The following is a 452,545-nucleotide window of genomic DNA, read 5'->3' as shown; positions in this document are numbered from 1 at the left end:
ATCGAGGCACCGGTGTCCATCACCAGGTACGGCGCGGGCCACAGATCGCGCGTGATCGGCTGCCAGCAGCCGGGCCTACCCTCCGGGCCACCCTTGGCGTTCACCCGCGGCAGATTGTCCGGATAGACGTAGGGGTTGCCCGGGCCGATCAGCTCACTGGTGGTCCGGAGCGAATATCCATTGCCACCCAATGACGCCGCGACCTTGGGCTCCACGTCGTGGAAGTTGCGGATAGTGCAGAACAGCGCAGGACTGTATGTGTCGAGCAGCTGTGAGGTGGGCACCAGGTCAGCAGTGCCACGGACCAGGTAGGGCCCGCTGCGTTCGAAGATGTCGCCGCCGGTGTTGCCGAACCCGACAGCCGCCATCAGCGCCTGGTCGATGTTGCCCTGCTGCTCATTGAGCGTGCGCGCGGTGGTGACGGCGTTCTCCAGGCCGTCGAACAGGTCGGGCGCCGCGTTGGCGTACACGTCACCCAGGTCGGCGAGCAACTTGTTGTCCCGGCGGATCTGGGGCATCAGCGGATTGACGTCGTCGAGGATCTCGTTGCCGTGCACGATCGACTGGCCGAACCGATCACCCAGCCCGTTGAGTGCTTCGGCTGTGGCGCTCAATGTCTGGTTCAACTTGATCGGGTCGACTTGCTGGGCCACGTCGACGACCGTCTCGAACAAGGTGTTGAACTCGGTCGTCACCGACGTCGCATCGATCACATCGGACGGCGAAATACGTTGCGGCGTAGGGTTTTTCGGCGACGTGAAGGATATGTACTTGTTGCCGAACACCGTGGTCGCAGTGATGTCGGCATTGACATTCTTCGGAATCAGGTGCAGATACTGGCGGTCTACCTTCAGCGTGATCTTCGCCTTGGGCTCGCCGCCGACGTCGACCTGGTCAACCTGGCCGACCCTGCCGATCTCCACACCGTTGTAGGTCACCTTGGCGCCGGGATCCATCGAAAGGCCGGCTCGCGCCGCCATCATCGTCAGATCCTCGCGGTCGAGGAAGGTGCCGCGGAACTGGAGGAAGACCAGGACCATCGCGATGACGACCAGCAGCGTCAAGATCGCGCCCGCCACTTTGTACGGCGGTGTGCGGGACTTGTTCACGGGTGCGGTCATCGGCTACACCGTCAAGTTGAAGTTGGGGTCGACGCCGTAGAGCGCCAACGCGACGAACAGCACCACCAACGCCACCGCCACCAGCGACGCCCGCATGGCCCGACCCACCGCCTCGCCGACGCCAACCGGGCCACCGCTGGCGAAATAGCCGTAGTAGCAGTGGTTGAGCATGACGATCACGGAGATGATGATCGCGTCCATGAAGGACCAGAACACGTCCTCGGGCCGCAGGAACGTGCGGAAGTAGTGGTCATAGGTGCCGGTCGACTGACCGTAGAACAACGTGGTGGTCACTTGACCGGAGAGGAACGACAGGATCATCGCCATCGCGTAGAGCGGGATGATCACCACGAAGCCGGCCATGATCCGGGTCGATACCAGGTAGGAGATCGACTTGATGCCCATCACCTCGAGGGCATCGATCTCCTCGCTGATCCGCATGGCGCCCAATTCGGCCGTCGCACCTGCGCCGACGACCGCGGCCAACGCGACGCCGGACACCAGCGGAGCCGCGGATCGCACGTTGATCATTGCGGCGAAGAATCCGGTGAACGCCTCGACACCGATATTGCCGAGCGACGCGAAGCCCTGGATGGCTACCAGTGACGATCCTGACAAGCTGACGAAGCCGACGATCGCCGCGGTACCGCCGATGACGGCCATTGCGCCAGTGCCCATGCCGATCTCGGCGATCAGCCGCAGCGTCTCCTTGCGGTAATAACGCAGGGCATGCCCGGTTGCGCCCAGCGCGGTGACGATGAACCACGCGACGTGGCCGACACTGTCGAGGAAGCGCACTGGCGCGCCTGCGACTTTTTCAGCGCGCGCGGTTCCCCGCGGAAATCGTGACCGAAGAACGGCGCCGGTACTCATGTCAACGCCCCGTTCCGAACCGGACGCCGATCGTGGTCAGCACCACGTTGACGGCGAACAGCGCGATGACGCACAGCACCAGCGTCTCGTTGACCGCGGTTCCGACGCCCTTGGCGCCACCGGAGACGGTGAGCCCGCGGTAGCAGCCGACCAGGCCGGCGATCAGTCCGAAGACCGTGGCCTTGACGACCGAGATCAGCACTTCGGGCAGGCCCGTGATCAGTGTCAGCGTCGAGACGTAGGCGCCCGCCGACACGTTCTGCAGATACACGCCGAAGACGAAGCCGCCGACGAGCCCGATGGTGATCACCGCGCCGTTGAGAAGCAGCGCGACGAACGTCGAAGCCACCACGCGGGGAACTACGAGGCGGTGGATCGGATCGATGCCGAGCACCTCGAGCGCGTCGATCTCTTCACGAATGGTGCGTGCGCCGAGGTCTGCGCAGATGGCTGTCGATCCGGCGCCGGCCACCACCAGCACGGTGACCAGTGGGCCCAACTGGGTGACGGCGCCGATTGCCGCACCCGCTCCGGACACGTCGGCGGCGCCGAACTCGGCGAGCAGGATGTTCAACAGGAAGATCAACAGCACGGTCAGCGGCGCGGACACCGCCAGGGTCGGCAGGAACGACACCCGAAACAAGAACCAGCTCTGAAGGATGAACTCGCGCCACTGGAATGGCCGGAACAGCGCCCTCCCGGTTAGCACGCACATACGCGTGAAACCGCCGACAGCCTGCAGGGCAGGTCTGGTCTGTTCGCGCACATAGCCGACCATGCCGGTCGACGCCGTCACCAGGTCGCTCCCACCACGAAACCGTGCCGGCCGTGGCGCAGCGGCAGCCCGTGTCGCACGCACCCTCCTTGCCCCAACCCCGTGTGTGTGACATCCGTCTCCCTACTCGCAAGTAGTAAGACGGACCACAGGACTGTACCCGATGCTGTACTGCGCGTGCACCGCATCGGCAGGATTGTGCCCGTAACCGTTAGCAAAGCCTCCCCCGTTCGTTAAATGTCTTGCGCCGCAGCAGAAACCGTTGGCGGAGTGGAACTTTCGCCAGCGTCAATGAAATTTGCCACGCCGAAACGCGCTCGCAGTTCCGTTTTCAGGACTTTGCCAGCGGGGTTGCGCGGGAGGGCGTCGACGATCTGCAGCGCCTTCGGATGCTTGTATCGCGCCAGCCTTTCGGTGAGGAATTCGTCGAGGTCAGCCAGTCCAAGATCGGAATGCGTGGCGGCAAGGGCGAGGACGGCGACGGGAACCTCGCCCCACTTCTCGTCGGGACGCCCGATCACAGCCACCTCCACGATGGCGGGGTGGGCCGCCAGTGCGTTTTCGACCTCGGCGCAGTAGATGTTCTCGCCGCCGGAGATGATCATGTCCTTCTTGCGGTCGACGACCCAGACATAACCCTCGTCGTCCTGGCGGACCAGGTCGCCGGAATGGAACCAGCCGCCTTCGAATGCCTCGGCGGTGGCTTTCGGGTTGTTCCAATAGCCGGCCATCAGCGTCGGTGCGCGATAGACGATTTCGCCGACCTGGCCGACGGGGACGTCGTTCATGTTCTCGTCGACGACGCGCGCGGCCACCGTCGGGATCACCTTGCCGACCGAGCCGAGTTTGCGAATTGCGTCCTGCGCCAACAACATACACGTCACCGGCGACATCTCGGTCTGCCCGAATGCGGCGTAGATCTGAGTACCTGGGAAGGTCTCGGCCATCTCGCGCAGCAGCGTGTCCGACGCCGGTGCGGCGCCCCACGACAGCACCCGGAGCGCCAGCTTTCGCGGGTTGGCCCGCTGCTCGGCAACCACCGCCTGCCACTGTGCGGGCACCAGGAACATCGTGGTCACCTGCTCGGACTCGAGGACGTCGAGCAGGTGGGCCGGATCGAATGCACCGAGCGGATAGATGACGGTCGGCAGCCCGAGCTGCAGCGGGGTGATCGTGTTGCCGATGCCCGCGATGTGGAACAGCGGCACCCCGATGAAGCCGACGTCGTTGTTGACGTCGGCGGCGATGGTGAACAGGTTGGTCATCGCCTGACCCGCGATGTTGGTGTGGGTGAGCACCGCGCCCTTGGGCCTGCCGGTGGTGCCCGACGTGTACATGATCAGCGCGGGCGAGTCGTTGGGGATGTCGACTACCAGGGCCGGGTCCCCTTGTTCTGCGATCACGTCGTCGTACCCGATCACCGAGTCGTCGGTGGCGCCACCGGCGACGATCACGGTCTGCAGCGTCGGGTCGAGGTCGCGAACGGCGGTGGCCACGTTGGCCAGCACCGTCTCGGTGATCACGACGCGGGCCTGGCAGTCGCTGACCAGGAACGCGATCTCCGGCGGCGTCATCCGGAAGTTCACGGGTACGGCGATGGCACCCAGCTTGTTGGCGGCCAGGAACGACTCGACGAACTCGGTGCGGTTGAGCATCAGGATCAGCACGCGGTCGCCGAAACCGACTCCACGCCTGCTCAGCGCACCTGCCAGCGCCGTCACCCTGCGGTCGAGCTCACCCCAGGTCGTCGTGTGACCGAGGAATCGCAGTGCCGTGGCGTCGGGCTGCATCAACGCGTGCCTGGCGAGCTGGTTCGTCCAGTTCTGCCGACGCGCCAGATACGGCTGGTCTGTCGGTGACGGCTCAGCGGTCAACAGCGAGTGCTCCCTCGGGCGGCGGGTTGCGCGGCGTTGATATTTGATCAAACATTGTGTTGCCGTGGTCACACTAAGACCTCGACGCCGCGGGGACAACCCCACCGCGAGACAACCGGAGACAGTCATGAACGCACCCGCCAGGCACCGTTCACAGCGGCGCCGGGCGGTGCGTCGCGAGCAGCTCTCCGACGAGGTCGCGGCCCGTCTGCGCACCGACATCATGACCGGCACGCTGCGGCCGGGGACCTTCATCCGGCTCGACGAAACCGCCGCTGCGCTCGGCGTCAGCATCACACCCGTGCGCGAGGCGCTGCGCACGCTGCGCGGCGAAGGCATGGTTCAGCTCGAACCGCACCGCGGACATGTGGTGGTTCCGCTGACCCGCAGTGATATCGAGGACATCTTCTGGTTGCAGGCCACCATTGCCAAGGAGTTGGCGGCGACGGCGGCCGAACGGATAACCGACGCGCAGATCGATGAGCTGGAAGGGCTCAACGAGGTGCTCGCCGCGGCCGTCGACCGCGGCGACCCCGAGGAGATTGTCGCGGCCGAGTTCACGTTCCACCGGGCGTTCAACCGGACGACGGACCGAATCAAGCTGGCCTGGTTCCTGTTGCACGTCGCGCGCTATATCCCTGGACAGATCTATGCGAGCGAGCCGGCGTGGGGAGCCGCGGCGGTGGCAGGCCACCGGGAACTGATCGCGGCGTTACGCAGGCGCGACGTCGACACCGTCGTGCGGCTCACCTCAGGTGAGTTCACCGACGCCGCCCAGCGTTTGGTGAACCGGCTCGACGAGATCGGGTTGTGGAGCTGATCGACGACCTATGACCACTGCGGCCGATCGACGTGTCCGCTCGTGCCAACGGGGCTGCCGTTAGTGGTCGTGCAGGCCACCGTGGCGATACGGCTGTTGGGGCCCTGCAGGGCCGCCGTCTCGGCGCTGACCACGGTCGGAGCGACCCCGGTGTGCCAGTGCGTCCAGTCGACAGCGTCGACGGCAAGGGCGACGCATTGGTTCTGGTTGTAGTTGTTGCCGACACGCTGGGTGATAAAGCAGTGCGTACCGTCGCGGTCCTGGCACAAGTTCAGTGCGGCGAAGTCGGCGTTCTGCGGTGACGGCGCATTGGTCCAAGCGGCCCAGACGCCCGTCTCCGGCGAATAGGCAATCGAGGCGACCAGCATGCCGCCGGCCGGACGTGGCTGCACAGGCACGGGCACCGGGTTGATGGGTGGCCGAGCGCCCGCGGTAGCCGCTGCACCCAGTCCCCCGGCGGCGATGGCGCCGGCAAGCAAGACGCCGGCAGTGATCTGACGCCGCATGGGCGTTTTCGTGCGGTTGGTGTTCATCGAAATCTCCTTCAGGTTGTCGCGGCCCGATTTGGGACGCGTTCACCTGTAGGAGCGGGGAGCCACCTCGGCTCCCACACTTTTCTGCGAACGAGTTTCGAACGCGGCTATTTGTCGGCGGCCAGCTGCTCAGCGCGGGTCTTGAGGTTCTCTGCCAGATAGTCGAGCGTGTCGCCGATCGCCTTCTTCACCATCGACTTCGGGATCGGCAGCTTGGTCTCGACGTCGAAGTCGACGGTCAGCAGTGAGGTGGGGCCCATCGGCACCACCGAGAACCGCTGCTCCTGCTTCTCGAAGAACTCGCCCTGCTGCAGCACGGTGTAGATCTGGTTCTCGGCCGGGTAGTAGACCGCGGTGATGAAGGTGCCGGACTGGCCCTGCACCACGACGTCGAGTCGCAGCTGGCTCGGCCTGCCGTCGTCATACTTGGCCAGCACCCAGCAGCCCTTTATCTCCTCGTTCCACTCCGGGTACGACTCGAAGTCGGCGACGATCGCCATGATCTTCTCCGCGGGCGCGGCAACCTCAACTGTCTTGCTTACGAGCGGCATCCGGCGAGCATATCGACTCGAGCAGCGACCGGATCGGCCCCGGGATCGGCACCGGACGTCGGCTCTCGCGGTCGACGTACACGTGCACCCAATGCCCTACCGCCGCCAGTGGCTGGTCGGCCTGGAAGAGCGCCAACCGATACGTGACGCTGCTGTTGCCGAGCCGCGCGACAGCCAAGCCGACCACCAGCGGGTCGGGAAACTTCAACTCTGCGAAGTATTTGCACCCCGACTCGGCCACCACCCCCAGCCACGGTGTCGTCAACGGATCAAGCCCGCACGTCGTGTTGATCCAGCCGTTGATCGCGGTGTCGAACAGTTCGTAATACACCGCGTTGTTGAGGTGACCGAACATGTCGTTGTCGGTCCATCTGGTCAGTACCGGCCAGTGCACGGGAAAATCCCGGCTGGTGAGCGATTGCTCGCTTGTCATGGCAGCAGTGTCGCAGCCTTGGCAGGCTGGACCTCATGAGGATCCGCGGCGCAGTGCTGGAAGAGATCGGTCGGGCGCGGCCCTACTCCGAATCCCGACCGCTGTCCGTCGGCGACCTCGACCTCGCGCCGCCGGGGGATTCCGAGCTTCTGGTCCGCATCGAAGCGGCCGGGCTCTGTCATTCCGACCTCTCGGTGGTCGACGGCAACCGGGTGCGGCCCGTCCCGATGCTGCTCGGGCACGAGGCGGCGGGAATCGTCGAGGAGGCCGGGTCGGCTGTCGGCGACATGCCGGTCGGGCAGCGCGTGGTGATGACGTTCCTGCCGCGGTGCGGCCAGTGTTCGGCCTGCGCCACCAACGGACTCACGCCGTGCGAACCAGGCAGCGTCGCGAACGGCGCAGGCACGCTGATGAGTGGAGCGCGCAGGCTCTCGCGCGACGGCCGGCCCGTCCACCACCACCTCGGGGTTTCCGGCTTCGCGACCCACGCCGTCGTCGACCGTCGCTCGGTGGTGCCGGTGCCGGCTGACGTGCCGCCCGAGGTCGCGTCGTTGCTCGGCTGCGCGGTCCTCACCGGCGGCGGCGCCGTGATCAACGCCGGGCAGCCGCAGCCCGGCCAGACGGTGATCGTCGTCGGCCTCGGCGGGGTGGGCATGGCCGCGGTGATCACCGGGCTGGCGCTCGAGGACGTCCGGGTGATCGGCGTCGACCAGTTGGCCGACAAGCTCGCCCTCGCCCGGACCATGGGCGCGCACGAGGCCTACACCCCGGACGAAGCGCGCGAGCGCGGGCTGAAGGCAGCGGTGGTCATCGAGGCAGCCGGTCATCCACTCGCGCTGCAGACAGCGATCGACCTGACGGCGCCTGGCGGTCGCACGGTCACTGTCGGCCTGCCCCCGCCGGATGCGCGAATCACGGTGTCGCCGTTGGGTTTTGTCGCCGAAGGTCGCTCGTTGATCGGCAGCTATCTCGGCTCGGCCGTGCCGGCGAACGACATTCCGCACTTCGTCGGGCTCTGGCGGGCAGGCCGGCTGCCTGTCGAGAAGCTCGTGTCGTCGACGATCGCCCTTCAGCAGATCAACGAGGGCATGGACCAGCTCGCCGACGGGCACGCCGTGCGCCAGCTGATCAGTTTTGACTAGTCACCGCACCCGACGTCGCGATGCCGTTGCGGCGGAAGGACGCGACGATGAGCGCACGCAACTTGCGGCCGACCTCGAACTGCTTACCCGGCAGCGTGCGCGCGACCATCCGCAGATTCACGGTGTCGACCTCGATGCTCTCGACGCCCATCAGCGACGGTTCGTCAAGCAGCAACTCGGGTAGGCCGTCGTTCTGCATCGCGGCCTTCGCGACGCCGCCGAGCACGTCGTTCACCTGGTTGAGGTCGGCCGACGTCGGCACCGGCACATCGACCACCGCGCGTGCCCAATCCTTCGACATGTTCAGCGATTTCACGATCTGGCCGTTGGGCACCGTGTACATCTCGCCGTCGCTGGTGCGCAGTTTGGTGACACGCAGTGTGACGTCTTCCACAGTGCCGACCGCCGATCCCCCCGCAGTGACGCTGAGCTCGACCAGGTCACCGAAGCCGTACTGCTTCTCGGTGATCAGGAAGAACCCGCTGAGCAGATCCTGGACGATGCGCTGCGCACCAAAACCCAGGGCGGCACCGAGCACGGCGGCAGGCGCCACCAGCGAACCAAGCGGCAGGCCAAGCTGATTGGCGATGTCGACGGCGACAACCGTGTAGAGCAGCGCGATCGCCACCGATGAGATCACCGAGGCGACGGCCTGACCGTGCTTGACGGTCTCCGACCGCACGGTGGCGTCGCGCTGGTCCCCCTTGGTGAGACGCCTGCTGATCCGTTCGGCGACCCATCGGATGACTCGCGTCACAATCATCGCGAACAGCACGACGAGGACGATGTGCAGGCCCTTGGTCAGGAGCCAATGGGTGAGGTCTTGAAGTGTCGTAGGCATACCCGCGGACGGCTTCCCACTGCGCCGGGGGGTTCAAACACCAGCGCCGAACTTGTATGATGAGTTGGTTACTTGTCATACATAGATGTCAGGAGTTCGATGTCCGACCGCATCAGCCACCTCAAGCTCTCCCACGTCGTGCTGCCGCTGGAAACACCGGTCAGCGACGCGAAGGTGCTGACCGGACGGCAGAAACCCCTGACCGAGACGGTGCTGTTGTTCGTCGAGATCGTCACCGAACAGGGCCACGAGGGCATGGGCTTCTCGTACTCCAAGCGCGCAGGCGGTCCGGCCCAGTACGCGCACCTGCATGAGATCGCCGATGTCGCGCTCGGGCAGGACCCGTCCGACATCGACCGGATCTACCAGTCACTGCTGTGGGCGGGCGCATCGGTCGGCCGGTCCGGAGTGGCCACCCAGGCGATCGCCGCGCTCGACGTCGCGCTGTGGGACCTCAAGGCGCGCCGCGCAGGCCTGCCGCTGACCAAACTGATTGGCGCGCAACGTGACTCGTGCCCTGTCTACAACACCTCCGGCGGCTTCTTGCAAGCCTCGATCGAGGAGATCAAGGACAAGGCCACCGCATCGCTGGCCTCCGGCATCGGCGGCATCAAAATCAAAGTGGGACAGCCGGATTGGAAGACGGATCTGCACCGCGTGGCCGCGCTGCGCGAGCATCTCGGAGCGACACCGTTCATGGTGGACGCCAATCAGCAGTGGGACAGGGCAAGGGCCAGGCGGATGTGCCGCGAGCTCGAGGCGTTCGACCTGGTGTGGATCGAGGAGCCGCTGGACGCATGGGACGCCGCGGGGCACGCCGACCTCAGCCACACATTCGACACCCCGATCGCGACGGGCGAGATGCTGACCTCGGTCGGCGAACACATGGCGCTGCTCGACGCGGGCTACCGCGGCATCGTTCAGCCGGATGCGCCGCGGATCGGCGGGATCACGCCGTTCCTGAAGTTCGCGACGCTGGCCGCGCATGCCGGCCTTGCGCTCGCACCGCACTATGCGATGGAAATTCATCTGCACCTCGCCGCGACGTATCCCACCGAGCCATGGGTCGAGCACTTCGAATGGCTCGATCCACTCTTCAACGAGCGCATGGAGATTCGCGACGGCCGGATCTGGGTGCCCGAGCGGCCGGGCCTCGGCGTCACGCTCAGCGACCAGATGCGAGCCCTTACCAAGGAGAGCGCGGAGTTCGGCACGAGATGATGTGCCGATGACAACGACTTTGGCGCAGCGGGTCGTCGCCGGGCTCAAGGACAAGATCCTGGCCGGCGACCTGCCCCCCGGGCACAAGCTGCCCTCGGAGGCCGAGCTCATCGACGAGTACGGCGTGTCCCGCACCGTCGTCCGCGAGGCGGTGACGCGGTTGCGCGCCGAGGGTCTCGTCGAAACCTTCCAGGGCCGAGGCTCTTTCGTGCTGGCGATGCCGGAGCCGACGTCGTTCTCCGTGGAGTCCGCGGCGATCCGGACGCACCACGACGTGCTCGACATGCTCGACTTCCGGCTCGGTATCGAAAGCGAGGCGGCCGCTTTGGCGGCAGCACGCGTCGACAAGGCAGGCGCCGAGGCGATCCGCACAGCGCTCGACGAGTTCGTCGCCGCAGCGCCGGAGGATCAGGTCGAGGCCGACTTCCGGTTTCACCGCGCGGTCGCGGCGGCCAGTGCCAACCGGTTCTACCTCGACCTGCTCGACTCACTCGGTCCGATGATGATCATGTTGGCCCGCACCCGACTTGGCGACGCGTACTCGCTCACCGACGCCGGCCACGTCGAGCGTGTCCGCAGGGAGCACGACGACGTCGCTGCCGCCGTCATCGCCCGCGACCCCGACACCGCCAGGGCCGCGATGCGGGTCCACCTCGGCAACACCCGGCGCCGTCTGGACGCGGGCTGACTTGCGGCGCCAGAAATGCCGGACCACCGGTAGCAGCGCCACCACGACGAAAATCGCCAGGATGCTTCCTGACAGCGGCCTGGTGAAGAAGCCAGTCGGGTCGCCGCCGAAGATCAGCATCGACCGCCGCGCGCTCGATTCGACCAGCGAGCCGAGGACGAAGGCCAGCACCATCGGGCCGGGGTCGAAGCCCGCCTTCTTCATCAGGTAGCCGACGATGCCGAAGCCGATCATCAGGAAGATGTCGAACACCGAGTTGTTGATCGTGTAGACGCCGAGGATCGTGATCAGCGCGGTGATGGGTGCCAGTATCGCGGGCCGCACGCGCAGGATGCGAACGAACAAGCCCACCAACGGAATCGACAGGATCAGCAGCAGGACGTTGCCGATGTACATCGAGTTGATGACGCCCCAGAACAGATCCGGATGCTCGTCGACCAACTGCGGCCCTGGCGCGATGCCGAGGATCAGCAGCGCGCCGAACAACATCGCCATCGACGCGTTGGCGGGGATGCCGATGGTCAGCAGCGGAATGAACGACGACGTGGCCGCCGCGTTGTTGGCGGTCTCCGGCGCCGCCACGCCCTCGACGGCACCGCGGCCGAACCGCTCCGGCGTCTTGGAGCGCCGCTTCTCCGCGGCGTAGGCGACCAGCGACGCGAGCACCGCGCCACCACCGGGCAGCACACCGAGCACGAAACCGATCAAGGAGCCACGGCCGATGGCGCCCGAGGACTGACGCAGGTCCTTGCGCGACGGCCACACATTGGCGACCTTGGCGGGCACGTGCGGCTTGCCGTGCCGCTGCTCGAGGTTGTACAGAATCTCGCCCACACCGAACAGGCCCATCGCCACGACAACGAAGTCGATGCCGTCGGCGAGTTGCAGGCTGTCGAACGTGAATCGGGATGCGCCGCTGAAGCTGTCGCGACCGACGGTGGCCAGCAGCAGCCCGATGGCCGCGGCGATCAACGACTTCAACATGTTGCCGTTGCCGATGGTCGCGATGAGCAGCACGCCCAACAGGGCAAGTGCGGCGTATTCGGGTGGCCCGAAGTCAAGGGCGATGTCGGCGACCACCGGCGCGAGCAGTGTCAGCCCGATGATCGAGATCGTCGCTCCCACAAAGGAACCGATGGCTGCGATGCCCAACGCGGTTCCGGCTTTGCCCTGTTTGGCCAGGGCGAAACCGTCGAAGACGGTGACCACCGACGACGCCTCACCGGGCAGTCGCAACAACACCGAGGTGATGGTGCCGCCGTATTGGGCGCCGTAGTAGATGCCGGCGAGCATGATGATCGCCGATACCGGGTTGATGCTGTAGGTGATCGGCAGCAGGATCGCGATCGTGGCCGCGGGTCCGAGCCCGGGCAGCACGCCGATCACCATGCCGATCAGCACACCGATCAGGCAGTACAGCAGGTTCTTCGGCTCGACGACGAGCGCGAATCCATCCAGAAATGCGTTGAGGTCCATGGCTTTCTACAGGGCGATCAGATGGGGCAGCGGGATCCGCAGGCCGTAGAGGAACAGGAAGTAGAACACCACGGTCGTCAGCACGCTGATCACCACGGTGTTGCGCCAGCTCTCGCCGCCGAGGAAGCGCAACCAGACGATGCACAGCAAGACGGCGGGAATCTCGAATCCGGTGAGCGGCATCAGCAGACCGAATGCGACAAAGGTGATGGCGCCGACCGCGGCGAGCGCACTACTGCGGGTGAACTTCTCGCTGTCGTCCAGGCCGCGGCCGACGACTAGTAGGAGGACCGACAACACGACGATCACCACGCTGACGACGAAGGGCCACAGGCCGGGTCCCGGCTGACGCAGAGTGCCCAGCCCGTAGCCGTAAGCCAGTATCGCGGCGCCGACGCCGATGACGAGACCCACGATTGCGCCGACCGTTTGGTAGGCGGGCCCACCGGCTGGCGGCCGTTCGTCCTCCAACTCGTGGGCGACCTCGGCTTCGATCTCGGCGAGGATGTCGTGTTGGCTCATGCCGTCATGCCTTGTCACGCAGATTGATCCCGTACTGCTTGACCAGGTCGGCATATCGCTTGGTGTCGGACTGCAACTGGGCGAGCACCTGATCGCCGGGCTCCTCCAGCGGCGTCAGGCTGTTCTGCTCGTTGAACGACTTGTAGGCGTCGGTCGTGAAGGTCGCCTTCAGGCCTTCGGTGAGTTTGTCCTTCACCTCTTGTGGGGTGCCCTTCGGCACGGTCATGAACCGGTACTGCGTCACCTCGACGTTCAGGCCCTGCTCCTTGGCGGTCGGCACGTCGGGCAGATAGGGGATCCGGGATGGCCCAAAGACGCTGAGCGGCACCAGCTTTCCGGACTTGATGTTCTCGATGGCCTCACCGACCTGCAGCGAGGCCACGTCGATCTGGTTACCCAACAGGGCGGTCAGCGCCGGCGCGCCGCCGTCGAACGGCACCGGCTGCGATGCCACGTCGGTGGACTTGAACAGCAGGGCCGCGGCCAACTGCGCGCCGGTGCCGACGCCGGTGGTGCCGTACCGGACGACGCGCTTGCTGTCCTCGAGATCCTTGAGCGTCTTGTAGCCGCTGGCGGGATTGGTGACGAGCACGTAGTCGTCGCGGGAGACCCCGTACACGACGTCGAAGTCGTCGATCTTGGTGACCTCGTCGGGGCTGACGGCCAGCGGGGTGATCGTGAACAGTGATGCGTTCTGGATCGCGATCGTCGAGCCGTCCGGCTTGGCCTTGGACACCTCGGCCGCGGCGAGCGCACCGTTGGCGCCCTCGCGGTTGATCACGGGGAAGGAGGCATGCAGGTTGTCGGACAGGCCCTTGGACACGGCGCGACTGATCAGGTCGCTCGACCCACCGGGCGAAGCCCCGACGTACATCTCGACCGTGCCGGACGGATAGTTGCCGTTGCCGCTGCCGGAACCGGTGCTGGTCTGTACTCCACCGCAGGCGGTCAGGACCAGTCCTGCGGCGGCGGCCGCCGCGAGTGCTGCGCCGAGGCGTTGGCGGCGGAAGGCGTTGGTGATCACCATGCGCGTTCACTCCTGTGTATCGGATGATGAGGGGGCGCCGATGTGGCGGCCGTCACTCATAAACTAAAGAGCGGCACCGATACCTGTCCAAGCCTGATATCGCATGGGTCGATACCTTTTGCGCATCAGAACCAGGCGTCGCGCATTTCCAATGTGGTGCGGTCCAGGCTTTCCAGCAGGTCCAGTTGCGGCGCCGTCTTCGGCAGCTCGTAGCGGAAGAAGTACTGCGCCGCCTGCCGCTTGCCGTCGTAGAAATCCCCGGCGCGGCCGTTGGCGGCCAGGAGCTGTTCCAGCCACATCCATGCGACGACGATGTGCCCGAAGGCCTCGAGGTAGACGGCGCTGTTGGCCAGTGCGGCATCAAGCTCGCCGGAGCCGAACATCCCGGTGGTCACGCTGACGAGACGCTGCCAGGTCGTATCCAGCTCGGCGGCGGCCGAGGCTGCGTCACCGCCCGCGGCGTTCGCGGTCGCGATCGTCGCGGCGATGGCCTCTCCGAGCGCGGCCAGGCTGGCGCCCCCACGCTGAGTTACCTTGCGGCCCAACAGATCCAGGCTCTGGATGCCGTGCGTGCCCTCATGGATGGGGTTGAGCCGGTTGTCGCGGTAGTGCTGCTCGACGTCGTACTCGCGGGTGTAGCCGTATCCGCCGTGGACCTGGATGGCCAGGCTGTTGGCCTCTAGGCACCACTGCGACGGCCAGCTCTTGCCGACCGGCGTCAGGATGTCGAGCAACAGCCCGAGCGAATCCCGTTCGTCGTCCGACTCGGCACTGTGAGCGAGGTCGACGAGCTTGGCGCAGTACAGCAGCAGCGCCATCCCGCCCTCGACATAAGCCTTCTGCGCCAACAGCATTCGCTTGACGTCGGCGTGTTCGATGATCGGCACCTGCGGCGTCGACGGATCCTTGGCCAGCACTGGGCGACCCTGCGGACGTTCGCGCGCATACTCCAGCGACTTGAGGTAGCCGGTATAGCCGAGCGAGACGGCGCCCATGCCGACGCCGAGGCGCGCCTCGTTCATCATCGTGAACATGTACGCCAGGCCGCGGTGCGGCTCACCGACCAGATAGCCGACCGCACCCTCGAAACTCAACACGGTATTGGTGATGCCGCGCTGGCCCATCTTGTGGTTCAGCCCGGCGAGCACCACCCCGTTGCGCTCACCGATGGATCCGTCGTCGTTGACCAGGAACTTCGGCACGATGAACAACGAGATGCCCTTGGTCCCCGGTGGCCCCCCGGGGATCTTGGCAAGCACCAGGTTGATGATGTTGTCGGTCAGCTCGTGCTCGGCGCCGGAGATCCACATCTTGGATCCGAACACTCGATACGTGCCGTCGTCCTGCGGTTCGGCGCGAGTCAGGATGTCGGCCAGCGACGAGCCGGCCTGTGTCTCGGACAGGGCCATCGTGCCGGAGAACCGTCCGGCGAGCATCGGTTTGAGGAACGCCTCGATCTGCTCGTCGGTACCGAACTTCGCCAGCAGGTTGGCGTTGGCCATGGTCAGCATCAGGTAGCCGGTGGTGCTGACGTTGGCCGCGGAGAACCAGGCGAAGCCCGCCTCGGCGACGGTCGCGGGCAGTTGCGCGCCACCGAGTTGTTGGTCCATCGACATCGCAATGAGGTCGGCTGCGGCGAACGCGTCCCACGCCTGCTTGACGTCATCGATGAGGGTGACCTTGTTGCCGTCGAACTGCGGCTCATTGGCGTCGCTCTTCTTGTTGTGCGGCGCGAAGTAGCGAGTGGCCAACTGCTCGCACAGATCGAGAACACCGTCGAAGGTCTCGCGGGAGTGCTCGGCAAAGCGCTCGCGTTTGGTCAGCTCGTCGATGCGCAGCCATTCGTAGAGCAGAAAGTCGAGATCGCGACGGGACAGCAGGGTGGACTTCACGTGTCCATCTTCCCTCTAGGTCGACCGCGCAGTGGTTTCGACGTCGATGCCCAGCGGCGAGGAGACCCGCGTCGTCTCGTCGCGAATCAGGCCGCGCAACAACGCGGTGCTGAATTCCTGCGCGATCTCCTGCGCAGTGCGCCTGCCCTGCGGCCGCAGCCAGCGGTAGGCGCCCAGCGTCATCCCGATGTAGCCGAGCGCCAGCACATGCGAGTCGCAGTCGTAGAACTCGCCGCTGGCGATGCCCCGGTCGATGACGTCGCGCACATGCTCGTAGACCTGGGTCTCCTTCTCGCGGATGTAGGCGACCTGTTCCTCGGTGAACCACTCGGTGATGTAGGGGCCCTCCTGGAAATACACGGCTGCGCGTTCGATGTTGCCCGCGATGCCGACGAGCAGCCTGCGCGTGAAGTGGTAGATGGTCTCGCGCGCCGATGCCGTCGGGTCGTCATGCAACGCATCGACCGTGAAGTCGGCCGCGCCCTTGTAGATGTCGTAGAGGATCAGCGACTTGCTCGCGTAGTAGTGGTACACGGTCGCCTTGTTCAGCCCGACCGCGTCGGCCACGTCGTCCATCCGGGTGCCGTGGTAGCCCCGCGCCGCGAACAGCTTTGTCGCGACGGTCAACAACTCCTCGCGGCGGGTCATCCCATTGGCAGACGGTTCGGACATGGCGACTCACTATAAGCGGGTATCAAACAACTGGTTGGCCAGTTTAGATCTTCGACCTGTCGTCCAAGGGGCGGTCGGTCTAGACTTCACCGAGAACCAGCCGATACGCGAGAGGGTGAGCCCATGGATCCGAATCCGGACTATGACGCGAGCGACGAGATCGAGTACGGCGCCAACTGGTTCGCATGGATCCTGCGCGGCGTATATCCACCCCCGGCGTATCCCCCGGTCTAAGCCTTAAGCAGCCGCTGCTTTCACCGCGCGCCCGACTTCGGCGCGCAACTCGGTGTATTCCGCCGAGCGACGTAATTCATCAGGGTCGACGCCTGTGCGCGGCAGGTCGACCGGCAGATCCAGCGCCACCTGCCCCGGGCGCCGGGTCAGCACCACGATCCGCGAACCCAGGAACGCCGCTTCATCGGCGCTATGCGTGACGAACACCGTCGTGCGACCCGACTCCGCGCTGACCTGCCGGACGTCTTCCTGCAGGCGCTCACGGGTCAGCGCGTCGAGCGCCGCGAACGGTTCGTCGAGCAGAAACAACGGCGTCTCGGCGGCCAGCGCCCGGGCGATCGCGACGCGCTGCTGCTGCCCGCCGCTGATCTCCCAGATCTTGCGATCGGCGGTGCCCTCCAGGCCCACGCGCGCCAGCAGTTGATCGCGACGCTCGGCGCGCCGCTCGCGCGGCACGTTGGCGTACTTGAGCGCGAGGTCGACGTTGCCGCCGACCGTGCGCCACGGGAAAAGCCGCGGCTGTTGGAACACGACGCCTGCGGTCACCCCTGGCGTCGGCGCGGAACCCGAGATCTGCACGGAGCCCTCGCTCGGCGACTCGAAGCCGGCCAGCAGCCGCAGCAGCGTGCTCTTGCCGCAACCCGACGCGCCGACCAGAACGAGAAACGATCCCGGGTCGACGGTCAGGTCGACAGGGCCCAGCGCAGTGACCCCGTCGCGACCGCGGCCGTAGCGATGCTTGACCGCCTCTATTCGGATCGCGCCGTCACTACGTGATGGCACCGGGCAACCCCTTGGTGTAGATCGCGTCCTGGAAGGTCTGCAGCGGAGCCGCCGACGGAATCTGCTTCTGGTCGGCCAGAAACTGCGACGCACTCTGCAGGTTGACCGCGATGTTGCCCGGCTTACCTTCTGCGCCAAGCCATTCCGGCGACGCGACCTGTTCTGGCGTCAGGTAGACCCCTTGCTTGAGCTGACCCGCCACCTCGTCGGGGCTCAGCCCGATCTCCGCGGCGATGGCCTTGGCCGCGGCGGCGGGGTCGTCGTGAATCAGCTTGAGTGCGCGGGCTTCCTGCTGCCGCCAGGTGTCGACGACGTCGGGATGTGCATCGGCGAACTCGTCGCGGACCGCGCCGAGATCCAGCGTCGGCTTGCCGTCCTTGGCGAGCTGACGGCTGGTGATCAGATCCTTGCCGCTCTTGCGCAGCTGATCCAGGGTGGGCAGCCAGGAGTAAGCGGCGTCGATGTCGCCGCGGTCCCACGCCGCAAGGATGGCCTGCGGCTGGAGGTCGACGAGCTGAACATCCTTGGCGGACAACCCATTCTGATTGAGCGCCGCCAGCAGGCTGTAGTGCGCGGTCGATGCGAACGGGGTGCCGATGCGCTTGCCCTTCAGGTCGGCGATCGTGTTGATGCCGCTGCCGTTGCGCGCCACGAGCGCCTCGTTGTCGCCCGCGACGTCGAGCACGAACGCGACCTTGTAGGGGATGTTCAGCGGTGCCGACAGCCCGCGCGCGACCGGGCTTGAGCCGAGCGCGCCGAAGTCCAGTTCCTTGGCGATGAACGCGGTGTTGACGTCGGCGCCGGAGTCGAACTTCGTCCACTTGATGTTGTAGTTCGGCAACGCCTCTTCAAGCCACTTGTTGTTCTTGACGATCAGGTCGCCGGACGGAAAGCTTTGGTAGCCAATGCGAATCGTCGGTTTGTCGGCTTGGTCCGCTGACCGATCCACCGAGCAGCCTGCCAACGCCAACGTGGCGGCGACAACCGCGAACAGTGCCTTGAGTTTCATATCTTGCCTCTCCAGGGGACGGCGCGCCGCTCCACGGCGCGAAGCAGACCGTCGATGACAAGGCCGGAGATCCCGATGGCGAAGATGCCGACCAGCACGACGGGGGTGTTGTTGTAATTGCTTGCGTCTTTGACAAGGCCGCCGATGCCGGGCAGCCCGTTGAACAGTTCGGCCGCGACCACCGAGGAGTACGCCATGCCGACCGCAAGCCGGACTCCGGTGAACGTCTCGGGCAGCGCTGACGGGACGACGACGTCGCGGATCACCTGACGCCGCGAGGCGCCCAAAGCGCGCGCCGCCTCCTGCAGACCGACGGGTGCGGCGACGACGGCCGCGGTGGTGGCGACGGCGGCGGGCGGCAGCGCAGCCAGCGCCAGCAGCGTGATCTTCGGGGCCTCGTCGATGCCCAGCCAGATGACGAGCAGGAAGAAGTAGGCCAGCGGCGGCAGCGCACGCAGGAACGTCAGCCAGGGTTCGAGCACGCTGCGCACCCAGCCGACCGACCCCATCACCAGGCCGAGCAGTACGCCGAGGACGACACCGATCACCACGCCGGCGAACACGCGCCGCAGCGTCATGTAGAGGTGCTCCCACAACAGGTATCCGGCGTAGCCGCGGACACCGTCGTGTGTGGTCGAGACGTCGAGGAACGCGTGCCACACCGCGCTGGGGTAGGGCACGAACGTCTGGTTCCAGATGCCGCTTGCCGCGATGAGCTGCCACACGACGAAGAACACGACGACCGAAAGCAGTGGCAACGCGGCCCGCGTCAGTCGCCCGCGCCACCTGCCTGACGGCACGACGGCCGGCGGCGAATCGGCGAGCGACTCGTCGGGGGCAGTATCAACGAAAACAGACACCGCGTATTGGTACCGGGACGAGACCGTTCGGTGAAGGTCTGCGCTCAGCGCGAGTTTTACTGCGCCAACCCCCGCGGCGCCCGCGAACGTGGGTTACCCGCACGCTCGAGGCGAAGAAAGCGTGCGGGTAACCCACGTTCGGCGGTGATCTGGGGCGACCGACCCACAGGACACATGGCCGATTTCTGTCAACTCTTAGACTGACGTATTCCACGCGTCCCAGACGCGGACCGTGTCAGAACCTAGATCGGATCGAAATCGATGATCATCGGGATCCCGAGAGAGTCGCTGCCTGGCGAAACGCGCGTGGCGGCCACGCCGCAGACGGTCGGCCAACTCATCAAGCTGGGCTACGAGGTAGTGGTCGAGACCGGCGCGGGTGCCGCCTCGAGCTTCTCCGACGAGGCGTTCACCGAAGCGGGTGCCGCGATCGGTGACGCCTGGACGGCCGACGTCGTGCTCAAGGTCAACGCGCCGGACAACGCTGAGATCGCCGCCCTGCGCGACGGCGCCACCCTGATCAGTCTGATCTCCCCCGCGCTCAAGCCGGAACTCGTCGAACAGCTGGCCACCCGGCCGATCACCGTGCTGGCCATGGACGCTGTTCCGCGTATCTCGCGGGCCCAGTCGCTGGACGTGCTGTCGTCGATGGCCAACATCGCCGGCTACCGGGCCGTGGTCGAGGCCGCGCACAGCTTCGGCCGCTTCTTCACCGGACAGGTGACCGCGGCGGGCAAGGTGCCGCCGGCCAAGGTACTGGTCGTCGGCGCGGGCGTCGCCGGCCTTGCCGCCATCGGGGCGGCGGGCAGCCTCGGCGCCATCGTGCAGGCCACCGACCCGCGGCCCGAGGTCGCCGATCAGGTCCGCTCGCTCGGCGGCGAGTACGTTTCTGTCGACCCGGAGGCAGCCGAGGTCTCGGCCACCGGCTACGCCAAAGAGATGGGCGACGACTACAAGGCCCGCGAGGCTCAGGTCTACGCCGACCTGGCCAAGGACGTCGACATCATCATCACCACCGCGCTGATCCCCGGTAAACCGGCGCCGCGCATCATCACCGCCGACATGGTCGCCTCGATGCGGCCCGGCAGCGTGATCGTCGACATGGCGGCGGCCAACGGCGGCAACGTCGAGGGCACCGTCAAGGACCAGGCGGTCGTCACCGACCACGGCGTGACGATCATCGGCTACACCGATCTGGCGGGCCGACTGCCCGCAACCGCGTCACAGCTCTACGGCACCAACCTGGTGAACCTGCTCAAGCTGCTCACCCCCGAGAAGGACGGCAAGCTCATCCTCGATTTCGAGGACGTGGTTCAGCGCTCGGTGACGGTGGTCCGCGACGGCGAGATCACCTGGCCGCCGCCGCCCGTGCAGGTGTCCGCCGCTCCGGTTGCCGCGGCCGCTCCGGTCGAGCAGAAACCGGCCAAACAACCCATGACCACCGCGCGCCGGCTGGGGTTGACCTTCACCGCCGCGGCGGTACTGTTCGCGCTGATCGCGCTGTCGCCTGCCGCGCTGCAGGTGCATCTGACCGTCTTCGCGTTGGCCATCGTGATCGGCTACTACGTGATCGGCAACGTGCACCACGCGCTGCACACCCCGCTGATGTCGGTGACCAATGCGATCTCCGGGATCATCGTCGTCGGTGCCCTGCTGCAGATCGGGCACGGCAATGTGGTCGTCACCGCGGTGGCGACCCTGGCGACCCTGCTCGCCAGCATCAACGTCTTCGGCGGCTTCGCGGTGACCCGCCGCATGCTGGCCATGTTCTCGAGGAGCTGACCATGTCGCTGGAAACCACCGCAACCGCGGCCTACGTCGTCGCGGCCATCCTGTTCATCTTGGCGTTGGCCGGCCTGTCCAAGCACGAAACATCAAGGGCGGGCAACACTTTCGGCATCACCGGCATGGCCGTCGCCCTGGTCGCGACGATCGCGCTGGCCTTCGCCCACGACATCGAACCCGTCGGCGTCGCACTGCTGTTCGGTGCCATGGCTATCGGCGCGGCCATCGGTCTGTGGCGCGCCAAGGTCGTCGAGATGACCGGAATGCCCGAGCTGATCGCGTTGCTGCACTCGTTCGTCGGCTTGGCGGCCGTACTGGTCGGGTGGAACGGTTATCTGCACGTCGAACGTGATCTCGCGGGATCCGAGGCCACGCTGCTGCATCACGAGGGCATGCTCGGCATCCACTCGGCCGAGGTCGTCATCGGCGTCTTCATCGGCGCGGTGACCTTCACCGGCTCCATCGTCGCCAACCTCAAGCTCTCGGCCCGCATCAAGTCCGCGCCGATGATGCTGCCCGGCAAGAACTTCCTCAACGTCGGCGCGCTCGTCGTGTTCGCCGCGCTGACCGTCTGGTTCGTGATCAGCCCGCAGCTGTGGCTGCTGGTGGTGGTCACCGCGCTGGCACTGCTGCTCGGCTGGCACCTGGTCGCCTCGATCGGCGGCGGCGACATGCCGGTCGTGGTGTCGATGCTCAACAGCTACTCCGGTTGGGCGGCAGCGGCTTCGGGCTTCCTGCTGTCCAACGACCTGCTGATCGTCACCGGCGCGCTCGTCGGCTCCTCGGGTGCGTACCTGTCCTACATCATGTGCAAGGCGATGAACCGGTCGTTCATCTCGGTGATCGCGGGCGGCTTCGGCATCGAGGCAGGCCCCGCCGACGACAAGGACTACGGCGAGCACCGCGAGATCAACGCCGAGGGCGCCGCCGAACTACTCGAATCGGCCAGTTCGGTGATCATCACGCCCGGCTACGGCATGGCTGTCGCCCAGGCCCAGTACGGCGTCGCCGACCTGACCCGCAAGCTGCGCGCCCGCGGCGTCAACGTCCGCTTCGGCATCCACCCCGTCGCGGGCCGCCTGCCCGGCCACATGAACGTGCTGCTGGCCGAGGCCAAGGTGCCTTACGACATCGTGCTGGAGATGGACGAGATCAATGACGACTTCGACGACACCGACGTCGTGCTCGTCATCGGCGCCAACGACACCGTCAACCCGGCGGCCGCGGAGGATCCGGGCAGCCCGATCGCCGGCATGCCGGTGCTCACGGTGTGGAACGCCAACCACGTCATCGTGTTCAAGCGGTCCATGGCATCGGGCTACGCGGGCGTACAGAATCCGCTGTTCTTCCGGCAGAACACCCAGATGCTGTTCGGTGACGCCAAGGACCGGGTCGACGCGATCAACGCGGCGCTCTCGGAAACCGCGAAGGTCTGACGCACGCACATGGCCGTCGACCGCCTGCTGCCAAGCGACGACGCCGTTGACCTGGTCGCGCTGACCCGCGACATCTGCGACAAGGTCCTCGACCCGATCGTCGACGCGCACGAGAAAGCAGAGACGTACCCGGAGGGCGTGTTCGCCCAACTCGGTGCCGCCGGGCTGCTCAGCCTGCCGCAGCCCGAACAGTGGGGTGGCGGTGGCCAGCCCTTCGAGGTCTATCTGCAGGTGCTCGAGGAGATCGCGGCGCGCTGGGCGGCGGTCGCGGTGGCGGTCAGCGTGCACAGTCTCTCGTCGCATCCGCTGCTGGCGTTCGGCACCGACGAGCAGAAGCAGCGCTGGCTGCCCGGCATGCTGAGCGGCGAGCAGATCGGCGCGTACAGCCTTTCCGAACCGCAGGCCGGTTCCGATGCCGCGGCACTGCAGTGCAAAGCGATCAAGTCGGATGACGGGTATCTGCTCAACGGCTCCAAGTCGTGGATCACCCACGGCGGGCGCGCCGATTTCTACACGTTGTTCGCACGCACTGGTGAAGGCTCTCGCGGCATTTCGTGTTTCCTGGTGCCCGGCGATCTGGACGGGCTGAGTTTCGGTAAGCCAGAAGAGAAGATGGGGTTGCACGCGGTGCCGACGACGTCGGCGTTCTATGACAACGCGGTTGTCGACGCCGACCGGCTGATCGGTGCGGAGGGCCAGGGGCTGCAGATCGCGTTCTCGGCATTGGATTCGGGCCGGCTGGGTATCGCGGCGGTCGCGGTCGGGTTGGCGCAGGCGGCGCTGGACGAGGCCGTCAAGTACGCCAACGCGCGAACGACGTTCGGCCGCAAGATCATTGACCATCAGGGCCTTGGCTTCGTATTGGCCGACATGGCCGCGGCAGTGGCGAGCGCGCGGGCCACGTACCTGGACGCCGCGCGTCGACGCGACCTGGGCAGGCCGTATTCACAGCAGGCCAGCGTGGCCAAGCTGGTGGCCACCGACGCGGCGATGAAGGTCACCACCGACGCGGTGCAGGTGTTGGGCGGCGTCGGCTACACCCGCGATTTCCGCGTCGAGCGCTATATGCGCGAAGCGAAGATCACTCAGATCTTCGAGGGCACCAACCAGATCCAGCGGCTCGTCATCGCGCGCGGGCTCACCACATAGCGCGCTGACGTTTAGCCTTGCCCCGCCTTCGGTGCACGAGGATCGCGCCGACAACCGCGCCAACCGCGACGGCCAGGGCCACGAGCGCCACGAGGACGTAGACCACGCCCATCGCGACGTCGGAGTCACTGCCTGCCTCGGTGGCATACGTGGGGTCGGCAGGGTCGTAGGTGATCTGGATTTCGTCGCCGACAGCGGGACGGGTGCCGGTGACCCAGACGAACTCGGCCGTGGCTGGTGCGCCTTCGGCGGTGGTGAACTCGACGGTGACGGAGTCGGTGAAGAGCTCCAAATCGGTGACGGTCGCGGTGGTCGTCACGCCGTAGGAGTCGAGGTAGCTGTTGGAATAGAAACCCACGAACGCAATGAAGCCGGCGATCACCACACCGATGAGGCTGACGACCGCCAGGCCCCACAACAGGACGGCCCACACCACATGCGGACCGGGCGGCGGACCCCACGGCGATTGCTGCGGCGGCGGTGACCACCCATAGCCGGGCGCCCCGTACGCGGAGGGTCCGTATGGGGGCGGTCCGTATGCGGGGGGTCCGTATGCAGGCGCGCCTGGCGGCTGCGGGGAGTCATGGGACGGCTGCCACTGCGGCTCCATGGGCTAATGGTGCCGTAGCCGCTGGTGATCGCGCGTGGTTTAACGACGCAATTCCTACTGCGGGCGGTAGACGGCAATTATTCGCCGGGCGTATAACCAGGCTCATGGTGATCGAGACCACGAGCGCCCGACTGTCGTCGTGGCAGCGCACCGCGAGCGCGGCGAGGGTGACTTCGGCGGCTGGTCTGCCCCCGGGCCCGCGATTGCCGAGCGCGCTGCAATCGCTGTTGATCTGGACGCAACGGCAGCGGTTCATCCCCGCGATGCACCGCCGCTTCGGCGACACCTTCACCGTCAACGCCGAACCGACCGGCTACGGCGTGGTGCTGCGCCATCCCGACGACCTGCGCACGATCTTCCGGGGCGATCCGGAGATCTACCGTGCAGGCGAAGCCAACTCGCTGCTGACCCCAGTGGTGGGCAGGCAGTCGGTGCTGACGATGGACGCGCCCGACCATGTCGTCGAGCGCAGGCGGATGCTGCCGCCGTTCCACGGCGAACGCATCGCCCGGGTGACCGCGCTGATGGAAGAGGAGACCGAGCGGGAGATCGCGGGGTGGCCCATCGGCCGGGATTTCGAATTGTTGCCGCGGATGCAGGAACTGACGTTGAGCATCATCGTGCGGGTGGTGCTCGGCGTCGACGAGGACGACAGGGCCAGGGCCGTCGGCGCGGCACTGCGGCGCGTGCTGGCGTTCCACCTGCGCGACATGCTGGTCTGGCTGTGGCCGGGGCTGCTGCGGGTGCCGCCGTGGAAGAGTGTCGTGCGCGACCTCGACCGAGCGGATCGGCTGATCTATGCCGAGATCGAGCGCAGGCGAGCCGATCCCGGCCGAGCCGAGCGGGCCGACGTGTTGTCGATGCTGCTGGACGGCGACCCGGATCCGGGGCTGGTGCGCGACGAACTGGTCACGCTGTTGGTGGCCGGGCACGAGACCACCGCTGTTGCGCTGTCCTGGACCTTCGAACGGCTGCTGCGCCATTCCGGCGCGCTGGACAAGGTGCGGTCTGGACTCGGCGACCCCCGTGACCCGTACCGCGCAGCCGTCGCCAAGGAAGTGCTGCGGCTGCGGCCGGTGATCATGAACATCGCGCGCCGCGTCACCCAGCCGGTCGAGTTGGCTGGCCACACGATGCCTGCGGGCACCCTGTTGCTGCCGTCGATCATCGGCATTCAAACCGACCCGAAGATCTGGGGCCACGACGCCGCGTACTTCCGGCCGGAACGCTGGTTGGCTGAAGACGTGCCGATGTACGCGTGGATTCCGTTCGGCGGCGGTGCGCGCCGCTGCCTCGGTGCGACGTTTGCCCTGACCGAAATGGACGCGGTACTGCGAACTGTGTTGCGGCGCATTGAGTTACGCGCTGACCGCCCCCAAGATGAGGCGATGCGCATGCATCACATCACGCTGGTGCCTGCGCGCGGCGCGCGGGTGCACGTCACCGCGAAGCGTCAGGCTCCGGCGGCGACGTCACCGTGATCTGAGTGCCGTGGCCGGTACGCGAGGTGATGTCCATCGACCCGCCCATCGCGTCGAACCGCGCCAGCAGCGAGCCCAGCCCGATGTGCCCGTCGGCGACGTACTGCGCGACGATCGCCGGGTCGAATCCGGTGCCGTCGTCGTCGACGGTCAGGATCACCCGGTTCCCCTTGCGGTGCAGGCCGACGCGGACCGTCGTCGCTTTCGCGTGCTTGCCGATGTTGGTCAGCAGTTCGCGGGCCGCCCGGTACATCAACGCCTGCGACTCCGGCTTACCCACGTCCTCGAGGTCGGTCTGCACGGTCACGTCGTTGCGGGACTCGAACTGGCGCAACAGTTCTCGCACCGCCGGGGTGAGGCCGAGCTGGGCCAGCACCTGTGGGTGCAGCTGCGTGACGGTCGAGCGCAGCCCGCTCGCGGTTTCCTGCAGCGCCGAGTACACCATGTCCAGTGCGGGGTCGGGATTGCGTTCCCGCGCCTCGTCGAGTTCGAGCCGTGCGGCCAGCAGCGTCTGCAGCGGTCCGTCGTGCAGATGCTCGGCGACGTCGCGGTTGTGCCGCTCGTCGGATTGCATTGCCTCCGAGACCAACTGGCGCCGCATCTCCTGCAGTGCCCGCACCCGAGCCGATCTGCGTGCAAGCACGTAACACAGGGCTGTCACCGCGACTGCCAGCCAGAGCAGGAAGCCGAAGTGCGTGTACACCATGTTCGGCAGTCCGACCTTGTCGTCGCGTTTGGAGTAGAAGATCCATACCGCGAGATAGCCTGCCGCCGTGACTGTTCCGATGATCGCCGTCAACCACGGCCGATCCTGAAACGCCACCGAGATCGGGAGCAGGAAGAAGACGGGCAGCAGCGCCGCGGTCGCACCGCCAGAAACCAAACACAGCGTGAGGATCACCAGCAGGTCGACGGACGTCGACGCCCAATCACCCCACCGTGGCACCGGCCCCCTCAGCACAGCCACGAGCCACAGCAGCGCGGCGACCGCGTAGATGCCGAGGATCACCGCGTACAACTCCGGCAGCCAGTGGTCCACCTCCCAGATCCACACCAACACCGCGATCAGACCGATCAGCGGCAGCCGCAGCAACGCCGAGACGCGTACCGGTTCCGCGGCGAAGTAGTCGATGACTCCATGGAGTGGACGCGCCACGCTACTCCAGCAGCTTGCGGCGCATGGCCTCCGCGACGGCGGCGCCGCGGTCGCTGACACCGAGCTTCTCGTAGAGGCGTTGCACGTGCGTTTTGACGGTCGACGGGGCCAGGAACAGCTCCTTGGCCATCGCGGGAATGCTGCTGCCCCCCGCGATCAGCTTCAACACCTCCCGTTCGCGCGGGCTGAGCACCGGGCCCTCGGGCTCGGCGCGCTTGCGGATCTCACCGGCCAGGCCAGCGGCCAGGCTCGGTGCGACGACGTCGCGGCCCTTCGCGCAGTCCAGCACCGCGTTGATCAGCTCGCTGCGGGTCGACTCCTTCGGCAGAAAGCCGGCCGCCCCTTCCTGCAGCGCGCGGAAGACGATCGCCGACTCGTCGTGTGCCGACACCAGCAGCACCCGGGTCGGCAGTTCGTCGCGGAGCACGGCGGCCGCGACCTCCGCGCCGTCCATCCCCGGCATCCGGTAGTCGAGCAGGGCGACCTGCGGCGAGTGCGCGCGAATCGCTTCGAGCGCCGAGAGGCCGTCGTCGGCTTCGGCCACCACCTCGATGGACCCGCTCGACGTCAGCGCACGGACCACCCCGTCGCGAAACAGCGGGTGGTCGTCACCAACCACCACGCGCACCTTTTCGCTGGTCACCACGCCAGCGTCGCACAGCATCCGCCCGTTCTTCCTCCGATTGGGGGACACGTGATTCATCCGTGTCCCCGGCCGATCGCCGGACATACAAACCCGTTGTGCTGCAGCACTCTTGAGTCATCGCCGGAACACACCGGCACAGGACATCAAAAGCCAACGCAGACAGGACAACTCACATGAACGCCACTCGAATCTTCGCCCTCCCGATCGTCGCGGCAGGCATCATCGGCGGCGCCGCGCTCGGCCTGGCAGGCACGGCCGGCGCAGCCACCACCGAGGCGCAGCAGCACAACATCGTCGCGGTACCGTCGGTCAAGGCGCACCCGGCGCCGGAGGCTCAGCCCGGCTGGCACTGGCACCACGGCGTGCACCACCTCGGCGACCTGCAGTCGAGCTACACCCGCTGACAACCGCCGCCGACCAGCACTGAGGCCCTCCCCGAGGAATTGGGGAGGGCCTCGCTGCGTTGCCGGCCAGTATGCGGATTGGCGTGACGTTTCCCCAGACAGAACTCGGCGGCGATGCGGGCGCGGTGCGCACCTACGGCCAATCGGTCGAGGAGTTGGGTTTCACCCATCTGCTGGCCTACGACCACGTCGTCGGCGCCGACCCCGAGGTGCACGAGGGCTGGGCAGGCCCCTATGACATCCGCACCACATTCCACGAGCCACTGGTCATGTTCGGCTACCTGGCGGCCATCACCACCACCCTGGAGCTGGTGACCGGCGTGATCATCCTGCCTCAGCGCCAAGCGGTGCTCACCGCCAAACAGGCCGCGGAGGTAGACCTGCTCAGCGAGGGCCGGCTGCGCTTGGGCGTCGGGATCGGCTGGAACGCCGTCGAGTACGAGGCGCTCGGCGAGGACTTCACCAACCGGGGCAGGCGCCTTGGCGAACAGGTCGAGGTGATGCGCCGGCTGTGGTCCGAACAGTCCGTGACGTTCGCGGGCAAGCACCATCGCGTGACCGGAGCCGGCCTGGCGCCGCTACCCGTGCAGCGGCCTATCCCGGTGTGGATCGGCGCGGCCTCGCGGCCCGCGCTGGAGCGCGCAGGCCGGCTTGCCGACGGATGGTTCCCGATGACCGGGCCTGGGCCGAAACTCGACGAAGCCCGCGACATCGTCGCGCGGGCGGCGACCGAGGCGGGCCGCGACCCGTCGACGCTGGGCATGGAGGGCCGGGTCACTTGGGCGGGCGACCCGCAGCGGGTCGCCGACGAACTCGCCGAGTGGAAAGCCGCGGGCGCCACGCACATGACGATCAACACGATGGGCGCGGGTCTGCGCACAGTCGACGAGCACCTCGCCGCGTTGGCCGCCGCCGCCGAAACGCTTCCGACGAACTCCTGACTTCCCCCGATTGGGGGACAAGCGGTTCATCCTGTCCTACCTCCGATCACCGGACATACAAAGCGTCCGCGGACCGGCACTCTTGAGTCATCACCGGAACACACCGGCACCAGAACTCAAAAGCCAACGGAGACAGGACAACTCACATGAACACCACTCGAATCTTCGCCCTCCCGATCGTCGCGGCCGGCATCATCGGCGGCGCCGCCCTCGGACTGGCGGGCACGGCCAGCGCAGCCACCGCGGACACACCGCAGCATTCCACCGTGGCAGCCCCGAGCGTCAAGGCCCACCCGGCCCCCGACGCCACGCCGGGCTGGCGCTGGCACCACGGTGTCCACCACCTCGCCGACCTGCAGCCCCACTACACCCGCTGATAACCCCCAGACCGAAACCCTCCCCGAAGTAGCCCCGGGGAGGGTTTCTCAAAACCCCACCCCCACAGGAGAATTCAAATGGCCATCAGTCGCAGCTTCGCCCGCTACATCGCCCTGCCCGCCATCTCGGCAGGCATCCTCGGCACTGCCGCCCTCGGACTGGCCGGTATGGCCAACGCGGGCACCTATTCGTACGACCCGACACCGAGGCCGGGCATCGTCGCCACCCCGAACACCATCGCCCGGCCGCCGATCGTGGTGATCCCCCGCCACCGCTGGCATCACGACGGCGGCCTGATCATCACCGCCCCGGGAGGCGAATAACCCTACAATCACCGCTATGGGCCAGCCGAACCCGCTGCATGCGATGTGGTCGACGGTGGCCCCCTCCTGGGACCGCTATGCCGATTTCATCGACGACCGCGGCGCCGGCGTCACCCAGGCGATGCTCTCGGCCGTCGACGTGCAGCCGGGCGATCGCGTGCTGGAATTGGGTTGCGGCCCAGGCGGACTCGGCATCGCCGCGGCCAAGCTGGTCGGCACCGAAGGCCGGGTTGTGCTTTCCGACGTCAGCCCCGAGATGGCGGCCATTGCCGCAGAGCGCGCTGAGCGGCTGGGACTGCGCAACGTCGACGCCCGGCAACTCGACATGGAACACATCGACGCGGCCGACTCGTCGTTCGACAAGGTCTTCAGCCGCGAGGCGTTGATGCTCGTGGCCGACCCCACTGCGGCGGCGCGGGAGGCACTGCGTGTGCTGCGTTCCGGTGGCGGCGCCGCGTTCTCGGTATGGGGACCGCCCACCGCCAACCCGTGGCTCAGCGCGCTACTCGACGCGGTCGGTTCGCAGCTCGGAGCACCAGTCCCACCACCCGGCGTGCCAGGCCCGTTCTCGTTGTCGGCGCCAGGCGCGCTGGCGACGGTCTTGACCGATGCCGGGTTCGATGGCGTCGACGTCCGCGAGGTGGACGCGACCATGCATGTCGCGTCCCTCGACGAGTGGTGGGAGATCGTGCCGTCGCTGGCAGGGCCGGTCGCGGCGCTGCTGGCCTCGCTGCCTGACGACGTGCGCTCCGCGATCCGCGATCAGGGCGAATCGGTGCTGACGGGTTATGCGGCCCAAACGGGGTACGCCATTCCCGGCAAGTGCCTGGTCGGCGTGGGCCGCGCCGCGGTTTGAACCCCCGTCCCTCGGGGAATCATTAGCCGACCTAGCTGCTCTTCTGGAGAGGTCGACTTGTAGTGGCACACCGCGTGGAGAACCCGGACGCTGCCGTCGAATCGGCGCAGCACCCCGACGAGTATCCGGACCGCATCGATGCAGGCCTGCTGAAGATCACCAGCGTCTGTGTGCTGGCCGCGATCATGACGATTCTCGACACCACCGTCGTCAACGTCGCCCAGCGCACCTTCATCAGCGACTTCGGTTCGACGCAGGCGGTCGTGGCCTGGACCGCAACCGGATACACGCTTGCGCTGGCGGCGGTCATCCCGCTGACCGGCTGGGCCGCCGACCGCTTCGGCACCAAGCGGTTGTTCATCGGCTCGGTCGTGTTGTTCACCGCGGGCTCACTGCTGTGTGCGATGGCGGGCGACGTCACGCAGCTGATCGCATTCCGGGTGCTGCAGGGGCTCGGCGGCGGCATGTTGATGCCTTTGGTCTTCACGATCCTGACGCGCGAGGCAGGCCCCCGGCGCATTGGACGGCTGATGGCGGTGTTGGGCATCCCGATGCTGCTCGGCCCGGTGGGCGGCCCCATCCTGGGTGGCTGGCTCATCGACGCGTACGGATGGCAGTGGATCTTCTTGATCAATGTGCCTATCGGCATCGTCTCCGTGGTGCTCGCGGTGCTGATCTTCGACAAGGACCGCCCGTCTGCGACGGAGTCGTTCGACCTGATCGGCATGCTGTTGCTGTCCCCCGGGCTGGCCACCTTCCTGTACGGGGTGTCGTCACTGCCCGAGCACGGCCGGGTGACGGACGGCCACGTGTGGATTCCCGCGGCCATCGGCCTGGTGCTCGTCGCCTGCTTCGTCGCGCATGCGCTGACGCGTGCCGCGCAGCCGCTGATCGACCTACGGCTGTTCACCAACCGCTTGATGGCCATCGCCAACGCGTCCATGTTGGTCTTCGCCGCAGCGTTCTTCGGCGCAATCCTGTTGCTGCCCAGCTACTTTCAGCAAGTGTTTCACCAGACGCCGTTCCAGTCCGCGATCCACATCATTCCGCAGGGTCTCGGTGCGATGCTCACCATGCCGATCGCCGGTCGGATCATGGACCGGCAGGGGCCTGGCAAGATCGTGCTCGTCGGCATCACGCTGATGTGCGCCGGGATGGGCGCTTTCGCCTACGGCAGCTGGCACCAGGACGCCTACTTCCCGGTACTCGTCACCGGCCTGACCGTGTTCGGGATGGGCATGGGCTGCACGATGATGCCGTTGTCGGGCTCGGCGGTGCAGACGCTGCGACCCGAGCAGGTGGCCCGCGGTTCGACGCTGATCAACGTCAACCAGCGCGTCGCCGGCTCCATCGGAACCGCGGTGATGTCGGTGATCCTGACCAATCAGATCAACGGAAGCGCAACCCTTGCCGCCGCGAACAAGGCCGCCGCGCTGCAGGAAGCCGCCGCGAAAAGCGGCGTGCCGGTCAACCCGGCCGCTCTGCCGCCCGAAGTGCGAGCACCCGGCTTCGCCGCGCAGGTCGCGCACGAGCTATCCCACGCGTACACGATGGTCTTCATCATCGCGGCGATACTGATCGCGCTGGCTTACCTGCCCGCCGCGTTCCTGCCCAATAAGCAGGTGCAGGTGGACAGCCAGGCAGACGATCACCAGAGCGGGATGTCCAGGCCGTATTCCGACTCCGGCCGCGGGCCGAAGTAGCGTCGCTCCGACTCGTCGATCTTCACGTCGTTGATGCTGGCCTCGCGGCGCGCCATCAGACCCTCCGGCGTGAACTCCCACAGCTCGTTGCCGTAGCTGCGATACCACTGGCCGCTGGCGTCGCGGCTTTCGTACTGGAAGCGCACCGCCATCCGGTTCTCCCGAAAACCCCACAGGCTCTTGCGTAGTACGTAATCGAGCTCGCGTTCCCACTTGCGGGTCAGAAACGCCACGATCTCCTCGCGTCCGACCACGTGCTGGTCGCGGTTTCGCCACTGTGAGTCGACGGTGTAGGCCAGGCTGACTTTCTCGGGGTCGCGGGTGTTCCATGCGTCTTCGGCGGCCTGCACCTTCTGCCGTGCGGTCTCGAGGGTGAACGGGGGGAACGGCGGTCGGCTCTCGGTCATGTCATGTTTCTACGCCCGACGCACTGCCAATGATTCCCCAATCGACAGGTGTCATATCGTGGCCGCATGGACTTCGCGATGTCGGCCAAGGGTCAGGACTACTACGACCGGCTGGCCGATTTCATGGTCGAGCACGTTTTCCCGGCCGAGGCCTCCTACGACGCGTACCGCGAGGAAAAGGGCCCGAAGGATCACACCGTGCCACCGGTGGTCGAGGAGCTCAAGAAGCTGGCCAAGGAAGCCGGCCTGTGGAACCTGTTCCTGCCGTCGGAGTCGGGGCTGACGAACCTCGAGTACGCGCCGCTGGCCGAGCTGACGGGCTGGAGCATGGAGCTCGCACCCGAGGCCACCAACTGCGCGGCACCCGATACCGGCAACATGGAGACGCTGCATCTGTTCGCCACCGACGAGCAGCGCGAGCAGTGGCTCGAGCCGCTGCTGAACGGCGAGATCCGCAGCGCGTTCGCGATGACCGAGCCCGCGGTGGCGTCCTCCGACGCCCGCAACATCCAGACCACGATGCTGCGCGACGGTGACGACTACGTCATCAACGGCCGCAAGTGGTGGATCTCGGGCGCCGCCGACCCGCGGTGTCGGATCCTGATCGTGATGGGCCGCACCAATCCGGATGCCGCCAGCCATCAGCAGCAGTCGATGATCCTGGTGCCGGTCGACACCCCGGGTGTCTCGATCGAGCGGTCGCTTCCGGTGTTCGGCTGGCAGGACCAGCACGGGCACTGCGAGATCAGCTTCGACAACGTGCGGGTGCCGGTCGCCAATCTGCTCGGTGAGGAGGGCGGCGGGTTCGCGATCGCCCAGGCCCGACTCGGACCGGGCCGCATCCACCACTGCATGCGCGCCATCGGCGTCGCCGAGCGGGCCATGGCGCTGATGATCGACCGGGTCAACACCCGCATCGCGTTCGGTAAGCCGTTGGCCGACCAAGGCGTGGTGCAGCAGCAGGTTGCGTTGTCGCGCAACGAGATCGACCAGGCCAGGTTGCTCTGTCACAAGGCGGCGTGGACCATCGATCAGCACGGTAACAGGAGCAAGGACGCCCAGCAGCACGTCGCGATGATCAAGGCGGTCGCGCCGCAGATGGCGTGCAACGTGATCGACCGGGCGATCCAGGTGCACGGCGCGGCAGGTATCAGCGACGACACCGTGCTGGCCCGGCTGTACGGGTGGCACCGCGCGATGCGGCTGTTCGACGGGCCCGACGAGGTGCACATGCGGACCATCGCCCGCAACGAACTCGGCCGCGAGAAGTCGGCGTTTGCGGCGGCGGTGACGGGCTAGTGGCGGTCGGCATCGGGGAACTGTCGGGAGCGTGGAACTTTCGTGATGTGGCGGAGGAAACGGGCGTGCAGCCGGGCCGGTTCTTCCGGTCCAGCGAGCTGAGCCACCTCGACGACTCGGGCCGTGAGGCGTTTCGCCAGTTGGGCATCACCGATGTCGCCGACCTGCGCTCGGCCCGCGAGATCGACCGCCACGGACCGGGACTGGTGCCGCCTGGCGTCGAGGTGCACTTGTTGCACTTCCACGAGGTGTCGGCCGTCGACGGCGAGGCACCACACGAGACCGCCTTCCAGAAGATGATGGGCGAGAAGCCAGACGACGAGGACATCGACGCCGCGGCCCGCCGATTCATGACCGAGGAATACCTGCGCTTCCCCACCCTGGGCGGCGCGCAACGCGCTGTGCGGCAAGTCATTTCGCTGCTAGCCAACGAGCGGCCGGTGATCGCGCACTGCTTCGCAGGCAAGGACAGAACCGGTTTCACCGTGGCGACGGTGCTCGGCGCCGTCGGCGTCGATCGCGACGTCATCGTGGCCGATTTTCTGCGCAGCAACGATGCGGTGCCGCGGCTGCGGGAGCAGATCCTGGCTTCGATCCGCGAGCGAACCGATACGGCGGAAGAGGTGACGTTCGCCGAGGCGCGGTTGACCGACGCGGTGCTCGGCGTGCAGGAGGAATACCTGGACGCCTCCCGCCGGTCGATCGAGGAGAACTACGGATCGCTGCGGGGTTACCTCGAAGCGGCGGGCGTTCCTGCCGCCGATCTCGCGCGGGTGCGCACGGCGCTGTTGGGATAGTTCCCGAATTGCCCGCGTAGGCAGCGACAGTGGCCGGTAGCGTCGGTGCCGACGATGATTCCGGAAACGCATTCGCTGGTATTGACCACCGACTACCGCGTGCCCGACCCCAGTCGGGTGTGGCCGCTGCTGCAGCGGCGCCGCGACGGCCTTGCCGCGCTCGGGGCGCACCACGTGTTCGTCTTCACCTCCACCACCGACCCCGAGCGGGTGCTGGTCACCATCGCGCTGCAGACCCGGGAACCCGTCGTCGAACTGTTGCGATCACGCGCCTTCTTCGAATGGTTCGACGCCGTCGGTGTCGAGGACCTGCCCGCGGTGTTCGCAGGCGAGCTGATCGAGCGGTTCGACTTCGTGGCCGAAGCCAATGCGCCGGGCGTCGTGGTCGCAGGGATCATCTGTGTGGACGATCCGGCTGTCTTTCGCGGTCAGGTCCGCCAGACCCGAGACATGTTCCTGGAGGCCGGGATTCGGCGCGTGCGGATCTTCGAGGCCTTCGACGATCCCAACGAGATCATGTTCCTACACGAGCTGTCCGATGCGGGCACGGCAGAGCGTTGGATGCGCCGTCCCGACGTAGCCGCCGAATGGTTTTCCGATGCCGGGGTTGGCGCCTATCCGCCGTTGTTCGTCGGCAGGTTGGCGCACATGATGCGTATCGAGCGCTGATGTACGTCTGCCTGTGCCTCGGTGTCACCAGCGACACCATCAGCCGGGCGGTGGCCTCGGGCGCGACAACGTCCAAAGAGGTCGCGCAGGCGTGTGGCGCAGGATCGGAATGCGGCCGCTGCCGGCGCACCGTTCGCGCGATCATCGCCGCTAGTGAGTCAGATAGACGCCCGCCGCCCAGACAGCAGTAGCGAGCAGCGCACCGCACAACTCGATGCCGACCGAAAGCGCGACGCCCTTCAGCGCGTGCTTCGTCGATGTCCATGCCACGCGTTGGTCGTGTCGCTTCGCCAGTTCGGCCAGATAGATTCCCAGCACAAAACCGATCAGCAAGCCCAGCACGGGAATCACGAAGAACCCGACGATGCCGAGCACAGCGCCTGCCACCAAGCTCCACGTGCTGACGTCGGCGGCCCGCATGCGTCGCGCCGGCCACAGGTACTTGATCAATGTCGAGACCGCCAGCAGAGCGGCTACCACCCCGAGCGTCGCCCATGAGGTCACGTTGTGCTCGGCGACCGCCCATACCGCGATCGCCGCGAACACCAGCAGTGTTCCCGGCAACAGCGGCACGACGATGCCGACCAACCCGACGAAGATGACGAGCGCGACGAGCAGGATGCCGCCGGTGCTCATGCGCCTAGCTGTGCGGCGAGGTTCAGGAAATCGTTTGCGACGTAATCGAACTCGTCGCCTTTGACACTGTGCGGCGCGCGCCCGGGGCCGTGTTCGAGGGGCCGGTCGACGTACGCGGTCTTGAGTCCACTGGCGTGGGCCGCTTTCAGGTCGCTGGGATGCGCGGCGACGAGCATCAGCTCATCCGGCTGCACGCCAAGGAGATCAGCGCAGCCGAGGTAGGCCTCCGGATCGGGCTTGTAGTGGTGGAACAGTTCGGCGGAGATCACGCAGTCCCATGGCAGGCCGGCGCGCTTGGCCATGTTGGTCAGCAGCGACATGTTGCCGTTGGAAAGCGTTGTGATGACGAACTTCTCCTTCAACCGCATCAGCCCTGCAACGCTGTCCGGCCACGGGTCCAGACGGTGCCAGGCGCGATTGAGGTCGTCGATGTCTTCCTCGCTCACCGACACCTCACCCAGCAGTTCGACGAGGATCATCCGGTGCAGGTCGTCGATACGCGTCCACGGCAGTTCGCCGCGGCGAACGCGATCCATCGCGGGCGCATATCCGGCGCGCCAGTTGTCGGCGAAGGTCGCCCAATCCTGCTGCAGCCCATGGCGTTGGCCGAACTGTTCGAGCTCACCGATGATGCTCGACCGCCAGTCGACGACTGTCCCGAAGACGTCGAAAGCCAACGCGCGCACACTCATCACGGCTCCAGCACGACCTTTCCGAGCACCCCGCCGTCGGCAAGGCTCTGCAACGCGGCGCTGCCTTCGGCCAGTGGATACCTGATCGGTGGTGGCGGCCGCAGCCCCGCCTTGACCAGTTCGTTGACGCCGTACTCGAACAACGACTGCGCGCCAGGCTTGCGGTTGACGAATTCGCCGTAGCCGACGCCGATCACGCTGATGTTGCGCAACAGCAGCCGGTTGACCTTGACCGTCGGAATGCCGCCTGCGGCAAAGCCGATTACCAGCAGCCGGCCCTCGGTGTCCAGCGCACGGATCGCGTCGTCGAACGCGTCGCCGCCGACGGGATCGACCACCAGGTCGACCCCGCGGCCGTCGGTTGCGTCCTTCACCGCAGCCAGCCAGCCGTCGGTCAGCGGCAGCACGACGTCGGCGCCGAGCGACTTCACGAAGTCCATCGCCTCGGGCCGGTGCACCATCGCGATGACCCGCGCGCCGAGTGCCTTGGCGATCTGTACGGACGCGGTGCCGATGCCGCCGCCCGAGCCGAGCACCAGCACCGTCTCGCCCTGGCGCAGCGCGCCGCGCTTGGCAAGCGCGAAATACATCGTCTGGTAGTTGCCAAGCAGCGCAACGGCTTCGGCGTCGTCGATGCCGTCCGGCGTCGGTTTCAGGTTGTCGGCTGCCACGGCCACCTGTTCGGCCCAGCCGCCCAGCATCGACAGCGCCGTGACGCGTTGGCCCGGTTTGAACTCGGACTCGTACGGCGCGGAGCGCACCACCCCGGCGACCTCCATGCCGGGGATGAACGGCGGCTCCAGACGAAGCTGATACTCGCCGCGCAGCAGCAGCAGGTCGGGGAAGCTCACGCCCGCCGCACCGACGTCGATGACAACGACATCGTCGCCCTTCACGTCATCGACGTCGGTGTACTTCAGTCCGGTTGGTCCGGAAAGTTCCTGCGCGACAAGCGCTTTCATCCGGAACCGGTCAGCGCAGGCTGAATGCGGCTGGTTGGGCCGCAGACAGGTCGGTGATCTCGCCCCACTTGCCGGAGACCTCGTCGACGCTTGGCACGTGGTCGAACGTGACACCATCGGTCTGGAACAGCGCCGCCCGCTGTACTTTCCCGCCGCCTACGATGAAGATCGACGCGGTCTCGGGCACCTCCTCGGTGCACAGATACGCGACCACGGGTGCCACGTATTCGGGCGTCAGCTTCTCCAGTACTTCCTTCGGAAGGATGTCTTCGGTCATGCGGGTGGCGGCGATCGGCGCGACCGCGTTGGTCTTGATGTTGTACTTCGCGCCCTCTTGAGCCAGCGTGTTGATCAGGCCGACGAGCCCCAGTTTGGCTGCGCTGTAGTTGGCCTGACCGAAGTTGCCGAACAAGCCGCTGGTCGAGGTGGCGACGACGACGCGGCCGTAGCTCTGCTCACGGAAGTGCGGCCACGCCGCCCGGATCACGTTGTAGCCGCCGTACAGGTGCACCTTGAGCACGGAGTCCCAGTTGGCGAACTCCATCTTGTGGAAGGTGCCGTCGCGCAGGATGCCCGCGTTGGAAACCACGCCGTCGACCTTGCCGAACTCGTCGATCGCGGTCTTGATGATGTTCTCGGCGCCCTCGGACTCGGCAACGGAGTCGTAGTTGGCGACGGCGCGACCGCCGGCGTCCTTGATCTCCTTGACCACCTGGTCGGCCATGTTGTGTCCGGCGCCGGTGCCGTCGCGCGCACCGCCGAGGTCATTGACGACGACGCTGGCGCCCTCCTTGGCGAGCGTCAACGCATACTCGCGCCCGAGTCCGCCTCCGGCCCCGGTGACGACGATGACGCGATCCTGCACTCCTGGCATGAGGTTCCTTTCTCAGAACAGCCGTCTTGCGAGCTTGAAAGCCTTCTCTGTATACGGGGGATAGATGAACGCGCCGACATCGGGTCGGGTTGGCTTGGTCATCACGGTCTTGCGGTGGCTGAACTGCTCGAAGCCGAACTTGCCGTGGTAGGCGCCCATGCCCGAAGGGCCGACGCCGCCGAACGGCAACTTGTTGGTCGAGAACTGGAAGAGCAGGTGGTTGATCACCATGCCGCCTGCCGGAACCTCTTTGATCACCCGCTCGCGGATGCTCTTGGTCTTGGTGAACAGGTAGGCGGCCAACGGCTTTGGCCGCGAGTTCACGAAACCGATTGCGTCGTCGAGTGATTGGACGGTCATGATCGGCAGGATCGGGCCGAAGATCTCGTCGGTCATCAACGGCTCGGCCGGGTCGGGGTCGACGACGACCGTGGGCTGGATGCTGATCTTCGAGGGATCCGAGCCGCCGCCGATGACGACGTCACCCTTGGTCGCGGCAAGCGACGCCGTGAGCCGGTCGAAATGGCGCTCGTTCACGATCCGCTTGCCGCCGGGGTTTTGTGACTCGAAGGTCGTGACCGCGGCCTTGATCTTGTCGACGAGTTCGTCGCGGATCTTCGCATCGGCGATCACGTAGTCCGGCGCGATGCAGATCTGCCCGGAGTTGATCAGCTTGGTCCAGGCGATCCGCTTGGCCGCGACGTCGATGTCGGCGTCCGCGGCCACGATCACCGGGCTCTTTCCGCCCAGCTCCAACGTGACCGGTGTCAGGTGCGGGGCGGCGCCTTCGTAGACCTTTCGGCCGATCTCGGTGCCACCCGTGAAGCAGATGTGATCGAAGCCCTGGGCGATGAGCTCCTGGCTGACCGCGCCGTCGCCCTCGATAACCGCGATCGCGTCGGGGTCCAGATACTTGGGCACCAGTTCGGCCATCATCGCCGACGAGGCCGGGCACACCTCCGACGGCTTGAGCAAGACGGTGTTCCCCGCGGCGATCGCGCCGACGGCAGGGCCGAGCGTCAACACGAACGGGAAGTTCCATGCGCCGATCACCAGCACCGTGCCGTATGGCTCGTATTCGACCCACCCGCGCCCGGGCAGCTGCGACATCTCCAGCAGCCGGTAGCGACGGCGCATCCACTTCTTGACGTTCTTGGCGGCGTCCTTCGCCTCCCCCGCGGTGCTGGCGATGTCGGCCAGCCATGCCTCGAACGGGCTGCGGCCGAGGTCCTTCTCGAGGGCCTCCATCAGCGCGCCCTCGTTTTCGACCATCATCTTCTCGAGCGCCAGCAGCTGCTGCTTGCGCCACTCGACGCTGCGAGTGCGTCCGGTCTTGAAGGTCTCCCTGAGCCGGCGGACGGTGCCTGGGATGTCTGGGGTATCGCTGGCGGGCGTTTGAATGGTTTCAGGCGCCACTGATTCGGTGGTCATGGTGGGTGTCCTTCCTGACCCGAGGAGGAATACCCGATCCTAACCAACCGGTTGGCTCGGCCAATAGGCCCAGTTTCCCGCCGCTGACCGACCGTGTTTGTACGTGAACACGCCGCGATAACGCGTGCAAACGCGGTCGCTCGCGGCAGTTGGGGGTTGGGGGCTCAGCCGGGGATGACCGGCAGCGTGATGGCCGAGGGATGCGCCGCGTCATGCAGGATCGTCTGGACCGCGGTCTGGAGGGCGGCGTTCTCACCGAACGGCGCACCGGTGTTGGGGTTCGGCGCGAACTGCGGATAGTCGCTGCTGGAGATCTCGAGGCGGATGCGATCGCCCTTCCGGAACTCGTAGCTCGTCGGCCAGATCTGGATCCGATATTCATACGGGCGGCCCGGCACCGTAGGCGTCGGGGTGGCCAGCGAATCGCGGAAAGCGGTGCGCAGGATGCCGTTGTTGAGGTTGATGACGCTGCCGTCCGGTTTGGCCACCGTCAGCTTGGCCGTGAAATCCGTATCGGGTGCGCTGGACTGCGCCCACAGTCGCACGGTCACCGGCCCGGTGACCTCGGTGTCGCTCGGTAGCGGACCACCGTCGTAGACGAGGACGTCGGAGCGTTGCTCGACGGGGACCTGGTCGAACGGCCCCTGCGGACCCGAGCTTGCGCCGCAGCACGAATGCCCACCCAGGCTGGGCGCCGGGAAGGCGGGGTCGTAGGTGTAGGTGTCTGGCGGCTGTGCACCCGGTGCGCTCGTGACGAGTTGCCCCTTGCGGTCGGCGATCCCGCCCGCGCCCGACAGGTAGAGGGTCGTCCATTTCGTCTGCGGCAGCGGCCATTTCGTCGCCGACTTCCACTTGTCGGCACCCATCACGAAATAGTCGACGCGCGGGCCAGTCGCGGCGCCGTTGTTCTGTCCCTTGAGGAAGTGGTCGAACCACTCCAGCATCACGTCGTTGATCGGGCTGTCTCCGACTGCGCCGATGTCATGCAGCAGCGGCGCGGGCTGCGAGCCAGGCCGTCCCCAGTTGACGTGGTCCCATGGCCCGATCACCAGCCGCTGATTGGCGCGAGCCGAGTCGGAGCCGCCGTTGGCAACCATGCCGGTGAAGTTCTCCACGCCGCCCGCGAGGAACGCGTCATACCAGCCCCCGAAATCGAGCACCGGCACCTTCACCGAGGCGTAGCGATCCCGGATGCTGACCTTCGTCCAGAAGTCGTCGCGAGTCGAGTGCCGGATCCAGTCGAAATACCACGGCGCGACCGCGGGGTTCTGCGGCTGCATCGGCGGCAGGTCCTTGAACGGCCGGAAGTTCATCCACCGCGTCGGATCGGCCTCCGCCGCTGTCAGCTCGTCGACCGTCGCCTGATCGCCGCGGTTTTTCGCGGCGCCCAATGCGAGTGAGCCGATCGCCCACGGCTGTACGAACGCAAGACGGAATTCGCCGCCCTCGTAGGTCCATCCGTCGTAGTAGTCCGAGGCCGTGTTGGCGGGTGCGATCGTCACCAAGTGCGGCGGCGCGGCCACGGCGGCCAACCATTGGGTGGCACCGACGTAGGACGAGCCGTACATGCCCACCTTGCCGTTGGAACCGGGCAGCGCGGCGGCCCACTCGACCGAGTCGTAACCGTCGGCCATGTCGTTGGTGAACTCGCTGAACGTTCCGCCCGAGGTGCCCTGGCCGCGGACGTCCTGAATCACCACGAGGTAGCAGTGCGACGCGAACCAGTCCGGCGGCTGATATCGCTCAGGCGTCACCTGTGCGCCGGACTTTCCGTACTGGGTGCGCATCAGGATGACCGGCACGGGATCGGCGGTGCGCGGCCGATAGACGTCGGCCCGCAACACGGTGCCGTCGCGCATCGTGGCGGGCACGTCTGCTTGTTTCGAGACCTCACACGGGCCGCGTCCGGCACTCGGCGGGAACGGTCGAGACGCACCGGCATGGTGGGCGGCGCATCCGCTGAAAACCAGGACTACGGCCGCCACAACGGCGCCGATGCGGACAGCGGCTACGCGCACACCATGAAGTTAACGCCTCGCGGGTATTACAGCTTGCGGCCGGTGACGAACGTCGAGAACGAGTCGTCGCCGGTGTCCACCAACTCGACGGCACGGCCCAACCGGCGCATCTCGTCCTGTGAGGTGACAGCCGTTGACTGCCACCCGTGCTCGTTCAGCCAGACAGCGACGTCGGCGCGGTCGGGATCTTCGTAGGTCAACTCCCCGATGTCGAGCGTGCTGTCCACGCCGAACTGTTCGGCGAGCTTGCCGAACCGCTCCCGCATCCGCTCGCGGCGATCCGCGGCGTGAATGCCGACGGTCTCGGCAGAAATGCGGCTGCCCGGGGCCGACAGCGCGGTGATGTTCTCGAAGAGCCGGTCCTGCGCGTCGGCCGGCAGGTACATCAGCAGGCCCTCGGCCAGCCATGCGGTCGGTGAACTCTGGTCAAAACCTTTGTCCTGCAACGCTTTCGGCCAGTCGTAGCGCAGATCCATCGCGACTGCGCGGCGCTCGGCCGTCGGCGCGACACCGTCCAGCGTCGCAGCTTTGTACTCCAGCACCTTCGGCTGGTCGATCTCGTAGACCGTGGTGCCCGCGGGCCACGGCAACCGGTAGGCGCGCGAGTCAAGGCCGGACGCCAGGATGACGATCTGGCGGATGCCCGCCGCGGCGGCGTCGGTGAAGAAGGCGTCGAAGAAGTGGGTGCGGACCGCTTGGTAGGCGCCCATGTGCTCGACGACCGCCGCGACCTCGGGGTCGGCGTCGCCGACCTTGGCGACGAACTGGTCGTCGAGCATGAACTCCCAGATGCCGGTGCCCGCGTTCGCGACAAGGTCCTTGGCGTAGGGGTCGCGAATCAGCGGGTCGTCCCGGTCGGTCTCGGCGGCCCTGGCCGCGGCGACCATGACCGCGGTTGCCCCGACGCTGGTGGCGATGTCCCAGGTGTCGTTCTCGGTGCGCTGCGAGCTCATCGGGCGTCTCCTTCAAGCCGGGCGTGCACGAACACGCTGTCCATCGCTTCTTCGACGAGGTCTTCGGTGGGCGGTCGGCCCAGCCGGGTCATCTCCTCGGCACTGGGCACGGCGTCGACGCGCCAGCCGTGGTCGGCCAGCCAGTCGGCAGCGTCGGCGCGGGCGTCGTCGGTGTACATCAGGGTGTCGACGTCGAGGTCCAGGCCCAGACGCTCACGCAGCTGGGCGGTCCGCTCGCGCCGCGCTGCTCGCTTTTCCGGTGAGTACTGCGCGGGGTGCAGGTTGAAGGCCTCGACGGCGATCTGACTGCCTGCGGCGCTGTGCTCGGTGACCAGCTCGAACAACCGATCCTGAGCGTCGCCGGGCAGATACGGCAGCAGGCCCTCGGCCAGCCACCCGGTCGGTCGGGTCGGGTCGAAACCGGCGGCGATCAGGGCGGCGGGCCAGTCGTCACGTAGGTCGACCGCGACGGGAACGCGTCGCGACTTGGCCACCGCGCCGTGAGCGTCCAGGGTCGAGGTCTTGTAGCCGAGCACCTTTGGCTGGTCGATCTCGTACACCGTTGTGCCTGCGGGCCAGTCAAGCCGATACGCCCGCGAGTCCAGCCCCGCGGCCAGGATCACGACCTGACGGATACCGGTGCGGACCGCGGCGGTGAAGTAGCCGTCGAAGTAGTGCGTCCGCACGGCCTGGTAGTTACGTGCCATCTCGTGCAACCGCAGTGCGTGCTCGTCGTCGCGCAGCCAGCTGTCGTCGGCGCTGGCCATCTGCGCCCAGGCGGGGCCGGCCGATGAGGTCAGCAGATAGGCGTAGTCGTCGCGGATCAGCGCGTCAGGGCGGGCGGTTTCCGCGGCCCGTGCCGCAGCAACGCCCAACGCGGTTGCCCCGACACTTTCGGTGATGTCCCAGCTGTCGCCGTCGGCGCGGACGCTGTATTCGCTCAAATCAGTCATATCGTAAGCAATGCTATCTAATAAGTTAGCAGAGCTATACGAAATGTGGGCTACATCACCGCAGGTAAATCGTTATTCGTTCAGATTCCAGAGCTTGTTGGCCATCAACAGCTCGAACTTGTGCACCACCGAGGACAGGTCCTCGTGGCTGCCGACGAAGCCGGCGTAGAAGCCCATCCCCCACATCACCGCCACCAGCATTTCGACCAGATGGTTGACGTCGGTGTCGGTAGTGAGCTCACCTCGCTTGATTGCGTCCTCGACGGCCCAGGTCATGAACTCGCGCGACGCCCGCATGGAGTCGTGCTCGTCGTTGCTCAGCTCCGGATGGCGTTGCGACTCCAGCACCGAGGTGACGAGAAATGCTGCCGCAGAACGCTCTTCGGACTCTGCCTGCATCACTGCCGAGAAGAACGCGGACAACCGCGCCAGCAGACTGGTCTCGGCCTGAGCCCGCGACATCCCCGCGCTAACTACCAAAGCGTTCGTTTGCTCGACGACTTCGCTCCACAGCACGCGTTTACTGGCGAAGTAATGGTTAATGGCGGGACGCGTGAGATCGGCGCGGATGGCGATCGCCTGGAAGGTGGCGGCGTCATAGCCAAGTTCGCTGAAGACCTCACGAGCCGCTTGTACGATGCGCTCTCGCGTTTCAGCAGCCTTCGCTGCGGGCGGGCGACCGGGTCCTCGACTCGCGGTATGTTGCGGCACGGTCAAATTGTGCCACAGCTCACTTGTCGATTTACCCTTGCGCTCAATTCCGGCCTGATTGGCATGTCGACCCAGCAAATTCGCGGCGCCCGGCAAGCCGACCCTTCGACCACGACCTTGGCGATAGCACTGAACCGGAGACAGCCCGTCGAACTATGGTGCTGGGGTGGCGAGCGTCGTATCGCGGGAGTCGTACTTCGATGTCGGCCTCGAAGTGCTGTCCGATCTGGGCTACGGCGGGCTGAAGCTCGCCGAGGTCTGCAACCGGCTCGGCGTCACGACCGGATCGTTTTATCACTACTTTCCAGGGTGGCCCGCCTACACCAAGGAACTCGTTGCGCACTGGATGCAGCGGCAGACCGTGCAGATCATCGAGAGGGTGCGCGCTGAGCAGGATCCGCGCCGCCGGATCGACACGCTCATCGCAGAGGGGTTGTCCCTTCCGCACGGCGCCGAAGCCGCCATCCGCGTGTGGAGTTCGGTCGATGCGGAGGTGTACTCCATCCAGGCCGCGGTGGACCAGCAGCGCTTCGACATCATGTACGAGTCGGCCTTCGAGATCCTGCACAACAAGCGACAGGCGCAGATCTTCGCGGCGTGGGGGGTGTACGTGCTCGTCGGTTACGAGCAGGCGGCCCTGCCGCGGGACGCCGCGGCGCTGGAGTGGATCGCGGGCCAGCTCACCGACGCACTCGACTCCGGCCGGTTCGCGTCTGTGCCAGACGGTGAGTAGCGCGATTGCCCTCTGAAACGGCCGCTGTGCTGCGACACGTGCTTGACCGTCTGCGCGCCCGCGACCCGGAGTTCGACGCACTGCGCCGTGCCTTGCGGGCCGCGGTCGTCGTGCCCAGCGCGGCGGCGGTGAGCTTCGCGGTCGGCGGCGGGTCGCAGACACCGCTGTTCACCATCTTCGGGTCGGTGGCGCTGCTGATACTCGTCGACTTCCCCGGCAACCGGCCCGCGCGAGCGCTGGCCTACTGCGGCTTGGGTTTCAACGGGGCGGTGCTGATCACGCTGGGCACGCTTGTCGCGCCGTACCCGTGGCTGAGCGTGGCGCTGATGTTCGTGCTCGGCGTTGCGGTCATCTTCGCCGGAGTGCTCAGCGAAATCGTCGCGGCTGGTCAACGTGCCACGTTGCTGATGTTCGTGCTGCCTGCCTGCACCCCGGTCGGCCCGCTGCCGGAGCGCCTGTTGGGCTGGCTGATCGCGCTTGCGCTGTGCGTCCCCGCGGCGCTGTTTCTGTTTCCCCCGCGACATCACGACGAGTTGCGTGCCTACGCGGCACGCGTCTGCAACCGGCTCGCCGATCGACTCGAGGGCACCGGGTCTGGCCGCGAAGTCACCAAGGCGATGAACGCGCTCGACGCCGCCTTCCTCGGCGCCGATTACCGGCCGGTCGCGTTGACCGCGGGCAGTCGCGCGCTCGTCCGGGTGGTCGACGACCTCGGTTGGCTGTCCGACCGGATCACCGACGACACCGGTCAGATGATGGGGGCGGTGAAGCCGCCCGCGGTGCGGGTGCTGCGGGACTCCGCTGCGGTGCTGCGGTTACGCAGCGTGTCCGCTCGGGTGGAGCGCAGCGCCGACCTTCGCGAGGCGCTGACCGAGCTGCGGTCGGTCGCCCAAGGCCACTGGCGCGAGGACCTCACCGAATTGCTCGGCGAATCCAGCGACACAGCCGCTGTCGAGGTCGGCCGTAATCTGTTGAACCGCCGCACAATCGCGGCGACGGTCGCGGTGACCGGGCGGATCATCCGCAATGCCGCGGCCGCGGATGCGCGACCGGTATGGGCGCGCGTGCTTGGCCGTCGTCTGCCGGAGACCGGCGCCGCCGATTGGGTGATGCCCGAAACCGTTGCGGTCACTGCGATCACCAAAGGCTTTCTCGCCACCAAGGCGGTGGTGCTGCGCAACAGCCTGCGCACCGGACTCGGGTTGGCGCTTGCCGTTGCGGTGACTCACATCTTCCCGGTGGAGCACGGGTTCTGGGTGGTGCTCGGCGCGATGTCCGTGTTGCGCAGCAGTGCGCTGACGACCGGAACGCGCGTGGTCAGAGCGGTGGCGGGCACGGCGGTCGGGTTCGTACTGGGCGCGGTGGTCATCGAGTTGCTCGGCATGGATCCCGTTGTGCTGTGGATGCTGCTGCCGATCGTCGCGTTCGGCTCGGCCTACGTGCCGGAGGTGTACTCCTTCGTCGCCGGGCAGGCCGCGTTCACGATGATGGTGCTGATCAACTTCAACCTGATCGTTCCGACGGGCTGGAAGGTGGGGCTGATCCGCGTCGAGGATGTCGTCGTCGGCGCATTGGTGGGCATCGTGGTTTCGGTGTTGCTGTGGCCGCGAGGCGCCTCGTCCGCGGTGTCGAAGGCCGTCGAGGATGCTCGCGCCGTCGGCGCAAAGTTTTTGAAGCAGGCCGTGTTACGGGTGACCCGCGGCGCCTCCGAAGACGCGACCGATCGGGTGATCGCGCTCAGCCATCAAGGGCTGCAGGCGTCTCGTACCGTGGATGATGCTGTGCGGCAATATCTTTCGGAGAACGGCGGGACGACGGAGCTGCGCGGGCCGGTGGTGCGCGCCGCCAACCGGGCGGTGCGCGTGCGCGCCGCGGCCGAGCTGATCGCCGACGTCGTGCCGCCGCCACTCGAGCCGTACCCGCGGACCCGCGAGGTACTCGAGGCCCACACCTCAGCGATCTGTGCGCGTCTGACCGGTGATCCGCGCCGCAAGCTCGAGTCGATCAGCGACGACTTCGTGCTCGCGTTGCGCGCCGACGCCACCGGAGACGAACTCGCGATCTCCGCGGCGCTGCCGTTGACCGCCGTGGCCGCGCACCTCGGTGAGCTCGAACTGCTGTACGCGCAGCCGGTAGCGTCAGCCCGATGAGCGACGTCGTCGTGCTCGGCTCGGGTTTCGCCGGTCTGTGGGCGGCGCTAGGTGCCGCGCGGCGAGTCGACGAACTCGGCGCCACCGACATTGCGATCACCGTGTTGAGTTCGCAGCCGTACCACGACATCCGGGTGCGCAACTACGAGGCCGATCTGACGCCGTGCCGCGTTCCGCTGGCCGAGGTGCTCGACCCCGTCGGCGTCGAACACCTCACGGCGGACGTGACGGCGATCCACCCGGCGTCGCACACCGTGACGAGTTCTGTCGGCACTCACACCTACGACCGCCTCGTGGTCGCGCTGGGCAGCCGGGTGGTGAAGCCCGATATCCCCGGTCTTCAGGAATTCGGCTTCGACGTCGACACCTACGACGGCGCGATGCGGCTGCAGCGGCATCTGGCCGGGCTCGCCAGTGCCGCAACGAAATCCGCGAGCACGGCAGTGGTCGTCGGCGCCGGATTGACGGGCATCGAGACCGCCTGCGAACTGCCGTCGCGGCTGGCTTCGCTGTTCCCCGACACCGCGCCGCGGGTCGTGCTCGTCGACCGCAACCCGCACGTCGGGTCGGACATGGGCGCATCGGCCCGACCGGTGATCGAGGCGGCGCTCGACACGCTCGGGGTGCAGACCCGGCTCGGAGTCGGCGTCACGGCGGTGGATGCGAATGGGGTGACGCTGTCGACCGGCGAGGTGCTGCCCACCTCGACCGTGGTGTGGTGTGCGGGCATGCGCGCCAACCCGTTGACCGCCGACCTCGGTGTGCCTCGTGATCGGCTTGGCCGCCTCCCAGTCGACGACTATCTGCGCGTCATCGGCGTTGCGGACATATTCGCCGCAGGCGACGTCGCCTCGGCGCGAATGGACGACGCGCACCTGTCGGTGATGTCCTGCCAGCACGGCAGGCCGATGGGTCGGTACGCCGGGTACAACGTTATCGGCGATCTGCTCGACGAGCCACTGCTTTCGCTTCGAATCCCTTGGTATGTAACGGTTTTGGATTTGGGGCCCGCCGGTGCCGTGTACACCGAGGGCTGGGATCGCCACGTCGTCGCCAGCGGGGCTGAAGCCAAGGCCACCAAGATGACCATCAACGGCCGGCGAATCTATCCGCCGCTCGACGGTGACCGCGACGCGATCCTGGCCGCCGCCGCGCCGACACTGCAGACGCGGCCAAGCGCCGAGGGCTAGCGGGCCTCACATCCGCGAATAGCGGCTCAGCGCGAAGCTGTAGCAGCCGTATGCGGCAAAACCCAACGCCGCGCACAGAACCAGCACAGTGCCGTTGGGTCCGTGCCCGAGCGTCTTCACCGCACCGTCGAGTCCGGTCGCTTTGGACGGGTCGGCTCGCACCGCCGCGACGACCACCAGGGCGCCTGCACCGGCGAGCACGAGACCTTCGGCGACATAGCCGAGCACGCCGAGCGTGGTGACGACGGTGCCCGGTGAGACCTTGAGGTCATTGCAGAATCGGCGTGATGCGCCCTTGAACGCGAAGTAGCACCCGATCACGAGAATCACCAAACCGACGACCACGAGAACGGCCTTGCCTTCTGGTGATCGCATCAGCCGTGCGCTCAGTCCCGCGTTCTCGGCGGCGCCGGACTTGCGCCTGCCCAGCGCGAATTGCACGGCGGTGACGCCCACTGCGGTGTACACGACGGCGAGGCCCAGCGCCTTGAGTCGATTCGGCCATCGGAAATCTTTCGGATCGGCCCGGCGCCCGCGGTGCTCGCCGGGGTGTAAGCCCAGGATCGTTTCGGCGATGCGCCACAACGTCAACGGAATCAAGGCGATCGCGGTAGCCCACAACGCGACGTTGCCTCCGGCGGTCATCGCGACCGCCCGCAGCGCGCCCGTCTGGTCGGCATCACCGCCCGAGCCCAACGCGATCCGCACGATGAGGTACGCGATCAACAGATGCAGCAGCCCGCTGATCACATAACCAATGCGTGCCGCGACATGCGCGTAGGGGTGATCGACGGCGGAACGGACGACGTCCGCCGGTCGGGCGCTGTGTGCCACGGACGGTCAGATCCCGGGCTACAGGCCGCGTCGGCGCGGTCGAAACGCGTCCTTGACCTTTTCGGCCGCACCCTTGAGGTGCGCCGCCCGTTCGTCGAACCTGCCCTGGGCTTCCAACTCGGGGTCGTTGGTCGCTCGCCCCACTGCGGCCTTGGCCTTGCCCCGCAGTTGATCCAACTTGTTCCTGGCTTTATTGGCACCACTCATGACACGGGGGTTACCCATTTCGGGCGACGGCTAGCGCAGCGGCCGATGCGGCATCAGCGCGTTGGGCGGGATTGCGCCGAACTTGCCTGCCTGAAAGTCGTCCATCGCCTGGATCAGTTCGGCCTTGGAGTTCATCACGAACGGGCCGTACTGGACGACGGGTTCGCGAATCGGCTTGCCGCCCAGGATCAGAACCTCGAGCGCGGGCCTGCGCGACTCCTGGGTGGGGTCAGCGGTGACACTGATCCGGTCGCCGGGGCCGAACACGGCCAGCTGACCTTGATGGATCGGATGGCCGACGGGTCCGACCGCGCCGCGGCCCGACAACACGTAGACCAACGCGTTGAAGTCCCGGTTCCACGGCAGACTCAGCCGCGCGCCAGGCTCAATCGTCGCGTGCGCCAACGTGATCGGCGTGTGAGTGGCACCCGGGCCCTGATGCCCGTCGACGTTACCGGCGATGATGCGGACCAGCGCGCCGCCGTCGTCCGACGACAGCAGCCTGACCTCGTTGCCCTCGATGGCCTGGTACTTCGGCGCGGCGAACTTGTCCTTGCGCGGCAGGTTCACCCACAGCTGGACGCCGTGGAACACGCCGCCGCTCTCGACCAGTTCGACGGGCGGGGTTTCGATGTGCAGGATGCCCGACCCGGCCGTCATCCACTGGGTGGCGCCGTCGGTGATCAGGCCACCGCCGCCATGCGAGTCCTGATGCGCAAAGCGGCCGTCGATCATGTACGTGACCGTCTCGAAGCCGCGGTGCGGGTGCCAGTCGGTGCCCCTGGGCTCGCCCGGCTGGTACTCGATCTCACCCATCTGGTCCATGTGCACGAAGGGGTCGAGGTCGGCCGCGCTCACTCCCGCGAACGCCCGAACGACGGGGAAGCCTTCGCCCTCGTAGCCGTGGGGGCCGGTGGTGATGGAGCGCACCGGACGCTCGGTATCGCTCGGAGCAGGCGCCGAGATGCGCGGAAGGGTGAGGGTGTCAGCTGTGATAGCAGGCATGACACAGTTAACCGGACCGCGGTCCGATTAATTCCCCAGCGCGGTCAGCGCCGCGGCCCTGGCGTCTGCTGCGCTTGCGGCGCCGAGCACCGCGTCGGCCGCATTCCGGCATTGCTGCAGGGTGACCTGGGCAAGCTTCGCGCCGACACCCTGGATCGCCGCGGCGGCAGCGGACAGCGAGGTCACGCCGAGGCCGGTCAGCACGCACGCCAACAGCGGGTCCGCCGCCGCCTCGCCGCACACGCCTACGGGCTTGCCCGCCTCGGCGCCTGCCCGCACCGCCATGGCCACCAGTGCCAGCACGGCCGGCTGCCACGGATCGGTCAGCGTGGCGAGGTCGGCCGACATCCGGTCGGCGGCCATCGTGTACTGGGCCAGGTCGTTGGTGCCGATCGACAGGAAGTCGACGTGGTCGAGGATCCGGTCGGCCAACAGTGCGGCGGCAGGCACCTCGATCATCACCCCGGCCGTCAGCCCGTGCGAACGTGCCTTGGCGGCAAAGCTTTCCGCTTCCTGCGCGGTCGCGATCATCGGGGCCATCACCCAGGGCTGGTTGCCGGTGCGCTGTGCCGCCGTCGCGATGGCCTGCAATTGGCGGTCGAGCAGTCCTGGGTTGCGTTCGGCGATTCGAATGCCGCGCACCCCGAGTGCGGGGTTGGCCTCGTCGGGATGGCCGACGAATTTCAACGGCTTGTCCGATCCGGCGTCCAGCGTGCGGATCACCACCTTGCGACCCGAAAACGCCTGTAGCACTTCGGCATAGATGTCGGCCTGCTCGTCGACGGTGGGCTCGGTGTCCCGGTTGAGAAAGCACAGTTCGGTGCGGAACAGCCCGACGCCCTCGGCAGGAGTCTGCGTCGCGGCGCGGGCCGCGGCACCGTCTTGCACATTGGCCAGCACCGTGACGGCATGCCCATCGGCGGTGGCGCCGGGACCGGACCAGTGCGCCGCACGTTCGGCCTCGCGCTGCGCCGCGGCGACGGCCTCGCTCGCGGCGGCGTGATCCGGCGACACCGTCACCGTGCCACGGGTGCCGTCGACCAGGACCATGGTTCCGGCCGTGACGTCGTCGAGGCCGTCGACGGCGACGACACACGGGATGCCAAGCTGCCGGGCGATGATCGCGGTGTGGCTGGTCGGGCCGCCCAGCGTCGTGGCAAGGGCGACAACCAGATTCGGATCGAGACCCGCGGTGTCGGCGGGCGCGAGGTCCTCCGCGCACAAGATCGAAGGAAGGTCGGGCAGCGGCACGCCGGGCTCGGGCAGGCCGGACAGTTCGGCGATGACCCGGTCGCGGATGTCGCGCAGATCGGTGACGCGCTCGGCCATCAGCCCGCCGAGTTGGGTGAACATATCGACGAACTGCTCGACCGCTGCGACGACCGCCGAGACGGCAGGCGTGCCCTCCTTGATCCGCTTCTCCGCGGCGCCCAACCATGCGCGGTCCTGTGCCAGGGCTGCGGTGGCGGCGAGCACCTCCGACGCGGCACCGGTCGCGTGGCCGGCGCGGTCGCGCAATCGGTTGGCCACCGCGGTGGCTGCCGCCGCGAACCGTGCGGCTTCAGCGGGGCGGTCGGCTACCGCTATCTGCGCCTGGCTCCCGACGTCGACCGCGGGCAACCGGCCAGGCCGGATCACCGGGGCGTACTGAACACCAGGAACCACCGGAACGCCATGCAGAACGGTGCCCACTGCCAGGAGTGAGGTAGGCGGGGAAGAAGCGGTCATGTGAACCAGATTACAAGAATATCTTGACAAGTCAACACGAACAGTAGTAAAACCAACTATATCCACATCAATACGGACTCAAAACCACACATCCGGCAATCACCGATACGGAGCCCCATGTACGCCGAAGAGCGTCAGCAAGCGATCGCCTCCCTGGTGATCTCGCGCGGCCGCGCCTCGGTGACCGAGCTGGCGCAGGCCTACGACGTCACCACCGAAACGGTGCGCCGCGATCTCGCCGTGCTGGACAAGGCGGGCGTGCTGCGGCGCGTGCACGGCGGCGCCGTGCCCGTGCGTGCACTGCACCTGGTCGAACCAGGCGTCGGTGAGCGCGAGACCACCCGCGCCGAACACAAGGACGCCATCGCCGCGGCCGCCACCGACTTCTTCCCGCTCGGCGGGGCCAGCGTGCTGCTGGATGCGGGGACCACGACCGCGCGCATCGCGGCGCTCGTGCCCGCCGACCGCGATCTGGTCGTCGTGACCAACTCCGTGCCCATCGCCGCCCGGCTCGCGGCCATGCCCTCGGTATCCCTGCAGCTGCTCGGCGGGCGCGTCCGCGGTCTGACGCAGGCGGCGGTCGGCGAGCAGACCCTGCGCGTCCTCGACACCCTGCGCGTCGACGTCGCGTTCATCGGCACCAATGCGCTCAGCGTGCGCCACGGGCTCTCCACGCCCGACAGCGACGAGGCCGCGGTCAAGCGCGCCATGGTCCGGGCAGCCAATTATGTAGTGGTAGCCGCTGATTCGTCGAAGGTCGGCCGCGAGGACTTCGTCAGCTTCGCCTCGATCTCCAGCGTCGACACTCTGATCACCGACTCTGAGATCAGCGCGACCGATCGCGACGAACTGACCAACAGCGGCGTGGAGGTGGTGGTCGCGTGATCGTCACCGTCACTCCCAACCCGAGCATCGACCGCACGGTCACCCTGACGGGCCCCCTCACTCGCGGTGCGGTACACCGAGTTTCGTCGGTGACCTCCGAGCCAGGCGGTAAGGGGGTCAACGTCGCACGGGCCCTGACGCTGGCCGGGCTCGACGCCGTCGCGGTGCTGCCCGCTCCCGCCAACGACCCACTGATCAGTGCGCTCACCGCCAGTGCGTTGCCGTTCAACTGTGTACCGACCGAGGGCGCGGTGCGCACCAATCTCGCCATCACCGAACATGACGGCACCACAACGAAACTCAACGAGCCGGGCGCCCCTCTCGACGCCGCTGCCCTCGATGCGTTGACCACTGCGGTGCTCGCCGCCGCGGAGTCCGCGTCATGGGTGGTGCTGTCGGGTTCGCTGCCACCCGGAGTCCCCGACCACTGGTATGCCGACATGACCGCGCTGCTCGCGCCGTACCCGTGCCGGGTCGCCGTCGACACCTCGGATGCTCCGCTCACCTCGCTCGTCGAGGCGCTGCACCGCGGCGCCCCCGACCTGGTCAAGCCGAATGCCGAGGAGCTCGCCGGGGTCCTCGGCTACTCGCCACGCGCGCTGGAAGCCGCAGTGGCCCAAGGTGATCCAGAGCCCGTCGTCAACGCGGCGCAACAGCTCGTCGACCGCGGGGTGGGTGCCGTGCTCGCCACTCTCGGGGCCGCAGGAGCAGTGCTGGTCGACGAGACGGGTAGCTGGATGGCTGCGCCACCCCCCGTCGTCGCGCGCAGCACCGTGGGTGCCGGTGACGCCTCACTCGCCGGCTACCTCCGCGCAGATGTGGGCGGCGCCGTCCCGCCCGAACGGCTGCAGATGGCAGTCGCATACGGCGGCGCTGCCGCTGCCCTGCCAGGATCCGCGCTCCCAAGGCCCGCGCAGATCGACCTCACCTCCGTCCGAGTGACACCGATTGCTCCCAACACGAAAGTATCGCCATGACAACCACATTGCCGATCATCAACACCGATCTGGTCCTGCTCGATATCGACGCGGGCGGAGACAAGCAGGCGGTCATCGGCCGACTGGTCAGCCGGCTCGCCGACGCGGGCCGGACGCACGACACCGACGGGCTGATCGCCGCGGCGATGGCGCGTGAGGAGCAGTCGGCAACCGGGCTGCCCGGCGGTATCGCGATCCCGCACTGCCGATCGCCGTACGTCGAGACCGCCTCGATCGGCTTCGCGCGGCTCAGGCCGGCCGTCGACTTCGGCGCGCCCGACGGACCTGCCGACCTGGCGTTCCTGATCGCCGCGCCGGAGGCAGGCGGGGCCGAGCACATGAAGCTGCTGTCCAGCCTGGCCCGCGCCCTGGTGCGCAAGGACTTCGTCGAGTCGCTGCGCAACGCGACGACACCCGGCGAGATCGTGGAACTGGTCGACGGCGTGGTCAACGCGACACCCGAAAAGCCCAAGCCCGCAGCCGAACCCGATAAGGCCGCGGCGAAGACGTTGGTCGCCGTGACCGCATGCCCGACCGGCATCGCGCACACCTACATGGCCGCCGACTCCCTGGTCGCCGCCGCGAAGAAGGCTGGCGCGACGCTGCATGTGGAGACGCAGGGGTCGTCTGGCAGCACACCGCTGTCGCCGTCGACCATCGCCGAGGCCGACGCGGTCATCTTCGCCACCGATGTCGGCGTCAAGGACAGGCAGCGATTCGCGGGCAAGCCGGTCGTCGCGTCCGGCGTCAAACGCGCCATCAACGAGCCCGACAAGATGGTGGCCGAAGCCCTTGCCGCTGCGGACAATCCGAATGCGGCGCGCGTGCAAGGCGACGCCGGCTCTCCCGCCGCCGCTGCCGCCCCTGCGGGCGGTGTCGGCTGGGGCACCCGGTTGCGCCAGATCCTGCTGACCGGCGTGAGCTACATGATCCCGTTCGTCGCTGCTGGCGGCCTGCTGATCGCGCTCGGTTTCCTGTTCGCCGGCTACGACATCGCCAACAAACCCGACGGTGCCACACAGTCGCTCGGCAACATCATCGCGACAAGCAACTCGCTGACCAACCTGCCGTCGGGCGGCTTCACGCAGTATCTCGGCGCCGTGCTGTTCTCCCTTGGCGGACTTGCATTTTCATTCCTGGTGCCGGCACTGGCTGGCTACATCTCGTTCGCGATCGCGGACCGTCCCGGCATTGCGCCGGGGTTCACCGCGGGCGCAGTCGCGGTGATGGTCGGGGGCGGCTTCATCGGCGGCATCGTCGGCGGCCTGATCGCCGGGTTCGCAGCGCTGTGGATCAGTCGCATCGCCGTGCCGCAATGGGCCAGAGGGCTGATGCCCGTGGTCGTGATTCCGCTGTTCGCGTCGCTGGTCGTCGGCCTGTTGATGTTCATGTTGCTCGGCCGTCCCCTGGCCGCCATCACTTCGGGTCTGACCCACTGGCTGGGCAGCATGACCGGCACGTCGGTGATCATTCTCGGCATCGTGCTCGGCCTGATGATGTGCTTCGACCTGGGTGGCCCCGTGAACAAGGCGGCCTACGCGTTTGCGACCGCGGGTCTCAACGTCGCCGATCCCTCGTCGTTGCGAATCATGGCCGCGGTGATGGCGGCCGGCATGGTCCCGCCGCTGGCGATGGCGCTGGCCTCAACGATCCGCCCCGGCCTGTTCACCGAGCCTGAGCGGGAAAATGGAAGGGCCGCTTGGCTTCTCGGAGCGTCGTTCATCTCCGAGGGCGCCATCCCGTTCGCGGCGGCCGACCCGCTGCGCGTCATCCCGTCGATGATGTTCGGTGGAGCCATCACGGGCGCGCTGATCATGGCGTTCGACGTCACGCTGAAGGCTCCGCACGGCGGCATCTTCGTGTTCTTCGCCATCGGCCATCTGCTGTGGTTCCTCGTCGCCCTGGCAGTCGGGACCGTGGCGGGTGCGCTGGCCGTCATCGCCGCCAAGGAATTCCTCAAGCCCGCCGCCAAGTCCGAGGCCGCCCCGGCCCTGGCCACCGCTTAACCCACACCACTACCAAGCAAGGAGAAGTCAATGCCCACCAAAACCGTGATCGTCGGCTCGGCCATCGGCCTGCACGCCCGCCCCGCCGCCATCATCGCCGAAGCCGTCGTCAACGCAGGCGTCCCTGTCACGCTGTCGATGGACGGCGGTGAACCGGTCGACGCGGGCTCGGCGCTGATGATCATGACGCTGGGCGCGGGCAACGGCGCAGAGGTGACCGTCGCCTCCGACGACGAGGCGGCGCTCAAGACCGTCGCCGACCTCGTCCAGCAAGACCTCGATGCCTAAGCCTTCCAAGAGTTAGCGAACAACACCCCGCTGGCGGCCGCTTAAGATTGCTTCGATGCATGGAGCCGACGGCCTTGACGTGACACTTTGTCCCGCCGCCGCTCCGCCACATTGTTTGCTGTGTATTCGTCAGCACACTGCTGCCGGGCGAAGGGCCGAAAGGGGTGACCGCGCGTGCGCCGCATCGGTGCGTTAGTGGCAGTGCTGATGCTGGCGGTGTTGAGCGCTCCCCCTGCCGTAGCGATCGAGCCCCCCACCATCGACCCGGCCGTCGTGCCACCGGACGAAACAGGTCCGGATCAGCCGACCGAACAGCGCCGCGTGTGTTCGGCGCCGACGGTGTTCCCCAATTCGAACTTCGCGGACAAGCCGTGGCCGAACGACTACCTGCGGCTGGCCGATGCGCAGAAGTTCGCAACCGGCGCCGGCGTAACTGTCGCGGTGATCGACACCGGCGTGAACGGCTCACCCCGGGTACCTGCCGAACCCGGCGGGGACTTCGTCGACAAGGCCGGCAACGGCATGAGCGACTGCGATTCCCACGGCACGCTGACCGCGTCGATCATCGCGGGCAGGCCCGCCCCCACCGACGGCTTCATCGGTGTCGCCCCCGACGCTCGCATTCTGTCGCTGCGGCAGACCTCGGAGGCCTTCCAGCCGGTCGGTTCCCACACCGACCCCAACGACCCGAACACCACACAGACCGCGGGCTCGCTCCGCAGCCTCGCCCGCGCCGTCGTGCATGCCGCCAACATCGGCGCGCAGGTGATCAACATCAGCGAGGCCGCCTGCTACAAGGTGACCAGGCCGATCAACGAGTCGGGCCTGGGTGCCGCCATCAACTACGCGGTCAACGTCAAGGGTGCGGTCATCATCGTCGCCGCGGGAAACACCGGACAGGATTGCGACAGACCACGAAGCGCACCATCTTGCCGCCGATGTCACGGCGCCACCACCGGCCCTCCAGAGTCCGGTCCGCCCGGCTGAGGGTGTCGACCATTGCGGCGACCTCGGGGTGGGGTTCACCGAACAGGTCGAGCACGCCTTGTGCGGTCAGGTCACGCCCGACCTGTTCCCACACGATGTTGCGCAGATCTTCCTGAGGGATGTTGGGCCGGATGCCCAGCGCGACGGGGAAGTCCATCAGATGGAGTTTGTCCGCGATGACGAGCATGCCGTCGATGGTGACCTCAACACCCACCACGTCGTCGAAATGTGTTGGCGGACTGGTCATATTTGCCCTGTCTGCGTCGACGCGCGCAAGACAACGGTCATCGCGCCACTGATGTGATGGGAATCTTTCGCTGATTCGGCGAGCTTGTCGCACAGGTCATCTGAGGATGCGGCGGCCGATTCGGCCGCGCTAGCGCGCACGTCGTCGCCGGACATGCATCTCCTCGTCCTTAGCTTCATCCGCAGTGGTGTCCCGGCCGGCGGCCCGGGGTGGATTGTCCGAATCCAACCTAGCTGCGGCGGGCATCCGACGGGGCGGGGGGCCGGACCGACCCAACCACGCAAACCTTCGCTGACGGACAGCTTACCAGCGGAAACACCTTGCAAATGCACTAATTTCCCGGCCGGCCGCGGCTGCCGACTCCGCCGACTGAGCAAACTATCAGCGCCTCAGGTCTTGGTTTTATGCCGTTGCCAGCAAATACAATGCGCTCTGGTGAGCGGACGCTCAATTGGAGCGACGGCCGCCCCTGATGCGTCCGTTTGTGTGCTCGCCGCCGCAATTGGTGTTTGCTGGACAGCCGCGGCGCACCCTGGTCGTCGGATTCCGTAGCGCAGCCCGGCTGTGGTTGATACTTGAGGGTGGCCGACATACGCGTCGTCTGGAAGCGAAGGAGATTGTGCAGTGACCGACCGCGACGACGCATTGCGGAGAGAACTCGGCTGGACGGGGCCGGAGGAAACCGACTACGAGCCGCCCAAACCGAAGCCGGATCCAACGCCCGCCCCCCAGCCACCGGTGCCCTCGCGACCGCCGGTCGACTATGTGCCGCCGGAACGTCCCGCGAGCCCGCCCGCGCCGCAGTCGCCGAGTCCTGAACCCGGCCCGCGCGGCGGCCAATCCGAACCCCCTCCGCCGCCGTTCCTGGATCCAGAGCGCCAAGGCGGCCACCGGCAACCGCCGCGATACGGGCCACCGCCGGGAGGGCCGCGCGACACCGGACCCTTGCCGACCCCCAACCGTCCCGACGAGGGCCCGCGGACTCCGCAACCCGACTGGCAGCCGCCACCGCGCCCGCAGCGTCCTGCTCCGCCACCCCCGCAGCCGGGACCGCCCACCCAACCGTGGAAGGCGCCGCTGTACCCACCCGAAGGGGCGTCGGCACCACCACCGCCGCCCGCGTCGTACGCCGACCGCATCAGAGCCGACGACCTGGTGCCCTCCCGCAAGGTCCCGCCGTCGCGCGGCTGGCGGCTAGCGGTGTACAAAGCGACCTTCGGAATGGTCAACCTCGGCCAGTCGCCTGACGAAATCCGGCAGGCCGAGCTGGAGGCCAGGATCAAGTCGGTGCTGCGCGGGCACTACAAGATCGGCGTGATGGGTAAAGGCGGCGTCGGCAAGACCACGGTCTCGGCCAGCGTCGGATCGATATTCGCCGAACTGCGCCAGGACGACCGCGTGGTGGCCATCGACGCCGACACCGCCTTCGGCAAGCTCGGCAGCCGGGTGGACCCCAAGGTGCAGGGATCCTATTGGGAGTTGGCTTCCGACCAACATCTCGAGACGTTCGCCGACGTGCGCAGCCGGGTCGGCAACAACGCGGCGGGCTTGTTCGTCCTCGCGGGCGAGGCGACTCCGGCGCGCCGCCGCGTGCTCGACCCCGCGATCTACCGCGAAGCGACGTCACGACTGGACCGCTACTTCACGATTTCGATCGTCGACTGCAGCTCGACCATGGACACCCCTGTCACACAGGAGGTGCTGCGCGACCTCGACGCGCTGATCGTGGTTTCATCGCCATGGGTCGACGGCGCGGCGGCGGCGGGGCAGACGATGGACTGGTTGGCCGCCCGCGGGCTCACCAACCTGCTGCAGCGCACGGTGATCGTGCTGAACGATTCGGATGGCCACGCGGACAAGCGAACTCGGTCGATCCTGGCCCAACAGTTTGCGAGCCAGGGGCAGAAGGTCGTCGAGGTGCCGTTCGACGGGCATCTGCGGCCTGGCGGGGTCATCGACCACAGCAGCCAGATGTCGCCGGCCGCCCGCCGCAAGTTCATCGAGATCGCCGCCGCGCTCGCCGAATACTTTCCCACCCGCGATGACCGCAGCAGGGAACGCCACTAGTCGAGCTGCTTGAGCAGCGCCTCGATCGCATCGATCGACGCAGCGGCCACTGGCTCCTCCGCCTCCGCGCGCAGCACGTCATCCTCGGAAACGCCTGCGGCTTGGGCGGTTTCGGCGATGGTCAGGTTGGCGCGGCGGCGGGTGGCGTACACCCGCTGGCCCAATGTCGCGCGCGGCGCTGTTGCGGCAAGCATCGTCAGCTCGTCGATCTGACGGCGGACGGTGCCAAGCGCCTTGATGAGCGCGGGCGTCACTCGGCTGATGCGGGTGGCGCTGGCGGCAACGCCCTCGAGCTGGCGAAGGTCGGCGAGAATGGCCGCGACCCGAGGGGTGAACTCGGCGTCGTCGACCTGGGGCAGCGCCTCGACCGCCGGGCCGAGGGTATGCACCGCGGTGATGATGGCCTGCGATATCAGGCTTCCCTCTTGCCCGACGCCTGCGGGTTCGGTCGGCCGCTCCCGCGCCGGAGGCTCGCCTTGACGGAGCCGGGCGATCGTGCCCGGCGGCCACTGCAGCACTTCCTCGAGCTTTGCTCGGGTGCGTTCGCGTGGCCAGCTGCGGCCCTTTTCGAACGCGATCAGGGCTCCGGCGTTGATGATTCCGTCGGCCGCGAGACTGCGTTGGCTGATGTCGAGTTCTCGCCTGCGCGCCGCGGCGGCCGCGCCGGCGCGGACCAATCCCGGGTCGACGACGTCCGACGCCTCAGCGGTCGACTCGGCGTCTGTCATTACGGCGATTCCTCGCTGAGTGGGTGCTGCGCAGGGTGTCGCAATAGTAGCCGCCCAACCGTCGAGTGCTACGACTTGACCCTCGATTCTGCGTGAATGAGATGCAGCGCAGCTACAGCTATCAGACCAGTAAACTGTATCAATGCTACGGAATTACACTTCTGACGTATGGCCTGGTTTCCGCAGCTTGGTCGGCTGTTTTGGTGTCGAAGCCTTCCGTTCTCGTTGTCCGCCGGGCGCGCTAGGTCTTCGCTAAACTGTTGCATTGCTACGGTTGCTGCGCTACGTTTGGCGGCATTGCGGCGTAGTGCCGCAGAGCGTGCAGAGGAGCAACAGCGATGAGCGCATCCGAATGGGAAGAGACGCCGATCGGCGCATGCACCCAAGACCCTGAACGGTGGACCACCAGAGCAGACGAAGTGGCCAAAGCCATCTGCCGGGAATGCCCGCGCCGGTGGCTGTGCGCCCGCGAGGCGTGCGAACTCCCGCGTGCCGAGGGGCTGTGGGCAGGCATCGTCATCCCCGAGGCCGGCCGCGGCAGAACGTTTGCCCTGCGACAACTGCGCTCGCTGGCCGAGCGCAATGGCTACCCGGTACGCGATCGCCGACTGTTCGCTGAATCCGCCTGACCCGCTCGCCGTTCGCCGATGTCGAGGGGTCTGCGGCGAACCAGTGGAATATGTTGTCCCGCCGGGCAGTTAGATCATGCGACGGTGTCGGTTATGCCCCGGGCCCCATCCAGAATCGTCGCCGAGAGCGACCCCTCGCCGAGAGGCGCCATGGCGGCACCGTCCCAAACTTCCCGCCTACCAGGTGTCCACGAACCTGCTCTCACCGCGCGGTTGGGGATGCGCGGCGGCCGCCGCGAGGGTCGCTGCGATCAGACCGCGGGTATCCGCGGGGTCGATGACGTCGTCGATCTCGAACAGGGCAGCGGCGTTGAGCGCCTTGGCATTTGCCTCGGCGGCGGCCGTTGCCTGCCTGACTCGTTCTTCCCGGTCGCCCTCGTCGGCGATCTGCTCGAGTTCCTTGCGCAGCCCAAGTCGGACGGCTCCCTCGAGGCCCATCGGGCCGAGGTGGGCGCCCGGCCAGGCAACGGTGAGCAGCGGTTCGTGCAGACTGCCGCCGGTCATCGCCTGCGCGCCGAGCCCGTAGCCGCGGCGCAGCACGACCGCGACGAGAGGCACACGCATCGCGGCGCCCGCTACGAGCATGCGGGACGCGCGTCGCACCAACGCCTCGGACTCAGCCGCCGGGCCGACCATGTAGCCCGGGCAGTCGATCAGTGACACGACCGGTAGTCCGAACGCGTCGCAGAGTTGAAGGAAACGCGCGGCCTTGTCGGCGGCGGCAGCGGTGATCGCGCCTGCCATCACCATCGTGTTGTTGGCGATGACGCCGACGGCGCGGCCCTCCATGCGCGCCAGTGCGGTGACCATTTCACGGGCGAACCCCTTGCGGAGGAAGGTCACCGATCCGTCGTCGGCCAACGTCTCGATGATCGGCTCGACCTTGTACGCCCGCCGCTGTGTTTCGGGAATCATTGTGCGCAAACGTGTTTGGTCGCTTTCCCGGCCTGGTGTCGTCGCACCCTGAAAATAGCCCAGCAACTGCTTGGTCACCGCCACGGCATGTGCCTCGTCCGGTACGACGACGTCGAGCACGCCGTTGGGCTGTTGCATGGAGACCGGGCCCACCGCGTCGGGGTGGACGTCACCGAGGCCGCCGCCTGCGATCATCGCGGGCCCGCCCATCCCGATCGACGCATCCTCGGTGGCGACGATCAGGTCGGAGCATCCCGCGATCACCGCGTTGCCCGCGAAGCAGCGGCCCTTGACGATCGCGATCCGCGGCACCAGTCCCGACAGCGCCGCCCACAGCTTGAACGCACGCGCATCGAGCGCCGAGACGACCGGGTAGTCGGTGTCGCCGGGACGTCCGCCGCCACCTTCGGCGAAGAACACCGTCGGCAACCGCATCCGCTCGATGAGCTCGAAAAGCCGGTCCTTCTTGCGATGACCGAGCGCGCCCTGGGTGCCCGCGAGCACCGTGTAGTCATACGACAGCACCGCGCATGCGTTGCCGTTGACGCGCGCCGTGCCTGCGACGAGCCCGTCGGCGGGGGTGCGCGCGATCAGGTCGTCGACGTCGCGGCGGAATCGCTGAGCGGCGATCGCGAAGCGTCCGTACTCGACGAACGACCCCGCATCGACGAGGTCCTCGATGTTCTCGCGCGCGGTGCGACCGTTGGCTGCGTGCCTGCGTTCTACGGCCTCTGGACGGGCCGCATCCTCGGTGAGCGCGCGGCGGCGCAGTAGTTCGGCGTGATCGTCGCTGCTCATCGTGTCAGATGCTAACAACGTGTGATTGTTAGCACGCTATTAGTTAGTGCCCTATCTAATTGGGTAGTGTGGGGTCATGACGCTCGTCGAGGACGACATCGATCCACTGGCGCTGGAACGGCAGGTGTGTTTCGCGCTGGCCGTCACCAACCGCGCGGTGTTGGCGGTGTATCGGCCGCTGCTCGAACCGCTGGGACTGACCCACCCGCAGTACCTGGTGATGCTCGCCCTCTGGGACCACCACAAGTCGGCCGCCGATCGACCGCTGACGGTCAAGGAGATCGCCGCCGCATTGCAGTTGGATTCGGCGACGTTGTCTCCGATGCTCAAGCGGCTGGAGTCGCTCGGCCTCATCAACCGCTCCCGCAGCACCGCCGACGAGCGTGCCACCGACGTGGAGCTGACCCGGGCAGGCATTCAGCTACGGCGGCGAGCCCTCAAGATTCCGCCCGCGGTGGTGGACCGGCTCGGCGTGGGTCTCGACGAACTCGAACGGCTCCACAGCGTCCTCACTCGCGTCAACGCCGCGGCCCTGGCCGCCGGCGCGCTCAACGACAGAAAGGATGTCCGATGAACCGGCCATCTCCGCTGCAGTACATCGGCTATGCGTACGGCCGCAGCCTTCCCGCCGAATTCCGCGATTGGGTGCGCAACGACCTCGCAGGCCCAGGAGCAGTGCGCCGCCACATGGTTCGCGCCGCGATACCGCCGTTCCTTGTGCTGGCGCCGTTCTGGTTGCTGCCTGCGTCGCTGTACGTGCATACGGAGATGACGGCGCCCATCTACATCTGGGCCTTGCTGATGTCGTTGGCGCTGAACAAAGTGTGGCGCCGGCACCGGTTGGCGCAACACGGTCTGGACCCCAATCTGGTAGACGAGATCAACCGGGAGAAGAACGCCCGTGTCCACGAGGAGTACATCCGGCGCTACGGGCCACGCCCGGAAGCGGCCCGCTGGCAATCCAACAGCAGTCCTTTCTAGCCGCCGGAAGTTATCCACAGGCCGCGACGGCACGGGCACCGATTTGTCGGCGATCCGGCTTAGCGTGCGGACATGACCAACTGGATCAACACCGTCAGCCGTGGCCACGTCGAACGTGGGGTGCGTGGCCGCTTCACCCAGGCCAACCACGGCAAGCCACACATGTTGAAGAAGATGGCCAGGGGTGACTGGATCGTCTTCTATTCGCCGAAGACCGACTATCCCGAAGGTGATCCGCTGCAGGCCTTCACCGCTATCGGCCAGGTCGTCGACGACGAACCGTACCAAGCGGAGCTGTCGCCGGACTTTCAGCCGTGGCGTCGCAACGTCGATTTTCTGGAGTGTGCGGAAACACCGATCCGCCCGCTGATCGAGCAACTGGAGTTCATCGAGGACCCCGCGCGCTGGGGCATCAAGTTCCGGTACGGGGTGTTCAAGATCAGCGATCACGACCTCGAGGTGATCCGCTCAGCGATGACGGGTTAGCCCGTCACACGGTCGATATCGGTGTCAACGTCGGGGCGATGCGCGTCAGCGTGCCGTCGTATGTCAGCTGATAAATGCTGCCGTCCGGTCCCTGCACCAACTTGTTGGTGCTGCCGGGCGCCGCCGCGCCGAACACCTTCTCGCCGATCAGCTCCGAGTAGTCGGAATTGAACGTCAGCTCCTTGACCCACTTCTGATTGAAATCCGCGATCAAGACTGTGTTTCGGTTCCCATCGGCGTAGGCCAAGACACCGGTGATCGAGTTTCCGCCGCTGGCGTGCCGGTACGCATAGATCGGATTGTCATACGAGGACGGTGTGGAGCAGTCGGCTGTGCCGATTCCGTTGCAGGGACCTTCGGCATAGGGCCAGCCGTAGTCGCCGCCTGCCGTGACGAGGTTGACTTCCTCCCACTCGGCCTGGCCGACATCGGCCACCAACAGCTGGCCGTCCGGCGCGAAGGCCAACCGGAACGGGTTGCGGAAACCGGTCGCGTAGATCAGCGGGCCGGCGCCGGACGCGTTAGGGAACGGGTTATCGCTGGGTGCGCTGCCGTCTGGATTGAGGCGCAGCACCTTGCCGTAGATGTTGGACAGGTCTTGGGAGTTGCTGCCGTCGATCACGCTGCAACAGACGTTGTCACCGACCGACCAATAGAGCTTGCCGTCGGGGCCGAAGGCAAGCCCTCCGCCGTGGTGGTCGTTGCCCGCTGGCTGCGTGCCTTGGACGAGGACAACCTCTGAATTCGGATCGACCGTGAGCACCTCAGCCGTCGGGTCGGTGACCGTCAGACGCGACAAGCGTTGGTAGTTGTCTGACCTGACATAAGACACGTAGATGTAGCCGTTGTTTTCGAAGTCGGGATCTACCTCGAGGCCCGCCAACCCCTTTGCCCAGAAAGTGTCGGTCGGCAACGTGATGAGTGGGGTGCTCTGTAGCTGGCCGCCGTTCGACACCCTGATGGCACCGCCCTTTTCGGCAAACAAGAGTCGACCGTCCGGCAGGAACCGGAAGTCTGTCGGCGAGTTGAGCCCAGACACGACGGTGGATGAGGTGTATCCGTCGTCGACGATGATGGTTACCGACGCGGAGCGACCGCCGCCGCCGAACAGTCCGAACGTCGCGAACCGCATCAGACCACCTAGCAGGCCGGTGCTGCCGCCGTTCATCTCGGTCGCGGTGATCTTGAATTTGTCCTCGCCGTTGTATGCCGGGTCGGGCGTGTAGGTGAAGGTGCCGTCAGGCGCCACTGTCACGTCGCCATGAGCGGGCTTGCTCGCGGTCAGTTTCAGCGTGCTGTCCGGGTCGGTGGCAATGACGCGGCCCACGAGATTTCCGTCGACCACTCGGCTGTCGGCCACGTCATAGGTGATCGTGGGTCGCTGATCGGCGCCGGAGCTGGATCCCAACAGGCCCCGGCTCAGCTCGCGCCACGCCAGTTGAAGAAAGCCGAACAGCGACGGCGCAGGCGCGGCCGGTGCGACCGGGTCGGTCGTGGCCGGCGAGCCGAGTGCAAGGGAGGTCAGCATGCTGGTAACGATCTGCCCCTCGGTTTCCGGTGTCACCTGTGCCTCTGGCGGATCTGCCACCACCTGACTTTGGACCACGGACCGCGCGGTCATGGTTGGAGTCGACCCTGCACTTCCGCGGCCCGAATTCGGTTCGTCCGCCTGGGTTTTGGTGTCTGGACTCGGCGTGGCGTCGTCCACCGGGCGTGCCTGGGCCGCCGCGTTGGTGGCGCTAGCCGATGGTCGAACCCGTTTCTCCAGTGCGGGCTTGTCATCCTGCGACGATGGCCGTGATGTCGACGCCGGGTGCCGTGCGCCCTTCCTTACTGGCTTGGCCGTTGAATCCGCTTCGAACGCCCCGTCTTTCGGCGTCTCGGTGGCATGACCAGAAGTGGCTTCGGTGTCGTCGGGACCAGTTGTGCTGCCGCCGGCGGCCTGTGTGGACGTTGTGGATTTATCCGTCGTCGTGGCGCCACCCGCGGCGCCTCCGTTTGCGGTCGCCGACTTCGTCTCTGAGGAGTCGTTTGCCGCCGAGCCTGATGCGCCTTCGGAAGAATCCGCCATCGCCAGTCCGTGGCCGGTGAATACGGCGGTGCCAATCCCCAGGGCAATCGCCAATCCGCCGACGCGTCCCACGTACGCCGCTGAATTCTTCATATCGTCACTCCTGCAAGCTATCCAGCAAAGGTCTGACTTCTCGCTGCGGGCCGTTAAGATATTTGCTCCAGCCGCCCGCCGTTTCGCCAAGATACGTCCGACGACCGTGCAGACATAAGCTTTACAAGCTGGCTAGCAAAGCTGGTCGCCGGTTACTGCAGCCGTTCGCCCGACCGGTCTCCTTTGCCATCGGGGCGGCCACCGCTCAGTCATTTCTGTTTCAGCAACGGTTCGCTAGGTGCAGTGTCGTGCCTGCCATACCGGGGCGTGCCGACGCGCGGGCTACCGTGAGTCCGTGAGCAACACCGATACCGCCCCTGCCGAAGTAGCCTGTGTCGCTTCGCCGTTCGCCGGAGTGCTGCATCCGCGTGAGGTGCCGCTCGGCGGACCGCGGGCGATCAAGGTGCGGCGCACGCTGCCGCAGCGTGAACGCTCGCTGATCGGGGCCTGGTGTTTCGCCGACCACTACGGGCCGCACGACGTCCGGGGCGGCACCGGGATGGACGTGCCGCCGCATCCGCACACCGGATTGCAAACCGTCAGTTGGCTGTTCAGCGGCGAGGTGGAGCACCGCGACAGCGCGGGCGTGCACGCGATGGTCCGTCCCGGCGAGCTGAACCTGATGACCGCCGGCGCGGGGATCTGCCACTCCGAGGTCTCGACCTCCGCGACGGCGGTGCTGCACGGCGTGCAGCTGTGGGTGGCGCTGCCCGACTCCGATCGTGACGCCGGCCGGGACTTCGCCCACTATGTGCCGCAACCACGCTCCGTGGGCGGTGCCACGCGGCGGGTGTTTCTCGGCGAGCTCGAGGGCGACCGCTCCCCCGTGCACACCTTCACGCCGCTGCTCGGTGCGCAGCTCGACCTCGATCCGGGCGCGGACGTCACCCTCGAGGTGGATAGCGACTTCGAGCATGGCGTGCTGCTCGACCAGGGCCGCGTCGAGGTGGCCGGTACCGCGCTCGACGTGGCCGATCTGGCGTTCCAGGCCGCAGGCAGCAGCCAACTGACGATCGCCAACCGCGGCGACAGCCCTGCGCGGGTGGTGCTGCTGGGTGGCCCGCCGTTTGCCGAGCAGCTGGTGATGTGGTGGAACTTCGTCGGCCGCAGCCACGACGACATCGCCGGCTACCGCCGGCAGTGGGAAGACCACGCCGACCGCTTCGGCGCAGTCGAGGGCTACCGCGGCGCCGTGTCGCGACTACCCGCTCCACCGCTGCCGAACGCCACGTTGCGCCCACGCCCCAATCCCGGGGTATAGAGGATTCATGACCACCGACAAGACCGGCGCGCCGACGACCGTCACCCAGGAATCCGACCGCTTCAGCATTTCCGTTGACGGACAACAGGTCGGCTTCACCGAGTACGTCGATCGCGACGGGCAACGGGTCTTCCCGCACACCGAGGTGCTCGACGAATTCGGCGGCCGCGGCCTGGCGACCATTCTCGTCGGCGAGGCGCTGCAGGCCACCCGCGACGCCGGGCTGCGGATCGTCGCCGTCTGCCCGATGGTGGCCGGCTACGTCGAGAAGCACCACGAACTCGCCGACGCGGTCGATCCGATCAATTCGGACATCAAACGCTGGCTCGCGACCAGGTAGCGCGAAATTCGAGTACCGACCTACTCGCTCGGATGCGGTGAATCTGCGCCAAGCTCAACTCACGACAACATCGACGTGCTGACCGGTTGGGGGTAACGGGGGCGGATACCCCCACAACACAGCACGGTCACGGGCCCGTCGCCACCCACTGTGGCGGCGGGCCCGTCACGTCGTAAGGCCTGCCGGATATGGTCGGTCGCAATGACCGGCCCTTCAGCATTCTTCGTCGCCGACGGCGACACCTTCGTGCCGCAGCCCATCGCCCGCGGGCCGTGGGGAGACACGATCAGCGGCAACTACGTCGGCGGCATCCTCGGCCACGTCCTCGAGCGCGACGCGGGCGATCCCGATTTTCAGCCAACCCGGTTGACCGTCGACCTGTTCCGGCCCGCCGCGCTGGCTCCGGTGCGCGTCGACACCACGGTGACGCGTCAGGGCCGCCGGCTGAAGTTGGTCGACGCGGTGATGACGCAGGGCGAGACCGTCGTCGCCCGCGCCAGCGGACTGTTTCTGCGTCGCGGCGAACAACCAACCGACCAGATCTGGTCATCACCGGTGACCATGCCGCCGATTCCGCCCAGCCCCGACCCGATTCCACGGGGCTTGGCGATGCTGGTGTGGACCTACGGCCGCAACGAGCACACACCCGGTCCTGGCTTCGGCCTCGATGCGTGGCAGCACGCGGGGCCGAAGTACATCTGGGTGCGCGATATCCGGCCATTGGTCGCCGGCGAAGAACTCACGCCGTTCACTCGGGCGGCGATGGCAGGCGACATGGTCAGCTCGTTGACTCATTTCGGCGCAGCGGGTTTGCAGTTCATCAACGCCGACTACACCCTGACCCTGTCCCGGCTACCCGAAGGCCCCTACCTTGGGTTAGCGGCCCTGACGCATTACAGCCACGACGGCGTCGCCACCGGCACGGCCACCATCGTCGATCAGCACGGCCCGATCGGCAGCGGCGTCGCCAACGCGTTGTCCAACCCTGGCTTCAACCCACCGCACCCCTAGCGCGGCTTGCACACCACCACGGGAATCTCGCGGTCGGTCCAGGCCTGGTAATTGTCGAAATCCGCGTAGAGGTCGACGAGCTTCGGCCACAACCGCGCCCGCTCTTCGGCGCTTGCCGTCACGGCACGCACCGCGCGACGGTCGGCACCGATCTCCACGTACGTGTCGGGGTTGGCCACCAGATTGCGATACCACTGCGGGTCCTCTGGCCGACCGCCCTGCGACGCGACGATCACCACGTCGGCGCCGTCGAACATGTACAGCAGCGGCGTGACGAACACCTTGCCGGACTTGCGACCGCGATGCTCGAGCAACAGCGTCGGCACCGGCTTGCGGAATCCCGCTCCGATGCGCCACTTCCCGCCGATCTTCCCCCCGGTCTTCCGGTAGACCCAGACGTGGGCCTTACCCGCGTACTTGAAGATCTTCGGCAGCAGCGGCGAATCCAGCTGCCTGGGTCGGTCCTGCGGCATCAGAGGTACTCGGCCGTGCTGCCGCCGATAGGCATCGCGGGCATGCCGAGCTTGCGGTGATCCCAACTGCGCATCCGGCTAGGGACCACCCGCACGCAGATGCGGTTGTTCATCATCTGGTCGATGAACGGACGCATCTCGTCGGTATACGGACCGGTGTACCGCTCCCACACGCTAATACCAACGCGCAGAATGGTTTCCGCGTCATCGACGATCTCGGCTTTGCCGTCGATCGACACCCCGCGCAGCGTGTCGTAGCTTTGCCCGTCTTCGATCATCACCGTGATCGTCGGATCACGACGCAGGTTGACCGCCTTCTGCGACTTGGCTTTGGTTTCGAACCAGATCTCGCCGTCGACCACGGCGTACCACATCGCGACCAGGTGCGGCCTGCCGTCGGGCAGCACGGTCGCCATCGTCGCGGTCCGGCTGCGCTCTATGAACTGGGCGATCTCCTCGTCGGTCATGACGATGTTCGCCCGCTGGTTTGTGCCCACGGTTAATGCCTATCAGCGCCGACCGCAGCGACCGTCACCGGGATCCCGTTCAGTGCGCCGTTGCCCGACGGCTCGTCGATGAAGGTGGGCGGCGACAGGATGTTGGTGTTCACGCCGGGCGACTCGTTCGCGATCGCCATCCGGGTGCCCGGCTTGCCGTGGCCCCAGCCGTGCGGCATCGACACCACGCCGGGCATGATCGCGTCGGTCACCTCGACGGGCACTTCGATCTGTCCGCCCGGCGAGGTCACCGAGACGAGGTCGCCGCTCGCCAGGCCGCGCTTTGTCGCGTCGTCGTCGTGCATCAACAGCGTGCAGCGGTCCTTGCCCTTCATCAGGGGTCCGACGTTGTGCAGCCACGAGTTGTTCGAGCGCAGATGGCGCCTGCTGACGAGCACGAGTTCGGCAGGCGCACGGTCGAGTCGCGCGGCCAGCCGAGGCACGTCGTCGAGCAGATACTGCGGAGCGAGCCGGATCTTGCCGTCCGCGGTGCCCAGCACGTCGGGCACCTGCGGCACCATCGGGCCGAAGTTGACGCCGTTGGGCTGGGCCTTCAGCTTCTCCAGCGTGATGCCGTCGGGGTTCTCGCCGTAGCGGTCGCCGAACGGCCCTGTGCGCAGCGTGAAGTCGAGGATGCGTTCGGGGCCGCCGCGCTCGTAATGTGTGCGGATCTCGGCGCCGTCGAGTCCCTGGGTGACGGCCATGTAGTCGAAGAAGCCGTCGTCGATGGCCGTCACGTCGACGTCCTCGGCGGGCGTGCCGGTGCACAGCCCCGTGAGCCGGATCAGGATCTCCCACTCCTGGGGCCGGTCGGGATCCGGCGGCGCGAATACCGGCGGCGAGTAGTTCGCGATGCTGTTGATCGCGAAGTTGAGGATGAGGTCGTCGTGGTGGGGCTGCTCCAGCGGCGAGGGCGCGGGCAGGATGACGTCGGCGTGCCGGGTGGTTTCGTTGAGCCACATGTCGACGGAGATCATCGCCTCCAGCGTGGGCAGCGCCTCGTCGAGCTTGTGCCCCGCGGGCGTCGACAGCACCGGGTTGCCCGCCACCGTGATCAGGGCCTTGATCTGACCCTCCCCCGGCGTCGCGATCTCCTCTGCGAGACACGACACCGGCACCTGCCCGAGCACCTCCTTCGCGCCGCGGACCCGGGTGCGGTAGCGGCCGAATTCCGGTGCGCCGTCCTCGAGGCCGGGGATCGGCTGCACGGTCACCGACCACGCCGCGGCGCGCGGGAACATCGAGCCGCCCGGCGTGTCGAAGTGTCCGGTGAGGATGTTGACGACGTCGACCAGCCAACTGGCCAGGCTGCCGAATTCCTGATTGCACAACCCGATTCGACCGTAGACCACTGCGCGCTCGGTGCTGGCCAGCTCCCTGGCCAGGGTGCGGATCCGGTCTGCCGTGATGCCGGTGACTGCGGCGACGCGTTCGGGCGACCACTCGGCGGCCACCTCGCGCATGCGGTCGACGCCGTCGACGTGCGGTTCGACCGCCCCCAGCCTGACCAGATCCTCGTCGAACAGCGTGTGCACGACGGCAAGCAGCAGAGCGGCGTCGGTGCCCGGGGTGATCGGCAACCATTCGTCGGCGCGGGCCGCGGTGGCGGTGCGGACGGGATCAACGACAATCACCTTGCCGCGCTTGCGAATTCCGTCGATGATGCCCATCACGTCGGGCGCGGCCAGCAGCGACCCTTGCGACGCGGCGGGGTTGGCGCCCATCACAACCAACAGATCAGTGCGTTCGATGTCGGGCACCGGGAAGCTCCACCAGCCGCCGTACATCAGATGCGACGACAGATTCTTGGGCCACTGGTCGACGGTGCCCGGCGAGTAACTCAGCGGAATGCCCGACATGCCAAGCAGCACACCGGTGTAACGGCCCAGTGAGAAGGAGTGTGCAAGCGGGTTGCCGGTGTAACACGTGACCGCGCCGATGCCGTACTTCCCGATCACCGGGGCCAGCAGTTCAGTGCAGCGACGGAACGCGGCGGCCCAGCTGACCTCCTGCCACTGCCCGTCCACCTTGATCATCGGCCGCCGAATGCGGTCGGGGTCCTCGTGCACCGCCCCGAGGGTCGCGCCTTTGGGGCAGATGTGCCCGTGACTCCAGGTGTCGTCCTTGTTGCCGCGGATGCTTGCGACCCGCCCGTCGGCGACGTGAATCTCCAAGCCGCACATGGCTTCACACAACGGACACGTGTAGAAGTGCCTGCCGTCCTCGCCGATGCCTGCCAACGGTTTGGTCATAGCGGCCTCCATTCACATTTGCCGCGAACGTGGGTTACCCGCACGCCTTCGCGCCGGAAAGCGTGCGGGTAACCCACGTTCGGCACCATGTTGTCGTGACATACTGTAACGACAAATCGACGGGGCGGGAAGGCGAATCGTGGAAGCGGAGCGGCGTCATAGGCGGCAGGGCTCGCGGCGTGATCCGTCGATCGACACGGCAGTGCTGGCCGCGGCCCGGCGCCTACTCGTCGACCGCGGCTATGCCGCCACCACCATCGACCTGATCGCCACCACCGCCGGTGTCAGTAGGCCCGCCGTTTACCGTCGCTGGAGTTCCAAGGCGCAGCTGATACACGAGGCGCTGTTCCCCGACCTCGGGCCCGAGCCACCGGAGGACGACTTCGGCGCCGAGATCACCCGGTTGTGTCGCGGCGCGCTGCAGATGTACGGCGACGCCGCGGTGCGTGAGTCAATTCCCGGTCTGCTCAACGATTTACGCGCAGACCGCCACATGCGGCGACTGCTCAGCGACCGGCTGGAGGCCACGGCCCGCAGTCAGCTGGCCGACAAGCTTGGCGGCGCAGTCGCCGACGGCATCGCGCGGCCCGGCATCAGCGCCGACACACTGATGGACGCCATCGCCGGCGGTGCCTGGTACGCGGTATGCGTGCGCCGCATCAGGGACGTCGACACGGCGGCCAAGGAGCTCAGCGAGCTGCTGCTGCACGGCGTCCTGGCCGGACGCTAACCGCTCAACAGCATCGCGTACTGCGCCGCGATCTGCTGCTGGGCGTCCAACAAGTTGTCCGCCGTGGTTTCGATCGCATACTTGTCCGCTGCCCCAAGGCAATAGAAGGTCTTGTCCTTCAGCTGCAGACAGCGGCTGCCTGGCAGGTTGTTGACCGGCTTGGCCTGTTGCGAAGTCGGCTGCAGCTCGGCGTAGAAGCCCTCGACGATCTTCGGCGCGCTGGCAGCGTCCTTGGTTTGGTAGACATTCGTCTTCGCCATCGCCGCCAGATCCATTCCGGTGTCGGCGAACAGCTTCGCCGATCGGGCCGGGTCACTTTGGAATTGCAGGGCGCCGCGTTGTTCGTAGGTGGCGTTCTGGATCGGCGTGGCTTCCTTGCCGGGGACCGGAAGTGTCCGCGCCAGCAGGCCGGTCGGATCGAGCGAGATATCGGCGAACTCGGACGGATCGGTCGCGCGGAACTTGTCGATCGCCGGTCCCTGCATGTCGATGGTCTTGGCGACGAGACCGATCGCGGGGTCCATCCCGTCGACGGCCTGCGCCAGTTGCATGAACACGTACTGGCCGTGCGCAGTGAACGCGCGCACCGCGCTCCACTTCTTGCCGGTCGAACCCTCGGTCTGGGTGTAGCTCGCCGCCTTGGTATCGGGGTGGCCCGGGATCTGGGCGGGCTGCACCGCCTCGCCCGTCTTGGCGGCGATGTCGCCGAACTCCGTGGCGGCAGCGGTCGCCGCACTGCCATCGGCGAACCGCAGCACCGCATTCAGCAGGATCTTCTGTCCCTCCGCAGTGCGCGCCGAGGCGAAGCCGTTGATGAAGCCGTGCTGGCTCGCCGCCGCCGCGAACGACTCGGGACCGATCTGCGCCAACGCCCCGACGTTCGGTAACACGGTGGCGCCGAAGCCGAACCAGCCCGTGATGGCAGGGTCGACCTCCCATGGGCCGATGACATTGTTGGCCATCCGCTGCGACTCGACGAACAATCCGCGGTCCGGGTCGCCCGCCACGCCCAGCGGCTGGCTCGGCTGCGTCGGGTACGGCCCGACATCGAGCCTGCTGACGTCGACGGTGGGACCAGACGCCACGCCTGATGGCTTGACCGCCGAACCGCTGACCGTCGAGGAGCACGCCGCCGACAGCAGCGCGACCAATACAAATGCGATATACGCGAGCCGCATTCGCAAAAAGCTACCGTGCGCTACTTCGAATACAACGTCCGGCCGCACGGTGTCGAAAGCCATTCACGGGGATTCGAATAATCGAGTTGTGGGCGAAGGGGGACTTGAACCCCCACGTCCCGAAGGACACTGGCACCTGAAGCCAGCGCGTCTGCCATTCCGCCACTCGCCCCAACAACCGGGGGAGCCTATCACGCAAGCCACCCCGCTCCCCAACCGTACCGACCCGGTCGCCAGGCCTGCCAATTCGGTGTGAACACGTCAAGATCGGACTGGTTGACCTGCCCCGATCCGATTCTCAGAATTCTGTTGGTCCCGCACCGCTGCGCTGGGCCGATACCATGCAAGTAAGGCAAGCGGCCAGGCGACACGCTGGTGCGCGGGGGTATGAGCAGGAAGACGGACAACGACGAGTGAGGCGGGCGGTGATATGGGCCTAGTCGACCGCATCGAACGCAAACTCGAGTCGACCGTCGGCGACGCCTTCGCGCGTGTTTTCGGCGGATCGATTGTGCCCCAAGAAGTCGAGGCGATGCTCCGCCGGGAAGCCGATTCCGGCGCCCATGACATAGCCGGCGGCCATATTTTGGCACCAAACGACTACGTCATTACCCTCAGTGTGCCTGACTATCAGAAGGTGAGCGCCGACCCGGACCTCACATCAGCGACTTTCGCCAAGCACTTGGAGGGATACATCCATGAGCAGGGGTGGCAAACGTATGGTGATGTGGTCGTCAGATTCGAGGCGTCACCGAACCTGCACACCGGACAGTTTCGCGCGCGTGGAGCGGTCAACCCCGATACGACCACAGGCGACCCAGCCCCACCACCAGACCGTGCGTCCAACGCAGAACAGGGAGTACCAGCGATGAGCGACAACCCGAGTTACCGCGGCCAGGGACAGGGGCGGCCGGCCGACGAATACTACGACGAGCGCTACGGCCGCCCAGACGACCGCGGCCAGTACCCGCCTCCAGAGCAGGGTGGCTACCCCCCGCAGGGTGAGCAACCGCCCGGCTACCCGCCGCGCCAGGGCGGCTACCCCGAGCAGGGTGGCTACCCGGACCAAGGCGGCTACCCCGACCAGGGCGGTTATCCCGACCAGGGTGGCTACCCGCCGCCGTCCTACGAGCAGCGCCCGCCCGCCGGCGGATACCCGCCGCCGCAGCAGGGTGGCGGCTACCCGGACCAGGGCTATCGGCAGGCGCCAGGCGGCTACGGCCCCCCGCAGGGCGGACAGCCCGGATACGGCGCGCCGGCAGGCGACTACGACTACGGCCGTCCGCCCACGCACGGCCGTCCGGACGACGGTGGCTACGGGCGCCAGGAGCCGCCGCGGCCCGCGTACCCGGATCAGGGCGGCTATCCCGACCAGGGCGGCTATCCCGACCAGGGCGGCTACGGCGCCGGCTACGGCCGCCAGGAGCAGGGCTACGGCGCCCCCGCGGATTACGGCCGCTACGACCAGCAGGGCGGCGCCGGTTACGCGGAACCCGGTTACGGCGAGCCCGCGGCCGGCTACGACTACGGCCAGCAGGCAGCTCCGGCCGCCGGCTACGGCGGCGGATACGGCCAGCCCGATTACCCCGCAGGCGCAGCCTCGGTCACGCTGCAGCTCGACGACGGCAGCGGCCGGACCTACCAATTGCGTGAAGGCGCCAACGTGATCGGCCGCGGCCAGGACGCGCAGTTCCGGCTGCCCGACACCGGGGTGTCCCGCAGACATCTGGAGATCCGGTGGGACGGGCAGGTCGCACTGCTGTCGGACCTCAACTCCACCAACGGCACGACGGTGAACAACGCACCGGTGCAGGAGTGGCAGCTGGCCGACGGCGACGTGATCCGGCTCGGCCATTCCGAGATCATCGTCCGCGTTCACTGAGCGCTTCGGGCGGTCGAAGCCGGGGGAAGCTGAACGCTTCACCGTCGCGTCGATCGCTGTCCAAGTATCGTGACGTTGCCGAAGTTGGCGCGGTACGAGAACGGGACGGGGACGGAGAGGACGTCGGATGCAGGGGTTAGTACTGCAGCTGACGCGCGTCGGTTTCCTATTGCTGCTGTGGTTGTTCATCTGGTCGGTGCTCCGCATCCTGCGGACCGACATCTACGCACCGACCGGAGCGGTCATGGTGCGACGGGGCCTGGCGCTGCGCGGCTCCCTGCTGCCCAATCGTGGGCGCCGGAGCGTGGTGCGCCAGCTGGTCGTGACGGAGGGCGCGCTGACGGGGACCCGCATCACGCTGGGCAGCCAGCCCGTGCTCATCGGCCGCGCCGACGACTCGACGCTCGTGCTCACCGACGACTACGCCTCGACACGGCACGCCAGGCTCTCGCCACGAGGTTCGGAATGGTATGTCGAGGACCTAGGATCGACCAACGGCACATACCTTGACAGGGCGAAGGTGACGACCGCGGTACGGGTTCCGATGGGCACGCCGGTTCGAATCGGCAAGACGGTAATCGAGCTGCGCCCGTGACACTGGTGCTTCGCTATGCCGCCCGCAGCGACCGTGGTCTGGTCCGCGCCAACAACGAGGACTCCGTGTACGCCGGCGCACGACTGCTGGCCCTTGCCGACGGGATGGGCGGGCACGCCGCGGGTGAGGTGGCCTCACAGCTGGTGATCGCCGCGCTGGCCCACCTCGACGACGACGAGCCGGGCGGTGATCTGCTCTCCAAACTCGACGCCGCGGTACGTGAGGGCAACTCCGCGATAGCCGCGCATGTGGAGGCCGACCCCGAGCTCGACGGCATGGGCACGACGCTGACCGCAATTCTGTTCGCGGGCAACAGGCTTGGGCTCGTGCACATCGGCGACTCACGCGGCTACCTGCTGCGCGACGGCGAACTCGTCCAGATCACCAAGGACGACACCTTCGTCCAGACGCTGGTGGACGAGGGCAGGATCACCGCCGAGGAGGCGCACAGCCATCCGCAGCGCTCGCTGATCATGCGCGCCCTGACGGGCCACGAGGTAGAGCCCACGCTGATCATGCGCGAGGCGCGCGCGGGCGACCGCTATCTGCTGTGCTCTGACGGCCTGTCCGATCCGGTCAGCCACGAAACCATCCTCGAGGCGCTGCAGATCTCCGATGTCGCCGAAAGTGCGGACAGGCTAATCGAATTGGCGTTGCGCGGCGGTGGACCCGACAACGTCACCGTGGTGGTGGCCGACGTCGTCGACTACGACTACGGCCAGACTCAACCGATTCTCGCCGGTGCGGTGTCGGGTGACGACGACCAGAGTGCACCGCCCAACACCGCGGCCGGTCGAGCGTCGGCGTTCAACCCGCGTCGCAACGAGGCGAAACGTGTTGTGCCACAGCCGGAAGAACCCCAACGCAAGCCACGGTCGCGACGGCGGATGCTGATCGCTGCGGTCCTGCTGCTGCTCGTCGTGCTCGCCGGACTTGCGGTCGGCCGCGAGATAGTGCGCAGCAACTACTACGTCACCGAGCACGACGGCACGGTGTCGATCATGCGAGGTGTTCAGGGCTCCTTTCTGGGTTTAGCACTTCAGGAGCCGTACCTGTTGGGCTGTCTCAACGCGCGAAATGAGTTGTCCCTCATCAGCGCGGGAACTCCGAAGGACAACCTGGACTGCCGCATGCTCGGCGTCAACGACATGCGGCCGTCGGAGCGCGCACAGGTGGTCGCCGGCCTGCCCTCGGGCTCGCTCGACGACGCCATCGCCCAGATCGAGGAACTCGCCCGCAGTTCGGTCCTGCCGACGTGCGTGACTCCGACACCGACGCCGACCACCACATCGCCAACTCCTCATCTGCCGGAAACACCTGTCAATCCGGGCATCCCGGAAGTCAGCGGTGAATCCCCCGCGCCCGAAACCCCCATGACCGTGACCGCGCCCCCTCCCGCGCCGCCGAGCGCCCCCGCCTCACCCGGTGCGCCGCCGCCCGCCGCACCTCCCGCATCGCCGTCCCCGACACCGCAGCCCACCGTCACCGCGCTGCCGCCTCCGCCACCCGAACCGGGAACGAACTGCCGGGAAGTTTCATGACGACCCGAAGAGGCAAAGGCAGGGGACGAGCGGGAGTCGAGGCATGACCACCCAGCCGCAGTCGCCCGTCGCCGTCACCCCGCCGCTGCCCAACCGGCGCAACGCCGAACTGCTGCTGCTCGGCTCCGCTGCGGTGATCACCACTGTGGCACTGCTTCTCGTCGAGGCCAACCAGGAACAGGGCCTGCACTGGGATCTGGCGCAGTACACCGTCGCGTACCTCGCGCTGTTCACCGGTGCGCACCTGGCGATCCGGCGCTTCACTCCGTACGCCGACCCGCTGCTGCTGCCGGTGGTCGCGCTGTTGAACGGGCTCGGAGTGGTCATGATCCACCGCCTCGATCTGGCCGCGGGCGGGCCGTCGGGAAAGGGCCTGGGCGGCACCGCAAATCAGCAGATGCTGTGGACGCTCGTCGGGGTCATCGCGTTCTCGTTGGTGGTGATCTTTCTTCACGACCATCGGTTGCTGGCGCGCTACGGATACGTGTGCGGGCTGACCGGGTTGATCCTGCTCGTCATTCCCGCTGTGTTGCCCCGCTCGATGTCGGAGCAGAACGGCGCCAAGATCTGGATTGAATTGCCGGGCTTCTCCATTCAGCCCGCCGAGTTCTCCAAGATTTTGCTGCTCATCTTCTTCGCCGCGGTGTTGGTCGCCAAGCGCAGTGTCTTCACCAGTGCGGGTAAGCACTTCCTCGGCATGGACCTACCTCGGCCGCGCGACCTTGCGCCGCTGCTGGCCGCCTGGATCGCCTCGGTCGGTGTGATGGTGTTCGAGAAGGACCTCGGCACGTCGCTGCTGCTGTACGCGTCGTTTCTGGTGCTGGTCTACGTGGCCACCGACCGGTTCAGCTGGGTCGTCATCGGACTCGCACTGTTCGCTGCGGGAAGCGTTGCGGCGTACTACCTTTTCGGCCACGTCCGGGTCCGGGTGGAAACCTGGCTCGACCCGTTCGCCGACCCCGACGGCGCCGGCTATCAGATGGTGCAGTCACTGTTCAGCTTCGCCACCGGCGGCATTTTCGGTACCGGCCTCGGCAACGGGCAGCCCGGCACCGTGCCCGCCGCGTCGACCGACTTCATCATCGCCGCGATCGGCGAGGAGCTCGGACTGGTCGGCCTTGCCGCGGTGCTGATGCTGTACACGATCGTGATCGTCCGTGGGCTGCGCACCGCGATCGCCGTGCGCGACAGCTTCGGCAAGCTGCTGGCCGCCGGGCTGGCGTCGACACTGGCGATCCAGTTGTTCATCGTGGTCGGCGGCGTCACCAGGCTGATCCCGCTGACGGGGCTGACCACGCCATGGATGTCGTACGGCGGCTCCTCGCTGCTGGCCAACTACGTGCTGCTGGCGATCCTCGTGCGCATCTCGCACGCGGCCCGCCGCCCGATCGTCACCCGGCCGCAGGCCACGCCGATCGCGGCCGCGAGCACCGAGGTGATCGAGAAGGTATGAACACCTCCCTGCGCCGCATCGCCGTGACGATCATGGTGCTGATCGTGCTGCTGTTGGCCAATGCCACACTGACACAAGTGTTTACGGCCGACGGGTTGCGCGCCGACCCGCGTAACCAGCGGGTGCTGCTCGACGAGTACTCGCGTCAGCGCGGACAGATCTCTGCGGGCGGGCAGTTGCTCGCCTACTCGGTGTCCACCAACGGCCGGTTCCGGTTCCTCCGCGTCTACCCCAATCCGGAGGCCTATGCGCCGGTCACCGGTTTCTACTCGCTGAGCTATTCGAGCACCGGCCTCGAGCGTGCCGAGGACAGCATCCTCAACGGCTCCGATCAGCGGCTGTTCGGCCGGCGGCTCGCCGACTTCTTCACCGGGCGTGATCCCCGCGGCGGCAACGTCGCCACGACCATCAATCCGCAGGTTCAGCAGGCGGCATGGGATGCGATGGCGCACGGCTGCAACGGACCGTGCAAGGGCGCGGTAGTGGCGCTGGAACCGTCGACCGGGAAGGTCCTCGCGATGGTTTCGTCACCATCGTATGACCCGAATCTGCTTGCCACCCATGATGTTGCGGCCCAGTCGACAGCGTGGCAGCAGCTACGCGACAACCCCGATTCGCCGCTGTTGAACCGGGCGATCTCGGAAACCTATCCGCCCGGGTCGACGTTCAAGGTGATCACGACCGCGGCCGCGCTGCAGCATGGCGCCACGGAGAACACCCAATTGACCTCCGTGTCCCGAATTCAGTTGCCGGACAGCACCGCAACGCTGGAGAACTACGGCGGCGCGGCGTGCGGGGCCGGCCCGACAGCTTCGCTGCACGATGCGTTCGCGAAATCCTGCAACACCGCCTTCGTCCAACTCGGCCTCAACACCGGCACGGACGCGTTGCGGTCCACCGCGATCGCGTTCGGGCTCGACACCCCTCCCCCGACGATCCCGCTTCAGGTGTCCCAGTCGACCGTCGGGCCGATCTCCGACGCTGCCGCGCTGGGCATGTCGAGCATCGGGCAGAAGGACGTGGCGCTGACGCCGCTGCAGAACGCGCAGGTCGCCGCGACCATCGCGAATAAAGGGGTGACCATGCGCCCTTATCTAGTCGATAGTCTGAAGGGACCCGACCTCGCGAACATCAGCACGACGGCTCCCCGCGAGGAGCGCCGGGCGGTGTCCGAGCAGGTCGCGAATACACTTACGGATTTGATGGTCGCCGCCGAGCAGGTGACGCAGCAGAAGGGAGCCATCGCCGGCGTGCAGATCGCATCCAAGACCGGCACGGCGGAGCACGGTACCGATCCGCGCAACACTCCGCCGCACGCCTGGTACATCGCCTTCGCGCCTGCATCGGCACCCAAGGTTGCGGTGGCCGTTGTGGTCGAGAACGGCGGCGACCGGTTGAACGCCACCGGAGGCGCCGTCGCCGCCCCGATCGGACGGGCCACCATCGCAGCGGCCCTGCGGGAGGGCTCATGAGTCCCCGCGTTGGAGTGACGCTGTCGGGTCGCTACCGTCTGCAGCGGCTGATCGCCACCGGCGGCATGGGCCAGGTGTGGGAGGGCATCGACTCGCGGTTGGGCCGCCGCGTCGCGGTCAAGGTGCTCAAAGCGGAGTACTCAACGGACGCCGAGTTCGTCGAACGGTTCCGCGCCGAGGCCCGCACCGTCGCCATGCTCAATCACCCGGGCATCGCCAGCGTGTACGACTACGGCGAGACCGACATGGACGGCGAGGGCCGCACCGCGTACCTGGTGATGGAGCTGGTCAACGGTGAACCGCTGAACTCGGTGCTCAAGCGCACCGGCAGGCTCTCACTGCGGCACGCGCTCGACATGCTCGAGCAGACGGGCCGCGCCCTGCAGGTCGCGCACACCGCGGGGTTGGTGCATCGCGACGTCAAGCCGGGCAACATCCTGATCACGCCGACGGGCCAGGTCAAGCTCACCGACTTCGGCATCGCCAAGGCCGTCGACGCCGCTCCGGTGACCCAGACCGGCATGGTGATGGGCACCGCCCAGTACATCGCGCCCGAGCAGGCCTTGGGCCACGACGCGACCGCGGCCAGTGACGTCTACTCGCTGGGAGTTGTTGGGTACGAATCGGTTTCGGGCAAACGCCCGTTCACCGGCGACGGTGCGCTGACCGTGGCGATGAAGCACATCAAGGAGACGCCGCCGCCGCTGCCCGCCGACCTGCCACCCAACGTGCGCGAGCTGATCGAGATCACGCTGGTGAAGAACCCCGGCATGCGGTACCGCTCCGGCGGCCCGTTCGCCGACGCGGTCGCCGCCGTGCGTTCCGGCCGTCGGCCGCCGAGGCCCAACCAGGCGCCCTCGATCGGCAGGGCAGCACCCGCCGCGGTGCCGTCGGCCGCACAGGCCAGGGCGGCCGCCGACATGACCGGAAGAGCGCCTGCGACCACCGCGCGGCCGCGGCCCGCGACGGGCAGTCACCGCAGCACTCCCCCGCCACGACGCACGTTCTCCTCCGGTCAGCGCGCACTGCTGTGGGCCGCCGGTGTGCTGGGCGCGCTGGCGATCGTGATCGCGATCCTGATCGTGCTGAACGCGCAGGACAAGAAGGACCAGAAGACACCGCCGCCGACGGTGACGAATACGATCACCGAGACAACCCCGTTCCAGTCGCCGACGGCGATGCCCAGTTGGACCGAAGGGGGCATCTTCGGCCATGGTGGAGTGGAAAACCGGGTAACCCGACTCGACGCGAGTGCGTCCCCTGCAAAGGTGCAGGTCACGCCCTCGGGCCCAGAACAGACATGGCAATGACCACCCCGCAACACCTGTCCGACCGCTACGAAGTCGGCGAGATCCTCGGATTTGGCGGCATGTCCGAGGTCCATTTGGCGCGCGATCTGCGGCTGCACCGCGACGTGGCCATCAAAGTGCTGCGCGCAGACCTGGCGCGCGACCCCAGCTTCTATCTCCGGTTCCGCCGCGAGGCGCAGAACGCCGCCGCGCTGAACCATCCGGCGATCGTCGCGGTGTACGACACCGGCGAGGCGGAGACGGCGGCCGGTCCGCTGCCGTACATCGTGATGGAGTACGTCGACGGGATCACGCTGCGCGACATCGTGCACACCGAGGGCCCGATGCCGCCCAAGCGCGCGATCGAGGTGATCGCCGACGCGTGCCAGGCGCTGAACTTCAGTCACCAGCACGGCATCATCCACCGCGACGTCAAGCCGGCGAACATCATGATCAGCAAGGCCGGTGCGGTGAAGGTGATGGACTTCGGCATCGCTCGCGCGCTTGCCGATGCCAACAGCGTCACCCAGACCGCCGCGGTGATCGGCACGGCGCAGTATCTGTCGCCTGAGCAGGCCCGCGGGGAGAAGGTCGACGCCCGCTCCGACGTGTACTCGCTGGGGTGCGTGCTCTACGAAATCCTCACGGGGGAGCCACCTTTCGTCGGTGATTCGCCCGTCGCGGTGGCCTATCAGCATGTGCGCGAGGATCCGGTGCCGCCGTCGCAGCGGCACAACGGCATCGCCCCGGAACTCGATGCCGTCGTGCTCAAGGCGCTCGCGAAGAACCCCGACAACCGCTACCAGTCCGCCGCCGAGATGCGCACGGACCTGGTTCGGGTGCACAGCGGAGAGGCGCCGGAGGCGCCGAAGGTGCTGACAGACGCGGAACGGACTTCGTTCCTGTCGACGCCGACGTCGGAGCACCGAACGGACCGCATCGATCAGGTCGGCCGCACTGAGCACCGCTTCGAGGACAAAGAAGAGCGCAGCGGATCGGTGGGTCGCTGGCTCATCGCGGTGGCGGTGCTTGCGGTGCTGACCGTCGTGGTCACCGTCGCCATCAACATGTTCGGCGGTAGCACGCGCGATGTTCAGGTGCCCGACGTGGCAGGCAAGACGAAGGACGACGCGGTCGCGATACTGCAGAACGCCGGCTTCAAGACTCGCGACCAGCAGCAGTCGGATTCGACCATCCCGCCGAACAAGGTCATCGGTACCGATCCTGCCGCGGGCACCTCAGTGGGTGCCGGCGACGAGGTGCTGATCAAGGTGTCGAGCGGTCCCGAGCAGCGTGAGGTCGTGGACTGCAAGGGGCTCACGTATTCCGATTGCGTCCAGAAGCTCACCGCAGCAGGTTTCGGAAAGTTCAAGAGGTCCGACTCACCCTCTACGCCGGAGCTGAAGGACAAGGTGCTCGCGACCATTCCGAGTGCCAACCAGACTTCGGCTATCACCAACGAGATCACGATCGTCGTCGGCTCGGGACCCGAGAGCAAGCCGGTCCCCGATTGCAAGGCCCTGACCGTGGAGGCGTGTCAACAGGTGCTCGCCGCCGCCGGGTTCACGAAGATCCTTCCCGTCGATGTCGACAGCACGACGCCAAAGGGTTCCGTGGTGGGCACGGCACCGCCGGCCGGCGGCCTGGTCGCGGTGGACACGCTGATCCAGATTCAGGTATCCCTCGGCAACGAGTTCGTCATGCCCGACGTGCGTGGCGGATTCTGGACCGACGTCGAGCCGAACCTACGCAACGCGTACGGCTGGACGGGCCAGTTGATCAGGGCGCCCGATGTGCAGAACAGCGGTCAGCGCACCAACGCGGTGGTCACGCAGAGCCCTCAGGCGGGCACGCCGGTCAAGTTCAGCGACCCGATCACGCTGGCGTTCGCGTCGTAGCGGCCTGCACGGCGTTGGCCACGTCGTCCTCGAGCTGACGCACGAGGTTTTCGTCCGGCGCAGCGCCGCAGTACCCGAGCCAGTTGGCGAGCATCCGATGGCCGCCCTGGGTGAGGATCGACTCCGGGTGGAACTGCACACCGTGGATCGGCAGTTCGACGTGGCGCACGCCCATGATGACGCCGCCCTCGGTTCGCGCGATCACCTCGAGTTCGGCGGGCACGGTGTCGGGCAGGATCGTCAGCGAGTGGTAGCGCGTCGCGGTGAACGGATCCGGAAGGCCTTGCAGCACACCGGCATTCGAGTGGAACACGGTACTGGTCTTGCCATGTAGCAGCTCGGGCGCCCGGTCGACGGTGCCGCCGAACGCCACGCCGATGGCCTGGTGTCCAAGGCAGACGCCGAGCAGCGGGGTCTTCGCATCGGCACACGCCTTGACCAGTGGAATGGAGGCGCCTGCGCGTTCCGGCGTGCCCGGGCCGGGGGACAGCAGCACGCCGTCGAACTGGTTGGCGACCGCGTCCGGCGCAGCCAGGCGGTCGTCGTCATTACGCCAGACGTGCGCGTGCACACCGAGTTGGCCCAGATACTGGACCAGGTTGAACACGAAGCTGTCGTAGTTGTCGACGACCAAGACCTGCATCAGCCCAGGTTACTGGCGCGCGCACGTCAATATCCGAGCGGGCCTGCCGGCTTCGCATACTTCATCCGCACCGATTCGGTGTGCCCGGCCACTTGGACCGCGGCACGGGATTCTTCTGTGTAACCCAACCCGAACCGCACCACATATTGCTTGTACAGCGTCACGAACGGGGACGCCGCAAGCGCGGCCTGCATGGCGGGTGCGTCACCGATCGCGGTGATCACGTATGGCGGGCTGTACGTCCGCCCGTTCAGCAGCAGCGTGTTGCCGACACATCGCGGAGCCGACGTCGCGATGATCCGCTGATCCTGCATCTGGATGCCTTCGGCACCCGCGCTCCACAACGCGTTGAGGACCGCCTGGATGTCCTGCTGGTGGACCACCAGATCGTCGGGGGAGGCGTCCCGCGGGAAGCGGCCCTCCGCGTCGCGCTGCGCGTCGTTGAGCGTGACGACAAGGCCGGGCCCCCGCATCGGGTCCAGCCCCGCGTCGACAGCCAGCGTGTCCGAACGATGGGTGATCGCGGCCAGCGCTGCATCTGCGCCAGGCGATCCGCCGTGATGGTTATCGATCGTCGACACCAGCGTGTCCCGCTGGGCCGTGAGCCTGTCTACCGATTGCTGTGCTTCACGCACCAGGTCGACCAACCGTGGCGCGTCACTTCGCCGGATCTCGCTGCCGCCGGAAACGCTGTGGGTAGCCGCCAATAACAGCCCCGCCAACAGGCACACCACCGGCACGCCGAACCGCCAGGGGGACTGCCTCGGCTTCTCCATCGGCTCCTCTCCAAGAATTCTTGGCTGGGGTGCACCTGCGTTAGGCTCGTGGTTACATCGTCGCACCGTGTGACGCAGAGTGTCCGCGAAGGTAGCAATGCCCAAGTCCAAAGTTCGCAAGAAGAACGACTTCACCATCAACCCGGTGAGCCGGACGCCGGTCAAGATCAAGACCGGGCCATCGAGTGTCTGGTTTGTGGTTTTGTTCTGCAGCTTGATGTTGATCGGCTTGGCCTGGCTGCTGGTGTTCCAGCTCGCCTCCAGCCACATCCAGTTCCTTGCTGATCTGGGTCCGTGGAACTACGCCATCGCCTTTGCTTTCATGATTACCGGCTTGTTGCTCACGATGCGCTGGCGTTAGCCGTACCGACCATCGGTATGAATTCATCTTCGACTCCACGCGTTACCCGTTTAGCAACCTCGCGGTCACCAGATCACACTGATGTGATTCATCCCCATTGGGGATAGCACTTGTGGATAACCTCATTAGCAACGGTAAAAGGGTGTTAAGTACCCATGCAGCAAACTGAGTGGAGCCCACCCACGCCCGGCATCGCAGCCTGCGGCATAGCCGGAGTTATCTTGGCTATTGCCTCTGTGACCCTGGTCACAGAAGCTCCGGGGCGCATTCTGCTGGGGATTGCCGCGGTGTGCTTACTTTTGTTTGCAAGCCTGTCTTGGCGCGCTCGGCCGAAGCTGGCAATCAGTGACGACGGTCTAGTTACCCGGGGTTGGTCGCGCACGACGCTGCTGCGTCGCCCCGACATCAAGCTCGTCCGAATCACCGAATTCCGCCGCCTGGCCCGCAAGGTTCGGCTGCTCGAGATCGACACGAACGACGACCAGCTGCTGGTCTTCACCCGGTGGGATCTGGGCACCGACCCGCTGAACGTGCTCGACGCGCTGACCGACGCCGGTTACGCCGGCACGCACTGACTCGACTGGTGTCTACGACACCGTGATCGACTCGATCACGACCGGATCGGTCGGCCGGTCGCTGCGATCGGTGGCCGTCGTGGCGATGGCATCGACAACCTTCTGCGACTCCGGGTCCACTACCTCACCGAAGATCGTGTGCTTGCGGTTCAGGTGCGGCGTTTGGCCGACCGTGATGAAGAACTGTGAGCCGTTGGTGCCCGGCCCGGCGTTGGCCATAGCGAGCAGATACGGCTTGTCGAACTGCAGTTCCGGGTGGAACTCATCGGCGAACTGGTATCCGGGTCCGCCGCGACCGGTGCCGGTCGGGTCGCCGCCCTGAATCATGAATCCCTCGATCACGCGGTGGAAGACCGCGCCGTCGTAGAACGGTCCCGACGAGCTGCCCGAGGCGTTCTCCGTGCTGTAGTCCTTGGTGCCCTGCGCCAAACCGACGAAGTTCGCAACGGTCTTGGGGGCGTGGTTTCCGAACAGTGCGATCTTGATGTCGCCGCGGTTGGTGTGCAGGGTCGCGGTCGCTGTCTGAATGGGGCTCGTCACGGGATGCCAGTGTGCCACCTGCCCTCTAACGGCCGACGCGGGGTGGCACTTGGTGGCAGGCTGGACGGCGATTGCCGATCACGCCGCGAAAGAGGTGGACATGAGCTCGAAGACGGACGTCCGGTTGACCCCGAGCCAGCGGCTGGGCCGCGGCTTGAAATATTCCGCGGTTGGGCCGGTCGACGTCACGCGCGGGACGGTCGGGCTCGGCCTGCAGGGCGCGCAGTCGGCGGCTGGCCGCATTCGGCGCAGCATCGAAAAGAGTCAGCTGGCCAAGGATCTCGGCGATGCGCAGGGCACCATCGCGGCCGAACTCGCCGCGGCGCAGGAAGTCATCGCCAGCCTGCCAGCCGTCATCGCCGACGCGCGTAAACCCAAGCGCAAGCGTCGGCCCCTGCTGTTCGTCGCCGTCGGCACCGCAGTCCTGGCCGGGGGAGCGGTGGCGTTCTCGATCGTGCGGCGCTCGATGCAGCCCGAACCGTCGCCGCTGCCGCCCAGTGTCGACGTCTCTCCCAAGCCCTAGTTTGCTCATGGCCGTCTCCGTCTTCGATCTGTTCTCGATCGGCATCGGGCCGTCCAGCTCGCACACCGTCGGGCCGATGCGCGCCGCAGGCCGGTTCGCGCGTCATCTCGCCGACGACGGGCTGCTGGCCAACGTGGCGCGGGTACGGATCGAGCTCTACGGCTCACTGGGAGCCACCGGCGCGGGACACGGCACACCTGGCGCCGTGGTGCTCGGGCTGGAGGACTGCGAGCCCGAGACGGTCGATCCGGTTGTCGCGCGAGGCCGGGTGGAAGAGGTCAACACCGGCGGCAAGCTGCAATTGGCCGGCTCGCACACGATCCAGTTCGACCACAGCGCAGACATCGTTTTGTCGTTGCGCGCCATGGCTTTTCACAGCAACGGCATGGTGTTCACCGCCTTCGACAGCGGCGGCGATGAACTGAGCAAGCGGACGTACTACTCGGTCGGCGGCGGATTCGTCGTCGACGAACAGGAAGCCGAGTCGGGACCCCACGAGGACATCGTCGTTCCGTACCCGTTCAACTCCGCCGAAGAACTCGTGCGGCTGGCCACATCGAACGGCTGCAGCATCGCGGAGTTGATGGCGCACAACGAGGCCGCGATGGGCCGCGAGACCGACCTGCGAACCGGGCTGCTGCGCATTTGGGCGGCGATGCGGGAATGCGTCGAGGCCGGGCTGGCGGCGACGGGCACGCTGCCGGGCAAGCTTCGCGTCAAACGCCGCGCACAGCTGCTGGCCGAGTCGCTGGATCCCGACGACCCGTTGTACGCGATGGACTGGGTGACGGTGTACGCGTTGGCGGTGAACGAGGAGAACGCGGGCGGCGGCCGCGTCGTGACGGCACCGACGAACGGTGCAGCTGGCGTGATTCCCGCTGTGCTGCACTACTATTCGCGGTTCGTGCCTGGTGCCACCGACGACGGCGTCGTGGAGTTCCTGTTGACGGCGAGCGCGATCGGTCAACTGTTCAAGGCCAACGCGTCGATCTCCGGTGCAGAGGTCGGCTGTCAGGGCGAGGTCGGATCGGCCTGCTCGATGGCCGCAGCCGGGCTGGCGGCGGTGATGGGCGGCACGCCGGCTCAGGTGGAGAACGCCGCCGAGATCGGCATCGAACACAACCTGGGGTTGACCTGTGATCCGGTCGGCGGCCTGGTGCAGATTCCGTGCATCGAGCGCAATGCCGTCGCGTCGGTGAAGGCGATCACCGCGGCGCGAATGGCGTTGCACGGCGACGGAACTCATCACGTCAGCCTCGACACCGCGATCAAGACCATGCGCGATACCGGCGCCGACATGAAGGACAAGTACAAGGAGACGTCGAAGGGTGGCTTGGCCCTCAACGTGGTGGAGTGCTGACCCGGTTTTCAGGCCTCGGGGCGGGGGTACCCGGTCGTAACCGCCGATTGGACCATCCAGGAGGGCGCTATGACGGATATCGCCGGCTCGCTTCAGTCGCTGATTTGGCTGCTGATCGTCATCGTCATCATCGCTGTCGTCGTGTGGGCTGTCCGAATGGCGCTCGCACCCAGGGAACCGCGGACGTACGCGGAACCGCCCGTCGTGAGGCAGCCGCCCGCCACGAGTGGGTTGGCGCCGGGGTGGTACCCGGACCAAAACGACCCCGATTCGATGCGCTACTTCGACGGCAGGGTCTGGACGGCTCAGACCGAGCCTCGACGTTGAGCACAATGCGCACAACCTGAGAATCGCTCGTTGCGCGGCTTGTGCGCACAACCGTGCCAGCACCTACCTCGGCCACATACGTTCGGCCACAAGCAAGTTCACTCCGAACTGCTTGACACCCGAAAGGCCGAACCAATGAAGATCCGCACCATGATTGCCCCGCTCTTACTCGCAGCGGGAGGCGCCGCCGCGATCGCGATCGCACCGCTCGCCCCGGCCGACGCCACGCCACCGCCGTGCAGTTTCACCGGAAGCGCGAGCGTCTGTCAGACGGACGGCAACGCGCAGGTAAGCGCGCTGCAGCCGACGATCCAGTTCCAGCCGCAGTACCCGTTCTACGGCGACGGCGGATTGGTGTTCCATCACCGCGGCCGTCACTGACCGTAGGTGTAGCGCAGGTTGGCATTGATGAGTTCGTTCACGCGCTTGCGCATGTGCCCGGTGAGCGCCGGATCAGGGACGGGCTCGTCGACATACAGGGTCCAGCGCAGATCGGTGCCGCCATCGGCGTCCACCAGGTCGAATTGCAGGCGAGCATCGGGCCGCTTCAGCCACAGCGATGACCACACCACCCGGTCGTATTCGTGCGACTCGAGGACGACAGGCTCGACCTCGTCGTCCAGGAGTTGCAACCAGGGCCGCGCCGGTTGCCGGTGCGGATCACAGAGGTCTTCGAACACAAAGCGCGGCGGCGCAGGCTGGTTGCGTCGCCGCGAACCGATCGCTTCCATATGTTTCCGTGTTATTTGTGGAGCCTAGGAGAATCGAACTCCTGACATCTACCTTGCAAAGGTAGCGCTCTACCAACTGAGCTAAGGCCCCTGATTCGGTCAGGCCGGCGTGTCCGCTGCCGCATGCCACACCTCGACGCCGTGCCGTGACCGCCACACGATCACCGCGACAGCGATAGCGGCGAGCACGAACACCAGCTTCAAGGTATTGCACCTTTCCGTGGGGCTAGGAGGACTCGAACCTCCGACCTCTTCGTTATCAGCGAAGCGCTCTAACCGCCTGAGCTATAGCCCCGAAATCCGCACGGCCGAGCGACGAGATTACCGCAACGGTAGGCCGCCGCCCAAACTCGATCCCCTAGTCGCTGCGCTCCTGCCCGCCGGACCTCAATCTCGATCAGCCAGGGTGACCTCGACACCACCCACAAGATCGGTGGTCAGGTTGTAGATGAAAGCCCCCGCTGTCGCCATCGCGGTCAGCAGCACGATGTTCACCAGCCCGATCAAGGCCGCGCCGCCGAAGATCGTTCCGCTGGACACCAACTCGCCGCCGGAGCTGCCGCCGGTGCTGGTCAGCAGGTCGCCGACGTTGCTGTTCAGCTTGCTCCACACGCCCATGCCGCCGAGCACCAGGTAGAGGAACGCGACCGCGATCATCCACACGAAGAACAACGCGACCGACAACACCAGCGACACCTTCAGCGTGCTCCACGGGTCGACCCGCCGGATCTGCATGCTGGCCCGCACCGGGCCCTTGTGTCGATTGCCGACCTGCAAGCGGCTGCCGGCCGAGGTCCTGCTGGCCGGTTCCGACGACGGGCGTTGCTCAGGCGCCGGCTTGCGCGGCTGCGGCGAGCGCGGCGTCGGGCCCGAGAGGTCGGGCAGCTCGCTGGCGTAGGCCTCGGGCCGCACGGCCTCGGTGCGCTCGCCCCGTGGCGGACCTTCCTGCTCGTGCACCGGCGCCGGGGTCGGTGCGCCCGATCCGCCGATGAAGCGGTTGAGCCGGGCATCGACCGGCGACCCTCCTGGACTTCCCGGCTCAGAGGACTGCCGTTGTGGCTGTCGGCCCGCACGTGCGGCCGGCCCCCGCTGCCACGGGGGGACGTCGCCGCCCCGCGAAGCCGAGTTGCCGACCGAACCGCCGTCCTGCGATGGCGGTCCGCCCGGGGAGCCGTTGGCGCTACCGGCGGCGTCACCCGCGCGCGGGTATCCCGGCTCGTTCGGTGAACTCACCTACGGCTCCTTATCGTCGTTACGTTGCGTCGACCTCGGCCGCGTCGGCGTCGGTCTCCTCAGCGTTGCGCGCAATAGCAACCAGTGTGTCGCCCTCGCCCAGGTTCATCAACCGAACGCCCTTGGTCTGCCGCCCGGCCTTGCGGACCTGGCGAGCCGCCGTCCGGATGACGCCCCCGCCCGAGGTGATGGCGTACAACTCCGTGTCGTCATCGACGATCAACGCTCCGACCAGACTGCCACGACGCTTGTCGAACTGGATCGTCAGCACCCCTTTGCCGCCGCGACCCTGAACCGGGTACTCGTCGATCGCGGTCCGCTTGGAGTAGCCGCCGGCCGTCGCGACCAGCAAATACGTGTCCGGTTGGACCACATTCAACGACAGCAGCTTGTCCTCTTCGTTGAAGCGCATGCCCTGCACACCGGAGGTGGCGCGACCCATCGGCCGCAGTGCCTCGTCGGTTGCTGAGAAGCGGATCGACTGGCCCTTGGCCGACACCAGCAGCAGGTCGTCCTCCGACGAGCACAGTACGGCGCCGACGAGTTCGTCCCCGTCGCGCAGGTTCACCGCGACGATGCCGCCCGAGCGGTTGGAGTCGAAGTCGGTCAGCTTGGACTTCTTGACCAGACCGTTCTTCGTCGCCAGCACCAGGTACGGCGCATCCTCGTAGCTCTTGATCTGGATGACCTGGGCGATGCGCTCCTCCGGCTGGAAGGCCAGCAGGTTCGCGACGTGCTGACCGCGCGCGGTGCGCGACGCCTCGGGCAGGTCGTACGCCTTGGCGCGGTACACCCGACCCTGCGTGGTGAAGAACAGGATCCAGTCGTGCGTCGAACACACGAAGAAGTGGTTGACGATGTCGTCCTGCTTGAGCCCCGCGCCCTGCACACCCTTGCCGCCCCGCTTTTGGCTGCGGTAAAGGTCTGTCTTCGTGCGCTTGGCGTAGCCGGTTTCGGTGATCGTGACGACCACGTCCTCGCGGGCGATCAGGTCCTCGTCGTTGACGTCGCCGTCGGCCGCGATGATGCGGGTCCGACGGTCGTCGCCGTACTTGTCGACGATCTCCTTGAGCTCGTCGCGCACGATGGCGCGCTGCCGCTCCGGCTTGGCCAGGATGTCTTCCAGGTCGGCGATCTCGGCCTCGATCTTGGCCAGGTCGTCGACGATCTTCTGACGTTCCAGGGCGGCCAGCCTGCGCAGCTGCATGTCCAGGATGGCCTGGGCCTGGATGTCGTCGATGTCGAGCAACTCGATCAGGCCCTGCCTGGCGACGTCGACGGTCTCCGATGCCCGGATCAACGCGATCACTTCGTCGAGTGCATCGAGCGCCTTGACCAAACCGCGCAGGATGTGGGCCCGCTCGTTGGCCTTGCGCAGCCGGTAAGTGGTGCGCCGGACGATGACGTCGAGCTGATGGTTGACGTAGTGCCGGATCAGCTGGTCGAGTCGCAGGGTGCGGGGCACGCCGTCGACGATGGCCAGCATGTTGGCGCCGAAGCTGGTCTGCAGCTGGGTGTGCTTGTAGAGGTTGTTCAGCACCACCTTCGCGACGGCATCGCGCTTGAGCTCCACCACGATTCGCAGGCCGACACGGTCGCTGGACTGGTCTTCGATGTTGGAGATCCCGGCGAGCTTGCCGTCGCGCACCTGCTCGGCGATCGAGGTGATGAAGTTGTCGTGGTTCACCTGATACGGGAGCTCGGTGATGACGATCCCGGTGCGCCCGCGGTTGTCCTCCTCGATCTCACACACACCGCGCATGCGGATGGATCCGCGGCCGGTCGCATAGGTGTCGCTGATGCCCTGCGAGCCCACGATCAGGCCGTAGGTGGGGAAGTCCGGGCCCTTGACGTACTCGGTCACCGCGGCCAACGTCGCCTCTTCGTCGGCTTCGTGGTTCTCCAGACACCAGTACACGGCGTCGGCCAACTCGCGCAGATTGTGCGGTGGCATGTTGGTTGCCATGCCGACCGCGATGCCGCCCGACCCGTTGGCGAGCAGGTTCGGGAACCGGCTCGGCAGAACCGTCGGCTCCTGCACCCGACCGTCGTAGTTCGGGATGAAATCGACTGTCTCCTCGTCGATTTCGCGCAGCATCTCCATAGCGAGCGGAGTAAGCCGCGCTTCGGTGTACCGCATGGCGGCCGGCGGGTCGTTACCCGGCGAGCCGAAGTTGCCCTGGCCGTCGACGAGCGGGTAACGCAGCGACCACGGCTGCGCCATGCGCACCAGGGTGTCGTAAATCGACGAGTCACCGTGGGGGTGGTAGTTACCCATCGTCTCGGCAACGGAGCGCGCCGATTTCGCGTGGCTGCGGTCCGGCCGGAAGCCCGAGTCATACATCGCGTAGAGCACCCGGCGGTGCACCGGCTTGAGGCCGTCGCGGACCTCCGGCAGGGCCCGGCCGACGATCACGCTCATCGCATAGTCGATGTAGCTGCGCTGCATCTCCTGCTGAATGTCGACAGGTTCGATGCGGTCGCCCTCGGGCGGCAAGGTTTCAGTCATAAGAGTTTCAGCCTTATTGGTGGTTGAATCCGGCGTTAAACATCAAGGAAGCGAACGTCTTTGGCGTTGCGCGTGATGAAGCTGCGGCGCGCCTCGACGTCCTCGCCCATCAGGATCGAGAACAACTCGTCGGCAGCGGCCGCGTCATCGAGCGTCACCTGCCGCAGCACCCGCACCGAAGGATCCATGGTGGTCTCCCACAGTTCCTTGGCGTCCATCTCACCAAGACCCTTGTATCGCTGGATGCCGTCGTCGGTGTTGATCTTGCGGCCTGCCTTCTTGCCCGCTTCGAGCAGACCGTCGCGTTCGCGGTCTGAGTACGCGAACTCGGGCTCGCTGCGCTGCCACTTCAGCTTGTACAGCGGCGGCTGCGCCAGGAACACATGCCCGTTCTCGATCAGCGGCTTCATGAACCGGAACAGCAGCGTCAGCAGCAGCGTCGAGATGTGCTGGCCGTCGACGTCCGCGTCGGCCATCAGCACGATCTTGTGATACCGCAGCTTGGCGAGATCGAACTCGTCGTGAATACCGGTGCCGAGCGCGGTGATGATCGCCTGCACTTCAGTGTTTTTCAGCACCCGGTCGATGCGGGCCTTCTCGACGTTGATGATCTTGCCGCGCAGCGGCAGGATCGCCTGGAACATCGAATCGCGGCCGCTCTTCGCCGAGCCACCGGCCGAATCGCCCTCCACCACATACAGTTCCGACTTGCGCGGATCCGTCGAGCGGCAGTCCGCCAACTTGCCCGGCAGGCCGCCGATGTCGGTGGCGCTCTTGCGGCGCACCAGCTCGCGGGCCTTGCGCGCTGCAAGGCGCGCCTGCGCAGACGAAACCGCCTTGTTCACAACGGTTTTCGCCTCAGCCGGGTTGGCCTCGAACCAGTGGCTCACCTGCTCGTTGCAGATCTTCTGCACGAACGACTTCACCTCGGTGTTGCCCAGCTTCGTCTTGGTCTGCCCCTCGAACTGAGGTTCGGCGACCTTGACCGAGATCACCGCGGCCAACCCCTCACGGATGTCGTCGCCTGTGAGGTTCGGGTCCTTGTCTTTGAGGAGCTTCTTGTCCTTGGCGTACTTGTTCACCACGGTCGTCAACGCCGCACGGAAGCCCTCTTCGTGGGTGCCGCCTTCGTGGGTGTTGATCGTGTTGGCGAAGGTGTGCACCGATTCGGAGTAGCCGGCGTTCCATTGCATCGCGACCTCGACCTCGTGACCTTCTCCCTTGCCGGAGAAATCGACGATGCTCTGGTGGATCGGCGTCTTGGTGCGGTTGATGTGCTTGACGAAGTCGACCAGGCCGCCGGGGTAGTGGAAGGTGCGGTGCTTCACCTTGTGCGGACCCGCCGCTTCGGCCGCTTGCTCCTCGGCTGACTTGGGTGCCTCGGCGGTGTCGCTGACGACCTCGTCGGTGACCTCCGCGGCAGTGACGCGCTCATCGGTGAGCGTGATGGTCAGTCCCTTGTTGAGGAACGCCATTTCCTGCAGGCGCCGCGCGACGGTCTCGAAGTCGTAGTTGGTGGTCTCGAAGACGTTGGGGTCGGCCCAGAACCTGATCGTGGTGCCGGTCTTCTTCGTCTTCTCGCCCTGCTTGAGGGTGCCGGGTATCGAATTGTCGTAGGTCTGGAACCACTCGTAGCCGTCGGTGCGGATGTCCGCCTCGAGCCTGGTGGACAGCGCGTTGACGACCGAGACGCCGACACCGTGCAGGCCGCCGGAGACGCTGTACGCGCCTTCTTCGAACTTGCCGCCTGCGTGCAGCACCGTCATCACCACGTCGACGGTGGGGATTCCGGTGGAGTGCATCGCCACCGGGATGCCACGCCCGTTGTCGGTGACCTCCACGCCCCCGTCGTCGAGGAGCCGGACCGCCACCGCATCGGCGAACCCGGCCATCGCCTCGTCGACCGCGTTGTCCACTACCTCCCAGATGAGGTGGTGCAAGCCCCGCTCACCGGTGGACCCGATATACATGCCGGGTCGTTTGCGGACGGCTTCGAGACCCTCCAAGACCTTGATCGAATCGGCACCGTACTGTTCCTGTGCTTTCTTTTTCGCAGCAGCCACGGGCGGTAGCTTCCCTACTCTCTTTGGGGGTGGGCTTTGGCGGTGATCTGTTACCGCCGGCAAGTCATGCAACCAGTCTACCGTCACGCACCGTCAGGACCGATTCTGAGGCGGCGTTTCTACATACCTATTTGCGCCGCCTGTGGAATTTTTCGATCTCAGGTGCGTGAAGTCGCTTAAGAGGTAGGCTCGCGGCCTTCAGGCGGCTCTCAGCGCACCGGCGGAACGCCGGTCATCCGTACGTGTCGCGGGGCCCGCGGCCGGCGATGTGATACCGGCCCTTCCGCCACGACGGGGCCACCGGCCCGACGATTTTCAGCGACGTCACCACTCCGTCCCCGACGGCGGCGGCGATCTTCGCCAACAGCTGCGCCTGCACCATCCGCAACTGCGTGGCCCAGGCCGTCGACTCGGCCGACACCGTGAGCACTCCGTCATGCAGTGACGTCGGCGTGGCATGTGCGGCGATCTGCTCGCCGACCAGCCCGTGCCATCGGCCGAACACCGATCCCTCGGCGACCCGGCCCGACCACCCGCGGCTGCGCGCCAAGTCCGCTGTCAGCGACCCCAGCAGTTGCGGATCCCGGGAGTCCGGACCAGGGCCTGACCAGCGCCGACGACTGTTCCCGGCCACCCGCCGACGAACCGGTGCGTTGCGGCCGCGGCCGACGTCCTTGCCCTGGACCCGCGCCGCCCCCCGGGCTTCTTCCAGGGTTCGTCTGACCAAATCCATCCCGGCGAGACCGCTCAGGTGCGCGGGTGGACCTGCCGCTGTGTCGTCTTCATCTTCGGATGTCATGGCACCACCATCGAGACTCGGCCGCTGTCTTCCTCGCTCATCGTGATCTCGATCCGACGCGCATCCCAATCCGTTGGAATGTCGTCGTTCACCGCGGCCGTCACCAGGACCTGTTCCGCATTGGCCGCGACGTTGGCCAGCGCTTGCCGACGCGCGTTGTCGAGTTCGGCGAACACGTCGTCGAGCAACAGCACCGGATCACTGCCGTCGGCGCGCAACAGTTCATAAGCCGCCAGCCGCAGCGCCAGCGCCATCGACCACGATTCGCCATGGCTCGCAAAGCCTTTCGCGACGTGATCACCGAGCCGCAGCTCGAGATCATCGCGGTGTGGACCGACGAGACAGACCCCGCGCTCCAGTTCGGCGTCGCGGCGTCGGGCCAGCGCATCCAGCAGCGCGGCCTCCAATACCTCTACATCGTCGTTGCCGGCCGCGGCCTCCGCCTCGATCACGTCGACGCCGCTGCGGTACTGGATCGCGGCCGGTCGCGATGCCGGCGCCAGCAGTTGATAGGCCTTTTCGACTTCGGGGGACAGTTGGGTGACCAGCTCCACCCGGGCCGCGATCAGTTGCGCACCGTGTGCGGCGAGGTGTCCGTCCCACACATCGAGAGTGTCGAGCACGCTGCGGTCACCGCGGTGGCGCGCCGGTCCCGCGGTCTTGAGCAGAGCGGCGCGCTGGCGCAGCACCTTGTCGTAATCCGCACGGATCCCGGCGACCCGGGGCCGCCGAGTGGTCGCGAGTTCGTCCAGGTAGCGGCGGCGTTCGCCGGGGTCGCCGCGTACCAGCGCGAGGTCCTCAGGCGCGAACAGCACCGCGCGCAACACACCGAGCACCTCGCGCGCCGACCGTACGGGGGAGCGGTTGAGCCGTGCCTTGTTGGCGCGGCCGGCGGTGATCTCCAAGTCGATGGCCAGCTCGCGACCCTCGTTGACGACAATCGTCGACACCACGGCTCGTTCGGCGCCTGCCCGAATCAGCGGCGCATCCGATGCGACCCGATGCGAACCCAAGGTCGACGAATACCACAGCGCCTCAACGAGATTCGTCTTGCCGAAGCCGTTGGGCCCGACGAACACGGTCCGGCCGGGCTCCAACTCCAGGTCGGCCTGCGGCCAGGACCGGAAGTCTTGCAAACCCAGACGGCGGACGTACACCTATCCCGACTCGCTCACACGCTTGACCGCATGGCCACCGAACTGGTTCCTCAGCGCGGCGACGGCTTTCATGGTCGGCGAGTCGTCCTGGCGCGACAAGAACCGGGCGAAAAGCGATGCGGCGATGCCCGGCACCGGTACCCGCAACCGAATCGCCTCCTCCACCGTCCACCGACCTTCGCCGGAATCCTCGGTATAGCCGGAAATGTCGGCGAGTTTGGGATCTTCCTTGAGTGCCCTGGCCAGCAGCTGCTGCAGCCACGACCGCACCACGGTGCCGTTCGTCCACGCCTGATAGACGGCTTGCGGATTCTTGACCAGGTCTTCTGCGGCCAGCAGCTCGTAGCCCTCGGCATACGCGGTCATCAGCGCGTATTCGACACCGTTGTGGACCATCTTGGTGAAATGGCCTGCCCCGACCGGGCCGGCATGGACGAAACCGTCTTCGCGGGGGCCCGGCGGACGCAGCACATCGAAGATCGGCATCGCCCGCTCGACGTCGGCATCACTACCGCCGACCATCAGGCCGTAGCCTTCCTTCAAACCCCAGATCCCGCCCGACACGCCTGCGTCGATGAACGCGATTCCCTTGTCGTTCAACAGTTTTGCGTGCGGCTCGTCTTCGGTATAGCGGGAGTTGCCGCCGTCGATCACCAAGTCACCAGAGCCGAGTACGTCGGCAAGGGCGGTGATGGTTTCGTGGGTGACCGTGCCCGAAGGCACCATCACCCACACGACTCGTGGTGTGGGTAGCGCTTCGGCGAGCGCCGCAAGTGTCGGCACGTCGGTGACCTCTGGCCTCGGGTCGTAGCCGATCACCTCGTGGCCGCCCTCGCGCAGGCGCTCCCGCATGTTGAAACCCATTTTGCCCAGGCCGACGAGACCTAATTGCATGTGCGCGCCTCTTTCGTGGCGGTAGGGCCGGTCAGCCCGGGAGCCGCACCGGCATCAACAGGTACACGTAGTCGGTTTGGGCGGCCGGGAACGGGCCACTTGCGCCGACAGACCCATCATCCTCACCTGCCGGGCGCAACACAGCGGGACGGCTGGGTGTCGTGAAACCAAACGTCACGCGCTCCGAATGCAGCGAGCCCAGCCCGTCGGTGAGATATGTCGGGTTGAACGCGATTGTCAGCGGGTCACCGGAGAACGTGACCGGAAGATCTTCTTCCGCGCGGCCGACGTCGTCGGCGCCTGCCGACAGCCGCAGCACATCGTCGGCGAACTCCATCCGCACCTGCGCACCGCGGTCGGCGACCAGGGCCACACGCTTGATCGCCTCGGCGAGCTCGGCGACGCCGATGGTCGCGATCGCCGTGTGCTCGGCGGGCAGCAGCTGACGAAACTTCGGGAACTCCGCGTCGAGCAGACGGGTGGTGCTGCGCTTGCCGTCGCTGCGAATACCGAGCAGGCCTTCCTTGCCGACCGCTGCTCCGGCGCCGAGCGACAGGTGCACATCGGCGCCGTCCGTCCCCGCCTTCGCCGCCTCCGCCAAGGTCTTGGCCGGCACCAGCACCGCGGCCTCGATGTCAGCCGACTCCGTTGACCAAGTGAGTTCGCGCACCGCGAGACGGAAGCGGTCGGTGGCCGCCAAAACGACCTTCTCGCCGGAGATCTCGACGCGAATGCCCGTCAGCATCGGGAGTGTGTCGTCGCGACCGGCGGCGACAGCGACCTGGCCGATGGCCTCACCGAACAGCTGCGACGAAATGACACCCGTGTCCTCGGGCAGTGCCGGCAGCGCCGGGTAGTCCTCGACGGCCATGGTCGGCAACGAGAACCGGGCACTGCCGCACGTCAACGAAACCCGGGTGCCTTCGACGCTGACGTCGACCGGTTTGGCGGGCAGTGCCCTCGTGATGTCGGACAGCAGCCGACCGGACACCAAAACGCTTCCGGGAGAAGCGATTTCGGCTGCAACCCGCACCTCGGCCGACACTTCGTAGTCGAATCCGGAGATCGTCAGCCCGTCATCGGACCCGGTGAGCAACACACCGGCCAGGACGGGCACCGTCGGTCTGGACGGCAAATTCCTGGCGACCCAGGCCACGGCGTCGGCGAAGTCTTCACGAACTAACCGGAACTTCAAATCGGTGAGACCAGCGGTTGTCGTCGCCACGTCCATAGCGTCCCTTCGATACACACCACAACAAGGTCTAACCAGCGGTTTTCCGGTGTCTCGCGCCGCGTCTCCCCGATGCGTCCCAACGACCGTAACGGCTGTCGATGAACCACCGTAGAGCTTTCCGGCTCAACTTGAAAGCTAATCGATCGGGGTGACATCCGCCGTCGCAAAGCGGCTCGGCGCACTGAGAATCGATGTGTCCCCAGGTGGCTTCTTCTAAGGAGAAACTTCGGAGATATATGAGCAACAGTATTAGGGGTTGTGCACATTGGGGATAACCGGGTGTCGGCGCAGCGTGCCATGCGTGTCGGCGTGTGAGGGAATTGTGGACAATTCGCCGCGGATCGTCGCTGCATTGTGGACTTCGGCGGTGTTGTGAAGAAAGCACCGAGTAATCCGGAACTTGGTAGCAAGTTGTCCACATCGGCATCCACACGGCTGCTCTGTGACAAGTGATGCCGACGATGCCAAAGTTTTTCGGAGATTTTTTGTCTGTACCCGCGCAGAAGCTCCTCGCCCCGGGAGTGTGGGACGACAAACGGACAGCAGAACGTCGGTCAGCGCTTGGAGCGCTGGCGGATTCGCGTTGTGAGTTCCTTGACGTGATCGAACACCTCTCGGCGTTCAGCCATCTCGCCGCGGATCTTCTTTTCGGCATACATGACCGTGGTGTGGTCACGGCCGAACGCCTGCCCGATCTTGGGCAGGGACAGATCGGTGAGTTCGCGGCACAGGTACATGGCGATTTGGCGCGACTGTGCCAGCGCCCGTGTCTTGCCGGGCCCGCGGAGTTCTTCGACGCTGGTTTGGAAGTACTCGGCGGTGGCGGCCATGATCGCCGCGGTGCTGATCTGCATGGTGCCTGCATCGGCGATCAGGTCGCGCAGCACGATCTCGGCGAGTGACTTGTCGATCGGCGTCTTGTTCAGCGAGGCGAACGCGGTGACTCGGATCAGCGCGCCCTCGAGTTCGCGGATGTTGCGTTCGATGCTGCTGGCGATGAGCTCGAGCACGTCACCCGGCACGTCAAGCCGGTCCATCTGCGCCTTCTTGCGCAGAATCGCGATGCGGGTCTCAAGTTCGGGCGGCTGAACGTCGGTGATCAGCCCCCATTCGAACCGGGTGCGCAACCGGTCTTCCAGCGTGGCCAGCTGCTTGGGCGGCCGATCCGAGGAGATCACGATCTGCTTGTTCGCGTTGTGCAGCGTGTTGAAGGTATGGAAGAACTCTTCCTGAATGCCTTCCTTGCCCTCGATGAACTGGATGTCGTCGACCAGGAGCACGTCGATGTCGCGGTAGCTGCGCTTGAACGACGCTTTGCGGTCGTCGCGCAGAGAGTTGATGAAGTCGTTGGTGAATTCTTCGGTCGACACGTACTTGACGCGCATGCCCGGAAACAATCGCTGGGCGTAGTTGCCGGCGGCGTGCAAAAGATGGGTCTTGCCGAGTCCGGACTCACCCCAGATGAACAACGGGTTGTAGGCCCGCGCGGGCGCCTCAGCAATCGCGAGACTCGCGGCGTGAGCGAATCTGTTGGACGCCCCGATGACGAACGTGTCGAAGGTGTAGCGGCGGTTGAGATTGACCGCGGTTGGCTCGCCGGCGGGCGTGTTCTGCGGCCGGTTCGAGAAGTAGGTCGGCCAGCTTTCCTCGGCACTGGCGAGGGCCTCCGAGACTTCGTCGACCTCGTCGGGTTCCGTGTTGGCCGCCGCTGCCGCGAAGCCGTTGACGCCCTCGTCGGGCTCAGTGACCGCCGGCGCGGCGATGCGCACACCCAGCTCGACGCGCTGTCCGAGCTGACGGCTGAGCGCGGTGATGATCGGTTCGCGCAGATGACGTTCGATCTCGTTTTGCACAAACGGCGTCGGCACCGACAGCAGGGCAAATCCCTCGGCGATGACGAGCGGCTGGACCAGCTTTAACCAGGCTCTTTGCTGCGGGGTAAGCGTGGGGAGCGTGGAGTCCCCATTTATGGTCTCGCCGGAGTCGGTCTCACCGTTGAGTTCGGCAACAACGTTGTTCCAGACGGCGACGAATGGGGGATCGGGGTCAGCTGTCAAAGACGAGAACCCCCTAAAGGCCGATCCAGGGACGACCAAAGGAACGATGACGGTCTGTCCACATAGTTATCCACAGGCTGTGGAGACAGGACAGTCGTCGTCGCTCTGTTGTCTACCGGCGTGGACGCCGCGGGCCGGGGCTCGTCACAGTGGTGGTGCAATCTGTGGGCTCGCGACCTGTTTGGCATCTCCGCTTCGTTGTCTGTCGCCGTTTCGTTATCGAATCGGCATTGGCAGAAGCTAACAGTTTTCTTCCCGAGTGCCAACCGTTCTGCAACATTCCGCGGAGGTAGATTTTTGCTCACTCGGGGCGCGTGACGGCTGGGGCGAATGTGAACCCGCGCGCGGTGCAGAGCGATCGCTCGGGCGAGGTTTGACCCAGCGAAATCTCGTCAGTACCCTCGAACAGTCGCCCGCACGTGGCGATACGGCTGCGACCCACGACATCATGGGGACCGCGCCGGTTAGCAAGCGAGACGGACGAGCTTACCAACGGCAATCGCGTCCCCACCGGTATGAGGATTCATCGGCGTGGGTTGCGGATGCCAGACGCAACGAGGAGTGAACAGCCGTGGCCAAGGGCAAGCGGACCTTTCAGCCCAACAACCGCCGACGCGCGCGGGTGCATGGGTTCCGGCTGCGGATGCGCACCCGGGCCGGTCGAGCGATCGTGTCGAACCGGCGCGGCAAGGGGCGCCGCAAGCTGACTGCGTGATTCGACGCAAGGTCTAGCGCGGTGCTTCCGGCTCGGTACCGGATGACGCGGTCGACAGACTTCGGTGCCACCGTCAGTAAAGGGGTGCGCGCGGTGCAGCCCGATCTCGTGGTGCACGCGCTGCGGTCTGGCGACGTTGGCTCCGCGGATGGACCGCTGATCGGATTGGTCGTTTCGAAAGCTGTCGGCGGCGCGGTGCAGCGACACCGGGTCGCCCGTCGTCTGCGCCACGTCGTGCGGACCGTGCTCAATGAACTGGATCCGGCGGACCGCGTGGTGATCCGTGCGTTGCCGGGCAGCAGTCATGCGATCTCGGCGCGGCTGGAACAGGAACTGCGAACGGCGATCCGCCGCGCACGTGCGCGCAGTGAGGCGTCGAGCCAATGAGTTTCGCTGCGCGGGGAGTGATCTTCTTCATCGAGCTGTATCGCCACATGATTTCGCCGATGCGGTTGCCCACCTGCCGGTTCACGCCGACGTGCAGTCAGTACGCGGTCGACGCGCTGGGTGAGTACGGGTTGATACGGGGCGGGACGCTGGCCATGGTGCGACTGCTGAAGTGTGGCCCGTGGCATCGGGGAGGATGGGATCCGATACCCGAGCGCCGAGGCGACTCGCAGCACGACGACTTCTGGGACAGCCCAGCGGAGCAACGGAAGAGCGAAACGCGTGTTTGATTGGTTCAGCCTGGACTTCATCTACTGGCCCGTGTCGGCGATCATGTGGGCTTGGTACAAGGCGTTTGCCTTCGTGCTCGGACCGTCGAACTTCTTCGCATGGGCGCTGTCGGTGATGTTCCTGGTCTTCACGCTGCGCGCGATTCTGTACAAGCCGTTCGTGAGGCAGATCCGCACCACGCGACAGATGCAGGAGTTGCAGCCACAGATCAAGGCGCTGCAGAAGAAGTACGGCAAGGACCGCCAGCGGATGGCGCTGGAAATGCAGAAGCTCCAGCGCGAGCACGGGTTCAACCCGCTGATGGGCTGCCTGCCGATCTTCGCGCAAGTCCCGGTGTTCCTCGGGCTGTATCACGTGCTGCGTTCGTTCAACCGGACCGTGACGGGCGGCATGGGCGGCAGCTTCGGGCCGCATCTGTCGGTGGAGCAGAACCGGGCGACGGGCAACTACATCTTCAGCGCGACCGACGTCGGGCACTTCCTGGACGCCAACCTGTTCGGTGCCCCGATCGGCGCATCGATGATCCAGTCTTCCGGTCTGGACGCGTTCACCGAATTCAGCAGGAGCGCGGTGGTGGCAGTCAGCCTGCCGCTGATGATCGCCGCGGGCATCGCGACGTACTTCAACAGCCGGGCTTCGGTGGCGCGCCAGAGTCCTGAGGCGGCAGCCAACCCGCAGACCGCGATGATGAACAAACTCGCGCTGTACGTGTTCCCGCTCGGCGTCGTCGTCGGCGGCCCGTTCCTGCCGATCGCGATCATCTTGTACTGGTTCTCGAACAACATCTGGACGTTCGCGCAGCAGCACTACGTCTTCGGGAACATCGCCAAGGAAGAAGAAGCCAAGAAGCTCGAGGCGCAGGAGAGACGGGCGGCCAATGCGCCGAAGCCGGGCGCCAAACCCGATCGACAACGGAAACCTGACAGCGCGCCGAGCGAGCCGGCGGTCAGCGACGGTGTGGAAGTCACGGACTCGCCGGACGCCGTGATCGACGGGAAGGCGGCGCCGGAGACGCCGGGCCCGGGAGCGACGCCGCGGCCTGGCGCGCGACCCAAGAAGCGGAAACGTTGACCGGAGCACGATCCGGTGGTGGATGAGGGAGAGACAGTGATGACGGACGCCGAGACGACCGAACGCAGCGACGAGTTGACCGACGACGACAACGGCACGGAAACCTCGACCGCAACGGGAGAGGATCTCGAAGAGCGGTTGGTAGCCGAAGGTGAGATCGCAGGCGACTATCTCGAGGAGTTGTTGGACCTGCTGGACTTCGACGGCGATATCGATCTGGATGTCGAGGGCGACCGCGCGGTGGTGAGCATCGACGGCGGTGGTGACCTGACGAAGTTGGTGGGACGCAAGGGCGAGGTGCTCGACGCGCTGCAGGAGCTGACCCGGTTGGCGGTGCACCAGAAGACCGGTGAGCGCAGCCGGCTGATGCTGGACATCGCGCGCTGGCGTCGGCGGCGCCGCGACGAGTTGGCCGCGCTTGGCGAGAAGGTCGCCCGTCGGGTGTTGGAGTCGGGGGAGCGAGAAGAGCTGACCCCGATGACGCCGTTCGAGCGGAAGATCGTGCACGACGCGGTCGCCGCCGTCGACGGTGTGCACAGCGAAAGCGAGGGCGTCGAGCCCTCGCGCCGCGTGGTTGTGCTGCTCGACTGAGGCGCGAGTTACACGGATGTAGTTCCTGCGCCACCCCGTTTGGGCCCGCGAGATCCGGAGGATGTTTCACGTGAAACATGTAGAGGTGACCGCGGCGCCGGAAGCCGCGGCGGTCCTCTTCGGGTCGGAGTTGGCGCGCGCCCAGCGGTACGCCGAAATCTTGGCCGGCGCGGGTGTGGAGCGCGGCCTGCTAGGACCCCGAGAAGTCGACCGCATCTGGGACCGTCACATATTGAATAGTGCGGCGGTGGCCGAATTGCTCGACCCGAACGAGCGGATCGCCGACATCGGTAGTGGAGCCGGGCTACCCGGGATACCGTTGGCGTTGGCCCGGCCCGACCTTCGGCTCACCCTCATCGAACCACTTCTTCGCCGCAGTGAGTTCCTGCGCGAGGTGGCCGACGATCTGGGTCTCGAGATCGCGATCGTTCGGGGCCGGGCCGAGGATCGGTCCGTGCGACAGCAAGCGGGGGAGATGGACGCGGTTGTCTCCAGAGCGGTGGCGGCTCTGGACAAGCTGACGAAGTGGAGCGTGCCGCTGCTCCGTCCGGATGGCCGGATGGTGGCGATCAAGGGCGAACGTGCGGAAGACGAGATCCGGGAGCACCGGCGTGTGATGGCAACGCTGGGTGCGGTCGATGTAAGGGTGATGAAATGTGGCGCGGACTTCTTGGACCCACCCGTGACCGTGGTCGTGGCGCGGCACGAGGGAACGGTTCGGGGGGCGGACCGACCGCCACGAACGGGCAGGAGAAGAGGATGACTCCGGAGGAGTCGCAACATCCCGATGTTTCACGTGAAACATGGGAGGGGCCGCCGAGGGAATCGTGGGTCGACCAAGCCGGAATCGATACCCCGATCGGAGCCGAGGCAGAGCGCGCCGTCAAGCTGCTGCACGCCGCGGCGAAGGGCGGACTACCCCGGCCGGCGCGCCAGCGAGTCTTTACGATCGCCAACCAGAAGGGCGGCGTCGGCAAGACGACGACGGCGGTCAATGTCGCCGCGGCGCTTGCGCTGCAGGGACTGAGCATCCTCGTGGTCGACCTCGACCCGCAGGGCAACGCCAGCACCGCACTCGGCATCGAACACCGCGAAGGCACCCCGTCGTCCTACGAGGTGTTGATCGGCGAGATCCCACTGCAGACCGCGATCCAGCGCAGCCCGCACAGCGAGCGACTGTTCTGCGTTCCGGCGACCATCGACCTCGCAGGCGCCGAGATTGAATTGGTCAGCATGGTGGCGCGCGAAGGACGGCTACGCACCGCGCTCGCTGCGCTGAAGGACTACGACTTCGACTACGTCTTCATCGACTGCCCGCCGTCGCTTGGCTTGCTGACCATCAACGCGCTCGTGGCCGCTCCCGAGGTGTTGATCCCGATCCAATGCGAGTACTACGCGCTGGAGGGGGTGGGGCAGCTGCTCCGCAACATCGAAATGGTCAAGGCGCACCTCAACCCGGAGCTGAACGTCACCACCGTCATCCTCACCATGTACGACGGCCGCACCAAGCTCGCCGACCAAGTCGCCGCCGACGTGCGGGCACACTTCGGGGACAAGGTGCTGCGGACCGTTATCCCGCGCAGCGTCAAGGTGTCCGAAGCACCCGGCTACGGCATGACGATCCTCGATTACGACCCCGGCTCGCGAGGCGCGATGAGCTATATCGATGCCAGCCGCGAACTCGCCGAGCGAGGCGCGCCGCAAGGACAAAGCCGATAACCCGTTTTCGCGAGCAGGAGACAGCACCAATGACTCAACCCAAGAACAAGCGAAGCGGCCTCGGCAGGGGGCTGGCATCGTTGATCCCCACCGGCCCGGCCGACGATGAAGCGGCGGTCCCCTTTGGCTCGCGAATGGGCAACGCCGCCGCCGACGTCGTGATCGGCGGATCATCGGTCACCGACACCGCGGCCGCCGACGTCGGCGCCACCTACCGCGAGATCGATCCGTCGACTATCGACCCCAACCCCAAACAGCCGCGTCAGGTATTCGACGAGGAGTCCCTCTCCGAACTCGTGCATTCAATTCGCGAGTTCGGCCTCATGCAGCCGATCGTCGTGCGTGCCGTGCCGGGCACTCCGCAGGGGGCTCCGCGGTATCAGCTCGTCATGGGGGAGCGGCGCTGGCGCGCAGCGCAGCAGGCCGGTCTTGCCACCATTCCGGCGATCGTGCGCGAGACCGCCGACGACAGCATGCTGCGCGACGCGCTGTTGGAGAACATTCACCGCGTCCAACTCAACCCGCTTGAAGAGGCGGCGGCCTATCAACAGCTGCTCGACGAGTTCGAAGTCACCCACGATGAACTGGCCGCCCGCATCGGCCGGTCGCGCCCGCTGATCACGAACATGATCCGGCTGCTTCGGTTGCCGATCGCCGTACAGCGGCGGGTGGCAGCCGGCGTGCTGTCCGCCGGGCACGCCCGCGCTCTGCTGGCGCTGGAAGGCGGGCCGGAGCAGCAGGAGGAACTGGCGGCGCGCATCGTCGCCGAGGGGCTTTCGGTGCGCGCGACCGAGGAGGCCGTCACGCTGGCGAACCGCGAGACCCCGTCGGCCCCGTCTGCTCCGCGCCGCAAGCCGATTCACATGCCCGGGCTGCAGGACGTTGCTGAGCGGCTGTCGACGGCGTTCGACACACGAGTGACGGTCAGCCTCGGCAAACGAAAAGGCAAGATCGTGGTCGAGTTCGGCTCGGTCGACGACTTGCAACGGATAGTCGAACTCATGAGCACGACCAAGGGCTGACCTACCACACGACGTAATTACGTCACTGTGACACGAAGCGGCCACCCGGACTGTCCACACGACTGCGGCAAAGGAAAACCCATGTGCAGCAACGGGATTCGTATCGGCGGTCCTTGCCGATGAACGAACCCGACGAAAAGGGGCCATCGGCGCCGGGTGCTTCTATCCTGGAGTGGCAGCCGGGCATTTCAGCACCGCGCAGAACTCGGGGAGTTTAGTGGCAGCGCGCATCACGCCTCTACGGCTCGAAGCATTCGAGCAGCTGCCCAAGCACGCACGCCGCTGCGTGTACTGGGAGGTGGATCCGGCGACCCTGCGGGCCGACGACCACCTCAGTGACCCCGAATTCGAGAAGGAAGCGTGGCTGTCGATGGTCATGCTCGAGTGGGGGTCGTGTGGTCAGATGGCAGTGCAGTGCCGCGACTCCGAGGCGGACATCGAGGAAGACCCGGCGATGCCGTTCGACATCGGCGACAACCCCTGCCTTGGCTACGCGTTCTACGCGCCACCCGGGGCGGTGCCCCGCGCGCGGCATTTCCCCACCGGCCCGGTGAGCGCCGACGCCGTGTTGCTGACCTCGCTCGGCGTGGAGTCCGGCCATGATGCCGACGCACTGTCGCGGCATCTGATCGCATCGGTGGTCGGCGATCTTGTCCGCCGCGGCGTTCGTGCGCTGGAAGCGTTCGGGCGTACCGCCGAAGTGACCGAACTGCAGGACCCCATGGCGGTGGCACCCGAATTGCGGCCCGTCGTCGAGGTACTTGGCGACTGCGCGGTGGACCAGTGCATGCTCGACGTCGATCTGCTGCGGGACGCCGGCTTTGTCGTCGTCACACAGCACCGCTACTTCCCCCGCCTGCGACTGGAACTCGAGCAGGGGCTGGGATGGAAGGCCGAAGTGGAGGCGGCGCTGGAGCGGCTACTGGAAAGCGCTCAGCTCCAACAGCCGGTCGGCGCGGGCGCGGGTCCCTGCCTGTAGGCGACTAGGTCGGGCTGACTCGGCCGGCCTGCTCGACCGACAATTCGTGGGCCAACAGCTCGGCGAAAGTGAATGTGCCCGTTGGTCGGTCGTTCTTGCCGAGGAGATAGAGCCGCTTGACCGCGGCGAGCACACCCTCGGCGATCGAATCACGAGCCTGCGCCGAGACCAGCATGCCCCGGTCGTGGGGGTTCGTGATGTAGCCGACGTCGACCTGCACGGTGGGCATGCGGGTCAGCCGCAGCAGATCCCAGGTCCTGCCATGGGTGCGACAGTCGCGTAATCCGGTGCGCGCCACCACTTCTCGCTGAATGAAATCGGAAAGCATGCGGCCGATGGTGGAGACTGACCCGTGCGAATTGCCGAAGTGGAACGAGGCGACGCCGTTGGCGGACGGGCTGGCGTGCGCCGCGCAGCGCAGGCTGATCATCAGGTCGGCGCCGACGGTGTTGGCCGTCGCGGCTCGCTCGGCATCCGAGGGTGCGCGGTTCACCGGGCGGGACAAGAACGTCTCCATGCCGATCGCGGTCATCCGGCCCTCGAGCCGACTTGCCAAGTCCCACAGGATGTCTGCCTCGCTGATCGGCCCGGCAGGACCGTTCATGATCAGGCCGTGATCGCTACCGCCGCGGCCCGGATCGATGATGATGCGCTTGCCCGACAGCCGCGGCCCTGAGCGGCGAACCAGCTCCTCTTCGCGAATCGCGTGCGGTGAGCCGCCGGTGACCCGCGAACCCAGAAAGTACAAGGAGCGCAACGTTTCTGGGCCACAGATGCCGTCGGGGTAGAGGCCGTACTCGCGCTGATAGGACATCAGCGCGTTGTGGGTCTGCAGGCCGAAGTGTCCGTCGACGAGCCCGGTGTAGAAGCCGAGGTCCTGCAGCCGCGCCTGCAACGTCGCAACGTCATCGCCGTACATCGGCGCACCGAACTGATGGTTGAGCGTGCGGGCGCCCAAGCGGTATGACGCTTCTTTGAGCGCACGGAAAGTCGCCTCGCCGACGATCCCGTCGACGAGCAGCCCGCGGTGCTGCTGGAATGCGCGCACCGCATGGTCGAGTTCGTCGTCGAATACGTCGACAGCGACGTGTCGACCGGTGGTGAGGTCCTCGTCGGGGTTGTCGATCATGCCCAACGCCGCCAGTGCCGCCCGGATCTCGGTGACCGCACCCCCGCGGTCACCGTGACGCAGACTCGACATACTCGACCCTTCCCCGGCTGCCCTGCGGGCCGGCATATGTCAGCCCGAAAAACGCTGACGAAGCAAAGACAGGCTAGGCAGCATTGTCGCAGACGGTTCCCATTTTCGAGAAAACCCCAGGCGGGTGTCAGGCCCGCTAATCGCGGCGTTAGACCACGTCAGCGAGCTCGCGCAGCAGCGCGGCCTTGCCTTTCGCGCCGACGATCCGCTTCACCGGGGCGCCGTCCTTGAACAGGATCATCGTCGGGATCGAGACGACCTGAAAATCGCGTGCGGTGGTGGGGTTGGCGTCGACGTCGAGCTTGGCCACCTTGAGCGAGCCGGCCTTGTCGTTGGCGATCTCCTCGAGCACGGGGGCGACCATCTTGCATGGCCCGCACCAGGTGGCCCAGAAGTCGACCAGCACCGGCGTGCTGCTGGACAGCACGTCGTCGGAGAACGAGTCGTCGGTTACGGCGACGGTCGCGGAAGTCTTCTCGGTCATCGTTGGGCTCCAATCAGATCGGTGTTGTCATCCGTTGTGGCGGAAGCGTTTTCAGCCAACCAGCGCTCGGCGTCGATGGACGCCGAACAGCCGGTACCCGCCGCGGTGATGGCTTGGCGGTAGGTGTGGTCGACGAGGTCGCCCGCGGCGAAAACGCCGTCCACCGACGTGCTCGTGGTCCGGCCCTTGGTCAGCACATAGCCTTCGGCGTCGAGATCGACCTGGCCGCGCACCAACTCCGACCGCGGGTCATGGCCGATCGCGACGAACACACCGGTCACAGCGAGTTCGGATTCTTCACCGGTGACCGCGTTGCGCAACCGCACACCGGTGACCTTCGGATCGCCCTCGATCGACGTCACCTGGGTGTTGGTGAGGAACCTGATCTTCTCGTTCTCACGGGCGCGCTCGAGCATGATCTTGGAGGCGCGGAACTCCTCGCGGCGGTGGATGAGCGTGACGCTGCGGGCGAACCGGGTGAGGAAGGTCGCTTCCTCCATCGCGGAGTCGCCGCCGCCGACCACGGCGATGTCTTGGTCGCGGAAGAAGAAGCCGTCACACGTCGCACAGGTGGAAACGCCCATGCCGATCAGCGCCTCCTCGCCGGGCACACCGAGGTGCCGGGCCTGGGCGCCCATCGCGAGGATGACGGCACGCGCCTGGTAGGTGTCGTCGCCGACGGTCACCGACTTGACCGGCCCCTCGAGTGAGACGGCGTCGACGTCCTCCATCCGCAGGTCCGCGCCGAAGCGCAGCGCCTGCTCACGCATCTCGTCCATCAACTCCGGGCCGGTGATGCCCTCACGGAAACCGGGGTAGTTCTCGACCTCGGTGGTGGTCATCAGCGCGCCGCCGAATTGGGTGCCCTCGAATACCAACGGCTTCAGCTGTGCGCGGGCCGCGTACACCGCGGCGGTGTAACCGGCCGGGCCTGAGCCGATGATGATGACGTCATGAACGGTGGATGAGGAGGTCATGCGAACCTTTCTGCCGTATCACGTCGGCACGGATACAAACACCAGGGTATGCCCCGGTGTTCCCGGTGGCCTGCAGGACAGATTACGGACGAGCGACCAACGTATTGGCGAGCAGCCCGCTGTGACCCGCATTGCAGTCCGCCTCGACGACCAGTGCGAGAACTGTTCGCGGGGTGTCTGCGGGCAACACGATCAGCACCGCGGCCCGACCGTTCATGTCGACTGGCCGAGCGCCGAGCACCGCGGTCGCACCCGAGTAGCCGAGCGCGGACAGGCAGGAGGCCCGCTGCGCGGGGTCGGCCAGGGGGCCGTAGTCCGGGCGCTGCGACAGCAGCCCGACGATCTGCGGGTTCGACAGCGGCAGCTCGGTGGCCTGTCGCGTGACCGTGATGCTCTCGGCGGTCGGTCCCATCGACCATCTCGGCGCTGGGTCGCGCGTCAGCATCAGGCCGCCGACGACGGCGCCGACGACCGCTGCGCAGATGCCCGTGACGAGCGCAGCGAGCTGCCACCGCGGCGTGTGCCGAGCCGAATGTGCAGGGGCGTGGCGTTGCTCTCGCAGGGCGGCGCCGATGCGGGCGCTCACTTCGGCGGGGACCTCGGGCGCAGAGGACTGGTCGGCGCCGAGATCGGCGAGGTCGCGGCGGACCCGGTCGAGCGCCGCGAGCGTGGCTGCGGCGTCGGGATCAGTGCGCACACGCTGGCGTAGCTCCGCGGCCGTGGCGTCGTCGAGCAGGCCGGCCTGCAGGTCGGCGAGCAGCTCGGGCGTGATCGCCTCGGGTTCGCGCCCCGCGCCGTCGTCCATCGCCGCCCCCGCCGGTTGTGCCATGCCCTGACGCAAGCCAGTCTCCACCACGGACGGTTAGACGCTGCCCCCGACATCACGGTTCCCGCTGTGTGTCGCGGCGCCGGCGTTGAAGTGTTCGAGCGCTTCGGCCAGCTTGGCCCTGGCCCGCGAGCACCGGCTCTTCACGGTGCCCTCGGCGATGCCCAGCATCCGCGCGGTCTCGGCCACCGAGTAGCCCTGCATGTCGACCGCGACGACCGCGGCGCGTTGTTCGACCGGCAGCCGCATCAGGGCACGCTCGACGACGATCGCGGTGTCGACGTGCGGCATCGGATCGCCGATGTGACAGGCGTCGTCGTCAAGGGCGGTGGTGGGATTGTGCATGTGCCGGCGCAACCGGTCCAGGCAGGCGTTGACGACGATGCGGTAGAGCCAACTGCTGACCGCTGAGTCATGGCGGAAGGCAGGCGCATTGCGATGCGCCTTGAGCATCGCATCCTGCAGGGCGTCCGCGGCGTCTTCGGGGCTGCGGCTGGACATCTGCGCCAGCCGGTACAGCTGGCGTTGGTGTCGGTAGAACAGCTCCTCGAAGGCGTACCGGTCACCGGCGACGTGAGCGGCCAGCAACTCGGCATCCGACCGGCCGACTCCTTCGAAGCTCCCCACAAGCGAACACTAAGCGGATTCCCAGGCAGGTCTTTACACAAGTTTGCGCCGCTGGGGATAGCCGCTCGTTTACGAGGCGGCCTTCAGCGTGACCTCTGCGATGTCCGAGCGGCTCTTGCCGTCGACCTGGCCCAGCGTCGACACCCACACCAGCACGTTCGACGTGGGCGTCGGGTTGTCGACCTTGATGGTGTTCGAGCCGGCCTTCAGCGTGGTGGCGGGCACCAGCACGGTGGTGTCGTCCAGCGTCGCGGGTGTCGGCGTCTGCGCCGCACGGATCTGCACCGCGGTGCCGGTGCTGTTCAGGTCGATGGTGACCTCGGCGAGCTTCGTCGGCTGCGGCAACTGCAGCATCAGCCCGACGCCGTTCTTGAAATTCGGGAACGGAACCGGATCCGTGTACGTGTCGATGGGCCACACGGTCGCGGGATTGCCGTCGATGGCCTTGCCGGCCTCGTCGGGTGCGTCGGCTTCCCCCTCGGGTGAAAACACCGTTACGCGAACGGGTTTCACGACCTTGCCTGCCGAATTGTCGGCGCCCTGTGCTGACGTCGTCGGAGCGTTCAGCCCCAACTGGTCGCCGCCGAGACCACCGCCGACGTCTCCGAAGATCCCTTTCAGAACAGAGGCCAGCACGATCAGCGCGATGACGATGATCACGGCGCCGACGCCGAGCCCGACCATCAGCCCTTTGCGGCGTCGGGTCGCGGACTCCGGATCGCTGGCGGGCCCATCGCGGAACTGCGACGGCGGCGGCACGGGGGGCTGGTCGACCGGCTCGATCAACTCGGTGCGGTCGGCGACGGCGGTGGCCTGCTGCAGCAGGTTCAGCAGCGTCGGGGCGCTGCGGATGCCGCCGCCCTCCTGCACCGCGCGCGCCGCGGCAGCCGAGATCTGGAACGGGATGTCGCGATCGACGGCTCGCGGTTCGATCGGCTGGCCTGCGGGATCCAGCTCGGCGGCGGCCATACCGCTGCGCACCCCCGACTCGGCGAGCGGCCAGCGGTTGATCAGCAGCGCATACAACGCGGCGCCGATACCCCGGATGTCGTCTTCTGGCGTGGCGTCGGGCATGGTTGCCGGGAACGCCAATGCGACGTCGCCCTCGATGCTGACCCGCACGCGGCTGGGATGGTCGATCGACAACGCGACGCCGGAGCGGTGGGCGGCCTCTGCCGCCGCTGCCAGCGATTGGATGGCGCGCGCCCCGCCGATCGGCGACGGAGACGTCTCGGCCACTTCGGCCAGCGAGCCACCGCGGATCCACTCCGAAACCACCAGCCCGCCGGAGCCGGTGCTGGCGACGTCGAGCACCCTGGCGACGCCGGGCATGTCGAGGCGGCTCAACTTGAGCGTGCGGGCCAGGATCTCCTGCACCTGCTCGTCGGGCAGCGCAGCATCCGGGTCGACGAACGTCAGCGCGACCTGCCGGTCGAGCGCGGTGTCGAGCGCCTGCCAGAACTGCAGGTTCGGCGGGCCGCCGTGGAAGACCAGCAGCCGGTATCGGCCGCCGCCGATGCTGGCCCCGGGAATCAGGTGCACATCCTCGTCGGCGGTGGCCGACTCGATCGCGGGCTCACGCGGCGGCGCCAGGCCCACCGGTTCGCGCGTGGGGTCGCCGCCGTAGTCGGCAGGCGGGCGGCCGGACACCGGCATCGGCGACGTGCCGTTGGCGGGGTCGACGGGCTCGGCGGGAACGTCGGGTGCGAAGTCATCAGCCGACGGGCGGGGAAGCTTGGTCGTGGCGGTGCCGTCGGGGGCGGGGGCGGCGCCGGTCGCTTGGTCGTCGGTCACCGCTGGTCCCTTCCGCATCCAGTCACCGGCAACGCTGGCCGGAGGCCCGCGCCGGGCCGCCGCCGGGAATTGACGATGGCGTGTCGCGAGCGAATTCCTCTGATCAGCGTACGTGAGGGGGCCACCCGGGCGTGGCCGGTCGGAGGGGGCCGACGGCGGTACGGCTACCCGTTTGCCCCTGCCGAGACGGCGTCGGATGGCAGCCACAGCGGCCTGCGCGTCGGGCACCCGGGCGGCCACCAGCACCCCGCCGATGATCGGCACCATGATCAACCCGAGCACCAGCAGCCGCAGCAGTGAACCCGCGCCGCCCCAATTGCGGGTCAGTGCTTCCAGCCCGAAGAGCTGATCGACGACGTTCGCGACGAGCCCGGCGATCAGCGATGCCGCGATCGTGACGAGGATGGTGCGCACCACCGGCAGGCTGATCAGCCGCCCGTCGGGTGGGTTCAGGTTGGTGCGCAGCAGGAAGTAGCCGACGGTCGCGCCGGCCAGGAACCCAAGACCGTTGGCCAGCCCGAGGTAACCGGCAACCAGTTCCGGGTCATCGGTCAGATACGGCGCCGCCAGCGACGCGGCGACCTTGACGATCGTGATCACGACGATCAGCAGGATCGGGGTCCACGGCTGCTCGCGGGCATAGAACACCCGAAGTACAAGCAGCACAAGGGCATACGGGATCAACGTGAATGCCGACAAGGTGATGGCCATGCCGAGATAGCCCGCGTCGGTTTCCCCGAAATTGCCGTAGGCGAACAGCGCGCTACCGATCGCCGGCCCGCCGACGGTCATCATCGCGACGATCGGGATCAGTGTCACCATCGTCAGCCGGGTGGCCAGCGACAGGTCGGCGAGGACCGCGGGGACATCGTCGGCGGCGGCGTTGCGGCTGAGCCGCGGCATCACGACGGTCAACACCGTCACGCCGATCATGCCGAACGGCAGCATCAGCACCAGCCAGGTGTAGTTGTAGATCGCGGGGCCGGAAGCTGCTGCGCCGCTGGCGATCCGGTTGCCGACGATCAAACCGATCTGGCTGATCAACACGTACAGCACCATGGCCGCGGCCATCGCGCCGAACTTCTTGAGCCTGTCGTCGATGCCCCACAGCGGGCGAAGGCTGATGCGCTCCTTTCGAATCGCGACCAGCAGCACAGCCGTCTGCGCGAAGACGCCGAGCGTCGTTCCGATGCCGAGCACGAGCAGCTTGGCGTTGCCCATTTCCACGGGGTCGATCGAAAGTTCGCCCGGCACAATGAGATACAAGACCAACGTGGCGATGGCGACGATGTTGTTGACTACGGGTGCCCACGCGGGTGGCCCAAACACGTTGCGGGTGTTGAGGATCGCCATGAAGACCGACGACAGGCCGTAGAACAACACCTGCGGTAACAGCAGATACGCGAAAGCTGTGGTGAGTGCTCGGTTGACCTGAGGGTCGCTGCCCAGCATCAGCCGAACGAGCAGGGGAGCGGCGGCCACCGACAGCAGGGTGACCACGACGAGCAGCGCGGTGGCCAGCGTGACGAGCCGACGGACGAACGCGGTGCCGCCGTCGGGGTCGTCGCGCTCGGCGCGCGCCAGCACCGGGACGAAGATCGCGGTGAACGTCGCCTCTAGGACCAGCGCGGCGATCAGGTTCGGCAGCTGGTTGGCCACCGAGAACGCCGACGACAGCGCGGCGCCGAGGATCGCGGCCAACAGCACGATGCGGGTGAAGCCGGTGATCCGGCTGATCAGCGTCGCGAATGCCATGCCCCACGACCGCGACACCACCGCGGCGTCGGAGAGTTCAGGGCGGCCGGCCCGCCGTCGCGGAGCCGGGCCGCGGGGCAGCCGCGGCGGCGGTGTCCTGCCGGCGGGCGGGTAGTTCGGAGTCCGCGGTGGGTAGCGGCGCGGCGGCACGCGGTTGACGGGCGGCGGCTGCGGCGGCGGGCCGCCGGCGGCGGTCATCCGTCCTCGCTGCTGCGGCTCATCGCGCGCGGCGACTCGTCGACATCCTTCGCATAGGCGATCGCGACGTCTATCGGGTCGGGCCGGTCCAGATCGGCCGGGTCGGGTTCGCCGCGGAAGCGGTGCCACAGTCGTCGACCGACGAGCAGCGCCAACACCACACCGCCGGTCAGCGTGATGAAGAACAGCACCTTGCCGTAGGCGTTGGAATGCACCGAGAGCCGTACCGGTTCGCCGAGCGGCAGACCGTCGGCGGTGTGCAACGCCACGTCGACGGCCACCCGCTGCGTGAAGTGCACCTCGATCGGCACTTTGAGCGGCAGATAACCGGGGGGCAGCACGATCTCGCCCATGTCGGTCACCGTCATGCCCGGCGGCGCGGCGATCTGCAGCCGCACCCGGATCGGCACGGGAAGGTCGTTGCGCAGCGCCAACGGCAGCGGGCTGTGCTCGGTGGCCAGCGTGTAGGAGCCGCCGGGGTTGACGATGGTGACGGCCCCGAACAGGTCGTCCACGGTGTGTCCGACGGTGGTCAGCCGCTGCTGGGCCAGGCCGTTACGGGCGTCCGGCGGCACCGTCTGGCTCAGCGCGCGAAGCATGTCCTCGCGCAGCGGCGCGGTGTACTGGGCACCGGTCAGGCCGGTGCGGTCGTCGGTGGCCAGCACGCCCGACAGCCCCCAGAGCCGCGCTGTCGTCGCCGCGATACCGGATACCACGCCGTCGTTGAACCGGCCGCGCGGATTCCCCAGAGCTTCCTCGGGAGGCGACGTGAGGTCCTGGGCGGGGATCGCGTTGGCCTCGGCGATCACCGCAGGAAGCGGCCGCGCCACGGCCAGGCCGGCGTGGATGGTCGATGCCACCGCGGTCAGGATCGCCTGCGCGTCGTCGGGCGCCAGGTTCCAGGCCAGCGGCGGCGAGAGGATCTGGGTGCGCGGCTCGGTGTCCGGGTGCAGGCCGCGCCACAGCAGCGAGCCGATGGCATCCTGGCGCCGCGCCACCTGCGAGTCGTGTTTGACCGGAATGTCCAGCGACGGGTCGAGATACGACGGCGAAGCAGGCTCGGTGCCCGCGCCGGCAAGCGCGGCGCCGACGGCCGGGTCGAACGGCGTGGCCGCCACTTCCGTCGTGTACCTGACCGGTCGCACATCTGCCGTCGCAGCCTCGCCCGTGGCCGAGTCCTGCGCGGCGCTGTTGGCGGCGGCGATCGCTACCGTCGGGCCCTGCACCGACAGCAGCTCGACCGTGGGCGCAGTCAGCGGACCGTCGCCGACGAGCGTGGCCCCCCGCGTCGACGTCACCCCGAGGATCTGGTCGACGATGTCGGCGGCGCTCTTGGTGGCGATCGCGCTCAGCCCCTTGTCGCCGACGCGTTGCAGTGCATCGAGGTCGGCCTGCGAATAGGTCGTCGGGGCCACGCACATCCGCTGCGCCAGACCCTTGAGTCGGTTGAGCCAGGCGACCGCGGTGTCCTTGCCGGCGCCTGGATGCGTTGGTGTGCCGGGGCCCGCGTCGGGGGCGTCGTTGACGACGTAGCCGCCGGTCATCGCGTTGACGGTGACCAGCAGGTCGGGGTCGACGGCCAGGCACGTCGCGTTGCGCACCTCGCCGCCGGGGTCTACCGGCGGGCTGGTCGCGAAGTCGATCGCCGACAACAGGGTGTCGAGCCGGCCGCCGGGCGCGAGCGAGGTCGCCAGGTCGTCGTCGATCAACCGGACGGGTGTCGTCCCGCCCGGTGCGCCTGCCGCTAGTCGTGGCCGATCGGCAAGTGGCCACAGCATGGTCAGCCGAACAGGTTTGGAGGTGTCGGGTGGTACCACCGACGTCAGCGTGTCCACAGCGGAGTCGGCCGCGGGTTCGGGCGGCACCCCGAGCACTGGAAGCAGGAAGCGGGCGTCGTCGAGGCGGGCCGGTGCGCCGTAATCCGGTGTGCCGTTGACGTTGACCATGATCGGGTACACGCCGGGCTGGTCGATGTGCAGCGACGGCAGTTCCGCCGACCGCAGCGGGTAGGACAGATTGAACGGAACTTCTTGTCCGCGAAGCAATTCCGGGGCCAGCGTGATGAAATCGGCGACAGCCTCGTATTGGTCGACGTTGCCGGTGAGGTTGGTGCGCAGCCCGGCCGACGAAGTGACAGCCGACGCGTGTTCGAGGCGGACCATCACGTCGCGCACCGGCCGGTCGCCGACGTTGGCGATCGTTCCGCTGACGGTGACGACCGGCTCGCTGGTGGTGGTCACCACGTCGGGGGTGATGCGGTCGATGCGCACCTGCAGGAACGGAACGGCGCCCGGCTCACCCGCGGCGGCGTGGGGGAGCGCGACGGGGGCGGCGATGATCGTCATCAGCGCGAGGGCGGCCAGCAGCCGCGCCAGCACTCGCGGCATCGCCGCGGGTAGGGTCACGGCCCTTGTCCGCACCCGTTCGTCCGGCGAGATGGCTGTTCGTCGGGACGGCGGTTGCGGGTGTGCGAGTGCGTCTGGGCGCGCCTGCGCGGCGAGCTCCGCGGCAGCGGCGGCAGCGCCGCTGGGCCGTCCGAGTGCAGCTTGTCGATCAGCTCACCGGCGACCTCGGCGAGCCGGCGTTCGTCGGCATATGCCAGCCGCGACGGCAGCTCCTTGAGCGGCACCCACGCCACCTCGCTGACTTCGAGGTCTTCGTCGGAGAGCTCGCCGCCGAGGAACCGCATCAAATAGTGGTGCACGGTCTTGTGCACGCGCCTGCCCTCGGTCACGAACCAGTAGTCGATGCTGCCCAAGGCGGCCAGAACGCTGCCCTGGATACCCGTCTCTTCGGCGACTTCGCGGATCGCGGTCTGCTCGGCGGTCTCACCGAGTTCGATGTGGCCCTTCGGCAGCGACCACAGCATCCGCCCGCGCCGGTCGATACGCCCGATCAGGGCCGCGACCTGCGTTTCCTTGGGTCCGTCGATGCCATCGATGACCAGCCCGCCCGCGGAGGTTTCGTGCACGGTGCGCAGCCGGTCTGCGGGCCTGCGGGGGCGGGCCTGCTGCGGCTTGGCCTGACCATTCGACTGGTCTTTGGGGGTGGGCAGCGGATTGTTGTTGCGGTGTTCGGTCGATTCGGGCGGACCGGCAGCGCGTCGGCCGCGGCGCCTCCCCCGGCGCCGTCGTGGTTTGGCCTTCTCGCCGTCCGACACCTAAGCGATGGTAGCTGCCACGTTCATTCGCTCCCGCCGCACTCACCGGTCGTGACCGGCCCGTTGCACATTAGGGTTATCGAACGTGCCCGAATCTGCTGCTGATGCCGAACTGCTGGCCCGCGCCGCAGTGGCGCTGAACCAGCACGGCCCGGTCCTGGCCGAGCTGGGGCAGCTATTCGCTGACGCAGGCCACGAGCTGTACCTGGTCGGCGGCAGTGTGCGCGACGCGCTGCTGGGTCGCTTGGGCACCGACCTGGATTTCACCACCGACGCGCGGCCCGACCAGATGCAGAAGATGCTGCGGCCGTGGGCCGACGCGGTGTGGGACACCGGCATCGAATTCGGCACGCTCGGCGTCGGTAAGGGCGACGACCGCCTGGAGATCACCACCTTCCGCGCCGACACCTACGATCAGGTCTCGCGCAATCCGGAGGTGCGCTTCGGGGACCGCCTCGATGACGATCTGGTGCGTCGTGACTTCACCGTCAACGCCATGGCCGTGCGCATCACCGCGGACGGGCCCGGCGAATTCCTCGATCCCCTAGGGGGTTTGGCGGCGCTGCGGGCGCGGGTGCTCGATACACCGGCGGCGCCGGAGGTTTCGTTCGGCGACGACCCGCTGCGCATGCTGCGGGCGGCGCGGTTCGTTTCGCAGCTCGAGTTCACCGTCGCACCACGGGTGCTGACGGCGCTGCTGGAGATGGCGCCGCAACTGGGGCGCATCACGGCCGAGCGGGTCGCGGCCGAACTGGACAAGCTGCTGCTGGGCAAGGACCCGGTCGCAGGCATCGATCTGATGGTGCAGACCGGCCTCGGCGACGTGGTGCTGCCGGAGGTCGGTGCGATGCGGATGGCCATCGACGAACACCACCAGCACAAGGACGTGTACTGGCATTCGCTGACGGTGCTCAAGCAGGCCATCGGGCTGGAGGACGACGGGCCCGATCTGGTGCTGCGCTGGGCGGCGCTGCTGCATGACATCGGCAAGCCGGCCACCCGCAAGCATGAGCGCGACGGCGGCGTCAGCTTCCATCACCACGAGGTCGTCGGCGCCAAGATGGTCCGCAAGCGAATGCGGGCGCTGCGCTACTCCAAGCAGATGATCGACGACGTTTCACAGTTGGTGTACCTGCATCTCCGGTTCCACGGCTACGGCGACGGCAAGTGGACGGACTCGGCGGTGCGCCGGTATGTCACCGATGCGGGGCCGCTGCTGGGACGGCTGCACAAGCTGGTGCGCGCTGACTGCACCACCCGCAACAAGCGCCGGGCGGCCAGGCTGCAGGCCAACTACGACGATCTCGAGCACCGCATCGACGAGTTGGCCGCCAAGGAGGACCTCGCGCGGGTGCGACCCGACCTCGACGGCAACGAGATCATGAAGATCCTCAACATCCCGGCCGGCCCCGAAGTGGGGGAGGCGTGGCGCTATCTCAAGGAATTGCGCCTCGATCGCGGGCCCCTGGATCACGACGAAGCGGTCGACGAGCTGACCAAATGGTGGAACGCGAGGGGCTAGGAGTGTGTCAGGCCACGGACGCTAATCCAGTGCTATGGCCGAAATCGACACCAGGGTCGTGGATTTGTCCTCCACACGGTTCATCAACAGCCCTGACGTCGAAATAGGCCATAGCAACTGCGCGAGGTGCAACTCTCGGAACCCGGCTGGCCGGCGGTGCGTCTAACCCGCCATGGAGTACTGCCTTGGCGATACCGATGGCTCGGCGACGATGTGGACCGCAGACCCGAACATTGATGTGGACGGCGACGGCACGCTGGACGCCGTCGGGCTGGATTTCGACGGCGACGGTCTTGTCGACGACGCGATGGCCGACACCGACGGCGATGGCTTGGCCGATCAGATGGTCCGCGACCAGGCGTCGGAGCCGGCGTTCTTCAGCGACGACGGCACGGGCACGTGGGCGGTCAGTGTCGACCGGGGCGGGCAATTGCGATGGTTCGGCCTCGATGGCATCGAGCACACCGGTGGGCCGGTCGTCGATCTGGACGGCGACGGGCAGGCTGACGACCGGCTGACCGACGCCGACGGCAATGGGCTGGCCGATCGCGCGCTATCCGGTGACGTGGCCTACGTCGACACCGACGGCGACGGCACGTGGGACGTCAAGCTCGCCGACTCGGATGCCGACGGCAAGGCCGACGCCGCCAGCCAGCTATAGCTGGTCGAGCAGCGCCTTGGCCTCGACCAGGTCGGCCGTGTCGAAGCCTTCGGTGAACCAGTCGTAGACGGGCGCAAGCAGCCGCCGGGCTTCGTCGATCCGGTTCTGCTGCAACCACATTCGGGCCGTGCTCGTCGCCGCGCGCAGCTCCCACGACTTGGCTTGCTGCTTACGCGCAACCATCAGCGCCTGCTGAAAACAGCTCTCCGCCTGTTGCGGGTCCGGGATGTCCCGCGAAAGTAGCAGTTCGCCCCAAATCCGATGCACCTCAGCCTCGTAGAGACGCTCGTCGTTCCGCTCCACCCAACCAAGCGCCTCTTCCAGCGACGACAGCCCGTCCTCGACCTGCCCCGCCAAGCCTTGTACTTCAGCCAGCACTGCGAAATACCAAGGCCACACCGCTCCCATGCCTACCGACCGTCGGCGCTGCATTGACTCACGGATATCAGCGATTCCCGCAGGGACATCGCCTCGATGAGCCCTGGCCCATCCCCTCGGCAAAAGACACCACAGTTCCAGTGCCGGTAAGCCATGGTCAGCAGCCACTGCCAGAGCCTCTTCGGCGCGCGTTGTGGCGGGCTCGGGTTCACGGCGAAGCTGAGACAGTTGAGCGAGGAACAGGAGCGAAATTCCGACGCTATTGGGACTGCCGAGCTCACGGGCGTGGGCGAGAGTGTTTTCCATCGCCTGGACCGCCTGAGTCGGGTATCCCAACATCCAGTTGCTGAGGGCGGTGAGATATCCGGAAACGATGCCGTGGTCCTGGTCATACGGCACAGCACCGGTGCCATGCTGCTGCGCGTTGTATAACGCCAAGGACTGACGGCTATGGTCCCGCACGTCAACAAAATCTCCCTGCCACCATGCGGTGTACGCGAGCATCGAATGCCCGACCGCCAGGATGGGCGGATCATCCTGTCGCCTGGCTAGCTCCAAGAATTCCTCTGACAGTATCCGCGCTTCATGCATGTGTCCGAGCACCATCTTGGAGTGCGCCAGGCCGGAAAGCGCGGGGAATAGTTCCTGCGTCCCACCCACCTGCCGCGCCAGCTCGCAGGCGCGAGCGTAGACGTCCTCGACCGATTGTGGGCCGGTCACAAAGCCTGAGGCGCCGCCCAATGTGAGTTGTAGGGAAAGCTCGTGGTGAGCGCGCTCGGAGGTCTCAGGCAGTGTGCTGAGCAACTCCAAGCCGCGGGCCGCGTGACTGGCCGCTTCTCGGTTGGCGGAGCGTTGCAGTGCTCGCCGGCCAGCCGTCTGCCAATACAGGATTGCCTGCTCGGTCAAGCCGGCCTCCGTGAAGTGGTGCGCCAATAACTCGGGCCTGGTGGCGACGGTGTCCGGAAATCCGGACTCGAGCGTTTGCGCGATGCGTTGGTGATACTGCTGCCGGGTGCTTTTCAACAACGATTGATAGGCCGATTCCTGGACAAGCGCGTGCTTGAAGCGGTACGTCACGTGCGGCGGGGCCCCCGCCGCGTACAGGAATTCCGACGCGATGAGTTGGTCGAGCCCGTGTTCAAGGGTAGCGTCATCCCACGGTGAAACCGCTTGTAGCAGTTGATAACTGAATTCGCGGCCCAGCGTCGCACCGAGTTGTGCCAGCCCTTTGACCGGAGCCAGTCGATCCAGCCGCGCCATCAATGAATCCTGAAGGGTGTTGGGGATGGCGAGTGGGGGCAGCGGGCCCGCCAGGGCGTATCGATCGAGGTGCTCTTCCAGCAGCCCCGATTCCAGCAGCATCTTGGTCAGTTCCTCGATGAACAGTGGAACGCCATCGGTCTTCGAAAGGACTTCCGAAAGCACCTGCGGTGGCAATGATTTGCCGTGCGCGACTTGCTGAGCCAACTCGGTGGCAGCGTCAGTGGGCAAGCGGTTGAGGTCGAGGACGCTGACACCGTCGGACCACGGTGACCGGAAGTCGGGCCGGCAGGTGAACACTGCCAGGATTGGTGCGGTGTGGACGCTTTCCACCAGTAGGTTCAGATACTCCAGCGTGGTCGGATCGATCCAGTGCAGATCCTCAACGATGAGCATCACCGGCTGTTTCTCCGCCCTGCGGAACGGGATCGTCATGAGCGCGCGCATGGTCTCCTGCTTCTGCTGCTCGGCGGTCAGCTCGGGCGAAACACGCTCAGCCTCAAGCGGAATCGACAGCAGTGTGGCGAACAGCGACACGGAGTCGGTCAACGGAAGTCCGGTTTCGACAAGGAACCCTTCCAGCTTCGACAGCTTCTGCGCCTGCGAGTCCTCTCGCTCGAACCGCAAGACAACTCGCTCGAGCAGATCGATCAGCGGGTAGAACGCGGTGTGTTGGTAGTACGGCGAACACTGAAGATGTGTGAACCAGGCTTGCCGATCGGAGGCGTGGTCGATCAGTGCCTTCACCAACCTCGACTTGCCGATCCCGGCCTCACCGGTGACAAGGAGCACTTCGCCCCGCCCGCCGACAACTCTTCGCCAGGCCGTCTCGAGCTGCAGCAGCTCATCGTCGCGCCCGACAAGCGGAGTGAGCCCGGTGCTCGCCAGCGCCTCCAACCGAGTTTGGGCGGTGCTTTCATACAACACCCGGTAGACCTCGAGTGGAGTTGACACACCTTTGAGCGCCGGCGTGCCGATCGACTCGCATTCGAACAGCCCGCCAAGGAGTTGATGCGTTAAGGCTCCGATTACCAACGTGTTTGGCATCGCTACGCCCTGCAGCCGGGCCGCGATGTTCGGCGTATCGCCAAGCACCATGTCGTCGTGCCCCGTCTTGCCGACTTCGTCACCGACGACGACCAGCCCGGTATGGCATCCCAGCCGGACAGCGAGGGACACCCCGTGTTTCTCGGACAATCCGGAGTTGGGTTGCCCGACCGCCTCGATGATGCCGAGCCCGGCGCGAACAGCGCGCTGCGCGTCGTCTTCATGCGCGCGCGGATAGCCGAAGTACACCAGCAGGCCGTCACCGAGGTACTGGGCGATGTGGCCGTCGAAGCGGGCGATCACCTTCGCGCACGCGTCGTAGTAGGCGCCCATGACATCGCGCCACTCCTCGGGGTCGAACTGGCTGGCCAGGATCGTCGACCCGACGAGGTCGCAGAAGAACATCGTCAACTGGCGTCGCTCGCCGCGATGACCAGCTCCCCACACCAGGCCGTGGCCGTCCTCGCTGACGGTGTCGGGATGTGAGTACAGCAATTCGGTGCGCAGCGCGTCCAAGCGTGCGTCGTCCAGGCCGAAGTGTTCCTTCAGCGCGTGATAGGACACCCGGCCGCGAGTGCGCAGAAGCTCAACCATTTCGTCGAGCACCGCATAGAAGTCCATCTGTCCCCCCGCTCCAGATGAAGCGTCAGGTCAATGGTGCGGCAAAACCGAGGGGCGTATCGCCTGAATTCCCTAACGGCCCGGGCCCGGCGGGCCCGCGAATGCCTGCGCGATGGTCAGCCACTTTTCGGCGTCGGCGCCGACGGCGGTCACGTCCAGGTCCGCCCGCGGCCTGCGCTGCGTGACCAGCATGCAGAAGTCCTCCGCCGACCCGGTGACGCGCTGAGCTGCGTCCTCGGGGCCCCAGTCCCACACCGAGCTGTCCGGCGCGCGCAGTTCCACCCGGAACGGGTCGGCTGGAGGCGTCAGCCCGTTGATCGAAAACGCGAAGTTGCGCGTGCGCACGCCGATGTGTGCGATCGACCGCAGCCGCGCCGTCGCGGGCCGCTTCACCCCCAGCGTGTCGGCAACGTCGAGCCCGTGCGCCCACGTCTCCATCAAACGGGCGGTGGCCATCGACGCGGCGCTCATCGGCGGACCGAACCACGGCAGCTTGCGGCCGTCGACGACGGTCAGCAGTTCGTCGTGCAGCCGTGTCCTGGTCTGACGCCAGTCCGCCAACAGCTCGTCAGGTGGGAGCGCGGCGAGCTCTTCGGCGCCTGCGTCGACGAATCCGGTCGGATCCTTGGCCGCCTCCGCCAGCACCTCCGCGAACCCGGCCTCGTCGGTCACCGAGGTCAACGCGACCCGGTCGGTCCACAGCAGGTGTGCGATCTGATGGGCGATCGTCCAGCCCGGCGCGGGCGTCGTCTCGGCCCATCGCTCGGCGGGTAGGCCGGCGACAATTGCGTCCAGGTCGTCGCTTTCGGCACGGAGATCAGCCACGATCGGCCCCGCTGTCGACATGTCGGTCACCTTAGCCCTGAGCCGAAGCGCGACGGCCGACGCTGGCGTGGACCGCCAGCCCGGCGAGATACACGCCGACGCCGGCGAGCGCCAGCCCAGGTTCATGACCGTCGGGCGGCATCACCGCCGCCGCCGCGGTGGTCGCGATGATGAACGACATCCAGAACAGGGCGTCCTGCACGGTGAACACGTGCCCGCGCAGGGCGTCGTCGACGTCGATCTGCATCGCGGTGTCCGCGCACAGCTTCACCACTTGTCCGGCCGCGCCGAGCAGAAACCCGCACGCCACCATCAGAGGCAGCTGTAGGCCCGAGCCGCACAGCTGCACCACCGCCGCGAAGGCAAGTGCACCATTGGGGGCCGCGTACCGGCCGAACCGACGGACAAGGGTCGGCGTCAGTGCCGTGGACAGGAACGAACCCAGCCCGGTTGCTGCGACGAACAGCACTGTGCTGCCGAGCCCCGCGACGGCCTGAGTGTCGGTGTGCCGCACGGTCACCAACACCAGCAACGTGTTGATGCCGAGCACCATCCGATGGGCGGACAGTCCCGCCAGTGTGGCCGCGACGGTCGGTACGGCCAGCACGGTACGCGCGCCGTGCACCCACCCGGTGGCTACCGCGTAGGCGACCGAGCCGTGAATCGCTCGCCTACTCTCGTGCGGCCCCAGGACGTCGGGATGAAAGCGCACCGACAGCAGCAGTGCGAGCGCGACGGGTAGGGCGACGATGAAAATGATTGCGGCGGCCCCGGTGTCGTCGGAGCCGAACAGCCAGCGCGGCAACAGCATGAAGTTCGCGCCGACGAATGCGGCCGCGGCGCCGGTGGCCACGGCCACCGCATTCATCGTGACGACGTTCTCGGCAGGGACCACATCCGGCAGCGCCGCCGACAGACCAGAGGACACGAACCGGGTGAACCCGTTGACGATCAGGGCGCCGCACAGAATCGGTATGTCGCCCGTTCCCGCGACCAGCAGCGCGGCGACAGCGAGGACCAGCACCAGCCTGCCGAGGTTTGCCCCGATGAGCACCAGTCGACGATCCCAACGGTCGAGCAGCGCCCCGGCGAACGGGCCGAGCAGCGAGTACGGCAGGAACAGCACGGCGAACGCACCCGCGATCGCCCACGGGGTGGCGGCCCGCTCGGGGTTGAACAGGATGGCCCCCGCGAGACCGGCCTGGAACAACCCGTCGCCGAACTGGCTGACCGTCCGCAACTCGAGCAGTCGCCAGAATTCGGGCAGCGCACGGACCGAACGCCACAAGGCGATCGGCGCGCGTGTGTCGGCCACTGAGAATCACGTCCTGGTTGAGCGGTACTGCAGATCGGCAACCCGACCCACAGTACAAATATCCCGGCGGGCCGTGGTTGTTCGCCACCACGACCCGTTGCCGGTGCAATGATGGTGAGGTGGCGCACTCAGAGGACCCTGAGGATTTCGTCGCTCCTGCGGCGCACCGCGTGCGTGCCGGAACATTGCTGCTCGCCAATACCGATCTGCTGGAGCCGACGTTCCGGCGCAGCGTCATCTACATCGTCGAGCACAACGACGGCGGCACGCTGGGTGTGGTGCTGAACCGGCCGAGTGAGACCGCGGTCTACAACGTGTTGCCGCAGTGGGCCAAGCTGGCCACCAAGCCCAAGACGATGTTCATCGGCGGACCCGTCAAGCGCGACGCCGCGCTGTGCCTGGCCACGCTGCGGGTCGGTCTCGAGGCCAACGGGGTGCCTGGCCTGCGACATGTGCAGGGCCGGATGGTGATGGTCGACCTGGACGCCGATCCGGACACCGTCGCTCCGATGGTGGAGGGCGTGCGGATCTTCGCGGGTTACTCGGGCTGGACCATTGGTCAGCTCGAAGGCGAGATCGAGCGTGACGACTGGATTGTGTTGTCCGCGTTGCCCTCTGACGTGCTGGTCGAGCCGCGGGTGGACCTGTGGTCGCGGGTGTTGCGCCGTCAGCCGATGCCGCTGTCGCTGCTCGCCAGCCACCCGATCGACATCAGCCGTAACTGAAAGGCCGTCGGCGGCAACGAATCAGGCCGTGTTGCAGGACAGTGTGCAGGTCGCGCAGGCTCCGCCGCATGCTGCCGCGGCCTGCCCGGCCTCTGCGCGCGCGACGACCTTGGCGCTCTGCCAGCAGCCGGCCGCGACGGTGCTGATGGCTCCGATCACGCACACGATGACGACCACGAGCCCGGTCTGGGGCTTCGCCGACAATGCGACCGCCCCGCCCGCGGCGAGCATCACCGCCGCTGCGAGTTGGATGGGCGCGACGCCGCGCAGGATCTGCAACGTGAAGTCGCCGGATTTCGGCCGGCTCAGAAGCCATATGCCCAGACCGGCTGTCGCGAAAGCGGCGCACAGACACAGCACCGCGGCGATCAGCATGCGCCACACAATACGAGCCTGATGCGCACTCTGCCGAATGAGGTCGTCCCCCGGGCGCCAGGCTTCGCCCGGGGGACGACGACTATCCCGTTTGCCTCGACAACTGCGGCAACGCCGGCAGCTGGGGCAAGCCCGGCGCCGCGGCTTGCGGCGCTGGGGTCGGTGGCCCGGGAAGGCTCACCTGGAAACCGTTGACGATCGCGTCGGTGGCATCGGCCGCGGCGACCACTTGGTCGACGCTGGTGGTGACGGCGAGCGACACCAGGTACTTGTCGGGGCCCGCGGTGACGATGACGTTGCGTCGCGAGGTGTTCAGCGTCATCGAGTTCTCGCGGTAGGTGCCCTCGATCATCGACGACGGCCAGCCGCCGAAGTCGGCGAGCGACCCGTCGGTGGCCCGCCAGGCGGGCAGCAACTGGCTTTCGACGAAGCCGTGGCTGATGGCCTCCTTCGGGTCGAAGTCGCCGATCAGCTTGTAGACCTTGACCTGCGCGTTGGTCGAGTACAGCCCGTTGCCGCCGACCCGGTCGGCGATGACGGCGAACGCATCGGGAACGTTGGGGTCCGGCACCTGCGACCAGCCCTTCGGCATCGGTAGCACGATGTTGAGGGCCTTGAAGTCGCGGCTGTTCTGCGGTTCGAGCTTGACGCCCTTCGCCTTGAAGAAGTCGGCAAGCGTGCCGGAGGCGGCCGGGGTGATCGTCACGGGCGGCGGAACGGGCACGGCGGGAATCGAGATACCACCCGGGGCCACAGTGGCGGGCGCCACAGCAGGTTGCCCGAGCATCTGCGGAGCCGCTGCGTTGGGCGCCACGGTCACCGTTTGCGTGACGGTTGCGGGCATCGGCAGCGGCGGTTGCGGGAGCACCGGCTCAGCTGAGGCGGTGGTCCCGGCGAAGCCGACGACGGCGGCCACACCGGCTGCCGCGCCACCTGCCAGAAGCCGCCAGCGGCGGGCGATCTCGTTCATCGACGGCGGTCCTTCCTGGTCTTCGGTGGGCTGATCGGGACTCCTCACATCCCAGGTCAGGCGCCGACCGTATCCCGCGTCGAGCGTTAGCCACTAGGGCCGGGACCGAGCTGGGACCAACCTCTGACCGCTCCGCAACGGAACCGAGACCAACCCGTGGCCGACGAAGTGCCCTGGCGCGTGCTTATACCCTGTTCACGTGACAGAGCCCGAGGTCGACACCCCGCAGCACCGCTACACCGCGGAGCTGGCCGGGCGGATCGAACACGCCTGGCAAGAAAGGTGGCACCTGCTCGGGACATTCGAAGTGCCCAACCCGGTGGGCTCCTTGGCGCCGACGGACGGCACGCCGCTGCCCGCGGACAAGATGTTCGTGCAGGACATGTTCCCGTATCCGTCGGGCGAGGGACTGCACGTCGGGCATCCGCTCGGCTACATCGCAACAGACGTCTACGCCCGCTATTACCGGATGACCGGGCGCAACGTGTTGCACGCGTTGGGCTTCGATTCGTTCGGTCTACCCGCTGAGCAGTACGCGATCCAGACCGGTACGCACCCGCGCATCCGCACCGAGGCGAACATCGTCAACTTCCGCCGCCAGCTGGGCAGGCTGGGCTTCGGACACGACTCCCGCCGCAGCTTCTCCACCACTGACGTCGACTACTACAAGTGGACGCAGTGGATCTTTCTGCAGATCTTCAACGCCTGGTTCGACCCTGCCGCCAACAAGGCCAGGCCCATCGCGGAGCTGATTGCCGAATTCGATTCCGGCGCACGTACTTTGGACGACGGTCGATCCTGGGCGGAGTTGTCTGCCGATGAGCGCGCCGACGTGATCGACTCCTATCGGCTGGTGTATCGGGCGGACTCGATGGTCAACTGGTGCCCGGGGCTGGGCACGGTGCTGGCCAACGAAGAGGTCACCTCCGACGGGCGCAGTGAACGCGGCAACTTCCCGGTGTTCCGGAAACGGCTGCGGCAGTGGATGATGCGCATCACCGCCTATTCCGACCGGCTACTGGACGATCTCGACCTGCTGGATTGGCCCGAGAAGGTCAAGGCCATGCAGCGCAACTGGATCGGCCGGTCCACCGGCGCTTCGGTGCTGTTCGGCACGGATGCGGGTGACCTCGAAGTGTTCACGACGCGCCCCGACACGCTGTTCGGCGCGACATACATGGTGCTGGCGCCCGAGCACGATCTGGTGGACAGGCTGACCGCGGCCCAATGGCCGACCGGTGTCGACGAGCGGTGGACGTTCGGCGCGCCGACACCTGCCGAAGCCGTCGCCAACTACCGCGCGACCATCGCGGCCAAGTCGGATCTGGAGCGTCAGGAGAACAAGGACAAAACCGGCGTCTTCATCGGCGCCTACGCCACCAATCCGGTCAACGGTCAACGGATCCCGATCTTCATCGCCGACTATGTGCTGCTTGGCTATGGCACCGGCGCGATCATGGCGGTGCCCGGCGGCGATCAGCGGGACTGGGACTTCGCTCACGAGTTCGGCTTGCCGATCGTGGAAACCGTTGCAGGCGGCGACATTTCACAAGGCGCGTATAGCGGCGACGGTGAAGTCGTCAACTCCGACTTTCTCAACGGACTGAGTGTCGCGTCGGCGAAAGAGGCGATCACCAAACGGCTCGAGGCCGAGGGCCGGGGCCGCGCGCGCGTCGAGTACAAGCTGCGTGACTGGCTGTTTGCGCGCCAGAGGTACTGGGGCGAGCCGTTCCCCATCGTGTACGACGCCGACGGCCGCGCGCACCCGCTGCCGGAGTCGGCGCTGCCCGTCGAGTTGCCCGATATCCCCGACTACGCCCCGGTGCAGTTCGACCCCGACGATGCGGACAGCGAACCGTCACCGCCGCTGGGCAAGGCGACCGACTGGGTCAACGTCGAACTCGACCTCGGCGACGGGCTGAAGCCCTACACCCGCGACACCAACGTCATGCCGCAGTGGGCGGCCAGTTCGTGGTACGAGTTGCGCTACACCGATCCCCACAACTCAGAAGCCTTGTGCGCCAAGGAGAACGAGGCGTACTGGATGGGGCCGCGGCCCGCTGAGCACGGCGCCAAGGACCCTGGCGGCGTGGACCTGTACGTCGGTGGTGTCGAGCATGCCGTGCTGCATCTGCTGTATGCGCGGTTCTGGCACAAGGTGCTCTACGATCTCGGGCACATCAGCAGCAAGGAGCCGTTCCGACGGTTGGTGAACCAGGGCTACATCCAGGCGTTCGCCTACACCGATGCTCGCGGCGCATATGTGCCCGCTGCCGAAGTCACCGAGCGCGACGGCAAGTTCTACTGGACAGGGCCCGACGGCGAGATCGAGGTCAACCAGGAGTTCGGCAAGATCGGCAAGAGCTTGAAGAACTCGGTGTCACCCGACGAGATCTGCGACAACTACGGCGCCGACACGCTGCGCGTCTACGAGATGTCGATGGGTCCGCTGGAGGCATCGCGGCCGTGGGCCACCAAGGACGTCGTCGGCGCGCACCGGTTCCTGCAGCGGGTGTGGCGGCTGGTCGTCGACGAGCAGACCGGCGTCGAACGGGCCGCCGAACACGAGGCGCTGGACGACGAGACGCAGCGCCAACTGCACCGCACGATCGCCGGGGTGTCCGAGGACTACGCGGCGCTGCGCAACAACACCGCGGCGGCCAAGCTGATCGAGTACACCAACTACCTGACCAAGAACGAGGTGCGATCGCGGGCTGCGCTGGAGCCGCTGGTGCTGATGGTCGCGCCGCTGGCCCCGCACTTGGCCGAGGAATTGTGGCAGCGGCTTGGCCACGAGAAGGCGCTGGCGCATGGCCCGTTCCCCATGGCCGACCCGCAGTACCTGGTCGAGGACACCGTCGAGTACCCGGTGCAGGTCAACGGCAAGGTCCGCGGCCACGTGACGGTGCCCGCCGATGCCGACGCCGACACGCTGGAGACCGCGGCGCTGGCCGACGAGAAAGTGCAGGCGTTCATCAACGGCGCGACACCGAAGAAGGTGATCGTGGTCGCAGGCCGCCTGGTCAACATCGTCGTCTAGTCACGCGATTTGTGTGCGTTGAGGAGCGCTCACCGCTCCCAAACGCACACGAATCACGCCCAGCCGAAGGTTGAGAATGCGGTACCGCGGGTATCGATTGAGGCGTGAGCAGTGATGCCGGCGTCATCGAGGACGCGACCACCCCCGACGACGATCCCTTCTACGAGCCGCCGCCGGGCTACGCGCAGGCTGAGCCCGGCACGGTTCTGCGCTCGCGCGATGTGACGATCGGCTTCCTCGGCGTGATCCCGCAGCGGGTCGCCGCCACCCAATTGCTGTACCGAACCACCAACTTGCATGGCGACGCGGAGGTGGCCGTAACCACGGTGTTGCTGCCGGCGCAACCGGACCCCGCCCGACCCTGCCCACTGCTGTCCTATCAGTGCGCCATCGACGCGGTGACGTCCCGTTGTTTCCCGTCGCACGCGATGCGTCTAGGGACCGGCCCGGTCGGGGCATTCACCCAAGCCGAATATCTGTTGGTGGCGGCGGCGCTGGCCGAAGGCTGGGCGGTCTCGGTGCCCGATCATGAAGGCTGCCACGGCATGTGGGGTTCGCCGCGTGAACCGGGTTACCGAATCCTCGATGGGGTGCGCGCCGCGCTGCACTGCGAACAGCTGGGCCTGCAGCCCTCCGCGCCGGTAGGCCTGTGGGGATACTCCGGCGGTGGGCTGGCCTCAGCGTGGGCGGCCGAGCTACGCAGCAGTTACGCGCCCGAACTCAACGTGGTCGGCGCGGTACTAGGTTCACCCGTCGGAGATCCTGGCAGTGTGGCGCGGCGCCTCAACGGCAGCTTTTTCGCCGGCCTCGCCGCCTTGATGATCACCGCGCTGACGCACGTCTTCCCCGGCGCGCAGCAGGTCGTCGACGAGCACGCGACCACCGAAGGCAAAGCGCTGCTCGACGCGTTGCACACGATGACGACGTTGCAGGCGGTGTGGCGGTTTCGTCACATCGACATCGGGTCCTACGTCGACATGTCCGCCGACGAGTTGTGGGACCTACCGCAGGTCCGCCACATCTTCGAGGAAACCAAGCTCGGCAAGTCGATGCCGGACGTGCCCGTGCTGATCGTCCAGGCCGTCCACGACGGCATCATCAGCGTCGACGACATCGATGCACTCGTGCGCACCTACGACGACGGAGGCGCGGCGGTCACCTACCACCGCGACCGGTTCTGCGAACACTTGCTGTTGCATCCGTTGTCCGCGCCGATGACACTGCGGTGGCTGCGCGACCGTTTCACCGACCGTCCGCTCGACGCGCACAGGACACGCACCAAATGGCCTACGTTGTTCAATCCGTCAACCCACCTCGGCATGCTCAAGCTCGCCGCGATCACGACGAAAGTGATTCTGGGGCAAGCGGTGGGCAGACGGCCGCTGTCGAAAGCCGACGCGGCCTGACACAACGATTCACCTCGGACGAACGACGACCTCGTTGATGCGAGCGTCGGACGGGGCGTTCACCGCGTCTGCCACGATCTTCGCCACCGTCTCTGGACTCAGGAATTGCGACGGGTCGTAGTCCTTGCCTTCGTAAGCGATCAAGCCTTCCTGCATCGCGGTCGCGATCCGTCCGGGGTGCACCGACGTCACCCGCAGCGACGGCTCGTCGTTGCGCAGCGAGTCGGCGAACCCGCGCAGTGCGAACTTGGAAGCCGTATACGACGCCAATCCCGGAGATGCGCTGATCCCCGCTCCGGAGTTGATGAACACCACGTGACCGTTGGCCGCACGCAACGCGGGCAGTAGCGCCAACGTCAACGCCACCGCACCAATGACGTTGACCTCCATGGTCATTCGCCAATCGTAGACATCCGACTCGGCGACCCGGCCCGGGAACGCCACCCCGGCATTGTGGATCAGCACGTCCAGTTCGTCGATCGGCTCGACGGCCGCAGGAATCTCGTCGGTGTCAGCCAGGTCGACGGGCCAGGTGGTCGCGCCGAAGCGGGTGGCCACCTGGTCGAGGCGTGCCGACGGACGGCCGGCCAGAAACAGGGTGTGCGTCGGGGCAAGCACCTCGGCGAGGGCAGCGCCAAGCCCGCCGGAAGCCCCCGTGATCATCGCGGTCGGCATGTCGGAAACCCTACCGATCTGCGATTCGGGCAAACGCGTCGCATTATTAGACCAATGCCACCCGACCACAGCTTCGCTCCGACCCAGCTCGCAGCCCGCGCCGCATACCTGCTGCGCGGCAATGACCTGGGCGTGATGACCACCGCGGCGCCGTTGCTGTACCCGCACATGTGGAGCTGGGACGCCGCATTCGTGGCCATCGGGCTGGCGCCGCTGAGCGTCGAGCGCGCCGTCGTCGAACTGGACACCCTGCTCTCTGCGCAATGGACGAACGGGATGATCCCGCACATCGTCTTCGCCAACGGCGTCGACGGCTACTTCCCGGGGCCCGCCCGCTGGGCCACGAGCGCGCTTGCGGCCAACGCGCCGCGGACCCGCCACACTTCTGGCATCACCCAGCCGCCCGTGCATGCGATCGCCGTGCAACGGATTCTCGACCAGGCGCGCTCTCGTGGCCGGTCCACCCGCGCCGTCGCCGAGGCGTTCCTGGATCGCCGGTGGGCCGACCTCGTCCGTTGGCACCGTTGGCTGGCCGAGGCCCGCGACCCGAAAGCTCGCGGCCGCGTCACGCTGTATCACGGCTGGGAGTCCGGCATGGACAACTCGCCGCGCTGGGACAGCGCCTACGCCAACGTGATTCCCGGCAGTGTCCCGGAGTACCAGCGCGAGGACAACACGATCGTCACCGACGCCAGCCAGCGGCCGAGCGACCTCGAGTACGACCGCTACCTGTGGCTGCTGGAGGAGATGAAGTCGGCGCGCTACGACGACGAGTTGCTGCCGAAAGTGATGAGCTTCGCCGTCGAAGACGTGTTCGTGTCGGCGATCCTGTCCGTCGCGTGCCAAGTCCTCGCCGAGATCGGCGAGGACTACAAGCGGCCGCACGCCGACGTCAAGGATCTGTACGCGTGGGCCGAGCGGTTCCGCAGCGGGGTGGTCGAAACCACCGACGAAAGAACCGGCGCCGCAAGGGATTTCGACGTGCGCGCCGACCGTTGGGTGGCCACGGAAACCGTTGCGCAGTTCGCTCCGCTGCTGTGCGGCGGATTGCCGCACGACAAGGAACGCGCGCTGCTGCGACTCCTCGAAGGGCCACGGTTCTGCGGGCACCCCGATCTGCGGTACGCGTTGATTCCGTCGACGTCACCGGTGTCGCGAGACTTCCGCCAGCGTGAATATTGGCGCGGGCCCGTATGGCCGGTGATGACGTGGCTGTTCTCCTGGTGCTTCGCCCGCCGCGGCTGGTCCGAACGCGCGCTGATGCTCAAGCGGGAAGGCCTGCGGCAGGCCAGCGACGGAACTTTCGCCGAGTACTACGAGCCCTTCACCGGCGAGCCGCTTGGCAGCATGCAACAGTCGTGGACCGCCGCCGCCGTCCTCGACTGGCTCGGCTAGCTGTCGTTGCGATCGGAATAGTCCGAGAACTACTGCCGCAGTTTGGCATCCGCGCCGAGCCGCGGGCGCGCATACTGCCAAGCACGCACTGTCCGAGCCAGGGGAGGGGCCATGACAGCAGCCGAGAATTATGCACTGGGCTATCGCGAGCCCGAACAGCAGCGATTGCAACGTCAAGCCGAGGAGCTTGGCGCGGAGTCGGCCTGGCTCTTCGACCAGATCGGGATTACCGAGGGCGCAAGGGTTTTGGAGATCGGCTGCGGGCCGCGCGGCTGTCTCGATCTGCTCAGTTCGCGGGTCGGCCCGACGGGCCGCGTCGTCGGCGTCGAGCTCAGCCCCACCGCCGTCGAATGGGCCCGAGACTTCCTGAGCACACAGGGCCTGCAGAACGTCGAAGTCCACGCAGGCGATGCGCGCGCTGTCGGCCTGGTCGAAGGGTCATTCGACGTGGTCACTTCGCGGTTGGTCCTGGTCAATATTCCTGAGCCGGAGCAGGTGATCGAAACCGCGGTTGCGTTGACGCGACCGGGCGGTGTGGTGGCGTTTCACGAGATCGACTTTGTCGGCGTCATGTGCGACCCGCCGTCGCAGGCGTGGAGCACGCTGTGGGACCTGTACCTCACCGTCTCGGCGAAGAACGGGAACGACTATTACCTCGGCAGGCGCCTGCCCCGCATGCTTCGCGAGAGCGGGCTGGTCGATGTCCGGGTGCACCCGATCATGCATCACCATCCGTCAGGTGATCCCCGCCGAAGCCTCGTCGTCGATTTCGTCGGCAACTTCAAGGATCGAATCGTGGCGATGGATCTGGCCACCGAAGCCGAGGTCGACGAGTTGAAGGCAGCAGTCACAACACATCTCGACGACCCAGGGACGGCCGTGTTCTTCGGCCCGTACATCCAGGTCTGGGGTCGCAAACCCGGCTGACCCGCGGAACTATTCGGCCAACCGCTCCAACGGAACGAGCGCCTTGGTCAGCGTCTCGAGATCCTCCGGCGACAGTTTTGCCAGAAGTGCGGCGAGATGGGCCCGCCGCGCGGCAAGCGCTTCGCGATGCTGAGACAGCCCCTTCGGGGTGATGTCGACGAGCACGGCTCGCAAATCCGAAGGGTCGCGCGAACGCTTGACAAGACCCAGCTTCTCCAGCCGGCGAATCGCCACCGTCGTCGTGGGGGTACGGACCCGCTCGTGTGCGGCCAGCTCCGTCATTCGGATCGGCCCCTGGTCGAGCAACGTCAGCAGAATCGACAGCTGAGCCAGCGTCAGGTCGCCGGCTTCGTTGCGATTCGTATCCCCCCGGCGAAGCACCGAAAACACCTTGGAGAGCACGCGTTGCAGCTCGCCGGCGAGCTCGCCGACCTGCGAATCCGTCTCCACCATAATTCGCCAGTCTAACCTGTCGTTGCCTGCCACATGGGAATGCGCGTCAATTAACCTCACAAAACTTGCGACAAGAATCGGCGCAGGCGATCCGTCTCCGCCGCGTCGAAAATTTGCTCCGGCGGACCCGACTCGACCACCTGACCGTGGTCCATGAACACCACCGCATCCGACGTCGACCGGGCGAAGCCCATCTCGTGCGTGACGACCACCATCGTCATCCCGTCAGCGCCGAGTTCGGCGATCAACGACAGGATGCCCTTGACCAACTCGGGGTCCAGCGCCGAAGTCGCCTCGTCGAAGAACATCACTTCGGGCGACATCGCCAGCGCCCTCGCAATCGCCACCCGCTGCTGCTGCCCGCCCGACAGCGTGCCCGGCCGCACGTCGGCTTTCTGCCGCAGCCCCACGCGCTCCAATTGCGCGAGCCCAAGCTCCCGCGCCTCCGAGGCGCTGAGCCGCTTGAGCTTTCGCGGCGCCAGCGTCACGTTGTCCAGCACACTGCGGTGCGGAAACAGGTTGAAGTGCTGAAACACCATGCCGATCCGCTGCCGCAACTGATCAGGGTTGTCGGCCAGCACTGAGCGCCCATCGAGCAGGATGTCGCCCTTGTCGGGTTCGTACAGCCGGTTCAGCGTTCGCAGCAGCGTCGACTTGCCCGACCCCGACGGCCCGATCACCGCGGTCGTCGTCCCCGCGGGCACGTCCAGATCAACCCCGCGCAGCACCGCGTTCGGGCCGAATGCCAAGTGAATATCCTTAGCGCCCAAGGAAACCGCGGCCATCAGATCATCTCCTGCGACGTGGACAGCTCGAGCGGGTCTTCTCGGCCTGGCTCGCGACCACGACGTAATCGGGTGTCGATGAAGTTCACCAGATGCGTCAGCGGAACCGTCAACAACAGATAGAACAGCCCTGCCGCAACCAACGGCGACAGATTTCCGGTCTGCGCGTTGAGATCTCGGCCGACCTGAAACAGCTCCCGCTGGTTGGCCACCAGCCCGAGGAAGTACACCAGCGACGAAGCCTTCAACAGCGAGATGAACTGATTCATCAACGCGGGCAACACCCTCCGCACGCCCTGCGGCACCACCACCAGCCGCATCGACGACGGATAACTGAAGCCCAGTGCGCGCGACGCCTCCAGCTGTCCCGGCTCCACGCTCTGGATGCCGGACCGGAAGATCTCGCCGACATAGGCGGCCGCCATCAACCCCAGCGCCGCGATCCCGAGTGGATACGGGTTGTTACCGGTCAGCCCGCCGACCACCGGCCCGACGCCGAGCCCGATCAGCAGGATGATCACCACTTCGGGCAGCCCACGGAAGATGTCGGTGTACACGCGCGCAGGCCATCGCAGCCACCGCGCCCGCGAGATGCCCGCGACCGCCAACGCCATGCCCAGCACCAGACCGATCACCGCGGCAGAAACGGTCAGTATCAACGTGTTCGGCAGCCCGGTCTTCAACAGGTCGGGGATCGCCTGCTTGTACAGATCCCAGTTGAGGAACGAATCCTTCAGCTGCGACAGCGTCGACTTCGGCGCGGCAGCACTCGACGCCGGCTGCTGATGGGCCGCCGCGATCGCCGCGAAGTCGGGCAACTGCGGCGCAGGAACTGCTTTCGATCCGGGCTTCCATCCCGGCGGCAATGCGCGCGGCACCCAGTCGGAGTACAGCCGCGCCCAGGTGCCGTCGGCGATCACGGCGTCCAGCCCGGAGTTCAGCGCGTCGATCAACGGTTTGTTCTCCTTGGCCACCGCCCACGCAACGAAATTGTCCAAGCTGAAGGTGTTTTCGATGATCTGCGCCGGATCGCCCGCCTGCACGGTGCCAGAAGCCTGCTGCGACGGCGCCACCCACGCGTCGATCTGGCGAGTCTTGAGGCTGGCGTAGACGGTGTTGTAGTCGGGGAACTTCACCGGCTGCAGATGCAGCGTGTCGATGACGTATGCCTCCTGCACCGTGCCCTGCACGACGCCGATGCGCTGGCCCGCCGCCAGCTTGTCGAAGCCGGTGATCGGTGAGCCGGAAGGCACCACCAAGGAGAAGTAGCCGAAGTCGTAGCCGTTGGTGAAGCCGACGGTTTTCCGGCGCGCATCGGTGGTGGTGATCGACGACGAGCCGACGTCGAAGCGCCGCGCCGCCACCTGTGCGAGCAGACCGGAGAATTCGGTGCCGACGAAGTTGATCTTCAGGCCGAGCTTGTCAGCGATCGCGCGCAGCAGTTCGTTGTCGAAGCCCGTGAACTGGCCCGCGGAGTTGATGCAGATGCTCGGCGGCGCGTCGGACAGCGTGCCGACGGTCAGGGTGCCCGGCACGCTCAGGCCAAGCGCATTGACGTTGACGGCAGACAGCGGTTGGACCGTCGCGGTCGTGTACTTGTCGGCGCCGGGGCCCTGCGCGGCGGCGGCGAGATTCGTGGGCAAGGCGCTGGCACTCGAGACTCCCGGCGGGGCGCACTGGTCGACCGCGCCCGCAGGCGCCGCCAGCCCCATGCTGCCGATCAACAGCGCGATCAGGGCGACGACGAATGTCTTCACGGCGGTCATCAGAGCAAGGTAGCCGCCGAGCGCCTGACGGAATCGCCTTCAGCTCACTTAGAACACAACCGATGCGCCTGAGCTGGATGTCGCCGGCCAAGGGGCTCCGGCCGGCCGCAGCACTCCGCGGCGCACCAACTCGCCAAGCATGATCCGGGCCATCGCATCGGAGCGTTCAGCGCACGCGGCGCGGGCAGCATCAGGGTCCCGGCGGGCAATGGCGGCCGTCTCGGCTTCGAAGAACGGCAGCATCTCGTCGTGGTTGTTGAGGTAGGCCAACCAGAAACCACGCGGCATGAACGTCTGCGACGCGCGGATGGCAGCCTGCAACCGCGGGCCCGCGTACTCGTCGTTGATCACGCTGCGGAACTGCCATGCCGTCTCCTGAAACGTGCGCGAGTCTTTGCTGCTGCGCATCGCCTCCGTCAACACGGTCAGTTGGTCGAGGATGCGCGGCAGCGCGTCGACCGCGGCACGCGACGATGCGAGGCCACTCAGCAGTCCATAGAGCTCGTGGTGTTCGCGCACCACGGACTCGTCGAATCGTTCGACGTACGCGCCGCGGTGGTACTGCGTCGACAGGATGCCGTCATGCTCGAGCTGGACCACCGCCTCCTGTATCGGGACGCGGGACAGTCCTAGATCATTGGCGATCTCGTTGCGATCAACCCGGTCCCCCGACCGCAGTTTGCCAGTCAGCACCAGGTTGACGACATGCGAAACCACGAGGTCTTTTTCTTTGACCCCATACTTCTTGGGCATGGCGCGGTCAGCATCTCACGTAGCCGCCGCGCCGGGAGCCGTTCTGTCAGTTCAGTTTCCATTCATTGCCGACGGTCGCGCCAGCGGCACAGCGCTTCGGCCTGCGTCAGGTCGTAGTCGGGTCCGTTGACGCCGACGGTCAGCAACGTGACGCCCAGGTCGGCGAACGCGTCGGCCTCGGCCAGCAGCGCATCGAGGCCCTTGCCCTGCACACCTGCGGAGCGCTCGATGCTGGCCGGGTCGCGGCCGACGTCCGCGCAGTGCCGCGCCAGGATCTCCGCCTTCGCGGGGTAGGTGTCCAGCGAGGTGAATCCGTGCCAGATGTCGGCGTACTCGGCGACCAGTCGCAATGTCTTTTTCTCGCCCTGCCCGCCGATCAGCACGGGGATGTCGCGGGTCGGTGCCGGGTTGAGCTTGGCCAGCCGCGACTTGATGCGCGGGAAGTCGGCGGCGAGGTCGTCGAGCCTGCTGCCTGCGGTGCCGAACTCGTAGCCGTACTCGTCGTAATCCTTCTGCTTCCAGCCAGAGCCGATGCCGAGGATCAGGCGCCCCTCGGAGATGTTGTCGACGGTGCGCGCCATATCGGCCAGCAGCTCGGGGTTGCGATACGAGTTGCAGGTGACCAGAGCGCCGATCTCGAGCCGCGACGTCTGCTCGGCCCACGCGCCGAGCATCGTCCAGCATTCGTAATGCGGGCCGTCGGGATCGCCGTAGAGCGGGAAGAAGTGATCCCAGTTGAAGGCGACGTCGACGCCGATGTCCTCACAGCGGCGGACCGCGTCGCGGATGTGGCTGTATTGCGGGGAGTGTTGCGGCTGCAGTTGCACGCCGATGCGAATGGGGAAGCTCACTGTCTTGACGCTATACGCCTATTTGACCGTTGGCCTTCCAGACCGCGACCACCGACGGTCTGGCCGTTCCGGCGCCGCCCTCCGGCCAGTGCGACAGCGGGTTGTCGAGGCTGTTGTCGTCGTTTTCGCCGGGATGCTGCACGCACACCGTGACGAGGTCGTCGGTCACGACGGGGCCGCAGGTCTCAGCGCCCTTCGGCACGGTCAGGAACTGCTTGGTCTCGCCGCGGTTGGGGCCTTCGAGCGCGACCGCGAACAACCCGTCGTTGGACTTCAGCGCGTTGCCGTCGGTGGAGATCCACAGGTTTCCGTGGCTGTCGAACGCGACGTTGTCGGGGCAGGAGATGGGGCTGACCTTCGCCTTGTCGAAACCGGCGAAGTAGGTGTCGGCGGCCTTCGGGTCGCCGCAGACAAGCAGCAGATCCCAGGTGAAGCTGGTGCCCGCGTGGTCGTCGGTGATCTCGAGGATCTGTCCGTTCTTGTTCTCGTTGCGCGGGTTCGCGGCGTCGACGGGCGCCTTGCCCTGGGTGCCGCGCTTGTCGTTGTTGGTCAGCGCGACGTAGACCTTGCCGGTCTTGGGGTTGGCCTCGAAATCTTCGGGCCGATCCATCTTGGTGGCGCCGGCCTTGTCGGCCGCCAGTCGTGTGAAGACCGCCGCCTCCTGCGCGGTAACGCCCTCGACCAGCGACTGGCCCTCGCCGTTGGGTCCGGAGCGCAGCAGCGGAAGCCATGTTCCGGTGCCGCTGAAAGCGCCTTCTTTCGGCAGCTTGCCGGAGCCGTCGATCTCGTCGGCGGGGATATCGCTGGTGAGCTTCGCGACGTACAGCGTGCCCTCGTCGAGGATCGTCAGGTTGTGCGCCATCGCGGCCGGATCGGTACCGGGTTGAATCTTCTTGGCAGAGACGAACTTGTACATGTAGTCGAAGCGTTCGTCGTCACCGCTGTAGGCGACCACCGTGCCGTCGCCCGTGACGTAGACGGTGGCGGCCTCGTGCTTGAGCCGGCCCAGCGCGGTGTGCTTGACGGGCTTTGAGTTCGGATCCCACGGGTTGATCTCGACCACCCAGCCGAACCGGTTGACTTCGTTGGGCGTCTTGGCGACGTCGAAGCGCGGGTCGAAGGTCTCCCACAGCAGTTCTGATGGCTCGTGGGCGACGCCGTAGCGGTCGAAGCGGTCGGCGTCCACTGGGCTCGGCTTGGCCGCGCCATCGGGAGCGCCGAAATAGCTGTGGAAGTTCTCTTCACCGGAAAGTACTGTGCCCCAAGGGGTTACGCCGCCAGAGCAGTTGGCGAAGGTGCCAGCCACAGTGCGCCCGGTCGGGTCTGCGGCCGTCTTGACGAAGTCGGTGCCCGCCGCGGGGCCCGTCAGCGTGAAGGGGGTTTCGGCGGTGATGCGCCGGTTGTAGGCGCCTGCCACCGGTTTGAGCCCGTCCGGGGTGCGCTCGACTTCGACGACGGACATTCCGAGCGCGGCGATCTCGATGTCGAACTGCTCGCGGGTGGGCTTTTTGGCGTCGTAACCCGGGAACATGAACTGCGGGGTGACGTACTCGTGATTGGTGACCAACAGGAAGCGGTTCTGCTGGCCGGGGACGGGCAGCAGCCCGGCGAAGTCGTTGTTGAAGCCGAACTGGCCGCGCTGCGCGGCGGCGGTCTGCGCCTTCACGTCGAACTTCGGGGCGCCAGCCAGGATCGGGTCGCCCCAGCTGATCACTACCGATTGCTGATAGCCCTCGGGGATGACGACGGTGTCCTCTTTGTTGGGGGCCACAGCGGTGAAGTTCATGCCGGGCGGCGGTGCCGCTGGTGTGGGCGATGGGCTGGGCGTCGCGACGGGCTGCTCGCCGCTTGAGCAGGCTGCCAGCGCCGACCCGGCGCCGACCGCCAGCACCGCGACGCCACCGGCACGCAGCATCGACCGCCGCGAGAGCGCCTTGACGATGTCGCCGAAGTATTCGTTGTCGGTGGGGTTGGGTGCGGGCTTGGAGCAGGCGTCGCCGCACTTGTACCGGCAGGTCACGTGCTGGCGCGACGATCGGCCGCCGTGGGCGACAAGCAGATTCAACGGAATGAGGGCCACATCGTGGAACCTACGACTGTTTGGCAATCAGCTGGGAAGCAATTGGTAAACAGCTGGGGACGCAGAGGGATAGCATCGCTGTAGCTGTCTATGCCGGGGGGCGATCAACACGATGGACGAGCGCAAGCGTGTCGTGGTGATAGGTGCGGGTATCGCCGGTCTGGTAGCCGCAAAGGTGTTGCGTCACGACGGTTTTGACGTGATTGCGTTCGAAAAGGAATCTGCGGCAGGCGGGGTGTGGATCGAGTCGCGGACGTATCCCGGTCTGCGAACCAACAATTCTCGTGACACCTATGCATTTTCAGACCACCCCTATGACCGTTCCGCCGACCTCTTTCCGACGGCGCAGCAGGTTCGCCGCTATCTCGCGTCGTATGTCGACCGGTTCGAACTAGCGCCGTCGATCCGACTCTCGACAGAAGTGGTCAGCGTCTGTCGACGCGACGACGGGTTCGAGGTCGCGGTGCGAGGTCCGGAAGGGGCCGCGACCGTGCACTGCGACTTCGTCGTGGTCTGCGCTGGGACTTTCTCCGAACCGCTGGTGCCCGAGATCCCTGGGGTCGAGCGCTTCGGCGGGACGATGTTGCACTCCAGCGAGGCGACGGATCCCGCGCTGCTAGCGGAGAAGCGCGTCGTCGTAGTTGGGGCGGGAAAGTCGGCACTCGACTGTGCCGCCTGGGCGGCGGAGCATGCACAACGGTGCACCCTGGTCTTTCGCGCGCCGCATTGGATGTCGCCGCGACTACTGCCGGGTGGAGTTCCGATCGATCGACTTGTGTTGGGCCGATTCTCCGAAGCGTTCTTTCGCTATCACCGCCTAAACCGCGTCGAGGGGTTTCTGCACGGGCCGGGAAAGATCCTGACACAGGTGTTCTGGTGGCTCGCCAGCTTGCTCTTCAGCTCGCTGCTGCGCATGCCGGCGGTCATGATCCCCAGCCAGCGATTGCCGATGGGTCTCGAGAACGTCGGAGTTGCACCGGAGTTCTACGCGGCGGCCCGCCAGGGACGGCTGAACCTAAGGCACGACTCGATCATGGCCTTCGGTGACGGCGACGAGGTACTGCTCGCGAGCGGCGATCGCATCGCCGCCGACACGGTGGTCTTCGCCACCGGTTGGCGGCAGACGTTGCCTTTCCTGACGCCAGAGCTTGCGTCGGCGGCAATGCGGGATGGCCGGTTCGTGCTCTACCGGCACATCCTTCCGCCGACCGAACCGCGGCTCGGGTTCATCGGTTACGCCTCATCGACCGCGTGTCAGCTCACCGCGGAGATCGCCGCCCATTGGCTCTCCCAGACGTTCCGTGGCGAGCTCATCCCGCCCACGGTCGATGAGATGGAGTCCGAGATACAGCGCGTGCATGCCTGGCTGGCGGACGTGCTTCCCGCGCGCTCGCAAGGTTTCTTCGTTGGCCCGTGCGTGGCGCACTACGTCGACGACCTACTTACCGACATGGGTGTACCGACGCGACGCACGCGCAACGTCTTCACCGAATACCTGGGAGAGTTCACGCCCGCCCGCTATAGCGGCGTCACTGAACAACGCCGCGCAGGATCTCCACAAGAGCAGCTGGCTGGTCGCCCTGAACCGAGTGCCCGGAGTCAGCGACCACGTGCGTCCGCTGAAATCCCGGCGCCCCCTTCGCAAACGCCTCGGCGTCTTCATCGTTGACGAAGTATGAATTCGCGCCGCGCACCAACGTGGTCGGCATCGTGATCGCGGGCACGTCGTCCCACAGCGCCTCGAAGCCGTCGCCATTGCGGAACGAGTCGTAGCGCCACGTCCAGGTGCCGTCGTCGAGCTGCTTGGAGTTGTGAAAGACGCCGCGGCGCAACGACTTCCGATCACGATGCGGCGCCGCGGTCACCGTCACGTCGAGCATCGCCTGAAACGTCGGAAACGTTCGGTCGCCTTGAACCAGTGCGACGGTGCCCATCTGGGCCTTCGTCATCTGCTCGTGGCGCTCGGGCGCCGACGGCGTGACGTCGACGAGCACCAACTGAGGAACGAGGTCTGGCTCCGACGCCGCGATCCGCAGCGCAGTCAGGCCGCCCAACGACATGCCGACGACCAGTCGCGGACGCGGCGCCCATTCGCGCAGTACAGGGCGCAGGGTCTCGGCGCTGATCCGCGGCCCGTAGGCGCCGTCCTCGCGCCATGCCGAGCGGCCGTGCCCGGGCAGATCGATCGCGAGCGCGGGCAGTCCGAGCCCGACGATCACGGTGTCCCAGGTATGCGCGTTCTGCCCGCCGCCGTGCAGGAACACCACCTGCGGTGATTCCTCGCCCCACTTGAGCGCGCTGATCGGACCGGACTCGATGCGCCGCACCGGCGGGATCGTGTCGACGCCGATCTGCTCGGCGTTTTCGTGCAGCAGCCCGAACTCGTCGAGCCCGATCAAATCGTCGTCAGAGACTTCGGCGTTGGTCACGCCGTCGAGGCTAACCCTCGATGAACGTCTCGAGCTGCGCCCGCGCGATGTCGTCCGGCAGCTGCTTCGGCGGGCTCTTCATCAGATACGCCGAGGCGGCCTCGACAGGTCCGCCGATGCCGCGGTCCTTGGCGATCTTCGCCGCACGCACCGCGTCAATGATGACGCCGGCCGAGTTCGGCGAGTCCCACACCTCGAGCTTGTACTCCAGGTTCAGCGGCACGTCGCCGAAGGCGCGGCCTTCCAGCCGCACGTAGGCCCACTTGCGGTCGTCGAGCCAGCCGACGTGATCCGACGGGCCGATGTGCACGTCCTTGGTCTTGAACTCGCGCTGCAGGTTGGACGTGACGGCCTGGGTCTTGGAGATCTTCTTGCTCTCCAGCCGCTCACGCTCGAGCATGTTCAGGAAGTCCATGTTGCCGCCGACGTTGAGCTGCATCGTGCGGTCGAGTTGCACGCCGCGGTCCTCGAACAGCTTGGCCATCACGCGGTGGGTGATGGTCGCGCCGACCTGGCTCTTGATGTCGTCGCCGACGATCGGCACTCCGGCGTCTTCGAACTTCTTGGCCCACACCGGGTCGCTCGCGATGAAGACGGGCAGCGCGTTGACGAATGCGACGCCGGCGTCGATCGCGCACTGGGCATAGAACTTGTCAGCCTCTTCTGAGCCGACGGGCAGGTAGGACACCATCACGTCGACGTTGTTGTCCTTCAGCGTCTTGACCACGTCGACCGCCTCGACGTCGGACACCTCGATGGTCTCGGCGTAGTACTTGCCGATGCCGTCCAGTGTCGGGCCGCGCTGGACCGTGACGTTGATGGGCGGCACGTCGGCGATCTTGATGGTGTTGTTCTCCGACGCGAAGATCGCCTCGGACAGGTCGAAGCCGACCTTCTTGGCGTCGACGTCGAATGCGGCGACGAACTTCACGTCCCGGACGTGGTACGGGCCGAGGCGCACATGCATAAGCCCGGGAACCGTCGCGTTCTCGTCGGCGTCCTGGTAATACTGCACACCTTGCACAAGCGAGGACGCGCAGTTACCTACACCGACAATCGCGACCCGCACCTCGGTGTTCTCAGTCATGACGACTCTTCCCTTCGTAATTCCTGTCGTACAAACTCGGTATTGCTTACGGCTGGACTGGGTTGTCCGAGCGTCCCTGCGCCGTCCGCTCGGCGGCTATCAGCTCGTTCAGCCACTTGACTTCCCGCTCGCTGGACTCCAAACCCAACTGATGCAGCTGTCGGGTGTAGCGGTCAAGCGAACTGCTGGCCCGCGCCACTGCTTCGCGCAGACCCTCACGACGTTCTTCCACCTGACGGCGGCGGCCCTCCAGAATTCGCATTCGGGCCTCGGCCGGCGTGCGATTGAAAAACGCGAGGTGCACGCCGAAACCGTCGTCGGAGAAATTCTGCGGACCGGTGTCGGCCACCAGTTCAGCGAAGCGCTGCTTACCTGCATCGGTGAGCTGGTAGACGCGCCGCGCGCGACGCACCTTCGGGATCCCCTCTGGTGCGGCGTCCTCGACGATCAGCCCGTCGGCCTGCATGCGGCGCAGCGCCGGGTAGAGCGAACCGTAGGAGAACGCACGAAAGGCGCCGAGCAGGCCGGTCAGCCGTTTACGCAGCTCGTAGCCGTGCATCGGTGATTCGAGCAGGAGACCCAGGATGGCGAGCTCGAGCAAACGAATCACCTCCCCGGAAAACTGAACTTGGCCGCTACGACGGTTCGACACCTCGGGCCAGTGTATCGCGCCGATATATGCGCCGCTATAGCGGTGGCGCCGAAGAGACTCGCACGACGGTCAGTCCGGCGGGTATTGGCTGGTGACGTTGCCCTGCGAATCGACCTCGAGACGACCGCCCTTGTCATAGGTGGTCGACACATAAATCGAGATCGAGATGGCGCCCGGCGTGGCCGGGTCCTTGCTCGGGTCGATCGAGACGTAGATGTTCTTCACGTCCTTCTGTTCGACACCGAGAATCTGCGGGGCGCCACGCAGCCGGCCGACGATCGCAGTGACGTCGAATTGGCCGAGGTCGACCAGCCTCTCGTCGTCGCTCTTGCCGCTTGCGGACGGATTGCCCTGCCACCCGCCTCGGTAGTCGTAGCGAAGCACGCGTCGGTCGTCGTTGGGGTCGGCCCGTTCCATCACCGCGTAATCGGGGTAAATGGTCATGCCGTAGCCCATGGTGTCGCCGAACTTCTTGCGGGACTGCTCCAGCAACCCGTTCAAACCGCCAACCGAGTGCAGCAGGCGCGGTGGCGCGGACACATTCGCGACGACGCCGTCGGACTTCGCACCCGGATCGGTTTGAAAGCTCAGCGGGGAGGACGTGTTGCCGTACAGACCCCAGCCGATCGCGATGCCCAGGAGCACGAGCACTGCGGACATCGCGATGCCGATGCCCCGGCTACGACCAGCGCTCGACAATCTCGGCCGCTTCTTCAGATCTTGCAGTTGTACCGGCGCGTTGTTGGTCTGCAAGTCCGACACCAGCGACTGCAGATCGCCGAGAGTCTCGGCACCGGTCGCCAGCGCAACCCTGGTTCGGTGCTCCTCCATCGACAGCTGCCCGTCCGACAGCGCGCTGTCGAGGATCTGGCAGGTGTCGTTGCGGTCGCTGTCCTTCGCCCGCGTTCCCGGTGTATGCCGTGTCGCCACGACGATGATCGTAAGAGTTCGGTTGCTATCACCGCAGACCAGATCGTCATCACTGGACAACGGCGGCGCAGTCACGCCTCGGCGGCAGCGAGGCCGACGTACTCTGGTCTCCGTGCGACTGCAGCGACAGGTAGTGGACTACGCCCTTCGGCGTCGGTCCTTGCTGGCCGAGGTGTACTCCGGCCGCACCGGCGTCTCGGAGGTCTGTGACGCCAACCCCTACCTGCTGCGGGCCGCGAAGTTCCATGGGAAGCCCAGTTCGGTGACGTGCCCGATCTGCCGCAAGGAACAGCTCACCTTGGTGTCGTGGGTCTTCGGTGACCACCTGGGCGCTGTCTCGGGTTCGGCCCGCACCGCAGAGGAGTTGGTACTGCTGGCGACCCGCTACGACGAATTCTCCGTACACGTGGTGGAGGTATGCCGCACCTGCAGTTGGAATCACTTGGTCAAGTCGTATGTGCTCGGCGCGATCCCGCCGCCAAAGAAGGGGCGTGGACCGAGGGGCACCCAGTCGGCGCGCGGTCGCGCGCGCACGGCCAGTGAATAGCGAAGGGCGCCACGACCGGTCAGCCAGTGATGTCCGCAGAGGGCGCGGGGCTGATGGTGCTGGCGCGCCCCCGCCCCCGCCGAACCGCCCGGACGGGCCGCCCCGGCATCGCGCCGCCGGTGTTCCGCCCGACGACCGGTTGACCTCAGTTTTGCCGCAGGTGCGCAGTGGCACGCCCGCGCATCTGCGTGACCCGATCGACGTGGTCAAGCGGGCGCTGGACGGCACGCCGCCTGCCCCGCCGAGGCAGCCTCCGCCGCCCCCGCCACGGCGTCCGCCCGGTGGCGGTGGCCCGCGAGGAGGGCCGCCACCTGCGCCGAAGCCCAGCTTCCGCCAGCAGATCAACTGGAAGTGGGTGCGCCGCGGGCTCTACCTCACGGCGGCCGTCGTCATCGTGCTGCCCATCGTTACCTTTGCGATGGCCTATCTCATCGTCGACGTGCCCAAGCCCGGCGATATCCGGACCAACCAGGTGTCGACGATTCTGGCCAGTGACGGCAGCGAGCTCGCGAAAATTGTTCCGCCCGAAGGCAATCGCGTCGACGTCAACATCGACCAGATCCCAGTTCACGTGCGCAACGCCGTGATGGCCGCCGAGGATCGCGACTTCTACTCCAATCCCGGCTTTTCCTTCAGCGGGTTTGCCAGAGCGTTCAAGAACAACATCTTCGGCGGCGACCTGCAGGGCGGTTCGACAATCACCCAGCAGTACGTGAAGAACGCGTTGGTTGGTGACGCTCGCTCGGGTGTCGGTGGGTTGGTCCGCAAGGCCAAAGAACTGGTCATCTCGACGAAGATGTCCAGCGAGTGGTCGAAAGACCAAGTGCTGCAGTCCTATCTGAACATCATCTATTTCGGCCGCGGCGCCTACGGCATCTCGGCGGCGGCCAAGGCGTACTTCGACAAGCCGGTCGAGCAGCTCGATGTCGCCGAGGGCGCTCTGCTGGCCGCGCTCATCCAGCGACCGTCGGGCCTGGACCCCGCCGTCAACCCGGAGGGCGCCGCGGAGCGGTGGAACTGGGTGCTCGACGGCATGGTCGACATCGGCGCGCTGTCCAAGCAAGACCGTGCCGCACAACAGTTCCCGCCGACCGTGCCGCCGGAGCAAGCGCGTTCGCAGAACCAGACCAGTGGCCCGAACGGGCTGATCGAGCGGCAGGTCACCCAGGAACTGCTCGACCTGTTCAACATCGACGAGCGGACCCTGAACACGCAGGGCCTGCAGATCACCACGACGATCGACCCGAAGGCGCAGGCGGCCGCCGAGTCGGCGGCATCCAAGTACCTGGAGGACCAGGACCCCGACATGCGCACGGCGATCGTGTCGATCGACCCGAAAACCGGTGGTGTGAAGGCGTATTACGGCGGCACCGACGCGCAGGGCTTCGACTTCGCGCAGGCCGGCCTGCCGACGGGTTCGTCGTTCAAGGTGTTCGCGTTGGTCGCAGCACTGGAGCAGGGCATGGGCCTCGGTTATCAGGTCGACAGCTCACCGGTAGAGGTCAACGGCATCAAGATCACCAACGTCGAGGGTGAAGGGTGCGGCGTCTGCAACATCGCCGAGGCGCTGAAGCGCTCGCTGAACACCAGCTACTACCGGCTGATGCTGAAGCTGAAGAACGGCCCACAGGACGTCGCCGACGCCGCGCACAAGGCGGGCGTCGCGGAGAGCTTCCCCGGCGTCGAGCACACGCTGTCCGAGGACGGCAAGGGCGGACCACCCAACAACGGAGTTGTGCTGGGCCAGTATCAGACTCGCGTGTTCGACATGGCGTCGGCGTACGCCACGCTCGCCGCCTCCGGTGTGTATCACAAGCCGCACTTCGTGCAGAAGGTGGTCAATTCCCGGGGCGACGTGTTGTTCGACGCCAGTCAGGACAGCGACAACGGTGAGCAGCGCATCGACAAGAAGGTGGCCGACAACGTCACGGCCGCGATGCAGCCGATCGCCGGCTGGTCCCGCGGCCACAACCTCGCCGGCGGTCGTCCGTCGGCCGCCAAGACCGGCACCAACCAACTCGGCGACACCGACGCCAACCGTGACGCATGGATGGTCGGTTACACCCCGTCGTTGTCGACTGCGGTGTGGGTCGGCACCACCGAAGGCACGAAACCACTCGTAAACGCTTCTGGTGGAGCGGTTTACGGGTCGGGCCTGCCGTCCGACATCTGGAAGTCGACGATGGACGGTGCGCTGAAGGGCACCGACAACGAGTCGTTCCCGAAGCCAGATGAGATCGGAGGCTATGCCGGTGTGCCGCAGGCCCCACCGCCGCCGCCGTCGACCACCGCGCCGCCGATCCCGTCGGAGACCGTCATACAGCCGACAATCGAAGTGGCCCCGGGCATTACGATCCCGATCGGCCCCCCGACCACCATGCCCGTCGGCCCGCCGGTGCCGCCAGGACAGCCAGGCGTCCCGGCGGCTGGACCCCCGCCGCCTCCGTGACAGAGCCGGAGCCCGAGACGGTTTCGCCGGCGCGGCTCGCCGACGACAGGCGAAGCCTCGACGACCGTGACCTCCCCAGCCGCACCGACACGATCGGTGCGGCGTTGTCTGGGGCGATCGGCGGTCCGGTTGGCAGGCACGCGTTGATCGGTCGCCAGCGCTTTCTGACGCCGCTGCGGGCGATGCTGATCATCGCGCTGGTGTTTCTCGCGCTCGGCTACTCGACCAAGGCGGCGTGCCTGCAGACCACCGGCACCGGCACGGCCGATCAGCGGGTGGGCAACTGGCAGAACCAGCGGGCCTATTACGAACTCTGTTATTCCGACACGGTTCCGCTCTACACGGCAGAGCTGTTGAACCTGGGCAAGTTTCCGTACAAATCCAGCTGGATCGAGACCGACAGCGACGGCAAGCCGCGCAAGCAGTACGACGGCAACATCGCCGTGCGCTACATGGAGTATCCCGTGCTGACGGGCATCTACCAGTACGTGTCGATGGCGCTGGCCAAGACGTACACCGCGCTGACGAAGCTGGTTTCCATGCCGGTCATCGCCGAAGTGGTGATGTTCTTCAACATCGCCGCCTTCGGGTTGGCGCTGGCTTGGTTGGTCACGGTGTGGGCGAGTTCACGGCTGGCTGGGCCTCGCCGGGTCTGGGATGCGGCGTTGGTCGCGGCGTCACCGATCCTGATCTTCCAGGTGTTCACGAATTTCGATGCTCTGGCAACGGCTTTCGCGATGGGGGCGCTGCTGGCGTGGGCGCGGCGAAAACCCTGGCTGGCCGGCGCGCTGATCGGCCTCGGCGTGGCCGCGAAACTGTATCCGCTGTTGCTGTTCGTGCCGATGGTGCTCCTCGGGCTGCGGACCGGGCGACTGCGCGAGGTGGGCAAGGCGGCGATCGCCACGGTGCTGACATGGCTCGTGGTGAATCTGCCGATCATGGTGCTCTTCCCGCGCGGGTGGTCGGAGTTCTTCCGGCTCAACACCCGTCGCGGTGATGACATGGACTCGCTGTACAACGTGGTCAAATCGTTCACGGGCTGGGGCGGTTTCGATCCGCATCTCGGGTTCTGGCAGCCGCCGACGGTTTTGAACGCGGTGAGCGCGGTGCTGTTCGTATCGTGTTGCATCGCAATTGCTTACGTGGTGCTGACGGCAAAGCAGCGACCGCGGCTGGTGCAGGTGGCGTTCCTGGTGGTGGCGGCGTTCCTGTTGACCAACAAGGTGTGGAGTCCGCAGTTCTCGCTGTGGCTGGTGCCGCTGGCGGTGCTGGCGCTGCCGCATCGCCGGATCCTGCTGGCCTGGATGACGATCGACGCATTGGTGTGGGTGCCGCGAATGATGTTCCTTTATGGCGAGCAGAACCGCGGCCTACCCGAACAACCGTTCACGGTCACGGTGCTGCTGCGCGATATAGCGGTTATTGTGCTGTGCGCGTTGGTGATTCGAGAGATCTATCGACCCGAGCTGGACGTGGTGCGTAGCCGCGGAGACGTCGACGACCCGTCGGGCGGGGTCTTCGAGTTGGCGCCTGATAACCCGCCTCGGTGGCTGCCGGACTGGTTGCGCCCGCAGGCCGGCCGGACCCGTATGACGCCGGCTCCCGAACCGGAACCAGAACTCGCGGAAGCTAAGTAAACGGCGATTTGTGTGCGTTTTGTTGCGCTGAGGGCTCCCAAACGCACACAAGTCGCTAAGAGGCCGCTGTCCTAGAACCAGACTTTTCGGCCGCCGACGGGGCGGCCAACGGCGCCGAGGATCCATAACACGATGCCGATCACGACGAGGATGCCGCCGATCGTGTACAGGATGGACAGACCGGTGAAGTAGCCGATCACCAAGAGGATTATGCCGAGCACGATCATGGTTGGATCCGATCTGCCGAAACGTATGTGGGCTGAGACCGGGATTGCCACATCCGTCAATTCCAAAACGTCCTTACCGCCAGGAGTCTGCATGTGCAAGGTTTTGGCCGCTATCAGCGCTGCAGCGTGCTACCCAGACGCGACGGCGAACAGGTGCCATTCGCCGGGCACGCCCTTGAGCTCATGGGACCCACGGTCGTCGAAGTTCAGACCCGATCCGATGACGAGGTCGCGCAGCGTGCTGGAAACCAGAACCTCGTTGGGCCCCGCCAATGCCGACACCCGCGCGCCGATGTGTACGGCGATGCCGCCGATGTCGTCGCCTCGGACTTCGCATTCACCGGTGTGCAGACCGGCGCGCACTTCAATGCCGAGCGCGCGCACTGCATCGCGAATTGCCATGGCGCAGCGGATGGCTCGCTGTGGGCCGTCGAAGGTCGCGAGGAAACCATCACCGGCAGTGCCTATTTCGCGTCCGCGAAAGCGGTTGAGTTGCGCTCGGACCACAGCGTCGTGGGCATCGAGCAGAGCGCGCCAATCCCGGTCACCCATCACGGCGGCCCGCCGCGTCGAGTCCACGATGTCGGTGAACAGCACCGTGGCCAGCACCCGGTCGTCGACCACGTCTGCCTGCTCGCCAGTGAGGAACGCAGCGACCGCTTGGAACGAATCTCGCCAGGGTTCGACGAAGTGGAACACGTTGCAGCCCGGCACTTCTACGTATTGCGCACCGGATATGCGATCGGCAACATCCTTGCCCCACTCGGGTGGGATCAGGGTGTCATCTGTGTGGTGGATGACGAGGGTCGGAACGCGAACTGCGGGAAGCAACGCCCGCACGTCCATTTCGGCCATGAGAGGCATCATGGAAGCAACGGTTGCCGGGCTCGCCGAGAGACGCTCAAATCGGGCCGTCGCCGACCGGATCTCCTCGTTCCACGGCGTATCCGGATTCAAGACGCGCTGCATCTCTCCCGTGCCCCACACGTCCGCCATGGCGGCCAGAATCTGCTCCTGCGTGAGTCCGTCGGCGCGCTGAGCCACCGGATTCGCATAGACCTCAAGAGCGATGAGCGCGGTTGTGCGTGCCGGATGCGTCGAGGCGAACAGCGCCGCCGTCGCCAACGCGCCGGCGCCCGCGTAGAGGACTGCTTGGCGACTTCCGAGATCGTCAAGGACGACGGTGATGCTGTCAGCCCATTGCTCTAGGGTCGGCAGCGCGCCCGTCGCGACCGGATCAGACGTCCCGGTACCCGGCTGGTCAAAAATGATGACCCGGCCCAGCGATGTCATCGCCGCAAGCCATCCTTGAAGGAATGGCAAGTCCGGAATGACCTCACAATTGCTGAACCACGTCGGCACGACAACGATGTCCCGCGCTCCCTCTGCCGATGCGCGGTAGGCGACCCGGAGGTCGCCGTTGCGGGCATAGCGTGTCTCCGAGAACACGGCTACCCAGACGCGACCGCGAACAGATGCCATTCGCCGGGCACGCCCTTGAGCTCATGGACACCGCGGTCGTCGAACTCGAGCCCTGACCCGATCACGAGGTCGCGCAGCGTGCTGGAAACCAGAACCTCGTTGGGCCCCGCCAATGCCGACACCCGCGCGCCGATGTGTACGGCGATGCCGCCGATGTCGTCGCCTCGGACTTCGCATTCACCGGTGTGCAGACCGGCGCGCACTTCAATGCCGAGCGCGCGCACTGCATCGCGAATTGCCATGGCGCAGCGGATGGCTCGCTGTGGGCCGTCGAAGGTCGCGAGGAAACCATCACCGGCAGTGCCTATTTCGCGTCCGCGAAAGCGTGCGAGTTGGGAACGAACAATCGCGTCATGTGCGTCGAGCAGAGCGCGCCAATCCCGGTCACCCATCACGGCGGCCCGCCGCGTCGAGTCCACGATGTCGGTGAACAGCACCGTGGCCAGCACCCGGTCGTCGGCCACGTCTGCCTGCTCGCCAGTGAGGAACGCGGCGATCTCTCGAAAGGACTCACGCCACGGTTCCACGAAGTGATACAGGTTGCGCCCCGGCAGCTCAACGTACTTCGCACCCGGCACGTGATCGGCGATGTACTTGCTCATCGCGGGAGTGATGACCGGGTCATCAGTGTGCTGGAGGACGAGAGTCGGCACACGGATAGATGGGAGCACTGCCCGCACGTTCAGCTCAATCAGCAGGGGAAACATGAGGGCCACCGTCCCGGGACTTGCGGCCAGCCGTTCTTGGCGGGCCCAGACTGAGCGGATCTCTTCGTTCCATGGCATGTCGGGATTGAGCAGGTGCTGATATTCGCCACTGCCCCACATCGCGAGCATCGCCTCGAGGGCCTCGTCGCCAACGTACGCGGTACGGTCTGCCGCGTCCGCGTAGCACTCGAGCGCGATCAGCGCGGCGGTTCGAGACGGATGTGTCGCTGCAAACAAGGCGGCCGTGAGAAACGCGCCGTCAGCTGCAACGAGGATCGCATCGCGACTGCCGAGATCGTCGAGCACCGCGGTGATGCTGTCGGTCCACTGCTCCATGTTCGGCATCGCATCGGGCGTAACCGGATCGGATGCGCCCGTCCCAGGCTGATCAAAGAACACCACTCGGCCCAGCGATGTCATCGCTTCCGCCCAGGCTTGAACGGACGGTATCTCTAGGGCGACCTCGCAGTTTATAAACCAGTTCGACACGAAAACGATGTCCCGCTCGCCCGGCGCCGAGGCGCGGTACGCGACGCGCAAGTCGCCATTGCGGGCATAGCGCGTCTCGGAGAACACGGCCGAAGTGTAAGCAGGTCGAGCTGCGCGATTTCGCAGATCAGCGGGCATTCCTGTAGCCTGGGCCGGTTGCCGACGCAGGCGACCCTCCTGCCACGGAACGACCGTGGCCGACTAGACCGTAGGAGGTGATGGGTTCCTTATGCGTCCATACGAAATCATGGTCATTCTCGACCCCACTCTCGACGAGCGCACCGTAGCTCCGTCGCTGGAGACGTTCCTCAACGTCATCCGCAAGGACGGCGGCAGTGTCGACAAGGTCGACATCTGGGGCAAGCGCCGTCTGGCATACGAGATCGCCAAGCATGCCGAGGGCATCTACGCCGTCGTCGATGTGAAGGCAGAGCCCGCGACCGTGTCCGAGCTCGACCGTCAGCTCAACCTGAACGAGTCGGTGCTGCGGACCAAGGTGCTGCGGACCGACAAGCACTAGCCGGAACGGCGTGTGCGCGTCGTAGTGCTTCCGTAGGCTCGCCTGCGACCAAGCTTCGCGCACACCGCCAAATCCCAGGAGGAATCTCGTGGCTGGTGACACCACCATCACCGTCGTCGGAAACCTGACCGCCGACCCGGAACTGCGCTTCACCCCGTCGGGTGCGGCCGTCGCGAACTTCACCGTCGCGTCGACGCCGCGCATCTACGACCGCCAGAGCGGGGAGTGGAAGGACGGCGAGGCGCTGTTCCTTCGCTGCAACATCTGGCGTGAGGCCGCTGAGAACGTGGCCGAAAGCCTGACCCGCGGCTCGCGGGTGATCGTGCAGGGCCGGCTCAAGCAGCGCTCGTTCGAGACCCGTGAGGGTGAGAAGCGCACCGTTGTCGAGGTCGAGGTCGACGAGATCGGCCCGTCACTGCGGTATGCGACTGCCAAGGTCAACAAGGCGAGCCGCAGCGGCGGCGGCGGCGGTGGATTCGGCGGCGGCGGCGGTTCCCGCCCAGCCGCAGGCGGCGGCGAAGCCAAACAGGACGACCCGTGGGGCAGCGCCCCGGCGTCGGGCTCGTTCTCCGGCAGCGACGACGAACCGCCTTTCTAGCCAACAACTTTCAATCAGTAATACCCAGAAAGAGATAGACACATGGCCAAGGCCAGTACCAAGCGGCGCCCCGCGCCCGAAAAGCCCATCAAGACCCGTAAGTGCGTCTTCTGCTCCAAGAAGGGCAAGGGGCAGAACATCGATTACAAGGACACCGCACTGCTGCGTACCTACATCAGTGAGCGCGGCAAGATCCGTGCCCGCCGCGTGACCGGTAACTGCGTGCAGCACCAGCGCGACATCGCAATCGCCGTGAAGAACGCCCGCGAGGTGGCGCTGCTGCCCTTCAGCTCGTCGACGCGATAAGGCAGGACATAGAGATGAAGCTGATTCTTACTGCAGAGGTGGACCACCTGGGTGTGTCCGGCGACATCGTGGAGGTCAAGGACGGCTACGGCCGCAACTTCCTGCTGCCGCGCGGGCTGGCGATCGTCGCATCGCGCGGCGCTGAGCGCCAGGCAGAAGAGATCCGTCGCGCCCGCGAGATCAAAGCGGTGCAGGGTCTCGAGCACGCCAAGGAACTGAAGACCGCGATCGAGGGCCTCGACACTGTCGAGCTGTCCGTGAAGTCGGCGGGCGATACCGGCAAGCTGTTCGGTTCAGTGACGGCGGCAGACGTCGTTGCGGCGATCAAGAAGGCCGGCGGGCCGAACCTGGACAAGCGCACGGTCCAGTTGCCCAAGGCGCACATCAAGTCGGTGGGCACGCACCCCATTACGGTGCGGCTGCATCCCGATGTGAACGCGACGGTGTCGCTGAACGTCGTCGCGGGGTAATTACCTCAGCGTCAATTCGGCCGGGTGAAGACCATGATCGATCTTCACCCGGCCGTTGCTGTGCGCTCTGGCGAACTTCGCCGCGCATTCCCCCGGCAGCGAAGCTAACGAGCTGTTAACCTCCGCGGCCCTCGCGCGAAACACAACACGCCCGAGATCGCAACCCAGGCCGACACGCCGAGGGGATTGTCATCCACAGATATGCACGGTGATTGTGGTGCGCTTATCTGCGGGGATGCACCGAACAAAGTGCTTAGTCCACAGGTTCTCCCCAATGCCTCAACATAGCTGCCCACACCTATCCACAACCCATACACAACTTCATGAACAGGCCCGTTTGGTAGGCCTCCCAGCAACGTCTAGCGTTGGCCGTCGCAAGGCAGAATTGCGGTTCGCGAGGTGGTACATGTCGGTCGGCTGACTTAAGCTCACAAGAGCGTTAGACGAACATATGTTCGACTCATAAGGGGAGGTGGGACGCTCGGTGGCTGTCGTAGATGACCTCGGCCATTCAGGAATGGACACACCGCCACCCAGTGAGGACTTCGGTCGTCAGCCGCCGCAGGACAACGCCGCCGAAATGTCTGTTCTGGGCGGCATGCTGCTGAGCAAGGACGCCATCGCCGACGTGCTGGAGAGACTGCGTCCAGGCGACTTCTATCGGCCCGCCCACCAAAACGTCTACGACGCGATTCTCGATCTATACGGCCGCGGAGAACCGGCCGATGCGGTGACGGTGGCCGCCGAGTTGGATCGCCGGGGCCTGCTGCGCCGGATCGGCGGGGCGCCGTATCTACACACGCTGATCTCGACGGTGCCGACCGCGGCGAACGCGGGCTACTACGCGGGCATCGTCGCCGAGAAGGCGCTGCTGCGCCGCTTGGTGGAGGCAGGCACCCGCGTGGTGCAGTACGGCTACGCCGGCGCTGAGGGCGCGGACGTCGCAGAGATCGTCGACCGCGCGCAGGCAGAAATCTACGACGTGGCCGAGGGGCGCGCATCGGAAGACTTTGTGCCGCTGGAACAACTGCTTCAGCCGACCATGGACGAGATCGACGCAATTGCGTCCCAGGGCGGCCTCGCGCGCGGCGTGCCGACGGGTTTCGTCGAACTCGACGACGTGACCAACGGCCTGCATCCCGGCCAGATGATCGTCATCGCGGCCAGGCCTGGTATGGGCAAGGCGCTGAAGTTGGACACGCCGCTACCGACACCCAAGGGTTGGACCACCATGGGCGAGGTTGCCGTCGGAGATTGGTTGATCGGCGCCGACGGCAAGCCGACCCGGGTGGTGGCGGCGACAGAGGTGATGACCGGCCGTCCCTGCTATGAAGTCGAATTCTCCGATGGCACAGTCATCGTCGCCGATGCAGAGCATCAGTGGCTGACCGAAACACGGGCTTCGCGGAAGTCGGCGCAAGCCGCCGCAGTCGGCTACAACCGGTACAAGAACCAGCGCACCTTCGCAGAAGTTCGGACCACTCGGGAAATCGCCAACACATTGCGATGCCCGACTGCTGATCGTCGGTTGAACCACTCCGTTGTCAACGCCGCGCCCTTGCAGACGCCCGAGGAAGACTTGCTCGTCCCGCCCTACACTCTCGGCGCCTGGCTAGGCGACGGCACGAGTGCGGCGGCGCAGATCACCACCGCGGATCCAGAGCTCATCATGCGGATCGAAGCAGAAGGCATCGACGCGCATCCGTCGGCAGCAGCCAAGTACACCTACCAGTTGCGGCTACCCGATGCACCGGCCGTTTCCCCGCGCGAATGCGTAGTCTGCGGTGAGCTTTTCGTACCGCAGACCAGTCAAGTGCGGACGTGCGGTCGTTCGTGCGGTGGCCGCGCACGCTTTGTATCGGCTCCTGTAGCTGCGCCGCGCTGCTCACATTGCGGCGGACCGTCCTGTGGACTGGCACTCTGCCAACAATGCCGCAGCGCAGTTGGCACCCTGCAGGCCCGGCTGCGAACCGTCGGAGTCCTTGGAAACAAGCACATCCCGATGGAGTATCTGCGAGCAGCGGAACACCAGCGCCGCGCGTTGTTGGCAGGGCTCCTCGACACCGATGGCACGGTGACTGCCGGTGGCGCAGTGCAGTTCAGTGTCACCAATTGCCGTCTTGCGCATGATGTCGCGGAGTTGATCGTCAGTCTTGGCTATCGGTGTCAGATGGCCACCAAGCGGGTCAAGGGCCGTCGTCCAGAGTCCTCAATCGCGTACACGCTCAATTTCTCTACAGATGACGAGGTATTCGGCCTGCCCCGGAAGGCGCTGCTGCACAAGGAGCGTCGGGCGGCTCGAGGTACTGCCCGTTCGGGGTCGCGATTCATCGTCGACGTTCGGCCAGTGGAGAGCGTGCCGGTCCGTTGCGTCCAGGTCGACAACGACGACCACATGTATCTGGCCAGTCGCGCGATGATCCCGACGCACAATTCGACGCTGGGACTGGATTTTTTGCGGTCGTGCTCGATCAAGCACCGGATGTCGAGCGTTATCTTCAGCCTCGAAATGAGCAAGTCCGAGATCGTGATGCGCCTGCTCTCGGCGGAGGCGAAGATCAAGCTCGCCGACATGCGGTCGGGCCGGATGAGCGACGACGACTGGACACGACTCGCGCGCCGCATGAGCGAAATCAGCGAAGCGCCTTTGTATATCGACGATTCGCCGAATCTGATGATGATGGAGATCCGAGCCAAGGCACGGCGGCTCAAGCAGAAAGCCGACCTGAAACTGATCGTCATCGACTATCTCCAGCTGATGACATCGGGCAAGAAGGTCGAGTCGCGTCAGCAAGAGGTGTCCGAATTCTCAAGACAGCTCAAGCTTTTGGCGAAGGAGCTCGAGGTTCCGGTAGTCGCGATGAGCCAGTTGAACCGTGGTCCGGAACAGCGCACCGACAAGAAGCCGATGCTCTCCGATCTACGCGAGTCGGGCGCGATCGAGCAGGATGCGGACATGGTCATCCTGCTGCACCGGCCCGACGCCTTTGAGCGAGACGATCCGCGCGGCGGCGAAGCGGACTTGATCATTGCAAAGCACCGCAGCGGGCCGACGAAGACGATCACCGTTGCGCATCAGCTGCATCTGTCGCGTTTCACGAACATGGCCAAGGCGTAGCCGCGGGCGGGAATCGTCGTACATACCGCCCGGATGCCTGTCAGGCTTGGGGGCTTTGCTGCACGTGCGCTGTTTCGGCAGCGCAACCGACGCCGGCGACCGGCCTACCGAAACGCGTCCACATGGCGCGAGACCCACTGGGCGAATGGGGCGGCGTTGCGGCCGAGAACCCTCGGCAGGTCTTGCGGCACCTGCTGCTCCTCGGGCGTGGGCGCGCCCAACGCGTCAAGCGTCCGCTCGGCCACCACCGGCGGCATCACACGCTGTAACTCAGCCATCGCCTGCGCTCGTGTCTGTTCGACGAACTCGATGGGCGCACCACCCAAGGCATTCGAGATCGCCGCGGCCTGCTGGCGGGGCGTGATCGGTTCAGGCCCCGTCAACACATACGTCTGTGACTCATGACCCGCCCGGCGAAGGCAGACCGCGGCGACCGCGGCGATGTCGGCAGGATCGATGACCGGCAATCCGACATCGGCGAACGGTGCGGCGATAACCCGTTGTCGCCGAACACCTTCAGCCCACCACAGCGCATTGGATGCGAATCCGCCAGGGCGAAGAATCGTCCACCCGAGACCGGACTGCCTGACAATGTCCTCTAATACAGCGGGATGACGGCCCGTCGCAACGCCCTGTGACGACAGCAAGACCACCCGCGCTACGCCGGCTCCGCGCACCGCATCAATGAGGGCGCGAAAGGCTTGTCCGTCTTCGGCATGCATGTCGGCCGGCGTCAACAAGAACACCGCCTCGGCACCCGCGATCGCGGGGCTCACCGTCGACGGAACGGTCAGATCGACGCGCCGAACGGTCACACCCGGCGGCACGTCGGCCACGGAGATTGCACGCGCGGTGGCCGTGACCTGTTCACCGCGGTCGCTCAACATACGAACAAGTGGACGACCGACATTGCCGGTAGCTCCCGTGATCACGATCATGACCGCTCCTTTGGAAGATGAACCGAAATCCAGTGCGGCCGACGCTACTATGACGGTCATAGTAGGTACCTAGAAGAAAGTATTGGACTCAGAGGCAACTTGTGGCCAAACGCACAATGCACATACCGTCTGGATCGGTTCCCCCGGAACTGGCCTGCCCGATCACCCCCGTGGTCGAGCTGATCTTCAGCCGGTGGACCACCGCGATCCTGTGGACCCTGCACCACGACGGGCCTCACCGCTTCACGGAGCTCGAAAGCCAGATCGCCACAATCACTCCCAAGGTCCTCACCGAGCGGCTGCGCGCTTTGGAGCGTGACGGGCTGATCACCAGGACCTACCATCCAGAAGTTCCGCCCCGCGTGGTTTATGACATCACCGACTTAGGACGCAGCCTGTCGCCCGTTTTCGCCGCCCTGGCCAACTGGTCGGACAACCTCAGTGACGTCGAAAGAGCACGCCGCAGCTTCGACGCAAAGCGGCAACGAAAACGCCGATGACCAACATCGTGGGCGCGCGGCTCGGACTTCAGCCCCCAGTGAGCGTCCGGTATGTCGGCCGGCGTAGTCGGCGTGTCAAGTCTGAGGACTGAACTACTTTGGGGACCGAGCCCACTCGGGCCGAGTCCTGCATGTGACGCGGAGACTTACTCGGCTGGGCACGCGAAAGCCTTGGCGGCGTTGACCATTCGGAGGTACTGCAAGCAGTAATGTAGTTGGCCGAGGAACGTGTTGACCGACAACACGGGCTCGGCACATGCGTGGACACCACACCGAGACTGGGTCCAAGCGGTCACGGTCGGCAGCAGAATGGGCGTACCGGTGGTAGGTGTGTAGCTGTGAAGCGTCTCACGGTGAACGAGACCGAGCTCATTGCCCGGGCGACGGCGACTGCCTGGCTCCGGGGGATGATGGCGGCTCGGCTGGATGAGACGCTGTGGGCCGAGGGTTTCACGCGGCCGACCAAGAGTATCGGCTACACGAGGAAGATCGACGAGGGCAAGCAACGGATCGATTTCGACCTGATAATGCGGCCCCGATACGCCAAAGACGCTGTGCAGCTCACGCTGTTCACCTCGCTGCTGTTGCCAGAAGTCGGGGCGAAGGCGGCTGATTTGCGGGGCGAGCCCTTCGTGCGCCGCAAGCACGAGCTGGTCCAGCGCGAGTTGCTGGGCACGTTGGTCAGGAATCCGCCGATCATGACGTTCCGGACTCCGGCCGAACTGGACGCGCACGCGCCGACGATCGAGGGTTACCTGCGCACCGGCGTACTGCCGCATCTGGACGCACGACGGACGGTGCGGGCCTTCGCTGAGCCGAAGGCGGCGCTCATAGACAAGTTCGGGGGCAATGACGGCCAGTGGGGCGCCGAGCCCGTCGTCGTCGCGGCCGCGTTCCTGGTACTGGGCGAGCCCGAGAGGGCGAAGCAATTGTTGGTGACCGCATATCCGCCGGATTCTCCGTCGCGCCCGCGATACCAGCATGTGCTCGACACCGTAGGCTGTTGACTTCCGCGCTGGAGCGCCGAGCACCGCTGCAGGGCCCATCGAAAAAATCACACGACGTCGCATGTGAGAGACTGGATTTGCATGCCTCGATGCAGCGGGTCTCGGAGCTACGCGGGTGCAAGAACGCGGGTTGGGGCGCGAGCCTATTGCTTGCCGCGGTACTCGAACACTTTGAACGAGAACCAGCCGGCCTCGCGGGCCTGCTCGAGTTTCTCGATTTGGAAGTCAAACCTACCGCTGAAAACGGATGGCAGCTGCGAAAGGCGATCGCGGACTTCGGTTTCGGTGAGTGGTCGCCCGACCCGGTAGACACGGTCGTTCTTGTAGTACGTGTCAATGGTGACTATGTGCAGGGCAGTGAGCACGTGCACGGTTTGGTCCAGGTCTTCGACGGTCAGGACCACGAGGTCGTAGTTGTCGAACTGGTAACCGCGGTCGTAGAGGGTGAGGTCGTTGCTCATCGGGGATTGGGCGCTCACGGGAAGGAGTCGGCCCGTCTTCTTGTTCACAATGATGCCGCTGAAGAGTTGAGTTCCCTTGGTCACGCAGGGAAACAACCACCCGTCGTTTAGTTCACGGGCGCGTCCAAGGACCACTTCCCGGGCTCCGAACGCGCCGCTGGCCAACTCGCGGGCCCTCGACTCATCGATCATGCCGAGGAATTTTAGTTATGCCACTCGTGCGGTCTGCTGGCAATAATGGGTTTTCACGCCGTGCGAGTTCCTACCGATGCGAAGGCCTGTCCGTTGCCGTAAGGGTCAGCGAGTACTGGCCCCTTCCAAAGGTCGGCTCGGTGATCCCGGCGAGGTGGGGTGGACGGCCGGGCGCTGCTGTTCCTGGACGTGGACGGCGCCCTGTTGCCTAGCGATGGGGCGGAGTTCGGTGCGACGCTTGTCGATTGGCAGGAATGGCAGAGTCACCGAAACCCTCGGCTGGCGGCGATTGACCGCGCGCAGCATCGGCATATGACACGGAACTGAGAAGCTACAGCCGCTTTCGGTTCCCAGCGGGGCGTCGCGGGTCGGACTGATGCCTAGGACGTTCGCAATCGCGACGCTGCTATCCAACGCCCGTCGACTATGACAAGCACGGCTTCCGCGGTAGCAATCCACCTGTGTTACAAGAGATTTCGCGTAGAGCGCCCGCGAACCGACCATCGCCGACCTTGGCCCATGCGCGGCACTGAACGTATTCCACCATCGGTGGGTTCGATCGGCACTCAGTCTGCGTCCGCGGCGAACTGGGTCTCGAGGTCGTCGCGGGTGACGGGTGGTCCCGGGAGCGGCTGTTCGTCGGGTGATCGCAGGCCGCGGACGAACAGGCTGAGGTGGCGGCGGCCGATGGTGGGCCACGCGGGGCCGTGGGGTAACGGCTGTCCGGTCATGGCCGCGCAGACGATGACGTCAGTGGCGTTGACGTCGGTGTGCACGGTGCCGGCGATGCGGCCGTCGGCGAGGAATCGTTCGAGGGACGCATTGATTCGTCGACGGGCGGCGACGGCGGACGCCGACGTCAGCGGTGGCGCTCCGCGCAACGGGAGGACGAGTTGGTGGCCGAGCTTCAGGCTTTCGAGGAGGTAGGTCTCGATCGCGTCGGCGCCGGTCTGCCCGGACTCATCGATCCGATCGAGGATGTCGATGAGCATGTCGTACGAGCGGTGCTCGAGGGCGTGCAGCAGCGCCGTGCGGTCCGGGAACCCGCGATAGAACGTACCGACACCGACGCCGGCAGCCTTGGCGATGTCGGCAAGCGGAACGTTGAGGCCGTGCTGGGCCATCGATTCGGCTGCGGCACGCAGGATCTTCTCCCGGTTTACGAGCGCGTCGCGCCGCACCGCGCGGCGACGCGGCTGCAGCTCGGCGGTCATCTCTCGAGTGTCACACAGCACCCGGACCGACCAGCACAGCAGTTGGTTGGTTCAACACCAGGCGCTGTTGTCGGCTCAACGGGTCGTCGCGACGGCAGCGGTTTCGCGTTGCCGAAACACGGGTGAGCGACCTACGCTACCGTTATGCGGAATATTTCGTCCGCTCCTGAGCGTCGCCGCAACCGCAACGACGCAGCTGCCATACCTCGCTGAGCGGAGAAGAACGTGGCGCTATCTGACGTGTACGCCGTCGTCGGAGCAACCGGTCAGCAAGGCGGCGCGACCGCGCGGGCTCTGCTGAGCGCTGGGGTGACGGTGCGGGCGCTGGTCCGCGACCCGCAGAAGCCCGCCGCGCAGGCACTCGCAGCTGCCGGAGCGCAGCTGGCCGTCGCCGATTTCGACGAACCGGCAAGTCTCCAGTCGGCCTTCGACGGTGTTGCACGTGTTTTCGCGATGGCCACGATGGCCTCGGGTCGGGGCACGGCGGGTGAGATCAGCGATGGCATCCTGATCGCGGATGCGGCCAAGTCCGCCGGTGTCGAGCATCTCGTGTACAGCTCGGTGGGCGGCGCGGAGCGGCACACCGGGATTCCGCACTTCGAGAGCAAGCGCCGCGTCGAGGAGCACATCGAAAGTCTTGGATTACCAGCCACGTTCGTGCGACCGACGTTCTTCTACGACAACCTGCTTAGCCAGTCGTCGGCGCATGAGGACGGCGTATTGATCGTGCGCCTCCCGATGCCCGACGGCATTCCGCTGCAAATGGTGGCCGTCGATGACATTGGCGCCGTCGCCGCCGCGGTACTCATCGACCCGTCTCGCGTACCCACGGGCGCGGTCGAGATTGCTGGTGACGAGTTGACCGGCTCGCAGATTGCCGACGCCTTCGGACGCCGAGCAGGAGCGCCCGCCCGTTTCGAAGAGCTGCCGCTCACAGCTGCGGGCGACGACGACCTGCGAGCCATGTTCAAGTGGTTCGCCACGCCACCGTCCTATCAAGCAGATCGGCCGCTCACCGCGAAACTCGCCCCTCGATTGCAGACATTCGAACAATGGCTGAATGAGCACTGGAACCTTTCACCTGATCGGGGAGCGTAGCAACCACACAAACGCCAGACCCAATAGCTGGCCAGTCATGAAAGGCGACCCGATATGAGCATGGCGTACCTGGCTCAACCCGAGCAGCAGCAAAAACTGGAATGGCTCGACGGTGGCACGTTGGCAATCTTGCTGGACGGCAAGGCAACTGGCGGGCAATTGATGGTCGGACGCTTTGATGTCAACGAAGGTGAAGCCCCGCCCTACCACAAGCACACCCGCGAAGACGAGGTTTTCATGTTGATTAAGGGAACCGCACTGGTGTGGGTTGACGACCAGGAGATGGAGCTATCCGAGGGTGGGATTGTGTTCTTGCCCAAGAACATTCCGCACGCATACCGCATCACGTCGAAGACGGCAGACTTGCTGATGATCAACACTCCGGCAGGAATCGAGGGTATGTTCCGGCACTCCGGGCGCGATTTGGCGACGCCACGACCGGACGACTTCGAGATTTCGCCCGCGAAGATGGCAGAAGGGGCAAGGGAATTCGGCCAGGTTATTCTTGGCCCCCCGCGTTGATCTCCGACCCGACAGGTTGCCACTCTGTGGGGTTTGCACCGACTTTCGACCTATCCCATCGTGCGGCCCAGCTCTGGATTGCGCTCCGCCTTCATGTTGGCCAGGCTGTCGAGGCCTCACCCCGCGGTTGTTCGGCTCAGCAGTACGTCGGTTCACTAGACGAGCGATGTCGGGAAACGGCCCGTCATCCCGCCACAAGGTCACTGTTCGCCGGGTGGCGGCGCGGGATACCAGCGATCGGGCGTGGGATAGGCGAAGCCGTCAGGGAAGTGATAGGTCTCGAAGCACGTGGCGGTGGCCGCTTCGGTGTCGAAGAATGAGAACGAGTTCTGGTCGAGCCAACGACCGCTTTGCGTGGCGGGGAAGCCGCGGTCGGCGAAGAGTTTCAGACGCTGGTCCCACGGAATGCCGTTGCAGTCGAACGCGATGTGGTGGATGCCTTCGCCGTGGTGGTCCAGGAATTCGCGCATGATGGTGCGGCCCGAGAGCGGCTGCATGATCTCGAAGGTCAAGTCGTCGTTGGTCGCGAAGCAGACCGTCAGGCTGAACGAGCTCGGCTCCCCGCGATAGGTCTGCTCGGTGACTGTTTCCGATGTGAACGTGTACACCCGAAATGGTCCAATGCCCAGCCGCACAAGGCCTTCCATGGTGCGTTGCGCGTCTTCGGTGACCAGGCAGACCTCGATGATCTTGCCGAGGAAGCTGTTGTCCATCTCGAACTCGTTGAGCACCGTGGGAAGAGCTGCGGGGTCCTGCGCCATTACCGTTCTCCGTTTCTGGATGAGGCGTCGTCGACGTACAGATCGACCAGTCTTGGGGGACTTTCGTTTCCACTGATCGGAACGAGATCCTGCGGGCACGCGCTGACGATGATGACCACGTCTTGGTGCGCCTGCAGGATCACCCGGCTGCCCGGGGCGGCCACCGACGACTTGAGCGATAGCTCGCCTGACGGCGACGCCTCGACCGCCATGAACAGATTCAGCGGATCCGGCACGGTGTGCAGCGCTGGTCGCACCACCCCAGCGGCCGTACCGCTGAGCGCGACCCCTTCGGCCGCGTGCCGGAAGTTCTCCGCGCAGCTGGCGTGCCATCCTCGAAATCCCAAGGCGCGATACCGTTCCGGGTCGCACGCCGCGATCAGCGTGTCGTGTAGCCCGCCGCTGTCGTCCGCCACCAGGGTCAACATCGCCATTCGGCGGTCATCGACCAGGGTGTCACCGACGAGCGGGCTCAGCCGGCCCATCGCTAATCGGCTATGCGACATCGATAACGCGGCGGCGCCGTCGAGACGAAGCGCCCAGGTGTCGACCACCTGATATCCGAGGGTGTTGACGACGTGCAGGCGTTGTCCGGCTCGTAAGACCACACTGCCGCCGCGGCCACCCTCGATGGTGCGCGCGTGGCGCGGGTGCACCACTTCAACCGTCATCGGCGACGCCGTTCCACACGCACCGGCACGGGTGCAACGATCGCCAGCTGTGGTCTCACACGATTCATAGGTGGCACTCCTGGTTGAGCGATGGCAGGTAAAAGCAGCGGTAAACTATAGTTACCGTCGTTATACGATAGTATTTCACATTGCGCGAAAGGGCAATTATGAGTGCGGTACCCGATTCGGTCAATCCCGCCGTCGGACAGCGGCTGCGTGCCGCTCGCCTCGCCAAGGGTCTCAGCGCTCGCCAGCTTGCCTCGCTCGCCGATGTGACACCGGCGTATCTGAGTCGGCTAGAGAACGGTCAGCTCAGTCCGACGGTGAGCACTCTGTCCAAGGTGATGCAGGCCTTGGGTCAGCCGGTGGCTGATCTGTTCCACGGCGCGGATGACACAGGACCGCTGGTGCGAGCCGGCGAACGGCGGATCATCCGCAGCCACGGGGTTGCCGACGAGTTGCTGTCGCCCACGCGTTCGGGTCGTCTTGAGGTTCTCGAAACGGTGATCAGTCCCGGCGCCGGTAGTGGCGACGAGCCCTACAGTCACCCTGGCGACGAGGAGTGCATCGTGCTGCTCACTGGAATTCTCGAGGTCCAGGTACAGGATGTCCGATATGTCCTTCAGCCTGGGGATGCGCTGACTTTCAGCTGCCGCGTACCGCACGCCTGGCACAACACCGGCGCCGCAGAGGTCCGCGCGCTGTGGATCATCACACCCGCCGGATATTGATCTCGGTATTGCCTTTTTGTATAACCCATGCGAGGCTCCTCCTAGACAGGAGGAGCGTCACATGGCCGTATCGCCCAGCACCACCGCCAGTTCTGCCTCGAGGCTTTCACCACACGGTGCCTTGACCGAACCGTCGGGACCGTGCACTCCGCGAGTCGCGGTTGCCGATACCCGTCCCGTCGTCGTGGTGCTTGCCACTGGAGGCACCATCGCCAGTGTCACCGACCCCAGGGCGGGCCGTGTGTTGCGCTCCGGCGACGCACACATCGCGAGGCTGCCCGCTTTCGCGGACTTCGAGGTGCGCACCGTTCCGGTTTTCATGGAGAGCAGCTTCGCGCTGACGGCAAAACATTGGGACCGGTTGCGACAGGCCGTGGCAGAGCACCTCAGCGCGCCCCACGTCGCGGGAGTGGTCATCACCCACGGCACCGACAGCATCGAAGAGACCGCCTATCTGCTGCAGCTGCTGCACGGCGATTCCCGACCGGTGGTCGTGACCGGCGCTATCAGGCCGGCCGATGCCCCCGAGCCCGACGGCCCGTCGAACCTGCGTGATGCAGTCATCGTCGCGGCGTCGACCTCGGCACGAAACCGCGGCGTCCTAGTGGTCTTCGACGGACTCGTCTTCGCCGCAGCCGGCACCCGAAAGGTCGACACCACCGCACGTGCGGCGTTCGACTCGCCCGATTTCGGGCCGGTCGGATCCGTGCGCGACGGGCACCCTGTGTTCGCCCAACAAGCTTCCCCGGTCGCGCCCCTCCCCGCCGTGACGGAGTGTGCTGACCTTTCGTCGGTGCGCGTTGACATCGTCGCTGCATATCCAGGCGCCGACGACATCGCCCTGCGCGCACACGCGGCCGCAGGTGCCCGGGGGCTGATTCTGGAGGCCACGGGCAGCGGCAATGCGCCACCACCACTTGTGTCGGCGGTATCCGAACTCACCGGCGCCGGTCTGATCGTGGTGGTGTCGTCGCGAGTCCACCGCGGATCCATCTCTCCGCTGTACGGAGGCCAAGGCGGCGGCCGCGAATTAGTGGCCGCCGGCGCCATCCCCGCCGGATGGATGCGCCCGAGCCAGGCGCGCATCGCCCTGATGGCGCTGTTGGCCGACGGTGACGGCCACCGCAGTGTGCGTGAACGGTTTACCTCGTTGGCCGCCGAACCTGCAGCGGCACAACGGCTTCAGCTGTAACTCGAATCACGACCATCAGCCCGTCAACCCGCTCCGCGAAACATCTGTACCTGAAAGGACTCGCCATGCATCCCGACGACACCACCGCTGCGCTGCGACCCGGCGGTATCGAGAGCCGCTCCATCGAATGGATTCCGCCGCAGGAGCGCCACGGCAAGACCCGCCAGCAAGGCCCGTTCTGGTTCCTGTGCAATTTCCACCCACTGACCGTCGCGCTCGGCCTGGTCGGCCCCAGCCTGGGTCTGAGCCTGGGATGGACGATCATCGGGGCCACGCTGGGGGTCCTGTTCGGCACCGTGTTCCTCGCGCTGCACGGCTCGCAAGGCCCTAACCTGGGCCTTCCGCAGATGATCCAGTCCCGGGCGCAGCTGGGCTACCGCGGGGTGATCGTCATCCTGTTCGCGGCCGTGTTCACCTTCCTCGGGTACAACGTCGTCGACACGGTGCTAGTCGACGCCGGATTCCACACGCTGTTCGGCTGGAACGCCACCGTCCTCGGGCTCACGATCGGCGTGTTGTCGATCGCGTTGGCCGCCTGGGGGCATGACTGGCTACACCGCGCTTTCCGAATTCTGTTCTGGGCGTCGCTGCCGTTCTGGCTCGTCCTCACCGTCGGGATGCTGTCAGGAGCCGCTGGCGGCCAACCCAACCACGAGCTGGGCTTCAACCTCAGCGCATACGTGGTGATGTTCACCATCGGCGCCAGCTACAACATCACCTATGCCCCCATCGTTTCCGACTACACCCGCTACCTCCCCGTCCAGGTGTCCTCGCGGTCGCTGATCTCGACCATCTACTGGGGTGCCTCCGTCTCCGCGATCTGGATGATCGCGCTCGGCGCCTGGCTCGGCGCTCGATTCGGTGTGTCCGACACCCTCGTCGGAGTCCACGACGCCACCAACAACGTCATCCCCGGCGCCGGCACGGCCCTGGTGGTGATCAGCGGACTGGCGCTGGTGGCCACGATGGGACTCAACACCTACAGCGCGACGCTGACCGTCTTGACCGCCGTCAACTGTTTTCACCCCAGCTTTGGTACGTGGCGACGGCGAGTGGTCGCGACCCTCATTCTGGGCGCCGTGTCGACCGTCGTCGGTGTGTGGGTCGTGCACGACATCTCGGCAGCGATCAACAACTCCGTGCTGATCATGCTGTATCTGCTCGCACCGTGGACGGCCATCAACCTGGTCGACTACTTTCTCATCCGCCGGGGTCACTACGACATTTCCGAGATCCTCAATCCCGACGGGGTTTACGGGCACTGGGCCTGGCGTGGCCTGACCGCCTACGCGCTCGGCGTCGCCTCCGAGATCCCTTTCATGGTGCTTACCTTCTACCAAGGTCCGCTCGCCCGAGCACTCGACGGAGTCGACATCGCCTTCGCCGTCTCCCTCGCGGTGGCCGGTGCCGCGTTCTACCTTCTCAACCGCCACAACCGGAGCCGGGACAAGACCATCCCGATCAACGCCTCGGCGGACGAAACCATGCACCCTCAGCGGCCCGTCATCGCCACGTCGGCAGCGTGGGACGAGGCGCTATGACGAGCGCCCGACCCAGCGAGCAGTTCCCGAAGCTGTTCTCGCCGTTCACCCTGTCCACGCTCAAGCTGGCCAACCGGGTCGTCGTCGCACCGATGTCGCGGGTGAGCACCTGCGGCGACGGCGTCCCCACCGCGCAGATGTCCGACTATTACCGACGATTCGCCGAGGGTGGTTTCGGGATGATCATCACCGAAGGGATCTATCCTCCGGGCCCGGCCGCGCAGGGCTACGCCAATCAGCCCGCACTCACCTCCACTGCCACCGTGGAGGGTTGGCGCTCGGTGACCACCGCGGTGCACCGCTGCGGGGGGATCATCTTCGCCCAGATCATGCACGCCGGTGCGCTTTCTCAACACCTACAAACGACCCTGGGCCCCAGCGCGGTCACACCGCGGGGAGCGAAGATGCCCGAGTACGGGGGCAGCGGAAGTTATTCCACCCCACAAGCGCTGAGCCAGTCGGAAATAGAAGACATCGTTGACGGGTTCGCCCGGTCGGCTGCTCTAGCCGAGGAGGCCGGGTTCGATGGTGTCGAGGTGCATGCAGCCAATGGCTACCTGCTCGACCAGTTCCTGACCGACTACACCAACACGCGCAGCGATCGCTACGGCGGATCCGCCTGTGCCCGAGCACGATTGACCGCGGAGGTCATCACTGCCGTCATCGAGCGCACTCAGGACAGGGCCCCGGTGGGGGTGCGCCTGTCACAGGCCAAGGTCAACGACTCACACCACAAGTGGGTCAACGCGCGAGAAGCCGAGGACATCTACACCACGATTGCCGCGGCGAAACCCGCCTACCTTCATCTGGCGGGTGAGGGGCGCCCCTGGACACAAAGCGGCCGCGCCGCAGACGGTACAGCCCTTGGCGCCTTGGCACGCCGAAGCACTGGCCTGCCCGTTATCGTCAACGGCGGCTTGCACACACCGGAACTCATCGAACAAACCCTGGCCGACGGCGAAGCGGATCTGGTCAGCCTCGGAAGACCCGCGCTGGCCGATCCCGCGTGGCCCACGCGCGTCAGGGACGGAGACACCCCGGACGCGTTTGTTGCCGACTTCATCACCCCGTCGGCAACCCTGGCCAACACCGACCACGCGCGTGCACGGCACGCTACAACGAAACGATGAACACCACGATGCACCCCAACGACAGCCCGAAGCAGTCCGGCTTACGGAACTGGCGGCGCGACGCTGCCGAGACATGGCGCCACGGGGCAAGCGCGGTACTGACTCTTACCTTCGACCTCGACGCCGAAAGCGCTGTGCTAGCCCGGTCCGAGGCTGCCGCGTATGACTTGTCAACGATGTCGCACCAAGCCTACGGGCCCCAGACCGCATTGCCCCGCATACTGCGCCTGCTGTCCGAAACTGACGTCGCAGCAACCTTTTTCGTGCCCGGGGAAAGCGCACGACGCTGGCCCAACGCCGTTGAAGCCATCCTGGCCGGCGGACACGAAGTCGCCTTGCACAGCGACCTACACAAACCCCTGACAACCATGTCCGACGCTCAACAGGCCGACGACCTCCAAGCCAACATGGAAGCACTCAATGCTCTGGGGGCTCAACCGGTGGGCTACCGAGCGCCGAACTGGCAACTCACCACCAGGACTCTCGAACTGCTCATCGAAAGCGGACTCACCTACGACTCCAGCCTGATGGACGACGACCGTCCCTACCTGATCGACCACCCCGCCGGCCGCATCGCCGAACTACCCGTGCACTGGAGCCTCGACGATTGGGAGCAATACGCCTTCCTCCCAGAACCCGACATCGGCCAAGTCATCAACACTCCGTCCACCGTTCGGGAACTATGGACCGGCGAACTCGATGCCATGCGCACCACCGGCAGCCTCTGCAACATCTGCGCTCACCCCTTCCTCAGCGGCCGCCCCTCCCGGCTGAAGGTCATCGCCGACCTCATCGCCTTCGCGCACGAATGCCGCGACGTCGACATCCTCCGATGCGATGCGCTGGCGCAACGAATCCTCATAGCGCCTGTCTCCGAATAGTATTCGGGATCCATCGCGCTGTTGAGGTCGTGGAGATTTCGGGCCAGTCAAGAGCGGCGCCGATATCTCGAGTTGCGTTGTCGGCGTTGAGTGCTTCGACTTTGTGTGGCACTTGAATCAATAGGCAATACCCCTTCAGCTTCGGTGTGGTCGCGATGTGTGGTCATCCGATGGTGATGGCACCCATGTCGATGGCGACCAGCAGTGGCTCCGGGACGCGCTGGTAGTCACCCTGCCAGGCGTAGCCACGCCGCGTGGTGGGGATGATGATGCCGTCGACGTCCCGGTAGTCGCTGGCGTAGAGCATGCCGGTCGCCCCGCCGATCACGTCGATCGTGAAGTCATGGCGGCGTAGCAGTCCGTCGGGGCCGAAGCATGAGATCTGTTCGCGGGTATGACTTTTGATGTATTTGGGAAATGTCGCTTTCAGCCGTCGCCAGGTTTCACCGTCGACCTCGATCGGGGCGATTTCTTCGGTGGTGAACCCGGGCCAGGTGTAGAGGAACGGCGTGTTCAGGTAGGTCCATAGCGCCTCGCCGGTGAAGTAGGCGACGTGCAGATCGTCCCACGGGGTTTCGAGCTGATGGCCCTCAAACGAGTTCTCCGGCTCGTCACGCGCCTCGATGATCCTGCCGTCACTGTGCTCGATGACGACGCGAGAGGGCTCGAACACCGACCGTTTGTCTTGGCCGACGAAGTCCATCGCGAGCAACTGTCGTGTGGTGTCGGCTGTCAGACGCACGTCCTTGAGAACGTCGGGTTTGCCCTTGACGTACCAGAGGGCGCCGGTGATGGAGGCGTCCACGGTGATCGATTTGAGGTCGTGCCATCGGTCCAGGCCCCCATGCGCGGCGACTGCGCTCTCGAGTAGGTCGTTCATTTCTCCTCCTGTGGCTAGTAGCACGTCTCTGCGACATACGGAGGTAGTGAGTGACTGAAACTCATCGCCCATACCGCGGCACATGGGCCTGAGCAGCCGTCTCGGCATCACCGCCGTGGTGGTTGTGGCCGATGAGTCTGTTAGCCCTCAGGCCTCTGTACGTGTGGGAGGTATGTGATGAACAGAGCCGCTGTAGTGCAGTACTTCACGACCATCGAAGATGCGCAGCGCAACCGCGAGTTGATCGAGGACGTGTTACGCGAACTGGCTGCCCGAGATCCCGGGGGAGTCGACTATCAAGTGTTGATGTTCGATGACGGCGTCGGATTCATGCATGCCGTTGCCTTCGACGGAACCACCGACCCATTCGCGGACTGCGCCGCCTATCGCGAATTCCACCGCGAACTCGCAAAGCGCCTCGCCACACCACCTGTCGTGATGCGGGCGACGTTGATCGGCTCCTACCGCGGCCGCCAGCCCTCGAGGCGGGGCGCTGATCTCACGCCGCGCCGATGAGTTTCGACCACTGGGCTCCTCAGTAATGCTGACGAAAGGAACCGCAATGAAAATCACGAATACTGCGTCGCGCGAGGAGTGGCTGGCGTCGCGCCTGGAGTTGTTGGCCAAGGAAAAGGCCGCGAGCCGCCAGCTAGCCGAACTCGCCGAGCAGCGCCGCGCACTTCCCGCGGTGGCCGTCGGCAAGGACTACGTGTTCGACGGCCCCGATGGCAAGGTGGCGCTGATCGACCTGTTCGACGGCCGCAGCCAGCTGATCGTCTACCACTTCATGTGGCTGCACGACATCGAAGAGGGTTGTCCGAGTTGCTCGTTCGCCGTGGACGACATGCCCGATCCGATCCATCTCAACGAGGGCGCCGACACCACGCTGGCGTTGGTGTCGCGGGCACCCTACGCGCGACTGCGCGAGTTCAAGGAACGCATGGGATGGACCTTGCCGTGGTACTCCTCGCACGGCAGCGACTTCAATTTCGACTTCCACGTCAGCAACGACGAATCGAAGACGCCCATCGAATACAACTACAAAGACAAAGCCACCCTGGTGCGCGAAGGGCTGGAGTACATGGTCCACGACGGCGCCGACGGTCAAGGCATCAGCGTCTTCGTCCAGGACGGCGGCACGGTGTTTCACACCTATTCGGCCTACGGCGTCGGTGCCGATGTCATGCTGAGCACCTACCGGTTCCTGGATCTGACCCCGTTGGGCCGGCAACGCTACATCAACGAATGGCCGTGGCACGACACCTATGGGGCACCGGAAGGTCATGAGCACCACCACATTTGACGGCGAGGATTTCGCACAACTGGCCGAGCCCTATCGACGCGAGCTGATCGCCTACGGCTACCGCATGCTCGGCTCGATCGACGACGCCGAAGAAGTCGTCCAAGACGTCTACCTGGATGCATGGCGGGCCTACGACCGGTTCGAAGGGCGCTCGTCACTGCGCACCTGGCTGTATCGCATCGCCACCCGGGCTTTCCTGAAGGCACTCGAAGGTCGCAAGCGCCGCCCGCTGCCCTCGGACCTGCATGCGCCGGAAGCCGACCCCGCCGCGCGCATTGTCGCCGGTGACCCGAAGCTGACATGGTTGCAACCGGCCCCGGATTCGCTGCTGGCCGCCACGACGAGCGATCCCGCCACCGTGGTCGCTGCGCGGGAAACCATGCGGCTGGCCTTCATCGCGGCGCTGCAACTTCTTCCTCCCCAGCAGCGCGCGGTGCTGATTCTGCGCGAGGTATTGGCTTGGTCTGCAGCCGAAGTCGCTGCGCTGCTCGATCTGAGTGTGGCCGCAGTCAACAGTGCGCTACAGCGGGCCCGTTCGCACCTGCCGGCGGACACCGATTTACTGGTGCAGCCATCTGAACAGCGGGAGCGTGAACTACTCGACCGGTATGTAGCGGCGTTCCAAAACGCCGACGTTGACGCACTGCTCGCGGTGTTGACCGAGGACGCACGATACGAAATGCCGCCGTTTCTCACGTGGTTTGAGGGCAGCGCAGCCATCGGCGCCTTTCTCGGCCCGCACATGCGTGGCTTCGGCGAAACCCCGGTCATACGCACCACGGCCAACGGACAACCCGCGGTCGCGCTCTACCCGACGGCACCGGACGGACAGTATCGCCTGCACGCCCTGCACGTACTCACCCTCTCCCCGCACGGCGTCGGGCGCATCGTGGCCTTCATGGACACCGACATGCTGCGGCGCTTTGACCTGCCCGAGCAACTGCCAACCCAAACACCGTCAATGCCGTAGGCGCAGCGGCGCGAACAGATTTCGAGGCCTCGCCGTGAGCAGTCTTCGGGTCGGCGTGATGGATCAGATTTTCAGCCTGGATGCCGTTGTCCCCTGTGCATGACGTGGCTGTTCAACTCGACCCTCGACCCGGGCGGGGATCGTCATTGCAGCCAGTTCCACAGGGCGTCGAGGTCAATGGTCAGCACGGTTTTCGAATAGTCGTAGACAGGCCTCCGCCAGCACGCCACCCAGCAGCTCAATTGGTTCACCGGAACGTGCGTTCACCTCGCTGGCGGGAATTCGTAACTCGCGCTGCTGCCCCTGCGTGACTGAATCGACGGCATCCATCGTGCAACCGAACACCACCCGCGACATCCTGGCCAGCCACGCCGACGTGAAACACATCGGACAGGGCTCGACGGTCGTATAGAGCGTGCAACCGCTGAGATCCGGTCCCATCGCGCGGGAGGCAATCCGCACCACATTCACCTCCGCGTGCTGGGTCATGTCGGCTTCCGCGACGACCCGGTCGGTGCTGTCCGCTACAACGTCTCCGTCCGGGCCCACCACCAGGGCGCCGAAGGGCGGCTCACCCTCACGCGTCGCCTTCTCTGCGAGCGCCAACGCGAGCCGCATGTACTCAGCATGCATTGCGTGTTTGCCTGCTGCCCTTCGCATTTGGCATGCTCCGCTCAGACACACCAGGAAGCTGAATTCCGAGCACGGGTGCGCCCTCATCGAGCGCGTACCGCAACGAACCGTCGAGCATAAGCAGGACACCTCCACGGGACACATTAAGAGAGCCGGGCGCCGTAGGTGGCTTCTTTGTGACCCACCGCTTTGGTCGAGCTTGCGTTCGAGCGCACTCGAACTCCTAACGTCACGGCCATGACAACACAGACGGGATCACAGACCTGGATCATCACCGGGGCGTCGAAGGGCCTCGGGCGTGCACTGGCCGAGGCCGCCCTTGTCGCGGGCGATCAGGTCGTGGCTGCAGTCCGAAATCCTGGCGCCGTAGCCGACCTGAGCACAACCTTCGGTGACCGCGTCACAAGCGTCGAGTTCGATGCCCGAGACACCACCAAAGCCGCTGGCCTCGTCCATGCCGCGGTCGACCGTTACGGTCGGCTCGACGTCCTGGCGAATAACGCGGGGCGTGCCATCGTCGGCGCCGCCGAGGAAGTCACCGACGCGCAACTGCGCGACCTGATGGACCTGCACCTGTTCGGTCCCGCCGCCCTCGTCCGTGCCGCATTACCGATCATGCGTGGCCAGGGGGGCGGGACGATCGTACAAATGAGCAGCCAGGGCGGCCGGATGTCCTTCCCCGGCGTCTCGACCTACTCGGCGTCGAAGTTTGCTTTGGAGGGATGGTCAGAGGCCTTGGCCGGCGAGGTCGCGCCGTTCGGGATCCGCGTGATGCTGGTTGAGCCCAGCCGGTTTCGCACCGCGTTCAACACCGCCGACGTGCTCGACTTCACCGCGGTCTCGCCGACCTACCAGGAGATCTTGGCCGACGTGCGCGCCGACATGGCGGGGGCGGACGGAAACCAGGAAGGTGACCCGGTAAAGGCCGCGCAGATCATCGTCTCGTTGACCCGTTCCGATGACGTGCCGCTGCGGCTGCCGCTCGGCGCCGAAGCCGTCGAGCGCCTCACGGCCACCTATCAACAGGGTTTGGACGGGGTCAGCCAGTGGGCTGAGGTTGCCCGCAGCGCCGACTTCACCGACGTCCCCGCCTCGGTCCGTCCGATCTAGGATCGGGTATGTCCACCGACGACCTGATGAGCAGGGCGCTCGCCTCACTCGATGAGATCGACGGCCCGATGTCGATCGAGGTCATCCACCGCCTCGCCGACACCAGTGAAGTCCGCGAGCCGATGACCATCGCCGAGGTCGCCGATCTGCTCGACGTCTCCGCTCACACCCTGCGTTACTACGAACGCATCGGCCTGGTCGAGGTGGATCGCGACAGCAGCGGCCACCGCAGCTACCAGCCCGAGGCGGTGCGCCGACTCGTCTTCCTCACCCGGATGCGGTTGTCCGGCATGGCCATCCGCGATCTGCAGCACTACATCGCGCTCGTCGACAGCGGTGAGCAGACCGTGCCCGAACGACTTGACATGCTGCTCGAACATCGCGACACCATCCGCCGCCAGATCCGCGAACTCACCCTGTCCCTCGCCGCCACCGAATACAAAATCGCCACCTACGGCGGCACCACCGGCGACACCTGCTAACCGCTGCGCCAAATCGTATGGGGTGCAAAGCATTTCGCAGGCGCCACTCATCGGCAGACGAACACCGACTTCCGTCTAGGCGAACCGGCTGCTGGGAACGGGGCCGGGCGAGCGCGCAGCGTCCCTCGGTCCGGTGAGCCAGTGGCTGCGGACGGCCTGCGCCAGCCCGACGAGCGCCTCGTCCGGATCCCCGGGGACGCCGTCCTCGGCCCTGTCCAAGGATTCCGGTGCGGCACGGACGATCTCGGCGGCCAGTTCCTCGATGCCACGCTCGTCGGGCGGGAGGGTCTGCGGCTCGCCGGCCGGGGATGCGCTCAGCCGCTCACCCCACGGCGACGTCGCGATCTGGTGCAGGAACCCGGTGACGTCGCCGCCAACCGCCGGCGGGTCCGTCCAGCAGGACGCATGCTCGAAAAGCACCTGCCCGTCGGCGCGTTCCCGCAGCCCCCCGGTGTCCGTCTCATTCAGGTCGTAGGCCACCACGAGCGCATCGGGGCGCCCTGGGACAAACGGCTCGGCCGGTAGGCCGAAAAGCCCTGCCGCCGCTAGTCCGAGGATCTGGCTGGAGCGGTCGGGCAGCAGGCCTACCGACGCCGGCCGCCGGCCCGCCGCGGTCAGGATCAAGCCCAGCCGATCAAGGCTCAGCCGACACATCGCGAAGGTATCGGAGAAATACGCGAACCTGCCGTTCATGCCGTCATTGAACCCATACGGCGAGATCGTGATCAGCAGACCACCATTGAGTGCGAAATGCCAGCCCCTCAGGTCCCTGCCGTCCAGTGGGGTCACGGCCCGGGCCGCGTGTGCCCGCGCGATCATCCGCGCGAGCCGGTCGCGGGCGGGCATCCAGTCACCGTCGGGCACGGGCAGCCGTTGGGCTTCCGCCTCAGCCTGGCCGAGGTCGCCGGCAAGAAGCGCGTTGTAGGCCAACAGATAACGCGCGGGCCACGGATCGAGCGAGTCGACGTGTGGTGCCAAGACCGTGACGGCCTCGGCGTGCCGGTTCTCCCGTTCGAGTGCGGACACCAGTTCCATCAGCAACAGCGGCTCGCCCGGCATGATTTCGAGCGCGCGCCGCAACGGCGGAATAGCCAGGAACGGAATACCGCGCTCTATGCAGGTGTAACCGAACCGGTAAAGCTGCTGCGGTCCCTGCTCATGGGCCAGCGCCGCGGCGGCTTCCCGCATGTCGTCGAATCCCGAGAGTGCCGCCGCGCCCTCCATGAGCCGCGCCACCTCGGCCAGTTCCATGCTGCCGGCGTTCAACCTCAGATGCCGGATCAGGCCGGCGATGTCGCCGCCTTCCAGCAGAACCCACCCGTCACTCATGGGTTGTCAGGCTACCGCCGGCAGGCCCCGAACACGTCGATCAATTGGATCGAGAAGTTGACGAAAGTCGCGCGCCGGCGCGCTAATTGAGGTCATCCGGCTTGAATCTGGCCGCCATCGACGACGAGGTTGCTGGCCGTGATCCACGCTGCCCGGTCGGAGGCGAGGAATGCGATCGCTTCGGCGATGTCGGCCCCTTCGCCGTTTCGGCCGAGCGGGATCGGGGTGCCACCGGCCTCAGGGGTGTCGGCGCCTCCGGCGTCGATGAGCGCTTGTCTTACCGCGTCGGCACCCGGCGAGGTGACGTTCCCGGGTGTCACCGTGTTGACCCGCACGCCGCGAGGCCCAGCCTCTGCGGCGAGACCCGTGGTGTACGTGGACAAGGCCGCTTTGGCGGTGGCGTAGTGCAACATCGCCGAGGGTGGGCTCAGCGTCACGGCCGAGGATACGTTGATGATCGAGCCGGTGCCACGCTCGTATAGCGCGGGCAGCAGCGCGGCGTTGAGCCGGACGGCGGCCAGGAAGTTGATGTTTAGATCTTTGACCCATTCGGCGTCATCGATGTCGAGGACGCCCAACGGATGCGGCGTCGATGCGCCGGCATTGTTGACGATGATGTCGACGTCGCCGAGTATCTCCCGCGCTCGTCGGGCCAATTCGTTGGCGCCGTCGAGCGTTGCGACGTCGGCAACCACGTACTCGACGCCTGGAGGCAGCGAATCCGGTTGCGAGCGGCCGGAGGTGACGACGCGGGCGCCGCCTTTGACAAACCGAGCTACGGTGGCCGCGCCGATGCCCTTACTGCCGCCGGTGATCACGGCAGTCTTGCCGACGAGGTCGAGAACGGGCGTGGTGGGCACTTGTGGAGCCACGATGGGCGTAGTCATGCGACATCTCCTTCGAGTTTGACGGCATTCTGTTTCGTGCAGCACTAGAACAATGACAGGTTATTGACTGCATAGTACACAACGCCGACGCATGCAAAGCACAGTTATGTACCGCAGTGTCGCTAATGGGTATCGTGGACGTATGGCACGTCCCCGCAAGTTCGATGAAGCGCAAGTCATCGAGGCAAGTCGCGACCTGTTCTGGGATCAGGGCTACGCGGCGACGAGTATCGACGACCTCAGTGCTGCCACCGGTTTGGGTCGCGGCAGCTTTTACAAGGCGTTCGGCGACAAGCGCAGTATGTTCTTGCGCAGCCTCGAGTTGTATTCCGCCGAGGCCTTCGACGGCATCCGTGCCGAACTCCGCAACCCAGACCTGTCGGCCTATGACCGTCTGGTTGGGCATGTGCGGGCCGCGGCCGCCGACATTGCGTCCGATACCAACCGCCGCGGGTGCCTGCTGGCCAAGAGTGCTGCCGAACTGTCCTCCACGGACCCGGTGGTGGCCAAGCAGGTCAAACGGATCTTAGACGGCTGGCTACGGGAACTGACAGCCACGATCAGCGCCGCCCAAGCCGACCGCGACATCCCGTCGGATACCGACGCCAAGTCGATGGCCAGCTTGCTGCTGGCCGTGCTGCGCGGGATGGAGGCACTACGTAAGGGCGGCGCGTCCGCCGCGACGATCAAGCTGGCCGCTGAACAGGCCGTCGCGCTGCTTGCGGTGTCGCCTCCCGCCGCCGGCTAGATCCGACCGGTCAGTGTTCGACCGGTGGGGATGATCGAGGCTTTTTCTCCGGCTCGTCGAATGTGACGTGAACGTGCTGAAACCCTTTGGCCCGCTCAGCTTTTGCCCGCCCAGTGTATGTCTTGCGGTCGGCACGGGTGAGGTCGACGTTGTCGGTGAAAGGGGTCAACAGCGACCTCGGATACAGCCGCTGTGTGCGAACCACGTTGACTTGCGCGCACAGCACCAGGCTGAGCGAGACCAGATACAGAAACGCCAGCAGACCGAGCACGAGCGCAAACACGCTATTGGTGGCGCTGGCGGTCTTGACGGTGTGGGAGACATAAGCGGCGCCGAACCACTGCAACAGCTGCCAGATGACGGCAGCGATGAGTGCACCGGGCAGGACGTCACCCCACGTCAGCTCGCGGGCGGTGGTCACCTTGAACAGCACTACGCAGACCCCCGCGTTGATCGCAACGGCCGCCAGCACAAGCCCCGCCTTGGACAGGATCCCGAACGAGTCGGTGACATGCCCGATCGACGAGAGGACCGTGGACGCGACCGCCGCCGAGCCCAGCACGATGAGCATCAGCAGGCTGCGCAGCCGCGATCGCAGCGGATCTGGCCGGATGTTGCGCGGCACGGCCCACACCGAATCCATCGCATTCTGGATCGCCTGTCCGATTCCCAAACCGCCGTACAAGGCCACGGCAATGCCCGCGATCACCCCGGTCGGTCCGCCGCTGAGCCTGCGAGGTTCGCTGAGCTGATCTCCGATCACCGGGAACTGGCGGAGTGTGGACGTCAGCACTTGTTGTTGCACGTCGGGATGTCCCGCAAGTACGACGCCCAGCGTGGTGGTCAGCAGTAGGAGCAGGGGAAACAGCGACAGGAACGCGTAGTAGGTGATCAGCGCCGCCAGATAGCTGCCCTGATCGTCGACGTGCTTGTAGATCACGGCGATTACGAATCCCGCCGCGCGACTTCGTCGCTGCAGTCGATCAAGCCAGCGAACCATCACGATCACCCCGATGCCCTACACCCGCGTTGGGTGATACCCCGGTACACACACCCTGAATCGGCGCCGACTAGATCCAGCAGTGGGGGCTTACGACGACGCGGCGAGTCCGCGATGGCGAGAGTTCTCTTCACGCACCGCAAGGTGTCAGGTTTGTACCGGAGCAATGACGCCTTCGACCAGAGTCCACCGGTTCAAGCCACACCCGCTCTGTGGACCATCAGCGTGCGCGTTGAACCTGCGGCGGGACCCGCCTTCGACGCCCGCATCGACGCGTGGCTCTATGACACGGATCGACCGTGGGCCGATACGTTGATCCCCGTTCTCTATGACCCGACCGATCACCGCAAGGTGGTTTTCGATCATTCCGTCGAGAGGCGAAATGCCGCGCAACAGGCCACTTTCGCGATGCGCGAGCAATGGCTGAAGGAAGAGTCACGCAGCCCGGTGGACCGGCTGACGGAGCTGATGCAGCTACGCGAACGCGGCGAGATCACCGAAGTCGAGTACGAGGAGCGCAGGCGCAAGCTGCTCGGAAATTGAGCGGGCGTTGCCGCGCTAGGTGAGCCGACTGGCGGCGAAGGCCGCGCCTTGGTTGGTCAGGTCTCCGTCGTACGCGTCGGGGTTGTGCATGGCGAAGTTGAGCCCGTCGGAGCACACGGGGTCTTCAGGCGCGCAGAGCTTCGCCGTCTTGGGCTGATACAACGAACCGATCGCCACTGGCGGCTGGCCGAGGAAATTCATCGCTCGGTCGTTGGGCAGCCCGAAGAGCACGACTGCTGCGACATGGTCTGCGACCTCAGGCTGCAGCGGTTTGGGAACCGTCGCAGGATCCACGCCAGCAGGCACCGAAGCTGACGTCACGAATCCCATCACCGCCGCGCCCTGGGAGAAGCCACCGAGCACCATCTTCGTCTTCGGGCAGGTGGTGGCCATCGAAACCACATGGGCGCCTGCGTCTTTGATGCCGTCGAGACCGGTCGCCCACTGGTCTGAGGCTGGGTAGCTCACGGGATGAACATCGATCGACTTGGATCCGACCAGAGTCCGCAACGAATCAACGAACGTCTGCCCTGTCCTACCAACACCTGGTGGCTCGTTCGTACCGCGGGCGAACACTACTTCGATGTCCGGACATGACGAAGCCGCGGAGGCCGGTGGCACGACGCATGTCAGTGCCACCACAGGCGCGATGGCAAAGCAGAGCATCCAAGCGACAAATCGTCCGCGCGCGCGGCTCTTCGATGGGGCCGATCTCATGTCGCTTTATCTTAGTACGGCTATCTTCTTCGCGCTGGGCTCGGCGATTGGCGTCAATTGCTTAGCCGAGGAGCCGAATTGGAGGACGGTCAGCTGGTTCCTTCACCTGCTCGCCGAAGTCGGCCGCGTTGTCGCAACGGCGTTTGCCACGGGGCCGACCGGGGTATGACCGCGGCGAACTTCGTCTCCCAGGCCAGCGAGACGCCGAGACGACCGAGCAAGGGCGGCAGCGATGTCCAGACGCAACGAGTACACGGGCGAGATGTGCGAGTGCGGCCGTCCCATGTACGTCCGGGTGGTCAGCGTCGGCTCCCGGCCGGAATCTCGGCGGGGACCCTCCTGTTGGAACAGCGAATGCTCCCTTCATCGCCGCAGGCAGTCGATGCGCGAGCAGGAGCGCGCCCGAAGCGGACCGCGCGAGTAAACGGAGGATCAGGCAGGTATGGCTGCGGTGCGAACGGGTCAGGGCCTACCAGATGTCGTGGTCACGGCGGTGGTCTCGAGCACCGCTCTGGCACCCGACGCGGAGAACACCTGGCAGCGCCTGCTGGCGGGAGAAAGCGGCATCCGAGAGCTGGACAAAGAGTTCGTCGACCAGTTCGACTCCCCAGTGCGCATCGGCGGCCAACTTCGCGAAACGTTCGACGAGCACCTGACCCGCATCGAGATTCGTCGATTGTCGTACATGCAGAAGATGGCGGTGGTGCTCAGTCGCCGGCTGTGGGAGACGGCGAACTCCCCTGATGTCGACACCGCCCGGCTGATGGTGTCGATCGGGCATGCGCAGGGGTCTACCGAAGCGCTTGTGTTGCTCTACGACGATTTTCTGGCCCGCGGCATGCGCGCGGCCAATCCGCTTTCGGTGCAGATGCACATGCCAAACGCGCCAGCGGCCGCGGTGGGACTCGACCGTGGCGCCAAGGCCGGAATCCTCAGCCCGATGTTGGCCGACGCCTCGGGTTCCGCAGCCCTTGTCCAGGCGTGGCGGACCATAGTGTTCGGCGACGCCGACATCGCGATCTGTGGCGGTGTGGAAACCGGTATCGAGCCCGTTCCGGTTGCGGCGTTCTCGCATCTGGGGATGTTGTCGACCAACAACGACGACCCGCCGGGCGCGTGCCGACCGTTCGATCAGGACCGCGACGGCATGGTGTTCGGTGAGGCCGGCGCGTTGCTGCTGCTCGAGACCGAACAACACGCGAAGGCCCGCGGTGCGCCCATCCTGGCCCGCATGCTGGGCGGCGCCATCACCTCCGACGGTCACGACGCCCTCACGCCAGACCCCGGCGGGGAGCGCGCCGCCGACGCCATCGTCCGTGCGCTGGATCTGGCCGGGTTGGCGCCATCGGACATCGACCATGTCAACGCGCACGCCGCCGGAACCGTGATCGGCGACCTTGCCGAAGCCCGCGCCATCAGACGCGCGCTCGGCGGCCACATGCCTGCGGTGTATGCGCCGAAGGCGGCGTTGGGGCACTCGCTGGGAGCCGCAGGGGCGGTGGAGGCCGTGCTGACTGTGCAGGCGCTGCGCGACGGCGTCGTGCCGCCCACGCTGAATCTGAAGAATCTCGATCCCGAAATCGACCTCGACGTCGTCACCGACGGTGCGCGACGCGCCAATCTCGGCTTTGCGCTGAGCAATTCCCTGGGCATCGGCGGCAACAACGTCGCAGTGGTGTTCGGCGCGTACTGACTCAAAGGCCTGGCAGCTTTGATCAATTGCGTCAGCCGTTGAATCGGGCTAACCCATCCAATGAAGTGTCGGCTCCGAATGCTCTGTATCGGAACGCGATCGTGAGGCCAATGTGGACGTTGTGCGAGCAGTGACTCGGGTGCTGGTGCAAAGTGCGGTCACCGGCGCCGCGGTGATCAAAGCGGTGCGCGACGCGCACCGCGGTAACAGCATCGGCCAACCTGTCACAACCAGGCATACGAACCCATCCGCGACTGCGCGGGCAACGAATGCTGGCTATGAGCGCGGAGATGCACGCCGGCGACCCGCCGCCGTCGTTCGGCGAAGTACGGTTTCGCCGTGAGGGCGAGCGGCTGTGTGTGGAGCACGCGCCGCCGATCATGTGGTTCGCCCGTCATGTCCTGGAGCACAGCCAAGCGAATCCCGACGTCGGGTTGAGTTTCGATGGCACCCACGTGACGCTGTACGCATCCAACGGGCATTGGATCTGGAAGCTCAGCGGCCGCAGTTGGTTTCGAAGCGCCGGACCCGGCGTGGAGCCTCTTGTCATGCTCGAAGGCATCTGGCCGGACTGAACGACGGTATGGGCTAAGGCACCGGCAATGGTTCGACGCCGATCGAATCATTCCGCGTTGACCATGGACTCATGAATACTTCGTCGACCGATCATTATGTGGACGGGGATCGTTTCCCAGAATGGGCGCCATTCGCCGAAGCAGTTCAGCGCCGCCGACCCGACGCCGGGACGTGGTGTGAAGCCTGGACCGTTCGCGACATCGTCATCCATCAAACGGGCAACGCCGAAGAACTGGCGCGAGTCCTCGAAGGCCACCTGTCCGGCGCGCCCGTCCAGACCCGTGCATTCGAGCAGCGCGAAGCGCGCTATCGGGCGATGAACGACACCGACCTGTGGTCGGCATTCGCCGCACAGATGGCCCGGCTAGGCCGAGCCGCGGAGGCGGCCGAAGACCTGCCCGACGACACTGACGTCGCTTGGACTGGCCGCACCATGAAGCCGGCGTGGTTCGCCGAACACATGCGTGAGGAGCTCGTGCTGCATGGCTGGGACATCACGGGTGACCAGCCGGGTGCACAGGCACGGCTCGACGAGCCGTGGATGACCGAACACAGTGTGCACGCCGTCGGCCTCCCACTGCTCAAAAGAGGACTCGAACGACTGGCGGCACTTGGCGCTGACCGCATCGAATCCAGAATCAGGGTGAACGGCGACCCCGACGTGGTCATCACCGCCGACGCGCAGGAATCTTCCATCGCGCTTGAACCTGCCGAGGGCGCTGCGACGATCGAAACCGACCGCGCAGCGCGGGTACTGCTGTTGTGGGGACGCCGGCCGGCAGACCCCAGCCGCGTCTGCAGCACCGTCGGACCAGTCGCGCTGGGTCGCCTGCGCACACTGCTCAGCGGCTACTGACCCGACGCGCCTCGCCCGCCAGCCAGAACCAACTGTTGAGGGGAAGGGATGTCACAAATTTCATCGACACCGCTGAGATCACTGTTCAGGCCGAGAGACGTATCGCCGTATGCCGTGCTGGTGGTGATGTGCGCCGGATATTTCCTGGTGCTGCTCGACGTGACCATCGTCAATGTCGCTCTCCCGTCGATCGCATCGGGGCTCGGCGCATCGGTGAGCGGACTGCAATGGGTGGTCGACGGCTACGCGTTGGCTCTCGCATCGCTGATGCTCGCCGGCGGCACGGTCGGCGACCTACACGGACATAAACGCGTCGTGTTGTGCGGACTGGTGGTGTTCGGCGTCGCGTCCTTGGCTTGTGCCGTCGCCCCTGACGTGGCGGTGCTTGTCAGCGCGCGGGTGTTCCAGGGTGTCGGTGCCGCGCTGCTGCTACCGGGCACGCTCGCGATCATCACGCATGCGTTTGGTGAAGGCCGCGAGCAGGCCAAAGCGATCGGGATTTGGGCAGGAATCGGAAGCTTGGCCTTGCCCGCCGGCCCGCTGCTGGGAGGAGCGCTGATCGCCGGCTTCGGTTGGCGCGCAATATTTCTCATCAACGTACCGATCGTGGTGTTGGCGGTCGTCGCGACGGCGATCCTGGTAAAGGAGAGCACGGATCGGCAGGGAAGAAGCCTCGATGTGGTTGGCGTCGTCTTAGGTGTGCTGGCCCTGGCGGCGATCACCTTCGCGTTCATTGGCGCAGGGCATTCCGGCGCACGGTCCGCTGAGGTGATCGGCGCGGCGGTCGCCGCGGTGGTGTTGCTCGTCGGGTTCGTCGTCGTCGAGCGTGCACGGGGTGATGACGCGATGTTGCCGCTGGCGTTGTTCCGGCGCCCGGTGTTCACGGTGGCCAATGTCGCGGCTGCGACGATGAACCTGTGCACGCTCGGGATGCTGTTCGTTCTGACGCTGTATCTGCAGACGGTTCAAGGCCGTTCGGCGCTGGTCGCCGGACTGTTCATTGTCCCCCTCTTTGCTCCGCTGGCCATCCTCGCTCCGCTCGCGGGGCGGCTGACGAGCCGCATCGGTCCGCGACTGCCCGCCGGCGCGGGTCTCGTCATCGCCGCCGCCGGCCTCGGCCTCCTGGCGCTGGCGCAACCGCGATCGACCTATGCGTTGCTGCTTCCCGCGTTCTTGCTTTGGGGTGTTGGCCTCGGAATCTTGACGCCTGCAGTCGTGTCCGCTGCGATCAGCACGGTTCCATCGGAGCGTGCCGGTTTGGCTTCGGCCATCAACAACACATCGCGCCAGGCGGGTGGAGCGATCGGTATCGCCGTCGCCGGAGCGATCGCAGGCCAACCCGACGCGCCCGGCTTCCTTGCTGGGTTTCACGTCACCGCCATCGTTGCGGCCGCTCTGTATTTGATGGTCGCCGTACTTGCGCTCGTCTTCATCCCCGGCGGACTGCGGCGTTCGTCAGCGTCGACCCCCTGACCGCGCTAGCCGGGCCAGCCTGTCTCCAGCGGGAACTGGCCGTCGGTCAGATGACGCTTCAACACTTTTCCCGTCGCGGTACGCGGCAGCTGACTGACGAACGTGACGTCGCGCGGAATCGAGAAGCGGCTCAGGCGGTTTCGGACAAAGTTCTTGACCATCGCTTCATCCAGCGACGCCCCTTCGGCGCGGACGACGAACGCGGCGAGGCGTTGACCGAACTCCGGATCGGGAACGCCGACCACTGCCACCTCGACGACCTGTGGCAGGGCGGCGATGGCTTCCTCGACAGGCCGCGGAAAGACGTTCTCTCCGCCGGAGATGATCATCTCGTCGTCGCGTCCGGCGACGAAAAGCCGACCGCTGGCGTCGAGGTACCCGAGATCCCCGGTGTCCATCAGCTGGTCTTCGATGGCGGGCGACGCCGCATTGGTGTAGCCGTCGAACAGCATGTCGTTGCCGACGAAGATGCGGCCGACGGCACCGACAGGCACGGGATTGCCGTTCTGACCGAGAATGGCGATGCGAGTGCCCAACGGTGGTCGACCGGCGGTCGTGGGCGCAAGGCGCAGGTCGGTTGGATCGGCGATCGTCGCCCACGACACCTCGGTGGACCCGTAGAAGTTGTACAGAATGTCGCCGAAGGTGTCCATGAACTTGACGACGGCCGCACCGGGAATCGGCGACCCGCTACTGGCGACCACCCGCAGCGATGACGTGTCGTAGCGATCGATCACCTCGGCGGGCAACTCGAGGATGCGCTGCAACATGACCGGAACCAAGATCAGCACGGTGCAGCGATGCAGCGCAATGGTTTTGAGGCATTCTTCGGCGTCGAACCGTTCCATCAGCACCACGGTCGCGAGTAGCGGCGTGCTCACTTGCAGTGCGGCCAGGCCCCAGGCGTGGAACAGCGGCGCAGACAGCATCATCACCTCGTCGCGATGCAGCGGCATCCGCGACAACATCGCGGCGATTGCGCCGAAGCCCGGAGGTGTTGGCCGGCGTGCACCCTTGGGCGTGCCGGTGGTACCCGAGGTGAGAACGATGAGCCTGCCGGGCTGTTTCGGCGGCGCCACCGTTGCGCCTGCGCCCGCGGAGATGACATCGTCGATCGAACGCCACTGCGAGACAACCGAATCAGGGTGCGTCGAGATCCGCGGAAGCTCTGCGGGGAGATAACGGACCAGGGGTTCGAAGTCGTCGTCGACGAATATCGCGTCGACCGCGTTGTTCGCAATGATCAGTTCGATCGTGTGCGCCGAAAGGCCGGTGTTGAACAACAACAGGTCCGCACCCAGCTTGCTCGAAGCCACCATGCACTCGACCATCGCGCAATGATTGCGCGCGAGGACCGCGAACTTACTGTCGCTGGTGAAGCCCCCCGCAGCGAGGCCCGACGCCAGGCGTGTGGTGCGTTCGGCCATGTCCGCATAGGTCGACGTGCCGTACCGATCGATCGACGCTACGTTGCGCGGTGACCGCGCGGCGGCCGCCCCCAGGCCGCCGGCAAGCGTGAAGCCCCACTTGGCAAGCGAATTGAGCTGTCGCAGACCACGATCCGGTCGCGACGCACGCACGACACCGCTCGCGATCATCGTCTTCATGACACTGAGCTGCAGTGAACGCCCGTCTCCCATATTGACCAGAACTGACGACTGCTTGCCTTCGAGGTAGTCCGAAACCCGTAGCAGCCCTTCCTTGAGCCAATTCCGGATGGCGCCGTCGCTGACCTTTTCGAGGTCGGGATGCAGCAGTCCGACGCCGAAGATCTTCAGCGCGATCCGGGTGCCACCATCTTCGGGGGTCAGGCGAATCGACACGAAGGAATCACTCACCTGGGTTGAGTGGAGCCACATCAGCAGGTTCGACCGGCGGAGCGTCTGCCGCATCTCGTGAACCATCACGGCGCCGCGAGGGGTGGACAGCCGGACCTCGAAGTGCAGACCTTTGCCGGCAACCTCTTCGCACGACCCGAGGCCGCGAAAGTATCGCGGATACCCGTCGGGCGCCTCCAGGACGCCCCAGACGTCGGCACATGAGTGATCCAGCGTGATGTCGAAAGCGATCACATCATGTGCCACGGTGGTCCTGCCAGGTAGTTCCTAGGCCGAGCGAAAGAACACATTGTGGTTCATCCGCCCACGGCGTGGAACCATTTCGCTGGACCACGCAGCGCAGTTCAGTTGATTCGCTGGACGTTCTCCGTCACGACTCTCGAGCCGTCCCAGCGCAGATCTGCGGTCATGCGCACGGTGCCGCAGCATTCCGGGTCATCGGGACCCTGGGTCAGCCACGACACGTGCGCGATCCCGTCGGCGATCGACAACCCGGTCACCACTTCGCGTCCGTGAGTCAGGTCGCTCAAGTCCACGCCGCCCAGCCGCGTGGGCCCACCGGTGTAGAGCTGTACGGTGGCCGCCCATGGAACGCCGCCTGCGCTGCACTCAGTGACCAGCGCGCCGTCCTCGACGCCATCACCGGTCAGGTCACCGAACGCGACCCAGTAGTCACCGTCCGGATACCCCTTCCTGGCAACCCGGACCTGCCCGTTATGGGGATCCTGATTGGGCAGCTGTCCGTTCACAAGATTGCCCGGTTCGTGCTCACACAGCTCTGGAACAGGCGCTGACAGCAAGTCGGCGAGCTGCACCGCGGCGACACTGGGGGCAGCCGTCGTCGGGGCCGGCGCTGTCGTCGAACTATGCTGTGCCGCAGTCGAACCCGCCTGTGATGTGCACCCGGCGGTCAGCATGACGGCTGCTACCGCGGTGAGTGCCAGTCGGCTGGCGTTCCTGGTCATCGGGTTTCCTTTCGTCTAGACCAATGCTGAGGACTGGCACTTGGTGGATTCTTGGCAGCGGTTTGAGAAGGCCCTGCATGGGGCAGGCTCAGCTCATGGGAAAGCTCATTTGTCGTGCGGCGATCCTCACCGCCGCTTTTGCACCGATCGCCGCGCTGTCGCTGGTTCTCCCGGCGGCAGGCTCGGCGCAACCGCTCGATTGTCAGAACGGGGAGTGGTGGGACCCGGTCGCCGACGTCTGTCAGCCGCCGGTGGGCCCGGTCCCGTTGGGCTGCCAGAACGGCGACTGGTGGGATCCGGTCGCCAATGTGTGCAGGCCGCCGTTGGCGCCGTTCCCGCCGAACTGCGGGGACGGACAGTACTGGAATCCGGTGTCCAACGCCTGTCGACCGCTCGGCCAGGTCTAACCGTTCACTTGTAGTCTGCCGACCTCCGGTAATTCAGAACCCGTATAGCGCAATGCCTCTCGCGGGCACGGCGGGCTCGAGTGGTAGCCGGACTCAGAGCCTGCCGAGCTCGCGCAGTCCAGAAACCGTATCGCGCAACGTATCTCGCGGATCTCGGTAGTTGACGCCGAGCTCCGCGGTGCTGGGTGTGTCGTCTGACTGCGGCATCTGGGTGAAATACTGCATCGCCGCCGCGCTCACTGCTGTATCCAACGGCAGGAAGCGTCCCACCACGTCGGTCAGCTCACCGATACCACGTAGCACCGTATCCGGCAGCGGGTACACGCGCAGCGAGCGGTTGGCCGCCGAACCGATCATCGACGCGAGCTCGGCGACTCCAATCCGCCGCCCGCCTGCCATGTACCGGCGAGGGCCCTTGCCCGGGGTCAGCAAAGCGGCATGCAGCGCGGCGACATCACGGACGTCGACGACAAGCCAACCACCGCCGCGTCCCGGCAACCCCCGCATCTGAACCGCCGCCTGCACACCCTCGGCCGCCTCACCGAACTGGTCACCCGCTGGAGGCCCGAGCACCATGCCCGGATAGGTGATCGCCACCGGAGCGCCGGCGTCCTGCAGACCGCGCGCGTACGCCTCGAGCACTGCCTTCGAACGGCCGTAACCGTCGCGTCCGCCGACGACGGGAAGGTCGGCGTGCAGCACATCGAGGCCCGGCCGAAAGAGTGCGCTGAAGCTTGACACGTGCACAATCGGATCCAGCCCGCGCTCGGCCGCGGCGCCGAGGACGTTGCGCCCGCCGTCGAGGTTGGTTCGCAGCATCGTGTCCGCTTGCCCCGGATCGGTGGAGACCATTGCCGCGCAATGGATCACGGCGTCACACCCATCCAAAGCCGCCGCGGTGGAGCCCGCGTCGCCGATGTCCCCGACCGTGTGGTCGGTGGTGTCGACGCCTAGCCGCGCGACGCTCGTCTGCAGCCGCGCAGGTTTCCGGACCAGAAACCGCACCGAATGACCGGCGTCGGCCACGGCCTTGGCGGTCCATGCGCCGACGAATCCGGTCCCGCCTGTTATCAGCACCTTCACAGGATTTTCCCCAATCGCAGCCGGTTCTCTTCGAGTCCAAGTACCCATTCACGTCGATGTCATCCCCGCCAATGACGCCGTGCCAAATCGCCTACCTCGAAGGCCCCAGCCCGGTGTTGTGGAGTCCGAAACCGTGTCGTACCGTCAACCTAGTTGATTAGCCGCCCTACTAGATTCTCGCTATGCCAAGGCTGGTCACCGCGCTTGAAAGGTCACGGATGCAACGGGTTTCGATCGGAAGCCGGCTGTTGCGACGGTGGATGGTGCTGGTGGCGGTGCTGGTCGTCGCGGTCGCAGGTTTTGCTGTGTATCGGCTGAACGGCATCTTCGGCTCCAAGGATGTCACCTCCACCCCTAGCGGGTCCGCGAACGAGATCGTCCCGTTCAACCCCAAGCACGTGGTCATGGAGGTCTTCGGCCCGGCCGGCACGGTCGCGACCATCACCTACCTGGACGTCAACGCACAACCCCAACGCGCCGACGCCGCGACGCTGCCCTGGTCTTATGACACGACCACCACCCAGCCTGCCGTCTTCGTCAACGTCTCCGCCCAGGGCAACAGCAACTCGCTCGGCTGCCGGATCAAGATCGACGACGTCGTCAAGGACGAAAGAACCATCAACACCCACAACGCCTTCACCTATTGCTTGGACAAGTCCGGATGACGCCGCACCGGGTTCCTGACTTCATCCGCCGGTACGCGGTGCTCATCGCGCTGTTCTGGCTCGGACTTGCGGTGGTGACGAATGTGTTTGTGCCGCAGTTGGAGACAGTCGCCGAAGCGCACAACGTGTCGTTGAGCCCACAGGACTCGCCGTCGTTGGTGGCCGCCAAGCGTATCGGCAAGGTGTTCGGCGAATTCGATTCCGACAGTTCGGCCATGATCGTGCTGGAGGGCGACCAGCCACTCGGCGCCGAAGCCCACCGCTACTACGACGGCCTCATCGAGAAGCTCCAGCAGGACACCAAGCACGTCCAGCACATCCAGAACTTCTGGGGCGATCCGCTGACAGCGGCCGGCTCGCAGAGCTCAGACGGCAAGGCCGCGCTGGTGCAGATCTACCTCGCGGGCAACCAAGGCGAGTCACTGGCCAACGAATCGGTCGATTCGGTGCGCAACATCGTCAACCACACCACGCCGCCGCCGGGCGTCAAGGCCTATGTCACCGGCGCCGCGCCGCTGGTCACCGATCAGTTCGAGGTGGGCCGGCACGGCACCCTGAAAACCACGCTGATCACCATCGGCGTCATCGCCGTGATGCTGTTTTCGCTGTTCCGTCGTCTCACCACGGTGTTCCTTGTGATCTTCACCGTGATGATCGAGTTGACCGCGTCGCGCGGCGTCGTCGCTGTGCTTGCGAACGCGGGCATCATCCAGCTGTCGACGTACTCGACCAATCTGCTGACGCTGCTGGTCATCGCGGCCGGAACCGACTATGCGATCTTCATCCTCGGCCGCTTCCACGAGGAGCGTTACCTCGGGCAGGACCGCGTGTCGGCGTTCAACACGATGTACCACGGCACCGCGCACATCATCTTGGGCTCAGGCCTGACGATCGCGGGCGCCGTGTTGTGTCTGATGTTCACCCGCCTCCCGTATTTCAACAGCCTCGGTGTTCCCGCGGGCATCGGTGTGCTTGTCGCGGTGATCGCGGCGTTGACCCTGGCGCCCGCCCTGTTGATGATCGGCCGGCACTTCGGTCTGTTCGAGCCCACCCGGCGATTGCAGACCCGGGGGTGGCGACGCATCGGCACGGTGATCGTTCGGTGGCCCGTGCCCGTCCTGATGGCGACGGTCGCCGTCGCCCTCATCGGTCTGATCGCCTTGCCGAACTACAAGACGAGCTACGACGCCCGCGGCTACATGCCGGCCGGGGCACCAGCCAATGTCGGTTACGCGGCGGCAGAACGCCACTTCTCGCAGGCCCGGCTGAACCCCGAACTGCTGATGGTCGAGGCCAACCATGATCTGCGCAATTCCACCGACATGATCCTGCTGGAACGCGTCGCCAAGGCGGTCTTCCACACCGACGGCATAGCGCAGGTCCAGTCGATCACCCGGCCACTCGGCACGCCGTTGGATCACACGTCGATACCGTTCCAGATCAGTGCGGGCAGCGCCGCTCAACTCAACAGCCTGCCCTTCCAGCAGGCCCGCGGCGCCGATCTGCTCAAGCAGGTCGACGTGATCAACAACTCGATAGACATTCTGCGACAACAGCTTGCGCTTCAGCAGCAATCGGCCGCCATCACCGACGAGCAGACCCAGGCGTTCAAGGACACCGTCGCCACCGCCCAAGACCTGCGTGACAAGATCGCCAACTTCGACGACTTCTTCCGGCCCCTGCGCAACTACTTCTATTGGGAGCCACACTGTTACGACATCCCAGCCTGCTGGGCACTGCGGTCTCTGTTCGACGCCCTCGACGGCATCGACGCGCTGACCGACCAACTGAGCAATGTCTCGGCGAGCATCACCAAGCTCGACGCGCTGCAGCCCAAGCTGCTCGCGCTCATCCCACCACAGATCGCTAGTCAGCAGACCAACCGCGACCTGACACTGACCAACTACGCCACCACGTCGGGCATCAACGACCAGACCGAGGCGGCACTGCAGAACTCGACCGCCCTTGGCCAGGCCTACGACGCGTCGAAAACAGACGACTCGTTCTACCTACCGCCGGAGGCGTTCACCAACCCGGAATTCCAGCGCGGGCTCAAGTTGTTCCTGTCGCCGGACGGCAAAGCTGCCAGAATGATCATCACGCACGAAGGTGATCCGGCTACGCCCCAAGGCATTTCGCATATCGATGCGATCAGGCATGCCGCGCAGGAAGCCGTCAAGGGGACGCCGCTTGCGGGGTCGAAGATCTTCATCGCAGGCACCGCAGCCACCTACAAGGACATCCAGGACGGCGCCAAATACGATCTGCTGATCGCAGGGATCGCGGCGCTCAGCCTCATCTTGCTCGTCATGATGTTCATTACCCGAAGCCTCGTCGCCGCGTTGGTTATCGTGGGCACCGTCGCGCTGTCGTTGGGTGCCTCGTTCGGGCTTTCCGTGCTGATCTGGCAGGACATCTTTGGTATCGAGCTGTTCTGGATTGTGTTGGCGCTGGCCGTCATCCTGCTGTTGGCGGTCGGTTCGGACTACAACCTGTTGTTGATCTCCCGGTTCAAGGAGGAGATCGGCGCAGGGTTGAACACCGGCATCATTCGGGCGATGGCCGGGTCAGGCGCGGTGGTGACGGCCGCAGGTCTGGTGTTCGCAGCCACCATGGCCTCATTCATCTTCGCCGACTTGCGCATTCTCGGTCAGATCGGCACCACGATCGCGCTCGGTCTGCTGTTCGACACGCTGATCGTGCGCTCGTTCATGACTCCGGCCGTCGCGGCACTGCTGGGGCGGTGGTTCTGGTGGCCGTTGAACGTGCGCCAGCGTCCGGCCCGCCGAACCTAGAGATGAAAGTCAGGCGCTACCAACAGGATTGAGCTCGTTGGACGGGTCGGTCGACGACACCGACACCCGGCTCAAGCGGCCTTTGAGCCCTGCCACCCTGCGCAGTTGGGCGGCGATGTTCATCGAGGTCAACATCGGGATGCCGCCGATGAACGTTCGGAAAGAGGGATGACCACCATCGAGGTGAAGCATGAACAGACAGCCGACCACGTAGAAGAAGCCCATGGTGAACAGAGCCGCGGGTATCGCGTACGCCAGTGGTGAGCGAGCATCGGCCACCAGTTCGGTCGCATAGTCCACTTCGTCCTGGGACATCGGTTCGCCCTTGCGGAGCTTGGCCAGCACCTCTTTGTGGGCGCCCACCGTTTCTCCCAACGGATGGGAGGTGCGCTTCTCCAACCGACCGAAGTACACGAATACACAAGTGGCAAAGACCATTTCCATCACGGCAGCGAGGATCGTGAGATCACCCCAGCCTCCGAGATCCACGTGCCGCTCCTGTAGTCCTGCGCTCCGTCAAAACGTTATATGAACTAATTGTCCAACGCGAGGCTACGAAGCGTCCAGGATTTTGATCGCGAAGATGAGGGTGTCGCCCGGCTGGATGCCCGCGCTCGGTTGGCCCTCCGGATAGCCGTCGGCGGACGTCATTGCGACGGCGACAGTGGAGCCGACCTTCTGCCCTGCGATCGCCTTCTGGAACCCGGGCACCACGCCCTGCAACGAAAAGTCGATGGGGGCGCCTCGTTCGTAGGTGCTGTCGAACACCGAGCCGTCGCGTCCGTTGACGCCCATGTAGCAGACGAACACCTTCGCGGTGGCCGCGACGACCGGTCCGTCGCCGGCCTTCAGCGTGTGCACCTGGGTCTCGGTGACGCTGAACGGTGCGGTGACCTGGATCCGCGGCGCCGCCGAGTCGGTGGCCCCGGTGACGGCGACGCTTCCGGTCGCTCCCGGCAGCGTCCACTCCGGCGCAGCGTTGGCAGGTGCTGCGGACGGGCAGCCCGCGTCTCCGGTCGCGGTTTGCGCGAATGAGGGTGGTGTGAACACGTCGGAGGCCGGTGACGACGACGTGCTTGCCGATGGGGTCTCCTTGTCGGAACCACATGCGGACAACGTCATGACGAGCGTCGTGGCGCAGGCAAGGACAGCGACAGAAGACATCCGGATGGCATTCACGGCTGTCACGCTACTGACGCCTTGCATGGCCGTTGGCAGTAGCCCTCTCAGCGGAAGCGGACGTCCAACGTCGCCATGCCGAAGATCTTCTTGCCACCGGCCTTCGCGCCGATGATGACGACCCCGCTGCGGGTGGCCGGATCCAGTGCCTTGATCCGCCCGCTGAACTCGATGTCGGTGCCCTCGGCGGCCGAGACGACCGCGGGCGCCGACAACCGCACCGTGTACCGGGTGGCCGCACCGGGATCGCCCGACCACGCGGAGGCGTAGCCGGCACCCAAGCCCATGGTCAGCATTCCGTGGGCGATCACGTCGGGCAGCCCGGCAAGCTTGGCGATGTGTTCGTCCCAGTGAATCGGGTTGGCGTCACCGGCCACGCCGGCGTAGTTGACCAGGTCGCCGCGGGACAGCCGGGTGTGGTGCGCGGGAAGCGCGTCGCCGACCTGCACATCCTCGAAGGCCGGCGTACCGGGCGTGCGGGTGGTGCCGCCGTCGGCGATGCGGATCTCGCCCTCCGGACGCACCTCCTTTTCGTACTCGTCGTCGAGTCCGGCGATGTCGAGGATGTTCATGTCGTGCATCATCGCGTTCTGCACGGCCGTTTTGACGCCCGAGTCGATGTCCTCGGCGGTGACACCGACAACGGTGGTGTGCAGGGTGTGCACCCGCTCGCCCGTGGTGTCGGTGAACGTGTTGGTGACGGTGATGAAGTCTCTGCCTGCGGTCCTGCGGACCGACGTCAGTTCGACGTCGATGGTCAGTTCATCGCCTGCCACGATCGGGCGGTGCTGCTCGAAGACTTCCTCGGTCTGCAGGTAGGTGTCGTAGCCGACGACAATCTGCTCGAACATCCGGCGATTGCACTGCATGCCCGGCGCCGACGTGAACGTCAGGGGCGCGATGACGTCTGAATAGCCCAGCTTTGCGGCGGCGGCGACGTCCCAATGTGCCGGGTGGTAGTCCTGCACGGCACGGGCGTATTCGCGCAACTTCTCGCGCCCGACCAGGTAGGTGCCGTCCATCTGGTAGTAGTGGCCCACCCGCGCTTCGAGCGGCGAAGTTTCTGTTGGTGCCGTCATGAATTGCTCAACTCTTCCGTCGGCTTGTTCGCTGAAGCCGATCGAAAGACACTAACGCGCGGACATCACCGTCCGGTCAGTGAGTCGCTCGCCCGACGATGAGCGGGTGCACGATCGCGGGCATCCCGCGCCACACCGCGTTGTCGGACTCGACGGCGAAGCCGCAGGCGCGCATCAGCTCGAGGGTCGAGCGGTTACAGACGCACCCACCTGCGAAGCCGCGCCACGGTTTGAGGAGAAGCTCCTGGCATGCGGCGAGGAACCGCGAGCTCGCACGCACGTGTTCGATGAACAGCAACTGCCCGCCCGGGCGCAGTACGCGGGCGATTTCGCGAAGCGCTCCTGCGGGGTCGTCCACGGTGCACAGCACGAGCGTGGAGATGACGGTGTCGACGCTGGCATCACCCAGCGGCAGGCGTTCCGCGGGGGCGTCAACGATCCGGGCATCGGGTGCCTTCCGCTCGAGAAGCCGGGCAAGCTTTCGTCGCATCCCGGGTTCTGGCTCAGTGAGGACGAGCTCGTCAACCGCGGCGGGATAGTGCGCGACGTTCAGCCCGGTGCCCGCACCGATTTCGACGACGACCCCGTGCGCTGCTGCGACAAGGTCGCGACGGCGGCGCCGCATGCCTATCAACTCGCCCAGCCAGACGAACGGGTTGTACAGCACCGCCATGACCCGCAGCCACGCCGCGTAGGAAGCACTGGCGTGGGGGTGGACGATGGGTTGGGCAGGGGCGACGTCTGTCATGCCGAGAATCTACGAGCAGCGCGGTGCTGCGAGCATCGCCCATCGCGGCCATCCTTCGCAGATGGCCGGTTTCGGCCATCTCACAACAGCCCGAGCCGCGCGGCCTCGGCGACGGCGGCCGTGCGTGATGTGCGACCGAGTTTGCGACGGATATTCGCGACGTGGCGGTGAACGGTGTGCGGGCTGAGCACCAGCTGCTCTGCGATCTCGCGGTCGCCGAGCCCGCGCGCAACGCAGGCGAGGATCTCGCGCTCGCGACCGGAGAGCAGCACCGGTTCTGGCTCGCAGGCACCGCGCGCAGGCGGCTGCTGCGGTGTCAACGCTTGCCGAAACGCACGCACGACCGAATCCACATCACCGTGCCAGGGAAAGTGCGAGTTGCCTTGCAGCGGAACGAATGTCGCGTTTGGTATAGCGGCGGCGACGTCACGGCCCAGCTGGTAGGGCACGGCACGATCGTCGCGGCGATGCACCACCGTCGTCGGCTGGTGGACCGATGGCAGGTGAGCGCGCACGTCGAGGCGATACACCAGACCGAGCAGAGCGGCGGCAGTCTCCGCGCTGGCCGACTCGCGCTGCAACCGGGCGAAGCGTTCGTGTGCTACCGAATCGGCGCCGCCGAGAAACAAGTCGCTGAGCATGCGCGACCCGAGTCCCCAATGCGCGCGAACGGCCGCGACGATCGCGTCGGATACGCCGGGAGGCGTCAGCACGTCGCCATGGGGATAGGAGCCGTACAGCACCAGTCGCTCCACACGCTCGGGAAACGTCGCGGCGAATGCCACCGCGGTGCAGGTTCCGGATGATCCGCCGACGAGCGTCACGCGATCGAGGCCGAGCTCGTCGAGCAGCGCGCGCAGTGTCGCGACTTCGCCCTCCAGCGTCAGGTCGGAAGTTCGCAGCGTGCGGTCCGACATGCCGACACCGAGACGGTCATAGCGGATCAGTGTGTGGCTCTCCGCTACCCCCTGCCAGAACTGCCGAACGCCCGGGCTCTGCCAGTCGAGCTCGAGATGGCTCACCCACCACGCCGGCGCGACGAGTGGTGGACCGTCGCCACGCACCTCGTACGCCAGTCGACTGGCGCCGAGGCGGAGGAAGCGAATCTCAGAGTTGTCCGGCATCGTCCCGAGCGTACGACCGGCGAGACCGGGATTCAGGTGTTCTCGATGGCGGTTCGGCGGCCCCACTTGTCCATCTCGCATTGGCAGTTGGGGCAGGTATGGCCGCCCCACATCGCCTGCTGAGCCGACTTCGGCACCCGCAGTTGCCCCATCGCCGTTCCGCAGTTCGGGCATGAGACGCGGCGCAGATTGATGCCCCATTTGTTCTTGACCAGAGTCCCGTAGACGACCAGGACCATGGCCCCGCCGAACACGACGAGAAAGGCGATGTTCGCGTACTTGTCGATATCCATGTGATGCTCCGTTTCCCACGCCGATCGCCGCCCCGGGTGGGCGGCAGTCGTGGGTAAGGACACGCTGGGACGTCAGCGGGGACACTTTTTCCGCGACCGTATTTCCGGTTCAGTTGCCCTCCGTTGTCCGCCCGCAGACCGGGTTGCCCGGCACGGCCACATGTGGACACTGCGGGGTGGCAGGCGCCAGCGGGGTAGGGCAGGACTGGCCGCTGTCCACGGTGCTGCCGTCGGCGCAGTGCTTGGCGGGGGGCTGTTGCGGTGCGCGTTGGCGCGTGGAGGCAGGAGCTCTCGGCGCCACCGATGCGGGTGCCGCGTGACTGGTTCGCGTCACGGTCGGCGAACTCGAGGGCGCCGCAGCGGTGGTTTCACGCGGTGGGGGCGCCTGCTCGATGGGCGGATTACCGGGGTTTTGGGAATTGGGAATGTCCGTGTGCACCGGGCCTGAGGAGGGCTGGATCGACGTATTCGGTTCGGTTGCAACGGTTTTGGGCGTCAGCGTAGCGGTGGACCGTTGCGACGGAGTGAATGCCGGTGCGGCAGGCTGGACCACGACGGAAGTGGCCGGCGTGATCTGCGTGTCGCGAGGTGCGGGCGCACCGGTCGTCAAACCCCATATCGCTGCGGGCACGGCGACCACCGCCGCGGCCACCAGCGTGACGCGCCCGGTCAGCGCCAAGAGTCGGCCGGAGACGTGCTTGACCGCGTGGCCCGCCGCGGCGGCGGTAACTGCGGTGCCCGATGGAAGATGCGGTGCAGTGTTCAGCGTCTGCTCACGCAGCCATGCCGGTGCGGGGATCAGTGCCGGTGCCGCCCCGAGCAGCGCCTTCGGGTTGACCAGCCTGCCCCGATGCTCGCCGCAGTCTGCGCACGACGCGATATGTCGGGAGACGCGCTTGCGCACCAGGATGGTGAACTGCCCATCCCAACCCGCGATGGTCGTCGCAAGGTCCGCGCAGCGGTTCTGGCCGGTAGCGGCTTGGCGCGCCACCAGCAGCGCACCCAGGGACTGTTGGACGGTGTCGCGCAACCGCTGCACCATCTTCTTGGCCGATGCGCTACTGACACCGAGCGTGTCGGCGATTTCCGCGTTGCTCAGGCCGTGCCGGTAGGCCAGATCCAGCACCTCGCGGTCGCGCTGCGACAGCCCGCCCTCTGCCTGGGCCACCAACGACGCGAGCTCGTTGCGCGCCGCCAACGTGTCGGGACCGATGTCGGTGGCCGGTGCGTCAGGCAATTCGTCGGACACCGTCTCGCGCCGGCGCGCACGCAACGTGCGCAGCGCCTGGTGTCGGGCGATGGTGTAGAGCCAGGGCCGAAGCTTGTCGGGATCACGCAGTTTCGGAAGGTCGACAGCCGCGTTGTAGAACGCTTCTTGCACGCAGTCGGCCGCGTCGCGGTCACCGACCATGCCGATGCAGAAGTCGTAAAGACGGGTGGCGTAACGGTCATAGATCTCGGCGAACGCCGCCCTCTCGCCAGCTGCGGCGGCACCGACCAACTCGGCGTCGCCCACGACGTTCCAATCGAACTCAGCCGTCACAGACATGGGGTCTCCAACCTGGGGGTCGATCGTCTCTCGAAGCTCGCGCGGCGGCCCGGCCGACCGAGGCCGCGTCGGGCTTTTATGTTCATACGCAACTAACGGCCAATCGGTTCACAGGCGACTAGCAGGTACGAGTCGTGCGCTGCGACGTTAAGCGGCGACGGCTTACGAATGCTTGCGTAGTGCACTACTCGAATTTCGACAGCAGTGCGATGCGACGCCCGCCAAAAAGTGTCTCCAGACGGTGGTCTGCGCGCACATACCAGTGCGGCCACCCACGGCTCGCACGAGAGACCTTGAGGAGACCCCATGCAAACCCGGTTCTATCGGCTGCCTGCCGCAGTTCGCGCGCTCATCATCGGCGTACTGTCGTCGGCCGCAATCTTCGGAGTGATGTCCTACTTGACCTTTTCCGGCCCCGCGAGCGAGACCCATCTACCGCTCATCGGCCGGCTGCTGATCGCGACGATCGCCGGCCTGCTCGCCGGCGCCGTCGGGGTCGTACTCGGGGACCAACGCATGCGCCGCACGTACGGATCGATAGACCGGGCGCTTACGTACTCACGCGCATTGCGGACCGGCGAACTGCCGACGCAAATCGAGCCTGCCGAATGGCAAGGCTGGCTGGCGACCAGTCGCCAGTCGAACAAGTGGGCGCTGACGGGCGTAGGGGTGTTCGCGTTACTTGCGGTGCTGCAGAGCCTCGAACACGATTGGATGTCGACCGCAATGTTCGTCTTGTTCGCAATCTTCGAGGCGGCGGCCATGTTCTTGATGCGTCGCCGAATTGCGCGCCTGACGGCCGCAGTGCACCGGCGAGCCGAGGAGCAAAGTCTCGGCCTCTCCTGAGCAGGCTCTCAGTTCCGTCTCAGCAATCGCGGGCACCTTGTGCTTAAGCCACTGGGCTGATTCACGATTCACACAGAACGGAACACGATGACCAACCCTCCGCGCTATCCCACGGATCGGCCCGAAGAACAGCCGTATCCGAGTCAGCCTGCGGGACAGGCCAACCCGGACCCACAGCCCTACATTCCTTCACATCTGCGTTACGACTATCGCTACGCCCATCAGCCGTATGACCCGTATCACGCGGCACACCAAGCGATCACGGCGCCGATTCCCAAGATTCGGCCGAAAGGTTCTCGCCGCGGCGCGATGATCGCAGGCGCGGCGGTCGTTGCGGTGGTCGGCGGCGGACTGGGTGCGGCCACCATGGGGGCCGTGTCGCTGGCCCACGACAGGCCGGCCACCAAGCCGCCGATCGCCCAAGCGCCGTTGACCCCGCAGCCTGCCGCAAAGGCGCCCGCCGGCTCGGTTGAACAGGTCGCGGCCAAAGTGATGCCCAGTGTCGTCAAGCTGCAGATCGACATGGGCGGTCAAGGCGACACCGGTTCCGGCATCGTGTTGAGCGCTGACGGCCTGATCCTGACCAACAACCACGTGGTGGCTCCGGCGGCGGACGCCGGTCAGGGAGCCGAGCATGCCCTTTCCGACTCCACCGGCGATGGCGGCATCACCAAGACCGTCACCTTCGCCAATGGCCAGACGGCACCGTTCACCGTCGTCGGTACCGATCCCAGCGGGGACCTCGCGGTGGTGCGTGCGCAAGGAGTGTCGGGGCTGACGCCCATCGCCATCGGATCGTCCAAGGATGTGAAGGTCGGTGAGCAAGTGGTGGCGATCGGGTCGCCACTGGGTCTGCAGGGGACCGTGACCAACGGCATCGTCAGCGCGCTCAACCGGCCGGTCGCCGCAGGCGACGGCAGCGGCGGCGACGTCTCGGTGATCGATGCCATCCAGACCGACGCGGCGATCAACCCTGGCAATTCCGGCGGCGCGCTGGTGAACATGAACGGCGAACTGATCGGGGTGAACTCCGCGATCGCGAGCATGGGCGGAGGCGACGGCGGAGCAGGCGGCGGCCAGAGCGGGTCGATCGGGCTCGGCTTCGCGATTCCGTCCGACCAAGCCAAACGCATCGCCGACGAGCTCGTATCGACCGGCACCGCCAGCCACGGCTCGCTGGGCGTTCGGCTCAGCAGCGATGGTGTGAAGGGCGGCGGTGCGGCAATCGGTGAGGTCGTCGATGGTGGTCCCGCGGCGGCCGCCGGCATCCCGAGCGGCGCGGTGATCACCAAGGTCGACGATCAGGTGATCGACGGTCCCGAGGCTCTGGTGGCCGCGGTTCGTTCGAAGGCACCAGGGGACACGGTTTCGTTGAGTTACGTTGACGAATCCGGGGCGGCCCAGACGACCCAGGTGGTACTCGGCAAGGCATAACCCCCGGTCGGCAGCGGCGATTGGCGCCTGGTCCCGCCAGGCACTAATTTTTCCGGGGTGATGTCAGCTGTTGGCGCGGTCGCGCGGTGGATAGCTCCCTTCCTGACCGTGGTGGCCGTCGCCGGCCTGGGCCTGCAGGCCGCCCCGACGCCTGCGCCGAGCGTTCGGTTGGCCGCCGACGACGGAAACCCGTTGGCAGGTGCGACGTTCTACGTCAACCCTACGTCGGCGGCCATGCGCGCCGCGCAGAAGGCCGACCCGCCGAGTCCCGAGCTGACCGCGATCGCCAACACACCGCAGGCGTACTGGCTCGTCCCGGGTTCATCGGCAGCGACGGTCGCGAAGTACGTGGGTGACGCTCAGGCCGCGGGCGCCATGCCGGTGTTCGCGCTCTATGGAATTCCGCACCGTGACTGCGGCAGCTTTGCCGCCGGTGGTTTCGCGTCGGCCGCCGAGTACAAGGGCTGGGTCGACGGCATCGCAGCCGACATCGGCGGGTCGCCGGCGGCGGTCATCGTCGAACCCGATGCGCTCGCGATGGCCGACTGCCTCTCAGGTGATCAGCGCCAGGAACGCTACGACCTGATCCGCTACGCCGTCGAGACACTGACCCGCAATCCGGCCGCGGCCGTCTACATCGACGCGGGACACCTACGTTGGCACAGCGCCGACGACATGGCCGCGAGGCTCAACCAGGCGGGGGTGGCGCAGGCGCGCGGCTTCAGCCTCAACACCGCGAACTTCTTCACCACCGACGACGAAATCGGTTATGGCGAAGCGATTTCGGGGCTCACCAACGGTTCGCACTACGTGATCGACACGTCGCGCAACGGCGCGGGACCGGCGCCCAGCTCCGCGCTCGACTGGTGCAACCCCGACGGCCGCGCACTGGGCACTCCACCCACTACCGCGACCGCGGGCGCGCACGCCGACGCATACCTGTGGATCAAACGTCCCGGCGAGTCCGACGGCTCGTGCAACCGCGGCGACCCGCCCGCCGGGAATTTCGTGACCCAGTTCGCCGTCGAACTGGCGCGCAACGCGGGCCACTGAGCCAGGTCCCTATTTCGCCGTGTCTTCCAGATGCGGGGTCAAGCCGCACTTCTCGACCAGCGTCAGCCAATCGGCCGCCGATACGGTATACGGCGGTGGATCATTGGTGATCGGCACAGTGCCCAGCCATGAGAATCGTCGCCCCAGCCCGCTGAAGTCGTGGCACCCGACGGTCAGGGGTGGCATGCCAGGAACGGACAGGGTCATTGCGGGCATAGTGGAAAAGTATTGGCCCGCAGCATCACTCGCGACATTCTGCGCCGACGGGAACGCATGCCCGCCTGCGAGGTGGTAGATCACCGGTGTGGCGGTCACCTGTGAGCACGGGGCCGCAGCGGTCAGTGCGTTGGTTTTCGGGTCGATCACCCGGATGCCGACGCCGTCGACGTCGACGTCGATGAACAGTTGCGGCTCTGTGCGTGTTTGCATCAGGCGCTGCGTCTTTCGGAATGCGAACGGTCCCCAACTTTGGATCAACAGCGGATTGGGGAACAGCAGACATCTGATATGTGCCCCGTCGGCGACAGCGCCGCTCCACCGAGCGTCCAGGGAAAGAAGCGCGTCGAAGTCTGGTTCAGGCAGCCAGGCGTCGACAAGCTGGACGGGCTCCGCGCTGAGCGGTGTCGTCGGGCTCAGTCGGCGGTCGCGCCCACCGAGAAGAAAGCGGTGACGACCGTGTCGCAGATGAAGCGCCACCCCGTTCTCGACCCATAGCCCCAGCCGCGCATCTGCAAAGGAATAGACGTCACCCGGCCGCCGATCGATGGTGATCCCGTCTTTCGTCACGGTGATGACGTACTTGCGGCGCGACCGCAAGAAGAGATGGCCGCCGATACCGGCACTGAGCACCACCATTGCGGGTGGCATGCATAGCCAGACGACGGGGTTGACATGCGGTAATCGCACGTGAAGGCCCCACATGGGACCTAACTGCACCAGCACGACGAGCGCGACGAACACCACAAATGCCGCCATTGAGTACTTGTTCACTCGCGGGCCGCTCCAGCGCTCCCAGGCGGGCGAGTAAGCCACCGAGGACGCCACGAATCGGTGTGAGACAGAGCCGTCACCGAGGCTCATGTCGACTGCTTCTTCCATGAGATCCACGGTGCACCGACAGGGCGGCGCGGGGATATGAGGAATTTGCCCCATATCTGCCGTGGGTCGACGTCAGCACTGGAATATGGGGCAAATTCCGCATATGCCCAGAGCGGTCCCACCCAGCACACTGCGTATTGCCCGCCGACAGATCGGCGCCCAAGGAAAGGAATACGACAGTGAAAATTCTCCCCGCGAGCATCGAGCAACAGATCAATCGCGTTGACCGCCAACCCAGTTTGTTCATCGGCATCGCGTGCGGTCTGGTCGCCTTCTGGTCGATCTACCGCGTCATCTGGTCTCTCTACCTCGCGATGACCTACGATTTCCTGTTCGGCTCACTGGTCTTCGGGATTGTGTTCTGGGGTGTGGTCGGCGCCATCGCCGCCGTCGCGGCCTTCGGCTTCATCACGCGCTACGCCAAGGCGCCCACCGGCGAGTCGAACGAAAGCCCCAAGCAATGAACCGGATTTCGAAGTTGGTGACGACGGTGGCCGTGTCGGCCGGAGTGGGTCTGTCAGGGTTGACGTTCGCGGCCGCCGCCATCGCAGACCCTTGGCCCGGCTGCGAAAAGGAAGGCGGTCCATGCCACTGGTGTCCGGGCGATGCACCCCCACCCACCGGCAATCACATCACCGATCCAGTGGTGTGGGACTGGAACATCTGCCACACCTATTGGTACGTCTACCCGGGCCAGGGAAACGTCGCCAATCTGATTTGGGACGGCGACAATCCGCCGCCGAAGCCGCAGGCACCGCCCGGCCTGATCAACCGCGACAATTGCCAGCAGATCCTCGGCATCTTCTGCCCCAGAGCATGAGTAGGCGCCGTCGGGTGACCGAATGATCATCAATCTCGTCATCGGAGGCGTCGTGATCGCCTCTGTGGTAGGGCCTTTCGCGGTGAGCCGGATGAAAAGAATTCGCGGACCCGTGGAGCCGGTTACGGCGCGGGTGATCACGCTGAGCCAGTGGGGTTCGATGTCGGTGAACACTCCGGTCCCGCGCACGATATGCCGGATCCGCCTGAGAATAGAGCGCCCCGGTCGCGAACCGTACACAGCGACGGTCTGGCAGAACATCGATCCGTGGGATATCGGTGCCGTCGAGCCAGGGAGAACAGTCGCGGTAGACATCGACACGACCAAACCGAAGAAGCTACGCATCAATCTCAGTCGCTCAGCCCAACCCTTCGCCGGGCCAGATGTCTTGGCGCACTTGCCCTTCGGGCCGCAGTCGACATCTCCCGGGCGGTCACTCGCTGCCCCGGTGGTCTCGGCAGCCGAGCTACTGGCCTCAGGACAGCGGGTGCCCGCGGTGCTCAAGTCGTTCGCGGCCATTGGGACCACCGCCTACAGCCTCGGCCGGACGTCGAGCAGGCCGGAATTGCAAGACGCGCCACACTATCTGCTCGAAGTGGAGCTTCAGTTTCCCAATCTCGCCCCGGTCGCCGGTCGCGCCATCCAACCGGTCCCCCGCGCGCAGGTGCCGCGCCTTGCCATCGGACTCAAACTGCCCTGCGTAGTCGATGCCGCAGACCCCGCACGACGGTTCGTCGTGGACTGGGCCCAGCTGTAGCCCTCTGATCAACAGCGCAAAACTGACTTGCCTTCGTGCGTTTGGTGGGTGAGGTGCGGCTAGACGGGCTAAGCTTTCGACTGCCGACGGGGTCTGGTAATCGATCCGAGGAGGGCTGTGGCCTCGACAGACCGGCTACTCGAGCGCAATGACGCACTGGCCCAGCTGGATCGGCACCGCCGAGCGGTCGCGGCCGGTTCTGGTCGCATGGTGTTGCTGCGCGGCGAGGCGGGGGTCGGTAAGACCACGGTGATCGCCCGGTTTGTCGCCGGGCTGGGGCACCGCGCCCGCGTCTTGCGGGGTTGGTGTGATCCGTTGACCGCGCCGCGGCCGTTGGGACCGATGCTCGACATGTTCGCCGACGTCTCGGTCGCACACGCGGGGCTGCGAGCGGCGATCGACGCCGGTGACACCGAGGCCATCTACGGTCGCCTACTGGACATGTTCGGTACCGGAGTCCCGTGCGTGTGCGTCATCGAAGACGTGCACTGGGCCGACGGCGCCACCCTGGATCTGCTGCGATTTCTGTCGCGCCGCATCGACTCGTTGCCGTTGCTGCTGGTCGTGTCCTACCGAGACGACGAGATCGGTGACCAACATCCGTTGGCGGTTCTGCTCGGTGATCTGTCGACTTCATCGGTGGTGAGCAGGATCGCGCTGGATCCGCTCAGCGAGGCAGCGGTGGCCGAGTTGGCCGCGGGCAGCGGGGTCAACGCGGAGTCCCTGTTTCGGCTGACGGGCGGTAATCCGTTTTACGTGACCGAGGTGCTGGCCGCCGAACGTGACCGGTTGACACGAGATACCTTGCCGCGCAGCGTATCTGAGGCCGTGCTTGGCAGACTGGCACGGTTGTCGATTTCTGGTCGCGACACCGCGCATGCGGTGGCGGTGTGCGGGTCGCGTCCCAGGATCGCCCTGGTTCAGCAAGTGTGTGCTGCGGCTTCGGTGGGCCTACCCGAATGCCTGAGCGCCGGGGTGCTGCTGGCCGACGCGGACACGGTGGGCTTCCGCCATGAGCTTGCTCGCCAAGCCACGCTCGACCAGATCCCCGCCTATCAACGCAAGCAATTGCACAAACAAGCCTTGGCGGTGCTGGCCGAACCGCCGATAGACCCGGATACCTTGGCGGAGTTAGCGTTTCATGCTGACCGGGCCGGCGACGACGACGCGGTCGTCGGGTTTGCGCCAATAGCCGCAGAGCGGGCCGCACGCCTTGCCGCCAACCGCGAGGCCGCTGAGTTGTACGCCTTGACGCTGCGCCACGCCGAAACCGTCTCCGCCGAACAAAAAGTCGTTTGGCTCGAACAGCACGCGCTCACGAGCTACCTGAGCGGATTACCGGAGGCGGCCGTCGGGTCATTCGCAGAGGCGGTTGCGCTCCGACGAGATATGGGCGACCGGCTCGGTGAGGGAGTGGACCTGCGTTGGCTGTCCAACGTGCTGTTGCCATACGGACGCCAGACCGAGGCCGCTGAGGCCGCGCTCGCGTCGGTGCGGGTGCTCGAAGAGATCGAGGCATCCCTTGAGCTGGCGTGGTCGCTGATCAACGTGGCTGCGGTGGCCAGCCTGAGCTTCGACGCCGACGCCGGCGACTACGCAACACGTGCGATCGCGCTTGGGACCGAGCTCGGTGACAACGACGTAGTGGTGGCGGCCCGTTGCTTCGCAGCGCTGGCCACGGTGCTGCGCAGCGACACCGGTTGGGAGGACGCCGAATCGGCATGGAGCGACGCCATGGCCACCAGCGGACTGGCCCCACAAGCCGGCGTCACCGGGGCCCTGCTGTGCTGGACGACCGCGATGCACCACGACATCGAGCGTGCCGCGGCCTATATCCGTCAAACCGACTCGTTTTGCGCCAGCCATGACCTGGCGATGTTTCGCCCACTGTCGACCGGCTCGGCGGCGGTTGTCGCCTTGCATCGCGGAGAGTGGGACGGCTCCCTTGCGTATGCCGAGGAGGTATTGACACACCGCGGCATTCCCGCTTTGCATCGGATTTTGCCGCTGGTTTGCGTGGCGTTGATCCGCGCGCGCCGTGGGGGGCAACCCGTTTCGGAGCTACTCGACGAGGCGTTGTCCGGGGCCGAGCCCGGCGACCTGTACCGGCTCGGGATCGTGTGGGCCGCACGCGCCGAGGCAGCGTGGCTCGCCGGCGACGATGACGCCGCCCGCGCCGAAGCGCAGACGGGCTTGGCCGCAGCCACCAGCAGTCATGCCGACCCGTGGCTTGTTGGTCACCTGCGGCGCTGGGCGCAACTGGCCGGCGGCGACGCCGACGCTGGTGCCGCGGTCGACACCGTCACGCCGTATCGACTCGAAGTCAGCGGCGACTGGCAGGGCGCGGTCGCCGAATGGACGCGACTGGGCTGCCCATACGATGCGGCCATCGCCCAACTCGGCGGCGACATCGCGGCAGTGGAAGCAGCATCGGAGACGTTCCGCCGCCTGGGCGCGCGCGCTGCTGCCCGTCGCGCTCGGCAGCGCCTCGCGGAATTGCGCGGCCGAGATCCAGACGCGCGCCGCAAGAACACCATCGCCGACCCGCACGGTCTCACAGAGCGTGAACGTGACGTACTCGAACTCGTCGCGGCCGGACACAGCGACGTCGAAATCGCAGGCATTCTGTTCATCAGTCGCAAGACCGTCAACAAGCACGTGGGAGCCATCCTGGCCAAGCTCGGCGTCCGCAACCGTGCGCAAGCCGCGGCGGCCTATGCCGCCCAGCGCGCGCCGGACACCCAGCCACCGATGGAGTGACGGCAAAAAGTAGGCAAATGCCCCATAGGCCAATGCTGCTCGGTCGAACACACTTCTAGCCGGAACCAACCTTGTTCTCGGTTGGCAGCCTTCAGGCCAGAGGAGTCACGATGCACACCAACACCGCAGCGGCTACGTCCCGGCAATTCGTGGCGCAGCCCCCGTTCTGGGGCGCCAAAGTCGCGTCGAAGACGGGGCCCCGTTGGCAAGAGAGCCCCGGTAAGTCGTACCTGATCATGGTCGCCGGGATATTGGCGTTCTCGGCCGTCCTCGGCGGCCTCTACATGGGCGTGCAATCGCTTGCCGCGGACAGCTCCGAGTGGGTCCAGGAAACCACTGGGGAGGGATTTCGATACGGATCACTGGCGTTGCTTTTTGCAGGCGTCTACGGCTGGCATTGGTGGTCTCGGCGTCGAAAGATCATCATCTCCCTCACGTCTGACGGTCTGACCGTCAGCACCCGGCCCGGCGATGTGTATTCGCTCAGCGGCGCGAAGCTGGGTACCTGGGGGCAGACCGGCGGCGTGACAATGGGCACGGCACTGCACCTGCACTGCGGCGCCAAGCGGTTCATTCTCGGCGGTCGGGATCGCCGAATTTCCAACGGAACTCGGCTCGATGCACCGGACGCGGGCTACGGCTTTCCCGTCGACATCGACGCGTGGCTGCCCGCCACGGAGTTCGAGGAGATCCTTTCGATCGTCGGCCGTTCGAGCGGTCTGGACACGCGACCGCCTCAGCCAGGCGAGCCGACTCGTTGTCTGCTGTTCCCGAACCCGTTGCTGGTTCAAGAGATTGGATCGTTCGCGGTTGGAAAACGCGGCGAATTCATGCAATCAGTCGGCAAACCACGGCTGGCCATCGAGGTCGGCCCAGACTCGATCCGAGTGATGGACCCGTATACCCATGCGGTCTTCGCTTCGGTGTTGCCTGCGCAGGTGACTGCGGCCCCGGTGACCTACCGGCCTGTGCAAAACCCGTTGGTCACCTTGGCCGGCGTACCCGTTCCAACCATCGGGAATGTCTTCAGCGATGCGATGTTCAACCACTGGTCGACGTGGCCCGGCATGACCGTGTCCATTCCCGGCATTGCACCACTGACCATCAGTTGCCGCGACTCTGTCTCGGGTTTGGACAAGCGATTTTCCTGGCCCGATGACGTACCCGCCGAACATGGGCGCGCTGACTACGAGGTTTCGGGGGCGGATTGGCTGACCTTCGTACAGACATTCGGCTTGGCCGAGCGCTTGCACACGAACGCGTGAATACGCCTGCAGGGCCCGCTAGCTCACCTCAACGACGTGAACCCGCACGCCGCTGGCTGCAATGCGTTCCAGTTGTTGGGGATCCGCGGAGGAATCGGTGACCAGATGATCAATTTGGTTGAGCGACACCATCTTTGCCAGCGTCACCTTGCCGATCTTCGATCCGTCGACGGCGACGACCACCCGTTGCGCGTTCGTCGCCATCGCAATCGCGGTGCGGGCTTCGGCCTCATCGAACGTCGTCGCACCCACTTCGGCCGACATTCCGTCGGCACCCAGGACCGCTGTCCCGACAGTGACCACCTGAAATGCGTGCTCGGACATCGGGCCGACAGCTTCCAGTGTGTTGGCCCTGACCAATCCGCCGGTCGCGATCACCTTCATGTGGGCGTCCACCGCGCAGTCGGCCGCGATCGTCAGCGAATTGGTGACGATGGTCATCTGCGGGCGGCCCTTCAACGATCGGGCAACCTCGGCGGTGGTGACTCCGCCGGTGAGCGCAACCGCCTGTGCGCCAGCGGGTATCAGCGCCGCGGCGTGCTGCGCGATGCGTCGCTTGATCGCGACCATCCGATGATCGCGCAGCCGCACCGGGATCTCACTACCGCTTGGGTCCAACGCCTTGGCGCCGCCGTGGGTCCGCACCAGCAGACCCTGTTCCTCGAGTTCGCTGAGGTCGCGGCGCAATGTCGCCGCCGATACCCCCAACTCGTCGCACAGCAGTTGCGACGCCACCTCTCCGCGGTCGCGCAGAAGTGAGAGCACCTGACGCATGCGGTCCGTGCGTTTGATCGACATTGCAGACAACTCCCAGGAGGTGACAGGAGACGCTCAGTTTTACTGATCGTTTCGCGGTCTCGTATTGCGCGCTTTGAGCGAGCTTCTCATGATCGACGAATGTTCGACACGATCTTGCACCGGGCGGTCACGTGCCTCTGGTAGCGACGGCCGACCTCGTCACCTCCGCAGCAGCGCAGCGCGCAGCAGTGCTCGCGTTCAACGTGATCACGGTCGAGCACGCAGAAGGCATCGCGCAGGGTGCCGAACGGGCGGACGTCCCCGCGCTCATGCAGATCAGCGAGAACACCGTGAAGTTTCACGGCGGCCAGATCGCGCCCCTGGTGTCGGCCTGTGCGCACATCGCACGGTGCTCGACGGCACCGTTGGCGTTGCACCTCGATCACTTTCAGGACGAAGCGCTGATCGCCGAGGCGCTCGAGACCGGCACTGAACTCGGCGTCACGTCGATCATGATCGACGCCGCGCACCTGCCTTACCAAGCCAACATCGACCAGACCCGGTCGTTCACTGTGCAGGCCCACTCATCCGGGTTGTGGGTCGAGGCGGAGTTGGGGGAGATCGGCGGCAAGGGACATGGGGCGCACACTGCGGGCGCACGAACCGATCCCGGCGAAGCTGTAGCGTTCGCCGAACAGACCGGTGTGGACGGACTGGCGGTGGCCGTGGGGAGCACGCATGCGATGACCACCCGCGATGCCAGCCTCGATATCGAACTGATCCGACAACTGGCCGCCGTCGTCGCGATTCCCCTTGTGCTGCACGGATCTTCCGGTGTTGCCGACGACCAGCTTCGACGAGCGGTCGATGCCGGGATCCGCAAGATCAACATCGGAACCGCACTCAATGTCGCCTACACCGGCGCCATCCGGGCCGGCCTTTCCAGCGAGCCACTGAAGGTGGACCCCCGCGCGTACCTCGCCGCGGGACGGCGAGCCATCGCCGACACCGTGGCGGACCTGTGCCAAACCGTAGCGCCGCGCCAAGCAGCAGGCGCCGGGCAGCGTGATGCGCGATGAGCAGGGTCGAATCGAACACGACGCTGGTCGACTGGCTCGCCGAAACCGTCCGCCAGCACAAGGCCGGCACACCGGTGGGCGTCTACTCGGTGTGCTCCGCGCATCCCACCGTGGTGGAGGCCGCCATCGCGCAAGCCGCCGCAGACGGCAGCTATGTGCTCATCGAGGCGACCTCGAATCAGGTCGACCAGTTCGGCGGCTACACCGGCCTGCGGCCCGCGGAGTTCCGCGACATGGTTCTCGGCATTGCCGATCAGAGTGGTTTCGCCCGCGACCGGGTGGTGCTCGGCGGCGATCACCTCGGTCCGAATAGGTGGCAGCGCCAAACCGCCAGTGCTGCAATGGATAACGCAGAAGACCTGATACGCGTCTACGTCGAAGCCGGGTACCGGAAGATCCACCTCGACTGCAGCATGGCGTGTGCGGACGATCCGGAGACCCTTTCGGACGAGGTCGTCGCAACCCGAACGGCGCGGCTGCTCGCTGTCGCGGAAGACACTGCCAACCGCAGCGGTTTACAGCCACCCACCTACGTGATCGGGACCGAGGTCCCGGTGCCAGGCGGTGCGCATGTAACACTCAGCCGCCTGACCCCCACACCGGCCGACCGGGCGCGGCTGACCATCGCCGCGCATCGCAACGCCTTCGCGGAAGTTGGCCTGGCACACGTGTGGTCGCGTGTCATGGCCCTCGTGGTGCAGCCGGGCGTCGAGTTCGACCATCTCAACGTCATCGACTACGAGCGCAGCGCGACCACCGAGTTGCGCCGTGTGCTCGACAGCGAGGACACCCTGGTGTTCGAGGCGCATTCCACCGACTATCAGCGACCCGAGCAGCTACGGGAACTGGTGGAGGACCACTGGGCCGTTCTCAAGGTCGGGCCCGCGTTGACGTTCGCGATGCGCGAAGCGCTGTTCGCGCTGAGCCTCATCGAGACGGAGTTGGTGCCGCGACCGTCGCGGTCCAATCTGGTCGAGGTGATCGAACGGCGGATGCTCGACGAACCCGACCACTGGCGCGGCTATTACGAAGGCGATCCGGTGACACAGCGCACGTCCCGCCGATACAGCTACAGCGACCGACTGCGCTACTACTGGGCCGACGAGCGGGTCGACGCCGCGCGCCGGACATTGCTGGCAAACCTCGACCGCACCGGTATTCCGTTGCCGCTCATCAGCCAATTTCTGCCGTGCCAGTATGAGCGCATCCGGGCGGGCGTCCTGGACCCCGTCGCACAGTCGCTGGTACTCGACCGAATACGCGACGCCTTGCGACCGTACGCACACGCGACCGCCGGAGGTGCCAATGACTAGCTCGTCTGTTCATGACCGCGACGGCCTCACCGCCCAAAACGAGGGCGGCGCAACAATTCTGGAGATCGCCCAGCAACCCGACGCATGGCGTGAGATCGCTGCGCGAGCCGACGACGGTGTCAGCTCCTTCCTGCTGGACGTAATCAACCGGCCGAACCTGCGGGTGATACTGACCGGGGCGGGCAGTTCAGCTTTCGTGGGTGAGATCGCCGCCCCTGCGCTGCGGCGTCATCTGCGCAGGCGTGTCGACGCGATCCCCACCACGGATATCGTCGCCAACCCCTCGGACTACCTGGAGCCTGAGACACCCACACTGCTGGTGTCCTTCGGCCGCTCCGGGAACAGTCCAGAGAGCTTGGCAACCACCGTTCTCGCCGACGAACTCATCACCGACGCCTGGCACCTCGTCTACACCTGTGACCGGGACGGTGAGTTGGGCCGCGCACATCGTGCACAGCCGAACTCACGGGTGGTGTACATGCCTGAACGCACGAACGACACGGGCTTCGCCATGACATCGAGCCTGACGTCGATGTTGTTGTCCTGCTTGATGATGCTGGGACCGGCCAGCCCCCAAGATGCCGAGGCACTTGCCCGCGCCGCCGAACACGTCGCCGGCCTGCAGCCCGATATCCGCGCCCTCGCCCGAGCCAAGAAGCAACGATTCGTCTACCTGGGCAGCGGACCCCTGGAGGGTCTCGCGCGTGAATCAGCGCTCAAACTGCTCGAGTTGACTGCCGGCGAGGTCGTCACATACTTCGACTCTCCGTTGGGATTCCGGCATGGACCGAAATCGGTGCTCGATGCCGACACCCACGTCGTCATCTATGTCTCGACCGACCCGTACACCCGCCGTTACGACCTGGACATCATCGCCGAGATCCGAGCGCAACTCGGACAGTCCTCCGTGACGGTCATCAGCACCGATCCGATACCGGCATCGCACGGGCCTGCCATCGTATTGCCCGGCCTCGACGGCCTCGATGACCCACGAGTGGCGCTGAGCTACTTGGTGTTCGCGCAATACCTTGCACTGTTCACTTCACTGGAATACGCCAAGACACCGGACAATCCGTTCCCGTCCGGGGAAGTCAGCCGCGTGGTGCGCGGCGTGACCATCTACCCGATGACCTCTCCTGAAACCCCGAATGGGCGGTGAGAAGACCATGGCTCGTTACCTAGGTGTCGACGGCGGCGGTTCGAAGACGGCGTTCGCGCTGATCGACGACGGCGGACATGTCCTTGCCCGCGCGACCGCGCCGACGTCGTACTACTTCAACGATGGCTTCGACGTGGTCGAACGCGTTCTCGCGCAGGGTGTTTCCGATATCTGTGGCCAACTCGGCATCGAAACCGCCGACATCGACGCGGCGTTCTTCGGTATTCCGGGATATGGCGAGGCGAGCGACGACATCGACCGACTCGATGCAACCCCTCGACATGTGCTGGGCCACGATCGTTATAGCTGCAACAACGACATGGTCTGCGGCTGGGCAGGCTCGCTGGCCTGCGAAGACGGCATCAATGTCATCAGCGGTACCGGATCGATGACTTACGGCGAACGCCAGGGCGTCGGGCACCGTGTCGGCGGCTGGGGCGAGCTGTTCGGCGACGAGGGATCGGCGTATTGGGTTGCCGCGCAGGGCCTCAACGCGTTCAGTCGGATGAGCGACGGCAGGCTCGTGCGGGGACCGCTGTACACCTTGTTCAAGGAGCACCTGCATCTGGCAGGTGATCTCGACGTGGTGAGCCTGGTCATCGACAAGTGGTCCGGCAACCGCAGTTCGATAGCCGCATTGTCGACCACCGTCTGCAAGGCGGCTTACGCCGCAGATCCTGTCGCGGTCAAGATCCTGTCCGAAGCTGCCGACGAGTTAGTCATGCTCATCGAAACCACAAGGAAACTCGTCGGATTCACCGACCAGGAGACCGTTGCGGTGTCGTACTCGGGCGGCATGTTCTCCGACCAGGGCTTCCTCGAGCGGTTCCTGAGTGTTCTCCAGCAGCAACCGGCCAAGTACGACTTGCAGCGTCCGCTGCTCGACCCGGCGGTAGGGGCAGCGTTGTACGCCGCCAAGCACAGCGGCCGGCCGTTGAATCCGAGCGCGCTGCATCAACTGACCACCAGCACAACCTGATTCGAGGTGAAGACACCGTGACCGACGCATCGACGAGCAAGGCCACCCGCAGCTGGATCTTCTACGCCGCGCTGCTGATCGTGTTCTGGGGGATCTGGGGAGCGTTCTCGGCGCTACCCGCAAACTGGTATGGCTACCCCGACCAGATGATCTACAGCATCTGGGCGCTGACGATGATCATCCCCGCGGTCTTCGTGCTGCGCGGCCAGCACTTCGACCGCAGGCCCCAAGCCACGATCTACGGGCTACTCATCGGCCTTACGGGTGCGGGCGGCCAACTGCTGTTGTTCCAGGCGCTGACCATGGGTCCGGCCTACCTCATCTTCCCGATCGTTTCGATCTCACCGGCGATCACCGTGATCATGGCGATGGTGTTGTTGCGCGAACGGATCAGCACACTGGCCTGCGTCGGCCTCGTCGCGGCATTGGCGGCCATCGTGCTGTTCAGCATCACCGGCGGGGATTCCGACCGGTCGTCGGGCCCGTGGCTGCCGCTGGCCATCTTGATCTGCGTGGCGTGGGGCGTGCAGGCCTATTTCATGCGCAAGACGGCGACGATCGGGGTCAACGACGCCACCACCTTCGGGTGGATGGCCATCAGCGCCATCCTGTTGATCCCGGTTGCGCTGATCTCGCTCGGCGGTCTTCCAACCGACTTTCCCTGGCAGGCACCGGCATTGACTGCGGCAACCCAGCTGCTCAACGCGGTCGGCGCGCTGTTTCTGGTGATGGCGCTCAGCCGCGGCAAGGCCACCATCGTCGCGCCGACCACCAACGCGCTTGCCCCGGCGCTGACCATCATCGTGTCGCTCGTCGCCTACCAGACGCTGCCCAGTCCGTATGGGGCGGTCGGCATCGTGCTGGCGCTCGTCGGCTCGACGCTGATGGTGTACAGCGACGAGAAACGCGGTGAAGCACCCACGGCGGCGGTCCTGGAACCGGCCGCTTCCGTCAAGAGTCAGCCAGGGAGCCTGACATGAAGCCGACGGTCGTCATCATCGGTGCCGGCAGCGTCGAGTTCACCCGCGAGCTACTCGGCGACATCCTGTCATTCCCGGAACTCGCATCGAGTCGCGTTGTGCTGCACGACATCGACGCGCAGCGACTGCAGACGGCGGAGGCGATCGCCCGCGCCACCGCAGTGGCGGCCGGCGCCCAACCAGAAGTGGTCGCGACGCTCGACCGGCGACGCGCGCTCGATGGCGCCGACTACGTCATCAACGTCATCCAGGTCGGCATGCATGAAGCCACCCTGCGCGACTTCGAGATACCAGCGCGCTACGGACTGCACCAGACCATCGGCGACACCATCGGCGTCGGCGGAATCTTCCGCGGGCTCAGGACTTTTCCCGTGCTCGCCGACATCGCCCGTGACATGGAACAGGTGTGTCCAGACGCGTGGCTGCTCAACTACACCAACCCGATGGCCATGAACGTCACCTTCCTGCACCACGTCGCCCCGCGATTGAAGGTCCTCGGGCTGTGTCACTCCGTGTACTGGACGATGGTGGGGCTGTGCGAGCTCATCTCCGTGCCGTACGACGAGGTGACCTACTGGTCGGCCGGAGTGAACCACCAAGCGTGGGTATTGCGGTGGGAGCGCGGCGGCCAGGATCTCTATCCGTTGCTGGATGAGCGAATTCACGACGACCCGGAACTACGCAGACGTGTGCGAGTCGACATGTACCGCCGACTCGGCTACTACCCCACAGAGACCAGCGAGCACTCCAGTGAATACGTGCCGTGGTATCTGCACCATCCGAGCGAGGTGGAGCGGCTGCGGATCAACATCGGCGAATACGTGGCCATCAGCGAGCGCAACCTCGCCGAATATGACCGCGTGCGAGCCGAATTGGTCACCGCGAACTCACTGCCGGTGGACACCACGTCCACGGAGTACGCACCGCAGGTGATCCACTCCCTTGAGACAGGCACCACGCGAGTGATCTCGGCGAACGTCGTCAACGCGGGTCTGATCACCAACCTGCCCGACGGTGTGGCCGTCGAAGTCCCCACACTGCTCGACGCGTTGGGCGCTCATCCGATGAAGGTGGGCGACCTGCCGCCGCAGTGCGCGGCACTCAACCGCAGTTTTCTCGGGCCTGTCGACCTCGCAGTGCGTGCGGCCGTCGACGGGAACCCACGTCTGGTGCGCGCGGCGGCCATGGTGGACCCGAACACCGCGGCCACGCTGAGTGCCGATCAGATCTGGCAGCTGTGCGACGAGCTCACCATCGCGCATGCGGACCTACTACCCGAGCCGCTGCGCTCATCAACAAAGGAGTGATCACCGTGATTGGACGCCGGCTGGGCCTTGCTCTGGTAGCTGTCTTGGCGCTCGTGCTCGCCGCCTGCGGCGGTGGCGGCACGTCATCCTCGGGCCCGGTCGAGATCGCCGTGTGGCACGGCTACCAGGACACCGAGGGCGACGTGTTCAAGGGGCTGATCGACCAGTACAACAAGGCGCATCCCGACGTCAAAGTCACCGAGTTGTACTCCAGCAATGACCTTGTGCTGCAAAAGGTTCTGACCGCCGTCCGGGGAAACAGTGCGCCCGACGTCGCCTACATGTTCGGCTCGTGGTCGCCCAACATCGCCAAGATCCCACAGCTGGTCAACATGTCCGACGTCGTCTCTGCACCGGATTGGAAGTGGGACGACTTCTATCCGGCCGAGCGGCAGGCGGCCACCGTGGGGGACAAGATCGTCGGCGTCCCCGCACTGGTCGACAACCTCGCGATCGTCTACAACAAGAAGCTGTTCGCCGACGCCGGCGTCGCGCCGCCGTCACCGACCTGGACGTGGGACGACTTCCGCGCCGCGGCCGCGAAGCTGACCGATCCCACCAAGGGGCAGTACGGCTGGCTCATTCCCGCCGACGGCAGCGAGGACACGGTCTGGCACTACGTTCCGATGCTCTGGGAGGCCGGCGGCGACATCCTGTCCGCCGACAACCAGCACGCGACGTTCAACTCGGAGGCGGGCGTCAAGGCGCTGACTACGCTGCAGCAGATGGCTGTCACCGACAAGTCGTTGTACCTGGACACCACCAACGAGAACGGGCCGAAGCTGATGAACAGCGGCAAGGTCGCCATGCTGGTCACCGGCCCGTGGGATCTGAGTTCCCTCAGCGACATCGACTACGGCGTGCAGGTGATGCCGACCTTCGCCGGTTCGGGCGGTGCACATCAGACGATTTCCGGACCGGACAACTGGGTGGTCTTCAACAACGGTGACAAGAAGAAGCAGGCAGCGCTCGACTTCGTGAAGTGGCTGACCGCACCGGAGCAGGTCAAGGCCTTCTCGTTGGGCACCGGCGATCTGCCGACCCGCATCTCTGTCGGCAAGGACGCCGACCTGCTGGCGAAGATGAACGAAAAGCTGCCGGGCAGTGCGACATTCGTGGAGAACCTGAACAACGTCAAGAAGGTCAGACCGCAGGTCGAGCAGTACCCCGCCATCTCAGAAGCTCTCGGTCAGGCGATCGTTTCGGTGATGCTCGGCAAGGATCAACCGGCAGCGGCGCTGAACTCCGCGGTGCAGGCCGCCGACACCGCCCTGGCCGGCAAGTAGGAGTCAGATGCCCGCATTGCTGGACCGTATCGGTCGCTCGGACAGCCTGTCGGGGTGGACGCTGGTGAGCCCCGCAGCGGTGCTCATCGGGATATTCGGCCTGCTGCCGGTGGTCATGTCGCTGGTGCTGTCGTTTCAGCACTCCGATCTGCTCACCCCGGAGACGCCGTGGGTGGGCCTCGACAATTACCGCAAGCTGGCCACCGATCCCGTCTTCGTCGAAGCGATCAAGCACACTATCGTCTACACGGCGCTGTTCGTCCCGGGCACCATGCTGGTCGGCTTGTTCGTCGCGTCGGCGATGAATCGCTCGGTTCGCTTCATCTCGGTGTACCGGACGACCGCGTACATCACGATGGCGGTGTCGACCATCTCGCAGGGCATCATCTTCTTGTGGCTGACGGATCGTGACTATGGTCTGGTCAACGCGGCGCTCAATTCCGTTGGGGTGCAGTCACAACCGTTCCTGGCATCACCGACGCAGGCGCTGTATGTGATCGTGGCGATGACCATCTGGGGCTGGACGGGTTTCTCGGTCATCGTGTATCTGGCCGCGCTGCAGGGAGTCCCGGCCGAGTTGCATGAGGCCGCAGCGATCGACGGTGCGACGGCGTTCACACGCTTTCGCACCATCACGGTGCCATTGCTGGGCCCGGCGAATCTGTTCCTCGTCGTGTGGCTGACGATCAACGCGTTGCAACTGTTCGACGAGGTGTATGCGACCACGCGTGGCGGGCCGCTGCGCGCCACCACCGTCATCGTGTATTACCTGTGGGACCGCGCCTTCGTGCAGTTCGATGCGGGCTACGCCGCGGCGATGGCCTACGCGCTGTTCGTGGTCATCCTCTTGATCACCGCAGTCCAGTTCCGTGTCGCCAGGAAGTATGCACACATCTCATGACCACGCCGCAATTGTCCACTCTCACAGCAGAACCCGAGGCCCAGGAACCGCTGGCGCCTGTCAGTGAACGGCGGTCGCGGCTGGGTTTCAGTCCGTGGCACCTGGTGCTCATTCCGCTGAGCTTCCTGCTGGTCGTCCCCCTGTTGTGGATGTTGGTCACCTCGCTGGAAACCGAGGGTGAGGCCAACCGGTTTCCGCCGGTGTTGATACCGGAGAGCCCGCGGTTCGAGAACTACTCCGAGGCATGGGCGGCCGCGCCGTTCGGCCACTTCTTTCTCAACAGCGTCATGGTGACCCTTGTGGTGCTGGTGAGCAACCTGGTCGTCTGCAGTTTGGCCGGCTACGCATTCGCCCGGATTCGATTCCTCGGTCGCGGAGCACTATTCGTCACTTTGATGGCAACCCTGATGGTGCCCTTCCAGGTCACGATGATCCCGGTGTTCCTGATCGTCAAATGGTTCGGCGACAACGTGTGGGCGGGTTTGGGGATCGACCACATCGGCGCGTTGATGTTGCCGAACCTGGCGACGGCATTCGGGATCTTCTTTCTGCGCCAATTCTTTCAGACGGTGCCCGTCGAACTCGAGGAAGCCGCCCGGGTGGACGGCACGTCGCGGCTTGGTGTGCTGTTCAAGATCGTGCTGCCGCTGTCGCTGCCTGCATTGTCGACGCTGGCAGCGTTGACGGCGCTGACATCGTGGAACGACTTCCTGTGGCCGCTGATCGTGATCACCTCACATGATCAGATGACGGTTCCGTTGGGGCTCAGCTACTTTCAGGGTGCGCATCGCGTGAAATGGCCGCTGTTGATGGCGGCCAACGTGATGAGCTTGTTGCCGATGCTGCTGGTCTTCATTGGAGCGCAGCGATACTTCGTCCAGTCGGTGGCCAATACCGGACTGAAGGGTTGAACATGACCGAAGTAGAGTTTCGTGACGTCACACGACGGTACGCCGGGGGAGTGACCGCGCTCAACGGCCTCAATCTGACTGTGGCAGAAGGCGAATTCCTGATTCTGGTTGGCCCGTCGGGCTGCGGCAAGAGCACCGCACTACGCCTGCTGGCCGGACTCGACAAGCCGACTTCGGGTGAGATCAGAATCGGCGGCGCGGTCGTCAACAACCTTGCACCGGGCGAACGCGACATCGCGATGGTGTTCCAGAACTACGCGTTGTATCCCCACATGTCGGTGTACCGCAATCTGGCATACGGTCTGCGTCAACGCCGCACGCCCCGGGCCGAGGTCGAACGAAGGGTCCGGGAAACGGCAGAACTGCTGCAGATCACCGAACTGCTCGACCGCAAGCCTGGCCAGCTGTCGGGCGGTCAGCGGCAGCGAGTGGCCATGGGGCGTGCGCTGGTGCGTAAACCGCAGGCCTTCCTGCTCGACGAGCCGCTGTCGAATCTGGATGCCAAGCTGCGCAACCAGGTTCGCGGTGATCTGAAACGGCTCCACCGTGAGGTTCCGGTGACCTCGATCTACGTCACCCATGATCAGGTCGAGGCGATGACGTTGGGTGATCGGCTCTGTGTGATGGCAGGTGGCGAAGTACAACAGATCGGGACCACCGACGACATCTACAACCGCCCCGCCAACACCTTCGTGGCCGCGTTCATGGGCAGCCCGCCGATGAACCTGATTCCGGGCGTCATCCGCTCCGGCGTCCTGCACGTCGGCGAGACGGAGGTGACCGCCGTTCCCTCGCCCGATGGCCCGGTGACCGTCGGCGTACGGCCCGAGCATCTGCAGTTGCACACCAGCTACATCGACGGCATGGTGCCTGCCCGCGTCGACTTCACCGAGCCCCTCGGCAGTCACGTCCTGGTGACGGCCCAGGTGGAGGTCGGCGGACGACGGGTGCCGGTGATCGTGAACGCTCCGGCCGGCACCGAGTTGGCCAGCGGAGTGCGAATTGGGCTCGCCCTGCCACAGGACCGGACGTACTTCTTCGACGCCGAGACCGGCGACGTGCGCCGTACCCGCGAGCACGTCTCCCTCGGCCACGCTTGAACAGGAACTTTGAGTAGGCGTCGCGACTGGCGCCGCTGAAAACTGTCCCCAACCGGGTCCCGTTGCGCCCATACCTGTGAGTGGGTGCCCGCGGCGACTGCCCACCAAGCATGTCCGCGCCGCTGACGCTTGGAGCACGACCATGACATCTCAATATCCGGCAGCAGCCGCCTACCCGCCGCGGCGGTATCGAATCGGCGCCGCCGTCTCCTGGGCGTTCTCCGTATTCAGCCAGAATGCTGTGGCGCTGATGGTCGCGACCCTGGTGTACAGCACCATCACCGTCGGTCTCTTCCTCGGACTGGACATCGCCGTCGACGCCGCCCCGCACACGAACATGGTCGACCTATCACCGCCCCGCGATGCCGCCGCCTCGATGGTCGCGTACCTCTCGACGCCGGCCAACATCGTCAGGCTGGTTGGGGCGGGCGTGATGGTCGCCGTCGGCGCGGTGATGCAGTCCGCGTACCTCTCCGGCATCCTGCGCATCGCCGACGGGTACCGCGCCCCGCTGGGGTGCTTCTTCAAACCGCGCAGAATCGGTGCAGCCGTCGGGACGCAACTTCTGGTTGCGGCGCTGATCGCCGTCGGCTTCGCGCTGTGCTGGCTGCCGGGAGTCGTGGTGAGCGTCTGGTTGGTGTTCGCGCTTGTCGCTCTGCTCGACGGTGACCTGTCGCCGCTCGATGCGCTGAGGGCCAGCCGCGCGATCTCGCGGGGCGATTTCTGGACAGCGTTGTCGGTGACGCTGACGTTCGTCGGCCTGATCCTCGTCGGCGAGGTGTTATTGGTAGTCGGGCTGCTCGTCTTCGCGCCCGTGGCGGTGTTGTTCCTGGTGTACACCTACCGCTATCTCAGTGCAGGCAGGGCTACGACGCCGTAGCCGGATCAGGTCCCGAAACCCGCCTTGCGCAACGCATCTGCCATCGACCCGCCCGCGTCTTGGGTACGTCGGCCAGAATCCTTGCCACGATTGGGGTTTGGGCGCTTGGCACGACCCTGATCGGCGCGCTTGGCCTGGCCGCGCTCCGGTGTGTCGTTCAGTCGCAGGCTCAACCCGATCCGCTGGCGCTCGACGTCAGCCGCGACCACCTTGACCCGCACCACCTGCCCCGAGCGGACCACCTCATGCGGGTCGGACACGAAGCGGTCGGCCATCGCGGAGACGTGCACCAGGCCGTCCTGATGCACGCCGACATCCACGAACGCACCGAACGCGGCGACGTTGGTGACCACGCCTTCCAGCACCATGCCCACCTTGAGGTCGGCGACCTTCTCCACACCAGCGGCGAACGTCGCCGTCGAGAACGCCGGCCGCGGATCGCGTCCCGGCTTCTCCAGTTCGGCGAGGATGTCGGTCACCGTGGGAATGCCGAATCGGTCATCGGCGAAGTCGGCAGGCCGAAGCGACCGCAGTGACCGCTCGTTGCCGATCAGCTCAGCCAGCGTCACGCCTGAGCGGTCCAGGATGCGACGGACAACCGGATACGCCTCGGGATGCACACCCGACGCATCGATCGGGTCGTCGCCGCCGCGGATCCGCAGGAAGCCTGCGCATTGCTCAAAGGCCTTGGGACCCAGGCGAGGTACCTTCAGCAGCGCCTTGCGGCTGGCGAACGGGCCGGTCTTGTCCCGATGATCGACGATCGCCTCGGCCAGGGATTCGGATACCCCGCTCACTCGCGCCAGCAGCGGGACCGACGCCGTATTCAAGTCGACGCCAACGGCGTTCACCGCGTCCTCCACGACCGCGTCCAGGCTGCGCGCCAGCGTCCCCGGCGTGATGTCGTGCTGGTACTGCCCAACGCCGATCGACTTCGGATCGATCTTCACCAGTTCGGCAAGCGGATCCTGCAGCCGCCGCGCAATCGACACCGCGCCACGCAGCGTCACGTCGAGCGTCGGCAGCTCGTGCGCCGCATACGCAGACGCCGAATACACCGAAGCGCCGGCCTCGCTGACCATCGCCTTGGCGGGCGCCTTGGCGCCCGCGGCCCTGATGTCGGCGATGAGTTCGGCGGCAAGGGCATCGGTCTCACGCGATGCGGTGCCGTTGCCGACGGCGATCAATTCGACACCGTGGCGGGCGACGAGCGCCGCCAAAGTTGCCTTGGCCGTATCCCATTGCTTCTGCGGCTGATGCGGGTAGATCGCGCAGGTGTCAAGGACCTTGCCGGTGCCGTCGACCACGGCGACCTTGACTCCCGTCCGGAAGCCGGGATCCAGGCCGAGCGTTGTCCGGTTCCCCGCGGGCGCGGCGAGCAGGAGATCCTTGAGGTTCTTGGCGAACACCGCTGCGGCCTCCTCTTCGGCGCGGCGCCGCAACCGCAGGCGGGCGTCGACCCTGCCCGAGATCATCAGCTTCGTGCGCCACGCCCACTCGACGGTGGCGGTCAGCCACGGCGTTGCGGCGGCCTTCGCCGACATGTCGATACCCAGCGTCTTGGCGATCATGGCGTGATAAATCGCTTCGTCACCACCGTCGAAGGTGAGCGCAAGCGCTTCTTCCTTCTCACCCCGCATCACGGCAAGCACGCGGTGTGACGGCATGGTCTCCAGTGATTCGCTGAATTCGAAGTAGTCGCGAAACTTCTGTGCTGCAGGGCTTTTCGCTGTCTCGGCGGACCACGGCTCGGTACGCAGCGAGCCGCCGGCCCAGAACTTCTCTCTGATGGCGCCGACGAGCTCTGCATCCTCGGCGGCACGCTCGGCGAGAATGTGACGCGCACCGTCCAGCGCTGTAGCAGCATCGGCCACGTCGTCGCCGAGAAACTCCGCGGCCGCTTTGTCAGGCACCAGCGTGGGATCGGCCAGCAGCCGGTCGGCCAACGGCTCGAGCCCCGCCTCGCGAGCGATCTGCGCCTTGGTCCTTCGCTTCGGCTTGTAGGGCAGATAGATGTCCTCGACCCGCGACTTGGTGTCGGCGGCCAGCAGGGCGGCCTTCAACTCGTCGGTCAGCTTCCCTTGCTCTTGGATCGACGCGAGCACTGCGGCTCGCCGGTCGTCGAGCTCGCGCAGGTACTGGAGTCGCTCCTCGAGGATCCGCAGCTGGCCGTCGTCAAGGCTGCCGGTCGCCTCTTTGCGGTATCGGGCGATGAACGGGACGGTCGCGCCCTCGTCAAGCAGTCGCACAGCAGCGGCGACCTGCACTTCGTCGACGGTCAATTCCGCAGCGAGACGGGCATTTACAGACTTTGCGGGTGGGCTGACAGGCACGCGATGACTCTACAGACTCGGTGCCGCGATGACTTTTGCGGGCACCGGTGGTCTGATCAGTTGCACGTCTACGACTAGGAGACTCCACGTGGTCCAACTACTCAAAGTCCAGAACTTCGCCGTCTCAAAAGACGGATTCGGCGCCGGTGAAAATCAGAGCCTCGATCGTCCGTTCGGTGACGCCAATCCGGCCCGGATGATGGCGTGGGCAGGCGCGACCGCGAGTTGGCCGAACCGCACGGACCCCGGCGGCAGCCGTGGCCTCGACGACTACTTCACTCGGGACTTCGCCAACAACATCGGCGCAGAAATCATGGGAAGCAACAAGTTCAGTCCGTTCCGCGGCCCGTGGCGTGATTACGAATGGCAGGGCTGGTGGGGCGACGAGCCCCCGTTCCATACTCCGGTGTTCGTCATGACCCACCACGAGCGTCCATCATTTACGTTGTCCGACACGACATTTCACTTCGTCAATGCCGATCCCGCGACGGTGCTGGCGAATGCGCGCGAGGCCGCACAGAGCAAGGACGTCCGTCTCGGCGGCGGCGCGACCACTATCCGCGAGTTCCTCGACGCTGACCTCATCGACACCCTGCACGTGGCGGTTTCAGACGTCGAGATCGGGGCCGGGTCGCGCCTCTGGAAATCGCCCGATGAACTGGACGATCGATTTCACCACGACGTGGTGCCCAGCCCCAGCGGGGTGACGCACCACCTGTTCTGGCGCCGATGAATCAGTGCGGGCAGCGAAGGGTCAGCAGAGTGATCTCGCTGGGCGCGAACACCCGAAACGGCGGGCCCCAGAAGCCGGTACCGCGACTGGTGTAGAGCTGGGTCCGATCGCCATGTCGGCTGAGCCCGCTCACCACCGGTTGCTCCAGTCGTACCAGGAAGTTGAACGGCCAGATCTGTCCGCCGTGGGTATGACCCGAGATCTGTAAGTCGACTCCGGCGCTAGCGGCGTGTGCGACCTGTTTGGGCTGGTGCGCCAGCAGCAGGACCGGCAGTGTGGGGTCGGCTCCGGCCAGCGCAGCCCGCAGGTCCGCGCCGTGCCCACTCACGCCGGACGCAGTCGCCGTCGCGTCGTCCACACCGGCGACCACCAAACGGTCACCGCCGCGCTCGACGACGAGGTGCCGATTGTGCAGCGCGGACCATCCGATGCGTTCCATGTAGTCGAGCCATCCCTGCGCCTCGCTGAAGTATTCGTGGTTGCCGGTGACGTACACGCGAGCCGACGATGCCTGCACCGAGGCGAGTGGGCTCGCTTGGCTTATGCGGATGTCCACTGTCCCGTCCGCGATGTCGCCCACGTGGCACACGACATCGGCGTCGAGTTCGTTTACACGGGCCACCACGGCCGCCGACCACGTGGCGCGATCGATGGGCCCGAAATGCGTGTCGGTGATGATCGCGACGCGCAGGCCGTCCAGCGCGGGGCCGAGCCGGTCGATCGCGACCTCGAGGCGCTTGACGCGCGGGACTCGCATCGCTTCGGCGTAACCCCAGAGGAGGAGCGCCACCGCGACGGTCAGGACCGCGCCTGCGACCACTCGCGAGCGCACCGGATCCTCGACTCCTCCGACCAGAAGCATCAGGCCCACCAGCTGGCCCAGCACGGACCAGGCGAACAGCACCCAGGCCACGCCGAGCAGCAAGTTCCCGAGAGCGGCAGCCCAGTCCAGATGCCGGTGGCCATGCCCGAGCATCATCAGGACCGGGATCGCGGCTGCGGCGCCGACGAAAAGCAGTGTGCCGGTCACCACTACCGCTGTCGGCCAGGCCGGACCGCCTGCCACCAGCGTCCACCAAGGCACGCCGAACAACACCAGCATGATCGCGAGCACGACCGCAGTGCGGCGCCATCTCCGCCGGGACCGCGGTGGCGGCCCGACCGATTCCACCAATTCGGCAGGGTTATCCGTCATCGTGCCTACGACGGTACTGAAGCCGGTAGCCGGGATTAGCGTGGTGCGGGTCGGCGTTAGGTATCCGAGACAACGGCAGATAAGGGTGCACATGAAGTTCGGGATTTCGACATTCGTCAACGACGACAGCATCGACACGGTCTCGCTGGCGCGTGCCATCGAGGAGCGCGGGTTCGACTCGCTCGCGATCGCCGAGCACACCCATATCCCGGCCAGCCGGGAGTCGGCCTATCCGCTCGGCGGGGAACTGCCGTCGATCTATTACCGAACGCTGGACCCGTTCGTCACGCTGGCGGCCGCGGCCGCCGTCACCTCCAACATCGAACTGATCACCGGCATCGCGTTGCTCATCCAGCGCGACCCGATCATCACCGCGAAGGAAGCCGCCAGCATCGACCTGATCTCCAACGGCCGCTTCGTCTTCGGCGTCGGGGCGGGCTGGAACATCGAGGAGCTACGCCATCACGGCACCGATCCGAAGACGCGCGGAGCGCTGCTCGATGAACGCATCGAGGCCATCAAGGCGCTGTGGACCAACGAACCCGCGGAATACCACGGCAAATACGTCGACTTCGAGCCGTCCTACCTGCGACCCAAGCCCGTCCAGAAACCACATCCGCCGATCATCATCGGCGGTGACTCCGACGCCACCGTCAAGCGGGTGATCCGCCACGAGGCGGGCTGGATCTCCAACCCGTTCCCGATCGATCACCTCAAGCGCCGTATCGACCAACTTCGCGAGGGCGCCGGCCACGACGTCCCTCTGACGACGTTCGGCACGCCGATCGATCCGGAGTACTGGCGCGGACTCGAGGACCTCGGTTACCACCAGGCGAACCTGCTGCTGCCGACCAAGCCGCATGACGAATCGCTGCGACTGCTCGACGAATACGCGAAACAGGTCGCGCAATATCGCGGCTGAAAAAGTTTTCGCCACCGATGTCGAGAACGCCGTGACGGCTCCGTCCCAGGGGTGAGCGACCAACTAGGGTCGCGAACCTGAAGGGAGATATTCATGGCGAAGTACCTGCTTCTCAAGCACTACCGAGGCGCGCCCGCGGCCGTCAACAACGTGCCGATGGACCAGTGGGCGCCGGCAGAGGTCAAGGCGCACATCAAGTACATGAACGACTTCGCGGCCAAGCTGCAATCCAGCGGCGAGTTCGTCGACGGCCAGGCGCTGGCACCGGAGGGCGCGTGGGTCCGCTACGACGGCGAGGGCAAGCCGCCCGTCACCGACGGTCCGTTCGCGGAGACCAAGGACCTCATCGCGGGCTGGATGATCATCGACGTCGACTCGTACGACCGCGCCGTCGAGTTGGCAGGCGAGTTGTCCGCGGCGCCGGGCGCCGGCGGCCAGCCGATCCACGAGTGGCTCGAGGTCCGGCCGTTCCTGACGGCCGCCCCGAACACCACTGAGTGTCACTGAGTCATGGCCGCCCGTGCGGTGGACGAGGCGCAGTTGCGGGATCTGATCCCCGGCGTGCTGGCGGCCCTCGTTTACCGCGGGGCCGACTTCGCCACCGCCGAGGACGCGGTGCAGGAGGCATTGCTCAAAGCTGTTGAGGTATGGCCGAATCGGCGCCCCGACGATCCGAAGGGCTGGCTGATCACCACCGCGTGGCGCCGCTTCATCGATCTTGCGAGGTCTGACTCCGCGCGTCGCGACCGCGAACTGCGGGTGACTGACGAACCTCCGCCAGGGCCGGCGGAGTCCGTCGACGACACTCTGCAGCTGTACTTTCTGTGCGCGCACCCGAGCCTGTCGCCCGCGTCGGCCGTTGCGCTGACGCTGCGCGCCGTGGGCGGGCTCACCACGCGCCAGATCGCGCAGGCCTACCTCGTGCCGGAAGCGACCATGGCGCAACGGATCAGCCGGGCGAAACGCACCGTGAGCGATGTGCGGCTCGATCAGCTGGGTGATCTGCGCACGGTGCTGAAGGTGCTGTACTTGGTGTTCAACGAGGGATACAGCGGCGATGTCGACCTTGCCGAGGAAGCCATTCGACTGGCCCGACAACTAGCCGCCGCGACGCATGACGAGGAGGTCGCGGGCCTGCTCGCGTTGTTCCTGCTTCACCACGCGAGACGCCCCGCCCGTACCCGGGCCGACGGCAGCCTGGTGGTGCTCGCTGATCAAGACCGCAGTCTGTGGCGGCGTGACCTGATCGCTGAGGGTGTGGACGTACTTCAGGCGGCGCTGGCCCGGGACCGGTTGGGGGAGTACCAGGCACAGGCCGCGATCGCGGCGTTGCACGCGGATGCGCAGAGCGCTGACGAGACTGACTGGGTCCAGATCGTCGAGTGGTACGACGAGCTTGTCCGGCTCACCGACAGCCCGATCGTGCGGCTCAATCGCGCCGTCGCGGTCGGTGAGGCGGACGGACCCCTGGCGGGGTTATCCGCGCTCGGCGAGGTCGACCCGAGCCTGCCGAGGTACACCGCGTCTGCGGCATACCTGCACGAGCGGGCGGGCGAACTCGCCACTGCGGCAAGGCTTTACGTCGAAGCTGCCGCGCAAGCAGAGAATGTCGCCGAGCGTAACCACCTCACCTTGCGCGCCGCCAGCGTTCGTCAGCAGATCTCAGTTGAAGGTGGCTCGTAGCCGATCCACAGGAGAGCTCTAGTTGTTGGTTGGTGGTGGTTGGTAGGGGTCATACCACCACCAGTCGGCGCGTTCGCCCAGCGGTCCGGTCCAGCGTGGGACATCAGGTGGGGGCTTGGTGGGTGGGCGTGCCAGTGATGCTGAGGTGAGGGGGTGGCCGTCGTTGTCGGTGACGACGAGGTGGGTGGCGGGTCCGGTGATGGTGATGCCGCCGGTGTGGTGGAGCCGGTGGTGATAGGGGCACAGCAGTACCAGGTTGTCCAGGTCGGTGGGGCCGCCGTTTTCCCAGTGCACGAGGTGATGGGCGTGCAGTCCGCGGGTGGCCCCACACCCGGGTACCGCACAGCTGGGGTGGCGGTGTTCCAGCGCGCGGCGCAGCCGCCGATTGACCGTGCGGGTGGACCGCCCGGCGCCGATCGGCTGGCCGGCCCGGTGGAACCAGACTTCGCAGGTGGCATCGCAGGTCAGATATTGGCGATCGGCATCCGAGAGCAGCGGCCCCAGGTGCAGAGCCGCGGTCCGCTCTTTCACGTCGAGGTGCGCGATGACGGTGGTGTGCTGTCCGTGTGGGCGCTGCGCGACTTCGGCGTCCCAGCCGGCCTCCACCAACCGCATGAACGCCTCGTCGTCGCCGTGGTGGTGTTGGTGCTCGGCGAACAGCGCATCGCGATGCGACGCCAGCGCGGCGTCGAGTTTGGCGGACTCGATATGCGGCAATCGGATGCGCCACGTGGTGAAGTGCTCATCAGAGCTCTTGGTGATCGACGCCTTGGGCTCCGGTTGTGGTTCGGGGTCGGGTCGGGGTTCGAGTTTGACCGCGGTACGCAACTGATTGACCGTCGCGACTGCCGCCAACTGGGCGTAATGCTCATCAGAGCCCGCACCCGCGCCGCCGGCGATCACCGCGACCTGATCCAGCGACAACCGGCCCTCGCGCATCGCTTCTGCGCAGCGCGCAAACTCGTCGAGCCGGCCCGCGACCGTCGTAATGGTCTTCGCGGTGGTCGAGGACAACCCCAGTCGCCAGGCCACCAACCCCGCGACCGAGCGTGCCCCGGTGGCACCCCACAACCGGTCGCGGTCGATCTCAGCGACGATCTCCACCACGCGCCCATCAATGGCGTTGCGCTGCCCCGCCAACTCCGCGAGCTCCTCAAAGAGCACCTCAAGGCGCTCCTTCGGAATCATCGCGGTCGCCGCCAAGGACATAACCCCATCATGGCAGCGGGGTCCGACAAATTTCGGGTCACCAGGTCAGTCTCGGAAGGCGTTGTGCGAGAGGACCTTTGTGCCGGCGAGAGCAATATCGCTCCGTGTCGGTCACTGGTGACGTCGTTCTCGGCTGGGGCGGGATCCGTAAGTCTGACGACAGCTATCGCCACCCGTCCTTCGCTCGGACCAGCCTCCGCCGCTGACCTGCTGAGGCAAAGTCGCCGCAAACCCAGATCTCCATCGCTAAATTGGACCTCCAGTCGATCTTTCGACGAGGGGATTCAAATGAGCAAACCATCTATGCTGCCTGCGCCCGACTCCGAGGCGTTGACACCCGACGGCATCATGCAGCTGGGTTTCGGCTTCTGGGGCTCGAGGGCGCTATTGAGTGCAGTCGAGCTGAAACTCTTCGGCGTGCTCAGCGAGGCCGGCCCACTGGACGCCGAGCAACTCCGCGACCGACTCGGCCTGCATCCGCGCAGTGCGCGGGACTTCTTCGACGCACTCGTCGCTCTCGGAATGCTCGACCGCACCGACGGCCGCTACGAAAACACTCCGCAGACCGACCTTTTCCTCGATCCGGCCAAGCCCACCTATGTGGGAGGCGTATTGGAAATGTCGAGCGTTCGCCTCTACAACTTCTGGGGGTCGCTGACCGAGGCTCTGCAAACCGGCCAGCCGCAAAGCGAAGTGAAGACCGGCGGCGAGTTCTTCGAGACGCTATACGCCGACCCGGAAAAACTGGCTGGGTTCGCCGCCGCGATGTCAGGTCTCAGCCGCTCGGCGGGCGAGGCCATCGCAGACAAGTTCCCATGGCGCGACTACGGCAGCGTGATCGACATCGGGTGCGCCCAAGGCGCTGTCCCAGTTGCCATCGCGACAGCCCATGACCATCTGACCGGCGGCGGATATGACCTCCCGCCCATCGAACCGATCTTCAATTCCTATGTCTCGCAACACGGTCTGGCTGACCGTCTGCAATTCACGCCCGGCGACTTCTTCGCCGACCCGCTACCGAGTGCCGACGTTCTCGTCATGGGCCACATACTCCACGACTGGGACATGGGCGAGAAGCGTCTACTACTGCAGAAGGCCTACGACGCACTGCCCGACGGCGGGGCACTGATCGTCTACGAGGCGCTGATCGATGACGACCGGCGCCACAACTCATTCGGTCTGCTGATGAGCCTCAACATGCTGATCGAGGGTCTCGGCGGCTTCGACTACACGGGCGCCGACTGCCGCGGGTGGATGGCTGAGGTCGGCTTCGGCAAGGGCTACGTCGAGCACCTGGTCGGTCCTGATTCGATGGTCGTCGGCATCAAATAGCCCGTGCCGGGATGACTTCGCGGATGCCCATCCGTTCTGGCGGTCAGAGCACGTCGGAAGCACAACGGAAGGGCAATCATGAAGATCGTCGTCATCGGAGGAACGGGCCTGATCGGCTCGAAGTTGGTGCAGGCGTTGGACCAACATGGTCACGAGGCGGTCGCGGCCGCACCCTCGACCGGGGTGAACACGCTGACGGGCGAGGGGTTGCCCGCGGTGCTCGCAGGCGCCTCGGTGGTTGTCGACGTTTCGAATTCGCCGCAGCTCGACGACTCGGCCATCGAGTTCTTCCGCACGGCAACCACGAATCTGCTCACTGCCGAGAAGGATGCCGGGGTTGGCCACCATGTCGCTCTGTCGGTGGTCGGTACCGTTGAATTGGCGCCCAAGAGCGGCTATTTCGAGGCCAAGCAGCTGCAGGAGAACCTGATCGCCGAAGGGCCGATTCCGTCCACGCTCGTACACGCGACGCAGTTCTTCGAGTTCGTCAACACCCTCGCCGACTCCGCGACCGTCGACGGCACGGTGCGCATGCCACCGGCGTACTTTCAGCCGATGGCCGCCGCCGACGTCGCGGAAGGGCTCGCGATCGCCGCGGTCAATGAGCCGGTCAAGGGCATCACCGAAATCGGCGGGCCGGAGGCGGTCCTGCTGCCCGACCTGATCAGGACCGCGTTGACGGCCCGCGGCGATGCCCGCGAGGTCGTCGCTGATCCCGACGCGCAGTACTGGGGCATCGACATCGGCGAGCGCACCCTGTGCCCCGGTGAGGGTGCGACGCTGTTCGACACCAGGTTCGAAGACTGGCTCCTCGAAACCGCCGCCAAGGCGTAGCGGGACCGCCGGGCCAGGCTCGAGGTCCCTGGCGAGAGCCAGTTCACAGCCGGACCAGCGGTAAGGTCTCCACTGCAAACAGACGCGGTGGAGCCCTATGTCGAGCGAAGGTCGGGGGACACGTCTTCGCGGTCGCGCCAGCGAAAGCGAGACACTTCGGGGGCTGATCGACGCTGTCCGATCGGGCACCAGTCAGGTGCTGGTGCTGCGCGGTGAGCCCGGAGTCGGCAAGACCGCACTGCTCGGGTTCGTGACAGAACTGGCGGCCGGGTTCCGCTGCGTCCAAGTGGCCGGGGTGCAGTCCGATATGGAACTCGCCTTCGCCGGCCTGCAGCAGCTGTGCGCGCCGCTGCTGAATCACCTGGATGAACTTCCCGAGCCACAGCGTGAGGCGCTCAATGTCGCATTCGGGCGCGGTGTCGGCGCCGCCCCGGATCGTTTCCTCGTTGGCCTGGCGGTGCTGAGCCTGATTGCCGCGGCCGCCAACGACCAACCCCTGCTCTGCGTCGTCGACGATGCCCAATGGCTCGACGAAGTGTCGGTGCAGACGCTCGCCTTCGTGGCGAGACGCCTGCTCGCCGAGCCGGTCGCAATGGTGTTCGCGGCGCGTGAACGGGGCGCAGAGGCGTTGACGGGGTTGCCGGAATTGGCGCTCAGCGGCCTGTCCGACGGCGATGCGCGGGAGCTGTTGGAATCGGTGATTGTGGGGGCGATGGACCCGCGCGTCCGCGACCGCATCGTCGCCGAGACCCGCGGCATCCCGCTTGCCATCATCGAGGTGCCGCGCAGTGTGTCAGCAACCGAGCTTTCGGGTGGGTTCTGGATTTCCGGCAAGCGCTCGTCGGCGGCGGCGCTCGAGGAGGGCTTCGTCAACCGCATCAAATCCTTACCCGCCGAAACCCAGCGGTTGCTGCTGCTCGCGGCGGCCGAACCGGTCGGCGATGCCGCGTTGTTCCTCCGCGCGGCGGCGCACCTTGGCATCGCGGTCGACGCGTTGGGCCCTGCCGAAGCCGAAGGCGTGATCGAATTCGGTCCGCGGATGCGCTTTCACCATCCGCTGCTGCGGTCGGCCGCCTACCGCGCCGCGGACCTGACCGAACGCCGGGCGATTCACCGCGCGTTGGCCGACGCGACCGATCCCGAAACGGATCCCGACCGCAAGGCGTGGCATGCCGCCAACGCGGCCGCGGGTCCCGACGAGGCGGTCGCCGCGGAACTGGAGTCGTCCGCAAGTCGTGCCCAGGGCCGAGGCGGGATCGCCGCCGCGGCGGCATTCCTCGAACGCGCCACCGCGTTGACCTCGGACCCGGCCCTGCGCAGCGCGCGGGCGCTGGCGGCAGCGCAGGCCAAACGGGACGCGGCGGCACCTGCTGCGGCATACGAATTGCTCGCGATCGCCGAACTCGGCCAATTGTCCGACCTGCAACGCGCCCAGATCGCCCGGCTGAGGGCCCAGATGGAATTCGCCCGTAGCCGCGGCGGCGATGCCGGTGCGGCCCCGGTCAGTGCAACCGCGCTGCAACTCCTCACTGCTGCAAAACAATTGGAGAACCTCGACGACTACGCAGCCTGCGAGACGTACGCGGAGGCGATCGCCGCGATCCTGTATGCCGGGCGGCTCGGTGATCCCGGTTCGCTGGGCGATGCAGCCGAAGCCGCGCGGTCCTTTGTCAGTCGGGCGACGAAACCTCCACGCGCTATCGAGCTGCTTTTGACCGGCATCGCAGAACGGATCACCGGCGGTGTGAGCGCGGGCACCGCTCCATTGCGGGCAGCGCTGGACGCCATGTTGGCGATGACGGAGTCGAACGACCTTCAGGTTCGGCGGTGGATGGTGCCAGCGTTCCCGATCCTTCAGGAATCCGCTGCCCATGACCTGTGGGACGAAGCGATAGTGCACCAACTGTCCGCCGCCGTCGTGCGGCAGGCACGCGATGCCGGCGCACTGGACGTATTGCCACGCGCTCTCGTGTACCAGGCTGGGGCGCACTTGCTTTCGGGCGAATTCACCACGGCGGAAACGCTTATCGAAGAGGCCAATTCGATCTCCGCATCGACGGATCACCTCGCGCCGGTCAGGTATCACTCGCTGCTGCTGACAGCGTGGCGTGGTGATCCGGCCGACGCGGTGAAGTTGATCGAGTCGGCCGCCGCCGACGGGGCGGCTAGGGGAGAGGGCAGGCTGCTCGGCCTCACCGGTTGCGCCGCCGCCCTGCTGTACAACGGCCTCGGCCGGTACGAGGAGGCCCTCGCGGCCGCCCGTGAGGCATGCAGATACGAGGACCTCGGCTTCCACAGTTGGTGCCTGTTCGAACTGATCGAGGCCGCCACACGCACCGGCGACCAGGAAGCCGCCGTGTCGGCCGTGCAGCGGTTCGAGAAGTATGCGGGCGTGAGCGGAACCGACTGGCACCTCGGCGCGGTGGCACACGCGCGCGCGATGGTGGCCGACGATGCACACGCCGACGCGCTGTACACCGAAGCCGTTGAACGCCTGGGCCGTACGCGCGTCGCGGTCCACCTCGCGCGGACGCGACTGCACTACGGTGAATGGCTACGTCGGGTGAACCGCCGCGTCGACGCACGACGCCACCTCACCGAGGCGCACCAGGCGTTCACCCGGATGGGTGCACAGGCATTCGCCGAACGGGCCCGACGAGAGTTGGTGGCCACCGGGGAGAAGGTGCGCAAGCAGCAAGCCAGCTCGCATGCGGAGCTGACTGCTCAGGAGGCGCAGATCGCGCGGCTGGCAGGCGACGGACTGACGAATCAGGAGATCGGCGCCCAGTTGTTCATCTCGACCCACACCGTCGAATGGCACCTGCGAAAGGTGTTCGTCAAGCTCGGCATCACCTCGCGCAGGCAACTGCGCACCATCTCGTGGGCGAGCTAGCGCCCACTACGGACTACTGACTACGGACTTCCAAGGGTTCGCTTCACCTCCGCAACCGCGAGTCTGATCTGGACGGCCCGACACGGGCGCAGGCCAGGACAAAGACACCGCATCAACGGGAGGTTGATCATGCACGGCACGTCGGGCTCGGATCTCGCTGCGCGCTTCGCCCACGATGTGGAGCCCCTCTTCGATGTCTTGGCGCGCGGAGCGCGGCGGCTGACCCGCAGCGAGGCCGACGCCGAGGACCTGCTGCAAGACGCGTTGATGCACGCGTATGCGGGGTTCGCCACCTTCAAGGAGGGCAGCAACCTCAAGGCCTGGCTCTTCCGGATTCTCTACAACCGGTGGGTGAGCGCATACCGCTCCAGACAGTGCCGCCCCCGGGAGGTCCCTGTCGACGGTGTCACCGAGCAGGACCTCGCCGACAGCGCCGCCCGGCTTCCTGCGGGCCCCCGCTCCGCCGAGGCCGAGGTGCTGGCCGCGTTGCCCGATAACGAAATCAAGGCCGCGATGGACGCTCTGCCCGACAGCTTCCGCACCGTCGTGTACCTCGCGGATGTCGAGGGCTACACCTATGCCGAGACCGCCAAGATTCTCGGCATCCCACACGGCACCGTGATGTCGCGGGCGTCCCGCGGCAGACAACGGTTGCGCCAGTCCCTGGCTCACGTCGCTTAAACCTAGGAGTTTGCAATGGAATTAGCGTATAAGACAGCGTTGGTAACCGGAGGAACTGCAGGCATCGGCCTGGCATGCGCCCGGCTGCTGGCACACGAAGGCGCATCGGTCATCATCTCCGGTCGAGACGCCGAACGCGGCAAAGCGGCGGCCGCGGGGATCGACGGCAGCGTGCGCTTCGTCCAGGCCGATCTGTCTGACATCGAGTCGGTGAAATCGCTTGTCGCGCAGGCTGGCGACGTCGACATTCTGGTCAACAATGCCGCCAGCTTTCCGGCGGCATTGACCGTCGACCAGGAAGTGACCGCGTTCGAGAAGACGTTCGACACCAACGTCCGCGGCACCTACTTCTTGGCAGCCGGCCTCGTGCCCGGAATGCTCAGGCGAGGGCACGGCAGCATCATCAACGTCACCTCGATGGTCGCCTCGAAGGGCGTCCCCGGTGCCGGCGTGTACAGCGCCACCAAGGCCGCAGTCGAATCGCTCACCCGTACCTGGGCCGCCGAATTCGGTTCCCATGGCGTGCGGGTCAACAGCGTCGCCCCCGGACCCACGAAAACCGAAGGCGTCGAGGCGGAATGGGGCGAAACCAACGAGGAACTCGGCCGCGCGCTGCCGTTGGGCCGCACCGCCAAACCCAAAGAAATCGCGGACGCGGTGCTCTTTCTCGCCTCGCCCCGCTCGACTTTCATCACCGGCTCCACACTGCACGCCGACGGCGGCGGCACCGCCATATGAACACCAGGAAGGAATGTCCGATGTCGAAAAACTATGACGCCGAATGGGAGAACGCGTTGACGGTGGTGCAGGAAGTGCAACCGCCTGCTATTCCCGAAGGCGCACACGCCATGACCGTTGTCGTCGAATTCCGTCCCGGCAGTGCCGGCGCCCCACCACACCGACATCCCTACGGCCCGGCCTTCGGCTACGTGTTGGAAGGCGAGATGCTGTTCGAGTTGGAAGGCCAAGCGCCGCGCGTCATTCGGGCCGGAGAGGCATTCTGGGAACCCGGCGGCGACGTCATCCACTACTCCGACGCAAACAATCGCGACGACATCAAACTTCGTTATCTCGTCACGATGCTCTGCGTGCCCGGCAAACCCATGCTCACCCTCGTCGACGACGAGGAACTCGAGGCGCGCAAACACCTGCGCGTAACCGCCGAATAGGAGTGCGTTCCGATGGCACGGATCCTGCTGCAAACGACCATTCCCGAGAGTCCCGACGACTGGGACGTCTCACGTTTCTCGCTGTTGGCCGACGAACTTCGGGTGGCCGGCCATGAGGTTGTCGCACGCAACCGGTCGAGCCGGGGCGACGACCTGGTGCTCAGCCACCTAGACCAACTGAACTTCGACCAGCTGTGGCTGATGGCCGTCGACGTCGGTGACGGCCTGTCCGCCGCCGACGCCTACGCCATCCGGCGGTTCCGCGAGAACGGCGGCGGCGTGCTGACCGCGCGCGATCACCAGGACCTGGGCTGCTGCCTGAGCAGGCTCGGCGCGCTCGGCGTGGTGAACGAATTCCACGACAAGAGCGTCGACCCGAGCACGATGTGCGACGACCAGGACACCCCGACCATCTCGTGGCCCAACTACCACTCCGGCGCCAACGGCGACTACCAGCCGGTGCTCGTCGAAGGGCCGGTGCACGAGCTGTTGCGCACCGAGCACACCGCCAGCGGGCACATCGAGTGGTTCCCCGCCCACCCGCACGAGGGCCTGGTGTCGGCGACCGGGGCGTTCGCCACCGCGATCGCACAGGGCCGCAGCACCGCGACCGGCCGCCACTTCAACCTCGCCGTCGTGCTCGACGGTGAACTAGCACCCGACGGCAGGCCGATGGGCCGCGCGGTCGCTGAGTCGACCTTCCACCACTTCGCCGACTACAACTGGGATCTCGATTGCGGCGCACCGTCATTCGTCAGTGAGGCACCAGGCAACCAGATCAAGGCCGACCCGTCGCGACTGGCGATCTTCAAGGGCTACATCCGCAACATCGCCTCCTGGCTTCAACCCGCCAAACACCTGTCGGTCGCGGTCTGACAAGGGGTGGCATCCTGGCTTGATGGGGCTGCTCCTCGTCCGTCTCGTCGAGTTGCTGATCATCGTTGTTCCGGTGGTCGGCCTGGTTGTCGGCGGCGTGAAGGCGTACTCCGCCGCGCGCATCGGCCACCAGGCGGCGCCGGAGAGCCAGGCGGCGCAAGCGCGCGCCATCGCGCGGACGATCAAGGAGCATGACCGAACGGACACCCGGTGGTTGGACTATGAACTCGACATCGGCAAACTGCTCGACTTTCCGCTGATGACCGACATGCGCAACCCGCTGACCGAGCGCTTCCACCGGGCCAAGTTGCGAGCCGACCTGCTGCGGCCGGGCAACGTCGAGGACCTTCTTTCAGACAGCGACGCCGCGCGCCAGTACCTGGACGCGGTTGAGAATTATGTGACCGCGTTCGACATCGCAGAAACCGAGGCAATACGCAAGCGGCGCAACGAGTTCACGAAAGCAGAGCAGCAGCGCCTTTCCCGCGCGCGCAGCGCCTTGCGGGTGGCGGTCGACAGCGGCGCGACGCAGCAGGAGCGCGAACGCGCCTACGCCGTTGCCTCTCGCGAACTCGACGGCCTGATCGTGCTACCGCAGCGCGCCCGCTCCGCAATCGAGCGCGGAATCGTCGGTGAGCTCGACGGTTAGGTACCCGCTACGTCCTCGACCCATTGGACGAAAGCCGTTCCATCGCATAGGACGCGGCCTGGTTCGCCATGCCGTTCACCGAATAGAGGTTGTGTGCGCCGTTGTCGGTGCCGCCAGGCGAGCAGACGTTGTCCTCCGGGATGCACAGATCGAGGGTCTTGCCGGTGTACAGCTTGCCGACCGTGATCGGCGGGGCACCGGTGTAGATCATCTGAAGGAACCCGCTCGAGGGCTTGCCGAACAGCACCACGGCGGCGACGTGCTTGGCCACGTCCGGAGCCATCGGTCCGGTGATGCCCTCGGGAAGGGTAAAGCCGTTGGGCACAGCGTCTTCGGTGGTATATGCCACGACGGCTGCGCCTTGCGAGTAGCCACCGAGCACCATCTTGGTGTTCGGGCACCGCGCGGCCATGTCGCGGACCCTGTTGCTCGTATCGATCACACCGTCGGCCGCCGTTGCGAAATCGAGCGACGCCGGATAGTTGACCGCGTACACCTCCATCGACTTGCCGCCGAGCTGGTCGCGCAGCGCGTCGACGAACGCCTGCCCCGTCACGCCAACGCCTGCGGGCTCGAAAGTGCCGCGGGCGAAAATGACCTCGACGTCCGGACAAGGATCAGCAGAAGCGCTTGGGCTGGTGACGGCAGTGCCCAACAGCGCCGAAGTCACGACGACCGCAGTACCGAAGATCCGACCGATGAAGCTCACCTTGACTCCCGACTGTCGCTCCACAAATGACGCACGTGGGTACCCGGTGATGCTGATTGCGAAACCCTATTTTAGGTAAGGATCTGCCCACGCGCCGATTATGCGAGCCGCGCGACGCGCCTGCCCCGGGCCGGTCAGCAGATGCTCAGAACCCTCGAGCGAGACGAAGCTGCGGGGATGGCGTGCGGTACGGAAGATCTCGCTGGCATTGGCAATGCCCACAGTGTTGTCGGTCGGTGAGTGCAGGATCAGCAGCGGCAGTTTCAGACCGCGAATCTTGTCGTGCAGGGCCGCTGCCCGCACGTCTTCGACGAAAGCCCTTTTGAGCGTGAGACAACGCCCGCCGACCATCCACTCTGCGCTGCCCTCGGACAGCACCCGGTCGACGACGGCGTCGTAGTGGTGCTCGGCGTGGGAGGGGTCCATCGGCGCCCCGATGGTGGCGACGGCCCGCACTCCGGGTGACTGTCGCGCCGCCGCGATCACCGCCGCACCCCCGAAGGAGTGCCCGACGAGGATGTCGGCGGGCGTCTCCTGCTCGGCCATGAATTCGCAAGCCCGGACGACGTCGTTGACCTTCACGGTGAACGAGCCGTCGCCCCAGTCACCCTCCGAGTCGCCCAAGCCGAGCGCGTCGAAGCGCAGCATGCCGATGCCGTCCTCGGCGAGCTGCTTACAGATTCGAGCCGCCGCGGGCGAGTCCTTGCCGAGCGTGAATCCGTGCGAGAAGACTCCCCAGCCGCGCGGCTCGCCGGCAGGCCGATCGATGATTCCCGCCAAGCTCGGTCCCGTCGAGCTTGCAAACGTGACGCGCTCAGCCATGCCGGAGGTTTACCACCTTGCGCTGCCCGATTGCCAGGTCGCTACCGTTTAGACATGTCTGAACAGGTCACCACCAACGCGCCCGATCCGGCCGACATCGGCTCGCGCATCGACCCGGTGCTCGCCAGGAGCTGGCTGCTGGTAAACGGCGCGCAGGCAGACCGGTTTCAGGCAGCGGCGCACTCACGCGCCGACATCGTCGTCCTCGACATCGAGGATGCGGTGGCTCCGAAGGACAAAACGGCCGCCCGCGACAACGTGGTGCAGTGGCTGGAAGCAGGCAACTCCGACTGGGTGCGCATCAACGGGTTCGGCACACCCTGGTGGGCCGACGACCTCAAGACCCTGGCCGGCACCTCCATCGGCGGTGTGATGCTGGCGATGGTCGAGTCCGTCGACCACGTCACCGAGACCGCCAAGCGGCTGCCGAACGTGCCGATCGTGGCGCTCGTGGAAACGGCGCGCGGGCTCGAACGCATCACCGAGATCGCGGCGGCCAAGGGCACCTTCCGGCTGGCGTTCGGCATCGGCGATTTCCGCCGTGACACCGGCTTCGGCGACGACCCCGCGACGCTGGCGTACACGCGCTCGCGGTTCACGATCGCCGCCAAGGCGGCCCATCTCCCGAGCGCGATCGACGGCCCGACCATCGGCTCGAATCCGCTCAAGCTGATCGAGGCAACCGCCGTGTCGGTGGAGTTCGGGATGACCGGCAAGATCTGCCTCAACCCGGATCAGTGTGCCGTCGTCAACGAGGGACTGTCCCCGTCACAGGAAGAAATCGCTTGGGCGAAAGAGTTTTTCGCCGAGTTCGAGCGCGACGGCGGTGAGATTCGCAACGGCTCGGACCTGCCGCGCATCGCGCGGGCCACCAAGATCCTCGAGCTCGCGCGCTCCTACGGCATCGAGGCGTCGCACTTCGAGGACGAACCCGTGCACATGCCCGCGCCGTCGGACACCTACCACTACTAGGTGCCGCAGAAGGTTCGGTAGGAGCCGAAGTCGTCGGGCGCGGGCTCGGCGTAGCGATCGAGCCCTTGCCGTTCGTCATACGGCGCGGTGACCGCTGTGAGTAGCCGCGACAGTGGATCGAGGTCGCCGTCGGTCGCCGCCGCCAGCGCTTCCTCGACCAAGTGGTTGCGCGGGATGTACACCGGGTTGACCCGATCCATCGCGTCGGCGTCCGGGCCCAGCGCCCGCCAGCGTGCCAGCCAACCGTCGAACCCGGCGAGGTCCACGAACAGCCCACGTACCGGCTCAGCCTCACCACGCGCCGCGCGGCCGAGGGCACGGTAGAACGACGTGTGGTCGACGCGGCTCTGCTCGAGATGCTCGAGCAGTTCGGTGATCAACGGCGTCACATCATCGGACTCGCCCAGGCCGAGTTTGGCGTGCATGCCGGTGGAGTATGCGGCGACGTACTCCCGGCTGAACCCGTCGAGTGACTCCTGGGCAAGGGTGAGCGCCTGGTCGGGATCGTCGGAGAACAGCGGCAGCAGGGTCTCGGCGAACCTGGCCAGGTTCCACGCGGCCACCGCCGGCTGTTGTCCGTATGCGTATCGGCCCCAGGAATCGATCGAGCTGAACACCGTCGCAGGGTCGTAGGCCTCCATGAACGCGCACGGGCCGTAGTCGATGGTCTCGCCGGAGATCGTCATGTTGTCGGTGTTCATCACCCCGTGCACGAACCCGACGAGCATCCACTGCGCCACCAGCGACGCCTGCGCGGCGACGACGGCCTCGAACAGCGCGCGGTAAGGGTTGTCCGCTGCAGCCGCGCCAGGGTGGTGGCGGACGATGGCGTGGTCGGCGAGCCGACGAACCAGGTCGGTGTCGCCCGCTGTTGCCGCGTACTGAAAACTGCCGACCCGCAGATGGCTGCTCGCGACCCGCGCGAGCACCGCGCCGGGCAACGGCGTCTCGCGGATCACGGTGCGACCCGTCGCCACGACAGCCAACGAGCGGGTGGTGGGGATGCCGAGCGCGTGCATCGCCTCGCTGATGACGTACTCGCGCAGCATCGGGCCGACCGCAGCAAGGCCGTCGCCGCCCCGGGCGAACGGCGTGCGCCCCGAGCCCTTGAGGTGCAGATCGCGGATGCCGCCTTCGGTGCCGGTGAGCTCACCGAGCAGCAGCGCCCGACCGTCACCGAGGCGTGGCACGAATCCGCCGAACTGGTGGCCCGCATAGGCCTGCGCGACGGGCGTGGCGCCGTCGGGCACCGCGGCGCCGACCAGGAAGCGCAGCCCGTCGGGACTCTGTAACCAGTCGGCGTCCAGCCCCAGGTCGGCGGCAAGTGGCGTGTTCAGCACCAACAGTCGCGGATCGGGCGGCGCATCGGCCTGCCACTGCACCGCCATCTCCGGCAGCGCGCGGACGAACCGGTCGTCCAGCACGACGGCGGCTTTCGGTGCAAGGCTCACTCGTCCAGGTTACGGATGCGCAGTCGTTGTGATGCAATGCGTTTCGGCCTAGCGGTGGGCCGACCCTGTCAGCGGTCCCCCGTTTGACGCCTGAAGCAGGCAGATCACGGTGCTCGGCAGCGGGTCGGCCGACGTCCGGTCCTGGTTGGAGTCGATCAGGTAGGTCATCGCGAACGGCCCGCCGCCGCTGTATTGCGTGAGTCCCGCATTGCACTGCCGATCGGCGACGTCGGCGACCGCGGCGTTGACCTCGACGTCGGTGCGCAGGTACACCTCGGCGGCATGCGGTATCGCGCAGTCGACGACCGACACCATCACAACGCCCGGGTCGACCGGCGGCGGATCGGCCAGACAATCGCCGACCTGCAGGTCGATCCACTTCTTGAGTTGCGGGCCCTCTGCGGCCACGGAGGTAGCCGTGGTTTCGGCAACAGAGCGCGTCGCCGCCGTGCTCGTGGTCGCCGGCGTGGTGCCGTTCGCACCGCACGCCGTCAGCATGATCAGCGCAGCCAGGCAGCCGGCCGCGGAACGCCAAGAATCTTCCAAGGCCCTCATCGGATGCTGCCAATTGTGCCTCATGCCACGCGGATCAAGGCTGCGACGTTCGTGGCCGCCGTCGTCGCGACGTGCGCCGCGTGCGCGTCGACGACGACCGCCTCAGCAGGACCGGCGTCGCCGTTCTCCGAACTTCCCGGCTTCACCGTCACGGAAATACGCCCGGCGGATGTCGACCCCACGGTCGCGAGTCAGGAGTTCGACGATCTAACGGCAGGCGTCGTGAGCCAGAACGGCGTCCCGGTGCTCAGAGTGCTTGCGGGCCTAGTCAAATCGGGCAATGGTGATGCGTACGTCCACAAGTATCTGGAGAACTTGTCAGCCAAGACGCGCGACGGCGTCGGCCTGCCAAGCGAATCCCAGCGGCTCGGCGAAGATGTGGTGACGCACTTCAATGTTCCGTTGACGGCCGAGGGTTATACCTACGCGCAGGGACCGACGGTCATGATCGCCTACGTCACCGCCGGGTCCCCGCCCGCGACCGTGGAAGACGGGCTGACGAAGGTACTCGCCAACCTCTAGCCGCTCAGTGCTGCGACCACACCCCGTAAGGGACGTAGGGGTCGACGCCGTATGGCGTGTACGGGTTCGCGCCACCGAAACTCGACTGCGGATACACGGGAGCGGGCTTCGGAACATTCGAGCCGCTGCCTGCATCCGATGCGGCCGGGCCTGCCAGTGCGATAGCCAGTGCCGCCAGCGCGGTCGAGACCCCGGTGGCAAAGGTGATCTTCTTCATGTGGGGCGCCTCCTTCGGCGGTCTTGGGGGATTGCCGTCGAATCGGCGTTTCCCGTCTGCTGGGTGAAACGCCCAGGTAGACGGCGGTCATCCCGTTGGCAGGATCTCTACCAGCCGTGGCAGGATCGCGACGGGGGAATCAATAGCTGCCACTCGCGTCGTGGGGGGCGAGCATCGGCTACCGGTCAGTCGCTAATCTCGATCGCAACAGTGAAATCTGGTCCTCCCCGGCGGTCATCGTCGTCTTCCGGTCGGAGCAGTCATGCAATGAGGAGCAACCTCTTGACCCTCAACACCGTCGCGTTCGAGTTGGTCCCGCCGAATGCCGACCTCGGTCCCGAGCAGGCCGTGGAGGAAGCGCGCAAGGTGCTGCGGTTTTCCAAGGAAACCGGCATCGACGGCCGCATCGGACACGTGATGATCCCGGGCATGATCGAAGAGGACGACGACCGTCCCGTCGAGATGAAGCCCCGCCTGGACGTGCTGGACTTCTGGAACCTCATCAAGGGTGAGTTGCCGGGGATGAAGGGGCTGTGCACGCAGGTCACCGCGTTCATGGACGAGGACTCGCTGCGTCACCGGCTGACCCATCTGCGCGACGCGGGCTTCGACGGCATCGCGTTCGTCGGCGTGCCGCGCACGATGAGCGACGGCGAGGGGTCCGGCGTCGCGCCCACCGATGCGCTGTCTCTCTACGACCAGCTCGTGCCCAACCGCGGCGCGATCCTGATCCCCACCCGTGAGGGAGAACACGGCCGGTTCAACTTCAAGTGCGGCCAGGGCGCGACGTATGGCATGACCCAGCTGCTGTACTCCGACGCGATCGTCGGGTTCCTGACCGAATTCGCGAAGACCACCGACCACCGCCCGGAGATCCTGCTGTCGTTCGGGTTCGTACCGAAGGTCGAGACGCGAATCGGGTTGATCAACTGGCTGATTCAAGATCCCGGCAATCCGGCAGTTGCCGACGAGCAGGCATTCGTCACGCAGCTGGCCGAGACCGACCCGGCGCAGAAACGCAAGCTGATGATCGACCTGTACAAGCGCGTCATCGACGGCGTCGCCGACCTCGGCTTCCCGCTGAGCATCCACCTCGAGGCGGCCTACGGCGCGTCGGCGCCCGCGTTCGAGACGTTCGCGGAGATGCTCGACTACTGGTCACCGGACAAGGGCTAGCCTGGCCGTCAGTGTCCGAGCCGTCTGTCTCCGAGCTACGAAAGCGCCTCGACGGCCTGACAATCCGCGACGCCGCCCGGCTCGGTCGTCGTCTGAAGAACATGCGGGGCCGGGTCGGCCCCGAGAAGCTGCAGCAGATCGTCGAGCAGTTCGCCGCAGCCGAGGCGTTTGTCGCCACCCGACTGGCGGCCGTTCCTGAGATCACCTACCCGGATCTGCCGGTGAGCGATCGGCGCGACGAGATCGCCGCGGCGATCGCCAACAACCAAGTGGTGGTCGTCGCAGGTGAGACCGGCTCGGGCAAGACGACTCAGCTGCCGAAGATCTGCCTGGAGTTGGGCCGTGGCATTCGCGGCACCATCGGGCACACGCAGCCGCGCCGGCTTGCCGCCCGCACCGTCGGCCAGCGCATCGCGGACGAACTCGGCACGCCGCTCGGCGACGCCGTCGGCTACACGGTCCGATTCACCGACCAGGCCAGCGACCGCACATTGGTGAAGCTCATGACCGACGGCATCCTGCTGGCGGAGATCCAGCGTGACCGGCGGCTGTTGCGCTACGACACACTGATTCTCGACGAGGCGCACGAGCGCAGCCTCAACATCGATTTCCTGCTCGGGTATCTACGCGAGCTGCTGCCGCGCAGGCCCGACCTCAAGGTGATCGTCACGTCGGCCACCATCGAACCAGAGCGGTTCGCGGCACACTTCGGTGAAGCGCCCATCGTCGAGGTGTCCGGCAGAACCTATCCAGTTGAAATCCGTTACCGCCCACTGGAAGTCGCCGTTCGGGCCGACGACAGCGACGAGGATCCCGACGATCCTGACCATGACGTGATTCGCACCGAGATGCGGGATCAGACCGAGGCGATCGTCGACGCCGTCAACGAGCTCGAGAAGGAGCCGCCCGGCGACGTGCTGGTGTTCCTGTCCGGCGAACGCGAAATCCGCGACACCGCAGACGCATTGCGAGATCTGAAGAACACCGAAGTGCTGCCGCTGTATGCCCGGTTACCGACGGCCGAGCAGCAGAAGGTTTTTGCGCCGCACACCGGCAGGCGCGTGGTGCTCGCGACCAACGTCGCCGAGACGTCGCTGACGGTGCCCGGCATCCGCTACGTCGTGGATCCCGGCACCGCGCGGATCTCGCGCTACAGCCGCAGGACGAAGGTGCAGCGGCTGCCGATCGAACCGATCTCGCAGGCGTCTGCCGCACAGCGGGCTGGGCGCTCGGGTCGCGTCGCGCCCGGTGTGTGCATCCGGCTGTACTCCGAAGAGGACTTCGCGTCACGGCCGCGGTTCACCGATCCCGAGATCCTGCGCACCAACCTTGCTGCGGTGATCCTGCAGATGGCCGCCTTGGGGCTGGGCGAGATCGAGAAGTTCGGTTTCCTCGATCCGCCGGATAAGCGCAGCATCCGCGACGGAGTGCTGCTGCTGCAGGAATTGGGTGCCTTCGACCGGGACGGGTCGATCACGGAGGTCGGGCGCAGGCTCGCGCGACTGCCGCTCGACCCGCGGATCGGCAGGATGATCCTGCAGGCCGACACCGAGGGCTGTGTGCGTGAGGTGCTGGTGCTGGCCGCGGCGCTGTCCATTCCGGACCCACGCGAGCGGCCTGCCGATCGCGAGGAGGCGGCGCGGCAGAAACACGCGCGGTTCGCCGACGAGCGCTCGGACTTCATCTCGTACCTGAACCTGTGGCGCTACCTGCGCGAGCAACGAAAAGAACGCTCCGGCAACGCATTTCGTCGGATGTGCGGCGAGGAGTTCCTGCACTACCTGCGCATCCGCGAGTGGCAGGATCTCACCGGGCAGCTGCGCAGCATCGCCCGTGACATCGGCATCCGGGAGTCGGACGAGGATGCCTCACCCGCCAGCATCCACGCTGCGCTGACCGCAGGGCTGCTTTCGCACCTCGGACTGAGGGAGGGCGATTCCCGCGAGTACACGGGCGCACGGAACACGCGATTCGTCCTCGCCCCCGGCTCGGTCCTCACCAAGCGTCCGCCACGCTGGGTCGTGGTCGCCGAACTCGTCGAAACCAGCAGGCTCTACGGCAGGATCGCGGCGCGCATCGAACCGGAAGGCATCGAACGCCTCGCCGAACATCTGGTGCAGCGCAGCTATAGCGAACCGCACTGGGACGCGCAGCGCGGCGCGGTGATGGCCTTCGAACGGGTGACGCTCTACGGGCTGCCGCTGGTGGCCCGCAGGCGGATCAATTACGCGCAGATCGAACCTGAGCTGGCCCGTGAGCTGTTCATCCGGCACGCGCTCGTCGAGGGCGACTGGCAGACCCGCCACCACTTCCTCCGCGACAACGCCCGGCTCCGTGAGCAATTGGAGGAGATCGAGGAACGCGCCCGCCGTCGCGACCTCATCGTCGGCGACGACGACATCTACGCCTTCTACGACGCCAGGATCCCGGCCGATGTTGTCTCCGCGCGGCACTTCGACGCGTGGTGGAAAAAGCAGCGGCACCGCACGCCGGCGCTGCTGACGTTCACTCGTGACGATCTGCTGCGCACCGAGGAGGCCGCCACCGATAGGCCGGACACCTGGCAGGCCGGTGACCTGACGCTTCCGGTGACCTATAAATTCGAGCCAGGCGCCGAAGATGACGGCATCACGGTGCATGTACCGGTCGAAGTGCTTGCGCGCCTTGGCGGCGAGGCGTTCGCATGGCATGTTCCCGCGCTGCGCGAAGAGCTCATCACCGCGCTGATTCGCTCGCTGCCAAAAGACCTGCGCCGCAACTTCGTTCCCGCCCCCGACACGGCGAGGGCGGTGCTGACCACGCTCGAGCCGGGCGACGAACCGCTGCTGCAGTCACTGCAGCGGGTTTTGCAGCGGCGCTCAGGTGTGCTGGTTCCCATCGACGCCTTCGACCTGGACAAGTTGCCGACGCACCTGCGGGTCACGTTCGCCGTCGAGTCTTCGGACGGCGCCGAGGTGGCGCGCGGCAAGGACCTGGCGGCGTTGCAGGACAGGCTGGCCGCTCCCGTGCGGCAAGCCGTCGCAGCAGCGGTCGCCGACGGACTCCAGCGACGTGGGCTGCACGGTTGGCCCGACGATCTCGACGAGTTGCCGCGCGCCGTCGAACGGGTCAGCGGTGGGCACACCGTGCGGGGTTTCCCGGCATTCGTCGATGCGGGCGGCGCGGTGGACGTGCGGGTGTTCGCCACGACGGCTGAGCAGGGCGCCGCGATGGCGTCCGGTGTTCGGCGCCTGCTGCGCCTTAACGCCGCGTCTCCTGTGAAAGCGATTGAACGGCAGTTGAATCCGCGTACCCGCCTGGTGCTCGGCGCGAATCCCGACGGTTCGTTGGCCGCGCTGCTGGAGGACTGCGCGGATGCCGCGGTGGCCGTGTTGGCTCCGACGCCGGTGTGGAGCCGTGCGGAGTTCGAAGCGGTGCGGGGTCGTGTGCGGGACGCGCTGACGGCGACGTCGCTCGACATCGTCGGGCGTGTGGAGAAGGTGCTCGCCGCCGTGCACGAGGTGGAGGTCGCGTTGCCGGCTCAGCCGTCCGCCGCGCAGGCCGACGCCGTCGCTGACATCCGGGCGCAACTCGATCGCTTGTTGCCAAAGGGGTTCGTCACCGCAACGGGCGCCGCGCGTCTCGGCGATCTCACCCGGTATCTCACCGCGATCGGCCGCCGACTCGAGCGGTTGCCGCGCGACGCCGCAGGCGACAGCGAGCGCATGCAGCGGGTGCACGCGGTAGAGGACGCGTATGACGAACTGCGGCAAGCGCTTTCGCCAGCGCGCGCCACCGCCGAGGATGTGCGCGACATCGGGTGGATGATCGAGGAGCTGCGAGTCAGCCTGTGGGCTCAACAGCTCGGCACCGCGCGGCCGGTCAGCGAGCAGCGGATATACCGGGCAATCGACGCCATCACACCTTGATCGACTGCCATGATGACCGAATGGACGCAGCCGCTCTCAGGGATTTGCAGGCGCCGCTCAAGCGGCGGTATCGGGACGACCCGGGCAGCTCACGCACTCCACTGACGGCCGAGGCCTTCTTCGAGACCGACGGCGTGACGGCGTTGGTTCAGACATGGTCAGGGCCTGCCCGCGCGGGCCTGCATCCGGCCACCGGCGGTGACGGCGAGGACGCCTGCTCCGGCGACATGTTGCTGCAGGCCCTGCTGGCCTGCGCAGGCGTCACGATGCGCAGCGTGGCCACCGCAATGGGTGTCGACATCAGCGGCGCCGAGCTGCGCGCTACCGGCATGTTCGACGCCCGCGGCACGCTCGGCATCGACCGTGAAGTACCGGTAGGCGTGCAGGACATAAGTATCGTCGCCGAGTTGCAGACCGATGCCGACGACTCGACCTTGGCCAAGCTTGCCGAGCTGACTGAGCGTTATTGCGTTGTGGGACAAAGCTTGGCGCGAATTCCGTCGATCCGTGTCACCCGAACCGGAGCGTCGACGAATCAAGCCCGCTGATTCCGTTGTGTGCGAAGCCGGTCCAGTTGCGGCGCATGGCCTTCGCGAGTAGTTCGTCGATAGGGCGGCCACCGAGCATCGGCGCATCGACCCATTGCGCCGGGTCGAACAACAGCGGTAGCTCGATGCAGTGACAGGCCCCCATCTCGGAGGGCGACCAGTCAACGCGGAACGTCGCACTGCGGCCGCCGTACTCATGCCACTGCCGGGCGAGTCGGCGCGCACTCCTACCGAACGCGCGCTGCGTCATCGCGGCCGCTGCCACCCGCTCGGCGATACGGCCAAGCGCGCCAAAGCGTTTCAGCCGTGCGACACGGGCATTCATCGCCGCGAACGGAGCGCCGTCGTTGCGGGTGTAGCCGACGAGCAGCTCGATGCGTTTCGCGGCGTCGGCCAACCGCTCGTCGACTTCGGACTCCGCGGGCAGCGGATCGAGCCCCATGATCGGGCCGAACGGCATGCCGCTGACCACTCCGAAGCGTGCGGCGGCCGCAGCGGCCGCGGTCTGGGCATCCAGCACTTCACCGGTGGTGACCGACTTCGCCGCCGTGCGCATCGCGGCCGTCATCGCGTCGCGGCCACTGCGGATCCCGAGCGGCGCGCTCTGCATGATCGCCCGGCGAAACAACCCAACCGCCTGCTCGCACAGCATCAGTGAGAACACCGAGTCGCCCCCGGCGGACTGGCCGAAGACGGTCACCCGGTCTGGGTCGCCGCCGAACGCGGCGATGTTGTCGTGCACCCATTGCAGCGCAAGGATCTGGTCGCGTAGCCCGAGATTGTCGACCCCACTCGGGCTGAGGTAGCCAAGTACGCCGAGCCGGTAGCTGACCCTGACCACGACGACGCGACCGGTGTTGGCGAGCTCGTCGGCGTCGTACTTCGGCGCCTCGCCCCCACCGGACACGTAGGCGCCGCCGTGCAGCCAGACCATGACGGGCACGGCGTCCGCATCGCTTGGCGCCGTCACCGACAGGACTTGGCAGTCTTCACTCATTGCGAGCCCGTCGACCACCGGACCGGTGACCCACTCCAACCGCGACGACAGCTGGGGGCACGCCGGACCCCGCGCGGTGGCGTCGAGGACATCGGACCACGGGGCAAGAGGCTGCGGCGCAGCGAAGCGGGCGGCCCGCGCGTATCGGATACCGCGCACGTGCAACAGCGCGCCGTCGTCCTCGGCCAGCAGGGGCCCGGCGGGCGGATCAAGGCGTCGGGACGGCACCTGATTCACCGTAGTCCCGTCGATTCTGGGTCAGAGATCGAGGACGAGATCGGTGTGCGGCGTGGCAGTGCACAACAGCACCGTGCCGTCGGTGGGCTCCTCCAACGGCGGCTCGAGATAGTCGGTCGTGCCCTCGATCACCGCGGTGGCACAGGTATGGCACACGCCGCTGCGGCAGGAATACCGGGTCGGCACATCGCAGGCCTCGGCGAATTCGAGCAGCGTGTGGAAGGCGGGCGACCAGTCGACGCTGAGTCCGCTTCGGGCGAAGGTGACTTGCGGTCCCGCGCCCGGTCGGCCGGCCGGTGGGTGTGGCCGGGGCGGGGCGACTGCGCCGACGACGCCGGGATTGATCGGCGGTAGCGCTCCGAACAGTTCGGTGTGAATATGCGTCGGGTCCAGTCCGGCCGAGGCGAGTGCGTCGCGGACGTCGGCCATGAACGCGGCGGGACCGCAGAGGTATGCCGTCGCGTCGGTCGGCAGACCCAGCGCGGCGATCGAGCGGCCGTCCAGGCGCGATGATGCGTCACCGTCGCGCGTGTAGAAGACGTGCTGGTGTGCGCCGGGCAAAGCGTCGAGCAGGCCGGCGATCTCGGCGGCGAACGCGTATGTCGCCGCGCTCTGTGTGGTGTGCAGCCACCAAACCTGGCGCTGCCGCTTCGCCGACGCCAATGCGTGTGCCATCGCCATCACGGGAGTGGCGCCGACGCCCGCCGACACCAGCACGACGGGGCCGTCCTCGTCGAGGAGATGGAAATCGCCTCGCGGCGCCGCACATTCGATGACCATCCCGGCCGCGGCATGGCTGTGCAGCCAGCGGCTGACCTGCCCGTGCTCCTCGCGCTTGACGCTGATGCGGTAGTGCCCGGCGCTCGGATCTCCCGAGAGCGAATAGCTGCGCATCGGCGGCGGGTCGCCCGCGGCGGGGATCTTCAGCGTGAGGTACTGGCCGGGCAGCGGCGCCGGAAGCGCGCCGCCATCGTCGGCCTCGAGTCGGATCGACAGCACTGTCGGGCTTTCCGCATGGGTGGCCGTCACGTGCAACGGCCGGAAGCCGACCCATCCCGCCTCGGTGGAGGCTTTCTCGGGCCCGACGAGCATGTCGCGGAACGACTGCTGCCACCCGGGACTCAGTGCGGGCATGTCGACGGCCTTGGACAGCAGCTCTGTGTTCCGGTCCGGCAGATACAACAGCGCGTCGACGTCGGCGACGCTGAGTTCGTGACGCCCCCGGCGGGTCAGCACGATATCGTCACCCGCACGCACGAGTCCCTCGGTGATGACCCGGAAATAGAAGCCCGGCCGATGTTGGGAGACAAGCAGATTGGGCATCTCGGGCACCCCGAGGCGCATGCCCACGCGGAAGCAGGTGACGCGCGGCTGGGTGACCTCGAACTCGGCGTCGCCGATCTGGTAGCGATCACCGATGCAGACGTCGCGATCGGCCAGGCCGCTGACGGTGAAGTTCTCCCCGAAGTTGCCCGGCACCAGATCGTCGCGGCCCAGGTAGTCGCGCCAGAAGTCATACGACTCGGTCTGGTACACCATGACCGCGCGCTGTTCGCCACCGTGCCCGCCGAGGTCACCCTGGCCGTCGCCGTCGATGTTGAGGCGGCGCACCATCACGGGGCCCTCGACCGGCGTTTTCCAGATGCCGGTGTGCACCGTCTTACCGTTCCACGGCACGTCTTTCGGCATGCCGACGTTGACGGACACCAGCCTGGGGGTCATGACGGACAACGTAGCCCCAAAACGTGAAGGTGCGGTGGCGACGATCGATTCCTGCCAACCGCCGGTCAATTACTGCCAACGGAATTAATACCCTGACCTCCTGGTTTAACCAGTCAGATCGGCCAATGAAGTTACAAGACCGGCCGACACGGACAAGAAGAAGGCATCAAAATGAAGAAGTTCGGATTCGCCACCATCGCCGCCAGTGGACTGGCCGCCGCGATTCTCGGCTTGGCCGGGCCGGCGCAGGCCGACTCGATCCACCACGACTGGATCTATGACATCCAGCCGTCGGTGAGCGTGCCGCACGTCGACACCAGCGTTCACCAGAGCCACTGACCAACCGAATCTCACTTGAAGAGGGGCACCCGGTAGCGGGTGCCCCTCTTCGTATGTCAGCGTGTCCCCATGGATTTGCGCCGCGTCGTGATTGCCGGTCTTGGCGACAGCGGTGTGCTCACCGCGATCCGGTTGGCCCGCCACGCCGAGGTGGTCGGAATCTCGGCCAAGCCCGCGTTGGTCAGCGGACAGGAGCTGGGCTGGCGGCTGTCGCGTCCGCATGAGTGGGCGCGCGCCAACTGGATTCCGTTCGACAAGTTCCGCGGGCTCGACAGGGTACGCACCGTGCACGGCACCCTGGGCGGGGTCGACCTCGCCGCGCAGAAAGTCCTTGTGCGCCATGACGACGGCTCGACGTCGTCCGAGCCATACGACGCACTGGTCATCTCGACGGGAGTCACCAACGGATTCTGGCGGCAGCCGAGCTTTCAATCGGCCGACGAGATCGGCGCCGACCTGCGCGCCGCCCACGATCAGTTGGCCGCAGCCGGTTCGGTGATCGTGGTGGGCGGCGGCGCGGCGGCCGTCAGCAGCGCAGCCAACGTCGCGAGGTCTTGGCGCGGAAAGCGGGTGGACCTGTACTTCCCCGGCGACCGCGCGTTGGTCGGCCATCACCCCCGGGCGTGGGCGCGCATCCAGGACCGGCTTCGCGAGGCAGGGGTGGTGCTCCACCCGGGGCATCGCGCCTTGATACCCGACGGATTCAACTGTGACCGGATCACCAGCGAGCCGGTCCGATGGAGCACCGGGCAGCCGGCGGCGTCGGCAGATGCCGTCCTGTGGGCGACGGGACGGGTACGGCCCAACACCGACTGGTTGCCTGCTGAGCTGCTCGACGAAAGCGGTTTCGTCCGAGTGACTCCCGAGCTGCGCGTACCCGGCCATCCCGGCGTGTTCGCCATCGGCGACGTGGCGGCGACGGATCCGCTGCGAAGCTCGGCGCGCAACAGGGCCGACGGCCTGCTGGCGCACAACATCCGCGCCGAGTTCGCGGGTCGACCGCTGCGCGCCTACCGCCCACCGAAACGACGGTGGGGTTCGGTGATCGGAATCCAACCCGACGGGCTGGAGGTCTTTGCGCCGAACGGTCGCGCCTTCACGTTCCCGGCGTGGTCGTTCGACCGGGTGCTGATGCCACTGTTCGTCCGGTGGGGCATCTACCGTGGGGTGCGCGAGAACCGCCCGCTGTCTTGATCCTGGTGTTCGCGTAATGCATAGAGCGCCTTGCGTTCTGACACGTGTGCCGCTTCCGTCAACGCCTCGTGTTCGGCGATCGGGTCGGCGGTCAGCAGCCCTCCGCTACCCGGTGCGCCCGCGTAGCCGAGCTTGTTCATCCGCTTCGGCACCGGCGCGCCCGCATATTCCAGCGGCACTGGCGCCAGCGGCTGGTGCACTTCGATGTAGGCGCCGTGCGGCAGCCGCTTGATGATCCCGGTCTCGATGCCGTGCTCGAGCACCGCCCGGTCGCCGCGCTGCAGAACGATGCACCACCGGTAGGTGACGTAGTAGACGATGGCGGGCAGTACCACCATGCCGATGCGCCCGATCCAGGTCGTCGCGTTCAGCGAGATGTGGAACGTCAGCGCGATGATGTCGTTCATCGCCGCCAGCGTCAGCACCAGGTAGAACGCGATCGCCATCGCACCAATTGCGGTGCGCACCGGCACATCTCGCGGCCGTTGCAGCAGATTGTGGTGCGACCTGTCGCCGGTGGCCCTCTTCTCCAGCCACGGATAGACGGTCAGTAGCACGAAGACCAGCCCCATGATCGCGGCGACCCACACGACAGCGGGGATGGTGTGGCCGAAAAGGTAGAACTCCCACGCGGGCCACAGCCTCATCAGTCCTTCCGGCCACATCATGTAGAAGTCGGGTTGGCTGCCCGCCGAGACCTGCGCCGGTTTGTAGGGGCCCAACTGCCAGATCGGGTTGATCTGCAGTAGTCCGCCCATCAGGCCGAGGATGCCGGTGACCATCGCGAAGAAGGCCCCGGACTTCACCGCGAAGACCGGCATGACGCGCACGCCGACGACGTTGCGCTCGGTGCGGCCGGGGCCGGGGAACTGGGTGTGCTTCTGAAACCACACCAGTGCCAGGTGAATACCGATGAGCGCCAAGATGATTCCCGGAATGATCAATACGTGCAGCGCGTACAGCCGCGGCAGCAGGACGTCACCGGGGAAGTCACCGCCGAACAGCGCCCAATGCAGCCAGGTGCCCACCACAGGCAGGCCCAGCGTGATGGACGACAGCGCAGCACGAAGCCCGATGCCGGACAGCAGATCGTCGGGCAGGGAGTAGCCGAAGTAACCCTCGAACATCGCCAGTATCAACAGCAGCGAGCCGATCACCCAGTTGGCTTCACGCGGTCGACGGAACGCCCCGGTGAAGAAGACCCGTGCGAGATGCACCATGATCGCGGCGGCGAACATCAAAGCCGCCCAATGGTGGACCTGCCGAACGAACAACCCGCCGCGGACTTCCAGGCTGATGTTCAGCGCCGACGCATACGCCCGCGACATCTCGACACCGCGCAGCGGCTGGTACACGCCGTTGTACGTGACCTCAGCCATCGACGGGTCGAAGAACAGCGTCAGGTAGACGCCGGTGATCAGTAGGACCACGAATGAATACAGCGCGATCTCGCCCAACAGGAACGACCAGTGGGTCGGGAACACCTTGTTGAGGCCGCGGCGGACCGCCGCAGACGGGTGATAGCGCGAATCGATCGCGTCGCCGTGGCGGACCACGCTGTCAGCCAGTTTCGGACTCATGAGCACCGCTCCCTGATACCGATGTAGTACTACTCAGCGTAGTACTACTTAGCGTCGGCGCATAGCGAAAAGGGCACCCGAATCGGGTGCCCTTTGTGTCTTGGTGCGGCTAGTCGCGAACGTCGACGGTGATGTAGCCGATCGGGATGCCGGTGCGCGCGGCGATGTACTTACGCGCAACGATCTCGACGGAGGCCCGCCTGGTCGCATGGGCCACGGCGTCGAGCTCAGGAATCCGGATGGCCCAGCCCGTGACTTCGGGGCTGACCTCGATTTCGAAGCACTGACCGGCGGTCAGACCCGGGACGATGCGGCGAATCGAGCGGCCGCTGCGGATAGGTTGTGCAGAGACGGTCCTTGCGGACAGCGTGGGCATGATCTCTCCTGGGCAACGGGGAACCGCGCGCAAGCGTACTGCTAAACGGCCATACCACCTAATCTGTCAGCGGGCCGACGTTCCCCAGGAATGTGCCCATGCAACGGACTCGGTATGGTCGTGACGTTGTCACTGAAGAAGGGTCAGCGCGGCCAGGGTGACGTTACGTATAAAAGGACGTGATGGCACATGCGCGCGCCGCATTACTCCCAGGACAACCCCGCTGTCGTTCGCGCGGCCGCGGGGCCGCGCCTGTCAGTGCTGCTGGTCGAGGACGATCGCGCCGATGCGTTGTTGGTCGAGGAGCTGATCGCCGACGCCGCAGTCGACATTGAATTCGCGTGGAAGGCCACGGTTTCTGAAGCCGAACGGGAGCTGGCACGCAACCGCCCAGATTGCGTGCTGCTGGACCTGAATCTGCCCGATGCCAACGGCATCGACGCGCTGCAGCGCATCTGCACTGTGGATCCGAACATCCCGATCGTGGTGTTGACGGGGTTGAACGACGAACATTTCGGGATCTCCGCGGTGGCGTCCGGCGCCCAGGATTACCTGGTCAAGGGTCGGGTGGAGCCTGAGACGCTCCGCCGTTCGCTGCTGTATGCGATCGAGCGGAAACGGGCCGAGTTGACGGCAGTCGAATTGCACGCCAGCCGCATTCGGGCAGGGGAGAATGCTCGACTCGAGCGTGGCCTGCAGCCGTCACCCCTTTTGCTGGACGACCCCGGCGTCGACATCATCACCCGCTACCGGGCGAGTCGGGCGTATGCGCTGTTAGGCGGCGACTTCTACGACGTGGTGCAGACACCCGACGGAACCGTGCACGTCATGGTCGGCGACGTGGCCGGGCACGGCCCGGACGAGGCCGCGCTCGGCGTGGCTTTGCGCATCGGTTGGCGGGCACTCACATTCGCCGGTCTGCGCGGCAACGAGCGCATGCACCAACTCGAGCGGGTCCTGCTCACGGAACGGCCGACGAAGGGAATCTTCGCGACTCTGCTGAGCCTCGCGTTCGCTCCAGACAGTCTGCGATTCAACGCGGTGCGCGCTGGGCATCCCGGCATGTTGATGCATGGGAACAACGATGTGCAATGGATCGAACCGGCCGCAGGCCCCGCGCTCGGGCTTGGCGCGCGTGAGTGGCCGGTCAACGAACTCGAACTGCCGGAAGGACACGGCTTGCTGCTGTTGACCGACGGTCTGTTCGAAGGCCACTCCGGACAGGGCAACGAACGCCTCGGCGAAGACGGCCTGCTCGAACTCGCGCGCTCTCTTGCCGCGCTGCCGGGCCGCGCCTTTGTGGACACGCTCATCGGTGAGGTGGAGGCGCGGGCGCGCACACACGGCGGGCACACCGACGACATCGCGGTCGTGCGTGTCGAGCGGACGCCACGATGACTTCGCCGGGGGGCACCCGCCGCCTGACCGTGCAGGGCTGGCAGAACGTCGTGCTGTCGGTGATGGGAGCGGTGGTGCTCGCCGCAGCGATCGCAGGCGGCATCCTGCTGACCCGGACCGACGACGTGTCCGACGAGTTGATCGACAACACGCAGCCGGCGCGGGTTGCCGCCTATCAGTTGCAGGCCGCGCTGCGGGATCAGGAGACGGCGCTTCGCGGCTACGCGATCGCGGCCGACCGGCAATTCCTCGAACCCTACTTCGACGGACAGCGTGCCGAGCGGTCAGCCGCTGACGACGTTCGCAGCCATCTCGGCTCTCATCGCGAAGCCGCCGATGACCTCGATGCCATCGAGCGAGCGGCTGCCGACTGGCGAACGAGTTACGCGGATCCTTTGATCGCGAGCATCACGCCCGGCAGGCCGACAGTGCTGGACAACGCGACCGCCGACCGCGGCAAGGTCGAATTCGACCGTCTGCGAGCACTATTCATCGCTCAGAACGAGCACCTCTCGGCGATCAGGCAAGCCGGTCTCGAGGAGCTCCACAACGTGCGCGCGTGGCGCAACACCGTGCTTGCCGGGCTGATCGTCACCTTTTTCGCGATGACGGTACTGCTTGCGGTGCTGATCAGAACCGCGGTCACCCGGCCGCTGGCCGCCCTTGCCACGGCCTGCAGGCGCATCACCGAAGGCAACTTCGGCGAGCGCATTGTGCCCCGTGGCCCCAAGGACATTCGATCCATCGCAACCGACGTCGAAGACATGCGACAGCGAATCGTCGAGGAACTGGAGTCGTCGCAGTCGGCACAGGCGGCCCTCGACGAGCAGGCTGTCGAGCTGCGCCGGTCGAACGCCGAACTCGAGCAGTTCGCCTATGTCGCATCGCACGATCTGCAGGAGCCGCTGCGCAAGGTCGCGTCGTTCTGCCAGCTGCTCGAGAAACGCTACGGCGACAAACTCGACGAGCGCGGCACCGAATACATCGCGTACGCAGTCGACGGTGCCAAACGGATGCAGGTGTTGATCAACGATCTGCTCACGTTCTCGCGAGTCGGACGGCTCAACGCCACGTCCACCCAGGTGGATCTGGACACCACGTTGGACGCCGCCCTCGGCAACCTGTCGACCGCGCTCGAGGAGTCGGGCGCGCAGATCACCAGGCCGCCAGGGGGACTACCCCAGGTCGACGGTGACCCCACCCTGTTGGTGATGGTGTGGCAGAACCTGATCAGCAACGCGGTGAAATTCCGGAGGGAGGGCACGGCCCCGAAGATCGTCATCGAGTGCGATCAACGTGTTCGCGACGACGACGCCGACTGGATTTTCACGGTGTCCGACAACGGGATCGGCATCCCGAGCGAGTTCGCCGACAAGGTCTTCGTGATCTTTCAGCGTCTGCACGGCCGGGACGCATACAGCGGCACAGGCATCGGGCTTGCGCTGTGCAAGAAAATCGTCGAACACCACGGCGGAAACATCTGGATCGACACCTCGAACACCGAGGGCACGCGTTTCCAATTCACCCTGCCCGTTCACGCAACGGCAATCCTCGAAGGAGCAACTGAATGACTTCAGAGACCGCCGACGGCCGCGCAATCGATGTGCTGTTGGTCGAAGACGATCCGGGTGACGAGCTGATCACCCGAGAAGCGTTCGAACACAACAAGATCAAGAACACTTTGCACGTCGCCCACGACGGTGAGGAGGGGCTGGACTTCCTCTACCGACGCGGTCCGTTCACCGATGCGCCGAGGCCGGATCTGATTCTGCTCGATCTGAATCTGCCGAAATACGACGGGCGCCAGCTGCTCGAGAAGATCAAGTCCGACCCGGAGCTGTGCCACATTCCCGTCGTCGTACTGACCACGTCGTCGGCGGAGGAGGACATCTTGCGTAGCTACAAACTGCACGCCAACGCCTACGTCACCAAGCCGGTCGACCTCGATCAGTTCATGAGCGCCGTGCGGCAGATCGACGAGTTCTTCGTTCAGGTGGTGCGCCTGCCCCAGTTCTAGTGCGGTGCGCTGACCTGGTCCCATTCCAGGCACACGCGGGTGCCTGTCGGCGACGAATCCAGGGTGGCCCGATCGGCGAGCGCCTGCATGAGCGGGATACCGCGTCCTCTTCTGATCTGGTTGGTGCCCGCATCAGACTCGCGCCACGCGCCCTGGTCGGTCACCGTGACGGTCAGCGTGGCCGCGGTGTCGTCGTAGTCGGCTTGCACCTGCATCACGCCGGGGCGGTCGGCCGTCGCATACGCGTACTCGGCCGCGTTGGCCAACGCCTCGTTGACCGCGAGCACCATGTCGCAGGCCTTCGTCGCATCGAGCGTGAAGTGCTCGTGCAACCAGTCCGAGAACTCGCGTCGGATGACCGCGGCGCTCTCCGGATCGGCGACGGCGTCCATCCGTGCGAACTGTGATCTGTTACAAAGCTTTTCCGAAGTTGACATCTCGGCTGCCGACTACCCCATATGCGCTCTTGTTAAGCCGCCAGAGCGGCAAGCGCTTCGTCGAGGGTGGCGTGCAGGCCGACGACGTCGGCGATCCCGACCAGTTTCAGCGGCCGGCTGGTCGCGGGTCCGTCGGCGACGACAGCGAACAGGATGTCGGCCGGTAGTTCTTCGCGGGCGGCCACCAGGGCACCCATGCCCGCCGAGGCGAGAAAGTCGACCGCGCCGAGGTCAACAACCACACCGCGCGGGGAGTCCTTGGCCGCGGTGGCTATCGCCTCTTCGAGTTGCGACGTGGTGAGCATGTCGACCACGCCGGCCACCGAGAGCACCTCGATTTCATCGACTCGGCGCCGCTTGATGGTGCACTGACTGGCCGCGGACTGGTTCGACACGTTTTACCTCCAACATGACTTAAACCGCTCGGGCCTGACGTGCTCGGTCCAGCGGCTAACACCCGGTTCCCGAATCGGCCCGGTCTCAAACATTCTTTTCCGTTCGTGGGATTTCCGCAGTGATGCGATCAAGTAATGCCGGGTAGCGGTTCGCCTCGCGATGCCTGCCCGGCTTGCCACTGCTGATCAGGCCCGCAGCCAGCCCGCGCTGGGGATCGGCCCACACGGCGATGTTGACCAGCCCGGTATGCCCGAAGGCGGCGGGCGCGTTGCGTCCGAACGGCCCGAATCGCTGGGAGCCCAGCATGTATCCGGTGCCCCACCGCAGCGGGAGCAGTCCCGTCGCCAGGTCGGGACGAAGCCTGCGGCACTCCTGGGTCGCGGCGCGAAGAGTCTCGGGCGTCATGATCCGCACGCCGTCGAGTTCGCCGCCGCGACGCAGGATCTCGGCGAAGCGAGACATCTCGTCGGCGGTGGACACCGTGTTTGACGACGGCACCACTCCGGTCAGGAATTGCGGCGTATTGGAATACGGGATGATCTGGTGCATCGTCCCGCCCACGGCGGTGCGAAACGCCGCAGCGATCGGCGCCGGCAGCGGTTTACCCGTCGGATAGCTGCGGGCGACCAGGGGGACGTCGGCCTCGGCTACGCCGTAGTTCGTCCAGCGGAAACCGAGCGGATCGAGGATCTCGGTGGCAAGCACCTCGCGGATGTTCTTACCGGTGGCGGCGGAGACGATCTCCCGCACCAGCGGGCCCCACGTCAGCGCGTGGTAGATGTGCACCAGTCCGGGCCGGTAGATCGGTTTCAGGTTGCCGAGCATCTCGCGGGCGTACTCGCTGTCGTCCATCCTCTTCAGGTCGGGCCGCGGCCCGGTGGCGAACGGCACGCCCGCGCTGTGCGTCATCACATGGCGGATCGTGGTGCGGTCCTTGCCGTGGCTGGTGTAGCTGGGCAGGTAGTCGCACACCCGGTCGTCGAGTGAGAACACGCCGCGTTCGACAAGCATGTGCACGACGGTCGTGGTGATCGCCTTGGCTGCGGAGTACACACAGAACGGGGTTTCCGTTGTGACAGCGACCTTTTCCGCGTCGGGCGGATCATCAGGTCCGTTGCCCCAGCCGTGTCCGATCGCCCGGTTCAGCACGACCTTGCCGTTGTGTCGCAGGCAGAGCTGAATTGCGGGATGCATGCCGGCCGCATACCAGTGCCGAGCGGCCTGCCAGATCCGCTCGACGGCCGCGGCATCGATCTCGGAGTGGTCTTCCTCGCCGATGGCCGTGACGGCGTCGAGGTCGGCGGGGACGCGGATCCGGCCGTCCAGCGTCATCCCCGCGCCCTGTGCAGTGTCGCGGCCAGATGATCTTGTAGCGGCTGGCCGACGGCGCCCATCCGAACCGTGTAGGTCAACTGGTCACTGTCGATGCGAATCGAACGGCTCAGCGCTGTGATCTCTTTCGCCGACGAGGTGCGGCCGATCGCGGTCGCGGTCAGCTCCAACTCCATGGTCGTTTCTGAGCTCGACAGAGTGCCCTCCTCGATCTCTGTGACGCCGGTCGGATGGGCCAGTACGAGCTCGACGCGATCCGGCGACGGCGCGCGCAGGTATCCGGTCTCCGCGTGTAAGGGACGACCGTCGTCGGTGGCCCTGGTCCGCTGCCGGTAGATCAGGAACGGCTTGCCGACGTGGTCGAAGGTCACTTCCTCGAGATAGCCGAACGATGCGATCGTCGGATACACGCCCTCGCCCCGACCGGACCAGGTGCCCAGTAGAGGCGCCAACACGGCGACGTCGGGATGCAGATCGACCACGTCGCCAGGGTACGGAATAGCGGGCATGCGATCGCCGGTTGCCGGTTGACATGACCGCCACCACATTCGACCCGCATGCCCTGATCGCCGAGAGCAGGCTTGGGGTGCTCGCCACGATCAAGGCCAACGGCCTGCCTCAGCTATCGCCCGTGACTCCGTACTACGACCGCGACGCGGGCGTCATCTATGTCTCGATGACCGAGGGCCGCGCCAAGACGGCGAACCTGCGCCGGGATCCGCGCGCCGCGCTCGAGGTCACCAGTTCCGACGGGTGGGCGTGGGCCACGGCCGAGGGCTCCGTCACGCTGACCGGACCGGGCACCGACCCTCATAGCGCCGAGGTCGAGGCGCTCGTCGATTACTACCGGGCTGCTGCCGGGGAACATCCGGATTGGGACGAGTACCGGGCGGTGATGGTCTCCGATCGCCGCGTGTTGATGGCGTTGACCGTCGACCGCGTGTACGGCGAGAAGATCCGCTAGCCGCCCGGGTTGGCGGGCGGCGGCGCGCCGCCAGGATTGCGGGCGATGATCTGCCCGAGTTGGCCGAGCGCACCCATCAGATCGCCGGGACCCGCTTGCGGCGGCACGGGTGCGTCCGTCAGCTGCCAGGTCTGGCATTCGTTCGTGGTGAACGAGGTGTCGGTGGCGTCGATCTGAACGATCTGGGCCTTCTTGGACAGGGCGTTGTCCACGATCGTGTTCCCGTTGGTGCGCTTCCAGTAGCAGGCTCCGTCGCCGACGGGGCCCGCCGAGCTGTACGTGCCGGGTTGGATGTCCTTACCGACGGCGTAGGTGCCATCGCCGTCGATGGTCGTCTTGGGCCCTGGCGGTGGGGCTGGAGTGGGATCGGCGGTGGCGACCGCGGGCGATGCGGCCAAGCCGGCGAGAAGAATCGCCGCGACCGCGGTTGTGCGTGTCGACCTCATTCGACCAGAGTAGACGTTAAGCCCTGCTAACGAAAACCGCCCGCTACAGCGCGCGGCTGCAGCGGGCGGTTTGTGCGTGGCTCTAGCCGGCCATGAACTCGCCGTAGGCCGAAGCCAGTTCCGGCGGCAACACCGAGACGTTGCACTGACGCTGGGTGTCGCCGATCGGCGCCAAGATGCCCTTCAGGTCGTAGTACTCCTGCGGGTTGGCGGTGAAGTAGCCGCGCAGCGTTGCCGATGCCTGGTCGCGCGGCTGGCTGAACGCGGCCCCGACCGCTTGGTTGGCGCTGGGGTGGCCGTTCAGGTAGGCGCGCGCCGAGCCCAACGTCGTGCTGACGGTGTTGGACACCCCGGCCGCAGAGCAGTCAGGTGCGGCTGTTGCGGTCGGCGCGGCGATGGTTGCTGCAGCTACGCCCCCGAGCACGCAGCCGACAGCCACACCGGCGACGCGACGGCGCGCAGTGGTACCACTGAATTTCATGATCATTTCTTCCTTTGAATTTGCGATTTGTCGCTGTTTCCCCGTCCCTGAAAACCAAGGTAGCTGAACTCGAAGAGTGCAAATTCCGGATGCGGCGGCCGCCGGGGCACGACGAAAAGCGTTACAGCGCAACGGAGTGAGATTGCCCGCAATTTGCGCCGATTTCGATAAGTCATCGACCAGATCCGGGCGGAGATCTTGAAAACTCTCAATATTTGCCGCGGCCTCTTAAGTGATCGTGATTTGCATAGTGATCGAATTGTTATTCGGGCGTCGGTGACACGCCGTCCGCGTGAGCCGGACTCCAGCACGGTTAGACGGAGACGCGACCGGTAATTCCGACGCCATGATCGGACAACTTCGCGCAGTGGTGGTTGACGCCAGGGAACCGAAGGCTCTGGCAGAGTTCTACGCCGGCCTCATCGGCGGCACGGTGGACGTTCAGGACGATACGTGGGTGGTGCTGACCGACCCCGCGGGCCGCAGGCTGGCATTCCAGTATTCGCCCGAACATGACCCGCCGCAGTTCCCCGATCCGCACGGGTCGCAACAGTTCCACCTCGATGTTCTCGTCGATGACATCGGAGAAGCCGAGCCAAAGGTGCTCGAACTCGGCGCTTCCCGCGTGACCGAAGCAGTCGACGAGAGTCAGTTCCGGGTGTTCCGGGATCCGGCCGGGCACACGTTCTGTCTGGTTTGGGGAGTCGACCAGTAGTCTCGTGGCCGTGCGCTTCGACCTGCTCAGTCCCGCCATCGAAGTCGGCCTCGTCACCACGAACCTCGACAAGATGGTCGCCTTCTACGAAGGCTTCCTGCAGCTCGAATTGCAAGGCGAGGTCGAGTTTCCCGGCGGTTCGCAGCGGCGGTACTCGCTCGGCAAGAACGTGGTGAAGCTGGTGACGTTCGACTCGCCACCGCCGGAACCGGCAGCGCCGGGCGGCGGCCGGGCTCAGGCAGGCGTCCGCTACTTCACCATCGGAGTGCAGAACCTGCACGCTGTGGCGGCGGCGTTCGCCGAGTCCGAGTACGAAATCGTCGAGCCGGTGACCGAATTCGCTCCGGTGCCGGGGATGGGGTGGATGTTCGTCGCCGACCCCGACGGCAACTGGATCGAGTTGTTCGGAACGCTGTGAACTACCCGACCACGCCGCAGGCCGCACCGACCTGCTACCGGCATCCCGATCGCGCGACATATGTGACCTGCACGCGATGTCACCGCCCCATCTGTCCCGAATGCATGCGCAGCGCCGCGGTGGGTCACCAGTGCGAAGAGTGCGTACGCGAGGGCGCAAGAACGGTCCCTCAGCCGCAGACCGCGTCCGGCGCGCGCCTGACGACGCACACGCCCGTCGTCACTTACGCGCTGATCGCGATCAACGTGGCGATGTACCTTCTGCAGAAAGCTTCGCCGAACCTGCAGAGCGATCTCGTGCTGCATTCGCCCTCCGTCGCGGCCGGCGACTGGTATCGCCTCGTGACGTCTGCGTTCCTCCATTACGGCATCCCGCATCTGCTGTTCAACATGTACGCGCTCTACGTCATGGGCCCGTCACTGGAGAGTTGGCTGGGCCGACTGCGTTTCATCGCGCTCTACGCGTTGAGCGCGCTTGGCGGCTCTGTCCTGGTGTATCTGCTCTCGCCGCTCAACGCGGCGACAGCGGGCGCATCGGGCGCGGTGTTCGGACTGTTCGGTGCGGCGTTCGTCGTCGGTAAGCGGCTCAACCTCAACGTGGGTTGGGTGGTGGGGCTCATCGCGTTGAACCTGGCTTTCACGTTCGTGATTCCGGCGCTGGGAGGGCAGCAGATCAGCTGGCAGGGCCACATCGGCGGCCTTGTCACCGGGGCGGCGGTGGCAGCCGCGTACGCGTATGCACCGCGTGAGCACCGGACGCTGGTCCAGGTGTCAGCGACGGTTGCGCTGCTGGCGGCGTTCGCCCTACTGATCGGATGGCGGACGGTCGATCTGCTGACCCGGTTCGGCATCACCTGACGTTTGCCCGCTGCTCAGCAAGCAGCCACCTGGCCATGCCAGCGTTGCTGCATGAGCGTGCAGCCCGAGGCATCCCTGCGGCCGGTCGAGCGCTTCCATCGGTGTTGCGAGGTCGTCGTTGCCCGGCTGCCGTTCGGGCTGAATTCCGTTGTGGCGCCGACCTTTCTGGGCTTCGTCATCCTCAACGGCTGCACGTTCGGAGTCGATCTGGTGCTCCTGAGCGCGCTACACGGCCGGCTAGGCGTCCCACTGGCCGTCGCGGTGACAGTGGCGTATGCAGGCGCATTCACGCTGAGCTACCTACTCAATCGCATACTGAACTTCAGATCGCACGGCGCGGTCGGCCCGCAGTTCGCGGTGTACGTGGCGGTGGTCGTCGTGAACTACCTGGCGTTCATTCTCGGCGTCTCCAGCGGGCTGACGGCACTCGGCGTCGAGTATCACGTCGCGCGGATCGCGGCGGGTGCCTGCGAAGCGGTCTACATGTACAGCGCGATGCGCTGGGTGGTGTTTCGGCCGTCATCGCGTTGACGGCAGGCCGAACACCGCGAACAGCCCGGGATCAAGAAAGACGGTGATCGCGCCGATTCCGTCCTCGCCGGGAGTGAGCACGTGTATCGCGTGGGCCTGCAGCACGCCCGCGGCGTCGCGGCGGTAATCCGCAACGGCCGGTTGACCATTGGCGGATGTCGGAACCATCGACACAGCGCCGGGTTCGGTGAACGCACGCGCGGACAGGAATCGCGTCACCGCGTCGCGGCCGGTGAACCAGACGGCGAACGGTGGCATCTCGAGCGTGACGTCGGCCCGCAGGAGCGCGGTCAACGCGGCCATGTCGCCGTTTTCGAAAGCCGCACAATAACGTTCGACGAGTGCGAGCAGCTCGCGGTCTTCGGGTTCGGGAATCTCGTCGTCGCTGGGCGCGACGGCGGCGAGATGGGCCCTGGCCCGCTGCAGCGCGCTGTTGACCGCGGCCGGTGTGGTCTCGAGGAGTTCAGCCACCTCGGCGGCGCTGAACTGGACCACGTCGCGCAGGATCAACACCGCCCGCTGGCGGGCGGGCAGTTCCTGCATCGCCGTCACGATCGCCAACCGGATGCTCTGCCGTGCCGTCACCGCGGTCTCCGGTGTGAACGTGTCCGGAATCGGCTCTAGCCACGGGAAGCCGGCCTTGCTCGCGTCGATGTCGACATCGGGATCGATGGAACCGGCGCCGAGTCCGGCGGGCAGCACGCGGCGGGCGCGGTTCTGCAGCGCGCGCAGGCACGCGGTGGTCGCGATGCGGTACAGCCAGGTCCGCAACGCTGCACGTTCCTCGAACGCCTCGTAGCCGCGCCAACCGCGCAGGTACGTCTCCTGCACCAGGTCCTCGGCGTCCTGCACCGAGCCCAGCATCCGGTAGCAGTGTGCGATCAACTCGGCGCGAAACGGCGCTGCCTGCTCGATGAAGTCCTGCTGGGCCGGCACGGCGCCCCTCCTACCTACCTATCGCGCGTATCGCGGTCTTTCCAATACAGATACGCCCGGCGGCCGGAATTCATCGACCAGCACCCGACGAATCCAGCTCCCGGCATGCATCTGACTTGATATGAACCAACCCAACAACACCATTGCCGGTTCCACCGTGATAGTGACCGGCGCCAGTCGAGGATTCGGTCGCGGTATCGCCGAGGCCTTCACCGCAGCGGGAGCCGAGGTGATCGGCGTCGCCCGCGGCGGGGGCACCGTCACCGCCGATGCCGCCGACCCCGCAACCGCCCACCGGCTCATCGAGCGGTACCAGCCACGCACGGTCGTGCTGTGTGCAGGAGCGGCGCCGCAGATGAGCCCGCTGCAGGAGCAGACGTGGGAATCCTTCAGCAAGAACTGGAATGTCGATGTGGCCCAGGCATTTCACTGGGTCCGGGAAGCGCTGCTGCGGCCCCTTGCGCCAGGCAGCACCGTCATCGCGGTCTCCAGCGGCGCGGCGATCAACGGATCGCCGCTCAGCGGCGGCTACGCCGGAGCCAAGGCCACCGTCAGGCTGATCGCGGCCTACGCGGCACTCGAGTCGCAGCGCGCCGGGCTCGGCATCGACTTCGTATCGGTGCTGCCTACGTTGACGCCTTCGACCGAGCTGGGTGCTCAGGCGGTGGCGGCCTATGCCGAGCGCCAGGGTGTCGACGTAGAGGAGTTCGTGCTGTCCCTTCCGGCTGTGCTGACCGCCGAGCAGGTCGGCAAGTCCGTGCTCGAGCTGGCCACCGCGGGACCGCAGGAACACCGCGCATACACGCTGAGCTCCGCGGGTTTGTCGCCGTTGGGCTGAGCAGACGCGAATGTGGGTATCCGTCAGCATGGCGTTCAAACTCACATACATCGACGGACAAGAAGACACCTACGACGACGACACCAAGTGGGAGGTCGACGACGGCGTTCTCAAGCTGGGTCGTGGCGACGGCGATTGGTCGGTGCTCGTCTCCCCGGGTCATTGGGCGACGATCGAGCTCGGCAAGGGCAAGAAGGACGGCAAGAAAGACAAAGACGAAAAGGACGAGACGAAGGACAAGGCGAAAAGCGACGACAAGGACGACAGCGACGACGACGACGACAAAGAAGACGGCTGACGCTCAGACCTCGATGCGTGAGCCGATGATGACCGTGCGGTCCAGCGGCAGATTGAAATACGCCGCGGCGTCGGCGGTGATGTAGGACGTCGCGATGAAAAGGCGCTTGCGCCATGGCGACATCGTGGCGTCGTCGCCCACCATCAGCTCCAGCTTGGAGAGGAAGTACGAAGCCGTGTCCACGTCGATGTGGCCTTCGGTGTGCGCGGGATCGAGAAGTCGCAGCGCCGCAGGAATATCCGGCCGTTCCATGTAGCCGTAGCACACGTTGACGTGGATGATGCCGTCTCGCTTGTAGCCGAGTTCGTCGATCGTTATCCGCTCGTCGTCGGGGACCCGTGGCACGGGCATCGTGTCGAGAGACATCACGACGGCATGCCGGTGCAGCACCCGGTTGTGCTCGACGTTGGCCCGCATCGCAAGCGGCGCTGTCTCCTTGCCGCGGTTGAGGAACACCGCCGTGCCAGCCATCCGCACCAGAGGCGGCTCGCAGTCGCGAAGGCCGTCCACGAACTCGCGCAGCGGGCCTTCGGCCTTTTCCCTTGCGCGCGTGACGATTTCGCGCCCCTTCTGCCAAGTGGTCATCACCGTGAATGCGACGGTGGCGATCAGTAGCGGCAACCAGGCGCCGTGCACGAGCTTGGTCATGTTGGCGGCGAAGAACATCAAATCAACGAGCAGCACGAAGCCGCCGACGCTCAGCACCACCCAGAGGGGCCATCGCCATTTGGATCGGGCGTAGTAGAAGAACAGCGCGGCGACGATCGTGATCGTTCCTGTGACCGCCATGCCGTAGGCATAGCCCAGGGCGGCCGAGCTGCGGAACGCGAAGACGAGGATCAGCACCATCACCGTCAGCACGCCGTTGATCCATGGCACGTAGATCTGACCCATCGTGGACGCCGACGTGTGTTCGATGCGCAGCCGCGGTAGGTAGCCGAGTCGGGAGGCCTGCGACGCCACCGAGAACGCACCGGTGATCACCGCCTGCGACGCGATGACCGTCGCCGCCGTCGCAAGCAGCACCATCGGAATGCGGGCCCATTCTGGGGTGAGAAGGAAGAACGGCGCGCTCACCTTCGACTCGTCGGCGAGCACCAGGGCGCCCTGGCCGAAGTAATTCAGTGTGCAGGCCGGCAGCACGAGCCCCAGCCACCCGATGGTGATGGCCTTGCGCCCGAAATGGCCCATGTCGGCGTACAGGGCCTCGGCCCCGGTGACCGAAAGCACGATCGCGGCCAGCGAGAAGAACGCGATGTGAAAGTGGCCCACCAGAAACGTCAGTGCGTAGGTCGGGGAAAGCGCCTTGAGTATCTCGGGATTGTCGATGATGCCGAGCACTCCACACGCACCGATCGCCGCGAACCAGGCGATCATCACAGGCCCGAAGAACCGTCCGACCGCCGCGGTGCCGTGTCGCTGGACGGAGAACAACCCGACGATGATCACCGCGGTGATCGGCACGATGAATTCCTCGAAACCCGGCTGGATGACCTTCAGCCCCTCGACGGCCGACAGCACGGAGATCGCAGGCGTGATCATGCTGTCGCCGAAGAACAGTGACGCCCCGAAGATCCCGAGCGCGGCCAACACCATCGCGGTGCGGTGGCGGCGTTGGCCGTTCCAGCGGCGCAACAGCGTGATCAGCGCCATGATCCCGCCTTCGCCGTTGTTGTCGGCACGCATCACCAGCGTGATGTAGGTCAGCGTGACGATGATCATCACCGACCAGAAGATCGTCGACACCACGCCGTAGACGTTGGCCGTCGAAATCGGCACGGGGTGCGGGTCGCCGGGATTGAACACGGTCTGAAGGGTGTAGATCGGGCTGGTGCCGATGTCACCGAACACCACGCCCAGTGCACCGATCACGATGGCCGGTCGCAGCGCCTGCCGAGTGTCCACGGTTGACATCGTTGCATCCGCAGGTGTCGGAGAAGATGAATCGTGCCTGTCGCCCCCGTCATAGCCGTCGCCGCCGCACTGCTCGTGGTGCCGACCGCACTCGCGGTGGTGGGCACCTATCTCCACACCGTGCCCTATCTCGGCCTCGTCACCGCGTATATGCCCTGGTACCTGCCGTGGCTGATCGTTGTGGCGGTGGCAGGCGGCGTGCTCGCGGTCGTGCACTGGCGGATGCGCAGCAGTCGCATCGGCGCCGCGCTGGCGGTCATCGCTGCGCTGACCGTCGCGGGCGGGGCGGTCATCGATGCCCGCATGGTCGCATCCGTTGAGCACGCAGGCGCCGACATCAGCCTGCTCGACACGTTCGGCGTTGGCGCGCCGAAACTCGCCGCACCCGACGACGAGGTGACGTACTCGACTCATGAGGGTGCTCCGCTGCGGCTCGCCGTCTTCCGGCCGCGCGAATCTCGTTCTCCCGCACCGATTCTCGTCTACATCCACGGCGGAGGCTGGGTTGCAGGGGATCTCACCGGCCACAGCGCGGACCTTCGGTGGTTCGCCGACCACGGGTGGCTGGTGGTCAGCGTCGACTACACGCTGTCCTCAGCAGACCGTCACCTGTGGGACGTGACGCAGGCGCAGCTCGGTTGCGCGCTGGGCTGGGTCGTCGCGAATGCCGCCAAGTACGGCGGTGATCCGACGCGACTGTCGGTGTCCGGGCACTCCGCTGGCGGAAACCTCGCGGTCAACACCGCCTACCTGTCCGCGGCGGGCAGGTTGCCGTCGTCGTGCGGCGGCACCATGCCGAGCGTCGCCGCGGTTTCGGCGGTGTACCCGGTGGTCGACCCGGCAGGCTTCTACGACAACCGCGACCCTGCGTTGGGCGCGACGTCGCGCGGCATGGCCGGCGCCTACACCGGCGGCTCGCCGCAGCAATTCCCCGATCGCTATGCCCGCATCGCCTCCGAGACCCACATCAGCGCCGACGCGCCACCGACGCTGGTCATCGTCGGCGAGGCTGACCATCTGGTGCCGGTCGACGGCACCTATCGGTTCGTCGAGCGGGCGCGGGCAGCCGGTGTCGACGTGGCGCTCGTCGAGGTGCCCTACGCCGACCACGTCTTCGACGGCAGGCGCGGCAGCATCGGCGAACAGGCGTATCGGCAGCTGACCGCGCGCTGGTTGCGCGACCACGGCCAGTCGCCGTAGCGGATCATGGGTGCCATGGCCGACGCACTCGACGAGCTGTACGAGGTCAAGCCCGAGGAGTTCACGGCGCTGCGGACAAAGCTGGCCGCGGCGGCCAAACAACGCGGCGATTCCGATTCGGCCGAGCAGATCTCGGCCGCACGCAAACCGACGACGGCGGCGTGGGTGGTCAACCGCCTCGCCATCCGGGACCCGGACACCAGGACGCGCCTCGCCGGACTCGGCGAGCGGCTGAAGGATGCGCACACCGCGATGGACGGTGAGCGCATCCGCGAGCTGTCCAGGGAGCAACGCCGACTCGTTGACGATGCTGCTAAGCAGGCGTTCGAGGAAGCCGAGCTCGCCGACCCGTCGGCCGCGCTGCGTGACGACGTCGTCGGCACCCTGCAGGCCGCGATCGCCGACCCGGACGTCGCCGCTCGACTCGGGCGACTGGCCAAGGCCGAACAGTGGTCGGGATTCGGCGAGTTCGGCGATACCGCAATGGTTTTCACGTCGTCACGCAAACCGGCGGCCACCCGCGAAAAACCGGCGGAACCGCCGAAGAAGGGCGACGACAAGGCCCGCGAGCGGGAGAAGGCGCGGGCGGAGCTGGTCGCGGCCGAGCGCGCGAAGGCCGACGCGGACGAGGCGCTGACCGAGCTGCAGTCCGATCTCGCGACCGCCCGGTTGCGTCGTGACGATGCCCGTAGACGGCTGAAGGACGCCGAAGAGGCGTTGGCGGCCGCAGAAGACGCCTACGCCAAGGGCAAGCAGGCCAGCCGCGACGCAGGGGCGGTGGTGAAGGCCGCGAAGGCCCGGCTGCGGTAGACAACTGTGATGGACGTGCAACTGGCCGACGGTGTGACGGTCGTCCGCATCGACCATCCGCCGGTCAACGCGTTCACTCTGGATCTGGTCCGGGACGCGACAGCCACGGTCCGCAACATCGACGGGCCGATCGTGCTGACAGGGGCGGGGGCCTGCTTCTCGGCAGGCGTGGACCTGCGCGCGATTCTCGACGGCCCGTCCGAGTACACCGACACCTTCCTCGCCGCGGTGTCGGAGGCATTCCTCACCGTCTTCGATCACCCGGCGCCGGTGGTCGCGGCGGTGAACGGCCATGCGATCGCGGGCGGTTGCGTGCTGGCAATGGCCGCCGACGTCCGCCTGATGTCCTCAGGCCTGATCGGGCTCAGCGAGGTCGCGGTCGGGGTGCCGTTCCCGGTCGCTGCTCTTGAGATCTGCCGGTATGCGATGGGCCCTTCGGTGACTCGTGCGGTGTTGGCCGCCGACAACATCGACGTGCCGGCCGCCGTCGAGCGCGGGTGGATCGACGAAGTCGTCACACCGGACGACCTCATCGGTCGCGCGGTCGAACTCGCCGGCTCGCTCGGGCAACATCCCGCGACCGCCTATGCGGCGATGAAGCAGCAGCTGCACCGGCACGCCCGCGCAGCGATCGACGCCGGTGACGAGCTGGACGCAAAGGTGCGGGCCATCTGGAAGTCGGCCGAGACGCGCGGCACGATCTCGGCGTTCCTCGACGCGCTCAAGTGATTGCGCGGCAGCTGATTTCCATGCTGTCGCCCTCGCGGACGGGGAAGTTCACGCTGACGTAGCCATTGCCGGGATCACGCACATGCTCGAGGTATGGCCGAGTGTCGGCCATCGAGGTGTTGTCGGCCACGATCAGCGCGCCGGGCGAGAGCTTGGGCTCCAGCAGTTCGGTCACCGGAAGGTAGAGCTCCTTCCATCCGTCGAGCAGGACGAAGCCGATCGGCCCGTCGACGGCCGCCAGCGTGGTCAGTGCATCGCCCTCGAGGACGGTGATCAGATCGTCGAGCCCGGTCTCGGCGAACGTCCGCTTCGCCGTGGCGACCTTTGCCGCACTCAGTTCCGTGGTGACGACTCGGCCGGTGCCGTTGTCGCGCACCGCCGACGCAAGATGGAGCGCCGAGATGCCAAGGGACATCCCGAATTCCACGATCGTGGCGGGCCGAGATGACCGCACCAGCGCATAGAGCAACCGGCCCGCATCCGGGGTGACCGGCATGTAGATCTCGCTGAGCGCATCGGCGCGCTCCTGTGCGCTTGCGTTGGCGACTCGTTCGAACAGGGCGCGGTCCTCGCGTAGCCGGGCGAACTGTTCGCCTGCTTCGGTGTACATGCGGTCGAGGGCGGACGCGACTCGGGCGTCCTGCAGTGTGGTGGTCACTCGGTCCAAGATAGCACCGCACCGATATATCGCAACGTATCGCGATGCAACGCTCAGAAACTCCGTCCGCAGCCTCGACGCCCGTGCCAGGATGGGATCAGCCCAGCCGATTGGTGTGCCGATGGCCGGTATCGAGAAGTCGACAGCGCGAGTGATCGCGGTGCTCGCGCTGTTGTTCGTCACCGCGTGGGCACTGCGCGGCTATCTGCCGGGCGTCGAACCGGCAGCCGACCGAACGCGGCCGGCAAGCAACCCGGCGGCGCTGATCGTCGATATCGCGTTGGTCAGCATCTCGGTCGGAATCATCGCGCTCGCGATCGTCGCGCGGCTGCGCAATCGGCAGGTGCGCCGCGCAGGGCCGACGTCGCTGCCGGAGGGGCGGGGCGCGATGGGCCGCCCGACATGGCGGTTGTCGCTCGTCGCGCTCGCAGTGGTCATTTCGTGGCTGCTGCTCGTGCTGGTGCTGTCGCGACTCGGGTTCGGGCAGCCGGGGGATCATTCTCCGACGGGCGCTGCGACCGCCGCAGATCCAGGCACTTCGGCGCAGCCCGGCCCCAATCCTGTTCCACCCCAACCGGATTCCACAGAGCAACCGGGTCCCAATGTCGTCGGCTACCTGATCCCGCCGATGCTCATCCTGATGGTGTTGGTGGTCTTCGGCACGGTTGTGGGCTCGCGCAGGCAGCGCCGTGCCACGACGTGGACCGCCGAGGGTCAGGTGCCCGAAAGCCCTCAGCAGCCCGGCGCGGCCGAATCCCTGGCGCGCGCAGCCGAAGTCGGCCTCGCCGAGATCGGTGACCTCAGCCGCGAACCGCGGGAGGCGATCATCGCGTGCTACGCCGCGATGGAGCGCGAACTCGCCCGCGTGCCCGGCGCGGCGCCGTTGGATTGCGACACCCCCTCGGAGGTGCTGGCCAGGGCCGTCGGCCAACATGCGCTCAACGCCGAGAGCGCGACGCGCCTGGTCGAGTTGTTCGAGGAGGCGCGCTTCTCACCGCACGTGATGAACGAGGGACACCGGGATGACGCGGTCGACGCGCTGAGGCTGGTGCTCACGGACTTGCGGAGCATGGCATGAAAAGGCTTGTCGCCGCGGGCATCTTCATCGTGGTACTCGTGGAGATCACCGCGATCGCGGTGCTCGACCGCGAAATCGTGCTGGTGGTCGTCGGCGCAATGGTGGCGTTGGTGTTACTGGGCCTGCGGTTCTATCTGGTGCGCGAGCGAGGCGACGAGTCGGACGCGACGGGCAACGACGCTGCGGAGTCGTTGCGCCGCTGGATGTCTCGCACCGAGACATTGATCAGCCGCGCGGAGTCGACGCGCAGGGACTGGGACCGCCACCTGCGGCCGATGCTGGCCCGGCAGTTCGAACTGGCGACCGGGCAGCGGCAGGCCAGGAATCTTGCGGCATTTCACGCCACCGGCACGATGCTGTTCGGACCGCAGCTGTGGCAGTGGGTGGACCCGCAGAACGTATCCCGATCCGGCGAAAGCGAACCCGGACCGGGCCGGGACGCCCTCGATGAGATTCTGCGACGGTTGGAGCAAGTATGACTCCGAATGCTGGACTGCCCGTGGCGACCACCACCGCCAACTGCGAAGCCGTGCTCGACGAGATCGGCCGGGTGGTGGTGGGCAAGCGTGGCGCGCTGTCGCTGATCCTGACGACCGTGCTCGGGGGAGGTCACGTCCTCATCGAAGATCTGCCCGGCCTCGGCAAGACGTTGATCGCGCGGTCGTTCGCGGCGGCACTTGGCCTCGACTTCACCCGCGTGCAGTTCACCCCGGACCTGTTGCCTGCCGACCTGCTGGGCTCGACCGTGTACGACATGCAGTCGGGCCGTTTCGAATTCCGCCGCGGGCCGATCTTCACCAACCTGCTGCTCGCCGACGAGATCAACCGGACGCCGCCGAAGACACAGGCGGCGCTACTGGAGTCGATGGCAGAAGGTCAGGTCAGCATCGACGGCGTCACGCACAAACTCCCGGCCCCGTTCATCGTGCTGGCCACCGACAACCCGATCGAATACGAGGGCACGTATCCGCTGCCGGAGGCTCAACTCGACCGCTTCGCGATCCGACTCGAATTGCGGTATCTGTCCGAACAGGAAGAGGCGTCGATGTTGCGGCGACGCCTGGACCGCGGTTCGGCGGAGCCGACGGTGAACCAGGTGGTCGATGCGCACGACCTGCTCGCCATGCGCGAGTCGGTCGAGCAGGTGACCGTGCACGACGACGTGTTGGGCTACGTCGTGTCGCTGGCCACCGCGACCCGCCAGCACCCGCAGGTGGCGGTGGGCGCCAGCCCCCGCGCGGAACTCGATCTGGTGCAGTTGGCCCGCGCCAGGGCGCTGCTGCTCGGCAGGGACTACGTGATACCCGAGGACGTCAAGTCGCTGGCCGTCCCCACCATGGCGCACCGGATCAGCCTGCGGCCGGAGATGTGGGTGCGCCGGGTACACGGGTCCGACGTCGTCGAGGAGCTGCTGCGGCGGCTGCCCGTTCCGCGGACAAAGACCTGACGACGTGATCGAAACCCGCACCACCGAAGTCGAGTTGCACTGGCGCCCTTCGCCTTTGACACGCTCGCTGGTGACGTGCGCGGCGGTCGCGTTGGTCGTCGCGGTGATCGGCGGTTACTGGCAGCTGGTCGCGTTCGCGGCCCCGATGGTCGGCGTACTGGTTTCGGTCGGGTGGCAGCGGCACGCGCCGAGGGTGCATGTGCACGCCGAGCCCGGCTCGCAGCGATGCTTCGAGGCCGAGGAGACCCGGCTGACGGTTTGGGTCAGCGCCGAAAGTGCCGACGCGACAGTGGCTCTCACCCTCGAGACCGTCGACGGCATGAGCCTCGAAACCGTCGACTCGGGGTCGCCGGAGCGTCAGACCGCGACCGTCACCGCCGACAAGTGGGGCCGCTATCCGATCGTGGCTCGCGTCAATGTCGTTGCCCGCGGGGGACTTGTCCTCGGCACCGGCGTCGTCGACGCCGCCACGGTGTTCGTGTTTCCGTTGGCTCCGCCGCAGGCGACGGCGATTCCGCGCACCGAACTGCTGGACCGGCTCGGCACCCATCTGACCCGGCACATCGGACCGGGCGTCGAGTACGCCGACGTCCGCCGCTATGTCCCTGGCGATCAGTTGCGCACGGTCAACTGGCCGGTCAGCGCGCGGCGCGGCAGCCTGCATGTCACTGAGCGGCTGACCGACCGCGCCGCGGACGTGGTGGTGATGATCGACGCGTACCCGCAACCGCCAGGCCCGGCCACCGAGGCCACCGACCGCGTCGCCCGCGGCGCCGTGCAAGTGGTGCAGAGCGCGCTGCGCAGCGGTGATCGCGCGGGCGTCGTCGCGCTCGGTGACCGCCACCCACGCTGGCTGGGAGCCGATATCGGGCGCAGGCAGTTCTACCGGATTCTCGACGCGATGCTGACCGCGGGCGACTTCGAGACCACACCGGGCACGCTTGCGCCGCGCGCCGCTCTTCCGCCCGGCGCGATCGTCGTCGCATTCTCCACCCTGCTCGACACGGAATTCGCGCTGGCACTGATCGACGTGCGCAAGCGTGGCCACACCGTGGTCGCCGTCGACGTGCTGGAGGGCGCGCCTTTCGAGGAGGAGCGTGACGGCCTGGTGGCCCGAATGTGGTCGTTGCAAAGGTCGTTCATGTACCGCGACATGCGCACGATCGGCGTCGACGTGGTGTCGTGGCGCGCCGACTCCACCCTCGATCAGGCGATGCAACTGGTTCCCGACCACCGCAGACCCGCGCGACCGCGGGCGGCGTACACATGAGCAACCGCGCCGTTTCGACGGCGTTCGGTCTGGTGATGGTGGCGTCGGCCGCAGCGCAGGCCGACGGTCCGGCGCTGATCGCGGCCGTCGTCGCGGCGGCTGCCGTGTTGGTGAGCCGTTGGCTTCGGCCGGCGGCCTCGGTCGCGGTGCTGTGCACCGTCGCGGTGATCGTGCTCGCCGACGCCGAGCCCGTGCTGGCCGCGACGGCGGGGCTGTGCGCGACGGCCTACCTGGTATTGCGACACACCGCGGCGGTCGGTTCGCCGACGGTGTTGGGAGCGGCGGGATTTACCGCGGCAGGGCTGGCGGCAGCGTCGCTTCCGTTCCAGTTGCCGTGGGTACCACTGCTGGCGCCGCTGGCGGTGCTGGGGCTTTACGTTCTGATGACTCGTCCATATTGGACGTCGTGATCTCGACACCGAGCGTCACAGGCATGCGTCGCCTGATCGCATTGTCCAGCCAGCCCATCAGCAACGCCTCTCTGTAGTTGGGCGGGAGATTAATTGACGCGGCTTTGGTACGTGAGCGTTTCGAAGTACTAATTTGCTGTCAAGTCCCCGTCGCCGGGTATTCGTCGTGTCGGCGCCACCACTGATAGGGCGGTGTTTGCGGGTAGCCGTCGGGGGAGTCCTCCCACTCCTCCTGACGGCCCAGCGCGGTGATGTCCAGGTATGACCACGTGCTACCCATCGCTTCGTCGCCACGGTTGTCGACGAAGTACGTGCGGAAAACCTCATGGCCGTCTCGCAGGAATGCGTTGGTGCCGTGCCATTCGTCGACCCCGAAGTCGGCGTCGAACGAATCGGTCAGGGTGAACCACGGGATGTCCCAGCCCATCTTCTTCTTCAACCGCGTGATCGCGTCCTGGGGCGCACGGGAGACGAACACCAGGGTCGTGTCGCGGGCGTTGAGGTGAGCCAGATGGCCGACCTGGTCGGCGAGCATCGAACAACCGGGGCAACCGGCGTCGGGCCAGCCGTCGACATCGGGCTGGAAGAAGAACCGGTAGACGATCAGCTGGCGCCTGCCGTCGAAGAGATCGAGCAGGCTGGCCGGACCGGCGGGACCATCGAAGAGGTAGTCCTTCTCGACGGCCATCCTCGGCATCCTCCGACGCTGAGCCGCCAGCGCGTCGCGGGCGCGCGTGTGCTCCTTTTCCTTCACGAGTAGTTCCTGGCGGGCGGCGTCCCACTCCTGTGGCGAGACGATCGGCGGCAGGTCCATCGGCGCATCTCCTTCGGTCGGTCCGAGGTATAGACACTCCGACCGGCCGAAAGTCATCGGCGTGAACCTCAGGTGGCGGCGTTGTGCGACGTCGTCTTCCGCCAGGAGTCTGCGCCTTTGGGGTGCGAGTTGATTTGGTGCTTGAGGCCTTCGGCATGGGTCGGCAGCCGGTCCCACTGGATCTGAATATGGTCGATGTGGGCGCGGTCGAAGACGACCGGCAGATCGTCGCAGGGTTTCGGCCATTGCTCGCTGTCCAACTCGAAGACCTGGTCGCCCGAGAAAAGGCCGACGCCTTCGGCCTGGACGACGTACGTGATGTGACACGGCGCCCGGCTCGCACCGGGGTTGCTTGCTGTGCAGCCGACGACATGCATCCAGCCCTCGACCGGATCACGCATCGTCTTGCCGCGATCGGCGGTATATGCGGGTCCCAACTCACCAAGCGCGTCGACCATATGATCGGGACCAAGCGTTGCTGGCATTCGCTCTCTGATCGCTCTTTCCAGCCAGCTGTCGAAGAAGCCCATCGTGCCCCTTTCCTGCCTTCGAGCGGACAGTAATTGACGATGTCGAAAAATGGAACCCGTTCTAGAAATATCCCGGCTGCGGACCGGGCACTGTCACAGTGCGTATCGGACCAAACGTTCCAATCCGGCGGGTTACAGTAAGTGGGTGCCGCAGCAAGACAGTCCAGCGACGCGGCCCAAGTTGACGTCACGCGGCGCTGCCACGCGCAACCGCATCGTTCTTGCCGCCGCCGAGTTGATGCATGTGCAGGGCGTCGCAGCGACCACGATCGACGACGTATTGGCGGCCAGCGCAGCGAGTAAATCCCAGTTCTACCAACACTTCGAGGACAAATCGGAGTTGGTGTACGAGGTCATCACGATGCGCGCCGACGAGATTCTGTCCTGGCAGCGGCTACGACTGGAGAAGGTCGATTCGTTTCGCGGGCTCTACCAATGGCGCGACGCGATGGTGCAGCGGTGCGCGCTGCGGCGGGGGCTGTGGGGTTGCGAACTCGGTTCTCTGGCCGCGGAATTGTCCGATACCGACGACAAGGCCAGGGCCTCGCTGTCGGAGCATTTCTCCGAGTGGCGGGGCCTGCTCGGTGCGGCGCTCGGGCGGATGCGGGACAACGGCGCGCTCGTCGCCGACGTCGACGTGAAATCCCTTGCGACAGGGCTACTTGCGGCGGTGGAAGGCGGATACCTGCTGTCCCAGACGGGACGGGACCCGCGGCTCATGCAGTCGGCGCTGAACATGGCGATCGGCCACGTAGCGTCCTTCGCGACCGCGGGCACAGCAGTGCGGTGAGAGCGCCAAAAACGCGGCCGGCGAAATGTCCGCCGGCCGCGATCTGGACCTGATCGACCAGTCCGGCGGCTAGTTGTCGCCGGGGATGGCCGTCGGCGCCGGTGGCGCCTTGACCGGAGGCGTGAACAGGTTGCCGCCGGTCGGGTTGATCGACTTCTCCGTCGGAGCGGGCGCAGGCACAGGCGCCGACGTCGTCTCGCTGGTGGTAGTCGTGGTGGTGGGCGTCGTGGTCTCCGGTGCCTTCTCGCCCTGACCACAGGCTGAGAGCACGCCCATGGCGATGATCGCGCCCATGCCGGCGGTAGCGGCGAGGCGACGGGTGCCTAACCTCATATTGCGTCCTATCTGTATCGAGAACTGAACTATATCGTCCAAAAAACCTGCTCGTCAACGTGACAATCGGCATCGCGCGGGACGCGGCCGTCCAACTCGGGGAGTGCTGTCAAGGGCGGGCCTGGTATTGGCAGGAACTTGCATTGTTCTTATCAGCGTCTTGCCAGCCAGCGTCTCTAACGTCCTGTGCACAAAACCCTCAGTTTTTGACAAGCACAACCACAGGCTCCGGAGGTCGTACGTGAAGAAGTTCGGCGTTTATGCCATCAGCGCTGTCGGTGCGGCGGCGGTGTCGATGGCGTTCTTTGGTTCCGGCGTCGCCGCGGCCGACGACTACAGCGGGCAGACCTATGGCGACGCGTCGAAGGCCATCAGCGATGCGGGCAAGAAGGCCGTCATCGCCAGCCGGGCCGGTGACACGCTCGCCGACGACGAATGCATCGTCTCGCATTCGCAGTCGGCGCCGTGGATCAAGGGTGACGACTTCTCTCCTGTCACCGACACCGTCCTCGTCTACCTGAACTGCAACGCCACCGTCGCGTCTGCAAAGGATCCCGGCAACTCGGCGGCCAGCCCCGAGGGCCGGGCGGCCATCCAGAAGGCACAGGAAGACGAGGCCAAGGCCGCGTCCGGATCTTCGTAGCGCCAGCCCCAGCCGCGGCCCGCGCTGCCCAGTAGGGTGAGGCCAGGCATCCACGAAGGGGAGGGCGGGAATGAAGCTTCAGGTGTTGCCCTACGTCACCGTCGAGATCGACGATCGGCTCCGCCGTCGCGTACGCCGTGCCGGAGAACGCCTGCGCGTCAACGTCAGGGCGTATCTGCTGAGCGCCGCCGACGACGTCGACGCGGCCGGTGACAGGGTGCGCGACCTGTGCGACAGGGCCGTCCATCGAGTGGACACAGTCGTCGAGCGAGTCACCGACAAGCTGGGCACCGACGAACCGCACCAGCCGCGCCTGCACCTCGTCGGTGGCCGCGAGGCCAGCTAGCGCGCTAGGGCGTTCGCGCGCCGGTCCGGCCGCCGACGACGAACGAGCCTGCGATCACCACCAGACCGATCACCGCGACCGGAATGGCCCACGTCCGCCGGCTCGAGACCGCCGATTGACATTGCTGGACATAGTCGGTGTGCGGGATGACTTGGTTGAGTATCGGCAGGTTGGCGGGATTCTGGTTGTCCGCCTGCTGTGCGGCTGACTGATCGGCAGCGAGACCATTGCCGCATCCGATGCTGCCGTTGTCGGGCCCGGGCACCGATACGGGCATGAGCAGTCCGATGATGCCGACCACCAGCACGACCGCCCCCACCAGCAAAATCAACCGTCGCAAGTTCATGGGCTGTTTTATGCCCAATCGCCCGGGTTTGAAACCATCTGGACAGCTGGCCCGAAGGGTGCACCGCGCGCGCATATATGTTGTTCTTGTCCGGTGTGGTGGCCGTGGCCCGAAAGGAGCGCGACGCTTTGGTAGGCCATGGTCTGACGGTGTTGCTCGCCGTGCTCGCCGCGGTGTTTCTTGCGATCGGAATCGTGGTGCGCCAGCGCGCCACGATGGACGTCCCACAAGAGCACGGCGTCAGTTCGGTCATGTTCCTCACCCTGCTGCGCCGTCCGCTGTGGTGGGCAGGCACCGCGGCGGCGGTCGCGGGGTATGTCTTCCAGGCGCTTGCGCTGGCGAAGGGCTCGCTGCTGTTGGTGCAGCCAATTCTGGTGTCGGCGCTGCTTTTCGCGCTGCCGTTGAGCGCCAGGCTGGCCCACCGGCGCGTCACCCGCGGCGAATGGCTGTGGGCTGTGGTGCTGACGGTTGCGCTTGCTGTGTTCGTCGTGCTCGCGAAGACCCGCCCCGGTGACTACGAGGCGTCGCTGCCGTTGACCGCGCTCGTGGCGGTGATCTGTACGGCCGCGGTGTGCGCATGCGTGGTGGTCGCGACTCGCACGATGGGCTGGAAGCGCGCGGTGTTACTCGCACTCGCAGTCGGTGTGCTGTTCGGTGTCGTCGCGGTGCTGACCAAGCTGTTGATGCACGTGCTGATTCACGAAGGCGTGCGCGCACTGCTGAGCACGCCGGTGCCGTATCTGCTTGCGCTGATTGCGGTTTTCGCAACCTTCCTGCAGCAGTCGGCTTTTCACGCCGGGTCGCTGCAGACGTCGGTGCCGACGATGCTGGTGCTCGAACCGCTGATCGCCGTCTTGCTCGGCGCGATCGTGCTCGGCGAGAACTTGGACGTCAGCCACCTCGACGCCGTGCTGATCACGATCAGCACGATCGCGATGGTTTCGGCCACCATCGCGCTTGGTCGCGACGAGGGTGCCTACGAGGAGCAACTCGAGGCGGCGATGGCGCGCCGCTCGGCCTAGTGCGGCTCGGATTCCTCTGTCGCTGAGGCTGTTTCGGGTGTTTCAGGCACCTTCACCGGCCGCAGTAACGCCCAGCCGATGAACACGATCGAAACGGCGATGAGCACCAGGCCCACCCACCAGTTGGCATCGGTGCCCACATACAGGTCGACGGGGTTGTCGGTGGCGGCGCTGTGGTGGTTGCCGAGCAGGGCCGGGACGAAGCCGGCGATAGTCAGCACGATGCCGTAGATCCCGAGCAGCGCGCCGATGATGTTGCGGACGTCGAAAAGGTGTCGCATCTTCAAGTCCTTCTCAGTGAAAACCGGCTAGTGGAAAACGATGTTGAGCACGATGACCAGTGCGAGTGAAACCGCGGCGAGCGGAACAGGCTTGTAGTACCACGCCTTTCCGGCACTCTCGGGGTCGGAGAAGACGTCCTTCGACGTCTCGGAGTACACCAGTCCGACCAATTCGCTGACGGGCTTCGGCGTGGTCACCATGGTGACGGCCACGCTGACGGCGATGTCGACGACGAACGCCACCGATGCGGCGACGAACGGCACGCCCTGGCCGGGAAGGCTGAGCACACCGACCTTGGACAGAATGAAAACGAAGATGGCAGAAAGGGTTCCGCTGACCAGGCCCGCCCAGCCTGCGGTCGACGTCATCCGCTTCCAGAACATGCCGAGGATGAAGGTCGCGAACAACGGTGCGTTGAAGAAGCCGAACAGCGTCTGCAGGTAGTCCATCAGGTTGGAGTAACCCGCCGCGATCAGCGCGGTGAAGATCGCGAGGATGGTGGCGGCAATGGTGGCGATTCGGCCGACAGCGATGTAATAGCTGTCCGGCCGGTCCTTGACGACGTAGTCCTGCCAGATGTCATAGCTGAACACGGTGTTGAAGGCAGAGATGTTGGCCGCCATGCCCGCCATGAACGAGGCCAGCAGGCCCGCGATGGCGACGCCGAGCAGGCCGTTGGGCAGGATGTCGCGGATCATCAGCAGCATCGCGTCGTTGTATGTGATGTCGCCTTTGCCGGTCGTTTTCAGCCGGATCATGTCGCCGATCGACGCGGCGGCGATCATGCCGGGCACGATGATCACGAACGGGATGAACATCTTCGGGAAAGAACCGATGATCGGCGCACGCCGCGCCGCGGAGATCGAATCCGAAGCCATCGCGCGCTGCACCTCGACGAAGTTCGTGGTCCAGTATCCGAAGGACAGCACGAACCCCAGACCGAACACGATCCCGATCACCGACCACACCGGGCTGGAGAACCCGGACAACGCCGTACCTGGCCAGGTGGTGAGCTGCTCGTGTGTCGTCGCTGTCACCTTGCCGGAGGAGACGGTGTCAATGACCTTGTCCTTCAAGCCATTCCAGCCGCCGACCTTCGTCAGCCCGAATATCGTCAGGGGCACCAGCGCCGCCACGATGACGAAGAACTGCAGCACCTCGTTGTAGATCGCGGCCGAAAGGCCACCCAGCGTGATGTAGCTGAGAACAACCAGCGCTGCGACGATCAGCGACAGCCACCGCGGCCAGCCGAGCAGCGCGTTGATGACCGTCGCGAGAAGGAACAGGTTGACCCCCGCGATCAGCACCTGCGCGGTGGCGAAGCTGATCGCGTTGACCAGGTGGGCGCCGGGCCCGAAGCGCCGCCGCATGAACTCGGGCACGCTTCGCACCTTGGAGCCGTAGTAGAACGGCATCATCACCACGCCGAGGAACAGCATGGCCGGGATCGCGCCGATCCAGTAGTAGTGCATGGTCGACAGCCCGACCTGGGCGCCGTTGGCGGACATGCCCATGATCTCGACGGCGCCGAGGTTCGCCGAGATGAATGCCAGACCGGTCACCCAGGCGGGCAACCGGCGGCCGGACAGGAAGAAGTCCAGGCTTGTCGAGATCTGGCTTCTGGCGATGAAGCCGATGCCCAGGACGAAGACGAAGTAGATCGCGACGAGCACGTAATCGAGCCAGCCGAGGTTGAGGCGCAGCACGTTTTCGGTCATCTCGTAGTCATCAACTCCTTGGTTGGAGTAAGTCGAATCCAGCACATGATCGGTCACAAACAACCAGAAACTAACAGGGCGACCCCAGCAAACTGGGCCAAATCAGGAAATTTTGTTTGATATTGTGCGTTCCCATGCTCGCCGCCGAACGCCGATATGCGATCTTGCGGGCGTTGAACGCCGACGGAGCGGTCCGGGTCGCCGACCTGGCCGCCGAACTCGACGTGTCCGAGATGACCGTGCGCCGCGACCTCGACGCGCTGGATGCGCAGAATCTGCTTCGCAAAGTGCACGGCGGCGCGGTGACCCGGCACAACCGCGGAGAAGAACCGTGGTCGTCGGTCAAGGCGGGCCAGCAGCGCGCCGAGAAGGCGGCGATCGCCGCGGTGGCAGCCGAGACCGTCGAAGACGGCATGACGATCGCGATCAGTGCAGGCACCACGACCACAGAGTTGGCGCGCCGGCTGCGGCACCGGTCGTCGATCACCGTGGTGACGAACTCGCTGCGCGTGTTCGAGGTGCTGACCGATCCCGACGCGACCGACGCTCCGCAGGTGTATCTGTCAGGCGGAGTCCGCACGCCGTCGGATGCGCTCGTCGGACCCGTGGCCGAGGCGACGATCGGGTCCTTCCGGGTGGACGGCACATATCTCGGCGTACATGGCTTCGACCCGGAGGCGGGCTTGACGACACCGAATATCGCTGAGGCACAGACCAATCGGACGATGATCGGCATCGGCGCCCAGTTGACGGTGCTGGCCGATCACACCAAGTACCGAGAAGTGGGGACAAACGTGTTCGCACGCATGCGTCGGGTCGACAACCTGATCGTCGACGACGGCCTTGACATCGTCGACCGCGGCATCGTCGAGGAACATGTCGGGCGCCTGACCATCGCCACGGTGCACCCGTGACCGACCCGACGAGATGGCCGCTTGCCGACGGTCGTGAGCTGTTGATGTTCCCGTTGGCCGGGCACACCCCGGCGCCGGTGCCCGACAGGCGCCCGCTGCCCGAGCGCGGTGATCAACGGTCGCAGTTGCGGTTCGACCGCCAGACCGGGCAGTGGGTGATCATCGCGGCGCTGCGCCAGGATCGGACCTACAAGCCGCCTGCCGACGAGTGCCCGCTGTGCCCCGGTCCTACCGGGCTGACCAGTGAGATCCCGGCACCCGACTACGACGTCGCGGTGTTCGAGAACCGCTTCCCCAGCTTGTCCGGGGCGGGCGGTGCCGCGTTCAAGCTTCCGTACCCCAACGGGGATCTTTTCCAGTCCGCCCCTGGCCACGGCCGATGCGAGGTCATCTGCTTCTCCAGCGATCACACCGGCTCGTTCAGCCAACTCGCGCAGGCGCACGCGCGCCTCGTCGTCGACGCGTGGCGGCATCGCACCGCGGACCTGATGGCTCGCCCCGGCATTGCGAACGTGTTCTGCTTCGAGAACCGCGGCGAGGAGATCGGCGTGACGCTGACCCACCCGCACGGTCAGATCTACGGCTACCCGTATCTGCCGCCGCGGGCGGCCGAGATGCTGCGCGAGGCCCGCGCTTATGCCGACCGCACCGGTGGCAACCTGTTCACCGACATCCTCGCCCGCGAAGTTGGCGAGGGCAGCCGCATCGTCGCGAGCACCGAGCTGTTCACCGCGTTCGTGCCGTTCGCGGCGCGGTGGCCCGTGGAAGTCCACATCTATCCGAACCGATTCGTACACAACCTCGTTGACCTGACCGACGCAGAGCTCGACGGCTTCGCGCAGATCTACCTCGACGTCCTGAAGCGGTTCGATCGCATGTATCCCACTGCGCTGCCCTATATTTCGGCACTCCACCAATACGCCAACTCCGACGAACAGCGGCAGGGCTACTTTCACGTCGAGCTGATGTCGGTGCGGCGCAGCGCGACCAAGCTCAAGTTTCTGGCCGGCTCGGAGTCCGCGATGAACGCATTCATCAGCGATGTGACTCCGGAGAGTGTGGCCGAGCGACTGCGGGAGTTGGCATGATTCGATACGCGGCGCCCGGTCGGATCAACCTGATCGGCGAACACACCGATTACAACTTGGGCTTCGCGCTGCCGATCGCGCTACCCGAACGCACGGTGGTCACCTATGCGCCAGATGACGGCGGGCAACTCGCGGTGCGCAGCGACCAGGAAGACGGCGACGTGTCGATCCCGCTCGACACCGCACCCGGCGACGTGGACGGCTGGGCGGGCTATGTGGCCGGGGTGATGTGGGCGCTGCACGCGGCAGGCCACCGAATCCGCGGCGGGACGATGTCGATCGTCAGCGATGTCGAAATGGGCTCTGGTGTCTCGTCTTCGGCGGCACTGGAGTGCGCGGTCATCGGCGCGTTGACGACGGGCGCCGACATTCACCTCGATCGCGTCGAACTGGCCCGCCTGGCGCAGCGGGCCGAGAACGAATACGTCGGTGCGCCGACCGGAATGTTGGATCAACTGGCCTCGCTGTGTGGTGAATCGCGCAAAGCGTTGATGATCGACTTTCGTAAGCCGACCGTCGAACCGGTGGCGTTCGATCCCGACGCCGCCGATGTCGCCCTCCTGCTGATCAATTCGCGGGCACCACACCAACATGCCGGTGGGGAGTACGCATCGCGCAGGGCGTCGTGTGAACGGGCGGCCGCCGACCTCGGCGTGGCGTCGCTGCGCGAGGTCCAGGACCGCGGCGTTGCCGTGCTGGCCGGGGTGGCCGATCCCGTCGATGCCCGGCGGGCCCGCCACATCCTGACCGACAATCAGCGCGTGCTCGATGTCGTTGCGGCGCTTCAGTATTCCGACTTCACGACGATCGGCCATCTGTTCAACGCATCCCAGGCATCGATGCGCGACGACTTCGAGATCACCACCGAGCACATCGACCTGATCGCCGATACCGCGGTGGCGGCAGGTGCGTTGGGCGCCAGGATGACCGGCGGCGGCTTCGGCGGATGTGTGATCGCGCTGGCGCCTGCCGCGAAGTCCGACCACATCGCCGACGCGGTCCGCACAGCGGTCGCCGACGCCGGCTACAACGCGCCGACGATCGTCCGCACCAACGCGGGTGCGGGCGCACACCTATTGCGGTAGTGGCGGGTCCGAGAGTGCGGCCCACATCAGCCGGGCCGCTTGCCGGGTGCGTTCGTCGGGCGTGATCGGCGCTCCGGTGTCTGGCTGTTCGGCGGGCGCGCCGCTGATGTGCTCGAGGAGCGCGACTGCCAGTTCCCGCAGCTTCACGTTGAACTCCTGGCTGGCGCGGCGCAGGATCCGCCACGCGTGGTCGGCGTCGCAACGCACCAGGCCCATCAGCGCACCCTTGGCCTGCTCGATAGCGCCGCGTGACTGCAGCACCGTGATGATGTCGGCGATCGCGGACGCGTTCTCGGCCGCGGTGGTGATCAAGGCTGCTGAGATCAGCTGTTCGTAGTTGATCAGGCTGGCCACCGTCGCGGCGCCGGCAGGTTGGGACAGCGTGCAGCAGATGACGACCGTCGCATCGTCGGCCCACACGCCGGGAACGGCGGCGACGCCGTGTACCTGTTCCCACGTCGACTCATATTGCGGCGCAAGGTCATTCATACTCGCCAGGGTCAGCTGGGGCCAGCGGTCGTCGGTCCACAGGTCTGGACTCAGCACCGGCACCTGATAGGCGATTGCATCGGGAACCGGACCGCCGATGCCTGCCAACTGAGCTTCGACGAACTCGGCACCGACACCGATTGCGGCGAGCACGGACGGTGCCTCGTCATGGCGCTTGTCGTGCACCGTGATCGTCAATCCGACCGCATCGAGGTGGTCGGACTGTATCCGCTCGAGGATGCGATGCAGCAGCGCCATCAACTGCGGATGCTGGCGCGGTTGAAAGTGGGGCGGGGGCATGTTCGATCGCGGGGTCAGTCGCGGGTCGCGACGGTGGCTACGCGGTCGAGGCCGGAGATGTTCAGCAGGGTGATGATCGGTCCCGTCGCAGGCACGATCAACGCGAGCTTCGTCGTCGCGGCGACAGCGAACAAGGCTCGTACGGCAGCGCTGTCGCAGTACGTCACCTCAGAGAGGTCGACCGTGATCGTGTCGCTATCGGCGGCGGCGCGGTCGAGGACTTCGGAGAACTCGTTGACGTTGGCCAGGTCGATGTCTCCGGACGCGGTGACCACCGGCGGCTGCTCGGCGTCCGCGGCGGACATCTGGAACTGACGGTTGTTCATTAACTACAGCTCCTTGCGCATTTCCACCGTGGTCCCCTGCGGGGTTGGCGTGATCGTGACTGTGTCGACGAGGGCCCTCATCAACCTGCTGCCGTGGCCGCGACCCCGCGGACTCGACTGTGGCGCATGCCAGCGGCCGTTGTCCTTGACGGTCAACGCCAGACCCGTATCAGTGGCGCGTGCCGTGACTTCCACGACGACATTGTGGGCGGCGTCGCGCACAGCGTGTTCGATTGCATTGGACGCGGCTTCGCCGACGGCGAGCAGCACCTCGGCCGCGGCCGAGGCATTCACCGCCGCGGTCGGCAACCACTTGCGCAGGTGGGCGCGGATGACGGCCAGGCTCGCCGGGATCGCGGGTAACAGCACCCGCATCGGCGCGGGTTGACGCGCGTCGGTACTGGATGCCCCGGATATCTTGGTCATCAGTACCTCCGGCACGCCGAGCGGCAGGCCCGACAGCCGCAAATTGCCGTAGCTGTCATATCACGTGAACCTTCACGGTGTGGGCCTATCCGACCGCGAACCGCATGCCGACAGTGGTGCCGTGCGCGGTGCCTTCCAGGTCGACCTTGTCGCTGAGTGTCCGCATCAGCAGCAGGCCCCTGCCCCTGGTGCCGGGGTCGGCGGGCGGTGTCTTCCACGAACCAGAGTCGGCGACCCGGATGTGAATGTGCTGGTCATCGACCGCCCCCTCCACCCGCATCGGGCCGGGGTCCTGACCACGGTAAGCGTGCTCGGCGCTGTTGCTGCACGCCTCGTTGACCACCAACACGATGTCCGCGGCCTGCATCTCGGATACGCCGGCGCTGTGCAGCCACGCGGTGAGCTGATGCCGGACATCGGTCAATCGTGCTGGAATCGCGTCGATTTCAATGACGAGCGCGGGGCCCGGGTGACGGTACAGCACGATCGCGACATCGTCGTCGTAGCCGAGGGCGGGTGCCAATTGCTCGAGCATCGTGTCGGCCACGGTGTCCACCGGCAGCTCCGTGGTCCGCGTCAGCACGTCGCCGACCCGAGCGATGCCGGCGTCGATCGGTTCGCCACGCCGCTCGACAAGACCGTCGGTGTAGAGCAGCAGGGTGGAACCGCCGGTCAGTGTCGTGGTGGCCTGTGGGCGGGGTTCGTCCCTGTGCACGGCCAGCGGCACCGACCGCGCATCGATCAACAGCTGTGGTTCAGCCTCGACATCGGCCAGTACCGCGGGCACGTGTCCGGCACTGCTGTAGGACAGCGTCTCGGATTGTGCATCGAGGATTGCGACGAAGACGGTGGTGCAGAACGCATCTGGAATGAACGCCGCTACTGAGTCGAGGTGTTCGAGCAATGTCGCCGGCGATTCACCCGTGAGCAACAGCGCACGGGCCGAGCTGCGCAGCTGACCCATCACCGCAGCCGCGGCCAGCCCGCGACCGACGCAGTCGCCGACGATGATGCCGATCCGGTCGTCGCCGACCGGCAGCACGTCGTACCAGTCTCCGCCGATTTCCAGCGGTGAGACCGCAGGCTCGTAGCGCGCCGCGAAGCCAGGCGGCAGTTCTGTCGGCGCGAGCATCGCCCGCTGCAGGGTCAACGACGTGTCACGGGCGAGCTCGAACTGGCGCACATGCTGCATGGCAAGGCTGAGGTGGCCGGCGAGCGCGGCGACCAGTTGGCGGTCTTCCGCGCCGACCCTGCGGGGTGCGTCGAACTCGAGCCACAGGGTCAGGTCACGCGTCAAAGTGGCCACGATGCCATGTGCGTAGTCGAATTCCGTTGCCCAGCCGACGGTTTCGACCGAAAGCGGAAGCCACGCCCTGGCGTCGTCGAGCGACCGCCGCAGCTCGGGTTCGAGGTCATGCCAGGTTACTGTCACGGGTGTGCCTGCGAGGTGCACCGTCGGTTCTTCGTGTTCGCTGGGCGGCCACGCGATCGCGGCCACCTGCCGCACGCCCAGCCTGGTTCGGCACTCGTCGAGGGTGGCCGAAAGCACCTCGCCGATGCTCTTGGCGACGCTGACCGCGGTCGCCAAATGAGCGACGGCGCGCTCACGTTCGGCAGCGGCGCGCGGGGCGGTGATGTCGCGAATGGTCCCGACGTAGGTCCCCCCGGCGTCCTCGGCGCCCGGTGAGGTGACTTTGTTGACGCTCATCGCCACCCATACGGTGTGACCGTCGCGATGCCGGATCGGCGCCTCGGCCTCCAGAGTGCCCTCGGCGAGCAGCCTTGACAATCGATCACCCGAGCCGGCGTCGTCGGCCATCCACGGGTGTTGCCATGCGTACGGCAGACCCTCGGGTCCGTAACCGGTGATGTCGGCGAACGCATCGTTGACCTCGATGACCGCGCCGCTGCTGTCGGAAACGAAGAAGCCCTCCTGCAGCGAGTTCACCAGAGCCGTGCGGAACTCGTCGCGGTCGGCCAGATCGTCGGCGCGGGCCCGCTGCTGCTCGTATCTCTTTGTGCCGTCGATGAACCCGCGCGTAGCGACGTCCAGTGTCGCCAGCGTCTGTAGCAGAAACTGCAGCGCGACCGCCGAGTCTTGCCCTGCCACCAGGCGTGCGTGGTTCTCGATGATGTCCAGGATGCTGATCTGTTCAGCCAGTGCGCGGCGTCCGAGTTCATGGCCGACTGCGAGGGTGTCTTCGCCCTGTGCGGCGAGGTAGGCACTCAGCGCGGCGGCGTAGGAGGCGTGAAACTCGGCCGCGGGAGTCATGACGAGACGCCCCGATGCCGCGCCGTGAGCACTAACGCGTCGTCGGACTCGCGGCTGTAAACGTCGAGGATGTGTTCGGCGATCGACATCGCTGGCGCGGCGAAGTCGATGCCCTTCACGTGGTCTTCCAGAATGCCGTCGGTGGCGATCACGAGCAGGTCGCCGGGGGTCATCGATACCTGGTGGGTGGCCAGTGCGTGCGGGATGCGATAGCCGACGATGCCGCCCGACAGCAGTGCTGAAGCCCGGATGTGGATACCGGCTGCACTCTTGGAGACCAGGTCGGCCGTCACGTTGCCGATGCCGATCCAGCTCAGCGTGTCGGTCTCGAAGTCGATGCGCGCCAACGTGATTGCCGCGCCGCGTGTGTCGGTGAGTCCGCGGTGACAGCGCTGCAGCAGTACGTCGAGCGGTTCATTGCGGCTGCGGTTGACCACCTCGTCGGCGCGTAGTGCCGCGGTCTCCGCGGCCGTGCCGTGACCGAGCCCGTCGGCGACCCCGAACAACGCGGCGGTGCCTCCGAGGTCGACGGCGATCGGATAGTCGCCGCACACGTCCTCGCCGGGTAGCGGGCGACGCGCCGCGGCCCACTCAATCGGTCCGATCGAGCCCTTTCTACGCATTGGCCGGTATCCACTTCCACATCTCGACCACCGTGCCCTGCCCGGGCGTCGACTCGACGATCAGTCGATCCATCAAGCGTCGAGCACCGGGTAACCCGAGGCCAAGGCCCCGGCCCGTCGAGTAGCCATCCTCCAAGGCACGTTCGATGTCGACGATGCCGGGACCCTCGTCCTCGGCCCGCACCACCAACGCCGTGCGCCCGTCCCGCTCGGCGACCGCGACCCGGATCGCGCCGGAGCCCGCGTAACTGGTGATGTTGCGCGCCACCTCCGAGATCGCGGTGGCGATCATCGTGACGTCGGTCAGCGAGAAACCGAGATCCCGGGCGAGCTGATGCCCGGCCTGGCGGGCAGCGACGATGTCGTCGGAATTCTTGACGTCGATCACTTCTTCTCTCGGGGTCATCTCGGCGTCAATCGGCACCGTCGCGCCCGATCGTCGGCTGGCGCGCTTCGAGTTGCCGGGTGAGAAACGCGAGTCCCTCCTCGAGATCCAGCGCGGTGTACATGTCGTCGAAGACAAGGCCCAGTTGGACCATCGCGAACGCCACTTCGGGTTGCAGACCCACGATTACGGTGTCGGCGCCCCGCAGCCGGGTCATGTGCGCGATCGTGCGCAACGACCTGGCGGCGAACGAGTCCATTACGTCGATCGCGGTGACGTCGACGATGATGCCGTGTGCGCGGTACCGGCTGACCCGCTCCATCAGATCGTGGCGCAGCCGTTCGGCATCGGAGTCGGTGAGCGCGGCCTGCACCGAAGCGATGAGGATCGCGCCCTGTTTCAGGATGGGTACTGGCATGTCGCGCTAGCGCCGTCAGCCGTTCTGCTCGCCGGTTCGGGTCACTTCGTAACCGAGGAGCCGCTCGGCCTCCTCGATACCGCCCTGCAGGTCGCCGACGGCGTTCATCTTGGACAGATCGAGCCCGATGGTCACCAGGGTCAGTGCGATATCCGACGACAGGCCGGTGATGATCACGCTGGCGCCCATCAGACCGGATGCGTCGACGGTCTGCACCAGGTGGTTGGCCACGGTGGAGTCGATGGTCGGCACACCGGTGATGTCGATGACGACCACCTTGGCGCGGTTGGCGCGGATGGCACGGAGCAGTTGCTCGGTGACCTGGCGGGCGCGCTGGCTGTCGAGCACGCCGATGATCGGCAGAATCAGCAGCTGTTCGCGCACCTGGAGCACGGGTGTGGACAGCTCGCGGATGGCTTCCTGCTGTTGCCGGATGATGCGTTCGCGTTCCTGCACGAAGCCGACGGCCACGGTGTTCGCGATGCGGTTCGCGGCGGGCTCGTACGCGTCGAGCACCCGGTTCAGCAGGTTGAAGTCGGTCTGGTACTTCTCGAACAGAGAGCGGGCCAGCACGTCTCGCAGCAGCAGCACGATGCCGACCACCTCGTCGGTTTCGACGCCACGGGGGATGATGCGTTCCGACAGGTCGCGTGCGTAGTCCTGCAGCGCTTCGACGCTGCCGGTCTCGAGCACCTCGACGTAGCTGTCGTACACCGTGGTGGCCTCGGAGAAGATCTCCTCCGGCGACATCGCGGTGAGTAGTTCGGCTTCGGTGATGCGGCGCGCCCACTCCTCACGCAGGACGGTGCGGTTTTGGCGAAGGTGCTGGACGAGTTGGGGCAGTAGAACTTCGCCGACGAGCTCGGCCGGCGGGATGGTGGCGCCTGCGGCGAGATCTGTCGTCGATTCAGACATTCGGCGGCCTCCCAACTCCACTCGCGCCCAGTCGAATGCACGAGTCCTGAGCCGACCCTAGTCTTTGCGAAGGGAGTCCAACTGACGAAGTCGCCAAACTCCGCCTGCGATTGCCTACTAGGCTCTCCCCATGCCCGCCGAGGAAGCGATCGCCACCGCGCTCGCCTACCAGAATGGGATCGCCGTGCTCAAGGTCGACGGAGATATCGACCTGGCCACGGTCCCCGCACTGGAAGCCGCTATCGACGAAGCCCTGATACCGAAGCCGACGGGGCTGGTAATCGACCTGTCAGAGGTCGGCTTCCTCGCCTCAGCAGGCCTGCAGGCCCTGGTCGCCACGCACAACAACGTCAGCGAGAGCGCGCAGTTCGCGGTCGTTGCGAACAGCGCCGCGACCAGTCGCCCGATTCAGCTGACCGGCCTCGACCAGATCTTTGCGCTGTACCCGACTCTCGACGAGGCGTTGACCGCGGTTCAGTCCAAATAGCCTGGCCGCCAACCGGTTCGTCAGGGCACCATCCACGACAGCACCGAGGCCTGCAGCGCCGACAGGACGCACAGCAGCGCCAGGAACACGAGGCTCCACACCACCACGCGGCGGAAGATGTCGCCTTCTTTGCCGTTCATCCCGACCGCGGCCGCGGCGATGGCCAGGTTCTGCGGTGAGATCATCTTGCCGAGTACGCCGCCCGAGCTGTTGGTGGCGGCCATCAGCACATCGGACAGGCCGGCCTGGTTGGCTGCGGTCACCTGAAGGGCGCCGAACAGCGAGTTCGACGACGTATCCGAGCCGGTCACCGCGACGCCGAGCCAGCCGAGCACCGGGGACAGCAACGCGAACGCGCCGCCCGCGCCCGCCATCCAGGTGCCGAGTGTGATGGTCTGCCCCGACAGGTTCATCACGAACGCCAGTGCCAGCACCATCATCACGGTCGCGATCGCGAAGCGCAGCTGCACCAGCGTCGCGCCGTACGCCTTGATCGCGCGCGGCACCGACAGCTTCAGCACGATCATCGTCAGCAGGCCCGCGATGAGCATCTGGGTGCCGGGGGTGGTCAGCAGGTTGAGGGTGAATTCGGTGAGCGACACCGGCTTTCCCTTTGGACTGACGACGTGCAGGCCGGGCCATCCGAACTTGATGGTGGCCTTGTCGAGCAGCTTCTTGACCGCGCCGATCTGACAGATGACAAAGACCGCGATGATGATCGCGTAGGGCGCATACGCCTTGGCGACCTCGGCGCGGCTGTCGGGATTCGCGACCCGCTGCGCGAATTCGGGCGTCGGCTCATCGGCGGCGCCACCGGCGACGACTGCGGGGGAGTGCTCGACGCGCGGCCGCCAGACCCGCACCATCGCGACCACCGCGGCCGCCGACAGCAGCGATGCGACCACGTCGGCCAGCGGCACCGAGATGAAATTCGACGTCGCATACTGCCCGAGCGCGAACACGATGCCGCAGACCAGTGCGACCGGCCAGGTCTCGCGCAGGCCCCGCCACCCGTCGACGATTGCGACCAGGGCGAGCGGCACGAACAACGCGAGGATCGGCGTCTGTCTGCCGACCATCGCACCGAGCGTGTCGCTGGGCAGGTCGGTCACCTTGCCGAGCGTCAGGATCGGGGTGGCCATCGCGCCGAATGCGACGGGTGCGGTGTTTGCGGTCAGTGCGAGTGCCGCCGCCTTGAGCGGCCGGAATCCGAGCGCCATCAGCATCACCGACGTCACCGCTACCGGGGTGCCGAACCCGGCCAGCGCCTCGAGAAGCGCGCCGAACGAGAACGCGATGATGACCGCCTGCACTCGCTGGTCGTCGCTGACCCGGGCGAACGACCGCCTTAGGACGTCGAAATGCCCTGTCTCCACGGTCATTTGGTAGACCCAGATCGCGTTGATCACGATCCAGAGGATCGGGAAGAACCCGAAAGCGGCGCCTTCGGTCCCGGCCAGCAGGGTCTGGCCGACCGGCATCCCGTACACGAGGACCGCGAGCACGATCGCCAGCACCAGGGATACCAACGAAGCCACCCATGCGGTGACCCGCAGCGCGCCAAGCATGACGAACAGCAGCAGCAGAGGTAGGGCTGCGACCAGCGAGCTCCACGCCAGTGAATGCGCTACCGGATCGAGAACCTGTTGGTACACCGGGACGGAATAGCCCGTGGACGTGCGGTTCAACCCTCGCGGGCTTGGCGCTGACTGCGTAATCACTGTGCGACTGTCAAAACATTGGATTAGAGTTCGGTTTCGCCGGCTTGATCTTCAAAGCCGCTGGTAAAGGTCGGGAAGGACTTAACTCATGGGTCGGATCGCTCGCCGTGTCGCGGCGCTTGTCGGAGGTGCCGCGGTTGTCACGGTGGTGGGCTTGACCGCCTCGTGCGGCAAGGAAGAGCAGAAGGCTCCCGAGACGTCGACGACTACGACCACCACGACCACGTCGGCGACCACCGCCCCGCCGACCGTCGCGCCGACGGAGAAGTCGATCAACCCGACCGGCGGCAACCTGTTCACGCCGCCGGTGAAGGCGCCGCCGGCGCCGACGGCCATCCCCGGCGATAACTAGAACCGCCCCTGGCCAGCTCGGACGTACGCTGGCTTACGTGGTCGCCCGGCATTTCACAACGTTGGCGCTGGTCGCTGTCGGCGTGTTCGTGCTCGCCTCCGACCTGCGCCCGACGGTGTCCGGCACCGCGGGTCTGATCAGCGGGCCCTACGCGTATCTGTTGGCCAGCTCCACCGATCTCGGTCCGTCGCACCGCGCGGACACGCAGTTGACCGCCGCCCTGCGCGGTTCGACCCGACCGGACGCGCTGTACGGCTGGGCCGGTGACAACGGGCTCGACGTGCGATGGCGACCGGGCGAGGAGTGGGCGGTCGTCGAGGGCAACGCCGAGGACGTGGCGAAGGCATTCGACGTCGAGGTGCACGACTACCGCGGCCAGCGCGGCCAGGTGTTCTATGCGTCGCCGCAGCAACCGTCGATCCCCGATCCGCTGCGCGACGAAGTCGCTGAGTTCGGCAGGATCCTCGGCTATACGCCGCACCACACGTCGCGGCCGTCGATCCTGCCGTTGGATGTGCCGGACCGAGGGCTCACCCCAGCGGGATTGCTGACCACCTACAACGCCCAGAAGCTGGCGACCGACGGCTTCACCGGTAAAGGCCAGACCATCGTCTTCTTCGCGTTCGACGGGTTCGAGCAGGCCGACCTCGACACGTTCGCCACCACGTACAAGTTGCCGAAGTTCACCCCGACGGTGGTCGGCGGCCAACCGGGTGAGGCGCGCGGTGAGACGACGATGGACCTCGAGGTCGCCCACGCCGTCGCGCCCGATGCGCGCAAGGTGGTGTGGAACGCCCGCTCCACTGTGGAAGGTGCTGGCGGTTACGAGAAGATCGGGCAGATGCTGCAGGACGCCGACCGGGAGTTCCCCGGTGCGGTGTGGAGCTTTTCGATCGGATGGGGCTGCGACAAGCTGATCACCGCCGCCGATCTCGCGCCGGTGCGGTCGGCGATGAAGACTGCGCACGCGCATGGCACGACTGCGTTCAACGCCAGCGGAGACCTTGCCGGCCTGGAGTGCAAGGGCGGTGAAGATTGGTCGTCGCCGCCTGGGGCGAGCGACGTCGGATTGGATTCGGTGGCCTCGCTGCCGGAGATGGTCGACGTCGGCGGCACCACGCTGTCCACCGACGCCAACGGCGTGTGGCAGGCCGAGCAGGCGTGGTTCGACGTACCGCTGTCGCAAGGCACCGGCGGTGGGGTGTCGTCGTTGTTCGACCGACCCGACTGGCAGCGCGGGGTGTTGGCCGAACGCGATCGGACGCGCAGGCTGACTCCCGATGTCGCTGCGGTCGCCGACCCGTTCACCGGCGTGCGGATCGTGTTCGACCAGCAGGACCTCGTAGGCGGCGGGACATCGCAGTCGGCACCGATCTGGGCGGGCCTCGCCGCGGTGATGAACCAGTACCTGCTCGCCAACGGCGGACGAGAGGTCGGCGACCTCAACCCGCTGCTGTACCGAATCGCGGCAGGCGCGCCGCTCCCGGGGTTCCGCGATGTGGTGTTGGGCGGCAACGCCGTTGACGACGCCACCCCTGGCTACGACCTGGTGACCGGGCTCGGCACACCCGACATCGACAACCTGGTGCGCAACCTGCTGATCGTGCAGAAGGCGACGTGATGAGTACTGGACCGAACGAAGACGCCGTCCCGCAGACGGAGTGCCGGATATGCAAGGTCGATGTGCCTGCCGGCGAGTACTGCGGCCTGTGCGGTTGCCACCTCACGCCGCGGCCGGGAGAAGGTCCGGACTGGTTGCGAATCCGCGACTTTGGTGCCGCACCGGGTGAGCATCTGCTTCAGCCGTCGCTGGCGAGTTCCCTGTTCCCCCATCTGCCTGCGCGGTCGCGCACCGTGTTCCGGGTCGGGCTGGCTCTGGTTTTGGTGGCACTGGTGGTGTTCGCGGTGCTGCGGATGCCCGGTGCACTGGTTGCGGTTTCCGCGCTCGGTTTCCCGTTCCTGTTCGCGCTGTACGTGCGCGAGTCGGACGGGTTCGAGGACGTGCCGGCCCGCACGTGGGCGCTGACCGCCGCGCTCGGTGTCGGGTTGGGGGTCGGGTGGGTGCTGCTGACGGGCGCGATGGTGGCCCGCTCGTACGGAATTGCGTTGGGAGCGGGCGTCGTTGGCTCGCGCATGTTGAGCATGGGGATCGGTATCCCCCTTGGTGGCGTGATCCTGATGCTGATGCCGGCGGTGATCGTGCGGCTGCTGCGGCCGCCAACGCGGGAAGCGCTGGAGGGCTTCATGGTTGGCGCGCTCGGCGCGCTCTCGTTCACCGCGGCCGCGACGTTGACGCGACTTGCCCCCCAGTTCGGCAGCGGCGTGGTGAGCAAGCGCCCGCTCGACAGCCTGCTCGTCGAGGCGGGAATCAGGGGCGTGGCGGTGCCGCTCACCGCGGCAGCGGCGGGCGGATTGATCGGTGCCGCACTGTGGTTCAGGCGCCCGCCGAGCAAGGAGAAGCAGCGTCCCGGTGTGGTGCGTGCGCTGCTGGTGTCGTTCGCGGTGGCGGTGCTCGCCGTGTATCTGGCGCTCGGCCTGATCGACGTTTCCCATTTCCCGCAGGTGCTGATGCTCGTGTTGTATCTGGCGGTTGCCGGGCTCGCGCTGTTGCTGTTGCGTATCGGACTGCACCTTTCGCTGCTGCACGAGGCGCACGACGAGATCCAATCCGACGAGCCGCTGCTGTGCCCGCACTGCGGACACGTCGTACCCGATATGGCGTTCTGCCCAGCGTGCGGTGTCGCGACGCGGGCGTCGTCGCGATCGTCGCGCACGGCACGTCGTGATGTCCGACCCGTGCGCAGCGAGCAGGAGACGGACGGATCATGAGCTCGCCGACCTTCTTTCCGGGCTATGCGGTGCCCGCCGGGTCCTATGCCGCCCCGCCGGTGCGCCATTCGCGTGTCAGGGTGCTGCTGATCTGGTTCACCGCGATCGCGGTGGTGGCCGTCGCGCTGGTCGGTGTGACGATGTTGAGAAGCAAGCCGCCCGCCCGATATATGTGTCCGCCCAGCTGCGGGCATCCGCCGACGGGGACACCGGTCAACACCAACCCCCGGTTCACGGCGGCAGACGGCGCGTTCTCGGTGTCGTATCCCGCCGAGGGGACGGCGTACAAAATCACCACCAAACCCAACGGCGTCACCGCGGATCTGCAGGCAGGCGACGGCGGCACGTTGCAGTTGTTCAGCGAGCCGGCGGCGAACCGGTCACCGGAGCAGATAGCGAAGAGCTTGATCCGCAAGACGTTTCCGGACGCGCGCACCGCCTACAAGATTCCCAACGCGATGGTGGGGTATCAGCCCGGCTACGGCGAGGCCGCCGACTGTTGGCCGCAGGGCGCCAACAGCAGCTACATGAAGATGCGCGTGTTGGTCATGGTTGCGGTCAAGAACGACCTGGCTCTGGTCGCCGCTGCGATTGGCCCGTTTCGGCAGTTCGGCCCGAGCTTCGGCAGCGGCAAACCGTCCGGCGCCAATCTCCAAATCGCTTTGGACATGGGCAAGTACGTCAACAGCTTCGCTTGGCGCGGCGACCCGCCGCGGTGATCAGGCGACTTCGGTGAGTCCGTAGCCGCGGTCCCTGGCCACCTCGGCCAGCAGTGCGCGCAGCCGGTGTCGTCCGCGATGCAGCCGCGACATCACCGTCCCGATCGGGACGTCGGTGATCGCGGCGATCTCCTTGAATCGGCGGCCCTCGATATCGGCGTAATAGACTGCGGTACGCAGCTTTTCGGGCAGTTGACGCATCGCCGCTCTGACATCTGTGTCGCCGAGCATGTCCAACACCTGGTCTTCTGCCGAGCGCAGTCCGATCGACGAGTGACGCGCCTCTGCGAGCAGTTGTCCGTCGGTGATCTCGTCGGTCAGCCACTGCACGGGCCGGCGTTGTTGCTTGCGGTAGCCGCTGATGTGCGTGTTGAGCAGGATGCGATACAGCCAGCCGCCGAGGTTGGTGCCATCGCGAAAACCACGGAACCCGGCGAACGCCTTGGCCGCGGTCTCCTGCAGCAGATCTTCTGCCTCGGTGCGATTGCGGGTCAGCTTCATCGCCTGCGGGTAGAACGCGGCGATCAACGGGACGGCATCACGCTCGAACCGCGCGGCCAACTCGTCATCGTGGGACTCGGGTACTGCGGCGGTACTGAGCATGCGTTACTCCTATTGGCAACGGATCTTCTTGTATGCTCACAACTCTCGTTGTGGGCTTGGGCGGTGTCTGCATGGCTGGCCCCCTAACGTCGGTAATGAAAACCCGACCTGGCACATACCGGTTAACCCCCATATCGGGTCCGGTGAACAGGACATCCCAGGCAGCCACCGCTGCCGCAACGGCGAGGATGACCGTCACGACGACATGGCGGGCCAGGCGTCTGTCGGTGGTGGTGTCCATGTCACTAGACCTTTGCGCGCCGCGCCGATCCGGTCTTCGATGCTGGCGGCCATTCATGATTACCGCTAGCGGCACTTGACAGCCTGGCAGCCGCTCGACAGCCCTTGCACAGCTGCTGAACAGCCACGGGAGCTATCAAGGGGTGTGACCGGCCGGGTGTTGTCATTGCTGGTGCGCCCGACCGCACCACCGATGTGGGTGGGATTACTGGTTGCCGCAGCGGCGATTTCGGCCGAGACACTATTGGTAGTCGTGCTGCGAACGCTTGCGCCGATGGACACGTTCGGTGTGGTCTATCTGCTCGGTGCGCTCGTGGTCGCGATCGGCTGGGGTACTGGCCTTGCTGCGGTGACTTCGGTGGTGAGCGCGTTTGGTTTCGGTTACTTCCGCGACTGGCCCGACGACAGCTTCGATCCGACCGACCTGCGCAACTGGGTGGTGATCGGCGTGTTCCTTGTCATCACGTTGATGGCGAACACGCTGGCCGGTGTGGCGCGGGCCAGAGCGGCAGAGGCCGAACGGATTGCCGAGCGGCAGGCGGCGCTGCGACGTGTCGCGACCGCGGTTGCGCAAGGACTGCCGGCCGGTGACGTGTTCGCAACCGTGACAACGGAGTTGGCGCACGCGCTGCACGCCGAGCATGCTGCGCTGTTTCGCCATGAAGCTGACGGAACCGTCGTCCTGGTCGCTGAGTCCGGCGGGAAGTCGACATCCGTCGGTCGCACCGCACCGATCGTCGTCGACGGACACCAATGGGGCGTCGCCGTGGTGAGTTCGTCACGCGCCCAACCGCTTCCCCCTGACACGGACGCACGGCTTGCGGACTTCGCCCGACTGGTGGCGATGGCTATCGCGAACGCGCAGGCCCGATCGGACCTGACCTCGTCGCGGATGAGGATCGTGACCGCTGCTGACGATGCGCGCCGACGCCTCGAACGCGATCTGCACGACGGTGCACAGCAGCGCCTGGTGTCGCTGGCGCTCAAGGCACGCATGACGGAAGTGTCGTTGCCCGATGGGCAGGACGCGGTGCGGGAGCAACTCAACGAGATCGTGCAGGGTCTCGGCGACATTTGCGAGGAACTGCGCGCGATCTCCCGCGGCATCCATCCGGCGATCCTGTCCAAGGGCGGGCTCGGCCCCGCGCTGCGGTCGCTGGCATGCCGATCCGTGGTGCCGGTCGACCTGAATGTCGATGTGCCCTGCCGGCTGCCCGACCGTGTTGAGGTGGCCGCGTATTACGTTGTGGCTGAGGCACTTACCAACACCGCACGGCATGCCCACGCTGACGAGGTCAAGATCAGCGTGCGGGCCGTCGATGGCCAACTGAACTTGATGATCTCCGACGATGGTGCCGGCGGCGCCGACCCGTCGAACGGGTCCGGACTGACCGGGTTGGTCGATCGTGTCGAAGCGGTCGGCGGGCACCTGTGGGTCGACAGTCCGGTCGGCGTCGGCACGTCGCTGGCGGCGTCGATCCCGTGCGCGGCCTAGCATGTGTCACCGTGCGGTTGCGACTGACGAACTTCGACGACACCGCCTTCATCGTTGAAATGGCTCGCCATGCCTGCGTCATTGAAGACTGGCCACTACCCGAGGCGGACTCCGAAGACACGCGAAGTCTCCTGCCAGGCATTGATGACACGGGGATCGTCGCCTCAGGAGCAGGAGAAGTAAGGCTCGGCGCGGTGTGGACCTTCCGTCACAATCCGCCGCTCCTCTTCGACGCCGAGAACGCCCCGCTGCCGGAAATCGCCATCGCAGTTGTCCGGGAGATGCGTGGGCAGGGTATCGGTGCGGCGCTGCTGGACGAATTGATCGAGCATTGCACGGGTAAGTACGACGCGCTTGCCCTTGTACCGACGCAAAGGGTTTCGTGTGGTGGGTCAGGGTCGTGGCGCTCGTGGTATAGCAATGCGCAAGGAATTGCCGACGGCCTAGCATGTGGGTCTGACATTTTTTGGCTGTGGGTGGTGGGTTGTCCCCAGGTGCGAATTCATCCACAGGTGGCAGTTGAGTGCCGGGGATTTGGCACAGGTGTTCGATAGTGTTGTGCCATGGGCGAATTCGTCACTGCACAAGCGGCGCGGGAGCGGTTTGACGCGCTGGCTGATGCGGTGGACGCCGCCTACGCCGAGATGCGTGGATTGTCGTCGGCTGAGGTGGGCAACGAGTTTCGAGTGGACCTCGCCGAGCGGTTGGAGGCCCAGGAGCGCACCAATCGGGGGTTGATGTATCGGTTCTTCGGTGAGATCGCTGATCCGCCCGATGAGACCGCGATGGTGCCTGCACTGGTCAACAGTCTGGCCGCGCGACTGCGGATCGCGCCGGCTGAGGTCAAACGCCGGATGAAGACTGCGGCCCGTTTGGTGCCGCGGCGCTGTCTGTCGGGTCCGCCGTTGGCACCGGAACTACCCCAGGTGGCCGACGCGCTGGCCGCGGGGGTGATCGGTGAGGATCATCTGCGGGTCATCGGGCGGGCCATCGACACGCTGCCCTCGGCGGTGTCGGGCACAGATCGCGAGGACGTCGAGGCCAGCCTGGTGCGCGAGGCCACCAAGAACGACGCCGAGATCGTGCGGGCCCTGGCGCGGCGTATCGATGAGATCTTCAACCCCGACGGTGACTTCGATGAAGCCGACCGGCAGCGGCGGCGCGGACTGCTCCTGGGGCCGCAGGGCCGCGATGGGATGTCACGGTTGTCGGGCTACATCGACCCCGAAACCCGCGCCTATGTGGAGGCGGTGACCGCCGCGGTGCGCCCCGGCCGCCACTTACCCGACGGACACATGGCCGAGGTCGTCGATGAGCGCAGTGGCCCCCAGCGCTGCCACGACGGGGTCAAACTCGGGCTCAAGGCCGGTATCGCCGCCGGTGGGCTGGGCAGCCATCGCGGTCATCCGGTAACGGTGATCGCGCGCACCACGCTGGCCGAACTCAACCAGGCCGCCCACGCGGTCACCAACCCCGATATCCCGATGCCCTCGCCGGCGCGTACCGGCGGCCAGGGCGTGCTGCCGATGCGTGATGTGATCCAGCTGGCCGCCGATTCCATCCACTATCTGGCGGTGTTCGACGACCACACCGAACGGCCCATTTACCTGGGGCGCCAGACTCGCATCGCCACGGCCGATCAACGGATCATCTGCTATGCCCGCGACGGCGGCTGCACCCGGCCGGGCTGTCTGGCGCCGGGCTATCACAGCGAGGTCCACCACTGCCCGGACTGGACACCCGAGGGCCGCACCGACGCCGATTGCCTGTTCTTTGCCTGCGGACCCGACCACAAACTCATCACAAACGGCCACTACCAGACCAGCATCACCCACAACGGCCGACTGGCCTGGACCGACGGCACCACAGCACCCGAGATCAACCACGCCCACCACCCCGAAGAACTCCTACACGGCAACCCCGACCCACCTGAGCTCAGGGGTGAGTGACCTTGGCGCCCAACAGCTCTCGGCGCGCCTCCTGCTAGCAGGAAGACGTAGAGCGCAGCGCGGCCTCCACGGCGTGCCAGTCCGGTGCGTGGACCACCCAGTCAGGGACGTCGCCGTTCTGAGGGCCGAACAGATACAAGTGCGGGACGACGTCCCTGATCGCCCGGTGCACATCGAGCCGGTCGTCGATCATGTGCGTGATACCCAACTCGCGGCAGTGGATGGCCTTTTCGGCGCGCTCGCGGCAGAACCGGACGTTGCCGCGCGGAAAGCCGGTCCGGTCGTAGAAGTCGTGATGGTCCAACCAGGACAACGTCTTACGTTGTGTGCTCTCACCGCATTTCGAGATGATCCATACCCTGCCGCCGAAGAGGGCGACGAGTCGAGGGATGACCTCGAAGGCGCCGGGCGTCGCCGGGGTCGCGAGCGCCTCTTCGAAGCTGGAATCGAGGAAGCTGGTGTCGGCAGCATCGTCCACGCCGAGACCACCTTCGATCACCCGGCCGAAATCGATCCCGAGCACCGCGTCAGGCAGAAGCCTTCACCTTCGCTGCCGCCGACTCAGGCATCGGCTCATAGCGGGCGAACGCCCGGGTGAAGGATCCGGCTCCGTGCGACAGCGACCTCAAATCGATTGCATAGCGGGTCAATTCGACCTCGGGGATCTCCGCCTTGATGAGCGTGCGATCCTCGCCGACCTTGTCGGTGCCGAGCACGCGGCCGCGTCGTCCGGCCAAGTCACCCATCACCGACCCGACCATGTCGTCGGGCACCAGCACCGAAACGATATCGACGGGCTCGAGCAGGTTCACCCGCGTCGCCGCAGCAGCTTCGCGCAACGCCAGCCCCCCTGCCATCTGGAAGGCGAAGTCCGACGAGTCCACGCTGTGGGCCTTGCCGTCGAACAGCGTCACCCGGATGTCGACGACCGGGAAGCCCGCGCCGACTCCCTTTTCCATCTGTGCGCGGACGCCTTTCTCGACGCTCGGGATGAAGTTTCGCGGCACCGCGCCACCGACCACCTTGTCGACGAACTCGAACCCGGAGCCCTCCGGCAGCGGTTCCACCTCGATGTCACACACCGCGTATTGACCGTGTCCGCCGGACTGCTTGACATGTCTGCCGTGTCCTTTGGCGTTGCCGCCGAACGTTTCTCGCAATGGGACCCGCAGCTCCACGGTGTCGACCGCGACCCCGTATCTCCGGTTCAGCGCGTCGAGCACCACGCCGACGTGCGCCTCGCCCATGCACCACAGCACGATCTGATGGGTCTCCGGGTTCTGCTCGATGCGCAGCGTCGGATCCTCGGCGGCCAACCGCTGCAACCCAACTGACAGCTTGTCCTCATCGGTCTTGGCCCGCGGTTGCACGGCCACCGGTAACAATGGCTCGGGCATCGTCCACGGCTTGAGCACCAGCGGATCGGATTTATCGGACAGCGTGTCACCGGTCTCGGCCCTGCTCAGCTTGCCGATCGCGCAGATGTCTCCGGCCACCACCGCGGGCGCGGGCCGCTGTTGCTTGCCCAAGGGGAAAGACAGCGTGCCGATCCGCTCGTCCTCGTCGTGGTCGGCGTGCGCAGCCATCGCCCCGGACTCGGCATGGATGGCAGCCGAGGCCAGGAATCCCTCGGAACCGAAGAACTGCGAGAGATGGCCCGACACATGCACTGTCGCGTCGGGCGTGATGGTCCCGGAGAACACCCGGACCAGACTGACCCTGCCGACATACGGATCCGACGTCGTCTTCACTACCTCGGCGAGTAGCGGTCCGTTCTGGTCGCACGTCAGCCCGGTGCGCTCCTTGCCTTGCGGCGTGAACACCTCCGGCAGTGTGTGTTCGGGCGGCGACGGGAACCCGCTGGTGATGATCTCGAGCAGTTCGAGCGTTCCGACGCCGGTGGCGCTGCACGCCGGGATCACGGGGAAGAACGAGGCGCGGGCAACGGCCTTCTCGAGATCCTCGATGAGCACCGCCTGGTCGATTTCCTCGCCGCCGAGGTAACGCTCCATCAGCGTCTCGTCCTCGGATTCCTCGATGATTCCCTCGATCAGGCTGCCGCGCAGTTCCTCGATCGAATCGGAGTACGACGCATCCGGTGCATGGGAATCGGCGCGCTTGCCGTTGGCGTATTCGTAATGCGTCTGCGACAGCAGCCCGATCAGTCCCGTGCAGGGAGTGTCGGCGGCCAGATAAAGCGGAAGCACCTTGTCGCCGAACGCCTCCTGCGCCGCCGCCAGAGCGTTCTCGTAGCTGGCGCGGGCGTGGTCGAGTTTGGTGATCACCACGGCCCGTGGCATACCAACCTGGGCGCACTCCTGCCACAGCGACTTGGTCGGGTCGTCGACGCCCTCGTTGGCGGCGATCACGAACAGCGCACAGTCCGCAGCGCGCAACCCGGCCCGCAGCTCGCCGACGAAGTCGGCATAGCCGGGCGTGTCGATCAGGTTCACCTTGACGCCATCATGTTGCAACGACGCGAGCGCGAGACCAACCGATCGCTGCTGAGCGATCTCGGCTTCGTCGAAGTCGCACACCGTGGTGCCGTCCACGGTCGATCCCTGTCTGGTGAGTACCCCGGAGGCGACCAGGAGGGCCTCGACGAGTGTGGTTTTGCCGCCACCCGATGGGCCCACCAGCACCACGTTGCGGATGGCGGCCGGACTGTCCGCGGTGGGGGCGGCTCCGGCGCCCGCAGAAGTTGTCGTCTTGTCAGCCATGACGTTCCCTCCTGATGGCAGCGGCTCTGCTACCGAGGCGTGTGAACACCACAATTCCCCCAACCGCCACCGAGCACAACCGTTTCGGTGACTTTCGTGAGTGCCTACCCCCGAGGTAATCGACACGCGGCGCCCGCCCGGCGAGGGTTGACGGCATGACCACATATGACGTACTCGCACAGCGCTACATCGACACCTGGAACGAGACGGACGCCGAGGCCCGACGGGCCGCAGTCGACCGGCTCTACACCGAGGACGCCCGCTACGTCGACCCGTTGGCCGCCGCCGAGGGACGTGAGGCGATCACCGAGATGATCGGCGCCGTGCAGCAGCAGTTCCCCGGCTTCGTGTTCCGGTTGGTCGGCCCCGTCGACGGGCACCACAACCAGGCGCGGTTCGGCTGGGAGCTCGGGCCCGCGGGCGCCGATGCACCGATCGTCGGATTCGACGTCGCCGTCTGCGACGACTCCGGCCACATCCAGACAGTGCTCGGATTCCTCGACAGGGTGCCCGCTGCGGCCTGACTCAGGCCTGCCAGGACGCCCAGCGCCGCACCTGGACCGTGACGACCGGTCCATCGAGCGCAATGCGTTGGTACTGAACGTATTTCTTGCGAAGCAGGGCGTAGCCGGCGGCCATCTCCTCACCGCTGTAGTGGACCGCCGCTACGCCGTCTGCGCGCACCCACCACAACTGCGCCCAGTCGTCGTCGTAATGATCGACGAGCATGCTCACTTGGGGGTTGTCTTCGATGTTCGCCAACCGGCGAAGTCGTTGGGTGGATTTACGTTTGGCGTCGACGGCGGTGTACACGACGTCCTTGTGCACCGCGAACACCACCGGGACCAGATGCGGTGCGCCGTCTGCCCCGACGGTCGCGAGCATCGCGACGGGCGACTCGGCGAACCTGGCCACTGCGGCCGCCTCGGAGTCGGCCATCAGTGCCCGTTGCGCGGACCGCGCTGCTGCGGCGCGACGCTGATCGGCAACCGCGTGACGGGCGTTCGCGTCACGCCGATCTCGGGCGGCTTCGTCGGCCGGGGCTCGTATGTCGGGTTGTAGCCCGGCCCGGGGTTCACCGGCGAGGCCGCCGTCTCCGTTGGCGGTGGCGGCGGTGGTGGCTCCGGCGGAGGCGCCTCGCTGCTCGCGACCTGAACGGGCGCGACGCTCGTCGGCGCCGTCGGGGTCACCGATGACGTGTTGTCGTTGACGGTGCCCTCGCCGCCGCGGAACACCAGCAGCACGCCCGCCACCACGATCGCGGCCACGGCCGCAGAGGCGGCAACGATCGCCGTCATCGCCTGCTTGGTGCGGTACCACGGCACCGGCGCAGGCGTGAAGCTCCACGTGTTGTCGTTGAACGCGTCGAACTGACCCGGGTCGTCGACATCGGGCTGGTTATCCCAGAAGTTGTCATCCGGGTCGTCCCACTGGTCGTCGCCGGGACCCTTCAAAAGATCCTCGGGTTCCTGTCCCGCCTGCGCGTGGGCGCCCAGGTCATGGCTGGTCAACCCGCCCTCATCGGCCGGGTCGTCCCAGAGGTAGTCGAAGTCCCCCGAGGCTTCGCGTTCAACCACATAGAGATGCTAACGCCCGTACCAGGGCAAATGGGCAGCCGGCTGGAATCGGACGCAGTCTGAAAGAACTTGCACCGGCATCGTCGCAGCCACGATAGGGTTCGGTCGCCTGTTGGATCTTCATTCACCGCGTAGATCAGCCGCCGTTGCCGCCGCGCCATCGTGCCGTTTCCTACCCATCGGAAGGTTTCGCCAATGAACAAGTCCCTCCTGGCAGTCTCCGCCGCATCGGCTCTCGTCTTCGCGAGCTTGATCGGCTGTGCGCCGCCGCAGAAAGACAACTCCGGCGGCGAGTCGGCCAACGGCGTGAAGATCAGCGAGGCGAAGTCCGCCGCGGACGTCGGCGGGATGGATGCCCTCGTCGCGGCGGCCAAGAAGGAGGGCGAGCTTAATGTGATTGCGCTGCCCCCGGATTGGGCCAACTACGGCGCGATCATCAAGGCCTTCGGTGACAAGTACGGCATCAAGGTCAACTCCGCGCAGCCCGACGCGGCCAGCCAGGACGAGATCAACGCGGCCAACCAGCAGAAGGGTAAGAGCTCAGCACCTGACGTCTTCGACCTCGGCCAGTCAGTCGCGCTCGCCAACACTGCGACATTCGCGCCGTACAAGGTCGCGACGTTCGACGACATCCCGCAGGCGTACAAGGATCCGAGCGGCACATGGGTGAACGACTACGGCGGCTACATGTCGATCGGATTCGACACCGCCAAGGTGCCGCCGGTCACGAGCGTGAACGACCTTCTGAAACCCGAATACAAGGGCAAGGTCGCGCTCAACGGTGATCCCACCCAGGCAGGCGCCGCGTTCTCCGGTGTGCTGATGGTCGCGTTGTCGCAAGGCGGTTCGGCCGACAACATCGCTCCCGGCGTCGAGTTCTTCCGCAAGCTCAAGGAGGCGGGCAACTTCCTGCCCGTGGACCCCACTCCGGCCACCATCGAGTCCGGGCAGACGCCTGTGGTGATCGACTGGAACTACCTGAACGCCGCGACCACCGCGAAGCTGCCCAGCTGGCAGGTCCTGGTTCCCAACAACGGTGTGGTCGCCGGCTACTACTACCAGGCCATCAACAAGGACGCCCCGCACCCCGCGGCCGCCCGGTTGTGGCAGGAGTTCCTCTACAGCGACGAGGGCCAGAACCTGTTCGCCGCAGGCGGGGTGCGGCCGGTGCGCGCCGACCAGATGCTGCAGGCCGGCACGATGGACAAGGCGGTCACGAGCAAGATCCCGGTCATCGATGGCCCGGTGACTGTGCCGTCCCCCGATCAGACCAGCAAGGCCACCAAGTACCTGTCGGAGAACTGGGCGAAGGCGATCGGCTGACGTGCGCAAGCTGAGGGACGGGCTGCCGCTGCTGCCGTTCCTCGCGGTGGTGGTGATCTTTCTGATCATCCCGACCGTGACGGTGATCGGCAGCGCGTTTTTCGCCGACGGGCAGTTCTCGCTGGCGCGCATCCAGGCGCTGTTCTCATCGACGGCGCTGGCGGCACTGTGGCAGAGCGTGCTGCTTTCCGGGAGCACGGCGCTCATCGGGGCGGTGCTCGGCGCGGTGCTGGCGTGGCTGATCGTGAGCAGCCCGCCGACGTCGATGGTGCGCCGCGCGGTGATCTCGTTGTGCAGCGTGCTGGCCCAGTTCGGCGGCGTCGCACTGGCATTCGCGTTTTTGGCCACTGTCGGTCTCAACGGTGTGCTGACCTTGTGGGTGCAGCAGGTCTTCGGCTGGAACCTCGCAGGGTCGGGCTGGCTGTACAGCCTGACCGGTCTGATCCTGGTCTACACGTATTTCCAGATCCCGTTGATGGTGATCGTGTTCGTGCCCGCGCTCGAAGGGCTGCGCGATCAGTGGCGCGAGGCCGCGGTCAGCCTCGGCGCGTCGACGTGGCGCTATTGGCGCGAGGTCGCGGTGCCGTTGCTGACGCCGGCGTTTCTGGGGTCGGCGCTGCTGTTGTTCGCCAACGCCTTTGCGGCGTACGCGACGGCGGCCGCACTGGTCAGCCAGGGCAGCCCGATCGTGCCGCTGCTGATCCGGTCCGCGTTGACCAGTGAGGTGGTGCTGGGCCAGTCCGGCTTCGCCTACGCGCTGGCACTCGAGATGATCGTCGTGGTCGCGGCGGTGATGGTGGCCTACAACGCACTGGTTCGACGCACCGCGAGGTGGCTGCGATGACGCGCATCGTGCGCGCGGTGCTGTGGCTGGCGTTCGGGCTGTTCTTCTTGTTCCCGCTGTACGCGATGGCCGACTTCTCGACGCGCAACCTGATCTCCGGTGGGCGGACCCTGCGGGCGTGGCAGAACCTCATCGCCGACGATGCGCTGTACTCCGCGATCGTGATCTCTTTGCTGCTTGCGGTTTTCACCGTGGTGGCGATGCTGCTCATATTGGTGCCGACGATGATCTGGGTGCGGCTGCGCACGCCGTGGGCCAAGGGCTTCGTCGAGTTTCTGTGTCTGCTTCCGTTGACAATCCCGGCGTTGGTGATCGTCGTCGGACTGCGCAACGTGTATCTGTGGGTGACGTACTTCCTCGGCGAATCGGCGCTGACGTTGACGTTCGTCTACGTCGTGCTGGTGCTGCCGTTCGCGTACCGGGCCATCGATGCGGCGCTGGCGTCGATCGACCTCAAGACCCTGGCCGAGGCGGCGCGCTCGTTGGGCGCCGGCTGGGCTACGACGATTCTGCGGGTTGTGGTGCCCAATATCTGGTCCGGAATCCTTTCTGCCGCATTCATTTCCATCGCGGTGGTGCTCGGCGAGTTCACGATCGCTTCGCTGTCCGGGTATCAGACGCTGCAGGTGCAGATCGTCCAGATCGGCAAGACCGACGGCCCCACATCGGTGGCCGCATCGCTGGCCGTGCTGCTGTTCGGCTTCGTCCTGCTGCTCGTGCTGTCGTTGGTCACGCGCGGCCGCCGCAGGGCCACCGCGCTGGACGCCGCGGTCCCCACACCGACGGGAGTTACTGAATGACAAGTGGAGTCGCCGTCGAACTCAACGAGCTCACCCGTGTCTACGGCACGGTGAAGGCGCTCGACGGGCTCACCCTGCACATCGAGCCCGGCGAACTCGTCGCGCTGCTCGGGCCGTCCGGTTGCGGTAAGACGACCGCGCTGCGCATCCTGGCCGGCCTCGACGAAGCCACGTCGGGCACGGTATCCGTCGGCGGTCAGGACGTCAGCAAGGTGCCTGCCAACAAACGCGACATGGGCATGGTGTTCCAGGCCTACAGCCTCTTCCCGCACCTCACGGTGCTCGACAACGTCGCCTTCGGGCTGAAGATGCGCGGAAAAGCCAAGGGCGAACGCACATCTCAGGCCGCGGACATGTTGGATCTGGTCGGACTGTCGGCACACAAACACAAATACGCGAGCGAACTGTCCGGCGGCCAACAGCAGCGCGTCGCACTGGCACGGGCGCTCGCGATCCAGCCTCGCGTGCTGCTACTCGACGAGCCGTTGTCGGCGCTGGATGCCAAGGTGCGCAGCCAACTGCGCGACGAGATCCGGCGCGTCCAACTGGAAGTCGGCACGACGACACTGTTCGTCACCCACGACCAGGAGGAAGCGCTGGCCGTCGCCGATCGGGTCGGCGTGATGAGCCAGGGCAAGCTCGAACAACTGGCGGCGCCTGCCGATCTCTACGCCAACCCCGCGACGCCGTTCGTCGCCGAGTTCGTCGGGCTGAACAACAAAGTGCCAGCTGAGGTTTCGGGCGGCCAGGCCCGTGTGCTCGGAGCATCGGTGCCGACGCTGCCTGGCTCGATCGCGTCGGGATCAGGCTTGGCGATGGTGCGCCCGGAGTCCGTCACGGTGTCACCCGACTCGTCGGGAACGGCGACGATCACCTCGGTCGCCTTCCTCGGCCCGATCTCACGGGTGTACTGCGCGCTGCCTGACGGCTCGGTGATCAGCGCCCAGATGGCCAGTTCGGCGGCGCGGGTGTTCTCGCCCGGCGACGCGGTGAGCGTCGGCGTCGAACCCAGCGGCGTGCTCGTCGTGGACGCCGCCTAGCTAGCCGCGTCGAGTGGCCAGTTATGTCACGCGATTCGGTGAAACTCGTGCATTAAGTGGCCGCTGGACGCACTAGTCACACGTCCTTGACCGGTTCGATGCCGAGATCGCGATAGGTGACAAGCGCGACGAACGGCACGCCCCGCGCGGCGAAACGCTTGGTCGCGACGTCTCCGCGGTCCACCATCGGGATCACACCCGTGACGACGGCGCCCACCGCGGTCACGCGCTCGAGCGCCTTCTCCGTTGAGCCGCCGGTGCTGATCACGTCGTCGACCAACAACACTCGTGTGCCTGGCTCTAGCCGAGTGCCTTCGATCCACTGTTCGCGGCCGCGCTGCTTCTGCTCCTTGCGCACCGAGAACCACGCCTTGCCGGTGACCATCGCGACGCCGTGCGCCAGCGGGTCGGCGCCCATCGTCAAGCCGCCGACTGCGTCGAACTCGATTCCGTTCATCGTCGCGAGCTCGGCGACCGCGCGGCTGACGATCGCCAGTCGCTCTCCGTTGTCGATCGCGTACTTGCCGTCGATGTAGTCGTGGCTCAGCTGTCCGCTGGCCAGCCGGAACGGTTCCTCGCGATGTTCGTAGCCGCGCGTGCGGATGAGATCGAAGGCGGCTTGCCAGGTGTCCGGGCGGTCGGTGACAGACATAGTCGAGAGCCTATTTCAGGCCTGCCGAGCGCGATGCGTCAACTCGACCGTGGCCGAACGCAATTCGTCGATCGAGTCGATGGGGCCGGCATAGCCGATGCGGGTGTAGGCGACGCCGCGCTCGGTGACGACCCGCAGGTCGAGCCCGTAGCGGTCGGCACCTGTGCAGGTGGCCGTGGTGGTGTCCGGGTATCCGCCGAATGCCCGGGCCATCGCGACCAATGCGTCGGCGTGGTCGTTGTTCAGATGAACGATCGCCCCGTCCGCATGCGGCGACACGGGATCGGGCGCGGCAGCGGCGTAGTCCTCTCCGCTCGCCGAGTCCATTCGCCCGTACCCACCGACCCAGCGCACCCGCCGCACGCGCAGCACCCACAGGGAGAAGTCGCTGTAGTCGATGTAGTACTTCGCCGCTGCGACGGCCGACAGGTGCGCCTCACGGGCGGCCACGCGTTCGTCGCCGGTCGGTGCCTCGACGACGCCTGCCAACGTGACGCGTCCGCTGGCCAGCGGATCGGACTCGCGCTGGGGCGCCACGATCGCGATGCTCGCCCGGGGGTCTGCGGCAAGGTTTCGGCCGTGCTCGGCCAGATTCGACACGCACAGCACCGGGGCACCGCCCAGCAGTCCGTAGGTGACGAACGACGCCCACGGATCGCCGTCGGCGGTCAGCGTCGCCAGTGTGCCCGTATTGGTCGACGCCGCGATCGTGCGAGCCTCCTCGGCCGCCGACGGGCGGTCCGCATTCGCGACGGCGGTAAGCGGGGGAGGGACCGAAGGCGCATCGCCCGGGTCCCCGTGATCACGGGACGCCACGTCGGCACGATACCCAATCCCACCCGAACGGCGAGCCGTCGCGTCAGCTCCGGTCAAATGACGTGGTCCGCCAATAGTCGTTCGAATTCGGCCACGAATTTCGCATCTACCTAAAGGCGTGAATGTGGGAGAATAACGGCACTTATGGTCAAGACGGACAACGATTCTCATCGGGGGTGAGCGCCGTGGCACGTTTGGCAATGCGTTTGTTCGCATGTGCCGGCGTGCTGAGCACGGGGCTGTTGATGAGCGGGGGAATTTCGGTCGCGGACACCGGCGATGCGGCGGGCGCAGAAGCCGATGCTGCAGCTGTCACCAGCAAATCTGACGACAACGATTCGGGCTCGGGTGCGGCGGGCGCCAGCAATCCCGAGCCGCCGAGCAGTACGTTCGGAAATGGCCGCGATGGCGTCGACGTAAAGACCGCAGAAGACGACAAAAAGAATAACGGCGTGCCGTCGGCGACAAAGAAATTCAAAGGCGCGTGGACCATTCCTATCCTGCGCATCCCCAGGCGCGACGAGCTACCGCAGAGTGGATTGCCGAATCCCGAACTTTTTTATACGACACTGGTCATACCGGTGCCGACTCTTGCCGAGTTGTTCGCCGCCGCGCAGCCGCAGCCGCCGGCGCCCGCGCCGGGTCCCACCTTCAAAACGCAGGAGGAGTCGCCGCCGGTTGTGGACGCAGGAGGCGGTGGCGACAACCCGTTGTCCGCCGCTGTTGCCGCCGAGCCGCCGGTGCTGCAGGTGCCGTTGGTGATCGCGCCGCTGCCCATTCCGATTTCTGCCGCGGCCCCGCCCGTTGCTCCGCTCGGCACGGCGGCAGGCGCTGCGGCCCCCGCGCCGGCCGCCGCCGACGTCGCTGCGGTCGGAGCCAGGGCGCCGGTGATCCGCGGCTCGCTGCCGCCGACGACGGAGCCCGCCAATTCGTCGATGATCTCGATGACGTCGTCGACGAGCGGACAGCCGACCAGGCTGGGCTACCCCCGCTATCTACGCGAGCCCACGACAGGCGAGCTCGCGCTCATGGCACTGCCGGGCCTCGCCGGACTGATGGTGCTCACGCTGTCCGGCGGGTTCATCGGCTACCGGCAGGCCAACAGCGCCCGGATGTTCCGCGCGCAGAGCGCCGCGCGGTTCCTGCGCTGAGCGACGTCAGCCGCCAAGGGCGGCGATCAGATCCTTGATCCGGCTGGTCTCTTCTTCGGTGGCGGGCTCTTCCGCCTCGACCGCCTCGATGAGGTCCTTGCGCAGCCCCACACCGTTTGCCGCTTCCTTCGTCGAAAGCTTGGCGCGCCCGCGGGCGACATACAGTCGCTGACCCAGCGTCGCACCCGGCCCGTGGGCGGCGGTCTCCATCAACTCGTCGTACCGGTGCCGCACACCGCTCAACGCGACGATCACCGATGGGGTCACCCTGCTGCGCCCGGCGGCCTCAGACAACGAACCCGAAAGTTTGCGGAGCCCGGCGAGGATGATGCCTGCGCGGTGCGGGTACTCCGGGTCGTGCACATCGGGAAGCGCGTCGATTGCGGCGGAGTACATGTGCATCGCCGCGTCGGCCATGCCGACAATTACTGGAGCTTCACCATCATTGGGCGTCGAATCAGCCACGGCCACTCAATTCTTAGTCGTACGCAAACGCCAGTGATGGCCAGATCGCCACGCTGACGGATCTAGGACGCCGAAACCGTAACCCGACTTGATTGCGGTTTCAACTGGTGGACTGAGCGCGATTGCATTCCGCTCGACATGGGTAGGTTTGAAGATCGATGGACCCAAGCAGCGCGGTACACGATCCGGTGGAAGGCAGCCACGTCGAGGACGGCGTGGTCGAACATCCAACCGCAGAAGACTTCGGACACGCTCGCGCACTGCCGGAGGACCGCACGTGGTTCAAACGTGCGGTGTTTTATGAGGTGTTGGTGCGAGCGTTCTACGACTCGAACTCAGATGGGTCCGGTGATCTGCGCGGGCTGTGCGAACAGCTCGACTACCTGAAGTGGCTTGGCGTCGACTGTCTTTGGCTGCCGCCGTTCTACGACTCGCCGCTGCGCGACGGGGGCTACGACATCCGCGACTTCTACAAGGTGCTGCCCGAGTTCGGCACGGTCGACGATTTCGTCGAACTGCTCGACGCCGCGCACCGCCGCGGCATTCGCGTCATCACCGATCTGGTCATGAATCACACGTCCGATTCGCACGAGTGGTTTCAGGAGTCGCGGCGAAACCCGGACGGACCGTACGGCGACTACTACGTGTGGAGCGATACCAGCGACAAGTACCCCGACGCGCGGGTCATATTCGTCGACACCGAGGAGTCGAACTGGACGTTCGACCCGGTGCGCCGCCAGTTCTACTGGCACCGGTTCTTCAGCCACCAGCCCGATCTCAACTACGACAACCCAGCCGTGCAGAACGCGATGCTCGACGTGTTGCGGTTCTGGCTGGACCTCGGCATCGACGGCTTCCGGTTGGACGCCGTGCCCTACCTGTTCGAGCGGGAAGGGACCAACTGCGAGAACCTGCCCGAGACGCACGCGTTCCTCAAGCATTGCCGCAAGGTCATCGACGACGAGTTCCCCGGCCGCGTGCTGCTTGCCGAGGCCAATCAATGGCCCGCCGATGTCGTCGAGTACTTCGGTGATCCCGACACCGGCGGCGACGAATGCCATATGGCGTTCCACTTCCCGCTGATGCCACGCATTTTCATGGCCGTGCGGCGGGAGTCGCGGTTCCCGATCTCAGAAATTCTGGCGCAGACGCCGGACATTCCCGACATGGCGCAGTGGGGCATCTTCCTACGCAACCACGACGAGCTCACGCTCGAGATGGTCACCGACGAAGAGCGCGACTACATGTACTCCGAATACGCCAAGGACCCGCGGATGAAAGCCAACGTGGGCATCCGCCGTCGGTTGGCGCCGCTGCTGGAGAACGACCGCAACCAGATCGAGTTGTTCACCGCGCTGCTGTTGTCGTTGCCCGGCTCGCCGGTGCTCTACTACGGCGACGAGATCGGCATGGGCGACATCATCTGGCTCGGCGACCGCGACGGTGTGCGCACGCCCATGCAGTGGACACCGGACCGCAACGCGGGGTTTTCGACGGCAACCCCCGGCCGGCTGTACCTGCCGCCGAACCAGGACGCGATCTACGGCTATCAAGCCGTCAACGTCGAGGCGCAGCGCGACAGTTCGAACTCGCTGTTGAACTGGACGCGGACCATGCTCGCCGTGCGCCGCCGCCACGACGCATTCGCCATCGGTACCTTCCGAGAGCTTGGCGGGTCGAACCCCTCGGTGCTGACGTTCGTGCGCGAGATGGGGGAGGACGGCCACAAGGACACCGTGTTGTGCGTGAACAACCTGTCGCGCTTCCCGCAACCGATCGAGATGAATCTGCAGAACTGGAATGGGTACACCCCGGTTGAGATGACCGGGTACGTTGAGTTCCCCCGCATCGGCCAGCTGCCTTACCTGCTGACCCTGCCCGGCCACGGTTTCTACTGGTTCCAGTTGCGGCCGCCAGAATCTGGAGAGCAGCAATGAACCTTCCGTTCGACGAATGGATCGTCCAGCAACGCTGGTATGCCGGACGCAACCGCGAACTGACGTCCGCCGAGCCCGGTTTGGTGGTGTCGCTGCGAGACGACCTCGAGCTGGTGCTGCTCGACGTCGGCTACGCCGAAGGCCCGGGCGAGCGATACCAGGTCATCGTGCGATGGGATACGGGTCCCATCGAGGAGTACAGCTCGGTCGCGACCATCGGCTCGGACGACGACCGCACCGCCTACGACGCGCTGTACAACCCGGCGGACGCGAAATACCTTCTGTCGCTTGTCGATTCGTCGGCGACGCTCGGCGATGTGCGGTTCGCTCGCGAGCCCGATGTCACGCTGCCCGTTGACGCGGCGCCGCGGGTGTCAGCGGCGGAGCAGTCGAACACCAGCGTGATCTTCGAAGAGCAGGCCGTGTTCAAGGTGTTCCGCCGCATCACGCCGGGCATCAATCCGGATATCGAACTGAATCGCGTGTTGGCGCGCGCAGGCAACGAGCATGTGGCGCGGCTGCTCGGCTCCTATGAGACGACGCTCGCCGGGGAGCCGTACGCGCTCGGCATGGTCACCGAGTTCGCCGCCAACTCCGCCGAAGGCTGGGACATGGCCACGGCCAGCACCCGTGACCTGTTCGCGGAGGGCGACCTGTATGCCGACGAGGTCGGTGGTGACTTCGCCGGCGAGTCGTACCGGCTCGGCGAGGCCGTCGCGGCCGTGCATGCGACGCTCGCCGAACAACTCGGCACGTCAACGATCCTGTTCCCCACCGAGACCGTGTTGGAGCGACTGTCGGCTGCAGCCGCGGCGGTGCCCGAGCTGCGGGAGTACGTATCGCTGATCGAGGAGCGCTACGGCAAGCTCGCGGAGGAAACGGTCACAGTCCAACGGGTGCACGGCGACCTGCATCTCGGGCAGGTACTGCGCACCCCCGAGGGTTGGCTGCTGATCGACTTCGAGGGCGAACCCGGCCAGCCGCTCGATGAGCGACGCAGGCCCGACTCCCCGCTGCGCGACGTGGCCGGCGTGCTGCGGTCATTCGAGTACGCGGCCTACCAACGGTTGATGGAGCAGGCAGGCGACGACGACCGGGATCGGCAGCTGGCCGCGCGGGCACGGGAGTGGGTGGACCGCAATGCCGCGTCGTTCTGCGAGGGCTACGCCGAAGTCACCGGCGCAGATCCGCGCGACTCCCGCCATCTTCTCGAAGCCTACGAACTCGACAAGGCGGTGTACGAGGCCGCGTACGAGGCGCGGCACCGGCCCAGCTGGCTGCCGATCCCGTTGAAGTCGATCGCCCGAATAGTGACTTAGGCGGTCGGGTCAGGCAAGACCCTTGATCACATCCGCCGCCGGCTTGGGCGACCAGTCGGTGCGGTACACCCCGTAGTTGTCCTGGGCGTTGCCGTTGCCGGTGTTGCGGTCGCGAGTGGTGTACACGAACGCCGGGCCTGCGCCGGGCAGTCCGCGCCAGGTGGTGATGAAGTCCTGGATCCACGCGGCCTGGGTGGCTTCGTCCACCTTCGACGTCGCCTCGCCGAACTCGGTCGCCCAGATCTGCTTTCCACCGTCGCCGTTGGCGTTCATCGCCCCGCGGAGGCCGTCGTACAGACTGCGCGGCGAGTTGACCTTGCCGGTCGAGAACCTCGCGTCGGTGTTGCTGGTGAACAGATACGGGTGGAACGCGACGGCATCGAAGGACCCGCCGCCGCCCGCCGCGTAGACGTTGTTCAGGTAGTCGACCGGGTTCTTGGTGATCGAGAAGAAGTTGATGGTGGGGCTGAGTCCGCCCATGACGACAGTCGCACCAGGATCGCCGCCCTTGATCGCGGGATAGGCGGCCTTCAGCATGTCGGCGTATCGGTCGGGCTGCGGTCCGGCCGGTCCGGCGTTCCAGAACTGGACAGCGTTCTCCTCGTTCCAGACCTCGTACGCAGCAATCCGGCCCGCGAAGTGGCTCGCGACGGTGCCCGCGAAGCTGGCGAATGTTGCCGGGTCAGCGGGCGGGCTCGAGATGGCCGGTCCGCCTCCGGTGGCCCAGCCGGGGGTCGAGTTGAGCAGCCCGACGACCGCGATACCTCTGGCGTTGGCGGCGTTGATGATCGTGTCGGCCTGCCCCCAGTCGTACGCGTCGGGGGCGGGCTGGATGGCAGCCCAGGGCATCAGGATGCGGGCGTTGTGCACGCCCGTCGAGACCATCAGGTCCAGCTGCCGGTTGACGTCATCGGGCGACAAAAACCACAGCCACGAATCCGCGAAACCGAGGGACCCGACGGCCGCGGTCTCGCGCACCGGGTAGTTCTGCGGCCTCGAACCCGGGGACAGCATGTTCGTCAGGGACAGCGAAAGCAGCACGACCGCCGCCAGCGCGCCTGCGGCCTTGAGCAAGATACGCAACGAATTCCCCTTATCTCGGGCACCGAAATGACATCAACTGATGTATCGGTATTTCCCCGCTGAAAGTAACAAAACCACACGACAAATGATTCTCGGGCGCAGCATGGCAATTATGCCGGACGTCAATTATCGCGTGATCTGCGCCGGCGCGTGGATCGGGCCCGGGTAGGACCGGATCAAGGCGTTGATGACCGGCAAAGCATGATGATCATCGGCGGCAGGCAATACCGCTACTCCGGCACGATTTTCTGGACCCTGAGCGCATGGGCGTCGGCCACCCTCGGTGCGCTCTATCGGACGGCGTAACGGTCGGAGCCCGGCGCACCACGACCGGGTATGACACTCAACAAGATTCGATACGACGAGATCGGCGGCCTGGCCGCCCGCTACGGCCTGGTCATCGTGATCGGCGCCTTCGGGCTGCTGAAGTTCACGGAATTCGAGGCAAAAGGCATTGAGCCGCTCGTCTCCGAGAGTCCCTTCATGAGCTGGCTGTACGGCATCTTCTCGGTGTATACGTTCTCGGTCCTGCTGGGCGTGTTCGAACTGGCCGCGGCGGTGCTGATCGCCGTCAAGCCGTGGTGGCCGAAGGCGTCGGCGTTCGGCAGCGCACTCGCCGTCCTGCTGTTCGTTGCGACCATCAGCTTCCTGTTCACCACGCCAGGCGCCTTCGACGACTCAATCAGCTATCCCGCGCCGTCGCTGACCACCGGATTCTTGTTCAAGGACGTCGCGCTGCTTGGCATTTCGGTATGGACGCTGACCGATGCACTGCGCGCAACCCGCAGCAGTCTCGCCGGGTCCTCACAGGTTCACGCAACCTAGCGATGCCTCACTGGCTGGTGTGACTTCCACGCTACAGACGCCAGCACCGCCCGCCGACGCAGACCGGCCAGGGCCCACCCGGATGACCGCGATCACGTGGGACCGGGTGGGCCTGGCCGTGCTGCTGGTCGCCACAGCGGTGATGTACCTGTGGAACATCACGATCAACGGGATGGGCAATCAGTTCTATGCCGCTGCGGCGCAAGCGGGTTCGAAGAATTGGGAAGCGCTGCTCTTCGGCTCGCTCGATCCACACAACTTCATCACCGTCGACAAGCCGCCCGTCTCGCAATGGGTGATGGGGCTGTCCGGCCAGCTATTCGGCTTCAGCAGCGCGAGCATGATGGTCCCCCAGGCGTTGATGGCGGTTGCTTCCGTCGCGCTGCTGTACGGCGCTGTGCAGCGCATCAGCGGACCGCGCACCGGGCTGCTTGCGGGTGCAGTGCTGGCCTTGACTCCGGTGGCGGCGTTGATGTTTCGGTTCAACAACCCCGACGCGGTGATGGTGCTGCTGATGACCGCCGCGGCGTACTGCACCGTGCGCGCGCTGCAATTGGCCAGCTCGAGATGGTTGGCGTTGGCTGCGGTGGCACTGGGATTCGCGTTTCTGGCCAAGATGCTGGAAGGACTGATGGTGGCCCCGGCTCTGGCCGCTGCCTATCTGATCGCGGCGCCGACGACACTGCGTGCCAGGCTTCGACACGTCGGGGTGGCCGCCGTCGCGTTCGTCCTGTCCGCGGGCTGGTTCGTGGTGCTGACGTTGTTGTGGCCGGCTTCCTCGCGGCCGTACATCGCGGGCTCGACCGACAACAACTTCATGAACCTGGTGTTGGGCTACAACGGTTTTGCGCGGGTACTCGGCAAGAACCACATGGGCTTCGGTACGCCCGACAACGTCGTCGGTACCTCCGCGGGGGCGCAGTTGCACACCGGCGGACACGGCGGCTTCGGGTTCGGCAACCAGTCGCATGGGTTGGCGCGACTGTTCAGTGGCGAATTCGGGTTCGAGATCGGCTGGCTGGTACCCGCGGCGCTGTTGGCGACCGTTCTTGTCATGTTGTCCCGCGGGCGTGCTCCGCGGACGGATCTGACCCGCGCGGCGGCGATTCTTTTCGGCGGCTGGCTGATCGTCGACGGACTGGTGCTGAGCTTCATGAACGGCGCGATCCATGCCTATTACTGTCTGTCGATTGCACCTCCAGTGGCCGCGATGTTCGCCATCGGTGTGCACGAAATGTGGCAGCGCCGCGAAAAGTGGTTGTACCGAATCGGTTTGGCGGCGCTGCTGGGCGGGACGGGCATATGGGGTTGGTGGCTCCTCGGCCGGAATGCAAGCTGGCTGCCCGGTCTGCGCTGGACCGTCCTCGCGGTGGCGGTGGTCGCGGTGGTGGCGTGGCTTTTCCGGCGCTTCCCGGTGGCCGCATTGGGCGCCGGACTGGCCGCTGCGCTCGCCGGCCCCGCCGTGTATGCCATTGTCACTGTCGGACAGCCACATGAAGGCGGCGGACCGTCAGTCGGGCCTGTCGACGCCTCTCGCCAGGGGCACTTCGGCTTCGGACAGAACAAGGACAACCCCGCCCTCGACGCGATGCTGAGGGCCACCGATACCGAATGGTCGGCTGCGATCAGTCGGTCGTCGAGCGCCGCGAGTCTTGAATTGTCAACGGACACAGCGGTGATGGCGATCGGCGGCTTCTCGGGCAGTGACCCCGCGCCGACGCTGGACGAGTTCAAGAACGATGTGGCGCAACACAAGGTGGCGTACTACGTCGTCGTGAACGACCACGGCCACGGACCGGGCTGGGGCAACAACCGCGGTCACGCCGACATCACGAAGTGGGTCGCGGCCACGTTCGGCTCGACGTTGGTTGGCGACGCGACGGTGTACAACCTGTCGGTGCCCAAGTGACCTAGCGGACCAGCCGGCGCAACAACGCCGACGCCATCGCAATGCCTGCGACGGCGGCAACCACCAGCACCGCGACGTCGAGCCAGCCGTTGGTGGGCGTGCCGATCAGCAGTCCGCGCAGCGCGTTGACCTCATAACTGAGCGGGTTGACCGCCGACAGCCAGCGCAGCCATTGCGGCATCACGTCGACCGGGTAGAGCGCGTTGGACGCAAAGAACAACGGCATCGTGATGGCCTGGCCGATGCCCATCAGCCGGTCCCTGTTCTGCACCAGCCCGGCCAGCGTCATCGACAGGCACGCGAAAAACGCCGCGCCGAGCATCACAACACCCATTGCGCCAAGGATTTTCAGGGGGTTGACGGTCATGTGCACGCCGAGCAGATATGCCAGCGCGACCACGCCGATGACTTGCACCACCGACCGCACGCCCGCGGCGAACGACTTGCCGGTGATCAGCGCCGACGACGGGGCAGGCGTCACCATCAACTTCGCGAGGATGCCCGCATCGCGGTCCCAGATGATCTGGATGCCGTAGAAGATCGAAATGAACAGCGCCGACTGCGCGATGATGCCCGGCGCCAGGAACGCCAGGTACGGCACGTGGCCGGTGTCGATGACGCGCAGCCGGGAAAACGTCTGCCCGAAGATCAACAGCCACAGCGCCGGCTGGACCATCCTGGTGAGCAATTCGGTGTGGTCGTGTCGCAATTTCTGCAATTCGACAATCGCGAAAGCGCCCATCCGCATGGCCATTCCGCGGACGCGTCGCCATCCGTGAGGCGCGCGGACGATCCGAACCCCTGAGCCTTCCAGGTTCTGCTCAACTGACACGGCGCGCCGTCCTTCTGCTGTTGCGCACCGCGCGCAATCCGGCCTGGGACGTGTCCTCGCCCAGATCCGAGCCCGCGTAGTGCCGGAAGACATCTTCGAGTGTGGCGTCCTCTCCCACCGTCCGTTTCAACTCGGCCGGCGACCCCACCGCCTGCAGGCGGCCGTGGTGCATCAGCGCCACCCGGTCACACAATTCGTCGGCCTCGGCCATGTAGTGAGTGGTCAGCAGCACTGTCATGCCGTACTCCTGCTGCATGCGGCCCACCTGAGCCCAAACACTGTCGCGCGCAATGGGATCCAGGCCGACTGTCGGCTCGTCGAGAATCAGCAGCGACGGCCGGTTGACCAACGCTTGGGCCAGCTCGAGCCTGCGCACCATGCCGCCGGAGTAGGTGCTGGCAAGGCCGTCGGCGACATCGAGCAGCTGCATCGCACCAAGTGCCTCGTCGACGCGGTCGGTTCGCTCACGCCGAGGCACGTCGTACAGCCGTGCGAACAACTCGACGTTCTGCCTGCCCGTCAACGCCGACTCGATCGAAAGTTGTTGCGGGACATAGCCGATGTTGTGTCGGATGTCCATCGTGTGCCTGCGCGATTCGAGACCGAAGATGCGCACCCTTCCACTCTGCACGGGCGTCAGCGTGGTCAGCACCCGCACGACCGTGGTCTTGCCTGCGCCGTTGGGTCCGAGCAGGCCTACCGTTTCACCGCAGCGCACCTGCAGGCTGAGGTCGTCGACGGCGGTGAAACTGCCGTAGCGGTGGGTCAGGTCCGCGCAGTCGATCGCGAGTGTCATGGTTGCCTCTCGTGCAGCATGCGGGTCATCTCGGCCAGTACCTCCAATCCGCGCTCGAGGCTGTCCAGCTGCTCGGGATCCAGCTCATCGAGCACCTGCGACAGCGCAGCGCGGCGCGCGGCGCGGGACTCGTCGGCGATGCGCTGTGCAGGCTCGGTGAGCCGTAGTCGGCCCACCCTGCGGTCGTCGGCGTCGACACTGCGAATCAGCAACCCCTCGGCGGCCAGTTTGGACACCAGCGTCGAGGCGGTGTTGGGCACCAGTGCCAGCTCGGTGGCCGCCTCCCGAACGGAGATACCCGGTTGGCGGCCGACCAAGCGCAGCATCTCCGCCTGCGACTCGGTCACCCCGGTGGTGTCGAACCCGCTGCCCGTCGACCGGCGCAGTTGCCGCCGGTACCGGCCCACGACATTGAACAGCTGGGCGATCAGATCGGTGCGGGTGTCCACCGTCCCGATGGTACCTCTGTAACAGAGCCATTTTCACGGCGGCCGGGAATTGACATACTCCAGTCAGGCGAAAGGGGAGGCAGCATCGACGCGGAGCAATCGCCGCCGGGGTGGCCGGCAGCGGGAAGTTTCAGATACCACGCCCAGGAGGACCGCTGGGAGTGGTCCGACGAGGTGGCCGCGATGCACGGCTACGAACCTGGGACCGTCACCCCGACGACCGAACTCGTGCTGTCGCACAAGCATCCGGACGACAAGCCGACGGTGGCACAGCTGATCGATCAGGTTCGGCGCCTCGGCATCCCGTTCTCCAGCAGGCATCGCATCATCGACACAGCGGGCAACATCCACGTGGTCGTCGTGGTCGGCGACCGGTGGACCGACGGCGGCGGCGAGGTCATCGGCACGACGGGCTTCTACGTCGATGTCACCGAAGACTTCGACGCCGACGTGCGGCGCTCGCTCGACGAGGTGGTCGCGACGATCGCTGCGCGCAGGGCCACCATCAACCAGGCCATCGGCATGCTGATGCTGGCCCATGGGGTGACCGCCGAGAAGGCGTTCGCCATGCTGGCCCAGCGCTCACAACAGACGAACGTCAAACTGCGCGAGTTGGCCGCTCAGTTCGTCAAGGAGGCGGCCGCCGCGCCGCTGCAGGACACGGCGCGCATCGACGAGATTCTGGCCACCGCCCACGAGCGACTGCCCCGCTAGGGCGTGACGGCGTCCGGCGACTCCGGAAGCACCTGGCCGCCGTCGACGGTGATTGCCTGGCCCGTGATGTAGCCGGCTTCGTCGCTGGCGAGAAACGCCGCCGTGTAGCCGATGTCTTCCGGTGTGCCGAGCGCGCCCGCGGGAATCGCACGCGCCATGCCCGCGAGGTAGTCGTCGCCGAGATCAGCGAGGCCTTCGGTGAGGATGTTGCCGGGCAGCACGGCGTTCACGGTGATCTTGTGCGGGGCCAGTTCGATGGCCGCAGAACGCATGAATCCCAGTTGCGCAGCCTTGGAGGCGCCGTAGTGCGACCAGCCGGGCAGACCGGTGATCGGCCCGGTGATCGACGACGTCAGCACCACCCGGCCGCGGCCCGATGCGATCAGCGCATCGAGGCAGGCCTGCACGCTGTAGACAGTGCCCTTCACGTTGACGTCGAGCACCTCGGCGAGCTGGGCGGGGGTCATCGACTGCAGAGGAGCATCCGGGAAGATTCCCGCGTTGGCGCACAACACGTCCAGCCCACCCAACGCCTCTACCGCGTCGGCTGCCATCGCGGCACAGGAATCGGGGTCGGACACGTCCACTGTGACGCCGAGGACCTTGCCTGCGCCGAGGCCGTCGAGGGCGGCGACCGCCGAATCGAGGTCGGCACGTGAGCGCGCCGCGATCGCGACGTGCGCGCCCGCCGCTGCGAATACCGACGCGATACCGCGGCCGATTCCCTTGCTACCGCCGGTGACCAGAACCGATTTACCCGCCAGTGAGAACATGCGGATCAGTGTCGGCCATGGACGCCTGCTCCGCAGGGCGGACAATCGAGTCCATGGCCTCTTATTCGCTCAACGAAGCCGCGGTGGTCAAGGCGCGCTCGCTCATCGATGGTCGCCAGTACGTGCTCGACAGTGACTGGGGCGAGGTGCAGCCACGGGCAGATGCGCAGAACGATTACCTGAAGTCGCATTCCTGGGACGAGTACGCCGAATGGCATCTCGGGTTGACCGAGGGCGCAAACGACGAGACGAAGGCGCGATATGCGTTCGTGTACGGGGATTTTCGCAGAATCCACCGCACCGGCCTGATCGCGTGCGTGTATCGCGCATCGGAATGGCGACACAAAGACGTCGAGCTCGCGGCACACGACCTGCTGCAGTACCTCGACAAGAAGACGGGGCTGCAGCCGACGGCCAAAAGCTAGGACCGCAGCATGAAATCCAGGAAAGCGTCCTGAAGCTCCGGCGGTGCGGCAGGGGCCGCATCCGTCGAGTGCAGCATCCCGACACCCGCAGAGAACGCCACCAAGGCGCGCAATGCGGCATCCTCGGGAGCGAAGTCGCAGTCGACAAAGGCCTGCCTGATCGCGCGCAGCACGCGTGCGTCGCTGTGTTGGACACTGGCCAGCACAGCGTCGTCGGTCAACGCCCATATCCGCATTGCCCGCTCCAGTTGCCAGTGCTGGGGGGCGAGCCAGGTCTGAATCATCGCCGTCAGGCGTTCGCGTGGCTCGACGTCGGGCATGTGCTCGAAGTGCCTCCGGCTGCGGTCGTGCAGGCTGCCCCACGCCTCGATCAGCGCCCCGCGATATGCCGAGAAGTCGGCGAAATGCCAGTAGAAGCTGCCTTTTGTGACATTCAACCGCTCGCACAGCCGATCAATCCGCAGTGCGTTCGGACCGCCGTCAGCCAGCACAGCAAATCCGGCGTCGATCCAGTCGTCGGCCGTGAGCCGACGGCCGGAATCGCGCGGCGGCGCCATGTGGGGCAGCATACGGCGATCGACCGCTGCCGCTGTTGACACCGGGGAAAATTGCGTTCAGCAGGGGTGCTGGCAACCGTGACCGCCAGGTAGGGCGCCGCCGCTCTTCGGCTCCTACTAGTCCCGGCCCGCCCGGCCGGTGGCATCAACGAGATCTTCGAGAAATCCCGAGAGCCAAGGCGGCGGCCACGGTTGCTGCAGCGCCCTACCGTACCATACGGCCTGGTATGGACGCGTCATCTCGGTTTGCAAGCGGCCTGCCGCGCAACACTTTCGAACGCCGCCCGCCCTTTCAGTGCATCGCTGCGTCGGGCAACATGGGGCCCATGGCCAGTGACGCCTTCGACGACAATCCCTTGGAGCCCGAGGAGCAACTCGACTCCGACGAGATCCGCAATGACGACGGCGACGAGGTCGTCGACCCACCCGATGAGTGGATTGAGGCCAAGGACAACGAAACGCTCGATGAGCGACTCGCCGAGGAGATACCCGACAACGACGGCGAGGACGAAGAGGACGACGCGCCGCGCGACGCGCATGATTCCGACGCGGGCGGTGGCCTGACCTTGGTCAGCAATGACGAAATCGACCGCATGGACACCGAACAGCACGGTCGCGAATACGGCCAGATCGACGGCACGCCCGAGGATGGGGAGTCGTTCTACGACGTCGTCGAGTGATCCGCCTGCGCGTTTAGTGATCGCACGAGTGGGCAACCGGTCAACCGTGGATAGCGCAGACCCCGAATTCCCCGAATCACCCAACGACACAGGCGGAGTGGACGACACGCTGCGCCCCGCCGAGGCGCTCGACGCAGACGACGTCCGCAACGACGATGGCGACGAGGTCGTCGACCCGCCCGAAGACTGGGCCGCGGCCGACCACATCGCCGAGGAACCCGACGGTGAATCGCTCGATGAGAAGCTCGCCGCCGAGGAACCCGAACCGCTGGCGCAACCGACGGATGAGGGAGTGGCGATGGACCGCATCGACCCCGCGGACCACGGCACCGAAGAGGGTCAGATCAGCGGAAGCCCCGAGGACGGCGATTCATTGTTCCCGATCGTCGAGTGAGCTAGTCCGTCGCCGCCCGAAGTACCATCAGCGCCCTGGCGTCGACCGACACCTTGGCGTTCGCAGTCACCGGTTTGGCTTCGTCGGCCGTGGACGTGTCGGCGGTGTAGATCACCGGCACCCAGGCGGACCCGAATTCGTCTGCAGGCAAAGAGAATTCGATCGGCTCGTAGTGGGCGTTGAAGAACAGCACGAACGAGTCGTCGGTGACGCGTTGACCGCGCACGTCGAGGTCGGGGATACCTTGACCGTTCAGATACACCGCGACCGACTTGGCGAAGCCGGAATCCCAATCCTCTTCGGTCATCTCTGAGCCGTCGGGTGCGAACCACGCGATGTCGGGCAGTCCCGCGGCCCCTCGGCGCCCTACTGGCTTACCGCTGAAGAACCGTCGCCTGCGGAAAACCGGATGCGCGGTGCGTAGCGCCGACACGGTCTTGGTGAACTCGACCAGCTCGGTGTCGGCATTTGACCAGTCGATCCACGACAGCTCGTTGTCCTGGCAGTAGACGTTGTTGTTGCCCTGCTGAGTGCGGCCGAGTTCATCGCCGTGTGCCAGCATCGGTACGCCTTGGGAAAGCAGAAGGGTGGCAAGGAAATTCCGCTGCTGGCGGGCACGCAGCGCGTTGATCTCCTTGTCGTCGGTCGGCCCTTCCGCCCCGCAGTTCCACGAGCGGTTGTGGCTTTCACCGTCGTTGTTGTCTTCGCCGTTGGCCTCGTTGTGCTTCTCGTTGTAGGACACCAGGTCCCGCAGCGTGAACCCATCGTGGGCTATGACGAAGTTGATCGAGGCGACGGGGCGGCGGCCGGTGTGCTCGTAGAGGTCGGCGGATCCGGTGAGACGGTAGGCGAACTCGTCGAGGGTGGCCGGTTCGCCGCGCCAGTAGTCTCGCACGGTGTCGCGGTACTTGCCGTTCCATTCCGTCCACTGCGGCGGGAAGTTGCCGACCTGATAGCCGCCTGGGCCGACGTCCCACGGTTCGGCGATCAGTTTGACCTGGCTGACCGTCGGATCCTGTTGCACGAGTTCAAAAAACGCTGACAGCCGGTCGACATCGTAGAACTCGCGCGCCAGGGTTGCGGCGAGGTCGAACCGGAAGCCGTCGACGTGCATCTCGGTCACCCAATAGCGCAGCGAATCCATGATCAACTGCAATGCGTGCGGGTGGCCGACGTTGAGGCTGTTGCCGGTGCCGGTGTAGTCCATGTAGTACCGCTTGTCATCGTCGACCAGTCGGTAATACGCGGCGTTGTCGATACCGCGCATCGACAGCGTCGGACCCATGTGGTTGCCCTCGGCGGTGTGGTTGTACACCACGTCGAGAATCACCTCGATGTCGGCCTCGTGCAGGGCCCGCACCATCGCCTTGAACTCCTGCACCTGGCCGCCGGGATTGGGGCTTGAACTGTATTTCGAGTCCGGGGCCAAGAATCCGATGGTGTTGTAGCCCCAGTAATTCGACAGCCCCTTGTCGACGAGCGTCGAGTCATTGGCGAAATGGTGCACCGGCATCAACTCGATTGCGTTGACGCCCAATGCTTTCAGATGCTCGATGATCACCGGGTGCGCGACGGCCGCATACGTGCCGCGGATGTTCTCGGGAATATCCGGGTGTGTCTGGGTGAGGCCTTTGACATGGGCCTCGTAGATGACGGTGTCGGCGTACTCGTGGCCGGGCGGACGATCCACCCCCCAGTCGAAGTAGGGATTGATCACCACACACTTCGGCACGCTGGCCGCGGAGTCCTCATCGTTGCGGCTCTCGGGATCGCCGAAGTTGTAGCTGAACAGCGACTGATTCCAGTCGAAGGTGCCGTCGATGGCCTTCGCATACGGGTCGATCAGCAACTTGTTCGGGTTGCAGCGCTGCCCGGCGGCGGGGTCGTACGGACCGTGTACGCGGTAGCCGTAGCGCTGGCCGGGCTCGATGTTCGGGACGAAGCCGTGCCACACGAAACCGTCGACCTCAGGCAGCGCGATACGCGTCTCGTCGCCGTTGTCGAACAGGCACAGTTCGATCTTTTCGGCGGCCTCGCTGAACACCGCGAAGTTCGTTCCGGAGCCGTCGTAGGTGGCGCCCAGCGGGTACGCCTTACCTGGCCAGATTTCCAGCGGCTGCGCCGCGACCTGCTCGGCATTCGGGGTGGCGGGGGGCAAAGTGCACGCTCCAGACGGATACAGACGGGACGACAGACGGACCAGAGCGACAATACGGGTCACCGGTGACCCGATCTCGCCCAACGGAGGTACCCAATGTCCCGCCATACCAACCTGCCCGGGTACCGAACTTTGCTGTTCAACCTCGACCGCGGCGTGGCCACGATCACGCTGAATAGGCCACAGCAACGCAACGCGATCGGCGACGGGATGCGCGACGAGCTGTGCGACGCCTACCGCGCCTGCGATGCCGACGACGCCGTGCGAGTGATCGTGTTGACCGGAACACCGCCTGCGTTCTGCGCGGGCGCCGACCTCGCTGCCGGTGAGCGAACCTTCGCCGAACCAGGGCCGGGTTTCAGCGCGGCGGGCATCGAGGTGCCGGCATGGTCGCTGTCCAAGCCGGTGATCGCCGCGGTCAACGGTCATGCGATCGGGCTGGGCCTGACGCTGGCGCTGCAGTGCGACATCCGGTTCTTCGCCGCCGACGCGCGCTACGGCGTCGTGCAGGTGCGGCGCGGCGTCGTCGGCGACGCCTACTCGCACTGGGTGTTGCCGCGGCTGGTCGGCATCGCCAACGCCGCCGAAATCCTGTTGACGGGAGCAACTTTCGACGGTCACCGGGCGGTGCAGTTGGGGCTCGGCAGTCGCGTGCTCGATGCCGCCGACGTGCTGCCCGCCGCGCTTGACCTCGCCAACGACATCGCGCAGAACACCGCCCCGATGTCGGTGGCCGCCAGCAAGCGGCTGCTGTGGGATTCGTTCGACCTCGACCGTGAGACCGTCGGCGCTCGCGAGACCGCCGTTCACCTGGCGCTGATGGATCACGACGACGCGAAGGAGGGCGTGCGTGCGCACCTGGACCGTCGCCCGCCGCGGTGGACCGGTGTCCCGCGCGACCCGACCCGTTAGGCGACTTCGACGCCGACCGCTCGCAGTTCCTTCACTGCCTTGGCGGTGGTGTCCGGTGCGACGCCCGCGGTGAGGTCGAGCAGCACCCGCGTGGAAAACCCGGCCGCCACGGCGTCTGCCGCAGTGGCACGCACGCAATAGTCCGTCGCAACGCCGGCGATGTCCACCTGCTCGACGCCCCGCCGCCGTAGCCAGTCGGCCAGTCGCGTGCCGTCGGCGTCGGTGCCTTCGAAGCCGCTGTACGCCGCCGCGTAGTTGCCCTTTGTGAAGACGGCTTCCACCGCGCGGGTGTCGAGTTCGGGATGAAAGTCGGCGCCGGGCGTTCCGACCACGCAGTGGCGCGGCCACGATGTCGCGTAGTCCGGGCTCTCGGAGAAGTGCTCACCGGGGTCGATGTGGAAATCCTTGGTGGCCACGACGTGCGCGTAGTCGGGCCCGCTGGCAAGGAACTCACTGATTCGGCCCGCTACCGCTGCCGCGCCGACGACGGCCAGCGAGCCACCTTCGGAAAAGTCGTTCTGAACGTCGACGATGATCAGCGCGCGCACGGCCGTCACCCTACCCGCCGAACAGCAGATAGAGCCCGGTGAAGGTGTACCCGACCATCACCAGCATCATCGCCAGCTGTCCGGTCAGCTGATGGCCTGCGGGCAGGATGCGCAACGCCCTGTCGTGCGCGGCGATCACCGCCGCGATGTGTCCTGCGACCACACAGCAGACCTTGATGGTCGCCAGCACCGAAGGATGCATGGAAAGCACATAATTCGCCTGTACGTCGTGCAGGCCGAGCAGCAGGATGATCGTCTGTTGTCCGCGCTCGACGAGGTAGGTCAGGTAGTGCGCGAACACATAGCCGATGACGATCGGGATCAGCGAATGCGCCATCAGGCCGGGCAATTCGCGACGGCGCGCCGCGTCGACGCCGCCGGTCGCGCGCGCAGCGAGCCAGAACGTGCCCGCCACCACGCCAGCGAAGACCAGCAGGCCCGCGGTCTTCATCAGCGTCGCCGTCGCGGCAGAGTCGGTGTGGCCGTCGACGAAGCCCCGCCACTGCGGAGACGCCGAAAAGCTGTCGAACGCAGTCGATCCCAGCAGCACGGCGAGCACCGCGAGAGTGCCGGCCCGCACCGGCAGCGACGGCAGGTGGTCGAACGGGTTGCCGATTGCAATGCGGCCGTCGTCGTTGCGGCGAAACAGCGACAGCCGCGACGCCACCACGCTGTACACCTCGAACGGGTCGGCGCGCGCACACCAGCGCTGCCCGCAGAGCAGCGCGCCGGACAGCGTCACGGCCAGATAGGCGATCAGCCAAATCTTGATGGCGCCAAGGGATCCCGGGTCAGGGCTGGCGAGCTCGAGCCAGACGAACGCAAACAGGCCGGCCGCCGCAGGCCAGTAACCCGCCCGCTCCGGATAGCGCAACCCCACTGACCGCTGGCCCAGCAACCGGTGCACGGTGCGCACCGGGGAGATCACCCGCCACACCGGTCCAACGGCCAACGACAGCGTCACCAGCCCGACCCATAGCAACACGTAGAACACGCCGGGCAACGGGTTCGTCGCATCCTGCGGGCCGAACCAGCCCGCGATCGCCACCCACCCTGCGAACAACAGCGCCGCGATCCCGACAGCCCATCGGGTCACTCGCGCGTCGACGAGCGCTGTCACCCAGCGCGGCAGCGCACGGCCCTGTTTGTCGGGGTCGAACCGAGGCCGTCGCCATGCCAGCGCAACGACCGCGAACGTGAACGTCAGCGCCCATGCCCCGCCAATGAGCGCGTAGCTCAACGGGATTGGCAGATCGGTCGAGCCGCCGAGGCCGTGGGCCAGTAACTCGGTCGACCGATCAGTTGTCACTGCACCGTGATGGTCGCGACGGTCTTGTTCAGCTTGTGCAGCTCCACGTCGACCTTGCCGGGCACGTCGACGGTGAACTGGAAGATCTGCATCGGCTTGGCCTCGACGTTGAAGCTGTGCTCGGGCGTGGAGTGCACGTGCAACTCATCGGCGGCGTCGCTGTTGACGCGCACGACGATCTGCTCCTTGACGGCCGCCTGCAGTTGTTGATTGGTCGGCGTGACGTTACCGCCCTTGATGTCGACATCGATTTCGAGCCGGGCCGGGGGCGCCTGCTCGTTCGACATGTCCGAGGGACTGACGGTCGACGGCTGGCTGGCCGAAGTGCTGTTCGACGCGCTGTTCGAGCTGTTCGAACCGCCGCATCCGGCGGTGATGAGCGCGGCGGCGGTGATGATCACAAGGGTCCTGGATGTTGTCACGGTGAACCATCTTGGCCCGAGGCGTCCGAACTCTCACGTTGAGGGTCCTCGCCTTTGCGGCGGTCGCGCACCGCCACATATATCACCACGCCCGCGACAGCTATCGCCGGTGCGAACGCCGGTATCGCGAGCAGCAACCCGTGGTGGGCCAGTATCTCGACGTGCGGTTGTCCCGTCACGCCTGCGCCGTCGGTTGAAGCTCGGCCTTGCTGCCCGAGGCCTCGCTGCGGTTGATTCGCCCTGCGCCCCAACTGAGTCCACCCAGCATGACGAGCGTGCAGAACAGCACAGTCAGGCAGCCGATGGTCCACAGCACCGCCGGGGTCTCGGGGTTGCGCTCACGCTGCAGGATCGTGACCTCGGCAACGAACGGCCGGGTGAACGTGGCGTCGGCAGGAACTTCTTTGGCGCCGATGCCGGGATCGCCCGCGAGGTAGATCGGCACTGCGGTCAACGTGTTTCCGTCGTGCAGGCGCAGCAACGTCTTCCAGGTGCCCCAAACCGGCACGGGCTCGGTGCTGCGGTAGTGGCCGGGGCCGAGTTTCTCGAGGTTGTTGATCACCCGGCCCCGCTCGTTGTTCAGATGACCTTGCCAAGCGAGTATCGCTACCCAGTTGGGGTTCTCGCTGATGAAGTTCGGCGGATTGATCCGCGCATCGACGTTCACCATCCGCTGGCCGGGGCTGGCCGGGGCTTCGGTGAGAGTGACCGTGGCCGTGACGTTTTGGGGGACGTTATAGCGCAGCCCATTGGCTGTCGCCCCGCCGATGGCCAGGATGGTCAGCACCACCAGACCGATGCTGATCGCACGCGAAGGCAGCCGTTGCGAGGAGACCACCAGACCGAACATCGCACCGCAGCAACCGGTCAGTATGGCGACGGGGATGGCCATGGCCAATGCTTCGGGCCAGATGCTGGTGGGCCAGGGGAAGTAGTAGACAGTGTCGATCCACAACGATTCGAGCCAGAGCCCGACGGTGGCCACGGCAAGGCCGCTCACGGCGCCGAACACCACGGGCCGCTTGTATAGCGGTGTCAGGCCGACCAATTCGACGACGATCGCCGATCCGAGATACAGCGCAAACCAGTTGATCGGCGCGCCGAGAATCGGGCCGACAACGAGTGCAACCCCGCCGCGAAGCACGATCGCCAACAGAGCCGCGATGATCGCTGCGCCGCGACCCAACATGATGCGGGCAGCCACCAACGCGAACGCGCCCGCGGCAGCGATGAGCATCGGCTGGAACACCTGGCGGAATTGCGGTACGCCGAAATCGAATTCGATCTGATAAACCGACAAACCGACGATGATGCCGCCGAACCCGAGGTACTGGACGAACTTGATGCCGATGCCGCCCGTCGGCGCATCATCGCCCATGGCCCGCAGACCCTCATGGTTGAGCAGAATCGCTGACAGCGTCGAGAAGCCGGCGCCGCCGATCATCATCAGGTGGGTCGGTCCCCACAGCGTCACGTCCTGGCCGAAGATGCGGTGCCAGATGTCGTCGAGGGGGAAACCGAGCAACGCGTACAGGCCGCAACCGGCCATCAGGATGCCGCCGACAGGGGCATACCAATCTCTGGTGATGCGGACGGCCGATGGGCCCGGCTTCTCGTACGGCAGCACGCACGCCATGCATCCGGCGATGAACAACAGGAACAGCCCGAACAGGATGAAGTAGTGCGCGGGGTTGGCCAGCGGACCCGGGTCGCGGCCCTTACCGATGTGCAGGCTGACATCCCAGATGAACCCGAACAACGCGCAGATCAGCGTCGCGATGAACAACGCCATCGGCAGTGCCACCCACGGCGGACGCTTGAACTTGCCGGCCGCCCACTCCGCGAGGCTGTTGAGCCACGTGATGCGGCGCTGCCGGTGCAGGTACCCGATCCACAGCAGACCTGCCGTGACCACCAGCGCGACCACCGACATGCCGATCACTTGGTCGAGTGCCGCACCCCCGCCCTCAGTGCCTTGAGCAAGCACAGAAAAGTGCTCTGAACTGGTCGAATACCCCGTCGAATACGTCATTGCCATCCCCACCGCTGACTGTCGTCGGACGAACTGACTCGTGAGTAATGTTGCCAGAAGCTCCCCAGTCGAAACCAGGGGTATCAGGTAACCGCGACTTTGAACGTCTTCAATGTCGGGTCGGCGGCGTCGGGGACGTTCATCCCGGCGTCGAGCCCGGAGCGCAGGTAGTCGATCACGGCGTCGTTGAGCCGTTCGCCCGGCACCACGGCCGGGATACCAGGCGGGTACGGGGTGATCTGCTCGGCCGAGATGCGGCCGCTGGCCTTCTCCGCCGGCACTTCTTCGACCTTGCCGAAGAACGCGTCCCGCGGCAGTTGGACGTTCTCGAGTTCGATCCCCCGCGGCGACGGCAGTCGCATCGGCGGCGGCGAGTCGAAGTCGTTGGCCGCCTTTCGCCAACCCCACAGCGCATCGAGCAGTCGCTCGCCGGTGGCCTTGTCGTCGGCGAACGTGATGGTCGCCAGGATCCGCCGGTGATCGCTCATGCCCACGTCGATCTGCTTGTGCTCGCGCAGCCAGTCGGCGGCCTGATAACCAGACGTTCCCGTCGCCGAAACGTCCATCAGGATCTGAAGCCGGTCGAGGTCGTGGGACGCCTCGTGGCCGAGGAGCTCGTCGTCGAGCACCTCGACGTCGGGAATCAACTCGATGTCGTCACGCAGCCCTCGCACCAATTCCAGTGTGTCGCCGAGTAATTGGCGGCCGTGCTCGACCATCTGTCGCCGCCAGCCGTCCATCGCCGCGTACACCATGACGTTGGGGCTGGTGGTCATCAGCAGGTCAGCGCACGCCGACAACCGATCCTGGTCCACCAGGTCACCCTGCAGATGGAACACCGACCCCTGCTCGAACCCGGCGCCCATCTTGTGGACGCTGACCACACACACGTCGGCGCCCGCGTCCATCGCCCATGTCGGCAGGTCCTCATGGAACGGCAGATGTGCGCCCCATGCCTCGTCGACGATCAGCGGTTTACCGCGCTCGTGGCACACCTTCGCAATGCCCTCCAAATCGGCACAGGTGCCGTACGGGCTGGGGCTGACCACCAACGCGCCTGCCGCGTCGGGGTACCGGTCCCAGACTTCGCGGTAGTCCTGCGGCGACGGCGGGTGGGAGATGTGGCGTTCGGCGTCCCACTGCGGAGTCACCCACCGCGCCTGCACGCCGGAGAAGATCAGCCCCGCGACGATCGACTTGTGGCTGTCGCGGGGGACCAGCAGACTGCCGTCGCCACCCGCCACCGCCATCATCGCCGCCTTCACCGACAGTGAACTGCCGCACGTCGAGAACCATGCGACGTCGGCGCCGACCGCCTCGGCCATCAGGTCTTCGGCGCGCTTCAGATACTTGTTGCTCGTTCTGCGGTCATCGAGGCCGCCACTGGCGAGCAGGTCGTCCCGAAAGGGTTCGTGGCCGAGCACGGCCAGCACGCGGTCGTCGACGCCGCGACCCTGCCGATGTCCCGGTGGGGTGTATCCGTACCGGTTGCTCTTGCGGTAGCCGACAAGGGCATCAAGGATCGGCGCTTCGGATTGATCCATGATCGGCGGAGTACCCGTTTACGGCGTGAGTACCACCTTGACCATGCCGTCCTGCTTCTTCTGGAACGTCTCGTAGGCGTCTGGTGCAGCCGTCAGCGGCAGTCGGTGAGTGGCGAACTGCTCGACTCCCAGCGGATCCTCGGCGGTCAGCAGCGGCATGATGTCGGGCACCCACTTCTTGACGTTGGCCTGGCCCATCCGCAACTGAATCTGTTTGTCGAACAACGACATCATGTTGATCGGGTCTGCCGCTCCGCCGTAGACGCCTGACAGCGAGATGGTGCCGCCCCTGCGCACCAACGCGATCGCGGAGTTCAGTGCGGCCAGGCGGTCGACCCCTGCCTGCTTCATCACCACGCGACCAACCGGTGAAGGAAGGAAGCCGGCGGCGGTCTGCATGGTCTCGGCGATGGGCGAGCCGTGAGCTTCCATCCCGACCGCGTCGATCACCGAGTCGGCGCCGCGGCCGTCGGTGTGGCTCAGCACCACGTCGTGCACGTCCTCTTTTCGCAAATCGATGACGTCCGTGCAGTATTCGCGGGCGCGGTCCAGTCGCTCCTCGACCAGGTCCACTCCGATCACCCGGCAACTCTTGCGGTGCGCGGCGATCCGGCACGCCATCGAACCGATCGGTCCGAGACCGAGCACGACGAGCGTGCCACCGTCGGGGACGTCGGCGTACTCCACGGCCTGCCACGCGGTGGGCAGCACGTCCGACAGGTACACGTACCGCTCGTCCGGCCCGTCCTGCGGCACCTTGATGTGGGTGTACTGCGCCTGCGGCACCCGCAGATACTCCGCCTGGCCGCCGGCCACCTCGCCGTACAACTTGGAATAGCCGAACAGCGCAGCGCCGGTGCCCTGGTCGCGATTCTGCGTCGTCTCGCATTGGCTCTGCAGTCCGTGGTCGCACATGAAGCAGCTGCCGCAGGAGATGTTGAACGGAATCACGACGCGGTCTCCGACGGCCAGGGTGTCGACCTCGCGGCCTACTTCTTCGACGACGCCCATCGCTTCGTGGCCGAGGATGTCGCCCGGCGTCATGAACGCTCCGAGCACCTCATACAGGTGCAGATCCGAACCGCAGATGTTCGTGCTGGTCACTCGGATGATCGCGTCGGTGGGCTCCTTGATCGCCGGATCGGGCACCGTGTCCACGGACACCTTTCGCCTGCCCTGCCACGTGACTGCTCGCATGTGTGTGCTCCTTGCAGATTCGTCGTTTCTACGGGCGTGCCCATCTCGGCGATCGCCAAACCTCGGGTCAGGATGGGGGGATGACCGACATCGGAACGGTCGTGGAGTTGCGGGTGCACGGCGTCTCGGGTGCACCGCCAGAAGCGCTGCTCGGTTGTCCCGCCGAGGACGTCGAGCGGACCGCAGGCGACGCGGATGCCGGCTTCTATCGCCGAAAGCCGGGGCTCGACGAGGCGGCCGGCCCGTCAAAGCCCGACGGGTGGCGCAGGGTGATGGAGGCGTATTCGTGGGGCGCGTTGACATCCGGTAAGGCCAGCCGCGCGCTGTGGCTGCTGTTTCTGCCGTTCATCCTGATCGACCTCGCGCACTGGATGTTGCCGCCCGCGGGCCGAAGACGTCCCGCCGCCATCTCGGTGACCTTGCTGCGGTTGATCGCCTTGTCGTTCACGTTGACGTTGATGCTCGCCGCGGCGATCGCGGTGATGGATGTAATCGTCTGGCAGTGCGTGGGTTTGGACTACTGCAGCGCGGGTCCGTTGACGTTCATGGAAGCGTGGCCCCGCGGTTGGCAGCTGGCGGCGAGCGCGCTGCCGCTCGTGGCGGCAATCGCGTTGTTGTGGCGGCTGGGTGCCGAGGAGACGAAGGTCGACACGGATGGCCGTGACGCACCGCCGAGTCCTGCTGTGCTGGAGCAAGATACGCCGCTGGCGCAGAACTCGTTCTGGAATCCCGACGAATCGGTGCTGCGGCTGCGCTACTGCCATGTGACGGCGTGGGCGGCCGGGTTGGCCGCCGTGGTGCTGGCCGCACCCGTGGAGTACGCCGCATCGCCTACCGCCCGCGTGGTGGGTGTTGGCCTGCTGGCGGTCGACGGCCTGATCCTGGCCATCGCCGTATTGGCCACCGCCTCGAGCAAGGCCACCGCGCGCGGCGGAAACGGCGTCAACCATGTGACACGCCCGCTGTACGCGGTGCGCGGAATATCGCTGGGAATGCTTGTCGCAGCGCTGCTTTGGGCCGGCGTTGCCGACGTGTCCTATCCGCCCGCGCCGGGACACCTACCCGGCCTGCACATGGCGATCTATGTGCTGTTCGTCGTGCAGGTGGTGATGCTGTGCGCGTTGTTTGTGTTCACCGCGTTGTCGATGCGCGGTACACAAACCGCGGAGCGAACCACGCGCGACGGCGGCTACCGGATGACGCTCAGCGGATTCACCGGACCTTTTGTGGCGTTGGTCGGTTGGCTCATCGGCGGCGGGTTCAGCGTCGGTGTCGGCCTCGGGATTGCGCAGGTGTTCGGCAGGCCCATGCTGTCCGCCGAGACTGCGCAGACACCGAAGGTGGATGCGCCGCTGATCGTGCCGCCGCCGTATGTCTGGGCGGCCGTTGCCACCGTCGCGACGATCGCTGTCGCAATCGCAGTGGGCGCGTACGTGTGGCTGCGGGTCATTCCGAGACGCGTCGAAAGCCAACTGAGTGAAGTGCGCACCGACTACCCCGGCGTCACCGGCCCCAGTGCACAGCTCGACACGATTGCTCGGGCACGGGCGTTGGCGTCACTGACCGACGTCGGCGCCCGCAGCTTGGCAGCCATGGCGCTGGTCGCCGTGATAACAACCGCGGGCGCGCTGATCGTGAATCTTTCAGTGCCCCAGTTCAGTTCGTTCAACTGGTCGACATGGATCTTTCGGATCAGCGTGTTCATCTCCGCCGCACTGGCGGCCGGCTTGGTGCTGCTGGCCGCGGCGGCCTATCGGAACCGCCAACTACGACGCGCGGTGGCCATCCTGTGGGATGTGGTGACATTCTGGCCACGCGCCAATCACCCGTTGACTCCGCCGTCGTATGGCGCCCGGACGGTGTGGGATGTGCGGTTGCGGCTCGACGGGTTCAGGCGAGCCGGTGTCCCGGTCGTACTCGTCGCCCACAGCCAGGGCACCGTGATCGCGGGAGCGACGCTGCTGCAGGCGAATACGGCAACCGAGCACTACCCCCTGCTGACGTTCGGCTCACCGCTGCGGCGGCTGTACGCGCAGAACTTCCCGGCCTACTTCGGCGCCGAGGCGTTGGGACGGTTGCGGCAGTGGCAGCTGCAGCCGAACGAACAGTGGATCAACCTGTGGTGCTGCTCCGACCCGATCGGGGCGTGGATCTTCGACGACGAGAACACCGAACCGCGACTGGCACAGAGCGAGCACATCGACTGGCGCCTGTTTGATGTACCGAGGACGGGGTCGGTACCGGACCCCGGGGGGCGGGTCTGCGGGCACTCCGGTTTCTGGACCCGCAAGGAGTACGACGACGCCATGACCGCCCTCCAGTCCACGGTGCTGCCAGAGGGATCTGCGCCGGCCGACACCAGCGCGACGGCGCCGCCGACGAAGGAGTTGCAATGACCTTCGAAAGTCGCACCGCCCTTATCACCGGCGGCGCGATCGGCTTTGGCAGGGCGTTCGCGAGGGCACTGGCAGCCGAGGGCGCCAACGTCGTACTGGCCGACATCGACGTCGACGGAGCCGAACGCACTGCGGCCGAACTCGTTTCGTCGGGGGCTCACGCGATCGCGGTGGACTGCGACGTCGCCGACGCGGACCGGGTAGACGCCGCAGTCGCCGCGGCGAGCGCGCAGTTCGGCGGTATCGACATCGTCATCAACAACGCCGGTCTGCACCTGACGAAGTACAACCAGCCCTTCGGGGCGTTGTCGCGTGACGAGATCCGCAACCTCTTCGACGTCAATGTGATGGGCGTGATCAACGTGACGTTGGCGTGCCGGGATTCGATGCGCGACCGCGGGGGCGGTGTCGTGCTGAACATCTCGTCGATGGCCGGCTATCAGAGCGCGACGCCGTACGCGGTGTCCAAGCTGACCGTCCGTGGTCTGACCGTCGCGTTCGCGACCGAACTCGCGCCGGACCGCATCCGGGTCAACGCGATAGCTCCTGGCCTGATGAGCACCGAGAACGCGCTTGCCGATCTGCCGACACCGCTGATCGACGAATTCGTGCAACGACTCCAGCTCGTGCACCGGCTCGGCACAATGGACGACGTCGTGTCGGCGATGTTGTTCCTGTGTTCCGACGAGGCGTCGTTCATCACCGGTGAGACGCTCAAGGTCAGCGGCGGCTACCCGCTGAACTTCTGATCGGCGTAGCGCACGAGGCGGGCCTGCATCTCGGGGTAGGGGTCGGCCGAGGGCACCTCGGTGGCGTCGCGCAGCGCGACGGCGGCCTGCGCTGCGGCGCGAATTGCGGCGCGGTACGGCAGTGAGCCCGTGGATACCCTTCGCACACCGAGTTCGGCGAGTTCTGCGAGCGAGTGACCGGGGATGGCAAGGACATTGACGGGTACTGGAATCTCTGTCGTGAGCTGACGTACCACGTCGGGGTCGGTGGCGCCGGGGACGAAGATGCCGTCGGCGCCTGCTGCGACGTATCGCGCTGCCCGGTCCAGGGTCGCCGCGACCGTGGCGTCCTGGCCGAGCCAGTAGGTGTCGACGCGGGCGTTGACGAACACGTCGGGTGAACGATGTTTGATGGCTTGCACTTTCGCCGCATGCTGGCCGGGGTCGATCAGCCGCTCTGCGCTGCTGTCCTCGATGTTGATGCCGGCGGCCTGCAGTCGGGTGACGTATTCGGCGACCTGGCCGGGGTCATCGGCGTAGCCGTCTTCGATGTCCACGCTGACGTAGCAGTCCAGCGGTTGCAGCGCGGCGGCGAGGGCGAGGTTGGCCTCTTTGGTGGCTCGGCCGCCGTCGGGTCTGCCGAGGCTGGATGCGACGCCGAAGCTCGTCGTGCCGACAGCGGTGAAGCCACATTCCAGCAGCGCCAGCGCAGACGGCACATCCCAGGCGTTGGGCAGCAGCAGCGGTACGTCGCGATAGTGCAGGTCCCGAAACGTCACTCGCCGGTCCTGACCGCCATCGCGGACACCTTTCACTTGCGGGTCACTTGCGGGGCGGACGCAAAGCGTTCATCGCCAACCGCATTATCGGGCCGGGGACGCGATCCTTGGCCGAAAGCGCCGCATCGGCCGCCCTGCCGCGCAGCGGCGTGCCGCGACCGAACCATTTGTTCAGCGGGCCACCGGTCGGCTCCAGGTCCACATGCAGGGGCGGTTTACCGTCGGCGGCACCGAGTGCATTGGAGATGACCACGCGCTGAATCTCGCTGGTGCCCTCAAAGATGGTGTACAGCTTGGCATCTCGATACCACTTCTCGACAGGATGGTCCTTGATGTAGCCCCAGCCGCCCATGGTCTGGATCGCGCGTTCGGTGGTGCGCACGGCGAGTTCGCTGGCGGCAAGCTTGGCCATCGAGCCTTCACCGCGCTCGAACGGCACCCCGGTCGCGGCCATCCAGGAGGCCCGCCAGGTCAGCAACCGCGCGGCGTCCAGTGCGGTGGCCAGGTCGGCCAGCGGGAACGCGATGCCCTGGTTGTCGATGATCGGGGCGCCGAAAGCCTCGCGTCTGTTGGCATACTCGGTCGCGTATTCCAGTGCGGCCCTGGTGATTCCGAGCGCCTGCGCGGCGACCATCGGGCGGGTCTGCTCGAAGGTGCCCATGGTGGCTGAGCCGGAATGCTTGGCGCCCTCGATCGCTTCGCGGGCCTTGGCGAGCTTGTGCTCGAGCTTTTCCTGACCGCCGAGCAGGTTGGCGCCTGGCACCCGAACGCCGTTGAACTTCAGCTCGGCGGTGTGCGACGCGCGACAGCCGAGCTTGTCGAGTTTGCGCACGAGCTCCAGGCCAGGCGTGCCGCCCGGCACGATGAACAGCGCCTGGCCTCGGTGGCCGAGTTCCTCGTCGACCACGGCGTTGACCACGTGCACGTTGGCGATGCCGCCGTTGCCGATCCACATCTTGTGGCCGTCGATGATCCAGTCGTCGCCATCGCGGCGTGCTCGGGTGCGCAGGTTGCGCACGTCGCTGCCACCCTCGGGCTCCGAGATGGCGAGGGCGGCGAGCTTGAGATCGCCTGGCGTGCCGAAACATTCGGGCGCCCACTGCAGCATCTGCTCCGGCGAGGCGGCCTGGCCGATCGCCGAAAGCGCCAATGCAGGCATCACGATCGCAAGCCCGATGCCTGCGCAGCCCCAGAACAGCTCCTCCATGAACATCGGCAGCGACAACCCGGTCGGGTCGCCGATCAGGTCGCGGTAGAACAGCGGGCTGTAGAACCCTCGGCCTGCGGCCTCCTCCAGCACCGGCCACGGAAACTCCTGGCGCTGGTCGTACTCGAGGGCCACCGGTCTGACGCATTGCTCTGCGAACTCGTGTGTGCGTCGGGCGAGGTCGTGCTGCGCAGCCGTAGGCGTGATGTCGAAGCTCACCAGCGCCGGGTACCCCTCGACCTACCGTGGTAACCGGTGAACCTCGGTGAGCTGAACCTTCGGCAGCGTGACGGCGTGACGTGCGGACCGACCGTCGCAGTGGTCGCGGGTGCGCTGCTGGACCCGGGCCGGGGCGTCGGGCTGTCCGATCCCGCGTGGTTCGCCGACGAACAGGCCAGGGTGCATCGTGAGGTGAACCGGATCTGGCCGCGCCGATTGGGCACCACGCCGATGGGGATGGCGCATGCGCTGAGCGGTTCCGGCGTCCGCTACCGGTGGCGGGTGTTTTGGGGTTGGCGCGACAGCTTGTCCGATGTGGGGCGTGCGGTGCAGGCCGGCCGTCCGGTCGCGATGTTGATAGGACGGTTCATCCCGCGGCACTGGGTGCTGATCGTCGAAGTGGCCGGACCGCTGTGGCAGTGCTACGAGCCGTCGTCCGGAGCGGTACGCACGGTGTCGGTCGACGCGGTGAGGCGATCGCGGCTGGCCGCGTTGGGCTATCCCCGGGTGTTCGCGTTCGTGCTGCCGAAAGCCTCGACACGGTCGGCGACGAGCTGATCGCCCGGCGCATCGGATTCCTTGAGCCCTGCCACCACTCCCGTGCGGTTGCGTTCGGGTTGGTTCTGCGACATCTTCGCCTTGCCTTCGACTTTCGCGATCACCAGCTCGACGCCGACGATCGCACGCAGCTGTGCCCGCGTGTAGCTCTCGGGCGCATCGGTGACTTGCCACGGCTGAGCGCGACCTTGCTCGTGCCGGTTCGTCAGCATCGTGACGAGGTCGAGCACCCAGTCCGCATCGTCGTGCGCGACGAGTCGGCCGTAGACGTTCAGCAACTCGTAGTTCCACGTCGGCACGACCTTGCCCGTTTCTGTCTTCGTGGCGTAGAAGCTGGGCGAGATGTAGGCGTGCGGTCCGGAGAAGATCGCCACCGACTCGCAGCCGTCGGCCTTCCAGTGCGGGTTGGCCCGCGACACGTGCCCGACGAGCGAGTGCCGGTCCGCGTCATAGAGCAGCGGCAGCGGCGTCACCATCAACCCCGAGGGGTCGTGTGTGACGAGATGGGCGAAGCCCGCCTGAGCCAGCGCGGCCGCGGTTTCCTCGTCGGAAAGTGCGAACTGTCTAGGTATGTACATGGCAGCTTCAGCGTAAAGCGGTCAGCAACCGGGATGCGGTCCATTCGAACGTATGATCGAACAGTGGGCGAGCTCCAATCGATCGGCTACAACGGGCAGCCCGTGCAGCAGGCCTTCCGCCGCGTCGACCCGCCGGTCGCGGTGCTGGTGGACCTTGCTGCGCTGTTCCCGCGCGAGCCGCATCGTGGCGGCGGCTACAACCCCGCCGGCCTGCAGATGCACTCCGTCGTCGACGGCAGGCTGACCTGTTGGGGCATCTGCGAGCAGGGCTATTGGTGGGGACTGGTCACCTACGAGATCGCCTATGGTTCGCGACGCAAGTCGGTGACCCACTGGATTCCGGCATGGGTGCTCAAGCGAAAAACCGACTAGGCCGGCATCGCGTCGTCTATGCGCCGCTGCGCTTCCCCCGGCGAGATGCGCAGTCGCCGCGCGAGTGTCTCCGCCCGCGACGATCCACCGAACGTCGCGGGGTCGGGTGCAGAGATGAGCAGCCCGATGAGTCGTCGGCTCAGTCCGGCCGCGGCCTTGTCCAGTGTCTCCAGCCGCTCGATGAGCGCATAAGTCTCCGATCGAGACAATGCCTCGAGCGGCAAGGCGGAAAGTGTGCGATAGCCGGATTCAACGGCCTCGAGCGCTCCGATGACCTCGTCCTTGGTAGTTCTCATACCGCAACCATGCCCGGGCCCACCGACAACACCGCGAAGTCGGACGAGCGAAGGGCTTCGTTACCCGCGCGCGGCGGCTTCTTGGAGCACGGCCCGGTCGCCTTCTTCATAGAGCCGATCGATCCGCATATAGGTGACTCGCCAACGCGTTGCGCAACGCCGGAGGTGGTGGGTGTAGACGCCGCCGACGATCCAGAATCGGTCATCGAGCCGATGGGTCGCCCGCACGTGTGACCGTGTGGTTGCCTCGTCGCCGGCACCGTCGACCTGCACGTTGGTGATCAGATGTTGGGTGGCGTCGAAACCCTGCAGCGTCGAGCGCCATTGCCCGACCAGCGCCGCACCGGCCGCTGTGGTCACCTCGCCACCGAAAAGGGTCGTGTAGTCGGTGCGCACGTCGTCGGCAAGTAGCTCCGTCACGCGATCCCATTGCCGGACGTCGCAATAGAAACCCACCCCGGTCACGGTCTCGGCGATGGCGTGCCGGTCCAATGCCGAAAGTGGCTGTGCCGCAGGATTTGTCACCGCTGAACTCTAGGCCTCATGGCCCGGGTCGAGGTCGCGAACATCAGAGAACGTGACCAGTTGCTCGAACCCTTCGGGGGCGTCGCCCGCTACGGGTTCGAGCAGGAAACCGACGTGGTCGCCGAGGTCGTAACGGTTGCGCACTTCGCCTGCGAACCACCCGGCGGCGTCGTCGAGGATCGGCAAGTCGTGCGGGCCGCGATGCCATGTGCAGCGCGCGAACTTGTCGGTGTGATCGCCGGTTTCGCCGCCGAACAGCCTGGCGAGTTCGCCGTGCTGTCGCTCGAGGAGGTGGACCGCCAGGTGGCTGGCGTGCTCGGCGACGCGAAAGGTGCGGTTGCGTTTCGACAGTCCCGTCAAGAACCGCGGCGGGTGGATGCTCGTCTGGCTGGTGAACCCGACAAGGCAACCGGCCAACTCGTCACCGGAGCGCGTGGTGACGACGAACATCGGATAGTCGAGCAGAGCGACCAGCTTCTCGAAGGGTTGCGTCATGGCCGCGTCGCTAAGGTTGTGGCATGGCCAGAAAGTACGCGACTGCGGACGCAGTCGAGTTGCCCGATCTGCTCGATTTCATCCGGCCGCGACATCGCATGGTGCTCACCACATTTCGCGCTGACGGCTCGCTGCAGACCTCGCCGGTGTCCGGCGGGGTCGACGACGCCGGTCGCATCGTGATTTCCAGCTATCCCCAGCGGGCCAAGTCGGCGAATGTTCGCCGCACCCCGCAGGCCAGTGTGTTGGTGTTGTCCGATGAATTCAATGATGCCTACGTCCAGGTCGACGGCGACGCCGAGGTGATCGAACTGCCCGACGCCGTCGAACCGCTGGTCGACTACTACCGCTCCATCGCAGGCGAGCACCCCGACTGGGCCGAATACCGGCAGGCGATGGTCGATCAGGGCAAGTGCCTGATCCGCGTCACTCCCCGACGCTGGGGTCCCGTTGCGACGGGCGGCTTCCCTCCGCAATAGCGCTACCACGCGCCGTCGAGGTCCAGCGTCATCGTGCCCGCCGGATCGGCGCGGAACTTTCCGGTGCCTGCCACCTTCGCCAGCCCCTGGGTGCCCGCAGCGACCCTCAGCTCCGCGGCCGCCACGCCGTCGCGGTACTGACCGTCGTGCAACAGCACCACGCCACCCTTCTTGCCGCCGATCGTCCCGGTGATGTGTTCGACGCCGACGAACAACGCGCTCTTGTCGGGCGCGTAGGCCAGTAACCACTTCGTCGTGGACGTGCCCTGGATGTCACCCTCATAGCGCTTCGCCACCAGCGCCTCGGTCAGCTTCGTTGCGTCGTCGCCGTCCTCGAACGGCGTCTCGTCCCAGCTGGCGATCTCGAAACGAGCTTCGATGTGTCTGCTCATAGGGGGCCGGGTACCCCGGACGACAGGTCCGGAATCGACGGGCCGACCAGCGCGCTTCGCGCCGCCTGTGATAGTCAGGGCTAGGTGGCCGCGTTGCGTCCGCTAGCACGTCAAACTATAGTCTGGACACATGTCCAGAGGGTTCGGAGTTACTGCGTGACAGCATTTGCCCAGCTCACCGGCCCTCGATCTTTGCGCTGACCATGCGCATCGCGTTGTTGTCCTACCGGAGCAAAACTCATTGCGGCGGGCAGGGGGTCTACGTCCGGCACCTCTCGCGCGGCCTCGTCGAACTCGGTCATGACGTCGAGGTGTTTTCCGGCCAGCCCTATCCCGAGGTGCTCGACCCGCGCGTGCGCCTGACGAAGGTGCCCAGCCTCGACCTGTACCGGGAGCCCGATCCGTTCCGCATTCCGCGGCCGAGCGAGATCCGCGACCGCATCGACATGCTCGAGCTGCTGACGACGTGGACAGCCGGTTTCCCCGAGCCGCGCACCTTCACGATGCGTGCCGCCCGGCTGCTGAGTCGGCGACTCGGCGACTTCGACGTCGTGCACGACAACCAGAGCCTGGGCACCGGGCTGCTGGACCTCGCCGAACTGGGCCTGCCGGTGGTGGCGACGGTGCACCATCCGATCACGCGCGATCGTGTCCTGGACGTGGCGGCCGCGCAGTGGTGGCGGAAACCGTTGGTCCGTCGTTGGTACGGGTTTGCCGAGATGCAGAAGAAGGTGGCCCGCCAGATTCCCGAGCTGTTGACGGTGTCCTCGACGTCGGCGGCCGACATCGCCGAAGACTTCGAGGTCGCACCGAGCCAGCTGCATGTGGTGCCCCTCGGTGTCGACACCGCGTTGTTCCAGCCCGCTGAAAAGCGGGTGCGCAACCGGATCATTGCGATCGCCAGCGCCGACGTACCGCTCAAGGGCGTCAGTCACCTGCTGCACGCGGTCGCGCGGCTGCGCGTCGAACGCGATCTCGAGCTACAGCTGGTGGCCAAGCTCGAACCCAACGGGCCGACCGAGAAGCTGATCGCCGAACTGGGCGTCTCGGACATCGTCCACATCTCCAGCGGGCTGAGCGACACTGAGCTGGCAGATCTGCTCGCATCGGCCGAAATCGCTTGCATCCCTTCACTGTACGAAGGCTTCTCGCTGCCTGCCGTTGAGGCGATGGCCAGCGGCACCCCGATCGTCGCCAGCCGTGCAGGGGCGTTGCCCGAGGTGGTCGGTGCCGACGGCGAATGCGCCCGGCTGGTGCGGCCCGCCGACGTCGACGAGCTGACCAGTGTCCTAGGGCAGCTGTTGGACTCGCCGCAGGAGCTGGCGCGCTTGGGGGCCGCAGGGCGTCGCCGCGCAGTCGAGGTGTTCAGTTGGGAATCGGTTGCGGCGCAGACCGTCGCGGTCTACGAGAAAGCAATGGCTAAATGCTGACTGTCGACTTCGACCGGCTGGGCGTCGGTGCCGGCACGAAGGTGATCGATGTGGGGTGCGGCGCGGGCAGACACTCATTCGAGGCCTACCGGCGCGGCGCCGACGTGATCGCGTTCGACCAGAGCGCGGCCGACCTCAACGACGTTGACGAGATACTGCAGGCGATGAAGGACCAGGGCGAGGCGCCGTCCTCGGCGCGGGCCGAAGCGGTCAAGGGCGACGCGCTCGACTTGCCTTATGCCGACGGCACTTTCGACTGCGTCATCGCATCGGAGATCCTCGAGCACGTCCCCGAGGACGACAGGGCCATCAGCGAACTCGTTCGGGTGCTGAAACCCGGCGGCTCGCTGGGCATCACGGTGCCGCGGTGGCTGCCGGAGAAGGTGTGCTGGGTGCTTTCGGACGAATACCACGCCAACGAAGGCGGGCACATCCGGATCTACCGGGCCGACGCGCTGCGCGACAAGGTACTGGCACACGGCCTGCGGTTGACGCACACGCATCACGCGCACGCGCTGCATGCGCCGTTCTGGTGGCTGAAATGTGCTGTGGGAACGTCGAACAACGATCACCCTGCCGTGGCGGCGTACCACAAACTGCTGGTCTGGGACATGATGGAGCAGCCCTGGCTCACCCGCACCGCGGAGTCGCTGCTGAATCCGCTGATCGGCAAGAGCGTGGCGCTGTACTTCAGGAAGCCGGTAAAGACTGTTGCTGTCTCCTGAGCTTCCCGGCGTTCCCGGCGTGCTGACGCCGGCGCAGTGTCGTCAGACCGCGCAGTCGATCGCCGCAACTCAGGAATCCTCTGGCGCGATCCCCTGGTTCGACGGCGGGCACACCGATCCGTGGGACCACGTGGAGAATGCGATGGCCCTCACCGTCGCAGGGCTTTTGGAGCCGGCTAGGGCCGCGTTCGAGTGGTGCCGCAATGCCCAGCGACCGGACGGCTCCTGGCCCATCCAATTGCGCAACGGCGCGATCGAAGACGCCAACAGCGACAGCAACTTCTGCGCCTATATCGCAACGGGCGTCTGGCATCACGTGCTGATCACTCGCGACCGCCAGTTCGCCGAGACGATGTGGCCGGTGGTCGCCAAGGCCATCGACTTCGTCGTCGACCTGCAGGCCAGTGGCGGTGAAATCGCTTGGGCCAGAAGCTCTGCCGGCCCTGAGCCGGAGGCGCTGCTAACGGGCTGTGCCAGCATCTACCACAGCATCAGATGCGCGCTTGCCCTGGCGGACTACTTCGGTGATCCACAACCGGAATGGGAAGTCGCTGTCGGTCAGTTGGGTCACGCGATCGCCGACCACCCCGAGGCGTTTGTGATCAAGGACCGTTGGTCGATGGAGTGGTACTACCCGGTGCTCGGCGGCGCCTTAAGCGGGTCGGCGGCGCGCGAACGCATCGACGAACGATGGGACGACTTCGTGGTGCCGGGCCTTGGCATCCGGTGCGTCGACGACCGGCCGTGGGTCACCGGAGCCGAAACCTGCGAACTGGTGATGGCATTGGACGCCATCGGCGATTCGGCCCGTGCGCACCAGCAGTTCGCGGCGATGCACCACCTCCGCGAAGAGGACGGCTCCTACTGGACCGGCCTGGTGTACGCCGACGGCAAGCGGTGGCCGGTCGAGCGCACGACGTGGACCGGTGCGGCGATGATTCTCGCTGCCGACGCGCTGTCGAGGACCACTGCTGCCAACGGCATCTTCCGCGGCACCGACCTGCCGCGCGGCCTCGAAGGCGAGTACGACTGCGCCTGCGCCGCCAGCGAGCGCTAGCCCTCCCGGCGGCGGACACGCACCAGGGCGCCACGCGCCGGGGCCAGCGCGACGCCGCGTGTCTGCCATCCTTCGTCGCGGGCGCCCGAGGCTTGAATCGCATAGTCGCGCAGCAAGGTTCGCAAGACGATGCGCATCTCCATCGTCGCGAATGCCGCGCCGATGCAACGACGGACGCCGCCGCCATACGGGATCCACTGCGCCGGATCGGGGCGTTGAGCCGTGAAGCGACCGGGATCGAAGCGGGCGGCGTCATGGAAGACCGACTCATCGGCATGCAGCAGCCCGATGCTGGCGACGATCGTCTGCCCTTGCGGGATGGACCACGGACCGATCTGCAGTGTCGGGGCCTTCACCTGGCGGAAGGTCGTATCGATGACGGGGCGGACCCGCAGCACCTCAAAGAGGGTCGCGGTCAACAGTTCCTCGGAGCCGGCATCGAGGTCGACGACGAGACGCTCGAGCAGCGCCGGGTGTCGCTGCAACCGCTCGACGGCCCAGGCAAGCGCGGTGGCCGTCGTCTCGTGACCGGCGGCGAGCAGGGTGATCAACTCGTCGGCGATCTCGTCGCGACTCATCGGCGACCCGTCGTCGTAGCGACTCCGCAGCATCAACGCCAGCACATCGTCACGATCGGCCAGACCTGGATCGGCCAGCGCGTTGCCGATCAGTCGGTTGACGATTGCGTCGTATTCGCGGCGGTATCGCAAGAACCGACCCCACGGACTCCACGCGCCCCAATCCCATTGCGGTACAGGGATCATCGCGAGCCTTGAGCCGAGCTTGATCCCCGGGGGCAGGATCTCCCGCAGCCGTTCCAGCTCCTGTCCCTCGGCGCCGAAGACGGCACGCAGGATCACGTTCAGCGTGATGCGCATCATCGACGGCAGCGTCGCGAAGGCCTCATTCTCGGGCCATGTCGAGAATTCCTGGGCCGCTTCGCGTTCGATGATCGACTCGTAAGCGGCCAACCGCCTGCCATTGAACGACGGTGTCAATAACTTGCGGCGAGCGCGGTGCCGATCACCCATCATCGCGAACATCGAGTTCGGTCCCATCACCCGGCCGAGGTTCGCATCGGTGGTGTCGACGAGGTGCGGCGCGGCCTTGAAAAGCTGCCGAATGTCGTTGGGATCGCTGAGGACAACCAGCCGACCGAAGATGGGCAGGTCGATGGTGAAGGCCGAGCCGTAGACGCGCCGCAGCATCTGCAGCGCGATCCTGCGGTTTGTCGACGCCAACGCCCCCTGCACAGTCCGCGGCAGGCGCGGACCCGGCGGCAACTTCACAGCGGTCATCGACGCGTCGCGCTCAATCGTTGTCATGGCGCGGGGATGGTATGCGGGCGAGGCATCCAGTCAATGGACGGAAAGCGACGACCACGCGTCGGCATCCTCTTACGCTATTCGGGTGCGCTTGACGTGGCCCCTGACGGGCCGCTCGGAGGAGATGCAGCTGGTCTCGGCGGCGATCGCACACAAAGACACCGCCGGGATACTCCTATCGGGAGCCGCAGGGGTCGGTAAGAGCCGGATCGCCAGGGAGGCGCTTTCGGCCGCCGAGTCGCGTGGCTGCGAGGTCCACTGGGCCGTCGCCACCACTGCTGCCCGTGCCCTTCCGCTTGGCGCGTTCGCGTCTTTCGTCGGCTCGGCTTCCGGCGACATGCTGCAGCTGGTGCGTGGCGTGATCGAAGCGCTGACTGCCAGACGCCAGAACGCCTGCGTGGTCGTCGCCGTCGACGACGTGCACCTGCTCGACGACCTCTCCACCTTTGTGCTGCAGCAGATCGTCCAACGCGGAGTCGCCAAGGTGGTGGTGACGGCCCGCGAGGGCGAGCCGATTCCAATGGGGCTGCAGGAGATGTGGACGCGCGAGCAGTTCGAACGCATCGACCTTCAACCCATCTCGCGCGACGAAACCGCGACACTCATCTCGGCGGCGCTGGGCGGTCCCGTCGACACAGATGCGACGCGTCGCTTGTGGAACCTCACCCGAGGCAATGTCTTGTATCTGCGCAACATCGTTGAACAAGAAGTGGCCGACGGGCGGCTCGCCGAGCGGCATGGCTTCTGGACATGGACGGGTAAGCCGGTCGTGACGTCGAGCCTGGTCGAGATGATCGAAGCGCGCACAGGTGCACTGTCGGCAGCGGTCGGCGAGGTGATCGATGCGCTGGCGGTGGGCGAACCCATCGAGCTGGCTTCGCTGTGCAGAATCACCGACGCTGCTGCGGTGGAAGAGGCTGACATGCGCGGCCTGATCAAGCTCGACAGCGCCGACGGAAGGGTCGAAGCACGGTTGGCCCATCCGCTTTACGGCGAGGTTCGCCGCAACCGAGCGCCATCGACCCGCCTACGCCGACTGCGTGGGTGTGTAGCCGCTGAACTCGCCAACGGCAGCGACGCCGACGACATGCGGACGATCGTGCGGCGCGCGACGTTGAGCATCGACTCCGATCTGGAGCCGGACCCCGAGCTGCTTGTCAATGCCGCCCACGGCGCCGTGTGGCTGGCCGATCTTCCGCTCGCCGATCGGCTCGCCGACGCGGCCATCCGAGCGGGCGGCGGCGCGGAGGCGTACATCATTCGCGGATGCAACCTTTCGGGGCTCAGCCGTGGCGAGGACGCCGAAGCAGTACTGGCCTCCGTCCCAACCGAGGGCTTCAGCGGTGCCGATCATGCCCGGCTGGCCTTCGTTCGCGGCATGAACTTGATCTACACGCTGGCTGATCCGGGTCGTGCGAAAGCCGTTGTCGACGAGGTATTTTCACGCACCGGCGCAGACGGCTGCCTCGACGCCTTCCACTCCGTGTATTGGGCAATGCTGGGCAAGCCACAACTTTCGTTGGCGGCGTCGCAGGATTTGGTCCTGACGGACCTACCCGCCGTCGTCGGCGCGCAGGCCGCGTCGCAGATTGCCCTGGCACTGGGAGACGTCGGCCGCACGACAGACGGCGTTGCAGTGGCCGAGGAGGGTTACGCCATCGTGGATGGCTCCTTCGATGCTGAGAACATTCGATTCGTCATCGCCACCAGTCATGTCGGCCTGCTGGTGCAGTCGGGTCGCGTGCGTGATGCCGTGCTGGCCGCCGAGGGCTTACGCAGGCGGTGGGCTGATCTGCCTGGCGTCCTTCAGGTGCTCAGCCTCGCCGTCGCAGGCCGGGCCGCCCTGGGAGCCGGTCAGTTGGAGGCCGCATGTGCGATGTTGCAGCCGATCGATTTGTTGATCGCTGAGAGCAACGGCTGGGGGTATCGATACCAGTTACCGCACGCGATCGCGCTGGCCATGCGTGGATCAGCCGATGACGCGGCGGCGGCACTTGCCAGCGCCGAGAAGCATCGCCATCCCAGTCATGGCTGCACTGACTTCGAGCTGGGGCTGGCGCAGGCGTGGGTCGCGGCGGCCCAAGGCATTGTCAGCCAGGCGATTTCGCATGCGCTCGCGGCGGCTGATACCGCTGCAGCCAACGGGCAGCTGGCGGCTGAAGTGGTCTGTCTGCAGGCGGCGACGCAGTTCGGCCACGCGTCCGCGGAGTCCCGCCTGCAAGCCTTGGCCGAGATTGTCGAAGGGCCACGCGCCCCACTGGTGGCCCGATTTGCCGGCGCGTTGCACAGGGGCGATGGAGCCGAACTCGCCGACGTATCCAAGGGTTTCGAGGAGATCGGCGACCTCATCGCGGCGGCAGATGCGGCTGCGCACGCCGCGTTGATATGCCGCGGCCAGGATCTGCGGGGCTCGGCGTACACACATGCAGCCAGGGCGGCGGGGCTGGCCGAATCATGCGGCGGTGCAACGACACCCGCGCTGCGTGAGGCAGTTGAACCCGTGCCGCTGTCGTCACGCGAACGTGAGATCGTCGCACTGATCGCAGAGGGCCTGACCAACCGCGAAGTCGCCGACCGGTTGTGTCTGTCCGTGCGCACCGTCGAGGGCCACATCTACCGGGCGATGGCCCGGACAGGCACGGCCAGTCGCGAGGAACTCGCCCGGTTGTTGAAACGGCCGAGTAAATAGCTCGCTACAGGTCCTGGCCCGGCGTTCCTGACGTCCGCTCGAGCACGCGCATCGAACCTGTCGCCAACACTTCGCGGAAGTCGCCGGTGGCCAGTGCCCGCTGGTAGATGTGGAACGGCGCCTGGCCGCCGTCGTTCGGGTCGGGGAACACGTCGTGGATGATCAGCGCACCGCCGATGTCGACCCATCGCGCCCACCCGTCGAAGTCGCGCTGCGCGGCCTCTTCGGTGTGCCCTCCGTCAATGAACAACAGCCGCAACGGCATTCGCCAGCCGCGCGCGACGATCGGGGACTTGCCCACGATCGCCACCACGTGGTCGTCGAGTCCCGCCGCGTCGAGCGTGTGCCGCAGCGTGGGAAGGGTGTCGAACAGCCCGGTCACGTCGTCCACCATCGACGCATCGTGATACTCCCAGCCCGGCTGATGTTCCTCCGAGCCGTGGTGATGGTCGACGGTGTAGATCACCCCGCCGGTCTGCTGTGCGGCGGCGCCGAGCAGGACCGTCGATTTACCGCAGTACGTGCCGATTTCGACGCCGACGCCGTCACCCAGGTATCTGACCGCCATGTCGTAAAGCGTGCGCCCCTCTTCGGCCGGCATGAAGCCGATGACCTGTTCGGCAAGGGTGAAGAGTTCGTCTGTGCTGCTCATTGGCGGCCACCTTACCGTTGCTGGTGAATGGCACTTGTAGTAGCGTCCGGACACGTGTCCGATCCGGTCTTGGAGTCGACTCGTCGTCGCCTGACCGCCAAACAGGCCGACACCGTCGATCGCCTCGGCCGCGCCGCCGTGGACCTCTTGAGTCGAGAAGGATTCTCCGGCCTGACCGTGCGACGGGTAGCCGCTGAAGCCGGGGTCGGAGCGGCCACCGCTTACACGTATTTCTCGTCGAAGGAGCACCTCGTCGCCGAGGTGTTCTGGCGTCGACTCGCGGGCGCGCCACCGGCGGCGCACGACTCGGCCGACGCGGCCACCCGGGTGGTCGACGTGCTGCGCCACATCTCGCTGCTGGTCGCTGATGAACCCGAATTCGCTTGTGCGGTAACGAATTCGCTGCTAGGGAAGGACCCTGACGTCGAGGTGCTTCGGCTGCGCATCGGCCGCGACATTCGCGACCGGTTGACCGCCGCGCTGGGATCCGACACCGACCCGGAGATCATCGACTCACTGGAGATGCTGTACTCGGGCGCGCTGGTGCGGGCGGGGATGGGCTACGCGTCGTACGCGGATATCGCGCACCGGTTGGAGAAGTCCGCCCGGCTGATGCTGCGTTAGCGGGGGCCGAGGATCGCGGTGGCCGCCGCGATCGCGTGTTCGACGATGCCCTGCACGTCGCGGTCGTCCTCGACGAACAGCGCGGTCAACTCCCGCAGGCCGCCCAGCAGAATCAGCGCCAGCGGGCGCGAGATCGGGGTCAGGTCGGCTCGCCGGAAACCGGGGCTGTCGGTCAGGTCGACCAGCATGTCGGTCAGCGCCTCCATGGCGAGGCGGTTCAGCGGCCGCGCCACCTGGCCGAGTGCCGGCGCCTCGCGGATCCAGCTCAGCGTGATCGCCGGCCGCGACCCGATGTGGTCGACATAGGCCACCGCCGCCTGGCGGATCTGGTCCTGCCAGTCCGCCTCGGGGTCGACGGCTGTCTGGATGTTGGCGATCAGGTCCTCGTTGTTCCTGCGCAGCAGCTCGATCAGGCACTCTTCCTTGCTGGCGAACTGCTCGTAAAAGGTGCGCTTGGACGTGCGCGCATGCCGGACGATGTCGGCCACGGTGGAGTCGCGATAGCCGCGTTCACCGATCGAGGCGGCGAGGCCGTCGATCAACCGGTCGCGAAAAGGGTCATCGACGGACGCGCCTGTGTCGAGCGCTGTCGTCATTTCGCCTCCCCGCAACCCTTGCGCGTGCCTGGTACCAAGCGGTACCGTACTACACACACCCACGGTACACCGAAGTACCAGGGAAACGGCTGGGAGTGATGCACCGATGACAGACACCGCAGTGACCGTCGAAGCCAAGCCCCCGACAACTCCGGGCAAGACGCCGCCCGCGATTCGCCTGCCCAAGCCGGTCCAGATGGTGCTGATGGCAGGGTTCCGCCGCAGGTTCCTGCGATATGCGGGCAAGCGTTACGGCTCCGTGTTCGCGATCAACGTTCCGTTCTTCGGCCGCAGCGTCGTGGTCTCCGACCCTGCGCTCGCGCGACAGGTGTTCCTCGCGAGCACCGACGACCTGATCAACGTGCAACCGAACCTCAGCCGGATCTTCGGCCCCGGTTCGGTTTTCGCGTTGGACGGCAAGGAGCACCGCGCCCGGCGCAAGCTGCTGGCCCCGCCGTTCCACGGCCAGAGCATCAAGAACTACGAGAAGGTCATCGAAGAGGAGACACTGCGCGAGACCGCGTCGTGGCCCGAAGGCGTCGAGTTCCGCACGCTCGAGCCGATGAACCGAATCACACTGAATGTCATCCTGCGCACCGTTTTTGGCGCCGATGGCGCGGAGCTCGACTTCCTACGCGAGATCATTCCGCCGTGGGCCGAGTTGGGGTCGCGGATGGCGACGCTGCCGGAGCCGCCGTTCAACACGGGGCGCCGCAGTCCGTGGGGCAAGCTCGCGGAGTTCCGCAGCAACTTCGACCGCACCGTGTTCGCGCTCATCGACAAGGCCCAAGCCGACCCGCGGCTCGAAGAGCGCACCGACATCCTCGCGCTGTTGCTGCGCAGCACGTATGAGGACGGCACTCCGATGTCGCGCCAGGACGTTTCCGATGAACTGCTGACGCTTCTCGGGGCCGGGCATGAGACCACCGCGTCGACGCTTGGCTGGGCGTTCGAGCGGCTGCGTCGTCACCCCGCGGTGCTGGCCCGGCTGGTGGAGGAAAACGACAAGGGCGGCAACGAGTTTCGTCAGGCGACCATTCAAGAATTGCAGCGCAACCGGACCGTGATCGACTTCTCGGGCCGGCACGTGCAGGCGCCGCACTTCGATCTCGGCGAGTTCCGAATTCCGCACGGCTACACGGTGATGATCGCGATCGCCAACGTGCACGCCAATGCCGACGTGTTCCCCGACCCCGAGCGCTTCGACCCCGACCGCTTCATCGGCACCAGAACACCGACGGCGTGGATCCCGTTCGGCGGCGGCACCCGGCGCTGCATCGGCGCGGCATTCGCCAACGTCGAGATGGACGTCGTGTTGCGAACGATCCTGCAGCACTTCGTGATCGAAACCGACGACGCCCCGGAAGAAAAGATTCACTTCCGAGGCATCGCGTTCACACCGAAGGACGGCGGCCGTATCACCGTGCGCCGCAGGGCTGCTTAAACTTCGGCGCGTCCCCTGCGCTGCGCGCGTGGGCCCATCGGCAGCTTCCAGCCCGGGCGCGGGAAGTGACACGTGTAGCCGCTGGGGTAGCGCTCCAGGTAGTCCTGGTGCTCGGGTTCGGCTTCCCAGAAGTCGCTCGCAGGCGTCACCTCGGTGACCACCTTGCCCGGCCACAGCCCGGACGCGTCGACGTCGGCGATGGTGTCGAGCGCGACGCGCTTCTGCTCGTCGTCGACGTAGAAGATCGCCGACCGGTAGCTGCTGCCGACGTCGTTGCCCTGCCGGTCCTTCGTGGTCGGATCGTGGATCTGGAAGAAGAACTCGAGCAGGTCGCGGAAGTCGGTCTGCGACGGGTCGTAGACGATCTCGATCGCCTCGGCGTGGCCGGGGTGGTTGCGGTAGGTGGCGTGGGCATTCTGCCCGCCGGTGTAGCCGACGCGGGTGGACACCACGCCGGGCTGCTTGCGGATCAGGTCCTGCATGCCCCAGAAGCAGCCGCCCGCCAGGATCGCCTTCTTGTACTCGCTCACGCTGTCTCCTCTTTTGTGAACAAAGACTTGTATTGCCCATATCCTTGCGCCTCGAGGTCGTCGAGGTGGATGAACCGCAGCGACGCCGAGTTGATGCAGTACCGCAGCCCGCCTTCGGCGCGCGGCCCGTCGTTGAACACGTGGCCGAGATGGCTGTCGCCGTGTGCGGAGCGGACCTCGGTGCGCAGCATCAGGTGCGAGAAGTCGCGCTTCTCGACGACGTTCTCGGCATCGAGCGGCCGAGTGAAGCTGGGCCAGCCGGTGCCGCTGTCGAACTTGTCGACCGAGGCGAACAGCGGCTCACCCGAAACCACGTCGACGTAGATGCCCGGCTCGTGGTTGTCCCAATATTCGCCGGTGAAGGGCCGTTCGGTGCCGTTCTTCTGCGTGACGTAGTACTGCTCCGGCGAGAGCGCGTCGACCGCGGCCGGATTGTTGTTGTATTGGTGCGACATAGTGCCTTTATAACCGCGCGGCGCAGCCGGTTAATCCCGTGATTGTCGCTACCGTTAATAGATGCGTTCATCCGCGGTGGTCCTTGCCGCCCTAGTCCTCGCCGGCTGGGGTGCGCCCACCGCTTCGGCGACGAGCGCCCCACCCGAAGTGACCGATGCCGATGGCGTCGCGTTCACCGACAACTCGTCGATCGTCGATCCGCGTCCGGTGCCCGTCGAGTCGTGGAGTCGCGTCGGCAATGAGCGGGCCGTGGCGGTGCATTTCACCAGCGGGACGCCCGCCTGCAACGGCGTGCATGCCACCGCACAGGAGACAGCGGACGCCGTGACCGTCACGCTGACCGGCGGTTCGCTGCCAACGGTCGCGGGCCGGATGTGCATCATGCTGGCGGTGACCGGCACGCTGGTCGTCCCTCTCAGCAGCCCGCTCGGCGACCGGCAGGTGCTCAGCGCCGTCTAGCGCCCGAGCGCACCAACTCGACGACCGCGATGGTCTTGGCGGCGACCGCGTCAGGCTGATAGAGCATCATGTTGTGCCCGCTGCCACCGACGATCACGTTGTCGGTCCACAGCGTCTCGGCCAACAGGCTGTTCGCGCGGTGGACCTGGAACTTCGTGAAGTCGTCAGGCCCGACCGTTGCGCGCGGCGGGAAGACGTCGGAGCTCAGCACGACGGCGGGCACTCTCGGTAACGCCAGCGCGGGCGCGGCCTTGATCGCGGCGAACGCATCGTCGGCGAAGAACCCCTCGCCCTCGGGATCGAGCGCCGGTGTGCGCGCAGCCTGATCGAACTCGGCGTCCTGAGCTGCCCGGCCCAGTCGCGGCAGATACTCCGACATCGGGTCCACGAACACCAGACCGCTGACCAATTCGGGATGGGTCCGGGCCAGCAGATCGGCGATGAGTCCGCCGTAGGAATGCGCGACAACCACCATCGGTGTCGAAAGTCGAGCCGCCGCAATCAGTTTCACGACATCGGCGACGGCCTGCTCAACGGAGTGCGGCTGCGGCACGGGCGTGGACCGCAGCGGCCCGTCCTGTCGGGTGTTGGGCCTGTCGTAGGCACAGACCCGAGTCGTCCCGGCGATCGCCGGGGCAGCGGTGCTCCACGCTTCGGCGTCGCTGCCCTTGCCAGGAATGATGAACACCGTCGGCGACCCGGCGCCCTGACAGGTCAGGAACAGCGCTCGACCGTTTCCGATGTCCACAAGTCCCGCGAAATTCGCGTCGCGCGGTTCTGCCACGCACCCGGCGAGGGCGACGAGCGCGAAGATCAGCCCGAGCAGGGCCTTCACCCCGCTGACGATACGACGAGGTGCTCGACAAATACAGGTAGAACGTGTTCTAGTTCTTCAGGTGACGAGCAAGACGTTCACTCGCGACGAACTGGCCGAGGCGTTCGAGAGATTTGAAGCGACGGTGGACCGCGCCGCTCGGACCCGCGACTGGGATCCATGGGTTGACCAGTACTCACCCGACGTCACCTACGTCGAACACGCGGCAGGCACCATGCACGGCCGCGACGAGGTGCGGCCGTGGATCTGGGCGACGATGGAAAGCTTCCCCGGCAGCTACATGACGTCGTTTCCGTCGCTGTGGTCGGTGATCGACGAGTCGACGGGCCGGATCATCTGCGAGCTCGACAACCCGATGCGCGACCCCGGTGACGGCACGATCATCAGCGCTACCAACATCTCGATCATCACCTACGCCGGCGACGGCCTGTGGTGCCGCCAGGAGGACATCTACAACCCGCTGCGGTTCGTCGCCGCGACGCGAAAGTGGTGCCGCAAGGCACAGGAACTGGGCACGCTGCCCGACGAGGCCGCCGCCTGGATGCGGCAGTTCGGAGACGCGAAGTGAGCGCGAAACTGGTCATCGGAGCCAACGGATTTCTCGGCTCGCATGTCACGAGGCAGCTCGTTGCCGACGGCCACGACGTGCGGGTGATGGTGCGGCCGAACGCCATGACGATCGGCATCGACGACCTGTCCGTCACGCGCTACCACGGCGACATCTGGGACAACGACACGCTGCGTGAGGCGATGGCCGGCGTGGACGACGTGTACTACTGCGTGGTCGACACCCGCGGTTGGCTGCGTGATCCCGCGCCGCTGTTCCACACCAACGTCGAGGGCACGCGCAACGTGCTGGTCGTCGCGAAGGACGCGGGGCTGCGGAAGTTCATCTTCACGAGCAGCTATGTGACCGTCGGCCGGCGGCGCGGGCACGTCGCGACCGAAGACGACATCATCGGCGACGATCGCGGGCTGACACCGTACGTACGGTCGCGGGTGCAGGCCGAGAACCTCGTGCTGGCCCATGCCAAAGAGCATGGTCTGCCGGCGGTTGCGATGTGTGTGTCGACGACCTACGGCAGCGGCGACTGGGGCCGCACACCCCACGGCGCGATCATCGCCGGCGCGGCGTTCGGCAAGCTGCCGTTCGTGATGAGCGGCATCGAACTGGAGGCTGTCGGAGTCGACGACGCCGCGCGCGCAATGATTCTCGCCGCCGAGCGCGGCCGAGTCGGGGAGCGGTACCTCATCTCGGAGAAGATGATCAGCAACGCCGAGGTGGTGCGCATCGCCGCGGAGGCGGCCGGAGTTCCGGCTCCCACCAAGTCGATTCCGCTGCCCGTGTCGTACGCGTTGGCGGGCGCGGGCAGCATCAAGGCGAAGCTGCGGGGTACCGACGAGCAGCTGTCGATGGGCTCGCTGCGTCTCATGCGCGCAGAAGCGCCTGTCGACCACGGCAAGGCGGTTCGCGAATTGGGTTGGCAGCCAAGGCCGGTCGAGGAATCGATTCGCGAAGCCGCCCGGTTCTGGGTCGGTCTGCGCAACGCCAAACGCAAGAGCAAGACCACCAGCTGAACGGCGCGCCGAGAGCCGTTTAGTCGCTGGCCTTCGGCCTTGGCGCCCCACTAACGTCGATGACGTGACGGAGAAACTGCGCGTCGACCTTTCCGGTGCACCGCAAACGATGCTGGCGACCTTCTACGCCAAGGCGGTGGACGCCGACCTCGAGCATCCGATCCTCGGCGACCGGTTCGCGAAGGAGATCGTCGACCGCATCGACTACGACTGGAAGAAGACGTCGATCACGGCGAGGAACTCGCCCGCGGTGACCACCCGCAGCGCACACTTCGACCTTTGGGCACGACAGTTCCTCGCGGTGCACCCCGAAGCCGTTGTGCTGCACCTCGGCTGCGGCCTTGACGCCCGCTTCTTCCGGCTGGCACCAGGACCCGGTGTCGAGTGGTACGACATCGACTATCCCGACGTCGCCCACCTGCGCCGGCAGCTCTACCCGAGCCACGACCACTACCACGTGATCGCGGCCTCGGTCACCGACCCGGCCTGGTTCGCGGAGATTCCTTGCGACCGGCCGACTTTGATGATCGGCGAGGGCCTGACCATGTACCTGACCGAACAGGACGGCGTCGCACTGCTGCGTCGTGTCGTGGACCACGCGCCGTCCGGCGAACTACAGTTCGATGCGTTCAACCGCCTTGGCATCAAGTCGCAGTGGACGAACACCGTGGTACGGCGCTCTGGAGCGACGCTGCACTGGGGCATCGACGGGCCCGATGACATCACCGAGGCGGTGCCCGGGGTACGACTGTTGTCATGGGTATCGGCCCTGGAATCGGATGCATTCGAGCACGTGTCCTGGTATTACCGGTGGACGCTCAAGACGATGAAAATCGTTCCCGCCCTTCGCTTCATGGCCCAGTACCACCGCTACGCCTTCTGAGCGCGCGTTTTCCCAGTACCGGTTGCCGAAGCTGGCCGGGTCCCCACCCGGCAGCCCACGGCCAGCGGCCGCGGTCGTCGCACCAGACCAGCTGCAACGCCCGGATATCCGGACCGCCCAGTGCCACAGCAAAATTCAGGTGCGCGTCGGGGTTGTCCACCTCGACGATCTCCAGCAGCGGGCCATCGCCCACCGCGATGTGCGCGCCGGGTTGGAAAACGCGACCGCCCACCGCGGCCGCCGCAACATCGTTCAGCAGACCCGCCGCGCTGTCCTGCGGCAGCCCGGTCACCAGCAGTTCGGGCAGCCCGCGGTCGTGCAGCCCGATCGTGTAGGCGAACGGCAGCCGGTCGTCTTCGACACCCTGCACCACCCAACCGTGCAACCGGACCGACGCGCGGAGTTCGTCGAGGTACTCCTCGGTGGTGCCGTTGGGGTTGTCGCATTGCCAGCACATGACCGCACCTTCCTGTCGTAGTTACGGCCAGCTTGCGCTCGGGGTCCGACAACCCAGCACCGGTTGCGTCGCGCGTCCGTCGGCGAACTCCGCCGACCAGGGCCAGCGCCCTCGGCCGTCGGCCCATACCAATTGCAGTGCGTTGATCTCCGGTCCCCCGAACGCCACCGCCCAGCCCATGTGGGCATCCGGATGGTCCACCTCGACGACCTCGATCAGCGGTCCCTCAGGCAGCGAGACCTGCTGTCCGGGAGTCATCACCTCACCGCTGACGAGCTTGCGGGCCGCTGTGTTCAGCAGCCGCAGTGCGCGCTGTCGGGATACCCCGGTAATCAGTAGCTCGGGCACGTCCCAGTCGTGCAGTCCGACCGTGTAAGCGTATGGCCTGCGGTCACTTTCGACGTACTGCACCGTCCAGCCGTCCTTGCGGATCCTTCCCTGCAACAAGTCGTAGTAGTCGTCGCGCGTCGCTTCGGGGTGATCGCACAACCAGCACATGCCGCGCCTCTCGTAGTCGTCGTTGGAGCACAGCTTGCACCCGCGGTCCGACAAGTCCGCGTGCCTGCCAGAATCGGACGGTGTCCACAGCAGGTCCGGTCAACGGTCGCGTCTCGAATTGGTTCACCGACTACCCCTCATCGCGGCCACCGCTGCCAGGACACCGCGACGCCGATGTGTGCATCGTCGGCGCCGGATACACCGGGTTGTGGACGGCGTATTACCTGAAGCGGGCCGATCCCTCGCTGCGCATCGTCGTCCTCGAGGCCCGCTTCGCCGGCTTCGGCGCGTCGGGTCGTAACGGTGGCTGGCTCTCCGGCCTGGTTCCCGGCGACCGCAACCGGATGGCCCAGCAGCACGGGCGCGAGCGCGTGCTGGCGTGGCAGCAGGCGCTCAACGAGGCCATCGACGAAGTCATCGACGTCACGACGGCCGAGGGGATCGACGCGGGCATCGTCAAGGGCGGCACCATGCAGATCGCCCGCAATGCTGCGCAGGCAGTCCGACTGGCCGCCGAGATCGACGAGGAACTCAACTGGAAGGTCGACGGCATCGCGCCGTTGACCAAAGCCGAAGCCGCCCAACGCATTCAGTTCGACGGTGTGGTTTCGGCCTACTACACACCACACTGTGCGCGGATCCAGCCTGCGCAACTGGCGCGCGGTCTGGCCGATACCGTCGCCCGGCTAGGCGTCGACATCTACGAGAAGTCGCCGGTCACCGAGATCGCGTCCGGCCGCGCAGTCACGCCCCTCGGCACCGTCAGCGCGCCGATCGTGCTGCGCGCCACGGAGGGCTTCACCGCGCGGATGCGGGGACTGCGTCGCCGCTGGCTTCCGATGAACAGCTCGATGATCGCCACCGATCCGATTCCCGAGAGCGTGTGGGCATCGATCGGCTGGGACGGCCGCGAAACCGTCGGCGACACCGCGCACGGGTTCTTCTACGCCCAGCGCACCGTCGACAACAGGATCGCGATCGGCGGTCGCAGCGTGCCGTATCGATACGCGTCTCGCACCGACGTCGACGGCGCGGTGCCCCAGCGCACCATCGAGCACCTGACCGCGACACTGCACGCGATCCTGCCGCAGGTTCGCGACGTCCCGATCGCGCACGGCTGGTGCGGTGTACTTGCGGTGCCGCGTGACTGGGAGGCCGGGATCGTGCTCGACAAGTCGACGGGTCTCGGCTGGGCGGGCGGCTACGTCGGCCATGGCGTCACCGCGACCAACCTCGCCGGCCGCACCCTGGCAGACCTGGTGTGCGATCAGCGCAGCCCGCTCACCGAGCTGCCGTGGGTCGGCCATCGGTCACGCAACTGGGAACCCGAGCCGCTGCGCTGGATCGGAGTACGCGGCATGTACCTCGCCTACAAGGCCGCCGACTGGCACGAGGCGCGGGGGCGACAGACGACGTCACCGATCGCGGTCATCGCCGACAAGATCGCAGGCCGCCCGCACTAGCTTTCGGCCTTCTCCTTCAGCCGCTGCAACGTCAGCCTGATGTGCTCGGTGTTGGCCGAGGGGCGGTCCATCACCCCGGTGGCCAGGCCGCCGGGCTTCACGAACCAGCCGGGCCGGCGGTCCCACATGCGTTCGGTCAGTCGACAGCCGTCGCCTGCGGCAGTTATGTCGTAGCGCCAGTGCGCGACGGGGATCCCGAAATAGCCGACGTCGAAGGCGAACGCCCGACCGGGTTCGGCGTCGGTGACGGTGCACTTGGTGCTCCACCGCCGGATTCCGTTGCGGTTCGTCCCCTTGAACACCGCACCGGGCCGCGCCGAGTCGCCCTTCAGCCATTTCATCGCTGCGGCCTCTTCGGCGCATGCGGCAAGCGTGGAGAGATCGGTGATCAGGTGATACACCCGCTCGGGGTCGGCGCTGATGGTCACCTCGGCCTGTGCGCAGGCGGCACCTTGATCAGTCATGGGGCGATCGTAGCGACGGCTTTGCGGAACAGCGGCCGTTGTGCCGACGTTGGCTCAGTTATGACCGACCGACCTGTACTCGAGCCCACCGAAGCGCATCCGATCACCGTCGAACCGACGGGCAAGCACGTGACCGTGCGCGTGAACGGCGACCTGGTCGCCGAAACCGACGACGCGCTGACGTTGCAGGAATCCACCTATCCCGCCGTGCAGTACATCCCGCTGCACGACGTGGTGGCCGCGCGACTGAAGGCCAGCGACACCGAGACGTACTGCCCGTTCAAGGGCGACGCCAGCTACTACCACGTCGTCACCGAGGCGGGCGCGACCGTCGACGACGTGATCTGGACCTACCAGCAGCCGTATCCGGCGGTCGCGCAGATCGCGGGACATGTCGCGTTCTACCCGGACAAGGCCGACATCACCGTCACATAGCCTGAACGGGTGCACACGTCGGTCAGCTTCGACGGGCCGGCCAGCCCGGGCCTGACGCTCGCGCCGTTGCGTCGCGGTCGCGGCGATCCCTGCTATCACGACGCTGCCGACGGGGCGATCTGGCGAACCACGCTGATGGGCAGCGGGCCGGTCACCGCGCGCCTCACGAAGTCGGCGCCCGACACCGTCGAATGTGAGGTATGGGGAACGGGCGCAACCGAATTCGTCGAATCGCTGCCAGCGCTGCTCGGCGCCGACGACGATGCGTCGGGGTTCGCGCCGACTGAGCCGACGATCGCTGCCGCACACCGGTCGGTGCCGCACCTGCGACTCGGCCGGACGGGCCGGGTGCTCGAGGCGTTGGTTCCCGCCATCCTCGAGCAGCGGGTGTACGGCATGGATGCGCGTCGTGCGTGGCGCGCGCTGGTCACCAAGTTCGGCTCGCCTGCGCCGGGGCCCGCGCCGGCCCACATGCGGGTACCGCCGCCAGGCGAGGTATGGCGGCGCGTCCCGTCGTGGGAGTTCCACCGCGCCAACGTCGACCCGGGCCGGGCCCGCACCATCGTCGGTTGTGCGCAGCGGGCGGATTCGCTGGAGCGGCTCTGTACCCGTGCGCCCGAGGACGCCCGAACAGCGCTGATGTCGCTGCCCGGCGTCGGCATATGGACGGCGGCGGAGACGGCTCAGCGGGCATTCGGCGACGCCGACGCGCTGAGTGTCGGTGACTACCATCTCGCCTCGATGGTCGGCTGGCGGCTGCTCGGCCATCCGATCGACGATCCGGCGATGGAGAAACTGCTCGAGCCGCTGCGGCCGCATCGCCATCGGGCCGTCCGGCTGCTCGAGGTCACCGGCCCTGCACACGCCCCGCGGCGGGCGGCGCGGCAAGCGATACCGAAGCTGCGCGCGCTCTAGCCACGATTACCGCCGCGCGGGTCCGGGTACCCGTCGCGCATGACTGAGTTCACCATCCCCGGCATGTCCGAGAAAGACGGCAACAAGGTCGCCGACTTGCTGCAGAAGCAGCTCAGCACGTACAACGACCTGCACCTCACGCTCAAGCACGTGCACTGGAACGTTGTCGGCCCCAACTTCATCGGCGTACACGAAATGATCGATCCCCAGGTCGATCTGGTCCGTGGTTACGCCGACGAAGTCGCCGAACGCATTGCGGCACTTGGTAAGTCGCCGCAGGGCACCCCCGGCGCGATCATCAAGGACCGTACCTGGGACGACTACTCCGTCGAGCGTGACACGGTGCAGGCGCATCTCGCAGCGCTCGACCTGGTGTACACCGGCGTGATCGAGGACACCCGCAAGTGCATCGAGACGCTGGAAGATCTCGACCTGGTTTCCCAGGACATGATCATCAGCCACGCAGGCGAGTTGGAGAAGTTCCAGTGGTTCGTGCGTGCGCATCTGGAAAACTCCGGCGGTCAGTTGGCCAACGAGGGCGCACGGACCGAGCGGGCCGCTGCAACCAAGGCGAAGAAGAAGTCACCCGTCAAGTAATTGGCGTTCTCCGACTGCGTATTCGTCGACGGGATTGTTGCGTGTGACGATGAGCGGATCGGTCTTGGTGAACGGGAAGTTCGGCAGGTCGTCGATGTGCATGTTGAACGTCGCGGCAAGCACCTCGCGGGAGTATGCACTCGCCGACGCGCGATAGCCGATGTCGCCAGGTGTGGGCTGGTCGAAGAAGATCGCGAAGTGCATATCGGGCGCATCGACGACCTCGATGTGGTGCGGGTAGGCGCGCGGAATGAAGTACACATCGCCCTCCTTCAGGCGCCAAGTGTCAAGCGTCCCATCGGGATCCATCACCGTCATCCGCGCCGAACCCTTGTGCACATAACCCATCTCGGCGGTGATCGGATGCCAGTGGGGTTCACGCATGCCGTCGGAACGGATGCGCAGCGAGTACATCGACAGGTCCTTCAGCGCCGGCCAGAACTGCAGGCGGGCCAGCCGCGCGGAGCCGACAGCGATGCCGATCGGCGGGCTCTGCGCCTCAACCGCGAACTTGTGTGGGTCGTCGAACGCTGCGGTCGCCGGAACCACCGGATCGCCGGTGCGTGCCGCCAACTTGCGGTCGGTGGTGTCCCGACGCACCTTGGCGAAGTCGGCGGCGGGCAGGTCGTAGGTGTTGCCGAGCACAGCGTCGGTCATCGCGCCGAAAGCCGCTGCCAGACCGAAGTCTTCGGGGCGCTCGCTGCGGAAGGCGAGGATGAACTCGGCTGGTTCCTGCCCGATGTTTTCGATGTGGTGCAGCGAGCCCGAGTCGATGTGGAACATGTCGCCTGCGCTGACCGTGAAGCTGGAGAACCTGCTGTAGGTGTCGAGCACCGAGACGAACGACGTGCCGGACACGCAGTAGGTGAGCTCGTTGCAATCGGCGTGCCAGTGCGGGGTTCGCATTGCCCCGGGGTTGATGACGATCCGCTTGATGGAGAGGCCCGACAAGATCGGCAGCGTGTCAGCGGTCACCCGCCTGATCGAGCCGAGGTCGTTCTCCTCGACGATCTCGCCGTCGATCAGTGAGGTGGCGTGTGCAGTTGGCATGGCCGAAAGCTTCCGCCCAGATCAGAGTTGTTGCACGCGAAATGACTAGAACCGTGCGTCAACTCTGATCTCGGTCGGGCGTCGCGTCGGGCATCCGCTCGCGCAGGCTCTCGTAAATCGGTGGCGAGCCAACGAGGTACGCGACGAACACCGCCGCCGCGGTCGCCGCCATCATCGGCACGAGCACCTCGGTGGTCGCCGTCATCTCCGTCACGACGACCATGCCCGTCACGGGTGCGCGCACGGTGGCCCCGAAGAACGCCGCCATCCCGACCAGCGCCATCGGCACCGCCAACTGCGTTGCGTCACCGGGCCATACCGCGTCGAACCCGCCGACGAACAACAGCCCCCACAGCGCGCCAACCGCAAGCAGTGGCGCGAACAGACCGCCGGGGACCGCGGCCGAGTAGGACAGCGGACCAGCGACGAACCGCACCGCAAGGATCGCGATGACCGCGGAGAGGACCAGGTGTTGTCCGCCGAGGATGCGCTGGGTCAGGTCCTCGCCGCCACCGCCCGCGAACGGGTAGGCGAACATCGCGAGCCCGATGACGGCGCCGATGATCGCTGCCTTCGCCAGGGTCGGTATCCGGCCGATGGCGCCGACGTGATCGAGGAACCACAGCACCAGCCAGTTGTAGACGGCCCCGAGACATCCGGTGAGCAACCCGAAGACGACGAAAAGGGGCAGCCACGCGAGGGCGGTATCACCGATGGACTCGACGTCGAAATCGGCGTGGTTTCCCAATATCAGCCGCGAGCAAGCGACGGCCGAGGCAGCCGAAAACAGTGTCGCCAGAACGGTTTTCAGCCGAAACGATTTGGTGACTTCTTCGAGCGTGAAAAGGGTGCCGCCGATCGGTGCGTTGAACGCCACCGCCAGTCCGGCGCCGCCCAGCGCCGTCTGCATCATCCGGACCTCGCTGTCGGGTAGCCGGGCGCGGCGCGCCGCCTCCGCTCCGATCGCCGCGCCCATATGCACCGTCGGACCCTCGCGACCCAGCACGAGTCCCGACCCGATGCTCAGCACGCCACCGACGAACTTCGCGGGAAGCAGTCGGATCAGCGGCGGCTGAGCCTCACCCAGGAACACCGCCTCGACATGCTGGATACCGCTTCCCGCGGCCAACGGCTCCCACCGCACGATCAGCGCGGCGAGGGCAGCGCCTGCCGCGGCGGCGGCCATCGGCACCAGCCAACCCGGGCCCGGCAGTTTGTGGGCCCAGTCGACTACGTCGATGCGCAGCTCATCGGCTCTCTTCAGACACCAGCGGAACGCGCCGCCGACGAAGCCGATGAGCACGCCGGCGACGATCGCCGTGACGCAGATGTGTAAGGCGCCCCGCATGGAATCGTCGGGGTCGGCCATGACGCGGATGTTATCCGAGATAGGCGGTGACGCGGGCGATGATCGCCGGCTTACCGGAGGCGTCGACGGCAAGGGCCTCCGCGACGCCGCTGCCGCGGCCGACCCTTAAAGCTCTTGCTTCATAACGGGATTCGTGACCAGCGCGAAATTGGCGCAAGAAGTTCACGCGCAGCGACGCCGTATGCAGTGGTTGATCCTCGCGGCCGTCGTTGAGAGTCGCCGAGCCCACCAGTTCCAGCGCCATCGCCGTCACCCCGCCGTGCACGATGCCCAGGCTGTTGTTCAGCACCGGATCGGAGTCCTGCACGAGGACTTTCGTCGCGCCGCCACTCTCGGCGACCCGCACCGCCATCCGGTCGGCAAGCGAACCGGGCGGGAGCGGCCCCGTCGGGCCGTCGGGAAACGCGGCGAGGTGGTCGGGCGCTGCGATGTAGAACGAGCGCACCGTGGCGGTCGCGATGACGGCGCCGCGATGGGTGAATTCGCACAACCCGAGAGCGTTGGGGCCTTTGCGGCCGCACGGTCGGCTGGTCGCGGTCACCGGGAGTTCGGGTGCCGCGGCGATATGTGCCAGCGCATCGGGTGCGACCTCGAGCGACAACTCGCTGCTGAGAGTCCATTCGCCGGGTCCCCTGCGGTGATGGTTGATCAAACCGCCGACGTGGTCTACGAGCATCGCCAGCGCCGCGATGGTCGGTTGGCCGGTCAGCGGGTTGGTCATCGCGCCCGCGGGTATCGAGGCAATGCAGCGCTGCGGGCCCTCCTCGGCCGTCACGATGCCGAAGCGGCCCAGTGGAGTGTTCAGCGGATGCGACATCGCCGTCCACAGTGACGTGCATCGGGCTGGCCTATATACCCCTAGGGGGTATATAGTCATGATCATGACCGAGACGCAGCACCAGATGCACGCCGAACATGCCGAGCATGGTCATGCGGCGCACGGCCACGGGGGCCACGGAGATCACGTCGCACAGTTCCGCAGGCTGTTCTGGACCATGCTCGTGCTCGCCGTCCCGACGGTCGCGCTCTCGGGCATGTTCGCGATGATCCTCGGCTACGCGGTGCCGGATTTCCCTGGCTCGACCTGGATCTCGCCCGTGCTGGGCACCGTGATGTACTTCTGGGGTGGCCGGCCGTTTCTGACCGGCGCGGTCAGTGAAATCCGTTCCCGCGCACCGGGAATGATGCTGCTGATCGGTTTGGCCATCACGGTCGCGTTCGTCTCGTCCTGGGGCGCCAGCATCGGCGTGTTGCCGCACAGCCTGGACTTCTGGTGGGAACTGGCGCTGCTGATCGTGATCATGCTGCTCGGCCACTGGATCGAGATGCGGTCGCTGGCCCAGACCACGTCGGCGCTGGATTCCCTGGCCGCGCTGCTGCCCGACGAGGCCGAGCGCGTCACGGACGAAGGCACAGAAACCGTGGTTCCTGCCGATCTGCGGGTCGACGATGTCGTGATCGTGCGGCCCGGTGGCAGCGTGCCCGCCGACGGCGTCATCGTCGACGGTGCCGCCGAGATGGACGAGTCGATGGTGACCGGCGAATCCCGGCCAGTGCGCCGCGGCGTGGGTGACGCCGTCGTCGCGGGCACCGTGGCCACCGATTCCGGCCTGCGTGTCAAGGTGACTGCCGTCGGGGACGACACTGCACTGGCCGGCATCCAGCGACTGGTGACCGAGGCGCAGAACTCGTCGTCGCGGGCGCAGCGGCTGGCCGACAGGGCGGCGGCCTGGCTGTTCTGGTTCGCTCTCTCGGCGGCGATCGTGACCGCGGTGGTGTGGGGCCTCATCGGGCAGCCTTCCGAGGCGGTGATCCGGACCATCACCGTGTTGGTGATCGCCTGCCCGCACGCGCTTGGCCTGGCCATCCCGCTGGTGATCTCCATTGCGACCGAACGCGCCGCCCGCGGCGGTGTGCTGATCAAGGATCGGCTGGCGCTGGAAAGCATGCGCACGGTGCGCGCGGTGCTGTTCGACAAGACCGGAACGTTGACCAAGGGCGAGCCGACGGTGACCGCGATAGCCGCGGCGGGGTCTCACAGCATCGACGACGTGCTGGCACTTGCTGCGGCCGCAGAGGGCGACTCCGAGCACCCGCTCGCCAGGGCCATCGTCGAGGCTGCGCGCCGCCGCGAGCTGAGGGTGCCCGCATCGTCGGACTTCACCTCGTCGCCGGCCGTCGGCGTGACGGCACGAGTCGACGGCCACACGATCAGAGTGGGCGGGCCGCGCATGCTCCAGGAGGCCGGCCAGTCGGAGCTGCAGGACGCGGCGCGCTGGCGTGCCGAGGGCGCCATCATCCTGCATGTGCTTGTCGACGGAGCCGTCGTCGGGGCGCTGGCACTGGCCGACGAGGTCCGCGAGGAATCGCGGCAGGCGGTCGACGCACTGCACCGGCTCGGCATCGAGGTGGTGATGATCACAGGGGACGCGCAGGCGGTGGCGGACGCGGTCGGCGCTCAGCTCGGTATTGACCGAGTGTTCGCAGGTGTAAGGCCCGAGGACAAGGCCGCCAAGGTGGCACGGCTGCAGGACGAGGGGCTGTCGGTCGCGATGGTCGGCGACGGCGTCAACGACGCACCCGCGCTGGCCCAAGCGGACGTCGGCATCGCCATCGGCGCGGGCACCGATGTGGCGATCGCGTCGGCAGGCGTGATCCTGGCCAGCTCCGACCCGCGCTCGGTGCTTTCGGTGATCCAGCTGTCCAAGGCTTCGTATCGCAAGATGCAGCAAAACCTTTGGTGGGCAGCGGGATACAACTTGATCTCGGTGCCTCTTGCCGCCGGGGTGCTGGCCCCGATCGGGTTCGTCATGCCGATGTCGGTAGGGGCGATCTTGATGTCGATCTCGACCGTGGTGGTGGCGCTCAACGCTCAACTGCTGCGGCGCCTGGATTTGCGGCCGGAGGCCAGTGTGGCGGCCATTCTCTAAGAATCTGAGAAGGCTTTTCGCAAACTGGTTGCTCGCAGTCATCGCTGGGTACACCAGTTGCATGTCCATCACAGCAAATCTTGTGGATGAATGGGCCAAAGATGTGATCTACCACTCACAACATCGGCAGGGCGCCCAGCCCCGCGAAAGCCCAACAGGGGCAACGTTATTCGATTGTTATCGACGCCGAAATCGTCGGCAAACCCGATCCGCACGACGAGTATAGTTAGGTCTGACTAAGTTGGCATGTCAGGCGGTGTTTGTCATATCGTTTTCTCCACTTGTGGCGAGTGGGATAGGGCCGTCGTTCGATGCTGCACGAAGGCACCTCCATCGCCGATCCGGCTAATGCCGTCGTCGACGGCTGCCTTGTAGAAGCTTCGTAAGGCGTTGAGAAAAGGACAGGTGGGAATGGCGCCCAGCAGTCAAGGGCTGTACAACCCCGCGTTCGAGCATGACGCGTGTGGCGTGGCAATGGTGGCCGACATGCACGGCCGCCGCAGCCGCGACATTGTCGACAAGGCCATCACGGCCCTGGTGAACCTGGAGCACCGCGGTGCTCAGGGCGCTGAACCGCACACCGGGGACGGTGCGGGCATCCTGCTTCAGGTTCCCGATGAGTTCCTGCGCGCCGTGGTCGAATTCGACCTGCCCGAATACGGCAGCTATGCGACCGGTATCGCGTTTCTGCCGCAGTCGTCCAAGGATGCCGCCGCGGCCTGCGAGTCTGTCGAGAAGATCGTCGAGGCCGAGGGCCTCGAGGTGCTGGGCTGGCGCGATGTGCCCACCGACGAGTCGTCGCTGGGTGCGCTGGCCCGCGACGCGATGCCGACGTTCCGCCAGCTGTTCATCGCCGGTGCCTCTGGCATGGATCTGGAGCGCCGTGCGTACGTCGTGCGCAAGCGCGCCGAGCACGAGCTCGGCACCAAGGGCCCCGGTCAGGACGGCCCCGGCCGCGAAACCGTTTATTTCCCAAGCCTTTCCGGTCAGACCTTCGTCTACAAGGGCATGCTGACCACGCCGCAGCTCAAGGCGTTCTACCTTGACCTGCAAGACGATCGGCTGATGAGCGCCCTGGGCATTGTGCACTCGCGCTTCTCGACGAACACGTTCCCGTCATGGCCGCTGGCCCACCCGTTCCGGCGCATCGCGCACAACGGTGAAATCAACACGGTCACCGGCAACGAGAACTGGATGCGTGCCCGCGAGGCGCTGATCAACACCGATGTGTTCGGTTCCGACAATCTCGACAAGATCGTCCCGGTCTGCACGCCGGGCGCATCGGATACCGCACGCTTCGACGAGGTGCTCGAACTCCTTCATCTCGGCGGGCGCAGCCTGCCGCACGCGGTGTTGATGATGATCCCCGAGGCGTGGGAGCGGCACGAGTCGATGGATCCGGCGCGCCGCGCTTTCTACCAGTACCACGCGTCGCTCATGGAACCGTGGGACGGCCCGGCGTCGATGACGTTCACCGATGGCACCGTGATCGGGGCGGTGCTGGACCGCAACGGCCTTCGCCCGTCACGCATTTGGGTCACCGAGGACGGCCTGGTCGTGATGGCGTCCGAGGCGGGCGTGCTGAACCTCGACCCCTCCACCGTGGTCAAGAAGATGCGGCTGCAGCCCGGGCGCATGTTCCTGGTCGACACGTCGGCGGGCCGCATCGTCGCCGACGAGGAGATCAAGGCCGAGTTGGCCGCCGAGCAGCCATACCAGGAATGGCTCGACGCCGGCCTGTTCCATCTCGAAGAGCTGCCGCCAGGCGATTACGTCCGCATGCCCCATCACCGGGTTGTGTTGCGCCAGCAGATCTTTGGCTACACCTACGAGGAGCTCAACCTGCTGGTCGCGCCGATGGCGCGGACGGGCGCCGAAGCGCTGGGCTCGATGGGCACCGACACCCCGGTTGCGGTGCTGTCGCAGCGGCCGCGGACGCTCTACGACTATTTTCAGCAGCTCTTCGCACAGGTCACCAACCCACCGCTGGACGCGATCCGCGAAGAGGTGGTGACGAGCCTGTCGGGCACCGTCGGTCCGGAGGGCGATCTGCTCAATCCGACGGCGGAGTCGTGCCGCCAAATCACGCTCTCGAACCCGATCCTGCGAAACGCGGAACTGTCGAAGCTGATCTGCGTGGATCCCGACCACGAGATCCGCGGGCACAAACACGGCATGCGCGCGGCGGTGATCCGCTGCCTGTACCCGGTCAACCGCGGCGGGCAGGGCCTGCGGGAAGCGCTCGACAACGTCCGGGCCAAGGTGTCGGCCGCCATTCGTGACGGCGCGCGGATCATCGTGCTCTCCGACCGCGAGTCCGACGAGACCATGGCGCCGATTCCGTCGCTGCTGAGCGTTTCGGCCGTGCACCATCACCTCGTTCGCGACCGCACCCGCACCAAGGTCGGGCTCGTCGTCGAGGCGGGCGACGCTCGCGAGGTGCACCACATGGCGTGCCTCGTCGGCTTCGGCGCCGCGGCGATCAACCCCTACATGGCGTTCGAGTCCATCGAGGACATGATCGATCGCGGCGCGATCAAGGGCATCACCAGCGACCAGGCCAAGGCCAACTACGTCAAGGCCGCGGGCAAGGGTGTGCTGAAGGTGATGTCCAAGATGGGCATCTCGACGCTGGCTTCCTACACCGGTGCGCAGCTGTTCCAGGCCATCGGCGTCAGCCAGTCGCTGCTCGACGAGTACTTCACCGGCCTCACGTGTCCGGTCGGTGGCATCGATCTCGACGACATCGCCGACGACGTGGCGGCCCGCCACGCGCTGGCCTACCTCGACCGACCCGACGAGTGGGCACACCGCGAACTCGAGGTCGGCGGCGAGTACCAGTGGCGCCGTGAGGGCGAGTACCACCTGTTCAATCCGGACACGGTATTCAAGCTGCAGCACTCGACGCGCACCGGTCAGTACTCGATCTTCAAGGAGTACACCGCTCTCGTCGACGACCAGAGCGAGAAGATCGCGTCGCTGCGCGGCCTGCTGAAGTTCAAGGATGGCGTGCGACCGCCGGTGCCGCTGGACGAGGTGGAGCCGGCCAGCGAGATCGTCAAGCGCTTCTCGACCGGAGCGATGAGCTACGGCTCGATCTCCGCCGAGGCGCACGAGACGCTGGCGATCGCGATGAATCGCCTTGGCGGCCGGTCGAATTCGGGTGAGGGCGGCGAGGATGTCCGTCGCTTCGAGCACGACGAGAACGGCGACTGGCGGCGCAGCGCCATCAAGCAGGTGGCCTCGGCGCGCTTCGGTGTCACCAGCCATTACCTGACCAACTGCACCGACATCCAGATCAAGATGGCCCAGGGCGCGAAACCCGGTGAGGGCGGACAGCTTCCCGGCAACAAGGTGTACCCGTGGGTGGCCGAGGTCCGGCACTCCACGCCGGGCGTTGGCCTGATCTCCCCGCCGCCGCACCACGACATCTACTCGATCGAGGATCTGGCGCAGCTGATCCACGACCTGAAGAACGCCAACCCGCAGGCGCGCGTGCACGTGAAGCTGGTGAGCGAGAACGGCGTCGGCACGGTGGCTGCGGGTGTGTCCAAGGCACACGCCGACGTCGTGCTGATCTCCGGTCATGACGGCGGCACCGGCGCGACGCCGCTGACGTCGCAGAAGCACGCGGGCGCGCCGTGGGAGCTCGGCCTTGCCGAGACGCAGCAGACATTGCTGCTCAACGGGTTACGCGATCGCATCGTCGTGCAGGTCGACGGCCAGCTCAAGACCGGACGCGACGTGGTGGTCGCCGCGCTGCTCGGTGCCGAGGAGTTCGGTTTCGCCACCGCACCGCTGGTGGTGTCGGGCTGCATCATGATGCGGGTCTGTCACCTCGACACCTGCCCCGTCGGCGTGGCCACCCAGAACCCGGTGCTGCGGCAGCGGTTCACCGGCAAGCCGGAATTCGTCGAGAACTTCTTCATGTTCATCGCCGAGGAAGTCCGGGAGATGATGGCGCAGTTGGGCTTCCGGACCGTCAACGAGATGGTCGGTCAGGTCGGCTCGCTGGACACCACGAAGGCCGCCGAGCACTGGAAGGCCTACAAGCTGGACCTGACGCCGGTGTTGCATGAGCCCGAGTCGGCGTTCATGAACCAGGATCTGTACTGCAGCTCGCGCCAGGACCACGGCCTTGACAAGGCGCTGGATCAGCAGCTGATCGTGCAGAGCCGCGAGGCCCTCGATTCTGGCACGCCGGTGAGGTTCTCCACCACGATCGCCAACACCAACCGCACGGTGGGCACGATGCTGGGCCACGAGTTGACGAAAGCATATGGCGGACAAGGACTGCCGGACGGCACCATCGACATCACGTTCGAGGGGTCGGCGGGCAACAGCTTCGGCGCGTTCGTGCCGAAGGGCATCACGCTGCGCGTTTACGGCGACGCCAACGACTATGTCGGCAAGGGCCTTTCCGGTGGCCGCATTGTGGTGCGGCCGTCGGACAACGCGCCCGCCGACTACATCGCCGAGGACAACATCATCGCAGGCAACGTGATCCTGTTCGGCGCCACCAGCGGTCAGGTGTTCCTGCGCGGTGTGGTGGGCGAACGGTTCGCGGTCCGTAACTCCGGTGCGCATGCGGTCGTCGAAGGCGTTGGCGACCACGGCTGCGAGTACATGACGGGCGGCAAGGTCGTCATCCTCGGGCCCACCGGACGCAACTTCGCCGCAGGCATGTCGGGCGGTGTCGCGTACGTCTACGATCCCGCGGGCGAGCTTGGTGAGAACCTCAACGCCGAGATGGTCGACCTCGACGAGATGGACGCCGACGACATTCAGTGGCTGAAGGACATGATCCAGGCGCATGTCGATGCGACGGACTCGGCTGTGGGACAACGTGTCCTGTCCGATTGGGAGAACGAACTGAAGAACTTCACCAAGGTGATGCCGCGCGACTTCAAGCGAGTGCTCGTGGCCATCGCGGAAGCGGAACGGGACGGCGCGAACGTCGACGAGGCGATCATGACGGCGGCGGCCAATGGCTGATCCCAAGGGCTTCCTCAAGTACACCAAGCGCGAGACCCCGCAACGTCGGCCGGTCCCGTTGCGGTTGATGGACTGGAAAGAGGTCTACGAGGACTTCTCCCACGACGTGCTGCAGGAGCAGGCCGCCCGATGCATGGACTGCGGTATCCCGTTCTGTCACAACGGTTGTCCACTCGGGAATCTCATCCCGGAGTGGAACGACCTGGTGCGCACAGACCGCTGGCGCGACGCGATCGAGCGGCTGCACGCCACCAATAACTTCCCTGAGTTCACCGGCAGACTGTGCCCGGCCCCGTGTGAGGGCTCCTGCGTGCTCGGCATCAACCAGGACCCGGTGACCATCAAGCAGGTCGAGGTCGAGATCATCGACAACGCCTTCGACCAGGGCTGGGTCGTCCCCCTGCCGCCCGACAAGCTGACCGGCAAGACCGTCGCGGTCATCGGATCCGGGCCCGCTGGTCTGGCCGCCGCACAACAGCTGACTCGCGCCGGCCACAAGGTGACGGTGTTCGAGCGCGACGACCGCATCGGCGGCCTACTGCGTTACGGCATCCCGGAATTCAAGATGGAGAAGCGCCACATCGACCGACGCCTCGCGCAGATGGAGGCCGAGGGCACCGTCTTCCGCGCCGGCGTGAACGTCGGTGTCGACATCACTGCCGCGCAGCTGCGGTCGGAGTTCGACGCGGTGGTGCTGGCCGGCGGTGCGACCGCGTGGCGCGATCTGCCGATCCCCGGCCGCGAGCTGGACGGTATCCATCAGGCGATGGAGTTCCTGCCGTGGGCGAACCGGGTGCAAAACGGTGATCCGGTCGTCGACGAGAACGGTCTGCCACCGCTGCACGCGAAGGACAAGAAGGTCATCATCATCGGCGGTGGCGACACCGGCGCCGACTGCCTTGGCACTGTGCACCGGCAGGGCTGCGCCAGTGTGCACCAGTTCGAGATCATGCCCCGCCCGCCGGAGACCCGCGCGGACTCCACACCGTGGCCCGTGTACCCGCTGATGTTCCGGGTGTCCTCGGCGCACGAGGAGGGCGGCGAGCGCGTCTATTCGGTCAACACCGAGGAGTTCGTCGGCAGCGACGGCCATGTCACCGGACTGCGTGGACACGAGGTCGTGATGAACGCGGGCAAGTTCGAGAAGGTCGACGGCACCGACTTCGAGATGGAAGCCGACCTGGTGCTGTTGGCGATGGGCTTCGTGGGCCCCGAGCGCGAAGGACTGCTGACGGACCTCGGCGTAGAAATTAACGAGCGCGGCAACGTCGCACGCGACGCGAATTTCGCCACCAACGTGCCGGGCGTCTTCGTCGCGGGCGACATGGGCCGCGGGCAGTCGCTGATCGTGTGGGCAATCGCCGAAGGGCGTGCGGCCGCGGCGGGCGCGGACCGTTACCTGATGGGGGAGACGGCGCTTCCTGCGCCGATCAAGCCGACGGCCGTTCCGCAGCGCTAGCCTGTGCGTTAGGTAGCTAAGGGCTGCGACACGCAGCGGAATGAGCGGCATTTGCGTCGGGTCGCGAGACAGTAGTCCCGATGACTGGCCGCACACCGATCACCTACGCAGGCACCGAGCTAACTCGGCGCCATTTCCTTGCGGGTCTGTCTGTGGCCACCCTGGCCGGAGTTGGACTGGCGCGGTGGACCATCGGCGCGCCGCCACGGCTCGCCCAGGCGGCGACGGCGCCCGTCGCACCTCCGGTGGTGGCGAACAAAATCCCGTTGCCGGGTGGCGGGGCGCTGAGCAGCATCCCCGGGGACGGCGACCTCCTGGCGCTCACGCTGGACGACGGCGTCAACAGCGATGTGGTGCGGGCCTACACGCAGTTCGCCAAGGACACCGGCGTGCGGCTGACGTACTTCGTCAACGGCCGGTACGCGTCATGGACCGACAACCGGGATCTGTTGCGGCCCCTTGTTGAGGCGGGCCAGATCCAGCTCGGCAACCACACCTGGTCGCATCCCGACTTGGCGACGCTACCCAAAGACCAAGTGGCCGAACAACTTCGGCGCAACCACCAGTTCCTGCTGCGAAACTACGGCGTCGACGCCAGGCCCTACTTTCGGCCGCCGTACGGCAGCCACAACCCGGTTGTCGACGCCGTCGCCGCCGAGCTCGGGTACTTCGTGCCGACGATGTGGTCGGGGTCGTTGGAAGACCAGAACATCATTCCCGAGGACGAGATCGTCAAGATGGCCAACAAGTACTTCAACCCTCAGGCCATCGTGATCGGCCACCTCAACCATGTGCCTGTCACGCACGTTTACGACCAGTTGGTCGACGTGATCAGGTCGCGGAATCTGCGCACCGTCACGCTCAATGACGTGTTCGCGAAACCCGAACAGCAGGCTTGAGACGCTTCCTGTGCGTCGTCACATCTGTCACACCAGTCACTTCAAAAACAGCAGATTATTGATCGGCGTGCCTAGTTCAGTTTGCCGGATACTAGGTATCTAATGACTTGATGAGGGTTTTGCGGTAACGTAAGCCCCCGGTTCAGCTATTGCTAAGTCGCAGGAGTGAGCGCCGTGTACGTCAACCCGCTGTCCCGGTCTCGGGTGAGCCGAATCGCCTGGTCATTGTTCCGTCATCCGCTGAAGTGCCGCGAATTCCCCGCCAAGGCAGAGCGCTTGATCACCGCCGACGAGCTACTTCGTTACGGCGTCTAGCGAATCTAAAGCCCAGTGGTTGCGCCGGCGAGACGGCGTCGGACCCTGTGTTTGCCTAACCGTTATATTATCGTTACCGTCCATTCTCTTTGCTGGTGAGCAAGCCTGAATCCCTGATCGCCTCGGCGAGCGGTTCGAGAACCGTGGGGGTGTGCGGCGTCGGCAGATAGATGATCGCCAGATCCAGCCCTTCTTCACCGAGCGCGGCCGCCTCGGCGATCCCGTGTGCGAAGTCGAGCGGCTTGCCGTGCTCGAGATGGTTGTCGCTCAACCGGATGTGCGAGGACAGCATGATCTCCTTCGGGTCGCGGCCGATGTCCGCACAGTGCGCGGCGAGCACGTCGCGCTTGCGCGCGAACTCCTCCGGCGGGCCGCCCACGAAGTTCCAGTGCTGGGCGTACTTCGCAGTGATGCGCAGCGTCCGCTTTTCGCCGCTGCCGCCAATGCAGATCGGGGGATGGGGCTTCTGCGGCCCCTTTGGCTCGTTGCGAGCATCCTTGAGCTGGTAGAACTTGCCGTCGAAGGTCGTGCTGTCCTTGCTCAGCAGGCTGGTCAGCACTTCACAGGCCTCCTCGAACCGATCGAAGCGCTCCTTGATGCTGCCGAGCTCGATGCCGTAGGCACCGGACTCCTCTTCGTTCCAGCCCGCGCCGATGCCGAGCTCGAGCCGGCCGTTGGACACGATGTCGAGCGCCGAAGCCATGTTCGCGAGAACGGCGGGATGGCGGTAGTGAATGCCGGTTACCAGAACGCCAACGCGAAGGCGTTTGGTGGCCTGCGCGAGCGCCGTCAGGGTGGTCCAGCCCTCCAGGCAGGGACCTGACGAGTCGGAGAAGATCGGATAGAAGTGATCGAAGGTCCAGCCGGACTCGAAAACGTCGATGTCGTCGGCGGCCTGCCAAACGGCGAGCATGTCCGACCAAGTGGTGTTCTGCGGGGAAGTTTTGAATGCGAATCTCACGTGTTTCCAAAGTAGTCGCCGAACCCGATTAATTCCTGGCACCGGTGAGGTCAATAACCCATGATCGATTTCGCCCCGGCCTGTGCACGCACGGCCGACACGCTCAAGAACCTGACCGACGAACAGCTAGCAGGCCCGACGCCGTGCGCGAAGCTGAGCCTGCGAGACCTCGTCGGCCACGTGGGTGGCTTGGCGTTGGCGTTCACCGCCGCCGCCCGCAAGGAGTTCGGCCCGCTCACGGACACCCCGCCGGTCGAGGGAGCGCCGCTGGACGAGGACTGGCGCACCGCGTACCCGCAGCGCCTGGCGGAACTGGCTGCAGCATGGCGTGAGCCGGCGTCGTGGGAGGGCATGACGCGCGCCGGTGGCGTCGACTTTCCTGCCGAGGTGGGCGGCATCGTCGCGCTCACCGAGGTCGTCATCCACGGCTGGGACATCGCGGCCGCGACGGGCCAGGACTACGACGTCGACCCGGCCACGTTGCAGGCGGTGCTGCCGCACGTGACGGCCACGGCTGAGCAGGGTCCCGTCGAGGGGTTGTTCGGACCGGCGATGCCGGTCGCCGATGACGCGCCGATGCTCGATCGGGTCATTGCACTGAGCGGACGCGACCCCGTGCGACGCGCCTGACGGTCAATGCGGCTGGTGTGCGACGTGCGTGCGGGCGTGGCTGATCGCGTCGTCGAGCGTGTCGAGCAAGTGGTTCTCGTGCCGGAGCGACTCGAAGACACCCACATTGGTCAAGAGGTTGATGTGTTCGCGGCGAACGCCCTTGATGATCACCGTGATTCCGCGAGCCTCCAGTTCGGTACAGATCTGCGCCAGTGTGTGAGCGCCCGTGGCATCGAGCATGCCCAGCTGAGACATCCTGATGATCACCACCGACGTTCGTGGATGGTCGGCGTCGACGATCGCGTTCGAGATGCGTTCGGCCACACCGAAGAACATCGCGCCGTCGAGCCGCAGCAACGCGATCTGATCGTCGCCGGGCCGACTCGCCCCCGGGAGTTGCTCGCGCACGACGCTGCTGCGCCGCGCCACACTGCGCAGCGCGAAGAACGCCGCGACGACGAGCCCGATCTCCACGGCTTCGATGAGGTCAAAGCACACCGTGATGACGGCGGTCAGGACAAACGTCAGAGCATCAGAGCGGGTGGAGCACAGTATCTTGCGGATGGTCGACGCCGAGATCATCCGAAACGACGTCACCATGAGCACGCCGGCCAACGCGCACAACGGAATTGCCGACACCGGGGCAGTCGCCAGATACACCACCGCAAGCAGGACGAGCGAATGCACGATTGCCGAAACGCGGGTGCGTGCGCCGGACCGCACGTTGACAGCGGTCCGCGCGATGGCACCCGTCGCGGGCATGCCGCCGAACGCGCCCGACGCCATCGATGCCAGGCCCTGCCCGACCAATTCGCGATCGGGGTCATAGGGGCCGGTGGCCGCCATGGTGGCAGCGACCCGCGCAGACAGCAGTGATTCGATGGCTGCCAGCGCGGCGATCGCGACCGCGGCACCGACGACTGTCCGCAGCGCGCCGAGGTCTACATGCGGCAGCACCGGGCTCGGCAGGTGCGACGGCAATTCACCGATGGTGGCAACCGAAACGCCGAACATGACTACGGCCACCGTCACGACGACCACGGCTGTCAACGACTCGGGGATGCTGCGGTGCACACGAGGCAGGACAACCATCAGCACCGCGATAAATGCAACCACCGCAAGGCTTTTCGTGGCGGCAGACCAGTCGGCATGACTGATCGCCTGCCAGGCTGCTGGCAATGTCTTCAGCCCCGCGGGCGCCTCACGGGCGAATGCGGCAGGAACCTGCTGCAAGAAAATGATGGCCGCGATTCCAAGCGTGAAGCCTTCGATGACCGGCCACGGAATGAACGTCACTGCGCGGCCAAGGCCGGTGACGCCCGCGGCAACCACGAGTAGCCCGGCGAGCACGGTTACCAACGCGACACTCCCCAAACCGTGCTGGGCGACGATCGGTGCAAGCACCACGGCCATCGCCCCGGTGGGCCCAGACACCTGCACGTGGGAGCCACCGAAGACAGCTGCCACCAATCCCGCCACGACGGCGGTGATCAGACCGGCCGCAGCGCCCACGCCCGAGCTGATACCGAATGCCAGCGCCAGTGGAAGTGCGACGACGCCAACGGTGACGCCGGCAAGGATGTCGCGCCGCCATGAGCGGGGCAGGTCGGCGTAGTCGCGGCGATGTGGGAGCAGTCGGGCGATGTTTTCTGCGGCGGCTGCGATCACTCGAGGGTTCCCAACGGGGGCAGCGAGCTGAGTGCCTCGAGTTGGTCGCGTCGAGCACCGAGCGTGTCAGCAAGGAAGGTCCTGGCGATGACCAGAAGTTCAGAGACCTTCGGATGGGCCAGCTCGTAGATCACGGCATTGCCGATGCGCTTGGCCCGGACCACGTGGTGGCGTTTGAGCACAGCCAGGTGCTGCGACAACAGGGTGGGCTCGATTTCCGTGTCGGCGAGGATCTCGCTGACAGGAGTTGGCCGAGCATTGGCCGACAAGATCTCGAGGACTCGGATTCGGGCCGGATGGGCGAGCGCCTTGAACAGGTTCGCCTTGATCTCGTAAAGGGGCTGCTCGGTACTACCTGGAAACTGAGTGGGCACGCGACAACCTAGTGGATTGATGGATTGAAGGATATCTCAATCCAGTCTAGGGTGAGCGGGCCATGCCAGGCAAACCGGATGCCGAGCGGCACACTGGAGAGATGGATCCAGTACTCGCGCTGCGTCAGATCGCGTACTACAAGGACCGGGCCCGCGAAGATCCGCGTCGCGTGATGGCCTACCGCAACGCCGCCGACATCGTCGAAGGACTGTCCGAAGCGGAGCGTGAGCGACACGGCACCGCCAACAGTTGGCAGTCGTTGCCTGGTATCGGACCGAAGACCGCCAAGGTCATCGCCCAGGCATGGGCCGGTGGCGAACCGGATGTGCTCGTCGAATTGCGTTCGGCGGTAAAGGATCTGGGCGGCGGCGAGCTTCGTGCCGCGCTCAAGGGCGACCTGCATGTGCATTCCAACTGGTCGGACGGCTCGGCGCCGATCGAGGAGATGATGCTCGCCGCCAAGGAGCTGGGGCACGAATACTGCGCGCTGACCGACCACTCGCCCCGGCTCAAAGTCGCCAACGGCCTGTCGCCGGAGCGGCTGCGTAAGCAGCTCGACGTCATCGACGAACTACGCGACACCGTCGCGCCGATGCGAATCCTGACCGGCATCGAAGTCGACATTCTCGAGGATGGGTCGCTGGACCAGGAACCCGACCTGTTGGAACGCCTCGACGTGGTGGTGGCAAGTGTGCATTCCAAGCTGTCGATGGATGAGTCGTCGATGACGCGCCGCATGCTCAAGGCCGTGGCCAACCCACACACCGATGTGCTCGGGCACTGCACCGGCCGGCTCGTCACCGGCGGCCGCGGCACCAGGCCGGAGTCGAAGTTCGATGCGGAGAAGGTGTTCACTGCGTGCCGGGACAACGGAACGGCCGTCGAGATCAATTCCCGGCCTGAACGCAGGGACCCGCCGAGCAGGCTGCTGAAACTGGCGCTCGACATCGGATGTCTGTTCTCCATCGACACGGATTCGCATGCGCCCGGGCAGTTGGACTTCCTTGGCTATGGCGCGCAACGCGCACTCGACGCCGGCGTGCCCACCGAGCGGATCGTCAACACCTGGTCGGCCGACAAGCTGCTGGCGTGGACGACGAGTTAATCAGGTAGATGCGGCATTTCGAGGCCGGGGTCTCGGCCGAGCAGCACACCGCGCGTCAGCGCCGTGTTCCCGTAACGCTCCCGCACCTTGTCGACCGCATCGTCGATCGCGACGGTGTCCGCGGCTTCCTCGAAAGGCAGCTCCAACTGCTGGGCGCCGTCGCGGTCGATGTTCGACACCGCGAACCCGACGAGTGTCAGACCCCGATCGGCGATCAACGGAGCGGCCGCCGCGACCAAACCGCGGGCGGCTGCCAGGATGACATCCGTCGACGCCGTCGCCCGCGGCATCGTGTGTGAGCGGGTGGCCCGACCGAAATCGTCAAACCGTAACCGCAACAACACCGTTCGGCCCGTCCGGCCGGCCTTGCGCATCCGGCGGGTGATCCGGTCGATCAGGTTGACGACGACGGCGTCGACCTCCGCGGCCGACATCGTGTTGCCCGCCCGGCCCAGCGCCCGCTGCGCGCCGACCGAACGACGGCGTACACCCGTCACCACGCGGCGGCGATCTATGTTGCGCGACAAGGCAAACAGCTGACGGCCCATCGCACCGCCGACCATCGCGGCGAGCGTCGACTCGCCGAGTTCGGCGACGTCGGCGACTGTCTCGATGCCGTGTGCGTGCAACTTCTCGGCGGTCTTCGCGCCGACGCCCCAGAGTCGTCGTACCGGCAACGGGTGCAGGAACGCGAGTTCGCGGTCGGGCGGGACGAGCAGCAGTCCGTCGGGCTTGGCCTCTTGGCTGGCGACCTTGGCCAGGAATTTGGTGCGTGCGATGCCGACGGTGATGGGTAAACCGACGCGGTCGCGGACCTCTGCGCGTAAGCGGGCCGCGATTTGAACCGGCGTGCCCGACACCCGCCACAGTCCCGATACGTCGAGGAATGCCTCGTCCACTGAGAGCGGTTCGACCATCGGCGTGGTGTCGCGGAACACCTCGAACACTGCGTCACTTGCTTGCGAATAGGCCGACATCCGCGGCCGGACCACGATCGCGTGCGGGCACAACGCGCGCGCCTGACGGCCACCCATCGCGGTGCGGACGCCGTAGGCCTTCGCCTCGTAGCTGGCCGCCAACACGACACCGCCGCCGACGATCACCGGCTTGCCGCGCAGGGCGGGGTCGTCACGCTGCTCGACCGATGCGTAGAACGAGTCGAGATCGGCGTGCAGGATGGTGGCGCCGGCGCCGGACACGAACATATGTTCGCATTCGGGGCCGACAGGTCAGGGCATCCGGCCGTAGATGCTGGTGATCCAGACGTGCACCAGGGTGTCCAGTGCCGTGTCTTCGACGATCGCCGGTTTCTGGCCGGTGTACGACGCGAACATGGTCCGCTCGTTCATCAGGTTCAGCGCCACCGCGAGGTCTTGGGCAGGCACAGTCTCCGGCGCGGCGCCACGAGCGCGTTCGGCGGTGATGACCGCGGCTGTGCGGTCCACCCATTTCTGCATGAACGTCGACCAGAGTTCGCGGATCTCGGCGTTGGTACCGGTCGCCGCCACACCGGCCAGGGCGACTGCGAGGTGTGCGCGCAGAGGTTCGAAGAAGGCGTAGATGCCTTCGCGCCAGACCCGCGCCGGGTCGAGGGAGTAGTCGTCGGCCCTGCTCTCGAACGTGGCATCAGCCTCGGCGAGCACTCGCTCGAACAGCGTGAGCAGCACCGCGTCCTTCGACGGGAAGTAGAAGTAGAACGTCGGCCGTGAGATTCCTGCGCCTCTGGCCAGGTCATCGACGGAGATTTCGGCGAACGACCGGCCTTCCAGCAGTCGCTCCAAGGTGGAGAAGATGGCCAGCTCACGGTCGTCGCCGGACGGCCGGACCGTGCGGCGCCCGCGGGCGGTACGCGGCTGGCTGACGCTGGTCACGGGGTATGACTTTACGCCATGTCGAATTTCTCGACACACTGTTGACTCATTCGACACACTGTTGATAACTTTACATCATGACCGAATTTGTCGACGTAGTCATCGTCGGGGCCGGCATCTCCGGCATCAGCGCTGCCTGGCACCTGCAGGACCGCTGCCCGGACAAGAGCTATGTGATCCTGGAGCGCCGCGAGAACCTCGGGGGCACCTGGGACCTGTTCAAGTACCCGGGCATCCGCTCGGACTCCGACATGTTCACCCTTGGCTTCCGCTTCAAGCCGTGGACGTCAGAGAAAGCCATCGCCGACGGTCCGTCGATCATGGCGTACCTGAAGGAAACGGTCGCCGAGTACGGCATCGACAAGCACATCCGCTACGGCCAGAAGGTCGTTGGAGCCGACTGGTCCGACGCCGAGAACCGGTGGACCGTTCGCGTCGAACGCGACGGCGAAGAGGTCGAGATCAAGGCCGGCTTCCTGTTCGCGGCGAGCGGCTACTACAACTACGACGAGGGTTACACCCCGGAGTTCGTGGGACGCGACGACTTCGAGGGCACGATCATTCACCCGCAGCACTGGCCTGAGGACCTCGACTACACGGGCAAGAAGATCGTCGTGATCGGCAGCGGCGCCACCGCCGTGACTCTGATTCCGGCCCTTGCCAATTCGGGCGCAGGACATGTGACGATGCTGCAGCGGTCGCCGACGTACATCGGTGCGCTGCCTGACGTCGACCCGTTCACCGTGCGGACCAACAAGGCGCTGCCTACCAAGCCGGCCTACGTGCTGAACCGATGGAAGAGCATCCTCTTCCAGTCCGCGCAGTACAACATCAGCAGGCGTTTCCCGAACTTCATGCGCAAGACGCTGATGACCATGGCGCAGCGGCGCCTGCCCGAGGGCTATGACGTCGAGAAGCACTTCGGTCCCAGTTACAACCCGTGGGATCAGCGTCTCTGCCTGGCGCCCAACGGCGATCTGTTCAAGACGATCCGCTCGGGTAAGGCCGACGTCGTCACCGACACCATCGAGCGTTTCACCAAGACCGGCATCAAGCTGGCCTCTGGCGAAGAGCTGCAGGCCGACATCATCGTCACCGCAACGGGTTTGAACCTTCAGCTGTTCGGCGGTGCCGCCATTTCACGCAACGGGGAGCCAGTCGAGCTCAACGAGACCATGGCGTACAAGGGCATGATGCTCACGCACATGCCGAACATGGCGTTCACCATCGGCTACACCAATGCATCGTGGACGCTGAAGGCCGACCTGGTTTCGGAGTTCGTCTGCCGCGTGCTGAACTACATGGACGCCAACGGCTTTGACACCGTCGAGCCGCAGCACCCTGGCAACTCGGTCGACGAGCGGCCGCTGATGGACTTCACGCCGGGCTACGTGCTGCGCGCGCTGGACTACCTGCCGAAGGCCGGTCACGTCGCACCGTGGCGACTCAGGCAGAACTACCTGCTCGACCTGCGCCTGATCCGGCACGGCAGCGTCGACGACGAGGCGTTGGCGTTCACCAAACACCGTGCCGCGGAGCGCGTTTCGGCCTAGCGATTCAGTCTGCGGTGACGACGACAATGCCGTCGTCGTCGCTGTAGGCGATCTCGCCGGGCTTGAACAGTACGCCACCGAACTCGACTGCAACGTCACGTTGGCCCTCGCCGGTCTTGGTGCTCTTGCGGGGATTGGTGCCAAGCGCTTTGATTCCGATCGGCAGTGTGCGCAGCGTCGCCGCATCGCGGACCGCGCCGTTGATGATCAGTCCCGCCCAGCCGTTGTCGACGCCGAGCCCGGCGATCACGTCGCCCACCAGCGCGCTGTGTAGCGACCCGTCGCCGTCGATCACCAGTACACCGCCGTTGCCGGGCTCCGAGAGCACAGACTTCAGAAGCGCGTTGTCCTCGAAGCACCGAACGGTGGTGATCGGACCCGCGAACTGCATCCGGCCGCCGTACTGAGTGAACTGGAGGTCGCAGCTGCGGACGTCGGGGCCGATCTCGTCGACGAGGTCAGCGGTGGGGCGAGGCTCGATGGTCACCGCTCGATGCTAGCCACCACGATGTCGTGGACGAACTGAGCCAACCCGGGTTCGACGTCGTCGTAATAGCGGGTGAACCGTTCGTCGGCCAGATACATCTGCACCAGATTGCGGTGCATCTCGTCGCCGCAGTCGTAGAAGCGTTCGATCGACGCGCGGTGACGGGCCGCGAGCGCGTTCGCTGCATCGGATCCCGGTTCGACGCCGTCGCGCTTGGCCCGCGCCAAGTCCGACAGCAGGGCGTCGCCTTCGGCCTTGATCGCGATCCAATCCTCCTTGGAAAATCGCGAAACCCGTTGCTGGGATTGCTTCCACGCGTCGGTGTCGCCCCAGCGCTCTTCGGCTTCGGTGGCGTACTCCTCGCTGAAAGCGGTCGTGCCGAAGATCGCTACCTGTTCCTCGGCGCTCAGCTGGATCCCGCTGCGGTGAGCGTTCATCAGTTCCTCCACTGCTTTGATCGTGTGCTGCAGCCGGTCGGCCTGCTCCAGCAGCAATTGGTGTTGGCGCCGCAGATGCTCGACCACGTCCGCACCCGGGTCATCGAGCAGCGCACGGATCTCGTCGAGCGGGATCCCGACCGAGCGGTACACCAGCACGAGGTGCAGCCGCTCGATATCGGCGTCGGTGTATCCGCGGTAACCCGCCTGCGTGCGGACGCTCGGCACCACCAGACCGATGTGGTCGTAGTGATGCAGAGCGCGTACGGAGACACTCGTGAGGGCGGCTACCGCGCCGACAGTGTTGGCGTCCATGACGCCACTATCGACCCTGACGCCGCGTCAGGGTCAAGGAGATTAACCCTCGGAATCGCGCGTGCTCAATTGCCGCTTCCGCGGCGGGACGCCAGCAGCACGACCAGGATCGCCAGCACGCCGGCGGCGATAGCGGCAGCCAGCGGCAGGCGCGACGGCTCTGGACCGATCAACGGCACGGGTGCTGGTCCGGCGACGGGGTTGCTCGCAGTCGATACCGTTGACTTCGCTTGTGCCGCAACCTCTTTGGCGGCCGACGTGAGATCACCGTTGGTGTCCGCCAGTTTCGCGGCGGTGGGGGGCGCCTTCTTCGCCGGGGCTTTCTTGGCTGCGGTCTTTTTGGCGGCCTTCTTAGCAGGTGCCTTCTTCGCAGGCGTCTTCTTGGCCGCCTTGGCCGGCGCCTTCTTCGCAGCAGCCTTGGCAGGCGGGGCAGGCGGGGCAGGTGGCGCGGGCGGTTCGGTGGCTGGCGGCGCCGGATCAGGGCTGGGCGCGGACGAGGCCGGTTGCTCTGCCGGTATGGCGGCGTCAGGCGTCTCGTCGGGCCGATCCTGCTGGTCTGCCATCTGGCTGCTCCTTTGCGACCGTTACGTCTACCCGGCAGTGGCTCCCATCATGCCAGGCCGGAGATGGCGCTAACCGGTCACGGCCAACGCGGCCGCGAAGGTCAGTGCTACGGCCATGATCGCGACTTCGATCAGTGCCCTGGACCGCGACACCACGGCCGTGGTTCGGTGCGAACGCGCTGCCGGTAGCCACACCGTCCTATTGCGGTACGCCAGCAGCACGAGCGCCACGGTCACCACGACCTTCGCCGACAGCAGCCGCCCATATGCGGTCGTATACAGCTGACTGGGTGCCCCGAGCGTCACCACGGCGCCCAGCACCCCACCGACCAGCAGCGCAGCCACACACGCCAGCGACAGCTGCGAGAACCGCGGCAGCACCCGCGCCCACTGACCGCGATGGTCGACCGTGAGCACGAGTGCCGCCAGCGCGCCGCACCACACCGCCGCAGCCAGGGTGTGTACGGCCATCGCCAACCCGCCCAGTGCGCTCTCGGACAGGTGGCCGGTGAGCGGACGCGCCGCCAGTCCCGCCGCCGCGATGCCGACGACCGCGACGTTCGTCGCCGCCGAGCGCGGAACCACCACTACGACCACGCACACCACCGCCGCGGCCACCACGCTGAACAATCCCGACCGCCCCGGTGTGGTGTGCACGGCGAAATCGACCGCGGTGTGCACGCCCAGCCGGGACAGCGGAGTAGCCGCGGCCTGGGCCGCTGCCACCCCCAACCGAAGCAGCTCGGCGAGTAACCAGGCCGCGCCTGCCACGGTCAACGGGCCGGTGGCACGACGGATCAGCTCACCGCGATAGCGGTCGATGTCGAGCATCGGCACCACGGCCAGGCCGAGCGCGATCACCGCGCAGAAGTCGGCAGCCGCCCGCACCAGCGTTGCGGTCAGCGGGGTCACTTCTGCCGTCGCACCGCCCACAGTGCGCCGCCTGCGACGATCAAGCCCGACGCGACGAAGAACGGCCACACCGGGATGCCGTCATCCGCCGCGCTCGTCGCCGATGCCGACGGCCCTGGTGTGCCGGTGCCGGACACCGTCATCTTGAACGACCACGACCCAGAGACCACGTGCCCGTCGGCGGACGTCACCCGGTAGTTCACCGTGTAGGTGCCGGACGGGCCCAGTGGCCGCACGCCGACGCTGACGACAGCGCCATCGACGTGCGGGTCGCCCGTCGACCAGAGGTTGCCGTCGGGACCGACGACCGTCATCGCGGCGAATGACTGCTGCAGCGCCTCGTTGAACGTCGCGCTGACCTTCTCCGGCGCCTTGGTCAGTTCGCTGTTCTCGGCTGGGTCGGTGGCCAGGCGGGTGGCATGAGCCGACGCCACACCGGCCCCGGCCATCGCCGCTGCGGTCAGCGAGATGGCCAGGACCAGTGCCGCGAGGAAGCGATTCATGCTCGTCGTCGTACCAGCAGCGCGGTCGCCACCGCAACGGCGGCCAGCGCCAGCGCGCCGCCTGCCAGCCATCGTGCGGTGTTGTCGGCCTCAGGAGCCGCTGGCGACTCGTGGGCCGCCTGGGTCATCGGCATCGGATCGCCATCACCCGCATCGGCCTTGGCGCCTGTCAGCGCGATTTCGGGAGTCGGATATTCGGGTTCGGCTCCGCCCGCCGGTGTCGGCTGGTCCCACTTCACGACCGTTCCGTCCGAATACGTCTGGATGGCCGGGAGGCTGACTGTGGGGGTCTCGGGCAGCTTCACCGAAATCCGGAACAGCGCGAACTGGTCGGCTGCGATACCCGTCCCTGGCGCGGCAGTCCACGTGACGGAGCGGACGGTGCCCGCGGCCGCGTCGCGGTCCAGCTTGGCGCTCCAGCCCGGCATGGCTTCCGTGCTGGCGGATGCGACGTTGGGCAAAGCGACGCTCAATTGTTTTGTGAGCGCGCCCTTTTCGGACTCGTTGGGCACCTTCAAGGTGACCACCGAATAGGAGCCTGGCGTGGGATTGTCCGCGGTGGCGCGAACGTGGGCGGATGCGGGCGCAGCGGCGGCCAACAGGCCGATGGATACCAGCGCACCGGTGATGAGGGCGCGCGAGGACGCCCGAGTAGTGGATCGCATTCGATTGTGGCTTTCTTGTGTCGTTGGGATGTCGGTCAGCAGTTGCGGCTGACCGGCGGACCCCGGTGCGACATCGAAGCGGCAATCAGAAGTGTGGAGCGCAGTGGCTGATCGGCCTGGCCGACCACTACGACAGGCGGTCCTGCAACGGGCACGGCGACGATCCGAACCGCGACGCGCACTGCGCGTGACACCGCACGGCACAGCCGATCACTCGCGGCGATCAGGAGCGCGCCCGCGCCGATCGCCACCGCATGCGCGGCGAGCATCACCCCGGCAGGTGGACCCGCCACCGCGGGGTGGTGATGCCCGGCGGCACTGAGCATGAGGTGACCGATCAGCTGGCCGGCCGCGAGCAAGCCCAGCAGCACCCTGACATCGGCGGCGCGGGAGATCGTCGCCGCGAGAGCGCCGACTGTCGCCGCGAGGACTGCCAACTGCGCGACGACGGCGCCGGTCGGTGCTGTCCCACTGCCAACCGAGTGCGCCGCCACTGCCAGCGCTGCGGTCAGCAGGCCCGCGGCCGAACCGCGAAGGCGCGCAGCGGGATTGCGCACTCTGGAACGGCCGTGAGACACGTCGGTCAGACCAGGCCGAGCCGGGCCATCAGGTCGGCATCGATGCCGTCGAGCTGCTGGGAAATGGCGTCGTGCGCTGCGCGGCGGCGCGACGACGGCATGTTCTCGGCGGCCGTGACCGCCGCTGACAGGTCGCGCAGACGCTCGGTGATCGCCGCGACGAATTGCTTGGTCTCGGCGTCCTTCGGCTTCTTCTCGGCAACCAGGCGCAACGACTGCTCGGCTCCCGCGATCCGCGCCGACAACTCAGCGCCGTGGCCGGAGAACTGGCCGAGCTGGCTCAGCGGAACGCCGAGCCGGTCGGCCTTGCGTTCGTCGAGATAGCCGCGTGCGGCGACGGCGCCGCGGTAGAACAGCGGTACGGCGATCGGAGCAAGCAGCCGGGTCACCGTAAGAAGGCGTCGAATTCGGCTGGGAGAGAACAATTTTCCTTCGCGCGCCGCCTTCAGCTGAGTCTCGGCGACCTTGAGTGCGGCCCTGTCGCTCTCGCGCTGGGCCCGCAGTTGCGCCTTGAGGGCCCGCGTTTCGGTCCTGTGCTGGGACTTGATGCGGCGGGCCTCGTTCTTCGCTGCGAGCTTCGCCTCGAGCTTGGCCTTGGCCTTGATCGCGCGTGCTTCGGCCCGGCGGGTGGCACGGGTTTTGCGCTTGAACAGGCTCATCCCGGCGGCCTCCCGGTCATCGTGGCGGGCGAATCATGACAAAAGCAGAAATGGTGCAGCCCAACATTATCGTCCGGGTCATCGGCGGTTTCGGCGTGTCCTCCTCGCGGGTACATTCAACTTGCCAGCGAACCGTTTGCCCTGGCTGTGCGAAGATTGACGGGTCTTGTGAATAGGTGACTGCTGACGCCTTGAAGGGGTGGTGACGAGGTGGGTTCGCGTGTGCACGGCGCCGCGTCGGCCTGCTTCGTCGCTGTAGGGCTTTTCCTGTGTGGCCTGGGCGGGGCGCTGGCAATCGCCGAGCCGTCGTCGCCATCTGATCTGCCGCCCGGTACTCATTCCAACGACGTGCACGGCAACGGACCAAAGGGCGACTCCGACAAGGACGGTACAAAAGCCGGCGCGGACGAGGATCCGCAGTCCGCCGAGGACAAACCCGGCAACGGCGAGAATCCGGGCAACGGCAACTGCGGCAACGACGGCAGCAACGGGAACGCGCAGCATTGCGGCGGAAGCTCGGAATCGCCGCCCCCGCCGAGTCCGTCGACGACGAAATCCACGGAATCGTCGACGAAGACCACGGAATCGTCGACGAAGACCACGGAATCGTCGACGAAGACCACGACGACAAAGACGACAACGTCGAGCGAGACCACCGGCACAACGTCCACGACAAGCTCCTCGGTGGGCGTGCCTGCGCCGGGTATCGGTGGCGGTGGCGGTGGCGGGGCCGAGGCACCGTCGGGCCGCCCGCAAGTGCCGGCCATGCAGCTGCCACCGGCTTCGGAGCCGTCGGCGATCGACGTGGTTCCTGGCGTCGGAGCGGCGGCCGTCGAGGTTCCGATCCCGCCGATGACGCTGCCGATCATCGTCGCGCCTGCTGCGGGGCTCGGAGCGGGGTCGGCGGGCCTACCGGAGTTGCCAGCAGCTCCGCGTGCGGTTTCTGCCGAGCCACCTGCGGGGCGAGAGCCATTGCCTGCCAATGTGGGCAGCAACGTGGCCGTACCGGCTGCGTCATACCGGGTCGGCTACGCCGATTATTTGCGGAATGCAGGATTGTCCCAGGTAGCGGCCTTGGCAGTGCCCGGCGTAACGGGCATGCTGGTACTCACCGGTGCCGGGGGATGGGTTGGATATCGCCAGGCAAAGGCGGGCCATGCGGTACATACAAACGGCACCGCAAGGTTCGTGAACTGACAACTGCCCGCCTTTTTGGGGCGGGACAGCGCATAGTGGACTCGTCGAGAAGGGGGTTGTATGCCTGCCAGCCGCCGCGTCACCCGTGCCGTAAGCGCGGTGCTCGAACTCGCCCCACGACGCGGGGAAGTGTCACTGCCCCGCCTCGTCGATGCGGTGAGCGAGGATCGCGACCGGCCCATTGAACTGAAGATGGCCGATCTGCCACCCGGAGTGTGTGGGCAGTGGCGTCAGTACGCCGACCGCGACGTCTTCCTGATCCAGAAGGGCCTCCCCGCGTGGGACCGCACGTTGGCCCACGAGCTCGGCCACCTGGTGCTCGGGCACGAAGGCATCCCTGTGGTCCAGGCGGCCCGGGAGAACACCGAGATGGCCAGCTCCGACCTGATCGGCTACATGCTCAACCAGCGGACCGGCTGCATGGGTCCCGCGGGTGAAGACGCCGAGCAGGAGGCCGAGGACTTCGCGGCACTGCTCATCTACCGCCTTGGTCGGCTTCCGTCGGATCGATCCTCGATAGTTCAGGTCCGGCTCGGAGAGGCATTTGGTTGATCATCTGGGTGATCGCCGGTCTGCTCGGATTGGCGACCGGCCTCCGGATTGGCTGGGCCCTGGTCAACAAGCAGTCTCTCGTCAGTACCGCGATGATCCTCGCGCTTGGCAGCCTCGGGGTGGTCGCGGCGCTGAATTGGCAGCCGCTGACGCTGCTGATCGATGAGGCGCTGGGCTGGAACAACCTTGCGATGGGGTTATCGCAGCTGGCCTTGATCGGCTGCGCCGCGGGCAGCTGCGTGATGATTACGACCGTCGCGTCGGAGAAGTCACCCGCGGCCATTCGAAAAATTGCTATTGCGCAGTACAGCGTTGCCGGCGTGATCGGGCTGTTGAGTCTGGTGATCTTCTTCGCTTCGGGCCAGCAATCGGAGATGGCGCCGGAGGAGTACCTCAAGCAGAACCTGGCCTCCAGCGGCGGAAGGTTGCCGTGGTTGCTGCCCCTGCTCTATGTGTTCTTGGCGCTGACCCTGGTGTCGTGGGCGGGAATGCGTCACTCCAATCGCAGCAGACGCGGGCGCGCACTGTTCGTGTTCACCCTCGGCATCGTGCTCATCGTGCTGGCGTCCGCGTTTTTCCTGCTGCGGGCCGCCGGCAGCACCCAACTACTCGGAGTCGGCGCGGCGGCCACGCTACTGGGCTGCGCGATGCTGGTCGTCGCGGCGGGCTCGCTGCTACCGAGCGTCGAGGACTGGTTCGGCGCCCGCTATGAGCTGCGCACCATCTCACCGCTGCTCACCGAACTCGGTCGGCGCCACCCGGACATCGGCATCGGTGTCCGGCCCCGCGGACCGCTGGTGTTTCGCGTCGCCGAGCGGATGTCGCTGATCTCGGACGCGCTGTTCCTCGAGGCCACCTCGGCCGACGCGGCCCGCAAGCGACCTGTCGGCACGCCACCCGCGCGTGAGCTCGATGAGGAAGACGACGTATCCGAAGTCGAGTCACCGGGGGTGCCGCCGGAGGAGCAGGCACGCGGCATCGCGCAGTGGATCTACGACGGCCGAGAAGACGCGCCGGACGATGCCGGCGCTACCTTCCCTGGACTTGGCTGGCTGCGCCAGCCCACGTCATTTTCTGATCGCGAATGGATCCTCGAGATCGCACAGCAGTATCGCCAACTGGCAATCTCCAAGACTGGGTCGGCCTGACAGACCGAATTGCCCAAATTCGCCGGACGCCGCGTTGCGGCGAGCGGCAAGCTAATCGTCCAGGTGCTCCCGGCGACGCAGCTCGTCGACCTTCTGAACAATGTCCTGCTGGGCCTCAACGGACAGACCGACGGTGCGTGCCGCAATACGGCGAACACCCTCGTCGCGCATATTCGCCAGCCAGGTCAATTCCTTGTCGAGCTTCTCGTAGTACTCGTCGTCGGTGAAGTAAGCCGGCTTGATGCGGAAGAAGTTGGCAAGGGCTGCCATGGTGGCCGCCGAGGGGTTGGTGCGGTTGCCTGAGCGGAGCTGCGACAGGTACGGAGCCGACATCGTGACGCCCTCTGCCTTGAGCGCTGCGATGACTTCAGCGGACGTATGCGGGCCACGACCGGGCGGGTAAACCGTGTCGAACAGGCGGTTTAGCCGGGCGGCGAACGTCTTGCTCATCGAATTGACCTCCACTTGCTGGACGAGCGGGTTTCTGGGGCGGCGTATTTGCTGATCATCGTAGCGAGAGTTGTGCCAACAACCAAGTGCAAACCGCGGAAAAGTTAACCCGCCTTTTGTTTCGTGAGGCCGCTACAGGTCTTAACGGCGCCGTCGGTGTGTGCCGGCACCGTCATCTTACGGTGCGGCGAAGCAAATAATAACGGCTGCCTGGCGATGACTTTTGCAGAAGTTGCGCACAGCCCGTCACAGGAATGCTGAAGTTCACCACGGGCAACTCCGCATGCGCGAAAGGAAGCGGAAACCGGTGTTTGCTAGTTGCGCACGCAAGTGGGTGGTATGGACACCGGCCGTCATGCTCCTCGGCAGTTGACGCCCGATAGCGAGCAGGCCGTCAGAACCTGGTCAGCCGATTGACCGACAGTAGCCAGCAGGAGGGTCTCCGGGGTCGCGCGACGGTTCGAGTGGCAACAGCGCAGGAGAATGCTCGCGTCGGCTGCGGACCAGGGTCACTGCGGCCCCCATCGCCGCAGCCACGGCGATCGTCGCGGTAGCCGAGATCGCCATCCAGCGCAGACCGATCGCCGTGTCGAGCAGTATCCAGATTCCGAAGAGGGCAAACAGCACGCTGGCCAAACCGTGTAGGAACCGTTCGGGCAATCGCTTGTGCAGCAGCGTGCCCACCGCGATGGCCACGCCGTCGGCGAGCACCATGCCCACGGTCGCGCCGATCCAGACGCCTGCCCAGTTGTGATCACTGGCCAAGGCGACGGTGGCCAACATCGTCTTGTCGCCGAGTTCGGCGAGAACGAACGAGGAGATGACGGCCAGTAGCACATGCCGCGGTTCGGCGACCTTGATCTCGTCGTCGCCGCCTCTGCGGCCCTCCCGCCACGTCCACACCGCGAACAACAAGAACGCGATCGCGGCGGCGAACGCGATCGGACGTTGCGGCAATGTGAGACCGAGGAAGTGCCCGACCGTCACCGACAGGCCGTGCACCATGAACGACGCGATGCCGACGCCGGACAGCACCACCCACCACCGATGCCGCAGGGCGTAGGTCATGGTCATCAACTGCGACTTGTCGCCTAGTTCGGCGACGAACACCACGGAGAGACTGACCAGTGCGGCGGTGAGCATGGGAACGACCTCTCGACACGTCGCCGACGGGTCGATTGCTCGCAACCCGTCAGACTTCGGTCGAAGGTCTCGCCCACCGCAATGCGGTTCGTCGGCCGGGCTCCGGCACTATTGCTCCTCGCGTGCGCGGCCGCCAGTATGTCGACTCGACGATTGGGGGCTACTCCCCTTCGCTGACTTCGTCGACGATAGCGGCGGTTTCGGGGCCGCGCCACTCGGCAAGCGAGTTTCGGGTGCCCGAATCGAGCGTTCAGGGCGACGAATCAAATGGTTCGAAAACCCTTATGCCGCAAGCAGCATCGCCAAGATGGCGGTGTCGGGATGGCTGATGGGATCCACACCGACCCGGCTCACCATCGACGTCACTGTGCCGTCGGCTTCCGCTTCGACCCATGCTGCGCGATGCTCGAGACCGAGATAGGGAAGCCCCGGAAGCAGCACGCAACCCGACGCGGCGCCGTTGCACTCCGGCAGCGACGGCATGGTCTCCGAGGGTGGGTGCAGCATGAGCAGCGCGGGTGGCTGGTGTTCGGCGAAATGCCCTGGGGGAACCGCAGATTCACCTACCACCGTGCCTTCGGCGACCACCAGTCCGACGGTGCCGGGGACGGGCGCGTCCGGTAGCTCTTCACGGGCACCGAAAATCGTTGTGGTTGAGAGCAATCCGGGCAGCGACGCGACGCGCACAGCGACAATGAGTAGCTGTGCCCACTCCTTTGTCGACTCCGGCCACCGACCGGACACCACAAACCCCTTTAGGGACCCATGCGAATGGAAAGGGGCGATCTCTATCGCCCGGCCAGACCCCATTTCCATCTCGCCTCCGCGCCATCGGTGTTCGGATTCCTCCGCGACACGCCTTTGGGTCGATTTGACCAGAATGCGGCAGGTCAAACCTGCTAGCAAGTGGACACGCACAACACTCAACGCGCACGGACCGTCCACAGCACGCGATAAGAGCCTGTCGCGGGTACCCAACCGAACTGCCGCGAGTCGACGACCCCTACCGCGCGCGGATTGTCCGAAACGGCTTCAAATGTCGCGCTGCGGCCGCGCCCTCGCACATCTCCGACGCGTTTGACGAGCCATCGCGACGGCGAAGTGGGGTCGGCAAACACGCGAAGCTGGCCACGCCGGGGAGCGCCGCCGCTGACCGCCAGCAGCCCGTCACCTGGATTGAGGGTGGGACGCATCGAGTCCTCGACGACGGCGAAACGGCGTAGCGGCCACCGTCGCCGCGGATGGTTTCCGTCCACCCCCAAAGGGTAGGTTTAGGAACATGCTGCATCGACTTTTCGCCAACGCCACCCCCGCCCACGCCCACTGCGATCTGTACTGCGGCGTCTATGACCCCGCCCAGGCCAAGATCGAAGCGCTCTCCTGCCTGAAAATCCTTCAGAAGTACGCGGACTCCGATGACGAGCACTTCAAGACCCGCGCAATTCTCATCAAGGAGCAGCGCGCCGAGGAGGTCAAGCATCACCTGATGGTGCTGTGGGCCGACTTCTTCACCAAGGAGCACTTCGAGCAGTTCCCGAATCTGCACCAGCTGTTCTGGGACGGCGTGCACGGGGCAGGTGACGTCAAGAAGTCGCTCGACGTCGCCGTCGCCGAGAAGCTGCTCAAGACGATCGACGAGATCGCCGACATCTTCTGGCAGACCGAGAAGGCCAAGGGCATGGGCGTTTACCCGCCCGCCTGAGAACGCTCACCCGTCCGTACAGGAAATCCCCGGCTCACAATGTTGAGCCGGGGATCTTTTTGCTGCGGATCAGAACAGGACGATGAGCGCGAGAACGCCCAGCAGAATCAGCGCGATGACGCCGGCGCGCAGACAGGCCATCATCTGGCCGCGTGTATAGACATTCGACGACGTGTGCCATTCAGACGGCGGTACAGCTGAACCCGGACCCATCGGATGTGACGCCATCAAACCCTCCCTACCTGCACGATCTATGGCCCTCCCCCAGTGAGATCTGTCACAAACAGCGCGTGTGACGCCGATCATAACCCCTGTTGTTCGGCCGTGAAAAATCGGCTCCGCATCGCAAGCCGCGCCTCGTCGGGCGCGGAGGGGGCGGCCGTGCCCGACGCTGTGGATAAAGCCAGCGCGCCAAGTTCGCCCAGCGGCGATCGTGCGCGACCCAGCAAACTCCGCATCACGTCATCGAAGCTGTCAGGCGGTGTCGCCAGCTGTCGCCCGAATGGCCGACACGGCTGGGTGCAGACCAATGCTTGCCATCGGAAACTTAGTGGGGCAATCCATTTCGCTCGGGCACCCGCCACCCTGTTGATCGGCGGCGTGTCGCCCCGCAGGGTTATCCACAATAACTCCCAGCAAGCGCACAGATTGAGCGGCTCAAACGGGGTTTCGCCCGTTGAAGGCCTGTGGATGAACTTGTGGAAATTGTGGATAGTCGGCAATTGCTGACGTTGAATCGACGCGTCAGTCAGCCCCGCGGCGGTAGAGCCACGAGCCGGTGTCGTGTCAGCATTGGCGGTATGGACGAAGTCGAGGTCACGCAAGCGTCGATCGCCGATGTTCCCTCGACGTTCGACGGGCCCGTGGTCTTGCTCGACGTGCGTGAGGACGACGAATGGCAGCGGGGGCACGCGCCCGGCGCCCAGCACATCCCGATGGGCCAGGTGCCGTCGCGCCTCGGTGAGATCGACACCGACGCGAAGCTGTTCGTGGTGTGCCAGGCCGGCGGCCGATCCCAACGCGTCGCCCAGTACCTGGCCGGAAACGGCTACGCCCCGGTGAACGTCTCGGGTGGCATGTTGGCCTGGGCCGCCGCCGGCCGACCCGTGATCACCGATGACGGCGGTGCGGGCGTCATCTGAGCCGGCGTCGCTAGGCTGGTCGCGTGATCCAGGTGTGTTCGCAGTGCGGGACGCGGTGGAACGTGCGCGACCGCAGGCGGGTGTGGTGCCCGCGGTGTCACGGGACGCTGCATGCACCGTCGGGTCCGCCGCCTGGTTCCGAGTGGCGGCCGACGGCCTCGCCGCTGGGGCAGGGCGACCGCACGCCGCCAGGTCGGCCACTGCCGCCCGGATACCGCTGGATCGCGGTGCGACCTGGCACGGCGCCACCGCCCCGCCGTCGAACGCGCGCTCTCGGGCCCACCCCTCGCTACGGCGCCATCCCCCGGTGGGGTCTGGTCGACCGCTTCGAGACGTCAGACGTACAGGCTGCCGCCGCCCCGCGCAACGGACCCTCGCTCGCAATGGTGCGTGGCGTGCTCGTCGCGACCATCGTGATGCTCGGTCTCGCCGCGTTCGTTCACGTCGTGCGTTACGTGCTGCTCATCGTGAACCGGTCGATGTTGTTGAACAAGGTCGTGGCGTTCGCCGCCACCTGGGCGGGCGTGCTCGTCAGCGTGATCGCACTGTTCATGTTCGTCGCGAGCCTGGTGGTGTTGACCAACTGGCTGATCGCGCGGCGGGCCGCGGCCTACGCGCATCACCGCCGCGACGACCCCCGCTCCGCGACGGCGCTGCGTCTGGGTTGCCTTGTGCCGCTTGTGAATCTGTTCTGGGCGCCGGTGTTCGTGCTCGAGTTGGCCGGTGTCGAAGAGCGGTTGAATTGGCTGCGCCGGCCGATCGTGGTGTGGTGGATCGTCTGGGTCTTCAGCTACGTGGTGTCGATCTTCTCGATCGCGACCAGCTTCACCCAGGATGCGCAGGGCATCGCGGACAACACGGTGACGACGATCGTCGCCTACCTGCTGACGATGGCGGCGCTGCTGCTGGTCATGAAGGTGTTCCTCGGCTTCGAACGCCAGCCGGTGGCACGACCGACGAAGCGTTGGGTGGTCGTCCGGGATGACCAGAAAGCCCAGCAAGATGAGGCCCCGGCCGTTGCAGTTGAGTCCGAAGGCCAGGACCCGGCAGCATAGCCATATGAATTCGGGCGACGAGCTGCTCGGCGGCCATCCGTTCGTGGTGGCGCACCGGGGCGCATCGGCCGAACGTCCCGAGCACACGCTGGCCGCCTACGAACTGGCACTGAAAGAAGGCGCCGACGGCGTCGAGTGCGACGTTCGGCTCACCCGCGACGGGCACCTGGTGTGCGTGCACGACCGGCGGGTCGACCGGACATCGAACGGGACCGGACTGGTCAGTGAGATGACCCTGGCGCAGTTGCGTGAACTCGATTTCGGGGCATGGCATCCCAGTTGGCGCGCCGACGGCAGCCACGGCAACACCGGTCTGCTCGCCCTCGATGATCTCGTTTCGCTCGTCCTCGACCACAATCGGCCGGTCAAGCTGTTCATCGAGACCAAGCATCCCGTGCGCTACGGCGCGCTGGTCGAGAGCAAGGTGCTGGCCTTGCTGCACCGTTACGGCATCGCCTCGCCTGCGTCGGCGGACCTTTCCCGCGCGGTGGTGATGTCCTTCTCGGCCGCGGCGGTGTGGCGGATCCGTCGCGCTGCCCCGATGCTGCCCACTGTGTTGCTCGGCGAGACCTCCCGCTATCTCGGCGGCGGCGCGGCCACCACCGTCGGTGCCACCGCGGTCGGCCCCTCGATCGCCACGCTGCGCGATCACCCCGAGTTGGTCGACCGGGCCGCGGCTCAGGGCCGGGCGCTGTACTGCTGGACCGTCGACCACTACGAGGACGTCCGGTACTGCCGCGATGTCGGCGTGGCGTGGGTCGCGACGAACCACCCCGGTCGCACCAAGAGCTGGCTGCAGGACGGGCTGACGGGAGCGGGCAGGGACTAGCCGGGTTTAGCGGCGTCCAAAACATCTTGGGGGACAGGCGAATCCGATGTCAGCGCCGCGAACAAGCGGCCCGCGGCGTCGCTGTTCCAGATCACGACGGAGCCGGAGTCGCTACCGGTGAACTCGCCGATCGGCACCGTCGTGGTGGTGATGTCGCCGTGCAACGACCACGCCAGTCGCGCCAGATCCCAGATGTGGGCACCCGTATCGACGGTGAGCGCGCCGTTGACCGCATGCGCCATCGGATACCAGCGCAGCGGATTGAGCAGCACGGCCGGGCTGGCGGCGCGATGCATCAACGCCTCCATGAACTGCCGCTGGTTCACCATCCGATCCAGGTCGGCGCGCGGGGTGGCTCGGGTGCGGACGAACCCGAGCGCATTGCGGCCGTTGAGCTTCTGGCAGCCGGCGGGCAGGTCGATGCCTGCGAGCGGGTCGCTGATCGGTTCGGTGGGGCACATGGTCACCCCACCGACCGCGTCGACCAGCACGGCGAAACCGTCGAACCCGATCTCGGCGTAATGGTCGAGCCGCATCCCAGTGGCCTGCTCGACGGTCTGCGCCAACAGCGGCGCCCCGCCCTCGGAGAACGCCGCGTTGATCTTGTCTTCGCCGTAACCGGGAATCGACACGTAGGAATCGCGTGGGATCGACACCATCGTCGTGGGCGCGCTGGAGCCGAAGGCAGGCACGTGCACGATCAGGATGGTGTCGGTGCGGCCGTTGCCCATGTCGTCACCGGTGGTCAGCTCGGCCTGCTGTTCGGGCGTCAGACCCTGACGACTGTCCGAGCCGACCAGCAGCCAGGTCGTGCCCTTGCCGGAGGCCGGCCGCTCGGCGTAATCGGCGAGGGCGGGGATGCGGTGCAGCGACGTGTCCATCCACCACCCGCCCGCAATCGTCGCGATGACGAAGACCAACAGCAGCGCCAACACCACGCGGCCCCAATGTCGTTTGCGCCGAGGCTTTTTCGGCCTCGGTAGCGGAGGTGGCTGCTGTGTCACCGGTGGCGGCGGCCGACGCGGGGGTGGTGGCGGCGGGGGGCGACGCGCGGGCGGTGGGGGCGGGTTGGGCGGCCTCGGTTGGGCAGGCGGTGGTGGCCGGTAGTTCGGGTCACGCCGGATAACTTGCGACGGCTCCCGGCGATACGCTCTTGGGTCGCGACCCGGCGGCCGGTTGTCGTTCACAGTCTGAATTTACGACAGCCAGCTCAGATGCCCCGCCGCCAGCGCGTAACCGACGTAGGCGACCGAGTCGATGATTCCGTGGGCGATGATCAGCGGCCACAACCTGCCGGTGCGCTGCCATACGTAGCCGAAGATCAGGCCCATCACGACATTGCCCAGTCCCGCGCTGAAGCCCTGGTAGAGGTGGTACGCGCCGCGCAGCAGGCTGGATGCCAACAATGCGACGACGGGATTGACGCGCAGCTGGCGCAGCCGGGTCAGCAGGAACGCGACCACGACCACTTCCTCGGCCCAGCCATTGGCGAAGGCCGTCAGTAGCAGCACCGGTATGCGCCACCAGGTGTCGTAGAGCTCCGCGGGTTCGACGTGCGCCGAAAGGCCAAGCGCCCTCGCGGCCATGTACAAGCCGAGTCCCGGCAGGCCGATCACGGCCGCCAGGCCGAGACCACCGAGCACGTCCGGTCGCCAGCGGACCTTGCCGAGTCCGATCTGCGCGAGGCCAAAACCGCTGCGCCACAACAGGTATACGGCCAACGCGCCCCACGCGACGAGCTGGAAGGTGACGGCGAGGTTGAGGCCCAGATCGATGAGGTCGAACGGTGATCGACGCGGGTTCAGCGCGACCCGCCTGCCGGCAAGGCCGAGCAGCACCGCCTCGATCAGTTGCAGGAACGCGGTGTAGGCCGACATCCCGAACGTCACGGCCAGCACGACGGCGATCTCGATGCGCATGCCTCGCCGCTGCGGATTGCTCAGCTCGTCGGGTGGCCCAGTCACCGGAGCCACGCTAGCGGCCGCCACCTCCCTACAGTCGCCGGGCGCGCAGCCCGTTGAGGAACGGGCAGCCCATCAAGATGCGAATCGCTTGGCTCAGCCCCGTCACGTCGTCGACCGGTTTGGCGAACGGCAGTCGCACGTCGTGATCGCCGTCGTCGCCCTCCACGCGCAACTGCACGCCGTAACGGTCGAGGCCAAGCGGGCGTACGCGGCCACGCCGCAGCGGGGACGGCAGCCGGCTGGCGAGCCTGTCGACGACCTCGCGGTGCGCGGATTCCATGTGCTTGAGCCAGCACGACTCCATCGCGCAGAACGGGTCGGGCCTGGCACCCAGCAGTGCGGCGACGCTGATCGCTTCGGCGCCTGAGGAGTCCGCCACCACGACCGACTCGATCTCCAGCCGCATCAGCGTCGACTGCGAATTAACTTCCAGCAGAGCAGGATTGGGATCATCGGCCGCTATCAGGTCGAGCAGACCGGCGACTTCGCTGTCGGAGACGCCGTGCAGCCTGCCGCGGATCCACACCAGCGAGCGCACCGGCTCGCGCAGTGGCAGCGGGGCGTAGTCGGTCATCTCCAGAACCGCCTGGACACCCGCGCTGCCCGCCGCCAGCACCATCTCGGCGAGGATGCCGTCGCCAGGGACCGTGATCGCGAACGAGCCGTCGTCGAGCAGGTGATGAACCGGCGTGCAGGTGGGTTCGAGACCCTCGACGGCGAGCATCGCGCCGCCGGCCCGCATGCACGCACTGCGGATCCGCTCGGCCGTCGTCGGTGCCGCACCTGTCATCGCGTCGCCTTTCGTGTAAGTGAGGTAAGCCTTACTTAACTGGAATGACAGAGGTGACGCAAGCCCTACCGCCGCGGCATCCGGGGCGTCCCTGCGACAACGGATAGGGTTGAAATGTGCCGCGCATCGCCTATCTCGGACCCGAAGGGACCTTCACCGAAGCGGCGTTGCTGAAGATCTCGGCCAATGGTCTGGTGCCCGGCACTGTCTCGCCGGAGGGCATCACGCCGATGCCCACCGAGAGCACGCCTGCGGCCCTTGCTGCGGTCCGCTCCGGCGAAGCCGACTACGCGTGCGTGCCGATCGAGAACTCGATCGAGGGACCGGTGCTGCCGACCATGGACCACCTCGCCACCGGAACACCGCTGCAGATCTTCGCCGAACTGACGCTGGAGGTGTCGTTCTCCATCGTCGTGCGAAAGGGTACGGCTGCCGCCGACGTGGCGAGCGTGGCGGCGTTTCCGGTGGCCGCGGCCCAGGTGCGGCATTGGCTCGCCGACCACGTGCCGAAAGCACAAGTGGTGCCTGCCAATTCGAATGCCGCGGCCGCGCAGGATGTTGCCGACGGCCGCGCCGACGCCGGAGTGAGCACGGCGCTGGCCGCCGAACGCTACGGCCTTTCGACGCTGGCCGCCGGTGTCGTCGACGAACCCAACGCGCGCACGCGCTTCGTGCTGGCGGGTCGGCCCGCGCCGCCACCTGACCGCACCGGCTCCGACCGCACCTCGGTGGTGCTGTGGCTCGACAACGTGCCCGGTGCGCTGGTGTCGGCGCTCACCGAGTTCGCGATCCGCGATATCGATCTCACGCGCATCGAATCGCGGCCCACGCGAAAGGAGTTGGGCACGTACTTCTTTTTCCTCGACTGTGTCGGACACCTCGAGGATGAAGCCGTCGCCGAGGCACTCAAGGCGTTGCACCGACGTTGTGCAGACGTGAGATTTCTAGGTTCATGGCCGACGGGGTCGGCCGCCGGTTCGACGCCGCCGGAACTCGACGAGGCGGCACGCTGGCTGACACAGCTGCGGGAGGGCAAGCAGTGACCGGTCGGCTTGTCTTGGTTCGACACGGACAGTCGCACGGCAACGTCGACCGTCGGCTGGACACCCGACCGCCCGGCGCCGAACTGACCGACCTCGGCCGCCAACAGGCCCGCACCTTCGCCCGCGAGTTGGCACACCCCGCCGGGATGCTCGTGCACTCGGTGGCCGTGCGGGCCGCGCAGACCGCCGAGGAGATCAGCGGCGAACTCGGCCTGCCGCCACATGAATTCGAGGGCATTCACGAGGTACAGGTGGGTGACCTCGAGGACCGTAAGGACGACGAGGCGATCGCCGAGTTCGAGACGGTCTATCAGCGGTGGCACGAGGGCGACCTGGATGTGTCGATGCCCGGCGGCGAGACAGGCAACGAGGTGCTCGACCGTTATGTGCCGGTGCTGACGCAGCTGCGGATGCGCTACCTCGACGACGCCGCGTGGCACGGCGACATCGTCGTCGTCAGCCACGGCGCGGCCATCCGGCTGGTGTCTGCCGTGCTGGCCGGGGTCGACGGCAGCTTCGTTCTCGACCATCACCTGCCCAACGCCGAGTCCGTTGTGCTGGCGCCTATCACCGACGGCCGATGGAGCTGCGTGCAGTGGTCGAAGCTGACGCCGCCGTTCTATCCCGAGCCGGATGTGCATCCGGTCGAGGATGCGCTGTCGTCAGCTGACCCGATGGGCTGACGCCCGGATACTGCACGTGCAGCCGAGCGCGTCGCAGTCGACGCTGAATGCGTGCATCACCTCTGGGGTGACGCAGCCGTCCTCGGTGCACTCCGACCGGAACCAGGCGTGATGAATGACGGTGCCATGGCAATGCTCGAGCCCCGCCAGACACTCGCGGCACTCCGTACTCATGGCCCAAGAATGGCACTGGGCCGTCACGAAGTGTGGTTGCCGCGCCTAGCCCCAACCCAGTTCGTGTAGCCGTTCGTCGTCGATCCCGAAGTGGTGCGCAATCTCGTGGATGACCGTGATCGCCACCTCGTCGACCACCTCGGCCTCGTCGTGGCAGACGTCGAGCAGGGCGTCGCGGTAGATGGTGATCGTGTCGGGGAGCGAGCCGGCGTACCACGAATCGCGTTCGGTCAGCGCCACGCCGTGATACAGGCCGAGCAGGTCGGGCTCGTCGGGGTTGCGGTCTTCCACGAGCACCACGACGTTGTCGATTGCCGCGGCGAGCTCGCCTGGAATCAAATCGAGTGCGTCGGAGACCAGCTCGTCAAACCGTTGCGGGCTCATCCGAACGGCCACGCGGTTACTGCCCTGGCGGTGGCAGCAGCACCGGCTCGCCAGGCGGCGGCCCAGGTGGTGCGCCCGCCGGTGGCGGCGCGCCCTCGGCTGGCGGCGGGGCAGCACCTTCCGGCGGTGGCGGCCCGTCCTGCGGCGCGCCAGGAGGCGGCGGTGGCCCGTTGAGGAATGTGTTGCCCGCGGGCGGGGCAGGCGCAGCCGTCGACGGTTGCGTGGTCTGGGTGGAGCCCGTCGACTGCTGTCCCGGCATGTGCTGGGTCTGCTGGCCCGAATCGCTCTGGCTGCCGCTCGACGACGAGGACGACGACGACGATGACGATGAGTCCGACGAGTCCGGCATCTGCGGCTCGATCGCCGGGATCGGCGGAAGATTCAGCCGGTCGACCGGGATGTCGGGTGGTGCGACGGGCGGCTGGCCGTTGATCATCAGTTGGCCCTTGGCGCTGTTCAGCAGCGTCGACCAGCCGCCGTTGCCGAGGGTGGCGCCGATGCTGCACGACACCTGGTGGCTGCCTGCCGACCAGCTCGGCAGCGAGATGGTGCTGTAGATCAGCGTCAGTGTGGTGCTGCGCAGCTGGATCGGCGCCAGGTAGGCGTCGGTCATCCGGGTGCAGGCGTCCTTGATGAAGCCGTCCTGCTCGGCCTCGGGCGGCAGCGCCTCGGGGAACTTCTCGGCGAGGTTGACTGCGCCGGTGACCTCCATCGCGTGCGGCGCCGCGCAGTCGACGGGAATGTCGGTGGGCTGGTTGGTGCCCGGGTCGATGCCGAGGCAGGTGCCTGCCGGCCACACCTTCGACTGGTCGACGTCGGCGACCTTGCCCTTGAACGCCAACTGCTGGTTGTTCGGCCCCGGCAGCTGCAGCCCGCACAGCATGCGTCGCTCACCCGACTGCCGCCACGCCTTGTCGCCCGACCACAGCATGCTGACCGTGAAGCGGCTGTTCGGGTCGAAGCGGTTGCCGAGATAGTTCTTGACGGCCGCCGAGCACTGTTCCTGGCTGATCTGCTGAATGCGCCCCGGTGATGGCGGCGCCGCGTCCGGACCGTATTCGCTGCCGGGGAACGTACGCATGTCGACCGACTCGGCGACCTCGAAGCGATGGTCGCCCTTGCAGTCGACGATCTCGGCCGCATCGGGCGTGCGCTCCGGCCAGCTCAGGCAGTCGCCGGCCTTCGCGTGGTTGAACGTTTCGTTGCCACGGGGGCCGAGCGAGATCGAGTTGGCCGTCAGGCCGTTGGCGCCGTCTTTGGTCGGTAGCGCGGTGATCAATCCGGCGATCAACAGGCCGCCGAGCGCGGTCAACAGCAGCACGCGGCGCGTCGACGTAGCGTGCAGACTCTGCCACCACGCGACCCGGTCCGACGGCTGCCCATCTTCGCGTTCGGCGCGCAAAGCGCTGTCAGTCAAGCGCTCGGGTGCCTCCAACATCCGCTCCATTGTGACAGGCGTGTCAGGCGCTGTGACAATAGTTGCAGTTGTAACGTTATGAGGTTGTGGCTGAGCGGGGCCGACGGCGCCGCGGCCCACCATCAAAAGTAGGGTTGCGGCCGTGATCGACCTCAAGCTGCTGCGCGAAAATCCGGACGTAGTGCGCGCGTCTCAGCGGGCCCGCGGCGAAGACCCGGCGCTCGTCGATTCGTTGCTCGAAGCCGACTCCGCTCGCCGGTCCGCGGTGTCGACCGCCGACAACATGCGCGCAGAGCAGAAGGCCGTCAGCAAGCAGGTGGGCAAGGCGTCGCCCGACGAGCGGCCGGCGCTGCTGGAGCAGGCGAAGGCGTTCGCTGAGAAGGTCAAGAAGGCCGAGGCCGAGCAGGCCGAGGCCGAAAACGCTTTCACCGCAGCGCATATGGCGATCTCGAACGTCGTCATCGACGGGGTTCCCGCCGGCGGCGAGGACGACTTCGCGGTGCTCGACACCATCGGGGAACCGCGGGCCATCGAAAACCCGAAGGACCACCTCGAACTCGGCGAGGCGCTCGGCCTGATCGACATGGAGCGCGGCGCGAAGGTGTCCGGCTCGCGGTTCTACTTCCTGACCGGAGCGGGAGCGCTGCTGCAGCTGGGCCTGCTGCAGCTCGCGGTGCGGCTGGCGACGGCCAACGGCTTCACGCTCGTCATCCCACCGGTGCTGGTGCGCCCCGAGGTGATGGCGGGCACCGGCTTCCTGGGAGCGCACGCCGACGAGGTGTACCGCATCGAGGCCGACGACCTGTATCTGGTCGGCACGTCCGAGGTGCCGCTGGCGGGGTATCACGCCGACGAGATCCTCGACCTGTCCGACGGCCCGCTGCGTTATGCCGGCTGGTCGTCGTGCTTTCGCCGCGAGGCGGGCAGCTACGGCAAGGACACCCGCGGCATCATCCGCGTGCACCAGTTCGACAAGGTCGAGGGATTCGTCTACTGCAAGCCGGAGGACGCCGAGGCCGAACACGAACGGCTGCTCGGCTGGCAGCGACAAATGCTGGCGCACATCGAGGTGCCGTACCGCGTAATCGACGTCGCTGCAGGCGATTTGGGCTCATCGGCGGCGCGCAAGTTCGACTGTGAGGCATGGGTTCCGACGCAGGGCACCTACCGCGAGTTGACCTCGACGTCGAACTGCACCACGTTCCAGGCGCGACGGTTGTCGGTGCGCTACCGCGACGAGAACGGTAAGCCGCAGACCGCGGCGACGCTCAACGGAACGTTGGGCACCACCCGGTGGTTGGTGGCGATCCTGGAGAACCACCAGCAGCCCGACGGCAGCGTGCGCATTCCCGAGGCGCTGGTGCCGTATGTCGGCGCCGAGGTGCTTGAACCGAAACGCTGAGAAACCGAGAGTCGTACCCTCACCCCATGGGCGGGAGTCACCTCGGAGACATGGACCTCCGGGTCCGTGCACTGGAGAGCGTGCTGATCGAGAAGGGCTACGTCGATGCGGCGGCGCTCGATGCGCTCATCGAGGCATACGAAACTCGCATCGGCCCGCGAAACGGGGCGCGGGTGGTCGCCCGCGCCTGGGCGGACCCGCAATTCGACAGCTGGCTGATGCGCGACGCCACCGCGGCGATCGCGTCCCTCGGGTACGGCGGGCGCCAGGGCGAGCACATGGTCGCCGTCGCCAACACCCCACGGGTGCACAACCTGGTCGTCTGCACCTTGTGCAGCTGCTATCCGTGGGCGGTTCTCGGGCTGCCACCGAGTTGGTACAAAAGCGCGGCGTATCGCGCGCGTGCGGTCCGCGATCCGCGCGGTGTGCTGGCCGAGTTCGGACTGGTATTGGATTCAGAGACCGAAATCCGCGTGTGGGATTCGACAGCCGAGGTCCGGTACCTCGTCGTGCCGATGCGGCCGGGCGGCACCGACGGCATGGACGAAGAGTCTTTGGCCGACTTGGTTACCCGCGACTCGATGATCGGCACCGGCCTCGCCGGCGTCGCGGCATCGACATGACCGACGATTACGTCAGTCACGCCGACATCGGCGGCCGGCAGGTGAAGGGCGCCATCGTGCCGGAGCCCGAAGGCCAACTGTGGCATGCGGATTGGGAACCACGTGTGCTGGCGATGACGCTGGCGCTCGGCGCGACGGGCGCATGGAACCTCGACATGAGCCGCGCAGCACGAGAGACGCTGCCTGATTACGACCAACGCAGTTACTACGAACGGTGGGCAGGCGCGCTGTTCGAGTTGCTCGCCGACCGGAAAATGGTTTCCGCCGAGGAAATCGAAGCGGGCCATTCGCTAGGCCCAGCGAAGCCGGTGGCGAACAAACTGCTGGCCGAGGAGGTCGACAACGTGCTGGCGCGAGGCGCCCCGACCGAGCGCCCAGCAGCGACCACGCCGGCGTTCGCGGTCGGTCAACGGGTGCGAACGCGTGCACACGCAGTGCCTCATCACACCCGGTTGCCGGGCTATGCGCGCGGCAAGGTCGGACGAATTGAGCGCATCAACGGGGTGCACGTTTTCGCCGATACGAATGCCAGCGGTGAGGGCGAACAGCCGCAATGGCTCTACACCGTCGTGTTCCGCGCCTCCGACCTGTGGTCAGACGGCGACCCGCGGCTCACTGTGTCCATCGATGCCTGGGAACCATACCTGGAGCACGAATGACCGGATCCGACCATCTCGTATTCGAAGAGCCTTGGCAGGCAAAGGCTTTCGCGCTCACCGTGGCCCTGCATGAGCGCGGCCTGTACAGCTGGCAGGAATGGAGCGAGACGCTTGGCGCGAAGATCGCCGCCGGCGAGGCGCACGGTGACGCGAGTGAGTACTACCGCAATTGGCTCGCGGCGTTGGAGGGGTTGCTCGCAGAAAAGGGCGTGACCACTGAGGCCGAAAGAACGGACTGGCTACAAGCGTGGCGTCAGGCCGCGGCCCGCACACCCCACGGTGCGCCGATCGAAGTACACCCAGAGGACTTCTAGTTCTTCAGCAGCTCGTCGAGCCGCGCCAGAAACTCCTGCGGGCGTTGCGGGGTGAACGCGGGGCTCGGTCGCACTCCCGGCACGTCGAGCGTCACCAGGGTCGACTTGATCGGGCGCCACACGTCCAGCGGCATCCAGCGGCGCGGATCGGTGCTGCCCCAGATCCGGAAGCGCTCGGTGAACAGGCCAAGGGACTCGGCCTTGTATCCGCGGATTGCACTCAGCGGGATGATCTTCGACGTTCCTGACGGAAAGTGATAGCGCCGCAATGTGATTGCCTCGCGGTCGAGCTGGATCAGGCCGTCGTCGTAGTACTGTCGCGGAGCGGTCACTTGCGTGTGCTCCGGAGCTCATGGCCCTTGGTGGTCAGGCAGCGACCGGTCTCCAGGTTCCACTCCCAGCCGTGCAGATTGCACGTCAGCTTGGTGCCCTCGACCACGCCGAACTTCGAAAGGTCGGCCTTCAGGTGGGGGCAGCGGCGCTGAATCTCCCAGCCGTCCAAGGTGATCGACGCGGTGTCGTCGTGCGCCTCGGCGAACCAGCCGTCGGCGTAGGCGATCCGCTCATCGGTGAGGCATTTGAAGAACGTGTAGAGGTACTCGTTGTAACCCCCGACCCGCCATGCCGAAAACCGCGTCGACAGGAAGATGGTGTTCACCCAGTCCGGCTCGTTGTCCCGCAGGACAGTGCGCACCAGTTCCGGCGGGATGCCGAACCCATATCGGAACTTCTCGTCCGGAATCGGCTCGCGCACCACCCGTTTCGGGAAATCCAGCACAACGGCCTCTTGATGGCCGCCGCCCTGTAGCCGAAGTTCGACCGGATACCCGATACCGTCGCAGATCTGATCGCTCTGCAGCATGATCGGTTCGAGCACCACTCGCAGCGGCTCCAGCAGAGGTTCGCCCGCCGCGGGCGCCCAGCTCGCCTTCTCCGCCGCCAGCACGGGCGCCATCCGCTGTGCGTAGGCCTCGATGTAGGCGGCCTTGCCCGTCGTGAAGATGGCCTGCACTTCGTCTTCGGGCAGCGGATGGGTCAGGGAATTCAGCTGCGTCCCAGTGAAATCCGCTGTCGACCCGGGCATCATCAGCAGGCCGCCGTCATGGCCGTGCGCGCGCATCTGGTCGAGGAACACCGCCTGGTCCGGGAAGATGTTGGCGGGGTCGCCGTGGTCGTCGTTGAGGTCGCGAAGCGCCGGGTCGAGGAAGCACGGCGGGCCCGCCGACGGCACCACCCAGGCCGCACCCACCTGCGCGATGTACTGGCGGCAGCGGTCCATCTGCCGCTGACGCTTCTGGGTGCCGAAGGCTTCCTTGGCGCGCGCAGGCATGTCGTAGACCATCGGGTACCAGATCGCGCCGGAGTACTGCAGCATGTGCACGTCAACCTGACCGAAGTCGGCGTGCAACACGTCGAGGTCGACGGGGCGTGCGTCATTCATGTTGAAGCACACCGTTTCTCCGTCGTCGACCACCAAGCCGGAGTCGCCGATCGGCCCGTCGGCAGGCGCCCGCAGCGCGATGATCATCACGTCGAGATCACCCTTGGGGCCGCTGACGCGATGCTTGACCGAGTCCGTCGTCTCGAAGAACCGGTGAAAACCCACCTTCTCGAGTTCGCGTTGCAGGTCGGGCACCGGGAAGTCGGGCAACAGCACGACGGCGTCCTTGTTGACGTGCTCGCGCAGGTTCCGCGGGTCGAAGTGGTCGCGGTGCAGATGCGACACGTACAGATAGTCGACGTCGCCGAGAGCGTCCCAGTCCAGCGCGCTGTTGTCGGGGAACGGGAACCACGACGCGAAGTACGCGGGGTTGACCCACGGGTCGCACAGGATGCTTCCGGCCTTCGTGTCGATCCGGAATCCCGCATGCCCGACGCTGGTGACCTGCACTAATGCCCTTTCTTTGCGGTATAGTCGCTCGCGCGAGTCTAGCCCGCCAGCGGGTCCTGATCGTCCTCGGACGAGTCCCACGCCGCGACGACCATCCGGCCCGCTGCGATGCGCTCGACGATCTCCGGAACCGGCACGGGTTCGATGGGAACGCTCACCCGACTAGGCTGCCTGATGTGGAACCGGTATACGGAACTGTCATCCAGCTCGCCCGCCTGGTGTGGCGCGTGCAGGGGCTGAAGTTCACCGTCACCGGCGTGGAGAACCTGCCCCGCACCGGCGGTGCCGTCATCGCGATCAACCACACCAGCTACTTCGACTTCACCTTCGCCGGGCTGCCCGCCTACAAGCAGCACCTCGGCCGCAAGGTCCGGTTCATGGCCAAGAAGGAAGTCTTCGACAGCAAGGTCAGCGGCCCGATCATGCGCAGCCTGCGGCACATCGAGGTGGATCGCCATGACGGCGCCGCGTCGTTCGAGCACGCCTGCCGTGCGCTCAAGGACGGCGAACTGGTCGGCGTCTATCCAGAGGCCACGATCAGCCGCAGCTTTGAGATCAAGGAGTTCAAGTCCGGGGCAGCCCGAATGGCCCTGGCCTGCGACGTGCCGATCGTGCCGCACATCGTCTGGGGCGCGCAGCGCATCTGGACCAAGGGCCACCCGAAGAAGATGTGGCGCCCGAAGGTGCCGATCACCGTCGCGGTCGGCGAGCCGATCATGCCGACCCTGCCGGCAACGGAGCTGACGGCGCTGCTGCACTCTCGGATGCAGCATCTGCTCGAACGGGTGCAAGACGAATACGGCCCGCATCCGCCCGGCGAGTTCTGGGTGCCACACCGGCTGGGCGGGGGAGCACCGACGCTGGCCGAGGCCAACCGGATGGATGCCGAGGAGGCGGCAGAGAAAGCCGCCCGTCGCGCGCAACGAGCCGACCCCACCGAGGCGCCGGGGTAGCAGCATGGAGCCGGTTTTCCGCGCGCTCGAGATTGCCGTCGACACAGCGACCAAAGTCATCGGGACGACGATCACCTACCAGGGTCTGGAAAACATCCCGGAAAGCGGCGGTGCCGTCATCGCGATCAACCACACGAGCTACCTCGACTGGGCCCCTGCGGCGCTGGCCGCCTACCAGCGGCGCCGACGGATGCGGTTCATGATCAAGGCGGAGATGCAGGACGTGAAGGTCGTCAACTTCCTGATCAAGCACTCCGGCACCATCCCCGTGGACCGCCGCGCCGGCGCAGGTGCGTACGCCGTCGCAGTCGACCGACTGAGGGCCGGTGAAATCGTCGGGGTGTACCCAGAAGCGACCATCAGCCGCAGCTTCGAACTGAAGGAGTTCAAGACGGGCGCAGCCAGGATGGCCCGCGATGCCGACGTGCCGATCATCCCGCTGATCGTGTGGGGGGTGCACCGGCGCTGGACCAAGGATCACCCAAAAGACATGCGGCGCAAGAGCAAAATCCCGGTGACTGTCGCGGTGGGAGCTCCTCTGCGTGCGTCGGCCACCATGGATGAGACAAGCGATGCGATGCGCGAGGCGATGACGGTATTGCTGCACAAGGTGCAGCTGGACTATCCGCATCCCGAGGGTGCGTATTGGGTGCCGCGTCGGTTGGGCGGCAGCGCACCGACTTTGGCACAGGCCAAGGCGCTTGACGAGGCGGAGTTGGCCGAGCGTGCGCGTAAGCGGGCCGAGCGTGAGGCGAAGAGTCACCGGTGACTCCTGACCTCATTGCCTCCGACGTGGACGGCACGCTGCTCGACGACGATGAGAAGGTCACTGCCCGAACTCGCGAGGCCGTATCGGCGGCCGTCGCTGCCGGCGCGACTTTTGTGCTCGCCACCGGTCGCCCGCCGCGCTGGGTGCAGCCCGTGGTCGATGCGCTGGGCTTCGCCCCAATGGCGGTGTGCGCCAACGGCGCAGTGATATACGACCCCGCCACCGACCGCATCGTGTCGGCCCGCACACTTTCCGCCGACGTGCTTGGTGAGTTGGCTGAGATCGCCACCCGCGTCATCCCCGGCGCGGGGCTGGCCGTCGAGCGCGTCGGCACCAGCGCGCACGACGCCGCCACCCCGCAGTTCGTCAGCTCACCCGGTTATGAACATGCCTGGTTGAACCCCGACAACACCGAGGTGTCCATCGAGGATCTGCTCAGCGCCCCCGCGGTCAAGCTGCTGATCCGTAAGTCCGGTGCCCGCAGCTCCGAAATGGCCGAGGCGTTGGCCAAACATGTTGGGCAACAGGGCGATCTCACGTATTCTACCAACAATGGCCTTATCGAGGTCGTTCCGCTCGGCATCAGCAAGGCCACCGGCGTCGAGGAGCTAGCGCGCCCCCTGGGAATCACCGCCGAGCGCGTCGTCGCATTCGGTGACATGCCCAACGATGTGCCGATGTTGTCCTGGGCCGGCCTCGGCGTCGCGATGGGTAACGCCCATCCGGATGCGGTGGCCGCGGCCAACGAGGTCACCGCGCCCAACACCGAAGACGGTCTCGCGCGCGTGCTCGAACGCTGGTGGGGCTGACGGGCGGAAGACTAGGCCGGGTTGATCGGCCTGAACCGCTCGAGCTGAATGGGCGCGGCCTCGATCGAGGGCGGCGGCAATTCCAATGGGACGCCGTCGATTACCCGCGTCACCGTACCCTTCTCGCGATCGAAGTTCAGTGTGCCGTGCTGGAAGTTCTGCACGATCCACTGCGGCTCCTGGATCTCCCCGCTGGTCGGCAGGCCGAGTGCGCCGCGCTCGAAGCCCAGCGATCCCCATGCCTTGTAGATTTCACCGGTGACGGGCTCGGCTCCGCTCTGCGGCGACCAGTAGATCGCACCCTTGTCGAACGTGACGTAACGTGCCGCACCTTCGCCCGATGCCTCCGGCGAGGTGGGCTTGCCCAGCAGGCTGTTCATCCCGCCCATCGTGTCCCACCGCGCGAAAATCGCTCCGCCGCGCAGGGATTCGGCCAGGTCTGCGGGACCCGGCGGGTCGTTGAACCGCGCCGCGATATCGCGCAGTTGGTCCATCAGTGCATACGCCTCGTTGCCGGGACAGTCGGTGTTGCCGACGTCGCGGTGGGTGAAGATCGTCGGCAGCGTCGGCGTCGCACCCGTTGGGAACTTGGTGAATGACCCACCCGCAGAAGGCAATACCACCGTGCCGCGAGGATCGATGTGGTCAAGGCCGAGTCGCCAGCCGATCAGGCGGGCGACGGTGCGCAGCTGAATCGGAGTCGGTGGCACGGTGTCGAAGTCGCCGAGCATCGCCACGCCCCAGGTGTTTCGGTTGAAACCGCCGGTGTGTGAACCCTCGACCGGTTTGTCCATGCCGCCGGCGCGGCCCTCGAATACCTGACCGTATTTGTCGACCAACGCGTTGTAGGCGATGTCGCACCAACCCAGCGTGCGGGTGTGGTACTCGTAGATCGACCGGACGATGCCTGCCGAATCCTCCGGAGCATAGTCGTTGCTGCCTGCGGTGTGATGGACCACGGCGGCCCGAATTCCATTGTCGTACACGGTATTACCGCACCGCATTCCCTCATCGGCGCCCCACTGCGCGCGGTTGATGATGTTGGGGGGCTGGCCGGGAACGGTGACGGCCGACGGCAGCGGCAACGTGTCAACGGGTGCCTGCGGCGGGCTGATCAGCACCGCGTTGATGTTCTGTGCGAACGGCTGCTCGACATTGGCGGGTATGTACCCGAGGCCGGGCTTGGCAGGTGCAGTCGTCGGCCCGGCGGTAGGCGCCGACCCGGCCGGTCTGGTAACCGAGATCTGCACCGTGGTGGTGCGGCCGACGAAGATGGGCTCAGTGCCGCGCGGCGCAGCAGAGTCGGGGCCGACGCCTTCGAGTGTCTCGGCGTCGTACCAGGGACCCCACGACCCGTCAGCCTTCTTGGCCCTGACCTTCGCCGTGGTGCCGCTCAGGTCGTCCGACGTCAGCGCCACCATCGAGAACGGCGTGTCCTGATGGACCTCGCGGAGCGTCTCGCCCCCGCCGACCCCGGACAGCGACTGCTGTGCGACCTGTGGCGCCTGGCTTGCCTGCTTGTCGTCGCCGGGCAGCCCGTTGACCGCCAGCGGCAGCATCACGACTGTTGCCGCCACCGCGGTGAACAGCAGCGACGGCGCGGGACGACGGCACGACACGGCCCGATGTTACGTATGTGTCAGTTGTTACCAGTGTTTCGACACGGTAGTTGCCGTGACTAAATGCACACCGCAACCTGCAACGGCACCGCAGAGCCTTGAAGGCGTTTCTGCGGTGCCGTCTGGTTGCAGGTCTTTACAGGCCGGGGATGAGCCCGGGGCCCGGGATTTCCGGTGCTCCCGCCGGCAGGGCGGCAGCCGCTGCGGGGATGGCCGACGTGGCCGCCGCAGCCGCATCCGCTGCCGGAGCGCCCGCCGGCTTGACCGCTGACATGATCGCCGGCATCAAAACTCCCTTGAGCAGGTCGATCGCCTGGCCCGCGCCAAGCTGGTTGGCGGCGCTTGACAGGTCGCCGAGCAGTCCACCGCTGCCGCCGGTGGCAGCAGGAGCAGCCGCCAGCGACGGATCACCGAGGAGCGGGTAGGTGCCCGCGGCCGGATCCAGCCCGATCGGTGCGGAGATCGGCACCTCGCCGGGCGCGGGCAGGGCCCCCGCGTTGGAGATCGGCGAAGCCAGCGCCGGATCCACGGCGCCGGCAGCCGGAGTGGTGAGACCCGGCGTCGCCAGCCCGGGAACTTGACCCGTCGGGCTGGTCAGCGCCGGGTTCGTCAGCGCGGGGTTGCTCAGCGCGGGATCCGTAAGGGCAGGACCCGTCGCGGTGACTCCCGGCAGGGTGGCGCTGGGCGCCGTCAGGCCTGGTGTCGTCAGACCCGGTGTCGTCAGACCTGGCGTGGTCAGACCTGGCGTGGTCAGGCCCGGTGTGGTCAGGCCCGGTGTGGTCAACCCGGGGGCGGTCAGGCCCGGTGTGGTGAGGCCAGGAGAGGTCAACGACGCGGGCGTGCTCGAGCCCGAGCCGGTCAGCAGACCCGTCGGCATCGGGGGCAGGTTGACCCCGAATTGCGACAGGCCCTGCGACAGCGCCGACATCAGCTCGTTGGGCAGGTCGGTGATCATTGCGGCCTGGACGAACTGGCGGTGCTGCGTCGGTGGCTCGGCGCTGTCGGACAAGTCGGACACGGCGATAACTGCTGCTGGACTCGCGACTGCCAGGGCGGCGACCGCGCTCATGGCTGTGGAAAGCCTGCGTCGACGTCGGTTCGGCACGGAAGTCTCCTCAATATATGGACTACGTCTGGTACGTGGGCTTGGCAACTGCGCCAAGAACTAACGTGATCGACGGTACTGGTGTGACTAGTGAGACCAAAGTGGCGATACGGAATTGTGAGCCGATCGCAACCTTCGGCCCTCCGTGGATTCGGGGCGCGCCGGAGCGGTCGGATACCCTTGCTGCCGATGACCGCTCGTTTTGATCTATTTGTCGTCGGTTCCGGGTTTTTCGGTCTGACGATTGCCGAGCGCGTGGCGACGCAACTGGACAAGCGTGTCCTCGTAGTCGAGCGCCGCCCGCACATCGGCGGCAACGCGTACTCCGAACCCGAGCCGCAGACCGGTATCGAGGTGCACAAGTACGGCGCACACCTGTTCCACACCTCCAATCAGCGGGTGTGGGACTACGTGCGCCAGTTCACCGAGTTCACCGGCTACCAGCACCGCGTCTTCGCGCTGCACAACGGCCAGGCGTACCAGTTCCCGATGGGCCTTGGTCTGGTGTCGCAGTTCTTCGGCAAGTACTTCACCCCCGACGAAGCGCGCCAGCTGATCAAGGAGCAGTCGGCCGAGATCAAGACCGAAGACGCGCAGAACCTCGAGGAAAAGGCGATCTCGCTGATCGGCCGACCGCTCTACGAGGCGTTCGTCAAGGGCTACACCGCCAAGCAGTGGCAGACCGACCCCAAGGAACTGCCCGCAGCCAACATCACCCGGCTGCCGGTTCGCTACACCTTCGACAACCGCTACTTCAACGACACCTACGAGGGTCTGCCCGCCGACGGCTACACCGCCTGGCTGAAGAACATGGCGGCCGACGACCGCATCGAGGTGCGGCTGGATACCGACTGGTTCGACGTGCGCGACGGGCTGCGGGCGGAAAGTCCCGACGCGCCCGTGGTCTACACCGGCCCGCTGGACCGCTACTTCGACTACGCCGACGGCCGGTTGGGTTGGCGCACACTCGATTTCGAGGTCGAGGTCCTGGACACCGGTGATTTCCAGGGCACCCCGGTGATGAACTACAACGACGAAGACGTGCCCTACACCCGCATCCACGAGTTCCGGCACTTCCACCCGGAGCGGGCCTATCCGACCGACAAGACGGTGATCATGCGGGAGTACTCCCGATTCGCCGATGCCGAGGACGAGCCCTATTACCCGATCAACACCGAAGCCGACCGGGCTGTGCTCGGCGCGTACCGTGCGCGGGCCAAGGCCGAGACGGCATCATCGAAGGTGTTGTTCGGCGGCCGGCTGGGCACCTACCAGTACCTCGACATGCACATGGCGATCGCCAGTGCGCTGAATATGTACGACAACACACTCGCGCCGCACCTGCGTGACGGCGCCCCCCTGACCGAAAACGGCACAGAAAGCAACAGCGCATGAGTGACATCCCGTCCGGCGCGCTCGACGCCGCGGAATCCAAGGCGGTCAGCCTTCTCTCCCGTGTCATCCTGCCGAGACCGGGCGAGCCGCTGGACGTCCGCAAGCTGTACATCGAGGAGTCGGACACCAACGCCAGGCGCGCGCATGCGCCGACCCGCACCACGCTCGAGATCGGCGCGGAGTCCGAGGTCTCGTTCGCCACCTACTTCAACGGCTTTCCCGCCAGCTACTGGCGGCGTTGGTCGGTGCTCGAGTCGGTTGTGCTGCGCGTCGAGTTGACCGGCAGTGCCCGCGTCGACGTCTACCGGTCCAAGGCCACCGGCGCCCGGATCACGGTCGGCGGCGCGCCGGCCTCCAGCGGTGACTCCGACGAACCCGCGGTGGTCGAGTTCGAGATCGGTCTCGATCCGTTCGAGGACGGCGGCTGGATCTGGTTCGACATCACCACCAATTCCAAGGTCACTTTGCACAGCGCCGGTTGGTACGCGCCGGTGCCTGCGCCGGGCCGGGCCAACGTCGCAGTCGGCATCCCGACGTTCAACCGGCCCGCCGACTGCGTCAACGCGCTGGCCGCGCTGACCTCAGATCCGTTGGTGGACAACGTCATCGGCGCGGTGATCGTGTCCGACCAGGGTACCCAGAAAGCCGTCGACCACCCAGGCTTCGCCGCGGCGGCCGCAGCGCTGGGCAACCGGCTGACCATCCACAACCAGCCCAACCTCGGCGGCTCCGGTGGATACAGCCGGGTGATGTACGAGGCGCTGAAAAACACTGACTGCGAACAGATCCTGTTCATGGACGACGACATCCGCATCGAGCCCGACTCGATCCTGCGGGCATTGGCGATGAACCGGTTCGCCAAGACGCCGACACTGGTCGGCGGTCAGATGCTCAATCTGCAGGAGCCGTCGCATCTACACGTGATGGGCGAGATGGTCGACGCAGAGAACTTCATGTGGACCAACGCCGTCAACACCGAGTACGACCACAACTTCGCGAAGTATCGGCTCAACGACGAAGAGGAATACCGCAGCCGACTGCTGCACCGCCGCATCGACGTCGACTACAACGGCTGGTGGATGTGCATGATCCCGCGCCAGGTCGCCGAGGAGCTCGGCCAGCCGCTGCCCCTGTTCATCAAGTGGGACGACGCCGACTACGGGTTGCGCGCCGGTGAGCACGGCTATCCGACCGTCACGCTGCCCGGTGCCGCGATCTGGCACATGGCGTGGAGCGACAAGGACGACGCCATCGATTGGCAGGCCTACTTCCATCTGCGCAACCGATTGGTTGTCGCGGCCATGCACTGGGACGGCAACGTCATGGGGCTGCTGGCGAGCCACCTCAAGGCGACGTTCAAACACCTGCTCTGCCTTGAGTATTCGACCGTCGCGATTCAGAACAAGGCGATGGACGATTTCCTGGCCGGCCCGGAGCACATCTTCTCGATTCTGGAATCGGCGCTGCCCGAGGTACGCAAGATGCGCCAGGGCTACCCAGACGCCGTGGTGCTGCCGGGTGCCACAGCCCTGCCGCCACCGTCGGATAAGCGCTGGCGCAAGAAGGTCACCATCCCGACGAACGCGTTGTCGATCTCGTACCGGTTGACCCGCGGCGTCATTCATCAGCTCAAGGCGCACGACCCCGAGCACCATCGCCGCCCGCAGGTCAATGTCGCGACGCAGGACGCCCGGTGGTTCTCGCTGTGCCGGGTCGACGGCGTCACGGTCACCACCGCCGACGGTCGCGGAGTGGTCTATCGCCAGCGTGACCGCGCGAAAATGTTTGAGCTGCTTCGTGAGTCGCTGCGGCGGCAGTTGCTCCTCGCCCGCAAGTTCAACAAGATGCGCAGGGTCTACCGCGAGGCGCTCCCGGTGCTGTCGAGCAAGCAGAAATGGGAAACGGTGCTGCTGGAATCGTCGCCGGCCAATGGCTGACGAGCCTCGAGGCGAGGAAGCCGCGCTGGTGGCCGTGCAGTCGGCGCTGGCCGACCGGCCCGGTGTGCTGGCAGGTGCACGTGCACTCTCGCATTTCGGCGAGCACAGCATCGGCTGGGTGGCGGTTTCCGCGCTGGGCGCGCTGCTGCAACCGCGCCGCCGCAAGGCGTGGCTTGCGGTAGGCGCGGGAGCGTTCATCGCGCACGCCGCCGCCGTGGTGATCAAGCGGGTGGTCAAGCGGGAGCGCCCGCACCACCCGGCAGTCGCCGTCAACGTCGGCACCCCGAGCCGGTTGAGCTTCCCTTCTGCGCACGCCACGTCCACCACTGCAGCGTCGATCTTGCTGGCGCGCACCACCGGCCTGCCGTTGCCTGTGGTGCTGGTGCCGCCGATGGCGTTGTCCCGCTTGGTTCTTGGCGTGCATTACCCCAGCGACGTGCTCACCGGCGTCGCGGTCGGGGCGGTGGTCGCGAAGACGGTCGGAGCCGTCGCTGATCGGGTTGGAGGGGATCGATGAGCATCTCAAGTGACAGCAGTGCAGAGAGCGCCCAGCAGATGAGTGAAGAACCGGCACCGGTCAAGGGCCCACCAAAGAATCTCGTCACCGGCGTCATCAAGGCGATCCGGCCGCGGCAGTGGATGAAGAACCTACTGGTGCTGCTGGCACCGGTGGCCGCGCTCGGCGGGAACGTTCACTACGACTATCGCGAGGTCGCGGTCAAAGTCTTGATCGCGTTCGTGGCGTTCTCATTGGCCGCCTCGACGGTGTATCTGGTCAACGACGTCCGCGATGTCGAAGCGGACCGCCAGCACCCGACGAAGCGGTTCCGGCCGATCGCGGCGGGCGTGGTGCCGGTCTGGCTTGCCTATACCGTCGCGGTCGTGCTCGGCGTTGCGGCACTGGGCATTTCGTACCTGGCCTCGCTGAACCTCGTGATCGTGATCGCGATCTACATCGCGATGCAGATGGCTTACTGCTTCGGACTCAAGCATCAGGCCGTGCTCGACATCTGCATCGTGTCCTCTGCTTACCTGATTCGCGCGATTGCAGGTGGCGCTGCAACGGGTATCCCGCTGTCGCAGTGGTTCCTGTTGGTGATGACCTTCGGGTCGCTGTTCATGGTGGCCGGAAAGCGTTACGCCGAACTACAACTCGCCGAGCGAACCGGCGCCAAGATCCGCAAGTCGCTCGAGAGCTACACCGCTTCTTACCTGCGGTTCGTCTGGACACTGTCGGCGGGGGCGATGGTGTTGTGCTATGCGCTATGGGCCTTCGAGCGCGACGGCACCAACGCGTCCTGGTATGCGGTGACCATCATTCCGATCACGATCGCAGTCCTCCGTTACGCGGTTGACGTCGACGGCGGGTTGGCCGGTGAGCCGGAGGAGATCGCGTCGAAGGACCGTGTGCTGCAACTCCTCCTGCTGGCGTGGATCGGAACCATCGGTGCCGCAGTCTTCCTCAGCTGAGCGAATCCGGACTCCGGCCGCTGAGCGCCTGGCCCGGTGGCCGGCGTTTCCGTATGACGTGACGGCACGCATCAGCCTGTGGCTCGGCGTGGTCGTGGTCTGCGCACTGTTCGGCTGGGGTGCGTGGGAGCGTCGCTGGATCGCCGACGACGGCCTGATCGTGTTGCGCACGGTGCGAAACCTCTTGGCAGGCAACGGTCCGGTGTTCAACGCGGGCGAGCGCGTGGAGGCCAACACGTCGACGATCTGGACCTACCTGATCACCCTCGGTGGTTGGGTCGGCGGCCCGGTGCGGCTTGAGTACGTCGCGCTGGTCGTCGCGCTGGTGCTCAGTGTCACCGGCATGGCGCTGGCGATGCTCGGCGCGGGCAGGCTCTACGCCCCCGGGCTGCGCGGTCGACGCGCGCTGCTGCTGCCTGCGGGCGCGCTGGTCTACATCGCGGTTCCGCCCGCCCGCGACTTCGCCACGTCCGGTCTCGAAAACGGTTTGGTGATGGCGTATTTGGGCCTGCTGTGGTGGATGATGGTCTGCTGGTCGCAGGCCTTGCGCGCCGTTTCCGTCCCCCAACAGCAACCGATGCCGCGTCGCGGCGCCCCCCCGACGCTCCGCAGAGCGCCTTATGCGGGCCCGCCCGTGCCGCCGCCCGCCACCAATGTCGTCAGCCGATATTTCGATGCGGCACTGGCGTTCGTCGCGGGGCTGAGCGTCCTGGTGCGTCCGGAGTTGGCGCTCATCGGCGGGCTCGCACTGGTCATGATGCTCGTGGCCGCCCGTGGCTGGCGACGGCGCGTGCTGATCATCGTCGCGGGCGGCCTGCTACCGGTGGGCTATCAGATCTTCCGGATGGGCTATTACGGCCTGCTCTACCCGAGCACGGCCATCGCCAAGGATGCGTCGGGATCCAAATGGACACAAGGCTTTGTGTACCTGGCCAACTTCAACCGTCCATATCTGCTGTGGGCTCCTGCGATACTGCTCGTCGGGCTCGGCCTGGTCGCGTTGGCCACTCGCGGCAGGCCGTGGTGGATCCGCCGCGCAACGCCACCCGGCTACACCTGGTTGGCGCGTAGAGTGCAAAGCCCTTCTGCTGTCGTGATTTTCATGCTGGTCAGTGGGCTGCTGCAGGCCATCTACTGGATTCGCCAGGGCGGCGACTTCATGCACGGCCGTGTGCTGCTCACACCGTTGTTCTGTCTGCTGGCGCCGGTGGCCGTCATCCCCATGGCGCTGCCCGACGGTGCTCAAATGCCAAGGGGCCCAGCATATTTGTTCGCCGGCGCGACGGGTGTGCTGTGGCTCGCGGTGGCGGCGTGGTCGCTGTGGGCTGCCAACTCGCCCGGGATGGGGTCCGACGCGACCCGCGTCACCTACACCGGCATCGTCGACGAACGCCGGTTCTACTCGCAGGCGACCGGCAACCCGCATCCGTTGACCGCCGCTGACTACCTTGACTATCCGCGTATGCGGGCTGTGCTGGTCGCGTTGAACAACACTCCGGACGGCGCGCTGCTGCTGCCGTCGGGCAACTATGACCAATGGGACGTGGTGCCCGCCGTTCCGCCGCCGCCCGACATGCCTGCCGATGTGCGCAAGGACTACAAAGGCCCGCACACAGTGTTTTTCACCAACCTCGGCATGCTTGGCATGAACGTCGGGTTGGACGTGCGGGTCCTCGACCAGATCGGCCTGGCAAACCCGTTGGCGGCGCACACGCAACGCCTGACCGACGGCCGCATCGGACACGACAAGAACCTGTTTCCCGACTGGGCCGTGGCCGACGGGCCGTTCCTGACGATGCCGCCGTTCATTCCGCCCTACCTGGACGAGGACTGGGTGCTACAGGCCAGGGCCGCGCTGAAGTGCCCCGCGACCGACGCCATGCTGACCGCGGTGCGTGGTCCGATGGGTCTGCGAAGGTTCGCGTCCAACCTGTTGCACTCGCCAGAATTCACCAGTTACCGAATTAATCGCGTTCCGATGTATGAGCTCGTCCGCTGCGGACTCGAAATACCGCCACCAAAGGGCGCGCCCTATACCGGCATGCCCGCGACGGGACCGTGACGTTCAGCGATTTGTTAGGTGGCCCACTTTTCTGGGAATTGGGTAACGCCGCAGCCATGTTGGCGCGATAGCCACCTCGAGACCGCCGTTGCTACGGCGTACATACGTGAACGGACGGTAGAAGCAACAGATGCCCAGGCCATCGGCGCTCAACGCTGTGCCTTTTCGGCTTCGCCGCCTGCTTGCGGTCACCGCCGCGCTGCTGACGCTGCCCGCGCTGTTGGTCGTCGTCGGCGGAACCCCGCACGCCAACGCGTTCTCGCGTGAGGGTCTGCCCGTCGAATATCTCGACGTGTACTCGACGTCGATGGGCCGCAACGTCCGCGTTCAGTTCCAGCCCGCAGGCGCCGCCTCGAACAAGGCTGTCTACCTGCTCGACGGCATGCGTGCACGTGACGACTACAACGGCTGGGATATCGAAACCCCGGCTTTCGAGTGGTTTTACAACTCCGGCGTTGCGGTGGTGATGCCCGTCGGCGGGCAGTCCAGCTTCTATTCCGACTGGTATTCGCCGTCGAGCTTCAACAACCAGGGCTACACCTATAAGTGGGAGACGTTTCTCACAACTGAGCTTCCGCAGTGGCTGGCGACCAACAAGCAGATCTCGATGACGGGCAACGGCGTTGTCGGACTGTCGATGTCGGGTGGTGCGGCGCTGATTCTGTCCGCATACCACCCGTCACAGTTCAAATACGCCGCGTCGTTGTCGGGCTTCTTGAACCCTTCGGCGCTGTTGATGCAGCAGGCCATCCGCGTCGCGATGCTGGATGCGGGCAGCTACAACGTCGACAACATGTGGGGCGCGCCTTGGGATTCCGCGTGGAAACGCAACGACCCGATCCAGCAGGTGACGCGCATCGTCGGCAACGGAACGAGGCTGTGGATCTACTGCGCGCCCGGTGGTAACAGCCCCGTCAATACGAACCCCGATCCGAATCAGCAATTCAACGCAGACAGCCTCGAAGGCATGGCGCTGAAGAGCAACAAGGACTTTCAGGAGGCCTACGCCAAGGCCGGAGGCAACAACGCCACCTTTGTATTTCCAACCGCGGGTAACCACGCGTGGCCGTACTGGGGTCAGCAGTTGATGTCACTGAAACCAGACCTGATCGCGACCCTCAACGGGTGAGGAGCGACCAGGGACAATACACGCTGAATAGAGGGATGACAGCAAGTTGTGGTTGACTGCACGGGCACGGCGCCTCGTGTCTGCTGTGCGGCATTCGACAGATGGGATAGGTAGAAGCATGAAGTTCGTTGGGAAGATGCGCGGCGCCTGGGTGCGTCGGCTCACGATTGCGGCCATGGCCGCCGCCGTGTTGCCCGGCCTCGTAGGTGTCGTCGGCGGCTCGGCGACTGCGGGGGCTTTCTCTCGTCCGGGTCTGCCGGTCGAGTACCTCCAGGTTCCGTCAGCGGGGATGGGACGCGATATCAAGGTGCAGTTCCAGAGCGGCGGGCCGAATTCACCGGCCGTGTACCTGCTCGATGGTCTGCGCGCACAGGATGACTTCAACGGCTGGGACATCAACACCGCGGCCTTTGAGTGGTACCTCAACTCGGGCCTTTCGGTGGTCATGCCGGTCGGCGGCCAGTCCAGCTTCTACAGCGACTGGTATTCGCCTGCGTGCAGCAAGAAGACCGGCGCCTGCCAGACCTACAAGTGGGAGACGTTCCTGACTCAGGAGCTGCCCGCATACCTCGCTTCTCAGAAGCAGGTCAAGCCGACCGGCAGCGCCGTTGTCGGTCTTTCGATGGCAGGTTCGGCAGCGCTGACGCTGGCGATCTACCACCCGGAGCAGTTCCCGTACGCGGCTTCGCTGTCCGGCTTCCTGAACCTGTCCGAGGGTTGGTGGCCGATGCTGGTCAACATCTCGATGGGTGACGCAGGCGGCTACAAGGCCGACGACATGTGGGGCAAGACCGAGGACGCGAACAGCGCATGGAAGCGCAACGATCCGATGGTGCAGATGTCGACGCTGGTCGCCAACAACACCCGCATCTGGGTGTACTGCGGTAACGGCACCCCGAACGACCTGAGCGCGGGTCTGTCGGCGGGCAACCTGTTCAACGCCAAGTTCCTGGAGGGCTTCACTCTCCGCACGAACAAGACGTTCCAGGAGAACTATCTCGCCGCCGGCGGTCGCAACGGCGTGTTCAACTTCCCGTCCGACGGCGTGCACGACTGGCCTTACTGGGGTCAGCAGCTGCAGCAGATGAAGCCCGACATCCAGCGGGTGCTCGGCGCAACGCCGCAAGCGGCTCCGGCGGCCCAGGCCGCCGCAGCCACCAACGGCGGCTAATCGCAACAGCAATACGTTCGACGGCGGCGATCCCCTCGGGGGTCGCCGCCGTGCTCGTTTCGGGAGCGCCCTGTCCCGTCAATATGATTCACTACCTCCGGCGGGGACCAATGCGACGTGAGGTGGGCTTTATGCGTGGGTGGGTAAGAGCGCTCTTGACCGTTGTGCTTGCCGCGGGACTGTGGACCGCCACAGCACCGACCGCCAGCGCCCAGGTCGAAATGCTGATGGTCCCTTCGGCTGCCATGGGCCGCGACATCCCCGTCGCCTTCCAGGCCGGTGGCCCGCATATGGTCGTCCTCCTCGACGCGTTCAATGCCGCGCCGGACGTCAGCAACTGGGTGACGGCAGGCAACGCGATGAACACGCTCGCGGGCAAGGGCATCTCGGTGGCCGCACCTGCAGGCGGCGCGTGGAGCCTCTACACCGACTGGGAGCAGGACGGCTCCATGCAATGGGAGACCTTCCTGGCCAACGAGCTGCCCGACTGGCTGGCCGCCAACAAGGGCCTGGCGCCGGGCGGACACGGCATCGTCGGCGCCGCCCAGGGCGGCACGGGTGCGCTGACGATCGCGACGTTCCATCCCGACCGCTACCGCTTCGCCGGCTCGCTGTCGGGGTTCCTCACCCCGTCCAACACCTATACCAACGGCGCAATCACCGCTGGGCTGGCGCAGTTCGGCGGCGTCGACACCCGCAATATGTGGGGATTGCCACAGCTGGGCCGGTGGAAGTGGCACGACCCCGACGTGCACGTGCAGCTGCTTGCGGACAACAACACACGGCTGTGGGTGATGAGCCCGTCGACGCTGAGCTGCAGCGACCCCGCCGCGATGATCGGCTACTGCGATCAGGCCCAGGGCAGTAACCGCACGTTCTACCAGCACTACCGCAACGTCGGCGGGCACAACGGGCACTTCGACTTCCCCGACGGCCCTCAACACGACTGGGGTACCTGGTCGGGTCAGCTCGGCGCGATGTCGGGCGAACTCGCCGCCACGATCAAGTAGGCACGATCTCGGTCGACCGGTTCGCTCAGCGGCAGCCGGTACCTTGGAGGAGTGCTGCACGCCGAACGACGACCGAGGTGTCTAGCAACCTTTTTTGGTTGCTCGGCGACCACGTTGCTTGTCGCTTCGTCGGCGGCCCTGCTGACTGGATGCTCCGTCGCCGATGACGTGATGGCAACCGTCGGCATGCCGGTATCGCAGACCGCGCCCGCCCCCGAGCAACCGCAGGGTGATACCAACGCAATGGTCGTCACCGGCCAGCAGCGCGCCTACCTCGACTCGCTGAACGCCGCGGGAGTCAAGCCGTCGAGCGACCTGATGGCCCTGCGCATCGGGTCCTATGTGTGCCAGGCCCGCGCCGCCAAGCAGAGTGATCAGGCGGTGTGGGATGTCGTTGTGCCGCTGGTGCGCGGCGACGTGCGCACCGCACACATGAGCTCCGCCGTGCCCTCTGCCGATGAGGTTGATGCGGCGACCGCTGACTACATTCGGATCGCAACCGACAAACTCTGCTAGCAGGAAACAAACAGATGCCAAAGACCAACCGGCGGAATCGCCACCGGATACTCGCGCTCGTTGCAGCCGGGGCGATGGCGCTCGTCGTCGTGCTGATCGTGGCGATCGTGATCGTCGTGCTGCGCAAACCGGAGACGCCGCAGACTGCTCTGCCGCCGACCGCGGTGCCGCCCACCGGCGTGCCAACGGCGCCGAAAAAGCCGCGCCCCGAGTTCCAGGACGCGAGCTGCCCCGACGTGATGATGGTGTCGATACCCGGGACGTGGGAATCTTCCCCGACCGACGATCCCTTCAACCCCAACCAGTTTCCGAACTCGTTGATGTCGAAGGTGACCAACCCGCTGCGTTCGCAGTTCGGCAACGACCGGGTGGAGATCTTCACGGTTCCCTACACCGCGCAGTTCCACAATCCGCTGTCTGCCGATCAGCAGATGTCCTACAACGACAGCCGCGCCGAGGGCACCCGCGGCGCCGTCAAGGCGATCACGGATATGAACAACCGGTGCCCGCTGACCAGTTACGTGCTGGCCGGGTTCTCGCAGGGCGCGGTGATCGCCGGCGACATCGCCAGTGACGTCGGCAACGGCAGGGGGCCGGTCGACGAGGATCTCGTGCTCGGCGTGACACTGATCGCCGACGGACGTCGTCAGGACAACGTCGGTCAGGACATCGGCCCCAACCCCGACGGCCAGGGCGCCGAGATCACGCTGCAGGAGGTCCCGACGCTGTCGGCGATGGGCCTGACGATGACGGGCGCGCGGCCCGGCGGATTCGGCATGCTCAACGACCGCACCAACGAGATCTGCGCGAAGGGTGACCTGATCTGTGCGGCGCCGGAGTCCGCGTTCAGCATCACCGAGCTGCCGAGGACGCTTCAGGTGCTGACCGGCGGCGGCGGCGCGCCGGTGCATGCGCTGTACGCCACGCCCGAGTTCTGGAATCTCGACGGTGCGACGTCCACGCAGTGGACACTGGGCTGGGCGCAGAACGTGATCGATAACGCTCCGCACCCAAAACATGGCTGACATGTGACCGAGGGCGATTTGGCGTGTGCCAACAGGTCGCCTAACATTAAGAAAAAAGTAAGAGCGGTGGTCGGAAGCCGGGCTGAATCCGCAGGCCAGAGCCCTTAAAGGCGGTGAGCGCCTACTCCCCGGTAGGATCTTCGGGGTTTAGGGTTCGCGCGGCTGAGGTCCAGCGTCTGCGGCGTCCCGCCGACAAGAGCGCAAGCGGCTTCGCAGTGAGCGTGGCTTTGACAGGAGAGTGCGATGGCCTTCCATAACCCGTTTCTCAAAGACGGACTGATCAAGTTCCCGGACAACGGCAGCTTGGTCAAGCACGTTGAGAAGTGGGCCAAGGTTCGCGGCGACAAGCTCGCCTACCGCTTCCTCGACTTCTCTGTCGAGCGCGACGGTGTGGCCCGCGACCTGAACTGGGCGGACTTCGGTGCCCGCAACCGCGCGCTCGCCGCCCGGCTGCAGCAGGTCACCCAGCCGGGTGACCGGGTGGCCATCCTCTGCCCGCAGAATCTCCACTACGTGGTCGCGATGTACGGCACCATCTATTCGGGTCGCATCGCGGTACCACTGTTCGACCCCTCCGAGCCCGGTCACGTCGGCCGGCTGCACGCCGTGCTCGACGACTGCCAGCCCTCCGCGATCCTGACCACCACCGAAGCCGCCGAGGGCGTGCGCAAGTTCTTCCGCACCCGGCCTGCCAAGGAGCGGCCCCGCGTCATCGCCGTCGACGCAGTGCCCGACGAGGTCGGCGCCACCTGGGTGCCCGTGGAGGACGTCACCGAGGACACCATCGCCTACCTGCAGTACACCTCGGGCTCGACCCGCATCCCGACCGGCGTGCAGATCACCCACCTCAACCTCGCCACCAACATCGTTCAGGTCATCGAGGCCCTCGATGGTCAGGAAGGTGACCGGGGCTGCTCGTGGCTGCCGTTCTTCCACGACATGGGCCTCATCACGGCCATGCTCGCGCCGATGATCGGGCACCATTTCACGTTCATGACGCCGGCCGCATTCGTCCGCAGGCCCAGCAGGTGGCTGCGGGAGATGTCGCGCAAACCCGATGACACCGGCGGCGTCATCTCGGTCGCGCCGAACTTCGCGTTCGATCACGCCGCGGCCCGCGGCCTGCCCAAGGACGACGAACCGCCCCTGGACCTGAGCGTGGTGAAGTGCATCCTCAACGGCAGTGAGCCGATCTCGGCCGCCACCGTGAACCGGTTCAACGACGCGTTCGCCCCGTACGGATTCAAGCCGCAGGCCATCAAACCGTCCTACGGCCTGGCCGAGGCCACCCTGTTCGTGTCGACGACACCGATGGACGCCGAGCCGAGCATCATCCACGTCGACCGCGATGCGCTGAACACCGGCACCTTCGTCGAGGTCTCAGCCGATTCGCCAAAGGCCGTCGCGCAGGCAGGCGCAGGCAAGATCGGCGTGGCCGAATGGGCCGTCATCGTCGACGCGGAGACCGCCACCGAGCTTCCCGACGGTCAGATCGGTGAGGTCTGGATCAGCGGCCAGAACATGGGCACCGGCTACTGGGGCAAGCCCGAGGAGACGGTCGCGACGTTCCAGAACATCCTGAAGTCGCGGACCAACCCGTCGCACGCCGAAGGCGCGACCGACGACGCGACGTGGGTGCGCACCGGCGACCTCGGCGCTTATCACAAGGGTGAGCTCTACATCACCGGCCGCACAAAGGATTTGGTGATCATCGACGGCCGCAACCACTACCCGCAGGACCTCGAGTACTCCGCGCAGGAGGCGACCAAGGCGCTGCGAGTCGGCTACGTCGCGGCCTTCTCGGTACCCGCGAACCAGTTGCCCGACGCGGTTTTCGAGAACGCACACGCCGGCCTCAAGCGCGACCCGAACGACACGTCCGAGCAGTTGGTGATCGTCGGAGAGCGCGCCCCCGGTGCACACAAGCTGGAGATGGGTCCCATCGCCGACGACATCCGCGCGGCGATCGCGGTGCGCCACGGCGTGACCGTGCGCGACGTGCTGCTCACTCCTGCAGGCGCGATTCCCCGGACCTCGAGCGGCAAGATCGGCAGGCGCGCCTGCCGTACTGCGTATCTGGACGGAAGTCTGCGCAGCGGCAAGGTGGCCAACGCGTTCCCAGACGAGACGGACTGACTGCTGACTGAGCAGAAATGACCAGCGGACGACGGGCGCGTGGTCCATCGAAGCGTCCATCGAAGGTGAAGTGAAAATGACTGATACACACGATGATTCGCAACCCGCGGCCGAGCAGGAGTTCCAGCTCGCGCCGGAGAAGCCGCTGACGCCTGCGCGTACTGATATGACGGTCGCCGAGATGCGCGAGTGGCTGCGCAACTGGATCGCCAACGCAACCGGCCAGGCCCCCGATGCGATCAACGACGCGACGCCGATGGTCGAGCTCGGCCTGTCGTCACGTGACGCGGTCGCCATGGCCAGCGACATCGAGGACCTCACCGGTGTGACGCTGACCGCGACGGTCGCGTTCCGGCATCCGACCATCGAGTCGTTGGCGACCGTGATCGTCGAGGGCGAGCCCGAGGTCGACATGTCCGACAGCGGTGAGGACTGGTCGCGCACCCGCGACGTCGACGACATCGCTATCGTGGGCATCGCCACCCGCTTCCCCGGCGACATGAACACCCCCGACGAGACGTGGCAGGCGCTGCTCGAGGGCCGCGACGCGATCACCGATCTGCCCCCCGGCCGGTGGGAGGAGTTCCTCGACGAGCCGCGGATCGCGGAACGCGTGGCGAAGGCCCGCACCCGCGGCGGCTACCTCTCTGACATCAAGGGTTTCGACGCCGAGTTCTTCACGCTATCGAAGATGGAGGCCGACAACGTCGATCCGCAGCAGCGGATGGCCCTCGAATTGACCTGGGAGGCACTGGAAAACGCGCGCATCCCGGCATCGAGCCTGCGCGGCGAGCGCGTCGGTGTCTACATCGGGGCTTCGAACAACGACTACAGCTTCCTGAGCGTCTCGGACCCGTCGATCGCGCATCCGTACGCGATCACCGGGACCACGAGCTCGATCATCGCCAACCGGGTGTCCTACTTCTACGACTTCCGCGGCCCGTCGATGGCCATCGACACCGCATGCTCGAGTTCGTTGGTGGCCGCACACCAGGGTGTCGCGGCGCTGCGCTCGGGCGAGGCCGACGTGGCAGTGGTCGGCGGCGTCAACGCGCTGATCACCCCGCTGGTCACGATCGGGTTCGACGAGGTCGGCGGTGTGCTGGCGCCGGACGGCCGGATCAAGTCGTTCTCGAAGGACGCTGACGGCTACGCGCGCTCTGAGGGCGGCGGCATGCTCGTGCTCAAACGACTCTCTGACGCGCGACGCGACGGCGACGAGATCTTGGCGGTCATCGCTGGCAGCGCGGTCAATCATGACGGCCGGTCCAACGGGCTGCTGGCGCCGAACCCGGATGCGCAAGCCGAGGTGCTGCGCACGGCATACAAGGACGCGGGCATCAACCCCCGCGACGTCGACTACATCGAGGCGCACGGCACCGGCACCATCCTCGGTGACCCGATCGAGGCCGACGCGCTCGGCCGCGTCGTCGGCAGGGGCCGTCCGGCAGACAAGCCGGCGCTGCTCGGTGCGGTGAAATCCAATGTGGGCCACCTGGAGTCGGCCGCAGGCGCCGCCAGCCTTGCGAAGATGGCATTGGCGCTGAAGAACGACAAGATTCCGCCGTCGATCAACTACTCAGGTCCCAACCCGTACATCGACTTCGAAGCTGTCCGGCTGAAGGTCGCCGACACCGTTACCGACTGGCCGCGCTACAGCGGTCACGCGATCGCCGGTGTGTCAGGCTTCGGCTTCGGCGGCGCCAACGCGCACATGGTGCTGCGTGAGGTGTTGCCGTCGGATCTCGTTGAGCCGGAACCGCAGTCGCAGGCCGAGCCCGAAAAAGCGGAGCAATCCGACGCGGACGCCGTGTACGTCGGCGGCGTGCGCATGGACGAGTACGGCGAGTTCATCGACTCCGCAGAAGATGATGGCGATGGCCTTGACCGGCCCGCTCGCGTCGCCGATGACGAGCCGGACCTGCCGGGCCTCACCGACGAGGCGCTGCGCCTGATCGAGGTCGCCCGCGAGGAGCTCGAGGCTTCCGAGCAGCCCACTCCCGTTGTGCCGCTCGCGGTTTCAGGCTTCCTGACGTCCCGTAAGAAGGCGACCGCAGCCGAGTTGGCCGACTGGATCGACAGCCCCGAGGGCCGCGCGTCCTCGCTGGAGTCGATCGGTCGATCGCTGTCGCGGCGCAACCACGGTCGCTCGCGCGCGGTCGTGCTCGCCCACGACCACGACGAGGCCATCAAGGGTCTGCGCGCGCTGGCCGACGGCAAGCAGAACCCCAACGTGTTCACCGCCGACGGACCAGTCACCAACGGGCCCGTGTGGGTGCTCGCGGGATTCGGTGCGCAGCACCGCAAGATGGGCAAGAACCTCTATCTGCGCAACGAGACCTTCGCGCAGTGGATCAACAAGGTCGACGCGCTGATCCAGGATGAACGTGGCTACTCGATCGTCGAGCTGATCCTCGATGACCGGATCGACTACACCAACGAGACCTGCGACTACCCGATCGAAGTAGTCCAGACAGTGATCTTCGCTCTGCAGATCGCGCTCGGCGAGCTCCTCAAGCATCACGGCGCGAAACCGGCTGCGGTGGTGGGACAGTCGCTTGGCGAGGCGGCCGCGGCATATTTCGCAGGCGGCCTGTCGCTCGAGGATGCCACCCGGGCCATCTGTGCGCGTGCGCATCTGATGGGTGAAGGCGAGGCGATGCTGTTCGGCGAATGGATCCGGCTGATGGCCCTGGTCGAGTATTCGGCCGAGGAGATCGAGACGGTGTTCGCCGACTTCAAGGACCTCGAGGTGTGCGTGTACGCCGCGCCCACCCAGACCGTCATCGGCGGTCCACCCGACCAGGTGGACGCGATAATCGAGCGCTGCGAGCAGGAAGGCAAGTTCGCGCGCAAGATGCAGACGAAGGGCGCCAGCCACACCTCGCAGATGGATCCGCTGCTCGGTGAGCTCGCCGCCGAACTGCAGGGCATCCAGCCGCATCCGATCACCATCGGCTACTTCTCGACGGTGCACGAGGGCAAATACCTCCGTCTCGGCGAGGCGATCCACGACGTGGAGTACTGGAAGAAAGGGCTGCGCCACAGCGTCTACTTCACCCAGGGCGTTCGCAATGCCGTCGACAACGGCCACACCACTTTCCTCGAGCTGGCACCAAATCCGGTGGCGCTCATGCAGGTTGGCCTGACCACCGCGGCTGCGGGGCTGCACGACGCGCAGCTGATCGCGACGCTGGCGCGCAAGCAGGACGAGGTCGACTCGATGACGTCGGCCTTGGCGCAGTTGTTCGTGCACGGTCACGATCTGGACTTCCGGACGCTTTTCCAGCGCGGTGAATATGCGAATATTCCGCCAACCCGCTTCCGCCGCAAGTCGCACTGGCTGGACGCGAAGTTCACCGGCGACAGCTCAGTGATGATGCCCGGCAACCACGTCGCCACACCCGACGGTCGCCATGTCTGGGAGTTCGCTCCGAAGGGCCAGCCCGACCTCGGTGCATTGGTGAAAGCCGCTGCGGCACAGGTTATTCCGGATGCGAAGCTGACGGCGTTCGAACAGCGCGCGGTGCCCGGCGAGGGCGCGCGACTGGTGACGACGTTGACGCGCCACCCCGGCGGAGCGACGGTTCAGGTGCACGCCCGCATCGACGAGTCCTTCACGTTGGTCTACGACGCGGTCGTCACTCGCGGTGGCCAGGCCGCGCCACTGCCTGCCGCGGTGGGTGCAGGAGTCGCGGTCGCGGCGCCTACCGCAACGTCCGTCGTCGAGGAAGAACCGGACAGTGCGGAGATCCTGCAGGACAACCTGACGCAGGGCGCGAATCTCGGTGCAGGCTTTGCCAAGTGGTCGCCTGATTCCGGCGAGACCGTGCGTGACCGGCTTGGCACGATCGTCGGCGGTGCGATGGGCTACGAGCCCGAGGACCTGCCGTGGGAGGTGCCGCTGATCGAACTCGGCCTCGACTCGCTGATGGCGGTGCGGATCAAGAACCGTGTCGAGTACGACTTCGACCTGCCGCCGATTCAGCTGACCGCGGTGCGGGACGCGAACCTTTACGCGGTGGAGAAGCTGATCGAGTACGCGATCGAGCACCGCGATGAGGTCGAGCAGCTCGCCGAGCATCAGAAGGAATTGACGCCTGAGGAGATCGCCGCCGAACAGGCTCAGTTGATGGGCGGCGCGTCGACTGTGGCCGAGGTCGAAGATGCGCTCACCAGTGCGGGCACCGCCAGGTCAAGCGACATTCCGCCGCCCCCAACCGATCCCAGTGGGCCGGCCGTGCCGCCGCCACCGTCCAATCCGGCGGGCCCGGACCAGCCGTCAGCCGCGTCGCTGGCCGCGGGAGTGCTGACCCAGGAGGCCGTCACCGAGGCGCTCGGCGCCGATGTGCCGCCGCGTGAGGCCGCCGAGCGCGTCACGTTCGCGACGTGGGCGATCGTCACCGGCAAGTCGCCGGGCGGCATCTTCAACGCACTGCCCACACTCGACGACGCGACCGCCGAGAAACTGGCACAACGGCTTTCGGAACGGGCCGAGGGAACCATCACCGTCGATGACGTGAAGAACTCGCCGACGATCGAGGCGCTGGCCACGATTGTGCGCGAGTACCTCGAGGCCGGTGAGATCGACGGGTTCGTCCGCACCCTGCGTGCACCGCAGGAGGGATCCGACAGCACGCCGGTGTTCGTCTTCCATCCGGCCGGCGGCTCGACGGTGGTGTACGAGCCGCTGCTGAAGCGGCTGCCGCAGGACACCCCGATGTACGGCTTCGAACGAGTCGAGGGCTCGGTCGAGGAACGCGCACGGCAGTATCTGCCGAAGCTGCTGGAGCTGGGCGGCAACGGGCCGTTCGTCCTGGTCGGCTGGTCGCTTGGCGGTGCGCTGGCCTACGCGTGCGCGATCGGCCTCAAGCGCGCGGGCGCCGACGTCCGCTTCGTCGGGCTGATCGACATGGTCCGGCCCGGCGAGGAGATCCCGCAGACCAAGGAGGAAACGCGCGCCCGTTGGGACCGCTACGCGCGGTTCGCCGAGCGGACCTTCAACGTCGAGGTGCCGCCGATCCCGTACGAGCAGCTCGAGGATCTCGACGACGACGGGCAGGTCCAGTTCGTGCTGAACGCGATCAAGGAAAGCGGCGTCCAGATCCCCGGCGGCGTCATCGAACACCAGCGGACGTCCTACCTGGACAACCGGCTGCTCGAGACGGCCGAGATCCAGCCCTACGACGGACACGTCACCCTCTACATGGCCGACCGCTACCACGACGACGCGATCTTCTTCGAGCCGCGTTACGCCATCCGCCAGCCCGACGGCGGCTGGGGCGAGTTCGTCTCGGACCTGGAGATCGTGCACATCGGGGGTGAGCACATCCAGGCCATCGATGAGCCGTACATTGCGAAGGTCGGGGCGCATATGAGCGAGGCGATCGACCGCATCCACGCCGAGGAGAAGCAGGCCAAGTGACCAATCGAACCACCGCGGCGCTGCTGGCCGAACTCCGCGAGAAGCTCGAGCTGGCCAAGGAACCCGGCGGCGAGAAGGCCGTCGCCAAGCGGGAGAAGAAGGGCATCCCCAGCGCCCGGGCCCGCATCGAAGCGCTGGTCGACCCCGGCAGCTTCCTGGAGATCGGTGCGCTGGCCAAGACGCCCGGTGATCCCAACGCGTTGTTCGGCGACGGCGTGGTCACCGGTCACGCCACGATCGACGGTCGGCCCGTTGGCGTCTTCAGCCACGACCAGACGGTGTTCCAGGGCTCGGTCGGCGAGATGTTCGGCCGCAAGGTCGCGAAGCTGATGGAGTGGGTGGCGATGGTCGGCTGCCCGATCATCGGCATCAACGACTCGGCAGGCGCCCGCATCCAGGACGCGGTGACCTCCCTGGCCTGGTATGCCGAGCTGGGCCGCCGCCATGAGATGCTGCGCGGTCTCGTTCCAGAGATTTCCCTGATTTTCGGGAAATGCGCTGGGGGCGCGGTTTATTCGCCGATCCAGACCGACCTGCTGGTCGCGGTGCGCGATCAGGGCTACATGTTCATCACCGGCCCGGACGTCATCAAGGACGTCACCGGCGAGGACGTCACCTTCGACGAACTCGGTGGCGCCGACGTGCAGGCGCAGCGCGGCAACATTCACAAGGTGGTCGACTCGGAGGCCGCGGCCTACCAGTATGTGCGCGACTACCTGAGCTTCCTGCCTGCCAACCATTTCGATGACCCGCCGATCATCAACCCCGGGCTGGAGCCGGAGCTGACCCCGCACGACTACGAACTCGACACGATCGTGCCGGACAGCGACAACATGGCCTATGACATGCACGAGATCCTCCTGCGGATCTTCGACGACGGTGACGTCTTCGAAATCGCCGAGCAGCGCAGCCCGTCCATGATCACCGCGTTCGCCCGCGTCGACGGCCATCCGGTCGGTGTGATCGCCAATCAGCCGATGCACATGTCCGGCGCGGTGGGCAACGAGGCATCCGACAAGGCCGCCGGGTTCATTCGGTTCTGCGACTCGTTCAATTTGCCGCTGGTGTTCGTCGTCGACACCCCTGGCGCGATGCCGGGTGTCGAGGAGGAGAAGGGCGGCATCATCAAGCGCGGTGGCCGGTTCTTCAACGCCATCGTGGAAGCCGACGTGCCCAAGGTGACCATCATCGTGCGCAAGGCTTACGGCGGCGGATACGCGGTCATGGGGTCCAAGCAGTTGTCGGCGGACCTCAACTTCGCATGGCCCACCGCGCGGATCGCCGTGATCGGCGCCGAGGGCGCCGCCCAGCTGCTGGTGAAACGGTTCCCCGATCCGACCGCGCCCGAGGTGCAGAAGATCCGCGACGACTTCATCGAGGGCTACAACCTGAACATGGCAACGCCGTGGATCGCCGCCGAGCGCGGCTACATCGACGGCGTCATCCAACCGCACGAGACGCGGCTGCTGCTGCGCAAGTCGCTGCGGCTGTTGCGGGACAAGCAGAATCTGACCAAAGTGCAACGCAAGCACGGTCTCACGCCGCTCTAAACCGGCGATTAAGATGCGCCCATGCCGCTAGCCGAAGGCGAGGTGATCGCGGGGTACACGATCCTGCGATCGCTGGGCGCTGGCGGGATGGGCGAGGTCTACCTGGCCCAGCATCCGCGATTGCCGCGCCGCGACGCGCTCAAGGTGCTCTCGGCGTCGGTGTGTTCCGAAAGCGAGTACCGGCAGCGGTTCAACCGCGAAGCCGATATCGCAGCCACGCTGTGGCACCCGCACATCGTCGAGGTACACGACCGCGGCGACGTCGACGGACAGCTGTGGATCTCGATGGATTACGTCGAGGGCACCGACGCGGGGCGACTGCTGGCCGAGAGCTACCAGGAGGGTATGCCGCCCGACGAGGTCGCCCGGATCGTGACGGCGGTCGCAGGAGCGCTCGACTACGCTCATTCCAAAGGCCTGCTGCATCGCGACGTGAAGCCGGCCAACATCCTGATGACCGACGACGATGCCGACGGCGCGCGGATCATGTTGGCGGACTTCGGGATTGCTCGGTGGATCGATGAGTCGAGCACGCTGACCGGCACCAACATGACCGTGGGCACCGTCGCGTACTCTGCCCCTGAGCAACTCAAGGGCGAAGAGATCGACGGCCGTGCCGATCAGTATGCGCTGGCGGCCACCGCGTTCCAATTACTCACTGGCACACCGCCGTTCCAGCATTCCAACCCGGCCGTGGTGATCAGTCAGCACTTGACGGCCGACCCGCCCAAAATCGGGAAGCGACGGCCGGAATTGGCGGGCCTCGGCCCGGTCTTCGACAAGGCGCTCGCGAAGTCGCCGCGCGACCGCTACGACAAGTGCATCGACTTCGCCCGCGCGCTGGCGCATCACATCGGCGCCGACGAACAGAATCTCAACGCGGATGCGACGAAGTTGGCAATCCCGACGACGGGCCCGCGGCACGCCAGGAACGGGCAGAAGCAGAGCCGACCGCGGCGGCGCGTGATGATCGGTGTCGCGGCCGGCCTCGTCGTGATCGCCCTTGCCGCAGTCGGTTTCGTCGTTTTCGACCGGACGCGTGGGCACTCCGCGGCGCCTGGCAATGTCACGCTGCCGGTGGTGGTGGTCGGCGCCAAGTGTGCGACGTTGGGCGCCGCAGGCATCACCGAAGCAGGCGTCCCGGCGTACTGCGCGCACCTGTCGACCACCGATGACACGATCTGGTCGAAATATCCGGGGGAGATCTCCAGCCCCACCGCCACCGCGGGGCCCAACGACGAGGTGTATCCGTCGGAGACGGAGGCACCGGTGCTGGTGTGCATGGAGCAGACCGGCCAGACGCACCTGGACTGTCACAACGACATTCTGCAGAGCAACGCCACAGCCTCTGCGGCGCCGACGTCCTAGCTACTTCGACGAACCGGTGTTGTCAGCGCCGTCCGACGACTTGGTATCGCCGCTCGTGTCCGAAGGCGATGCGGTCGTGACCGTGTTGGTTGCGGCGGACTTCTTCTTTTTCGGTGGGTGCAGCCCGCTCAAGGCGCTCGAAACGGCATGGGAGAACGCCTTGTTGGCGGCGGTCGCGGCAGCGGAAACAGCCTTGGCCGCACGGGTACCCGGCTTAGCAACCGGGGTGGTCTCTGTTCCAGTGTTGCTGCCCACGCTGCTCGCGGCGGTGGTCTTCAGCGGCGCACTGGTGGTCGACGCGACGGCCAACGGTGCCGGCACCGCGTTGAGCAGACCGATCACCGTCTTGGCGACAACATCGGTGACATTCGCTGCCTCGAGGGGGACGAATTCGACAGCGCCGAACGCCAACTGCGTGCCGATTCGGTAGACCACGTCGAGCGTCGCCAGCCCTTGGGGGACGACGCTGCGGGGGGTGTCGATGACGGTGACCAACACGGGTCCGACGACGGGGATGGCGCCTGCGGCCGATTCGACTGCGGTGGTGATCGCGGTGTTGATGCTCTGGCCGTCGGCGATAAGGCCTTTCACCGCCAGATATTGCGTCGACCACGTCTGCTCCAGGCCGGTTTCCACCGAGGCCGCACCTGTGTCGACGGTGGTCCTGAGTCCTTCGATGACTCCCACAAGTGCACTGCTCAAGCTCGTTAGCTCAACGTCTTGGACGGTAGCGATCTTCATTGGATGCAAATCCGGAGGCGGTGGCGCGGTCATGGGAGTGGTCGCGATGATGCCTGCGCCGACGAGAGCTATTGCGGTGGCGATGTGGGGCGTAGCGGTGTGATGCATGAGATCCACCTCGATTCAGCCGGATGAGCATCATGATCATAAACGGTTGCGTTTGCAAAAAGAAGGCTTCCAGCAAAGTTTCTGGAGCTGGTCGATCCGGACTCGCAGGCGAAATCAATTAGCGGAAACGATAATTCGTAAGGGGTGCAATCGCCTGCTACCTCACCGGCAACCTCGCGGATTCGGGTCCAAGCCAAGGGCCCCGCGGACCAGCTAGACCACAACTTTGTTGAGTGCCCGGCTCTTAGCGACAGTGTCGTCGCCCGCGACTTTGTCGCCCAGAGCTGGGCACTTTCAGGTGTTAGGGGTCCGAGACCGCGGCGCCCCTAAATCTCCGGCAACTCCAGCCAGTCGTCGACCATGAACGCGTCGCCGCGGGCGACGACCGTCGCGCCGCCGTGGCCCGGATAGTGCGCCGGTATCACCGAAGCGCGCCGCCGCGACGCCTCCGTCAGCACCCGTTTGCGCGTCACCGCGGCGGCCTCGAAGTCCTCGTCCCAAATGCACGGATCAGCGGGTCTGTGCAGCTGGATCGGGCAGTGCGTGAGGTCCCCGACGAACACGGCGGGCTTGCCTGCGTCCAGCCACACCACCGACGACCCAGGGGTATGCCCCGGCGCGGGACGCAGGCGCAGCGACTCACTCAGCTGATAGTCGTCGGACCACAATTCGATCTGGTCTTCCACCGGAAGCACGCTGTCCGCGAACACCGTTCGGACATGCTCGCGCACCGATGCCTCCTCTTCGGACCGCGGCGCCGCGCGCTGCTCGGCGCTGTCTGGATGAAAATGCCGGTAGTCCGCGTCAGGCACGAAGTAGCGAGCGTTGGGGAATGTCGGTACCCACCCGTCGCCGTCTCGCATGGTGTTCCAGCCGACGTGATCGAAGTGCAGATGCGTGTTGATGACGACGTCGACATCGGCTCGGTCGACTCCCGCGTTGCCCAGCGACGCCAAGAAGTCGGTGTGCAGGTGATCGAGCACCGCCATCCGAGGCCGATTCCTGTCGTTGCCAACGCCGGTGTCGACAACGACCGTGAGGCCGTCCACCTCGACGACCCAGATCTGCAATGCGATTCGCCACTGCTCATCGCGCCAGAACGTCGGCGCGAACTCGTCCGCGAGTTCGAGCCACGCCTGCGCCGGAGTTCGCGGGAAGACCGTCACCGGCAAGGTGTCGACCTGCCACTCGACCACGCGGGTCAGCGCCGCGTTGCCGAGCCGAATCCGGTCTGCCACTTCAGGGTCCGATGCGGATCTTGCCGGGCTTCCACAACCCGCTGTGCGTCGCGGTGCCGAAGTCGATCTGCGCGGGCTGGGCGTCGCGGGCATCAGGGGTGGTGTCGAACTTGCGCAGTGAGCCCCAGTCCCGGCCCCAGTCGTTGGACAGGTACGTCGCCATCACGTGCGCCCGCAACAACAGGTCCGTGATGCCGAGCAGACCGCCGTTGAGGCCGTCCTCCCACGTGTCGGTGTCTTTGCGCTTGGCGTTGTAGTCCGGCGTGATGCGGAACTTCGGAATCTCGGTCACGCCGTTGGCGTGCAGCATCGGCTGCTGGCACGGGAATGCAAGGCCCACCGCCCAGTCCATCAGCACGGGCTGCTTCGAGCCGATGTACTCCTGCACCGACCGCAGTTCAGGCACCCGCGGCGGGGTGACCGCGATCCAGTCGCCCGGTGTCAGCGACCGGTCCTCGGCCACCACTCGCACCGCGACGGCGTCGGCGGGAATCTGTGCCCGCGGGAAGCGCAGGTTGCGCCACGACGGGATCGGTCCCAGGTCGTAGGGCACCAGGCTGCCCGCGGCGACCGGGGCGCCGCCCGGACCGGGGCGCGCGTACTCCAGTTCGACCTTCTGAGCGTCGGTGCGCCCGTTGAAGATACTGACTCCGCTGATGGTGCCCGCAGCGGTGATCACGACGAGCGGATGTGCGTCGTCGCGCGCAGGCAGCTGGTACCACGCCGACGTCAACCTGCTCTGCTGCTGCGGTCCCTCGATGTACGTGCCCGCCAACGGAACTCGTGCGGGATCGAGCCCGAACGGCAGCGGGACAGTCGACCCGTTGACGCCGGGGGCTTTGAGCTTGATGGGTTGATCCCAGTCGTAGTCGGTGCCGGGCTGCGGCAGGTTCTGCCGAATCGTCTCGGCGACAATCTTTTCCGGAACACCGTTGGGAATGAAGCCGACCGGCTTGTCGCCCCCGAGCGGGCCCAGCGGACCGTAATTGCCAGGCAGCGGCGTCAGGAAGCCGTCGTTCGCGTCGGGCTCGACCAGCACGTCGTCGGCCAGTCCACAGCCACCCGTGAAGGCGCGCAGATTCGCCCAAGCATTGGAGTAGGTCGGATACTGCCGCACGATGCCCGCGGTCATCGACCCGACGAAGACCACAACCATGAAGCCGGCCGCGATCGGAATCGGTGCGGCCGTCAACGCGCGCGCAATGCGGCCCTCGCCGTGGTCACGCGACGCGAAATGCAGCCACATCGCATAGATCGCGGTGATCACGAAGAGGACGAAGAACAGGAAACTGACTGTCAGCCCGGCGATCTTCGGTGTCGCATTGTTGAACGGCACGCCGTAACTCGACACGTACCACCAACCGTTGGTGGTCGCGAAGCACAGCGCCAGCGTGAAGAACACCGCTGCAAGGAACGCCATGCGGTTGCGCGACCATCGCATCGCGGCGGGTGACACGAGCACGGTGGCCACCGCGGCCATCGCCGCGCCAACCGCCGCGAACAGGCCGAAGTGATGCACCCACTTGGTCGGCGTGAACATCAGGAAGAACATGGTGCCGAAGATGACGCCCATCAACCGCCACACCGGCCCGCGCGCAACACCGGGAACACGCTTGCGCCGCAACATCACAAACATCGCGGTGAACAGCGACAGCGCAGTGAAGAAGAAACCGAATCGCCGCGACAGCGAACCGTCCACAGTCGGCAGGAACAAATAGTAGTACCGGAGGTTCTCGGTGTACCACGCCTGGCTTGGTCCGATTGCGGTGCGAATCCTGGTGGCTTCCAACACAGTTGCCAACGTCTGATCGGCGAACACGATGGCCAACACAATCGTGCCTGCCGCGAGCAGCGGTGCAACCAACGGCAGGGTGCCGACGATGCGGTGGCGCTTCACCAGGATTCGCAGGATCGGGCGGCCCCCCGCCAGCAGGGCTGCCACGGCGATCAAACCCGTGGGCTGAATGCCCAACGTGAACGCGGCGGTCAGGATCGCCAGCGCCGCAGGCGTCATCCGGCTCGAGATGATCGCGCGCTCGATCAGCACGTAGGTGATCAGCGCGCCGGTGGCGATCTGGCCCTCGGGGCGCAAGCCGTTGTTGAACGGCATCCATGCGCCCAACAGCACCAGACCCGCGGCCCATACCGCAGGCTTGCTCGCTGCGACCGCGGGTCCGAGCCGGGGCAGTACCTCGCGAGATAGCAAGAGCCAGCACACGATTCCGCAGACCAGGTCGGGCAGCCGGATCCAGATGCTGGCGTCGCTGACGCCGGTCATCACCGCAAGCAGGTTGTAGTACCAGCCGAACGGGTCTTCCGGACTGCCGAACCAGCGGAAGTAGTTCGACATGTAACCGGCGTGCCCGGCGACGCGCGCCATCTGCAGGATGTAGCCGTCATCCGAGGAGTTGGCGCCCATGATGTGCCAGACGACGAAGCCGCCGATCACCACGACATCGGTCGCCGAGAATGTGCGCCACCGCTGCGGGATCCACCGCTGCATCCGACGGCCGTCGAGGCGGTCGAGGCGCCACAGTGCGACCAGCGCGATGATCGTCGAGATGATCGCGAGCACTATCGCTGTCAGCTTCAAAGCCGTTGGCTTGGTGGAGAACCGGGTGTCGATGACGGCCGACGCGCTCAGCCCCGGCGGGGCGGGTCCGGTCAGATCGGTGAAGATACCGACGATCGACGGGCGCAGGTTCGGGTCGGGGAAGCCCGTGTTCTGTTCCTTGCCCGTCGTGGGATCGGTCAACCCGACGAACTTCGCGAAGGTGCCCGCCTCCAAGGAGGTGATTTCGATGCGCTGGCACTCCGGTGCTGCCACTCGCGTTCTGGGCACGCTGGCCACCACCACGTTGCGGTCGGTGATGTCGACGCGGTCCTTGTTGACATTGACGAACAACGACTGCAGCGCCGCCTGCTTGCCGTCCTTCGGCGCGGTGCCCAGCACCATCCCGCCCGCCGGCGGCAGGGAGCGGATGACATCGCACGGCACCGTCACCGTCATGGTCACCGGCACCTGCGAAATCAGCGGCGCGGTAACACTATTCAGTTGACCGCCCTGCGGCCAATTCAACGTCGCCGTGGTCTGCACCACCGGCAACAGCGGCGTCGCGACCGAGAGTATGAACCCGATCAGGCCCGCGATCGTCGCCGTCCAGCGCGCGATCTTCACATCGCGCGTCATGGCCCCACTCATGGCAACGCCCTGATCGGTCCGCTGCGGCTCCAGCCGAACACTCGCTTCGAGCCCTCATCGATCACGGCGTTGGGCGCCACTGACGCGGGCACGACTCGGTTGTAGCGCTCGATCCAACCCCAGTCGCGATACCAGTCGTCGCGCAGATAGGTCGGCACGGTGGTGGTGCCGAGCAGTGACTGGATGAACAGGAACGGGCCGCCGCCCTCGGCGGACTGCCACTGCTTGGACGACACCACCACTTGCTTGAAGTTCGGCAGGATGCGGTACTCCGGAAGTTCAGCAACGCCAAGGTGTTCGGAGAACGGGCGCTGGCAGGGGAAGTTCGCCGCGGTGGCGATGTCCATCAACACGGGTGTGTGCGAGCCGAGCAGCTGCTGCGCGGTCTCCAGCACAGGTACCCGCGGCGGCGTGAACGCGAACCACTGGTCGGTGGACAGGTTCGGGTCGTTGGCGACGATGCGCGCGACGTTGGCCTCCGGCGGCGCCCACGCCAGCGGGAAACGCAGGTTGCGCCAAGCCTTTTGGGGAAAGATGTCGATCGGCTGCACCTGGCCCAGAGCCTGGTAGCTGCCGTCGGGACGGTGCACGCCCCATTCGAGCTTCAGTGACTGGCCGTAGTTGAACGAGCCGTCCTCTTCGTAGTACCAGATCGCGCCCGCCGCGGCGACGGTCACCAGCGGACGATCGGGGGTGCGCGGCGGCAGCTGATACCACGCCGAAGTGACCTTGGCCGCAACGGTGTTCTCGTTGTAACTGCCCATCACCGGCGTCCGCCTGGGGTCGAGGCCGAACGGCAGAAAGACATTGGACCCGTTGACGCCGACGGGGCCGTAGCCGCCGCCGGTGCCCGCGGCATATCCGATGCCGATGTTGGGCTCGTTCGGCGAACCGGGCGAGTTCACCGTGCCGGGATTGGCGGTGACGGGCTCGGCGGGCTCGAGGACGTCGCTGACGCCGTTGGGCGTGAAGCCGACCGGGCTCTCACCGCCGAGCGGCCCGTACTGACCGAAGCGCTGATCTGGAACAGGCTGCAGCAGACCGGCATTGGCGTCGGGTTCGACGAGGACGTCGTCGGCCATCGCGCAACTGGTGTTCGACAACCCGGATGCCAGCGCGTCGACGTTGGCCTTCGCAGTGGTGTAAACGGGGTAGCGCTGCGCGGCGCCCTTGGCCATCGAGCCCACTTCGAGTACGACCATGATGACCGCCACCACGAGCAGCGGCGTCGATGCGAGCACCCGGTTGCGGCGGGTGTTGGCAACTTCGGTGTGTCCGGTGTAATCCATCCGGAAGTGCAGCCAGCCTGCGAGCAGGCCGGTCACGATCGCCAGCGCAAGGAAGATGCCCGTCACCGGGATCCCGACGATGACGGGCTGCTTGTCGAACCACGGCACCCCGTAGTTGCCGACGTAGAACCAGCCGTTGATACCTGATGTCGCCCAAGCCAATACGAACAACAGCGCCGTGACGTACAGCGCCAGGTTTCGGCGACTGTGCAGTCCGACCCGGGTGAACGCGAAGGCGGCCACCCCGCCGAGCGCACCCGCCAGGCCGGCGAACGCACCGAACTGGACCGCCCACTTCGTCGGCGTGAAGGTGAGCAGCAGCAGTCCCACCGCCGTCGCGCCGATCAACCGCCACACCGGCCCGCGCGCCATGCCGGGCACCCCGCCGCGCCGCAGCAGCACCGCCAGCATGCCGAACAGACACACCAGCAGCACCAGCACCGCAAAGCGCCGGGTCAGCGAGGAGTCGGCGCTGTCCTCG

The 452,545-nt window shown here is 66.2% G+C and carries 447 protein-coding genes, 3 tRNA genes and 5 pseudogenes (2 of these 455 only partly in view); 242 read left to right on the top strand and 213 right to left on the bottom strand.

Features of this window, described 5'->3' with window-relative positions:
* The 4 genes from J3E61_RS10070 to fadD5 all read right to left on the bottom strand — a co-directional run.
* Window positions 1-1,121 carry the 5' portion of an MCE family protein gene (locus J3E61_RS10070; RefSeq protein WP_192725066.1) on the bottom strand. It extends 157 nt beyond the left edge of the window, so 1,121 of the gene's 1,278 nt are visible here — the first part of the coding sequence; the start codon lies at window positions 1,119-1,121; the stop codon falls past the left edge of the window.
* A gap of 3 nt (window positions 1,122-1,124) precedes the next feature.
* Entirely contained in the window at window positions 1,125-1,994 is an 870-nt protein-coding gene (locus J3E61_RS10065) for an ABC transporter permease (protein ID WP_192725065.1), read from the bottom strand.
* Window position 1,995: 1 nt separating this feature from the next.
* On the bottom strand, window positions 1,996-2,790 hold the full coding sequence (locus tag J3E61_RS10060) for an ABC transporter permease (protein ID WP_192725064.1): 795 nt from the start codon (window positions 2,788-2,790) through the stop codon (window positions 1,996-1,998).
* Between the two features lie 212 nt (window positions 2,791-3,002).
* Window positions 3,003-4,643, bottom strand: a complete 1,641-nt coding sequence (gene fadD5 / locus J3E61_RS10055) for a fatty-acid--CoA ligase FadD5 (RefSeq protein ID WP_210083448.1) — start codon at window positions 4,641-4,643, stop codon at window positions 3,003-3,005.
* 127 nt (window positions 4,644-4,770) lie between these two features.
* Between fadD5 and J3E61_RS10050 the strand changes: the two genes are divergently transcribed.
* Window positions 4,771-5,463, top strand: coding sequence for a GntR family transcriptional regulator (locus J3E61_RS10050; RefSeq protein WP_210083447.1), 693 nt, complete (start codon window positions 4,771-4,773; stop codon window positions 5,461-5,463).
* 8 nt (window positions 5,464-5,471) lie between these two features.
* Here J3E61_RS10050 and J3E61_RS10045 read toward each other — a convergent pair whose 3' ends face one another.
* The 3 genes from J3E61_RS10045 to J3E61_RS10035 form a co-directional block, all read right to left on the bottom strand.
* Complete coding sequence (locus tag J3E61_RS10045) at window positions 5,472-5,996, bottom strand: DUF4189 domain-containing protein (RefSeq protein ID WP_210083446.1); 525 nt, start codon at window positions 5,994-5,996, stop codon at window positions 5,472-5,474.
* 107 nt (window positions 5,997-6,103) lie between these two features.
* Window positions 6,104-6,547, bottom strand: a complete 444-nt coding sequence (locus tag J3E61_RS10040) for an SRPBCC family protein (RefSeq protein WP_210083445.1) — start codon at window positions 6,545-6,547, stop codon at window positions 6,104-6,106.
* On the bottom strand, window positions 6,522-6,980 hold the full coding sequence (locus tag J3E61_RS10035; protein WP_210083444.1) for an acyl-CoA thioesterase: 459 nt from the start codon (window positions 6,978-6,980) through the stop codon (window positions 6,522-6,524). Before J3E61_RS10035 ends, J3E61_RS10040 begins: the two co-directional genes overlap by 26 nt.
* A 35-nt stretch (window positions 6,981-7,015) precedes the next feature.
* Here J3E61_RS10035 and J3E61_RS10030 point away from each other — a divergent pair, with 35 nt between their 5' ends.
* On the top strand, window positions 7,016-8,122 hold the full coding sequence (locus J3E61_RS10030) for an alcohol dehydrogenase catalytic domain-containing protein (protein ID WP_210083443.1): 1,107 nt from the start codon (window positions 7,016-7,018) through the stop codon (window positions 8,120-8,122).
* Here the strand turns inward: J3E61_RS10030 and J3E61_RS10025 are convergent.
* Window positions 8,109-8,963 (bottom strand): mechanosensitive ion channel, encoded by an 855-nt coding sequence (locus J3E61_RS10025; protein WP_192725057.1) that lies wholly within the window; start codon window positions 8,961-8,963, stop codon window positions 8,109-8,111. The genes J3E61_RS10030 and J3E61_RS10025 overlap by 14 nt on opposite strands.
* Before the next feature lie 99 nt (window positions 8,964-9,062).
* On the opposite strand from J3E61_RS10025, the gene J3E61_RS10020 reads away from it, so the two are divergent.
* Together J3E61_RS10020 and J3E61_RS10015 are read left to right on the top strand one after the other, a co-directional pair.
* Window positions 9,063-10,184, top strand: a complete 1,122-nt coding sequence (locus tag J3E61_RS10020) for a mandelate racemase/muconate lactonizing enzyme family protein (protein WP_210083442.1) — start codon at window positions 9,063-9,065, stop codon at window positions 10,182-10,184.
* A 7-nt stretch (window positions 10,185-10,191) separates the two neighbouring features.
* Window positions 10,192-10,872 carry a FadR family transcriptional regulator gene (locus J3E61_RS10015; RefSeq protein WP_210083441.1) on the top strand — a complete coding sequence of 227 codons (681 nt, stop codon included), beginning with the start codon at window positions 10,192-10,194 and terminating at the stop codon, window positions 10,870-10,872.
* A 1,482-nt stretch (window positions 10,873-12,354) separates the two neighbouring features.
* Here J3E61_RS10015 and J3E61_RS10010 read toward each other — a convergent pair.
* The 4 genes from J3E61_RS10010 to J3E61_RS09995 form a co-directional block, all read right to left on the bottom strand.
* Entirely contained in the window at window positions 12,355-12,870 is a 516-nt protein-coding gene (locus J3E61_RS10010; protein WP_192725054.1) for a tripartite tricarboxylate transporter TctB family protein, read from the bottom strand.
* A 4-nt stretch (window positions 12,871-12,874) separates the two neighbouring features.
* Window positions 12,875-13,894, bottom strand: a complete 1,020-nt coding sequence (locus J3E61_RS10005) for a tripartite tricarboxylate transporter substrate binding protein (RefSeq protein WP_192725274.1) — start codon at window positions 13,892-13,894, stop codon at window positions 12,875-12,877.
* A gap of 128 nt (window positions 13,895-14,022) precedes the next feature.
* Window positions 14,023-15,789, bottom strand: a complete 1,767-nt coding sequence (locus J3E61_RS10000; RefSeq protein ID WP_210083440.1) for an acyl-CoA dehydrogenase — start codon at window positions 15,787-15,789, stop codon at window positions 14,023-14,025.
* Window positions 15,790-15,804: 15 nt separating this feature from the next.
* The gene (locus J3E61_RS09995; protein ID WP_210083439.1) at window positions 15,805-16,461 is read right to left on the bottom strand and encodes a TetR family transcriptional regulator; all 657 of its coding nucleotides are present in this window, start codon (window positions 16,459-16,461) and stop codon (window positions 15,805-15,807) included.
* 108 nt (window positions 16,462-16,569) lie between these two features.
* Between J3E61_RS09995 and J3E61_RS09990 the strand changes: the two are divergent.
* A pseudogene (locus J3E61_RS09990) lies at window positions 16,570-16,695 on the top strand (CAP domain-containing protein); the annotation flags it as partial.
* A 3-nt stretch (window positions 16,696-16,698) separates the two neighbouring features.
* Here J3E61_RS09990 and J3E61_RS09985 read toward each other — a convergent pair.
* The 3 genes from J3E61_RS09985 to J3E61_RS09975 are packed head-to-tail and all read right to left on the bottom strand — an operon-like array spanning window position 16,699 to window position 19,347.
* Complete coding sequence (locus tag J3E61_RS09985) at window positions 16,699-17,478, bottom strand: ATP-binding cassette domain-containing protein (protein WP_192725050.1); 780 nt, start codon at window positions 17,476-17,478, stop codon at window positions 16,699-16,701.
* Window positions 17,465-18,487 (bottom strand): ABC transporter substrate-binding protein, encoded by a 1,023-nt coding sequence (locus tag J3E61_RS09980; protein WP_210083438.1) that lies wholly within the window; start codon window positions 18,485-18,487, stop codon window positions 17,465-17,467. Before J3E61_RS09980 ends, J3E61_RS09985 begins: the two co-directional genes overlap by 14 nt.
* On the bottom strand, window positions 18,484-19,347 hold the full coding sequence (locus J3E61_RS09975; RefSeq protein ID WP_210083437.1) for an ABC transporter permease: 864 nt from the start codon (window positions 19,345-19,347) through the stop codon (window positions 18,484-18,486). Before J3E61_RS09975 ends, J3E61_RS09980 begins: the two co-directional genes overlap by 4 nt.
* Window positions 19,348-19,608: 261 nt before the next feature.
* On the opposite strand from J3E61_RS09975, the gene J3E61_RS09970 reads away from it, so the two are divergent.
* Genes J3E61_RS09970 through J3E61_RS09960 form a run of 3 tightly spaced genes read left to right on the top strand, consistent with a single transcriptional unit; the run spans window position 19,609 to window position 23,717 of the window.
* Entirely contained in the window at window positions 19,609-21,129 is a 1,521-nt protein-coding gene (locus J3E61_RS09970; protein ID WP_192725047.1) for a Re/Si-specific NAD(P)(+) transhydrogenase subunit alpha, read from the top strand.
* Between the two features lie 2 nt (window positions 21,130-21,131).
* Entirely contained in the window at window positions 21,132-22,568 is a 1,437-nt protein-coding gene (pntB, locus tag J3E61_RS09965) for a Re/Si-specific NAD(P)(+) transhydrogenase subunit beta (protein WP_192725046.1), read from the top strand.
* A 9-nt stretch (window positions 22,569-22,577) separates the two neighbouring features.
* The gene (locus J3E61_RS09960) at window positions 22,578-23,717 is read left to right on the top strand and encodes an acyl-CoA dehydrogenase family protein (protein ID WP_210083436.1); all 1,140 of its coding nucleotides are present in this window, start codon (window positions 22,578-22,580) and stop codon (window positions 23,715-23,717) included.
* Here the strand turns inward: J3E61_RS09960 and J3E61_RS09955 are convergent.
* Complete coding sequence (locus tag J3E61_RS09955) at window positions 23,707-24,327, bottom strand: hypothetical protein (RefSeq protein ID WP_210083435.1); 621 nt, start codon at window positions 24,325-24,327, stop codon at window positions 23,707-23,709. The two genes, J3E61_RS09960 and J3E61_RS09955, sit on opposite strands and share 11 nt — an antisense overlap.
* Window positions 24,328-24,431: 104 nt before the next feature.
* On the opposite strand from J3E61_RS09955, the gene J3E61_RS09950 reads away from it, so the two are divergent.
* A complete protein-coding gene (locus tag J3E61_RS09950) occupies window positions 24,432-25,808 on the top strand; it encodes a cytochrome P450 (protein WP_210083434.1) in 1,377 nt (458 codons plus the stop codon).
* Here the strand turns inward: J3E61_RS09950 and J3E61_RS09945 are convergent.
* Window positions 25,768-26,964: a sensor histidine kinase gene (locus tag J3E61_RS09945; RefSeq protein WP_210083433.1), complete on the bottom strand. Its 1,197-nt coding sequence runs from the start codon at window positions 26,962-26,964 to the stop codon at window positions 25,768-25,770. The two genes, J3E61_RS09950 and J3E61_RS09945, sit on opposite strands and share 41 nt — an antisense overlap.
* Window position 26,965: 1 nt before the next feature.
* A complete protein-coding gene (locus J3E61_RS09940) occupies window positions 26,966-27,628 on the bottom strand; it encodes a response regulator (RefSeq protein WP_192725041.1) in 663 nt (220 codons plus the stop codon).
* 155 nt (window positions 27,629-27,783) lie between these two features.
* Between J3E61_RS09940 and J3E61_RS09935 the strand changes: the two genes are divergently transcribed.
* The 6 genes from J3E61_RS09935 (at window position 27,784) to J3E61_RS09910 (ending at window position 32,215) form a co-directional block, all read left to right on the top strand.
* Window positions 27,784-28,014 carry a hypothetical protein gene (locus J3E61_RS09935; RefSeq protein ID WP_210083432.1) on the top strand — a complete coding sequence of 77 codons (231 nt, stop codon included), beginning with the start codon at window positions 27,784-27,786 and terminating at the stop codon, window positions 28,012-28,014.
* A 71-nt stretch (window positions 28,015-28,085) separates the two neighbouring features.
* Window positions 28,086-28,955, top strand: a complete 870-nt coding sequence (locus tag J3E61_RS09930) for an LLM class F420-dependent oxidoreductase (RefSeq protein ID WP_210083431.1) — start codon at window positions 28,086-28,088, stop codon at window positions 28,953-28,955.
* A 146-nt stretch (window positions 28,956-29,101) separates the two neighbouring features.
* Entirely contained in the window at window positions 29,102-29,332 is a 231-nt protein-coding gene (locus tag J3E61_RS09925; RefSeq protein ID WP_192725038.1) for a hypothetical protein, read from the top strand.
* A gap of 78 nt (window positions 29,333-29,410) precedes the next feature.
* Window positions 29,411-29,656 carry a hypothetical protein gene (locus J3E61_RS09920; RefSeq protein WP_210083430.1) on the top strand — a complete coding sequence of 82 codons (246 nt, stop codon included), beginning with the start codon at window positions 29,411-29,413 and terminating at the stop codon, window positions 29,654-29,656.
* 16 nt (window positions 29,657-29,672) lie between these two features.
* Window positions 29,673-30,512: a methyltransferase domain-containing protein gene (locus J3E61_RS09915; protein WP_210083429.1), complete on the top strand. Its 840-nt coding sequence runs from the start codon at window positions 29,673-29,675 to the stop codon at window positions 30,510-30,512.
* A gap of 62 nt (window positions 30,513-30,574) precedes the next feature.
* The gene (locus J3E61_RS09910; RefSeq protein WP_210083428.1) at window positions 30,575-32,215 is read left to right on the top strand and encodes a DHA2 family efflux MFS transporter permease subunit; all 1,641 of its coding nucleotides are present in this window, start codon (window positions 30,575-30,577) and stop codon (window positions 32,213-32,215) included.
* On the opposite strand, the gene J3E61_RS09905 is transcribed toward J3E61_RS09910, so the two are convergent.
* Window positions 32,161-32,622, bottom strand: coding sequence for a nuclear transport factor 2 family protein (locus J3E61_RS09905; RefSeq protein WP_210083427.1), 462 nt, complete (start codon window positions 32,620-32,622; stop codon window positions 32,161-32,163). The genes J3E61_RS09910 and J3E61_RS09905 overlap by 55 nt on opposite strands.
* Window positions 32,623-32,700: 78 nt before the next feature.
* Between J3E61_RS09905 and J3E61_RS09900 the strand changes: the two genes are divergently transcribed.
* From J3E61_RS09900 to J3E61_RS09885, 4 genes are read left to right on the top strand one after another with little or no spacing between them, the layout of a single operon-like run.
* On the top strand, window positions 32,701-33,921 hold the full coding sequence (locus J3E61_RS09900) for an acyl-CoA dehydrogenase family protein (RefSeq protein WP_210085496.1): 1,221 nt from the start codon (window positions 32,701-32,703) through the stop codon (window positions 33,919-33,921).
* Window positions 33,921-34,718, top strand: coding sequence for a tyrosine-protein phosphatase (locus tag J3E61_RS09895; protein WP_210083426.1), 798 nt, complete (start codon window positions 33,921-33,923; stop codon window positions 34,716-34,718). Before J3E61_RS09900 ends, J3E61_RS09895 begins: the two co-directional genes overlap by 1 nt.
* 54 nt (window positions 34,719-34,772) lie before the next feature.
* Window positions 34,773-35,387: a fatty-acid--CoA ligase gene (locus J3E61_RS09890; RefSeq protein ID WP_210083425.1), complete on the top strand. Its 615-nt coding sequence runs from the start codon at window positions 34,773-34,775 to the stop codon at window positions 35,385-35,387.
* Entirely contained in the window at window positions 35,387-35,578 is a 192-nt protein-coding gene (locus tag J3E61_RS09885; RefSeq protein ID WP_192725030.1) for a (2Fe-2S)-binding protein, read from the top strand. Before J3E61_RS09890 ends, J3E61_RS09885 begins: the two co-directional genes overlap by 1 nt.
* On the opposite strand, the gene J3E61_RS09880 is transcribed toward J3E61_RS09885, so the two are convergent.
* The 9 genes from J3E61_RS09880 to J3E61_RS09840 form a co-directional block, all read right to left on the bottom strand.
* Window positions 35,538-36,023: a DUF456 domain-containing protein gene (locus tag J3E61_RS09880; protein ID WP_210083424.1), complete on the bottom strand. Its 486-nt coding sequence runs from the start codon at window positions 36,021-36,023 to the stop codon at window positions 35,538-35,540. The genes J3E61_RS09885 and J3E61_RS09880 overlap by 41 nt on opposite strands.
* Window positions 36,020-36,715: a haloacid dehalogenase type II gene (locus tag J3E61_RS09875; protein ID WP_210083423.1), complete on the bottom strand. Its 696-nt coding sequence runs from the start codon at window positions 36,713-36,715 to the stop codon at window positions 36,020-36,022. The genes J3E61_RS09880 and J3E61_RS09875 overlap by 4 nt, the downstream gene beginning before the upstream one ends.
* The gene (locus tag J3E61_RS09870; protein WP_210083422.1) at window positions 36,715-37,677 is read right to left on the bottom strand and encodes an NADPH:quinone oxidoreductase family protein; all 963 of its coding nucleotides are present in this window, start codon (window positions 37,675-37,677) and stop codon (window positions 36,715-36,717) included. The genes J3E61_RS09875 and J3E61_RS09870 overlap by 1 nt, the downstream gene beginning before the upstream one ends.
* Before the next feature lie 10 nt (window positions 37,678-37,687).
* Window positions 37,688-38,551, bottom strand: coding sequence for an SDR family NAD(P)-dependent oxidoreductase (locus tag J3E61_RS09865; RefSeq protein WP_192725026.1), 864 nt, complete (start codon window positions 38,549-38,551; stop codon window positions 37,688-37,690).
* Window positions 38,552-38,563: 12 nt separating this feature from the next.
* The gene (locus J3E61_RS09860; RefSeq protein WP_192725025.1) at window positions 38,564-39,982 is read right to left on the bottom strand and encodes an aldehyde dehydrogenase family protein; all 1,419 of its coding nucleotides are present in this window, start codon (window positions 39,980-39,982) and stop codon (window positions 38,564-38,566) included.
* A 164-nt stretch (window positions 39,983-40,146) separates the two neighbouring features.
* Complete coding sequence (locus tag J3E61_RS09855; RefSeq protein WP_210083421.1) at window positions 40,147-42,000, bottom strand: CocE/NonD family hydrolase; 1,854 nt, start codon at window positions 41,998-42,000, stop codon at window positions 40,147-40,149.
* A 26-nt stretch (window positions 42,001-42,026) separates the two neighbouring features.
* Window positions 42,027-42,953: a class I SAM-dependent methyltransferase gene (locus tag J3E61_RS09850; RefSeq protein ID WP_210083420.1), complete on the bottom strand. Its 927-nt coding sequence runs from the start codon at window positions 42,951-42,953 to the stop codon at window positions 42,027-42,029.
* The gene (locus J3E61_RS09845) at window positions 42,950-43,906 is read right to left on the bottom strand and encodes an SAM-dependent methyltransferase (RefSeq protein ID WP_210083419.1); all 957 of its coding nucleotides are present in this window, start codon (window positions 43,904-43,906) and stop codon (window positions 42,950-42,952) included. Before J3E61_RS09845 ends, J3E61_RS09850 begins: the two co-directional genes overlap by 4 nt.
* Window positions 43,907-43,978: 72 nt before the next feature.
* Window positions 43,979-44,617 carry a TetR family transcriptional regulator gene (locus tag J3E61_RS09840; RefSeq protein ID WP_192725272.1) on the bottom strand — a complete coding sequence of 213 codons (639 nt, stop codon included), beginning with the start codon at window positions 44,615-44,617 and terminating at the stop codon, window positions 43,979-43,981.
* A 166-nt stretch (window positions 44,618-44,783) separates the two neighbouring features.
* Here J3E61_RS09840 and J3E61_RS09835 point away from each other — a divergent pair, with 166 nt between their 5' ends.
* Genes J3E61_RS09835 through J3E61_RS09825 form a run of 3 tightly spaced genes read left to right on the top strand, consistent with a single transcriptional unit; the run spans window position 44,784 to window position 48,690 of the window.
* Window positions 44,784-45,350, top strand: coding sequence for a TetR family transcriptional regulator (locus J3E61_RS09835; protein ID WP_192725021.1), 567 nt, complete (start codon window positions 44,784-44,786; stop codon window positions 45,348-45,350).
* A gap of 38 nt (window positions 45,351-45,388) precedes the next feature.
* On the top strand, window positions 45,389-47,500 hold the full coding sequence (locus J3E61_RS09830) for an FUSC family protein (RefSeq protein WP_210083418.1): 2,112 nt from the start codon (window positions 45,389-45,391) through the stop codon (window positions 47,498-47,500).
* Window positions 47,497-48,690, top strand: a complete 1,194-nt coding sequence (locus J3E61_RS09825; RefSeq protein WP_210083417.1) for an FAD-dependent oxidoreductase — start codon at window positions 47,497-47,499, stop codon at window positions 48,688-48,690. Before J3E61_RS09830 ends, J3E61_RS09825 begins: the two co-directional genes overlap by 4 nt.
* 6 nt (window positions 48,691-48,696) lie before the next feature.
* Here J3E61_RS09825 and J3E61_RS09820 read toward each other — a convergent pair whose 3' ends face one another.
* Genes J3E61_RS09820 through ptsP form a run of 4 tightly spaced genes read right to left on the bottom strand, consistent with a single transcriptional unit; the run spans window position 48,697 to window position 52,464 of the window.
* Complete coding sequence (locus J3E61_RS09820; protein WP_210083416.1) at window positions 48,697-49,524, bottom strand: DUF1206 domain-containing protein; 828 nt, start codon at window positions 49,522-49,524, stop codon at window positions 48,697-48,699.
* 18 nt (window positions 49,525-49,542) lie between these two features.
* Window positions 49,543-49,731 carry a CsbD family protein gene (locus J3E61_RS09815; protein WP_192725017.1) on the bottom strand — a complete coding sequence of 63 codons (189 nt, stop codon included), beginning with the start codon at window positions 49,729-49,731 and terminating at the stop codon, window positions 49,543-49,545.
* 30 nt (window positions 49,732-49,761) lie between these two features.
* Window positions 49,762-50,736: a pirin family protein gene (locus tag J3E61_RS09810; protein WP_210083415.1), complete on the bottom strand. Its 975-nt coding sequence runs from the start codon at window positions 50,734-50,736 to the stop codon at window positions 49,762-49,764.
* Window positions 50,737-50,763: 27 nt separating this feature from the next.
* Window positions 50,764-52,464: a phosphoenolpyruvate--protein phosphotransferase gene (gene ptsP, locus J3E61_RS09805; protein WP_210083414.1), complete on the bottom strand. Its 1,701-nt coding sequence runs from the start codon at window positions 52,462-52,464 to the stop codon at window positions 50,764-50,766.
* A 117-nt stretch (window positions 52,465-52,581) separates the two neighbouring features.
* Here ptsP and J3E61_RS09800 point away from each other — a divergent pair, with 117 nt between their 5' ends.
* The 5 genes and pseudogenes from J3E61_RS09800 to J3E61_RS09780 all read left to right on the top strand — a co-directional run.
* Entirely contained in the window at window positions 52,582-53,349 is a 768-nt protein-coding gene (locus J3E61_RS09800; protein ID WP_210083413.1) for a DeoR/GlpR transcriptional regulator, read from the top strand.
* Window positions 53,346-54,326 (top strand): 1-phosphofructokinase family hexose kinase, encoded by a 981-nt coding sequence (locus J3E61_RS09795; RefSeq protein WP_210083412.1) that lies wholly within the window; start codon window positions 53,346-53,348, stop codon window positions 54,324-54,326. Before J3E61_RS09800 ends, J3E61_RS09795 begins: the two co-directional genes overlap by 4 nt.
* On the top strand, window positions 54,323-56,332 hold the full coding sequence (locus J3E61_RS09790; RefSeq protein ID WP_210083411.1) for a PTS sugar transporter subunit IIA: 2,010 nt from the start codon (window positions 54,323-54,325) through the stop codon (window positions 56,330-56,332). The genes J3E61_RS09795 and J3E61_RS09790 overlap by 4 nt, the downstream gene beginning before the upstream one ends.
* A 30-nt stretch (window positions 56,333-56,362) precedes the next feature.
* Complete coding sequence (locus J3E61_RS09785; RefSeq protein WP_192725011.1) at window positions 56,363-56,620, top strand: HPr family phosphocarrier protein; 258 nt, start codon at window positions 56,363-56,365, stop codon at window positions 56,618-56,620.
* A 207-nt stretch (window positions 56,621-56,827) separates the two neighbouring features.
* A pseudogene (locus J3E61_RS09780) lies at window positions 56,828-57,526 on the top strand (S8 family serine peptidase); the annotation flags it as partial.
* Here the strand turns inward: J3E61_RS09780 and J3E61_RS09775 are convergent.
* Window positions 57,525-57,854, bottom strand: a pseudogene (locus J3E61_RS09775) (ESX secretion-associated protein EspG); the annotation flags it as partial. The pseudogenes J3E61_RS09780 and J3E61_RS09775 overlap by 2 nt on opposite strands.
* A 624-nt stretch (window positions 57,855-58,478) precedes the next feature.
* On the opposite strand from J3E61_RS09775, the gene J3E61_RS09770 reads away from it, so the two are divergent.
* Window positions 58,479-59,921: a MinD/ParA family protein gene (locus J3E61_RS09770; RefSeq protein ID WP_210083410.1), complete on the top strand. Its 1,443-nt coding sequence runs from the start codon at window positions 58,479-58,481 to the stop codon at window positions 59,919-59,921.
* Here J3E61_RS09770 and J3E61_RS09765 read toward each other — a convergent pair.
* Window positions 59,918-60,649 (bottom strand): transcriptional regulator, encoded by a 732-nt coding sequence (locus J3E61_RS09765; RefSeq protein ID WP_210083409.1) that lies wholly within the window; start codon window positions 60,647-60,649, stop codon window positions 59,918-59,920. The genes J3E61_RS09770 and J3E61_RS09765 overlap by 4 nt on opposite strands.
* Window positions 60,650-60,987: 338 nt before the next feature.
* Between J3E61_RS09765 and J3E61_RS09760 the strand changes: the two genes are divergently transcribed.
* On the top strand, window positions 60,988-61,278 hold the full coding sequence (locus tag J3E61_RS09760) for a WhiB family transcriptional regulator (RefSeq protein WP_210083408.1): 291 nt from the start codon (window positions 60,988-60,990) through the stop codon (window positions 61,276-61,278).
* A 177-nt stretch (window positions 61,279-61,455) separates the two neighbouring features.
* Here J3E61_RS09760 and J3E61_RS09755 read toward each other — a convergent pair whose 3' ends face one another.
* A complete protein-coding gene (locus J3E61_RS09755) occupies window positions 61,456-62,991 on the bottom strand; it encodes a biotin carboxylase (RefSeq protein WP_210083407.1) in 1,536 nt (511 codons plus the stop codon).
* Between the two features lie 76 nt (window positions 62,992-63,067).
* Between J3E61_RS09755 and J3E61_RS09750 the strand changes: the two genes are divergently transcribed.
* From J3E61_RS09750 to J3E61_RS09740, 3 genes are all read left to right on the top strand, one after another.
* On the top strand, window positions 63,068-63,565 hold the full coding sequence (locus J3E61_RS09750; protein WP_210083406.1) for a MarR family transcriptional regulator: 498 nt from the start codon (window positions 63,068-63,070) through the stop codon (window positions 63,563-63,565).
* A complete protein-coding gene (locus J3E61_RS09745) occupies window positions 63,562-63,972 on the top strand; it encodes a DUF5313 domain-containing protein (RefSeq protein WP_210083405.1) in 411 nt (136 codons plus the stop codon). The genes J3E61_RS09750 and J3E61_RS09745 overlap by 4 nt, the downstream gene beginning before the upstream one ends.
* 72 nt (window positions 63,973-64,044) lie before the next feature.
* A complete protein-coding gene (locus J3E61_RS09740; protein WP_192725004.1) occupies window positions 64,045-64,458 on the top strand; it encodes an EVE domain-containing protein in 414 nt (137 codons plus the stop codon).
* A gap of 4 nt (window positions 64,459-64,462) precedes the next feature.
* Here the strand turns inward: J3E61_RS09740 and J3E61_RS09735 are convergent, their stop codons facing one another.
* A complete protein-coding gene (locus tag J3E61_RS09735; RefSeq protein ID WP_210083404.1) occupies window positions 64,463-66,622 on the bottom strand; it encodes a PQQ-dependent sugar dehydrogenase in 2,160 nt (719 codons plus the stop codon).
* Between the two features lie 295 nt (window positions 66,623-66,917).
* Between J3E61_RS09735 and J3E61_RS09730 the strand changes: the two genes are divergently transcribed.
* The 3 genes from J3E61_RS09730 (at window position 66,918) to J3E61_RS09720 (ending at window position 69,234) form a co-directional block, all read left to right on the top strand.
* Entirely contained in the window at window positions 66,918-67,883 is a 966-nt protein-coding gene (locus J3E61_RS09730; protein ID WP_192725002.1) for a pirin family protein, read from the top strand.
* 7 nt (window positions 67,884-67,890) lie between these two features.
* On the top strand, window positions 67,891-68,223 hold the full coding sequence (locus J3E61_RS09725; protein WP_210083403.1) for an N-acetyltransferase: 333 nt from the start codon (window positions 67,891-67,893) through the stop codon (window positions 68,221-68,223).
* Between the two features lie 201 nt (window positions 68,224-68,424).
* Window positions 68,425-69,234: a thioesterase family protein gene (locus J3E61_RS09720; RefSeq protein WP_210083402.1), complete on the top strand. Its 810-nt coding sequence runs from the start codon at window positions 68,425-68,427 to the stop codon at window positions 69,232-69,234.
* Here the strand turns inward: J3E61_RS09720 and J3E61_RS09715 are convergent.
* Genes J3E61_RS09715 through J3E61_RS09705 form a run of 3 tightly spaced genes read right to left on the bottom strand, consistent with a single transcriptional unit; the run spans window position 69,231 to window position 72,456 of the window.
* Window positions 69,231-69,710 carry a nitroreductase family deazaflavin-dependent oxidoreductase gene (locus tag J3E61_RS09715; RefSeq protein WP_192725271.1) on the bottom strand — a complete coding sequence of 160 codons (480 nt, stop codon included), beginning with the start codon at window positions 69,708-69,710 and terminating at the stop codon, window positions 69,231-69,233. The two genes, J3E61_RS09720 and J3E61_RS09715, sit on opposite strands and share 4 nt — an antisense overlap.
* A complete protein-coding gene (locus tag J3E61_RS09710) occupies window positions 69,707-70,204 on the bottom strand; it encodes a TIGR03618 family F420-dependent PPOX class oxidoreductase (protein ID WP_192724999.1) in 498 nt (165 codons plus the stop codon). Before J3E61_RS09710 ends, J3E61_RS09715 begins: the two co-directional genes overlap by 4 nt.
* 2 nt (window positions 70,205-70,206) lie before the next feature.
* Window positions 70,207-72,456 (bottom strand): molybdopterin-dependent oxidoreductase, encoded by a 2,250-nt coding sequence (locus J3E61_RS09705; protein ID WP_210083401.1) that lies wholly within the window; start codon window positions 72,454-72,456, stop codon window positions 70,207-70,209.
* Between the two features lie 139 nt (window positions 72,457-72,595).
* Between J3E61_RS09705 and J3E61_RS09700 the strand changes: the two genes are divergently transcribed.
* Window positions 72,596-73,186 carry a TetR/AcrR family transcriptional regulator gene (locus J3E61_RS09700; protein ID WP_210083400.1) on the top strand — a complete coding sequence of 197 codons (591 nt, stop codon included), beginning with the start codon at window positions 72,596-72,598 and terminating at the stop codon, window positions 73,184-73,186.
* Here the strand turns inward: J3E61_RS09700 and J3E61_RS09695 are convergent.
* Together J3E61_RS09695 and J3E61_RS09690 are read right to left on the bottom strand one after the other, a co-directional pair.
* Window positions 73,183-74,364 (bottom strand): hypothetical protein, encoded by a 1,182-nt coding sequence (locus tag J3E61_RS09695; RefSeq protein ID WP_210083399.1) that lies wholly within the window; start codon window positions 74,362-74,364, stop codon window positions 73,183-73,185. The two genes, J3E61_RS09700 and J3E61_RS09695, sit on opposite strands and share 4 nt — an antisense overlap.
* A gap of 89 nt (window positions 74,365-74,453) precedes the next feature.
* Window positions 74,454-74,536, bottom strand: a tRNA-Leu gene (locus J3E61_RS09690).
* Between the two features lie 258 nt (window positions 74,537-74,794).
* On the opposite strand from J3E61_RS09690, the gene J3E61_RS09685 reads away from it, so the two are divergent.
* The 7 genes from J3E61_RS09685 (at window position 74,795) to pknB (ending at window position 84,494) form a co-directional block, all read left to right on the top strand.
* A complete protein-coding gene (locus J3E61_RS09685) occupies window positions 74,795-76,246 on the top strand; it encodes a DUF3662 domain-containing protein (RefSeq protein ID WP_210083398.1) in 1,452 nt (483 codons plus the stop codon).
* A gap of 127 nt (window positions 76,247-76,373) precedes the next feature.
* Complete coding sequence (locus J3E61_RS09680; protein WP_015304082.1) at window positions 76,374-76,841, top strand: FHA domain-containing protein; 468 nt, start codon at window positions 76,374-76,376, stop codon at window positions 76,839-76,841.
* Window positions 76,838-78,382 (top strand): serine/threonine-protein phosphatase, encoded by a 1,545-nt coding sequence (locus J3E61_RS09675; protein WP_210083397.1) that lies wholly within the window; start codon window positions 76,838-76,840, stop codon window positions 78,380-78,382. Before J3E61_RS09680 ends, J3E61_RS09675 begins: the two co-directional genes overlap by 4 nt.
* Before the next feature lie 43 nt (window positions 78,383-78,425).
* Window positions 78,426-79,835, top strand: coding sequence for an FtsW/RodA/SpoVE family cell cycle protein (locus J3E61_RS09670; RefSeq protein ID WP_210083396.1), 1,410 nt, complete (start codon window positions 78,426-78,428; stop codon window positions 79,833-79,835).
* A complete protein-coding gene (gene pbpA, locus J3E61_RS09665) occupies window positions 79,832-81,307 on the top strand; it encodes a D,D-transpeptidase PbpA (RefSeq protein ID WP_210083395.1) in 1,476 nt (491 codons plus the stop codon). Before J3E61_RS09670 ends, pbpA begins: the two co-directional genes overlap by 4 nt.
* Window positions 81,304-82,617, top strand: coding sequence for a protein kinase (locus tag J3E61_RS09660; protein WP_192724991.1), 1,314 nt, complete (start codon window positions 81,304-81,306; stop codon window positions 82,615-82,617). Before pbpA ends, J3E61_RS09660 begins: the two co-directional genes overlap by 4 nt.
* Window positions 82,614-84,494, top strand: coding sequence for a Stk1 family PASTA domain-containing Ser/Thr kinase (pknB, locus tag J3E61_RS09655; protein ID WP_192724990.1), 1,881 nt, complete (start codon window positions 82,614-82,616; stop codon window positions 84,492-84,494). The genes J3E61_RS09660 and pknB overlap by 4 nt, the downstream gene beginning before the upstream one ends.
* Here the strand turns inward: pknB and J3E61_RS09650 are convergent.
* Complete coding sequence (locus J3E61_RS09650; protein WP_192724989.1) at window positions 84,472-85,137, bottom strand: aminodeoxychorismate/anthranilate synthase component II; 666 nt, start codon at window positions 85,135-85,137, stop codon at window positions 84,472-84,474. The genes pknB and J3E61_RS09650 overlap by 23 nt on opposite strands.
* A 26-nt stretch (window positions 85,138-85,163) precedes the next feature.
* Window positions 85,164-85,913, bottom strand: a complete 750-nt coding sequence (locus tag J3E61_RS09645; protein WP_192724988.1) for a DUF881 domain-containing protein — start codon at window positions 85,911-85,913, stop codon at window positions 85,164-85,166.
* A 97-nt stretch (window positions 85,914-86,010) separates the two neighbouring features.
* Between J3E61_RS09645 and crgA the strand changes: the two genes are divergently transcribed.
* Window positions 86,011-86,274 (top strand): cell division protein CrgA, encoded by a 264-nt coding sequence (gene crgA / locus J3E61_RS09640; protein ID WP_192724987.1) that lies wholly within the window; start codon window positions 86,011-86,013, stop codon window positions 86,272-86,274.
* A gap of 155 nt (window positions 86,275-86,429) precedes the next feature.
* Window positions 86,430-86,849 carry a PH domain-containing protein gene (locus J3E61_RS09635; RefSeq protein ID WP_210083394.1) on the top strand — a complete coding sequence of 140 codons (420 nt, stop codon included), beginning with the start codon at window positions 86,430-86,432 and terminating at the stop codon, window positions 86,847-86,849.
* A 12-nt stretch (window positions 86,850-86,861) separates the two neighbouring features.
* On the opposite strand, the gene J3E61_RS09630 is transcribed toward J3E61_RS09635, so the two are convergent.
* Window positions 86,862-87,389, bottom strand: coding sequence for a peptidylprolyl isomerase (locus J3E61_RS09630; RefSeq protein WP_192724985.1), 528 nt, complete (start codon window positions 87,387-87,389; stop codon window positions 86,862-86,864).
* 100 nt (window positions 87,390-87,489) lie between these two features.
* On the opposite strand from J3E61_RS09630, the gene cwsA reads away from it, so the two are divergent.
* From cwsA to J3E61_RS09610, 4 genes are all read left to right on the top strand, one after another.
* Entirely contained in the window at window positions 87,490-87,912 is a 423-nt protein-coding gene (cwsA, locus tag J3E61_RS09625) for a cell wall synthesis protein CwsA (protein ID WP_192724984.1), read from the top strand.
* Between the two features lie 7 nt (window positions 87,913-87,919).
* Complete coding sequence (locus J3E61_RS09620) at window positions 87,920-89,272, top strand: L-serine ammonia-lyase (RefSeq protein ID WP_210083393.1); 1,353 nt, start codon at window positions 87,920-87,922, stop codon at window positions 89,270-89,272.
* A 69-nt stretch (window positions 89,273-89,341) separates the two neighbouring features.
* A complete protein-coding gene (locus J3E61_RS09615; protein ID WP_192724982.1) occupies window positions 89,342-89,599 on the top strand; it encodes a DUF2510 domain-containing protein in 258 nt (85 codons plus the stop codon).
* A 150-nt stretch (window positions 89,600-89,749) separates the two neighbouring features.
* The gene (locus J3E61_RS09610; RefSeq protein ID WP_210083392.1) at window positions 89,750-89,980 is read left to right on the top strand and encodes a hypothetical protein; all 231 of its coding nucleotides are present in this window, start codon (window positions 89,750-89,752) and stop codon (window positions 89,978-89,980) included.
* On the opposite strand, the gene J3E61_RS09605 is transcribed toward J3E61_RS09610, so the two are convergent.
* The 11 genes from J3E61_RS09605 to dnaA all read right to left on the bottom strand — a co-directional run bounded on the left by J3E61_RS09605 (window position 89,974) and on the right by dnaA (window position 102,276).
* The gene (locus tag J3E61_RS09605; protein WP_210083391.1) at window positions 89,974-90,330 is read right to left on the bottom strand and encodes a hypothetical protein; all 357 of its coding nucleotides are present in this window, start codon (window positions 90,328-90,330) and stop codon (window positions 89,974-89,976) included. The two genes, J3E61_RS09610 and J3E61_RS09605, sit on opposite strands and share 7 nt — an antisense overlap.
* 18 nt (window positions 90,331-90,348) lie before the next feature.
* Window positions 90,349-90,421 (bottom strand) — tRNA-Ala (locus J3E61_RS09600).
* Window positions 90,422-90,551: 130 nt separating this feature from the next.
* Window positions 90,552-90,625, bottom strand: a tRNA-Ile gene (locus tag J3E61_RS09595).
* 92 nt (window positions 90,626-90,717) lie between these two features.
* Window positions 90,718-91,563 (bottom strand): DUF3566 domain-containing protein, encoded by an 846-nt coding sequence (locus J3E61_RS09590; protein ID WP_210083390.1) that lies wholly within the window; start codon window positions 91,561-91,563, stop codon window positions 90,718-90,720.
* A gap of 19 nt (window positions 91,564-91,582) precedes the next feature.
* Window positions 91,583-94,072, bottom strand: coding sequence for a DNA gyrase subunit A (gene gyrA, locus J3E61_RS09585; protein ID WP_192724978.1), 2,490 nt, complete (start codon window positions 94,070-94,072; stop codon window positions 91,583-91,585).
* 35 nt (window positions 94,073-94,107) lie between these two features.
* Window positions 94,108-96,135 carry a DNA topoisomerase (ATP-hydrolyzing) subunit B gene (gyrB, locus tag J3E61_RS09580; RefSeq protein WP_192724977.1) on the bottom strand — a complete coding sequence of 676 codons (2,028 nt, stop codon included), beginning with the start codon at window positions 96,133-96,135 and terminating at the stop codon, window positions 94,108-94,110.
* A 232-nt stretch (window positions 96,136-96,367) separates the two neighbouring features.
* Window positions 96,368-96,934, bottom strand: coding sequence for a DUF721 family protein (locus tag J3E61_RS09575; RefSeq protein WP_192724976.1), 567 nt, complete (start codon window positions 96,932-96,934; stop codon window positions 96,368-96,370).
* Window positions 96,931-98,091, bottom strand: a complete 1,161-nt coding sequence (gene recF, locus J3E61_RS09570; protein WP_210083389.1) for a DNA replication/repair protein RecF — start codon at window positions 98,089-98,091, stop codon at window positions 96,931-96,933. The genes J3E61_RS09575 and recF overlap by 4 nt, the downstream gene beginning before the upstream one ends.
* On the bottom strand, window positions 98,092-98,985 hold the full coding sequence (gene gnd, locus J3E61_RS09565; protein ID WP_192724974.1) for a decarboxylating 6-phosphogluconate dehydrogenase: 894 nt from the start codon (window positions 98,983-98,985) through the stop codon (window positions 98,092-98,094). It lies immediately after the preceding gene.
* Window positions 98,986-99,016: 31 nt separating this feature from the next.
* Window positions 99,017-100,216, bottom strand: coding sequence for a DNA polymerase III subunit beta (gene dnaN / locus J3E61_RS09560; protein ID WP_210083388.1), 1,200 nt, complete (start codon window positions 100,214-100,216; stop codon window positions 99,017-99,019).
* A gap of 557 nt (window positions 100,217-100,773) precedes the next feature.
* Window positions 100,774-102,276: a chromosomal replication initiator protein DnaA gene (gene dnaA, locus J3E61_RS09555; protein ID WP_210083387.1), complete on the bottom strand. Its 1,503-nt coding sequence runs from the start codon at window positions 102,274-102,276 to the stop codon at window positions 100,774-100,776.
* Between the two features lie 571 nt (window positions 102,277-102,847).
* On the opposite strand from dnaA, the gene rpmH reads away from it, so the two are divergent.
* The 9 genes from rpmH (at window position 102,848) to J3E61_RS09510 (ending at window position 109,051) form a co-directional block, all read left to right on the top strand.
* The gene (gene rpmH / locus J3E61_RS09550) at window positions 102,848-102,991 is read left to right on the top strand and encodes a 50S ribosomal protein L34 (protein ID WP_015310228.1); all 144 of its coding nucleotides are present in this window, start codon (window positions 102,848-102,850) and stop codon (window positions 102,989-102,991) included.
* A 21-nt stretch (window positions 102,992-103,012) separates the two neighbouring features.
* The gene (locus tag J3E61_RS09545; RefSeq protein ID WP_210083386.1) at window positions 103,013-103,378 is read left to right on the top strand and encodes a ribonuclease P protein component; all 366 of its coding nucleotides are present in this window, start codon (window positions 103,013-103,015) and stop codon (window positions 103,376-103,378) included.
* Entirely contained in the window at window positions 103,375-103,668 is a 294-nt protein-coding gene (gene yidD, locus J3E61_RS09540) for a membrane protein insertion efficiency factor YidD (RefSeq protein WP_210083385.1), read from the top strand. Before J3E61_RS09545 ends, yidD begins: the two co-directional genes overlap by 4 nt.
* Window positions 103,661-104,740 (top strand): membrane protein insertase YidC, encoded by a 1,080-nt coding sequence (gene yidC / locus J3E61_RS09535; RefSeq protein WP_210083384.1) that lies wholly within the window; start codon window positions 103,661-103,663, stop codon window positions 104,738-104,740. Before yidD ends, yidC begins: the two co-directional genes overlap by 8 nt.
* A gap of 39 nt (window positions 104,741-104,779) precedes the next feature.
* On the top strand, window positions 104,780-105,331 hold the full coding sequence (locus J3E61_RS09530; protein WP_210085495.1) for a single-stranded DNA-binding protein: 552 nt from the start codon (window positions 104,780-104,782) through the stop codon (window positions 105,329-105,331).
* A 70-nt stretch (window positions 105,332-105,401) separates the two neighbouring features.
* Window positions 105,402-106,094, top strand: coding sequence for a 16S rRNA (guanine(527)-N(7))-methyltransferase RsmG (gene rsmG / locus J3E61_RS09525; protein WP_210083383.1), 693 nt, complete (start codon window positions 105,402-105,404; stop codon window positions 106,092-106,094).
* Complete coding sequence (locus tag J3E61_RS09520) at window positions 106,091-107,050, top strand: ParA family protein (RefSeq protein ID WP_210083382.1); 960 nt, start codon at window positions 106,091-106,093, stop codon at window positions 107,048-107,050. Before rsmG ends, J3E61_RS09520 begins: the two co-directional genes overlap by 4 nt.
* Window positions 107,051-107,079: 29 nt before the next feature.
* Window positions 107,080-108,072 carry a ParB/RepB/Spo0J family partition protein gene (locus tag J3E61_RS09515; RefSeq protein ID WP_210083381.1) on the top strand — a complete coding sequence of 331 codons (993 nt, stop codon included), beginning with the start codon at window positions 107,080-107,082 and terminating at the stop codon, window positions 108,070-108,072.
* A 217-nt stretch (window positions 108,073-108,289) separates the two neighbouring features.
* Window positions 108,290-109,051, top strand: a complete 762-nt coding sequence (locus J3E61_RS09510) for an acetyltransferase (protein WP_210083380.1) — start codon at window positions 108,290-108,292, stop codon at window positions 109,049-109,051.
* Between the two features lie 4 nt (window positions 109,052-109,055).
* Here J3E61_RS09510 and J3E61_RS09505 read toward each other — a convergent pair whose 3' ends face one another.
* From J3E61_RS09505 to J3E61_RS09470, 8 genes are all read right to left on the bottom strand, one after another.
* Window positions 109,056-110,288: a peptidoglycan-binding protein gene (locus tag J3E61_RS09505; RefSeq protein WP_192724964.1), complete on the bottom strand. Its 1,233-nt coding sequence runs from the start codon at window positions 110,286-110,288 to the stop codon at window positions 109,056-109,058.
* 112 nt (window positions 110,289-110,400) lie between these two features.
* The gene (trxA, locus tag J3E61_RS09500) at window positions 110,401-110,736 is read right to left on the bottom strand and encodes a thioredoxin (RefSeq protein ID WP_210083379.1); all 336 of its coding nucleotides are present in this window, start codon (window positions 110,734-110,736) and stop codon (window positions 110,401-110,403) included.
* Window positions 110,733-111,713 (bottom strand): thioredoxin-disulfide reductase, encoded by a 981-nt coding sequence (trxB, locus tag J3E61_RS09495; RefSeq protein ID WP_192724962.1) that lies wholly within the window; start codon window positions 111,711-111,713, stop codon window positions 110,733-110,735. Before trxB ends, trxA begins: the two co-directional genes overlap by 4 nt.
* 82 nt (window positions 111,714-111,795) lie before the next feature.
* The gene (locus tag J3E61_RS09490) at window positions 111,796-112,518 is read right to left on the bottom strand and encodes a hypothetical protein (RefSeq protein ID WP_210085494.1); all 723 of its coding nucleotides are present in this window, start codon (window positions 112,516-112,518) and stop codon (window positions 111,796-111,798) included.
* 57 nt (window positions 112,519-112,575) lie between these two features.
* Window positions 112,576-113,166 carry an RNA polymerase sigma factor SigM gene (sigM, locus tag J3E61_RS09485; protein WP_210083378.1) on the bottom strand — a complete coding sequence of 197 codons (591 nt, stop codon included), beginning with the start codon at window positions 113,164-113,166 and terminating at the stop codon, window positions 112,576-112,578.
* Window positions 113,167-113,235: 69 nt separating this feature from the next.
* Window positions 113,236-116,913: a murein biosynthesis integral membrane protein MurJ gene (gene murJ, locus J3E61_RS09480; protein ID WP_210083377.1), complete on the bottom strand. Its 3,678-nt coding sequence runs from the start codon at window positions 116,911-116,913 to the stop codon at window positions 113,236-113,238.
* Window positions 116,910-119,300, bottom strand: a complete 2,391-nt coding sequence (locus tag J3E61_RS09475; protein ID WP_210085493.1) for a hypothetical protein — start codon at window positions 119,298-119,300, stop codon at window positions 116,910-116,912. The genes murJ and J3E61_RS09475 overlap by 4 nt, the downstream gene beginning before the upstream one ends.
* Window positions 119,301-119,314: 14 nt before the next feature.
* Window positions 119,315-120,073, bottom strand: coding sequence for an NUDIX domain-containing protein (locus J3E61_RS09470; protein ID WP_192724959.1), 759 nt, complete (start codon window positions 120,071-120,073; stop codon window positions 119,315-119,317).
* A gap of 85 nt (window positions 120,074-120,158) precedes the next feature.
* Here J3E61_RS09470 and J3E61_RS09465 point away from each other — a divergent pair, with 85 nt between their 5' ends.
* On the top strand, window positions 120,159-121,595 hold the full coding sequence (locus J3E61_RS09465) for a CCA tRNA nucleotidyltransferase (protein ID WP_192724958.1): 1,437 nt from the start codon (window positions 120,159-120,161) through the stop codon (window positions 121,593-121,595).
* Window positions 121,596-121,767: 172 nt separating this feature from the next.
* A complete protein-coding gene (locus J3E61_RS09460) occupies window positions 121,768-122,256 on the top strand; it encodes a pullulanase (RefSeq protein WP_210083376.1) in 489 nt (162 codons plus the stop codon).
* On the opposite strand, the gene J3E61_RS09455 is transcribed toward J3E61_RS09460, so the two are convergent.
* The 3 genes from J3E61_RS09455 to J3E61_RS09445 form a co-directional block, all read right to left on the bottom strand.
* Window positions 122,251-125,562, bottom strand: a complete 3,312-nt coding sequence (locus J3E61_RS09455) for an AAA family ATPase (RefSeq protein ID WP_210083375.1) — start codon at window positions 125,560-125,562, stop codon at window positions 122,251-122,253. The genes J3E61_RS09460 and J3E61_RS09455 overlap by 6 nt on opposite strands.
* Window positions 125,563-125,634: 72 nt before the next feature.
* Window positions 125,635-126,408: a TIGR03084 family protein gene (locus J3E61_RS09450; RefSeq protein WP_210083374.1), complete on the bottom strand. Its 774-nt coding sequence runs from the start codon at window positions 126,406-126,408 to the stop codon at window positions 125,635-125,637.
* 10 nt (window positions 126,409-126,418) lie between these two features.
* Window positions 126,419-127,702, bottom strand: a complete 1,284-nt coding sequence (locus J3E61_RS09445; RefSeq protein WP_210083373.1) for an MFS transporter — start codon at window positions 127,700-127,702, stop codon at window positions 126,419-126,421.
* Window positions 127,703-127,821: 119 nt separating this feature from the next.
* On the opposite strand from J3E61_RS09445, the gene J3E61_RS09440 reads away from it, so the two are divergent.
* Window positions 127,822-128,427 (top strand): YqgE/AlgH family protein, encoded by a 606-nt coding sequence (locus tag J3E61_RS09440; protein WP_192724953.1) that lies wholly within the window; start codon window positions 127,822-127,824, stop codon window positions 128,425-128,427.
* 21 nt (window positions 128,428-128,448) lie between these two features.
* On the opposite strand, the gene J3E61_RS09435 is transcribed toward J3E61_RS09440, so the two are convergent.
* Both J3E61_RS09435 and J3E61_RS09430 read right to left on the bottom strand, forming a co-directional pair.
* A complete protein-coding gene (locus J3E61_RS09435; RefSeq protein WP_192724952.1) occupies window positions 128,449-128,802 on the bottom strand; it encodes a hypothetical protein in 354 nt (117 codons plus the stop codon).
* Between the two features lie 82 nt (window positions 128,803-128,884).
* Window positions 128,885-129,772, bottom strand: a complete 888-nt coding sequence (locus J3E61_RS09430; protein WP_192724951.1) for an LpqN/LpqT family lipoprotein — start codon at window positions 129,770-129,772, stop codon at window positions 128,885-128,887.
* Window positions 129,773-129,971: 199 nt separating this feature from the next.
* Between J3E61_RS09430 and J3E61_RS09425 the strand changes: the two genes are divergently transcribed.
* Together J3E61_RS09425 and J3E61_RS09420 are read left to right on the top strand one after the other, a co-directional pair.
* Window positions 129,972-132,812, top strand: coding sequence for a leucine--tRNA ligase (locus tag J3E61_RS09425; RefSeq protein WP_210083372.1), 2,841 nt, complete (start codon window positions 129,972-129,974; stop codon window positions 132,810-132,812).
* A gap of 104 nt (window positions 132,813-132,916) precedes the next feature.
* Window positions 132,917-134,218 carry a lipase gene (locus J3E61_RS09420; RefSeq protein WP_210083371.1) on the top strand — a complete coding sequence of 434 codons (1,302 nt, stop codon included), beginning with the start codon at window positions 132,917-132,919 and terminating at the stop codon, window positions 134,216-134,218.
* Window positions 134,219-134,227: 9 nt separating this feature from the next.
* On the opposite strand, the gene J3E61_RS09415 is transcribed toward J3E61_RS09420, so the two are convergent.
* A complete protein-coding gene (locus J3E61_RS09415; protein WP_210083370.1) occupies window positions 134,228-134,893 on the bottom strand; it encodes an SDR family oxidoreductase in 666 nt (221 codons plus the stop codon).
* Between the two features lie 54 nt (window positions 134,894-134,947).
* Here J3E61_RS09415 and J3E61_RS09410 point away from each other — a divergent pair, with 54 nt between their 5' ends.
* Window positions 134,948-136,288 (top strand): glycogen debranching protein, encoded by a 1,341-nt coding sequence (locus J3E61_RS09410; RefSeq protein ID WP_192724947.1) that lies wholly within the window; start codon window positions 134,948-134,950, stop codon window positions 136,286-136,288.
* A gap of 111 nt (window positions 136,289-136,399) precedes the next feature.
* A complete protein-coding gene (locus tag J3E61_RS09405; RefSeq protein WP_210083369.1) occupies window positions 136,400-137,215 on the top strand; it encodes a methyltransferase domain-containing protein in 816 nt (271 codons plus the stop codon).
* A 9-nt stretch (window positions 137,216-137,224) separates the two neighbouring features.
* On the opposite strand, the gene J3E61_RS09400 is transcribed toward J3E61_RS09405, so the two are convergent.
* The 6 genes from J3E61_RS09400 to J3E61_RS09375 form a co-directional block, all read right to left on the bottom strand.
* Entirely contained in the window at window positions 137,225-137,668 is a 444-nt protein-coding gene (locus J3E61_RS09400) for a MarR family transcriptional regulator (RefSeq protein ID WP_192724945.1), read from the bottom strand.
* Between the two features lie 56 nt (window positions 137,669-137,724).
* Complete coding sequence (locus tag J3E61_RS09395; RefSeq protein ID WP_210085492.1) at window positions 137,725-138,438, bottom strand: amino acid ABC transporter ATP-binding protein; 714 nt, start codon at window positions 138,436-138,438, stop codon at window positions 137,725-137,727.
* A gap of 14 nt (window positions 138,439-138,452) precedes the next feature.
* The gene (locus J3E61_RS09390; protein ID WP_210083368.1) at window positions 138,453-140,219 is read right to left on the bottom strand and encodes an ABC transporter permease subunit; all 1,767 of its coding nucleotides are present in this window, start codon (window positions 140,217-140,219) and stop codon (window positions 138,453-138,455) included.
* 48 nt (window positions 140,220-140,267) lie between these two features.
* Window positions 140,268-140,972, bottom strand: a complete 705-nt coding sequence (locus J3E61_RS09385; protein WP_210083367.1) for a GntR family transcriptional regulator — start codon at window positions 140,970-140,972, stop codon at window positions 140,268-140,270.
* A gap of 62 nt (window positions 140,973-141,034) precedes the next feature.
* Window positions 141,035-141,823: an LLM class F420-dependent oxidoreductase gene (locus J3E61_RS09380; RefSeq protein ID WP_192724941.1), complete on the bottom strand. Its 789-nt coding sequence runs from the start codon at window positions 141,821-141,823 to the stop codon at window positions 141,035-141,037.
* Between the two features lie 10 nt (window positions 141,824-141,833).
* Entirely contained in the window at window positions 141,834-143,903 is a 2,070-nt protein-coding gene (locus tag J3E61_RS09375; protein WP_210083366.1) for a PhoX family phosphatase, read from the bottom strand.
* A gap of 112 nt (window positions 143,904-144,015) precedes the next feature.
* Between J3E61_RS09375 and J3E61_RS09370 the strand changes: the two genes are divergently transcribed.
* Window positions 144,016-145,572, top strand: a complete 1,557-nt coding sequence (locus tag J3E61_RS09370) for an NAD(P)/FAD-dependent oxidoreductase (RefSeq protein ID WP_210083365.1) — start codon at window positions 144,016-144,018, stop codon at window positions 145,570-145,572.
* Between the two features lie 770 nt (window positions 145,573-146,342).
* Here the strand turns inward: J3E61_RS09370 and J3E61_RS09365 are convergent.
* From J3E61_RS09365 to J3E61_RS09355, 3 genes are all read right to left on the bottom strand, one after another.
* Entirely contained in the window at window positions 146,343-147,419 is a 1,077-nt protein-coding gene (locus J3E61_RS09365) for an inositol-3-phosphate synthase (protein WP_210083364.1), read from the bottom strand.
* A gap of 46 nt (window positions 147,420-147,465) precedes the next feature.
* Window positions 147,466-148,020: a helix-turn-helix transcriptional regulator gene (locus J3E61_RS09360; RefSeq protein WP_192724937.1), complete on the bottom strand. Its 555-nt coding sequence runs from the start codon at window positions 148,018-148,020 to the stop codon at window positions 147,466-147,468.
* A 120-nt stretch (window positions 148,021-148,140) separates the two neighbouring features.
* Window positions 148,141-149,001 carry a DUF1707 domain-containing protein gene (locus tag J3E61_RS09355; RefSeq protein WP_210083363.1) on the bottom strand — a complete coding sequence of 287 codons (861 nt, stop codon included), beginning with the start codon at window positions 148,999-149,001 and terminating at the stop codon, window positions 148,141-148,143.
* Between the two features lie 112 nt (window positions 149,002-149,113).
* Between J3E61_RS09355 and J3E61_RS09350 the strand changes: the two genes are divergently transcribed.
* From J3E61_RS09350 to J3E61_RS09340, 3 genes are read left to right on the top strand one after another with little or no spacing between them, the layout of a single operon-like run.
* Window positions 149,114-149,548, top strand: a complete 435-nt coding sequence (locus tag J3E61_RS09350; protein ID WP_210083362.1) for a DUF5318 domain-containing protein — start codon at window positions 149,114-149,116, stop codon at window positions 149,546-149,548.
* Entirely contained in the window at window positions 149,541-151,997 is a 2,457-nt protein-coding gene (locus tag J3E61_RS09345; protein ID WP_210083361.1) for a penicillin-binding protein, read from the top strand. Before J3E61_RS09350 ends, J3E61_RS09345 begins: the two co-directional genes overlap by 8 nt.
* Window positions 151,994-153,634 (top strand): DUF2029 domain-containing protein, encoded by a 1,641-nt coding sequence (locus J3E61_RS09340; protein ID WP_210083360.1) that lies wholly within the window; start codon window positions 151,994-151,996, stop codon window positions 153,632-153,634. Before J3E61_RS09345 ends, J3E61_RS09340 begins: the two co-directional genes overlap by 4 nt.
* Before the next feature lie 71 nt (window positions 153,635-153,705).
* Here J3E61_RS09340 and J3E61_RS09335 read toward each other — a convergent pair whose 3' ends face one another.
* The 3 genes from J3E61_RS09335 to J3E61_RS09325 form a co-directional block, all read right to left on the bottom strand.
* Window positions 153,706-153,861, bottom strand: coding sequence for a hypothetical protein (locus J3E61_RS09335; RefSeq protein ID WP_015310187.1), 156 nt, complete (start codon window positions 153,859-153,861; stop codon window positions 153,706-153,708).
* 129 nt (window positions 153,862-153,990) lie between these two features.
* On the bottom strand, window positions 153,991-155,310 hold the full coding sequence (locus J3E61_RS09330; RefSeq protein WP_210085491.1) for an adenylate/guanylate cyclase domain-containing protein: 1,320 nt from the start codon (window positions 155,308-155,310) through the stop codon (window positions 153,991-153,993).
* 2 nt (window positions 155,311-155,312) lie between these two features.
* On the bottom strand, window positions 155,313-156,626 hold the full coding sequence (locus tag J3E61_RS09325) for an adenylate/guanylate cyclase domain-containing protein (protein WP_210083359.1): 1,314 nt from the start codon (window positions 156,624-156,626) through the stop codon (window positions 155,313-155,315).
* 142 nt (window positions 156,627-156,768) lie between these two features.
* On the opposite strand from J3E61_RS09325, the gene rpsF reads away from it, so the two are divergent.
* From rpsF to dnaB, 5 genes are all read left to right on the top strand, one after another.
* Window positions 156,769-157,059: a 30S ribosomal protein S6 gene (gene rpsF / locus J3E61_RS09320; RefSeq protein ID WP_015310185.1), complete on the top strand. Its 291-nt coding sequence runs from the start codon at window positions 156,769-156,771 to the stop codon at window positions 157,057-157,059.
* 88 nt (window positions 157,060-157,147) lie between these two features.
* Window positions 157,148-157,657: a single-stranded DNA-binding protein gene (locus J3E61_RS09315; protein ID WP_192724930.1), complete on the top strand. Its 510-nt coding sequence runs from the start codon at window positions 157,148-157,150 to the stop codon at window positions 157,655-157,657.
* Between the two features lie 42 nt (window positions 157,658-157,699).
* Window positions 157,700-157,963: a 30S ribosomal protein S18 gene (locus J3E61_RS09310; protein ID WP_015310183.1), complete on the top strand. Its 264-nt coding sequence runs from the start codon at window positions 157,700-157,702 to the stop codon at window positions 157,961-157,963.
* A gap of 14 nt (window positions 157,964-157,977) precedes the next feature.
* On the top strand, window positions 157,978-158,433 hold the full coding sequence (gene rplI, locus J3E61_RS09305) for a 50S ribosomal protein L9 (RefSeq protein ID WP_192724929.1): 456 nt from the start codon (window positions 157,978-157,980) through the stop codon (window positions 158,431-158,433).
* Between the two features lie 484 nt (window positions 158,434-158,917).
* A complete protein-coding gene (gene dnaB, locus J3E61_RS09300; protein WP_210083358.1) occupies window positions 158,918-161,551 on the top strand; it encodes a replicative DNA helicase in 2,634 nt (877 codons plus the stop codon).
* Between the two features lie 104 nt (window positions 161,552-161,655).
* Here the strand turns inward: dnaB and J3E61_RS09295 are convergent, their stop codons facing one another.
* Window positions 161,656-162,489, bottom strand: a complete 834-nt coding sequence (locus J3E61_RS09295; protein WP_210083357.1) for an NAD(P)H-binding protein — start codon at window positions 162,487-162,489, stop codon at window positions 161,656-161,658.
* A gap of 116 nt (window positions 162,490-162,605) precedes the next feature.
* On the opposite strand from J3E61_RS09295, the gene J3E61_RS09290 reads away from it, so the two are divergent.
* Together J3E61_RS09290 and J3E61_RS09285 are read left to right on the top strand one after the other, a co-directional pair.
* Window positions 162,606-162,989, top strand: a complete 384-nt coding sequence (locus J3E61_RS09290) for a helix-turn-helix transcriptional regulator (RefSeq protein ID WP_210083356.1) — start codon at window positions 162,606-162,608, stop codon at window positions 162,987-162,989.
* Window positions 162,990-163,327: 338 nt separating this feature from the next.
* Complete coding sequence (locus J3E61_RS09285) at window positions 163,328-163,996, top strand: hypothetical protein (RefSeq protein WP_210083355.1); 669 nt, start codon at window positions 163,328-163,330, stop codon at window positions 163,994-163,996.
* A 143-nt stretch (window positions 163,997-164,139) separates the two neighbouring features.
* Here the strand turns inward: J3E61_RS09285 and J3E61_RS09280 are convergent, their stop codons facing one another.
* Entirely contained in the window at window positions 164,140-164,649 is a 510-nt protein-coding gene (locus tag J3E61_RS09280; protein WP_210083354.1) for a hypothetical protein, read from the bottom strand.
* Between the two features lie 566 nt (window positions 164,650-165,215).
* On the bottom strand, window positions 165,216-165,863 hold the full coding sequence (locus J3E61_RS09275) for a TetR/AcrR family transcriptional regulator (RefSeq protein ID WP_210083353.1): 648 nt from the start codon (window positions 165,861-165,863) through the stop codon (window positions 165,216-165,218).
* 225 nt (window positions 165,864-166,088) lie between these two features.
* On the opposite strand from J3E61_RS09275, the gene J3E61_RS09270 reads away from it, so the two are divergent.
* The gene (locus J3E61_RS09270) at window positions 166,089-166,961 is read left to right on the top strand and encodes an NmrA/HSCARG family protein (protein WP_210083352.1); all 873 of its coding nucleotides are present in this window, start codon (window positions 166,089-166,091) and stop codon (window positions 166,959-166,961) included.
* Between the two features lie 54 nt (window positions 166,962-167,015).
* Window positions 167,016-167,483, top strand: coding sequence for a cupin domain-containing protein (locus tag J3E61_RS09265; protein WP_192724922.1), 468 nt, complete (start codon window positions 167,016-167,018; stop codon window positions 167,481-167,483).
* A 200-nt stretch (window positions 167,484-167,683) separates the two neighbouring features.
* On the opposite strand, the gene J3E61_RS09260 is transcribed toward J3E61_RS09265, so the two are convergent.
* Together J3E61_RS09260 and J3E61_RS09255 are read right to left on the bottom strand one after the other, a co-directional pair.
* Window positions 167,684-168,244: a VOC family protein gene (locus tag J3E61_RS09260; protein WP_210083351.1), complete on the bottom strand. Its 561-nt coding sequence runs from the start codon at window positions 168,242-168,244 to the stop codon at window positions 167,684-167,686.
* Complete coding sequence (locus J3E61_RS09255; protein ID WP_210083350.1) at window positions 168,244-168,915, bottom strand: urea carboxylase-associated family protein; 672 nt, start codon at window positions 168,913-168,915, stop codon at window positions 168,244-168,246. Before J3E61_RS09255 ends, J3E61_RS09260 begins: the two co-directional genes overlap by 1 nt.
* A 167-nt stretch (window positions 168,916-169,082) precedes the next feature.
* On the opposite strand from J3E61_RS09255, the gene J3E61_RS09250 reads away from it, so the two are divergent.
* From J3E61_RS09250 to J3E61_RS09230, 5 genes are all read left to right on the top strand, one after another.
* On the top strand, window positions 169,083-169,646 hold the full coding sequence (locus J3E61_RS09250) for a helix-turn-helix transcriptional regulator (protein ID WP_210083349.1): 564 nt from the start codon (window positions 169,083-169,085) through the stop codon (window positions 169,644-169,646).
* 61 nt (window positions 169,647-169,707) lie between these two features.
* Window positions 169,708-170,838: an asparaginase gene (locus J3E61_RS09245; RefSeq protein WP_210083348.1), complete on the top strand. Its 1,131-nt coding sequence runs from the start codon at window positions 169,708-169,710 to the stop codon at window positions 170,836-170,838.
* A gap of 65 nt (window positions 170,839-170,903) precedes the next feature.
* Window positions 170,904-172,379 (top strand): cytosine permease, encoded by a 1,476-nt coding sequence (locus J3E61_RS09240; protein WP_210083347.1) that lies wholly within the window; start codon window positions 170,904-170,906, stop codon window positions 172,377-172,379.
* The gene (locus J3E61_RS09235; protein ID WP_210083346.1) at window positions 172,376-173,509 is read left to right on the top strand and encodes an NADH:flavin oxidoreductase; all 1,134 of its coding nucleotides are present in this window, start codon (window positions 172,376-172,378) and stop codon (window positions 173,507-173,509) included. Before J3E61_RS09240 ends, J3E61_RS09235 begins: the two co-directional genes overlap by 4 nt.
* Window positions 173,506-174,390: a polysaccharide deacetylase family protein gene (locus tag J3E61_RS09230; RefSeq protein ID WP_210083345.1), complete on the top strand. Its 885-nt coding sequence runs from the start codon at window positions 173,506-173,508 to the stop codon at window positions 174,388-174,390. Before J3E61_RS09235 ends, J3E61_RS09230 begins: the two co-directional genes overlap by 4 nt.
* A 163-nt stretch (window positions 174,391-174,553) precedes the next feature.
* Here the strand turns inward: J3E61_RS09230 and J3E61_RS09225 are convergent, their stop codons facing one another.
* Window positions 174,554-175,270 carry a hypothetical protein gene (locus tag J3E61_RS09225; RefSeq protein ID WP_210083344.1) on the bottom strand — a complete coding sequence of 239 codons (717 nt, stop codon included), beginning with the start codon at window positions 175,268-175,270 and terminating at the stop codon, window positions 174,554-174,556.
* 177 nt (window positions 175,271-175,447) lie between these two features.
* On the opposite strand from J3E61_RS09225, the gene J3E61_RS09220 reads away from it, so the two are divergent.
* The 3 genes from J3E61_RS09220 to J3E61_RS09210 are packed head-to-tail and all read left to right on the top strand — an operon-like array spanning window position 175,448 to window position 177,543.
* The gene (locus J3E61_RS09220; protein WP_192724909.1) at window positions 175,448-175,786 is read left to right on the top strand and encodes a hypothetical protein; all 339 of its coding nucleotides are present in this window, start codon (window positions 175,448-175,450) and stop codon (window positions 175,784-175,786) included.
* Window positions 175,787-175,832: 46 nt separating this feature from the next.
* Window positions 175,833-176,573, top strand: a complete 741-nt coding sequence (locus J3E61_RS09215) for a DUF899 domain-containing protein (protein WP_210083343.1) — start codon at window positions 175,833-175,835, stop codon at window positions 176,571-176,573.
* Window positions 176,554-177,543 carry a sigma-70 family RNA polymerase sigma factor gene (locus J3E61_RS09210; RefSeq protein ID WP_210083342.1) on the top strand — a complete coding sequence of 330 codons (990 nt, stop codon included), beginning with the start codon at window positions 176,554-176,556 and terminating at the stop codon, window positions 177,541-177,543. Before J3E61_RS09215 ends, J3E61_RS09210 begins: the two co-directional genes overlap by 20 nt.
* Before the next feature lie 174 nt (window positions 177,544-177,717).
* Here J3E61_RS09210 and J3E61_RS09205 read toward each other — a convergent pair whose 3' ends face one another.
* Complete coding sequence (locus J3E61_RS09205; RefSeq protein WP_210083341.1) at window positions 177,718-178,176, bottom strand: nucleoside deaminase; 459 nt, start codon at window positions 178,174-178,176, stop codon at window positions 177,718-177,720.
* Window positions 178,177-178,413: 237 nt separating this feature from the next.
* Between J3E61_RS09205 and J3E61_RS09200 the strand changes: the two genes are divergently transcribed.
* Together J3E61_RS09200 and J3E61_RS09195 are read left to right on the top strand one after the other, a co-directional pair.
* Window positions 178,414-179,286, top strand: a complete 873-nt coding sequence (locus J3E61_RS09200; RefSeq protein ID WP_210083340.1) for an SDR family NAD(P)-dependent oxidoreductase — start codon at window positions 178,414-178,416, stop codon at window positions 179,284-179,286.
* Window positions 179,287-179,294: 8 nt separating this feature from the next.
* Entirely contained in the window at window positions 179,295-179,768 is a 474-nt protein-coding gene (locus tag J3E61_RS09195) for a MerR family transcriptional regulator (protein ID WP_210083339.1), read from the top strand.
* Between the two features lie 75 nt (window positions 179,769-179,843).
* On the opposite strand, the gene J3E61_RS09190 is transcribed toward J3E61_RS09195, so the two are convergent.
* Both J3E61_RS09190 and J3E61_RS09185 read right to left on the bottom strand, forming a co-directional pair.
* A complete protein-coding gene (locus J3E61_RS09190; protein WP_210083338.1) occupies window positions 179,844-181,097 on the bottom strand; it encodes a hypothetical protein in 1,254 nt (417 codons plus the stop codon).
* 92 nt (window positions 181,098-181,189) lie between these two features.
* Window positions 181,190-181,984, bottom strand: coding sequence for an SDR family oxidoreductase (locus J3E61_RS09185; protein WP_210083337.1), 795 nt, complete (start codon window positions 181,982-181,984; stop codon window positions 181,190-181,192).
* 106 nt (window positions 181,985-182,090) lie between these two features.
* On the opposite strand from J3E61_RS09185, the gene J3E61_RS09180 reads away from it, so the two are divergent.
* Window positions 182,091-182,732, top strand: coding sequence for a TetR/AcrR family transcriptional regulator (locus J3E61_RS09180; RefSeq protein WP_210085490.1), 642 nt, complete (start codon window positions 182,091-182,093; stop codon window positions 182,730-182,732).
* A gap of 10 nt (window positions 182,733-182,742) precedes the next feature.
* Here J3E61_RS09180 and J3E61_RS09175 read toward each other — a convergent pair whose 3' ends face one another.
* A complete protein-coding gene (locus J3E61_RS09175; RefSeq protein WP_210083336.1) occupies window positions 182,743-183,732 on the bottom strand; it encodes a YihY/virulence factor BrkB family protein in 990 nt (329 codons plus the stop codon).
* A 114-nt stretch (window positions 183,733-183,846) separates the two neighbouring features.
* Here J3E61_RS09175 and J3E61_RS09170 point away from each other — a divergent pair, with 114 nt between their 5' ends.
* The gene (locus tag J3E61_RS09170; protein ID WP_210083335.1) at window positions 183,847-184,275 is read left to right on the top strand and encodes an SHOCT domain-containing protein; all 429 of its coding nucleotides are present in this window, start codon (window positions 183,847-183,849) and stop codon (window positions 184,273-184,275) included.
* A 15-nt stretch (window positions 184,276-184,290) separates the two neighbouring features.
* On the opposite strand, the gene J3E61_RS09165 is transcribed toward J3E61_RS09170, so the two are convergent.
* Entirely contained in the window at window positions 184,291-184,941 is a 651-nt protein-coding gene (locus J3E61_RS09165; RefSeq protein ID WP_210085489.1) for a cutinase family protein, read from the bottom strand.
* Here J3E61_RS09165 and J3E61_RS09160 point away from each other — a divergent pair.
* From J3E61_RS09160 to J3E61_RS09140, 5 genes are all read left to right on the top strand, one after another.
* Complete coding sequence (locus J3E61_RS09160; protein ID WP_210085691.1) at window positions 184,859-185,161, top strand: hypothetical protein; 303 nt, start codon at window positions 184,859-184,861, stop codon at window positions 185,159-185,161. The genes J3E61_RS09165 and J3E61_RS09160 overlap by 83 nt on opposite strands.
* 273 nt (window positions 185,162-185,434) lie before the next feature.
* Complete coding sequence (locus tag J3E61_RS09155) at window positions 185,435-186,685, top strand: beta-ketoacyl-ACP synthase (protein WP_210083334.1); 1,251 nt, start codon at window positions 185,435-185,437, stop codon at window positions 186,683-186,685.
* Window positions 186,686-186,963: 278 nt separating this feature from the next.
* Window positions 186,964-187,260, top strand: a complete 297-nt coding sequence (locus J3E61_RS09150; protein WP_210083333.1) for a hypothetical protein — start codon at window positions 186,964-186,966, stop codon at window positions 187,258-187,260.
* A 71-nt stretch (window positions 187,261-187,331) separates the two neighbouring features.
* Entirely contained in the window at window positions 187,332-188,117 is a 786-nt protein-coding gene (locus tag J3E61_RS09145) for a maleylpyruvate isomerase N-terminal domain-containing protein (protein WP_210083332.1), read from the top strand.
* A 48-nt stretch (window positions 188,118-188,165) separates the two neighbouring features.
* Window positions 188,166-189,590 (top strand): MFS transporter, encoded by a 1,425-nt coding sequence (locus J3E61_RS09140; RefSeq protein ID WP_210083331.1) that lies wholly within the window; start codon window positions 188,166-188,168, stop codon window positions 189,588-189,590.
* A 5-nt stretch (window positions 189,591-189,595) separates the two neighbouring features.
* On the opposite strand, the gene J3E61_RS09135 is transcribed toward J3E61_RS09140, so the two are convergent.
* Both J3E61_RS09135 and J3E61_RS09130 read right to left on the bottom strand, forming a co-directional pair.
* Window positions 189,596-191,674, bottom strand: a complete 2,079-nt coding sequence (locus J3E61_RS09135) for an AMP-binding protein (RefSeq protein ID WP_210083330.1) — start codon at window positions 191,672-191,674, stop codon at window positions 189,596-189,598.
* Window positions 191,675-191,772: 98 nt separating this feature from the next.
* Window positions 191,773-192,393 (bottom strand): hypothetical protein, encoded by a 621-nt coding sequence (locus J3E61_RS09130; protein ID WP_210083329.1) that lies wholly within the window; start codon window positions 192,391-192,393, stop codon window positions 191,773-191,775.
* 95 nt (window positions 192,394-192,488) lie between these two features.
* Here J3E61_RS09130 and J3E61_RS09125 point away from each other — a divergent pair, with 95 nt between their 5' ends.
* A complete protein-coding gene (locus tag J3E61_RS09125; RefSeq protein ID WP_192724892.1) occupies window positions 192,489-192,800 on the top strand; it encodes a hypothetical protein in 312 nt (103 codons plus the stop codon).
* 93 nt (window positions 192,801-192,893) lie between these two features.
* On the opposite strand, the gene J3E61_RS09120 is transcribed toward J3E61_RS09125, so the two are convergent.
* Entirely contained in the window at window positions 192,894-193,883 is a 990-nt protein-coding gene (locus J3E61_RS09120; RefSeq protein ID WP_192724891.1) for an NAD-dependent epimerase/dehydratase family protein, read from the bottom strand.
* Window positions 193,884-194,101: 218 nt separating this feature from the next.
* On the opposite strand from J3E61_RS09120, the gene J3E61_RS09115 reads away from it, so the two are divergent.
* Window positions 194,102-194,548, top strand: coding sequence for a transport acessory protein MmpS (locus J3E61_RS09115; protein WP_192725263.1), 447 nt, complete (start codon window positions 194,102-194,104; stop codon window positions 194,546-194,548).
* Window positions 194,545-197,343 carry an MMPL family RND transporter gene (locus J3E61_RS09110; RefSeq protein ID WP_192724890.1) on the top strand — a complete coding sequence of 933 codons (2,799 nt, stop codon included), beginning with the start codon at window positions 194,545-194,547 and terminating at the stop codon, window positions 197,341-197,343. Before J3E61_RS09115 ends, J3E61_RS09110 begins: the two co-directional genes overlap by 4 nt.
* 9 nt (window positions 197,344-197,352) lie before the next feature.
* Here J3E61_RS09110 and J3E61_RS09105 read toward each other — a convergent pair whose 3' ends face one another.
* From J3E61_RS09105 to J3E61_RS09075, 7 genes are all read right to left on the bottom strand, one after another.
* The gene (locus J3E61_RS09105) at window positions 197,353-197,832 is read right to left on the bottom strand and encodes a hypothetical protein (RefSeq protein WP_192724889.1); all 480 of its coding nucleotides are present in this window, start codon (window positions 197,830-197,832) and stop codon (window positions 197,353-197,355) included.
* 63 nt (window positions 197,833-197,895) lie between these two features.
* The gene (locus J3E61_RS09100) at window positions 197,896-198,507 is read right to left on the bottom strand and encodes an FKBP-type peptidyl-prolyl cis-trans isomerase (RefSeq protein WP_192725262.1); all 612 of its coding nucleotides are present in this window, start codon (window positions 198,505-198,507) and stop codon (window positions 197,896-197,898) included.
* 62 nt (window positions 198,508-198,569) lie between these two features.
* Entirely contained in the window at window positions 198,570-199,601 is a 1,032-nt protein-coding gene (locus tag J3E61_RS09095) for a MaoC family dehydratase N-terminal domain-containing protein (RefSeq protein ID WP_210083328.1), read from the bottom strand.
* 76 nt (window positions 199,602-199,677) lie between these two features.
* Window positions 199,678-200,349, bottom strand: coding sequence for a class I SAM-dependent methyltransferase (locus tag J3E61_RS09090; protein ID WP_210083327.1), 672 nt, complete (start codon window positions 200,347-200,349; stop codon window positions 199,678-199,680).
* Between the two features lie 80 nt (window positions 200,350-200,429).
* The gene (locus J3E61_RS09085) at window positions 200,430-201,473 is read right to left on the bottom strand and encodes an alpha/beta fold hydrolase (RefSeq protein WP_210083326.1); all 1,044 of its coding nucleotides are present in this window, start codon (window positions 201,471-201,473) and stop codon (window positions 200,430-200,432) included.
* 32 nt (window positions 201,474-201,505) lie between these two features.
* Window positions 201,506-201,766: a hypothetical protein gene (locus tag J3E61_RS09080; RefSeq protein ID WP_210083325.1), complete on the bottom strand. Its 261-nt coding sequence runs from the start codon at window positions 201,764-201,766 to the stop codon at window positions 201,506-201,508.
* Window positions 201,767-201,875: 109 nt separating this feature from the next.
* The gene (locus J3E61_RS09075) at window positions 201,876-203,315 is read right to left on the bottom strand and encodes a sigma-70 family RNA polymerase sigma factor (protein WP_210083324.1); all 1,440 of its coding nucleotides are present in this window, start codon (window positions 203,313-203,315) and stop codon (window positions 201,876-201,878) included.
* Window positions 203,316-203,621: 306 nt separating this feature from the next.
* Between J3E61_RS09075 and J3E61_RS09070 the strand changes: the two genes are divergently transcribed.
* The 3 genes from J3E61_RS09070 (at window position 203,622) to J3E61_RS09060 (ending at window position 206,648) form a co-directional block, all read left to right on the top strand.
* A complete protein-coding gene (locus J3E61_RS09070; RefSeq protein WP_210083323.1) occupies window positions 203,622-204,161 on the top strand; it encodes a hypothetical protein in 540 nt (179 codons plus the stop codon).
* An 87-nt stretch (window positions 204,162-204,248) separates the two neighbouring features.
* Complete coding sequence (locus J3E61_RS09065) at window positions 204,249-205,595, top strand: trypsin-like peptidase domain-containing protein (RefSeq protein WP_210083322.1); 1,347 nt, start codon at window positions 204,249-204,251, stop codon at window positions 205,593-205,595.
* A gap of 60 nt (window positions 205,596-205,655) precedes the next feature.
* On the top strand, window positions 205,656-206,648 hold the full coding sequence (locus tag J3E61_RS09060) for a glycoside hydrolase family 6 protein (RefSeq protein WP_192725261.1): 993 nt from the start codon (window positions 205,656-205,658) through the stop codon (window positions 206,646-206,648).
* Window positions 206,649-206,657: 9 nt separating this feature from the next.
* Here the strand turns inward: J3E61_RS09060 and J3E61_RS09055 are convergent, their stop codons facing one another.
* Window positions 206,658-207,728, bottom strand: coding sequence for a hypothetical protein (locus J3E61_RS09055; RefSeq protein ID WP_210085488.1), 1,071 nt, complete (start codon window positions 207,726-207,728; stop codon window positions 206,658-206,660).
* Between the two features lie 197 nt (window positions 207,729-207,925).
* Here J3E61_RS09055 and J3E61_RS09050 point away from each other — a divergent pair, with 197 nt between their 5' ends.
* The 5 genes from J3E61_RS09050 to J3E61_RS09030 all read left to right on the top strand — a co-directional run bounded on the left by J3E61_RS09050 (window position 207,926) and on the right by J3E61_RS09030 (window position 213,348).
* Window positions 207,926-208,210, top strand: coding sequence for a hypothetical protein (locus J3E61_RS09050; RefSeq protein ID WP_210083321.1), 285 nt, complete (start codon window positions 207,926-207,928; stop codon window positions 208,208-208,210).
* Entirely contained in the window at window positions 208,207-208,566 is a 360-nt protein-coding gene (locus J3E61_RS09045; protein ID WP_210083320.1) for a hypothetical protein, read from the top strand. The genes J3E61_RS09050 and J3E61_RS09045 overlap by 4 nt, the downstream gene beginning before the upstream one ends.
* 22 nt (window positions 208,567-208,588) lie before the next feature.
* Window positions 208,589-209,323, top strand: coding sequence for a hypothetical protein (locus J3E61_RS09040; protein WP_210083319.1), 735 nt, complete (start codon window positions 208,589-208,591; stop codon window positions 209,321-209,323).
* 117 nt (window positions 209,324-209,440) lie between these two features.
* Window positions 209,441-212,083: an AAA family ATPase gene (locus J3E61_RS09035; RefSeq protein WP_192724878.1), complete on the top strand. Its 2,643-nt coding sequence runs from the start codon at window positions 209,441-209,443 to the stop codon at window positions 212,081-212,083.
* Between the two features lie 110 nt (window positions 212,084-212,193).
* Window positions 212,194-213,348, top strand: a complete 1,155-nt coding sequence (locus tag J3E61_RS09030) for a hypothetical protein (protein WP_210083318.1) — start codon at window positions 212,194-212,196, stop codon at window positions 213,346-213,348.
* 18 nt (window positions 213,349-213,366) lie between these two features.
* Here J3E61_RS09030 and J3E61_RS09025 read toward each other — a convergent pair whose 3' ends face one another.
* On the bottom strand, window positions 213,367-214,146 hold the full coding sequence (locus tag J3E61_RS09025; RefSeq protein WP_192724876.1) for a DeoR family transcriptional regulator: 780 nt from the start codon (window positions 214,144-214,146) through the stop codon (window positions 213,367-213,369).
* A 131-nt stretch (window positions 214,147-214,277) separates the two neighbouring features.
* Here J3E61_RS09025 and J3E61_RS09020 point away from each other — a divergent pair, with 131 nt between their 5' ends.
* From J3E61_RS09020 to J3E61_RS08970, 11 genes and pseudogenes are all read left to right on the top strand, one after another.
* Complete coding sequence (locus tag J3E61_RS09020; RefSeq protein WP_210083317.1) at window positions 214,278-215,165, top strand: class II fructose-bisphosphate aldolase; 888 nt, start codon at window positions 214,278-214,280, stop codon at window positions 215,163-215,165.
* Window positions 215,162-216,478 carry a D-tagatose-bisphosphate aldolase, class II, non-catalytic subunit gene (locus J3E61_RS09015; protein WP_210083316.1) on the top strand — a complete coding sequence of 439 codons (1,317 nt, stop codon included), beginning with the start codon at window positions 215,162-215,164 and terminating at the stop codon, window positions 216,476-216,478. The genes J3E61_RS09020 and J3E61_RS09015 overlap by 4 nt, the downstream gene beginning before the upstream one ends.
* On the top strand, window positions 216,471-217,637 hold the full coding sequence (locus J3E61_RS09010) for an SIS domain-containing protein (protein ID WP_210083315.1): 1,167 nt from the start codon (window positions 216,471-216,473) through the stop codon (window positions 217,635-217,637). The genes J3E61_RS09015 and J3E61_RS09010 overlap by 8 nt, the downstream gene beginning before the upstream one ends.
* 7 nt (window positions 217,638-217,644) lie before the next feature.
* Window positions 217,645-218,616: an N-acetylglucosamine kinase gene (locus tag J3E61_RS09005; RefSeq protein ID WP_210083314.1), complete on the top strand. Its 972-nt coding sequence runs from the start codon at window positions 217,645-217,647 to the stop codon at window positions 218,614-218,616.
* A complete protein-coding gene (locus J3E61_RS09000; RefSeq protein ID WP_210085487.1) occupies window positions 218,616-219,596 on the top strand; it encodes a DMT family transporter in 981 nt (326 codons plus the stop codon). Before J3E61_RS09005 ends, J3E61_RS09000 begins: the two co-directional genes overlap by 1 nt.
* Window positions 219,593-220,903: an alpha-glucosidase/alpha-galactosidase gene (locus J3E61_RS08995; protein WP_210083313.1), complete on the top strand. Its 1,311-nt coding sequence runs from the start codon at window positions 219,593-219,595 to the stop codon at window positions 220,901-220,903. Before J3E61_RS09000 ends, J3E61_RS08995 begins: the two co-directional genes overlap by 4 nt.
* A 5-nt stretch (window positions 220,904-220,908) precedes the next feature.
* Window positions 220,909-222,189, top strand: coding sequence for an ABC transporter substrate-binding protein (locus J3E61_RS08990; protein WP_210083312.1), 1,281 nt, complete (start codon window positions 220,909-220,911; stop codon window positions 222,187-222,189).
* 7 nt (window positions 222,190-222,196) lie between these two features.
* Complete coding sequence (locus J3E61_RS08985) at window positions 222,197-223,090, top strand: ABC transporter permease subunit (protein ID WP_192724869.1); 894 nt, start codon at window positions 222,197-222,199, stop codon at window positions 223,088-223,090.
* Between the two features lie 77 nt (window positions 223,091-223,167).
* Window positions 223,168-224,001, top strand: a pseudogene (locus J3E61_RS08980) (carbohydrate ABC transporter permease); the annotation flags it as partial.
* A 2-nt stretch (window positions 224,002-224,003) separates the two neighbouring features.
* Window positions 224,004-225,101 (top strand): sn-glycerol-3-phosphate ABC transporter ATP-binding protein UgpC, encoded by a 1,098-nt coding sequence (gene ugpC / locus J3E61_RS08975; protein WP_210083311.1) that lies wholly within the window; start codon window positions 224,004-224,006, stop codon window positions 225,099-225,101.
* A 142-nt stretch (window positions 225,102-225,243) separates the two neighbouring features.
* Window positions 225,244-225,981, top strand: coding sequence for a hypothetical protein (locus J3E61_RS08970; protein WP_210083310.1), 738 nt, complete (start codon window positions 225,244-225,246; stop codon window positions 225,979-225,981).
* Window positions 225,982-225,986: 5 nt separating this feature from the next.
* On the opposite strand, the gene J3E61_RS08965 is transcribed toward J3E61_RS08970, so the two are convergent.
* On the bottom strand, window positions 225,987-228,314 hold the full coding sequence (locus J3E61_RS08965; protein WP_210083309.1) for an RNA-binding transcriptional accessory protein: 2,328 nt from the start codon (window positions 228,312-228,314) through the stop codon (window positions 225,987-225,989).
* A gap of 88 nt (window positions 228,315-228,402) precedes the next feature.
* On the opposite strand from J3E61_RS08965, the gene J3E61_RS08960 reads away from it, so the two are divergent.
* On the top strand, window positions 228,403-229,047 hold the full coding sequence (locus J3E61_RS08960) for a dihydrofolate reductase family protein (protein ID WP_210083308.1): 645 nt from the start codon (window positions 228,403-228,405) through the stop codon (window positions 229,045-229,047).
* Between the two features lies 1 nt (window position 229,048).
* On the opposite strand, the gene J3E61_RS08955 is transcribed toward J3E61_RS08960, so the two are convergent.
* On the bottom strand, window positions 229,049-230,242 hold the full coding sequence (locus J3E61_RS08955; RefSeq protein WP_210083307.1) for a metallophosphoesterase: 1,194 nt from the start codon (window positions 230,240-230,242) through the stop codon (window positions 229,049-229,051).
* Between the two features lie 91 nt (window positions 230,243-230,333).
* Here J3E61_RS08955 and J3E61_RS08950 point away from each other — a divergent pair, with 91 nt between their 5' ends.
* The 3 genes from J3E61_RS08950 (at window position 230,334) to J3E61_RS08940 (ending at window position 232,847) form a co-directional block, all read left to right on the top strand.
* Window positions 230,334-231,164, top strand: coding sequence for an LLM class F420-dependent oxidoreductase (locus tag J3E61_RS08950; protein WP_210083306.1), 831 nt, complete (start codon window positions 230,334-230,336; stop codon window positions 231,162-231,164).
* Between the two features lie 93 nt (window positions 231,165-231,257).
* Window positions 231,258-231,671: a hypothetical protein gene (locus J3E61_RS08945; protein ID WP_210083305.1), complete on the top strand. Its 414-nt coding sequence runs from the start codon at window positions 231,258-231,260 to the stop codon at window positions 231,669-231,671.
* Window positions 231,672-231,674: 3 nt separating this feature from the next.
* Window positions 231,675-232,847 (top strand): RNA polymerase subunit sigma-24, encoded by a 1,173-nt coding sequence (locus J3E61_RS08940; RefSeq protein WP_210083304.1) that lies wholly within the window; start codon window positions 231,675-231,677, stop codon window positions 232,845-232,847.
* Window positions 232,848-232,865: 18 nt separating this feature from the next.
* Here J3E61_RS08940 and J3E61_RS08935 read toward each other — a convergent pair whose 3' ends face one another.
* Window positions 232,866-234,056, bottom strand: coding sequence for a DUF222 domain-containing protein (locus J3E61_RS08935; RefSeq protein ID WP_210083303.1), 1,191 nt, complete (start codon window positions 234,054-234,056; stop codon window positions 232,866-232,868).
* Between the two features lie 288 nt (window positions 234,057-234,344).
* Between J3E61_RS08935 and J3E61_RS08930 the strand changes: the two genes are divergently transcribed.
* From J3E61_RS08930 to J3E61_RS08895, 8 genes are all read left to right on the top strand, one after another.
* A complete protein-coding gene (locus J3E61_RS08930; RefSeq protein ID WP_210083302.1) occupies window positions 234,345-235,388 on the top strand; it encodes a methyltransferase in 1,044 nt (347 codons plus the stop codon).
* A gap of 78 nt (window positions 235,389-235,466) precedes the next feature.
* Window positions 235,467-236,222, top strand: a complete 756-nt coding sequence (locus J3E61_RS08925; protein ID WP_210083301.1) for an SDR family oxidoreductase — start codon at window positions 235,467-235,469, stop codon at window positions 236,220-236,222.
* A gap of 97 nt (window positions 236,223-236,319) precedes the next feature.
* Window positions 236,320-239,115, top strand: a complete 2,796-nt coding sequence (locus tag J3E61_RS08920; protein ID WP_210083300.1) for an AAA family ATPase — start codon at window positions 236,320-236,322, stop codon at window positions 239,113-239,115.
* Window positions 239,116-239,244: 129 nt separating this feature from the next.
* Entirely contained in the window at window positions 239,245-239,796 is a 552-nt protein-coding gene (locus J3E61_RS08915) for a sigma-70 family RNA polymerase sigma factor (RefSeq protein ID WP_210083299.1), read from the top strand.
* Window positions 239,797-239,811: 15 nt separating this feature from the next.
* A complete protein-coding gene (locus J3E61_RS08910; protein ID WP_192724856.1) occupies window positions 239,812-240,534 on the top strand; it encodes a glucose 1-dehydrogenase in 723 nt (240 codons plus the stop codon).
* Window positions 240,535-240,554: 20 nt separating this feature from the next.
* A complete protein-coding gene (locus J3E61_RS08905; RefSeq protein WP_192724855.1) occupies window positions 240,555-240,965 on the top strand; it encodes a cupin domain-containing protein in 411 nt (136 codons plus the stop codon).
* Between the two features lie 12 nt (window positions 240,966-240,977).
* On the top strand, window positions 240,978-241,841 hold the full coding sequence (locus tag J3E61_RS08900) for a hypothetical protein (RefSeq protein WP_210083298.1): 864 nt from the start codon (window positions 240,978-240,980) through the stop codon (window positions 241,839-241,841).
* A gap of 22 nt (window positions 241,842-241,863) precedes the next feature.
* On the top strand, window positions 241,864-242,490 hold the full coding sequence (locus tag J3E61_RS08895; protein WP_210083297.1) for a hypothetical protein: 627 nt from the start codon (window positions 241,864-241,866) through the stop codon (window positions 242,488-242,490).
* 7 nt (window positions 242,491-242,497) lie between these two features.
* Here the strand turns inward: J3E61_RS08895 and J3E61_RS08890 are convergent, their stop codons facing one another.
* Both J3E61_RS08890 and J3E61_RS08885 read right to left on the bottom strand, forming a co-directional pair.
* Window positions 242,498-243,199, bottom strand: a complete 702-nt coding sequence (locus J3E61_RS08890) for a cutinase family protein (RefSeq protein WP_192724852.1) — start codon at window positions 243,197-243,199, stop codon at window positions 242,498-242,500.
* Between the two features lie 66 nt (window positions 243,200-243,265).
* Window positions 243,266-244,021 carry an alpha/beta fold hydrolase gene (locus tag J3E61_RS08885; protein ID WP_192724851.1) on the bottom strand — a complete coding sequence of 252 codons (756 nt, stop codon included), beginning with the start codon at window positions 244,019-244,021 and terminating at the stop codon, window positions 243,266-243,268.
* 54 nt (window positions 244,022-244,075) lie between these two features.
* Between J3E61_RS08885 and J3E61_RS08880 the strand changes: the two genes are divergently transcribed.
* Window positions 244,076-244,993 carry a CoA ester lyase gene (locus tag J3E61_RS08880; RefSeq protein WP_210083296.1) on the top strand — a complete coding sequence of 306 codons (918 nt, stop codon included), beginning with the start codon at window positions 244,076-244,078 and terminating at the stop codon, window positions 244,991-244,993.
* Here the strand turns inward: J3E61_RS08880 and J3E61_RS08875 are convergent.
* Together J3E61_RS08875 and J3E61_RS08870 are read right to left on the bottom strand one after the other, a co-directional pair.
* The gene (locus J3E61_RS08875; protein WP_210083295.1) at window positions 244,990-246,444 is read right to left on the bottom strand and encodes a YdiU family protein; all 1,455 of its coding nucleotides are present in this window, start codon (window positions 246,442-246,444) and stop codon (window positions 244,990-244,992) included. The genes J3E61_RS08880 and J3E61_RS08875 overlap by 4 nt on opposite strands.
* 48 nt (window positions 246,445-246,492) lie before the next feature.
* Complete coding sequence (locus J3E61_RS08870; protein WP_210083294.1) at window positions 246,493-246,999, bottom strand: hypothetical protein; 507 nt, start codon at window positions 246,997-246,999, stop codon at window positions 246,493-246,495.
* A 15-nt stretch (window positions 247,000-247,014) separates the two neighbouring features.
* On the opposite strand from J3E61_RS08870, the gene J3E61_RS08865 reads away from it, so the two are divergent.
* The gene (locus J3E61_RS08865) at window positions 247,015-247,521 is read left to right on the top strand and encodes a hypothetical protein (protein WP_210083293.1); all 507 of its coding nucleotides are present in this window, start codon (window positions 247,015-247,017) and stop codon (window positions 247,519-247,521) included.
* A 4-nt stretch (window positions 247,522-247,525) separates the two neighbouring features.
* On the opposite strand, the gene J3E61_RS08860 is transcribed toward J3E61_RS08865, so the two are convergent.
* The gene (locus J3E61_RS08860; protein WP_192724846.1) at window positions 247,526-247,738 is read right to left on the bottom strand and encodes a hypothetical protein; all 213 of its coding nucleotides are present in this window, start codon (window positions 247,736-247,738) and stop codon (window positions 247,526-247,528) included.
* Window positions 247,739-248,020: 282 nt separating this feature from the next.
* Between J3E61_RS08860 and J3E61_RS08855 the strand changes: the two genes are divergently transcribed.
* From J3E61_RS08855 to J3E61_RS08845, 3 genes are read left to right on the top strand one after another with little or no spacing between them, the layout of a single operon-like run.
* Complete coding sequence (locus tag J3E61_RS08855; RefSeq protein ID WP_210085486.1) at window positions 248,021-248,914, top strand: hypothetical protein; 894 nt, start codon at window positions 248,021-248,023, stop codon at window positions 248,912-248,914.
* 11 nt (window positions 248,915-248,925) lie between these two features.
* Entirely contained in the window at window positions 248,926-252,822 is a 3,897-nt protein-coding gene (hrpA, locus tag J3E61_RS08850; protein WP_210083292.1) for an ATP-dependent RNA helicase HrpA, read from the top strand.
* A 20-nt stretch (window positions 252,823-252,842) separates the two neighbouring features.
* Entirely contained in the window at window positions 252,843-253,370 is a 528-nt protein-coding gene (locus tag J3E61_RS08845) for an OsmC family protein (protein WP_210083291.1), read from the top strand.
* On the opposite strand, the gene J3E61_RS08840 is transcribed toward J3E61_RS08845, so the two are convergent.
* On the bottom strand, window positions 253,333-254,595 hold the full coding sequence (locus J3E61_RS08840) for a carboxylesterase family protein (RefSeq protein WP_210083290.1): 1,263 nt from the start codon (window positions 254,593-254,595) through the stop codon (window positions 253,333-253,335). The genes J3E61_RS08845 and J3E61_RS08840 overlap by 38 nt on opposite strands.
* A 30-nt stretch (window positions 254,596-254,625) precedes the next feature.
* Entirely contained in the window at window positions 254,626-256,326 is a 1,701-nt protein-coding gene (locus tag J3E61_RS08835) for an MOSC domain-containing protein (protein ID WP_210083289.1), read from the bottom strand.
* A gap of 171 nt (window positions 256,327-256,497) precedes the next feature.
* Between J3E61_RS08835 and J3E61_RS08830 the strand changes: the two genes are divergently transcribed.
* Window positions 256,498-256,665, top strand: a complete 168-nt coding sequence (locus J3E61_RS08830) for a hypothetical protein (RefSeq protein ID WP_192724841.1) — start codon at window positions 256,498-256,500, stop codon at window positions 256,663-256,665.
* 69 nt (window positions 256,666-256,734) lie between these two features.
* Window positions 256,735-257,859, top strand: a complete 1,125-nt coding sequence (locus J3E61_RS08825; RefSeq protein ID WP_210083288.1) for an FAD-dependent oxidoreductase — start codon at window positions 256,735-256,737, stop codon at window positions 257,857-257,859.
* On the opposite strand, the gene J3E61_RS08820 is transcribed toward J3E61_RS08825, so the two are convergent.
* Window positions 257,823-259,439, bottom strand: a complete 1,617-nt coding sequence (locus J3E61_RS08820) for a cytochrome bc complex cytochrome b subunit (RefSeq protein WP_210083287.1) — start codon at window positions 259,437-259,439, stop codon at window positions 257,823-257,825. The genes J3E61_RS08825 and J3E61_RS08820 overlap by 37 nt on opposite strands.
* 109 nt (window positions 259,440-259,548) lie before the next feature.
* Window positions 259,549-259,737, bottom strand: coding sequence for a long chain fatty acid-CoA synthetase Faa4p (locus J3E61_RS08815; protein ID WP_192725255.1), 189 nt, complete (start codon window positions 259,735-259,737; stop codon window positions 259,549-259,551).
* A 267-nt stretch (window positions 259,738-260,004) separates the two neighbouring features.
* Here J3E61_RS08815 and J3E61_RS08810 point away from each other — a divergent pair, with 267 nt between their 5' ends.
* Genes J3E61_RS08810 through J3E61_RS08800 form a run of 3 tightly spaced genes read left to right on the top strand, consistent with a single transcriptional unit; the run spans window position 260,005 to window position 263,230 of the window.
* A complete protein-coding gene (locus J3E61_RS08810; protein ID WP_192724838.1) occupies window positions 260,005-261,213 on the top strand; it encodes a SpoIIE family protein phosphatase in 1,209 nt (402 codons plus the stop codon).
* Window positions 261,210-262,784 (top strand): CHASE3 domain-containing protein, encoded by a 1,575-nt coding sequence (locus J3E61_RS08805; RefSeq protein ID WP_210083286.1) that lies wholly within the window; start codon window positions 261,210-261,212, stop codon window positions 262,782-262,784. The genes J3E61_RS08810 and J3E61_RS08805 overlap by 4 nt, the downstream gene beginning before the upstream one ends.
* A complete protein-coding gene (locus J3E61_RS08800) occupies window positions 262,781-263,230 on the top strand; it encodes a response regulator (protein ID WP_192724836.1) in 450 nt (149 codons plus the stop codon). Before J3E61_RS08805 ends, J3E61_RS08800 begins: the two co-directional genes overlap by 4 nt.
* On the opposite strand, the gene J3E61_RS08795 is transcribed toward J3E61_RS08800, so the two are convergent.
* The 4 genes from J3E61_RS08795 to J3E61_RS08780 form a co-directional block, all read right to left on the bottom strand.
* Complete coding sequence (locus J3E61_RS08795; protein ID WP_210083285.1) at window positions 263,227-263,667, bottom strand: ATP-binding protein; 441 nt, start codon at window positions 263,665-263,667, stop codon at window positions 263,227-263,229. The genes J3E61_RS08800 and J3E61_RS08795 overlap by 4 nt on opposite strands.
* 32 nt (window positions 263,668-263,699) lie before the next feature.
* The gene (locus J3E61_RS08790) at window positions 263,700-264,062 is read right to left on the bottom strand and encodes an STAS domain-containing protein (protein ID WP_192724834.1); all 363 of its coding nucleotides are present in this window, start codon (window positions 264,060-264,062) and stop codon (window positions 263,700-263,702) included.
* 85 nt (window positions 264,063-264,147) lie between these two features.
* Window positions 264,148-265,395 carry a lipase LipE gene (gene lipE / locus J3E61_RS08785; RefSeq protein ID WP_210083284.1) on the bottom strand — a complete coding sequence of 416 codons (1,248 nt, stop codon included), beginning with the start codon at window positions 265,393-265,395 and terminating at the stop codon, window positions 264,148-264,150.
* Window positions 265,392-265,877 (bottom strand): FABP family protein, encoded by a 486-nt coding sequence (locus J3E61_RS08780; RefSeq protein WP_210083283.1) that lies wholly within the window; start codon window positions 265,875-265,877, stop codon window positions 265,392-265,394. Before J3E61_RS08780 ends, lipE begins: the two co-directional genes overlap by 4 nt.
* Window positions 265,878-265,927: 50 nt before the next feature.
* On the opposite strand from J3E61_RS08780, the gene J3E61_RS08775 reads away from it, so the two are divergent.
* A complete protein-coding gene (locus tag J3E61_RS08775; RefSeq protein WP_192724831.1) occupies window positions 265,928-266,359 on the top strand; it encodes a TIGR03618 family F420-dependent PPOX class oxidoreductase in 432 nt (143 codons plus the stop codon).
* Here J3E61_RS08775 and J3E61_RS08770 read toward each other — a convergent pair.
* Window positions 266,356-266,805: a hypothetical protein gene (locus tag J3E61_RS08770; RefSeq protein ID WP_192724830.1), complete on the bottom strand. Its 450-nt coding sequence runs from the start codon at window positions 266,803-266,805 to the stop codon at window positions 266,356-266,358. The genes J3E61_RS08775 and J3E61_RS08770 overlap by 4 nt on opposite strands.
* 82 nt (window positions 266,806-266,887) lie before the next feature.
* A complete protein-coding gene (locus J3E61_RS08765; RefSeq protein ID WP_192724829.1) occupies window positions 266,888-267,286 on the bottom strand; it encodes a hemophore-related protein in 399 nt (132 codons plus the stop codon).
* Window positions 267,287-267,632: 346 nt separating this feature from the next.
* Between J3E61_RS08765 and J3E61_RS08760 the strand changes: the two genes are divergently transcribed.
* The 4 genes from J3E61_RS08760 to J3E61_RS08745 are packed head-to-tail and all read left to right on the top strand — an operon-like array spanning window position 267,633 to window position 269,807.
* Complete coding sequence (locus J3E61_RS08760) at window positions 267,633-268,001, top strand: VOC family protein (RefSeq protein WP_210083282.1); 369 nt, start codon at window positions 267,633-267,635, stop codon at window positions 267,999-268,001.
* A gap of 4 nt (window positions 268,002-268,005) precedes the next feature.
* On the top strand, window positions 268,006-268,419 hold the full coding sequence (locus tag J3E61_RS08755) for a VOC family protein (RefSeq protein WP_192724827.1): 414 nt from the start codon (window positions 268,006-268,008) through the stop codon (window positions 268,417-268,419).
* The gene (locus J3E61_RS08750) at window positions 268,416-269,276 is read left to right on the top strand and encodes a rhomboid family intramembrane serine protease (RefSeq protein WP_192724826.1); all 861 of its coding nucleotides are present in this window, start codon (window positions 268,416-268,418) and stop codon (window positions 269,274-269,276) included. The genes J3E61_RS08755 and J3E61_RS08750 overlap by 4 nt, the downstream gene beginning before the upstream one ends.
* Window positions 269,277-269,327: 51 nt before the next feature.
* Window positions 269,328-269,807: a GtrA family protein gene (locus tag J3E61_RS08745; RefSeq protein ID WP_192724825.1), complete on the top strand. Its 480-nt coding sequence runs from the start codon at window positions 269,328-269,330 to the stop codon at window positions 269,805-269,807.
* Here J3E61_RS08745 and J3E61_RS08740 read toward each other — a convergent pair.
* The gene (locus J3E61_RS08740) at window positions 269,796-270,743 is read right to left on the bottom strand and encodes an RNA polymerase subunit sigma-70 (RefSeq protein WP_192724824.1); all 948 of its coding nucleotides are present in this window, start codon (window positions 270,741-270,743) and stop codon (window positions 269,796-269,798) included. The two genes, J3E61_RS08745 and J3E61_RS08740, sit on opposite strands and share 12 nt — an antisense overlap.
* 121 nt (window positions 270,744-270,864) lie before the next feature.
* Between J3E61_RS08740 and J3E61_RS08735 the strand changes: the two genes are divergently transcribed.
* Complete coding sequence (locus J3E61_RS08735) at window positions 270,865-271,581, top strand: SDR family oxidoreductase (RefSeq protein WP_210083281.1); 717 nt, start codon at window positions 270,865-270,867, stop codon at window positions 271,579-271,581.
* Window positions 271,582-271,591: 10 nt separating this feature from the next.
* A complete protein-coding gene (locus J3E61_RS08730) occupies window positions 271,592-271,879 on the top strand; it encodes a hypothetical protein (protein ID WP_210083280.1) in 288 nt (95 codons plus the stop codon).
* Window positions 271,880-271,882: 3 nt separating this feature from the next.
* Here J3E61_RS08730 and J3E61_RS08725 read toward each other — a convergent pair whose 3' ends face one another.
* Window positions 271,883-273,793, bottom strand: a complete 1,911-nt coding sequence (locus J3E61_RS08725; protein WP_210083279.1) for a potassium transporter Kup — start codon at window positions 273,791-273,793, stop codon at window positions 271,883-271,885.
* A gap of 33 nt (window positions 273,794-273,826) precedes the next feature.
* On the opposite strand from J3E61_RS08725, the gene J3E61_RS08720 reads away from it, so the two are divergent.
* From J3E61_RS08720 to J3E61_RS08710, 3 genes are read left to right on the top strand one after another with little or no spacing between them, the layout of a single operon-like run.
* Window positions 273,827-274,993: an alpha/beta hydrolase gene (locus J3E61_RS08720; protein ID WP_210083278.1), complete on the top strand. Its 1,167-nt coding sequence runs from the start codon at window positions 273,827-273,829 to the stop codon at window positions 274,991-274,993.
* Window positions 274,994-274,999: 6 nt separating this feature from the next.
* Entirely contained in the window at window positions 275,000-275,803 is an 804-nt protein-coding gene (locus J3E61_RS08715; protein ID WP_210083277.1) for a hypothetical protein, read from the top strand.
* Window positions 275,804-275,812: 9 nt separating this feature from the next.
* Entirely contained in the window at window positions 275,813-276,532 is a 720-nt protein-coding gene (locus J3E61_RS08710) for an enoyl-CoA hydratase/isomerase family protein (protein WP_210083276.1), read from the top strand.
* Here the strand turns inward: J3E61_RS08710 and J3E61_RS08705 are convergent.
* Window positions 276,525-277,190 (bottom strand): class I SAM-dependent methyltransferase, encoded by a 666-nt coding sequence (locus tag J3E61_RS08705; RefSeq protein WP_210083275.1) that lies wholly within the window; start codon window positions 277,188-277,190, stop codon window positions 276,525-276,527. The two genes, J3E61_RS08710 and J3E61_RS08705, sit on opposite strands and share 8 nt — an antisense overlap.
* Before the next feature lie 121 nt (window positions 277,191-277,311).
* Between J3E61_RS08705 and J3E61_RS08700 the strand changes: the two genes are divergently transcribed.
* From J3E61_RS08700 to J3E61_RS08680, 5 genes are read left to right on the top strand one after another with little or no spacing between them, the layout of a single operon-like run.
* Entirely contained in the window at window positions 277,312-278,268 is a 957-nt protein-coding gene (locus J3E61_RS08700; RefSeq protein ID WP_210083274.1) for a DUF4129 domain-containing protein, read from the top strand.
* The gene (locus tag J3E61_RS08695; RefSeq protein WP_192724816.1) at window positions 278,265-278,747 is read left to right on the top strand and encodes a hypothetical protein; all 483 of its coding nucleotides are present in this window, start codon (window positions 278,265-278,267) and stop codon (window positions 278,745-278,747) included. The genes J3E61_RS08700 and J3E61_RS08695 overlap by 4 nt, the downstream gene beginning before the upstream one ends.
* Window positions 278,744-279,715, top strand: a complete 972-nt coding sequence (locus tag J3E61_RS08690) for a MoxR family ATPase (RefSeq protein WP_210083273.1) — start codon at window positions 278,744-278,746, stop codon at window positions 279,713-279,715. The genes J3E61_RS08695 and J3E61_RS08690 overlap by 4 nt, the downstream gene beginning before the upstream one ends.
* Window positions 279,716-279,719: 4 nt before the next feature.
* Window positions 279,720-280,985 (top strand): DUF58 domain-containing protein, encoded by a 1,266-nt coding sequence (locus tag J3E61_RS08685; protein WP_210083272.1) that lies wholly within the window; start codon window positions 279,720-279,722, stop codon window positions 280,983-280,985.
* A complete protein-coding gene (locus tag J3E61_RS08680) occupies window positions 280,982-281,395 on the top strand; it encodes a hypothetical protein (RefSeq protein ID WP_210083271.1) in 414 nt (137 codons plus the stop codon). Before J3E61_RS08685 ends, J3E61_RS08680 begins: the two co-directional genes overlap by 4 nt.
* Before the next feature lie 139 nt (window positions 281,396-281,534).
* On the opposite strand, the gene J3E61_RS08675 is transcribed toward J3E61_RS08680, so the two are convergent.
* Together J3E61_RS08675 and J3E61_RS08670 are read right to left on the bottom strand one after the other, a co-directional pair.
* Window positions 281,535-282,209, bottom strand: coding sequence for a DUF899 domain-containing protein (locus tag J3E61_RS08675; RefSeq protein ID WP_210085485.1), 675 nt, complete (start codon window positions 282,207-282,209; stop codon window positions 281,535-281,537).
* A 68-nt stretch (window positions 282,210-282,277) separates the two neighbouring features.
* A complete protein-coding gene (locus J3E61_RS08670) occupies window positions 282,278-282,739 on the bottom strand; it encodes a hypothetical protein (protein WP_192724812.1) in 462 nt (153 codons plus the stop codon).
* A 145-nt stretch (window positions 282,740-282,884) separates the two neighbouring features.
* On the opposite strand from J3E61_RS08670, the gene J3E61_RS08665 reads away from it, so the two are divergent.
* On the top strand, window positions 282,885-283,529 hold the full coding sequence (locus J3E61_RS08665; protein WP_210083270.1) for a TetR/AcrR family transcriptional regulator: 645 nt from the start codon (window positions 282,885-282,887) through the stop codon (window positions 283,527-283,529).
* 69 nt (window positions 283,530-283,598) lie between these two features.
* On the opposite strand, the gene J3E61_RS08660 is transcribed toward J3E61_RS08665, so the two are convergent.
* Entirely contained in the window at window positions 283,599-283,862 is a 264-nt protein-coding gene (locus tag J3E61_RS08660; protein ID WP_210083269.1) for a hypothetical protein, read from the bottom strand.
* A 241-nt stretch (window positions 283,863-284,103) separates the two neighbouring features.
* Between J3E61_RS08660 and J3E61_RS08655 the strand changes: the two genes are divergently transcribed.
* Window positions 284,104-284,505 carry a hypothetical protein gene (locus tag J3E61_RS08655; protein ID WP_192724809.1) on the top strand — a complete coding sequence of 134 codons (402 nt, stop codon included), beginning with the start codon at window positions 284,104-284,106 and terminating at the stop codon, window positions 284,503-284,505.
* Window positions 284,506-284,575: 70 nt separating this feature from the next.
* Window positions 284,576-284,851 carry a hypothetical protein gene (locus tag J3E61_RS08650; protein WP_210083268.1) on the top strand — a complete coding sequence of 92 codons (276 nt, stop codon included), beginning with the start codon at window positions 284,576-284,578 and terminating at the stop codon, window positions 284,849-284,851.
* Window positions 284,852-284,855: 4 nt separating this feature from the next.
* Here J3E61_RS08650 and J3E61_RS08645 read toward each other — a convergent pair whose 3' ends face one another.
* Window positions 284,856-285,197: an aminopeptidase gene (locus J3E61_RS08645; protein WP_192724807.1), complete on the bottom strand. Its 342-nt coding sequence runs from the start codon at window positions 285,195-285,197 to the stop codon at window positions 284,856-284,858.
* A gap of 128 nt (window positions 285,198-285,325) precedes the next feature.
* Between J3E61_RS08645 and J3E61_RS08640 the strand changes: the two genes are divergently transcribed.
* The gene (locus J3E61_RS08640; RefSeq protein WP_192725253.1) at window positions 285,326-286,219 is read left to right on the top strand and encodes a DMT family transporter; all 894 of its coding nucleotides are present in this window, start codon (window positions 285,326-285,328) and stop codon (window positions 286,217-286,219) included.
* Here the strand turns inward: J3E61_RS08640 and J3E61_RS08635 are convergent.
* On the bottom strand, window positions 286,216-286,500 hold the full coding sequence (locus tag J3E61_RS08635) for a hypothetical protein (RefSeq protein ID WP_210083267.1): 285 nt from the start codon (window positions 286,498-286,500) through the stop codon (window positions 286,216-286,218). The two genes, J3E61_RS08640 and J3E61_RS08635, sit on opposite strands and share 4 nt — an antisense overlap.
* 27 nt (window positions 286,501-286,527) lie before the next feature.
* Window positions 286,528-288,219, bottom strand: coding sequence for a sodium/solute symporter (locus J3E61_RS08630; protein ID WP_192725252.1), 1,692 nt, complete (start codon window positions 288,217-288,219; stop codon window positions 286,528-286,530).
* A gap of 134 nt (window positions 288,220-288,353) precedes the next feature.
* Here J3E61_RS08630 and J3E61_RS08625 point away from each other — a divergent pair, with 134 nt between their 5' ends.
* The 3 genes from J3E61_RS08625 to J3E61_RS08615 are packed head-to-tail and all read left to right on the top strand — an operon-like array spanning window position 288,354 to window position 291,306.
* Complete coding sequence (locus tag J3E61_RS08625; protein ID WP_192724805.1) at window positions 288,354-289,133, top strand: DeoR family transcriptional regulator; 780 nt, start codon at window positions 288,354-288,356, stop codon at window positions 289,131-289,133.
* On the top strand, window positions 289,130-290,221 hold the full coding sequence (gene galT, locus J3E61_RS08620) for a galactose-1-phosphate uridylyltransferase (RefSeq protein ID WP_210083266.1): 1,092 nt from the start codon (window positions 289,130-289,132) through the stop codon (window positions 290,219-290,221). The genes J3E61_RS08625 and galT overlap by 4 nt, the downstream gene beginning before the upstream one ends.
* The gene (locus J3E61_RS08615; RefSeq protein ID WP_210083265.1) at window positions 290,218-291,306 is read left to right on the top strand and encodes a galactokinase; all 1,089 of its coding nucleotides are present in this window, start codon (window positions 290,218-290,220) and stop codon (window positions 291,304-291,306) included. The genes galT and J3E61_RS08615 overlap by 4 nt, the downstream gene beginning before the upstream one ends.
* Here J3E61_RS08615 and J3E61_RS08610 read toward each other — a convergent pair.
* The 8 genes from J3E61_RS08610 to J3E61_RS08575 all read right to left on the bottom strand — a co-directional run bounded on the left by J3E61_RS08610 (window position 291,295) and on the right by J3E61_RS08575 (window position 297,460).
* Complete coding sequence (locus J3E61_RS08610; protein ID WP_210083264.1) at window positions 291,295-292,095, bottom strand: ANTAR domain-containing protein; 801 nt, start codon at window positions 292,093-292,095, stop codon at window positions 291,295-291,297. The genes J3E61_RS08615 and J3E61_RS08610 overlap by 12 nt on opposite strands.
* A gap of 14 nt (window positions 292,096-292,109) precedes the next feature.
* Entirely contained in the window at window positions 292,110-292,421 is a 312-nt protein-coding gene (locus J3E61_RS08605) for an STAS domain-containing protein (RefSeq protein ID WP_192724801.1), read from the bottom strand.
* Between the two features lie 3 nt (window positions 292,422-292,424).
* Window positions 292,425-292,847, bottom strand: coding sequence for an ATP-binding protein (locus J3E61_RS08600; protein WP_192724800.1), 423 nt, complete (start codon window positions 292,845-292,847; stop codon window positions 292,425-292,427).
* An 85-nt stretch (window positions 292,848-292,932) separates the two neighbouring features.
* Window positions 292,933-295,119 (bottom strand): SpoIIE family protein phosphatase, encoded by a 2,187-nt coding sequence (locus J3E61_RS08595; protein ID WP_210083263.1) that lies wholly within the window; start codon window positions 295,117-295,119, stop codon window positions 292,933-292,935.
* Complete coding sequence (locus J3E61_RS08590) at window positions 295,116-295,742, bottom strand: SpoIIE family protein phosphatase (protein ID WP_192724798.1); 627 nt, start codon at window positions 295,740-295,742, stop codon at window positions 295,116-295,118. The genes J3E61_RS08595 and J3E61_RS08590 overlap by 4 nt, the downstream gene beginning before the upstream one ends.
* Window positions 295,735-296,148 carry an ATP-binding protein gene (locus tag J3E61_RS08585; RefSeq protein WP_192725251.1) on the bottom strand — a complete coding sequence of 138 codons (414 nt, stop codon included), beginning with the start codon at window positions 296,146-296,148 and terminating at the stop codon, window positions 295,735-295,737. Before J3E61_RS08585 ends, J3E61_RS08590 begins: the two co-directional genes overlap by 8 nt.
* Before the next feature lie 7 nt (window positions 296,149-296,155).
* Entirely contained in the window at window positions 296,156-296,545 is a 390-nt protein-coding gene (locus J3E61_RS08580; RefSeq protein ID WP_192724797.1) for an STAS domain-containing protein, read from the bottom strand.
* A 15-nt stretch (window positions 296,546-296,560) separates the two neighbouring features.
* Window positions 296,561-297,460: an STAS domain-containing protein gene (locus tag J3E61_RS08575; protein ID WP_210083262.1), complete on the bottom strand. Its 900-nt coding sequence runs from the start codon at window positions 297,458-297,460 to the stop codon at window positions 296,561-296,563.
* A gap of 130 nt (window positions 297,461-297,590) precedes the next feature.
* Between J3E61_RS08575 and J3E61_RS08570 the strand changes: the two genes are divergently transcribed.
* Complete coding sequence (locus J3E61_RS08570) at window positions 297,591-297,947, top strand: anti-sigma factor antagonist (RefSeq protein ID WP_192724795.1); 357 nt, start codon at window positions 297,591-297,593, stop codon at window positions 297,945-297,947.
* A gap of 20 nt (window positions 297,948-297,967) precedes the next feature.
* On the opposite strand, the gene J3E61_RS08565 is transcribed toward J3E61_RS08570, so the two are convergent.
* A complete protein-coding gene (locus J3E61_RS08565) occupies window positions 297,968-299,602 on the bottom strand; it encodes a lactate permease LctP family transporter (protein WP_192724794.1) in 1,635 nt (544 codons plus the stop codon).
* 154 nt (window positions 299,603-299,756) lie between these two features.
* On the opposite strand from J3E61_RS08565, the gene J3E61_RS08560 reads away from it, so the two are divergent.
* The 4 genes from J3E61_RS08560 to J3E61_RS08545 are packed head-to-tail and all read left to right on the top strand — an operon-like array spanning window position 299,757 to window position 303,568.
* Window positions 299,757-300,020, top strand: a complete 264-nt coding sequence (locus tag J3E61_RS08560) for a hypothetical protein (RefSeq protein WP_210083261.1) — start codon at window positions 299,757-299,759, stop codon at window positions 300,018-300,020.
* Between the two features lie 37 nt (window positions 300,021-300,057).
* Complete coding sequence (locus tag J3E61_RS08555) at window positions 300,058-301,641, top strand: peptidase S53 (protein ID WP_210083260.1); 1,584 nt, start codon at window positions 300,058-300,060, stop codon at window positions 301,639-301,641.
* Entirely contained in the window at window positions 301,641-302,849 is a 1,209-nt protein-coding gene (locus J3E61_RS08550; protein WP_192724791.1) for a zinc ribbon domain-containing protein, read from the top strand. The genes J3E61_RS08555 and J3E61_RS08550 overlap by 1 nt, the downstream gene beginning before the upstream one ends.
* Entirely contained in the window at window positions 302,846-303,568 is a 723-nt protein-coding gene (locus tag J3E61_RS08545) for a hypothetical protein (RefSeq protein WP_192724790.1), read from the top strand. Before J3E61_RS08550 ends, J3E61_RS08545 begins: the two co-directional genes overlap by 4 nt.
* Here J3E61_RS08545 and J3E61_RS08540 read toward each other — a convergent pair whose 3' ends face one another.
* Complete coding sequence (locus J3E61_RS08540; RefSeq protein ID WP_192724789.1) at window positions 303,569-304,171, bottom strand: sigma-70 family RNA polymerase sigma factor; 603 nt, start codon at window positions 304,169-304,171, stop codon at window positions 303,569-303,571.
* A 385-nt stretch (window positions 304,172-304,556) separates the two neighbouring features.
* Here J3E61_RS08540 and J3E61_RS08535 point away from each other — a divergent pair, with 385 nt between their 5' ends.
* Genes J3E61_RS08535 through J3E61_RS08525 form a run of 3 tightly spaced genes read left to right on the top strand, consistent with a single transcriptional unit; the run spans window position 304,557 to window position 307,855 of the window.
* Window positions 304,557-305,906, top strand: coding sequence for a DUF4118 domain-containing protein (locus J3E61_RS08535; protein ID WP_210083259.1), 1,350 nt, complete (start codon window positions 304,557-304,559; stop codon window positions 305,904-305,906).
* A gap of 11 nt (window positions 305,907-305,917) precedes the next feature.
* Window positions 305,918-306,460 (top strand): GNAT family N-acetyltransferase, encoded by a 543-nt coding sequence (locus J3E61_RS08530; RefSeq protein ID WP_210083258.1) that lies wholly within the window; start codon window positions 305,918-305,920, stop codon window positions 306,458-306,460.
* 9 nt (window positions 306,461-306,469) lie between these two features.
* Complete coding sequence (locus J3E61_RS08525; protein ID WP_210083257.1) at window positions 306,470-307,855, top strand: HNH endonuclease; 1,386 nt, start codon at window positions 306,470-306,472, stop codon at window positions 307,853-307,855.
* A 34-nt stretch (window positions 307,856-307,889) separates the two neighbouring features.
* On the opposite strand, the gene J3E61_RS08520 is transcribed toward J3E61_RS08525, so the two are convergent.
* Together J3E61_RS08520 and J3E61_RS08515 are read right to left on the bottom strand one after the other, a co-directional pair.
* Window positions 307,890-308,390 carry a hypothetical protein gene (locus J3E61_RS08520; RefSeq protein ID WP_210085484.1) on the bottom strand — a complete coding sequence of 167 codons (501 nt, stop codon included), beginning with the start codon at window positions 308,388-308,390 and terminating at the stop codon, window positions 307,890-307,892.
* Window positions 308,383-310,575 carry an elongation factor G-like protein EF-G2 gene (locus J3E61_RS08515; RefSeq protein ID WP_210083256.1) on the bottom strand — a complete coding sequence of 731 codons (2,193 nt, stop codon included), beginning with the start codon at window positions 310,573-310,575 and terminating at the stop codon, window positions 308,383-308,385. Before J3E61_RS08515 ends, J3E61_RS08520 begins: the two co-directional genes overlap by 8 nt.
* Window positions 310,576-310,730: 155 nt before the next feature.
* Here J3E61_RS08515 and J3E61_RS08510 point away from each other — a divergent pair, with 155 nt between their 5' ends.
* Window positions 310,731-311,099, top strand: coding sequence for a nuclear transport factor 2 family protein (locus tag J3E61_RS08510; protein ID WP_210083255.1), 369 nt, complete (start codon window positions 310,731-310,733; stop codon window positions 311,097-311,099).
* 1 nt (window position 311,100) lies between these two features.
* Here the strand turns inward: J3E61_RS08510 and J3E61_RS08505 are convergent, their stop codons facing one another.
* Together J3E61_RS08505 and J3E61_RS08500 are read right to left on the bottom strand one after the other, a co-directional pair.
* Window positions 311,101-311,514, bottom strand: coding sequence for a TIGR03668 family PPOX class F420-dependent oxidoreductase (locus tag J3E61_RS08505; protein ID WP_210083254.1), 414 nt, complete (start codon window positions 311,512-311,514; stop codon window positions 311,101-311,103).
* The gene (locus J3E61_RS08500) at window positions 311,514-312,152 is read right to left on the bottom strand and encodes a hypothetical protein (protein WP_210083253.1); all 639 of its coding nucleotides are present in this window, start codon (window positions 312,150-312,152) and stop codon (window positions 311,514-311,516) included. Before J3E61_RS08500 ends, J3E61_RS08505 begins: the two co-directional genes overlap by 1 nt.
* 195 nt (window positions 312,153-312,347) lie before the next feature.
* Here J3E61_RS08500 and J3E61_RS08495 point away from each other — a divergent pair, with 195 nt between their 5' ends.
* From J3E61_RS08495 to J3E61_RS08480, 4 genes are read left to right on the top strand one after another with little or no spacing between them, the layout of a single operon-like run.
* Window positions 312,348-313,475 (top strand): extracellular solute-binding protein, encoded by a 1,128-nt coding sequence (locus tag J3E61_RS08495; RefSeq protein WP_192724781.1) that lies wholly within the window; start codon window positions 312,348-312,350, stop codon window positions 313,473-313,475.
* A 1-nt stretch (window position 313,476) separates the two neighbouring features.
* Window positions 313,477-314,319, top strand: coding sequence for an ABC transporter permease subunit (locus J3E61_RS08490; RefSeq protein WP_192724780.1), 843 nt, complete (start codon window positions 313,477-313,479; stop codon window positions 314,317-314,319).
* Window positions 314,316-315,119, top strand: a complete 804-nt coding sequence (locus tag J3E61_RS08485) for an ABC transporter permease subunit (RefSeq protein ID WP_192724779.1) — start codon at window positions 314,316-314,318, stop codon at window positions 315,117-315,119. Before J3E61_RS08490 ends, J3E61_RS08485 begins: the two co-directional genes overlap by 4 nt.
* Window positions 315,116-316,159, top strand: coding sequence for an ABC transporter ATP-binding protein (locus tag J3E61_RS08480; protein ID WP_210083252.1), 1,044 nt, complete (start codon window positions 315,116-315,118; stop codon window positions 316,157-316,159). The genes J3E61_RS08485 and J3E61_RS08480 overlap by 4 nt, the downstream gene beginning before the upstream one ends.
* 76 nt (window positions 316,160-316,235) lie before the next feature.
* Here J3E61_RS08480 and pyrE read toward each other — a convergent pair whose 3' ends face one another.
* Both pyrE and J3E61_RS08470 read right to left on the bottom strand, forming a co-directional pair.
* Window positions 316,236-316,811, bottom strand: a complete 576-nt coding sequence (gene pyrE / locus J3E61_RS08475) for an orotate phosphoribosyltransferase (RefSeq protein ID WP_192724777.1) — start codon at window positions 316,809-316,811, stop codon at window positions 316,236-316,238.
* 15 nt (window positions 316,812-316,826) lie between these two features.
* On the bottom strand, window positions 316,827-317,627 hold the full coding sequence (locus tag J3E61_RS08470; protein ID WP_210083251.1) for a DUF2470 domain-containing protein: 801 nt from the start codon (window positions 317,625-317,627) through the stop codon (window positions 316,827-316,829).
* A gap of 185 nt (window positions 317,628-317,812) precedes the next feature.
* Here J3E61_RS08470 and J3E61_RS08465 point away from each other — a divergent pair, with 185 nt between their 5' ends.
* Window positions 317,813-318,778 (top strand): hypothetical protein, encoded by a 966-nt coding sequence (locus tag J3E61_RS08465; protein ID WP_210083250.1) that lies wholly within the window; start codon window positions 317,813-317,815, stop codon window positions 318,776-318,778.
* A gap of 6 nt (window positions 318,779-318,784) precedes the next feature.
* Here the strand turns inward: J3E61_RS08465 and J3E61_RS08460 are convergent, their stop codons facing one another.
* Complete coding sequence (locus J3E61_RS08460; protein ID WP_192725249.1) at window positions 318,785-319,174, bottom strand: hypothetical protein; 390 nt, start codon at window positions 319,172-319,174, stop codon at window positions 318,785-318,787.
* 227 nt (window positions 319,175-319,401) lie between these two features.
* On the opposite strand from J3E61_RS08460, the gene treS reads away from it, so the two are divergent.
* Together treS and J3E61_RS08450 are read left to right on the top strand one after the other, a co-directional pair.
* Complete coding sequence (treS, locus tag J3E61_RS08455) at window positions 319,402-321,180, top strand: maltose alpha-D-glucosyltransferase (protein ID WP_192724774.1); 1,779 nt, start codon at window positions 319,402-319,404, stop codon at window positions 321,178-321,180.
* Complete coding sequence (locus J3E61_RS08450; RefSeq protein ID WP_210083249.1) at window positions 321,177-322,499, top strand: phosphotransferase; 1,323 nt, start codon at window positions 321,177-321,179, stop codon at window positions 322,497-322,499. The genes treS and J3E61_RS08450 overlap by 4 nt, the downstream gene beginning before the upstream one ends.
* Window positions 322,500-322,508: 9 nt before the next feature.
* Here J3E61_RS08450 and J3E61_RS08445 read toward each other — a convergent pair whose 3' ends face one another.
* The gene (locus tag J3E61_RS08445; RefSeq protein ID WP_192724772.1) at window positions 322,509-323,582 is read right to left on the bottom strand and encodes a cellulase family glycosylhydrolase; all 1,074 of its coding nucleotides are present in this window, start codon (window positions 323,580-323,582) and stop codon (window positions 322,509-322,511) included.
* 336 nt (window positions 323,583-323,918) lie between these two features.
* Between J3E61_RS08445 and J3E61_RS08440 the strand changes: the two genes are divergently transcribed.
* Both J3E61_RS08440 and J3E61_RS08435 read left to right on the top strand, forming a co-directional pair.
* Window positions 323,919-324,407 (top strand): DUF417 family protein, encoded by a 489-nt coding sequence (locus J3E61_RS08440; protein ID WP_210083248.1) that lies wholly within the window; start codon window positions 323,919-323,921, stop codon window positions 324,405-324,407.
* Between the two features lie 82 nt (window positions 324,408-324,489).
* Complete coding sequence (locus J3E61_RS08435) at window positions 324,490-326,316, top strand: glycosyltransferase family 39 protein (protein WP_210085483.1); 1,827 nt, start codon at window positions 324,490-324,492, stop codon at window positions 326,314-326,316.
* A gap of 1 nt (window position 326,317) precedes the next feature.
* On the opposite strand, the gene J3E61_RS08430 is transcribed toward J3E61_RS08435, so the two are convergent.
* From J3E61_RS08430 to J3E61_RS08420, 3 genes are all read right to left on the bottom strand, one after another.
* Window positions 326,318-327,070, bottom strand: a complete 753-nt coding sequence (locus J3E61_RS08430) for an ABC transporter permease (protein WP_192725247.1) — start codon at window positions 327,068-327,070, stop codon at window positions 326,318-326,320.
* A gap of 67 nt (window positions 327,071-327,137) precedes the next feature.
* The gene (locus tag J3E61_RS08425; RefSeq protein WP_210083247.1) at window positions 327,138-327,944 is read right to left on the bottom strand and encodes an ATP-binding cassette domain-containing protein; all 807 of its coding nucleotides are present in this window, start codon (window positions 327,942-327,944) and stop codon (window positions 327,138-327,140) included.
* Window positions 327,941-328,402 (bottom strand): MarR family transcriptional regulator, encoded by a 462-nt coding sequence (locus J3E61_RS08420; protein ID WP_210085482.1) that lies wholly within the window; start codon window positions 328,400-328,402, stop codon window positions 327,941-327,943. The genes J3E61_RS08425 and J3E61_RS08420 overlap by 4 nt, the downstream gene beginning before the upstream one ends.
* A 75-nt stretch (window positions 328,403-328,477) precedes the next feature.
* Here J3E61_RS08420 and J3E61_RS08415 point away from each other — a divergent pair, with 75 nt between their 5' ends.
* Window positions 328,478-329,107, top strand: coding sequence for an ANTAR domain-containing protein (locus J3E61_RS08415; protein ID WP_192725245.1), 630 nt, complete (start codon window positions 328,478-328,480; stop codon window positions 329,105-329,107).
* Here J3E61_RS08415 and fabG read toward each other — a convergent pair.
* Window positions 329,104-329,880 (bottom strand): 3-oxoacyl-ACP reductase FabG, encoded by a 777-nt coding sequence (gene fabG / locus J3E61_RS08410; protein ID WP_192724769.1) that lies wholly within the window; start codon window positions 329,878-329,880, stop codon window positions 329,104-329,106. The two genes, J3E61_RS08415 and fabG, sit on opposite strands and share 4 nt — an antisense overlap.
* Window positions 329,881-329,933: 53 nt before the next feature.
* Here fabG and J3E61_RS08405 point away from each other — a divergent pair, with 53 nt between their 5' ends.
* The gene (locus J3E61_RS08405; protein ID WP_210083246.1) at window positions 329,934-330,305 is read left to right on the top strand and encodes a hypothetical protein; all 372 of its coding nucleotides are present in this window, start codon (window positions 329,934-329,936) and stop codon (window positions 330,303-330,305) included.
* Here J3E61_RS08405 and J3E61_RS08400 read toward each other — a convergent pair.
* Window positions 330,302-330,874 (bottom strand): TetR/AcrR family transcriptional regulator, encoded by a 573-nt coding sequence (locus J3E61_RS08400; protein ID WP_210085481.1) that lies wholly within the window; start codon window positions 330,872-330,874, stop codon window positions 330,302-330,304. The two genes, J3E61_RS08405 and J3E61_RS08400, sit on opposite strands and share 4 nt — an antisense overlap.
* A gap of 314 nt (window positions 330,875-331,188) precedes the next feature.
* On the opposite strand from J3E61_RS08400, the gene J3E61_RS08395 reads away from it, so the two are divergent.
* Entirely contained in the window at window positions 331,189-331,542 is a 354-nt protein-coding gene (locus J3E61_RS08395; RefSeq protein ID WP_192724766.1) for a hypothetical protein, read from the top strand.
* A gap of 46 nt (window positions 331,543-331,588) precedes the next feature.
* Window positions 331,589-331,936: a hypothetical protein gene (locus tag J3E61_RS08390; RefSeq protein WP_210083245.1), complete on the top strand. Its 348-nt coding sequence runs from the start codon at window positions 331,589-331,591 to the stop codon at window positions 331,934-331,936.
* Window position 331,937: 1 nt separating this feature from the next.
* On the opposite strand, the gene glgX is transcribed toward J3E61_RS08390, so the two are convergent.
* Window positions 331,938-334,049: a glycogen debranching protein GlgX gene (gene glgX, locus J3E61_RS08385; protein WP_210085480.1), complete on the bottom strand. Its 2,112-nt coding sequence runs from the start codon at window positions 334,047-334,049 to the stop codon at window positions 331,938-331,940.
* Window positions 334,050-334,190: 141 nt separating this feature from the next.
* On the opposite strand from glgX, the gene J3E61_RS08380 reads away from it, so the two are divergent.
* Window positions 334,191-335,006: an enoyl-CoA hydratase/isomerase family protein gene (locus tag J3E61_RS08380; RefSeq protein WP_192724764.1), complete on the top strand. Its 816-nt coding sequence runs from the start codon at window positions 334,191-334,193 to the stop codon at window positions 335,004-335,006.
* Here J3E61_RS08380 and J3E61_RS08375 read toward each other — a convergent pair.
* The 7 genes from J3E61_RS08375 to J3E61_RS08345 all read right to left on the bottom strand — a co-directional run bounded on the left by J3E61_RS08375 (window position 335,003) and on the right by J3E61_RS08345 (window position 342,058).
* Entirely contained in the window at window positions 335,003-335,554 is a 552-nt protein-coding gene (locus J3E61_RS08375) for an isochorismatase family protein (protein WP_192724763.1), read from the bottom strand. The two genes, J3E61_RS08380 and J3E61_RS08375, sit on opposite strands and share 4 nt — an antisense overlap.
* Before the next feature lie 10 nt (window positions 335,555-335,564).
* A complete protein-coding gene (locus tag J3E61_RS08370; RefSeq protein WP_210083244.1) occupies window positions 335,565-336,863 on the bottom strand; it encodes a hypothetical protein in 1,299 nt (432 codons plus the stop codon).
* A complete protein-coding gene (locus J3E61_RS08365; RefSeq protein ID WP_192724761.1) occupies window positions 336,860-337,285 on the bottom strand; it encodes a hypothetical protein in 426 nt (141 codons plus the stop codon). Before J3E61_RS08365 ends, J3E61_RS08370 begins: the two co-directional genes overlap by 4 nt.
* Window positions 337,282-337,464: a hypothetical protein gene (locus J3E61_RS08360; RefSeq protein WP_192724760.1), complete on the bottom strand. Its 183-nt coding sequence runs from the start codon at window positions 337,462-337,464 to the stop codon at window positions 337,282-337,284. Before J3E61_RS08360 ends, J3E61_RS08365 begins: the two co-directional genes overlap by 4 nt.
* Window positions 337,461-339,317: a hypothetical protein gene (locus J3E61_RS08355; protein WP_192724759.1), complete on the bottom strand. Its 1,857-nt coding sequence runs from the start codon at window positions 339,315-339,317 to the stop codon at window positions 337,461-337,463. The genes J3E61_RS08360 and J3E61_RS08355 overlap by 4 nt, the downstream gene beginning before the upstream one ends.
* Before the next feature lie 83 nt (window positions 339,318-339,400).
* Entirely contained in the window at window positions 339,401-340,861 is a 1,461-nt protein-coding gene (locus J3E61_RS08350) for an ornithine decarboxylase (RefSeq protein WP_210083243.1), read from the bottom strand.
* A gap of 18 nt (window positions 340,862-340,879) precedes the next feature.
* On the bottom strand, window positions 340,880-342,058 hold the full coding sequence (locus J3E61_RS08345; RefSeq protein ID WP_192724757.1) for an alcohol dehydrogenase catalytic domain-containing protein: 1,179 nt from the start codon (window positions 342,056-342,058) through the stop codon (window positions 340,880-340,882).
* 80 nt (window positions 342,059-342,138) lie between these two features.
* Between J3E61_RS08345 and J3E61_RS08340 the strand changes: the two genes are divergently transcribed.
* A complete protein-coding gene (locus tag J3E61_RS08340) occupies window positions 342,139-344,454 on the top strand; it encodes a hypothetical protein (protein WP_210083242.1) in 2,316 nt (771 codons plus the stop codon).
* On the top strand, window positions 344,451-345,203 hold the full coding sequence (locus tag J3E61_RS08335) for a glucose 1-dehydrogenase (protein ID WP_210083241.1): 753 nt from the start codon (window positions 344,451-344,453) through the stop codon (window positions 345,201-345,203). The genes J3E61_RS08340 and J3E61_RS08335 overlap by 4 nt, the downstream gene beginning before the upstream one ends.
* Here the strand turns inward: J3E61_RS08335 and J3E61_RS08330 are convergent.
* On the bottom strand, window positions 345,185-345,961 hold the full coding sequence (locus tag J3E61_RS08330; protein WP_210083240.1) for an isocitrate lyase/phosphoenolpyruvate mutase family protein: 777 nt from the start codon (window positions 345,959-345,961) through the stop codon (window positions 345,185-345,187). The genes J3E61_RS08335 and J3E61_RS08330 overlap by 19 nt on opposite strands.
* Window positions 345,962-346,004: 43 nt before the next feature.
* Window positions 346,005-347,387, bottom strand: coding sequence for an acyl-CoA dehydrogenase family protein (locus J3E61_RS08325; RefSeq protein ID WP_210083239.1), 1,383 nt, complete (start codon window positions 347,385-347,387; stop codon window positions 346,005-346,007).
* Window positions 347,388-347,423: 36 nt separating this feature from the next.
* On the opposite strand from J3E61_RS08325, the gene J3E61_RS08320 reads away from it, so the two are divergent.
* A complete protein-coding gene (locus J3E61_RS08320; RefSeq protein ID WP_210083238.1) occupies window positions 347,424-347,945 on the top strand; it encodes a hypothetical protein in 522 nt (173 codons plus the stop codon).
* Here J3E61_RS08320 and J3E61_RS08315 read toward each other — a convergent pair.
* Window positions 347,885-348,523 (bottom strand): FMN-binding negative transcriptional regulator, encoded by a 639-nt coding sequence (locus J3E61_RS08315; RefSeq protein ID WP_210083237.1) that lies wholly within the window; start codon window positions 348,521-348,523, stop codon window positions 347,885-347,887. The genes J3E61_RS08320 and J3E61_RS08315 overlap by 61 nt on opposite strands.
* 63 nt (window positions 348,524-348,586) lie before the next feature.
* Here J3E61_RS08315 and J3E61_RS08310 point away from each other — a divergent pair, with 63 nt between their 5' ends.
* Window positions 348,587-348,895: a hypothetical protein gene (locus J3E61_RS08310; RefSeq protein WP_192724750.1), complete on the top strand. Its 309-nt coding sequence runs from the start codon at window positions 348,587-348,589 to the stop codon at window positions 348,893-348,895.
* Here J3E61_RS08310 and J3E61_RS08305 read toward each other — a convergent pair.
* The 3 genes from J3E61_RS08305 to J3E61_RS08295 are packed head-to-tail and all read right to left on the bottom strand — an operon-like array spanning window position 348,892 to window position 350,211.
* Window positions 348,892-349,191 carry a DUF222 domain-containing protein gene (locus J3E61_RS08305; RefSeq protein ID WP_210083236.1) on the bottom strand — a complete coding sequence of 100 codons (300 nt, stop codon included), beginning with the start codon at window positions 349,189-349,191 and terminating at the stop codon, window positions 348,892-348,894. The two genes, J3E61_RS08310 and J3E61_RS08305, sit on opposite strands and share 4 nt — an antisense overlap.
* A 60-nt stretch (window positions 349,192-349,251) precedes the next feature.
* Entirely contained in the window at window positions 349,252-349,716 is a 465-nt protein-coding gene (locus J3E61_RS08300) for a nuclear transport factor 2 family protein (protein ID WP_210083235.1), read from the bottom strand.
* Between the two features lie 9 nt (window positions 349,717-349,725).
* The gene (locus tag J3E61_RS08295) at window positions 349,726-350,211 is read right to left on the bottom strand and encodes a flavin reductase (protein ID WP_210083234.1); all 486 of its coding nucleotides are present in this window, start codon (window positions 350,209-350,211) and stop codon (window positions 349,726-349,728) included.
* A 23-nt stretch (window positions 350,212-350,234) separates the two neighbouring features.
* Between J3E61_RS08295 and J3E61_RS08290 the strand changes: the two genes are divergently transcribed.
* A complete protein-coding gene (locus tag J3E61_RS08290) occupies window positions 350,235-350,690 on the top strand; it encodes a TIGR03618 family F420-dependent PPOX class oxidoreductase (protein ID WP_192724746.1) in 456 nt (151 codons plus the stop codon).
* 2 nt (window positions 350,691-350,692) lie between these two features.
* Here the strand turns inward: J3E61_RS08290 and J3E61_RS08285 are convergent, their stop codons facing one another.
* Window positions 350,693-351,082, bottom strand: coding sequence for a DUF3224 domain-containing protein (locus J3E61_RS08285; protein WP_192724745.1), 390 nt, complete (start codon window positions 351,080-351,082; stop codon window positions 350,693-350,695).
* Between the two features lie 203 nt (window positions 351,083-351,285).
* On the opposite strand from J3E61_RS08285, the gene J3E61_RS08280 reads away from it, so the two are divergent.
* Genes J3E61_RS08280 through J3E61_RS08270 form a run of 3 tightly spaced genes read left to right on the top strand, consistent with a single transcriptional unit; the run spans window position 351,286 to window position 354,294 of the window.
* Window positions 351,286-352,512 carry a glycosyltransferase family 4 protein gene (locus tag J3E61_RS08280; RefSeq protein WP_210083233.1) on the top strand — a complete coding sequence of 409 codons (1,227 nt, stop codon included), beginning with the start codon at window positions 351,286-351,288 and terminating at the stop codon, window positions 352,510-352,512.
* Window positions 352,506-353,237, top strand: a complete 732-nt coding sequence (locus J3E61_RS08275; protein WP_192724743.1) for a methyltransferase domain-containing protein — start codon at window positions 352,506-352,508, stop codon at window positions 353,235-353,237. Before J3E61_RS08280 ends, J3E61_RS08275 begins: the two co-directional genes overlap by 7 nt.
* Window positions 353,224-354,294: a prenyltransferase gene (locus J3E61_RS08270; RefSeq protein WP_210083232.1), complete on the top strand. Its 1,071-nt coding sequence runs from the start codon at window positions 353,224-353,226 to the stop codon at window positions 354,292-354,294. The genes J3E61_RS08275 and J3E61_RS08270 overlap by 14 nt, the downstream gene beginning before the upstream one ends.
* Here the strand turns inward: J3E61_RS08270 and J3E61_RS08265 are convergent.
* The gene (locus tag J3E61_RS08265; RefSeq protein WP_210085479.1) at window positions 354,291-355,592 is read right to left on the bottom strand and encodes a cytochrome P450; all 1,302 of its coding nucleotides are present in this window, start codon (window positions 355,590-355,592) and stop codon (window positions 354,291-354,293) included. The two genes, J3E61_RS08270 and J3E61_RS08265, sit on opposite strands and share 4 nt — an antisense overlap.
* Before the next feature lie 151 nt (window positions 355,593-355,743).
* Between J3E61_RS08265 and J3E61_RS08260 the strand changes: the two genes are divergently transcribed.
* Window positions 355,744-358,308 (top strand): helix-turn-helix transcriptional regulator, encoded by a 2,565-nt coding sequence (locus J3E61_RS08260; protein WP_210085478.1) that lies wholly within the window; start codon window positions 355,744-355,746, stop codon window positions 358,306-358,308.
* 4 nt (window positions 358,309-358,312) lie between these two features.
* On the opposite strand, the gene J3E61_RS08255 is transcribed toward J3E61_RS08260, so the two are convergent.
* Window positions 358,313-358,960, bottom strand: a complete 648-nt coding sequence (locus J3E61_RS08255) for a class I SAM-dependent methyltransferase (protein WP_210083231.1) — start codon at window positions 358,958-358,960, stop codon at window positions 358,313-358,315.
* 54 nt (window positions 358,961-359,014) lie between these two features.
* Between J3E61_RS08255 and J3E61_RS08250 the strand changes: the two genes are divergently transcribed.
* Window positions 359,015-359,584 carry a TetR family transcriptional regulator gene (locus J3E61_RS08250; protein WP_192724740.1) on the top strand — a complete coding sequence of 190 codons (570 nt, stop codon included), beginning with the start codon at window positions 359,015-359,017 and terminating at the stop codon, window positions 359,582-359,584.
* Here J3E61_RS08250 and J3E61_RS08245 read toward each other — a convergent pair.
* A complete protein-coding gene (locus J3E61_RS08245; protein WP_210083230.1) occupies window positions 359,581-360,180 on the bottom strand; it encodes a TetR/AcrR family transcriptional regulator in 600 nt (199 codons plus the stop codon). The genes J3E61_RS08250 and J3E61_RS08245 overlap by 4 nt on opposite strands.
* A gap of 106 nt (window positions 360,181-360,286) precedes the next feature.
* Here J3E61_RS08245 and J3E61_RS08240 point away from each other — a divergent pair, with 106 nt between their 5' ends.
* Window positions 360,287-361,624 carry a cytochrome P450 gene (locus J3E61_RS08240; RefSeq protein WP_210083229.1) on the top strand — a complete coding sequence of 446 codons (1,338 nt, stop codon included), beginning with the start codon at window positions 360,287-360,289 and terminating at the stop codon, window positions 361,622-361,624.
* On the opposite strand, the gene msrA is transcribed toward J3E61_RS08240, so the two are convergent.
* Complete coding sequence (gene msrA / locus J3E61_RS08235; RefSeq protein WP_210083228.1) at window positions 361,621-362,154, bottom strand: peptide-methionine (S)-S-oxide reductase MsrA; 534 nt, start codon at window positions 362,152-362,154, stop codon at window positions 361,621-361,623. The two genes, J3E61_RS08240 and msrA, sit on opposite strands and share 4 nt — an antisense overlap.
* Window positions 362,151-362,609: a peptide-methionine (R)-S-oxide reductase MsrB gene (gene msrB / locus J3E61_RS08230; protein ID WP_192724736.1), complete on the bottom strand. Its 459-nt coding sequence runs from the start codon at window positions 362,607-362,609 to the stop codon at window positions 362,151-362,153. The genes msrA and msrB overlap by 4 nt, the downstream gene beginning before the upstream one ends.
* A 61-nt stretch (window positions 362,610-362,670) precedes the next feature.
* Here msrB and J3E61_RS08225 point away from each other — a divergent pair, with 61 nt between their 5' ends.
* Entirely contained in the window at window positions 362,671-363,069 is a 399-nt protein-coding gene (locus J3E61_RS08225; protein ID WP_210083227.1) for a hypothetical protein, read from the top strand.
* Here the strand turns inward: J3E61_RS08225 and J3E61_RS08220 are convergent.
* Window positions 363,056-363,904, bottom strand: coding sequence for an alpha/beta hydrolase (locus J3E61_RS08220; protein WP_210083226.1), 849 nt, complete (start codon window positions 363,902-363,904; stop codon window positions 363,056-363,058). The two genes, J3E61_RS08225 and J3E61_RS08220, sit on opposite strands and share 14 nt — an antisense overlap.
* Before the next feature lie 61 nt (window positions 363,905-363,965).
* On the opposite strand from J3E61_RS08220, the gene J3E61_RS08215 reads away from it, so the two are divergent.
* The 3 genes from J3E61_RS08215 (at window position 363,966) to J3E61_RS08205 (ending at window position 366,365) form a co-directional block, all read left to right on the top strand.
* Complete coding sequence (locus tag J3E61_RS08215; protein WP_210083225.1) at window positions 363,966-364,472, top strand: nuclear transport factor 2 family protein; 507 nt, start codon at window positions 363,966-363,968, stop codon at window positions 364,470-364,472.
* Complete coding sequence (locus J3E61_RS08210) at window positions 364,469-365,482, top strand: NAD-dependent epimerase/dehydratase family protein (protein WP_210083224.1); 1,014 nt, start codon at window positions 364,469-364,471, stop codon at window positions 365,480-365,482. Before J3E61_RS08215 ends, J3E61_RS08210 begins: the two co-directional genes overlap by 4 nt.
* A gap of 64 nt (window positions 365,483-365,546) precedes the next feature.
* A complete protein-coding gene (locus J3E61_RS08205; RefSeq protein WP_210083223.1) occupies window positions 365,547-366,365 on the top strand; it encodes a class I SAM-dependent methyltransferase in 819 nt (272 codons plus the stop codon).
* On the opposite strand, the gene J3E61_RS08200 is transcribed toward J3E61_RS08205, so the two are convergent.
* Window positions 366,334-366,822, bottom strand: coding sequence for a DUF4262 domain-containing protein (locus J3E61_RS08200; RefSeq protein WP_210083222.1), 489 nt, complete (start codon window positions 366,820-366,822; stop codon window positions 366,334-366,336). The genes J3E61_RS08205 and J3E61_RS08200 overlap by 32 nt on opposite strands.
* 21 nt (window positions 366,823-366,843) lie before the next feature.
* The gene (locus J3E61_RS08195) at window positions 366,844-367,320 is read right to left on the bottom strand and encodes a DUF4262 domain-containing protein (protein ID WP_210085477.1); all 477 of its coding nucleotides are present in this window, start codon (window positions 367,318-367,320) and stop codon (window positions 366,844-366,846) included.
* Between the two features lie 80 nt (window positions 367,321-367,400).
* On the opposite strand from J3E61_RS08195, the gene J3E61_RS08190 reads away from it, so the two are divergent.
* Window positions 367,401-368,783 carry an FAD-dependent oxidoreductase gene (locus J3E61_RS08190; RefSeq protein ID WP_210083221.1) on the top strand — a complete coding sequence of 461 codons (1,383 nt, stop codon included), beginning with the start codon at window positions 367,401-367,403 and terminating at the stop codon, window positions 368,781-368,783.
* Here the strand turns inward: J3E61_RS08190 and J3E61_RS08185 are convergent.
* Window positions 368,780-369,247 (bottom strand): SRPBCC family protein, encoded by a 468-nt coding sequence (locus J3E61_RS08185; protein ID WP_192724728.1) that lies wholly within the window; start codon window positions 369,245-369,247, stop codon window positions 368,780-368,782. The two genes, J3E61_RS08190 and J3E61_RS08185, sit on opposite strands and share 4 nt — an antisense overlap.
* A 60-nt stretch (window positions 369,248-369,307) precedes the next feature.
* Here J3E61_RS08185 and J3E61_RS08180 point away from each other — a divergent pair, with 60 nt between their 5' ends.
* From J3E61_RS08180 to J3E61_RS08170, 3 genes are read left to right on the top strand one after another with little or no spacing between them, the layout of a single operon-like run.
* Window positions 369,308-369,682 (top strand): DUF427 domain-containing protein, encoded by a 375-nt coding sequence (locus J3E61_RS08180; RefSeq protein WP_192724727.1) that lies wholly within the window; start codon window positions 369,308-369,310, stop codon window positions 369,680-369,682.
* Window positions 369,683-369,691: 9 nt separating this feature from the next.
* Window positions 369,692-370,597: a DNA-3-methyladenine glycosylase 2 family protein gene (locus tag J3E61_RS08175; RefSeq protein ID WP_192724726.1), complete on the top strand. Its 906-nt coding sequence runs from the start codon at window positions 369,692-369,694 to the stop codon at window positions 370,595-370,597.
* Between the two features lie 39 nt (window positions 370,598-370,636).
* Complete coding sequence (locus J3E61_RS08170; RefSeq protein ID WP_192724725.1) at window positions 370,637-371,194, top strand: DNA starvation/stationary phase protection protein; 558 nt, start codon at window positions 370,637-370,639, stop codon at window positions 371,192-371,194.
* Here the strand turns inward: J3E61_RS08170 and J3E61_RS08165 are convergent.
* The 3 genes from J3E61_RS08165 to J3E61_RS08155 are packed head-to-tail and all read right to left on the bottom strand — an operon-like array spanning window position 371,180 to window position 374,430.
* Window positions 371,180-372,244, bottom strand: a complete 1,065-nt coding sequence (locus J3E61_RS08165; RefSeq protein ID WP_210083220.1) for a cupin domain-containing protein — start codon at window positions 372,242-372,244, stop codon at window positions 371,180-371,182. The two genes, J3E61_RS08170 and J3E61_RS08165, sit on opposite strands and share 15 nt — an antisense overlap.
* Window positions 372,245-372,302: 58 nt before the next feature.
* Complete coding sequence (locus tag J3E61_RS08160; protein WP_210083219.1) at window positions 372,303-373,613, bottom strand: ClC family H(+)/Cl(-) exchange transporter; 1,311 nt, start codon at window positions 373,611-373,613, stop codon at window positions 372,303-372,305.
* A 10-nt stretch (window positions 373,614-373,623) separates the two neighbouring features.
* Window positions 373,624-374,430: a PaaI family thioesterase gene (locus J3E61_RS08155; RefSeq protein WP_210083218.1), complete on the bottom strand. Its 807-nt coding sequence runs from the start codon at window positions 374,428-374,430 to the stop codon at window positions 373,624-373,626.
* Between the two features lie 64 nt (window positions 374,431-374,494).
* Between J3E61_RS08155 and J3E61_RS08150 the strand changes: the two genes are divergently transcribed.
* From J3E61_RS08150 to J3E61_RS08130, 5 genes are all read left to right on the top strand, one after another.
* Complete coding sequence (locus J3E61_RS08150; RefSeq protein ID WP_210083217.1) at window positions 374,495-376,543, top strand: heavy metal translocating P-type ATPase; 2,049 nt, start codon at window positions 374,495-374,497, stop codon at window positions 376,541-376,543.
* Window positions 376,544-376,954: 411 nt separating this feature from the next.
* Window positions 376,955-381,538, top strand: coding sequence for a glutamate synthase large subunit (gltB, locus tag J3E61_RS08145; protein ID WP_210083216.1), 4,584 nt, complete (start codon window positions 376,955-376,957; stop codon window positions 381,536-381,538).
* Window positions 381,531-382,997 carry a glutamate synthase small subunit gene (locus J3E61_RS08140; RefSeq protein ID WP_192724719.1) on the top strand — a complete coding sequence of 489 codons (1,467 nt, stop codon included), beginning with the start codon at window positions 381,531-381,533 and terminating at the stop codon, window positions 382,995-382,997. Before gltB ends, J3E61_RS08140 begins: the two co-directional genes overlap by 8 nt.
* 80 nt (window positions 382,998-383,077) lie before the next feature.
* The gene (locus J3E61_RS08135; protein WP_210083215.1) at window positions 383,078-383,896 is read left to right on the top strand and encodes a polysaccharide deacetylase family protein; all 819 of its coding nucleotides are present in this window, start codon (window positions 383,078-383,080) and stop codon (window positions 383,894-383,896) included.
* 165 nt (window positions 383,897-384,061) lie between these two features.
* On the top strand, window positions 384,062-384,211 hold the full coding sequence (locus J3E61_RS08130; RefSeq protein ID WP_192725282.1) for a hypothetical protein: 150 nt from the start codon (window positions 384,062-384,064) through the stop codon (window positions 384,209-384,211).
* Window positions 384,212-384,284: 73 nt separating this feature from the next.
* On the opposite strand, the gene J3E61_RS08125 is transcribed toward J3E61_RS08130, so the two are convergent.
* Window positions 384,285-385,172: a TIGR03560 family F420-dependent LLM class oxidoreductase gene (locus tag J3E61_RS08125; RefSeq protein WP_192724717.1), complete on the bottom strand. Its 888-nt coding sequence runs from the start codon at window positions 385,170-385,172 to the stop codon at window positions 384,285-384,287.
* Between the two features lie 60 nt (window positions 385,173-385,232).
* Here J3E61_RS08125 and J3E61_RS08120 point away from each other — a divergent pair, with 60 nt between their 5' ends.
* The gene (locus J3E61_RS08120; protein WP_192724716.1) at window positions 385,233-385,802 is read left to right on the top strand and encodes a TIGR03086 family protein; all 570 of its coding nucleotides are present in this window, start codon (window positions 385,233-385,235) and stop codon (window positions 385,800-385,802) included.
* 3 nt (window positions 385,803-385,805) lie between these two features.
* On the opposite strand, the gene J3E61_RS08115 is transcribed toward J3E61_RS08120, so the two are convergent.
* Together J3E61_RS08115 and J3E61_RS08110 are read right to left on the bottom strand one after the other, a co-directional pair.
* Window positions 385,806-387,452: a SulP family inorganic anion transporter gene (locus J3E61_RS08115; protein ID WP_210083214.1), complete on the bottom strand. Its 1,647-nt coding sequence runs from the start codon at window positions 387,450-387,452 to the stop codon at window positions 385,806-385,808.
* Window positions 387,449-387,826: a helix-turn-helix transcriptional regulator gene (locus J3E61_RS08110; RefSeq protein ID WP_210083213.1), complete on the bottom strand. Its 378-nt coding sequence runs from the start codon at window positions 387,824-387,826 to the stop codon at window positions 387,449-387,451. The genes J3E61_RS08115 and J3E61_RS08110 overlap by 4 nt, the downstream gene beginning before the upstream one ends.
* A 101-nt stretch (window positions 387,827-387,927) precedes the next feature.
* On the opposite strand from J3E61_RS08110, the gene J3E61_RS08105 reads away from it, so the two are divergent.
* A complete protein-coding gene (locus J3E61_RS08105) occupies window positions 387,928-388,932 on the top strand; it encodes a PHP domain-containing protein (RefSeq protein WP_210085476.1) in 1,005 nt (334 codons plus the stop codon).
* Here J3E61_RS08105 and dinB read toward each other — a convergent pair.
* Window positions 388,929-390,137, bottom strand: coding sequence for a DNA polymerase IV (dinB, locus tag J3E61_RS08100; protein ID WP_210083212.1), 1,209 nt, complete (start codon window positions 390,135-390,137; stop codon window positions 388,929-388,931). The two genes, J3E61_RS08105 and dinB, sit on opposite strands and share 4 nt — an antisense overlap.
* 24 nt (window positions 390,138-390,161) lie before the next feature.
* Complete coding sequence (locus tag J3E61_RS08095) at window positions 390,162-390,803, bottom strand: TetR/AcrR family transcriptional regulator (protein ID WP_210083211.1); 642 nt, start codon at window positions 390,801-390,803, stop codon at window positions 390,162-390,164.
* Between the two features lie 77 nt (window positions 390,804-390,880).
* Here J3E61_RS08095 and J3E61_RS08090 point away from each other — a divergent pair, with 77 nt between their 5' ends.
* Window positions 390,881-392,356 carry an NAD(P)/FAD-dependent oxidoreductase gene (locus J3E61_RS08090; protein ID WP_210083210.1) on the top strand — a complete coding sequence of 492 codons (1,476 nt, stop codon included), beginning with the start codon at window positions 390,881-390,883 and terminating at the stop codon, window positions 392,354-392,356.
* Window positions 392,357-392,360: 4 nt separating this feature from the next.
* Here the strand turns inward: J3E61_RS08090 and rraA are convergent, their stop codons facing one another.
* The 8 genes from rraA to J3E61_RS08050 form a co-directional block, all read right to left on the bottom strand.
* A complete protein-coding gene (gene rraA, locus J3E61_RS08085) occupies window positions 392,361-392,843 on the bottom strand; it encodes a ribonuclease E activity regulator RraA (protein WP_210083209.1) in 483 nt (160 codons plus the stop codon).
* A complete protein-coding gene (locus J3E61_RS08080; protein ID WP_210083208.1) occupies window positions 392,840-393,595 on the bottom strand; it encodes a MerR family transcriptional regulator in 756 nt (251 codons plus the stop codon). The genes rraA and J3E61_RS08080 overlap by 4 nt, the downstream gene beginning before the upstream one ends.
* A 65-nt stretch (window positions 393,596-393,660) precedes the next feature.
* Window positions 393,661-394,158 (bottom strand): hypothetical protein, encoded by a 498-nt coding sequence (locus J3E61_RS08075; protein WP_210083207.1) that lies wholly within the window; start codon window positions 394,156-394,158, stop codon window positions 393,661-393,663.
* 69 nt (window positions 394,159-394,227) lie between these two features.
* Window positions 394,228-395,070: a CopD family protein gene (locus tag J3E61_RS08070; protein ID WP_210083206.1), complete on the bottom strand. Its 843-nt coding sequence runs from the start codon at window positions 395,068-395,070 to the stop codon at window positions 394,228-394,230.
* Window positions 395,067-395,573 carry a copper resistance protein CopC gene (locus tag J3E61_RS08065; RefSeq protein WP_210083205.1) on the bottom strand — a complete coding sequence of 169 codons (507 nt, stop codon included), beginning with the start codon at window positions 395,571-395,573 and terminating at the stop codon, window positions 395,067-395,069. Before J3E61_RS08065 ends, J3E61_RS08070 begins: the two co-directional genes overlap by 4 nt.
* Entirely contained in the window at window positions 395,570-396,238 is a 669-nt protein-coding gene (locus J3E61_RS08060; RefSeq protein ID WP_210083204.1) for a YcnI family protein, read from the bottom strand. Before J3E61_RS08060 ends, J3E61_RS08065 begins: the two co-directional genes overlap by 4 nt.
* Window positions 396,239-396,273: 35 nt before the next feature.
* On the bottom strand, window positions 396,274-396,795 hold the full coding sequence (locus tag J3E61_RS08055; RefSeq protein ID WP_210085475.1) for a hypothetical protein: 522 nt from the start codon (window positions 396,793-396,795) through the stop codon (window positions 396,274-396,276).
* Between the two features lie 26 nt (window positions 396,796-396,821).
* Complete coding sequence (locus J3E61_RS08050) at window positions 396,822-397,475, bottom strand: hypothetical protein (protein WP_210083203.1); 654 nt, start codon at window positions 397,473-397,475, stop codon at window positions 396,822-396,824.
* Window positions 397,476-397,685: 210 nt separating this feature from the next.
* Between J3E61_RS08050 and J3E61_RS08045 the strand changes: the two genes are divergently transcribed.
* From J3E61_RS08045 to J3E61_RS08035, 3 genes are read left to right on the top strand one after another with little or no spacing between them, the layout of a single operon-like run.
* Window positions 397,686-398,672, top strand: coding sequence for a hypothetical protein (locus J3E61_RS08045; RefSeq protein ID WP_210083202.1), 987 nt, complete (start codon window positions 397,686-397,688; stop codon window positions 398,670-398,672).
* A 60-nt stretch (window positions 398,673-398,732) separates the two neighbouring features.
* Window positions 398,733-399,224 (top strand): DUF955 domain-containing protein, encoded by a 492-nt coding sequence (locus J3E61_RS08040; protein WP_192724700.1) that lies wholly within the window; start codon window positions 398,733-398,735, stop codon window positions 399,222-399,224.
* The gene (locus tag J3E61_RS08035) at window positions 399,221-400,372 is read left to right on the top strand and encodes a hypothetical protein (RefSeq protein ID WP_210083201.1); all 1,152 of its coding nucleotides are present in this window, start codon (window positions 399,221-399,223) and stop codon (window positions 400,370-400,372) included. Before J3E61_RS08040 ends, J3E61_RS08035 begins: the two co-directional genes overlap by 4 nt.
* Before the next feature lie 51 nt (window positions 400,373-400,423).
* Here the strand turns inward: J3E61_RS08035 and J3E61_RS08030 are convergent, their stop codons facing one another.
* From J3E61_RS08030 to J3E61_RS08015, 4 genes are all read right to left on the bottom strand, one after another.
* The gene (locus tag J3E61_RS08030; protein ID WP_192724698.1) at window positions 400,424-400,822 is read right to left on the bottom strand and encodes a helix-turn-helix transcriptional regulator; all 399 of its coding nucleotides are present in this window, start codon (window positions 400,820-400,822) and stop codon (window positions 400,424-400,426) included.
* Between the two features lie 405 nt (window positions 400,823-401,227).
* Window positions 401,228-401,965, bottom strand: coding sequence for a TMEM165/GDT1 family protein (locus J3E61_RS08025; RefSeq protein ID WP_210083200.1), 738 nt, complete (start codon window positions 401,963-401,965; stop codon window positions 401,228-401,230).
* 282 nt (window positions 401,966-402,247) lie between these two features.
* Entirely contained in the window at window positions 402,248-402,781 is a 534-nt protein-coding gene (locus tag J3E61_RS08020) for a peptidase (RefSeq protein ID WP_192724696.1), read from the bottom strand.
* Between the two features lie 107 nt (window positions 402,782-402,888).
* Complete coding sequence (locus J3E61_RS08015) at window positions 402,889-403,158, bottom strand: S26 family signal peptidase (RefSeq protein ID WP_210085474.1); 270 nt, start codon at window positions 403,156-403,158, stop codon at window positions 402,889-402,891.
* Between the two features lie 86 nt (window positions 403,159-403,244).
* On the opposite strand from J3E61_RS08015, the gene sodN reads away from it, so the two are divergent.
* Window positions 403,245-403,667: a superoxide dismutase, Ni gene (gene sodN / locus J3E61_RS08010; RefSeq protein ID WP_192724695.1), complete on the top strand. Its 423-nt coding sequence runs from the start codon at window positions 403,245-403,247 to the stop codon at window positions 403,665-403,667.
* 69 nt (window positions 403,668-403,736) lie between these two features.
* Here sodN and J3E61_RS08005 read toward each other — a convergent pair whose 3' ends face one another.
* Window positions 403,737-403,895: a hypothetical protein gene (locus tag J3E61_RS08005; protein ID WP_192724694.1), complete on the bottom strand. Its 159-nt coding sequence runs from the start codon at window positions 403,893-403,895 to the stop codon at window positions 403,737-403,739.
* A 572-nt stretch (window positions 403,896-404,467) separates the two neighbouring features.
* On the opposite strand from J3E61_RS08005, the gene J3E61_RS08000 reads away from it, so the two are divergent.
* From J3E61_RS08000 to J3E61_RS07990, 3 genes are read left to right on the top strand one after another with little or no spacing between them, the layout of a single operon-like run.
* Complete coding sequence (locus J3E61_RS08000) at window positions 404,468-404,809, top strand: rhodanese-like domain-containing protein (RefSeq protein ID WP_192724693.1); 342 nt, start codon at window positions 404,468-404,470, stop codon at window positions 404,807-404,809.
* Between the two features lie 23 nt (window positions 404,810-404,832).
* Window positions 404,833-405,864, top strand: coding sequence for a DUF4328 domain-containing protein (locus J3E61_RS07995; protein ID WP_210083199.1), 1,032 nt, complete (start codon window positions 404,833-404,835; stop codon window positions 405,862-405,864).
* Window positions 405,865-405,868: 4 nt separating this feature from the next.
* Complete coding sequence (locus J3E61_RS07990) at window positions 405,869-406,693, top strand: glycerophosphodiester phosphodiesterase (RefSeq protein WP_192724691.1); 825 nt, start codon at window positions 405,869-405,871, stop codon at window positions 406,691-406,693.
* Here J3E61_RS07990 and J3E61_RS07985 read toward each other — a convergent pair.
* Window positions 406,690-407,625, bottom strand: coding sequence for an LCP family protein (locus J3E61_RS07985; RefSeq protein WP_210085473.1), 936 nt, complete (start codon window positions 407,623-407,625; stop codon window positions 406,690-406,692). The two genes, J3E61_RS07990 and J3E61_RS07985, sit on opposite strands and share 4 nt — an antisense overlap.
* Window positions 407,626-407,681: 56 nt before the next feature.
* Here J3E61_RS07985 and J3E61_RS07980 point away from each other — a divergent pair, with 56 nt between their 5' ends.
* A complete protein-coding gene (locus tag J3E61_RS07980; protein WP_210083198.1) occupies window positions 407,682-407,819 on the top strand; it encodes a hypothetical protein in 138 nt (45 codons plus the stop codon).
* Window positions 407,820-407,889: 70 nt separating this feature from the next.
* Here J3E61_RS07980 and J3E61_RS07975 read toward each other — a convergent pair whose 3' ends face one another.
* The gene (locus tag J3E61_RS07975; RefSeq protein ID WP_210083197.1) at window positions 407,890-408,657 is read right to left on the bottom strand and encodes a CPBP family intramembrane metalloprotease; all 768 of its coding nucleotides are present in this window, start codon (window positions 408,655-408,657) and stop codon (window positions 407,890-407,892) included.
* Window positions 408,658-408,685: 28 nt separating this feature from the next.
* Window positions 408,686-409,447 (bottom strand): DUF2470 domain-containing protein, encoded by a 762-nt coding sequence (locus tag J3E61_RS07970; RefSeq protein ID WP_210083196.1) that lies wholly within the window; start codon window positions 409,445-409,447, stop codon window positions 408,686-408,688.
* 116 nt (window positions 409,448-409,563) lie between these two features.
* On the opposite strand from J3E61_RS07970, the gene pheA reads away from it, so the two are divergent.
* Window positions 409,564-410,490, top strand: coding sequence for a prephenate dehydratase (gene pheA / locus J3E61_RS07965; protein ID WP_210083195.1), 927 nt, complete (start codon window positions 409,564-409,566; stop codon window positions 410,488-410,490).
* On the top strand, window positions 410,487-411,173 hold the full coding sequence (locus J3E61_RS07960; RefSeq protein ID WP_192724687.1) for a histidine phosphatase family protein: 687 nt from the start codon (window positions 410,487-410,489) through the stop codon (window positions 411,171-411,173). Before pheA ends, J3E61_RS07960 begins: the two co-directional genes overlap by 4 nt.
* Here the strand turns inward: J3E61_RS07960 and J3E61_RS07955 are convergent.
* Genes J3E61_RS07955 through J3E61_RS07945 form a run of 3 tightly spaced genes read right to left on the bottom strand, consistent with a single transcriptional unit; the run spans window position 411,153 to window position 413,178 of the window.
* Window positions 411,153-411,347: a hypothetical protein gene (locus J3E61_RS07955; protein WP_210083194.1), complete on the bottom strand. Its 195-nt coding sequence runs from the start codon at window positions 411,345-411,347 to the stop codon at window positions 411,153-411,155. The two genes, J3E61_RS07960 and J3E61_RS07955, sit on opposite strands and share 21 nt — an antisense overlap.
* A gap of 45 nt (window positions 411,348-411,392) precedes the next feature.
* Window positions 411,393-411,743 carry a metallopeptidase family protein gene (locus tag J3E61_RS07950; protein WP_210083193.1) on the bottom strand — a complete coding sequence of 117 codons (351 nt, stop codon included), beginning with the start codon at window positions 411,741-411,743 and terminating at the stop codon, window positions 411,393-411,395.
* Between the two features lie 4 nt (window positions 411,744-411,747).
* A complete protein-coding gene (locus J3E61_RS07945; protein ID WP_210083192.1) occupies window positions 411,748-413,178 on the bottom strand; it encodes a septum formation family protein in 1,431 nt (476 codons plus the stop codon).
* Window positions 413,179-413,290: 112 nt separating this feature from the next.
* Between J3E61_RS07945 and serS the strand changes: the two genes are divergently transcribed.
* The 4 genes and pseudogenes from serS (at window position 413,291) to J3E61_RS07925 (ending at window position 416,146) form a co-directional block, all read left to right on the top strand.
* A complete protein-coding gene (gene serS, locus J3E61_RS07940) occupies window positions 413,291-414,550 on the top strand; it encodes a serine--tRNA ligase (RefSeq protein ID WP_210083191.1) in 1,260 nt (419 codons plus the stop codon).
* A 26-nt stretch (window positions 414,551-414,576) separates the two neighbouring features.
* Window positions 414,577-415,173: a nitrile hydratase subunit alpha gene (nthA, locus tag J3E61_RS07935; protein ID WP_210083190.1), complete on the top strand. Its 597-nt coding sequence runs from the start codon at window positions 414,577-414,579 to the stop codon at window positions 415,171-415,173.
* Window positions 415,170-415,832, top strand: a complete 663-nt coding sequence (gene nthB, locus J3E61_RS07930) for a nitrile hydratase subunit beta (protein ID WP_210083189.1) — start codon at window positions 415,170-415,172, stop codon at window positions 415,830-415,832. Before nthA ends, nthB begins: the two co-directional genes overlap by 4 nt.
* Window positions 415,801-416,146, top strand: a pseudogene (locus tag J3E61_RS07925) (nitrile hydratase accessory protein). Before nthB ends, J3E61_RS07925 begins: the two are co-directional and overlap by 32 nt.
* Here the strand turns inward: J3E61_RS07925 and J3E61_RS07920 are convergent.
* Together J3E61_RS07920 and J3E61_RS07915 are read right to left on the bottom strand one after the other, a co-directional pair.
* On the bottom strand, window positions 416,143-416,478 hold the full coding sequence (locus J3E61_RS07920; RefSeq protein ID WP_210083188.1) for a hypothetical protein: 336 nt from the start codon (window positions 416,476-416,478) through the stop codon (window positions 416,143-416,145). The pseudogene J3E61_RS07925 and the gene J3E61_RS07920 overlap by 4 nt on opposite strands.
* Window positions 416,475-418,037, bottom strand: a complete 1,563-nt coding sequence (locus J3E61_RS07915; RefSeq protein ID WP_210083187.1) for an MBL fold metallo-hydrolase — start codon at window positions 418,035-418,037, stop codon at window positions 416,475-416,477. The genes J3E61_RS07920 and J3E61_RS07915 overlap by 4 nt, the downstream gene beginning before the upstream one ends.
* Window positions 418,038-418,213: 176 nt before the next feature.
* On the opposite strand from J3E61_RS07915, the gene J3E61_RS07910 reads away from it, so the two are divergent.
* Genes J3E61_RS07910 through J3E61_RS07900 form a run of 3 tightly spaced genes read left to right on the top strand, consistent with a single transcriptional unit; the run spans window position 418,214 to window position 420,568 of the window.
* On the top strand, window positions 418,214-418,990 hold the full coding sequence (locus J3E61_RS07910; RefSeq protein WP_192724680.1) for a 1-acyl-sn-glycerol-3-phosphate acyltransferase: 777 nt from the start codon (window positions 418,214-418,216) through the stop codon (window positions 418,988-418,990).
* Window positions 418,991-418,994: 4 nt separating this feature from the next.
* On the top strand, window positions 418,995-419,759 hold the full coding sequence (locus J3E61_RS07905; protein ID WP_210083186.1) for a 1-acyl-sn-glycerol-3-phosphate acyltransferase: 765 nt from the start codon (window positions 418,995-418,997) through the stop codon (window positions 419,757-419,759).
* A complete protein-coding gene (locus tag J3E61_RS07900; RefSeq protein ID WP_192724678.1) occupies window positions 419,756-420,568 on the top strand; it encodes a Cof-type HAD-IIB family hydrolase in 813 nt (270 codons plus the stop codon). Before J3E61_RS07905 ends, J3E61_RS07900 begins: the two co-directional genes overlap by 4 nt.
* A gap of 11 nt (window positions 420,569-420,579) precedes the next feature.
* On the opposite strand, the gene J3E61_RS07895 is transcribed toward J3E61_RS07900, so the two are convergent.
* Window positions 420,580-422,187, bottom strand: a complete 1,608-nt coding sequence (locus J3E61_RS07895; RefSeq protein ID WP_210083185.1) for an LGFP repeat-containing protein — start codon at window positions 422,185-422,187, stop codon at window positions 420,580-420,582.
* A 136-nt stretch (window positions 422,188-422,323) separates the two neighbouring features.
* Window positions 422,324-423,292 (bottom strand): hypothetical protein, encoded by a 969-nt coding sequence (locus J3E61_RS07890; protein ID WP_192724676.1) that lies wholly within the window; start codon window positions 423,290-423,292, stop codon window positions 422,324-422,326.
* A gap of 180 nt (window positions 423,293-423,472) precedes the next feature.
* Here J3E61_RS07890 and glf point away from each other — a divergent pair, with 180 nt between their 5' ends.
* The 14 genes from glf to J3E61_RS07820 all read left to right on the top strand — a co-directional run bounded on the left by glf (window position 423,473) and on the right by J3E61_RS07820 (window position 445,486).
* Entirely contained in the window at window positions 423,473-424,687 is a 1,215-nt protein-coding gene (glf, locus tag J3E61_RS07885; RefSeq protein WP_210083184.1) for a UDP-galactopyranose mutase, read from the top strand.
* On the top strand, window positions 424,684-426,624 hold the full coding sequence (locus J3E61_RS07880; protein WP_210083183.1) for a glycosyltransferase: 1,941 nt from the start codon (window positions 424,684-424,686) through the stop codon (window positions 426,622-426,624). Before glf ends, J3E61_RS07880 begins: the two co-directional genes overlap by 4 nt.
* On the top strand, window positions 426,617-427,141 hold the full coding sequence (locus J3E61_RS07875) for a phosphatase PAP2 family protein (protein ID WP_192724673.1): 525 nt from the start codon (window positions 426,617-426,619) through the stop codon (window positions 427,139-427,141). Before J3E61_RS07880 ends, J3E61_RS07875 begins: the two co-directional genes overlap by 8 nt.
* Window positions 427,142-427,179: 38 nt before the next feature.
* Window positions 427,180-428,094 carry a decaprenyl-phosphate phosphoribosyltransferase gene (locus J3E61_RS07870; RefSeq protein ID WP_192725235.1) on the top strand — a complete coding sequence of 305 codons (915 nt, stop codon included), beginning with the start codon at window positions 427,180-427,182 and terminating at the stop codon, window positions 428,092-428,094.
* A 28-nt stretch (window positions 428,095-428,122) separates the two neighbouring features.
* Window positions 428,123-430,156 (top strand): hypothetical protein, encoded by a 2,034-nt coding sequence (locus J3E61_RS07865; RefSeq protein WP_210085472.1) that lies wholly within the window; start codon window positions 428,123-428,125, stop codon window positions 430,154-430,156.
* A 130-nt stretch (window positions 430,157-430,286) separates the two neighbouring features.
* Window positions 430,287-431,285: an esterase family protein gene (locus tag J3E61_RS07860; protein ID WP_210083182.1), complete on the top strand. Its 999-nt coding sequence runs from the start codon at window positions 430,287-430,289 to the stop codon at window positions 431,283-431,285.
* A 118-nt stretch (window positions 431,286-431,403) separates the two neighbouring features.
* Window positions 431,404-432,456: an esterase family protein gene (locus J3E61_RS07855; RefSeq protein WP_192724671.1), complete on the top strand. Its 1,053-nt coding sequence runs from the start codon at window positions 431,404-431,406 to the stop codon at window positions 432,454-432,456.
* A 131-nt stretch (window positions 432,457-432,587) separates the two neighbouring features.
* A complete protein-coding gene (locus J3E61_RS07850; RefSeq protein ID WP_192724670.1) occupies window positions 432,588-433,466 on the top strand; it encodes an esterase family protein in 879 nt (292 codons plus the stop codon).
* A 51-nt stretch (window positions 433,467-433,517) separates the two neighbouring features.
* A complete protein-coding gene (locus tag J3E61_RS07845) occupies window positions 433,518-433,982 on the top strand; it encodes a DUF732 domain-containing protein (RefSeq protein WP_192724669.1) in 465 nt (154 codons plus the stop codon).
* Between the two features lie 14 nt (window positions 433,983-433,996).
* Window positions 433,997-435,007, top strand: a complete 1,011-nt coding sequence (locus J3E61_RS07840; protein ID WP_210083181.1) for a cutinase family protein — start codon at window positions 433,997-433,999, stop codon at window positions 435,005-435,007.
* A 243-nt stretch (window positions 435,008-435,250) separates the two neighbouring features.
* Window positions 435,251-437,143 carry a protein gene (gene fadD32, locus J3E61_RS07835; protein WP_192724667.1) on the top strand — a complete coding sequence of 631 codons (1,893 nt, stop codon included), beginning with the start codon at window positions 435,251-435,253 and terminating at the stop codon, window positions 437,141-437,143.
* Window positions 437,144-437,309: 166 nt separating this feature from the next.
* Window positions 437,310-442,568 (top strand): acyltransferase domain-containing protein, encoded by a 5,259-nt coding sequence (locus J3E61_RS07830; RefSeq protein ID WP_210085471.1) that lies wholly within the window; start codon window positions 437,310-437,312, stop codon window positions 442,566-442,568.
* Complete coding sequence (locus J3E61_RS07825) at window positions 442,565-444,118, top strand: acyl-CoA carboxylase subunit beta (RefSeq protein WP_192724666.1); 1,554 nt, start codon at window positions 442,565-442,567, stop codon at window positions 444,116-444,118. Before J3E61_RS07830 ends, J3E61_RS07825 begins: the two co-directional genes overlap by 4 nt.
* 21 nt (window positions 444,119-444,139) lie before the next feature.
* A complete protein-coding gene (locus tag J3E61_RS07820; RefSeq protein ID WP_210083180.1) occupies window positions 444,140-445,486 on the top strand; it encodes a serine/threonine protein kinase in 1,347 nt (448 codons plus the stop codon).
* Here J3E61_RS07820 and J3E61_RS07815 read toward each other — a convergent pair whose 3' ends face one another.
* From J3E61_RS07815 to J3E61_RS07800, 4 genes are all read right to left on the bottom strand, one after another.
* Window positions 445,487-446,335, bottom strand: a complete 849-nt coding sequence (locus J3E61_RS07815; RefSeq protein ID WP_210083179.1) for a hypothetical protein — start codon at window positions 446,333-446,335, stop codon at window positions 445,487-445,489.
* A 326-nt stretch (window positions 446,336-446,661) separates the two neighbouring features.
* Window positions 446,662-447,666 carry an MBL fold metallo-hydrolase gene (locus tag J3E61_RS07810; protein ID WP_210083178.1) on the bottom strand — a complete coding sequence of 335 codons (1,005 nt, stop codon included), beginning with the start codon at window positions 447,664-447,666 and terminating at the stop codon, window positions 446,662-446,664.
* On the bottom strand, window positions 447,575-450,763 hold the full coding sequence (locus tag J3E61_RS07805; RefSeq protein WP_210083177.1) for an arabinosyltransferase domain-containing protein: 3,189 nt from the start codon (window positions 450,761-450,763) through the stop codon (window positions 447,575-447,577). The genes J3E61_RS07810 and J3E61_RS07805 overlap by 92 nt, the downstream gene beginning before the upstream one ends.
* An 8-nt stretch (window positions 450,764-450,771) precedes the next feature.
* On the bottom strand, window positions 450,772-452,545 hold the 3' portion of the coding sequence (locus tag J3E61_RS07800) for an arabinosyltransferase domain-containing protein (RefSeq protein ID WP_210083176.1). Its footprint extends 1,475 nt past the window's final position; 1,774 of the gene's 3,249 nt are visible here — the last part of the coding sequence; its start codon lies off the right edge, out of view; its stop codon occupies window positions 450,772-450,774.

It is taken from the genome of Mycobacterium sp. OAE908 (genome assembly GCF_017872775.1).
GTDB lineage: Bacteria > Actinomycetota > Actinomycetes > Mycobacteriales > Mycobacteriaceae > Mycobacterium.
Note: the sequence above shows the minus strand (reverse complement) of the source record. Positions and strands in the feature narration are given on the sequence as shown.

What these genes read in the sequence shown, in the direction of transcription:
- J3E61_RS10065 (WP_192725065.1), bottom strand. Translation starts at nt 1,994, where the DNA reads ATGAGTACCGGCGCCGTTCTTCGGTCACGATTTCCGCGGGGAACCGCG.
- J3E61_RS10050 (WP_210083447.1), top strand. Translation starts at nt 4,771, where the DNA reads ATGAACGCACCCGCCAGGCACCGTTCACAGCGGCGCCGGGCGGTGCGT.
- J3E61_RS10045 (WP_210083446.1), bottom strand. Translation starts at nt 5,996, where the DNA reads ATGAACACCAACCGCACGAAAACGCCCATGCGGCGTCAGATCACTGCC.
- J3E61_RS10040 (WP_210083445.1), bottom strand. Translation starts at nt 6,547, where the DNA reads ATGCCGCTCGTAAGCAAGACAGTTGAGGTTGCCGCGCCCGCGGAGAAG.
- J3E61_RS10035 (WP_210083444.1), bottom strand. Translation starts at nt 6,980, where the DNA reads ATGACAAGCGAGCAATCGCTCACCAGCCGGGATTTTCCCGTGCACTGG.
- J3E61_RS10030 (WP_210083443.1), top strand. Translation starts at nt 7,016, where the DNA reads ATGAGGATCCGCGGCGCAGTGCTGGAAGAGATCGGTCGGGCGCGGCCC.
- J3E61_RS10025 (WP_192725057.1), bottom strand. Translation starts at nt 8,963, where the DNA reads ATGCCTACGACACTTCAAGACCTCACCCATTGGCTCCTGACCAAGGGC.
- J3E61_RS10020 (WP_210083442.1), top strand. Translation starts at nt 9,063, where the DNA reads ATGTCCGACCGCATCAGCCACCTCAAGCTCTCCCACGTCGTGCTGCCG.
- J3E61_RS10015 (WP_210083441.1), top strand. Translation starts at nt 10,192, where the DNA reads ATGACAACGACTTTGGCGCAGCGGGTCGTCGCCGGGCTCAAGGACAAG.
- J3E61_RS10010 (WP_192725054.1), bottom strand. Translation starts at nt 12,870, where the DNA reads ATGAGCCAACACGACATCCTCGCCGAGATCGAAGCCGAGGTCGCCCAC.
- J3E61_RS09995 (WP_210083439.1), bottom strand. Translation starts at nt 16,461, where the DNA reads ATGTCCGAACCGTCTGCCAATGGGATGACCCGCCGCGAGGAGTTGTTG.
- J3E61_RS09980 (WP_210083438.1), bottom strand. Translation starts at nt 18,487, where the DNA reads ATGAAACTCAAGGCACTGTTCGCGGTTGTCGCCGCCACGTTGGCGTTG.
- J3E61_RS09970 (WP_192725047.1), top strand. Translation starts at nt 19,609, where the DNA reads ATGATCATCGGGATCCCGAGAGAGTCGCTGCCTGGCGAAACGCGCGTG.
- pntB (WP_192725046.1), top strand. Translation starts at nt 21,132, where the DNA reads ATGTCGCTGGAAACCACCGCAACCGCGGCCTACGTCGTCGCGGCCATC.
- J3E61_RS09960 (WP_210083436.1), top strand. Translation starts at nt 22,578, where the DNA reads ATGGCCGTCGACCGCCTGCTGCCAAGCGACGACGCCGTTGACCTGGTC.
- J3E61_RS09955 (WP_210083435.1), bottom strand. Translation starts at nt 24,327, where the DNA reads ATGGAGCCGCAGTGGCAGCCGTCCCATGACTCCCCGCAGCCGCCAGGC.
- J3E61_RS09950 (WP_210083434.1), top strand. Translation starts at nt 24,432, where the DNA reads ATGGTGATCGAGACCACGAGCGCCCGACTGTCGTCGTGGCAGCGCACC.
- J3E61_RS09940 (WP_192725041.1), bottom strand. Translation starts at nt 27,628, where the DNA reads ATGCTGTGCGACGCTGGCGTGGTGACCAGCGAAAAGGTGCGCGTGGTG.
- J3E61_RS09935 (WP_210083432.1), top strand. Translation starts at nt 27,784, where the DNA reads ATGAACGCCACTCGAATCTTCGCCCTCCCGATCGTCGCGGCAGGCATC.
- J3E61_RS09930 (WP_210083431.1), top strand. Translation starts at nt 28,086, where the DNA reads ATGCGGATTGGCGTGACGTTTCCCCAGACAGAACTCGGCGGCGATGCG.
- J3E61_RS09925 (WP_192725038.1), top strand. Translation starts at nt 29,102, where the DNA reads ATGAACACCACTCGAATCTTCGCCCTCCCGATCGTCGCGGCCGGCATC.
- J3E61_RS09920 (WP_210083430.1), top strand. Translation starts at nt 29,411, where the DNA reads ATGGCCATCAGTCGCAGCTTCGCCCGCTACATCGCCCTGCCCGCCATC.
- J3E61_RS09915 (WP_210083429.1), top strand. Translation starts at nt 29,673, where the DNA reads ATGGGCCAGCCGAACCCGCTGCATGCGATGTGGTCGACGGTGGCCCCC.
- J3E61_RS09905 (WP_210083427.1), bottom strand. Translation starts at nt 32,622, where the DNA reads ATGACCGAGAGCCGACCGCCGTTCCCCCCGTTCACCCTCGAGACCGCA.
- J3E61_RS09900 (WP_210085496.1), top strand. Translation starts at nt 32,701, where the DNA reads ATGTCGGCCAAGGGTCAGGACTACTACGACCGGCTGGCCGATTTCATG.
- J3E61_RS09890 (WP_210083425.1), top strand. Translation starts at nt 34,773, where the DNA reads ATGATTCCGGAAACGCATTCGCTGGTATTGACCACCGACTACCGCGTG.
- J3E61_RS09885 (WP_192725030.1), top strand. Translation starts at nt 35,387, where the DNA reads ATGTACGTCTGCCTGTGCCTCGGTGTCACCAGCGACACCATCAGCCGG.
- J3E61_RS09880 (WP_210083424.1), bottom strand. Translation starts at nt 36,023, where the DNA reads ATGAGCACCGGCGGCATCCTGCTCGTCGCGCTCGTCATCTTCGTCGGG.
- J3E61_RS09875 (WP_210083423.1), bottom strand. Translation starts at nt 36,715, where the DNA reads ATGAGTGTGCGCGCGTTGGCTTTCGACGTCTTCGGGACAGTCGTCGAC.
- J3E61_RS09870 (WP_210083422.1), bottom strand. Translation starts at nt 37,677, where the DNA reads ATGAAAGCGCTTGTCGCGCAGGAACTTTCCGGACCAACCGGACTGAAG.
- J3E61_RS09865 (WP_192725026.1), bottom strand. Translation starts at nt 38,551, where the DNA reads ATGCCAGGAGTGCAGGATCGCGTCATCGTCGTCACCGGGGCCGGAGGC.
- J3E61_RS09860 (WP_192725025.1), bottom strand. Translation starts at nt 39,982, where the DNA reads ATGACCACCGAATCAGTGGCGCCTGAAACCATTCAAACGCCCGCCAGC.
- J3E61_RS09850 (WP_210083420.1), bottom strand. Translation starts at nt 42,953, where the DNA reads ATGAGCTCGCAGCGCACCGAGAACGACACCTGGGACATCGCCACCAGC.
- J3E61_RS09845 (WP_210083419.1), bottom strand. Translation starts at nt 43,906, where the DNA reads ATGACTGATTTGAGCGAATACAGCGTCCGCGCCGACGGCGACAGCTGG.
- J3E61_RS09825 (WP_210083417.1), top strand. Translation starts at nt 47,497, where the DNA reads ATGAGCGACGTCGTCGTGCTCGGCTCGGGTTTCGCCGGTCTGTGGGCG.
- J3E61_RS09815 (WP_192725017.1), bottom strand. Translation starts at nt 49,731, where the DNA reads ATGAGTGGTGCCAATAAAGCCAGGAACAAGTTGGATCAACTGCGGGGC.
- J3E61_RS09810 (WP_210083415.1), bottom strand. Translation starts at nt 50,736, where the DNA reads ATGCCTGCTATCACAGCTGACACCCTCACCCTTCCGCGCATCTCGGCG.
- ptsP (WP_210083414.1), bottom strand. Translation starts at nt 52,464, where the DNA reads ATGACCGCTTCTTCCCCGCCTACCTCACTCCTGGCAGTGGGCACCGTT.
- J3E61_RS09800 (WP_210083413.1), top strand. Translation starts at nt 52,582, where the DNA reads ATGTACGCCGAAGAGCGTCAGCAAGCGATCGCCTCCCTGGTGATCTCG.
- J3E61_RS09790 (WP_210083411.1), top strand. Translation starts at nt 54,323, where the DNA reads ATGACAACCACATTGCCGATCATCAACACCGATCTGGTCCTGCTCGAT.
- J3E61_RS09785 (WP_192725011.1), top strand. Translation starts at nt 56,363, where the DNA reads ATGCCCACCAAAACCGTGATCGTCGGCTCGGCCATCGGCCTGCACGCC.
- J3E61_RS09765 (WP_210083409.1), bottom strand. Translation starts at nt 60,649, where the DNA reads ATGACAGACGCCGAGTCGACCGCTGAGGCGTCGGACGTCGTCGACCCG.
- J3E61_RS09760 (WP_210083408.1), top strand. Translation starts at nt 60,988, where the DNA reads ATGAGCGCATCCGAATGGGAAGAGACGCCGATCGGCGCATGCACCCAA.
- J3E61_RS09755 (WP_210083407.1), bottom strand. Translation starts at nt 62,991, where the DNA reads ATGAGCAGCGACGATCACGCCGAACTACTGCGCCGCCGCGCGCTCACC.
- J3E61_RS09750 (WP_210083406.1), top strand. Translation starts at nt 63,068, where the DNA reads ATGACGCTCGTCGAGGACGACATCGATCCACTGGCGCTGGAACGGCAG.
- J3E61_RS09745 (WP_210083405.1), top strand. Translation starts at nt 63,562, where the DNA reads ATGAACCGGCCATCTCCGCTGCAGTACATCGGCTATGCGTACGGCCGC.
- J3E61_RS09740 (WP_192725004.1), top strand. Translation starts at nt 64,045, where the DNA reads ATGACCAACTGGATCAACACCGTCAGCCGTGGCCACGTCGAACGTGGG.
- J3E61_RS09735 (WP_210083404.1), bottom strand. Translation starts at nt 66,622, where the DNA reads ATGAAGAATTCAGCGGCGTACGTGGGACGCGTCGGCGGATTGGCGATT.
- J3E61_RS09725 (WP_210083403.1), top strand. Translation starts at nt 67,891, where the DNA reads ATGACCACCGACAAGACCGGCGCGCCGACGACCGTCACCCAGGAATCC.
- J3E61_RS09720 (WP_210083402.1), top strand. Translation starts at nt 68,425, where the DNA reads ATGACCGGCCCTTCAGCATTCTTCGTCGCCGACGGCGACACCTTCGTG.
- J3E61_RS09705 (WP_210083401.1), bottom strand. Translation starts at nt 72,456, where the DNA reads ATGACCAAACCGTTGGCAGGCATCGGCGAGGACGGCAGGCACTTCTAC.
- J3E61_RS09695 (WP_210083399.1), bottom strand. Translation starts at nt 74,364, where the DNA reads ATGCGGCTCGCGTATATCGCATTTGTATTGGTCGCGCTGCTGTCGGCG.
- J3E61_RS09685 (WP_210083398.1), top strand. Translation starts at nt 74,795, where the DNA reads ATGGGCCTAGTCGACCGCATCGAACGCAAACTCGAGTCGACCGTCGGC.
- J3E61_RS09680 (WP_015304082.1), top strand. Translation starts at nt 76,374, where the DNA reads ATGCAGGGGTTAGTACTGCAGCTGACGCGCGTCGGTTTCCTATTGCTG.
- J3E61_RS09670 (WP_210083396.1), top strand. Translation starts at nt 78,426, where the DNA reads ATGACCACCCAGCCGCAGTCGCCCGTCGCCGTCACCCCGCCGCTGCCC.
- pbpA (WP_210083395.1), top strand. Translation starts at nt 79,832, where the DNA reads ATGAACACCTCCCTGCGCCGCATCGCCGTGACGATCATGGTGCTGATC.
- J3E61_RS09660 (WP_192724991.1), top strand. Translation starts at nt 81,304, where the DNA reads ATGAGTCCCCGCGTTGGAGTGACGCTGTCGGGTCGCTACCGTCTGCAG.
- pknB (WP_192724990.1), top strand. Translation starts at nt 82,614, where the DNA reads ATGACCACCCCGCAACACCTGTCCGACCGCTACGAAGTCGGCGAGATC.
- J3E61_RS09650 (WP_192724989.1), bottom strand. Translation starts at nt 85,137, where the DNA reads ATGCAGGTCTTGGTCGTCGACAACTACGACAGCTTCGTGTTCAACCTG.
- J3E61_RS09645 (WP_192724988.1), bottom strand. Translation starts at nt 85,913, where the DNA reads ATGGAGAAGCCGAGGCAGTCCCCCTGGCGGTTCGGCGTGCCGGTGGTG.
- crgA (WP_192724987.1), top strand. Translation starts at nt 86,011, where the DNA reads ATGCCCAAGTCCAAAGTTCGCAAGAAGAACGACTTCACCATCAACCCG.
- J3E61_RS09635 (WP_210083394.1), top strand. Translation starts at nt 86,430, where the DNA reads ATGCAGCAAACTGAGTGGAGCCCACCCACGCCCGGCATCGCAGCCTGC.
- cwsA (WP_192724984.1), top strand. Translation starts at nt 87,490, where the DNA reads ATGAGCTCGAAGACGGACGTCCGGTTGACCCCGAGCCAGCGGCTGGGC.
- J3E61_RS09620 (WP_210083393.1), top strand. Translation starts at nt 87,920, where the DNA reads ATGGCCGTCTCCGTCTTCGATCTGTTCTCGATCGGCATCGGGCCGTCC.
- J3E61_RS09615 (WP_192724982.1), top strand. Translation starts at nt 89,342, where the DNA reads ATGACGGATATCGCCGGCTCGCTTCAGTCGCTGATTTGGCTGCTGATC.
- J3E61_RS09610 (WP_210083392.1), top strand. Translation starts at nt 89,750, where the DNA reads ATGATTGCCCCGCTCTTACTCGCAGCGGGAGGCGCCGCCGCGATCGCG.
- J3E61_RS09605 (WP_210083391.1), bottom strand. Translation starts at nt 90,330, where the DNA reads ATGGAAGCGATCGGTTCGCGGCGACGCAACCAGCCTGCGCCGCCGCGC.
- gyrA (WP_192724978.1), bottom strand. Translation starts at nt 94,072, where the DNA reads ATGACTGAAACCTTGCCGCCCGAGGGCGACCGCATCGAACCTGTCGAC.
- J3E61_RS09575 (WP_192724976.1), bottom strand. Translation starts at nt 96,934, where the DNA reads ATGACATCCGAAGATGAAGACGACACAGCGGCAGGTCCACCCGCGCAC.
- gnd (WP_192724974.1), bottom strand. Translation starts at nt 98,985, where the DNA reads ATGCAATTAGGTCTCGTCGGCCTGGGCAAAATGGGTTTCAACATGCGG.
- dnaN (WP_210083388.1), bottom strand. Translation starts at nt 100,216, where the DNA reads ATGGACGTGGCGACGACAACCGCTGGTCTCACCGATTTGAAGTTCCGG.
- yidD (WP_210083385.1), top strand. Translation starts at nt 103,375, where the DNA reads ATGAGTTTCGCTGCGCGGGGAGTGATCTTCTTCATCGAGCTGTATCGC.
- J3E61_RS09530 (WP_210085495.1), top strand. Translation starts at nt 104,780, where the DNA reads ATGACGGACGCCGAGACGACCGAACGCAGCGACGAGTTGACCGACGAC.
- J3E61_RS09520 (WP_210083382.1), top strand. Translation starts at nt 106,091, where the DNA reads ATGACTCCGGAGGAGTCGCAACATCCCGATGTTTCACGTGAAACATGG.
- J3E61_RS09515 (WP_210083381.1), top strand. Translation starts at nt 107,080, where the DNA reads ATGACTCAACCCAAGAACAAGCGAAGCGGCCTCGGCAGGGGGCTGGCA.
- J3E61_RS09505 (WP_192724964.1), bottom strand. Translation starts at nt 110,288, where the DNA reads ATGCCGGCCCGCAGGGCAGCCGGGGAAGGGTCGAGTATGTCGAGTCTG.
- trxA (WP_210083379.1), bottom strand. Translation starts at nt 110,736, where the DNA reads ATGACCGAGAAGACTTCCGCGACCGTCGCCGTAACCGACGACTCGTTC.
- trxB (WP_192724962.1), bottom strand. Translation starts at nt 111,713, where the DNA reads ATGACCTCCTCATCCACCGTTCATGACGTCATCATCATCGGCTCAGGC.
- J3E61_RS09490 (WP_210085494.1), bottom strand. Translation starts at nt 112,518, where the DNA reads ATGGACGACGGCGCGGGGCGCGAACCCGAGGCGATCACGCCCGAGCTG.
- murJ (WP_210083377.1), bottom strand. Translation starts at nt 116,913, where the DNA reads ATGACCGCCGCCGGCGGCCCGCCGCCGCAGCCGCCGCCCGTCAACCGC.
- J3E61_RS09475 (WP_210085493.1), bottom strand. Translation starts at nt 119,300, where the DNA reads ATGCCGCGAGTGCTGGCGCGGCTGCTGGCCGCCCTCGCGCTGATGACG.
- J3E61_RS09460 (WP_210083376.1), top strand. Translation starts at nt 121,768, where the DNA reads ATGGAGTACTGCCTTGGCGATACCGATGGCTCGGCGACGATGTGGACC.
- J3E61_RS09455 (WP_210083375.1), bottom strand. Translation starts at nt 125,562, where the DNA reads ATGGACTTCTATGCGGTGCTCGACGAAATGGTTGAGCTTCTGCGCACT.
- J3E61_RS09450 (WP_210083374.1), bottom strand. Translation starts at nt 126,408, where the DNA reads ATGTCGACAGCGGGGCCGATCGTGGCTGATCTCCGTGCCGAAAGCGAC.
- J3E61_RS09435 (WP_192724952.1), bottom strand. Translation starts at nt 128,802, where the DNA reads ATGCTGATCGCCGCGGTGCTGTGTCTGTGCGCCGCTTTCGCGACAGCC.
- J3E61_RS09430 (WP_192724951.1), bottom strand. Translation starts at nt 129,772, where the DNA reads ATGAACGAGATCGCCCGCCGCTGGCGGCTTCTGGCAGGTGGCGCGGCA.
- J3E61_RS09415 (WP_210083370.1), bottom strand. Translation starts at nt 134,893, where the DNA reads ATGCCGACCGCGATGATCACGGGGGCTTCCGGCGGGCTTGGCGCTGCC.
- J3E61_RS09410 (WP_192724947.1), top strand. Translation starts at nt 134,948, where the DNA reads ATGCCACCCGACCACAGCTTCGCTCCGACCCAGCTCGCAGCCCGCGCC.
- J3E61_RS09405 (WP_210083369.1), top strand. Translation starts at nt 136,400, where the DNA reads ATGACAGCAGCCGAGAATTATGCACTGGGCTATCGCGAGCCCGAACAG.
- J3E61_RS09400 (WP_192724945.1), bottom strand. Translation starts at nt 137,668, where the DNA reads ATGGTGGAGACGGATTCGCAGGTCGGCGAGCTCGCCGGCGAGCTGCAA.
- J3E61_RS09390 (WP_210083368.1), bottom strand. Translation starts at nt 140,219, where the DNA reads ATGACCGCCGTGAAGACATTCGTCGTCGCCCTGATCGCGCTGTTGATC.
- J3E61_RS09385 (WP_210083367.1), bottom strand. Translation starts at nt 140,972, where the DNA reads ATGCCCAAGAAGTATGGGGTCAAAGAAAAAGACCTCGTGGTTTCGCAT.
- J3E61_RS09370 (WP_210083365.1), top strand. Translation starts at nt 144,016, where the DNA reads ATGGACGAGCGCAAGCGTGTCGTGGTGATAGGTGCGGGTATCGCCGGT.
- J3E61_RS09365 (WP_210083364.1), bottom strand. Translation starts at nt 147,419, where the DNA reads ATGACTGAGAACACCGAGGTGCGGGTCGCGATTGTCGGTGTAGGTAAC.
- J3E61_RS09335 (WP_015310187.1), bottom strand. Translation starts at nt 153,861, where the DNA reads ATGATCGTGCTCGGCATAATCCTCTTGGTGATCGGCTACTTCACCGGT.
- rpsF (WP_015310185.1), top strand. Translation starts at nt 156,769, where the DNA reads ATGCGTCCATACGAAATCATGGTCATTCTCGACCCCACTCTCGACGAG.
- J3E61_RS09310 (WP_015310183.1), top strand. Translation starts at nt 157,700, where the DNA reads ATGGCCAAGGCCAGTACCAAGCGGCGCCCCGCGCCCGAAAAGCCCATC.
- rplI (WP_192724929.1), top strand. Translation starts at nt 157,978, where the DNA reads ATGAAGCTGATTCTTACTGCAGAGGTGGACCACCTGGGTGTGTCCGGC.
- J3E61_RS09295 (WP_210083357.1), bottom strand. Translation starts at nt 162,489, where the DNA reads ATGATCGTGATCACGGGAGCTACCGGCAATGTCGGTCGTCCACTTGTT.
- J3E61_RS09290 (WP_210083356.1), top strand. Translation starts at nt 162,606, where the DNA reads ATGCACATACCGTCTGGATCGGTTCCCCCGGAACTGGCCTGCCCGATC.
- J3E61_RS09280 (WP_210083354.1), bottom strand. Translation starts at nt 164,649, where the DNA reads ATGATCGATGAGTCGAGGGCCCGCGAGTTGGCCAGCGGCGCGTTCGGA.
- J3E61_RS09275 (WP_210083353.1), bottom strand. Translation starts at nt 165,863, where the DNA reads ATGACCGCCGAGCTGCAGCCGCGTCGCCGCGCGGTGCGGCGCGACGCG.
- J3E61_RS09265 (WP_192724922.1), top strand. Translation starts at nt 167,016, where the DNA reads ATGAGCATGGCGTACCTGGCTCAACCCGAGCAGCAGCAAAAACTGGAA.
- J3E61_RS09260 (WP_210083351.1), bottom strand. Translation starts at nt 168,244, where the DNA reads ATGGCGCAGGACCCCGCAGCTCTTCCCACGGTGCTCAACGAGTTCGAG.
- J3E61_RS09255 (WP_210083350.1), bottom strand. Translation starts at nt 168,915, where the DNA reads ATGACGGTTGAAGTGGTGCACCCGCGCCACGCGCGCACCATCGAGGGT.
- J3E61_RS09250 (WP_210083349.1), top strand. Translation starts at nt 169,083, where the DNA reads ATGAGTGCGGTACCCGATTCGGTCAATCCCGCCGTCGGACAGCGGCTG.
- J3E61_RS09245 (WP_210083348.1), top strand. Translation starts at nt 169,708, where the DNA reads ATGGCCGTATCGCCCAGCACCACCGCCAGTTCTGCCTCGAGGCTTTCA.
- J3E61_RS09240 (WP_210083347.1), top strand. Translation starts at nt 170,904, where the DNA reads ATGCATCCCGACGACACCACCGCTGCGCTGCGACCCGGCGGTATCGAG.
- J3E61_RS09235 (WP_210083346.1), top strand. Translation starts at nt 172,376, where the DNA reads ATGACGAGCGCCCGACCCAGCGAGCAGTTCCCGAAGCTGTTCTCGCCG.
- J3E61_RS09230 (WP_210083345.1), top strand. Translation starts at nt 173,506, where the DNA reads ATGAACACCACGATGCACCCCAACGACAGCCCGAAGCAGTCCGGCTTA.
- J3E61_RS09225 (WP_210083344.1), bottom strand. Translation starts at nt 175,270, where the DNA reads ATGAACGACCTACTCGAGAGCGCAGTCGCCGCGCATGGGGGCCTGGAC.
- J3E61_RS09220 (WP_192724909.1), top strand. Translation starts at nt 175,448, where the DNA reads ATGAACAGAGCCGCTGTAGTGCAGTACTTCACGACCATCGAAGATGCG.
- J3E61_RS09215 (WP_210083343.1), top strand. Translation starts at nt 175,833, where the DNA reads ATGAAAATCACGAATACTGCGTCGCGCGAGGAGTGGCTGGCGTCGCGC.
- J3E61_RS09210 (WP_210083342.1), top strand. Translation starts at nt 176,554, where the DNA reads ATGAGCACCACCACATTTGACGGCGAGGATTTCGCACAACTGGCCGAG.
- J3E61_RS09205 (WP_210083341.1), bottom strand. Translation starts at nt 178,176, where the DNA reads ATGCATGCTGAGTACATGCGGCTCGCGTTGGCGCTCGCAGAGAAGGCG.
- J3E61_RS09200 (WP_210083340.1), top strand. Translation starts at nt 178,414, where the DNA reads ATGACAACACAGACGGGATCACAGACCTGGATCATCACCGGGGCGTCG.
- J3E61_RS09195 (WP_210083339.1), top strand. Translation starts at nt 179,295, where the DNA reads ATGTCCACCGACGACCTGATGAGCAGGGCGCTCGCCTCACTCGATGAG.
- J3E61_RS09190 (WP_210083338.1), bottom strand. Translation starts at nt 181,097, where the DNA reads ATGAGTGACGGGTGGGTTCTGCTGGAAGGCGGCGACATCGCCGGCCTG.
- J3E61_RS09185 (WP_210083337.1), bottom strand. Translation starts at nt 181,984, where the DNA reads ATGACTACGCCCATCGTGGCTCCACAAGTGCCCACCACGCCCGTTCTC.
- J3E61_RS09180 (WP_210085490.1), top strand. Translation starts at nt 182,091, where the DNA reads ATGTACCGCAGTGTCGCTAATGGGTATCGTGGACGTATGGCACGTCCC.
- J3E61_RS09175 (WP_210083336.1), bottom strand. Translation starts at nt 183,732, where the DNA reads ATGGTTCGCTGGCTTGATCGACTGCAGCGACGAAGTCGCGCGGCGGGA.
- J3E61_RS09170 (WP_210083335.1), top strand. Translation starts at nt 183,847, where the DNA reads ATGGCGAGAGTTCTCTTCACGCACCGCAAGGTGTCAGGTTTGTACCGG.
- J3E61_RS09160 (WP_210085691.1), top strand. Translation starts at nt 184,859, where the DNA reads ATGTCCGGACATGACGAAGCCGCGGAGGCCGGTGGCACGACGCATGTC.
- J3E61_RS09165 (WP_210085489.1), bottom strand. Translation starts at nt 184,941, where the DNA reads ATGCTCTGCTTTGCCATCGCGCCTGTGGTGGCACTGACATGCGTCGTG.
- J3E61_RS09155 (WP_210083334.1), top strand. Translation starts at nt 185,435, where the DNA reads ATGGCTGCGGTGCGAACGGGTCAGGGCCTACCAGATGTCGTGGTCACG.
- J3E61_RS09150 (WP_210083333.1), top strand. Translation starts at nt 186,964, where the DNA reads ATGAGCGCGGAGATGCACGCCGGCGACCCGCCGCCGTCGTTCGGCGAA.
- J3E61_RS09145 (WP_210083332.1), top strand. Translation starts at nt 187,332, where the DNA reads ATGAATACTTCGTCGACCGATCATTATGTGGACGGGGATCGTTTCCCA.
- J3E61_RS09140 (WP_210083331.1), top strand. Translation starts at nt 188,166, where the DNA reads ATGTCACAAATTTCATCGACACCGCTGAGATCACTGTTCAGGCCGAGA.
- J3E61_RS09130 (WP_210083329.1), bottom strand. Translation starts at nt 192,393, where the DNA reads ATGACCAGGAACGCCAGCCGACTGGCACTCACCGCGGTAGCAGCCGTC.
- J3E61_RS09125 (WP_192724892.1), top strand. Translation starts at nt 192,489, where the DNA reads ATGGGAAAGCTCATTTGTCGTGCGGCGATCCTCACCGCCGCTTTTGCA.
- J3E61_RS09115 (WP_192725263.1), top strand. Translation starts at nt 194,102, where the DNA reads ATGCAACGGGTTTCGATCGGAAGCCGGCTGTTGCGACGGTGGATGGTG.
- J3E61_RS09110 (WP_192724890.1), top strand. Translation starts at nt 194,545, where the DNA reads ATGACGCCGCACCGGGTTCCTGACTTCATCCGCCGGTACGCGGTGCTC.
- J3E61_RS09100 (WP_192725262.1), bottom strand. Translation starts at nt 198,507, where the DNA reads ATGTCTTCTGTCGCTGTCCTTGCCTGCGCCACGACGCTCGTCATGACG.
- J3E61_RS09095 (WP_210083328.1), bottom strand. Translation starts at nt 199,601, where the DNA reads ATGACGGCACCAACAGAAACTTCGCCGCTCGAAGCGCGGGTGGGCCAC.
- J3E61_RS09090 (WP_210083327.1), bottom strand. Translation starts at nt 200,349, where the DNA reads ATGACAGACGTCGCCCCTGCCCAACCCATCGTCCACCCCCACGCCAGT.
- J3E61_RS09085 (WP_210083326.1), bottom strand. Translation starts at nt 201,473, where the DNA reads ATGCCGGACAACTCTGAGATTCGCTTCCTCCGCCTCGGCGCCAGTCGA.
- J3E61_RS09080 (WP_210083325.1), bottom strand. Translation starts at nt 201,766, where the DNA reads ATGGATATCGACAAGTACGCGAACATCGCCTTTCTCGTCGTGTTCGGC.
- J3E61_RS09075 (WP_210083324.1), bottom strand. Translation starts at nt 203,315, where the DNA reads ATGTCTGTGACGGCTGAGTTCGATTGGAACGTCGTGGGCGACGCCGAG.
- J3E61_RS09070 (WP_210083323.1), top strand. Translation starts at nt 203,622, where the DNA reads ATGCAAACCCGGTTCTATCGGCTGCCTGCCGCAGTTCGCGCGCTCATC.
- J3E61_RS09065 (WP_210083322.1), top strand. Translation starts at nt 204,249, where the DNA reads ATGACCAACCCTCCGCGCTATCCCACGGATCGGCCCGAAGAACAGCCG.
- J3E61_RS09060 (WP_192725261.1), top strand. Translation starts at nt 205,656, where the DNA reads ATGTCAGCTGTTGGCGCGGTCGCGCGGTGGATAGCTCCCTTCCTGACC.
- J3E61_RS09055 (WP_210085488.1), bottom strand. Translation starts at nt 207,728, where the DNA reads ATGAGCCTCGGTGACGGCTCTGTCTCACACCGATTCGTGGCGTCCTCG.
- J3E61_RS09045 (WP_210083320.1), top strand. Translation starts at nt 208,207, where the DNA reads ATGAACCGGATTTCGAAGTTGGTGACGACGGTGGCCGTGTCGGCCGGA.
- J3E61_RS09040 (WP_210083319.1), top strand. Translation starts at nt 208,589, where the DNA reads ATGATCATCAATCTCGTCATCGGAGGCGTCGTGATCGCCTCTGTGGTA.
- J3E61_RS09030 (WP_210083318.1), top strand. Translation starts at nt 212,194, where the DNA reads ATGCACACCAACACCGCAGCGGCTACGTCCCGGCAATTCGTGGCGCAG.
- J3E61_RS09025 (WP_192724876.1), bottom strand. Translation starts at nt 214,146, where the DNA reads ATGTCGATCAAACGCACGGACCGCATGCGTCAGGTGCTCTCACTTCTG.
- J3E61_RS09015 (WP_210083316.1), top strand. Translation starts at nt 215,162, where the DNA reads ATGAGCAGGGTCGAATCGAACACGACGCTGGTCGACTGGCTCGCCGAA.
- J3E61_RS09010 (WP_210083315.1), top strand. Translation starts at nt 216,471, where the DNA reads ATGACTAGCTCGTCTGTTCATGACCGCGACGGCCTCACCGCCCAAAAC.
- J3E61_RS09005 (WP_210083314.1), top strand. Translation starts at nt 217,645, where the DNA reads ATGGCTCGTTACCTAGGTGTCGACGGCGGCGGTTCGAAGACGGCGTTC.
- J3E61_RS08995 (WP_210083313.1), top strand. Translation starts at nt 219,593, where the DNA reads ATGAAGCCGACGGTCGTCATCATCGGTGCCGGCAGCGTCGAGTTCACC.
- J3E61_RS08985 (WP_192724869.1), top strand. Translation starts at nt 222,197, where the DNA reads ATGCCCGCATTGCTGGACCGTATCGGTCGCTCGGACAGCCTGTCGGGG.
- ugpC (WP_210083311.1), top strand. Translation starts at nt 224,004, where the DNA reads ATGACCGAAGTAGAGTTTCGTGACGTCACACGACGGTACGCCGGGGGA.
- J3E61_RS08970 (WP_210083310.1), top strand. Translation starts at nt 225,244, where the DNA reads ATGACATCTCAATATCCGGCAGCAGCCGCCTACCCGCCGCGGCGGTAT.
- J3E61_RS08955 (WP_210083307.1), bottom strand. Translation starts at nt 230,242, where the DNA reads ATGACGGATAACCCTGCCGAATTGGTGGAATCGGTCGGGCCGCCACCG.
- J3E61_RS08950 (WP_210083306.1), top strand. Translation starts at nt 230,334, where the DNA reads ATGAAGTTCGGGATTTCGACATTCGTCAACGACGACAGCATCGACACG.
- J3E61_RS08945 (WP_210083305.1), top strand. Translation starts at nt 231,258, where the DNA reads ATGGCGAAGTACCTGCTTCTCAAGCACTACCGAGGCGCGCCCGCGGCC.
- J3E61_RS08940 (WP_210083304.1), top strand. Translation starts at nt 231,675, where the DNA reads ATGGCCGCCCGTGCGGTGGACGAGGCGCAGTTGCGGGATCTGATCCCC.
- J3E61_RS08935 (WP_210083303.1), bottom strand. Translation starts at nt 234,056, where the DNA reads ATGTCCTTGGCGGCGACCGCGATGATTCCGAAGGAGCGCCTTGAGGTG.
- J3E61_RS08930 (WP_210083302.1), top strand. Translation starts at nt 234,345, where the DNA reads ATGAGCAAACCATCTATGCTGCCTGCGCCCGACTCCGAGGCGTTGACA.
- J3E61_RS08925 (WP_210083301.1), top strand. Translation starts at nt 235,467, where the DNA reads ATGAAGATCGTCGTCATCGGAGGAACGGGCCTGATCGGCTCGAAGTTG.
- J3E61_RS08920 (WP_210083300.1), top strand. Translation starts at nt 236,320, where the DNA reads ATGTCGAGCGAAGGTCGGGGGACACGTCTTCGCGGTCGCGCCAGCGAA.
- J3E61_RS08915 (WP_210083299.1), top strand. Translation starts at nt 239,245, where the DNA reads ATGCACGGCACGTCGGGCTCGGATCTCGCTGCGCGCTTCGCCCACGAT.
- J3E61_RS08910 (WP_192724856.1), top strand. Translation starts at nt 239,812, where the DNA reads ATGGAATTAGCGTATAAGACAGCGTTGGTAACCGGAGGAACTGCAGGC.
- J3E61_RS08905 (WP_192724855.1), top strand. Translation starts at nt 240,555, where the DNA reads ATGTCGAAAAACTATGACGCCGAATGGGAGAACGCGTTGACGGTGGTG.
- J3E61_RS08900 (WP_210083298.1), top strand. Translation starts at nt 240,978, where the DNA reads ATGGCACGGATCCTGCTGCAAACGACCATTCCCGAGAGTCCCGACGAC.
- J3E61_RS08895 (WP_210083297.1), top strand. Translation starts at nt 241,864, where the DNA reads ATGGGGCTGCTCCTCGTCCGTCTCGTCGAGTTGCTGATCATCGTTGTT.
- J3E61_RS08885 (WP_192724851.1), bottom strand. Translation starts at nt 244,021, where the DNA reads ATGGCTGAGCGCGTCACGTTTGCAAGCTCGACGGGACCGAGCTTGGCG.
- J3E61_RS08880 (WP_210083296.1), top strand. Translation starts at nt 244,076, where the DNA reads ATGTCTGAACAGGTCACCACCAACGCGCCCGATCCGGCCGACATCGGC.
- J3E61_RS08870 (WP_210083294.1), bottom strand. Translation starts at nt 246,999, where the DNA reads ATGAGGGCCTTGGAAGATTCTTGGCGTTCCGCGGCCGGCTGCCTGGCT.
- J3E61_RS08860 (WP_192724846.1), bottom strand. Translation starts at nt 247,738, where the DNA reads ATGAAGAAGATCACCTTTGCCACCGGGGTCTCGACCGCGCTGGCGGCA.
- J3E61_RS08845 (WP_210083291.1), top strand. Translation starts at nt 252,843, where the DNA reads ATGGACGCAGCCGCTCTCAGGGATTTGCAGGCGCCGCTCAAGCGGCGG.
- J3E61_RS08835 (WP_210083289.1), bottom strand. Translation starts at nt 256,326, where the DNA reads ATGACCCCCAGGCTGGTGTCCGTCAACGTCGGCATGCCGAAAGACGTG.
- J3E61_RS08830 (WP_192724841.1), top strand. Translation starts at nt 256,498, where the DNA reads ATGAAGAAGTTCGGATTCGCCACCATCGCCGCCAGTGGACTGGCCGCC.
- J3E61_RS08825 (WP_210083288.1), top strand. Translation starts at nt 256,735, where the DNA reads ATGGATTTGCGCCGCGTCGTGATTGCCGGTCTTGGCGACAGCGGTGTG.
- J3E61_RS08820 (WP_210083287.1), bottom strand. Translation starts at nt 259,439, where the DNA reads ATGAGTCCGAAACTGGCTGACAGCGTGGTCCGCCACGGCGACGCGATC.
- J3E61_RS08810 (WP_192724838.1), top strand. Translation starts at nt 260,005, where the DNA reads ATGCGCGCGCCGCATTACTCCCAGGACAACCCCGCTGTCGTTCGCGCG.
- J3E61_RS08805 (WP_210083286.1), top strand. Translation starts at nt 261,210, where the DNA reads ATGACTTCGCCGGGGGGCACCCGCCGCCTGACCGTGCAGGGCTGGCAG.
- J3E61_RS08800 (WP_192724836.1), top strand. Translation starts at nt 262,781, where the DNA reads ATGACTTCAGAGACCGCCGACGGCCGCGCAATCGATGTGCTGTTGGTC.
- J3E61_RS08795 (WP_210083285.1), bottom strand. Translation starts at nt 263,667, where the DNA reads ATGTCAACTTCGGAAAAGCTTTGTAACAGATCACAGTTCGCACGGATG.
- lipE (WP_210083284.1), bottom strand. Translation starts at nt 265,395, where the DNA reads ATGACGCTGGACGGCCGGATCCGCGTCCCCGCCGACCTCGACGCCGTC.
- J3E61_RS08775 (WP_192724831.1), top strand. Translation starts at nt 265,928, where the DNA reads ATGACCGCCACCACATTCGACCCGCATGCCCTGATCGCCGAGAGCAGG.
- J3E61_RS08770 (WP_192724830.1), bottom strand. Translation starts at nt 266,805, where the DNA reads ATGAGGTCGACACGCACAACCGCGGTCGCGGCGATTCTTCTCGCCGGC.
- J3E61_RS08765 (WP_192724829.1), bottom strand. Translation starts at nt 267,286, where the DNA reads ATGAAATTCAGTGGTACCACTGCGCGCCGTCGCGTCGCCGGTGTGGCT.
- J3E61_RS08760 (WP_210083282.1), top strand. Translation starts at nt 267,633, where the DNA reads ATGATCGGACAACTTCGCGCAGTGGTGGTTGACGCCAGGGAACCGAAG.
- J3E61_RS08745 (WP_192724825.1), top strand. Translation starts at nt 269,328, where the DNA reads ATGAGCGTGCAGCCCGAGGCATCCCTGCGGCCGGTCGAGCGCTTCCAT.
- J3E61_RS08735 (WP_210083281.1), top strand. Translation starts at nt 270,865, where the DNA reads ATGAACCAACCCAACAACACCATTGCCGGTTCCACCGTGATAGTGACC.
- J3E61_RS08730 (WP_210083280.1), top strand. Translation starts at nt 271,592, where the DNA reads ATGTGGGTATCCGTCAGCATGGCGTTCAAACTCACATACATCGACGGA.
- J3E61_RS08725 (WP_210083279.1), bottom strand. Translation starts at nt 273,793, where the DNA reads ATGTCAACCGTGGACACTCGGCAGGCGCTGCGACCGGCCATCGTGATC.
- J3E61_RS08715 (WP_210083277.1), top strand. Translation starts at nt 275,000, where the DNA reads ATGGGTGCCATGGCCGACGCACTCGACGAGCTGTACGAGGTCAAGCCC.
- J3E61_RS08710 (WP_210083276.1), top strand. Translation starts at nt 275,813, where the DNA reads ATGGACGTGCAACTGGCCGACGGTGTGACGGTCGTCCGCATCGACCAT.
- J3E61_RS08700 (WP_210083274.1), top strand. Translation starts at nt 277,312, where the DNA reads ATGGCCGGTATCGAGAAGTCGACAGCGCGAGTGATCGCGGTGCTCGCG.
- J3E61_RS08695 (WP_192724816.1), top strand. Translation starts at nt 278,265, where the DNA reads ATGAAAAGGCTTGTCGCCGCGGGCATCTTCATCGTGGTACTCGTGGAG.
- J3E61_RS08690 (WP_210083273.1), top strand. Translation starts at nt 278,744, where the DNA reads ATGACTCCGAATGCTGGACTGCCCGTGGCGACCACCACCGCCAACTGC.
- J3E61_RS08680 (WP_210083271.1), top strand. Translation starts at nt 280,982, where the DNA reads ATGAGCAACCGCGCCGTTTCGACGGCGTTCGGTCTGGTGATGGTGGCG.
- J3E61_RS08675 (WP_210085485.1), bottom strand. Translation starts at nt 282,209, where the DNA reads ATGGACCTGCCGCCGATCGTCTCGCCACAGGAGTGGGACGCCGCCCGC.
- J3E61_RS08670 (WP_192724812.1), bottom strand. Translation starts at nt 282,739, where the DNA reads ATGGGCTTCTTCGACAGCTGGCTGGAAAGAGCGATCAGAGAGCGAATG.
- J3E61_RS08660 (WP_210083269.1), bottom strand. Translation starts at nt 283,862, where the DNA reads ATGAGGTTAGGCACCCGTCGCCTCGCCGCTACCGCCGGCATGGGCGCG.
- J3E61_RS08650 (WP_210083268.1), top strand. Translation starts at nt 284,576, where the DNA reads ATGAAGCTTCAGGTGTTGCCCTACGTCACCGTCGAGATCGACGATCGG.
- J3E61_RS08645 (WP_192724807.1), bottom strand. Translation starts at nt 285,197, where the DNA reads ATGAACTTGCGACGGTTGATTTTGCTGGTGGGGGCGGTCGTGCTGGTG.
- J3E61_RS08635 (WP_210083267.1), bottom strand. Translation starts at nt 286,500, where the DNA reads ATGCGACACCTTTTCGACGTCCGCAACATCATCGGCGCGCTGCTCGGG.
- J3E61_RS08630 (WP_192725252.1), bottom strand. Translation starts at nt 288,219, where the DNA reads ATGACCGAAAACGTGCTGCGCCTCAACCTCGGCTGGCTCGATTACGTG.
- J3E61_RS08625 (WP_192724805.1), top strand. Translation starts at nt 288,354, where the DNA reads ATGCTCGCCGCCGAACGCCGATATGCGATCTTGCGGGCGTTGAACGCC.
- J3E61_RS08615 (WP_210083265.1), top strand. Translation starts at nt 290,218, where the DNA reads ATGATTCGATACGCGGCGCCCGGTCGGATCAACCTGATCGGCGAACAC.
- J3E61_RS08610 (WP_210083264.1), bottom strand. Translation starts at nt 292,095, where the DNA reads ATGCCCCCGCCCCACTTTCAACCGCGCCAGCATCCGCAGTTGATGGCG.
- J3E61_RS08605 (WP_192724801.1), bottom strand. Translation starts at nt 292,421, where the DNA reads ATGAACAACCGTCAGTTCCAGATGTCCGCCGCGGACGCCGAGCAGCCG.
- J3E61_RS08600 (WP_192724800.1), bottom strand. Translation starts at nt 292,847, where the DNA reads ATGACCAAGATATCCGGGGCATCCAGTACCGACGCGCGTCAACCCGCG.
- J3E61_RS08595 (WP_210083263.1), bottom strand. Translation starts at nt 295,119, where the DNA reads ATGACTCCCGCGGCCGAGTTTCACGCCTCCTACGCCGCCGCGCTGAGT.
- J3E61_RS08590 (WP_192724798.1), bottom strand. Translation starts at nt 295,742, where the DNA reads ATGCGTAGAAAGGGCTCGATCGGACCGATTGAGTGGGCCGCGGCGCGT.
- J3E61_RS08585 (WP_192725251.1), bottom strand. Translation starts at nt 296,148, where the DNA reads ATGACCCCGAGAGAAGAAGTGATCGACGTCAAGAATTCCGACGACATC.
- J3E61_RS08580 (WP_192724797.1), bottom strand. Translation starts at nt 296,545, where the DNA reads ATGCCAGTACCCATCCTGAAACAGGGCGCGATCCTCATCGCTTCGGTG.
- J3E61_RS08575 (WP_210083262.1), bottom strand. Translation starts at nt 297,460, where the DNA reads ATGTCTGAATCGACGACAGATCTCGCCGCAGGCGCCACCATCCCGCCG.
- J3E61_RS08570 (WP_192724795.1), top strand. Translation starts at nt 297,591, where the DNA reads ATGCCCGCCGAGGAAGCGATCGCCACCGCGCTCGCCTACCAGAATGGG.
- J3E61_RS08560 (WP_210083261.1), top strand. Translation starts at nt 299,757, where the DNA reads ATGGGTCGGATCGCTCGCCGTGTCGCGGCGCTTGTCGGAGGTGCCGCG.
- J3E61_RS08550 (WP_192724791.1), top strand. Translation starts at nt 301,641, where the DNA reads ATGAGTACTGGACCGAACGAAGACGCCGTCCCGCAGACGGAGTGCCGG.
- J3E61_RS08545 (WP_192724790.1), top strand. Translation starts at nt 302,846, where the DNA reads ATGAGCTCGCCGACCTTCTTTCCGGGCTATGCGGTGCCCGCCGGGTCC.
- J3E61_RS08540 (WP_192724789.1), bottom strand. Translation starts at nt 304,171, where the DNA reads ATGCTCAGTACCGCCGCAGTACCCGAGTCCCACGATGACGAGTTGGCC.
- J3E61_RS08525 (WP_210083257.1), top strand. Translation starts at nt 306,470, where the DNA reads ATGGGCGAATTCGTCACTGCACAAGCGGCGCGGGAGCGGTTTGACGCG.
- J3E61_RS08515 (WP_210083256.1), bottom strand. Translation starts at nt 310,575, where the DNA reads ATGGCTGACAAGACGACAACTTCTGCGGGCGCCGGAGCCGCCCCCACC.
- J3E61_RS08510 (WP_210083255.1), top strand. Translation starts at nt 310,731, where the DNA reads ATGACCACATATGACGTACTCGCACAGCGCTACATCGACACCTGGAAC.
- J3E61_RS08505 (WP_210083254.1), bottom strand. Translation starts at nt 311,514, where the DNA reads ATGGCCGACTCCGAGGCGGCCGCAGTGGCCAGGTTCGCCGAGTCGCCC.
- J3E61_RS08495 (WP_192724781.1), top strand. Translation starts at nt 312,348, where the DNA reads ATGAACAAGTCCCTCCTGGCAGTCTCCGCCGCATCGGCTCTCGTCTTC.
- J3E61_RS08485 (WP_192724779.1), top strand. Translation starts at nt 314,316, where the DNA reads ATGACGCGCATCGTGCGCGCGGTGCTGTGGCTGGCGTTCGGGCTGTTC.
- J3E61_RS08480 (WP_210083252.1), top strand. Translation starts at nt 315,116, where the DNA reads ATGACAAGTGGAGTCGCCGTCGAACTCAACGAGCTCACCCGTGTCTAC.
- pyrE (WP_192724777.1), bottom strand. Translation starts at nt 316,811, where the DNA reads ATGTCTGTCACCGACCGCCCGGACACCTGGCAAGCCGCCTTCGATCTC.
- J3E61_RS08460 (WP_192725249.1), bottom strand. Translation starts at nt 319,174, where the DNA reads ATGTACTCCGCCGCAATCGACGCGCTTCCCGATGTGCACGACCCGGAG.
- treS (WP_192724774.1), top strand. Translation starts at nt 319,402, where the DNA reads ATGGACCCAAGCAGCGCGGTACACGATCCGGTGGAAGGCAGCCACGTC.
- J3E61_RS08450 (WP_210083249.1), top strand. Translation starts at nt 321,177, where the DNA reads ATGAACCTTCCGTTCGACGAATGGATCGTCCAGCAACGCTGGTATGCC.
- J3E61_RS08440 (WP_210083248.1), top strand. Translation starts at nt 323,919, where the DNA reads ATGACACTCAACAAGATTCGATACGACGAGATCGGCGGCCTGGCCGCC.
- J3E61_RS08435 (WP_210085483.1), top strand. Translation starts at nt 324,490, where the DNA reads ATGACCGCGATCACGTGGGACCGGGTGGGCCTGGCCGTGCTGCTGGTC.
- J3E61_RS08430 (WP_192725247.1), bottom strand. Translation starts at nt 327,070, where the DNA reads ATGGCCATGCGGATGGGCGCTTTCGCGATTGTCGAATTGCAGAAATTG.
- J3E61_RS08425 (WP_210083247.1), bottom strand. Translation starts at nt 327,944, where the DNA reads ATGACACTCGCGATCGACTGCGCGGACCTGACCCACCGCTACGGCAGT.
- fabG (WP_192724769.1), bottom strand. Translation starts at nt 329,880, where the DNA reads ATGTTCTCACTGGCGGGTAAATCGGTTCTGGTCACCGGCGGTAGCAAG.
- J3E61_RS08405 (WP_210083246.1), top strand. Translation starts at nt 329,934, where the DNA reads ATGGCCTCTTATTCGCTCAACGAAGCCGCGGTGGTCAAGGCGCGCTCG.
- J3E61_RS08400 (WP_210085481.1), bottom strand. Translation starts at nt 330,874, where the DNA reads ATGCTGCCCCACATGGCGCCGCCGCGCGATTCCGGCCGTCGGCTCACG.
- J3E61_RS08395 (WP_192724766.1), top strand. Translation starts at nt 331,189, where the DNA reads ATGGCCAGTGACGCCTTCGACGACAATCCCTTGGAGCCCGAGGAGCAA.
- J3E61_RS08380 (WP_192724764.1), top strand. Translation starts at nt 334,191, where the DNA reads ATGTCCCGCCATACCAACCTGCCCGGGTACCGAACTTTGCTGTTCAAC.
- J3E61_RS08355 (WP_192724759.1), bottom strand. Translation starts at nt 339,317, where the DNA reads ATGACGTATTCGACGGGGTATTCGACCAGTTCAGAGCACTTTTCTGTG.
- J3E61_RS08350 (WP_210083243.1), bottom strand. Translation starts at nt 340,861, where the DNA reads ATGGATCAATCCGAAGCGCCGATCCTTGATGCCCTTGTCGGCTACCGC.
- J3E61_RS08345 (WP_192724757.1), bottom strand. Translation starts at nt 342,058, where the DNA reads ATGCGAGCAGTCACGTGGCAGGGCAGGCGAAAGGTGTCCGTGGACACG.
- J3E61_RS08340 (WP_210083242.1), top strand. Translation starts at nt 342,139, where the DNA reads ATGACCGACATCGGAACGGTCGTGGAGTTGCGGGTGCACGGCGTCTCG.
- J3E61_RS08335 (WP_210083241.1), top strand. Translation starts at nt 344,451, where the DNA reads ATGACCTTCGAAAGTCGCACCGCCCTTATCACCGGCGGCGCGATCGGC.
- J3E61_RS08315 (WP_210083237.1), bottom strand. Translation starts at nt 348,523, where the DNA reads ATGTACATACCTAGACAGTTCGCACTTTCCGACGAGGAAACCGCGGCC.
- J3E61_RS08305 (WP_210083236.1), bottom strand. Translation starts at nt 349,191, where the DNA reads ATGAGAACTACCAAGGACGAGGTCATCGGAGCGCTCGAGGCCGTTGAA.
- J3E61_RS08295 (WP_210083234.1), bottom strand. Translation starts at nt 350,211, where the DNA reads ATGACGCAACCCTTCGAGAAGCTGGTCGCTCTGCTCGACTATCCGATG.
- J3E61_RS08290 (WP_192724746.1), top strand. Translation starts at nt 350,235, where the DNA reads ATGGCCAGAAAGTACGCGACTGCGGACGCAGTCGAGTTGCCCGATCTG.
- J3E61_RS08285 (WP_192724745.1), bottom strand. Translation starts at nt 351,082, where the DNA reads ATGAGCAGACACATCGAAGCTCGTTTCGAGATCGCCAGCTGGGACGAG.
- J3E61_RS08280 (WP_210083233.1), top strand. Translation starts at nt 351,286, where the DNA reads ATGCGCATCGCGTTGTTGTCCTACCGGAGCAAAACTCATTGCGGCGGG.
- J3E61_RS08275 (WP_192724743.1), top strand. Translation starts at nt 352,506, where the DNA reads ATGCTGACTGTCGACTTCGACCGGCTGGGCGTCGGTGCCGGCACGAAG.
- J3E61_RS08265 (WP_210085479.1), bottom strand. Translation starts at nt 355,592, where the DNA reads ATGACCGCTGTGAAGTTGCCGCCGGGTCCGCGCCTGCCGCGGACTGTG.
- J3E61_RS08260 (WP_210085478.1), top strand. Translation starts at nt 355,744, where the DNA reads ATGCAGCTGGTCTCGGCGGCGATCGCACACAAAGACACCGCCGGGATA.
- J3E61_RS08255 (WP_210083231.1), bottom strand. Translation starts at nt 358,960, where the DNA reads ATGAGCAGCACAGACGAACTCTTCACCCTTGCCGAACAGGTCATCGGC.
- J3E61_RS08245 (WP_210083230.1), bottom strand. Translation starts at nt 360,180, where the DNA reads ATGACGACAGCGCTCGACACAGGCGCGTCCGTCGATGACCCTTTTCGC.
- J3E61_RS08240 (WP_210083229.1), top strand. Translation starts at nt 360,287, where the DNA reads ATGACAGACACCGCAGTGACCGTCGAAGCCAAGCCCCCGACAACTCCG.
- msrB (WP_192724736.1), bottom strand. Translation starts at nt 362,609, where the DNA reads ATGTCGCACCAATACAACAACAATCCGGCCGCGGTCGACGCGCTCTCG.
- J3E61_RS08225 (WP_210083227.1), top strand. Translation starts at nt 362,671, where the DNA reads ATGCGTTCATCCGCGGTGGTCCTTGCCGCCCTAGTCCTCGCCGGCTGG.
- J3E61_RS08200 (WP_210083222.1), bottom strand. Translation starts at nt 366,822, where the DNA reads ATGTGCTGGCAATGCGACAACCCCAACGGCACCACCGAGGAGTACCTC.
- J3E61_RS08195 (WP_210085477.1), bottom strand. Translation starts at nt 367,320, where the DNA reads ATGTGCTGGTTGTGCGATCACCCCGAAGCGACGCGCGACGACTACTAC.
- J3E61_RS08185 (WP_192724728.1), bottom strand. Translation starts at nt 369,247, where the DNA reads ATGACTGATCAAGGTGCCGCCTGCGCACAGGCCGAGGTGACCATCAGC.
- J3E61_RS08180 (WP_192724727.1), top strand. Translation starts at nt 369,308, where the DNA reads ATGACCGACCGACCTGTACTCGAGCCCACCGAAGCGCATCCGATCACC.
- J3E61_RS08170 (WP_192724725.1), top strand. Translation starts at nt 370,637, where the DNA reads ATGACTGAGTTCACCATCCCCGGCATGTCCGAGAAAGACGGCAACAAG.
- J3E61_RS08165 (WP_210083220.1), bottom strand. Translation starts at nt 372,244, where the DNA reads ATGCCAACTGCACACGCCACCTCACTGATCGACGGCGAGATCGTCGAG.
- J3E61_RS08160 (WP_210083219.1), bottom strand. Translation starts at nt 373,613, where the DNA reads ATGGCCGACCCCGACGATTCCATGCGGGGCGCCTTACACATCTGCGTC.
- J3E61_RS08155 (WP_210083218.1), bottom strand. Translation starts at nt 374,430, where the DNA reads ATGTCGCATCCGCTGAACACTCCACTGGGCCGCTTCGGCATCGTGACG.
- J3E61_RS08150 (WP_210083217.1), top strand. Translation starts at nt 374,495, where the DNA reads ATGACCGAGACGCAGCACCAGATGCACGCCGAACATGCCGAGCATGGT.
- gltB (WP_210083216.1), top strand. Translation starts at nt 376,955, where the DNA reads ATGGCGCCCAGCAGTCAAGGGCTGTACAACCCCGCGTTCGAGCATGAC.
- J3E61_RS08140 (WP_192724719.1), top strand. Translation starts at nt 381,531, where the DNA reads ATGGCTGATCCCAAGGGCTTCCTCAAGTACACCAAGCGCGAGACCCCG.
- J3E61_RS08135 (WP_210083215.1), top strand. Translation starts at nt 383,078, where the DNA reads ATGACTGGCCGCACACCGATCACCTACGCAGGCACCGAGCTAACTCGG.
- J3E61_RS08120 (WP_192724716.1), top strand. Translation starts at nt 385,233, where the DNA reads ATGATCGATTTCGCCCCGGCCTGTGCACGCACGGCCGACACGCTCAAG.
- J3E61_RS08105 (WP_210085476.1), top strand. Translation starts at nt 387,928, where the DNA reads ATGGATCCAGTACTCGCGCTGCGTCAGATCGCGTACTACAAGGACCGG.
- dinB (WP_210083212.1), bottom strand. Translation starts at nt 390,137, where the DNA reads ATGTTCGTGTCCGGCGCCGGCGCCACCATCCTGCACGCCGATCTCGAC.
- J3E61_RS08090 (WP_210083210.1), top strand. Translation starts at nt 390,881, where the DNA reads ATGACCGAATTTGTCGACGTAGTCATCGTCGGGGCCGGCATCTCCGGC.
- J3E61_RS08080 (WP_210083208.1), bottom strand. Translation starts at nt 393,595, where the DNA reads ATGGACGCCAACACTGTCGGCGCGGTAGCCGCCCTCACGAGTGTCTCC.
- J3E61_RS08075 (WP_210083207.1), bottom strand. Translation starts at nt 394,158, where the DNA reads ATGGCAGACCAGCAGGATCGGCCCGACGAGACGCCTGACGCCGCCATA.
- J3E61_RS08065 (WP_210083205.1), bottom strand. Translation starts at nt 395,573, where the DNA reads ATGAATCGCTTCCTCGCGGCACTGGTCCTGGCCATCTCGCTGACCGCA.
- J3E61_RS08060 (WP_210083204.1), bottom strand. Translation starts at nt 396,238, where the DNA reads ATGCGATCCACTACTCGGGCGTCCTCGCGCGCCCTCATCACCGGTGCG.
- J3E61_RS08050 (WP_210083203.1), bottom strand. Translation starts at nt 397,475, where the DNA reads ATGAGCCTGTTCAAGCGCAAAACCCGTGCCACCCGCCGGGCCGAAGCA.
- J3E61_RS08040 (WP_192724700.1), top strand. Translation starts at nt 398,733, where the DNA reads ATGCCTGCCAGCCGCCGCGTCACCCGTGCCGTAAGCGCGGTGCTCGAA.
- J3E61_RS08030 (WP_192724698.1), bottom strand. Translation starts at nt 400,822, where the DNA reads ATGAGCAAGACGTTCGCCGCCCGGCTAAACCGCCTGTTCGACACGGTT.
- J3E61_RS08025 (WP_210083200.1), bottom strand. Translation starts at nt 401,965, where the DNA reads ATGCTCACCGCCGCACTGGTCAGTCTCTCCGTGGTGTTCGTCGCCGAA.
- J3E61_RS08020 (WP_192724696.1), bottom strand. Translation starts at nt 402,781, where the DNA reads ATGGAAATGGGGTCTGGCCGGGCGATAGAGATCGCCCCTTTCCATTCG.
- J3E61_RS08015 (WP_210085474.1), bottom strand. Translation starts at nt 403,158, where the DNA reads ATGCGTCCCACCCTCAATCCAGGTGACGGGCTGCTGGCGGTCAGCGGC.
- sodN (WP_192724695.1), top strand. Translation starts at nt 403,245, where the DNA reads ATGCTGCATCGACTTTTCGCCAACGCCACCCCCGCCCACGCCCACTGC.
- J3E61_RS08005 (WP_192724694.1), bottom strand. Translation starts at nt 403,895, where the DNA reads ATGGCGTCACATCCGATGGGTCCGGGTTCAGCTGTACCGCCGTCTGAA.
- J3E61_RS08000 (WP_192724693.1), top strand. Translation starts at nt 404,468, where the DNA reads ATGGACGAAGTCGAGGTCACGCAAGCGTCGATCGCCGATGTTCCCTCG.
- J3E61_RS07990 (WP_192724691.1), top strand. Translation starts at nt 405,869, where the DNA reads ATGAATTCGGGCGACGAGCTGCTCGGCGGCCATCCGTTCGTGGTGGCG.
- J3E61_RS07970 (WP_210083196.1), bottom strand. Translation starts at nt 409,447, where the DNA reads ATGACAGGTGCGGCACCGACGACGGCCGAGCGGATCCGCAGTGCGTGC.
- J3E61_RS07955 (WP_210083194.1), bottom strand. Translation starts at nt 411,347, where the DNA reads ATGAGTACGGAGTGCCGCGAGTGTCTGGCGGGGCTCGAGCATTGCCAT.
- J3E61_RS07945 (WP_210083192.1), bottom strand. Translation starts at nt 413,178, where the DNA reads ATGGAGCGGATGTTGGAGGCACCCGAGCGCTTGACTGACAGCGCTTTG.
- nthA (WP_210083190.1), top strand. Translation starts at nt 414,577, where the DNA reads ATGGGCGGGAGTCACCTCGGAGACATGGACCTCCGGGTCCGTGCACTG.
- nthB (WP_210083189.1), top strand. Translation starts at nt 415,170, where the DNA reads ATGACCGACGATTACGTCAGTCACGCCGACATCGGCGGCCGGCAGGTG.
- J3E61_RS07905 (WP_210083186.1), top strand. Translation starts at nt 418,995, where the DNA reads ATGGAGCCGGTTTTCCGCGCGCTCGAGATTGCCGTCGACACAGCGACC.
- J3E61_RS07880 (WP_210083183.1), top strand. Translation starts at nt 424,684, where the DNA reads ATGAGTGACATCCCGTCCGGCGCGCTCGACGCCGCGGAATCCAAGGCG.
- J3E61_RS07875 (WP_192724673.1), top strand. Translation starts at nt 426,617, where the DNA reads ATGGCTGACGAGCCTCGAGGCGAGGAAGCCGCGCTGGTGGCCGTGCAG.
- J3E61_RS07870 (WP_192725235.1), top strand. Translation starts at nt 427,180, where the DNA reads ATGAGTGAAGAACCGGCACCGGTCAAGGGCCCACCAAAGAATCTCGTC.
- J3E61_RS07860 (WP_210083182.1), top strand. Translation starts at nt 430,287, where the DNA reads ATGCCCAGGCCATCGGCGCTCAACGCTGTGCCTTTTCGGCTTCGCCGC.
- J3E61_RS07855 (WP_192724671.1), top strand. Translation starts at nt 431,404, where the DNA reads ATGAAGTTCGTTGGGAAGATGCGCGGCGCCTGGGTGCGTCGGCTCACG.
- J3E61_RS07850 (WP_192724670.1), top strand. Translation starts at nt 432,588, where the DNA reads ATGCGTGGGTGGGTAAGAGCGCTCTTGACCGTTGTGCTTGCCGCGGGA.
- J3E61_RS07840 (WP_210083181.1), top strand. Translation starts at nt 433,997, where the DNA reads ATGCCAAAGACCAACCGGCGGAATCGCCACCGGATACTCGCGCTCGTT.
- fadD32 (WP_192724667.1), top strand. Translation starts at nt 435,251, where the DNA reads ATGGCCTTCCATAACCCGTTTCTCAAAGACGGACTGATCAAGTTCCCG.
- J3E61_RS07830 (WP_210085471.1), top strand. Translation starts at nt 437,310, where the DNA reads ATGACGGTCGCCGAGATGCGCGAGTGGCTGCGCAACTGGATCGCCAAC.
- J3E61_RS07820 (WP_210083180.1), top strand. Translation starts at nt 444,140, where the DNA reads ATGCCGCTAGCCGAAGGCGAGGTGATCGCGGGGTACACGATCCTGCGA.
- J3E61_RS07815 (WP_210083179.1), bottom strand. Translation starts at nt 446,335, where the DNA reads ATGCATCACACCGCTACGCCCCACATCGCCACCGCAATAGCTCTCGTC.
- J3E61_RS07810 (WP_210083178.1), bottom strand. Translation starts at nt 447,666, where the DNA reads ATGCCCGCGACGCCCAGCCCGCGCAGATCGACTTCGGCACCGCGACGC.
- J3E61_RS07805 (WP_210083177.1), bottom strand. Translation starts at nt 450,763, where the DNA reads ATGACGCGCGATGTGAAGATCGCGCGCTGGACGGCGACGATCGCGGGC.